The 461,373-nt window shown below is 36.0% G+C and carries 455 protein-coding genes, 17 tRNA genes, 1 other RNA gene, 7 pseudogenes, 2 riboswitches and 4 other annotated features (2 of these 486 running past the window's edge); of the genes and pseudogenes, 108 read left to right on the plus strand and 372 right to left on the minus strand.

The genetic code is table 11. From position 1 onward, the window contains the following. Both F0527_RS08380 and F0527_RS08385 read left to right on the plus strand, forming a co-directional pair. On the plus strand, nt 1–733 hold the end of the coding sequence (locus F0527_RS08380; RefSeq protein WP_147193386.1) for a succinyl-CoA:acetate CoA-transferase ScpC. The gene continues 773 nt to the left of window position 1, outside the view; 733 of the gene's 1,506 nt are visible here — the last part of the coding sequence; the start codon falls outside the window, past its left edge; its stop codon occupies nt 731–733. A gap of 690 nt (nt 734–1,423) precedes the next feature. Then, nucleotides 1,424–3,028 (plus strand): ABC-F family ATP-binding cassette domain-containing protein, encoded by a 1,605-nt coding sequence (locus F0527_RS08385; RefSeq protein WP_066787380.1) that lies wholly within the window; start codon nt 1,424–1,426, stop codon nt 3,026–3,028. A 123-nt stretch (nt 3,029–3,151) separates the two neighbouring features. Here F0527_RS08385 and F0527_RS08390 read toward each other — a convergent pair whose 3' ends face one another. From F0527_RS08390 to F0527_RS08400, 3 genes are all read right to left on the minus strand, one after another. Then, on the minus strand, nt 3,152–3,352 hold the full coding sequence (locus F0527_RS08390) for a cold-shock protein (RefSeq protein WP_066787382.1): 201 nt from the start codon (nt 3,350–3,352) through the stop codon (nt 3,152–3,154). Nucleotides 3,353–3,516: 164 nt separating this feature from the next. Then, entirely contained in the window at nt 3,517–3,717 is a 201-nt protein-coding gene (locus tag F0527_RS08395; RefSeq protein ID WP_066787385.1) for a cold-shock protein, read from the minus strand. Nucleotides 3,718–3,920: 203 nt separating this feature from the next. Then, a complete protein-coding gene (locus F0527_RS08400; RefSeq protein ID WP_150284486.1) occupies nt 3,921–4,217 on the minus strand; it encodes a DUF1033 family protein in 297 nt (98 codons plus the stop codon). Between the two features lie 270 nt (nt 4,218–4,487). On the opposite strand from F0527_RS08400, the gene F0527_RS08405 reads away from it, so the two are divergent. The 3 genes from F0527_RS08405 to F0527_RS08415 all read left to right on the plus strand — a co-directional run bounded on the left by F0527_RS08405 (nt 4,488) and on the right by F0527_RS08415 (nt 8,677). Next, nucleotides 4,488–5,129 carry a 5-bromo-4-chloroindolyl phosphate hydrolysis family protein gene (locus F0527_RS08405; protein WP_190323416.1) on the plus strand — a complete coding sequence of 214 codons (642 nt, stop codon included), beginning with the start codon at nt 4,488–4,490 and terminating at the stop codon, nt 5,127–5,129. A gap of 1 nt (nt 5,130) precedes the next feature. Continuing rightward, nucleotides 5,131–6,312 (plus strand): toxic anion resistance protein, encoded by a 1,182-nt coding sequence (locus F0527_RS08410; RefSeq protein ID WP_150284488.1) that lies wholly within the window; start codon nt 5,131–5,133, stop codon nt 6,310–6,312. 985 nt (nt 6,313–7,297) lie between these two features. Continuing rightward, nucleotides 7,298–8,677: a murein hydrolase activator EnvC family protein gene (locus tag F0527_RS08415; RefSeq protein WP_150284489.1), complete on the plus strand. Its 1,380-nt coding sequence runs from the start codon at nt 7,298–7,300 to the stop codon at nt 8,675–8,677. Between the two features lie 141 nt (nt 8,678–8,818). Here the strand turns inward: F0527_RS08415 and F0527_RS08420 are convergent, their stop codons facing one another. From F0527_RS08420 to F0527_RS08430, 3 genes are all read right to left on the minus strand, one after another. Then, the gene (locus F0527_RS08420; RefSeq protein WP_150284490.1) at nt 8,819–10,720 is read right to left on the minus strand and encodes a vWA domain-containing protein; all 1,902 of its coding nucleotides are present in this window, start codon (nt 10,718–10,720) and stop codon (nt 8,819–8,821) included. Between the two features lie 10 nt (nt 10,721–10,730). Further along, nucleotides 10,731–11,594, minus strand: coding sequence for an AAA family ATPase (locus F0527_RS08425; RefSeq protein ID WP_150284491.1), 864 nt, complete (start codon nt 11,592–11,594; stop codon nt 10,731–10,733). Nucleotides 11,595–11,779: 185 nt separating this feature from the next. Further along, a complete protein-coding gene (locus F0527_RS08430; RefSeq protein WP_066787407.1) occupies nt 11,780–11,977 on the minus strand; it encodes a DUF6501 family protein in 198 nt (65 codons plus the stop codon). 385 nt (nt 11,978–12,362) lie between these two features. Here F0527_RS08430 and F0527_RS08435 point away from each other — a divergent pair, with 385 nt between their 5' ends. After that, a complete protein-coding gene (locus F0527_RS08435; protein WP_066787410.1) occupies nt 12,363–12,653 on the plus strand; it encodes a hypothetical protein in 291 nt (96 codons plus the stop codon). A 120-nt stretch (nt 12,654–12,773) separates the two neighbouring features. On the opposite strand, the gene recQ is transcribed toward F0527_RS08435, so the two are convergent. Next, nucleotides 12,774–14,543 (minus strand): DNA helicase RecQ, encoded by a 1,770-nt coding sequence (gene recQ / locus F0527_RS08440; protein ID WP_150284492.1) that lies wholly within the window; start codon nt 14,541–14,543, stop codon nt 12,774–12,776. 185 nt (nt 14,544–14,728) lie between these two features. On the opposite strand from recQ, the gene F0527_RS08445 reads away from it, so the two are divergent. Continuing rightward, entirely contained in the window at nt 14,729–15,643 is a 915-nt protein-coding gene (locus tag F0527_RS08445) for a DMT family transporter (protein WP_150284493.1), read from the plus strand. Between the two features lie 127 nt (nt 15,644–15,770). Here the strand turns inward: F0527_RS08445 and F0527_RS08450 are convergent, their stop codons facing one another. Continuing rightward, nucleotides 15,771–16,409, minus strand: a complete 639-nt coding sequence (locus F0527_RS08450; protein ID WP_150284494.1) for an NAD(P)-dependent oxidoreductase — start codon at nt 16,407–16,409, stop codon at nt 15,771–15,773. Between the two features lie 183 nt (nt 16,410–16,592). On the opposite strand from F0527_RS08450, the gene F0527_RS08455 reads away from it, so the two are divergent. Further along, nucleotides 16,593–17,027: an Rrf2 family transcriptional regulator gene (locus F0527_RS08455; protein WP_150284495.1), complete on the plus strand. Its 435-nt coding sequence runs from the start codon at nt 16,593–16,595 to the stop codon at nt 17,025–17,027. Nucleotides 17,028–17,136: 109 nt separating this feature from the next. Here F0527_RS08455 and F0527_RS08460 read toward each other — a convergent pair. From F0527_RS08460 to F0527_RS08475, 4 genes and pseudogenes are all read right to left on the minus strand, one after another. After that, nucleotides 17,137–17,657 (minus strand): annotated as a pseudogene (locus F0527_RS08460) (P-loop nucleotide/nucleoside kinase family protein). Between the two features lie 78 nt (nt 17,658–17,735). Continuing rightward, the gene (locus tag F0527_RS08465; protein ID WP_150284496.1) at nt 17,736–18,380 is read right to left on the minus strand and encodes a hypothetical protein; all 645 of its coding nucleotides are present in this window, start codon (nt 18,378–18,380) and stop codon (nt 17,736–17,738) included. A 153-nt stretch (nt 18,381–18,533) separates the two neighbouring features. After that, nucleotides 18,534–18,872 carry a hypothetical protein gene (locus F0527_RS08470; protein ID WP_150284497.1) on the minus strand — a complete coding sequence of 113 codons (339 nt, stop codon included), beginning with the start codon at nt 18,870–18,872 and terminating at the stop codon, nt 18,534–18,536. 356 nt (nt 18,873–19,228) lie between these two features. Beyond that, on the minus strand, nt 19,229–19,639 hold the full coding sequence (locus tag F0527_RS08475; protein ID WP_150284498.1) for a hypothetical protein: 411 nt from the start codon (nt 19,637–19,639) through the stop codon (nt 19,229–19,231). Nucleotides 19,640–19,789: 150 nt separating this feature from the next. On the opposite strand from F0527_RS08475, the gene F0527_RS08480 reads away from it, so the two are divergent. The 5 genes from F0527_RS08480 to F0527_RS08495 all read left to right on the plus strand — a co-directional run bounded on the left by F0527_RS08480 (nt 19,790) and on the right by F0527_RS08495 (nt 21,749). Next, entirely contained in the window at nt 19,790–20,305 is a 516-nt protein-coding gene (locus tag F0527_RS08480; RefSeq protein ID WP_150284499.1) for a hypothetical protein, read from the plus strand. 91 nt (nt 20,306–20,396) lie between these two features. Next, complete coding sequence (tatA, locus tag F0527_RS08485) at nt 20,397–20,594, plus strand: twin-arginine translocase TatA/TatE family subunit (RefSeq protein WP_066787432.1); 198 nt, start codon at nt 20,397–20,399, stop codon at nt 20,592–20,594. A gap of 76 nt (nt 20,595–20,670) precedes the next feature. Beyond that, entirely contained in the window at nt 20,671–21,060 is a 390-nt protein-coding gene (locus tag F0527_RS17220) for an MBL fold metallo-hydrolase (RefSeq protein ID WP_223823544.1), read from the plus strand. A gap of 62 nt (nt 21,061–21,122) precedes the next feature. Continuing rightward, nucleotides 21,123–21,533: a ComEC/Rec2 family competence protein gene (locus F0527_RS17225; RefSeq protein WP_223823545.1), complete on the plus strand. Its 411-nt coding sequence runs from the start codon at nt 21,123–21,125 to the stop codon at nt 21,531–21,533. Then, nucleotides 21,534–21,749 (plus strand): DUF3006 domain-containing protein, encoded by a 216-nt coding sequence (locus F0527_RS08495; protein ID WP_150284500.1) that lies wholly within the window; start codon nt 21,534–21,536, stop codon nt 21,747–21,749. A 284-nt stretch (nt 21,750–22,033) separates the two neighbouring features. Here the strand turns inward: F0527_RS08495 and F0527_RS08500 are convergent, their stop codons facing one another. The 7 genes from F0527_RS08500 to F0527_RS08530 all read right to left on the minus strand — a co-directional run bounded on the left by F0527_RS08500 (nt 22,034) and on the right by F0527_RS08530 (nt 27,378). Next, nucleotides 22,034–22,633: a YdhK family protein gene (locus F0527_RS08500; protein WP_190323417.1), complete on the minus strand. Its 600-nt coding sequence runs from the start codon at nt 22,631–22,633 to the stop codon at nt 22,034–22,036. 178 nt (nt 22,634–22,811) lie between these two features. Further along, nucleotides 22,812–23,132, minus strand: coding sequence for a four-helix bundle copper-binding protein (locus F0527_RS08505; protein WP_150284502.1), 321 nt, complete (start codon nt 23,130–23,132; stop codon nt 22,812–22,814). Between the two features lie 113 nt (nt 23,133–23,245). Further along, the gene (locus F0527_RS08510) at nt 23,246–23,824 is read right to left on the minus strand and encodes a YdhK family protein (RefSeq protein WP_370454652.1); all 579 of its coding nucleotides are present in this window, start codon (nt 23,822–23,824) and stop codon (nt 23,246–23,248) included. Between the two features lie 63 nt (nt 23,825–23,887). Next, the gene (locus F0527_RS08515) at nt 23,888–24,934 is read right to left on the minus strand and encodes a sensor histidine kinase (RefSeq protein WP_190323418.1); all 1,047 of its coding nucleotides are present in this window, start codon (nt 24,932–24,934) and stop codon (nt 23,888–23,890) included. After that, on the minus strand, nt 24,924–25,592 hold the full coding sequence (locus F0527_RS08520; protein ID WP_190323419.1) for a response regulator transcription factor: 669 nt from the start codon (nt 25,590–25,592) through the stop codon (nt 24,924–24,926). The genes F0527_RS08515 and F0527_RS08520 overlap by 11 nt, the downstream gene beginning before the upstream one ends. 36 nt (nt 25,593–25,628) lie before the next feature. Continuing rightward, nucleotides 25,629–26,300, minus strand: coding sequence for a reverse transcriptase-like protein (locus F0527_RS08525; protein WP_150284505.1), 672 nt, complete (start codon nt 26,298–26,300; stop codon nt 25,629–25,631). A gap of 112 nt (nt 26,301–26,412) precedes the next feature. Further along, complete coding sequence (locus F0527_RS08530; RefSeq protein WP_150284506.1) at nt 26,413–27,378, minus strand: NAD(P)H-dependent flavin oxidoreductase; 966 nt, start codon at nt 27,376–27,378, stop codon at nt 26,413–26,415. A 178-nt stretch (nt 27,379–27,556) separates the two neighbouring features. Between F0527_RS08530 and F0527_RS08535 the strand changes: the two genes are divergently transcribed. Continuing rightward, the gene (locus tag F0527_RS08535) at nt 27,557–27,970 is read left to right on the plus strand and encodes a PH domain-containing protein (protein ID WP_066787457.1); all 414 of its coding nucleotides are present in this window, start codon (nt 27,557–27,559) and stop codon (nt 27,968–27,970) included. Nucleotides 27,971–28,022: 52 nt separating this feature from the next. Here the strand turns inward: F0527_RS08535 and F0527_RS08540 are convergent, their stop codons facing one another. Together F0527_RS08540 and F0527_RS08545 are read right to left on the minus strand one after the other, a co-directional pair. Next, a complete protein-coding gene (locus F0527_RS08540; protein ID WP_150284507.1) occupies nt 28,023–29,126 on the minus strand; it encodes a 5-methyltetrahydropteroyltriglutamate--homocysteine S-methyltransferase in 1,104 nt (367 codons plus the stop codon). Between the two features lie 122 nt (nt 29,127–29,248). After that, a riboswitch (SAM riboswitch) is annotated at nt 29,249–29,349 on the minus strand. Nucleotides 29,350–29,452: 103 nt separating this feature from the next. Continuing rightward, complete coding sequence (locus F0527_RS08545) at nt 29,453–29,779, minus strand: nucleoside triphosphate pyrophosphohydrolase (RefSeq protein WP_150284508.1); 327 nt, start codon at nt 29,777–29,779, stop codon at nt 29,453–29,455. Nucleotides 29,780–30,026: 247 nt separating this feature from the next. On the opposite strand from F0527_RS08545, the gene F0527_RS08550 reads away from it, so the two are divergent. Further along, complete coding sequence (locus F0527_RS08550) at nt 30,027–30,242, plus strand: hypothetical protein (protein WP_150284509.1); 216 nt, start codon at nt 30,027–30,029, stop codon at nt 30,240–30,242. Between the two features lie 292 nt (nt 30,243–30,534). Continuing rightward, nucleotides 30,535–31,584, plus strand: coding sequence for a DUF4352 domain-containing protein (locus F0527_RS08555; RefSeq protein ID WP_150284510.1), 1,050 nt, complete (start codon nt 30,535–30,537; stop codon nt 31,582–31,584). 342 nt (nt 31,585–31,926) lie between these two features. On the opposite strand, the gene F0527_RS08560 is transcribed toward F0527_RS08555, so the two are convergent. Beyond that, on the minus strand, nt 31,927–32,502 hold the full coding sequence (locus F0527_RS08560) for a superoxide dismutase family protein (RefSeq protein WP_066787473.1): 576 nt from the start codon (nt 32,500–32,502) through the stop codon (nt 31,927–31,929). Nucleotides 32,503–32,653: 151 nt separating this feature from the next. Here F0527_RS08560 and F0527_RS08565 point away from each other — a divergent pair, with 151 nt between their 5' ends. After that, nucleotides 32,654–33,217 (plus strand): flavodoxin family protein, encoded by a 564-nt coding sequence (locus F0527_RS08565; protein ID WP_150284511.1) that lies wholly within the window; start codon nt 32,654–32,656, stop codon nt 33,215–33,217. 48 nt (nt 33,218–33,265) lie between these two features. Here the strand turns inward: F0527_RS08565 and F0527_RS08570 are convergent, their stop codons facing one another. The 6 genes from F0527_RS08570 to F0527_RS08595 form a co-directional block, all read right to left on the minus strand. Continuing rightward, nucleotides 33,266–33,958 carry an ABC transporter permease gene (locus tag F0527_RS08570; RefSeq protein ID WP_223823581.1) on the minus strand — a complete coding sequence of 231 codons (693 nt, stop codon included), beginning with the start codon at nt 33,956–33,958 and terminating at the stop codon, nt 33,266–33,268. 5 nt (nt 33,959–33,963) lie between these two features. After that, on the minus strand, nt 33,964–34,884 hold the full coding sequence (locus F0527_RS08575; protein WP_150284513.1) for an osmoprotectant ABC transporter substrate-binding protein: 921 nt from the start codon (nt 34,882–34,884) through the stop codon (nt 33,964–33,966). Nucleotides 34,885–34,896: 12 nt separating this feature from the next. After that, a complete protein-coding gene (locus F0527_RS08580) occupies nt 34,897–35,532 on the minus strand; it encodes an ABC transporter permease (RefSeq protein ID WP_066787483.1) in 636 nt (211 codons plus the stop codon). Nucleotides 35,533–35,557: 25 nt separating this feature from the next. Further along, nucleotides 35,558–36,688, minus strand: coding sequence for a betaine/proline/choline family ABC transporter ATP-binding protein (locus F0527_RS08585; RefSeq protein WP_147193356.1), 1,131 nt, complete (start codon nt 36,686–36,688; stop codon nt 35,558–35,560). 356 nt (nt 36,689–37,044) lie between these two features. Next, entirely contained in the window at nt 37,045–37,347 is a 303-nt protein-coding gene (locus F0527_RS08590) for a YunC family protein (protein WP_066787487.1), read from the minus strand. Between the two features lie 103 nt (nt 37,348–37,450). Next, nucleotides 37,451–37,651, minus strand: a complete 201-nt coding sequence (locus tag F0527_RS08595) for a cold-shock protein (protein WP_066787490.1) — start codon at nt 37,649–37,651, stop codon at nt 37,451–37,453. Nucleotides 37,652–37,906: 255 nt separating this feature from the next. On the opposite strand from F0527_RS08595, the gene F0527_RS08600 reads away from it, so the two are divergent. Together F0527_RS08600 and F0527_RS08605 are read left to right on the plus strand one after the other, a co-directional pair. Beyond that, nucleotides 37,907–39,850 (plus strand): catalase, encoded by a 1,944-nt coding sequence (locus F0527_RS08600; RefSeq protein WP_150284514.1) that lies wholly within the window; start codon nt 37,907–37,909, stop codon nt 39,848–39,850. Nucleotides 39,851–40,002: 152 nt separating this feature from the next. Beyond that, nucleotides 40,003–40,533 (plus strand): ribonuclease H-like YkuK family protein, encoded by a 531-nt coding sequence (locus F0527_RS08605; protein WP_066787496.1) that lies wholly within the window; start codon nt 40,003–40,005, stop codon nt 40,531–40,533. 91 nt (nt 40,534–40,624) lie between these two features. On the opposite strand, the gene F0527_RS08610 is transcribed toward F0527_RS08605, so the two are convergent. The 4 genes from F0527_RS08610 to F0527_RS08625 form a co-directional block, all read right to left on the minus strand. After that, nucleotides 40,625–41,515: a 3-hydroxyacyl-CoA dehydrogenase gene (locus F0527_RS08610; protein ID WP_150284515.1), complete on the minus strand. Its 891-nt coding sequence runs from the start codon at nt 41,513–41,515 to the stop codon at nt 40,625–40,627. A gap of 189 nt (nt 41,516–41,704) precedes the next feature. Next, nucleotides 41,705–42,181: a metal-dependent hydrolase gene (locus tag F0527_RS08615; protein WP_066787502.1), complete on the minus strand. Its 477-nt coding sequence runs from the start codon at nt 42,179–42,181 to the stop codon at nt 41,705–41,707. Between the two features lie 23 nt (nt 42,182–42,204). Continuing rightward, on the minus strand, nt 42,205–42,792 hold the full coding sequence (locus tag F0527_RS08620) for a Maf family protein (RefSeq protein WP_150284516.1): 588 nt from the start codon (nt 42,790–42,792) through the stop codon (nt 42,205–42,207). 154 nt (nt 42,793–42,946) lie between these two features. Further along, nucleotides 42,947–43,564: a nitroreductase family protein gene (locus F0527_RS08625; protein WP_150284517.1), complete on the minus strand. Its 618-nt coding sequence runs from the start codon at nt 43,562–43,564 to the stop codon at nt 42,947–42,949. 125 nt (nt 43,565–43,689) lie between these two features. On the opposite strand from F0527_RS08625, the gene F0527_RS08630 reads away from it, so the two are divergent. Then, nucleotides 43,690–43,974: a winged helix-turn-helix transcriptional regulator gene (locus tag F0527_RS08630; protein WP_066787509.1), complete on the plus strand. Its 285-nt coding sequence runs from the start codon at nt 43,690–43,692 to the stop codon at nt 43,972–43,974. A gap of 68 nt (nt 43,975–44,042) precedes the next feature. On the opposite strand, the gene F0527_RS08635 is transcribed toward F0527_RS08630, so the two are convergent. Beyond that, entirely contained in the window at nt 44,043–44,606 is a 564-nt protein-coding gene (locus F0527_RS08635) for an NUDIX hydrolase (protein ID WP_150284518.1), read from the minus strand. A 172-nt stretch (nt 44,607–44,778) separates the two neighbouring features. Here F0527_RS08635 and F0527_RS08640 point away from each other — a divergent pair, with 172 nt between their 5' ends. The 5 genes from F0527_RS08640 to F0527_RS08660 all read left to right on the plus strand — a co-directional run bounded on the left by F0527_RS08640 (nt 44,779) and on the right by F0527_RS08660 (nt 48,230). After that, nucleotides 44,779–45,123 carry a lmo0954 family membrane protein gene (locus F0527_RS08640; RefSeq protein ID WP_147193347.1) on the plus strand — a complete coding sequence of 115 codons (345 nt, stop codon included), beginning with the start codon at nt 44,779–44,781 and terminating at the stop codon, nt 45,121–45,123. A 14-nt stretch (nt 45,124–45,137) separates the two neighbouring features. Then, on the plus strand, nt 45,138–45,791 hold the full coding sequence (locus F0527_RS08645) for a PspA/IM30 family protein (protein ID WP_150284519.1): 654 nt from the start codon (nt 45,138–45,140) through the stop codon (nt 45,789–45,791). 93 nt (nt 45,792–45,884) lie between these two features. After that, nucleotides 45,885–46,577 carry a cell wall-active antibiotics response protein LiaF gene (gene liaF, locus F0527_RS08650; RefSeq protein ID WP_150284520.1) on the plus strand — a complete coding sequence of 231 codons (693 nt, stop codon included), beginning with the start codon at nt 45,885–45,887 and terminating at the stop codon, nt 46,575–46,577. Further along, nucleotides 46,574–47,620 (plus strand): sensor histidine kinase, encoded by a 1,047-nt coding sequence (locus F0527_RS08655; protein WP_150284521.1) that lies wholly within the window; start codon nt 46,574–46,576, stop codon nt 47,618–47,620. Before liaF ends, F0527_RS08655 begins: the two co-directional genes overlap by 4 nt. Further along, the gene (locus F0527_RS08660; protein WP_150284522.1) at nt 47,595–48,230 is read left to right on the plus strand and encodes a response regulator transcription factor; all 636 of its coding nucleotides are present in this window, start codon (nt 47,595–47,597) and stop codon (nt 48,228–48,230) included. Before F0527_RS08655 ends, F0527_RS08660 begins: the two co-directional genes overlap by 26 nt. A 270-nt stretch (nt 48,231–48,500) precedes the next feature. Here F0527_RS08660 and F0527_RS08665 read toward each other — a convergent pair whose 3' ends face one another. The 9 genes from F0527_RS08665 to F0527_RS08705 form a co-directional block, all read right to left on the minus strand. Next, nucleotides 48,501–48,713 carry a lipoprotein gene (locus F0527_RS08665; protein WP_150284523.1) on the minus strand — a complete coding sequence of 71 codons (213 nt, stop codon included), beginning with the start codon at nt 48,711–48,713 and terminating at the stop codon, nt 48,501–48,503. 72 nt (nt 48,714–48,785) lie between these two features. Beyond that, the gene (locus tag F0527_RS08670) at nt 48,786–49,001 is read right to left on the minus strand and encodes a helix-turn-helix domain-containing protein (protein WP_066787531.1); all 216 of its coding nucleotides are present in this window, start codon (nt 48,999–49,001) and stop codon (nt 48,786–48,788) included. Between the two features lie 10 nt (nt 49,002–49,011). After that, nucleotides 49,012–49,488: a DUF2975 domain-containing protein gene (locus F0527_RS08675; RefSeq protein WP_150284524.1), complete on the minus strand. Its 477-nt coding sequence runs from the start codon at nt 49,486–49,488 to the stop codon at nt 49,012–49,014. A 160-nt stretch (nt 49,489–49,648) separates the two neighbouring features. After that, a complete protein-coding gene (locus F0527_RS08680; RefSeq protein ID WP_150284525.1) occupies nt 49,649–49,999 on the minus strand; it encodes a DUF2200 domain-containing protein in 351 nt (116 codons plus the stop codon). Between the two features lie 299 nt (nt 50,000–50,298). Next, complete coding sequence (locus F0527_RS08685; RefSeq protein WP_150284526.1) at nt 50,299–51,069, minus strand: GNAT family N-acetyltransferase; 771 nt, start codon at nt 51,067–51,069, stop codon at nt 50,299–50,301. Nucleotides 51,070–51,501: 432 nt separating this feature from the next. Next, the gene (locus F0527_RS08690; protein WP_150284527.1) at nt 51,502–52,032 is read right to left on the minus strand and encodes a GNAT family N-acetyltransferase; all 531 of its coding nucleotides are present in this window, start codon (nt 52,030–52,032) and stop codon (nt 51,502–51,504) included. Nucleotides 52,033–52,047: 15 nt separating this feature from the next. Continuing rightward, nucleotides 52,048–52,476: a GNAT family N-acetyltransferase gene (locus F0527_RS08695; protein ID WP_150284528.1), complete on the minus strand. Its 429-nt coding sequence runs from the start codon at nt 52,474–52,476 to the stop codon at nt 52,048–52,050. Nucleotides 52,477–52,661: 185 nt separating this feature from the next. Further along, entirely contained in the window at nt 52,662–53,651 is a 990-nt protein-coding gene (locus F0527_RS08700) for a nucleoside-diphosphate kinase (RefSeq protein WP_150284529.1), read from the minus strand. Between the two features lie 27 nt (nt 53,652–53,678). Continuing rightward, on the minus strand, nt 53,679–54,461 hold the full coding sequence (locus tag F0527_RS08705; RefSeq protein ID WP_150284530.1) for an MBL fold metallo-hydrolase: 783 nt from the start codon (nt 54,459–54,461) through the stop codon (nt 53,679–53,681). 200 nt (nt 54,462–54,661) lie between these two features. Here F0527_RS08705 and F0527_RS08710 point away from each other — a divergent pair, with 200 nt between their 5' ends. Together F0527_RS08710 and F0527_RS08715 are read left to right on the plus strand one after the other, a co-directional pair. Next, the gene (locus tag F0527_RS08710) at nt 54,662–56,035 is read left to right on the plus strand and encodes a hypothetical protein (RefSeq protein WP_150284531.1); all 1,374 of its coding nucleotides are present in this window, start codon (nt 54,662–54,664) and stop codon (nt 56,033–56,035) included. A gap of 236 nt (nt 56,036–56,271) precedes the next feature. Further along, on the plus strand, nt 56,272–56,868 hold the full coding sequence (locus F0527_RS08715) for a GNAT family N-acetyltransferase (RefSeq protein ID WP_150284532.1): 597 nt from the start codon (nt 56,272–56,274) through the stop codon (nt 56,866–56,868). Between the two features lie 53 nt (nt 56,869–56,921). Here F0527_RS08715 and F0527_RS08720 read toward each other — a convergent pair whose 3' ends face one another. Then, nucleotides 56,922–58,562: a catalase gene (locus tag F0527_RS08720; protein ID WP_150284533.1), complete on the minus strand. Its 1,641-nt coding sequence runs from the start codon at nt 58,560–58,562 to the stop codon at nt 56,922–56,924. A 375-nt stretch (nt 58,563–58,937) separates the two neighbouring features. Between F0527_RS08720 and F0527_RS08725 the strand changes: the two genes are divergently transcribed. Beyond that, on the plus strand, nt 58,938–59,477 hold the full coding sequence (locus F0527_RS08725) for an ECF transporter S component (protein ID WP_066787556.1): 540 nt from the start codon (nt 58,938–58,940) through the stop codon (nt 59,475–59,477). A gap of 24 nt (nt 59,478–59,501) precedes the next feature. On the opposite strand, the gene F0527_RS08730 is transcribed toward F0527_RS08725, so the two are convergent. From F0527_RS08730 to F0527_RS08740, 4 genes are all read right to left on the minus strand, one after another. Next, on the minus strand, nt 59,502–60,365 hold the full coding sequence (locus tag F0527_RS08730; RefSeq protein WP_066787559.1) for a pyridoxamine kinase: 864 nt from the start codon (nt 60,363–60,365) through the stop codon (nt 59,502–59,504). A 151-nt stretch (nt 60,366–60,516) separates the two neighbouring features. Continuing rightward, the gene (locus F0527_RS08735) at nt 60,517–61,653 is read right to left on the minus strand and encodes a DUF4145 domain-containing protein (RefSeq protein WP_150284944.1); all 1,137 of its coding nucleotides are present in this window, start codon (nt 61,651–61,653) and stop codon (nt 60,517–60,519) included. Between the two features lie 324 nt (nt 61,654–61,977). Next, entirely contained in the window at nt 61,978–62,061 is an 84-nt protein-coding gene (locus F0527_RS17400) for a putative holin-like toxin (RefSeq protein ID WP_223823582.1), read from the minus strand. 823 nt (nt 62,062–62,884) lie between these two features. Continuing rightward, nucleotides 62,885–63,088 (minus strand): DUF3797 domain-containing protein, encoded by a 204-nt coding sequence (locus F0527_RS08740; protein WP_066787564.1) that lies wholly within the window; start codon nt 63,086–63,088, stop codon nt 62,885–62,887. Between the two features lie 134 nt (nt 63,089–63,222). Here F0527_RS08740 and F0527_RS08745 point away from each other — a divergent pair, with 134 nt between their 5' ends. Beyond that, on the plus strand, nt 63,223–63,414 hold the full coding sequence (locus F0527_RS08745; protein WP_066787572.1) for a hypothetical protein: 192 nt from the start codon (nt 63,223–63,225) through the stop codon (nt 63,412–63,414). Between the two features lie 40 nt (nt 63,415–63,454). Here F0527_RS08745 and F0527_RS17040 read toward each other — a convergent pair whose 3' ends face one another. Beyond that, nucleotides 63,455–63,604, minus strand: a complete 150-nt coding sequence (locus tag F0527_RS17040; protein WP_190323421.1) for a hypothetical protein — start codon at nt 63,602–63,604, stop codon at nt 63,455–63,457. 133 nt (nt 63,605–63,737) lie between these two features. After that, nucleotides 63,738–63,838: riboswitch (purine riboswitch) on the plus strand. 86 nt (nt 63,839–63,924) lie between these two features. Between F0527_RS17040 and F0527_RS08750 the strand changes: the two genes are divergently transcribed. Further along, nucleotides 63,925–65,223 (plus strand): NCS2 family permease, encoded by a 1,299-nt coding sequence (locus F0527_RS08750; RefSeq protein WP_150284534.1) that lies wholly within the window; start codon nt 63,925–63,927, stop codon nt 65,221–65,223. Nucleotides 65,224–65,333: 110 nt separating this feature from the next. On the opposite strand, the gene F0527_RS08755 is transcribed toward F0527_RS08750, so the two are convergent. From F0527_RS08755 to F0527_RS08765, 3 genes are all read right to left on the minus strand, one after another. Further along, nucleotides 65,334–66,113: a GNAT family N-acetyltransferase gene (locus tag F0527_RS08755; RefSeq protein WP_150284535.1), complete on the minus strand. Its 780-nt coding sequence runs from the start codon at nt 66,111–66,113 to the stop codon at nt 65,334–65,336. A 606-nt stretch (nt 66,114–66,719) separates the two neighbouring features. Next, entirely contained in the window at nt 66,720–67,103 is a 384-nt protein-coding gene (locus tag F0527_RS08760; protein ID WP_150284536.1) for a RidA family protein, read from the minus strand. 154 nt (nt 67,104–67,257) lie between these two features. After that, on the minus strand, nt 67,258–69,864 hold the full coding sequence (locus tag F0527_RS08765; protein ID WP_150284537.1) for a cation-translocating P-type ATPase: 2,607 nt from the start codon (nt 69,862–69,864) through the stop codon (nt 67,258–67,260). Between the two features lie 382 nt (nt 69,865–70,246). Between F0527_RS08765 and F0527_RS08770 the strand changes: the two genes are divergently transcribed. Both F0527_RS08770 and F0527_RS08775 read left to right on the plus strand, forming a co-directional pair. Then, nucleotides 70,247–70,873 carry a TetR/AcrR family transcriptional regulator gene (locus F0527_RS08770; RefSeq protein WP_150284538.1) on the plus strand — a complete coding sequence of 209 codons (627 nt, stop codon included), beginning with the start codon at nt 70,247–70,249 and terminating at the stop codon, nt 70,871–70,873. 158 nt (nt 70,874–71,031) lie between these two features. After that, nucleotides 71,032–73,248, plus strand: a complete 2,217-nt coding sequence (locus tag F0527_RS08775; RefSeq protein WP_150284539.1) for an MMPL family transporter — start codon at nt 71,032–71,034, stop codon at nt 73,246–73,248. An 86-nt stretch (nt 73,249–73,334) separates the two neighbouring features. On the opposite strand, the gene F0527_RS08780 is transcribed toward F0527_RS08775, so the two are convergent. The 6 genes from F0527_RS08780 to F0527_RS08805 form a co-directional block, all read right to left on the minus strand. Beyond that, nucleotides 73,335–73,844: a QueT transporter family protein gene (locus F0527_RS08780; RefSeq protein WP_150284540.1), complete on the minus strand. Its 510-nt coding sequence runs from the start codon at nt 73,842–73,844 to the stop codon at nt 73,335–73,337. A gap of 147 nt (nt 73,845–73,991) precedes the next feature. Next, on the minus strand, nt 73,992–74,744 hold the full coding sequence (locus F0527_RS08785; RefSeq protein WP_150284541.1) for a 3-oxoacyl-ACP reductase: 753 nt from the start codon (nt 74,742–74,744) through the stop codon (nt 73,992–73,994). 93 nt (nt 74,745–74,837) lie between these two features. Continuing rightward, nucleotides 74,838–75,059, minus strand: coding sequence for a DUF2829 domain-containing protein (locus F0527_RS08790; protein ID WP_150284542.1), 222 nt, complete (start codon nt 75,057–75,059; stop codon nt 74,838–74,840). Nucleotides 75,060–75,207: 148 nt separating this feature from the next. Next, nucleotides 75,208–75,423 (minus strand): DUF1540 domain-containing protein, encoded by a 216-nt coding sequence (locus F0527_RS08795; RefSeq protein WP_150284543.1) that lies wholly within the window; start codon nt 75,421–75,423, stop codon nt 75,208–75,210. Nucleotides 75,424–75,505: 82 nt separating this feature from the next. Further along, nucleotides 75,506–76,108 (minus strand): hypothetical protein, encoded by a 603-nt coding sequence (locus F0527_RS08800; protein WP_150284544.1) that lies wholly within the window; start codon nt 76,106–76,108, stop codon nt 75,506–75,508. Nucleotides 76,109–76,302: 194 nt separating this feature from the next. Continuing rightward, nucleotides 76,303–78,411 carry a bifunctional diguanylate cyclase/phosphodiesterase gene (locus F0527_RS08805; protein WP_190323422.1) on the minus strand — a complete coding sequence of 703 codons (2,109 nt, stop codon included), beginning with the start codon at nt 78,409–78,411 and terminating at the stop codon, nt 76,303–76,305. 492 nt (nt 78,412–78,903) lie between these two features. Between F0527_RS08805 and F0527_RS08810 the strand changes: the two genes are divergently transcribed. The 3 genes from F0527_RS08810 to F0527_RS08815 all read left to right on the plus strand — a co-directional run bounded on the left by F0527_RS08810 (nt 78,904) and on the right by F0527_RS08815 (nt 81,427). After that, the gene (locus F0527_RS08810) at nt 78,904–80,928 is read left to right on the plus strand and encodes a bifunctional 2',3'-cyclic-nucleotide 2'-phosphodiesterase/3'-nucleotidase (protein WP_150284546.1); all 2,025 of its coding nucleotides are present in this window, start codon (nt 78,904–78,906) and stop codon (nt 80,926–80,928) included. A gap of 119 nt (nt 80,929–81,047) precedes the next feature. Further along, nucleotides 81,048–81,221 carry a hypothetical protein gene (locus F0527_RS17045; RefSeq protein WP_190323423.1) on the plus strand — a complete coding sequence of 58 codons (174 nt, stop codon included), beginning with the start codon at nt 81,048–81,050 and terminating at the stop codon, nt 81,219–81,221. A 17-nt stretch (nt 81,222–81,238) separates the two neighbouring features. Continuing rightward, nucleotides 81,239–81,427: an H-type small acid-soluble spore protein gene (locus F0527_RS08815; protein WP_147198120.1), complete on the plus strand. Its 189-nt coding sequence runs from the start codon at nt 81,239–81,241 to the stop codon at nt 81,425–81,427. Between the two features lie 93 nt (nt 81,428–81,520). Here F0527_RS08815 and F0527_RS08820 read toward each other — a convergent pair whose 3' ends face one another. The 4 genes from F0527_RS08820 to F0527_RS08835 form a co-directional block, all read right to left on the minus strand. Further along, a complete protein-coding gene (locus F0527_RS08820) occupies nt 81,521–82,465 on the minus strand; it encodes an aminoimidazole riboside kinase (protein WP_150284547.1) in 945 nt (314 codons plus the stop codon). Beyond that, nucleotides 82,462–83,949: a glycoside hydrolase family 32 protein gene (locus F0527_RS08825; RefSeq protein WP_150284548.1), complete on the minus strand. Its 1,488-nt coding sequence runs from the start codon at nt 83,947–83,949 to the stop codon at nt 82,462–82,464. The genes F0527_RS08820 and F0527_RS08825 overlap by 4 nt, the downstream gene beginning before the upstream one ends. Before the next feature lie 72 nt (nt 83,950–84,021). After that, entirely contained in the window at nt 84,022–85,425 is a 1,404-nt protein-coding gene (locus tag F0527_RS08830) for a sucrose-specific PTS transporter subunit IIBC (RefSeq protein ID WP_150284549.1), read from the minus strand. 174 nt (nt 85,426–85,599) lie between these two features. Next, a complete protein-coding gene (locus F0527_RS08835; protein ID WP_150284550.1) occupies nt 85,600–86,583 on the minus strand; it encodes a LacI family DNA-binding transcriptional regulator in 984 nt (327 codons plus the stop codon). Nucleotides 86,584–86,666: 83 nt separating this feature from the next. On the opposite strand from F0527_RS08835, the gene F0527_RS08840 reads away from it, so the two are divergent. Together F0527_RS08840 and F0527_RS08845 are read left to right on the plus strand one after the other, a co-directional pair. Next, a complete protein-coding gene (locus F0527_RS08840; RefSeq protein WP_150284551.1) occupies nt 86,667–87,134 on the plus strand; it encodes a PTS sugar transporter subunit IIA in 468 nt (155 codons plus the stop codon). A 111-nt stretch (nt 87,135–87,245) separates the two neighbouring features. Beyond that, a tRNA-Arg gene (locus tag F0527_RS08845) sits at nt 87,246–87,319 on the plus strand. A 133-nt stretch (nt 87,320–87,452) separates the two neighbouring features. Here the strand turns inward: F0527_RS08845 and F0527_RS08850 are convergent. Then, entirely contained in the window at nt 87,453–87,881 is a 429-nt protein-coding gene (locus F0527_RS08850; protein WP_150284552.1) for an ester cyclase, read from the minus strand. Nucleotides 87,882–88,574: 693 nt separating this feature from the next. On the opposite strand from F0527_RS08850, the gene F0527_RS08855 reads away from it, so the two are divergent. After that, nucleotides 88,575–89,093: a DinB family protein gene (locus F0527_RS08855; protein WP_150284553.1), complete on the plus strand. Its 519-nt coding sequence runs from the start codon at nt 88,575–88,577 to the stop codon at nt 89,091–89,093. A gap of 78 nt (nt 89,094–89,171) precedes the next feature. Beyond that, nucleotides 89,172–89,663 carry a GNAT family N-acetyltransferase gene (locus tag F0527_RS08860; protein WP_150284554.1) on the plus strand — a complete coding sequence of 164 codons (492 nt, stop codon included), beginning with the start codon at nt 89,172–89,174 and terminating at the stop codon, nt 89,661–89,663. Nucleotides 89,664–90,441: 778 nt separating this feature from the next. Here F0527_RS08860 and F0527_RS08865 read toward each other — a convergent pair. The 4 genes from F0527_RS08865 to F0527_RS17050 all read right to left on the minus strand — a co-directional run bounded on the left by F0527_RS08865 (nt 90,442) and on the right by F0527_RS17050 (nt 95,927). Next, nucleotides 90,442–90,966, minus strand: a complete 525-nt coding sequence (locus tag F0527_RS08865; RefSeq protein WP_150284555.1) for a hypothetical protein — start codon at nt 90,964–90,966, stop codon at nt 90,442–90,444. 111 nt (nt 90,967–91,077) lie between these two features. After that, entirely contained in the window at nt 91,078–91,632 is a 555-nt protein-coding gene (locus F0527_RS08870) for a short-chain dehydrogenase (protein ID WP_150284556.1), read from the minus strand. 293 nt (nt 91,633–91,925) lie between these two features. Beyond that, nucleotides 91,926–95,645 (minus strand): hypothetical protein, encoded by a 3,720-nt coding sequence (locus F0527_RS08875; RefSeq protein ID WP_150284557.1) that lies wholly within the window; start codon nt 95,643–95,645, stop codon nt 91,926–91,928. A gap of 111 nt (nt 95,646–95,756) precedes the next feature. After that, nucleotides 95,757–95,927 (minus strand): hypothetical protein, encoded by a 171-nt coding sequence (locus F0527_RS17050; RefSeq protein WP_190323424.1) that lies wholly within the window; start codon nt 95,925–95,927, stop codon nt 95,757–95,759. Nucleotides 95,928–96,041: 114 nt separating this feature from the next. On the opposite strand from F0527_RS17050, the gene F0527_RS17055 reads away from it, so the two are divergent. Next, entirely contained in the window at nt 96,042–96,206 is a 165-nt protein-coding gene (locus F0527_RS17055; protein WP_158512583.1) for a hypothetical protein, read from the plus strand. Nucleotides 96,207–96,281: 75 nt separating this feature from the next. On the opposite strand, the gene F0527_RS08880 is transcribed toward F0527_RS17055, so the two are convergent. Beyond that, on the minus strand, nt 96,282–97,475 hold the full coding sequence (locus F0527_RS08880; protein WP_066787810.1) for a NupC/NupG family nucleoside CNT transporter: 1,194 nt from the start codon (nt 97,473–97,475) through the stop codon (nt 96,282–96,284). 319 nt (nt 97,476–97,794) lie between these two features. Further along, on the minus strand, nt 97,795–99,033 hold the full coding sequence (locus tag F0527_RS08885) for a D-serine ammonia-lyase (protein ID WP_150284558.1): 1,239 nt from the start codon (nt 99,031–99,033) through the stop codon (nt 97,795–97,797). Between the two features lie 303 nt (nt 99,034–99,336). Between F0527_RS08885 and F0527_RS08890 the strand changes: the two genes are divergently transcribed. Further along, entirely contained in the window at nt 99,337–99,732 is a 396-nt protein-coding gene (locus tag F0527_RS08890; RefSeq protein ID WP_150284559.1) for a hypothetical protein, read from the plus strand. Nucleotides 99,733–99,846: 114 nt separating this feature from the next. Here the strand turns inward: F0527_RS08890 and F0527_RS17060 are convergent, their stop codons facing one another. Beyond that, nucleotides 99,847–100,014: a hypothetical protein gene (locus F0527_RS17060; RefSeq protein WP_190323425.1), complete on the minus strand. Its 168-nt coding sequence runs from the start codon at nt 100,012–100,014 to the stop codon at nt 99,847–99,849. 185 nt (nt 100,015–100,199) lie between these two features. On the opposite strand from F0527_RS17060, the gene F0527_RS08895 reads away from it, so the two are divergent. After that, the gene (locus F0527_RS08895; protein WP_150284945.1) at nt 100,200–101,081 is read left to right on the plus strand and encodes an SDR family oxidoreductase; all 882 of its coding nucleotides are present in this window, start codon (nt 100,200–100,202) and stop codon (nt 101,079–101,081) included. Between the two features lie 125 nt (nt 101,082–101,206). Here the strand turns inward: F0527_RS08895 and F0527_RS08900 are convergent, their stop codons facing one another. From F0527_RS08900 to hutG, 4 genes are all read right to left on the minus strand, one after another. Then, nucleotides 101,207–101,827: an NUDIX hydrolase gene (locus tag F0527_RS08900; protein WP_150284560.1), complete on the minus strand. Its 621-nt coding sequence runs from the start codon at nt 101,825–101,827 to the stop codon at nt 101,207–101,209. Nucleotides 101,828–101,897: 70 nt separating this feature from the next. Further along, entirely contained in the window at nt 101,898–102,323 is a 426-nt protein-coding gene (locus F0527_RS08905) for a DUF4871 domain-containing protein (RefSeq protein ID WP_190323426.1), read from the minus strand. Nucleotides 102,324–102,429: 106 nt separating this feature from the next. Further along, nucleotides 102,430–103,398 (minus strand): SDR family oxidoreductase, encoded by a 969-nt coding sequence (locus tag F0527_RS08910; RefSeq protein WP_150284562.1) that lies wholly within the window; start codon nt 103,396–103,398, stop codon nt 102,430–102,432. 63 nt (nt 103,399–103,461) lie between these two features. Then, nucleotides 103,462–104,409 (minus strand): formimidoylglutamase, encoded by a 948-nt coding sequence (gene hutG / locus F0527_RS08915; protein ID WP_150284563.1) that lies wholly within the window; start codon nt 104,407–104,409, stop codon nt 103,462–103,464. Between the two features lie 181 nt (nt 104,410–104,590). Here hutG and F0527_RS08920 point away from each other — a divergent pair, with 181 nt between their 5' ends. Then, a complete protein-coding gene (locus F0527_RS08920) occupies nt 104,591–105,337 on the plus strand; it encodes a glucosaminidase domain-containing protein (protein ID WP_190323427.1) in 747 nt (248 codons plus the stop codon). A gap of 53 nt (nt 105,338–105,390) precedes the next feature. Here the strand turns inward: F0527_RS08920 and F0527_RS08925 are convergent, their stop codons facing one another. From F0527_RS08925 to F0527_RS08940, 4 genes are all read right to left on the minus strand, one after another. Further along, nucleotides 105,391–106,092 (minus strand): LrgB family protein, encoded by a 702-nt coding sequence (locus tag F0527_RS08925; protein ID WP_150284564.1) that lies wholly within the window; start codon nt 106,090–106,092, stop codon nt 105,391–105,393. Next, on the minus strand, nt 106,092–106,457 hold the full coding sequence (locus F0527_RS08930) for a CidA/LrgA family protein (protein ID WP_223823546.1): 366 nt from the start codon (nt 106,455–106,457) through the stop codon (nt 106,092–106,094). The genes F0527_RS08925 and F0527_RS08930 overlap by 1 nt, the downstream gene beginning before the upstream one ends. A gap of 84 nt (nt 106,458–106,541) precedes the next feature. Then, entirely contained in the window at nt 106,542–107,432 is an 891-nt protein-coding gene (locus F0527_RS08935) for a LysR family transcriptional regulator (protein WP_150284566.1), read from the minus strand. A 153-nt stretch (nt 107,433–107,585) separates the two neighbouring features. Further along, entirely contained in the window at nt 107,586–107,945 is a 360-nt protein-coding gene (locus tag F0527_RS08940; RefSeq protein ID WP_150284567.1) for a YnfA family protein, read from the minus strand. A gap of 173 nt (nt 107,946–108,118) precedes the next feature. Between F0527_RS08940 and F0527_RS08945 the strand changes: the two genes are divergently transcribed. After that, a complete protein-coding gene (locus tag F0527_RS08945) occupies nt 108,119–109,063 on the plus strand; it encodes a bile acid:sodium symporter family protein (RefSeq protein ID WP_150284568.1) in 945 nt (314 codons plus the stop codon). A gap of 382 nt (nt 109,064–109,445) precedes the next feature. Here the strand turns inward: F0527_RS08945 and F0527_RS08955 are convergent, their stop codons facing one another. From F0527_RS08955 to F0527_RS08970, 4 genes are read right to left on the minus strand one after another with little or no spacing between them, the layout of a single operon-like run. Further along, a complete protein-coding gene (locus F0527_RS08955; RefSeq protein ID WP_150284569.1) occupies nt 109,446–110,069 on the minus strand; it encodes a kinase in 624 nt (207 codons plus the stop codon). A gap of 56 nt (nt 110,070–110,125) precedes the next feature. Beyond that, the gene (locus F0527_RS08960) at nt 110,126–110,473 is read right to left on the minus strand and encodes a DUF6176 family protein (RefSeq protein WP_150284570.1); all 348 of its coding nucleotides are present in this window, start codon (nt 110,471–110,473) and stop codon (nt 110,126–110,128) included. 30 nt (nt 110,474–110,503) lie between these two features. Continuing rightward, complete coding sequence (locus F0527_RS08965; protein WP_150284571.1) at nt 110,504–111,121, minus strand: NUDIX hydrolase; 618 nt, start codon at nt 111,119–111,121, stop codon at nt 110,504–110,506. 58 nt (nt 111,122–111,179) lie between these two features. Further along, nucleotides 111,180–111,791, minus strand: a complete 612-nt coding sequence (locus tag F0527_RS08970; RefSeq protein WP_150284572.1) for a histidine phosphatase family protein — start codon at nt 111,789–111,791, stop codon at nt 111,180–111,182. Between the two features lie 171 nt (nt 111,792–111,962). Between F0527_RS08970 and F0527_RS08975 the strand changes: the two genes are divergently transcribed. Together F0527_RS08975 and F0527_RS17405 are read left to right on the plus strand one after the other, a co-directional pair. Continuing rightward, nucleotides 111,963–112,355 carry a DUF1259 domain-containing protein gene (locus F0527_RS08975; protein WP_150284573.1) on the plus strand — a complete coding sequence of 131 codons (393 nt, stop codon included), beginning with the start codon at nt 111,963–111,965 and terminating at the stop codon, nt 112,353–112,355. 475 nt (nt 112,356–112,830) lie between these two features. Beyond that, a pseudogene (locus F0527_RS17405) lies at nt 112,831–113,002 on the plus strand (YkvA family protein); the annotation flags it as partial. 362 nt (nt 113,003–113,364) lie between these two features. Here F0527_RS17405 and F0527_RS08985 read toward each other — a convergent pair. Further along, nucleotides 113,365–113,565: a cold-shock protein gene (locus F0527_RS08985; protein ID WP_147198058.1), complete on the minus strand. Its 201-nt coding sequence runs from the start codon at nt 113,563–113,565 to the stop codon at nt 113,365–113,367. Nucleotides 113,566–113,788: 223 nt separating this feature from the next. Next, on the minus strand, nt 113,789–114,067 hold the full coding sequence (locus tag F0527_RS08990) for a hypothetical protein (RefSeq protein ID WP_066787858.1): 279 nt from the start codon (nt 114,065–114,067) through the stop codon (nt 113,789–113,791). Nucleotides 114,068–114,308: 241 nt separating this feature from the next. Here F0527_RS08990 and F0527_RS08995 point away from each other — a divergent pair, with 241 nt between their 5' ends. From F0527_RS08995 to F0527_RS09010, 4 genes are all read left to right on the plus strand, one after another. Then, nucleotides 114,309–115,004: a VC0807 family protein gene (locus F0527_RS08995; RefSeq protein WP_150284575.1), complete on the plus strand. Its 696-nt coding sequence runs from the start codon at nt 114,309–114,311 to the stop codon at nt 115,002–115,004. A 254-nt stretch (nt 115,005–115,258) separates the two neighbouring features. After that, nucleotides 115,259–116,107 carry an MBL fold metallo-hydrolase gene (locus F0527_RS09000; protein WP_150284576.1) on the plus strand — a complete coding sequence of 283 codons (849 nt, stop codon included), beginning with the start codon at nt 115,259–115,261 and terminating at the stop codon, nt 116,105–116,107. A 313-nt stretch (nt 116,108–116,420) separates the two neighbouring features. Then, entirely contained in the window at nt 116,421–116,891 is a 471-nt protein-coding gene (locus F0527_RS09005; RefSeq protein ID WP_150284577.1) for a DinB family protein, read from the plus strand. 430 nt (nt 116,892–117,321) lie between these two features. Beyond that, entirely contained in the window at nt 117,322–117,828 is a 507-nt protein-coding gene (locus F0527_RS09010) for a P-loop nucleotide/nucleoside kinase family protein (protein ID WP_150284578.1), read from the plus strand. A gap of 265 nt (nt 117,829–118,093) precedes the next feature. On the opposite strand, the gene F0527_RS09015 is transcribed toward F0527_RS09010, so the two are convergent. After that, nucleotides 118,094–118,294 (minus strand): cold-shock protein, encoded by a 201-nt coding sequence (locus tag F0527_RS09015; protein WP_066788929.1) that lies wholly within the window; start codon nt 118,292–118,294, stop codon nt 118,094–118,096. Between the two features lie 464 nt (nt 118,295–118,758). Between F0527_RS09015 and F0527_RS09020 the strand changes: the two genes are divergently transcribed. From F0527_RS09020 to F0527_RS09030, 3 genes are all read left to right on the plus strand, one after another. Then, the gene (locus F0527_RS09020; protein WP_150284579.1) at nt 118,759–119,241 is read left to right on the plus strand and encodes a Ger(x)C family spore germination protein; all 483 of its coding nucleotides are present in this window, start codon (nt 118,759–118,761) and stop codon (nt 119,239–119,241) included. A gap of 31 nt (nt 119,242–119,272) precedes the next feature. Continuing rightward, nucleotides 119,273–119,776, plus strand: coding sequence for a Ger(x)C family spore germination C-terminal domain-containing protein (locus F0527_RS09025; protein ID WP_150284580.1), 504 nt, complete (start codon nt 119,273–119,275; stop codon nt 119,774–119,776). Nucleotides 119,777–120,448: 672 nt separating this feature from the next. Beyond that, complete coding sequence (locus F0527_RS09030) at nt 120,449–120,673, plus strand: hypothetical protein (RefSeq protein ID WP_150284581.1); 225 nt, start codon at nt 120,449–120,451, stop codon at nt 120,671–120,673. On the opposite strand, the gene F0527_RS09035 is transcribed toward F0527_RS09030, so the two are convergent. Then, nucleotides 120,665–121,102, minus strand: a complete 438-nt coding sequence (locus F0527_RS09035) for a hypothetical protein (protein WP_150284582.1) — start codon at nt 121,100–121,102, stop codon at nt 120,665–120,667. The genes F0527_RS09030 and F0527_RS09035 overlap by 9 nt on opposite strands. A gap of 243 nt (nt 121,103–121,345) precedes the next feature. Between F0527_RS09035 and F0527_RS17410 the strand changes: the two are divergent. Then, a pseudogene (locus F0527_RS17410) lies at nt 121,346–121,588 on the plus strand (tyrosine-type recombinase/integrase); the annotation flags it as partial. Nucleotides 121,589–121,929: 341 nt separating this feature from the next. On the opposite strand, the gene F0527_RS09045 reads toward F0527_RS17410, so the two are convergent. The 3 genes from F0527_RS09045 to F0527_RS09055 all read right to left on the minus strand — a co-directional run bounded on the left by F0527_RS09045 (nt 121,930) and on the right by F0527_RS09055 (nt 123,620). After that, the gene (locus F0527_RS09045) at nt 121,930–122,256 is read right to left on the minus strand and encodes a hypothetical protein (protein WP_150284583.1); all 327 of its coding nucleotides are present in this window, start codon (nt 122,254–122,256) and stop codon (nt 121,930–121,932) included. A gap of 253 nt (nt 122,257–122,509) precedes the next feature. After that, nucleotides 122,510–122,704, minus strand: a complete 195-nt coding sequence (locus F0527_RS09050; protein WP_066787887.1) for a hypothetical protein — start codon at nt 122,702–122,704, stop codon at nt 122,510–122,512. A 391-nt stretch (nt 122,705–123,095) separates the two neighbouring features. Continuing rightward, entirely contained in the window at nt 123,096–123,620 is a 525-nt protein-coding gene (locus F0527_RS09055) for a GNAT family N-acetyltransferase (protein WP_150284584.1), read from the minus strand. Nucleotides 123,621–124,065: 445 nt separating this feature from the next. Between F0527_RS09055 and F0527_RS17415 the strand changes: the two genes are divergently transcribed. From F0527_RS17415 to F0527_RS17425, 3 genes and pseudogenes are all read left to right on the plus strand, one after another. Beyond that, nucleotides 124,066–124,212 (plus strand): hypothetical protein, encoded by a 147-nt coding sequence (locus tag F0527_RS17415; RefSeq protein ID WP_223823583.1) that lies wholly within the window; start codon nt 124,066–124,068, stop codon nt 124,210–124,212. A 12-nt stretch (nt 124,213–124,224) separates the two neighbouring features. Beyond that, nucleotides 124,225–124,428, plus strand: a pseudogene (locus F0527_RS17420) (N-terminal phage integrase SAM-like domain-containing protein); the annotation flags it as partial. Nucleotides 124,429–124,872: 444 nt separating this feature from the next. Further along, complete coding sequence (locus F0527_RS17425) at nt 124,873–125,175, plus strand: site-specific integrase (RefSeq protein WP_150284948.1); 303 nt, start codon at nt 124,873–124,875, stop codon at nt 125,173–125,175. 87 nt (nt 125,176–125,262) lie between these two features. Here the strand turns inward: F0527_RS17425 and odhB are convergent, their stop codons facing one another. The 6 genes from odhB to dapF form a co-directional block, all read right to left on the minus strand. Beyond that, nucleotides 125,263–126,513: a 2-oxoglutarate dehydrogenase complex dihydrolipoyllysine-residue succinyltransferase gene (odhB, locus tag F0527_RS09075; RefSeq protein WP_150284585.1), complete on the minus strand. Its 1,251-nt coding sequence runs from the start codon at nt 126,511–126,513 to the stop codon at nt 125,263–125,265. 31 nt (nt 126,514–126,544) lie between these two features. After that, complete coding sequence (locus tag F0527_RS09080; protein ID WP_150284586.1) at nt 126,545–129,355, minus strand: 2-oxoglutarate dehydrogenase E1 component; 2,811 nt, start codon at nt 129,353–129,355, stop codon at nt 126,545–126,547. 231 nt (nt 129,356–129,586) lie between these two features. Further along, complete coding sequence (locus F0527_RS09085) at nt 129,587–131,005, minus strand: HAMP domain-containing sensor histidine kinase (RefSeq protein WP_150284587.1); 1,419 nt, start codon at nt 131,003–131,005, stop codon at nt 129,587–129,589. Further along, a complete protein-coding gene (locus tag F0527_RS09090) occupies nt 131,002–131,682 on the minus strand; it encodes a response regulator transcription factor (RefSeq protein WP_150284588.1) in 681 nt (226 codons plus the stop codon). The genes F0527_RS09085 and F0527_RS09090 overlap by 4 nt, the downstream gene beginning before the upstream one ends. Before the next feature lie 131 nt (nt 131,683–131,813). Further along, nucleotides 131,814–133,547, minus strand: coding sequence for a sensor domain-containing diguanylate cyclase (locus F0527_RS09095; protein ID WP_190323428.1), 1,734 nt, complete (start codon nt 133,545–133,547; stop codon nt 131,814–131,816). 23 nt (nt 133,548–133,570) lie between these two features. Continuing rightward, nucleotides 133,571–134,542, minus strand: coding sequence for a diaminopimelate epimerase (gene dapF / locus F0527_RS09100; protein WP_150284590.1), 972 nt, complete (start codon nt 134,540–134,542; stop codon nt 133,571–133,573). Between the two features lie 606 nt (nt 134,543–135,148). On the opposite strand from dapF, the gene F0527_RS09105 reads away from it, so the two are divergent. Continuing rightward, nucleotides 135,149–135,697, plus strand: a complete 549-nt coding sequence (locus tag F0527_RS09105) for a GNAT family N-acetyltransferase (protein ID WP_066787918.1) — start codon at nt 135,149–135,151, stop codon at nt 135,695–135,697. 102 nt (nt 135,698–135,799) lie between these two features. Here F0527_RS09105 and F0527_RS09110 read toward each other — a convergent pair whose 3' ends face one another. Beyond that, nucleotides 135,800–136,882 (minus strand): undecaprenyldiphospho-muramoylpentapeptide beta-N-acetylglucosaminyltransferase, encoded by a 1,083-nt coding sequence (locus tag F0527_RS09110; protein ID WP_150284591.1) that lies wholly within the window; start codon nt 136,880–136,882, stop codon nt 135,800–135,802. Nucleotides 136,883–136,955: 73 nt separating this feature from the next. On the opposite strand from F0527_RS09110, the gene F0527_RS09115 reads away from it, so the two are divergent. After that, on the plus strand, nt 136,956–138,305 hold the full coding sequence (locus F0527_RS09115; RefSeq protein WP_150284592.1) for an MATE family efflux transporter: 1,350 nt from the start codon (nt 136,956–136,958) through the stop codon (nt 138,303–138,305). Nucleotides 138,306–138,370: 65 nt separating this feature from the next. Here F0527_RS09115 and F0527_RS09120 read toward each other — a convergent pair whose 3' ends face one another. From F0527_RS09120 to F0527_RS09150, 7 genes are all read right to left on the minus strand, one after another. After that, entirely contained in the window at nt 138,371–139,462 is a 1,092-nt protein-coding gene (locus F0527_RS09120) for a Ger(x)C family spore germination protein (protein WP_150284593.1), read from the minus strand. Beyond that, nucleotides 139,450–140,481 carry a GerAB/ArcD/ProY family transporter gene (locus F0527_RS09125; protein ID WP_150284594.1) on the minus strand — a complete coding sequence of 344 codons (1,032 nt, stop codon included), beginning with the start codon at nt 140,479–140,481 and terminating at the stop codon, nt 139,450–139,452. The genes F0527_RS09120 and F0527_RS09125 overlap by 13 nt, the downstream gene beginning before the upstream one ends. Beyond that, on the minus strand, nt 140,478–141,896 hold the full coding sequence (locus tag F0527_RS09130; RefSeq protein WP_150284595.1) for a spore germination protein: 1,419 nt from the start codon (nt 141,894–141,896) through the stop codon (nt 140,478–140,480). The genes F0527_RS09125 and F0527_RS09130 overlap by 4 nt, the downstream gene beginning before the upstream one ends. Before the next feature lie 264 nt (nt 141,897–142,160). Further along, nucleotides 142,161–142,967, minus strand: a complete 807-nt coding sequence (locus F0527_RS09135; protein ID WP_150284596.1) for a CAP domain-containing protein — start codon at nt 142,965–142,967, stop codon at nt 142,161–142,163. 177 nt (nt 142,968–143,144) lie between these two features. Beyond that, nucleotides 143,145–144,044 carry a CobW family GTP-binding protein gene (locus F0527_RS09140; RefSeq protein ID WP_150284597.1) on the minus strand — a complete coding sequence of 300 codons (900 nt, stop codon included), beginning with the start codon at nt 144,042–144,044 and terminating at the stop codon, nt 143,145–143,147. A gap of 152 nt (nt 144,045–144,196) precedes the next feature. After that, on the minus strand, nt 144,197–145,696 hold the full coding sequence (locus F0527_RS09145; protein ID WP_150284598.1) for a lmo1851 family serine protease: 1,500 nt from the start codon (nt 145,694–145,696) through the stop codon (nt 144,197–144,199). A 121-nt stretch (nt 145,697–145,817) separates the two neighbouring features. Next, nucleotides 145,818–146,222 carry a DUF2512 family protein gene (locus tag F0527_RS09150; protein WP_190323429.1) on the minus strand — a complete coding sequence of 135 codons (405 nt, stop codon included), beginning with the start codon at nt 146,220–146,222 and terminating at the stop codon, nt 145,818–145,820. 625 nt (nt 146,223–146,847) lie between these two features. Between F0527_RS09150 and F0527_RS09155 the strand changes: the two genes are divergently transcribed. Beyond that, on the plus strand, nt 146,848–147,693 hold the full coding sequence (locus F0527_RS09155; RefSeq protein WP_150284600.1) for an aldo/keto reductase: 846 nt from the start codon (nt 146,848–146,850) through the stop codon (nt 147,691–147,693). Between the two features lie 156 nt (nt 147,694–147,849). After that, a complete protein-coding gene (locus tag F0527_RS09160) occupies nt 147,850–148,644 on the plus strand; it encodes an SDR family NAD(P)-dependent oxidoreductase (protein ID WP_150284601.1) in 795 nt (264 codons plus the stop codon). 332 nt (nt 148,645–148,976) lie between these two features. On the opposite strand, the pseudogene F0527_RS09165 reads toward F0527_RS09160, so the two are convergent. The 6 genes and pseudogenes from F0527_RS09165 to F0527_RS09185 all read right to left on the minus strand — a co-directional run. Then, nucleotides 148,977–149,351 (minus strand): annotated as a pseudogene (locus F0527_RS09165) (aspartate/glutamate racemase family protein); the annotation flags it as partial. Nucleotides 149,352–149,627: 276 nt separating this feature from the next. Next, nucleotides 149,628–150,065, minus strand: coding sequence for a nucleoside 2-deoxyribosyltransferase (locus tag F0527_RS09170; protein ID WP_147196864.1), 438 nt, complete (start codon nt 150,063–150,065; stop codon nt 149,628–149,630). Between the two features lie 174 nt (nt 150,066–150,239). Further along, on the minus strand, nt 150,240–150,737 hold the full coding sequence (locus tag F0527_RS09175) for a hypothetical protein (protein ID WP_150284603.1): 498 nt from the start codon (nt 150,735–150,737) through the stop codon (nt 150,240–150,242). A gap of 135 nt (nt 150,738–150,872) precedes the next feature. Beyond that, the gene (locus F0527_RS17065; RefSeq protein WP_173668477.1) at nt 150,873–151,022 is read right to left on the minus strand and encodes a hypothetical protein; all 150 of its coding nucleotides are present in this window, start codon (nt 151,020–151,022) and stop codon (nt 150,873–150,875) included. Between the two features lie 186 nt (nt 151,023–151,208). Then, on the minus strand, nt 151,209–151,913 hold the full coding sequence (deoD, locus tag F0527_RS09180; protein WP_150284604.1) for a purine-nucleoside phosphorylase: 705 nt from the start codon (nt 151,911–151,913) through the stop codon (nt 151,209–151,211). Between the two features lie 104 nt (nt 151,914–152,017). Continuing rightward, nucleotides 152,018–152,239: a YozE family protein gene (locus tag F0527_RS09185; protein ID WP_066791881.1), complete on the minus strand. Its 222-nt coding sequence runs from the start codon at nt 152,237–152,239 to the stop codon at nt 152,018–152,020. A 301-nt stretch (nt 152,240–152,540) separates the two neighbouring features. On the opposite strand from F0527_RS09185, the gene F0527_RS09190 reads away from it, so the two are divergent. Next, nucleotides 152,541–155,504, plus strand: coding sequence for an EAL domain-containing protein (locus F0527_RS09190; RefSeq protein ID WP_150284605.1), 2,964 nt, complete (start codon nt 152,541–152,543; stop codon nt 155,502–155,504). Between the two features lie 52 nt (nt 155,505–155,556). Here F0527_RS09190 and msrB read toward each other — a convergent pair whose 3' ends face one another. The 11 genes from msrB to F0527_RS09245 all read right to left on the minus strand — a co-directional run bounded on the left by msrB (nt 155,557) and on the right by F0527_RS09245 (nt 164,026). After that, nucleotides 155,557–155,988 (minus strand): peptide-methionine (R)-S-oxide reductase MsrB, encoded by a 432-nt coding sequence (msrB, locus tag F0527_RS09195; protein WP_150284606.1) that lies wholly within the window; start codon nt 155,986–155,988, stop codon nt 155,557–155,559. Further along, nucleotides 155,981–156,514, minus strand: coding sequence for a peptide-methionine (S)-S-oxide reductase MsrA (gene msrA, locus F0527_RS09200; protein WP_150284607.1), 534 nt, complete (start codon nt 156,512–156,514; stop codon nt 155,981–155,983). The genes msrB and msrA overlap by 8 nt, the downstream gene beginning before the upstream one ends. 14 nt (nt 156,515–156,528) lie before the next feature. Further along, a complete protein-coding gene (locus F0527_RS09205; RefSeq protein WP_150284608.1) occupies nt 156,529–157,110 on the minus strand; it encodes a YpmS family protein in 582 nt (193 codons plus the stop codon). Further along, complete coding sequence (locus F0527_RS09210; RefSeq protein ID WP_150284609.1) at nt 157,103–157,918, minus strand: GDSL-type esterase/lipase family protein; 816 nt, start codon at nt 157,916–157,918, stop codon at nt 157,103–157,105. The genes F0527_RS09205 and F0527_RS09210 overlap by 8 nt, the downstream gene beginning before the upstream one ends. Nucleotides 157,919–157,991: 73 nt before the next feature. Continuing rightward, nucleotides 157,992–158,831: a DegV family protein gene (locus F0527_RS09215; RefSeq protein ID WP_066788113.1), complete on the minus strand. Its 840-nt coding sequence runs from the start codon at nt 158,829–158,831 to the stop codon at nt 157,992–157,994. Between the two features lie 223 nt (nt 158,832–159,054). Further along, nucleotides 159,055–159,534: a dihydrofolate reductase gene (locus F0527_RS09220; protein ID WP_150284610.1), complete on the minus strand. Its 480-nt coding sequence runs from the start codon at nt 159,532–159,534 to the stop codon at nt 159,055–159,057. Nucleotides 159,535–159,546: 12 nt separating this feature from the next. Further along, nucleotides 159,547–160,491 carry a thymidylate synthase gene (locus tag F0527_RS09225; protein ID WP_150284611.1) on the minus strand — a complete coding sequence of 315 codons (945 nt, stop codon included), beginning with the start codon at nt 160,489–160,491 and terminating at the stop codon, nt 159,547–159,549. A 328-nt stretch (nt 160,492–160,819) separates the two neighbouring features. Next, nucleotides 160,820–161,401 carry a YpjP family protein gene (locus F0527_RS09230; RefSeq protein WP_150284612.1) on the minus strand — a complete coding sequence of 194 codons (582 nt, stop codon included), beginning with the start codon at nt 161,399–161,401 and terminating at the stop codon, nt 160,820–160,822. Between the two features lie 497 nt (nt 161,402–161,898). Continuing rightward, nucleotides 161,899–162,687, minus strand: a complete 789-nt coding sequence (locus F0527_RS09235) for a class I SAM-dependent methyltransferase (RefSeq protein WP_150284613.1) — start codon at nt 162,685–162,687, stop codon at nt 161,899–161,901. Then, nucleotides 162,675–163,112, minus strand: coding sequence for a BrxA/BrxB family bacilliredoxin (locus tag F0527_RS09240; RefSeq protein ID WP_147196843.1), 438 nt, complete (start codon nt 163,110–163,112; stop codon nt 162,675–162,677). The genes F0527_RS09235 and F0527_RS09240 overlap by 13 nt, the downstream gene beginning before the upstream one ends. A gap of 371 nt (nt 163,113–163,483) precedes the next feature. Further along, nucleotides 163,484–164,026, minus strand: coding sequence for an SMI1/KNR4 family protein (locus F0527_RS09245; RefSeq protein WP_150284614.1), 543 nt, complete (start codon nt 164,024–164,026; stop codon nt 163,484–163,486). A gap of 557 nt (nt 164,027–164,583) precedes the next feature. On the opposite strand from F0527_RS09245, the pseudogene F0527_RS09250 reads away from it, so the two are divergent. Both F0527_RS09250 and F0527_RS09255 read left to right on the plus strand, forming a co-directional pair. Further along, nucleotides 164,584–165,960 (plus strand): annotated as a pseudogene (locus tag F0527_RS09250) (spore germination protein); the annotation flags it as partial. Further along, nucleotides 165,957–166,985 (plus strand): GerAB/ArcD/ProY family transporter, encoded by a 1,029-nt coding sequence (locus tag F0527_RS09255; RefSeq protein ID WP_150284616.1) that lies wholly within the window; start codon nt 165,957–165,959, stop codon nt 166,983–166,985. The pseudogene F0527_RS09250 and the gene F0527_RS09255, both read left to right, overlap by 4 nt. A 551-nt stretch (nt 166,986–167,536) precedes the next feature. On the opposite strand, the gene F0527_RS09260 is transcribed toward F0527_RS09255, so the two are convergent. Next, on the minus strand, nt 167,537–167,890 hold the full coding sequence (locus tag F0527_RS09260; RefSeq protein ID WP_150284617.1) for a YunG family protein: 354 nt from the start codon (nt 167,888–167,890) through the stop codon (nt 167,537–167,539). Nucleotides 167,891–168,085: 195 nt separating this feature from the next. Between F0527_RS09260 and F0527_RS09265 the strand changes: the two genes are divergently transcribed. Next, complete coding sequence (locus tag F0527_RS09265; protein ID WP_147196828.1) at nt 168,086–168,616, plus strand: GNAT family N-acetyltransferase; 531 nt, start codon at nt 168,086–168,088, stop codon at nt 168,614–168,616. Between the two features lie 286 nt (nt 168,617–168,902). Here F0527_RS09265 and F0527_RS09270 read toward each other — a convergent pair whose 3' ends face one another. Continuing rightward, nucleotides 168,903–169,106, minus strand: coding sequence for an SMI1/KNR4 family protein (locus F0527_RS09270; protein ID WP_150284618.1), 204 nt, complete (start codon nt 169,104–169,106; stop codon nt 168,903–168,905). A gap of 240 nt (nt 169,107–169,346) precedes the next feature. Between F0527_RS09270 and F0527_RS17070 the strand changes: the two genes are divergently transcribed. Both F0527_RS17070 and F0527_RS09275 read left to right on the plus strand, forming a co-directional pair. Next, nucleotides 169,347–169,490 carry a hypothetical protein gene (locus F0527_RS17070; RefSeq protein WP_190323430.1) on the plus strand — a complete coding sequence of 48 codons (144 nt, stop codon included), beginning with the start codon at nt 169,347–169,349 and terminating at the stop codon, nt 169,488–169,490. A 222-nt stretch (nt 169,491–169,712) separates the two neighbouring features. Next, on the plus strand, nt 169,713–170,336 hold the full coding sequence (locus F0527_RS09275; protein ID WP_150284619.1) for a LysE family translocator: 624 nt from the start codon (nt 169,713–169,715) through the stop codon (nt 170,334–170,336). A gap of 139 nt (nt 170,337–170,475) precedes the next feature. On the opposite strand, the gene F0527_RS09280 is transcribed toward F0527_RS09275, so the two are convergent. Both F0527_RS09280 and F0527_RS09285 read right to left on the minus strand, forming a co-directional pair. After that, nucleotides 170,476–170,955 (minus strand): DinB family protein, encoded by a 480-nt coding sequence (locus F0527_RS09280; protein WP_150284620.1) that lies wholly within the window; start codon nt 170,953–170,955, stop codon nt 170,476–170,478. Between the two features lie 82 nt (nt 170,956–171,037). Beyond that, nucleotides 171,038–171,736 carry a CPBP family intramembrane glutamic endopeptidase gene (locus tag F0527_RS09285; RefSeq protein WP_150284621.1) on the minus strand — a complete coding sequence of 233 codons (699 nt, stop codon included), beginning with the start codon at nt 171,734–171,736 and terminating at the stop codon, nt 171,038–171,040. 568 nt (nt 171,737–172,304) lie between these two features. Between F0527_RS09285 and F0527_RS09290 the strand changes: the two genes are divergently transcribed. Continuing rightward, nucleotides 172,305–173,294 carry a zinc-dependent alcohol dehydrogenase family protein gene (locus tag F0527_RS09290; RefSeq protein WP_150284622.1) on the plus strand — a complete coding sequence of 330 codons (990 nt, stop codon included), beginning with the start codon at nt 172,305–172,307 and terminating at the stop codon, nt 173,292–173,294. Between the two features lie 33 nt (nt 173,295–173,327). Continuing rightward, nucleotides 173,328–173,507: a hypothetical protein gene (locus F0527_RS09295; RefSeq protein WP_150284623.1), complete on the plus strand. Its 180-nt coding sequence runs from the start codon at nt 173,328–173,330 to the stop codon at nt 173,505–173,507. A gap of 152 nt (nt 173,508–173,659) precedes the next feature. On the opposite strand, the gene F0527_RS09300 is transcribed toward F0527_RS09295, so the two are convergent. The 3 genes from F0527_RS09300 to F0527_RS09310 form a co-directional block, all read right to left on the minus strand. Further along, entirely contained in the window at nt 173,660–174,220 is a 561-nt protein-coding gene (locus tag F0527_RS09300) for a DinB family protein (protein ID WP_150284624.1), read from the minus strand. Between the two features lie 65 nt (nt 174,221–174,285). Beyond that, nucleotides 174,286–174,870, minus strand: a complete 585-nt coding sequence (locus F0527_RS09305; RefSeq protein WP_150284625.1) for a GNAT family N-acetyltransferase — start codon at nt 174,868–174,870, stop codon at nt 174,286–174,288. 65 nt (nt 174,871–174,935) lie between these two features. Next, nucleotides 174,936–175,325 (minus strand): VOC family protein, encoded by a 390-nt coding sequence (locus tag F0527_RS09310; protein ID WP_223823547.1) that lies wholly within the window; start codon nt 175,323–175,325, stop codon nt 174,936–174,938. A 305-nt stretch (nt 175,326–175,630) separates the two neighbouring features. Here F0527_RS09310 and F0527_RS09315 point away from each other — a divergent pair, with 305 nt between their 5' ends. Next, complete coding sequence (locus F0527_RS09315; RefSeq protein WP_150284626.1) at nt 175,631–175,930, plus strand: hypothetical protein; 300 nt, start codon at nt 175,631–175,633, stop codon at nt 175,928–175,930. A gap of 159 nt (nt 175,931–176,089) precedes the next feature. Beyond that, complete coding sequence (locus tag F0527_RS09320; RefSeq protein ID WP_150284627.1) at nt 176,090–176,584, plus strand: GNAT family N-acetyltransferase; 495 nt, start codon at nt 176,090–176,092, stop codon at nt 176,582–176,584. Between the two features lie 57 nt (nt 176,585–176,641). On the opposite strand, the gene F0527_RS09325 is transcribed toward F0527_RS09320, so the two are convergent. Further along, nucleotides 176,642–177,502, minus strand: coding sequence for a glycoside hydrolase family 25 protein (locus tag F0527_RS09325; RefSeq protein WP_150284628.1), 861 nt, complete (start codon nt 177,500–177,502; stop codon nt 176,642–176,644). Between the two features lie 465 nt (nt 177,503–177,967). Between F0527_RS09325 and F0527_RS17235 the strand changes: the two genes are divergently transcribed. Further along, nucleotides 177,968–178,111: a VOC family protein gene (locus F0527_RS17235; protein WP_223823548.1), complete on the plus strand. Its 144-nt coding sequence runs from the start codon at nt 177,968–177,970 to the stop codon at nt 178,109–178,111. Further along, entirely contained in the window at nt 178,112–178,273 is a 162-nt protein-coding gene (locus F0527_RS17240) for a hypothetical protein (protein ID WP_223823549.1), read from the plus strand. It abuts the gene before it with no gap. 111 nt (nt 178,274–178,384) lie between these two features. Here F0527_RS17240 and F0527_RS09335 read toward each other — a convergent pair whose 3' ends face one another. From F0527_RS09335 to F0527_RS09415, 18 genes are all read right to left on the minus strand, one after another. Next, complete coding sequence (locus tag F0527_RS09335) at nt 178,385–178,894, minus strand: GNAT family N-acetyltransferase (protein ID WP_150284629.1); 510 nt, start codon at nt 178,892–178,894, stop codon at nt 178,385–178,387. 354 nt (nt 178,895–179,248) lie between these two features. Further along, a complete protein-coding gene (locus F0527_RS09340) occupies nt 179,249–179,641 on the minus strand; it encodes a hypothetical protein (protein WP_223823550.1) in 393 nt (130 codons plus the stop codon). Between the two features lie 274 nt (nt 179,642–179,915). Further along, on the minus strand, nt 179,916–180,158 hold the full coding sequence (locus tag F0527_RS17430; RefSeq protein WP_190323431.1) for an Imm59 family immunity protein: 243 nt from the start codon (nt 180,156–180,158) through the stop codon (nt 179,916–179,918). 945 nt (nt 180,159–181,103) lie between these two features. Then, the gene (locus tag F0527_RS09345; protein WP_150284630.1) at nt 181,104–181,484 is read right to left on the minus strand and encodes a hypothetical protein; all 381 of its coding nucleotides are present in this window, start codon (nt 181,482–181,484) and stop codon (nt 181,104–181,106) included. A 100-nt stretch (nt 181,485–181,584) separates the two neighbouring features. Beyond that, nucleotides 181,585–181,821 (minus strand): hypothetical protein, encoded by a 237-nt coding sequence (locus tag F0527_RS09350; RefSeq protein WP_150284631.1) that lies wholly within the window; start codon nt 181,819–181,821, stop codon nt 181,585–181,587. 11 nt (nt 181,822–181,832) lie between these two features. After that, nucleotides 181,833–183,794: a pre-toxin TG domain-containing protein gene (locus tag F0527_RS09355; protein ID WP_150284632.1), complete on the minus strand. Its 1,962-nt coding sequence runs from the start codon at nt 183,792–183,794 to the stop codon at nt 181,833–181,835. Continuing rightward, nucleotides 183,791–184,102, minus strand: coding sequence for a hypothetical protein (locus F0527_RS09360; RefSeq protein ID WP_150284633.1), 312 nt, complete (start codon nt 184,100–184,102; stop codon nt 183,791–183,793). Before F0527_RS09360 ends, F0527_RS09355 begins: the two co-directional genes overlap by 4 nt. Further along, a complete protein-coding gene (locus F0527_RS09365) occupies nt 184,099–184,767 on the minus strand; it encodes a DUF5081 family protein (protein WP_150284634.1) in 669 nt (222 codons plus the stop codon). The genes F0527_RS09360 and F0527_RS09365 overlap by 4 nt, the downstream gene beginning before the upstream one ends. Further along, nucleotides 184,764–185,069: a WXG100 family type VII secretion target gene (locus F0527_RS09370; RefSeq protein WP_150284635.1), complete on the minus strand. Its 306-nt coding sequence runs from the start codon at nt 185,067–185,069 to the stop codon at nt 184,764–184,766. The genes F0527_RS09365 and F0527_RS09370 overlap by 4 nt, the downstream gene beginning before the upstream one ends. Before the next feature lie 13 nt (nt 185,070–185,082). Then, nucleotides 185,083–185,490, minus strand: coding sequence for a hypothetical protein (locus tag F0527_RS09375; protein ID WP_150284636.1), 408 nt, complete (start codon nt 185,488–185,490; stop codon nt 185,083–185,085). A gap of 1 nt (nt 185,491) precedes the next feature. Beyond that, nucleotides 185,492–189,952 carry a type VII secretion protein EssC gene (gene essC, locus F0527_RS09380; protein WP_150284637.1) on the minus strand — a complete coding sequence of 1,487 codons (4,461 nt, stop codon included), beginning with the start codon at nt 189,950–189,952 and terminating at the stop codon, nt 185,492–185,494. A 12-nt stretch (nt 189,953–189,964) separates the two neighbouring features. Further along, nucleotides 189,965–191,254, minus strand: a complete 1,290-nt coding sequence (essB, locus tag F0527_RS09385) for a type VII secretion protein EssB (protein WP_150284638.1) — start codon at nt 191,252–191,254, stop codon at nt 189,965–189,967. Further along, on the minus strand, nt 191,254–191,517 hold the full coding sequence (locus F0527_RS09390; RefSeq protein ID WP_150284639.1) for an EsaB/YukD family protein: 264 nt from the start codon (nt 191,515–191,517) through the stop codon (nt 191,254–191,256). Before F0527_RS09390 ends, essB begins: the two co-directional genes overlap by 1 nt. Continuing rightward, a complete protein-coding gene (gene essA, locus F0527_RS09395) occupies nt 191,507–191,980 on the minus strand; it encodes a type VII secretion protein EssA (protein ID WP_150284640.1) in 474 nt (157 codons plus the stop codon). Before essA ends, F0527_RS09390 begins: the two co-directional genes overlap by 11 nt. Next, a complete protein-coding gene (gene esaA / locus F0527_RS09400) occupies nt 191,970–195,395 on the minus strand; it encodes a type VII secretion protein EsaA (protein ID WP_150284641.1) in 3,426 nt (1,141 codons plus the stop codon). Before esaA ends, essA begins: the two co-directional genes overlap by 11 nt. A gap of 283 nt (nt 195,396–195,678) precedes the next feature. Beyond that, a complete protein-coding gene (locus F0527_RS09405) occupies nt 195,679–195,975 on the minus strand; it encodes a WXG100 family type VII secretion target (RefSeq protein WP_147196775.1) in 297 nt (98 codons plus the stop codon). A 561-nt stretch (nt 195,976–196,536) separates the two neighbouring features. Continuing rightward, nucleotides 196,537–196,758, minus strand: a complete 222-nt coding sequence (locus tag F0527_RS09410) for a WYL domain-containing protein (protein ID WP_150284642.1) — start codon at nt 196,756–196,758, stop codon at nt 196,537–196,539. Between the two features lie 104 nt (nt 196,759–196,862). Further along, nucleotides 196,863–198,674: a DNA ligase D gene (locus F0527_RS09415; RefSeq protein WP_223823585.1), complete on the minus strand. Its 1,812-nt coding sequence runs from the start codon at nt 198,672–198,674 to the stop codon at nt 196,863–196,865. Nucleotides 198,675–198,854: 180 nt separating this feature from the next. On the opposite strand from F0527_RS09415, the gene ku reads away from it, so the two are divergent. After that, nucleotides 198,855–199,679 carry a non-homologous end joining protein Ku gene (ku, locus tag F0527_RS09420; protein WP_150284644.1) on the plus strand — a complete coding sequence of 275 codons (825 nt, stop codon included), beginning with the start codon at nt 198,855–198,857 and terminating at the stop codon, nt 199,677–199,679. A gap of 152 nt (nt 199,680–199,831) precedes the next feature. Continuing rightward, entirely contained in the window at nt 199,832–200,239 is a 408-nt protein-coding gene (locus F0527_RS09425; protein WP_150284645.1) for a hypothetical protein, read from the plus strand. Between the two features lie 422 nt (nt 200,240–200,661). On the opposite strand, the gene F0527_RS09430 is transcribed toward F0527_RS09425, so the two are convergent. The 6 genes and pseudogenes from F0527_RS09430 to F0527_RS09455 form a co-directional block, all read right to left on the minus strand. Beyond that, complete coding sequence (locus F0527_RS09430; RefSeq protein ID WP_150284646.1) at nt 200,662–201,768, minus strand: PRK06851 family protein; 1,107 nt, start codon at nt 201,766–201,768, stop codon at nt 200,662–200,664. A gap of 585 nt (nt 201,769–202,353) precedes the next feature. Then, nucleotides 202,354–202,611 (minus strand): annotated as a pseudogene (locus F0527_RS09435) (branched-chain amino acid transport system II carrier protein); the annotation flags it as partial. 91 nt (nt 202,612–202,702) lie between these two features. Further along, complete coding sequence (locus F0527_RS09440; RefSeq protein ID WP_150284648.1) at nt 202,703–202,978, minus strand: hypothetical protein; 276 nt, start codon at nt 202,976–202,978, stop codon at nt 202,703–202,705. 179 nt (nt 202,979–203,157) lie between these two features. Next, nucleotides 203,158–204,249 carry a transglutaminase domain-containing protein gene (locus F0527_RS09445; RefSeq protein WP_150284649.1) on the minus strand — a complete coding sequence of 364 codons (1,092 nt, stop codon included), beginning with the start codon at nt 204,247–204,249 and terminating at the stop codon, nt 203,158–203,160. Between the two features lie 401 nt (nt 204,250–204,650). Beyond that, complete coding sequence (gene trhA / locus F0527_RS09450; protein WP_150284650.1) at nt 204,651–205,292, minus strand: PAQR family membrane homeostasis protein TrhA; 642 nt, start codon at nt 205,290–205,292, stop codon at nt 204,651–204,653. A gap of 96 nt (nt 205,293–205,388) precedes the next feature. Beyond that, nucleotides 205,389–206,114, minus strand: coding sequence for a ZIP family metal transporter (locus tag F0527_RS09455; protein ID WP_150284651.1), 726 nt, complete (start codon nt 206,112–206,114; stop codon nt 205,389–205,391). A 108-nt stretch (nt 206,115–206,222) separates the two neighbouring features. Here F0527_RS09455 and F0527_RS09460 point away from each other — a divergent pair, with 108 nt between their 5' ends. Further along, the gene (locus F0527_RS09460) at nt 206,223–206,537 is read left to right on the plus strand and encodes a CHY zinc finger protein (RefSeq protein ID WP_150284652.1); all 315 of its coding nucleotides are present in this window, start codon (nt 206,223–206,225) and stop codon (nt 206,535–206,537) included. Nucleotides 206,538–206,782: 245 nt separating this feature from the next. Here the strand turns inward: F0527_RS09460 and F0527_RS09465 are convergent. The 5 genes from F0527_RS09465 to F0527_RS09485 form a co-directional block, all read right to left on the minus strand. Continuing rightward, nucleotides 206,783–206,853, minus strand: a tRNA-Ala gene (locus F0527_RS09465). A 159-nt stretch (nt 206,854–207,012) separates the two neighbouring features. Next, on the minus strand, nt 207,013–208,152 hold the full coding sequence (locus F0527_RS09470) for a cation:proton antiporter (protein ID WP_066788285.1): 1,140 nt from the start codon (nt 208,150–208,152) through the stop codon (nt 207,013–207,015). A 130-nt stretch (nt 208,153–208,282) separates the two neighbouring features. Continuing rightward, nucleotides 208,283–211,480, minus strand: coding sequence for a coiled-coil domain-containing protein (locus F0527_RS09475; RefSeq protein WP_150284653.1), 3,198 nt, complete (start codon nt 211,478–211,480; stop codon nt 208,283–208,285). Beyond that, nucleotides 211,477–212,166 (minus strand): hypothetical protein, encoded by a 690-nt coding sequence (locus F0527_RS09480; protein ID WP_150284951.1) that lies wholly within the window; start codon nt 212,164–212,166, stop codon nt 211,477–211,479. Before F0527_RS09480 ends, F0527_RS09475 begins: the two co-directional genes overlap by 4 nt. Beyond that, nucleotides 212,093–213,517 carry a hypothetical protein gene (locus tag F0527_RS09485; protein ID WP_223823586.1) on the minus strand — a complete coding sequence of 475 codons (1,425 nt, stop codon included), beginning with the start codon at nt 213,515–213,517 and terminating at the stop codon, nt 212,093–212,095. Before F0527_RS09485 ends, F0527_RS09480 begins: the two co-directional genes overlap by 74 nt. Nucleotides 213,518–213,760: 243 nt before the next feature. Here F0527_RS09485 and F0527_RS09490 point away from each other — a divergent pair, with 243 nt between their 5' ends. Then, the gene (locus F0527_RS09490; protein WP_150284654.1) at nt 213,761–214,978 is read left to right on the plus strand and encodes an NAD(P)/FAD-dependent oxidoreductase; all 1,218 of its coding nucleotides are present in this window, start codon (nt 213,761–213,763) and stop codon (nt 214,976–214,978) included. 41 nt (nt 214,979–215,019) lie between these two features. Here the strand turns inward: F0527_RS09490 and F0527_RS09495 are convergent, their stop codons facing one another. The 4 genes from F0527_RS09495 to F0527_RS09510 all read right to left on the minus strand — a co-directional run bounded on the left by F0527_RS09495 (nt 215,020) and on the right by F0527_RS09510 (nt 219,128). Further along, nucleotides 215,020–216,210, minus strand: a complete 1,191-nt coding sequence (locus F0527_RS09495) for a hypothetical protein (RefSeq protein ID WP_150284655.1) — start codon at nt 216,208–216,210, stop codon at nt 215,020–215,022. Between the two features lie 134 nt (nt 216,211–216,344). Further along, nucleotides 216,345–216,908 (minus strand): GNAT family N-acetyltransferase, encoded by a 564-nt coding sequence (locus F0527_RS09500; RefSeq protein WP_147196744.1) that lies wholly within the window; start codon nt 216,906–216,908, stop codon nt 216,345–216,347. A 386-nt stretch (nt 216,909–217,294) separates the two neighbouring features. After that, nucleotides 217,295–218,320 (minus strand): ketopantoate reductase family protein, encoded by a 1,026-nt coding sequence (locus tag F0527_RS09505; RefSeq protein WP_150284656.1) that lies wholly within the window; start codon nt 218,318–218,320, stop codon nt 217,295–217,297. A gap of 67 nt (nt 218,321–218,387) precedes the next feature. Next, a complete protein-coding gene (locus F0527_RS09510; protein WP_066788311.1) occupies nt 218,388–219,128 on the minus strand; it encodes an acetoacetate decarboxylase in 741 nt (246 codons plus the stop codon). A 148-nt stretch (nt 219,129–219,276) separates the two neighbouring features. Here F0527_RS09510 and F0527_RS09515 point away from each other — a divergent pair, with 148 nt between their 5' ends. Beyond that, nucleotides 219,277–220,164 (plus strand): LysR family transcriptional regulator, encoded by an 888-nt coding sequence (locus tag F0527_RS09515; RefSeq protein ID WP_150284657.1) that lies wholly within the window; start codon nt 219,277–219,279, stop codon nt 220,162–220,164. A gap of 410 nt (nt 220,165–220,574) precedes the next feature. Here the strand turns inward: F0527_RS09515 and F0527_RS09520 are convergent, their stop codons facing one another. Further along, nucleotides 220,575–221,699 carry a conserved virulence factor C family protein gene (locus F0527_RS09520; RefSeq protein WP_150284658.1) on the minus strand — a complete coding sequence of 375 codons (1,125 nt, stop codon included), beginning with the start codon at nt 221,697–221,699 and terminating at the stop codon, nt 220,575–220,577. Nucleotides 221,700–221,717: 18 nt separating this feature from the next. Then, nucleotides 221,718–223,598 carry an ABC-F family ATP-binding cassette domain-containing protein gene (locus F0527_RS09525; RefSeq protein ID WP_150284659.1) on the minus strand — a complete coding sequence of 627 codons (1,881 nt, stop codon included), beginning with the start codon at nt 223,596–223,598 and terminating at the stop codon, nt 221,718–221,720. Nucleotides 223,599–223,925: 327 nt separating this feature from the next. Between F0527_RS09525 and F0527_RS09530 the strand changes: the two genes are divergently transcribed. Beyond that, a complete protein-coding gene (locus F0527_RS09530) occupies nt 223,926–224,123 on the plus strand; it encodes a cold shock domain-containing protein (protein WP_066788321.1) in 198 nt (65 codons plus the stop codon). A 311-nt stretch (nt 224,124–224,434) separates the two neighbouring features. Here F0527_RS09530 and F0527_RS09535 read toward each other — a convergent pair whose 3' ends face one another. The 4 genes from F0527_RS09535 to F0527_RS09550 form a co-directional block, all read right to left on the minus strand. After that, nucleotides 224,435–225,646 (minus strand): MFS transporter, encoded by a 1,212-nt coding sequence (locus F0527_RS09535; protein ID WP_150284660.1) that lies wholly within the window; start codon nt 225,644–225,646, stop codon nt 224,435–224,437. Nucleotides 225,647–226,005: 359 nt separating this feature from the next. Beyond that, nucleotides 226,006–227,313, minus strand: a complete 1,308-nt coding sequence (locus tag F0527_RS09540; RefSeq protein ID WP_150284661.1) for a hemolysin family protein — start codon at nt 227,311–227,313, stop codon at nt 226,006–226,008. A 242-nt stretch (nt 227,314–227,555) separates the two neighbouring features. Next, complete coding sequence (locus tag F0527_RS09545; RefSeq protein WP_150284662.1) at nt 227,556–228,926, minus strand: aspartate kinase; 1,371 nt, start codon at nt 228,924–228,926, stop codon at nt 227,556–227,558. Between the two features lie 586 nt (nt 228,927–229,512). Next, entirely contained in the window at nt 229,513–229,704 is a 192-nt protein-coding gene (locus F0527_RS09550) for a zinc-finger domain-containing protein (protein WP_066791885.1), read from the minus strand. A gap of 80 nt (nt 229,705–229,784) precedes the next feature. Between F0527_RS09550 and F0527_RS09555 the strand changes: the two genes are divergently transcribed. Then, nucleotides 229,785–230,177, plus strand: a complete 393-nt coding sequence (locus F0527_RS09555) for a reverse transcriptase-like protein (protein WP_150284663.1) — start codon at nt 229,785–229,787, stop codon at nt 230,175–230,177. A gap of 75 nt (nt 230,178–230,252) precedes the next feature. On the opposite strand, the gene coaW is transcribed toward F0527_RS09555, so the two are convergent. The 3 genes from coaW to F0527_RS09570 all read right to left on the minus strand — a co-directional run bounded on the left by coaW (nt 230,253) and on the right by F0527_RS09570 (nt 232,548). Next, nucleotides 230,253–231,077, minus strand: a complete 825-nt coding sequence (gene coaW / locus F0527_RS09560) for a type II pantothenate kinase (RefSeq protein ID WP_066788333.1) — start codon at nt 231,075–231,077, stop codon at nt 230,253–230,255. 282 nt (nt 231,078–231,359) lie between these two features. Next, nucleotides 231,360–231,779 carry a MarR family winged helix-turn-helix transcriptional regulator gene (locus tag F0527_RS09565; RefSeq protein ID WP_150284664.1) on the minus strand — a complete coding sequence of 140 codons (420 nt, stop codon included), beginning with the start codon at nt 231,777–231,779 and terminating at the stop codon, nt 231,360–231,362. A 34-nt stretch (nt 231,780–231,813) separates the two neighbouring features. Continuing rightward, complete coding sequence (locus tag F0527_RS09570; RefSeq protein WP_150284665.1) at nt 231,814–232,548, minus strand: SDR family NAD(P)-dependent oxidoreductase; 735 nt, start codon at nt 232,546–232,548, stop codon at nt 231,814–231,816. Between the two features lie 188 nt (nt 232,549–232,736). Between F0527_RS09570 and F0527_RS09575 the strand changes: the two genes are divergently transcribed. Next, nucleotides 232,737–233,528 (plus strand): squalene/phytoene synthase family protein, encoded by a 792-nt coding sequence (locus F0527_RS09575; protein ID WP_150284953.1) that lies wholly within the window; start codon nt 232,737–232,739, stop codon nt 233,526–233,528. A gap of 60 nt (nt 233,529–233,588) precedes the next feature. Here the strand turns inward: F0527_RS09575 and F0527_RS09580 are convergent, their stop codons facing one another. Next, entirely contained in the window at nt 233,589–234,053 is a 465-nt protein-coding gene (locus tag F0527_RS09580; protein WP_150284666.1) for a YaiI/YqxD family protein, read from the minus strand. A 159-nt stretch (nt 234,054–234,212) separates the two neighbouring features. On the opposite strand from F0527_RS09580, the gene gdhA reads away from it, so the two are divergent. Together gdhA and pepF are read left to right on the plus strand one after the other, a co-directional pair. Beyond that, complete coding sequence (gene gdhA / locus F0527_RS09585; RefSeq protein ID WP_223823551.1) at nt 234,213–235,586, plus strand: NADP-specific glutamate dehydrogenase; 1,374 nt, start codon at nt 234,213–234,215, stop codon at nt 235,584–235,586. A gap of 164 nt (nt 235,587–235,750) precedes the next feature. Continuing rightward, nucleotides 235,751–237,568: an oligoendopeptidase F gene (gene pepF / locus F0527_RS09590; protein ID WP_150284667.1), complete on the plus strand. Its 1,818-nt coding sequence runs from the start codon at nt 235,751–235,753 to the stop codon at nt 237,566–237,568. Nucleotides 237,569–237,671: 103 nt separating this feature from the next. On the opposite strand, the gene F0527_RS09595 is transcribed toward pepF, so the two are convergent. Beyond that, nucleotides 237,672–238,343, minus strand: coding sequence for a TerC family protein (locus F0527_RS09595; protein ID WP_066788352.1), 672 nt, complete (start codon nt 238,341–238,343; stop codon nt 237,672–237,674). Nucleotides 238,344–238,649: 306 nt separating this feature from the next. Between F0527_RS09595 and hmpA (F0527_RS09600) the strand changes: the two genes are divergently transcribed. Next, complete coding sequence (hmpA, locus tag F0527_RS09600) at nt 238,650–239,837, plus strand: NO-inducible flavohemoprotein (protein WP_150284668.1); 1,188 nt, start codon at nt 238,650–238,652, stop codon at nt 239,835–239,837. Between the two features lie 111 nt (nt 239,838–239,948). Continuing rightward, nucleotides 239,949–240,176, plus strand: a complete 228-nt coding sequence (locus tag F0527_RS09605) for a hypothetical protein (RefSeq protein WP_147196719.1) — start codon at nt 239,949–239,951, stop codon at nt 240,174–240,176. 24 nt (nt 240,177–240,200) lie between these two features. Here F0527_RS09605 and F0527_RS09610 read toward each other — a convergent pair whose 3' ends face one another. The 20 genes from F0527_RS09610 to F0527_RS09705 form a co-directional block, all read right to left on the minus strand. Next, on the minus strand, nt 240,201–241,484 hold the full coding sequence (locus F0527_RS09610) for a Na+/H+ antiporter NhaC family protein (protein WP_150284669.1): 1,284 nt from the start codon (nt 241,482–241,484) through the stop codon (nt 240,201–240,203). A gap of 183 nt (nt 241,485–241,667) precedes the next feature. Beyond that, the gene (locus tag F0527_RS09615) at nt 241,668–242,309 is read right to left on the minus strand and encodes a Yip1 family protein (protein ID WP_190323432.1); all 642 of its coding nucleotides are present in this window, start codon (nt 242,307–242,309) and stop codon (nt 241,668–241,670) included. A 95-nt stretch (nt 242,310–242,404) separates the two neighbouring features. Continuing rightward, a complete protein-coding gene (locus F0527_RS09620) occupies nt 242,405–244,105 on the minus strand; it encodes an ABC transporter ATP-binding protein (protein ID WP_150284671.1) in 1,701 nt (566 codons plus the stop codon). A gap of 253 nt (nt 244,106–244,358) precedes the next feature. After that, nucleotides 244,359–244,430: transfer RNA gene (locus tag F0527_RS09625), tRNA-Glu, on the minus strand. 9 nt (nt 244,431–244,439) lie between these two features. Then, nucleotides 244,440–244,530, minus strand: a tRNA-Ser gene (locus F0527_RS09630). Nucleotides 244,531–244,533: 3 nt separating this feature from the next. Then, a tRNA-Asn gene (locus F0527_RS09635) sits at nt 244,534–244,610 on the minus strand. A 10-nt stretch (nt 244,611–244,620) separates the two neighbouring features. Then, a tRNA-Thr gene (locus F0527_RS09640) sits at nt 244,621–244,696 on the minus strand. A 6-nt stretch (nt 244,697–244,702) separates the two neighbouring features. Continuing rightward, nucleotides 244,703–244,778: transfer RNA gene (locus tag F0527_RS09645), tRNA-Phe, on the minus strand. 30 nt (nt 244,779–244,808) lie between these two features. Beyond that, nucleotides 244,809–244,885: transfer RNA gene (locus tag F0527_RS09650), tRNA-Asp, on the minus strand. A 3-nt stretch (nt 244,886–244,888) separates the two neighbouring features. Further along, a tRNA-Met gene (locus tag F0527_RS09655) sits at nt 244,889–244,965 on the minus strand. A gap of 152 nt (nt 244,966–245,117) precedes the next feature. Next, a tRNA-Met gene (locus F0527_RS09660) sits at nt 245,118–245,194 on the minus strand. 141 nt (nt 245,195–245,335) lie between these two features. Further along, nucleotides 245,336–245,428, minus strand: a tRNA-Ser gene (locus tag F0527_RS09665). 8 nt (nt 245,429–245,436) lie between these two features. Then, nucleotides 245,437–245,510 (minus strand) — tRNA-Met (locus F0527_RS09670). A 20-nt stretch (nt 245,511–245,530) separates the two neighbouring features. After that, nucleotides 245,531–245,606: transfer RNA gene (locus F0527_RS09675), tRNA-Ala, on the minus strand. Between the two features lie 19 nt (nt 245,607–245,625). Further along, nucleotides 245,626–245,702 (minus strand) — tRNA-Pro (locus F0527_RS09680). 4 nt (nt 245,703–245,706) lie between these two features. Beyond that, nucleotides 245,707–245,783, minus strand: a tRNA-Arg gene (locus F0527_RS09685). A 77-nt stretch (nt 245,784–245,860) separates the two neighbouring features. Beyond that, nucleotides 245,861–245,932 (minus strand) — tRNA-Gly (locus tag F0527_RS09690). Between the two features lie 203 nt (nt 245,933–246,135). Beyond that, nucleotides 246,136–247,395, minus strand: coding sequence for a hypothetical protein (locus F0527_RS09695; protein WP_150284672.1), 1,260 nt, complete (start codon nt 247,393–247,395; stop codon nt 246,136–246,138). A 67-nt stretch (nt 247,396–247,462) separates the two neighbouring features. Next, the gene (locus F0527_RS09700) at nt 247,463–248,320 is read right to left on the minus strand and encodes a sulfurtransferase (protein WP_370454660.1); all 858 of its coding nucleotides are present in this window, start codon (nt 248,318–248,320) and stop codon (nt 247,463–247,465) included. Continuing rightward, on the minus strand, nt 248,275–251,892 hold the full coding sequence (locus tag F0527_RS09705) for a dynamin family protein (RefSeq protein ID WP_150284673.1): 3,618 nt from the start codon (nt 251,890–251,892) through the stop codon (nt 248,275–248,277). Before F0527_RS09705 ends, F0527_RS09700 begins: the two co-directional genes overlap by 46 nt. Before the next feature lie 336 nt (nt 251,893–252,228). On the opposite strand from F0527_RS09705, the gene F0527_RS09710 reads away from it, so the two are divergent. The 4 genes from F0527_RS09710 (at nt 252,229) to F0527_RS09725 (ending at nt 255,473) form a co-directional block, all read left to right on the plus strand. Beyond that, nucleotides 252,229–252,684 carry a chemotaxis protein CheX gene (locus F0527_RS09710; protein ID WP_066788386.1) on the plus strand — a complete coding sequence of 152 codons (456 nt, stop codon included), beginning with the start codon at nt 252,229–252,231 and terminating at the stop codon, nt 252,682–252,684. 440 nt (nt 252,685–253,124) lie between these two features. Continuing rightward, nucleotides 253,125–253,250, plus strand: coding sequence for a cytochrome c oxidase subunit 2A (locus F0527_RS09715; protein ID WP_147195739.1), 126 nt, complete (start codon nt 253,125–253,127; stop codon nt 253,248–253,250). 22 nt (nt 253,251–253,272) lie between these two features. Continuing rightward, nucleotides 253,273–253,755, plus strand: a complete 483-nt coding sequence (locus F0527_RS09720; protein ID WP_150284674.1) for a cytochrome c oxidase subunit II — start codon at nt 253,273–253,275, stop codon at nt 253,753–253,755. Nucleotides 253,756–253,871: 116 nt separating this feature from the next. Continuing rightward, nucleotides 253,872–255,473: a b(o/a)3-type cytochrome-c oxidase subunit 1 gene (locus F0527_RS09725; RefSeq protein WP_223823587.1), complete on the plus strand. Its 1,602-nt coding sequence runs from the start codon at nt 253,872–253,874 to the stop codon at nt 255,471–255,473. A gap of 64 nt (nt 255,474–255,537) precedes the next feature. Here F0527_RS09725 and F0527_RS09730 read toward each other — a convergent pair whose 3' ends face one another. The 12 genes from F0527_RS09730 to F0527_RS17080 form a co-directional block, all read right to left on the minus strand. Beyond that, nucleotides 255,538–256,689 carry a fused response regulator/phosphatase gene (locus F0527_RS09730; protein WP_066788391.1) on the minus strand — a complete coding sequence of 384 codons (1,152 nt, stop codon included), beginning with the start codon at nt 256,687–256,689 and terminating at the stop codon, nt 255,538–255,540. 124 nt (nt 256,690–256,813) lie between these two features. Then, nucleotides 256,814–257,647: a CheR family methyltransferase gene (locus F0527_RS09735; RefSeq protein WP_150284676.1), complete on the minus strand. Its 834-nt coding sequence runs from the start codon at nt 257,645–257,647 to the stop codon at nt 256,814–256,816. Nucleotides 257,648–257,658: 11 nt separating this feature from the next. Further along, the gene (locus F0527_RS09740; RefSeq protein WP_150284677.1) at nt 257,659–260,460 is read right to left on the minus strand and encodes a response regulator; all 2,802 of its coding nucleotides are present in this window, start codon (nt 260,458–260,460) and stop codon (nt 257,659–257,661) included. A 184-nt stretch (nt 260,461–260,644) separates the two neighbouring features. Further along, nucleotides 260,645–262,546, minus strand: coding sequence for an ATP-dependent DNA helicase (locus tag F0527_RS09745; RefSeq protein ID WP_150284678.1), 1,902 nt, complete (start codon nt 262,544–262,546; stop codon nt 260,645–260,647). Between the two features lie 142 nt (nt 262,547–262,688). Further along, entirely contained in the window at nt 262,689–263,816 is a 1,128-nt protein-coding gene (locus tag F0527_RS09750) for a THUMP domain-containing class I SAM-dependent RNA methyltransferase (protein WP_150284679.1), read from the minus strand. Between the two features lie 2 nt (nt 263,817–263,818). Further along, nucleotides 263,819–265,555 carry an EAL domain-containing protein gene (locus tag F0527_RS09755; RefSeq protein ID WP_150284680.1) on the minus strand — a complete coding sequence of 579 codons (1,737 nt, stop codon included), beginning with the start codon at nt 265,553–265,555 and terminating at the stop codon, nt 263,819–263,821. 83 nt (nt 265,556–265,638) lie between these two features. Then, nucleotides 265,639–266,022, minus strand: an RNA gene (gene rnpB / locus F0527_RS09760) — RNase P RNA component class B. Nucleotides 266,023–266,089: 67 nt separating this feature from the next. Beyond that, nucleotides 266,090–266,413: a cell division regulator GpsB gene (gpsB, locus tag F0527_RS09765; protein WP_066788409.1), complete on the minus strand. Its 324-nt coding sequence runs from the start codon at nt 266,411–266,413 to the stop codon at nt 266,090–266,092. Nucleotides 266,414–266,471: 58 nt separating this feature from the next. Continuing rightward, the gene (locus tag F0527_RS09770; RefSeq protein WP_150284681.1) at nt 266,472–267,731 is read right to left on the minus strand and encodes a ribonuclease H-like domain-containing protein; all 1,260 of its coding nucleotides are present in this window, start codon (nt 267,729–267,731) and stop codon (nt 266,472–266,474) included. Nucleotides 267,732–267,733: 2 nt separating this feature from the next. Next, complete coding sequence (locus F0527_RS09775) at nt 267,734–270,016, minus strand: DEAD/DEAH box helicase (RefSeq protein WP_150284682.1); 2,283 nt, start codon at nt 270,014–270,016, stop codon at nt 267,734–267,736. Beyond that, a complete protein-coding gene (locus F0527_RS09780; protein ID WP_223823552.1) occupies nt 270,009–270,374 on the minus strand; it encodes a YppE family protein in 366 nt (121 codons plus the stop codon). Before F0527_RS09780 ends, F0527_RS09775 begins: the two co-directional genes overlap by 8 nt. 166 nt (nt 270,375–270,540) lie before the next feature. Then, nucleotides 270,541–270,717, minus strand: a complete 177-nt coding sequence (locus F0527_RS17080; protein WP_184117458.1) for a hypothetical protein — start codon at nt 270,715–270,717, stop codon at nt 270,541–270,543. A 171-nt stretch (nt 270,718–270,888) separates the two neighbouring features. Here F0527_RS17080 and recU point away from each other — a divergent pair, with 171 nt between their 5' ends. Continuing rightward, nucleotides 270,889–271,497, plus strand: a complete 609-nt coding sequence (gene recU, locus F0527_RS09785) for a Holliday junction resolvase RecU (protein WP_150284683.1) — start codon at nt 270,889–270,891, stop codon at nt 271,495–271,497. Between the two features lie 35 nt (nt 271,498–271,532). Next, nucleotides 271,533–274,199: a PBP1A family penicillin-binding protein gene (locus F0527_RS09790; protein WP_150284684.1), complete on the plus strand. Its 2,667-nt coding sequence runs from the start codon at nt 271,533–271,535 to the stop codon at nt 274,197–274,199. Between the two features lie 85 nt (nt 274,200–274,284). Here F0527_RS09790 and F0527_RS09795 read toward each other — a convergent pair whose 3' ends face one another. The 13 genes from F0527_RS09795 to F0527_RS09855 all read right to left on the minus strand — a co-directional run bounded on the left by F0527_RS09795 (nt 274,285) and on the right by F0527_RS09855 (nt 292,034). Next, a complete protein-coding gene (locus F0527_RS09795) occupies nt 274,285–274,635 on the minus strand; it encodes a YpoC family protein (RefSeq protein ID WP_150284685.1) in 351 nt (116 codons plus the stop codon). Continuing rightward, on the minus strand, nt 274,628–275,290 hold the full coding sequence (nth, locus tag F0527_RS09800) for an endonuclease III (RefSeq protein ID WP_147195764.1): 663 nt from the start codon (nt 275,288–275,290) through the stop codon (nt 274,628–274,630). Before nth ends, F0527_RS09795 begins: the two co-directional genes overlap by 8 nt. A 15-nt stretch (nt 275,291–275,305) precedes the next feature. After that, entirely contained in the window at nt 275,306–276,037 is a 732-nt protein-coding gene (locus tag F0527_RS09805) for a DnaD domain-containing protein (RefSeq protein WP_150284686.1), read from the minus strand. An 89-nt stretch (nt 276,038–276,126) separates the two neighbouring features. Further along, nucleotides 276,127–277,422, minus strand: coding sequence for an asparagine--tRNA ligase (gene asnS / locus F0527_RS09810; protein WP_066788436.1), 1,296 nt, complete (start codon nt 277,420–277,422; stop codon nt 276,127–276,129). A gap of 433 nt (nt 277,423–277,855) precedes the next feature. Beyond that, on the minus strand, nt 277,856–278,338 hold the full coding sequence (locus tag F0527_RS09815; protein ID WP_066788439.1) for a cell wall elongation regulator TseB-like domain-containing protein: 483 nt from the start codon (nt 278,336–278,338) through the stop codon (nt 277,856–277,858). A gap of 102 nt (nt 278,339–278,440) precedes the next feature. Further along, nucleotides 278,441–281,224 (minus strand): ATP-dependent DNA helicase DinG, encoded by a 2,784-nt coding sequence (gene dinG / locus F0527_RS09820; RefSeq protein WP_150284687.1) that lies wholly within the window; start codon nt 281,222–281,224, stop codon nt 278,441–278,443. Between the two features lie 347 nt (nt 281,225–281,571). Continuing rightward, entirely contained in the window at nt 281,572–282,018 is a 447-nt protein-coding gene (gene dtd / locus F0527_RS09825) for a D-aminoacyl-tRNA deacylase (protein ID WP_066788445.1), read from the minus strand. Between the two features lie 18 nt (nt 282,019–282,036). After that, on the minus strand, nt 282,037–284,229 hold the full coding sequence (locus F0527_RS09830; RefSeq protein WP_150284688.1) for a RelA/SpoT family protein: 2,193 nt from the start codon (nt 284,227–284,229) through the stop codon (nt 282,037–282,039). Between the two features lie 160 nt (nt 284,230–284,389). Then, a complete protein-coding gene (locus F0527_RS09835) occupies nt 284,390–284,902 on the minus strand; it encodes an adenine phosphoribosyltransferase (protein ID WP_066788449.1) in 513 nt (170 codons plus the stop codon). After that, the gene (gene recJ, locus F0527_RS09840) at nt 284,893–287,250 is read right to left on the minus strand and encodes a single-stranded-DNA-specific exonuclease RecJ (RefSeq protein WP_150284689.1); all 2,358 of its coding nucleotides are present in this window, start codon (nt 287,248–287,250) and stop codon (nt 284,893–284,895) included. The genes F0527_RS09835 and recJ overlap by 10 nt, the downstream gene beginning before the upstream one ends. A 120-nt stretch (nt 287,251–287,370) precedes the next feature. Then, complete coding sequence (locus F0527_RS09845; RefSeq protein ID WP_150284690.1) at nt 287,371–288,786, minus strand: S8 family serine peptidase; 1,416 nt, start codon at nt 288,784–288,786, stop codon at nt 287,371–287,373. 133 nt (nt 288,787–288,919) lie between these two features. Next, nucleotides 288,920–291,187, minus strand: a complete 2,268-nt coding sequence (secDF, locus tag F0527_RS09850; protein WP_150284691.1) for a protein translocase subunit SecDF — start codon at nt 291,185–291,187, stop codon at nt 288,920–288,922. A gap of 547 nt (nt 291,188–291,734) precedes the next feature. After that, nucleotides 291,735–292,034 carry a post-transcriptional regulator gene (locus F0527_RS09855; RefSeq protein ID WP_066788457.1) on the minus strand — a complete coding sequence of 100 codons (300 nt, stop codon included), beginning with the start codon at nt 292,032–292,034 and terminating at the stop codon, nt 291,735–291,737. An 83-nt stretch (nt 292,035–292,117) separates the two neighbouring features. Between F0527_RS09855 and F0527_RS09860 the strand changes: the two genes are divergently transcribed. Then, the gene (locus F0527_RS09860; RefSeq protein WP_150284692.1) at nt 292,118–293,635 is read left to right on the plus strand and encodes a putative polysaccharide biosynthesis protein; all 1,518 of its coding nucleotides are present in this window, start codon (nt 292,118–292,120) and stop codon (nt 293,633–293,635) included. On the opposite strand, the gene F0527_RS09865 is transcribed toward F0527_RS09860, so the two are convergent. The 10 genes from F0527_RS09865 to F0527_RS09910 form a co-directional block, all read right to left on the minus strand. Then, complete coding sequence (locus tag F0527_RS09865) at nt 293,630–294,262, minus strand: DUF421 domain-containing protein (RefSeq protein WP_150284693.1); 633 nt, start codon at nt 294,260–294,262, stop codon at nt 293,630–293,632. The two genes, F0527_RS09860 and F0527_RS09865, sit on opposite strands and share 6 nt — an antisense overlap. A gap of 45 nt (nt 294,263–294,307) precedes the next feature. Beyond that, nucleotides 294,308–294,538 carry a hypothetical protein gene (locus F0527_RS09870; protein WP_150284694.1) on the minus strand — a complete coding sequence of 77 codons (231 nt, stop codon included), beginning with the start codon at nt 294,536–294,538 and terminating at the stop codon, nt 294,308–294,310. A gap of 135 nt (nt 294,539–294,673) precedes the next feature. After that, nucleotides 294,674–294,946 carry a preprotein translocase subunit YajC gene (gene yajC, locus F0527_RS09875; RefSeq protein WP_066788467.1) on the minus strand — a complete coding sequence of 91 codons (273 nt, stop codon included), beginning with the start codon at nt 294,944–294,946 and terminating at the stop codon, nt 294,674–294,676. Nucleotides 294,947–294,990: 44 nt separating this feature from the next. Then, a complete protein-coding gene (gene tgt / locus F0527_RS09880; RefSeq protein WP_147195784.1) occupies nt 294,991–296,133 on the minus strand; it encodes a tRNA guanosine(34) transglycosylase Tgt in 1,143 nt (380 codons plus the stop codon). A 3-nt stretch (nt 296,134–296,136) separates the two neighbouring features. Next, a complete protein-coding gene (gene queA / locus F0527_RS09885) occupies nt 296,137–297,186 on the minus strand; it encodes a tRNA preQ1(34) S-adenosylmethionine ribosyltransferase-isomerase QueA (RefSeq protein WP_150284695.1) in 1,050 nt (349 codons plus the stop codon). A 19-nt stretch (nt 297,187–297,205) separates the two neighbouring features. Beyond that, nucleotides 297,206–298,210, minus strand: coding sequence for a Holliday junction branch migration DNA helicase RuvB (gene ruvB / locus F0527_RS09890; RefSeq protein ID WP_147195788.1), 1,005 nt, complete (start codon nt 298,208–298,210; stop codon nt 297,206–297,208). A gap of 19 nt (nt 298,211–298,229) precedes the next feature. Beyond that, nucleotides 298,230–298,850 (minus strand): Holliday junction branch migration protein RuvA, encoded by a 621-nt coding sequence (ruvA, locus tag F0527_RS09895; protein ID WP_150284696.1) that lies wholly within the window; start codon nt 298,848–298,850, stop codon nt 298,230–298,232. Between the two features lie 125 nt (nt 298,851–298,975). Beyond that, a complete protein-coding gene (locus F0527_RS09900) occupies nt 298,976–299,836 on the minus strand; it encodes a phosphotransferase (RefSeq protein ID WP_150284697.1) in 861 nt (286 codons plus the stop codon). Next, nucleotides 299,837–301,156: a LysM peptidoglycan-binding domain-containing protein gene (locus F0527_RS09905; RefSeq protein WP_150284698.1), complete on the minus strand. Its 1,320-nt coding sequence runs from the start codon at nt 301,154–301,156 to the stop codon at nt 299,837–299,839. A gap of 217 nt (nt 301,157–301,373) precedes the next feature. Then, on the minus strand, nt 301,374–302,528 hold the full coding sequence (locus F0527_RS09910) for a pyridoxal-phosphate-dependent aminotransferase family protein (RefSeq protein WP_150284699.1): 1,155 nt from the start codon (nt 302,526–302,528) through the stop codon (nt 301,374–301,376). A gap of 204 nt (nt 302,529–302,732) precedes the next feature. Between F0527_RS09910 and F0527_RS09915 the strand changes: the two genes are divergently transcribed. Next, a complete protein-coding gene (locus F0527_RS09915) occupies nt 302,733–303,266 on the plus strand; it encodes a transcription repressor NadR (protein WP_190323433.1) in 534 nt (177 codons plus the stop codon). A gap of 41 nt (nt 303,267–303,307) precedes the next feature. Here F0527_RS09915 and pheA read toward each other — a convergent pair whose 3' ends face one another. The 26 genes from pheA to F0527_RS10045 form a co-directional block, all read right to left on the minus strand. Then, entirely contained in the window at nt 303,308–304,165 is an 858-nt protein-coding gene (gene pheA / locus F0527_RS09920) for a prephenate dehydratase (protein ID WP_173668478.1), read from the minus strand. An 11-nt stretch (nt 304,166–304,176) separates the two neighbouring features. After that, nucleotides 304,177–304,632 (minus strand): ACT domain-containing protein, encoded by a 456-nt coding sequence (locus tag F0527_RS09925; protein WP_066788500.1) that lies wholly within the window; start codon nt 304,630–304,632, stop codon nt 304,177–304,179. A gap of 18 nt (nt 304,633–304,650) precedes the next feature. Beyond that, complete coding sequence (gene obgE / locus F0527_RS09930; protein ID WP_150284701.1) at nt 304,651–305,940, minus strand: GTPase ObgE; 1,290 nt, start codon at nt 305,938–305,940, stop codon at nt 304,651–304,653. Next, nucleotides 305,940–306,476: a Spo0B domain-containing protein gene (locus tag F0527_RS09935; RefSeq protein WP_150284702.1), complete on the minus strand. Its 537-nt coding sequence runs from the start codon at nt 306,474–306,476 to the stop codon at nt 305,940–305,942. Before F0527_RS09935 ends, obgE begins: the two co-directional genes overlap by 1 nt. Nucleotides 306,477–306,673: 197 nt before the next feature. Next, nucleotides 306,674–306,970, minus strand: coding sequence for a 50S ribosomal protein L27 (rpmA, locus tag F0527_RS09940; protein ID WP_066788509.1), 297 nt, complete (start codon nt 306,968–306,970; stop codon nt 306,674–306,676). Between the two features lie 12 nt (nt 306,971–306,982). Further along, a complete protein-coding gene (locus tag F0527_RS09945) occupies nt 306,983–307,324 on the minus strand; it encodes a ribosomal-processing cysteine protease Prp (RefSeq protein WP_066788512.1) in 342 nt (113 codons plus the stop codon). Nucleotides 307,325–307,339: 15 nt separating this feature from the next. After that, complete coding sequence (gene rplU, locus F0527_RS09950; protein WP_066788515.1) at nt 307,340–307,648, minus strand: 50S ribosomal protein L21; 309 nt, start codon at nt 307,646–307,648, stop codon at nt 307,340–307,342. A 13-nt stretch (nt 307,649–307,661) separates the two neighbouring features. Beyond that, nucleotides 307,662–307,736, minus strand: a sequence feature (ribosomal protein L21 leader region). A 35-nt stretch (nt 307,737–307,771) separates the two neighbouring features. Continuing rightward, the gene (locus F0527_RS09955) at nt 307,772–308,404 is read right to left on the minus strand and encodes a M50 family metallopeptidase (RefSeq protein ID WP_066788519.1); all 633 of its coding nucleotides are present in this window, start codon (nt 308,402–308,404) and stop codon (nt 307,772–307,774) included. After that, entirely contained in the window at nt 308,392–308,913 is a 522-nt protein-coding gene (locus tag F0527_RS09960) for a peptidoglycan DD-metalloendopeptidase family protein (protein WP_150284703.1), read from the minus strand. The genes F0527_RS09955 and F0527_RS09960 overlap by 13 nt, the downstream gene beginning before the upstream one ends. 186 nt (nt 308,914–309,099) lie before the next feature. Continuing rightward, on the minus strand, nt 309,100–309,897 hold the full coding sequence (gene minD / locus F0527_RS09965) for a septum site-determining protein MinD (RefSeq protein ID WP_066788525.1): 798 nt from the start codon (nt 309,895–309,897) through the stop codon (nt 309,100–309,102). Nucleotide 309,898: 1 nt separating this feature from the next. After that, nucleotides 309,899–310,570 (minus strand): septum site-determining protein MinC, encoded by a 672-nt coding sequence (gene minC, locus F0527_RS09970; protein WP_066788527.1) that lies wholly within the window; start codon nt 310,568–310,570, stop codon nt 309,899–309,901. A 23-nt stretch (nt 310,571–310,593) separates the two neighbouring features. Continuing rightward, nucleotides 310,594–311,121, minus strand: coding sequence for a rod shape-determining protein MreD (mreD, locus tag F0527_RS09975; protein WP_066788529.1), 528 nt, complete (start codon nt 311,119–311,121; stop codon nt 310,594–310,596). Beyond that, complete coding sequence (gene mreC, locus F0527_RS09980) at nt 311,121–312,023, minus strand: rod shape-determining protein MreC (RefSeq protein WP_147195807.1); 903 nt, start codon at nt 312,021–312,023, stop codon at nt 311,121–311,123. Before mreC ends, mreD begins: the two co-directional genes overlap by 1 nt. A 14-nt stretch (nt 312,024–312,037) precedes the next feature. Beyond that, nucleotides 312,038–313,054, minus strand: a complete 1,017-nt coding sequence (locus F0527_RS09985; protein WP_147195809.1) for a rod shape-determining protein — start codon at nt 313,052–313,054, stop codon at nt 312,038–312,040. 95 nt (nt 313,055–313,149) lie between these two features. Further along, nucleotides 313,150–313,848 (minus strand): RadC family protein, encoded by a 699-nt coding sequence (radC, locus tag F0527_RS09990; protein WP_304621415.1) that lies wholly within the window; start codon nt 313,846–313,848, stop codon nt 313,150–313,152. Next, entirely contained in the window at nt 313,838–314,449 is a 612-nt protein-coding gene (locus F0527_RS09995) for a Maf family protein (protein ID WP_150284704.1), read from the minus strand. The genes radC and F0527_RS09995 overlap by 11 nt, the downstream gene beginning before the upstream one ends. Nucleotides 314,450–314,543: 94 nt before the next feature. Further along, nucleotides 314,544–315,173 carry a hypothetical protein gene (locus F0527_RS10000; RefSeq protein ID WP_150284705.1) on the minus strand — a complete coding sequence of 210 codons (630 nt, stop codon included), beginning with the start codon at nt 315,171–315,173 and terminating at the stop codon, nt 314,544–314,546. Between the two features lie 84 nt (nt 315,174–315,257). After that, a complete protein-coding gene (locus F0527_RS10005; protein WP_150284706.1) occupies nt 315,258–316,013 on the minus strand; it encodes a prepilin peptidase in 756 nt (251 codons plus the stop codon). 12 nt (nt 316,014–316,025) lie between these two features. Beyond that, complete coding sequence (locus tag F0527_RS10010) at nt 316,026–316,865, minus strand: hypothetical protein (RefSeq protein WP_150284707.1); 840 nt, start codon at nt 316,863–316,865, stop codon at nt 316,026–316,028. After that, nucleotides 316,862–317,449 carry an LCP family protein gene (locus F0527_RS10015; protein WP_150284708.1) on the minus strand — a complete coding sequence of 196 codons (588 nt, stop codon included), beginning with the start codon at nt 317,447–317,449 and terminating at the stop codon, nt 316,862–316,864. The genes F0527_RS10010 and F0527_RS10015 overlap by 4 nt, the downstream gene beginning before the upstream one ends. Next, the gene (gene pilM / locus F0527_RS10020; protein ID WP_150284709.1) at nt 317,446–318,426 is read right to left on the minus strand and encodes a type IV pilus biogenesis protein PilM; all 981 of its coding nucleotides are present in this window, start codon (nt 318,424–318,426) and stop codon (nt 317,446–317,448) included. Before pilM ends, F0527_RS10015 begins: the two co-directional genes overlap by 4 nt. A 154-nt stretch (nt 318,427–318,580) precedes the next feature. Next, complete coding sequence (locus F0527_RS10025; RefSeq protein WP_150284957.1) at nt 318,581–319,030, minus strand: prepilin-type N-terminal cleavage/methylation domain-containing protein; 450 nt, start codon at nt 319,028–319,030, stop codon at nt 318,581–318,583. Between the two features lie 109 nt (nt 319,031–319,139). After that, nucleotides 319,140–320,348 (minus strand): type II secretion system F family protein, encoded by a 1,209-nt coding sequence (locus tag F0527_RS10030; protein WP_150284710.1) that lies wholly within the window; start codon nt 320,346–320,348, stop codon nt 319,140–319,142. Beyond that, nucleotides 320,345–321,388, minus strand: coding sequence for a type IV pilus twitching motility protein PilT (locus tag F0527_RS10035; protein WP_150284711.1), 1,044 nt, complete (start codon nt 321,386–321,388; stop codon nt 320,345–320,347). The genes F0527_RS10030 and F0527_RS10035 overlap by 4 nt, the downstream gene beginning before the upstream one ends. A gap of 11 nt (nt 321,389–321,399) precedes the next feature. Then, entirely contained in the window at nt 321,400–323,064 is a 1,665-nt protein-coding gene (locus F0527_RS10040; RefSeq protein WP_150284712.1) for a GspE/PulE family protein, read from the minus strand. Between the two features lie 11 nt (nt 323,065–323,075). Then, on the minus strand, nt 323,076–324,476 hold the full coding sequence (locus tag F0527_RS10045; protein ID WP_150284713.1) for a VanW family protein: 1,401 nt from the start codon (nt 324,474–324,476) through the stop codon (nt 323,076–323,078). Between the two features lie 405 nt (nt 324,477–324,881). Here F0527_RS10045 and F0527_RS10050 point away from each other — a divergent pair, with 405 nt between their 5' ends. The 3 genes from F0527_RS10050 to F0527_RS10060 are packed head-to-tail and all read left to right on the plus strand — an operon-like array spanning nt 324,882 to nt 327,719. Next, nucleotides 324,882–325,427 carry a type IV pilus modification PilV family protein gene (locus F0527_RS10050; protein WP_150284714.1) on the plus strand — a complete coding sequence of 182 codons (546 nt, stop codon included), beginning with the start codon at nt 324,882–324,884 and terminating at the stop codon, nt 325,425–325,427. Continuing rightward, nucleotides 325,424–325,861 (plus strand): prepilin-type N-terminal cleavage/methylation domain-containing protein, encoded by a 438-nt coding sequence (locus F0527_RS10055; protein ID WP_190323434.1) that lies wholly within the window; start codon nt 325,424–325,426, stop codon nt 325,859–325,861. Before F0527_RS10050 ends, F0527_RS10055 begins: the two co-directional genes overlap by 4 nt. A 1-nt stretch (nt 325,862) precedes the next feature. After that, nucleotides 325,863–327,719 carry a PilX N-terminal domain-containing pilus assembly protein gene (locus tag F0527_RS10060; protein ID WP_150284716.1) on the plus strand — a complete coding sequence of 619 codons (1,857 nt, stop codon included), beginning with the start codon at nt 325,863–325,865 and terminating at the stop codon, nt 327,717–327,719. Nucleotides 327,720–327,759: 40 nt separating this feature from the next. Here the strand turns inward: F0527_RS10060 and F0527_RS10065 are convergent, their stop codons facing one another. Together F0527_RS10065 and F0527_RS10070 are read right to left on the minus strand one after the other, a co-directional pair. Further along, a complete protein-coding gene (locus tag F0527_RS10065) occupies nt 327,760–329,466 on the minus strand; it encodes a sensor domain-containing diguanylate cyclase (protein WP_150284717.1) in 1,707 nt (568 codons plus the stop codon). Between the two features lie 84 nt (nt 329,467–329,550). Continuing rightward, complete coding sequence (locus F0527_RS10070) at nt 329,551–330,795, minus strand: bifunctional folylpolyglutamate synthase/dihydrofolate synthase (protein ID WP_150284718.1); 1,245 nt, start codon at nt 330,793–330,795, stop codon at nt 329,551–329,553. A gap of 85 nt (nt 330,796–330,880) precedes the next feature. Between F0527_RS10070 and F0527_RS10075 the strand changes: the two genes are divergently transcribed. Together F0527_RS10075 and F0527_RS10080 are read left to right on the plus strand one after the other, a co-directional pair. Beyond that, nucleotides 330,881–331,747: an ATP-grasp domain-containing protein gene (locus tag F0527_RS10075; RefSeq protein ID WP_150284958.1), complete on the plus strand. Its 867-nt coding sequence runs from the start codon at nt 330,881–330,883 to the stop codon at nt 331,745–331,747. Between the two features lie 4 nt (nt 331,748–331,751). After that, on the plus strand, nt 331,752–332,546 hold the full coding sequence (locus F0527_RS10080; protein ID WP_150284719.1) for an ATP-grasp domain-containing protein: 795 nt from the start codon (nt 331,752–331,754) through the stop codon (nt 332,544–332,546). 70 nt (nt 332,547–332,616) lie between these two features. Here F0527_RS10080 and F0527_RS10085 read toward each other — a convergent pair whose 3' ends face one another. The 14 genes from F0527_RS10085 to F0527_RS10155 all read right to left on the minus strand — a co-directional run bounded on the left by F0527_RS10085 (nt 332,617) and on the right by F0527_RS10155 (nt 351,918). Further along, nucleotides 332,617–335,265 carry a valine--tRNA ligase gene (locus tag F0527_RS10085; RefSeq protein ID WP_150284720.1) on the minus strand — a complete coding sequence of 883 codons (2,649 nt, stop codon included), beginning with the start codon at nt 335,263–335,265 and terminating at the stop codon, nt 332,617–332,619. A gap of 48 nt (nt 335,266–335,313) precedes the next feature. Further along, nucleotides 335,314–335,527, minus strand: a binding site (T-box leader). Between the two features lie 320 nt (nt 335,528–335,847). Next, nucleotides 335,848–336,495, minus strand: a complete 648-nt coding sequence (locus F0527_RS10095; protein WP_150284721.1) for a hypothetical protein — start codon at nt 336,493–336,495, stop codon at nt 335,848–335,850. Nucleotides 336,496–336,630: 135 nt separating this feature from the next. Then, nucleotides 336,631–337,923: a glutamate-1-semialdehyde 2,1-aminomutase gene (hemL, locus tag F0527_RS10100; RefSeq protein WP_150284722.1), complete on the minus strand. Its 1,293-nt coding sequence runs from the start codon at nt 337,921–337,923 to the stop codon at nt 336,631–336,633. Further along, the gene (gene hemB, locus F0527_RS10105) at nt 337,923–338,906 is read right to left on the minus strand and encodes a porphobilinogen synthase (RefSeq protein WP_066788596.1); all 984 of its coding nucleotides are present in this window, start codon (nt 338,904–338,906) and stop codon (nt 337,923–337,925) included. Before hemB ends, hemL begins: the two co-directional genes overlap by 1 nt. After that, a complete protein-coding gene (locus F0527_RS10110) occupies nt 338,903–339,667 on the minus strand; it encodes a uroporphyrinogen-III synthase (RefSeq protein ID WP_150284723.1) in 765 nt (254 codons plus the stop codon). Before F0527_RS10110 ends, hemB begins: the two co-directional genes overlap by 4 nt. Further along, complete coding sequence (gene hemC, locus F0527_RS10115; protein WP_147195858.1) at nt 339,657–340,589, minus strand: hydroxymethylbilane synthase; 933 nt, start codon at nt 340,587–340,589, stop codon at nt 339,657–339,659. Before hemC ends, F0527_RS10110 begins: the two co-directional genes overlap by 11 nt. Nucleotides 340,590–340,607: 18 nt before the next feature. Further along, nucleotides 340,608–341,438, minus strand: coding sequence for a cytochrome c biogenesis protein CcsA (gene ccsA / locus F0527_RS10120; RefSeq protein ID WP_066788609.1), 831 nt, complete (start codon nt 341,436–341,438; stop codon nt 340,608–340,610). Between the two features lie 91 nt (nt 341,439–341,529). Further along, a complete protein-coding gene (gene hemA / locus F0527_RS10125) occupies nt 341,530–342,894 on the minus strand; it encodes a glutamyl-tRNA reductase (protein WP_150284724.1) in 1,365 nt (454 codons plus the stop codon). Nucleotides 342,895–343,247: 353 nt separating this feature from the next. Further along, nucleotides 343,248–343,829 carry a ribosome biogenesis GTP-binding protein YihA/YsxC gene (gene yihA / locus F0527_RS10130; protein WP_066788617.1) on the minus strand — a complete coding sequence of 194 codons (582 nt, stop codon included), beginning with the start codon at nt 343,827–343,829 and terminating at the stop codon, nt 343,248–343,250. Then, the gene (gene lon / locus F0527_RS10135; protein WP_066788619.1) at nt 343,826–346,153 is read right to left on the minus strand and encodes an endopeptidase La; all 2,328 of its coding nucleotides are present in this window, start codon (nt 346,151–346,153) and stop codon (nt 343,826–343,828) included. The genes yihA and lon overlap by 4 nt, the downstream gene beginning before the upstream one ends. Nucleotides 346,154–346,325: 172 nt before the next feature. Further along, entirely contained in the window at nt 346,326–347,591 is a 1,266-nt protein-coding gene (gene clpX / locus F0527_RS10140; RefSeq protein ID WP_066788621.1) for an ATP-dependent protease ATP-binding subunit ClpX, read from the minus strand. A 322-nt stretch (nt 347,592–347,913) separates the two neighbouring features. Then, entirely contained in the window at nt 347,914–349,206 is a 1,293-nt protein-coding gene (gene tig, locus F0527_RS10145; protein ID WP_066788625.1) for a trigger factor, read from the minus strand. A 105-nt stretch (nt 349,207–349,311) separates the two neighbouring features. Next, nucleotides 349,312–350,307: a tetratricopeptide repeat protein gene (locus F0527_RS10150; protein WP_150284725.1), complete on the minus strand. Its 996-nt coding sequence runs from the start codon at nt 350,305–350,307 to the stop codon at nt 349,312–349,314. A gap of 249 nt (nt 350,308–350,556) precedes the next feature. Then, on the minus strand, nt 350,557–351,918 hold the full coding sequence (locus F0527_RS10155) for an amino acid permease (protein ID WP_370454662.1): 1,362 nt from the start codon (nt 351,916–351,918) through the stop codon (nt 350,557–350,559). A gap of 346 nt (nt 351,919–352,264) precedes the next feature. Here F0527_RS10155 and F0527_RS10160 point away from each other — a divergent pair, with 346 nt between their 5' ends. Next, a complete protein-coding gene (locus F0527_RS10160) occupies nt 352,265–353,086 on the plus strand; it encodes a purine-nucleoside phosphorylase (protein ID WP_150284726.1) in 822 nt (273 codons plus the stop codon). A gap of 66 nt (nt 353,087–353,152) precedes the next feature. On the opposite strand, the gene F0527_RS10165 is transcribed toward F0527_RS10160, so the two are convergent. Further along, complete coding sequence (locus tag F0527_RS10165; RefSeq protein ID WP_150284727.1) at nt 353,153–353,755, minus strand: nucleotidyltransferase family protein; 603 nt, start codon at nt 353,753–353,755, stop codon at nt 353,153–353,155. Nucleotides 353,756–353,788: 33 nt separating this feature from the next. Beyond that, nucleotides 353,789–354,607 carry an MBL fold metallo-hydrolase gene (locus F0527_RS10170; RefSeq protein WP_150284728.1) on the minus strand — a complete coding sequence of 273 codons (819 nt, stop codon included), beginning with the start codon at nt 354,605–354,607 and terminating at the stop codon, nt 353,789–353,791. A gap of 326 nt (nt 354,608–354,933) precedes the next feature. On the opposite strand from F0527_RS10170, the gene F0527_RS17085 reads away from it, so the two are divergent. Continuing rightward, nucleotides 354,934–355,074 (plus strand): hypothetical protein, encoded by a 141-nt coding sequence (locus F0527_RS17085; RefSeq protein ID WP_190323435.1) that lies wholly within the window; start codon nt 354,934–354,936, stop codon nt 355,072–355,074. 66 nt (nt 355,075–355,140) lie between these two features. On the opposite strand, the gene F0527_RS10175 is transcribed toward F0527_RS17085, so the two are convergent. From F0527_RS10175 to F0527_RS10260, 19 genes are all read right to left on the minus strand, one after another. Continuing rightward, nucleotides 355,141–355,380 carry a hypothetical protein gene (locus F0527_RS10175; RefSeq protein ID WP_150284729.1) on the minus strand — a complete coding sequence of 80 codons (240 nt, stop codon included), beginning with the start codon at nt 355,378–355,380 and terminating at the stop codon, nt 355,141–355,143. Nucleotides 355,381–355,600: 220 nt separating this feature from the next. Beyond that, nucleotides 355,601–356,923: a GntP family permease gene (locus tag F0527_RS10180; RefSeq protein ID WP_150284730.1), complete on the minus strand. Its 1,323-nt coding sequence runs from the start codon at nt 356,921–356,923 to the stop codon at nt 355,601–355,603. 62 nt (nt 356,924–356,985) lie between these two features. Further along, nucleotides 356,986–358,269, minus strand: a complete 1,284-nt coding sequence (gene hisD, locus F0527_RS10185) for a histidinol dehydrogenase (RefSeq protein WP_150284731.1) — start codon at nt 358,267–358,269, stop codon at nt 356,986–356,988. 241 nt (nt 358,270–358,510) lie between these two features. Further along, entirely contained in the window at nt 358,511–359,497 is a 987-nt protein-coding gene (locus F0527_RS10190) for a LacI family DNA-binding transcriptional regulator (protein ID WP_223823553.1), read from the minus strand. A 340-nt stretch (nt 359,498–359,837) separates the two neighbouring features. Further along, nucleotides 359,838–359,996 (minus strand): DUF4279 domain-containing protein, encoded by a 159-nt coding sequence (locus F0527_RS17435; RefSeq protein ID WP_150284960.1) that lies wholly within the window; start codon nt 359,994–359,996, stop codon nt 359,838–359,840. Continuing rightward, complete coding sequence (locus F0527_RS17330; RefSeq protein WP_190323436.1) at nt 359,993–360,238, minus strand: DUF4279 domain-containing protein; 246 nt, start codon at nt 360,236–360,238, stop codon at nt 359,993–359,995. Before F0527_RS17330 ends, F0527_RS17435 begins: the two co-directional genes overlap by 4 nt. Before the next feature lie 384 nt (nt 360,239–360,622). After that, a complete protein-coding gene (locus tag F0527_RS10205; RefSeq protein ID WP_150284961.1) occupies nt 360,623–361,654 on the minus strand; it encodes an alpha/beta hydrolase in 1,032 nt (343 codons plus the stop codon). Nucleotides 361,655–362,126: 472 nt separating this feature from the next. Continuing rightward, nucleotides 362,127–362,801 carry a response regulator transcription factor gene (locus F0527_RS10210; RefSeq protein WP_223823554.1) on the minus strand — a complete coding sequence of 225 codons (675 nt, stop codon included), beginning with the start codon at nt 362,799–362,801 and terminating at the stop codon, nt 362,127–362,129. Then, on the minus strand, nt 362,798–363,982 hold the full coding sequence (locus tag F0527_RS10215) for a sensor histidine kinase (protein WP_190323437.1): 1,185 nt from the start codon (nt 363,980–363,982) through the stop codon (nt 362,798–362,800). The genes F0527_RS10210 and F0527_RS10215 overlap by 4 nt, the downstream gene beginning before the upstream one ends. A gap of 490 nt (nt 363,983–364,472) precedes the next feature. Beyond that, nucleotides 364,473–364,955: a YjdJ family protein gene (locus F0527_RS10220; protein WP_223823555.1), complete on the minus strand. Its 483-nt coding sequence runs from the start codon at nt 364,953–364,955 to the stop codon at nt 364,473–364,475. 136 nt (nt 364,956–365,091) lie between these two features. Continuing rightward, nucleotides 365,092–366,006 carry an anti sigma factor C-terminal domain-containing protein gene (locus F0527_RS10225; RefSeq protein WP_150284734.1) on the minus strand — a complete coding sequence of 305 codons (915 nt, stop codon included), beginning with the start codon at nt 366,004–366,006 and terminating at the stop codon, nt 365,092–365,094. Next, on the minus strand, nt 365,999–366,370 hold the full coding sequence (locus F0527_RS10230; protein WP_255476090.1) for an RNA polymerase sigma factor: 372 nt from the start codon (nt 366,368–366,370) through the stop codon (nt 365,999–366,001). Before F0527_RS10230 ends, F0527_RS10225 begins: the two co-directional genes overlap by 8 nt. Continuing rightward, nucleotides 366,342–366,503 (minus strand): hypothetical protein, encoded by a 162-nt coding sequence (locus F0527_RS17255; protein WP_223823556.1) that lies wholly within the window; start codon nt 366,501–366,503, stop codon nt 366,342–366,344. The genes F0527_RS10230 and F0527_RS17255 overlap by 29 nt, the downstream gene beginning before the upstream one ends. A 295-nt stretch (nt 366,504–366,798) precedes the next feature. After that, entirely contained in the window at nt 366,799–367,230 is a 432-nt protein-coding gene (locus tag F0527_RS10235) for a YhfM domain-containing protein (RefSeq protein ID WP_370454663.1), read from the minus strand. A gap of 262 nt (nt 367,231–367,492) precedes the next feature. Then, nucleotides 367,493–367,687 carry a hypothetical protein gene (locus F0527_RS10240; protein WP_150284737.1) on the minus strand — a complete coding sequence of 65 codons (195 nt, stop codon included), beginning with the start codon at nt 367,685–367,687 and terminating at the stop codon, nt 367,493–367,495. A 667-nt stretch (nt 367,688–368,354) separates the two neighbouring features. After that, nucleotides 368,355–368,933 (minus strand): hypothetical protein, encoded by a 579-nt coding sequence (locus F0527_RS10245; RefSeq protein WP_150284738.1) that lies wholly within the window; start codon nt 368,931–368,933, stop codon nt 368,355–368,357. Nucleotides 368,934–368,944: 11 nt separating this feature from the next. Continuing rightward, nucleotides 368,945–369,292: a hypothetical protein gene (locus F0527_RS10250; protein WP_150284739.1), complete on the minus strand. Its 348-nt coding sequence runs from the start codon at nt 369,290–369,292 to the stop codon at nt 368,945–368,947. 42 nt (nt 369,293–369,334) lie between these two features. Continuing rightward, nucleotides 369,335–369,916, minus strand: a complete 582-nt coding sequence (locus F0527_RS10255) for a hypothetical protein (RefSeq protein WP_150284740.1) — start codon at nt 369,914–369,916, stop codon at nt 369,335–369,337. 148 nt (nt 369,917–370,064) lie between these two features. Then, a complete protein-coding gene (locus F0527_RS10260) occupies nt 370,065–370,697 on the minus strand; it encodes an Ig domain-containing protein (RefSeq protein WP_150284741.1) in 633 nt (210 codons plus the stop codon). A gap of 111 nt (nt 370,698–370,808) precedes the next feature. Between F0527_RS10260 and F0527_RS10265 the strand changes: the two genes are divergently transcribed. Then, nucleotides 370,809–371,234 (plus strand): hypothetical protein, encoded by a 426-nt coding sequence (locus tag F0527_RS10265; protein WP_150284742.1) that lies wholly within the window; start codon nt 370,809–370,811, stop codon nt 371,232–371,234. A 51-nt stretch (nt 371,235–371,285) separates the two neighbouring features. On the opposite strand, the gene F0527_RS10270 is transcribed toward F0527_RS10265, so the two are convergent. The 23 genes from F0527_RS10270 to F0527_RS10380 form a co-directional block, all read right to left on the minus strand. Continuing rightward, nucleotides 371,286–371,624 (minus strand): hypothetical protein, encoded by a 339-nt coding sequence (locus tag F0527_RS10270; protein WP_223823557.1) that lies wholly within the window; start codon nt 371,622–371,624, stop codon nt 371,286–371,288. 129 nt (nt 371,625–371,753) lie between these two features. Beyond that, nucleotides 371,754–372,596, minus strand: coding sequence for an SHOCT domain-containing protein (locus tag F0527_RS10275; RefSeq protein ID WP_150284744.1), 843 nt, complete (start codon nt 372,594–372,596; stop codon nt 371,754–371,756). 680 nt (nt 372,597–373,276) lie between these two features. After that, complete coding sequence (locus tag F0527_RS10280) at nt 373,277–374,629, minus strand: phage portal protein (RefSeq protein WP_150284745.1); 1,353 nt, start codon at nt 374,627–374,629, stop codon at nt 373,277–373,279. Nucleotides 374,630–374,640: 11 nt separating this feature from the next. Further along, nucleotides 374,641–375,030, minus strand: coding sequence for a phage holin family protein (locus tag F0527_RS10285; RefSeq protein WP_150284746.1), 390 nt, complete (start codon nt 375,028–375,030; stop codon nt 374,641–374,643). Between the two features lie 47 nt (nt 375,031–375,077). Then, a complete protein-coding gene (locus F0527_RS10290) occupies nt 375,078–376,673 on the minus strand; it encodes a terminase large subunit (RefSeq protein WP_150284747.1) in 1,596 nt (531 codons plus the stop codon). Nucleotides 376,674–376,676: 3 nt separating this feature from the next. Next, the gene (locus tag F0527_RS10295; protein WP_150284748.1) at nt 376,677–377,075 is read right to left on the minus strand and encodes a hypothetical protein; all 399 of its coding nucleotides are present in this window, start codon (nt 377,073–377,075) and stop codon (nt 376,677–376,679) included. A gap of 280 nt (nt 377,076–377,355) precedes the next feature. After that, the gene (locus tag F0527_RS10300; RefSeq protein ID WP_150284749.1) at nt 377,356–378,297 is read right to left on the minus strand and encodes a hypothetical protein; all 942 of its coding nucleotides are present in this window, start codon (nt 378,295–378,297) and stop codon (nt 377,356–377,358) included. Between the two features lie 53 nt (nt 378,298–378,350). Further along, the gene (locus tag F0527_RS10305) at nt 378,351–378,533 is read right to left on the minus strand and encodes a hypothetical protein (protein WP_150284750.1); all 183 of its coding nucleotides are present in this window, start codon (nt 378,531–378,533) and stop codon (nt 378,351–378,353) included. Next, nucleotides 378,533–379,327 carry a hypothetical protein gene (locus F0527_RS10310; RefSeq protein ID WP_150284751.1) on the minus strand — a complete coding sequence of 265 codons (795 nt, stop codon included), beginning with the start codon at nt 379,325–379,327 and terminating at the stop codon, nt 378,533–378,535. The genes F0527_RS10305 and F0527_RS10310 overlap by 1 nt, the downstream gene beginning before the upstream one ends. Before the next feature lie 252 nt (nt 379,328–379,579). Continuing rightward, nucleotides 379,580–379,768, minus strand: a complete 189-nt coding sequence (locus tag F0527_RS10315; RefSeq protein ID WP_150284752.1) for a helix-turn-helix domain-containing protein — start codon at nt 379,766–379,768, stop codon at nt 379,580–379,582. Nucleotides 379,769–379,841: 73 nt separating this feature from the next. After that, nucleotides 379,842–380,714 carry an SU10 major capsid protein gene (locus F0527_RS10320; protein WP_150284753.1) on the minus strand — a complete coding sequence of 291 codons (873 nt, stop codon included), beginning with the start codon at nt 380,712–380,714 and terminating at the stop codon, nt 379,842–379,844. Nucleotides 380,715–380,785: 71 nt separating this feature from the next. Beyond that, entirely contained in the window at nt 380,786–381,211 is a 426-nt protein-coding gene (locus F0527_RS10325) for a hypothetical protein (RefSeq protein ID WP_150284754.1), read from the minus strand. A 2,759-nt stretch (nt 381,212–383,970) separates the two neighbouring features. After that, nucleotides 383,971–384,954 carry a tyrosine-type recombinase/integrase gene (locus tag F0527_RS10330; protein WP_150284755.1) on the minus strand — a complete coding sequence of 328 codons (984 nt, stop codon included), beginning with the start codon at nt 384,952–384,954 and terminating at the stop codon, nt 383,971–383,973. Between the two features lie 114 nt (nt 384,955–385,068). Beyond that, nucleotides 385,069–385,142, minus strand: a tRNA-Arg gene (locus tag F0527_RS10335). Between the two features lie 77 nt (nt 385,143–385,219). After that, nucleotides 385,220–385,720 (minus strand): metallophosphoesterase, encoded by a 501-nt coding sequence (locus F0527_RS10340; RefSeq protein ID WP_150284756.1) that lies wholly within the window; start codon nt 385,718–385,720, stop codon nt 385,220–385,222. Nucleotides 385,721–385,735: 15 nt separating this feature from the next. After that, nucleotides 385,736–386,329, minus strand: coding sequence for an XTP/dITP diphosphatase (locus tag F0527_RS10345; protein WP_150284757.1), 594 nt, complete (start codon nt 386,327–386,329; stop codon nt 385,736–385,738). Between the two features lie 81 nt (nt 386,330–386,410). After that, complete coding sequence (gene racE, locus F0527_RS10350) at nt 386,411–387,205, minus strand: glutamate racemase (RefSeq protein WP_150284758.1); 795 nt, start codon at nt 387,203–387,205, stop codon at nt 386,411–386,413. A 1-nt stretch (nt 387,206) separates the two neighbouring features. Next, the gene (locus F0527_RS10355; protein ID WP_066788665.1) at nt 387,207–387,674 is read right to left on the minus strand and encodes a MarR family winged helix-turn-helix transcriptional regulator; all 468 of its coding nucleotides are present in this window, start codon (nt 387,672–387,674) and stop codon (nt 387,207–387,209) included. 75 nt (nt 387,675–387,749) lie between these two features. Further along, the gene (locus F0527_RS10360) at nt 387,750–387,968 is read right to left on the minus strand and encodes a helix-turn-helix domain-containing protein (protein WP_066788667.1); all 219 of its coding nucleotides are present in this window, start codon (nt 387,966–387,968) and stop codon (nt 387,750–387,752) included. An 84-nt stretch (nt 387,969–388,052) separates the two neighbouring features. Beyond that, nucleotides 388,053–388,493: an acyl-CoA thioesterase gene (locus tag F0527_RS10365; RefSeq protein ID WP_150284759.1), complete on the minus strand. Its 441-nt coding sequence runs from the start codon at nt 388,491–388,493 to the stop codon at nt 388,053–388,055. Nucleotides 388,494–388,684: 191 nt separating this feature from the next. Then, complete coding sequence (gene sdhB / locus F0527_RS10370; RefSeq protein WP_066788675.1) at nt 388,685–389,458, minus strand: succinate dehydrogenase iron-sulfur subunit; 774 nt, start codon at nt 389,456–389,458, stop codon at nt 388,685–388,687. Nucleotides 389,459–389,460: 2 nt separating this feature from the next. Beyond that, nucleotides 389,461–391,212: a succinate dehydrogenase flavoprotein subunit gene (gene sdhA, locus F0527_RS10375; RefSeq protein WP_066788678.1), complete on the minus strand. Its 1,752-nt coding sequence runs from the start codon at nt 391,210–391,212 to the stop codon at nt 389,461–389,463. Between the two features lie 61 nt (nt 391,213–391,273). Then, a complete protein-coding gene (locus F0527_RS10380) occupies nt 391,274–391,882 on the minus strand; it encodes a succinate dehydrogenase cytochrome b558 subunit (RefSeq protein WP_066788680.1) in 609 nt (202 codons plus the stop codon). A gap of 274 nt (nt 391,883–392,156) precedes the next feature. Here F0527_RS10380 and F0527_RS10385 point away from each other — a divergent pair, with 274 nt between their 5' ends. Beyond that, on the plus strand, nt 392,157–392,579 hold the full coding sequence (locus tag F0527_RS10385) for a DUF2507 domain-containing protein (RefSeq protein ID WP_066788683.1): 423 nt from the start codon (nt 392,157–392,159) through the stop codon (nt 392,577–392,579). Between the two features lie 55 nt (nt 392,580–392,634). Here the strand turns inward: F0527_RS10385 and uvrC are convergent, their stop codons facing one another. From uvrC to zapA, 12 genes are all read right to left on the minus strand, one after another. Beyond that, on the minus strand, nt 392,635–394,434 hold the full coding sequence (gene uvrC, locus F0527_RS10390) for an excinuclease ABC subunit UvrC (RefSeq protein WP_150284760.1): 1,800 nt from the start codon (nt 394,432–394,434) through the stop codon (nt 392,635–392,637). Between the two features lie 69 nt (nt 394,435–394,503). Then, the gene (trxA, locus tag F0527_RS10395) at nt 394,504–394,818 is read right to left on the minus strand and encodes a thioredoxin (protein WP_150284761.1); all 315 of its coding nucleotides are present in this window, start codon (nt 394,816–394,818) and stop codon (nt 394,504–394,506) included. Between the two features lie 160 nt (nt 394,819–394,978). Beyond that, nucleotides 394,979–395,956 carry an electron transfer flavoprotein subunit alpha/FixB family protein gene (locus F0527_RS10400; protein WP_150284762.1) on the minus strand — a complete coding sequence of 326 codons (978 nt, stop codon included), beginning with the start codon at nt 395,954–395,956 and terminating at the stop codon, nt 394,979–394,981. A 30-nt stretch (nt 395,957–395,986) separates the two neighbouring features. Beyond that, complete coding sequence (locus tag F0527_RS10405) at nt 395,987–396,760, minus strand: electron transfer flavoprotein subunit beta/FixA family protein (RefSeq protein ID WP_150284763.1); 774 nt, start codon at nt 396,758–396,760, stop codon at nt 395,987–395,989. Between the two features lie 21 nt (nt 396,761–396,781). After that, nucleotides 396,782–397,555: an enoyl-CoA hydratase gene (locus F0527_RS10410; RefSeq protein ID WP_150284764.1), complete on the minus strand. Its 774-nt coding sequence runs from the start codon at nt 397,553–397,555 to the stop codon at nt 396,782–396,784. 60 nt (nt 397,556–397,615) lie between these two features. Continuing rightward, entirely contained in the window at nt 397,616–398,200 is a 585-nt protein-coding gene (locus tag F0527_RS10415; RefSeq protein ID WP_150284765.1) for a fatty acid metabolism transcriptional regulator FadR, read from the minus strand. A 91-nt stretch (nt 398,201–398,291) separates the two neighbouring features. Next, complete coding sequence (locus tag F0527_RS10420) at nt 398,292–399,974, minus strand: AMP-binding protein (protein ID WP_150284766.1); 1,683 nt, start codon at nt 399,972–399,974, stop codon at nt 398,292–398,294. Between the two features lie 272 nt (nt 399,975–400,246). Beyond that, entirely contained in the window at nt 400,247–400,660 is a 414-nt protein-coding gene (locus F0527_RS10425; RefSeq protein ID WP_066788703.1) for a DUF350 domain-containing protein, read from the minus strand. 16 nt (nt 400,661–400,676) lie between these two features. Continuing rightward, nucleotides 400,677–403,043 (minus strand): endonuclease MutS2, encoded by a 2,367-nt coding sequence (locus F0527_RS10430; RefSeq protein WP_150284767.1) that lies wholly within the window; start codon nt 403,041–403,043, stop codon nt 400,677–400,679. A 14-nt stretch (nt 403,044–403,057) separates the two neighbouring features. Beyond that, nucleotides 403,058–404,761, minus strand: a complete 1,704-nt coding sequence (gene polX, locus F0527_RS10435) for a DNA polymerase/3'-5' exonuclease PolX (RefSeq protein WP_150284768.1) — start codon at nt 404,759–404,761, stop codon at nt 403,058–403,060. Nucleotides 404,762–404,889: 128 nt separating this feature from the next. Continuing rightward, a complete protein-coding gene (locus F0527_RS10440; protein ID WP_066788709.1) occupies nt 404,890–405,429 on the minus strand; it encodes a CvpA family protein in 540 nt (179 codons plus the stop codon). Beyond that, nucleotides 405,422–405,694 (minus strand): cell division protein ZapA, encoded by a 273-nt coding sequence (gene zapA / locus F0527_RS10445; RefSeq protein ID WP_066788715.1) that lies wholly within the window; start codon nt 405,692–405,694, stop codon nt 405,422–405,424. The genes F0527_RS10440 and zapA overlap by 8 nt, the downstream gene beginning before the upstream one ends. An 88-nt stretch (nt 405,695–405,782) precedes the next feature. Here zapA and rnhC point away from each other — a divergent pair, with 88 nt between their 5' ends. Continuing rightward, nucleotides 405,783–406,727: a ribonuclease HIII gene (gene rnhC / locus F0527_RS10450; RefSeq protein WP_150284769.1), complete on the plus strand. Its 945-nt coding sequence runs from the start codon at nt 405,783–405,785 to the stop codon at nt 406,725–406,727. 377 nt (nt 406,728–407,104) lie between these two features. On the opposite strand, the gene F0527_RS10455 is transcribed toward rnhC, so the two are convergent. The 8 genes from F0527_RS10455 to F0527_RS10490 all read right to left on the minus strand — a co-directional run bounded on the left by F0527_RS10455 (nt 407,105) and on the right by F0527_RS10490 (nt 417,914). Then, nucleotides 407,105–408,919, minus strand: coding sequence for an oligopeptide ABC transporter substrate-binding protein (locus F0527_RS10455; RefSeq protein WP_150284770.1), 1,815 nt, complete (start codon nt 408,917–408,919; stop codon nt 407,105–407,107). Between the two features lie 13 nt (nt 408,920–408,932). Next, the gene (locus F0527_RS10460; RefSeq protein ID WP_150284771.1) at nt 408,933–409,841 is read right to left on the minus strand and encodes an ABC transporter permease; all 909 of its coding nucleotides are present in this window, start codon (nt 409,839–409,841) and stop codon (nt 408,933–408,935) included. Nucleotides 409,842–409,869: 28 nt separating this feature from the next. Next, nucleotides 409,870–410,832 carry an oligopeptide ABC transporter permease gene (opp4B, locus tag F0527_RS10465; RefSeq protein WP_066788732.1) on the minus strand — a complete coding sequence of 321 codons (963 nt, stop codon included), beginning with the start codon at nt 410,830–410,832 and terminating at the stop codon, nt 409,870–409,872. Nucleotide 410,833: 1 nt separating this feature from the next. Beyond that, nucleotides 410,834–411,781: an ATP-binding cassette domain-containing protein gene (locus F0527_RS10470; RefSeq protein ID WP_150284772.1), complete on the minus strand. Its 948-nt coding sequence runs from the start codon at nt 411,779–411,781 to the stop codon at nt 410,834–410,836. After that, nucleotides 411,762–412,790 (minus strand): ABC transporter ATP-binding protein, encoded by a 1,029-nt coding sequence (locus tag F0527_RS10475; protein WP_150284773.1) that lies wholly within the window; start codon nt 412,788–412,790, stop codon nt 411,762–411,764. The genes F0527_RS10470 and F0527_RS10475 overlap by 20 nt, the downstream gene beginning before the upstream one ends. Nucleotides 412,791–413,299: 509 nt before the next feature. After that, nucleotides 413,300–415,705, minus strand: coding sequence for a phenylalanine--tRNA ligase subunit beta (gene pheT, locus F0527_RS10480; protein WP_150284774.1), 2,406 nt, complete (start codon nt 415,703–415,705; stop codon nt 413,300–413,302). Between the two features lie 17 nt (nt 415,706–415,722). Continuing rightward, nucleotides 415,723–416,760, minus strand: a complete 1,038-nt coding sequence (pheS, locus tag F0527_RS10485) for a phenylalanine--tRNA ligase subunit alpha (protein ID WP_066791894.1) — start codon at nt 416,758–416,760, stop codon at nt 415,723–415,725. A gap of 46 nt (nt 416,761–416,806) precedes the next feature. Then, nucleotides 416,807–417,050: a binding site (T-box leader), on the minus strand. A gap of 102 nt (nt 417,051–417,152) precedes the next feature. Then, nucleotides 417,153–417,914, minus strand: a complete 762-nt coding sequence (locus tag F0527_RS10490) for a TrmH family RNA methyltransferase (RefSeq protein ID WP_147196129.1) — start codon at nt 417,912–417,914, stop codon at nt 417,153–417,155. A 116-nt stretch (nt 417,915–418,030) separates the two neighbouring features. Here F0527_RS10490 and sspI point away from each other — a divergent pair, with 116 nt between their 5' ends. Further along, nucleotides 418,031–418,237: a small acid-soluble spore protein SspI gene (gene sspI, locus F0527_RS10495; protein ID WP_066788746.1), complete on the plus strand. Its 207-nt coding sequence runs from the start codon at nt 418,031–418,033 to the stop codon at nt 418,235–418,237. Between the two features lie 73 nt (nt 418,238–418,310). Here the strand turns inward: sspI and argF are convergent, their stop codons facing one another. The 7 genes from argF to hmpA (F0527_RS10530) form a co-directional block, all read right to left on the minus strand. Next, complete coding sequence (argF, locus tag F0527_RS10500; protein WP_150284775.1) at nt 418,311–419,279, minus strand: ornithine carbamoyltransferase; 969 nt, start codon at nt 419,277–419,279, stop codon at nt 418,311–418,313. Between the two features lie 135 nt (nt 419,280–419,414). Continuing rightward, nucleotides 419,415–420,503, minus strand: a complete 1,089-nt coding sequence (locus tag F0527_RS10505; RefSeq protein WP_150284776.1) for a M42 family metallopeptidase — start codon at nt 420,501–420,503, stop codon at nt 419,415–419,417. A gap of 68 nt (nt 420,504–420,571) precedes the next feature. Then, nucleotides 420,572–421,015, minus strand: a complete 444-nt coding sequence (dut, locus tag F0527_RS10510) for a dUTP diphosphatase (protein ID WP_066788752.1) — start codon at nt 421,013–421,015, stop codon at nt 420,572–420,574. Nucleotides 421,016–421,069: 54 nt separating this feature from the next. Further along, nucleotides 421,070–421,336, minus strand: coding sequence for a DUF1294 domain-containing protein (locus tag F0527_RS10515; protein WP_223823558.1), 267 nt, complete (start codon nt 421,334–421,336; stop codon nt 421,070–421,072). A gap of 81 nt (nt 421,337–421,417) precedes the next feature. Further along, a complete protein-coding gene (locus F0527_RS10520; RefSeq protein ID WP_150284777.1) occupies nt 421,418–423,058 on the minus strand; it encodes a DUF5776 domain-containing protein in 1,641 nt (546 codons plus the stop codon). 413 nt (nt 423,059–423,471) lie between these two features. Next, nucleotides 423,472–423,711 (minus strand): hypothetical protein, encoded by a 240-nt coding sequence (locus F0527_RS10525; RefSeq protein WP_147195933.1) that lies wholly within the window; start codon nt 423,709–423,711, stop codon nt 423,472–423,474. A gap of 166 nt (nt 423,712–423,877) precedes the next feature. Further along, a complete protein-coding gene (gene hmpA, locus F0527_RS10530) occupies nt 423,878–425,065 on the minus strand; it encodes an NO-inducible flavohemoprotein (protein WP_150284778.1) in 1,188 nt (395 codons plus the stop codon). A gap of 169 nt (nt 425,066–425,234) precedes the next feature. Between hmpA (F0527_RS10530) and F0527_RS10535 the strand changes: the two genes are divergently transcribed. Then, a complete protein-coding gene (locus F0527_RS10535) occupies nt 425,235–425,672 on the plus strand; it encodes an RrF2 family transcriptional regulator (protein ID WP_066788764.1) in 438 nt (145 codons plus the stop codon). Nucleotides 425,673–425,780: 108 nt separating this feature from the next. On the opposite strand, the gene rplT is transcribed toward F0527_RS10535, so the two are convergent. The 3 genes from rplT to infC are packed head-to-tail and all read right to left on the minus strand — an operon-like array spanning nt 425,781 to nt 426,922. Then, nucleotides 425,781–426,140, minus strand: coding sequence for a 50S ribosomal protein L20 (gene rplT, locus F0527_RS10540; RefSeq protein WP_066788767.1), 360 nt, complete (start codon nt 426,138–426,140; stop codon nt 425,781–425,783). 42 nt (nt 426,141–426,182) lie between these two features. Next, nucleotides 426,183–426,383, minus strand: a complete 201-nt coding sequence (rpmI, locus tag F0527_RS10545; RefSeq protein ID WP_066788770.1) for a 50S ribosomal protein L35 — start codon at nt 426,381–426,383, stop codon at nt 426,183–426,185. Between the two features lie 32 nt (nt 426,384–426,415). Then, a complete protein-coding gene (gene infC, locus F0527_RS10550) occupies nt 426,416–426,922 on the minus strand; it encodes a translation initiation factor IF-3 (protein ID WP_066788772.1) in 507 nt (168 codons plus the stop codon). Between the two features lie 428 nt (nt 426,923–427,350). Between infC and F0527_RS10555 the strand changes: the two genes are divergently transcribed. Together F0527_RS10555 and F0527_RS10560 are read left to right on the plus strand one after the other, a co-directional pair. After that, nucleotides 427,351–428,559, plus strand: coding sequence for a glycosyltransferase (locus F0527_RS10555; RefSeq protein WP_223823559.1), 1,209 nt, complete (start codon nt 427,351–427,353; stop codon nt 428,557–428,559). Then, nucleotides 428,540–429,262, plus strand: coding sequence for an HAD-IIB family hydrolase (locus F0527_RS10560; RefSeq protein WP_190323438.1), 723 nt, complete (start codon nt 428,540–428,542; stop codon nt 429,260–429,262). Before F0527_RS10555 ends, F0527_RS10560 begins: the two co-directional genes overlap by 20 nt. Nucleotides 429,263–429,339: 77 nt before the next feature. On the opposite strand, the gene F0527_RS10565 is transcribed toward F0527_RS10560, so the two are convergent. The 23 genes from F0527_RS10565 to citZ all read right to left on the minus strand — a co-directional run bounded on the left by F0527_RS10565 (nt 429,340) and on the right by citZ (nt 453,830). Beyond that, nucleotides 429,340–429,723, minus strand: a complete 384-nt coding sequence (locus F0527_RS10565) for a hypothetical protein (protein WP_150284780.1) — start codon at nt 429,721–429,723, stop codon at nt 429,340–429,342. Between the two features lie 24 nt (nt 429,724–429,747). Then, nucleotides 429,748–430,245, minus strand: coding sequence for a barstar family protein (locus F0527_RS10570; RefSeq protein ID WP_150284781.1), 498 nt, complete (start codon nt 430,243–430,245; stop codon nt 429,748–429,750). Between the two features lie 119 nt (nt 430,246–430,364). Continuing rightward, nucleotides 430,365–430,649, minus strand: a complete 285-nt coding sequence (locus F0527_RS10575; protein ID WP_150284782.1) for a hypothetical protein — start codon at nt 430,647–430,649, stop codon at nt 430,365–430,367. Beyond that, nucleotides 430,649–431,593 (minus strand): anti-sigma factor, encoded by a 945-nt coding sequence (locus F0527_RS10580; protein WP_150284783.1) that lies wholly within the window; start codon nt 431,591–431,593, stop codon nt 430,649–430,651. Before F0527_RS10580 ends, F0527_RS10575 begins: the two co-directional genes overlap by 1 nt. A gap of 74 nt (nt 431,594–431,667) precedes the next feature. Further along, on the minus strand, nt 431,668–432,081 hold the full coding sequence (locus F0527_RS10585) for an RNA polymerase sigma factor (RefSeq protein WP_150284784.1): 414 nt from the start codon (nt 432,079–432,081) through the stop codon (nt 431,668–431,670). Between the two features lie 418 nt (nt 432,082–432,499). Next, nucleotides 432,500–433,483 (minus strand): 3-oxoacyl-[acyl-carrier-protein] synthase III C-terminal domain-containing protein, encoded by a 984-nt coding sequence (locus F0527_RS10590; protein WP_150284785.1) that lies wholly within the window; start codon nt 433,481–433,483, stop codon nt 432,500–432,502. A gap of 67 nt (nt 433,484–433,550) precedes the next feature. Continuing rightward, nucleotides 433,551–433,898 (minus strand): hypothetical protein, encoded by a 348-nt coding sequence (locus F0527_RS10595; protein ID WP_150284786.1) that lies wholly within the window; start codon nt 433,896–433,898, stop codon nt 433,551–433,553. A gap of 395 nt (nt 433,899–434,293) precedes the next feature. Further along, a complete protein-coding gene (locus F0527_RS10600; RefSeq protein ID WP_150284787.1) occupies nt 434,294–434,758 on the minus strand; it encodes a hypothetical protein in 465 nt (154 codons plus the stop codon). Nucleotides 434,759–435,232: 474 nt separating this feature from the next. Beyond that, the gene (locus F0527_RS10605; RefSeq protein ID WP_150284788.1) at nt 435,233–435,484 is read right to left on the minus strand and encodes a hypothetical protein; all 252 of its coding nucleotides are present in this window, start codon (nt 435,482–435,484) and stop codon (nt 435,233–435,235) included. Between the two features lie 560 nt (nt 435,485–436,044). Next, nucleotides 436,045–437,967 carry a threonine--tRNA ligase gene (gene thrS, locus F0527_RS10610; RefSeq protein ID WP_150284789.1) on the minus strand — a complete coding sequence of 641 codons (1,923 nt, stop codon included), beginning with the start codon at nt 437,965–437,967 and terminating at the stop codon, nt 436,045–436,047. Nucleotides 437,968–438,065: 98 nt separating this feature from the next. Then, nucleotides 438,066–438,300 (minus strand) — a binding site (T-box leader). A gap of 58 nt (nt 438,301–438,358) precedes the next feature. After that, a complete protein-coding gene (gene dnaI / locus F0527_RS10615; protein ID WP_150284790.1) occupies nt 438,359–439,303 on the minus strand; it encodes a primosomal protein DnaI in 945 nt (314 codons plus the stop codon). A 1-nt stretch (nt 439,304) separates the two neighbouring features. Next, nucleotides 439,305–441,107, minus strand: coding sequence for a DnaD domain protein (locus F0527_RS10620; protein WP_150284791.1), 1,803 nt, complete (start codon nt 441,105–441,107; stop codon nt 439,305–439,307). Nucleotides 441,108–441,128: 21 nt separating this feature from the next. Next, nucleotides 441,129–441,608: a transcriptional regulator NrdR gene (nrdR, locus tag F0527_RS10625; RefSeq protein WP_066788799.1), complete on the minus strand. Its 480-nt coding sequence runs from the start codon at nt 441,606–441,608 to the stop codon at nt 441,129–441,131. Nucleotides 441,609–441,809: 201 nt separating this feature from the next. Further along, nucleotides 441,810–442,832 (minus strand): glyceraldehyde-3-phosphate dehydrogenase, encoded by a 1,023-nt coding sequence (locus F0527_RS10630; protein WP_066788803.1) that lies wholly within the window; start codon nt 442,830–442,832, stop codon nt 441,810–441,812. Nucleotides 442,833–442,980: 148 nt separating this feature from the next. After that, the gene (gene coaE / locus F0527_RS10635; protein WP_150284965.1) at nt 442,981–443,574 is read right to left on the minus strand and encodes a dephospho-CoA kinase; all 594 of its coding nucleotides are present in this window, start codon (nt 443,572–443,574) and stop codon (nt 442,981–442,983) included. Nucleotides 443,575–443,589: 15 nt separating this feature from the next. After that, nucleotides 443,590–444,462 carry a bifunctional DNA-formamidopyrimidine glycosylase/DNA-(apurinic or apyrimidinic site) lyase gene (gene mutM / locus F0527_RS10640; protein ID WP_150284792.1) on the minus strand — a complete coding sequence of 291 codons (873 nt, stop codon included), beginning with the start codon at nt 444,460–444,462 and terminating at the stop codon, nt 443,590–443,592. A gap of 12 nt (nt 444,463–444,474) precedes the next feature. Further along, nucleotides 444,475–447,099, minus strand: a complete 2,625-nt coding sequence (gene polA, locus F0527_RS10645; RefSeq protein ID WP_150284793.1) for a DNA polymerase I — start codon at nt 447,097–447,099, stop codon at nt 444,475–444,477. Nucleotides 447,100–447,411: 312 nt separating this feature from the next. Then, nucleotides 447,412–448,947, minus strand: coding sequence for a two-component system histidine kinase PnpS (gene pnpS / locus F0527_RS10650; protein ID WP_150284794.1), 1,536 nt, complete (start codon nt 448,945–448,947; stop codon nt 447,412–447,414). After that, a complete protein-coding gene (locus tag F0527_RS10655) occupies nt 448,947–449,657 on the minus strand; it encodes a response regulator transcription factor (protein WP_066788816.1) in 711 nt (236 codons plus the stop codon). The genes pnpS and F0527_RS10655 overlap by 1 nt, the downstream gene beginning before the upstream one ends. A 28-nt stretch (nt 449,658–449,685) precedes the next feature. Then, nucleotides 449,686–450,132 (minus strand): MaoC family dehydratase, encoded by a 447-nt coding sequence (locus F0527_RS10660; protein ID WP_150284795.1) that lies wholly within the window; start codon nt 450,130–450,132, stop codon nt 449,686–449,688. 119 nt (nt 450,133–450,251) lie between these two features. Next, a complete protein-coding gene (gene mdh, locus F0527_RS10665; RefSeq protein WP_150284796.1) occupies nt 450,252–451,190 on the minus strand; it encodes a malate dehydrogenase in 939 nt (312 codons plus the stop codon). A 75-nt stretch (nt 451,191–451,265) separates the two neighbouring features. Next, nucleotides 451,266–452,531 (minus strand): NADP-dependent isocitrate dehydrogenase, encoded by a 1,266-nt coding sequence (icd, locus tag F0527_RS10670; RefSeq protein ID WP_066788824.1) that lies wholly within the window; start codon nt 452,529–452,531, stop codon nt 451,266–451,268. 183 nt (nt 452,532–452,714) lie between these two features. Further along, nucleotides 452,715–453,830 carry a citrate synthase gene (citZ, locus tag F0527_RS10675; protein ID WP_150284797.1) on the minus strand — a complete coding sequence of 372 codons (1,116 nt, stop codon included), beginning with the start codon at nt 453,828–453,830 and terminating at the stop codon, nt 452,715–452,717. A gap of 223 nt (nt 453,831–454,053) precedes the next feature. On the opposite strand from citZ, the gene F0527_RS10680 reads away from it, so the two are divergent. Beyond that, nucleotides 454,054–455,043, plus strand: coding sequence for an AI-2E family transporter (locus tag F0527_RS10680; RefSeq protein ID WP_150284798.1), 990 nt, complete (start codon nt 454,054–454,056; stop codon nt 455,041–455,043). Here F0527_RS10680 and F0527_RS10685 read toward each other — a convergent pair. The 7 genes from F0527_RS10685 to F0527_RS10715 form a co-directional block, all read right to left on the minus strand. Then, on the minus strand, nt 455,024–455,413 hold the full coding sequence (locus F0527_RS10685) for an FxsA family protein (protein ID WP_190323439.1): 390 nt from the start codon (nt 455,411–455,413) through the stop codon (nt 455,024–455,026). The two genes, F0527_RS10680 and F0527_RS10685, sit on opposite strands and share 20 nt — an antisense overlap. A gap of 65 nt (nt 455,414–455,478) precedes the next feature. Next, entirely contained in the window at nt 455,479–457,239 is a 1,761-nt protein-coding gene (gene pyk / locus F0527_RS10690; RefSeq protein ID WP_150284801.1) for a pyruvate kinase, read from the minus strand. 18 nt (nt 457,240–457,257) lie between these two features. Beyond that, nucleotides 457,258–458,217 (minus strand): 6-phosphofructokinase, encoded by a 960-nt coding sequence (gene pfkA / locus F0527_RS10695; protein WP_066788838.1) that lies wholly within the window; start codon nt 458,215–458,217, stop codon nt 457,258–457,260. A 138-nt stretch (nt 458,218–458,355) separates the two neighbouring features. Further along, nucleotides 458,356–459,312, minus strand: a complete 957-nt coding sequence (gene accA / locus F0527_RS10700) for an acetyl-CoA carboxylase carboxyl transferase subunit alpha (protein ID WP_150284802.1) — start codon at nt 459,310–459,312, stop codon at nt 458,356–458,358. Beyond that, nucleotides 459,312–460,169 (minus strand): acetyl-CoA carboxylase, carboxyltransferase subunit beta, encoded by an 858-nt coding sequence (accD, locus tag F0527_RS10705; RefSeq protein ID WP_150284803.1) that lies wholly within the window; start codon nt 460,167–460,169, stop codon nt 459,312–459,314. The genes accA and accD overlap by 1 nt, the downstream gene beginning before the upstream one ends. Before the next feature lies 1 nt (nt 460,170). Beyond that, nucleotides 460,171–460,818 (minus strand): FadR/GntR family transcriptional regulator, encoded by a 648-nt coding sequence (locus F0527_RS10710; RefSeq protein ID WP_150284804.1) that lies wholly within the window; start codon nt 460,816–460,818, stop codon nt 460,171–460,173. A gap of 210 nt (nt 460,819–461,028) precedes the next feature. After that, nucleotides 461,029–461,373: the 3' portion of a VOC family protein gene (locus tag F0527_RS10715; RefSeq protein WP_150284805.1), read on the minus strand. It continues 18 nt past the right edge of the window; the window shows 345 of its 363 coding nt (coding positions 19–363); the start codon falls outside the window, past its right edge; its stop codon occupies nt 461,029–461,031.

A 461,373-nucleotide genomic window follows, 5' to 3' on the forward strand; every position in this document is an offset into this window, starting at 1 on the left:
TACTTTAGCACCAATCCAATCAGGTATAGGATCTGTCGCAAATGCTGTTCTAGATGGCTTCAAAGAATCTGAATTTGAACATTTAGAAGTTTATTCGGAAGTATTGCAAGATGCTGTATTCAACCTGATTGATGCTGGTAAAGTAGATTTTGCTTCAGCAACTTCTATTACTCTTTCCGCTGAAAAAGGAAAAGAAGTATACGGTAACCTTGACAAATATGCAGATAAATTAGTATTACGTCCACAAGAAATTTCAAACCAACCTGAATTAATCCGTCGTTTAGGCCTTATTTCAATCAATACTGCCCTAGAAGCTGATATTTATGGAAACGTTAACTCTACACATGTATCAGGTAGCAAAATGATGAACGGAATTGGCGGTTCAGGCGATTTCGCTCGTAACGCGCGCCTAGGTATCTTTATAACAAAATCTTATGCTAAAGGTGGAAGCATTTCTTCTATCGTGCCAATGGTTACGCATGTAGATCATACAGAACATGATGTTGATGTACTTGTTACAGAACAAGGTGTTGCAGATCTTCGTGGATTAGCACCAAAAGAACGTGTACCGCTAATTATTAATAACTGCGTACATCCTGACTTTAAAGAACAATTATGGGAATATTATAATGCAGCTGTTGAAGCAACTGGCAATGCACAAACACCCCATATTTTAAGTCGGGCATTTGAAATGTATGAACGTCTAGAAAAAACAGGTTCAATGAAAAAATAAGTTTTTCGAAGAGAGTAGACTACTCTCTTCTTTTTTGTATTTTTAAAATGAGTAGTTTTAGAAGCGATTTGTTAAAGAGAAGATTAAAGAGGTAACAATTAGGAATCTTCTACAGCAATGAACTTGTTAAAATTAGTTAGTCTTAGTAATTCTAATACACAAAAAGTGACATCAATATTAAATCGTGATAGCTACCATCAAATTTCTTCATTGCTTTCTTTTTACTACCTTCTTGAATATTGCCAAAATTTTATATAGTACCGAACCTTGATGCTGTTTTGGCATTATGAAAGTCTAAAATCCTATAATTTCATTTTGAAATTCAGCTTATATTTTGTATAGATTATTAATTTCTCCATATCTTCTGGTAAAGCTGTTCTTATTTCAAACTCCCCTACTCCCATCATTTCAAACAACTTTGCTCTTATTTCTCATATATTAATTTCCCCCTACTTATTTAAGTCTATAATTAATATTTATCAACAGAATAAACTAAAATTTACGTTCCTTTCTATTTCCTATGAATTAACTACGAAAGAAATTTAGAAGCTTGTTTTTACTAATTAGCTACTTTTCCCTATCTCGACCGAATGCATTAGATTCTGAATCAGCAGTTTTTACTTGAGGGTTTGGCTTTCTTATTTTCCGTGATATAATAGATACATTGTGAATAAGGAGGTACTTACATACATGATTCAAGTAAGTAACGTAGGACTTCGCTATGGCGACCGTAAATTGTTTGAGGATGTAAATATTAAATTTACACCAGGAAATTGCTACGGTTTAATCGGTGCCAATGGTGCAGGTAAATCAACATTTTTAAAAATATTATCAGGTGATATTGAACCACAAGATGGCCATGTCAGCATGAATCCTGATGAACGTCTTGCTGTTTTAAAACAAAACCACTTTGAATATGAGGACTACCAAGTTTTAGAAACAGTAATGATGGGTCACAAACGATTATATGATGTGATGCAAGAGAAGAATGCCATCTATATGAAAGATCCTTTTACAGATGAAGACGGTATTCGTGCCGCTGAATTAGAAGGTGAATTTGCAGATATGAACGGCTGGGAAGCTGAGTCTGATGCAGCTATTCTTTTACAAGGATTAGGTGTTCCTGAATCGATGCATTATATGACAATGCGTGATTTAACAGGATCCGAAAAAGTAAAAGTTTTGTTAGCGCAAGCCCTATTTGGTAAACCCGATGTTCTTCTATTGGATGAGCCGACAAACCATCTTGATTTAAAAGCTATTCAATGGTTAGAGGAGTTCCTTATCAACTTTGAAAATACAGTAATCGTTGTTTCCCATGACCGTCATTTCTTGAATAAAGTATGTACGCATATTGCTGATTTGGATTATAGCAAAATCCAAATTTATGTTGGGAACTATGATTTCTGGTATGAATCAAGCCAACTTGCTCAAAGAATGCTAAATGATCAAAACAAGAAAAAAGAAGAAAAAATAAAAGAGCTCCAAGAATTCGTTGCACGTTTCTCTGCGAATGCATCCAAATCAAAACAAGCTACTTCCCGTAAGAAAATGCTTGAAAAAATTCAACTGGATGATATCAAACCATCTAGCCGAAAATATCCGTATATCAACTTCCAAGTGGAACGCGAAATTGGAAATGATGTATTAACTGTTGAAGGCCTAGGTAAATCAATTGAGGATGAAGTACAATTTAAAGATGTACGTTTCTCAATGAATAAAGAAGATAAAATTATCTTAATCGGCGATGCTCTTGCAAAAACAGCACTTCTTAAAATTCTTGCTGGAGAAGACGAAAACTACGAAGGATCATTCAAATGGGGTGTAACTACTTCTCAAAGCTACTTCCCGCTTGATAATGAAGATTTCTTCCAAGGTAATGAAAAAACATTGGTTGATTGGTTACGTCAATTTTCACCTGAAGACGAAACAGAAACATTTCTACGTGGCTTCTTAGGACGTATGCTCTTCTCTGGAGAAGAAGTAAAGAAATCCCCTGCTGTTCTTTCAGGTGGCGAGAAAGTTCGTTGTATGCTTTCTAAAATGATGCTTTCTCATTCCAACGTACTTTTATTAGATGAACCAACTAACCATTTGGACCTTGAATCCATTCAAGCGTTAAATGAAGGATTGATCAACTTTAAAGGTGCTATGATTTTCACTTCTCATGACCATCAATTTATCCAAACGATTGCAAATCGTGTTATCGAAATTCGTCAAGATGGCTCTATTTTAGATAAACAACTTTCGTATGATGAATTCCTTGAATGGAAAGAAGCAAATAAATTAGATTAAATAAAAAGTGTGTTCTTAAATGAACACACTTTTTATTGTGGTTTTTGTACTTTACTACTCTCTCTTCTGTTTCTATTAAAAACTACATAAAAAAAGCATCCATAAAGGATGCTTTTGAAAGAATTAAAGTTTTACAACGTTTGCAGCTTGTGGTCCGCGGTTGCCTTCAACAACTTCGAATTCTACTTTTTGGCCTTCTTCAAGAGTTTTGAAGCCTTCGCCTTGAATTGCTGAGAAGTGTACGAATACGTCATCTTCACCTTGAACTTCTAAGAAACCGAAGCCTTTTTCTGAGTTAAACCATTTTACTGTACCTTGTTTCATGTGAGAAAACCTCCAAAAATAAATTTAATACGCAAGTTTCAATCGAAATTAAAATTTTACATATTACAAAAAGCATCTTTTATAAGCTACTCTTTGTAATATATAAATATAAAACTATCTATTTAAAGGAAAGGGGTAAGCAAGTTACCCCTGTTAGTTGTGAATTAAAGTTTTACAACATTTGCAGCTTGTGGTCCGCGGTTGCCTTCAACAACTTCAAATTCTACTTTTTGACCTTCGTCAAGTGTTTTGAAGCCATCACCTTGGATAGCTGAGAAGTGTACGAAAACATCATTTTCGCCATCTACTTCGATAAAACCGAAGCCTTTTTCTGAGTTAAACCATTTTACTGTACCTTGTTTCATGTGAGAAAACCTCCAAAAATAAAGTGAACAAATAAAAATCATTACCTAAAACAAAAATTCACATATTACAGAAAGTACCGAGACAAGCCGATCACTTTTTGTAATATGTGAATGGAAGTTTGCGGTAAATCAATTTCATTTGTTAAATTAAGTATAACACGTTAATTTCCAATGTCAACAATTTTGGTGATTTTTCAAAAAGTTTATAACTTTTTAGTGTGTTGCCCTATTTCTTCCCACACGACCCCGTGGTACGTCTGGATATCTTCATCACAGGCCTCGCAAAATTCAATTTCATCTTCTGACCAAAATGCCCAAAAACGCTCTTTTTTCATCGCTTTAAATGGAAATTTATTCTCAAAATTTGTTAATATTTTTTCCAAATATTTCTTGGCCTCTGCTAAATCATCAAACTCTTTTACTGATTGTATTGTTTGCTCCCAACCATCAAATTGCCACCATGGTTCATAATCTGCTTTCATATAAATAACCTTGTACATGCTTGTCAATCCTTCATTTTTACTTTTTAACAGTTCGTATACATAACAGTAGTCTAAAAAGTTATATTCTCTTCCTTAGGAATATATTTCATTGTATTACGTGAATCGTTGGTTGCCAAAATATTTGCCTAAGCGTTCCCTTTCGCATTTAAGCAACGAATAGATTAAAATAATAGAAACAAATAAATTATAAAACAAATCCTTCGGTGAATAATGAAACTTTCTAATCAATCATTCGTATTTAATATTATGGCAGGAGGAGATAAAATAATGCTTAACTTTAAACAAATAACAATTCGACATATACTTAATATCCTCGTGATGGTTGCAACATGGTCAATTAGCTTATGGTTTGACGTGAATTTTGGAATCAGTACGTTGTTAGGGGTCGTTGGTTATGGGGTATCAAATGTTGTAATAAAATATGTACAGCAGTTTCGATTTCTAAAAAAATGGGGTCTTACCCATTCTGAATATAAACATATCGAAATGCAATTGAGTGAAGCGAACACTGAGCTTCGAAATATTAATCGCTGTTATACAAAGATTCGATCCATTTCTATATTTAAGCAATTGTTAGAAATGAATCGGATGGCAAAAAGAATCATTAATATAGTACGCAAAAACCCAAGGAAGTTTTACCAAGCAGAACAATTTTTCTATGCACATATTCACTCTGCAAGCGAATTAACAGAAAAGTATGCTCTTCTCTCCACACAGCCAATCAAAAGTGCAGATGTACATTTAACATTACAAGAGACACGAGATACATTAGAAAGCTTGAATAACGTGATGCAAGAGGATTTACAGACAGTTCTGGCATCCGATATTGAAGAGCTCAAAATGGAGCTAGATTTTGCAAAACTGAACACAATGCCAAAAGAAAAATTGATGCATCGAGAGGAGAATTAGCATGAAGGATTCACCTTCCAATACTTCACATTCAATAGATGATTTACTTAGCAATCCCTTTGATTTGCAGCCAGAGTCCGCACAAACAAAGGCAATTTCAAATGAAACTAAAAAGACAATGCTCGATACATTGCCAAAAGAAGAGCAAGAAAAAGCAAAGCAACTAGCCGAACAAATTCCAGTTGGAAATTATGAAGCGATTTTAACTTATGGGGCTAACGCACAAACTGAATTGTCGCGTTTCTCTCATCAAATGCTTGATCATGTACAAGGAAAAGATATAGGTCCTGTCGGAGATGTTTTGAAAAGTTTAATGGATAAACTAAATGAATTAGAGCCTGAAGCTTTGCACCAAGAAAAGAAAACAGGCCTCAGAAAATTTTTTAGTCGCGTTTCGCACTCGATTCAAGAACTCATGACAAAATATCAAAAACTGAGCACGCAAATCGATCGCATAGGCATTCAACTCGAACATTCTAAGGCTGGTTTAGTGGAAGATGTTCATATGCTTGACGGATTATATGAGCAAAACAAAACCTATTTTACAGCACTGAATGTTTATATTGCAGCTGCTGAACTTAAAAAAGAAGAAATTATGACTGACCTTCTTCCACAATTAAGACAAAAAGCTGAAAATTCACAAGACCAAATGGATGTACAAGAATACAACGATCTCACTCAATTTGTAGATCGTCTTGAAAAAAGAATTTATGATTTGCAACTGTCACGCCAAATCACTATTCAAACTGCGCCTCAGATCAGAATGATTCAGCAAACAAACCAAACCCTTGCTGAAAAAATACAATCATCCATTATGACGGCAATCCCGTTATGGAAAAATCAAATAGCCATCGCTTTAACGCTTAATAACCAACGCAAAGCTGTGGAAGCACAAAAAGAAGTAACGAAAACAACTAACGATCTGCTACTTAAAAATTCTGAAATGCTAAAAATAAACACTATCGAAACAGCCAAAGAAAACGAACGTGGATTAGTTGAAATCGATACACTCAAGAAAACACAAGAAAATCTTATCTCCACTATAGAAGAAACTCTGCAAATCCAACAGGACGGACGCCAAAAACGGAAAGCAGCCGAAATTGAAATTGCCCGAATGGAAGAAGATTTAAAACAGCGTTTATTAGCAATCCATACAAATCAACAACAAAAAAGAGAAAACTAATTAAGAAAGACCAGATCCAATTAGGGTTTGGTCTTTCTTGCTTTCATTCTACGGTTGTGGGTCTTGCTTCTATATACGGGATAATAAATCATTAAGAATTTTTCTTCAACAAATTTATAATATTCCCTCGGTTCTGCAACAAGCCATACAAAACCCGTTGTCTGACACATAAAACTGGAATTAACTGCCACCCTTTTCGACAAATACCATATAAGTATCGGTTGTTTTAGGATTCTTAAGAACTCTCTTTAGTTCTACTCTTTTTAAAATTTTTATAATAGAGTTCGATTCACTTTCATCAATCTCTATTCTCCTATCTGTTTGCGTATCATATAGTTATTTTGCTTGAACTTTATTAAAATAAACCTCACTTAAAATATCCTTAGGAAAGGATTTTGTTTTACGGAATTCGTGTAATAATCATTGCTAAAACAATAATTAATAAAGCAAATAAACCTAAACTTTCTTCATTTTCCACCTCAGCCCTTAGATTTCTATCCTCTTCTCAAAAAAATTAGGTTCCTTTATTTCTACTTTACCTTCTATCACTTTCTACATAAAAATATAAATTGATGAAGAAAATCTTTAATTCAGCATTCTTATATGACAGATAATACAATTTAAGGGTTGATCTGACCATATATTTAAATAAAACTGTAATGAAAGAAATGGAATATAACAGATATAATTGATTTATTGAAAAAAAAGATCAGAGAAATAGAGGTGAAAATTGGTAGTACTGATTACAAGTTAAGAATAACAGGATGAGATCGTTGTAGATAAAGCATTAAATTTCGAAATGCCCAACGAGAGTAGACTATATTCTTGGTTTTTTGATGTGGGTAAATAGATATTTATTAATAGAGATAAAAAAGCAACATTGTTGCTTTACATCTATGGAACACAATAATTGAATACATCTTGGAATCTTAATGTCGAATAATCAGTTTATTATTTAATTTATTAACTAGAGGTGGGTTACTAATTGAAAGCACAATCACAAAATTTGAACAAAATTATTGCAGCAACATTAGCATTAACTGTAGCAATTCCATCGGTTAGCGCTAGCGCGGAATCGTTCAATGATTTAAAAACACAACAACAAGAATTAAATCAAAAAAAATCAGACTTATCTTCAAATATTAAACGAAAATCTTCAAAAATAAATCAAACTAAATCTAAAATTGCTGTATTCATGAACCAGATTAACAAGCTAAATTCAAAAATAAATAATATGGACCAAAAAATCAATAAAGTCCTCGCAGAAATTGAATCTACAACAAGTTACATAGAAAAACTAAATGCATCAATTACAAAATTAGAAAAAAACATAAAAGAACGTGATGCTTTATTGAAGGATAGAGCTCGCTCTATTCAAGAAAATGGTGGCTCTGTTAGTTACGTAGATGTATTACTAGGTTCTGATAGTTTTGTTGACTTTATAGACAGAATTTCAGCTGTCAATACATTAGTAGCCGCTGATCGTGATATTATAAATGAACAAAAAAATGATAAAAAGAAACTTGAAGAACAAAAAAAAGAACTCAAACAAAAACTTGTTGAACAACAAAATAATCGCGATCAATTAAAAGCATTACGGAATTCATTAGAAAGTCAAAAGAAAAATAAAAATAAAGTGATAGATCGTTTAGAAGCAGAACAAGCTAAATTATTAGCTGGTAAACGGTTAGCTGAAAAGGAATATTCAGAGGCACTAACAATTAGCAAGAAAGTACAAGCAAGTATCGTAAAAGAACAAGCACGTTTAGCAAAAGTAGCTCGTCAGGAAGCTGAAAGAGCTCGTCAAGAAGCTGCAAAAGCCCGTCAAGAGGCTGAAAGAGATCGTCAAGTTAAATCAGCCCGACAAACAAATTCACATGTAAAAAATCCAAGTATTGCAAAAACAGCTTCGGTTTCCAAGCACAGTGAACCAGCAATTTCACCTAATGTATCAAGCGGTACTTGGACTAGACCAACAACTGGCACTATAACTTCTAACTCTGGTGTCCGTGATATTGGTGCAGGTGCTGAAGTCCACTACGGAACAGATATTGCAAATGTACAAGGTACACCAATCGTTGCTGCTGCAGATGGCGTTGTCTTCCGCGCAAGCCCATTATCTACTTATGGGAATGTAATAATGATTACTCACTCAATTGACGGGCACATTTGGACAACCGTATACGGGCATTTAAGCGGTTATAATACAAGTGTTGGACAATCTGTTAAAAAAGGACAAGTAATTGGTTATATGGGTTCTACTGGCCGTTCAACTGGTAGCCACTTACATTTTGAAATGCATAACACATCTTGGCAAGGGCAAAAAGTGGGACTAGTAAATCCTTTACGTTACATTTCATTTTAATGCAGAATTAATGTTGATTTTAACGCCTTAATTCCTAATTCTATGTAATAAAAAAAGGGCTTATTCTAATGAATAGCCCTTTTTTATTTAATTAAAACAATTATATAATCATAGGTGTAAATAAAGATACTTTGCTCTATTTTACTCAGCCGAAATAACAAGCGAAATTAATTTACGAAGTAGCCTGATAGTTATTTCAGTAAACTTTTCTACACTATTAGCTGAAACTGTGTGCGTACCATAAATTGTGTGGAAAAGGTGGAGCTGCTCCTCGCTAGGCATATCTGTGTTTAAAAAGAGATGCAGTACTTGGATACCATGCTTTTCAGCCTCCAGTACGGCCTCTGCCGTATCTTTAATCCCATTTTGTGCATAATCGAATGCAGAAGGCTCACCATCTGAGAAGATCAGCAAGAAGCGGTGCTTTTCATCTCTATTTTTTAACTGCTTCATCATCCAACGGATTGCAAAGCCATCACGGTTGTCTTCATGAGGTTCTAAAGCCATTATAGAAAGACCATTGTCCTTCTGCCCATCCTGTAGCTTATGCAACCATTCAAATGTATTTGGCTGTACCTCCGCTGTTGCTTCATACGCATCTTCATAAAATGAAACGATTTCATGCGTAATTTTCATTTGTCTTAGAACATCATGAAATAACAATACAGCTTTTTTCGTTTCATCCATTTTATCCATCATGGAAGCTGAACCATCAATTAACAATCCGAATACTGCATCGAGCTCTTTTGACTTGGCATTTTTTTGATAGAAGGGCTTTGGATGTTCATCTAATACAAGTGACATTAATTTAGAGGCATTTAGTCTTCCCTTTGTTAAGTGATCTCTCTTTGCGATTTCTTTTTGTGCCATTCTTTTGCGAAATTCCGCAGTCAGTGCTTTTACACTTGGTGATTGTTCCTTTCGCCATACACTTAACATTTCTAAACTTTGAAAGTCTTTAGCAGGCTCTATGCGTTTTTCTTCAAAAATAACATTGGCATTTTGTTCTCCGTACTCTTTCTTTGCTTGCTTTGTTGTTCGCGGAAGTTTTTTTATATCATTAGAATCGTTTTCAAATACCTTGCCCGATGAATCGGACGCACTCCCTACCCCTTCTTCAGAAATCTGATTGCCTTCTTGTCCTTCTTCAGCTTCTATACTCAATGCCTTGCCTGCATTACCGCGCTCTAATTCATATCGTAGATGTACGCCATTCTCTTCCTGTGTTTCTCTGTGCCACGTTCTAAAAAGCTGCTCAATCGTTTCCTTAGCATTGTCTTTATCACCGCATGCTTGTTCTTTCACACCTTTATGTTCATGGAACTTAGCCGCCTCAGGAATGGCATCCATTAATGCATAGTAATCCAGCACAAGGTCTCTTGCCAAATATTCTTCAATAGCAAAAACAGTTCTTACTGCTAATGCTATACTTTGTGTTGTATTTCTGACGTCATAGATTTCTTGGAAGAGAATTAAAACAGGCTGAAATTGATCTGCCACTTCAGATTCAGGCAAACGGATCATACCTTCGTGCGCTGCTAAAAATAAGTAAGAAAGAAAACTATCTGCTATAAAGCCTTTCTGGCTGTTGACTTCAAAACGGTGTTTATGTGATTCAATATAAGCCTTCCGTCGAGTCTCAAAGGCTTGTTTAGTCCCCGGACGCTTCTTTTCAACCACATCCATTAATCGAAATTCTTCAATCATTAAAGCAAGTTGCTTTATTAGCTTTTTATAAGGATGATCCTTGAATTCTTCCTCCATCTCCAACCACACTCGTACATTAAACTCTCTCCAAAAACCAATCGAAAGCAAATAAATATCTGAAAGTCGGCCTAGATGTGTGATTTGCTTGCTACGATGTCGCCAAAAAACACTCATAGCAATTTGTTGCTCCTGCGGCTTTAACTCAATCAATTGACGTTCAGTTAATTGTAATGAGGGTGTATTAGATAAAGCTTTAGAGAGCTGTTCATACTGAAGCATCTGACGGGGATTGATCTGTTCGTTATTAAATTGTATAAACCGACTTAGCTCAGCCACAATTGACCCCTCACTTCATCCATGTTTTCGCTAATTCTAGCACTAATTCTTTCTCGCTTGGATCATCAAGTTTTTCAGCTATTGCGTAGCGAATAGCTCGAAGCGGATCCATATACTGTGCTAGTTCTGTTGCATCGAGCAAGCTTCTTACAGAAGCTGCTTCTTCACTCAACAATCCATTAATGACTTGTTGCTTTAAGTCTTCCGCCAATTGCAACATCAAGATACGTAGATTTTCCGATAAATCAGGAAATCTTTCTTTCCATAATTCCTCAAGCTGTTCTCCGTTTAAATAAGGAATACTAAATGATACAAATCGATTCTTCAGTGCCTCATTCATCGGTGCAGTACCAATATATCCTTCATTGATAGCTGCAATTACACTAAAGTCTGGATGTGCAACAATCACTTCACCGGTAAAAGGATTAGTCAGCATTCTCCGATAATCCAAAACACTATGCAAGATTGGAAGTGTCTCAGCTTTCGCCATATTAATTTCGTCGATATAAAGAAGATGTCCTTCCTTCATCGCTTTAATGACAGGACCTTCTATAAATTCGATAAACGTTTCACCATCTTTTTGTACTATTGTTTTAAAACCAAGCAAGCTTTCAGCATCCAAATCTACAGAACAGTTAATGCTATGCATGGGCTGATGGAAAAAATCTGAAATAGATTCGGCCATTTTAGTTTTTCCAGCACCTGCTGGACCTTTCAGCAAAACTGGCTTTTTTAACGTCACTGTAAATAACACATCAAGCCACAGATGGTCATTAGGGGAAATATATCCTCCCTCGCCAATTAAAAGTAGTTCCTCTTCATTATACTCTCTGTTTTTTCTTTTTTTTCTTTCCTTTTGTATTAATTGCTGCATATCAAAAACCCCTTTCAATATTGTCTTAATGATATAAAAAAACTTTTCGCTTCCTAGAAGGATGCGAAAAGCAGAGTCATGTAGTGATCCGCATATATGTTCTCAAAACCATTTACTCATATCTATGAATTAATGGTTTGAACTGATGCTTCACACCGTTCATTGTAAGAATGTGAAGTGTTTCATTATGCAAAGTAGTCTTTATAGTAACCGCCAACAAGACCTGTATTATCAATAATGAAGTAGAACTCTTCTGTTTCATTTTTCACTTCATACTCTTTACCCACTGTTAAAACATTTGATACTAAGTATTTTTTTGCATCCGTGTTGGTACAACGAATGGTTTTGATAGTTGGTGCATCTTTCCAATTTAAATGAATCATACTATTTATTAGCCCCTTTTAAAAATTTAAAACTTCTATATTTCATAACTGAGATTATCAGCTATACTTCTCCTCCATTTTAAACGATTTTTTACTATTTGTCTTATAAAGCTTATCGTTTATTCTGATTGATGATACAAGCCCTCTCTATATGCTACTATAAGGACAGCATATAATCGGGGGTGTAAGTCATGGTAGCTGGGTTACCTATGTGGTTCTTTGCAGGCGCATTTGCATTTTTTATTATTTTCTTTATCGTCGCCGAATGGATGACTAGAAAATAAATTTCCGTTGTTTAAATTGGATAGTGCCGTGGAATAATGGAGTCATAGAGCTCGGCATGATGCAGGAGGACTTCTGAATTTGCGAAAAGGATGATTTCACGATGAAACTAACCGTTCAAGGAAAAAAGTTCATTACAAACCTAACAAAAGACAACAAATATCATTTGCTACGTTTTTACGCAGTTGCAAACAGGGATGGGCTACAATATGCAGCGGATATTGATACGCCTATTCACACGGATATTATCATGGAGGTAGAAGGCATCCATGTAGCACTTTCCCCCAAGCTACTGCCGATACTGAAAGATAAAATTATTCATTCTGAAACGGTTAATGGTGTGACCGGTATTGTTTTATTAGATGAAGAGCATGCGCATCTGACAACGAATTAAATGTAATTAAAAAAGCCCAAAGCAAATTCTGAAGTCACCAATTTGCTTTGGGCTTTTTGCATGCGTTTTTACTTCTTAAAAAAAATTTGATTCTTCAAAACCCTATATTATTTAAAATCCTCATTGGCTAACCTGGAATGCGGCGATTCTATGCAAGAACAACTCACCGTATTTCTCAAGCTTATTCTCCCCTACACCGGTTACCTCTAAAAATTCTTGCTCATTGCTAGGCATTTTCGCACACATGTCACGCAGTGTTTTATCAGAGAAAATAACAAACGGCGGCACTTGTGCTTCATCAGCCAACTGTTTCCGAAATATCCTTAAATCTTCAAATAAAGGATCATCTACTGAAATGGCCTTGGATACAATAACTGCTTTTCTTGTGACTTTACACTCTCCAAGCAATACATTTTTCCCTTTTTCTGTAACGAAAATGGTTGGCATGCTACCTTGATTTACTGCCAACAGCTCTTCTGCAATCATAAATTCTATAAAATTAGTTGCGTCTTTAATACTCATTTCACTTAACAAACCATATGTCGAGAGTTTGTCAAAGCCAAATTGCCGCATCTTCTGATTCTTCGAGCCGACTAGAACTTGAGCTACCATTGTTTTTCCGAATTTCTGTCCCATTCGGATGACACAAGACAAAATTTTTTGGCAATCCACTGTCACATCTGTTCGTTCCCTTTCGTCTGTACAGTTGCTGCACTTCCCGCAAGCTTCCGCAGAAGAATCACCGAAATAATGGACGATATAATGCTGAAGACAGCTTTCTGTATGACAATAATCTACCATGCTCTGAAGTTTCTGCAATTCACTCGCTATTCGCTCACGATCTTCACTTTGATCAATTAAAAAACGCTGGGTTTGGACATCTTGCGAAGAATATAGCAAAATACATTCACTTGGCAAACCATCCCGTCCTGCTCTTCCTGCCTCTTGGTAATAGCTTTCCATATTTTTCGGCATTTGATAGTGAATAACAAATCGGACATTCGATTTATCGATACCCATTCCGAAAGCATTTGTTGCCACCATAACAGATGCTTCTTCATGCAAGAATCGGTTTTGTTCTGTTTGCCGTAATTGTTCAGATAAACCAGCGTGGTATTTTGCAACAGGAATACCCGCTTTTTTCAGAACCTCATATAAATGATCTACTGTTTTTCGAGTAGCACCATAAATAATGCCATTTTCTGATTGATTCTTTTTCAAAAAGTCTTTAAGATAACGCTCTTTATTCTGTCCGATCATGACTGAAAAACTTAAATTGTCTCGCTCAAATCCTGTCAGTACCGTATTTTCTTTAGGTATGTCCAATTGAGCGCAAATATCTGCTCTTACTGCAGGAGTAGCAGTAGCCGTGAGCGCAGCAAGAGCCGGTTTTTCTTTAAATAAATGTATAAGTCGTCCAATTGCACGGTAGCTTGGCCGAAAATCATGTCCCCATTGTGAAATACAATGTGCTTCATCAATGGCAATAAGTGGCACTGAAAGAGAGGCAAGCAAGTTTCTAAAACTCTCAGACTCTAATCGTTCTGGCGCTATGTATAGAAGCTTATATCGCCCCTCTTTAAGATTCATCATTGTTTCACTGTATTCATAATCATTTAGAGAAGAATTAATATAGGCCGCTTCAATGCCCATTTCTCTCAATGTATCCACTTGATCCTGCATTAATGAGATTAAAGGAGAGATGACAATCGTCGTTCCTTCCATTATCAGCGCTGGTATTTGGTAACAAACCGATTTCCCACCACCTGTTGGCATAACGCATAGGCATGGTTCATTTGATAAAATGGTTTCTATTACTTTTTCCTGCCCTGACCGAAATTGGTTGTAGCCGTAGTAATGTTTTAGATATTCTATTGCCTTTTCTATCATCATGTCGGCTCCTTTTTATACTTAATATTACCCCTATTGTAACATGTCTAGCGTTTAGCTTGGAGGTTTCGTAAAATGAATAATTCCAATCATTTAGCCTTACGAAACAAAAAATTCTTTTCAGATTCTATAATTCCCCGTATAATATTAAAGTTATATATAAAAAAAGAAGGAGCCAATTGTATATGTGGTTTTTATTTTCAATCTTGACTGCTCTAGCATGGGGAGGAGCAGATTTATTTTATAAAAAAGGATCCAATAGCGAAGATCGATTCAGCCATTTGAAAATTGTTGTAATGGTCGGTCTTGTTATGGGTATCCATGCAACCATCTTTTATCTTTATAAAGATATAGACTTCCACCTGTTTGATATGGTTAAATATTTGCCTGTCTCTTTCTTCTATATCGTTTCAATGACTGTTGGCTATGTAGGATTGCGTTATCTTGAACTATCGATTTCATCACCAGTTCAAAACTCCTCTGGTGCCATTACAGCTATTTTACTATTTATATTTTTCCAACAAGACATTGACTGGATTCATATTTTAGGGGTTATTGTTATTACTGTAGGTGTTATTGGAATTGCAGTTGTCGAAAAACATGAGGAAGATAAAATGATGCGCCTAAATCAAGTGAAAGTAGATAAAAAATATCAGCTTGGTTTTATGGCTGTATCATTCCCAATTATTTATGCGCTATTAGATGGGGCCGGCACATTTGCGGATGGTATTTATCTGGATGAATTAAAATTAATGTCTGAGGATACTGCATTGTTAGCATATGAATATACATTCTTTATTTGCGCTGTTTTCGTGTTTATCTATTTAAAATTATTCAAAAAAGTTTCTTTCAATGTATTTAAGGAACGAGATAAAGGATTAGCTGCCATTTTAGAAACAACCGGCCAATTCTTCTATGTCTATGCAATGGGATCATACGCAATCATCGCCGCACCTCTTATTGCTTCTTACAGTATTTTCTCTGTCATTTTGTCTCGTATCTTCTTAAAAGAGAAGTTAACACCAAAGCATTACTTTGTAATTGCTATTGTAATGATTGGTATTATTATTCTTGGCATTGCCGATGCGGATGAGGCTTAGTACAAAGAGATGCTACTGATTTTAATAATAATTTAATAGCTTTATTACATTAAAGAAGAGCATTGAAGTAAATTCAATGCTCTTTTTAATAGAAGCTAGAGGGTATAGATAAATCCATTTGTCGATATTATTCTGCTTCTCCAACAACTGTGAATCGTTCATTTACATGTTGTGGATTTTCAATTTCATCAATTACTGCTATAGCATAGTCTGGATAGCTGATATAACTTTCCCCTTTTGAATTAACTAAGAGATGATCCTTACCTGATTTGTAGGAACCAGTTCTTTTTCCTTCCGCATCAAATACTGCAGAAGGACTAATAAATGTCCATTTAATATTAGAATTTTCCTTTAATTCTTGTAAATTTCGTCCTTGTCCTTTTGCAGTTGGTTTAAATATCTCAGGAAAATCAGGTGTTTCCATTACTGTAACTGTTTTGTTTTCGTCTACATAAAGACTACCAGCTCCACCTACAATTATTGCTCTTGTATTAGTGCCTTTTAGTGCCTCAATTAATGCATGTCCAGCATCCACATGTGCTTGTTCCTCTCCTAAAGCCGCACCAAATGCGTTCACAACTACTTCAAAGTTTTTCAAATCATTAGATGTAAGGTCAAATATAGTTTTCTCAAGAACCTCAATGTTCTTGTCACCAATTTTTGAAGCGTTTCTTATAATAGCAGTCACTTCATGTCCACGACTAATAGCTTCATTTAAAATAAGACTTCCAGCTTTACCATTTGCACCAATAATACCAATTTTCATTTTAAGTACCTCCATAAATAAGTTGTAACCACACCAGTTACTTGTAACCATAATAATTACATTTAAAACATATGTCAACACTTTTATTTTCTTTCTAATCGTTCATTCATTCTTAATATACTTGTAATAAAAAGAATTACAGGTGTATTATTGTGGTACATCTATAAGTAAAGGGTGAAAATATTGTCCATTAGTAGTCGATTTTCAGTAGGCATTCATATATTAGCTCTTATTGCAATCAATAAAAAAGAGAGAAGTACTTCAGAATTCTTAGCAGGTAGTGTAAATACAAATCCAGCTGTCATCAGAAAAATTATGGGCATGCTTAAAACCGCAGGGTTGGTAAATGTCCAACCTGGCATAGCAGGAGCCGAACTCGCAAAGGATCTATCTGCCATTACACTGTTTGATGTTTATAAAGCAGTGAATGTGGTTCAGGAGAAAGAGCTGTTTTCTATACATGACAATCCAAATCCCGAATGTCCAGTAGGAAAGAACATCCAAAGTACAATTGAACCTTTATTTATAACAGCCCAATCAGCAATGGAGAAGGTATTAAATAGTCTTACATTAGAGGATGTAGTGAAGGATATCAATGATAAAGAAAATATCTGTTAAAAAAGCATTCATATGAATGCTTTTCTTTTTTCTATTTCACTTTTGTTATCATTAGATTGACAGCCAAAAAAATATCTATCACTTCTATTATACAAAGAAAGAATTTAATTCATTCGTTAATATAATTAATAACCTTATCCATATAGCTTTCTATAGTTTTGCCAGTATCTACAATCAGGTATTCATAATCAGTTGGCTTTTTGCTACTTTCTAAGGTTTTTTAAAAGCCTCTTCAGAACATATCCCTCTAATTTGACTTGTCATGCTTTCTCGTTTTATTAATCTATAATTAATTTCATTAAAGTTATTAAGGTAGCACTCAATGTATTTATATTTCACGCTATACTTTTTAGACAAACCTATTCCTTTATCAACTATTTCTTTATAAAGGCAGGGGCTATCAAAAATTACATTTTGGCCTTGAGATAAATGAAATTCAATTAAAGACCAATCAATATTGTATGATATCTTACCTGTTTTGACATCAACCGGAATATTCTCTATCGAATTTAATAAAGCAGATTTTACAATGTCATGGTCTATTATGACTGCACCTGTTCTCTTAGCAATTTGTCGAGATAGTGTGGACTTTCCAGAGCCAGGGAAGCCAGACATTTGAATAAAAAACATTATTCAACACCATTTCTTATATTTTTTTATATCAATTACTCATTTGCTTAATACTTCTTAAATCCTCCAAATCTTATCTTAAAAAGCATCTGCAAAAGCACCATAGGGATCTTTCAAAAAGTCTTTTTTATCATTGATTACATTATTAAAATCCATTTCCAAATAGTACATCGCCTTGCTTAGATCATCATAGAAAAATGGGACAAATTCTAAGTCTTTAAAATGGTACACTTCAATTGACTTTTCATTATTTCGATGAGCTTCAAAAATACGATGATTGCCATTGATACAATAAGGCATATTCCCCGTTAAACGCTGACTTTGAAGTATCATGACAGGATTTTTATGATTCGTTTTTATGTTATTCAAATCTTTATTTATATTCCCTTCGTCAACCGAAGCAATAATTTGAGTTGGATTAAAAATTGTTGGGTTGATACCTTCTTTTTTTATAAGCGAAGTAGCACCATCTATATCTAAGGCATATTCAAATATCCCTGTTGGAAACACTGCATACAATGAGAATGTCTCTTGTCCAATTGGATGGACTACCGGGTAAATCTCATCCTTTAGATACTGCCCTACAATTTCATTCCACTTTGAAGCAGTTCTCACTCCATAATTCGATTTATTCTCCATTTCCTGAGTACGCATTTGAAAGTGTTTTAGTGGATTAAAACGCCTTGATGCCTTTTCATAATATTCAATTTGATTTTTAATCAAAGCTCTCTCCCCTACCTCTACAATCTGCTCAATACAATCATTGTTTTCAATACGCTATCAAACGAGCTCCGAATTTATTTTCGTATATTCGTTCTCTTTATTCACTTAAACTCTCCTTAACTATCTTTCTCTCGAAGCTTCTTCCTAGATTATTTAATTACCAGCTGGAGGAATTACACCCGAAATAAGCAAAATAAATAATAGTAACCCGATCAATAAATATAAAATAGAAGCATTAAAAACTGGACCTCTTTTGAACACAAAAGGCTCACTTTTTTGAATATAGCCCGTCTCACCTCGCAATTGAGCCGAACGAATTTCAGAAGCCCTACCTCCACTGCTAGAAAAATAGTAGATGATAATAGTACAAGCCAAACCTATAAAGAACATAACTTCGATGAAACGTACAGAAAATTTATTAGCTGCAAAGAAAGTAATTGCTGCCTCAATGGCGATAGTAACAGTTATAATTAACCAATCCTTTGGTTTCACTCTTTTCCCTCCATATATTTGTAGTTAGTTATAATTTTAACAGATAATTTGATTATTTTTTCACTAATTTAAATATTTTTGATATTAGAGATCATATTGTTTATTTTATCGGTTTCTTTACACAAAAAGAGGCTCAATTTTTTATTTGAGCCTCAATAAAGGGTTTTATCTACTTTCTATTGTTAGGTTTTCTCTTGTAGTATAAGTGAACAAGAATGACAGCCAATGGGGGGAAAACAAACAATACAACATGCGTTATCTTGAAAATAATAAAAGTCACAAATAAACTGATAACTAAACTAACCACATACCAAATCCACATCTTTTTCTACACTCCACTTTTTCTTACTAGTATATCATTCCTTAGCTAGATCAGTTTTTGAGAGTAGCTTTGTAAGAAATTCTTTATCTTCATCTTCTACCTGATAATAAGAATATGGACGCTGATAGTCTGTAAAAAATACGCGGTCTTTTTTTCTATCTATCCATACGGAGTAACTACTCACTACTGAGTTTTGATTATCATCTCTAAATTGAATGTAGTATGGTTTTAAAGTTGCCAATTCCTTTTCTGACATCTTTATACTTCCCCCATTATCAAATAGTTCTTTCCCTTTTTGATATACTTCCTCATCACGTATAGATTTTACTAATTGTAATGTTCCAGTTTTGTCGACTGCGCCTGTTTGGACAGAATGATTGGGTGCCATACAACCAAAAAGCATCAAAATAAAACACATACTGCTCCATTTTAGCCACTTCTCCACATCACCTTCTTCTTAGCTTTTTATCAGCTATTTCCATCTTTCATTATTCTTATGAGTATTTTTCCGATATTCTTTTTTTCAAAACCTTCGGTGCATATGGATATGGCTATATCTGATATGATAGTATTGTTGGAAAAAGGAGGCATATCTATGAAACAAAGTGAACTGCGTAAAAGAATGCTGCGCAATGAAGACAAGTTAAAGTATTTAGATGCAGAATTAAGGGTTATTCAATCTAAGTTTGATATTGAATTCACTCGTTTTCTAAAGAAAATTGGTTTAATTGATTATGATGAGATATTTGAAAACAGGGCAACAATCGGAAAGTTATTTCAGGATTTGCCTGAAAGCAGTCCAATAAAAAAAGCGTATCAAAAACATTTTAAACATCATCTTGCTGAATTATTTTTTAACCTTTCTATTGAAAATGAACGCTTTAAAGTAGAAGTGATGTTAAATAATGACGAATATATTATGCTTGAAGAAGACAAAGAAAAAATAGCTCCATTAATTAATGACATTCATATAGCAATCGAGAAGATACAAACAGAATATATGGCAATCCAGCAAAAGTATGTGGATATGCGTTATGAAGCTATGCTGCCTGCAGACGCATTAATAGAAGAGAAAAAAAGAATTGAACATGAGTTACAACAAATTCAATAAAACTTTTTTCTAGCTGTGTGTTTCATATCTGTCGATTGGGGGTATACTAAAAGCAAGCAATAGCAATTTTATATTAATAGGAGGGTTTCTTATGGGACTAGCTAGTATCGGTGTGCCCGGATTAATCGTTATTCTTATCATTGCATTGATTGTATTCGGACCTTCCAAATTACCTCAAATCGGCAAAGCAGCTGGTGATACTATTCGGGAATTTAAAAACTCAACACAAGATTTACGAGATGAAGTTACTGTCACCAAAAAGACAGACGATGAAAATAAACTAAATTAAGTTATAAAGAGCAAACGTAAGTTTTGCTCTTTTTTAGTTGTGTCATTAAAGTAAAAAGGAAGGAGGAAATGAAAACATGACAAAAAAATATCAACTCTTACTCTACTTTGTACTAGTAGGGTTATTAGTCCTTACCGGGTGCTCGGAATTAACAAAACAGCCAGTAAACGGGAACCCAACTCCCAATCAATTTGATTCTGCTGAACAAGTAAAGGTACATATTTTAGATATTGGCCAAGGAGATGCTATTCTAATTCAATCAACAAAGGAAAACATACTAATTGACGGCGGCAATAAAGGACAAGGTGAAAATGTTATACAATATCTTAAAAAATTTAATGTTAAACAATTGAATGCAGTTATCTCAACTCATCCGGACGCTGACCATATTGGTGGCTTAGCAGATGTTATAGACGCTTTTCCTGTTAAATCCGTCTTTGCTCCTCGTGTAACACATACAACCTAAAAGCAAAACAACTAAAAATACATGTAGCAAAAGAAGGTATATCAATTCCTGTTGAAGAAAATATGCTTAAGCTTCAATTCATTGGTCCTATAAAAGAATATGTACAGAGCGATCTAAACGATTGGAGTGCAGTACTACTCATGCAATACGGCGTAAATAAATTTTTATTTACAGGAGATGCGGAAACAAGAGCCGAAGAAGATATGTTGGCTGCTCATTTGATTCCTAAAGTGGATGTGTTAAAAGTTAGCCATCATGGTGCAAAAGAAGCAACAAATGCTAATTTCTTATCACAAGCAAAGCCAACATATGCTGCCATTAGCATGGGTACAGATAACCGTTATGATCATCCAACATCAGAGGCTCTCAACCGCTTAAAAAAAGCTCATGCTAAAATTTACAGAACAGACGAAGATGGCACAATTACATTTAGCAGTAATGGGAAGAATATAAGTGAAAAGGAGGAAAAATAAGTGCAAAAAGGAATTGTGGATCGATTTGAGGGAGATTTAGCTATCATTGAAATAGATGGAGTAACTGTGGACTACCCTAAAAAAATATTACCAAAGGATGTACAAGTAGGTGATTTATTGATAATCGAGAATGACACTATTTCCATAGATGCCGAAGGAGCTAAACAGTTAAAAACAGAAATTGATAATTTGGCGGACGAATTATTTGAAGAATGATTACTTAGTTGAATGACTTTGGGCGTATATTCAAAAACAAACATGATGGATATTACTTCATTCCATTTTCCCAATACGACTTTTCTTTCAAGAATAACAGAATATAATTGTTTTTTCAGCAAAATATATGATATCATAACATTACATAATGTAAGTAAATATATATCATAAGGAAAAGCGAGGGATGAGCAATCATTTCTCGCTTTTTCATTTGCTCTACTTTTTCATTTACTATTAGTAAACTATAAAATTGTAATTCTATGGTCATTGATTAATAAAAATAGTTATTGTTCTTTCATTAATTCGCTTTCTATTACCCATTTATAGTTTCTTTCTTTCGCTTCTCCTGTAGTCAGTTGATAATTAATCATGTAGACGTTTGTTTTTTTGCCCGAGATAATCCTTGCTCTTGCGCCCCTCATTCCTGGTAAATGATCCGCTTCTAACGTGACATGTTCTCCTGGTTGCAACAGTTTATCGTTCGATTTTTGTATCTCTTCTTGCACAATCCATTTGTAGCCCTTTACTTCTCGAACATCCGATGTTTTTGCATAATCTACCTGGTAAGCTGTTGAATCATAAGCACCCACAACAGTACCTTTTGCTCCTTTCATCCCTTCTTTATGGGTAGCCAATACGGCTACTCGACTACCGACAGGATATGCTGGTGTCGAAGCTTTTTTTATGTTTGGAGGGACAATCCCTGTGTTGTAATCTTCCACATCGGTATTTTCCGTAACGGAATGTTTAGTTTCCATATTTAAATGATCATCAGGAGCTAAATTTATATTTTTGTTTACTTTTTTTGTATCGCTATTGCCACAAGCAGCAAGCACTAAAACTGTCAGTAAAATACACGCTAGTATAAATGGTTTCTTAATCATTTTTTCCTCCCATAATTTTGATATGGGTAGTATGTACATTCATCTATATTTTATTTCTTTCAATAAAAAAACAATGTAAAAAGACGACGAGGATTATTAAACAGAGTTTAATACCTTTGTTTTTATACACAAACAACAAGAAGAGCTAGAGGTACTCTAGCTCTCACTTAAAGGAAAGTTATTTTGCCATACTCCGGCAAGCTTCAGCGCATCGATAGCAAGCCTCTGCACATTCTTGACAGTGTTGATGGTCATGTTTTTTACATTCATTTCCGCATGCTTCACATATTTCCGCACATAGTTTACAGATTTGTGCTACAAATGGACTATTAGATTGCATTGATTTAATTGCAAGGGCACAAATATCAGCACATTCACGGTCCGTTCGAATACACTCCACCATCATTTTTACATTTTCTTCTTTCAAGCACGCATCATAACAACGATTGCATGCTTCCATGCAATCAATACACGCTTGTATACACTCTTCATATGTCATTAAAATTCCTCCTGTAATTAATATAATCTGCACTCATTTTTAGTATTCCCATCTCTTATTATCATAAACACAAAAACCCTCCAACCTTAATTATGATTGGAGAGTTTATCCATCTATTCTTCAGCTAGTTCATCCTCTGTAACCCATTTATGGTTTTTCATTTCTTTGCCTCCAGTTGTCGGCGTATAGTCAACCATATATACAGTTGTATCTTTCGAAGATTCAATAGTTCCTTTTGCACCCTTCATACCTTTCATATGATCTGCTTCTATTGTAACTTCGTCACCCTTTATAAACTTTTTATTGTCCGCATCTTTGATTTCTTGCTGGATGACCCATTTATGATTTTTCACTTCTTTTCCACCATCTGTTGGCTTATAAGAAACAGCATACACTGTTGTATCATATGCTCCAACAATTGTTGCTTTCGCTCCCTCCATTCCAGGCATATGGTTGGTATGCATAATCGCTTTGGAGCCTATTATAAATGTTGGATTTTTAGCTTCTTGCAATCCAGTTGGTACTTCTCCAGAACTAGAGTGATCCATATTCATATGATCGGAATTCGTATTCTGTTGTTCAGTTGTCTTTGCTTGCTCTCCTTTCTTTTGGTCGCCTTGTTGATCATTGCATGCTACTAATGCAAATGCAGTTGTAAGGGATAAGAATCCCATGGTCCATTTTTTATTCAATTTAAATTCCTCCTCTATCTACTTCTATTAACATGTCAAAGATATCGTAAACATATGTAGAAATTATGAAGAAATAGGTAGAGAAATCATAAATGTAGTACCTTTATCTAGTAGACTTTTGACAAAAACTTGTCCACCATGTGCTTCGACTAGCTTTTTCGTGATCGTCATGCCAATTCCAGAACCTTTATAATTATTTTGCCCTCTATAATGTCGTTCAAATAATTTGCTGGATGTTTCTTCGTCCATACCGCTTCCGTTATCTGAGATAATTATTTGAAGTTCATCTTGTGATTTAATCAACAACTGAATAGCAAGAGTCCCTTTTACAGGAAGGTGGAAAAGGGCATTCTTGATGATATTATGCAGGATTTGATTTAAGCGTAATGAATCGACAGAAGCAAAAATACTTTGGTCCAGCGTCAAATTTACTTCTATTTTTTTTTCAAGCAGTTCACTTGCAAGAGATATGACAGCACTCTCTATAATGGGAGCAACCTGATGAAGTTGCTTGTTGATTTTAAAAGTTGGACTATTAATATCATTTAATGTATCCAGCTCACCTACCAGCAGGATAAGGCGATCAATTTCTTCAATACACCCTTCAAGCCTTTTAGGAGTTGCCTTCCATACGCCATCCTCAAAAGCGCTCAAATAACTCTTAACGGATGCTAAAGGATTACGAATTTCGTGGGCTAAATCTTGTGTCATTTCTTTTCGCCGAACCTCATAAACACTCAATGTTTTATCTAATGTTTTCAAGGACTGTCCTAATTGGCCAATCTGATCATCAATAGTATAGGTAATATTCAAATCTCTTTTCCCTTTGACTAACTGTAAAGCAAAATGATTCAGCTCTTGAATTGGCTTAGTCAAAGTCCGAGCTATGAAAAAACTGGATACCAAAATAATGATAAACAACAAACCGATTGACCAGACAGCTGTTTCAGCAAGCGCCATGTCAAAATGATGAATAACTTCTTCTGCATCTTTAAGTTTTAACATCATTAAATGTTCATGGCCTTTATATAACAGGATAGCAGTGATTATAAGAAGCATTGTTAATGAAAATGCAGCAATAATTAAGGCGATTCTTATATTAAATTTCATGCCCATCCGCCATTTCGTTCATCTTGTAACCAATACCAAAAACTGTTTGTATATAGTCATTGTTCAGCTTTTTACGGAGATTTTTTATATGCTGGTCAACAACACGCGGATTATTCTCTTGTACACCACCAACCATTTTGTACAGTAAATCATCCCGGCTATATACCTTTTTAGGATTTTCAGCAAGCAAGCATAAAATCGTTGCTTCATGCTGTGTTAGTTGTATCATTTCCTCCTGTCTCTTAACTGTATTCAATTCTTTAAGAATAGTTAGGTCTCCAAATCTAATCACATCTTGCTGTGTTTTTAAGGGAAGCAGTCTTTCAGCCCTAATCAGTATCTCTTTTGGATGAAATGGTTTTACCACATAGTCATCTGCACCACTGTTAAAGCCGTTCACCTTATCTTCAATTGATATTTTGGCTGTCAGCATGATGACGGGTATTTGATAGTTCAATTTGGCATACCGACAGATTTCTTCCCCATCTATATCCGGTAGCATTAAATCTAAAATAATCATATCAAGCGGTATACTGTCCATAATCTCAATAGCCTGTTCTCCTGTATTCGCTACATAGGTTTGATCTCCGTTCCTTTCAAAATAAGATGTTAAGACATCTGTTATTTTTTCTTCATCATCTATTATTAAAACTTTCAAGCTACTCACTCTTTTTCTTAATGTTTGTTTTTATGATTAATCGCTTTCTAATACATATTCTACTTGTGCGGCAATTTCAATGCCTTGCAATGCTTGTGAAGCAAGTCGATCTGCTTCTCCATTCATTTTGCGTGATATATGTTCATACTCTGCCTCAATGCCTAGTTTTTTTAACGCTGCATCTATACGATCTGTAAAACTTAGTAAATTCGGTTCGAGTACTGCCCATTCACCACTCATTTGATTGATTACGACTTGTGAATCTCCCAAAAAGCGTACATTCATATGATGTACATTTAAAAGTTCCAATTCGATAATGCTCAAATGTAGCGCTGCATACTCTGCCTCATTGTTTGATTTATGACCAACAGCCTGTACGTTTCTTCGCAGTCGTTTTTGTTTGCCATTTTGTTCAAAGTAGATAGCACAACCAAGTCCCGAAACCGCAGTTTTTAAATCATATCCGCCGTCAAAATACACTGTAATATTGTGTGGCTCCTCTTCAATTTCTTTCAAATAGCGTTTTAACTCTTTCATTGTCCATGTACTACCATGTGGGTCTATCAACAGTAAATTTTTAATACGTCCTGTTTTCTCAATATCTTCTGCCATTTTAAGTGCTTTACCAGCTTCCATTTGATCAGAGCGAAAGACTGTCTCCATACCACCACGTGGAATTTTGTAAGTCCATTCGATTGTAATTTTCATTGTAACCTCCATCATTTTATCTTTTTAAGCCTATTGTCACCAATATACAGATTAATTATGATATAGCAGCTCACCTAACACAAAAAGCCTCTAATAAAGAGGCTGCAATAGGCTACTCGCCTAAAATTCGTGCTAATCGTTTTTGCCCGCTCACTGCTGTTTCTATCACCTCGTCAAATAGTTGAGCGACAGACGGCACATGATCAATCAAACCAATTACTTGGCCAGCCCAGCCAAAACCACTTTCTTGCTCGCCATCATAAATATATTTGCAATTCGCTTCACCACTAATCATTTCTTTCAAATCTTCATAAGTTGCTCCGCTTTCTTCTTTTTGAAGTATTTTTTCTGTGAAAGGAGATTTAATGGTGCGAGCAGGAGCACCAAGTGACCGCTTGATTACGACAGTATCTGTTTCTTTTCCGTGAATAATCGCTTGCTTATACACTTCACTTGCATGGACGCATTCTTTAGTGGCGATAAAACGTGTACCCATTTCAATACCTTCAGCACCAAGCGAGAGGCCTGCAAGCAATCCTCTACCATCGCCAATACCGCCACTAGCAAGAACAGGAATAGATACGGATTCAACAACGCGCGGTACAAGAACTATTGTGCCAATATCTTCGCGTCCTAAATGGCCGCCACCTTCTTGACCAACTGCCATCAATATATCTGCTCCTAGTTCTTCCGCTTTCTGAGCTTGCCTTACTCCTGAAACCAAGACTAGAGTGCGAATATCTTCATTTTTAACGCGTTTTAACACTGGTGCTGGATTACCACCTGTAATAGAAATAGCAGGTACTTTCTCTTCAATTGCGGTTTCTAAAAGCTCTTCATATGCATTTTGATGTTTTGAAATAGCGAAGTTGACGCCAAAAGGACGATCTGTTAATGTACGCACTTTTCGGATTTCATCTCGAAGTTTTTCCTTAGATCCCAAAGTAGCGGCTGTAATCTGTCCGAGACCGCCAGCATTTGAAACCGCAGCGCATAAATCGGCGTAAGCCAAATAAGCAAGGCCACCTTGGACAATGGGATACTTAATACCAAGAATCTCGGTTACTCGTGTTTTCAATTTGGACACCCCCATGTATTGTATGTATCTTTCTATTAGTATAAGGGAATGCAAAGAATTTTCATATTATTGGAACTAAAATAGAATGAAATGCGGGTCTACATTTGATAAAGTAATATAAAGAATTAATTTCCATATATGAATGTTTTAAAAATAAATTAGCGAAAGGATTTATCAGATGTATTACCCATCTAAAAAAGATTTATGGCAATACCCTTTATATTGGGGTACAATCATTGCTTGTTTCGCACCTCTTGTTGCAGGAAGGGATTATGTAGTCCTTGTTTTTACTGTACCGTTAGCAATTTTGCTCATATGGGGTTGGTTTTGTACAGGATATAAAGTTAATCAAAGCTACCTGATTATTCGAAATGGCCCCTTCAAAAAGAAAGTTCCTATCAAAGAGATTAAAACAATTTCTAAAACCAAAAATCTGCTTGCTGCCCCTGCCCTTTCAATAGATCGATTGGAGATCATTTATGACGCAGACAATAAAATGGCACTTGCATCTCCAAAGGAGCAGCTGCAATTTTTAGCTACTCTAAAAAGTATTAACCCTAAAATTGAATTAGACTCCAAGCTAAATCAGTAAAGCCATCTATGAATCAAAATAAGGAACAGCTTTACTAGCTGTTCCCAATACCTTAGCCCCAAATCTCTTTTGATATATCAACAATAAACTTTAATTTTGCCCATTGTTCTTCTTCCGTTAGAATATTACCATGATGGGTTGAAGCGAACCCACACTGCGGGCTAATACATAGCTGCTCGAGTGGTACAAATTGTGTTGCCTCTTCTACACGAGCTTTGATGTTTTCCTTGTCTTCCAACTCGCCAAATTTTGAAGTAAATACTCCAAGCACTACTTGCGGCCCTCCCTTTGGAATATAGGTTAGTGGTGTGAAGTCGCCAGAACGATTGTCATCATATTCTAAGAAAAATCCGTCCACTTTTTCATTTGCGAACAAAGTTGGAGCAATTTTAGCATAACTTCCTTCAAATGCCCATTTTGAACGATAATTCCCCCGGCATAAGTGTGTCGTTACTATTAAATCTTCCGGTTTGCCTTCTAACACTCCATTTGCTACCCGAAGCGCAAGGTTAATCAATTCTTCACGTGAATATCCACTGTCGTTAAATGGAATATTCTCAGCATTCAGTCCCGCAATATAGACATCATCCAGTTGCAAATAACGACAACCTGCTTCATAGAAGGCTTGGATTGCATCCCGGTAAGTTTGGATTATATCGCTCGCATATTCCTCGATATCTGGATAAATGTCAAGGTTTCTAATGCCAGCATTGAATAATTGGTTTGGGCTCGGTATCGTTTGTTTTGGAATTGCCCGATCTCCTACAATTTCTTTGAACTCTAGAAAATCTTGAATATGCGGATGATTTGAGTTAAAAGAAATCTTTCCGTTATTACGAACATCATATTTTTCTGTTTCTTCTCCTTTAAATTGGAAGCCGTATTCTGGGACATATCCTTCAACACCATTTAAATGTTCAAGAAAATCTGTATGCCAAAATCTACGTCGAAACTCTCCATCAGTTACTGCTTGTAAACCGACATCAATCTGTTTGTCCACCGCTTTTTTGATCTCTTCCGTCTCAATCTGATGTAATTGTTCTGCGGATATGTTACCTTCTTGATAGTCCTTACGTGCTTGGTGAATGCTTTCTGGTCTTAATAAACTACCTACATGATCAGCTCTAAATGGTGCTTTTACTAACGTCTTTGTCATCAAAATCTCTCCCTTAGTTTCATTTAGTTAATTGACTCCAACTCTTCTATCCTCTAAATAGAAAAAACCCTCTTCTTAATGAATAAGAAGAGGGTTGGAATACCATACGAAAAAAAACGCTCCTCTTATCTGCTAGCTTTACGCTACTGGAATTGGCACAGTACTATAATAGTCCGCTGCCGAGGCTTCAAAGGGCCAGTCCCTCCACCTCTCTGGATAAGAAAATCAACATATTAAGTTTGTATAAGTATATAATAACGCAATAAATAGAATTGTCAATGTTTTTTAAAAATTTTTAATTTAGCATTTTAATCTATCTATATATTCTACTCATCTAGCACCTCAACCAAATAAATACCTTTTGAAAAACGTCCACTTTTTTCAGCTTTAGCTAAACGTGATTCTTCCAATTCTTTCAATGAAATATTATAAACTTCTAATGCTGTATGTATAAGTTCCAAAAGGTCTGCCAATTCTTCCTTCATCTCTTCCCTATTTTTTGCTTCGTTTACTTCATAGGCTTCCTCTATGAATTTTTGCTTCATTTTCTGTAGTAACTCTTGTTCACTTAATTGTTCAACTATACATTTTTCCCCTTTTCCTTCGATGATTTGCGGGATAAAATCTCGGACTAATTTATTGTAAATTGGCAATTTGTACTCACCTACCTCTGAGTATTTTAGTATAAATAGAGTTTTTAGTACTGTTTCTTTTTTCTCTATTTTACACTATTTTATAAGAAAAACTAGAATTTAGAATTAATACATTTTATCCTTTATAGGAAACCATCAGCTGATCACCACTATTACCGATTACACACAAAAATTGCCGAATTCTGTTTAAAAAATGGTTTAACTTTTTGAATTGAGGCTATATGTAAAGTAAGAAAGGATGATGAAAATGAAAAAAAATGACAAAGCCGAAAATTTAAAAGAAGGACCATTGGATACACCAGATGAAGTAAAGTCTGATAAAGAAAGTATCTATGACAAAGACCCTGAAATGCAAACGGTTGATCCCATCCCAATGGAGGAGTTAAATCAACAAGTTGAAGATGAAAAACACAACCATCATACAAAGGATACCTCTTCAAGTGAAGAGCGCTATCCTGGCTAGGCTAGTGCTTCTCTATTACTCACATACATCCGTGCAAGACATGTATAAGAGACTTTCATGAGAGTGAAGGTCTCTTTTCTCAAGGGGCGGAATACGAACAAATACATACGGCAACTAGAAGAATCCATACCCTTTCACTGCTTATTTATAAGCATTTCACAAAAATTTTGCAGTTGAATACCTTAGAATGATGATTCTATTGTGAAAGATTGGTTACCATTTGGTTCAGCAAATTAAAAAGAAAACGGAGGGGTTTCCTATTAACAGAAAGAATTGGTGGCTGCTAAGCCTATTGGCTATTCTTACCCTTGCCTTAGCGGCATGTGGAAGCAGCAAAAAAACAAACAAATCTGGAAGCGAAGCGAGTGATATTGCGTTTAAAGTTAATTCTGGAGAATATGTAACAATTACCAAGTATGATGAAACCGATGAAAAGACATATCTCAAATTAAATGTGACAGTCCAAAATAAATCTAAAAATGAAATCCCAGTAAATTCTTCAAACTTTAGTTTATATGGTAGTAAAGATGATGAAAAAATTGACTCTGTCTATGTAAATCCACCGGATGAAGAATCTTTTAAAGAACTATCAGGAAGTATCTCTCCTGAGAAAAAAGCGAGTGGTGACCTCTTTTACCCTGTCAATAAAGAAGAAAAGTATGAGCTTCATTATCAACCGCGCATTTATGATGACAAAGGTGAGAAACATAAAGAGTTAGTAGTATCAGTGGATCCGTCGAAGTATAAAAATGATTCAGAGAATGCCAAGAAAGCTGTAGCAGCTTATGTTGATCAAGTTTTCTTAAGCAATGACAATCCAGATTTTAAATCCTTACTCACAAATGATGTCTTAGCAGACAGCCAAAAGTTTGATGAAGAACTTGCCAATCAATTGAAGGAAGGCTTTGGTGAGTTTACACCATCCATGCGTTTGGAAAAAATGTTTATTGAAAAATACCGAAACGCTTTAAATAAAAAAATTGAGCCTACTTATAAAATCGCTTATGGTGATTCAAAACAAGCTAAAATAAATGTTAGCTTTAAAAATTTCGACACATCAGATCTTTATAAACAATCTCGAAAAGTAAGCGAACAATTTGCTAAGAAAAACCAAAATAAATATAGCTATAAAGAATATAAAAAAGCTCAAGAAGATGCTTTAAATTACACATTTAGCCGTATTGATCAAATTATGAACAATACGAGTTTGAAAGATGATAGTCGTGAATATGCACTCATTTTAAAAGAAGCAGATGGTAAATGGACAATTCAAAAGACAGACCAAGATATGAATAGCGAATACGATGATTTGCTTAAAGCATTCGTATTACAGACTTATTAAATAAAAAAAACCGCTTGAATGGTAATATTCAAGCGGTTTTTATTTTGGTTAAATAAATATTCTTCTTTACGCAGAAGACTATTACTGATTTTTTTATAATGTTATCACCCATATTTTCTAGAAAAAGTTCTAATCCTTAACGGATAACACTAGATATAAGTAACTACACATTTTCTTCGACATCAAGACGCAACCAACCGACAGCTTATCATGGTCTCCGTTGTTGAAACAACATACTTAATCGTCTTTACTTATTGAGAATAATGAGCGACAGCTTGAAGGTGGCTTTGTCGCTCTCTCGTCTGGTAGTCAAAATGATATGACCTTAGCTTTTTTAAGATGTTAATTATTTTTTTCAATTACTCCGCAAGCAATTCGTGCGCCTGAATTACCGCTCGGATCAGTTTTATAGTCATCTGCTTTTTCGTGAATAACAAACGCACTTCCATCCTTGTCAAACAATGTATTATGCGCTCCCTCTTTTAAGGTGAAGGCCTTGGTCGCAAAACCTACATCTACTGTTCCATCCTCTTCCACTTGTATATTTGGAAGATCGCCTAAATGATAACCTTTTGCGTTGTAGTATCCGTGAACTTTGTGAGTTGGATTAAAATGACTTCCTGCAGATTCGAATGTTGGTTTCTCACATATCCCTTTTTCATGAATATGGATCCCATGGTCTCCTGGTGGTAAACCCTGTAACTTCAAATCGATTTGTACGCCCTTTTCATTTTCTGTCAAATTCGCTTTCCCTAACTCTTTACCTTCTGTATTAATAAACTTAGCCGTTGCGTGAATGGTTGTATTTTTTTCTCCACTTACTGGTTTTAAGTTGTCTACTTTTTGTTTGTTTGTCGAACACCCGGTTAGAATGAGAAGCACGACTAACATAGGCCAAGTATTTTTTAATAATTTCATTTAAAACACTCCTTTCTCTCAGAGTGGCCAGCTAAGCCTTTTTTTATTCGATATGTTTGTGATTCTTTTTGTCCACTTTTTGAAATTTCTAACAATTTAAAACTTTATTAAGTTATAATAGAGAATAAGAACGATAGAAAGGAGAAATTGTATGAAAATCACTACCTTTATAGGAAGTTCTCGCGCTAATGGTAATACAGAAATTCTCACTGATATCGTAACAAAAAATGTAACTCACAGACGCATCTATTTAAAAGATATTATGATTAAACCTATCCATGATTTGAGACATGATATGAAAGGTTTTAGACCAGTTGCTGACGATTATGATCAAATCATTGAAGCCATCCTAGAAAGTGATGTATTGATTTTCTCTACACCTGTTTATTGGTATAGCATGACTGGATTAATGAAAAACATGATTGACCGCCTCAGCCAAGCCATCCGTGACGAGCGTTATCCAGATTTGAAGGAACACTTAAAGACTGTTAACGCAATTGTAGTAACAGTGGGTGGCGACATTCCACGCATTAAAGCATTGCCGCTAATCCAGCAATTTAAATACACATTTGATTTTCTCTCCATTAACTTTTCTACTTACATTATCGGTCAAGGCAGAAGACCAGGTGACGTTGTGAAAGACGAACAAGCAGTTGCAGAAGCTTTGTTGTTAAATGAAAAGCTAAAATTGGAATCAAAATCGAACGCACATTAATAAAGAGGGATTGGCATAAGCCAATCCCTCTTTTAAAAACCGAAGTTTTTATTCTTGTAAAGACTGTACCTTAAGTTGATCTCCCTTACGTCTTCTCATGGGGTCCATTCGCCTTTCCACAACACTTAGCAAAACATCAACTATTATTGCCATAAATGCGGTAGGAATAGCCCCTGCTAAAATGATGGCTGTTCCGTCGGTCGCATTTGTACCGCGAATGATAATATCGCCAAGACCACCTGCTCCAATAAATGCCCCTATAGCTGTAATCCCGATGGCAATTACTAAAGCAATACGAATTCCCGCAATAATTACCTTCAAGGATAGAGGTAATTCAATCATATAAAGCACTTGCAAACGCGTCATACCCATGCCTTTACCGGAATCAATTAAATTATTTTCTATTGTTGTGATGCCAGTATATGTGTTTTTAATAATCGGTAACAAAGAATATAGAAATACGGCAACAATAACCGTTGTTTTCCCCAGCCCCATACCAAGCATAAGAATAGCGAGCAAAGCTAGGGCTGGGATAGTCTGGATTATGTTTGCTAATGTAATCAAAGGACTTGCGAGCTTTTTATATTTTGCTATTAGTATCCCAATCGGAATACCAAACAACGCCGCTAGCAGTACACCGTAAACAGATATTAAAAAGTGGGTCGTAAACTGGGTTAACACATACATACCGTTTTCTTGGAAGTAGTACATAAATTGCTCAAATGTATTCAACTTTGTCATATCCTTCATTGCCCATCTCCCCCTTTCTCATCGAAATAATTATGCTCTTCTAAGAATTTTTCGGCGACAACTGCTGGCTCGATTAAATTATTATCAGCTTCATAATTTAACTTTTGCATTTGTTTAGTCGAAATCTTTCCTATTAATTTTTCAATGGATTTTCTTACTTTTGGTTTTTTTTCTAGTAGCTCATTTGTTGCAAAAGGACTGGCATCATATGGAGGGAAAAAGTGTAAATCGTCCTCCAAAATTACTAAATCATAACTTGCTATACGGCCATCTGTTGTGTAGCCCAGCACAACGTCCATTTTTCCGGCTGAAACGGCATCATAGACAAGGCCGATTTGCATAGGGAAAACATCTTTAAAATCAAAACCGTATTCTTTTACAAAAGCCTTATAACCGTCCCCTGGCCTGTTCATCCAAGAGGTATCAACCCCAGCTTGGAGCTTGCTAGCAACCTTCTTTAAATCGCTTACCTTTTTCAAATGATATTGCTTTGCTGTTTTACGAGTCACCATAAATGCATACGTATTGGCAAATCCATACGAATCAAAGAACGTTTGATTATATTTTTTATCAAACCTATCTTGTACAAACGTTAATGCTTTATGAGGATTCTTAAGCGGTTCTGCTTGAAGTACCCCCGTCAAATCCGTCCCTGTATATCTAACGGCAGAAATGTTGGCATCCCCATTTTGCATGGCTTGATGCGCTACAACACTTGATCCTAAATTATTAATAAGCTCTACTTTTTCATTCGTATCATGCTCGATTAATTGCTTCAACATATTACCCATAATTTGACTTTCGGTTGTTACCATAGAAGCTACTTTGATCTCATCCACATCTTGGTTTGACTTATTACATGCAGTAATTGTGAACACAAGCAAGATAACTACAATTCCTTTTAACCATTGTTTCATATTCATTTCCTCCTATCTTACAATCCTTAATCCCTTAGGCGTAGCCCATTTTTCAACTTTCGATAAAATAAAGTCACTAATGAGCGCAAGCAATGTAACAAGCACTGCACCGCCTATGATGAAATCAGGCTGATAGAGGTTAAGCCCATTGAAGATAAAGTCGCCGAGACCCCCAGCACCAATATAAGAAGCAAGCGTAGCCCATGAAATCACATACACAGCTGATAAACGAATACCTGCCATAATAACAGGGATGGCAATGGGCAATTCTACTAAGCGGATGGTCTGAATTGTAGTCATTCCCATACTAATGCCTGCAGCAACTAAATCTTTATTGACTGAGCGCATACCTATGTATGTGTTATTTAGGATGGGAAGCAGAGTATAAATAAAGAGGGCGATAATTGCGGGTACCTTACCAACGCCAATAAATGGAATCATCATAGCTAAAATAGCTAATGAGGGTAGCGTTTGAAGAATACTAGTAATGCCAAGTACTACTTTGGCCACTTTTTCAGTTTTAGACAGGATTATACCAAGAGGGACCGCCACAATAATGCCCAGCAACAGAGCAATAATTGAAATATAGAAATGCTCAAAAGTCTTTTGAATAATCGCGCCACTATTTTCCGTTAAAAAATCAATCATAATATCCAGTCCTTTCTACTATTAACTATTGTTCTGTGTTCTCTTCTCCCCAAATAGTGTCGTACACCATATCTACTATATTGGCGCGTGTTATCAAACCAATTAATCGTTTCTCTTCATCAATCACTGTAATATTCTTTAAATTTCGGATTAGAATACGACGCACTGAATCTTGCAGCTTTGTTCCTGTTTTTACAAACTCTACTTCCCGGTTCATTGTGTCAGCAATACTTTGGGTCGTATGTCTAGCTGATGTGATCATCTCTACATTCAAATAGCCTAATAAACGTCCATGACCATCTGTTACGAACAGTGTATCAACCCTTTTTGATACCATTAATTTAATGGCTTCATCTAAACTCTTTTCAAGAGTAATAGAGACAGGCTTAATCATCACATCATCTACTATTTTTGCGCTTGGTTTCTCCTGGATAAGCCTGTGCGAACCAATGAACTCTTTAACAAAATCATTTGCTGGGTGTGTAAGAATTTCATCCGGTGTGTCAAATTGAACCATCTCACCATTGTGCATAATGCAAATTCGGTCAGCAAGTTTAATGGCTTCATCCATATCATGCGTGACAAAGATGACAGTCTTACCTAAACGTTGCTGTAAATCTTTCATCAAATCCTGCAGTGTATCCCGTGTTATAGGGTCAAGCGCTCCAAAGGGCTCATCCATTAAGATGATATCTTGATTTGCAGCAAGTGCCCGTAGCACGCCAATACGTTGCTGTTGTCCCCCTGAGAGCTGTACAGGATATAAATCTAAATAATTCTCCGGCAAATTGACAAGGCCGATTAATTTCTCTGCTGTTTCATCTTTTTTATCTTTCGACCACTTTAGTAGTTTTGGAACTAGTGTTATATTCTCGCGAATGGTCATATGTGGCATTAATCCGATTTGCTGTATTACATAGCCAATGCTTCTTCTCAAAGTGACAGGATTCATTTTTGATAAATCTTTTCCGTTTAATGTAATCGTTCCACTAGAAGGTTCGATCATTCGATTAATCATGCGAAGAGCTGTCGTTTTCCCACTGCCGCTTGTGCCAATAAACGCAATAAATTCCCCTTCTTTTATTTCAAGATTTAAATCATTTACTGCTTTTTTTCCTCCCCGATATTTCTTTGTTAAATGCTCAATCTTCAACATCTAAATCCCCTCTGCTTTCTATCTATTTAACTTCTATACCCTATACCCATAAAACTATTCTAACAAAACAAAATATTTTTACAAATTAACGGCATATAAGTAAGCAACCAAGCGATTAATTATTAACTTAAAATTCAATTTTTATCAATGTTGATATTTTCTATAGCTAATTCCTAAGTCTTATACTCAATAGGATTTTTATCTTTTAGAAAGTATTTAAAGATAATAATTAAATGATAATAGAATTTAAAGCGATGCTTGAAAATATTTACACATAATAAAAGCGCACTCCATTTAGGAATACGCTTGTAATAGATGTATTGAAAAGAAAAAGAAGCCTATGTTTATTTCCTTCATTATACCATTTTTAATAATGCATCCTTGCCAATCATCCCTTTTGTAATTCCTAATGCCTCTGCTTCAAAGGTAACTGATTCAAGCGGTGCGTTTAATAGCTGATCAATAGTTTTCACACCTACCGCCCTGCCAGCAACAATTTTCCTGTCCGCCAGCTTTTGATTTAATAAACCTACATCCAATGCTCCGCACATGATATAGCCTTTATCATTTGATACTGTTAGCAAAGTGGTTTTAGGCAAAAAAACAGAAACAGCAATAAAAGAATGGCCCTCAATAATATACGTTTCAGTTGAAACCATCATATTCCCTCCTCATTCTATACATATGGGAATAACCACCAAGGGGTGCGTTCAATTTTTGAAACAAAAAAAAGCACCCTGTAAGAGGATGCTTTTATAAATATTAAAGTTTTACAACGTTAGTTGCTTGTGGTCCGCGGTTGCCTTCTTCTACTTCGAATTCAACTTTTTGGCCTTCGTCAAGAGTTTTGAAGCCTTCGCCTTGGATTGCAGAGAAGTGTACGAATACATCGTTGCCGCCTTCTACTTCGATGAATCCAAAACCTTTTTCAGAGTTAAACCATTTTACTGTACCTTGTGTCATGTGTAATGACCTCCTAAAAAATATTAATAATTAATACATATCCCCTGCAAAAAAATTCACCTAGCAAAGAAGTATCGAGTTAACACGATCACTTTTTTTACTAGGTGAATGTATTGTTTACGATGAGCCGATTTAATTATTGTCTTTATTATACATCATGCTTTACCAGTTGTCCAATAATTCTTTTGTCTAATATGTTTTAGGGATATATGTTTGGGCTATTTACAAAGGTAGATTGACATGGGAGGCATATGTATGCAAAAAAGAGATGATGATTATGAAAGAAGTATTTTAGCAGATAAAAAAATCAATAGTAGCATAAATAAAAAAACTAAGAAGAAACAGGAAAGAAATACAATTAAGCAAGAACTTTATTTGCGTGAAAAAGTAAACTTTAATTCAGAACAAATCCCTGAACGTGTTCTTTATGCCAACGGAATTGGGGCATACGGTCAGTTCGAATTATATGAGTCCCTAGAGGAATATACAAAAGCGAGTTTCCTTACAAATCCATCTAATATAACACCTGTATTCGTTCGTTTTTCTTCCATGCAGAGTTCACGAGGAACTAATGATACTCAAAGAGATGTCAAAGGCTTTGCAACAAAGTTTTATACGGAAGAAGGCAATTTTGATTTAGTCGGAAATAATGTACCTATTTTCTATATACAAAATACAAGGAAATTCCACGAACTGGTACGTGCCGTAAAGCCGGATTTCAATCAAGAATTTGTAAATGGTACAAACGCACATGATCAATTTTGGACCTTCGCCGCTAAAAATCCCGAAACTGCACATATGGTCATGTGGCAGATGAGCGATCGCACAATTCCTCGCTCTTATCGTATGATGGAGGGATTTGGCGTTCATACATTCCGCTTGGTAAATAGGAAAGGAAAGACTCACTTTGTCAAATTTCACTGGAAACCTTCACTTGGCGTCCATTCATTGGTCTGGGATGAAGCACAAAAAATTGGTGGCAAAAATCCCAATTTTCTAAGCCAAGATCTATTGGAAGCAATCAAGAAAGGTGATTATCCAGAATGGGAATTAGGCTTGCAATTGATTTCGGAAGAAGACCAATTTTCTTATGATTTTGATATCCTTGATCCCACTAAAATTTGGCCTGAAGAAGACGTGCCTGTTAAAATTATTGGAAAAATGACGTTAAACCGGAATGTCGACAACGGTTTTCTAGAGACTGAACATGTCGCCTTCCATCCAGGACATCTAGTCCCAGGTATCGAAATTTCTGAAGACCCGCTCTTACAAGGTAGGATACTCTCCTATACAGATGCACAGGTAGAACGGCTAAGGGGCCCTAATTTTCTTCAAATACCCATTAACCAGCCGATATGTCCTTTCCAAAACAACAACAATAATAATAATGGCTTTCTTATCCCAGAGGCTACCAATGAGCAACAGGCTCCCACACCCAAAAATCAAGGCTTTTTTGAAGAAAGTCAAGAAAACATGGGTGGTAACAAGCGTGGAGAGCAAACAGAAAGTTTTCAGGATCACTACTCACAAGCAAAGCAGTTTTTGAATAGCTTAATGCCTTATGAACAACAACACCTATTAGAAGCTTTTACTTATGAAATCGGCAAATGTAAATCTCAGGAAGTCAAAAATAATGCGGTGGATTTTATTAATCATATCGATCATTATTTAGCTAAAAAAGTAGCTGATAATGTAGGGGCTAAGATACCTAACAAGAACCTAGAAGTAAAATCAACCAAGCTGTCCCCTGCCCTAACAATGGCAGATACAGTATGCAAACCTGATACTAGAAGTGTCGCCATTATTTTAAATGGTACTCCTAATACGCAGCAATTAACAGAATGGGTCCAACAACTTGTAGAACATAAAATTAATTACAGTATTATTGATAAAAAAGTACATCGTATAAATGAGATGCTAAAGGCCTCTGAAACTTATAGCACTGTTGATTCAGCACAATATGATTCCGCAATATTAATAAGTCCAAATCCAACTATTCCATCTAAAGTGCTTGAACTTGTCGAAATGACTTATGTACACCACAAGCCGCTTGCATTAGCCGTTTTAAGTCCAGAATCACTATTATATACGCGTATAAAGATGGAAGAACAAGGCGTATATGATTTAACATTCACGGAATTTGAACAGTTTATTGAAGGTATAGCACAAGCCCGATTTTGGGAAAGAATTATTGACTAAACAAAGTAAATATAAAGGCAAAACATGAAGTATGTTTTGCCTTTTCTTTGGGTATTCTTGTAGAAAATTAGCGTATTATGCGAAGCAGATTAATCACAACCTCACTGCTTCTGTATATACTATTATATACCTATTGAAAAGAGCGTGATTAAATGGATCTGTTTCAAGCCGACCCTTTTCAAAATCTTCAAGAAAAGAATATGGATTTTGAAGACGTATTTCGTGAAATTGCATACTTTATGAATCGTAACCCCTTAGGAAACTATAGATTAATTGTCGGGACAGATTCTCAAGTTCATAAAGTAGATACCATTTTCATTACTGGAATCGTGGTGGTGGATGAAGGTAAACGAGTCTGGGCATGCATGAGGCGTGTACTTGTGCCTCGTAAAATGGTACATCTGCATGAACGCATATCTTTAGAACTCTCTTTTACAGAAGAAATCGTGTCCCTTTTTACAGAGGAAAGAAAGAAGCAGCTGATCGAGATTATTTTACCGAATATTTATAATGGTGCTACCTTTACAATGGAGGGCCATATCGATATCGGTTCAGGCCAACGCAACAAAACCCGTGAATTTGTACATGAAATGGTGAATCGAATTGAATCAATTGGAGTAGAACCCAAAATAAAACCAGATGCTTTTGTTGCTTCTTGTTATGCTAATCGCTATACGAAATAAATTATTAGAAAAATGAGAAAAAATTTCCCGAGAAATACTTCTTTAAACAAAATAAGAGAAGCAATCATATCATTGATTGCCTCTCTTATTTTTATGCTTTCAAGAAATTCGGATCTAAATAAGCAGGGTTTGGATATTTATAATACCCCTCGCCGGACCCTTTTCCTAGTTTCCCTTGGTCAATAAATTCTTTCTTCAACCGGTCGGCAATTGGTTGAAGTTCTGGGTGTGCTTTTGCTGATGTGGATACAATATTATAAGCCGTTTCAATACCAACAACATCTAAGATTGCAAACGGTCCCATAGGAGCTCCTGTAGCAAGCATCCATGTTTTATCGATTGTCTCAGGATCCGCTACACCTTTTGCCCATAAGCCTTGGGCTGCATTTAATAATGGAACTAAAAGCGAATTTAAAATATAGCCAGGCTGTTCTTTCAGAATACGAAGTGGCACCATGCCGATTTCTCTGGCAAATTCGACTAGTTGATCTACATACTGTTCGTCTGTTCCACTATGTCCCATAATTTCAGCTGTATTGTTCTTCCACACTTCATTTGCAAAGTGTAGTGCTAGAAACTTCTCCGGTCTTCCAGTATATTCAGCAAATTGACTAGGAAGCAAAGTTGAAGAGTTCGTGGCAAATATTGTTTTTTGCGGAGCTACAGAAGCCAATTCTTGATAGAAGCTGATTTTAATTTCAGTCAACTCAGGAATTGCTTCAATAAGTAAATCAGCATCCTTTACTGCTTCCTGTAGGCTTGTACTATATGTTATACGACTTAATGCAGCCTTTGCATTTTCTTCATCTTTAAAATAATCTGCATACACATCTTGCAATTTTAACAAACGTTCTTTCGCTTTAACAATCGCAGTTTCATTAATATCATAGACACTTACTTGAAAACCATGAAAAGCAGATTGAAAGGCAATCTGGCTACCTAATACACCACTGCCTGCAACTGTAATGTGTTGAAATTCCATTTGTACCACTCCTTCAATTTGTATATAGAACTTTTTGATTATCCGTTCATACATCTTAAATCTACCATACCTCATTAAATTTTGTCGATATTTGCAGATCGGTGCTGCTACTTGTATATAGGAAAAGGCTTGGTTTATTAGAAGAAAAAAAGAACAAACATGCATGGTTTCGCAGGTTTGTTCTATTTATTAGTGCAAATGCATTATTTCAAAGCTGAAATAAAGACATGCAATGAGTAAGCAAAGCGCCACTGCTCCTTCTATTTTGCTCCCTGTTCGTGTTGTTAAAGGAAAACGAACTTTCACTTTTATTGGGAAAAATAGCTGGATCCCCTGCTTTGTACACATATCAAGCACAAAATGGCTCGCCATGCCGATTAGAAGGCCCATTTTAATTGCATCATTGGTTACGTATGTGTGTAATGCCCAAGCAACAATCAATAAAAATAGTAAACTGTGTGTAAATGAACGGTGCCCAAATAATCCATTTATCAATTTGGACAATGCGGGAAATGTACGGCCAATAATACTTCCTCCATGGCAAATATCAGGAATTAATGCGCCGATTGCGCCAGCTGTTCCCAAAAGCAATGGTGAATCAACACTTGTTTGACCAAAAGCAAGACATGCTGCAATACCGCCAATGATGTGTGTCTTTCCTGTCATGCTTCATCCTCTTTCTTATTTTTTTAAATAGAAATCAACTTTGTTTCCACTAGCAATTCTGTAAGCCGAGCTAAGGGCAATCCCACTACATTTAAATAATCTCCTTTTATTCCCTCAACCAAGAACACGCCATCTGTCTGAATACCGTAACCTCCAGCCTTATCATAACAATCTCCTGTTGCTACATAAGCCTCAATAAGGGTATCGGGCACTTGTTTAAAATATACCTCTGTCTTTTCTACAAAGGCTAGTTTATTTCCAACATCGTCTATAATGGCAACCGCTGTCATCACTTCATGCACATTTCCACGGAGCTGTTTGAGATGCTTGATGGCCTCATTTGCATCTTTTGGCTTATGTAGCAATTCTTGTCCTTTTACTACGATAGTATCCGCTCCAATCACTACATGCCCTGGATTGCGCTTCGCTACATCAGTTGCTTTAAGTAGCGCCACTTTCTTCACATATTGAGCTGGGTTATCATCTTTTATACTTGTTTCCTCTACAGTTGCCACTAAAATCTTAAAAGGTACATTCAAACGTTTGAAAAGTTCTTTGCGCCTCGGGGAAGCTGAAGCCAAAATAAATGATTTTTCTGTCGTAAAGTTCATAACATCACTCCTTGTCCTATCATACCTAAAATGAAAGCCAAAAGAAAATTCTTTTTAAAGTAGCTCATACTCCAAATTTCACATGCCTATAGGCATCGCTATAATTGTATAAAAAATGCCCATCCAAACTGGTGGATGAGCATTATCATGTTTATTAAATAAATGTAGTAATATCATCAATGTCTAATCGAGATGATCCGTAAGCAGGTGCTGTGCCTTTCCCAATTGAGATTAATAGCATAGGTTTTACATTCTCTTCAAGATTGAAGTATTCTGCAAACTTCACTTTATCAAAACCGCCCATTGGCACTGTATCATAGCCATGCTCTTTTGCTAATAGCATGATTTGCATAGAAATAAGGCCAGCATCAAATGTAGCAATATTTGTTAAGATTTCTTCTGGCAATTGAGGGTAAAGGTTTTGCGCATTTTGGATTAGTAGTGATGCACGTTCATGCTCCATATGCCCTTCTGCGACGTTTTTCATGTAAATTTCTTCTGTTTTTTCATACATTTTAGTATCGCCTAAAACAGCGATTACCGCAGATGCAGTTTCAATTTGTTCTTGGTTATTAGCAATTTTGCGCAAGTCTTTCTTTTTCGCTTCATCTTGAATGACTAAAAAACGCCATGGTTGAAGATTACTAGAAGAAGGTGCTGAAGTAGCTTCCAATAAAATTGTTCTTAACTCATCTGCTGAAATTTTAAAACCAGGGTCGTACTTACGTACAGATTTACGTTCTTGCATTACTTTATATACTGAATTTGTCATTATAGTATCCTCCAAAACTTACTTTAAGTTAGTTATTGTATTCGAAAATATATTACTTTAAGTAAGTTAATTTGTCAATATTTCGTGCCTGTATGCTACAATTAGTTTATAGGGAGGGATTTGATTTGGACTGTTGCCATGAAACAATTGAATTTTTAGGAAAACGCTGGATGGTGCGGATTATTCACGTTTTATTAGATGGCCCGAAAAGATATCATGAAATCTATTCTGCCATCCCTGGTATATCGGACAAACTATTATCACAGCGCCTCCAAGAATTAATAGATGCCCATTTAGTCGAGAAAGATTATATTGAAGCATCACTAAAAAAGGTTTCGTATTCGCTAACAAACAAAGGATATGCTTTTCAAAAAGTCATTTGTGCCTTCAATGATTGGCAAAAGCTTTAAAAGATAAAGGAAAACTCCACTTAGTGTGGAGTTTTCTTTATTTTCTATAACAAGTCATTTGAATATTATTAATCCTGCACATTTCTAAGTTTTTCATTTAGTTTTGTATAGACTTGTTTCATATATGGTTCAGAGCTTCTTTCAATTGCTTCATCTAAACTCATCCATTCAATCGCACTATTTTCATCAGGCGCTATAGTTGTACCTTCGCCCTCATCTGCTTCTATTAAAAAGGTAACATTCAGATGCACATGTGTACCAACATACTTACCTTTCTTCATATGTCCGTCCACACCTAAAATTTCAATTGAATAATAATCCGACATTAAAGGTTTAATATTTTTTAGCCCTGTTTCTTCCTCTGTTTCTTTTAAGGCAACATGTAAAAGGTCTGCATTTCCATCTGCATGTCCACCCATCCACGCCCACGATTGATATTGATTATGGAAAGCCATTAATACCTTTGTTCGCTCTTTATTCACAATCCAAGCTGATGCAGTAAAATGTGCAAATTCATTATCTCTTGTCAAAACATCTGAAAATTGATCTATATACCGAAGCATAAGTTCTTTATCTTTTTTTTCTTGCTCATTGTATGGGCAATATGCCATCAATTCATTACGAATAGTCATATGTATATCTCCTTTTGTATTTTCTTTTATATTCTATCGAAGTTAGAAGTGGCGGTCAAAATAGTCTTAGAGCATCTCAGCCTCAAGACCTAGAGTAAAATCAATACTCCGGCCGTTTGTACATAATGAAATTCAGCGTAACATAAAGGTACAAACGAAGGAGGAAAAAACAATGAAAAAAATTGGTTTATTCGTCATAGGCAGTATCGCAGCCATTACCATTCTCTGTTCATTAGGTCCACTAACAGGATTGGCTATCTCGGCCGCTATTCTTTTTACGGGGGTGCATTTCTATTTACAAAGCAGCTCCACTTTTTCAAAAATTATTTGGGCACTTGTTGCCATCTCAGGTTTATTAACAGCTGCAGCTAATATTCCTGGGTTCATCGGAATAGCAGCACTAGCTGTTATTTGGGTGGTTTATCGTAAGTGGAAACATTCTGAAAACGAAACTTTCACTGCATCAGATGATCCATTTACAAACTTTGAAAAACAATGGAATGAAATCACAAAATAAGAGGAGGAAAAAATATGGCTAACTTATGGCAACGCCTAAAATATACAGTGGAAGCAGATTTAAATGAAATGTTTGATAAAAAAGAGGATAAAAATCCAATTAAGATGTTAAATCAGTATATCCGTGAAGCAGAAAAGCAAACAGAGGAAACAGGCAAATTATTAGAGCGACAAGGTACATTGCAACATAAACTCGAAAAAGAATTAGCAGATACAAATGAAATGAAAAATAAACGAAGCATGCAACTGGATTTGGCTAATAAAAGCGGTGAACAAGATTTAATCGCATTTGCCCAACAAGAATTTGATGCGTATTCACAACGTAGCATCGTTCTTCAGGACAGTATTGATAAATCTACCGAAGAGCTCATTGGCTTGGAACGTAAGTATGAAGAAATGAAGCATAAAATTAAAGATATGAAAGTGCGTCAATTACAATTGATGGGTAAAGAAAATGTCGTTCGTGCACATAATCAAATGAACCAGTTTCTCCAACCAGAATCTTCAAACAAAATAAATGGTCGACTTGAAACTTTTGAAGCTATGCAGAGTTATATCGATCACCTTGGTCAAAAAATTGACAGTCAACATGAAATCACATCTATGGAAGAACGCTTAGCGCGACTGGAAGCAAATAACTCAAAAAATGAGGAAATCGAATCCATATAATGATTGGACTTCTTCTGGACTATCGTTATACTAAAAAAGAGAAGCTGGTACTTCTCTTTTTTCTTATTTAATTAACTGGAAAGGAGGCAACCAATGACCCACCTTTCAACTAAAACACTTACAATGCTTGGAATTACGGCCTTTTTGCTAATTTTTATTGAAGCTACTTTTTTTGGAAATGGCAGTATAATGTTTGCCATTATAGGTGCTTTTTTTATGTATGTCAGCATACGCAGAAAACGCAAATGGCTGTTTTGGTTAGGTGTCATTTTTTTGGGTATTGCCCTACTCTCAATGTGGAGCTTACGCCTAGTTATCATCGGAGTGTTATTATACCTTCTATGGAAACTTCGAAAAGGTGAAGAATTTCACATATCTGTATCTAAACAACCGGCAGAACAAGCGAACTCATTTATTCAGAATAAATTATTTTCATTTCAAGGTACACCTATTGAGTCATACGAATGGCAAGATGTACATATACAAAGCCTTGCCGGTGATTTGCTGATTGATGTGACTCAGACTGTTTTACCTAAGGGGGCTTCATTGATATCTGTACGGCAAGGCTTTGGAAAAGTGAAAGTACTTGTGCCTTATGAAATACCTGTACGCCTGCATTATTCTACGTTTATCGGCGATGCGCATTGTTTCGGACAGAATTATCCCAGAATTTGGAACGATACGATTGCCGTTCGAAATGGTTATGAGAATGCAGAGGATTCTTCGGCTGAACTCATCATCACGGTTTCCACATTATTTGGGAATGTCGAGGTGATTCGCCAATGACGAAATTTTTGGCCCGAACAATGAGCTTATTTTTCGGAGAAATAATTATTTTCTCGCTTATTTTCTTTATTCTTTTTGATGGCCATTTCAATCAATGGAAAACACTTTGGGAAGAAAAGTATTGGAATTTGCCGGTCGCTATTCTATTCCTTATTCTGCTTTTTGCGATTAGCCTAAGCTTCTCTATAGGAGGTATATTCATCCTTCGCCAGCAGAGTAAAACGTTTGAAAATGCACTTCATAATATTGAAAAAAGTGATCCTATCCCGCCTAATTGGAGTGGCCCCCTTTCAATTCAAAAGTCATTAAATGAGATAAGTGAATTGATAGCTACTCAGCGCAAAAGCTTGAAAAAGCTGACAAATGATAAGGCAGTTAACCAAGATCAGCTCATTCAAGAACGTATTGTACAGGAAAGGCACCGACTTGCCCGGGAACTTCATGACTCTGTTTCTCAACAACTTTTTGCAGCTTCAATGCTACTTTCGACCATTAATGAAACAGCAGGAGATGCAACACCATCGACTAAAAAATTGTTAAAGCAATCGGAAGAAATTGTTCAGCAAGCCCAGCTTGAAATGCGGGCGCTATTACTTCACCTTCGTCCTGTAGCATTAAAAAACAAGTCGTTAAAACAAGGGCTAGAAGAATTGCTAGCCGAGTTACAGCAAAAAGTTACGTTCAAAATGCACAAACGATTAGAGGAAGTTTCCCTCTCTAAAGGTGCAGAAGATCATCTTTTCAGGATTGCTCAGGAGACACTTTCCAATACTTTACGCCATGCAAAAGCAACCGAAATGGAGCTGCTTCTTGTCGAACGAGATCAGCGTGTTATTTTCCGTGTTCAAGACAATGGTATCGGCTTCAAAACAACTGATGAAAAAGCCGGCTCATATGGCCTGCACAATATCGAAGAGCGCGCAGTCGAAATAGGAGGAACATATAAAATTGTCTCAGTACCATCGCAAGGAACGGTGATTGAAATTCAAATTCCAGTGGAAAAGGAGGTAATCTCCAATGATCAAGATACTGCTAGCCGATGACCATGAAATGGTGCGTATCGGCGTATCAGCATACTTGCAAGCACAACCCGATATGGAAGTCATTGCTGAAGCTGCTAATGGAGAAGAAGCAGTTCAATTAGCTTTAAAGCATAGACCAGATATCATTTTGATGGATATGGTGATGCCAATCTTATCAGGGGCTGAGGCCACTAAAGCTATCGTGAATGAATGGCCTGACGCTAAAATTATGATTGTCACCAGTTTCTTGGATGATGACAAGGTTTACCCAGCATTAGAGGCCGGTGCTATTAGCTATTTATTGAAAACAACTAACGCCAAGCAAATCGCCGATGCCATTCGAAGTACTTTCAATGGCACGCCCATCTTAGAACCAGAGGTTACAAGTAAAATGATGGCAAGAATGCGTCAGAAAAATGATCGTCCACTTCATGAAGAATTGACTGAACGTGAACATGAAGTATTATTGTTAATAGCACAGGGTAAAACAAATCAAGATATTGCTGATGAACTTTTTATTGCCTTAAAAACTGTTAAAACACACGTTAGTAATATTCTCTCCAAATTAGAAGTACAAGATCGCACCCAAGCTGTTGTTTATGCATTTAACCATCACCTAGTAGAAGCTTAAAGCTCTTACATATCAAAACCCAAGAATCATTTATTTTCAGATTCTTGGGTTTTGATTTTTTGATCTTTTGGGTGAGTTTTGTCGCTATCGCTGAGAGAATACTGGTTTTTCATCTCAAAGAATCTACATCTTTCATTTTTACGTTTATATTATATTTTTTTAACTTGTTTTTAAACTCATTCTTATTTAGAAATTTTTCTTTATTTCCTGTCTTTGTATCGATTATCCAAAAATATAACTCGTTATCTTCTAAATCTTTTTGTTTAGCTATTACATATTTTTGTTCCAACCCGCTTTAATTATTTCAGTAGGAACTACGGCTGGGCCCCACCCAATATCAGTTTTAGGAGCAATGGTGATTTCATGTCCAGAAGTTCTGATGATTGAGTAATTTCCTGGCAAATCAATATCATAATCAGCTAGGCCTGCACAACCACTAACTAACAACATAGCCCCAAAGAATAGAATAACTTTTTTATTCATTTTGATTAAACCTGCCTCAGATAACTAATATTTATTTATGTTTGAATATTAATTAAATGTAACTTTATCGATTTAAACTTCTTCATCACTTTTATATTCAAGAATATCCCCAGGTTGACATTCCAATGCCTTACAAATTGCGTCTAAGGTTGAAAACCTGATTGCTTTTGCTTTTCCATTTTTCAGTATTGAAAGATTCGCCATCGTAATGCCTACTTTCTCTGAAAGTTCAGTAACACTCATTTTCCTTTTAGCTAACATCACATCAACATTTACTATTATGCCCATTACCTACACCTCAGACTGTTAAATCGTTTTCTGATTTAAAATAAACGGCTTCTTGTAAAAGCTTTTGCAAAACTGCTGCAAAGACTGCAATTACTAAAGAAGCAAAAATTGGTACCATCCCCATGATAATCAAACCTGGAGCGTCATCCTTTTCTGCAATAAGATAAACGAATGGCATGATGACTACATATAGAAAACTGATAGTAACGGCACAATACTTTATACTTTTTAAAGAATTAATAGATATCTGAGAAAAAGATTGATTCTTATCAATATAATTTAACAGACAATATGATTTAAACAGAGCCAAATAAAATGGAATAGCTGATACAAAAATCACTACCAAAACAGGATATAACATACCGCTGTAATCTGGATTCACTGGATTATTTGGTAACCAAGACACTAAATAAATACAGAGAGCAAGAACTGGAATTCCCATCAAAAAAATAGCAATTTTCAAAAATAATGTTGATCCTGTTTTCAAAAAGAGCACCTCACTTTTTTATTCCTCTCTAAAAAACTAACACATTATTTATTGAAAAACAATAAATAAAAATTCTATTACATTAAATAAAAATTGTTACTTTAATATTAAAACAAATAAAAAACCACCAAATTGGCGGTCTTTTCATCCTTATGAGAACTCATCCGCGTAAAATTTTCCCCAACGCTTTCCCTTTAGCTAGCTCATCAATCATCTTATCTAAATAACGGATTTCTTGCATCAATGGTTCTTCAATATCTTCTACTCTGATACCGCAAACTACCCCTTTAATTAATCTTCGTGCTGGATTCAAATGAGGGGCTTTTGCAAAGAATGTCTCAAAATCCGAGCCTTGATCCAATTGTCCTTTTAGCTCTCCTTCGTTATAACCTGTCAACCAGCAAATGATTTTGTCAACTTCTTGCTTTGTTCGACCTTTTTTCTCTGCTTTATTAACATAATGAGGATAAACACTGGCAACGCTCATTGTATATATTTTATGTTTAACCATAATATCTCTGCCCTTCACTTTTATCTAAATATTTTTTCTTGTATGTTAAATACAGCACACTAATTAAATTTCCCGCTAATGCCAAGATACCATAACCTACTAAAGCAATTCCTCCTCTTTCACCTGAATAGCTTAATCGTTACTATTTTTCATTTTTTTCTTTCGGCTAATCCAAAATATTGTTAAAAGAAATGCAAGAATAAAACAACCAGCTAGAATGAGAGTGGAAGTTTCATATAGAAAAAAGTAAGCATTTTTTACTTCATACATGTTAATCGCTCCTTTAAACCTGTTAACTTCTATGTAAAAATTGAATATTTTATAGGATTAGTAAATCCTAACTTCTTTGCTAATTTTATAGATGTTGTATTGGATATATCACAATCCCATCGAGGAATTATATTATTTTTCAAACTATGGTTAATAAATATCTTAGCGATAATTTTCGCTAACCCTTGTCCTCTATAGTCGTTATGAGTAGCAATATCAATTTCCGCAAATTGTTCAGAAGCAAAAATTGACGTGCATTCGCTAATTACTTTTGCATCATGGAGAATAGCAAACCCAAAGCCCTTCTCTTCATAATTGTTGATAGATCCCCAGTATTCCACATAATAATTCTTATCAAATTCCTGGCTATTCTCTATTACTGTTGAGTTTAATTTTTTTAGAGAATAGTTAATAGGTAATTTGATTACATTGGCTACTTCCTTGTTAGCATCATAATTAAATGAAAATCTGACCAAGTGTCTTATTTCTTTTTCAAACTCCCCCAGTATTACTGAATCCCATATTTTCGAAGAAGAAAAGAGGGTGAATCGTAAGCCTTCTTCTTTCCTTTTTCTATAAAGATTAAAAAAAAAATCATTAAATTCTACATTTTCTGTTGCACCTACAATATAATAGATACCTATTGTTGTTTCAAAAAGGACTGTTTGATATAAATGAGAATCTGCATAAACTTTTCCAGGAATGTATCCATCCAATATTGAATAAATGAACGTTGGACATCTAGTGCCATTTAATTTTTTTTTTACATTTTTATATTCATTTATATCTAGTATGATCATTATCAATAAACCCCTTCAAATATTGTTAATAAATCACTTCAATATTCATTCAACATATTTTTTAATATAGCATAATAAAATGGTATACTCCTTAGTTAAGGGATATATTATAAGCTATTTTTTTAAATATTAAAAATCTTCAATTATACATAGCGAAGAAAATACTTATTGAATAGTGAATTAACATGTTCATTAGGAGGTGAATAGTCTTGAAGAACTTTCTATTCTATTGGCGAATATTTTTTCTTGTTACTCTACTGTTGCTTTTCTTAACAAATGTTATTAGCCTACGTACTTTTATAGCAATAATAGGTGGAATAGTTGTATTTGTTATAATTCCAGCGATTATTAAAGCACTGCAGAATAGGGAAAAAAGTCTAAGCAATAATTGATCAAGGCTCGTTATTGTTAAACTATAATTTAGTTAGGAAATCACTCTATGTGAAGATTCATAGTTTTCTTAGATAACTCCCAGAAATATAAGTCCTCAGTTTCTTTATATAATCTCGCTCCATTTTTTTCTAATACTTTGTGTGAAGCTTTATTTTCCTTTTCCGTATCAGCAATTACACGTTTAACATAAGGCTGCCCTAAAATCCAAGAAGCCAATATCTTAATTGCCTCTGTCATATATCCCTTCCTTTGGTAAAAAGGGAAGGTGAAATACCCAATAATAACCTCACCATTTTCATCGGGTAACCCTTTTAACATAATTCCACCTATAATAGAATTTAGCTCCTTGGATATTATGAGCCAATTTGTATGCCAATAATAGTTTGAGGAATCTATCAATACTTTAGATAATCTATATTTCATCGCATCTTTTATTTCTTCATCCAAAAGTAATTCACTTTTTTCCAAATGGAAAACATCCTGTAGCTTACATATATCATCAATAAATAATCTTAAGCTTTCAGCGTCTAATGGAACAATCCTTACTCTTTCTGTGTCTAGCTCCTTCATCTTATACGCTCCCTACTATGTATTTAGAGGTTTTCTAAACGAATAGCAAAATTTATCAAAGTTATTTTTATCTTCATAAAATCTATGTGCGTCTAATCGAGCTAATCCCGATTCTAATGCAATATATACGCATTGATTTTTTAGAGCTATTTCTTCTAGATATGTCATCATTGCATTTCCGTATCCCTTTGATCTATCTGAGGATTCTGTTACTAAATCATATAAAAACAAATGTTTTTTGTTATAAAAATTTGTTTGGATTTTAAAGCCAGCTATAGCTTTAATAACTCCGTGATCAGTAAGAGCTATCATTTGATACCCCTCACTTTGCATTACTTTAAATAGACTTACACAGTCCTTTTCGCTTATATCTGTACGGAGTTGAGTTATTAAAGGGAATGTTTCAAGTAAATTCTCGTTATCAATCTTTTTAAAATTATACATTTTAAAATCTCCTTATTCTGAGAGGGAAATTCTTATCTTGCCTCACATATAATTATTGTAAACACCTTTTCATCTTTAAACGATTAAGCGAATCAAACCGCTTTTGACCCTACCATCTTTTTTATCGTATGTCTTCTTATGCACTGAATAGCGTTCTTCCCTGCTTTAATGCAATTTTTGAGGTTTTACTTTTTCTTCTGGCAATATAAATTGGTTAATTGATTAAATTCGTATTTTCCTATTGAGATTGCACCAGCTACATCAAATCCATTTGTTCCACCACTTACAAAAAGGTCAAAATCATCCTCTACTATATCTTCAAGAATTTCAGCTTCTGTCAAAGTACGCCTAGGATCGTAAACTTGAACTCCATATAAACCTAAAGCCTTCAAATAATTTAACATTTCAGAGCTTATGTTCTTTAAAGGCAGATAATTAAGGATAACTAAACCTTCATTATCTCGTATCCATTCGAAAAATTCAGTTATGGATCCATGCATAGGTGTACCACTAATTGTTGGAGTCTTTTTCAATGGTAAATATCCTAGTAATTCAATATCGATATCTTTAAAATTAGTTTTATAGGTATAAACCGTAATCACTTCTAGTTTTCCGCTGTTTAGTTTATTAAATTCCCTTACTGCTTCAATTATAGAATAATCTTCACATAACAACCCAATATACTTTAAATTAGATTCCTGATCTATTTTTAGTAATTGATTAAGTATTTCATTAGTAGAACCTATTAATTTCACAGTTAAATCTGCATACTGCGAATATACAACAATGTTGCAGGATGGAAATAACAACTTAAACTGCAAATTATATTCGTTACCATGATCAGCAGTATGCAAAAGATTTCTCATATCATTTGATGTAAAACCATATTCTTTACGGAATGCCAACTTAATTTCTCTTAATTTGTGTGATGCTCCATGACCTCTTACCAGAAAGGAAATAATTTCACCACTAGATACATAATCAGCATACTCATCCATATTAAATGGAGAGGAAAAATGAGATAAAATATCTTTTTTTTGTAGTTGAGCCCTTTTTTTAAAAACAATCTCCAGGTTGTTTTTTTCTAATTTTCTTTTAAAACTGTCGTATACCTTTGGCTTAATTACTCCATCCGGTTTTAAAATAGCCAAACCATAATCCATACTATTGTCCATTTAAAACGCCCCTATAAGTTTTTAGAATTAAAAATGAATACTGAACCCGTTAAATTGGTGGATACCTGTACCAAATTTAACAAGCTTATTTGCCCACAAATACTCAACTGCCAATTTTACTTCTTCTAAAATTTTAGGTTTGAGCCCTAATGTGTTATGTGATCCGAAAACGATCGTGACATTTGGAATCTTTGATATTTTATCTAACGAGTTGACTAAATCTACAGGGTTGGTCGATGGATAAAAAGCATATATTGGCGTTTCATCATATAATAAATCTCCTGTAAACAAATAACCATTAGTTTCATCAAAAATCGAAAGGTGACCCGGTGAATGCCCAGGCGTATGGTAGATAACCAGCCTTCTATTCCCTAACTCTATTACATCTCCATGATGTAATAAGCCCGTTGGTTCTCCTTGGTATGGTTTATATGTTTCTGAATCAAATGTTTTAGGGGTAGGTATTGTTATATCTCTGCTTAGATCTTTTCGTATTTGCTCAATAGACAAGCCTTTAATCCCATGCACTAACCAATCTTTATCCCCTTCATGGACAAAAATATGTTCAAACTCTCCATGGCTTCCTATATGGTCAGCATGGACATGCGTTGTAAGAACTTCAATTGGTAAATCAGTTAATTGATTTGTAATTCTTTTTATATTATCAATTCCTAGTCCTGTATCAATAAGTACAGCTTTATCATTACCTAACAATAAAAACGAATGTACTTTTTCCCAGTGTCCATATTCGCTAATTGCATATGTATGTGTATCAATCTGTTGCACAGTAAACCACGTATCATTTAACATAATTTAGCCTCCAGGTAATTTACATTTATACTATATAACATTCGTGCTACTATGCATTAAACCCTTTGATTCTTGGGAAATTTCATAATATTTATAAGTCTAACTTAGTAATAAAATTGTCTTTTTTTATTTTTTAAAACTTAGAAAAGATTTTTCGTTTATAATAGAGTGAAAATATTGATAAAAAGAGGTGTTTAAAAATGAAGTGTATTAAATATTTTATAGGTTCATCTATTCTATTATTCATTCTTGTTATTGGAGCGCGTCTACCAGTTTCAGCAGCAAGCCCTGTCATCAACAATGTAAATACCGAAAAGTTGACTCGGAGTAGCACAGTGAAATTTCCTCCTGGATTTAATGTCAGAATTAATCCTCAAAAAAGTATTTCATTAATTTCAAATAATCGTACCTTTAATGTTTTCTTATCTTATGCCGATAGGTACGGAAAAACTATTAAGAAAATTGGCGTAACGAATGTCACGTTCAAAAATAAAATGATTGAAATGCCCAAAATGCCAGCTGGCGCCAAATCATTAAAAATTTTTGCAATTGTAGGAAATAAAATTTCAAAAGATCCTATCATTGTACCTATTTCAAATACAGCGAATATAATGGTGAATTATCCGAAGAATCGTTCCTTTATAGATATCAATAAAGAGGCAGGTGTATTTGCAGGAACATTAAAATGGGATGGTATGGGGAATGAAAATAAATTTACAAAATACGCCATCTATTCATATGAGCCACCTTTTTTCCCTTTGTCGTCAAAAGTAGCGGACAGAAATAACCTTGTTAAATTGGGAGAAGTCAAGGCAACTGGAAAAAAACGTTATAGCTTTACATTGCCTCCTACTAAAAAACATTATTTGAGGCTTGTTGTTCTGCCTGAAATTAAGGGTCAATATATATCGGCCTTAGACATAGATATTGATGAAACTAATAAACTATATAGTCAAAGAATTCGCCGCTATAAGGTAACAGATGACTATTCTGTATCCAAAGAAAAGCTAACATTAACGAAAGACATGCTATTTTATACAGATAATAATTTCTTTGAATTACTCCTACCAGTAGATACATTTTTCCCTTATACGTTTAAAGTGTATGACTCTAGAAACAGTACTGAATCATTTGATCAGTTTACATTTAATACAAAAGACATTAATTTAGGGACAACCCAATTCCATATAGATAACAAATATAAAGATGTTTATATAGAATTCACTAATAAATTGGGTCACACAAGTAACCGTGTTCACTACAAAGTTGAGCCAAAAGAATATCAAACAACATCTGAACTAACACGTAAAGACGTTGTTTTCCATAATAAAAAGGATACGAAAGATGACTATATTCTTGTAAAAAATGTTTCTAGAGGCGATTTAATTTTTGCTTATTACGCTAGCAAACATCGTAGAGTGGAAGTGAAGAAAGAATATATTCGCAAGGATGGCTCTATTAAAATTTCAACTGACCTAGAAGATGATGGTGGTACTCTCTATATTAAGTATAAAAAAGCTGGTTATTATTTAATATCTGAGAAATCCGCTATCCCTTATACTCAAGCTAAATAATTCATTAGAAAAAAGGATTGTCATATGGCAATCCTTTTAAATGTACATACTCATTGTTTCACAACCTTAATACTCCGCTTTCTCTAGTAACAATATTCTGTTAATATTGAATAACTATAAGTAAAGGGGGCGTTATATAATGACAAACTTAAATACAATATGCGGGGTACATTACTTGTAAGGGTTCACGTATAACTGCCCTATAAACTGCGTGGTCCCTAAAAACGGAGGGAAAATTGATAATTAGAGACTATAACCATCGTGATGAAACTGGTTGGGTAAGATGCCGCGCGCTTGCATTTTTGCAGACGGCTTATTTTGATAATGTTTTAACGAAGAAAGAACACTATCAAAATCCATCTATTGAGCTAGTTGCAGAGCATGATGGGCAAATTGTTGGTTTGATTGATGTTGAATATGCAGAAGAACAAACGGTATGTTCTCGTGGTGAAGGTTTAGGGGGAATGATTTGGCATATCGCAGTCCATCCTGATTTTTACCGACAAGGGATTGGACAACAACTACTCGTTGCAGCTGAAAATAGAGCGAAGAAATTAGGGTTAAATCGTTTGGAGGCATGGACTCGCAATGATCTTTGGGTACAAAAATGGTATAAAAGAATGCAATTTAATATTGTAGATTCCTATTATCACGTTTATTTCGAAGAAGATGAATTGCATCCCAACTATAAAAGCAGCATACCTGATTTATACTTAGTAAATACTTTCGCTCATTATGTTGGGAAAGATATCGAACAATTTAAAGATAGTAAGCGGATTCATGAGTGTGTTTGTTTTGAAAAATTCCTTTTTCTATCCTTAAATAATTCCTAAATAAAGCCTCCCCTACACCATAATTGGTGCAGGGGGAGGCTTTATACTTTTATTTAATATGGATCCGCTTTATGGCTCTTATCTACAGCTTCTTTTGTAGCTTCATTGGCAGCTCTAGTGCCTTCTCCATATTTAGAAATTCCCGCTTCTCGGCCAGGAAGTTTTGTTTCAGTTTGTTTTAACTCTTTCATTTTTTCTTGAATACCTTCTTTAACACGACGACCATAATCTTCATCGGCTTGTGAAAAATGTTCAATCATTGCATCTTGAATTCTTTTGTCACAAATAGCAAGCGCATTAGATAGGTTGTTAATTAGCTCATCGCGTTCCCAATCTTTAAAACTGCGATAAGTTTCGCCTGCTTGTCCGTAGTTATTCGGGCGGTCAATTGGCTCGCTCATAACTTGAGCATTATAAGATGGACGATGTTGTATACGCCCCTCCTTGCTTGCCTCTTTAAAACCACCAAGTACTGAAGGCTCATAATTAATGTGAGGATTTTCACCAGACTCTTGAGGATCTCTAGTATCCATTTGGCCACGTTGCTGGTTTGTATGCACAGGAACTTTTGGTGCATTGACATCTAATTTAAGATAATTTGACCCGATACGGTAACGTTGTGTGTCTGAATAAGAGAATGTTCTGCCTTGGAGCATTTTATCATCAGAGAAATCCATGCCATCTACTAATACACCTGTACCAAATGCAGCTTGTTCAATTTCTTCATGGAAATTAACCGGATTTCGATCTAATACCATACGGCCAACTGGCAACCATGGGAATTTGTCTTCAGGCCAAAGCTTTGTATCATCTAAAGGATCAAAATCTAGTTCTGGATGATAATCATCTTCCATAATTTGAACATATAATTCCCATTCTGGATAATCTCCACGCTCAATTGCCTCATATAAATCCTGTGTTGCATGCCCTACATTTTTACTTTGAATTTGATGTGCTTCTTCTTGTGTTAGATTTCGAATACCTTGCTTCGGTTCCCAATGATATTTTACTAACACTGCTTCGCCTTTTTCATTCACCCATTTATACGTATTAACACCAGAACCTTGCATATGGCGATATGTTGCTGGAATTCCCCATGGAGAGAACAAGAAAGTAATCATATGTGTAGCCTCAGGTGTTCTCGCTACAAAATCAAACATTCTTTGTGGATTTGGCACATTTGAAGCTGGATCTGCCTTAAAAGCGTGAATCATATCAGGAAACTTCATCGCATCACGAATAAAGAAAATCTTTAAATTATTGCCGACTAAATCCCAGTTTCCATCTTCTGTATACATCTTCACTGCAAACCCACGAGGGTCACGGTCAGTTTCAGGTGAATCCTTAGATCCTGCAACTGTCGAAAAGCGGACCATCAATGGTGTTCTTTTTCCTTTACCTGAGAACACTTTTGCTCGTGTATATTTCTCAACTGGTTCATCCCCTACTTTGCCATATGTTTCAAAGTAGCCGAATGCGCCGCTTCCTCTGGCATGTACCACACGTTCTGGTACTTCCTCACGGTCAAAATGAGAAATTTTTTCAATGAAATGATAATTTTCAAGTGTTGCTGGACCTCTGTTACCAACTGTTCGGATATTTTGGTTATCCGTTACAGGATGACCTTGGCGAGTCGTTAATATTTCGCGCTCTACATCTTGTTGTTGTTTGTTTTGTTTTTTATTCTCTGACAAACCTATTACCTCCTTTAACTTCTACTTCTTTTCTACCCCTTCTCCCTAAAATTTATACCAAGTAACTCATTTTTAGTTAATTTAAAAAAGGATTTACAACAATTTAGTAGGATATATAATTTCGTGTTAGTGTCGAACTTTTTATTAGTATAAGTAGACGTTTATAGTATTTATGATTATAAAAAATTATTATATAGCTGTTTATTTTTAGAGGATTTCATATCATGCTGACCCCTTTAAATTTATGAAAATTGATACTTTTAAAAAGATCAACCATTTGATAATCTTATTTACAGTTCAGTTTATTAAATAATTTAAAGAATTCAGCTTTTTTATTTTTAAGTTGATAGCTGAGGATTTATTAGGGGGAAAAGTATGCAAAAAACAATGGGGCATTCCACAAATAGAATTCGAACGTTTGATTTAATTACAAGTGCCATGTCAATAGCTTTAGTTTTCGTGGCCACCATGCTACTAAATATAAAGTTGCCGATTACAGCAAATGGCGGGTTGGTTCATCTCGGTACAGGCATGCTATTTATTATTTCCATTTTATTTGGTCCAAAAAAAGGAGCAATTGCCGGCGCTTTTGGGATGGGGCTATTTGATTTGGTTTCGGGATGGACGCTTTGGGCACCAATTTCCTTTGTTGCACGTGGCTTACAAGGATTTATTGTAGGCAAAATCGCTTGGTCAAGAGGGCGAAGTGGAAACAGCTTAATGCTCAACCTTATTGCAACGATTATTTCCATGCCTCCAATGATTGCTGTTTACTTTATTGGGGAAGGCTTCCTTTATGGAAATTGGATTGCACCAGCTGCATCTATTCCAGGAGACGTTGTTCAAAATGCTATTGGACTACTTGTATCCATTCCGGTCTGTATGTTCTTGAAGAAAATACCAACATTTAAATGAGAACTAAAAAACACACCTCTAGCACTAGAGAGGTGTGTTTTTTTTAAGAAGCATACCTAAAAATTTTTCAAAGTTAACTCCTGCTATTTTGGGGACGTCTTCTCTTGAAGTATCTTGTATGGCAGCAGCTAGAAACGATTCTGCTAGATGTACTGAATCATTAAGATGATCTCCTCGCATTATCCCACCCATAATGACCGAAGCAAACAAATCACCAGTACCCGAATAACTTAATCCATTGTACGGCATAGCCTTGTAGTTTATTTCTTCTCTATCTATGTACATATTCCCAATGAAGCGGCCTGTCCCCTCGCACTTAGGCGGAGTAACTCCAGTAATAATTACTTTAGCTCCGGTTATTAGTTGTAGGTTCTTACCTGCTTCTTCTAACGCTTGTATAAAATCATCATTTTGATAACTATATAATTTTTCATAGGATAAACCTGTTAATAAGCAGCACTCTGTAACATTTGGTGTGATAACATGCGCTAATTTTACGAGCTCTCTCATTCTAGATAGTAGATTATCGGTATAGAGCTTGTAGGCTGTCCCCCCATCTCCCATCACTGGATCTACCAATAGATGTGTATTTTCGGTTTGAAATTTTTCCAAGAATTTAAAAATATGATCTATTTGTTTTCTTCCGGTGACAAATCCTGTATGTATACCATCAAATTTCGCATCCATACTGCTCCACTCTTCAATAAAGTGAGGTATCTTATCTGTAAAATCTTCATAAAAAAAACTAGGATAATCCGTTTGTGCTGACAATATAGCTGTTGGCAAAGGACAAGCCTGCACGCCCATTACAGAAAGTACTGGAATAGCAGCGGTTAGTGAGCATTTGCCGAAAGATGATAGATCTTGTATGATTGCAACCTTCTTCATATTGCCTCCCTACTTAAAACAAAAATTGAAAGTATAAGTAGTATATCATTTTCGTTTCGCATTGGTAATTAAACTAGCATTAAAAAAATAGCCCAATGTTCTTTTTTCAAACAATTAGGCTATCTAACTTATTATATTAATAAAAACTCATTTATTGGACTGCTGCTTCTTGCATGTTTTTTTGCTTTTCAATCAATTGATTAAATAATTTTTCAACCGTCCCCTTACCAACCTTATCATATTTAGTTAAAATCACTAATTCCTTTGGAAGCTGGCCTACTGTACAAATATCATCCTCATTTAACTGCCTGATAAGTTGAGGAATTCCTCGAAATTCATTGTTTGAAAGCTTGATAATAGAAAGTTCGTCAGTTATAACAATGCACTGGTCTTTAAAAAATAAAAATAATTTACCTTCGTTTTCCGTTTGCATTCTTTTGCGCTCTACTTCTTCTTCAACAAATATTTTTAAATCCTTAAAAAGATTTTCTATATTCTGCTCTTGGTTTCTTTTTAAATGCTGCTTTAAATCATTTAAATTACTAGGCAGTTCACTCATCACGCGGACCTGTTGCTCTGCACCTAAGCGTATTAAAAATTTCTCTGCATGAGGAAATCGCTGTGGCAACAAATAAATATCTCTAAGAAAATAAGGTATATCAATTTGCTGACCTTGATAGGATATTGCTCTAATAACTCGATTCTCGTCTCCTTGTACTTCTTCTTCCTCTTCTTCTTTTCCTTCTTCTCTTTCTTTTAGCGACATAAGAAGTTCTTCAAGTGATTGTAATCTATCTTCAATTTCTTCTGTTGCAGATTGGTTTTGATTTGTCGGCAGCGGATCTTGATAAAGGGGGACTTTAAATTTTGCATCTCCATATGTGTCCACATACCATTTGATAATTTTATATAGTGCTTCCCATGATAATAAGGCTTCAGAGAATCGGAATGCTCGGGTTTCATGTGCGGCTTGGTTACCCATTTTCCTCACATGGTGTAAGGCATTGCAAATGTCTTCTGACAAGCATCCTTTATGCTGTAATAAATTAATTCTGTCTAACAGATTATCTGCTGGTTCTTCAAATTTTTTAATTTTAATGACTTGCTTCAAGATGTACTCCGATAACACCCTAGAATGAGTCAACATCATCCGTGGACTATTGAAAATTGTATTTTCTAGTTCTTTGGCCAATTGAGCCATTTTGGGTGAAATCGGTTCTAAAAATGCATAAAAATAAGAATCTGCTTCATTTTCTTTGTCATTGTATTCCTCTATACGATCTAACATCACAAGACATACACATCCTATCTTTTATCTATGGTCGAGTTAAAATCACATTTCAAATTTCATGTCCTTCTCCTTTTCATACCATCTTTAGTTAAAAACGAAACTACCAATCGACCAACAAGACATCTACTAATTGTGAATGTCCGGACACAAAACTTGAAATATAGTCAGTATACTCGTATACTAAAAGTAGAACTGCATATATTAAAAAGACCGCCGATGTTGTAGCATCGGACGGTTAAATAGATGATAGTTGATTCCCGATAGGGGGATTAGCTCATTTAGGATATGACAACCCATCAGAGCCGTTAACTCAAGGATGGGTTATTTTTTATGGTTGAATGACAGAATTGTAATGATTAAGGTAGCGAATGCAATCGCAAACGTTAATGATTCATATACCGTCATGGCATCACCTCCTTGTACAGACGATGCCACACGTTATGGACAAATTAGTCTGATCTATTTAGGAGAAAGCCAACCACCCTTGAGTACCGAACTATCTATCAACATTATACCAAACATACGTTCTTTTTGCTATAAAATCGTATTATTGAAAATAATTTATTTATTTTAATTACTAATTTCCTATTTTACTTATTCATTTTATCGCTTTTAATCATAAAAAAGCCGCTTATATGTTATACATTAAGCGGTTTACTACTAATAGATATGTAATTCAATTCCTAAATTTTGTTTCAATTGTTTCCTTATAATATCATCCTTTATACTATCACCATTTTTCATTTCTCTCGAAAATGCTTTTGGATCAAACAATCTCATTCCTTTTCTTATCCATGCATACCTCCAACATAAATGAGAGTTTTTAACAATTTCCAGATTAGTTAAACCTTCATGTATAAATTCAATACAATCATAATCATCTCCTCCATATTCAAAACCACAACATGGACAGATTTCAAAACTTCCAGCTAAATCTAAAGAATAGGGAGATTCTTCTAAATTATTAAATCCACAGATAAAACAAATAAATCTCTTTCCTGAATGTTAACAATAATATCTACTTCTTTTAGAAAATAATTATTTGCATGATATTTCTTAGAGCTTCTCAAACGAAAATAAATTCCGTTTGAGAAGTAATTTATAATTAAACTTTTGAAAGTTGATTACTGAGTTTTCTGCCATTATTTAATTTAGAAAAAACATTTTATGTATTTTTTAATTATTACTACATTTACCTCATTTACTTTGGCTTGATCGTTTTGACTATTTATAACTTTTCTATCTCAACTTTGGCTTCCCATCCACACTTGCATGTTCTTTCGAATTTACCTTGTTTGTTATTGTATTTCATTGTTCCATCTCTTCCGCTGCTTCCTACACTACCGCACTCTGGGCATATTTCGTAATCGCTTACTAATTTCTTAACCAAATTTAGATTATCATATTCTACCTCTTTGTATTTATAACTCATTTTCTGTCCCCTTCCCTTTTCATATACCATTTAGCATATGCAATACTGGCTAATATGTGAAAAGAGAGCGGCAAAAGGCTTAGCATAAAATGAAGGAAAAAGAGCAACTTATCTTATGTAGGAGGTGATCTAACATGCCAAAAAAGTGTGGTTATAAAGCAAAGAATAAAAACAATAATAGCCAACTGCCTAATGCTAAAGATTACCGAAATACTAATTCTCCGTATAATAGTCCTGACAATTTCCGTGAAGAATTTGCGGCTGAATGGAGAGAAAATGCCATTGCTGAAATCAATAAGCAATCGGATGAGAGAGTAAACAAGTAATACTAGAAGCCTTAATGATTTTCATTAAGGCTTCTAATTATTATTGCAAATTTTGGCTTGCAACTTCAATGGCCTTTTCCTTTTTTTCCTTAAAAGTCATTTTTTTTGGCACTTTTTCTTCCTCTATAAATTCATTACTGTATTTTTCTTTCCTCTTGTTATGTTGCTTGTTGACTTTTTTATTTACCATTAGAAAACCTCCTATCAAAGCTTATCTTGTATTTATTTTCATCATTTATACATTATCCAACTTCGACATTATTCGATAAATTTTGCAGCTTATATTGACGTATACATTAAATCTTGATATTATCTTTCTATTACTTTTAAAACCTAAATATCCTTGTATAAGTTCAAGAATAAGGCTTGATCGTTTCTACCAGCTACCATAAATAGCTTGTCTACAAGGAATATCAAATAAATGAAATAATTATTTTTTATTCCTTTGTAGATGACTTTGGCACTTGGTAGCCAAAGTTTTTTTATATAATAGAATAGGAGATAGTCATCATGAAACACTTTTTTCAATTTACTGAGAGGAATACCAGCTATAAGCAAGAGACATTGGCTGGGGTTACCACATTCCTTTCAATAGCTTATATTTTGGTAGTCAATCCTTTAATCCTTAGCCAAACTGGAATGGACAAGGGGGCTATTTTCACCGCAACTGCGCTAACTGCTATCATAGGATCATTACTTATTGGACTTCTAGCAAACTATCCAATAGCTATTGCACCAAGTATGGGGTTGAATTCGTTTTTTACGTTCTCTGTTTGTATAGGTATGGGAATTAAATGGGAAGTTGCTTTGACTGGGGTTTTTGTAGCAGGCGTCATTTTCATCGTTTTAAGTTTATTAAAAATACGGGAGAAAATAATAAATGCGATACCAGAAGATTTGAAACATGCCATAGCAGCGGGCATTGGGTTTTTCATCGCATTTATCGGTTTTAAAAATGCAAAAATTATTATCCCAAATAAAGATACTTTTGTATCCATAGGTCACTTAACTTCTCCGACAACTGGCCTTGCCGTTTTTGGTTTAGTCATCACCATCCTTATGTTAGTCCGCAATGTAAAAGGTGCTATTTTTTACGGGATGATTATTTCTACTATTATCGGTATGTTGACTGGTTTAGTAAAAATCCCAACGCATATTATGGGGACAATCCCAAGTCTTAAACCAACTTTTGGTGTGGTATTTCCTCACCTGCAGGATATTTTCGCCCCTGAAGTATTAGCCGTGATTTTCACTTTCCTTTTTGTTGCATTTTTCGATACTGCTGGTGCTTTAATTGCTTTAACTAGCCAAGCAGGCATTATGAAAGACAACAAAATTCCGAAAATCGGACGTGCACTGCTGGCCGACTCTTCTGCTGGAGCAATTGGTGCAATACTCGGTACCTCAACACCTGCAACCAGTGTTGAATCCTCTGCTGGTATTGCAGTAGGCGGAAGAACAGGTTTTACTTCGGTCATTACTGCCGTATGCTTTGCAATCGCATTATTCTTCTCACCTATCCTTTCCGTCATCACAAACGAAGTAACTGCACCTGCTTTAATTATTGTGGGCGGATTAATGGCTATGAATCTACAAAACATTAATTGGTCACGGGTAGAAGTAGCGATTCCATCATTTTTAACCATTATTATGATGCCACTCACTTCTAGTGTTGCACTTGGATTAGCGTTCGGCTTTATTCTCTATCCATTAGCTTTGCTTATGCAAAAACGTGGTAAAGAGCTCCATCCGATTATGTATATACTTGCTCTATTGTTCATTTTGTATTTTATTTTTATAGTTAAATAGCAGAAGCGCCAAATGGATATTTCTCATTTGGCGCTTTTTTATTTTAGGACTCTCTGTCTTTAACGGAATAACTCATGAGCTTTTATTATCGAGTTTTTTAATAAGAGGTTCTACTGCTTGGTAGAAGGTGACTGGCAGCCATAAGAAAATGCAAGACATAGAAAACCACATTTTTCTAGGATGGGTCTACTCATTGTACTGGCATCAACAGTAAGGAAAGGATACCCTTTTTCATATGCCTTTTTTGCACGAGTAGCTAAAAGAGCTGTATAATAACCTTTTCCTCGGAACAACGGTAAAGTTGAACCTCCCCATAAGCTGACGAAAGAGGAATTTTCCTCTAAGTACATCCAAGCTGCACTTACAAGCTGACCATCTTCATAAATTCCATACAGGTATAGGGATTCAGGATTATTTTGTTTATCTCTCCAAAGTCTTTCTCCCAACTCAGTATGCGGTACATTCCAGATAACATCTTCTAGAAAAATAATGTCTTGAATGCCTTTATAATCCGTTATTTCCTTTAAGTTGACGTGTCGGTCGTTTTTAAGCAAGGGAAGCTGTTCATCTAACTCCATGACCATTAGTGCTTCAGGATCCTCTATTGTGAATCCTTCTTGTCTAAGAATATCTTTCAAACTATCTGGCTTATCGTAGTTATACACCTTCCACTCAAAATTCTGCTCAAGGTTACTAAAATAGCTTAACTCGTTCTTAATAATTTCTTTTATATTACCTTCGTTTACATTAGATGAGACAATGAACCCTTTTTCGCCAAACTGTGAAATATGACGGACGACATGCTCTGTTTCCTCTCTTATATAACCTTTCACTTGAGCATCTTGTCGAAGTTCTTTGTGGAATAATGAGATTAATTCATTTTTATCCATGGGCACCCTCCTATATTATAAAAATTCTTTTCTTTTGGATCTTATTCCAATAATAGCATGTTGATTAGTACCAATTATTTCAAAAGCAGACGTTCAACTCAATCTACTTTCCTTAAACATTACTATTTGTTTAGTAACTTTATAATTTTCGATCTACCAAGCCTATTTCACTTTCGTATAGCTTCAAAAGTAATTCTTAATAATTCTAAATATAAAAAATCAGGTACACAATAAGGTCACTCTTAATATTATTATTTTTAATTGATCTTTCATTTTTTGATCAAAACAAGTCGCAATGCAACTCATTTTTGGTTTAATAACAAATAGTGTCTATAAGTTTGGCAATATCCTATGCATTTAATGATGGGTGTATGATAATGACCTGTTGATTTCCTAAATGACAACATGCTTACACCCTGTTATCGATCGAATCTTAGAAGGTAACTCATTTTCCAATTAAGGTCACTCATTCTCCATTTCAGTCAGGCACTCACGATCTTTCAGGACACTCGTCCTTTCTATCTAGGCTCACTCAAACTCTAATTAAGACTTATCCCAATTAAAAAGGCCAACAAACAGCTTAAACTGTTTGTCGGCCATTGCTTCTTAATTTGATCTTTTAGCGATCAGTTCAATTTCTACTTCTGCGCCTAGTGGCAATGCAACTACTGCTACACAAGTTCTTGCAGGATATGGTTCGATGAAGTAAGTTTTATACACTTCATTCATTGCATTGAAATTGTTCATGTCTGTTAAATAAACATTTACCTTTACCACATCTTCATGGGAAAGTCCTGCTTCTTCCATGACTTCTACTAAGTTCGCAAAGCATTGTTTTGTTTGAGCAGCAATATCTCCAGTTAGATCTTTAGCAGTTGGTGTATTCTTTGCTGTCTGACCTGAGAAAAATACATAATCTCCCGTGTCTATTGCGTGTGAATATGGACCTGATGAGGTTGCACTTTTTGCTGTATATGCTTTTCTTTGCATTGTTAAATCTCCTTTTTAATTAGATATATAACAATAATATATTAAACTTTCTAAAAGTTCCATCGATGGCTTTTAAAATAAGAATGTGTTACATCTGTCTACTCTTTTATAACTGCAAAAACCGACCCTTTTAACAAAGGATCGGTTAATTTACTTATTTCCTTCTTACAAACAAAACCTTAAACCACTGATTCACTATGAAGGGTAGACTCGATAGTGTATAAATATAGCCCATTTGCAAGCCGCTTAATGGTGCTACTTTAAATACAGTAGTTAGAGATGGTAAGAATAAAACAAGATGTAAGCTGATAACCCCGATTAAGAAGGCCACCCATGTATATTTGTTTGAAAAGATTCCAATGGCAAAGATGGATTCTTTTGAACGAGAGTTAAAGCCGTGAATCAAACGAGATAAACATAGTGTCGCAAATGCCATCGTACTTGCAGTCAATGTACTTCCTGTTGAAAGACCTAGCTTGAATGCGATGATGGTAGATATAGCAATGAGTAAGCCCTCAAGTACTACTTGTGTCGTAAACCGTTTGTTTAACAATGGTTCGTGAATGTTTCGAGGCTTATCCTTCATTAGCTTTTTATTATTTGGTTCGAGTCCGATAGCAATTGCGGGCAAACTATCTGTCAACAAGTTGATAAATAAAAGATGAACTGGTGCAAATGGGACCGATAATCCAAAAACCGTCGCATACAAAACGACGAAGATAGCGCCAGCATTTCCTGAAAGTAAGAAAAGAATGGCATTCTTGATATTGGTGTAAAGGCTCCTCCCATTCGCTACTGCTTTAACAATGGTTGAAAAGTTGTCATCAGTTAAAATCATTGAGGAAGCGTCTTTCGCCACTTCTGTTCCGGTAATACCCATTGCTACTCCTATGTCTGCTTGCTTTAAAGCCGGACCATCATTCACTCCATCCCCGGTCATTGCAACTACTTTGCCTTTTTCCTGCCATGCTCTAACAATTCGAATTTTATGTTCAGGTGTCACACGGGCATAAACAGAATAATCCTCCACATAATCTTGTAGTTCCTTATCTGTTAATTTTTCAATTTCATGCCCTTCAATGGCTTCACTTGGATCTTTTAAAATACCAATTTGAGAAGCAATGGCTGTTGCAGTGATTTTATGATCTCCTGTAATCATTACAGGCTTTATGCCTGCCTGAATACAGCTCTCTACAGCAGCTTTTGATTCATCTCTTGGTGGGTCCATCATTGCTACTAACCCTAGAAAGATTAAATCATGTTCATCTTCGAAATCAATCGTTTGTTTTGGCCTCACGGTTTTATAAGCAATCGCCAAAACGCGCAGCCCTTTAGTTGAAAAGTTGTGATTGGCTTTTTCAATTCTTTGTCTGTCTTCGCTTGTCATTTCAACGATGCCATTTGTTGTCTCTATCTTATTCATTCGTTGTAAAAGAACATCTAATGCGCCCTTTGTCGTAAGCATTCTTTTACCATTTACTTCATTAACAGTTGACATTAATTTTCGGTCAGAATCAAAAGGGATTTCGGCCATTCTTGGGTGTTGTTTACGAAGCATAAGCTCGTCTAATTTATAGTGTTTGCCTAATTTTACAAGTGCAATCTCAGTAGGATCCCCAATCTCCTTCTCTTCCCTTACGAAGGAGTCGTTGCATAGGAGCGATTGAGTAATAAATTGTTTATGCAATTTGTTTTTCATATCCAGTTCATTAAATGCTTGTACTTCTTTATCAATATAAACTTGTTGAACCATCATTTTATTTTTCGTTAAGGTACCGGTCTTGTCCGAACAAATGACAGATACACTACCAAGGCTTTCTACTGCAAAAAGCTTTCGTATAATTGCATTCTCTTTGGCCATTTTTTGAGTACCAAAGGCAAGAACGATCGTCACAATAGAACTTAATGCTTCCGGAATAGCAGCTACTGCAAGCGAAACAGCAAACATAAAAGATTCCACCAAGGCACGTCCGCGTATAAGGTCAATCGTAAAGATAGCTAAACAGATGAGTGTGATGCCTAATGCAAGCTTCTCGCCAAAATGATCAAGACTGATTTGAAGTGGGGTCTTTTTCTCTTTTGCTGTGCCAAGGAGATTAGCAATTTTACCAATCTCTGTATTCATTCCTGTTGAGGTAACTACAACCGTCCCACGACCATTTGTCACAAAGCTGCCGGTGAATACCATATTTCTTTTATCCGCTGTTGTCACACCTTCATCGAATATAGGATCGGTAGTTTTTTCAACAGCCAACGATTCACCAGTGAGAGAACTTTCGTTAATTAAAAGATTAAAGCTTTCTATTAACCTACCGTCTGCACTAATATAATCGCCTGCTTCTAAATATAGCAAATCGCCGACTACTATTTCCTCAGACAATATTTCGATGATTTCATTATTCCTTAACACCTTTGCTACTGGGGAAGTTAAGGCTTTCAGATTGTCGAGAGATTGTTCAGCTTTGACATGCTGTACTGTTCCTAATACAGCATTCAATATAACTACAATCATGATGACAATGGTGCTTTCCACTTCACCTAATAAAAACGAGATTGATGCTGCAACCATTAAAATAATTACAAGCAAATCCTTAAACTGGCCAAAGAAAACAGCTATGGTGCTAATCTTTTGGCTTTCTTCTAATTCATTCGGTCCATATTCTTCTAATCTCTGCTGAACATCTAGTTCATTCAAGCCTTCCTTAGTCACAGAAAGCAAATCCATTACTTGTGCGGATGTTTGTTGGTGGAATTCCTTCATATTTTTCTCCTTTTTTTGTATTGTTTTAGCTTATTCAGCGAATGAATAGAGTTGTAAAAAGTAAGGGTGTGCTTAATAACAAGAATGTGGGTGAATAAAATCTATTAAAAACTTTGTGATCATCTCCACCTCCATCTCCACCTTTAACTTCTACTATCGTATTCCTAGCAATCTTATAGTATGAATAGATTTGAGGTTAGATTTAAAAAAGAATCCTTCTTTTAAACAGTTGCAGCTTAACTTTCGTGCAGAAACTTAATATAAATTACACTTATTCTTTAGAACTCTTGCTTATTCAATGGTAAAATAACAGTGGATATAATTTACGAAAAGCTAAATATGATGGCTATAAATTAAGTAGACATAGATAAGGAGAAGGATTATGGCTTCTAAAAAACGAGGTCGCCCTGTTGGAAGGCCTAAACAAAAAAATAATGATATATCGACAAGGGAAGTAATCCTACAAGTTGCTACACGTTTATTTTTGGAGCATGGCTTCCAAAGAGTATCGATGGATGATATTGCTCGGAATTCTGAAACGACTAAAGCAACCGTATATTACTATTATGAAACCAAAGCTGAATTGTTTAAAGAAACAATGGTTGCACTAATGGAAAGAATTCAGGAACGAATTCTATTTTTGCTCACTTCAGATAAGCCCTTGTATGATCGTTTATTAGATGTGACAACGGCACACTTAAAAGCAACCACAACCCTTGACTTGGATGGGTTTATGAGAGAATCTAAACAATCCTTAACAGAAGAACAAATGGGTGAAATGAAAAAAGCAGAAGAAAAAATGTACGAAGGGATTGAAAATGAATTTAAAAAAGCAATAGACTCTGGAGAAATACCGCATGTGAACACAAAATTTGCAGCGCATGCTTATCTTGCACTTATTCGAGTGGGGAATTATAAGCAAGCAGATGGACTTTCCATATTCGAGTCGGCTGAGACATCTGCTATACAAATATTAGATGTTTTTTGGAATGGCTTCTTTAAAAAATAGGATTATCCCGCTAGTTTTTATAGCGGGAATTTTTTATCTTATCGCATGTTTACATACAAGGATATTAGGTCATCATATATTAATAAGAAAATAGATTTGATAATTAACCTACCAGTATATATAATTAATTTAAATCCTTCCGAAAGGGGCTCTACTTAATGAAAAAGTTTTTTATTGAATTTGTAACAGCTGTCTCAAGTAAAAAAGGCAGATGGATTACTTTGGCAGTTTGGGTTCTTTTAGTAGCCGTACTTACAGCCGTGTTTCCAAGCGTTAACAAAGAAACAGATAATGGTGCCGCTAATTTGCCTGACAATGCTATGTCAGTTAAAGCAGAAAAAATTGCAAAAGAACAATACCCTGATAATACAGGTACACCATTGTTAATTGTATGGCATCGGACAGACGGGTTAACCACCCAAGATTACCAAAAGATTTCATCATTATATCAACATCTAGAAAAACATCCGTTATCAGCCCAAAATTTTCTTCCTCCACTTGGAAAACTTCCGCCTCAAGGTTTACAGGCTTCTGCCTCTGAGGACGGCAAAACAATTGTGACGCCTGTTTTCATGAATAAAAAAGCTTCTACTGAGGAATTGACAAGTGATTTATCTTCATTAAAAAAACATTTATCTAAAGTAGAATCTAAATCTTTATTTGATCGTAAAATTAGTGACTCAGGCTTACATGTTCGTTTTACAGGTCCTGTAGGAATTTCTACAGATGCCACTGCCTTATTCAGTAAAGCAGATGTAACGTTACTGATTGGTACGGTTTTATTAGTATTAATATTGCTTGTGCTGTTATATCGCTCCCCACTCTTAGCGTTAGTGCCATTGATAGGTGTAGGATTTGCTTATGGTGTGACGAATCCTCTTTTAGGATTTCTCGCTAAAGAAGGCTTTATTACAGTTGATTCACAAGCCGTATCCATTATGACCGTATTATTATTCGGCGCAGGAACAGATTATTGTTTATTCTTAGTATCCAAATACAGAGAATGCTTATTAGAGGAAGAGGATAAGTTTACAGCCTTAGAACATGCCATTAAACATTCAGGTGGAGCTATCTTAGTAAGTGCATTAACCGTCGTGCTTAGTCTAAGTACTTTGCTGCTTGCACAATATGGATCCTTCCATCGCTTCGCAGTTCCATTTAGTTTAGTTATACTCATTATGGGTATGGCGGCATTAACACTGTTACCTGCTTTGTTAGGTATTCTTGGGCGTGCAGCATTTTATCCTTTCGTCCCACGAACAGAGGAAATGACGAAGAAACTAGAAGAAAAGAAAGGAAAAAAAGTAAGAAGAATCGCTCCCCACGGAAAGTTCAGCAGAAAAATTGGCCATTGGGTGACAAGAAAACCGTGGACTGTCATCATTTTAAGTGTTGTCCTATTAGGTGCATTAGCATCCTTCGTTCCACGTATTCAATATACACAGGATTTAATAGAATCATTTCCAAAAGATATGCCTTCTAGAGAAGGTTTTGATTTAATGTCCGAACATTTTTCACAAGGAAAACTAGCACCTTTACAATTAATCATCAATACAGAAGGTAAAAAAGTTGAGATTAAAGATCAGCTGAGCAAACTATCGTATATCGAAGAAGTTTCAGAGAAAAAAGAAGGGGTTAAAAACAAAGAATATCATTCTTATGATATTACTTTAAAAGAAGACCCTTACAGTATGGAAGCTGTTGATACTATACCAAAATTAAACAAGAAAGTTTCTACCATACTAAAAGACTCAGGTGTGGAACCACAAGATCATCTCTGGATAGGTGGCGAAACTTCTAAGCAATATGACACAGTGAAGACAACGGAACGAGATATGAAGGTAATTGTACCAACAGTAATCGTTATTATAGCTGCATTGTTGTTAATGTACTTGCGGTCTATTGTTGCGATGGTATACCTGATCCTAACGGTCTTACTTTCTTATTTATCTGCGTTGGGCGCTGGTTGGATTCTGGTACACGATGTATTAGGCATTTCAGCAATTCAGGGCTTAATTCCTTTATACTCTTTCGTTTTCTTAGTTGCATTAGGTGAAGATTATAATATCTTTATGATATCAAGTATTTGGAAAAACAAAAATAAACAAAGTAATCGATTAGCCATCGCAAATGGGGTCAGTGAAACAAGTAGCGTGATTACTTCTGCAGGCTTAATTCTAGCTGGAACTTTTGCAGTCTTGGCTACCTTGCCTATTCAAGTACTCCTGCAATTTGGGATTGTTACAGCGATCGGCGTATTATTAGACACATTTGTTGTTCGTCCACTCCTTGTTCCTGCTATCACTGCTGTACTTGGCCGTTATGCTTACTGGCCAGGGCGAAGATGGAAAATGAAGGAAAGTAAAGAAGAATAACCTTTTGTGACATTAAAAACAGAAAACATTTTACTATAAAAATTGCTCTTCTCATTAATTGAGAAGAGCAATTTTTAATGAAACTTTTATTTTGTAAAATCAATTTTCTTTTTCAATATATTCATAATTACGCCACCTACTGCCATCGAAAGCAGCTCACCAAGCGCAACTGTATACCATGTATAGAAAAAAGGAAGATGATAAAGAATAGATAATTGCCCAGCAACCGTGAACATAGAGAAAGCAAAAATTAAAGCAGTGACTGCCATTTTTGTAATATCATTCTTGATTTTTTTCGTTACCGCTCGGCATAAAAGAATGACTAAAAATGTAGCAAGCCCACCAACTGGCACATCGATTGGCCATGTCGGAGACATAAAATTAGCAATAATAACACCGAGAGTGACGGCTACTATGTAACGTTTATGGTAAAGTGCTAGATAGTTAAACATTTCAGCTAAACGAAATTGGATGGCGCCAAAACTGACGACAGCTAAAACGGTGGTGACCGCTACATAAAGGGCGGCAACGAGGGCTGTTTTGGTGATTTCAGAAACAGAGGTGCGTGTAGATACATTGTAAAACGTTTTATTCATTTTCATTCTCCTTTGTAAAATAGCCAAAAGCTATTTTAGTCATAACTGCGACCAAAGGAGATTAGACTATGCCTAACCAAAAGTGCCGCAATGCAAGCAAATTTGCTTACTTGAAAAGTATATCAAATAGTTGTTAAATAGAAAACATTATTTTGCAATCCAACCTCCATCAATTGGGACGACTGCTGCATGTATATAGTCTGAGACATCATGTGCTAAAAACAGTGTAAGATTTGCTACTTCACTTGGTTGAGCCCATCTACCTGCAGGTGTCTCTCTTGCCACCCATTTTGCCATCTCTCCATTACCTTGGAAATCCGCTTTGTTCATAGGTGTTTGAATAGCACCTGGAGCAATCGCATTAGCACGAATCCCCATTTTACTATAATCTAAATCTAGCTGTTTAGTGTAACCGACAATTGCATGTTTAGAAGCTGTGTATGCTGCTCCGCCTCCCCCTGCTACAAGACCTGCAATGGAAGCCATATTTATAATGACCCCTGATTTTATCTCAATCATTTGTGGAAGAATTGCATTCGTTACTAAATATGTTCCTTTAAGGTTTGTATTTAAAATAGCATCCCACAAAGCCTCGTCTGTATCTAATGTCTTTGCATAGCCATCTAAAATGCCAGCTGTATTTAGCAAGATATCAATTTTAGAAAAAAGCGAAATGGCCTTTTGGACAGCTTTCAATACCTGACTATTATCCGCTACGCTTCCTACTGAATAAGCAAAATTTTGCTTATATTCTTTTGCTATAGAATTCAATCCCTCTTCGTCTAAATCCATCGCAAATACCATCGCTCCACTTTCAAGAAACGCCCTTGCTTGTGCATGCCCAATTCCAGACGCTGCTCCCGTAACAAAAACGGTTTTGCCTTTAAAATCAAATTTCATTTTTGCACCTCATTACAAAAGCCCATGGCAATCCATGGACTCTCAATTATATTCATGTATAATACTTTTTCAATCATATAGTGAGAAGTGTCTTTAATCGACAATTTCCCAGTCTTCAGCTAATAAATCACAAACTGTCGGCGTGAACATAGTGTAGCCTTCACCAGATACATTAATTAAAAAATAAGGATTTAGCTTTTCACCATCATGTGTGCTTTCCCCTACTAATTTTATGTATAATTCAGCTCCATTAAATCCTTTTCTTATTACTTTTTCTCCTGCTTTCATACGCGGTAGTATTTCTTCAAATGTCATGACGCGTCTCCTTTACTCTTTAGTTATACAGAAAAAAGTATACGAGATTATATTATGGAAATCAAATGACTAAAAAAAGGGACCCACGTTATAGTGGAATCCCTAATGCTATGAATCGCATAGCTGCCAATTGTTCATGAGTTTTCTTTTACTTTTCTTTTGGTTTAAAAGTTTTACAGCAAGTATCCTTAGAAGTGTTAGCTTTTTCGGAAATCTTGTCAAAATCAAACTCTGTTGCAAACTCTGTATCCTTATCTCTGGAGTGGTAATCCATATCGACATTAATCGCTGATGCACCACAAACATTACCAACCTTATGGAAAAAACAATCGGAAACAGAACAATTTACTTGTACATTTGGCATGGGCTATCCTCCTCATATTTATGAAGTGAACAATGTTTATTGCTCTGGATTAGCATGCCCAAGCCATAATCATTTATAAGGCTTAATAGAAATGAATGTCTTCAAGTACATATTTACCGCTCTTCACTTTGGTAAACTTAAGAGTTACCGATACGTTACCCATTGCGTTAAAATCTTTAGGTTGGAATTGATATCGAATATTTGCCCAACCTGTTCCTTTTCTGGAGTCATAGTTTTTTACTTTTGAGGTTGTTGCCAGCTTTAAATTTTTGCCGTAAAGATGAATGATTTTTTTGCTATTAGATTTACGATTAAGTTTTATTCTTTCTTTGTATCTATCCGTTGAATATTTATAGCCTAGTAAATAGTTCGTATCTGTTTTAGGTGCTATATGATTCTTTGCATATTTATTAAATGTTGTTGTTTTTCCTGTTCTGTTTGATTCGCCGTAAATACGGATTAGTCTTGCAGCTTCAGGTCTTAATTCATTTTGGGCTTCTTTTAGTGTAAATCCCTTTGAAAGTGTAAAAACCCCTTTTTTCGAAACTTTTTTGCTAGCTGCTTGAACAGTCTGAGTACCTACTAATTCACTCGTTTCAAAAGACGCTGTTCCAATTAATAAACCAGATGCAAGTACACTAGTCGCGATCGTACCTTTTACAAATTTTTTGACTAAATTTTTCATACTATAACCTCCAAGTTGTTTTATTAATCGTAGCATAAATACCCCATTAAAAAAGAATCGTTGCAAAAATTGATATTTTATCTCTAATATGGAATTTACCTGATAGTCGGATGGTTTTACAAACCGAGTTCTCAAATCATATTTTTCCCTCAAACATAATACCTTCTTTTCAAAAAAAAAAAAAAGCTGCTTACTTAAATTTGGGCAGCTTGTTGAAAATGAATTGTTTCTATAATTTGATGGAGCGGCATCGGCCTTCCACATAAGTAACCTTGAATAAGATTGCATCCTTCTCTTGAAAGAAATTCCCACTGGAGCTCTTCTTCCACTCCTTCTGCAATAATTGTTAAATTTAGATGTTTTGCCAGAGAAATAATCATCGAAATAAGAACAGTATCCCCTGTTGGTATTTGCATAACAAATGAACGATCTATTTTCAATGTATCAATTGGCAAATCTTTCAGATAGGCGATAGATGAGTATCCTGTTCCAAAATCATCAATCGCAATTTTAATTCCTAATTCTTTTAACTCGCATAACGTTTCGACTGCATGTTTTCTATCCATCGTCATACTTTCAGTGATTTCAAGTTCTAGACAAGCAGGATGAAGCTGTGTCTCTGCTAGAACCCTTTTAACTGTATGAGCTAAATTATGCTGGAAGAATTGGCGGATCGATAAATTTACCGATACACCAATCGTTAGCTGGCAATCCTCCTGGCATTTTTTCACTTGGCTACATGCTTGTTGAAGCACCCATTCACCTATTGGCACAATTAGCCCTGATTCTTCTGCTATCGGAATAAAATCAGCAGGAGAAATAATCCCCTTTGTTGGATGCTTCCATCTGAGTAATGCCTCAACAGATATTATTTCTCCTGTTCGTACATCAATCTGTGGCTGATATTCAAGGAAGAGTTCTTGATTTTCAAGTGCTTTGTGTAAATCATGCTCTAGCAACATTTTTTGTTCTGAACATTTTTCCATATTTTTTTCGTAAAAAAGTACTCGGTTTATTTGATGTTTTGCTTGATGCATAGCAACTTGAGCATGTCTAAATAAATCGCTTGCATTTCTGCCATGCTCTGGATAAATTGCAATCCCGATATTTAATTCTACTTTCACCTGATGATGCTGCACAGGAAAATGAACTTCCATTAATTGTGTAATTTGTTCACAAATAGCAGTGACTTCTTCTCTATTTGACACAGTTGGAACAATAAGAATAAATTCACCGTTATTTCCTTTGCCAAGTAACCTCTTCTGCGATTCTACATAACTCAATCTTTTAGAAACGCCATGAATAATTTGATCTTCAAACCTACTACCAAACGATTCATTTATAACCTTTAAACGGTCTACTTCCACCATTAAAACAGCAGCTTTTTTGTGGATATTTAACATTTCTGCTAGTTTAGTTTCTATATAGTGCAGTTTAGGCAAGCCCGTGAGCTCATCATGATCAATTGTGTATCTTAAAGAATCCTGAGAACTTTCCAGCTCCTCCTGGGTTTCCATCAATAACTCAAATGGTTCTTCAACTGAAGTATGATGAAGTGCTTTCAAAAAAAAGTAATAGCTTGTTAGTTGAAATAAATGGCCAAGCATAGCTCTGAAATCATAGACATTGATATAGGTGGTGAACACTAGGTCTCCTAATATTAAATAAAAAGAACCAAGTACCAGCATTTCAACTTCTTTTTTCTGAACATTATTTTTGCTTTTAAAAATATAAGCCACAAAGAAAAGTTGTAGAAAAGCAGCAGCATATTGTAGCCCATTTTTTATCTGAGAAGTTCCAACTCCATCAATAAATAGATTTGGCAACAATGCTTTGGGAGAGTATATAATTCCCAACCAGCAAACGGTATAGGCTAATGATAAACCATACACTATATATCGATTCTTGAGTACAGAATTTTTCGGCTTAAACAGGTATATGCTTAACAAACCAACAGCTAATGAAAGGCGTCCAATGATATAAAACCATGTAGCTGAGTAATTAGAGCTTTTTTCTAGAAAAAACGGCATCCCTTGATATGTTAAAGTATGGAACAACTCCGTTAAACCTAAAGATAAAAAAAGAGCTCCAATATATAATCTTTTATTCGATAAAACATATGGTACGATCAGCCATGCTTGAATAGCAATCGAAAAGGAAAAAACAATAATAAATATCTCGACCATTAAATGAATGGATAAATAATTTTCTGCACCAAATACACCGTAGAGTTGCTTATTAAATAAAAACGAGATTACAAGTAAAACAATAGGCAATCCAATCGGCAACCGAAATTTTTTCAAGAAGCCTCCATAATCAAAGTTTGTTATAGAAATCCCTCCTCTTAAAGAAATTTTTATAGGAAAAAAGTTGTCTGTTAGGAAGATCACAAAATATTTTTTTAAAATCAGTTCTTCTTTCAGATACATTATACCTACTAATTATACAAATTTCTAGCAAAGAATAAAAATACCAATAGAATGGTCATACGAGTTTTATTTTTCTTAACACAAGATTAAGAATAAGAAGAAGCTTGTCTAAGAAATAAAATAGTTGAATGGAATTCTTCCTAACTCAAATGAAGATATTCTATTGATTAAACCTTTTTTAACTATTTTTTCTTTAAAACGAACATCCCACTTTAGTCCTCCGATACTATTTACTTGTTTAGTCAGAAACGCTTATTATGTATATTTTACTGTTTTTGTTTTGGAGGAAAAATGCTAATTTATCAGTATATTTTCTATGGTATATTTTGAAGGGGTTTAAAAAATTAAAAGGGATGGGTGAAATGTATGAAATCAACAAAAAAGTTCCAAGGCCTTAAAGTTTTATCAAGCGCACTTGCTCTAAGTCTAATTGCATCTTCATTAACACCGATGTTGGATACAGAAGCGCAAGCTAAAACGGCAAAAACTAAAGTACAATCACAGGTAAAACTTCGGATCATGGAAACAACGGATGTGCATACGAACTTATTAGACTTTGACTATTACAAAAATAGCGTAGCTCCTCAATTAGGATTGGCGAAAACAGCAACGCTTGTCAATAAAGCTCGTAAAGAAGTGAAGAACTCTGTATTAGTAGATAACGGAGATCTTATTCAAGGAACACCGCTTGGAACATACAAAGCAACAATCGATCCATTGAAAAAGAACGAAGTCCATCCAATGATAAAAGCGATGAACATTATGAAATATGACATGGCTTCACTTGGAAATCATGAATTCAACTTCGGTCTAAATTTCCTAAAAGAAGTTTATAATGATGCGACATTTGGTTTTGTAAATGCAAATGTATACAAAGATGATCACGATAATAATCCGAATAATGATAAAAATCAATTTACACCATACAAAATCGTCAACAAAAAAGTAAAAGACGAATCAGGAAAAACACAAACCATCAAAGTTGGTTATATTGGCTTTGTACCGCCTCAAATCAGCGAATGGGATAAAGCTAATCTAAATGACAAAGTAATTGTAAAGGGAATTGTTGAAACTGCAAAGAAATATGTGCCGATTATGAAAAAGAAAGGCGCAGATGTTGTCATCGCAATGCCTCACTCTGGCTTTAACAAAGATGTGACAAATACAGAAGATACAATATATGCATTAAGCAAAGTAAAAGGAATAGATGCTATAACTTTCTCACATACGCATAAAGTCTTCCCAGCAAAGGATATTGCTAGTTTAGACTCTATCTTTAAGGATGAACAAGGCAATGCTGCGAAAGGTGTAGATAACAAAAAAGGAACAATTAACGGTGTACCTGCAGTACAAGCTGGCTTTGGTGGCGGCGCATTAGGAATTATCGACTTAACTTTGAAGAAGATCAAAGGAAAATGGGCGATTACAAAATCTAAAACACAAGCGCAAACACGATCAGTTCTTGAAGAAAAAGCAGATGAAAAGATTAAAAAAGCAATCTTAAAAGACCATGAAGCAACACTTAAATATATCAACACACCAATCGGCAAAACAACTGACGATATCTACAGCTATTTCGCACTAGTCCAAGATGATCCATCTATCCAAGTTGTAACAAGTGCACAAAAATGGTTTGTTGAAAAATATGTTGCTTTAAATAAACCAGAGTTAAAAGATTTGCCAATTTTATCTGTTGGCGCACCATTTAAAGCAGGTCGTAATGGTAAAGACGAATACACAGATATCAAAAAAGGCGACTTAACAATACGTAGTGCCGGCGATTTGTATTTATATGATAATACGCTTAAAGCTTTAAAAGTGAAAGGCTCTAATGTAAAAGAATGGCTAGAAATGGTTGCAGGAGCATTCAATACGATTGATACATCTAAAACAACAGAACAATCATTATTAAATCCAACCTTCCCAGTATATAACTTTGATGTAATCGATGGCGTACAATATCAAATCGATGTTACAAAGCCTGCGAAGTACTCAACTACTGGACAGTTGGAAAATCCTACTTCAAGCCGTATCGTCAACTTAACGTATGATGGAAAACCAATTGATCCAAATCAAGAATTCATTGTGGTAACAAACAACTATCGTGCAAGTGGCGGCGGTCATTTCCCTGGCATTTCAGAGAGTGAATTAGTAGTAGACTCAGCAGATGAAAACCGTCAAATTCTAATGGACTATATTTCTGAAGTTAAAGAAATTACACCTACAGCAGACAATAACTGGTCCATCGCGCCAATTGCTCAAAAAGTAAATGTAACATTCACAACTTCACCGCAAGCTGTGGATTATATTAAAGAAGGAAGCTTATTCACTTATACAGGTAAAACTGATGTAAGAGGATTTGGCATTTTCCAACTCAATTTAAATCGTTAATCTTATCGCCGCAGCATTTATTTGCTGCGGTTTTTCTATTCCCCGTAGCCTTTATGGATAAAAGCAAAAACAACATGCCATATTAAGAATGCTTTTATAAAAGGAAGGAGAATGCCAAAATGGGAAGAGACAATAAGCAAGGTAGAAGCCATAATTCAGGACGTATGGCTCAAACGCCTAAAAATCAACTTATTGCACCAAAACAAGTCAAAGAAGAAACGGCAGAAGAATTATTGGAGCTTGAGAAAGCCTATAAACACAAAACAAAAAATGCATCAAAACCTACATTATAGACTAGGGGGATACTACTTTGGATTATCAACGCGCACAAGAAATAGTCGCCTCTCCGCAGGAATTTGAAGTAACGTATAATGGTGTTTCTGTCTGGATAGACAAATTAGTAAATGAAAAAACAGCAACCGTCCATTTAAGACGTTCATTAGAAGAGCGTTCAGAGGTTGATATCGCTGAGTTAAAAGAAGCCAAAACACTTCAATAAAAAAACTGCCCACTGGTTAGATTGGCCAGTGGGCATTCCTTTCATTCACAATTCACACATATTTGGTTGTTGAATACTCTAATGGAGGTAGTACTAATCAACATCTAATTGATAGGATTGAATTTCTTCTAATGTGGGCAATCCAGACATCGCCCCTTTTTTCATTGTAGCCAAGCCACCAGATATACTTGCAAAACGAATCATTGCTTCCAATTCTTCTACAGCTAATTGCTGTAGCGGCTGTTGTGAGGTATATAAGGAATAGAGTATGCCCGATACAAATGCATCTCCAGCGCCAGTCGTGTCGATCGCCTTCGCTTTTATCGCAGATACATGGCCTAATTGTTCTTTAAAACAATACATACAACCATTGCTCCCCATTGTTATCAAGACCAGTGGGATGTTCGGTAACCGTTTTATCCCTTCTTCAATTGTCTTGCAGCCAGTTAAAAATGTTAGCTCCTCGTCGGATACTTTCAACACATCCACCAATGGGATTGTAGATAAAATTATTTCTCTTGCATCATTTTCATGTAGCCATAGACTTTCACGATAATTAGGATCGTAAGAAATAGTCATATGATTTTCTTTAGCTAACCGTATTGCTTGCATTGTTGCTGATTTGGATGGTTCATTGATTTGAGAAATAGATCCAAAGTGGAAAATATTATGGTTTTCAAAGAGCTCAGCATTAATTTCATCTTTTGTAATCAGCTGATCTGCGCTTGGTTGAATATAAAAACTAAAATGTCGCTCACCGGAAGGGTCTAATGTAACGAAAGTCAATCCTGTCCTAGCTTCTGCTGAAAACATTAAGTGGTTCGTATTCACTTTGTAGTCTGTTAATGTCTCTTGCAAAAATCGACCTAATACATCCTCCCCTACCTTACCTAAGAATGTAGCATGCCCGCCAAGTTTAGCAATACCTACTGAAACATTGGCAGGGGCACCTCCTGGAGCTTTGTGATAGGTTATATTATCTTCATTTAACGGTATAAAATCGATAAGCGCTTCACCGAAACATAGAACACCATTCATGCAAATATCAACTCCTGTTGAGGTGAGGACTCTTCATTCTTATGTTGGAGAAGATCCCATTTAGTAATACTAAACGTAGCATCACCTTCAAAAGTAATAGAGTGATCCTCAGGTTTTGGGAAATAGCGGGCTGTCATCACTTCACCGCCATCGTTAATAAATATTTCTATAGACGACTCATCCATAAAGAAATGAAGATTGGACAGACCTTCAATTTTGCACTTTCTAGATTGCTCTCCACTATTATCAATATTCCTTCTATATAGCGTTACTTCTTTTGTTTGATCATCATAGGTCAACCTTGCTTCATGGCGTAGGTCAATCTGGAAATCGTGACACTCTCTCGGAGAGAACTCTATAAATAGCTCAGCAGAAGTGCCTTGAATACCCTCGAATTGAATAGCTTGCTGTTTCATCTGTATATCCTTATACAACACTTCATTGTTACGCAACAGTTGCAACTCCTCCAGTGGTCTTTGGAATATGCGTCCATTTCTCCACTGAAGCTCCCTTGGCATTGTTAAAGCATGCAGCCACTTATTGGGAATAGTTGGCTGGAGCTGTTCTATCTCATTGGTAATACCCATCCAACCAAAAAGGATTGTTCTTCCGTGTATATCTTTAAAGGTTTGCGGAGCATAAAAATCAAATCCATAATCCAATAACTTAAAAGGACCATGCTTGAATTGATGGGTTTCATACAAAAACTCACCATTAAAATAGCCTGATTGGAACAACTCTTGAGCCATTTCTCCATTTTTTATTAGAGACTGTGGAGAAATCAATAGAATATGCTGGTCATTGAGTGGGAATAAATCCGGACATTCCCACATATAACCCAACTCCTCCAAACCATTTATACCAGCACCTGCTATGCCACCAATCATTTCCCATTGATAAAGATCTGGTGAAGTAAATAATACAGCAGAGCCCTTTTCCTCCAGATTTTGAGCACCTAGTATCATATACCATTGTCCTTCATGTTTCCAAACTTTTGGATCTCTGAAATGTGCTGTATATCCCTCAGGCACTCGAAGAATGGGACCTTTTTTTTCAAAATTTACGCCATCTGTCGAAACTGCTAAGCATTGGTACGTTTCCCTTTCACCATTTTCTCCTTTAACATTACCAGTATAAATGAGGTAAAGATGGCCATCATCACAAACAGCGCTTCCTGAATAGCAGCCGTCTTTGTCATACCATTCTGTAGGCGCAAGAGCTATAGGCTCCTCTTGCCAATGCACTAGGTCTGGTGATGAGAAATGTCCCCAAAACTTTGAACCATGCATAGTACCGAATGGATTCCATTGGTAAAAAACGTGGTAAAAACCTTTGTATTGTATTAACCCATTAGGATCATTTAAAAATCCGACAGATGGCATTAAATGATAGGATAAACGATAAGGATCACTTAGCACTAATTCTTTATATTTTTTTACTTCGTCATAAGCTCGATTAATCAGGTGGCCAAATTGTTCTGACATGGCAAAACGAACCTCCGTACTACGATATATTTTTAAAGTGAGAACAAAAGAAAACCTTGCCTCACTACTAATCTATTCATTACTTTCTTCTTTGGCATCATCGGAATAGCCGAACCACCATGTCAAGATGAAGGCTACCGCAACGGCCAGTAAGTTTACAAAGATATATTGAAATACCTGACCATTTAAATACAGCAGCGTTCCAGGCAATACTGTAATAGCCATCCCTGTTCCCTTTAAGCCGAGTAAGGATGAGAAAAATCCTCCTACCGCTCCGCCAATTAATCCCATAAGGAATGGCTTACCGTAACGCAAGTTGACGCCAAAAATAGCAGGTTCCGTAATCCCTAAAAAAGCAGATAGTGACGAAGGAAAAGCAAGAGCCTTTAATTTAGCCGATTTGGTTTTTAAAGCAACTGCTAATGTTGCGCCAGCTTGAGCAGCAGCGGCGCAGGTCACGATTGCATTGTAGGGATTATCATGATACTTCGATAATAGTTGAATTTCAAGCATATTGAATATATGGTGTACACCAGTAATAACGATTAACTGATTGAGCCCACCAAGCAAAATTCCACTAATTCCATATGGCCAAGATAATATAACAGTCGCTGCTGATAAAATCCATTGCTCAACAGAGTGGAAAATTGGGCCGATAATGAGCAGTGATAAAACACTCATTACAAGCAAAGTTAAGAACGGCGTTAAAATAAGGTCTAGAATCTCGGGTATGCGCTTACGCAAAAACTTTTCAAGCTTTGCACCGATGAGCCCAGCTATAAATGCAGGAATTACAGAAGCTTGGTAGCCAACTACTGGAATAAATCCGAAAAAGTGTATCGGCTTTACATCGCCACCTGCAACATCCCAGGCATTCGGTAATGAAGGGCTGACAAGCATTAACCCTAGCACAAGTCCAATGATCGGTGTACCGCCAAATACTTTGAATGTAGACCATGCAACCAATGCAGGTAAAAATATAAATGCAGTATCCGTTAAAACCTGTGTATATAAAATGAAATTCTCCGAAACATCGTCAGGCTTCATGCCAAAGAGCCCCAATATTTGCTCTTGCATGACAAGTCCACGCACACCCATAAACAATCCTGTAGCTACAAGTACTGGAATAATAGGGACAAAAACATCACCAAATGTTCGAATCATACGCTGTAGTCGAGATCCTTTTTTCCTTGCTTCTTTTTTCTGCTCAGAAGCAGATCGTGTCGTAAAGCCAAACTGAGTCACTTCATCATAGATGCGATTGACTGTACCAGTCCCAAAAATAATTTGATATTGGCCAGAATTAAAAAAGGCACCCTTTACTTTTGCGATTGACTCCACTTTTTTTTGGTCAATTTTACTTTTGTCTGCCACCATTAAGCGCAACCGAGTTGCACAGTGAGCAACAGATTCAATATTATCCTTTCCCCCAACTGCTTCTATTACTTCCTCAGCAATTTGCCGATTTTCAGACATATACCCACCCCTTTTTTCTTATTGAAAACGATTCCACTCTTTTTACAATATTAAACATCTTAAACTGTTATCTCTGTAACAAGTTCAACGCTTTCATTTCCATCTTATGTTGTTAGTTATGGAATCGATTCCTTACAAATGAAAAAAAAGAGGGCTTGTACAATTACCCCCACATTATATACTTTCTCTTACAAGAATTCTATAATTATTTTTGACTGTTACTGTGTCTGTTTTCTGGCCACTAAGTTGCTCCAGTAAAATGCCAGCAGCTTCTACCCCAGCATCAACTTGTGAGAAATCAACTGTTGTTAATTGTGGCTCTATATAAGTTGAGATTTCAGAAGCACCCATACCAGCTATTGCCAATTGGCTTGGGATTGACAGCCCCTGTCCCTTCGCATATTGCATTGCACCAATAGCCAAACGATCCGTTACTGCTATAATAGCCGATGGAAGCTCTCCTTCTTCAGCCATGTTTTCGGTCGCTTGAAAACCAGAAGCAGCATCAAAATTACCTTCTTGTATCCAATGGTGTTTTATTTCTAGACCATTATCTTTCAAAGCTTTCAGGTAGCCCAATTTGCGCAGGTAACCCACTGCTCGATCCTCTTCTGTAACTCCAATAAAACCAATTTCATTATGACCTCTCTCAATGAATAGTTTTACCAAATCGTATGTTGCCTGAAAGTCGTCTAACACAACGCCCGCTGTTCCCTCCATTTCTTGGCCAACCATAACAAAGGGCATTTTTAATTTTTTTATTTCTTCACGCAAAGCTTCATCTATATGAGTTGCAGAAAGAATAATGCCATCAACATTTCTTCCCTTCAACAAATGCAAAAAATCAATTTCTTTTGCAGGTTCTTGATTCGTAATAGTCAATAGTATTTGATAACCCTTTGGTGCCAATACTTGATCGATACCATTCATCAAACGGCTCGATGTTTCTGTACTGATTTTTGGTAGAATCACACCTATAATATTGGTCTTTTTTGTACGTAATGATTTAGCATTTTCACTTGGAATATAGCCTGTTTCTTCTATTACCTGTAACACCCGCTTCTTTAACTCATCCCGAACATAACCAGTCCCATTAATTACACGGGATACGGTTGTCCTCGAAACATTCGCTCGTTTGGCAATTTCATTAATTGTCACGTATTGTTTCCTCCTACAAAACACTTTTACTTTTTAACAGAAATGGGAATATAGACGTTAAAAAGATGAAAGGCGGTTTAAATATGTTTAAAGGCTTTTTTAAAAAGGATACCATTGAAGATTCATCATTGACAATGCCATTGGAAGGAAGAATTATCCCCATAGAAGAAGTGCCAGATCCAGTCTTCTCACAAAAAATGATGGGAGATGGTTTTGCCATTGTTCCTACAAATTCTACAGTAGTATCACCTGTAAATGGGAAGGTCATCAGTGTCTTTCCAACAAAGCACGCTATCAACTTATTAGACGATCAAGGAAGAGAAATCCTGCTCCATATAGGTCTTGAAACTGTCGCTTTAAATGGGCTTGGCTTTACTCCCTTTGTTAAAGACGGACAAAAAGTCAAAAAAGGTGATCGTTTAATGGATGTCGATTTTAATACAATCAAAAAGAAGGTTCCTTCCATTATCTCTTCTGTAGTTTTCACTAATTTAAGTGATGATGAAAAAGTTGCCATCACAAAACACAGAGTCGAAATAAAGAAAAAATAATTAATAAGGCATTGGATTGACAATAATCCAATGCTTTTTTCGATTTTCGAAAAAAATACTTTTTCGTTTGAAGTTTTTATAGTAGAATAGTGATTGTTAACATATTGCTACGCCCTTATAGCTCAGTAGGATAGAGCAAAAGTTTCCTAAACTTTAGGTCGCAGGTTCGAATCCTGTTAAGGGCATTAAGATACTCTTCAAACCCCTTGATATATTAAGGGGTTTGTTTTTTTCTGTCTAACAGGTGAGCAACACAAGAGACTTTTATTATACAAAGAGAAACTTGTCTTTGCTTATAATACTTTAATTATGTACTCCTTAGATGAACGAGAGTTTATTGGATTCTAACTGTTTATGAGTACCTAACCTATCAATCTGAATCCAATACTCTGAAATTTTTTCATTTTCTATTCTATATACCGCACTTGCCATTTGTAATATTGGGAGGCCTGTAGGTTGATATCCATCGATTTCTCCTACGTGCGTACCTTTTTGTTTCCATCGAACATATACCTTATTTCCATCTACTAAAAATTCTTGAATCTCTAATGAAAAATCACCATATACTTCAATCATTTCTCTTACATGTTCAGCATAATCCTTAGGTGTTCTCACCACTGTTTGTTCCTCTTCAGATACAATTTGATGGGCATATACTTGTTCTGCCATAAATTGATCTGAGTAATCAGGATTGTTACCTGATCGTACTTCTTTAAAAAATTCTCTAACAATTTGTTCTGGTGTCATTTAAATACCCCATTTTAATAAATCCAATACTATCATAGTAGAAGTGATTTCATTAAACTTTCTTTAGTTATATATAATTTAAATGAAGAAAAATTATTATAGCTATTCCAAAGAGTATAGCAGCAACTACTATCCACACTACTTCTATCATTAGAAAACAGCTAAGAAAACTATGCTTCTTTGAAATTGCTATATTTCTCGCAACCTTTAAATTTATCGGTAAAAAATATAAAGAAAATAAAAAACCTACTGAAAATAATATACATAAATAATTAATAATAATACTATTAGTTATATTTGAAATTTTAAGACTAACGTAAAAGACTGGAATTACCAACCAATAGCCAAATGTAAAGAATAACAAAACCAAAGCAATTAAAACTAACATAATGTCTTTTTTCAGCACAAGCTTATAGCTCTGGAAATAATATCTCATATTTTCCCACCCGTTCAGTAATACTTAAGTCCACCATAATTTAATACTACAGTTTATTCAATTTGGAGTATATTAAATCTATGGAATTAAATGAAGTTAAGGTTAAATACATATTACTTTCTATACTACTGTTAATTTCTGAACATGAAGGAATTTCAATAAATTAGTAGAATATATAGGATATGCCTATCCATTTACACATCTGATATGAAAAGACGAGATTTTTACCATATTGAAAAATTGTAGGAGGAATATAAATGAAAAAACATCATGCATTACAGTTGTATGATTATCACGTTTGGGCTAATAACAAATTATTCGAAAGGTTAAAGGAATTGCCTGAGGAAATTTTTAATCAGGAAGTTCAAAGTATTTTCCCTTCTCTTGCAGCGACTTTTAATCATATTTATATGGTTGATACCATTTGGCTTGGTGTAATGCGTCAAAAAACTATGGTTGAGATTCAAGCTTCAATCGCTCAAGTACAAGAGCATACAAAGAATAAAGGTCTACAGGAAATGGAAAAGTTGTTTTATCAATTAGCAAAGGAATATCAAGGATTTCTTAATAGTGAAAGTAATTTGGATAAAGAAATTTCCCCTGAACATCCTCAATTCGGACGATTAAATACTCATCTTTCCGAATTGGTTCAACATGTAGTCAACCATGGAACATATCACCGCGGAAATCTTTCTGCTATGATACGCCAACAAGGTTTCTTGGGTGTACCTACTGATTATGTTTTCTATCTATATGAAATAAACTCTACAAAATAGTTTTTGACGAATCTAGGTTTTTAAACAAAGAATTAAAAATATTTAACTTAGTTTTCAGATTTTTAAGGAGTGACTAGCATGAATTATTCAATTAAACCATCTATGGAAAAAGATATTCCATTCTTATGGGAAATGCTGCACCAGTCTATATTTGTTCCTGAAGGTCAACCTGCACCTAGTCTAGATATATTGAAAGAACCCAATATAGAAAAATACTTGATAAATTGGGGCAAGGAAAATGACCATGCACTAGTTGCTATAGATAAAGAAAATAATGCTGTAGGAGCAGTATGGGTAAGGTTATTAGACCAAGATAATGCTGGCTATGGCTTTGTGGATGAGAATACACCTGAGCTTGGAATGGCAATAAAGAATCAATATAGAGGGAAAGGAATCGGCAAAAATTTGTTATTTAATATGATTCAGTTTGCTCATTCTATTGGTTATCCGGCTATTTCGTTAAGCGTCGATCCTCTAAATCAAAATGCTTTAAGACTTTATGAAAAAAGCGGATTTATCAAAGTTTATGAAGATGCCGGGGGATCTTGGATAATGAAAAGAGATTTGTAATTTTGTACAAATCTACTTTCAATAATTGAGGTTACTATCTCTTCCCGCTATCTCCAAACTTTTAGAAGTGTGTGATAAATATCTTTTAAAATTGAGAAAGCCAAACTACTATGGAAGGCTAAATTAGCCTTCCAATAAAAGTCCGGCTTTTTCAAGGAATACTATTATAAAACTTAGATATGTACTATACAACTTACAAAAAGACAAACACCTATTACTATAAATAGACTTTTAACTACATAACAAGGCAATCTACTAATAAACTTCCCCTCACCTACCTTTACCTTTACCTTTATTTAATTTCATTATTTTAGACCAGTATAAATATGTAAGTGTGATATACAATCCTTAAGCAACCAATTGGATACCAGAGTCGTTCAACGTGAAAGATAGGTATAATATAGAAATATTAATAAGATTAATATAAGGACTGATTGAGTAATATAAAAATATTTTCGGTATTTAAAGGGTAATAGCTCAATTATTCCGCAAATAAAGTTAATCCAAAAATCAGCACCGCTTACATAGTTCGAACCCCGTTTGTTTAATTTCCTCTGTGTCAATTTAATACTATAAAAAATATATCCTATACTTATTAAGAATAAAATTAAAAAGAAAAGATTAACTATCACTTTTTATAATTTCCTAGCATGGCATCAGCTAATGCCACGCTATTCCTTTCTTTATCGTTTCTAAATCTAACTACTTTGTTATCTAAATGTTATTACATTGAATTCGTTTTATGTATCAACATTTATAAGCAATATTTGTATTTGTACTAACTCCATATATCTTTAAAATACTGTGAAAACAATCCTGTTCCTTGAAATCTATGATCTAAAACAGCTTGAACGTTTAAACGTTCAACGGTAATCTTATTATAAGTATTAGGAAAAGAGCCTAAATAAGAATATTTAAAAATTGGATCATTAGGGCATAATCTGTAAGCACGCTCCAACATCTTACATCCTTTCTTCTCCCAAGAGAAATAGTCACCAAAATAATAAGGAAACTGAGAAATCATATAACCAAAACTCCACAGAAAATTTTCATTATTCTTAAAATTTTCTAATCCAAAACTAGTAACTTCCTCTAAAGTAATAACCAATTCTTTTGAATTGACTCTTTCTCCATCTAGCGTATGACCTTCAACTAATAGATACCAGCATAAGAAACCTAGTCTAATAAAGTATTTCGGTTCTAAAGGGTTATCTTTACACAATTTTATTAATATTGATTTAGCTTCATTCCATTTCCCTTGATTTTCTAATGTATCTACATCTTTTAACTTCCAGTTAATCACAAATATGCTCCTTTAAATATGAATAACATGATGTTTTGATTCATATTTATCCTTGAACTTATAAGCTCTTTAGATAGTTGTCTTTAAAAACAGAATATCATGTTAAAAATGCTATATAGGGCGTTTCCCCCAAGGTTCAACGGTTCCTATGATATTAATAGATTTACCGCTTTTTATAGAATCTATTACTCCTTGTGAAATCTCATCATTTGTAAGCCATCTCGATTGACCATTTTCAAGGATGAATCCAAGCTGTATCTGGCGATAACGAGTGGGGTGAGGCAAACTAAATTTACCTTTTACTTCATTTGGTTTTTTACTACTCCCTAGTATATGAAATAGCTGCCAGTATTGGTCGCTTTGATTTGAGATTTCTTTTGCAATTACTTCTAATGCACTTTCAGCATACGAATGTATCCAGGCTATGACTAAATCAATTGGCCCATTACATTCTATTGTTTCTCTTAGTTTTGCTGTTAAAAAAGTTTCGTCATTATAGTCCACTAATACAGGTGTCATGAGTGATGAATCGATTGATTTGCTAATTAAGCTTTCCATTCGTTTAGCATCCCGTCCAATTACAGATACATGATAGCCTTTACTCACTAACCAAAGAGATGTGTTTGATAACATCCCTGTTCCTCCAACAATCAACGCATGCTTCATTCATTTACACCTCTCTTATATAAACATAATCCAAACAGAACAGCTACACAATGTTGTTTGACTTTAACCTGTTCAACCTTCTCTCACATTCTTATAATGCCCTAAATAAATATATATGTAAACAGCACCCCTTTTACAAGACTGATAAGACTACCATTTAGCTGTAAAATTCATTATTATGCAATATCTAATTAAAGCATACACGTTAAGTCGTCAAAAAAAGCATTTTGACTAAGAGAACCCCCTAGTCAAAATGCTATATTCCTTTAAAGCTATTATCATCAGTTCACCATTTAATTTTGGTCCACTGAAGTAGGCTTTTGATTAATTTGAAAGTGGAGACTGGGAGTTGGTTGATTTTGAACCAGATTCTGCGGTTTGATTTTCATGAAGTTTATAAGACTAAGCAATTTCTCCATTGTTTTTGAATGATCTAAGTAGTATTCTCTACCGCTTATATGCCAGAATGTCCAACCAGCCTGCTCCATCTGATGTTGGCAACATTCTAACTCATCAATTTCTGAATGATTAGTCCACTTTCTTCCTCCACATATGATCGCTAAGCGCCCATGAGAACTCTCTAATGCCAAGTCAATTGTCAATGGTCCTGTTTTAATAGTAGGCATGAAACGATACCCTCTCGTCATCAGTTCATTCTGCAAGTCTGCTACAAAGGTAGATGATGTCGCATGGTCCTCGGTCGTTAGAATGAAGGATGTAGTATTCGGTAATTCTATTTTTGCTTTGTCTGGTAATTGATGTTGAGCAATTTCAAACATAGACATTGTTCCATCATACAACGAGTAATTCGGGAAATCTGTAATGTAATTGTTCATTAGTACCGCAATTTCCTCTTGGCTTAATTTGGATGACAATTTATTAGTAGTAGCCTCATCTCCAAAGATAATTGCTTTTTCTCCTCGCAATAATACTTGGAGATCTGAAAGGCTTCCCATTCCGTCGACAATCACAACATCAAAATAATTCCCTGGAACAGACCAATATTTAGTTACCTCTGATAGTGGCATTAACCATACTGGAATAGCTGACTGCGCTTGTTTAAGAATATTGTCCGCTTCCTGTTTAAAATGTGGTGCAAATTTGGCTCTGTCTTTTTTCATTTTTTTATTGTAAAAACGCCAATTTGTGATTGCTGTTTTTTCTGCTGGAGTAATTTGTTTCAGCGTCGATAGCCAAGAGACTGGCTGAATTAATTCTTCCGTTAATTTCTTTTGAAGTACTCTTTCCTGTTTCAACTTTGCATGTAATATATTCGGCTGCAAGTGTCTGCTACCTGATAGCCATGTCGCCATCTTTTTCAGCACAAATGATTCAATAGCATCGTCTTCTGGCACCTTCGCTTCACCTAGGAGATCAATTAAATCACCTGCGGTTAGTGGCAGACTGTGAGATAATAAATCTATATAGTGCTTCCATTTATGAATATCTTGCTGCAATTTTCGTTGTATTTTCAACTCTGTTAAAAGTTCTTTCCATTTCGAAGGATCCTTTTTTACCATTGCATTAAGAAAAGCATTATAAATTGGATGCATATGTTTAAGTTGAGCTATTGCACGAAGCTGTTGGGTTCTATCAAAGAAATTTTCTTGCCATTTTTCATATTTTAAATACGCTAGTGTATGTGAGATTTCTATTTTTAATTTTTCATAACACAGTTGATTAAATAGATTAGTTTTCTCCAACTTTTCTGACACCAATTTTTGTGATAAGGCCATATCTGTATCAGCAATATTTATAAGATGTTCCAACAATTCTATTTTTTCATGCAAAATTAGAGGGAATTGAGGGTGCCTTATATCAATTTGCGGGAATCTAACTTCACTGATTTTGCCATTATACATTCTAGATAGCTGTGTAATTAACGTGCGGTATTCAATATACCGTAGCATAATTGCTACATCCTCAAAATTGCGAAGTGGTTTTCCATTCAATACAGGCGTTTCAAATAAGTATCGCGTAGCTTTGCCTTTACCCAACATAAAAAGTGCATTTGGCTTCTTTCCGGCAAGCATACGGTCTCTAACCATTCTTAAATCTTTTTTAATATCAACCGTCAATTTCTTCGGTAGTCGTATTTGATGATGACTTATTTCATGATACATCTCTAACGCCTTATTATTTAATGCTTTAATTTGATCAATTACATTCTTCCAATCCTCTTTCTTTTTTTCGTCTCCTAACACATCCTCCAAGAAACCATGAACACTTTCATCCTCCACTATTTCATAATTTGTTAGAATATCATCCACATAAGCTTGCATAATAAGCAATGCTGATTTTTTTGAGGATTCTAACTCAATCGGCAGGATATGGCGTACGTCAATTGATTCTTCTAGTTTTTGTTCTTCTTCTAACAATATTTTAAAGGTCGCTTCATTCATCATTTCACCAGGGGATGGAACAGTCGTATGGAGCAAAATGGTATCCTCTTTTGTAAGAGAATTATGAATGCGACCGAATTCTTTCCATTCTTCATGAGAAAGCGGGAATTTCATAACAAGCGGCAAATCATCTCGAATCCAATCAAATGGTTTTGAGTCAGTTGATAAATATTTGGCTACGTCATGTTTATACCACTCTTTATTCTCGAATAGGAAAGGCTTTCCTTCAGACAAATGATATTGCCGTAGCTCATTTAAGCTTGCTTGCTCTTGCTCGACACTCATTTGAAGTCTTAGTTGCTTTTGTTTTACCTTTTCAAGCCCTTTTCGCATATTGGTATTATCAAGCCGTTCTCCTACTACTTGAATGGATTGCTCAATTTGTTCTTTTGAGTTTTTTACGTCGCTTGTTATGTGAACGCATAACGGATGAAGATGCTTGGGCAAATCATTCTTAATTGCAGCTAGCTCTTCTCGATTTGTAGCTACCAACACTTTTTTTCCGTTAGCTAAGTAATGGGCGACTATGTTCTTAATAGCTTCTGACTTAGCAGAATTATTGCTCGTTCGGACACTGATAGCACTCATGTGTTCTAACTTTTTTACTACTTGCTTTTGTTCCTCTGGTACATCTAGCGGCAAAAATAGTTGTCCTTTGGCTACGCTGCTACTTTCTCTTTTTTTCTGTGGTAAGCCTAATACTGAATAAAGTGCTTCAGTGGGTGCACTATTTTCATGTTCAAGGTCTTGTACTAAGTTTTGTAAGTCCTTTTTTAAACGAATCTGATTTTTGTGGCGGATAATAATGAAAGATTCATCGATTAATATTGGTTTCTTCTCATGTGCTTGATCCCCTACCTCTGCTTCAGGATGACAATAGGGGGCAATTTTATTTAGAATTTCAGACTCATCATTAAAGAATTTGTCAGGTACTATATTATCTAACAAAGCTGCAACCTGTGTTTGTTGCTCTTCTGAAAAATTCTCCAATAAATGCTGATCAAAGGAATAAGTGTCGTCTTTCGTATTAATTGTAATGGTATCTTTATTCTTATTTAAAGCAAGTGATTGTGTGAATACAGGCAACTCGATCACATGCTCTCCATTCCGCCAATTAAATAAGCCTTTTGCCAATACAACCTCTAAATCGCTATCTCCGTTGAGTTTTTCAACCCATTCACAAAGCTCATTATAAAGGCTGCAGGCTTTATCGTAATTCTTCTTTCTAACAACCCACTTTGTCCATTCTATAGTTTTAGAATGCCGATTCCAGTTAGCTCCTTCTTTTTGTAATAAATTCTCTTCTAGTTGGAAAGCGTGCTTATACACAGGTGCGGTATGTTCCTTTTTATAAATAAGGGCAATTTTTGGGGATATTTCGGGATATGGCTTGGGTGCGACCAGAAATGTTTGCTCTAGAATAGGTTTATGTATCTCTGCTCGCTGCTTTAGCTGCACTTTAGAATCTAGCAATTCGTACAAGTATAAATCATTGATATTCCAAATCTGTTTGTAATCTTTTATCGAACGGACAGCAGGATTTTCCAAAGCCGTAAATTCTTCAACATATTTAAAAAAGCGCTTTGCACGTTTTGTTAATTGTTCATTCAAGAATATTCCTCCTCCAGCAAGACCTATTTATAATATATATGTAGGAGGAGGTAGACTATTCCTAATAAAAAGATTGTATTCATTTATTCTGAGTTTTAAAAGTATGCTACCTTATTCTGAAGCTTCTTTTTTCATTTCTTCTAAGTCTTCAATTTGTTCCTTTGTAAGCAATATTAATTCTTTTGTTTGTTCATCAATCAAATCAACTTCTTGTAATTCTTTTAAGCTTCCCTTCGCTTCTTGTAGCATAAATTCTATATCTTCTAGTTTTAGTTTTTGCATCATTCATTCCTCCTATTATTTTTCATTATAGTGTCTCTCTTTTATATTTGCATGTTTAACTTTCTATCGAACGGGTATTCTTAATTAACAAAACATTTAAGGAGTTGGATTAATATGACGAAAGTAGTTCTGGTAAATGGTGAATACTTAGCAATTATTAACGAAAGACAAATGGTAGAAACTAGAGAGTTGCCAAAGGGCATTAATCTTGGTGCTATGGGCGAAGTGGAATATGACCAAAAAACAGGTCAAATCATTGTAGATGGACAGATTATTTAATCTGAATCCATCTTTTTTTATCCATCATTGATCTATCAAAAAAGTCCCTACCCCAAAGGAATAGGAACTCATCTATTACCAAACAAATAAACCTACAAGCATAGCGCTCAAAAGTGAGACAGCAATACCACTTATTAATAATTTCCAAACATTTTTACCGATAATCGCTGATTTTTCTTCAGATAAAAGAGAGCTGAAGGCACCATAAATCATTCCGATTGTACTAAAGTTTGCAAATGATGTTAAGAAGGTAGCGGCTACTGCAACTGTATGAGGAGCTAATGAACTTAAATGTTTCTTAAGATCCATCATAGCCACAAATTCATTCGTAGCTAGCTTCGTACCCATCAACTGAGCAACATAAAGCGCATCTTTAGTCGGTAAACCAAGTAAATAAGCAAAAGGACTGAAAATATAAGAGAAAATCTTCTGAATGGTCAGCCCGTGAACGAAAATTCCTAATAAACCATTCACTGCAGCTGTTAAAGCTACATAACCAACGAGCATAGCAGCAATAACAATGACCATATTCATGCCGATTAGCATACTATTCGAAATAGTTGAAAAGAAATCCTTTTTCTCCTCTTTTGCTGGTTGATAAATAATGTCTTCTTCTTTAGAAATCTTCACAGGATTCAACATATTCACAACAAGCAAAGCGTTCAGGCAGTTTAGCGGTATAGCACAAAATACATATTCAGCAGGCACGAGAGACAGATATGCCCCTACAATCGATCCGCTAATACAACTCATACTCATAATTCCAAAAGTTAATAAACGGTTCTCTTTTAAATTCGCCAATTGGCCTCGAATTACTGCAAGCGCCTCCGTATTACCTAAAAACATCATTTGAATAGAGTAGAAACTTTCCAACTTTGGCAATCCTGATGCTTTCGATATTAGCCAGCCGACTTTATCAATGATCCAAGGCAGAATTCCAAAGTAAGATAAAATATCAAAGAAGGTAACTATAAAGATGATCGGCAATAACGCGCTGAAGAAAAAGTCGACTGTATCATTTGCCAAGGCACTCGGGAAGACAAATGCAATCCCCTCATTTGCACAATCAATCAGCCATGTAAAGAATGAGGCAATTTTATTAATAATCCAGCCGCCGATAGTGGTTTTTAACATAAACCACGTAATTAGTATTTCAAGCACTAACAAGGTAGCGATCGCTCTCCATGCTACTTCTTTTTTGCGGGGCGAACATAAATAAACAATGCCCATTACAATAATGACTCCTAAAATATTTAACATGAAAAACATATAGGCAACTCCTAGCATAAAGATCAGCAATCAAACCATCACAAATATATTAAATAGTCATGCCCAAACTACTATCCATCTAATCAAAACGTTTTCATAAATTTCTACAGGCAATATTCTTAAACATTTCTGATAATTTATTTACTGGTTAATCATAAAAATGATATTACTATTCGCGATATCATAAATCAATATCTATGAATACATTCAAAATACTAAAATTATCATAAACATTTTAAATTTTTATTCAAAAACATGCCTCTTGTCCATTTTACAGAAAAATAAAAAACCTAGCTGCTTTGACTAGGTTTATTTTTTGTTACTCAATATAGCTTTTCTGTTCCTCTTTAGGCACCATACTTCCACCTGTTGACCATATAATATGTGTTGCTTCTTTATTAGCAGAGGTTGGCAATGAAACAAATAGGCCCTTTATACTCGCTGCTGCCGAAGGTTCAATTATAATACCTTCTTTTTGATAAAGTTTTTTTAAATAGGTAATTAACTCTTCATCACTTACAGTGAGTATCCCATCCAATAAGGGCTCTAATAATTTCCCTGCAAAAGAAGAAGGCCGCCCAACCGCAAGACCATCGGCAATAGTTTTATTGGTCAAGCCTAGATCATATACAGATATCTGATCATGCTGGCCTGTAGCCATGCCTAGCAGCATGCAAGGTGATTGAGTTGGCTCTACGAAATAACAATATACATGTTCTCCAAAGTTCTCTTTTAAGCCGTAGCATACGCCTCCTGGTCCCCCACCTACTCCACAAGGGATGTAAACACATAACGGATGGTTGGCGTCCACTTTAATGCCTTGCTCGTCTAGCTGTTTTTTTAGTCGGCGTCCTGCTACAGCATAGCCTGCAAATAGGTGTTTTGAGTTTTCATCATCAATAAAATAACTGTTCGCTTCTCGCTCTGCTTCTTCTCTGCCCCTAGCAACAGCTAAACTATAATCCCCAGCATGTTCTATAACTTGCGCTCCAACCGCTCTTAACATGCTTTTTTTCCATTCTTTTGCATCATGCGACATATGTACAATCACATTAAAGCCAAGTTTCCGGCTCATAATGCCAATGCTCAAACCTAGATTTCCTGTTGATGCCACGACGATCTTGTATTTGCTCAGTATGTTTTTCATTCTTTGCTTAGCAAAGATAGAGTAGTCATCCTCCATACTTATTAAATGATGTTCTAAAGCGACTTTTTCAGCTAAATATAACACTTCATATATACCACCTCTGGCTTTAATTGAGCCGCTGATTGGCAATCCATCATCTCTTTTAATAAAGATATTACCTTTTATAAGCGTTTCTTCTTTTAGTTGTAGCATTGGCTGCAATGGTGATTCAATGAACCCGTTTAGAGATAATGTTTCTGGAAATTCTCTTTGAATGTACGGAGCAAAACGAATCAATCTCTTTTCGGCTTCTTCGATCATAGCGTGATCAATTGAATAGGATTCACTTTTTTGGGGATTAAGCCATACAACAGGACTTGCCGCTATTAACGAATCCTTTAATTCTGGTGGTAAAGAAAAATTTTTAACCATCTTGTAATCTCCTTTTATCTTTTACGTAAAGAAAAAAATAATCATTTATGAGTAAAAAGACTTAATTAATTTAACATTTATTTAATATATATCTTTTTGTAATCCATCAAATATTCTGTCTTGATATAAATACCTTGAAAGCCTATAAAATAAAGGTTTTTTAATTATTTTTAGATGTTTATTTTATTGAAACGCTTACATACAAATTCTCATTATTACAATTGTGTTACATTTGTGTATTCTTTTGCAGAATGGGTATACAATATTATATAGTAAATTTAGACCACGAAAGGAAACGATAAAATGACTCAAAAAGTAACAAATAATTATACTAACCAATTAAATGAAATGAAACAAATTATATATAAGTTCCAAAACACATCAGAAATGATCTCGTCCATCCGTAAAAACTTAGTTGATTTTATTTCTGTCGAACAAAAGCAAACAAGAGAGATTTATCAACAGCTTATTGAAAATGCAGGTTTTGTAGATGATCAGGAAGCAATTTTTGATTTAGATGCAATCACATCCTACTTTGATGATACTGAATCTAATCTGTATGCATCTACTGAAAAGATTTTACAATTAAATCAAAAGCTTCACCGCTATCAGCTTAAAACAGAGCATTTCACTGACAAACTAATCAAAGCAATTGATTCAATGGAATATGGAAAAAACACTCTCCCTCAAGCAGAGTAATAGCTCGTATGCTTTTGCTCTTCTCTTTCCTCCCCCTTGTAGAGACTCCATCCACTCGTTCCACAGTTACGTATGAAAGAGCTGCACAAATTTGTACAGCTCTTATTAATTCCTTTAAAGCAACGGATATTCTTCGGTATAGCGTGGATGAGCATAAAATGGAGGGCTTGGACCAATTAAAGGTAATTCAAAAACGGACTCTTCATATGCTACTTCTACCTTTTCATCCGATTCATTAATTAATAAGAATTTAACATGCTCGTTAAAATAATAATTCTCCAATCCATCATCTCCCTATTTCTCCCTATTGTTTTCATTCTATCTTATTCAAAGTCACTGTATATTGGTGCCTCACAGTAAGCACATTTTGAATAATTCTCTCATACTGTACTTTGAATAGTTAGTTTGTGAATTAGAGGAGGAAATGTTAATTGGACCACCGTGAAACAAATGAGTCAACATATCCAATGAATCCAAACTTCGGTAAGATCACGCAGTATCAAGATGTTGCCATTACGGTACCAGAACAACGGCAATTTCGGCAGCCAGGCGTCGAAAAGCTAATGGTACCACAACCCATCATTGAAAATCCTAATGATAAAGGGAGCGGAAAATTAGAAGGAAAAGTAGCATTAATCACTGGCGGCGACAGTGGTATGGGTGCAGCAGCGGCTATAGCTTTTGCAAAAGAAGGAGCAAATGTTGCTATTTCCTATTTAAATGAACATGAGGATGCTGAACGCACGAAAAAAAGAATAGAAGAATTAGGCCGTCAAGTGCTGTTATTGCCGGGTGATCTCCGTCAAAAAGAACAATGCCGTCTTATTGTCGAAAAAACAGTAAGCACATTTGGAAAACTAGATATTCTTTGTAATCATGTTGGTATTCAATTTCAACAAAACCATCTAGAGGATATATCAGACGAACAGTTCGAAGATACATTTAAAGTAAATATATATTCCTTTTTTTACACAACCCGTGCAGCGCTTGCTTATTTACAACCTGGCGCATCCATTATTAATACATCTTCAGTCGTAGCATTCGATGGGCATGAACAATTAATTGATTATAGTGCGACAAAAGGAGCTATCATTGGCTTTACTCGCTCATTAGCCAAAAACTTAGTTACAAAAGGCATTCGTGTAAATGCTATTGCTCCAGGACGAATTTGGACGCCACTTATTCCATCAAGCTTCTCCCCAGATCAGGTGGTGCTTGCAGGAAATCCAATGGATCGTCAAGGGCAGCCGTTTGAAGTGGCACCAACGTTTGTTTACCTGGCTTCGAATGATTCTCGATTTGTCACAGGCCAAACATTGCATGTCAACGGCGGCCAGATTTTTGGATAAAGGAAAGGGAATATCCCATTCCCTTTATCCTTATTTTTCTAAGGACTATCACGGGCTTAATTAATAGACTTCATTTGCTCAGAAATTAGAACTATGTTGCCTGTAGATATATTCTCTTGCGACCATCAAATTTGGTCTTTTATTTTATTTATAACTTCTATATAGTACGAAATTTGGTGAGGGACAAATTGATTCTTACCGATATACTCAACGAAATCAGCTCTATTATTTTCTTTATCAATTTTAAAACCGCTAGCTTTAATTTCCTGTTTTTCGTCTAACCAAAGCTTACTAAAATCATTAAATTCCACTAAGACCATACCTGAAACTTCCTCCGGTTGAATAGTAAAGTCATTAAGATTATGCGCACTTTTATACAAAAAGAGGTGTGCTAATTCTTTATCAATGAGATTTTCATTTATAACACAATATTTAATGAGTCCTAATGGCACTAAATCATGAAAGGGTATATCAATACCTACTTCCTCTTTTATCTCTCTAACACCTTCACGGGCAGTTTCATCAGCCATTAAATGCCCGGCTACAGTAATGTCCAATAGGTTCGGATAGTCTTGTTTAGTATCACTGCGTAACTGCAGATAGATATAATCCTTTCCCTCAATATTTGTGACAAACCAACAATGAAAGGTCTCGTGCCAATACCCAAGCTCATGGACATCCTTACGCGAAGCAACCCCTATTATATTTCTTTCTTCATCAAATATTTTAAAAAATTCATTTTCCATCTATTTTCCTCATTATAAATTATTCTAATATTATTTTCACTTAAGGTGAATAGCTTCTAAGTTTGATGGTTTATTTATTATTCACCTTTACAAAAAAAGTATCGAAGAGTTTACCGTCCAAGAGAACATCAAGTTTCCACATTCCACTTTTCTTGAATTCCATGCTGGTTGGAATACTAACGTCAGCACTATTATTAGGACTTATTTGTAAGTTATTTATTGTCTCAGGAACAATGATTACGTCTTTTTTACTTCCTTCATGCGTACCTAGCACTTTAAACTTCTTTTCTAGTTGATTTTTTTCTCCCCATAAATGCCACATATATTTGTTTTGCTGCCCTTCCACGATAGGCATGTTCTTTTTATCATATATAAAACCTACTTGACCCTTTATACCAACCATTTTATAATTGCCTGACTCGAAAATATTACTCTCTTTCCATTGTTGACTAGTTTCATTCTTGTTACTGCAGCCAAATAAAGCGATTATCAGCAAAAATAAAGCAACGAAAGTACTTACTTTTTTATGGTAAAAATCCTCCTCACTTTTATAAGTACATTATTATACTGATATCAATATTTCATTATTTATGCGATTCCTCTTATCTAACATTAATACTGTATCCTCTTCTTTCAAGGATATCTTTTTCAACATTTGACATAGTGTAAGAATCTATTAATTCCTCTTTTAATAAGTGAGCGAATGTTTGTTTTAATCCTTCAAACAATGAATATTTTTGGTTTGCACTGAAATCATTCAACAGCTTCTCAGTAGATCCGTAAAGAGAGACATCTCTGAATGGAAACCATTCCCTTGACAAGTAACCCGTTTCATTTGCATCCACTAAAACAATGGTAGGCTCCACTCCAATGATTTGGGCACACATTTTTACCCAACCCTCTAGCGAAATAGAGCTTCCATCTCCAACATTGTATATTTGCCCTAAACTTTTACTGTTTCCAGATATTCGAATTAAAGTCTCCACCAAGTCGTCTATATGCCCAAACTGTATTACGTTTTCACCTTTACCCGGAATGATAATAGGAGAATTATTTAACAGACGTTTAAAGATATATGTTTCACGATCCAGGTTATTTCCAGGTCCATAGATATAAAAAGGCCGTACGATTGTGTAAGGAAATTTACTTTGGTTGTATTCTTTCATTAACTCTTGCTCACAAAGATATTTATTTGCCCCGTAATCACCCCAAATTGGGTTAATACCTGTCTTACTCGTTTCATCAAGTGGATAATCATCTGTAGCTAAATAAACCGATGCACTACTTATATGAATAAAGTGTTTTGTTTTTCCCTTTAGGAGTTGGATGGCGTTCCTTGTTTGCTCAGGTGTATAAGCAGAGATATCATATACGTAATCAAACGTTTTATTATATAGAACTGCTGATAATTTGTTTATATTATTACGGTCTGCTATTAAAGCTTTACTACCCTGAGGAGCTTCTCTCGTTCCGCGATTTAAGACATAGACTTCATGTCCCTCACGAATCAAACGTTTTGTTATAGCTTTGCCTACAAATTGTGTACCACCAAATACAAGACATGTTGCCATAGTATTACCTCCTAACAAAGTAAAAACCCCAAATTAACGAACCTTTCACACGTCTAAGAAGCCCTATCTCCCCAAAAAAGACATCGTTGCTTCATTTATAATATGAGCAGCCAATTTTGACGTACGATTATTTTCATCAACTACCGGATTTACTTCACATAAGCTAAAACTAGTCACTTTCTTTTCTTTGCATATCTCACGGATCAGTGTGCGTACGGTTAGAGGCTCCAACCCAAAAGGAGCAGGCGCGCTCACACCTGGTGCATGTGCAGCACTGATAGCGTCCATACATAAGGTTAGCAAGACTACATCACAGTCATTGACGAAAGCTTTGATTGAAGCTTTCGTCGCTTCGTCTGTCATCTCATCTTCAAACAAATAAGTAACACCTAGCTCATCGGCACGTCGGAAAAGCTCTGTCGTATTACCATAACGTTGAATACCACAGACAAAATATTTCGCATGTGGATCTTGATCCAATATCTGTTTAAACATTGTGCCAGAGGATGGTTGTTCGTCATAAGGCCTCATATCAAAATGAGCATCGATGTTAAGTAATCCAATTTTGGCTTCCCTACCTACGTGTTCTCTTACCCCAAGATATTGACCGTAAAGGGTTTCATGGCCACCTCCTAGTACAATACAAGGCACATCCCTATTTAATGCTTTGGCAACTGTTTTCCCAAGGTCTTCTTGCGCTGCTTCCAATTCATTTTCTTCACAAACAATCGTGCCAGCATCTATTACAGTTGCATTAAAAGGACCTCTGAACGGCATGCTGGCTAATTGTCCACGAATTGTATCTGGCGCTTTCTTCGCCCCTACTCTTCCCTGATTCCTTCTTACCCCTTCATCACACGCAAATCCAATAAGCGTTACCATATCCTCTACATTTTCTTCAGTTCCATCTAAAACCTGGCACTTCACCACTTGATGATAACGGAAGCTTTCTCTGTTTTCCGAATCATCCAGACGTCCATCCCAAATTGCATCATCTGTTTTTTTAAACATTCATACACCCTCTTTTCTTTCTTAGTTACCATTAATCTACCGTATACAAAAGATTATGACAATATAATTCAATCAGAAACTATCTCGATAAACAATCTAATAGAAAACTTTCTATACTTTTGTTAAACTAATAGATAGCATCCTATAAAAAGGAGGAAGGTTGTTAGAGAACCGTTAAATAATGAAAAAAACTTTCTTATTCACTTTATTTGCGACCATTCTATTTGCGACTTCAATCTTCATTATCATTTCTCAGTACAATAATTCAATTGAAGAGATGCCAAAGCCTACTCCAAAAGAACAAAGTATTGAAAGTTTTATCGGATTAATCTCTGATGATGCTCGTGATATTGCAAAAGAACATGATTTATATGCGTCTGTTATGATTGCCCAAGCGGTACTCGAAAGCAACGGTGGTAAAAGTGGTTTAAGCTCTCCACCAAATCATAATCTCTTTGGCATAAAAGGAACATATCAAAGACAAGCAGTAAAGATGACAACATCAGAAGATAATGGCAAAGGCGAAATGCATCAGATTAAAGCAAAATTCCGAAAATACCCAAGCTATAAAGCGTCTTTAGAAGACTACGCTGAGCTACTGCACAACGGGACTTCTTGGAACACTAAATACTATCAAAAAACATTTAAAAGTAAAACGAAATCCTATAAAGATGCAACAAAGTATCTAACTGGTACCTATGCAACAGATACACGCTATCACCAAAAATTAAATGCATTGATTAAGGAATTCCATCTTACGCAGTATGATCATTCACCAAAAAACAAAACACAGGTTATCGTTAAAAATGGAGAAACATTACGTTCTCTTTCCAATAAATATGGTGTTGCAGTTACCTCTATTAAACAATGGAATCAATTGGACACCAATGATTTGGACAATGGTCAAAAGTTAAAGATTTACCAATAAAATTAGATATTACAAAAAAACTCACTTTTCACAGAAGTAAAAAGTGAGTTTTTTTACATAGCAAAACACAAGCGGAGTAGTGGAAAAAAGGTTTCAGACAAAAGGATACTTATCAATGCAGCTATTACCATTGCTACACTTGAAAAAGTCCCTTCTAATTCCCCCATTTCGAAGGCTTTTGAAGTTCCTAAACCATGCGCTCCCATTCCGAGCATCAACCCTTTTGCAGCAGTTGTTTTGATACGGAATAATCGAATGATGATCGCACCTGTAATGCTGCCTGTCAAACCTGTGACAATAACAAATACGGCCGTCATAGATGGTTCGCCACCGATCATTTTAGAAATATCCATGGCAATCGGTGTTGTAATGGAACGAGGAACTAAGCTAGTTATCATATCTGCTGACAATCCAATCCATACTGCAAAAAAGAAGGATGAAAGAATAGCAACCAATGAACCTGTAAATAGACTTGCTACGATAATCTTCGCATGTTTCTTTATCAATTCTAGATTTTTATATATTGGCACAGCAAATGCAACTGTTGCAGGACCTAATAATTTTGTTAGCACTGAACCCCCTAGATTATATTGTTCATATGAAGTTCTTGTTAAAAGTAATAGAATAACAAGGAACAAGGGGCTGACAATTAATGGAGACAGCAAAAGCCGATGCGTTTTCTGATATGCTTTCTTACTTACTAGAAAGATAGCAATCGTGGCAATGAGGCTGATGAACGCAATAAAAATATTCATTATTCTTTCACATCCTTTTTATGTAAATAATCTGCCACTGCTCCCGTACAGATCATAACAAGAATGGTGCTTAAAATAATTACAGTCACCAATTTAATGCCGACAACCCCAAAAATTTGATCATATTGGATGACACCTACGGCAGAAGGAATAAAGAATAGAGCAAGTTCCCCAGTCAATAATCCAGCTCCAAGGTCAACCCACTCTAATTTAATAATATTAAATTTAAGTGCTAAAAATAATAGTACGAGGCCTATGATGCTTCCCGGGATTGGCAAATGTAGTACAGCTGAAATGCCCTCTCCTATCAAAAGAATCCCATAAAGGAACACTATTTGAATAATTATTTTACTTATTTTTTTCACTTTGCTCACCTTTTCTAAGCTCAACTTATAAGAACACTTTACCTCACAAATGGCCATTCGTAAAATATCGTTTTTTTATGTTTGCTATTCCAAATTGGAATGACTGGATGTAATAAAGCCTATTAATCCTCTTGTTGCATGCGAGATATAACGATCTTTCTTTGCAATCAATACAAGATCCCAAGGTATTTGAGGCTTAACAATTGGGATGGCTTTCACTTTTTCTTGATTAATTTTCTCAGCAAATGATTTTGGGAACATTGCAACGCCTAAATTGTATTCTACCATCTGGCTTATGATATCCCACTGTGAACTTTCATAAGCAATTTGAGGAGCAAAACCCGCCTGCTCACATTCTTGCTTTATACGATCGTGGAGCGTGAAATCTTGGCTAAATAAAAGCATTCTTTCATTAGCCAATTCCCTAAGGCTAATCTCCTTACTTCCTGCCAAATGATGCGACTTATTGATAATTAGCATAAGATCCTGTGATGCAAAGGGAATCACCTGAAAGTCATTTTCATCCGCCGGTAGCATTACAAAGCCAATATCTAAAACACCATCTGCTACCAATTCTTTAATAATATTTGCCCCACGTTCCACAAGTTCAATGCTAATATGAGGATATCGTTCCTGAAATCCTTTTAAAAGCTTCGGCAAATAAAGAATGCCAATTAGCGGCGGCATACCAATTTTAATCGTACCTTTCTTCATTTGTAATACATCTTCCAATGCAGTATCCAATTCCTCAACTATGCTTAGCATTTTTAATGCTTGAGCATAGACAATTTCACCAACATCCGTCAATTCGATATGCCTTGGATAGCGATAAAATAAAGCCGCATCAAATTCACTTTCGAGCGACTTCACTACTTTGCTAAGTGTCGGTTGTGTCACATGCAAATCTTCAGCCGCTTTAGTAAAACTTTTATTTTTCACAACCGCAATAAAATACTTTAACTCTCTAAGCTCCATAAATTCACTCCTCAAACTCCAGTTATGGCTATAAACTCACTACTTATAGTATATGCTAAAATCGGTGCAATGGCCCATTCCAGTCAATCTAAGATGCTCACTCACTCTAGGTAGGTTAAACGTATTTTAGAGGCAAAATTTAATATCTGCTTTTTAATGTCTCGGTGCAAAGAGCATCACTGCTACTCCAACTAAACAAATCCCCGCACCTATCCAGTCATACAAGTCTGGTGTCTTATGATCAACTCCCCATCCCCATAAAACGGAAAGAAAAATAAAAATTCCACCATAAGCAGCGTATACTCTTCCAAAGCTTGAAAAGGATTGGAAAGTAGCAAGAACTCCATATAAGAATAAAATAACTCCACCGATTATGCCAAACGACAAAGGCCTACCCTCTCTTAACCATTGCCATATTAAATATCCTCCTCCAATTTCAGCAAGCCCCGCTAAAATAAATAGTAAAATTGAAATGGTACTCACATCCTCTTCTTCAATTGTCCCAGAGTTCATCATACCATACTGTAAATCTACTAATTGATAATAGTAAAGCTTATCTTACTGTTCTGCATCTGCTAATCAAAAAAGAGAAACTTGAATAGTCTGTCCCCCTTTCTACAGATTTTTCCCTTGGTGAGTTAATTAAGTTAAAATAATAATATATTATAAAAAAAGAAGGTCTTTGCATGTTAGAAAAACTAAATGTATTTCTTCAAAAATACATAGCTATTTTGACACCATTAAGTTTAGTCCTAGGTGTTCTGCTAGAGCATATTGGACATCATCTATTATTCCTTGTCTCATGGCTGTTTGCTTTTATGACATTCACAGGAAGCTTAAATATGAAATTTAAGGATGTAAAAATTTTTGTTAAGCATCCCGTCATTATCTTATTCTCTATTGTATTTCTACACATTTTGATGCCTTTATGGGCTTATCTATTATCAACTGTCATATTCGATGATCATTTATTGACTGTCGGCTTTGTACTCTCTGTTGCAGTTCCAACTGGTGTAACAAGCGTTATTTGGATCAATATATGTAGGGGTAATTTACCTTTAGGGTTATCCATCATATTAATTGATACGTTACTTTCTCCCTTTATCATTCCATCTATTCTTCACATTGTTTCAGGTGAAAAGATTCAATTAGATGTTGTATCACTGATCATTAATTTACTTTTAATGATTGTATTGCCTACAATCTTGGGAATCTTAGCGAATGAACTTTCTAAGGGGGAAATACCTAAGAAATTTGGCCAGAAACTTGCTCCTTTATCTAAGCTGTGTTTATTTTCTGTTGTCATGATTAATAGTGGTGCAATCGCTCCTTACCTGAAAAACTTTGATTCTCATCTCGTTTCTGTCCTGCTTCTAGTCCTATTTATTGCTGTTTCTGGATATATGTTTGCTTTACTGATCGGACGTTATATTTTAAAAAATCATCCTCAAATGACTACTTTAGTATTTACGGGGGGGATGAGAAACATTGCAGTTGGCGTTATTGTTGCCACCACATACTTTCCAAGCAAGGTAGCCATGCCCGTTGTATTTGGTATGTTATTTCAACAAGTCTTAGCATCCGTTTTTAGTAAATTGATTATGAACAGTGCTATATCACAAGAAACTTAGGAAAATAGTTAATTTAGAAAAGGGGAAGGAAAATGGATTTGAAATCATGGGAAGAAGTTAGAAAAGCGATTGAAGACGAACATCAGGAGATTTTATTATATTATAAAGATGATAGGAGTGGTGGGTAAGTAGATTATACGGAGAAGAAAAAAGCTTCCTACTTACACGTTCTAAAGACTCTTACACACAAATGTTTGCAACAGCACAAGAACTATTTAACAATGGGATTGTTGATGGTAAGCCTTTTATTGAAAGAATTAATGATTTTTATTAAGAACATAGTTAGACGACGATTAAATTATCATAGAATTAGATAACTTAAAAGAGGGTGGCATACTGCCACCCTCTTTTAACCTTTAATGAATCGTACTACCATTTTTATTTACCCCTTTATAACTATATCTGCTTTTATAATGGGATCTATTTTATCGAGATAATGGTTTTCACCTAACCAATATCTTTTTTTATATTTATTGAGTCGTGCCTGGTAATCTCCAATATATGAATCACGATTTAATACTCTTTTGTATCTTAATTCACGAGGGCAGTCCAAGTATAAAATAAAGTCAAAGTAGCTTCTCCACTCTGCTCTTTGCAAAAATATCCCTTCAATTAAGACAATACTGTTGGTTAATAATCTAATCTGTTTAATTGAAGAATGATCAGTATATTTGTCATAGAACGATAGAGATAATATTTCACTATCCTCATGTAGTTGTTCAAATAAATTGATTCTTAAATATTCTATATCCCATTGTAAATAATAATATTCATACCATTCTTCTTGCCCTGTTAGGTAACGCTTATTTTTTTCAACAATATGGTCATCTAGATGAAAAGTAGTATGGTTATACTTTTGATTATCCAATTCTCGTGCAAGTTCTTTCACTAATGTAGTTTTCCCTGCCCCACTCAGTCCGTCTATCCCAATTATGAAAGGACGATCTTTATTTAAACGTGTTAGAAATTGAGATGATACCTTTTCTGCCAGTTCTTTAATAGACATGGATGCATCCCTCCATGTTAATTATCTATTTTCATATGAAAGTTCACATCAACATTTCAAACGGTCATAACACTTCTAATTTTCTCAGGTATCATAACAACCTCTGTAGTAAGGTCAACAGGTTTGAAATTTGTATCTATACATTCATCCCAGTACTGTAAATGCTTTTTGTCAATCCAATGCTCTGACTCATCAACATCTTGGCCACCCTCACCTTGAACGGAATACCAATACAAGTATTCATCTCCATGAAGTGTTTCTCTGAAAATCGTTTCAACATACATTCTTTCGCCTTCTAGTGTAACTAGTACATCTTTCATATTTTCATTCAAAAATTTTAACCATTCATCTACTACTTCTGTTTTTCCTTCCTTTACCTTAAATCTAGTCAGCTCAATATTCATATTCTCTCACCTCAATATTCTAAATAATTTTTAATCAAAAGAAACAGGTTCTAGAGGATTGTGCAAATGCTTGAATGCTAATTGAATCTGTGTTTCTGTATTCCTTGCTGTTGATAAAGATGGCAATTCATCTTCTTCAAAAAACTCAACTGCACTTGTTTCCATACCATCTTGGGGCTCTCCTCCAATAATTTCGCATTGAATAAACATTTTGTAAACATGATATAGCGAAGGAGGATGTGGATGACACTTCTTGTCTAGTACAGCTATTAATTTTGTTGCTTTAACATCGAACCCCGATTCTTCTTTTACTTCTTTTATCGCAACTTCACTTGGCGTTAACCCGATATCACCCCAGCCGCCAGGTAATGCCCAATGTCCATCGGTGTTTTCTCTCACCATTAATATTTTGTTTTCCCTAAACACTACTGCCCTTATATCAACTTTGGGCGTTTGATAACCCGTTTCATTGGCAAAAAGCTCTCTTATCAATTCGTTTTCAAGATTTGTATGCTTTGCTAAAATTTCAACGCTAATATTTCTGATCAATTCAAATCTTTCCATGTCATAAGCATCTTTAGAATAGGTTAGCCCTGCCTGTGCAATGGATTGAAGCTGCTTCGCCCAATCTAGCCATTTAAGTTCCAAATATTATGCCACCACCAATTAGATTGTTTATAGAATATATTAAAATGAGCTTAGAAATCTAATAAAAGTCATCGAATTCTAGACTTATTTTATGTATCTCTTTATTCGATAATTTGAAGAATACTGAATGAGATACTTCTAGTTTTAAAGCATCCTCTTTTAACATCCCCGCATATATTCCACGCAATATTCTCCCGGTTAATCCGTGTGACACCGCAATTACTTTAGGTTCGTTTTTGATAGATTCAAGCCAATCCGTTAAACGATTTACAACTGAATCATAACTCTCTCCATCTGGTGAATTAAAATACCAACTATATAAATCGTTATTATCAATAAGATGTGGCCAAGTCTTTTCAATTTCCTTTGTTGTTAAACCAGCCCATGACCCTACAGCAACTTCGCTTAAGCGATGATCATTCTCTACTTTACTAACATCAAAACCGATTGTTTCACAGATAATTTCTGTACTTTGAATTGCCCTCCCGAGTGGACTAGAAATAATCCTCCACTCGTTTGGATCTCCCATAATACTTTTTAGCATTTTTGCATTTTGCTTTACTTGAAATTTACCATCGTCGGTTAACGGAGAATCCAATTCTCCTTGATAACGACCTTGTGTGTTATATTCTGTTTCTCCATGTCGAAGTAGGTATAGTGTTTGACTCAATATAATCTCCCCCTTCTCTCATGATAAAGTAAAAACAGTAAAATCGGAATTGCTTTTACTTTGAAAACTTTTAAAATAATAGATATTTCAATTCGTCAGATTAATCGTTGGCCTAGGTGTTCTAGCCTTTAATGATGCTTCATAATATTTAGGAGAAATGAGGTGTTTAGTATGGCGAACTTTCAATATTTATGCCAACAATATGCTCAAATTGTTGATGGGCAAGCAAACATGAAACATGGAGTTTGTTCAGTAGAAATTGCCCGAAATCTTCTAGTGACGATTCAAGGCCGTCCCAGTAAGAGTGTACTCCACGCAGGGATAACGTTTGAGTCATTAGACCAAAATGGCAATGCACTGAACCTTGGAGAAGTTGTTGTTTTAGAGGAAGAACTCCCTGCCTTTGTTAATTTATTGGTTCGAAACAATTTAACCATAAGCGCTATTCATAATCATTGGATTTATACGAATCCGACTATTTTATATGTTCATTTCCAATCTGTAGAAAATCCCTTATCGTTTGCTAATAAAGTGGCAGAAGCATTTCGCGTTTTAAAACATTAATCTACCTTCGCTTTTTATGAAACAAGGCAGCTTGTGAGCACAAGAGCACACTGGTAATGTTTAATTTATATGTTTTCTCCCTCAACTCTTCACTTACCTAACTTTGTAAGTCTTGAAACTATTTATTAAGTTCTTTAGAAGTTTTACGATATATTTAGCTTCTAATAACTCATTATTATTTCATGTCAAAGGTTCTAATTCTCCAAGGGTCTATCCATTCTAATTGTGTGCGGTTATAATTAAACTCAAAATCGCTCTTTTTATTTAAAATATTACTCTACTTTAGATAATTATAAATGAGATATTAAAATTGAACTAGGAAATTAGTAAAATATTATGTACTCACTTCAATCAAAGTCAATCCATAATAGGCAATAAATTAAGGAGCACTCATTTGAATAATAAAAAGGTAATATCACATTTAAAGAGTTATGCTAAAAAGTTAAAGCAGAATTTATTTGTACTTTATTTATCTTATAAAGACCCTAGAACCCCATGGTACGCTAAAGCTGTAGCAATCTGTGTAGTGGCTTATGCCTTCAGCCCCATTGACTTAATCCCTGATTTTATTCCGATTTTAGGTTATCTTGATGACCTAGTTATTGTTCCTCTTGGAATTTTATTAGCTTTAAAATTAATACCTTCTATAATTATACAGGAGAATTTAAAAGCTGCCGATGAATTAAAAAGGTACGGAAAACAAAAAAACTGGCTAGTTGGTATTCTTTTCATTCTAATTTGGTTTTTATTTGCCCTTTGGATTTGTAAAATTGGTTTTAATATTTATAAGAAATTTCTATAACTCATGAATTGTCGACTAAGATGATATATTATGCAGAATAATTAATTCCGTAGTAGAGGAAAAGTGAATGATTGACACTAGCACCCTATTGTTAGATCAACTTCTAGCTAATAGCAATGACAGCAGTAGTTATAAGGGAAGAAAACAAAAAAAGAGAAATCCTCGAAAGGATTTCTCTAATTTTTGTAATTTAATCTAAATTAAAGATTAAAGTTTTACAATGTTTGCTGCTTGTGGTCCGCGTTGGCCTTCTTCAACTTCAAATTCAACTTTTTGGCCTTCTTCTAAAGATTTGAATCCTTCACCTTGGATTGCTGAGAAGTGAGCGAATACGTCTGCTCCGCCTTCAACTTCGATGAAACCGAAACCTTTTTCTGAGTTAAACCATTTTACTGTACCTTGTGTCATTTAAATGACCTCCATTATAAATTATTAATATATAAGCTTTTAAAAGAAAAAATTCACATATTACAAAAAGTACCGAACAGACACGATTACTTTTTGTAATATGCGAATTCAACTTTTTTCCTATTAACTTAATTATATACTTTAAATCTTCATTTGTCTAACATTATTTTTATCAAAATAAATTTAAGCATTTTTTCAGTAGTGATAGTAACACTTTATTGTTTTATTTAAATTGGAAATTGTACTTTTTATTTACCTTTCGAGCAATTTGACCTAAAAACTCTTGTACAGTCATTTTCTCAACTTTTTGAGTATACCAAGCAAGCTTTACACCCTTATCTTCTTTATTATAATTTACACGAGAAGGCATAAAAGTCTTATTTTTATATTTATAGTCAAATTTAATGTATAGTTTATTTTCTTCTGGGCAATCAAGAATTACCTCATAAACTGGATTTTTAAATTCGGGTTGAAACTTAACTTTTTTAATTTTAGTTAGCATGTTTATCTCCCCTAAATAGTAGTAATTACAATTTATATTATAACATACTTTGTTTGTTAATGCCGATAATGCCCTTCTTTATCCTGTAATACTTTCGTTCCGGTACATTAAATGATCTAAACTAAAAATTTGTTTAACAAAAAACTGAAAATTTTTTATTATGTGATAAACAATTTTGGATATTTATGTTAATATGTTTTTAATGTGTATTAGGAAATTAATTTGAAGATTTGGAGGGAATATGGTTAAAAAACAGCAGTCAAACAAAAAGTCTATTTTAATGGACCTTATTTTTTATGCAGCTTTACCATATTTTATTTGGAAATTCGGCAGGGAACCTTTTGGTGACTACATAGCGATGCTAATTACAACTATTCCGGGATTTGTATATACCATTTATAGTTTTATTATTGATAAACAGTTTAACTTTACAGGTATATTTATTTTAGGGACACTAGCAATTGGTACGACAGTCGATCTTCTATCTGGTTCAGCAGAGCAAATGATTTGGAATGGTGTTTACCTAAGTCTTTTTTATTCCTCTTTTTATTTTGTTTTACTAGTAATGAAACGCCCTGTCTCATTATACTTCGCAATTGATTTTGTATATTTACAAGGGCATGAACGAAAGGCAAGTAAAACATTGTTTTTTCAAAAAGGAATTTTTAAATGGTTTCAATACATTCAAGTAATTTATATTATCAGAGGTCTGTTTATGTCAGGTTTAACTGTATTTCTACTTAAAAATTATGGGCTTGATGGATATGGAGAAATGTTGGTATTTAAACAGATTGCAAATTGGATTTTTTCAGGATTAATTATCGGGCTGTTCTTTTATATAAACATCCCAGTTCAAAATTATATTGTTAAGCAAGAAAATCAGTTACAAAAGAATAATAATATAACTAGAGAAGAATCAAAAGTGGTTGCTGAGTAATCTTAGTGAGATAAATCTCATCTCAACTTTAATGTTAGCCTGTTATCTTTGCATTCTCGGTACTCTCACTACCAAGCAACAAATACCATTCGTCCATTTAATACTCAGTCAACGATTATTTTTCTTAAGTGAAAAAGGAGGTACAAGTCCAATGGTAAAAATATAACTGAGAGAATCTTACCTTATTCATTTTAGAATTCACACGAAGATTTTCTCTTTCATATAATTAATATCTTATGTAGAGGAGAAATATCATGCTAAATAAATTAACTGATGGAATATATTATTTACCTAATGAAGATAATCGAGATCGACCAACTTTAGGATTGATATATGGTGATCAATGGAGTCTAATAATAGATTCTGGAAACGCTACTCAGCACGCAAAAGAATTTTTACAAGAAATAGAGAAACTAAATGCACCTCCCATTAAATATTTGGTTATTACTCATGCACATTGGGACCATATTTTGGGAATGAATGAATTCGATGCAACTATTATAGTAAATAACCAGACAAACGAATTAATAAAAGAATGGCAAAGTTATTCTTATGATGATAATTCACTCCAAAAGTATGTGAATAATAATCAAATGAGTACGCAATGTATGAAGATTATACAAACCGATATTCCAAGCAGAAATACTTTTAAATTGAATTCTCCAGATGTAATCTTTGAAAATACATTAACTATTGATTTAGGAAATAAAGTTTGCATACTTGAAAGAATCCAAAGTACCCATACAGACGACTCAACAATTATTTACATTCCCGATGAAAAAGTCATTTTTTTAGGAGACTGCGCCTATGGTACAACCACAAATTCTCTATTTCATTTTAAGCAATCATTGTTAACACCAATGATTCAAGACATTCAAAAATACGATGCTGACTGGTTCCTACTTGGACATGAATCCATCTGTGATGCCGAAGAAATGAATATATATTGGGAAGAGTTAACAACAGCAAGCCGAGTTGTAAAGTCTTCCTCATTAGAAAATTCTTTAGAATGCTTTAAGGCAGAATATAAAAGAGATCCTAATGACAATGAATTCTTTTTCATAAAAGCATTTGTTAATGATCATATTATTAAATCTAAATAACTATATTAAAAACATTAAACAACCAATAGTCATCTCATTGATATTAAAATGAGATGGCTTTTATTTCATTAAAAAATATACTTGATTTTCTTTCATAATATTTCGCTTGTTTAATTTTTTAATATTTTCTGTGCTTTTAAAATCTCCTAAATTGTTACAAATTCATATCCTTTACTTTGAAGCTTTGGTAAGATTATCTTTAAGACTTGGAGTTATTTATGATAGTGTTGCATTACTTTTTAAAAAATTCACTCTTTTGTTCGAACGTTCATTTGTGTATATTATAGATACACCAATAAATGGAGGATAATTTATGAATTCAATCGATTTAATTCTTTTAAATTTCAAGGAAATACGAAGAAGAAGTATTAAGATTTGGACATCTATTCCCCAAAATTTTTTACATTGGAAACCTGATAATGAGGCTATGACCATTATCGAAATGATAAGGCATGTTTTAGAGAGTGAACATTATTACCATTTGGCTATCAAAAATCAAGGAAGTCTTGCAGCATTTGATTCCCCTTTCGAGAAACAACCTTTTTCCACTGTAAAAATGGTGATAAACTTTGCAGAACCTTTTAGAAATGAATTCTTAGAGACTATTAAATCATTTTCGGAAGAAGATTTAACAAATATCAAAATTGATCGTTCTGATGCAGGTTACATAAGAAGTCTTGGCGATATGTTACTAAGAGTTGCATATCATGAGTCAGTCCATACTGGGCAATTGCTAGATTATTTAAGAACTGCAAATATTCCACGAGCAAATATTTGGGATTAATTTTTCTAACAGGTGTTTTCACTCTTATATAATATGCTTTTACCAAAAGTTCATTGTTCCAGTAGGTTTCATTCTATTAGTAATGATATATAGAATCATACCGAACCAGTAGTTTTCTGTAGAAGCATTTTAAGCACTAAAAGCTCCTGATTTCTCAGGAGTTTTCTTTATACATTCAATCCTTAAAACCTCCCGACCCCACTGTTTTTTAGGTTTTAATTAACATAGGGAAATATTAGCAAATTCTCATTAAATCAGTAATCGAATATTTTATTATTTGCTCTAAAAGAAGTCTTTACCAACTAAATGTAAATATTGAATATTTGAAAAGGATTAATCATACTTAAAGAAGAAAAAGTAATTACTAATAACTTAGTTTGTAAATAATGTAGAACAACTAACATTAAAATTAGCTTGGAGGATAAACATAATGGAAAAATTGGGTACTTTATATTTTTTCACTGGAAAAATGGGAGCAGGAAAATCCACTAAATCAAAACAAATAGCTAGTGAAAAACATGCAGTACTGTTATCTGAGGATGAATGGCTTGCTTCTCTTTATCCCAATCAAATCACATCATTTGATGACTATCTAAAATTCTCAGCGCAAATGAAGACGTTGGTGAAAAAGCATGTCCAAAACATATTAAGTGTTGGGACAAATGTAGTAATGGATTTTCCAGGTAACACTCAAAAACAGCGAAAATGGTTTTTAGATATAGCGTCAGAAGTCAATGCAAACCATCAATTAATCTTTTTGAATTTAAATAATGAGCAATGCTTACGTCAAATTGCTCAAAGACGTCTCGAACAACCTGAAAGAGCAACTTTTGACACAGAAGAGACATTTATTCATGTTTCTAAATATTTTGAAGCACCAGAAGCATCCGAGGGTCTTAATATATTAGAATTTAGCGGAAAAGAATCACAAGAGTAATGTAAACAGTTGTATTAAACCGCCGTTAAAACCCTTTTGAGGGCTTCATTGTTATATTTTTAACCCCGTTCTAAATTCGTACGGGGCATTTTTGTTCGTCCATATTATGCTAAATAACTTTATTTTCATTTCATCTATTACTCGGATTCCCCCTTCTCCTTTCACAGCTTGAGAGACCTCGCTTTTAATATAACTGAGCCAAGTCAAATAAAAAAGAGGAACCTTATTGAAAAGGTCCCTCTAGTTTATAACACGCTAATTAAAATTAAAGTTTAACAATATTTGTAGCTTGTGGTCCGCGTTGTCCTTCTTCAACTTCAAATTCAACTTTTTGACCTTCGTCTAAAGATTTGAATCCGTCGCCTTGGATTGCTGAGAAGTGAGCGAATACGTCTGCTCCGCCTTCAACTTCGATGAATCCGAAACCTTTTTCTGCGTTAAACCATTTTACTGTACCTTGTGTCATTTAAATGACCTCCATTAAAAAATTATTAATATATAAGCTTTTTAAAGAAAAAATTCACATATTACAAAAAGTACCGCACATACACGATTACTCTTTGTAATATGCAAATTCAACTTATTTCTATAAAGTACTTTTATTACCTTAACAATATACCATAAATACACATTTGTCTAATATTTAGCTCTTAAACAACACCCCTTACTCGCATCCAGTAGCATTTCATCATCAAGTTAAAAAGGAGTGAACATAAATGTCAAAAGGAATGGGAGGATGTTAGAACATCTATTCAAGATGAGAATCTAAAAGTAGCTTAGTTTACCATGATGAATAATGCTGGATTAGTTTCAAATATTGAGTGTATAAAAATTTCATTATGACTATTCTTTGATTGAAATTTTGTAATTTGTTACATACTGAAAAATAAGAGTTATTTATAATGAAGTTTTTAAAAGGAGAGAAACTATATGCGCAAAGTGACTGTTTTTCTTCTTATAAGCACTTTTTTACTTAGTGGATGTTGGGATCAACGTTTGTATAAAGAACTTTCAGTGATATCCGTGATAGGAATAGAAGGACATATTGGAGATATAAAAAGCTACTTTGCATACCCTAGTTCAAATAGTGACCCTACTAAATATATAGTACTTGAAGGAACTGGTAAAACATTGAGAGAAACAAGAATAGATGCTAATAAAAAAACTGAGCAAACGATGGATAATGCTGAATTGACTACTTTATTAGTTAATGAAGAAAGCGCTCAGAAGGATTTATATGCTCTATTAGATGTTTATTACCGCTCAGCTCAGAGTCCGATGAATGCTAAAGTGGTCATTACTAAGGGTTCACCAAAAAAATTCTTGGAAATAAAAGAAACTTCGTCTAAAGAAATCGGTGAATACTATTATGATTTGATTACGGCTTTTGAGGACACAACCATATATCATTAGTGGTGACCATGGCCTGCCTGAAGGTGAAGGGATGGCTTTATTTGATGGAAAAAAATTTACGGGCGAGCATCTAAACCTAAGAGAATCTATTTTTGCGACATTGTTAGGAGATAGGAAAGCGCATTTTGTTGAGTTAGCGTATTTTTGGAACAAAAACGATAAGAAGGTGCAGGTTGCATTTAATATCGTTAACTTCAAGAAAAAAAAGAAAGTAATGCAGGATGGGGAAAATATCAACGTCCAATATAATATCGACATGCCAATACTTATAACAGAATATCCACCAAACCAATTAGACCGAAAAAATGAAAGAAAACATTTAGAAAATTTTATTAAAGAAAGAGTAGAAAAGGACATAACTAGTATGTTTATAAAATGTCAAGAAGCATCTTCTGATGTATTAGGAATTGGAGAAGATATCAGGGCCTATCATCCACAGTTATGGAAAGAAGGAAAATGGAAGGAAATATATAAAAACATCAAAATTGAAGCAAAATTAAACGTGAAAATCATCCGTAGTGGAAGTATAAGATAATTTAAAGAAGGAGTTACCATCAATTTTGATGGAACTCCCTTTTATTTTCTTTTTATTTTACAAACATTCTATTGGATATTTTTAAAACTTCTGTGTGTACTAATTTCTGAATGTGTCAGTTCACCTTTATACTGACTTCTCCTGCTTGTCATAACCACTTGGTGGTTGATCTACTTGGATTATTTGGCCTCCAGCTTGTTTAGAAAAGTCGCATTTGCTCCCATTCATTTTTCGTCAGGATGGAAACAACTACCTGGCTTTTTCATTTGAATCCATGTAAAACCAGCAATGTGGTTTCAACACCAGATGTAATAGATGCCTATAGGCTTGTCACTGTATGCTTCTACGCGCCATATATAATATAAACATTGTCTAATGAAACTTTGATACAAAGTGGTTCCAGCGGCCATTTACTTGGAGCACATTCTATAAAGACATCAAATAGTTTCTTTCAAACACTCCAAAATAAGCGCCCTTGTGCTCGAATCTACTGATATAGTAATCAGATTTGTTGATGCTCCACTTTCACAATGTATTTGCTCCTCCTTCCTGATATGTCGCTCTTTATTCGAACTAAGCAGCAACTTCCTATCATTTCTCCCACATCATTTATAACAATACCGGCACCTATTTTTTAAATTTTAATATGATGTATTTAAAGGAGTGAAGAATATGCCATGGCAACAAAAAATTCGTTTTTTGATTGGTCAGCCTGTTGGCATTTCATTAGCCAACGGCCAAGGGACTTCAGGTGTTTTATGTGGTACATCTGGCGGAAAGTTACTTATAATTGAATATTTGTATCAATCACAATTTGCATTAAAGCAGTATGATATTCATATGATTCAGGATATAAATGGATTTCCGCCTTGTCATAACCAGCAGCCGTTATATTAGTGAAACATCCCTCTTATAGGGGGATGTTTGATAATCTCTTACCTGAGATGTTTGTAGTGACAATGGTAGTTTTATATTCTTTTGCATTGAAAATGCTTCTATGCACTTACTGATGTATTCAGATATATGATTAGTTGAGTAAATATCTCCTTTTTCAGCGCCTAAATTATCTAGGAAAGCAAATCCACTTCTCCACAAAGAGTTATGAAATATTCTCTTGTAGATGCTTTCGTTATTGTTGAATGAACCTTTTATAAGTTCCATCATTCGAACTACATCAATAGATAGGCTTGATATTTCTTGATTGCCAAACTGATTGACTGACTTTAAGATGCTCATAGCTAAATGTGATTTTCCTACTTCCGTTTCTGTAGACTGGATAGAAGTATTAAATACAACACCTTCGCTATAACTTATGGCCACTTTCATCGCATGTTCTTTATTTCTTTTTCTTCTGTATTCGTAGAATGGAATTTATCAAACGTCACTAATTTTATTGCGTTATCTTGAATAATCGATTCTTTAACAAGCTTGTTATGCTTCTTCACACAATTCGCATTTAAGAATTGGATAGAAAATGATTAGTCTCCGCCACTCTCCAACAAATTGGGCAATAGCTTTTACGAAAGAAACCTCTTTTGAGCCTTATTGAAATTCTAAGTAAATGAAGTATTAAATAAACTATGTAAGCGATATAAACTCCCTCGCATCATTGTACATGGAATAAGACATTCATGTGCTTCACTTTTATTCGCTGCAGGATTTATGAAAGTATTTCAAATATCACTAGGCCATGCTCATTTTGAAACTACAATGAATATCTATACTCACGTGACTGCCAAAAAAATCAAAAAATACAACCGATTTACCCATAAATTATTTGAGCAATCAAACAAAAGTTCATGTGCCCAATAGGTGCTCTCACTAAAAAAGTTAACAAAAAAAGCTCCTGATCTCTCAGGAGCTTTCTTTATCCATTCAATTCTTAAAACCTTTCAAACCCTAGATACTAAAGGTTTTATTAAGATTCTAACAATAAATCTTCTGGGTTTTCGATCAAGTCTTTTACTATTTTCAAGAAGCCAACTGATTCTTGACCGTTGATTAAACTGCATTTATATTGTTTATTTTCTTCTTATATAAAGTAGGGAAAGCTTCAGAAAACTCTCGTTTTTGAAGAGCGCAAACTATATGTTTTTATACTGTTTTATACCCTATGGTAGTCAAGTCATTTCAGGCGGTTGATTCAATGAAGTCTACTCTGACAAGAGATTCCTCTCTTCTTTTGAGACGACACACCAACCGTTTTCTTTAAGTCTCTCTATATAGTTCTCTATCTCGATTTCTTCCCTTTCTAACTCAAGAGGGCATAGTGAAACCCAGCATTCATTTAAAGCATAATTCATTGTAACCTTAACAACTTCATATCCATTATGAAATCCTGGATGGAATCCTGGATCTTCTAAAATGTCCCCTTTTACAGGTCGAATGTTAGATTCAAATGTTTTCATAACTATTTCTCCGATATTGTTTTCTTTTTGCTTTTTTATGGATGATATAAAAATCATTAAATTTATTTTCATTATAATCTCCTTCTTTACCTTATATTTTATTAGTTAAGTTATCTTTCTTCACAATACTACAAAATGGATATATTATCCATAACATACTTCATTAGTTCAATAAGAATTACCCATCTTTATTAAATGACCACAAACAGGACTTCAGTTATGTATGAAGTTTGGAACAGCAATATAAAAACAAAAAAACACGGCTAGTCTCATGTTTTTTAGTAACATGGGAGGCCGCATTTAATAAAAATATTTAAAAAAATAATTATACATTATGTTCAGGTTTCCCCTCTCCTATTAATATATAATAAGCATTAGTTAAATCAATCATACCTTTATCCTTTGAAATCAAAAATTTCTTTCCTCCATCTTCAATTCTCTCACAGCGTCTAAAATCATACTCAGAATAATACATATCAGTTTTGTTTTGTTCTAAATAAACGGCAATGAGATAATACAAAATTAACCCTTCCTTTCTGAACTTATATCACATTAAAGATATACTAATAATACATCTTTGTCTATTATTTAAATTAATAAATATAAACATCATCCCTAATCCAATGGTTCTTTCTTATTCAAGTAAATAAAAAAGCCCTGTCCTTCACAAGAAGACAAGGCTTTGAGCTTTCTCAAGTTGTTTACCATATTATTTATCTACAGAATAAGCTTTTACATACTCACGATTAGCTGTGATAAAGGCACACTTATCTTCCGGCTGGGACACAAAAAAGCCAGATTTACTGTCGACTTATTATTTTACTAATTAAACTAAAACTACCCATTAGTATAAGTGCACTACCTTTATATAGCAGCACTCCGTTTGAAAAAGAGGTTGGACGATAACAGGATTAAACCTGTTTATACATAAGTATATCATCTACATATAAGTCATCACTAAATTTAACTTCTTTAATTTTACGTCCTTCTTCAACAAATCCCATACTTTTGTACAATTCGATAGCTCGTTGATTTGTTGATAAAACCCCTAAACTAACTTTCTCTATTAAAGGGTTATGTTCCGCCCATTTTAAAAGTTCTTTAATCAACAGTTTACCAATGCCTTGATTACGGTACTCTTTTTTCACCATTGCCGTAAAAGAACCAGTGTGAGAAAGTCTTTTATTACTTTTTGAGCGAAAAACAATCAAACCAACAATCTGCCCTTTGCTTTCCGCCACGATTAGCTTTTCTCTTTCATTCTCTAAGATTTTTTCAATCCAGTTTCTTATTTGCTCCGATGTTTCTTCATACTCTTCTATTACCGAAATCATAAATTCACTTTCTAAAAGAACTTCTTTTTGAAGCTCTAACACTTTTTCCGCATCATTTATGTTCTCTTTTCTAAGGGATACTTGGATATTCCTCTTCGTCATCTTTATTCCCCCTTACTTTTGCATACCTTGATAATAATTCTACAAATTGAAGTAAATTCCTTCTCAGACTAAACTGCCCCTACCCCCTCTTTTATCCAGTATCAAGAATTCAAAGCTAACAACTTCTCTTTACATGTAGCAGTGCCTACTTTTATGCTTCAGGAACTGAATTTACCAGAGGTCTTTGATGAAGCCGTAAGATTAATTTAAAAGAAGTTTCGAGTTAGCGCCTCATTCGCAGCTCGTAGGCTAAATCATTATGTTTATAATCATATTCATACTTCACAATATTGATAGCTCATGTGGCAAAATAGCACAACGTAAACTGATTCTTGATGCAATGATTTATGTAATAAGTTAAGGAGGAATTAATAATGGCATCATATCAAAATATAGCACCGCTAAGGGTGACCGATGGTTAATTAAACTTTCTTTAACTGACCCTATAACTAAGAAAAAGGTAAGAACCACTAGAAGAGGATTTAAAAAGCTAAGTGAAGCAAAATTAGCTGCCCAAAAACTAGAGGTCGAAGAGAAAAAACAATCAAGAAATCTAAAGTCACATTATTTCTTCAAAGAGATATTTTTATAGTACGAGGAAGAGTACTCCAAACATCTAAAACCCTCAACTGTCTATCGCAAGTCAATAGATTTTAATAAATGGATCCTCCCCCATATTGGTGATAAACGTTTAAAAGATATTACCAAGAAAGAGTGTCAGAAATTCATTGACTTTATGTCGACTCAGTTAAAATCTTATAAGCCTATTATTATTCAGGCGCGAAATGTATTTGATTTTGCTTCCTGAATGGAATATATCGAAAGATGTCGCCTTTTAATAATACTGTATATCCAAGAGTCACTTTATTCGAGGAAAAAGAAAAGTTAGAGAACTTTTGGAACAAAGATCAATCTATCTATTTTTTAGAGCAAGTAAAGAAAAATGAGTCATTAAAAAAGTACGCCCTCTTTCGCACATTGCTGCTTACGAATGCGTAAAGGAGAACTTTTAGCTCTACAGGAGAAGGACTTGAAAGATGATACACAAACAACAGCATTACTAAAACACTATTCTATGACTCTGACGGCATTTATCAGATACTAAAACCTAAAACCCATCATCCCTGAGAGATATCCATCTAGATGCAGAAACATATAATATTTTGAAAGACCTAATTAGACAAAATAAAAAGCTAAGGTTAATAACAGGCGAAAAAGTTAGCACCCGATTTATTTTCACTAAAGAAAATTCATTCGAACCCTACGCAATTCTTATGTTAATGAGGTTTTAAACAAACTGTGTAAACGATATGATTTACCGCGTATAACCGTTCATGGTCTAAGACATTCATATGCTTCTTTGTTGTTTGCTGCCGGGGTGGATATTAAAGTAGTCCAAAAATTATTAGGTCACGCACATATCGAAACTACGATGAATATTTATACGCATGTGACCACTGAAACTATCGAAAAAACAACAGACTTACTCATAATTACTTACAAGAACCTACTCAAAAAAATCTGTTGGTCAAAATGTGGTCAAAAAGAATTTTAAGCATTAAAAAAGCCCCTGATTTCTCAGGAGCTTTCTTTATTCGTTCAATTCTTAAAACCTTTCAAACCCTCGATATTACAGGTTTTATTAAGATTCTAACAATAAATCTTCTGGGTTTTCGATTAAGTCTTTTACTGTTTTCAAGAAGCCAACTGATTCTTGACCGTTGATAATGCGGTGATCGTAAGAAAGTGCCACATACATCATTGGACGGATTTGTACTTCATTGCCAACAGCAATTGGGCGGCTGACAATGTTGTGCATACCAAGGATTGCAGCTTGGTCGCCGTTGATGATTGGTGTAGACATTAATGAACCGAATACACCACCGTTTGTGATAGTAAATGAGCCACCTTCTAGGTCAGAAAGAGCTAACTTTTTGTTACGCGCTTTTGTTGCTAGTTCAGCGATTGTTGCTTCAATTTCTGCAAAGTTTTTGCGGTCTGTATCACGAACGTTTGGAACAACTAATCCATCTGGAGTCGCTACAGCTACGCCGATATCATAGAATTTATTGTAGTGCAATTCGTCGCCGACGATTTTAGCATTAACAGCTGGATATTTTTTAAGAGCAGCTGTTACAGCTTTTGTGAAGAATGACATGAAGCCTAGGCGTGTGCCGTCGTGTGCTTCTTGGAAGGCATCTTTTTTACGTTTGCGAAGCGCCATAACATTTGTCATATCAATTTCGTTGAATGTTGTTAGCATTGCAGTGCTTTGAGAAACTTCTAGTAAACGTTTTGCAGCAGTTTGTTGGCGACGAGTCATTTTCACAACTTCTACCCGAGAATCGTCAACATTTTTAGCTGGTGCTGCTTTTGATGCTTCCGCTTCTTTAGGAGCAGCAGCTGGTGCAGTTCCATGAGCTGCTACGTCTTGAACACGTACACGGCCTTGCGGATCTACTGGTGAAATTTCGCTAAGATTAATACCTTTTTCACGTGCTAATTTGCGAGCGGCTGGGCTAGCGATTACACGGTCATTTGAAGTTGTTTCTTCCACTACAGGTGCTGCGGCTTGTGGAGCTTCTTGTTTTGGCTCTTCCGCTTTTGGAGCTTCTTCTTGTTTTGGTTCTTCTTTTGGTGTAGGTGCTGCAGCTGCTCCGCCTGCTTCTACTTTAGCAATAACAGCTCCTACTTCTACTACATCGCCTTCTTGAGCTAGGATTTCAGTTAAAACGCCTGCTTCTTCAGAGATGATTTCTGCATTGACTTTATCTGTTTCTAACTCAACGATGAATTCACCTTTATCTACGTGGTCCCCTACTTGCTTAACCCAACGTACGATTTCACCCTCTGTAATTGATTCTGCTAATTCTGGAACAATAATGTCTGCCACTTTCATTTCCTCCTTTGTCTTTTAACGTTGCTTACTTACTTGATAATGCTTCATCAATAACTTTTGCTTGCGCTTCTTTATAAGAATCCGCATCGCCTTCTGCAGGACTTGAATGCGCGTCACGACCAACATACACCACTTTTTGGCCTTTACCAGCTAATTCGCGCATGTATGGATCTGCAAATGACCAAGAACCCATATTTTTTGGTTCTTCTTGCGTCCAAGCAAGCGTTTTGACTTTCGGGAATTTCGCTAGAATTTCTGCGATTTCTTCTTCTGGGAATGGATATAATTGTTCTACACGTACTAAGTGCAAGTGCTCATAACCTTCTCCACTACCAATTTTTTCAGCAAGATCAATTGCCATTTTACCAGATGCAAATACGATTTTTTTCACTTTCTCTGCATCTTGGCCTGTTGTATTGTGTTCAATTACTGGGCGGTATTCGCCGTTTGTTAATTCTTCTACATCTGCTCCAACAAGCTGATTGCGCAGAAGTGACTTCGGACTCATCATGATGAGTGGACGAACAGCATCTGTGCCTAATGTTTTAGCTTGGCGTCGCAATAAGTGGAAGTAGTTTGCTGCACTTGAAAGCATTACTACAGTCCAGTTATTTTCAGCTGATGATTGCAAGAAACGTTCTAGACGAGCACTTGTATGCTCTGCCCCTTGGCCTTCAGCTGAATGTGGTAGTGAAATAACAACGCCTGATTTAACACCCCATTTTGAGCGAGTACTTGAAATAAAGTTATCAAACATGACTTGTGCCATATTCGCAAAGTCACCATATTGTGCTTCCCAAATAGCAAGCGCTTTTTCATTTTCTAAATTGTAGCCATATTCATAAGCAACCATTGCTGCTTCAGATAATGGACTATTGATTGGTGCAAATGATGCTTGTGAACCTGAAATATGGTGCAATGGCACATATTCATTGCCGTTTTGCTCGTCATGTAACACAAGATGACGTTGAGAGAACGTACCGCGTTGTACATCTTGACCAGAAATGCGTACTGGTGTGCCTTCTTGCAGAATTGTACCGAAAGCAAGTGTTTCAGCATGACCCCAGTCAATTTTACCTTTTCCTTGGAATGGATCACGGCGACGGTTTAAGATTTTCCCTAGTTTTTTAAACACATGGAAGTCTTCTGGGAATGTCAGAAGTTCTTCGTTCATTTTTTCAAGACGTTCTTTTTCAACAGCAGTTGCAATGTCTTTTGGTGCGCCATTTTTCACAGCTTCTGGCATTTCAAGGCTTGTTTCATGGCCTTTGCCCACTTCTTTGACATAATCTAGCGCTGTTTGTAGCTCATCTTTAATATCTTTTTGAAGTTTTGTAACATCTTCTTCTGTCACAATATTTTCAGAGACAAGTTGTTTGCCGTATAAAGCACGAACAGTCTCATGATTATGAACAATATTGTACATTGTTGGATTGGTGATCATTGGTTCATCCATTTCGTTATGGCCATAACGGCGATAACCAATCAAATCAATGACAATATCCTTGCCGAACATTGCACGGTACTCAACTGCAAAACGAGCCACTTGCACGACTGCTTCTGGCGCATCAGCATTGACATGAATAACTGGTACTTCATAACCTTTTGCAGGATCTGATGCATAAACAGTAGAACGTGAATCTTGACGTTCAGTTGTAAAACCGATCATATTATTTGCAATAATATGCACAGAACCGCCAGTATTAAATTCTAATGTACGAGAGTAGTTTAACGTTTCTGTCACAATGCCTTGCCCCGCAAATGCTGCATCACCGTGCACTAAGATAGCAAGCGATTTAGATTTATCTTGTTCAGGAAGGCCTGGTTTTTCTGTAGCATCTTGTGCTGCACGTGCTTGACCAGTAACCACAGGACTCACTACTTCTAAGTGAGAAGGATTGTAAGCCATTTTAATAGTAGATCCGTTTGGTGCTTTATATGTTGCACCAAGATGATACTTCACGTCGTTAGACCAGCCTCTTGTGGCTTCTAATGAGCCGTCTTTTGGCAAGAATAACTCGCTTGGTACATGTGCAAAGTCTGCAAGCATCATTTGATAAGGTTTATGCACATTATGTGTTAACACATTTAAGCGACCACGGTGTGCCATACCGATTACTACATCTTTCGTACCGCGATTTTCAGAGCGACGGATGAGTTCATCTATTAGTACAACTAATGAGTCTACTCCTTCAATAGAAAAACGTTTAACGCCGACAAAAGTTTTATGAAGGAATTGTTCGAATCCTTCTACTTTATTTAACATATTTAGAATTTCTTTTTTCTCATCAGCTGAAAGATTGTTTTTTAAAGCGCCATTTTCAACTTTTGATTGAATCCAATTCTTTTCTTCTTTATTTACTACTTGGCTAAATTCATAGGCAATCTTTTCTGTATAGATTGATTTCAAATAATTTATTGCATCTAGCGCATTGTGAACGCTTGCAGGAACGTCTTTTAATAAGATAGAAGCAGGCATATTAATTAGGTCTGCATCTGTCAATCCATATGCATTTGCTTCAATGCGAGAAAAATCTTTTGGTTGGTTGTTTAATGGGTAAAGATCAGCTGCTAAGTGACCGATTTCACGGATGGCTTCTGCATACTGTACGGCAGCCAATACTTTTTCAATATTGCCTGCATCAACAGTTGAAGTAGCAGTTGAATTTGAAGTATTTACAGAAGGTGCACCATATTGTTTGAAAAGTGCTACAAGGTCTTGGTCTACTTCTTCAGGATTTGTCAGATAAAGATCATACATATCCATTACATAGCCAAGGTTAGGACCAGAAAACGCAGCCCACGGCGAACTTGCAAGTGAATCGTTGTTTGACATGAGAATTACCTCCAACTTTTTGCCAAGTGGCAGTTCCATTAATTAAAGTTTTAATTTCAGAAAATCCACTGTATATTTTATCATTCTTCCAGCCAATTCGGTACAGCAAGTTAGATTGGTTTAAAAGAACAATTTTCCTTTCAATCTTACTACTCTTCACAAAAAATTCAATGTTTTTGAGAGAATTGAGCATTTTTTTTCTTGAATGATGTAATAATTACATAAAAGACATCAAATTTGGTTGTTTTCTAACGGGAATGTTATCTGAAATTTAGTTCCCTCCCCTAATTTACTGGAAACAAAAATTTTGCCGCCATATTTATTGACGAGCATATGAACGATACTCAATCCTAAACCTGTGCCACCCTCTTCTCGAGATCTTGCTTGATCTACACGATAAAATCGCTCAAAGATATAAGGTAAATCAGACTCAGCTATACCAATACCATGGTCTTCGACTTCGATTTTGCAATTTTTCCCTTCGATTGTCAAGCACACAAAAATTTTGGCATCATGGTTGCTATAACGAATGGCATTTTGGAGCAGATTTCGGACGATTTGGCCCAATGCACGTTGGGAAATCGCTGCATAAACATTTGTAAAGTGATTCTTCACTATTTCAATCTTCACTGAAGGATATAAATGTAGCTGTTCTTCAACTATCTCTCTTATCGTCTCTTCCACATTGCAATGAGAATCTTGGGCAACACCCTCACCTCTAGCTAGTTCTAACATTTCTTCTACTAAATCTTTCATTCGCTTAATTTCTGTTAAAGAGGTTTCTAAAGATTCCTGTAAAACTGCTGGATCATCTTTCCCCCATCTTTTGATTAACGAAAGATGCCCTTCTACCACTTGAATAGGTGTTCTAAGTTCATGGGAAGCGTCTTGGACAAATTGCTGTTGTAATAGAAATGTTTGCTCTAATTCTGCCATCATCTTGCGATAGACTTGAAGCAAATCACCAATCTCATCTTCATAGCTATATTCCATTAGTATAGGCGTACCAAACCCTTCCTCCGCGACATTCAGCATTTCTAACCTTAGCTCATGAAGCGGTCTTAAAAGAAAGTTCGCAAGGAAATGACCAATGTAAAAGGAAATAATCAATGCCCCTAAACCGAGTATGCACATCGCCATTAAAAGATAATTCATCAACGAATGAAAAGAGTCTAAAGGGTGTGTCAATTGTATATACCCCAAAAAAGGCGACATTTGCAATTTACTTGTAGCTACAAAACAATCTATTCCTTCTAATTTTTCCTTTTCTACAATATAGCCTTGTGAGGGTACTTGTTTCTTGATTTCCGGTATCTGATTGATGGTATCGTTAATCCGCAAAATTTCAATGCCATCTTTATTTAAAATACGTACTGTTTGATTTTTATCGATAATTGAATTCATTAAACCACGATTCGAGCGAATTTCATCAATTGTCATACCGCTTCCTTGAGATTCAAAGAAGACCTGTAAATCATCCATTGTCCGATTGACTGATTGATGTTCTTGCGATAAAAGCCATGTGTGCATGGACCAGTACAACACGGAACAAATGATGGCAAAGCTAATGAAAATCACAACCGCCGAGGTAAGTGCCCACTTAGTTTTCAACGATGATCTACGGAAAGAGAATAAAATTTTTCTGTTCATTCACGCATCACATAACCTACGCCCCGCACTGTTTCAATATAAGTGCTGGCACTGTCAGGAAGTTTCGCTCTTAAATGTCGTATGTAAACATCTACAACATTTGTCTCCACATCACTTTGATAACCCCAAACGCGCTCCAGGATATGGTCTCTTGTACAAACTCGATTTTTGTTTTCAATAAGGAGGCGTAATAAATCGAACTCTGTTTTGGTAAGCTCAATCATTTTTTCATCTACATATGCTGTATAGGCAGCTTGGTCTATTGTGATATTTTTATATTTTAGCAAGTCTCTACTTTCTGGGGCGGCTGCTGTTCTCCTTAAAATAGAACGTATACGAGCAAGCAACTCTTCGATGGCAAATGGTTTTACGATATAGTCATCTGCTCCTGCATCGAGACCAGCCACCCGGTCCATTACTGCGTCTCTCGCAGTAATAAGTATTATAGGCACCTGGGAATGGCTTCGAATTCTTCTACATACTTCAATGCCATTTAAACCAGGGAGCATGACATCAAGGAGAATCACATCGATTTTCATATTTTCTTCTAGTGCCTTTTGTAAACCTTCTCGACCATCAAAGCATATTGATACGCTAAAACCTTCATGAGAAAGCTCCAGCTCTATAAATCTTGCAATATTCTTTTCATCTTCAATTAATAAAATTCGTTTATTCATACACACTGCCACCATTCTTACTAGTTTGAGGTGTCACATAAATTATGACACGAATTGTACGTTTAAACGCTGTTTCAATTGGTACGTTCTATAATCAACAACAAAAGTGCTTATTATAGATGGTGGGCAAGCTACCGTACTAAGGTTGAATCTCTTGTTTCTTGTATACTCTCCATATAATGATAAGAGTCTTTTCCTGCTACTCTTTTAGCATAGTATAATGCCTGATCTGCCTGGTCTAGCAACATAGCTACTGTAGAACCATGCTCTGGATAGCAGGCAACTCCAATTGATGATGTAGGGGAAAAGGTATGTGGTCCTATCATCCAACCAGTATGCAAAATGTCTTGTATACGACTGATTGTTTGCCCAATTTGCTCTTTCCTTTTCATCTCATCTATCGATAAATCTGTTAAGACGATAATAAACTCATCTCCACCTATCCTTGCCACAAGGTCACTGTTTCTTACGCTTGAAGAAAGTGCTTCTCCAAAGCTTTTTATAAATTCATCACCTATTTCATGCCCATACGTATCATTAATTTCTTTAAAATTGTCGCCATCAATAAATAATAGCGCTAAAGAGCTTCCTGAGCTGTCTGCAATCCGGATGTATTCGGTAACTTTCTCGATTAAAAATCTTCTATTAGGAAGCTTCGTCAGGGCATCATGATAAGCTAAATATCGCAGTTGTTCTTCCATTTCTTTTCGTTCTGTTACTTCACGAGCTACTAGAACAGTTTGATATATACCCTTACGTTTTGAATCTCTTACTTTTGTCAATTGTGCTTCAGTCCAAAAGGTACGGCGATCCTTTGAACAAATTTCTAATTCTAATTTTATACTGTCGAATTCCCCATGTTGCTTTAGCTCTTTTTGCATTTTTTCAGCACTATCTTTTGACAGTAGATCCATATAAAACTTTCCTATTAACTCATCTTTCCCATAGCCTAGTTTTGCCTCATGATTAGGTGAAACATACTGAATAATGCCCTCATCGCTTGTTATGACGATAAAGTCTTTGGTATGTTCTGTAATAAGCTGAAAAAGCTTTTCAGTATTTTTTAATTTCGTCAGTTGCATTTTTTTATTAGATACATCAAAACTTATACCTAAATAATGCTTAATTTCCCCTTGATCATCTGTGATAGGTACAATCGTTGTATCTAGCCAATAGTTTCTGCCGTACTTGGTTCGATTACACATTTCTCCACGCCATATAAAACCGCTCGATATTTGGGACCATAATTCTTTATAAAATGCGCGAGATTGTTTTCTCGAATTCAACATGGCATTGGTATTGCCAATCAACTCCGAAGCAGAATACTCCGTTGTTTGTTCGAAACTAGCATTGACATATTCAATGACCCCCTGCGTGTCAGTAATACATATATTTACTGCAACGTTGAACGTATCAAAGAGGTGCTTCATCATTGATGGGCTTATTTTCAAGCTATTAAAGGCTGCAGAATTACTGGCAGTTCCTTCTGAAGTTCCTATTTTTAGTTCTTCAATTTTTGAAGTAGAAGCTAATAGATATGTATCTTTATCGTATTGTATAGGTATACAAACTGTTTTATTTGTTTGAATTCTTTCATTTTCCAAATAGAAATCATGATAAGTCACTTGTTGATTATTAGCGATGGCCTCCTCATATTTTTTCTCTATTAATGGGACAGATACTCGATTAACTATTTCTGTTAAATATTTACCTTCCAGCTTATCTGAAAAAAAATCCTTTGCTGCTTGGTTTGTATAAACGTATCGATAACCGTTAATATCCTTTTTCATGAGAAAAACAAGAGATTGGTCTAACTGATATATTGCATGAAATTGTTCTCTTGTAATAAATGCTTCTTGCATCATGCATTTTCCCTCCTCATCAAACATCAAACGCCAAATAATGTCTTGTGTTTTTCCTTCGCTTCATGGCTAAGTTTTAGATAGGCGAGCTGTTCAGCTGACTCTTCTTTGCTTTCAAATGAATAATGAGCGCCTTCAGACTTTAACGTATATAATGCAGTAATCGTTGCGTTACCTATTAACCTTAAATTATATTGATCATCTTGTTTTATGCCGACCATACATTGGACGAACCCACCTGGATTCATGACAGTAATTTTTTCTTTGGATGTGTAATTCAGTAGGCGAGATACTAAAGCTGAAGCAGTCATCGCCGTGCCACAAGCATTTGTAAAGCCTACTCCCCTTTCAAAAGTGCGTACATATATCTCGTCAGGTCCCATTGTATATACATAACTCACATTTACGCCATCTGGACAAATACGATTTGGACCATTTAAAAAGGATGCCACTTTCTCTTGATGTGATGAAGTGGCTATTAAATCTTTTGGAACAAAGGAAATTAAATGTGGATTTGGCACTGAAATGGCTGTAAATTGTAGCTGCTCGTCAAGAGCAACATTGACCTCATTAATAAGAGTTGTTTTGTTATCATAATTCATTGGAAGTGAAGTGAGTTCGAAGGAAACAGGTGAAATTTCTACACTGTACGTAGGAATTCCTTCCGCTAAAGGCTGTTCTTTTGCAACATGTAAAATAGCTTTCATCGTTTCAATTTGTCCTTCAGGGAGATTGTGTTTTTCTAATACATAGCGTGCAACACATCGAAGTCCATTGCCGCACATTGATGCTTCTGTGCCATCTGCGTTAAATACTCTCATTTTGGCTAATGCGTTAGAAGATGGCGACACTAAGAGCAGTCCATCTGCGCCATCTTCTATATCTTTGTCGCAAAGCCAGATAGCTAAATTTGCCCAATCTAGTTCTTTATCATTTTTAGTTTCATATAAATAAAAAGTATTTCCTGAACCGTGGACTTTTTGAATGTCTAAAATCATATTTGGTCCCCTCTTTTCATGTAAGTCTAATATTTAATTGTACAAGCAGCCATAGGACACTAGTACAACATTATTTGCTTTTTTATAAACATAATTGAATGCTCATATTTTATTGAATAATTCTTGCAAAACTCCTTAAGCATGAGCTACATTATACAAATAATCAGTAAAAACATAGGTCATTATAGTAAAAACTATCTATTCTTAACTCTATATTATACGCAATTCATATTAATTTTCCATAATTAAGTGAATATTAAAGAAAATAAGGGAATACTACTATACTTTTCATCCAAAATTATGTTTCCCTCCAGCAAAAAAACGCTGTTCACAATTATCATTTTTTGTTCAAATTTTTTATTAAAAACTGTATTTTTTTCTTTGCAATTTGCGCAAATCTTAGTATAGTTAAAGAGCAAAATAATTTCATAAATGAGTCTATAATATATAGAATCAATAGGGAAGGCAAATGGTGCGCCACCAGTGATCGCTGGTTCTAGTGGGTTCGATTCCCACCCCGAAATTTTTTATGCAACATTAAATGAAAAATTTCGTTGGGGCTAGAACTGGGTTTTCGATGTTCACCCCCAAAAGGAGGCGTTCAATATGATTAAGCGACGTGAATTACAAGAATGTAATGAGCTTTTTGAGTTGTTAAGTCACCCATCTGTCTTCCCTTTTGTTCGTCAAAAGGCTAAGACAGCCGATGAATTCTGGTTTATGACAAACCAGCTTATGGAAGATGAAGAAAACGGTAAAGTAGTTTCTCGCACGATTTTAGACGATTGGGGCCAACCGATTGGCAGCATTACCTTGTATGATGTGCAAGATGGCGCAGGCTTCTTAGGAACATGGATAGGCGTACCTTATCAGGGTAAAGGCTATAATCAAAAGGCGAAAGAATTGTTTTTAGAAGAGTTATTTTTTGAACTCGATTTTCAATGTGTGTTCTTAAAAATCCGCAAAGAAAATACTAAATCAATTCGTGCTGCATTAAAGCTAGGTTATGCTGTAGATGCTAAAGAAAGCCACCCATCTCTATATAAGGAAATTAATCAAGGTGAGAAACAATTTGAGTTATTCAAAATCCAAAAAGATACCTTTTATTTATATATGGCTACCCGAAATGGCGAGTCTACAGAACAAGCCATGTAAATTACCGGTATTGCCAACAAAAGCCCCTCTATTCTATATAGAATGAGGGGCTTTTAATATTACTACAGAAATTATTCCTTTGAATTTCCTTGCCTGAGTATCTTATTTCGTTTTTGCATATTGAAGTATCAGATCCACCATTTCATCTGGTGTTTTTGGAGATTCTGCTTCCTGCATATTTTTGATTAGCGAATCACTATGTTTTTCTAACAATTGAAGCGCTTTTAAGAAGCTTTGTTGATTGACCTCTTCTTCTTGCAGTACTTCGGCTAATCCTTGTTCAAAGAACAGTTTGGCATTTAAAATCTGATCACCGCGAGATTTTTCTAAAGAAAGAGGGATTAATAGCATCGGTTTTTGAAGTGCCAAAAATTCAAAGATAGAGTTAGACCCTGCTCTAGATACTACATAATCAGTTGCATGTAGTAAATCTGGCAATTCAGTTGTTACATATTCAAACTGTTTATAAGATGGCAAGTCAACTAGTGCTGTATCGATATGCCCCTTACCACATAGATGGATGATATTGTACTTCTTTAGAAGTTCCACTAAATTGGCACGAACCGCATCATTAATGAACTTAGAGCCTTGGCTCCCCCCCATAATCATAATGGTCTCTTTATCTGCCACAAACCCACATAATTGTAGGCCCCTCTCCTTGCTTCCTTCAAATAAAGCAGGACGTATGATAGAACCTGTACATGCCGATTTCTCTGCAGGTAAATGTTTTAATGTTTGTTTGAAAACAGTGAAGATATGTGAAGCGAATGGCAAAGCCAATTTATTGGCAAGGCCTGGTGTTACGTCAGATTCATGTGCGATAACTGGAATGCCTGACATTTTAGCCGCCATCACAACCGGCACCGACACGAAGCCGCCTTTTGAAAATACTACTACTGGCTTTACGCGCCTCATAATAGACAAGGCCTGCGAAATTCCTGCTAATACACGGAAGGGATCCGTAAAGTTTTTCATTGAGAAATAGCGTCTTAATTTACCGCTAGATATCGGATGATAAGGCAAGTTGGGAAATGCCTGATCAATAATCTCTTTTTCTATCCCTTCTTTTGAACCTATATAGTGAACCTCATAGCCTTTTTCTAGAAAAGATGGTATGATTGCTTGATTGAGCGAGACGTGGCCTGCGGTGCCCCCGCCCGTTAAAATTACTGTCTGATTTGTCATATTAAATCTCCTTAAAGTAAATCAACGTCTTTTTCCCTTTTAGAAACATTCATATTCAATGGAGTTGAACAAAATGCATGAAACAACAAAAGTAGGCACGAAATGGAAGAAAATGTCGACCATCGTGCTGCCAATTTTAATTACCCAAGTGGCATTATACCTCATGTCATTTTTCGATGTATTGATGTCTGGTAAATACAGTACACAAGATTTAGCTGGCGTATCAATTGGTTCTTCTATTTGGCTTCCTGTTTATACTGGTTTATCAGGCATCTTAACATCAATCACACCTATTGTAGCACAATTTGTAGGTGCAAAAAGAGAGAAAGAAGCATCTGCTACTGTTAAACAAGGTTTTTATGTAGCGATTCTGTTAGCCATTATTATCTTTACTGGACTAACGCTTAGCTTAAAACCATTATTGAAAGGCATGTCACTTGAGCCAGATGTTTACCGCGTGGCCTACCATTATTTAATCGCCATGTGCTTTGGTTTATTACCTTTATTCATATACAGTGTATTGCGATGCTTCATTGATGCACTCGGTCAAACGAGAGTCAGCATGTTAATTACATTGATGGCAGCACCCATTAATATTGTTTTTAACTATTTATTCATATTCGGACATTTAGGATTCCCCGAATTGGGTGGCGTTGGCTCGGGTGTAGCATCTGCGATTACCTATTGGCTAATCTGTGGTGCTGCCATCATTATTACAATGAAAAAGACACCGTTTGTAGGTTTTTCACTTTTTTCAAAATTACCTAGGCCAAACCCAACCAAAGCATTTGAAATTGTTAAGCTTGGCTTGCCGATAGGTTTAGCTATATTTGCAGAAAGCAGTATTTTTTCTGTCGTCACAATGATGATGAGCAAATATAGTACAGAAGTAATCGGCGCACACCAGATCGCTATGAACTTCGCCAGTCTTCTTTATATGATTCCGCTTAGTATCTCGATGGGTGCGACAATCTTGGTTGGATTTGAAGCAGGCGCCAAGAGATTTCAAGATGCCAAAACATATAGTCGTTTATGTACAATTACTGCGGTTACTTTTTGTATGATTTCTCTTACTGTTTTACTTATATTCAAAGGTCATATAGCTAGCGTGTACAGCAATGATGATCAAGTAATAAGACTCGCTGGCCATTTCTTAACATATGCTGCTTTCTTCCAGCTTTCAGACGCCATCCAAGCACCTATCCAAGGAGCACTGCGAGGATATAAAGATGTCACCATTACATTCATTATGGCACTCGTCTCTTATTGGATCATCGGCTTGCCTGTCGGTATATTACTAGCAAATATGACGAACCTTGGCCCTTATGGTTACTGGATTGGTTTAATTGCAGGGCTGGCTATGGGTGCTGTCACATTAAGTATTCGACTTCGGTTTGTACAGCGCAAGATGGAGAATGCATAAAGTTTATAACAATTACACATTTAAAAAGGGAGTTCCATCCACCATGACGGTAACTCCCACTACAATTATCTAATACTTCCACTACGCACGATTTTAACCTTTACTTTTGCTTCTATCTTAATGTCTTTATATATTTCCTTCCATTTGCCTTCTCTCCATAAGTTCGGATGATATGCTCTGATATCTTCACCTATTCCTACTACATCTGAAGACGCTTCCTGGCTTCTTTTAAACATCCTAGCTATATCTTTCTCAACTCTGCCTTCTATATACTTCTCTAACTCTTTTCTTTTTTGCTTACGATCTAAATGGTCCGGCGGATATTCAGTCATAACAATCGGCATATAAATATTATAATTCACTTTAATGTTATTACCAACCTGTGTTACTTTCATATTCTTCTTAAATCTAATGGCATTAAACCCTACTGATATATCTTTTCCATCTTTCTTCATTAGATATGCCAACTCAATAATATCTGATTTCCCATATCCCATTAATGTTGCAAAAGTGGATTCTCTCATTGTAAGGTGCTCACCTGTATAATTTTTACCATTAAATAATGCAATACCTTCTCCTTCGGGAAGCCCTTTATCACCACTCGCTTTTAGGTATGGTAATGCAAGATCTCTACCCTCACCAAACATCTGATTTGCCGCGATTTCTAAATTAGTTACAGGATATATTGAGGATTTTTCAAATGATTGAATAAAATCTAAATAGTACTCCCCAATCTCTTTTGGTAAGTTTTCTTTAAGTTCTAAGAACTTTTTTGTCGAGCCATCGGTAATTACTACTTTTGCTGTCATTGGACTCTCAGCAGATCGATAATATACGTCCAATAAAGAATATAAATCCTTCTTAGCCGTATCTTCACTAACTAATATAGTAGTCAATTCAGCTATATCCATTGTTTGCTCAGTTTTTTTATTTGCATTCATCCTTACTTCTCTAGCTGTTTTCCCTACTCCTTCAAGCACTATATATTTTGTTGGGTCACTACTTGAACTAGGGTATGCATAGTAGGCTTTTATATCTCCAATGCTGCCATCTACCCCTACTACAGAAATAACAGAGAGCTCTTTATACAAACGTTGGTCCCAGCATCCACTAAGTAAAACAGAAGCTAAAAGAAGAAAGATAATCATTTTGCGCATTTTGCTTCCCTCCTTTTATTTTTCCAAATAATCAAGATCGGTAAAATAACAGTAAAAGGAATATAAATATATTGGAAATGAGCTCTAATAAATTCTACAGACCTTATATTCAAAAAAGCTAAGCTTCCGAAAAAAATCAAAATATGCAATACTGCCATAGGAAATTTCTGATTCTTCCTTTGCACTTGGAAATAAGCAACTCGAATGTTAAATACAATCAAGCTAAACGAAATGAGACTCCAACCTAGCCATATATACAAAAAGAAAATATCGAGTCTTTTAACAAACGTAACTTCAATGGATTTCAAAATATATAAGGTAGGTTCAGTTATATAAGGTAATGAAGCCGGTGCAAAATACATTTTTACTACTAATAATAAGAAGCCAGAAAATAAAGTTATGACAGTTTGATAAATTAGAATATCTTTAAAACGCATTTTGTCTTCTGTCAGTACATGTTTCCTTAATACTAAATAACCTTCTAAACCAGTAAAGGAAGCTAAACCATATAGCGTACCCATAATCCATTGGTGCCCAGTACTTGTGCCAATCGGAAAGAGTTGACTTACCTTTAATTCAGGTGATGCAAATAACAGGAAAAATATAAATACAAAGACAAAAGGAATGATGAAAACTGGCATATTTACTGCGGTTGACGGCCTGCTGACACTGATATAATAAGAAACTAAAAGCATTAGAAGCAATGTTACAGAATTAGGAGTGTTTCCAAGCACCCAAATATTTAAAGTATATTGAATATACACTAAAGATAATATTAGTAAAGCAAGCCAGCTAAGAATATAAATCCAACGTGTTATCTTCCCTAATTCGAAGTATTTATGATATTTTTCGTATAAACATAATTGAAGAAAAACAAAAGCGGCTGCAATAAAGAACATAATCCATGCATCTCGTCCGCCAGCATTCAGAAGAGCCTCTGAATAAGCAATAAAAATAATTCCCGTTGTTCTAAAAAAAAGCATAATAAATAATTGGACTTTAGTTATGGTAAAATTCATGGTTTCTTCCCTTTCGGATCAAAACTGGTAGGTTGAGTACCTGAAGTTGTATGTTTTCCACGAAATAGTATTTGTTTCGTTTTCTTTGGATCAAATGGAACAATCGGATAAATATATGGTGATTTCAGAGATTTTAAGTTGCATAAATGTACACCTAAAATAAGTGCGCCGATTAAAATTCCAAAGAATCCTAGTAATGCAGCCGCAAACATAAACGGAAAACGCAATACACGGACCGACGTATTAAGCTCTACTGATGGTGCAACATAGCTAGAAATTGCAGTTAATGCAACTACTATTACAACCATATTGGAGACTAAACCAGCACTTATAATGACATCTCCTACAACCAAACCACCAACAATACCAATTGTTTGAACCAAAGCCTGTGGCAAGCGAATACTAGCCTCTCGAATTAACTCAATAATTATTTCGACAATTAAAGCTTCAAAAATTGGCCGATAAGGTATTTCACTAATGTCTAACTTTAATTTTTTACTTAATTCAATTGGAAGAACCTCATAATGAAAGCTGACAATGGCTATATAAAAAGCAGGTAAAAAAATAGCAGTAATAAAACTAAATACCCTAACCATTCTATAAAATGAACCGACGATTACACGACTATTAAAGTCATCTGGCGATTGATAAAATGAAAATAATGTTACAGGTGCTATATAAGCAGTTGGCGAAAAGTCAGACATCATAACAATTTTCCCCTCAGAAAGATTAGCAAATACCCTGTCTGGCCTTTCAGTATTCATAATTTGAGGGAAAGGCGATAGAGGATTATCTTCAACAAAATCATTCAATTGTCCTGAAGCATATAATCCATCGGCTTTTTCTTTCATATTATTGAGTTTCTGCTCTAAATCATTAAGGTTTTCTTGATTAGCAAAACGGGCTAAATACATATAATAAATATCTGCTTTGTTGTCTTTTCCAATAGTTACTTTTTTTACAATTAAATCGGGTACTCGCATTCTTTTTCGAATTAGCCCTAAGTTTACGTCTGTATCTTCCACAAATCCTTCATGGGCACCCCGTAAAATAGCTTCATTTGTGGGCTCATCTGGAGAACGATGGGGCAAGTTAGGCATAGAGAAACGAACCATTTGCTGAGTATTCAATAAAAGAAGTACTGTATAACCCTGACATACATAATCCACCAATGTTTCTAGATTGTAGGCTTCTTTTCGTGAAGAGGTGGTTGCATCCCAGTCTTTTTCATTAAACGTTGTTTGCACTTTTAACACATTCAATATATCTTGTACATCTTTTTTATTAGCCATCGAGCTATAGTAGCAGAGAATAGCATATTGATCTTTTGGAAATGAGATTTCCCTTGCTATAAAATCAACTGAATTATAAAAAGTGGCTTTTAATTTTTCAACCATCGATTCTAGCTGGAGCATTTAATACCTCCTCTTTTATTCTTGATGAATATGGTTGGTACCTTCTAGTTACCTTTACATTCTTTCTTTTTTCAGTATGGAACATAAAATTACATTTCAAACAAAAATCCAACCATTAAATGACTGATCCTTTATTTATATAGGTTGCATATTATGCTGGTTTTTGATTTATGAAGACATAAAAAAGCTCTCAGAATGATAAATATTCCGAGAGCCTCTTAACTTGAAATCAGGATGCCCTGATCTCAATTCAAATACTTTATTCTATTTTTGAATAAATTGTTGTGTCCAGACGTTTCCTTTTGCATCATAACCTACACCAATATGTGTATAGTTTTTGTTCATAATGTTAGCGCGGTGACCTTCTGAATTCATCCAAGCTTTTACTACTTCTTCTGGTGTTTTTTGACCTTTGGCAATATTTTCGCCTGCTGATTTATACGTAATACCAAGAGATTTCATTTGGTCAAATGGTGAACCGTAAGTTGGGCTTGTATGATCGAAATAATTTTTGTCTGCCATATCCTTAGATTTAGCTTTCGCAGAGCCCATCAATTTTGTATCTGCTTGTAAAGCAGGCAGACCTTCTTTTGCACGTTCTGCATTAGTCAATGTGATGACTTGTTTTTCAAATTGAGAAGCAGATGTTGCATTTGAGTCTGTAGATGGTTTGCTTGGTGCATCAGTATTTGGTTTTGACGGTGTTGTAGTATCTGTATCTGGCTTAGCTGTTGTATCTGTATTTGGTTTTGTTGTATCTGTATTTGGTTTTGTTGTATCTGTATTTGGTTTTGTTGTATCTGTATTTGGTTTTGTTGTATCTACGTTCGGCTTAGTTGTAGGTTTTACCGAATTCGTATTTGAAGTACCATTTGTAAAGCAGTTATTCAACATAATATTACGATGTGTATTATATTTAGTTGATTGGTAATGCCATGTATGATTTGACATCGAAGTTTGCTTCGTATGTTCTTTCGTAACAGTTTTCGCTGAAGCATCTATTGCTCCGCTGTGCACTCCTGCTGTTAAAAGTAAGCTGAATGGGATTGCCCATTTTGTTAGTTTGTTCATCTTGCATTCCTCCTTGTCGTGTTCCAAGCTTAAACGAAGAATCAAGCAAAAAAATCGCCAAGGATTGCCACTTTCTCCAGCAAGGAGCTGAACCCTCAGTAATATAGGGTTTTATTTGGAAGATAGTTGAAGTCTATCACCTTATTGCTATTCTAAGAGGGTTGACATCTCAATATTTTAGGCTTTAGGCAGTTCTAATTCATTCACATTTTCTCCGATAATCACTAGATTTGGTTCCATTTTTACATACTCAGGAAGCCATTGTGTTAATCCATATGCATACTGAAACAGCATAGGATTTCTAATTCCTTCGATTGGTACAAAGCCCTTCATTCGATAAACAGAATTAGGAAGCGTTTTAATCCATTCTTCAAATTTTTCTTGTGTAAAACTTTCCCCAGACTTGAAAGTAACAAGACGAGAACCTAAATGCAGATGCTCCCCTATGTTTGCTTGTTGAATAGAAGTCGGCCTAGCTGTAGCTTGTAATCTTTGAAGATATTTAATCGGTAGAGAGGCATTCGTTGTTTGAATGATCAGTGCATGTGAATTAATGCTCTGCATCTCAAAAGTAACTTTCGCTCTTTCTGATTCTGTCAGTAAATCCATCTTATTTGCCAAAATCAAATGTGCATGGCGAATCTGTTCTAAAAATAAGGAACGTGTTTGAATTGACATACCTTCTCTTTCTAACCAACGTTTACTATCAGCGACAGTGACAATACCTTTAATGTTTAACTCATTTGCAAATAGCGGTGAATAGACTGCATCTAATGCTTCGACTGGATGAGCTGCTCCAGTGGTTTCTATAATAAGCACATCAAACTCAGAATCCGCTAACAGTGATTGAATTTGTGCCTCCGTTTTTTCGGCACCTGTACAACAAATGCATCCATTTAACATTTCTTTTAAAGGTATATTTTCCTCGATTGCTTGTGAATCAAAATTTAAAGCCCCTAGCTCATTCATGATAATAGCTGGTTTTAAATTCTGTTCTTTCAATTGGCGAATGGTATTCATTAATAAGGTTGTTTTGCCGCTTCCTAAGAAACCGCTGAATAAATATACATCTTTCATTTTAAATCTCCTTCTATTTAACTGCTCTTTCAGCAGAGATTGTATTTCCCTCCAAAAAGGGGCAAACAGTTCGTAAATGTATCTTTACTAAATATAGTGATAGAGTCTTTTCAAAAAAGAGCTGACAAATGAATGCCAGCTCCTTAACTAATCTATTTCATTTCAGCTTTTACAATGCTTGCTGCTTTTTTCAGCTGTGGATCTTCTTTTTTGATTTTCAAGCGAATTTTATTCATTAATGCGTACGTTGTATCGCCTTTCAGAATACCTGTTTCCTTCAACTTGTTGTCTTTCTGGAATTGTTCCACCGCTAACTTCGTTGAGGCATCGTATAAGCCATCAATTTTACCAGGGTTATAACCTGCAGCTTGAAGTAATTTTTCAGCAACTTTAACGCTATCAGATAATGCACCTTCCTTGAAGGTTTTATCAGGGTCCAAATAAGGAAGAGATGCATAGCTTGGATAGTTCACTTTTACATTAGGCTTTATGCCCTTTTCATGAATCCAGTTACCTTTTGGTGTTAACCATTTCGCCATTGTGAATTTAAGATTAGATCCGTCCGGTAGATTCTCAGCGGTTTGCATCGTCCCTTTACCAAATGAAGTTTCACCTACTAATTTGATATGGGAGGACTCATTTAATGCTCCTGCTAAGATTTCAGAAGCTGATGCACTTCCTCCATCGATAAGAACAGTTGTTGGCACTTTTACCTTACGGCCATCTTCTGCTTTATAGACTTGTTTATTGCCTGAACGGTCTTCGAATTGTACGATTGGTTGTCCTTTTGGAACAAATAGATTTGCAATATTCTCTACTGATTCAACCAAGCCACCTGGATTTTGACGAACATCCAGAACCAACCCTTTCATACCTTTTGCTTCCATATCATCTAATGCACTAAGCAACTCTTTATAAGTACCATCTGAGAAGCTTGTGATTTGAATATGAGCAATTTTATTTTTCATCATTTCGGCATATACAGTTTCCACAGGAATGTCTGCACGAGTGATTTTAAAAGTGGTTAGCTTACTAGAACTTCCACGCTGGATTTCAAGTGTAACCTCTGTCCCCTTCTTACCGCGAATTAATAATACGGCTTGTGATGCTGTCATTCCATCAATAGATTTGCCATCTACTTTTTTAATAATATCGTTCGTTTTGATGCCTGATTTCTCTGCAGGCGAGTTTTTAATCGGTGATACGACCACAATATGGCCATCCTTCTCTTGCACCTCAGCACCTATGCCTTGGAAACTAGAAGAAATGCTTTCATTAAACGCTGAAGCTTCCTTTTTATTCATATAGTCAGAATATGGATCTCCTAATGCGCTGATCATTCCGTCTACTGCACCGTTTACTAGCTTGTCTGTATCAATTTTCTTGTAATAACCTTTTGATAGCTCATCGTATGCATTAAACAACTTTTGGAATTCGCCATGTGCTGGTGTGCGAACTTCCACTACTTTATCTTCGCCAACTGTTAACGCAAAAATCGTTATACCTGATGTACCAAGAACCAAAACCATGATCATCATGATGAAAGCAAATGGCTTCATACGTATGTATTTTCCTGTGACTTTCCCATGATTAGCATCTTGTTCTGATTGTGGTTCATTTTGTTCTTGTTCTTGCTTCGTTTTATCATCCATATTCGTTCACCACTTTCAATCTAAGAGTGTATAAAACACACCTTCTATCATAATAGCAGGAATTAAAGCGAACGAAAAGAAAAAGACTGCCAAAAATTCCTTGGCAGTCTTTTCACATCACTTAATCAAAAGATACATTGCAACTCACTGGTTTTGGTTCAAGCACCTTTGTTTCCATATACTTGTGGAATAACCATTCTCCTACCCCAAGTACAATAGAGGATAACAATGATGCGGCAAGAATATCCACAGTCTCTACATATAAAGCTGAACCCATGAAATAAATAATGACGAATGCTAAAACAGCATCCGAAAAGGTGGCAATAGTATTGCCCATTACATAGGCATAGCGCTTACTAAAGACGGTGAAGATAAGAATGTCTCCCAAAACAAAAGCAAAAATGGCAAGGACAAGGCTAATCCAGAGAGTCGTTGAAACATCTCCTCCATAAATGCCTGTATTAATGATTAATAGTATTGCTGCAGTCATAATTAGCTTTAGTATGAATGCACTCACATATTTCATCATTCTATCCCCTTTCGCATGACACAACATATAAATGACTAAATGAGTTGATTGATCAGATCAATCATGGGTTAGTATGAATTTTTTGGGTAATGATATACGTATTAATCCATTTATCCATTTGATTTACTCGTATAGCCTAAAAAATTTCTATCCTCAAACTAAAACGTCACTTCTTATATCTTGATCCAATCTATAGGCACTAAAATGTACCTTTGGAACTTGTAAGTATCTATAGCACTTATAAGTACGTACTTTTCTTTATGGTGAATATATTTCATAATAGCTTTTGTACAGCAAGCTTTAACCATTATCAATTCGTTATTGATTATTTTACGTTCAAATCATGTGGGACAATCGAACATTATGAGTAATGGTTAACTTTATTGTTGGTAATACTATTAGTTCGTACAGGTGCTATAAATGCTCCTTTGAAAACATATTTGAAACATGCAATATGTGGAACAATAAGGTGTTTTTTCTAATTTAAAGGGAAGAGATGTAATCCGCACGTTTCTCCTCTTTAACAGGATAAATAAACGTTATTTGACAAGACAGAGTTGGTTCCTGTATGACGAAATATAATTAAGTCCATTTCAGTTTATAACAATCAGGAGGTTTATTTATGGTAGCGAAAAACTTACAAGATACAACAACTTTGTATAACGGCGTAAAAATGCCATGGTTTGGTCTAGGCGTGTTTAAAGTAGAGGAAGGCCCAGATTTGGTTAATGCTGTTAAAACAGCCATTAAACATGGTTACCGGAGCATTGATACTGCAGCTATTTATGGTAATGAAGAAGGAGTCGGCCAAGGAATCCGTGAAGGACTTAAAGAAGCCGGCATATCTAGAGATGAATTATTTGTAACATCGAAAGTTTGGAACGACGACTTAGGGTATGAATCTACTTTAGCAGCCTACGAAACAAGCCTTAAGAAACTCGGATTGGATTATCTAGATCTATATTTGATTCATTGGCCTGTAGAAGGTAAATATAAAGATGCATGGAGAGCTTTAGAAACTCTTTACAAAGATGGACGAGTTAAAGCAATTGGGATGAGTAATTTCCAAATTCATCACCTTGAAGATTTAATGAAGGATGCAGAGGTTAAACCGATGATCAACCAAGTGGAATGCCACCCACGATTGACTCAAAAAGATCTTAAGTCATTCTGTCAAGAACATGGTATTCAGTTGGAAGCCTGGTCTCCATTGATGCAAGGTCAATTATTGGATAACCCAGAGCTTAAGGAAATTGCCAATAAATATGATAAGTCTATTGCTCAAATTATCCTACGTTGGGACTTACAAAACGGTATTGTGACAATTCCAAAATCAACAAAAGAACACCGTATTGTAGAAAATGCATCAATATTTGATTTTGAGTTAACATCTGAAGATATGGAACAAATTGATAGCTTGAATCAAGATCATCGCGTTGGTCCAGATCCGGACAACTTTGACTTTTAATAAGAAATAAGGAGATATAGACGTTACTATTCGTCTATATCTTTTTTCTAAGGTATTTAAAGTATGTGGAGTGTTCCATACGAAGAAAAATTTAAACAAAATTTATTCTATAAAAAATAAGTTAATGTCTAAGAAAATAATCTAGGAGGGAACTACATGCAACTAAATTTAAAAGGAAAAACAGCGCTAGTTACTGGATCTACATCAGGCATTGGGAAAGCGATCGCTATGTCGCTAGTAGAAGAAGGTGCTACTGTACTGATTAATGGACGTCGGGAAGAAAAAGTGTATGAAACTATTGAAGAAATTAAATCAAAATATCCAAATGCAATTCTTCATTCAGCAGTAGCTGATCTAGGAACAGAACAAGGCTGCCAAAAAATTATCGAGAACTATGCTGGGATAGACATCCTTATTAATAACCTAGGAATTTTTAAACCTGCCGAATACTTTGATATCTCTGATGAAGAATGGTTTAAATTCTTCGAAACGAATATCATGAGTGGAGTTCGACTTACGCGCTGGTACTTAAATCAAATGATTCAGAAGAAAGAAGGAAGAGTCATCTTTATTGCCAGTGAAGCAGCGATCATGCCATCTCTTGAAATGGCTCATTATAGTGCAACGAAAACAATGCAGCTCTCACTCTCTCGTAGTTTAGCTGAGCTAACGAAAGGAACGAGCGTGACAGTTAATACGGTTATGCCGGGCTCCACTCTAACTGAAGGAGTAGAAACAATGTTAAACACGCTTTATCCTAACGAAAATTTGACAATGGAAGAAGCGGAAACTCGATTCATGAAAGAAAATCGTCCAACCTCTATCATTCAAAGATTAATCCGACCAGAAGAAATTGCCCATTTTGTTACTTTCTTAAGCAGTCCCCTTGCCTCGGCCATTAATGGCTCTGCCTTACGAATAGACGGTGGGTTAGTTCGTAGTGTATTTTAAAAATATGTATCAATAAACCGATTATAGTTTTAAAAAATATACCCTATAGGAGCAATCCTATGGGGTATATAAGTTTCTTGATTTTGTATTGAAAAATAATAATATTAGAGTTATACAAAATAAAATGTACATTAAGAAAATATATATGAAGATTAAGAATACTAGCAATTAGTTCATATTTGTTTGGAGAGGCTCTACACTATTGATAAGCAACTGAAAATAACCAATTTATGTTTTATTCTATTGGTTCATCTGATTTTTCTAATGGCTATATTTTTTTTCACCTTTTCCATCCTACTTTCAAGATATTCGATGAGATAAAGAAGAAATTTTTACTTTCCAATTGCCTTATTAACTGATTCAAAAGCATGAATTACTGTTGTATCAAATATTGGAACTTCGGAATCCTCTTCTTTTATTAATAATCCAATCTCTGTACATCCTAATATAATTCCTTCGGCTCCTCTATCAATTAAATTCTTGATGACTTTTTTAAAATATTCTTTTGACGCATGATTGATTTTCCCTAAACATAATTCTTCATAAATCACTTTATTTATAAGTTCTATATCCTCATGAACTGGAATTAATACCTTTATATCATTGTCTTCAATTCTTGATTTGTAAAAGTCTTGGATCATTGTATATTTGGTTCCAAGTAATCCTACTGAATTCAATTTAATTTTCTTTATTTCATTTGCTATTGCATATTCTTTAAATTCTATATTTTAAGAACCATTTCCTTCTTGTAGTAAAGCACTGTTAGAAATGTCTGTGATAATCTTACTCATAGATCCTTTTTTCATATACGATAGGCATTTAGAAATCATTAAAGTTTTCTTGTATTTCCCGGTCCTAGATCTCTTCCTTAAATTAGAAACTATTTTTATTATAGAAAAATAATTCTTATACATTGTATTGAAATATTTAACGGCAAGTTCATTCACAATAAAAAAAGGTAAGGGCATTAGCCCTCACCTTTTTTATTTCACTTCTTTTAAATAAGGTTTACTTGGAAGAGTGTCAAAATCATAACTTTCAACTTCATTCCAATCTTCAAAATAAGCATGTAAACTATCAGTAATCATCAAATTAATGATTTCTCCTTTTGGATTAAACAGTAAAACAGGTTTACCCATAGCATAAGCATAGCCTAATTCCCAGGCTGTACCGGTATCATCATAGTTTTCTCCAATAATCCCAAATATCATATCTGCCCATTTAATGTGTTCCATATCGTTTTTAAATACGAACGTTCTCCATTCAAAAGAACCAAATTCGAATTCAGGTAATTGACTTTCTCTTGGTGAGAAGACCGTGTGCCCTAATGCTCTTAATACCTGTTCTGCTTTTTCTACATGTACAATTTCCTCTCTACCATCTACATCAAAGAATGGACTTGCAAGATAAATTTTAGCCATTTTGTTCCTCCTATTTCAAACAACGATTAACTTTTTAATAAAGTTTATTCCTAAACATATTATCATTAAATATCAAATAAAATCATTAAATTAAGATTTGGGCCGTATTGAAAACACTCGCCCTTTGCCTTATCTGCATTAATTTATTATCTATATGTATAATATATAAAATCCTTACTCACCTAAGCGAGATTCCAATAATTTTCTCGTTTTTAAATCAAAAATTTTATATTTCATTCCCCACATGTGGTCTTTGGTCACTGTAACCTTACAATAACAAGGTATGGATGTACCATAAGCATCAAGATCAGGAATCCCTTGAAACTCAAATTGTTCATCTGTATCAAGCACATTGATGGTTGTATCATTAGTGTGTCTTCCAAATGTTGATGATGTGATTTCTACAGTACATTTTCCTTTAAGAACTTCAAAATCCCTCGTTAATACAGATTTTAAACTTGGAATAGTAATCCATAAGAGAAAAATACCAATTAGAAAGAGTCCAAAAAATTTTAAAATTGTCCATTCAAATTCTCTAAGGCTATACATAAGGACAAAATAATACAATGAAGCTATTACTAAAAATGCACCTAAACCACATAAAAAATAATAAGATAAAATAATAAGCGCTCCTATCAACAAATAATTACTATATCTACGTAATTTAGACACAATAGTTTCAGAAGTATGTAAAAATCCTTGCCAAAAATATTATCTTTATTCTAAAGCTGAAATTTATGGGGATTTTTTGCGTTATCCAAAAACAAAAACATAGGAAGATTGTAGACTCCTATGTTTTCATTCGCATTATTTTTCAGTTTGTTGTTGCTTCTTTTTCAAATACTCCGCACGTATTTTTTCAAGTTGCTGTTTTTTATCAAATTTGGCGGGCTTATTTTTTTCGTGATACTTTGTCACAGCTGCCTGACCTTTGGTATCCAATTGATATTTCCCCATTATATTCACCTACTTTTCATGTCATTATTGATAATCTATTCAACAAATATAATATGCCTTATTTTGCTGAAGTAAACCTTGATACTTTATTAGCAGTAAAAAAGCGACCAATGTTAACCACTTTTTTAAAATGGTCACTTTTGGTCACTTATTAAAAATGTATGGTTTATAAAACGGTTGCTACAACTAGTCTTGAATAGCTGCTTCAAGAGCAACTACCATCATGTCATTGAAAGTAGTTTGACGTTCCTCAGATGAAGTAGCTTCACCTGTTAGAAGGTGGTCAGATACTGTTAGAACAGATAATGCTTGACGGTTGAATTTAGCTGCTAGTGTGTAAAGTGCAGCTGTTTCCATTTCGACTGCCAATACGCCATAATCTGCTAATTTTTCGTTTTGATTGTCTTCTCCGTAGAAAAGGTCAGCAGTATAAACGTTACCGACACGCAAGTGTAAACCTGCTTCTTCTCCTGCTTTGTAAGCTTTTTTCAATAAATCGAAATCAGCTGTTGGCGCATAATCAATGCCTTTAAAGATAATTTCATTCATTTTAGAGTCTGTAGTAGCAGATTGAGCAAGAATCACATCACGAACCTTTACATCGCGTTTTAGAGCGCCGCAAGTACCAACACGGATCAGTTTTTGGCATCCGTACTCTTGCATTAACTCTGTTGTGTAAATTGCAATGGAAGGTACGCCCATGCCTGTACCTTGTACAGAAACACGTTTGCCTTTATATGTACCTGTATAGCCGAACATATTACGAACTTCGTTGTATTGAGTAACATCTTCTAAGAAAGTTTCTGCAATATATTTTGCACGAAGTGGATCTCCTGGAAGTAATACGATCTCTGCAATATCGCCTTGTTTGGCATTAATATGAATACTCATTTTGTATCCCCTTTTCTTTTGACTATAACACATTTATTATTATAATCAATATTTATAATACATACACCCTTATTGTAGCAAGAACGTCTGACATCTGACAAATATTATTCTGAAAATTTTTCTTCATATAATTGCCATAACTCATCAAAAACTGTGGCTTTTAATTGGTCATTATCGTTTTCCTCTATATATTTCGACAGAGCGGAGAAATCCTCCTCTGCTTTAGGAAAACTATGATCATCAAATGCTGCTTCCGCAAAGTCTGCCTTTGGATCATTTTTTCCGCCTCTAAATGTTAATACATATTGGTAAAATGAAGGTTTCACTTGATTCCCCTCCGTTTCAGTAAGAATATTTAACATAATTGTACCCGTTCGACTCTAATTTACACAGAAAGTTGAATTTTCAAGTGCAAAGTAATACACTTTGCGTTTCTAATTAAGGAAATAAGGGAATCTACTTTCACTAGTCTATCATATCATGCTAGCAATGCCATTTTTACTAATATAGCATGTAAAATATCTTTTTTAGCCTTTAAACCTATTCACTTTCTAGTTCTTTGCACTTATAATTCATAATTATCAACTATTTTATATATTTAATAAAAAATAGAAGGAAGTGATTGAATTGGCAGATAAAAATTTCGAAAATTTAATTCATTTTAATTCACCTTTAATACCTAATAGTAACCCTTTTTCTCAAGAAGAAAGTCCAATCACTTTTGCTCTATTAAATATGCTTTCATCACTAGCAGAAAACCATCCAGATACTTTTCTAATCCTTTCTTCCAGTGGGAAGGTAATTATACAGAATAAAGAAACTTTCCCTATCTTGGGTGAGGAAATAAATGAAATACAAGATTTTGAATCTATTGCAAAGAAATCATACAGAACTATACATACAGCATTTTTACATGCTGTCTCAGGCCATACCCAACGATATGAGATCGAAGTTACTAATGATAACTATGGTACGCTTCATGTCTTATTTACATTTATCCCATTAATTTACGAAGATAAGGTAGAGGCTGTCTATTTAGTGATGAGTGATATGACTGAACAAGTGAAATTAAAAGACACCTTACTTTCCAGCCAAAAGCATTTAAACAACGCTCAGCAAATAGCCGAAATTGGAAGTTTTGAATATTGGATAGCTGAAGACCGTCTTAAATGCTCAAAGCACTTTTTTAAACTCTTTGGATTGCCACAAACACCCAGCATGAAAATGGAAGAACCCTTTAAATTAGTTCATCCAGATGATTATAGATTAATTTATGATCAAGTGCAAAAGGCTATTAGAGGGAAAGATTACACAGCTGAATTTCGTATTTATCATGGCTTAACGGGCAATCTCCGCTACATAAAAGTGAAAGCAGTCGTCCTATGGAAGAATGGAAAGCCTTATAAACTAAATGGGGTCATTAAAGATGAGACAGCAGAGAAACTGCTAGAATCGGAACTGAAGGATACTATAGCACGTTATGCCTTTATTTTTGACAATCTAACAGCTGGCATTTGGATGAGGGATGCAGAAACGGGAAAAATGATTTTTGCCTCCAAAGGAATGGAAGATATCCTAAAAATTCCATTAGAAACTTTATATACAGATAAAGATATCTGGAGAAATATGGTCCACCCTTGTCATCACCATGAAATCGGTCCTTACTTAGAGAAAAGCGCGAAAGGAGAAAGTGCAAAGTTTACCTATCGATTAATTGATGGTGCAGGTGATGTTAAATGGCTGTTCGAGCAAACAATCCCCACCACGAATGAAAAGGAAGATGCAACAATTTTTTTTGGATTTGTAACTGATATCACCCATGAAAAGTTTCTAGAAGAGAAAATCAACCATTTGGCACGTTATGATGCTCTTACAAATTTACCAAATCAGCACAGTATCTACGAAGTGATGGAAAGCTTATGTAACAGAAAACACCCATTTGCTTTGCTTTATTTGGATATTGACCGGTTAAATATAATAAATGATTCTTTAGGCTATCATATCGGTGATGAAGCGTTGAAAACTCTTGCAAATCGTTTTAGTAAACTAATGCCTCCAAACAGTTATTTCGGAAGGCTCAATAGCAATGATTTTATCGTATTACTTTGGAAAATCCAAGATAAGGAAGAGGTATACTCATTAGCTGAAATGCTTATTACTGTAAGTAGAAAACCATTAACCATACAGGAATTTGAAATGCATCTATCAACAAGTATTGGCATTAGCTTTTATGGTATAGATGGTACAGATAAGCAAACATTACTGGAAAATGCGCACTCAGCATTGTATCATGCAAAACGGCAAGGTAAAGCAAACTATCAAGTATATTCATATACAGACAGTATCCATTCTTATAAAAAATATAATTTAGATCAAGATATGCGGAAAGCGATTAACAATGAGGAATTTGAAATTTTTTATCAGCCTCAAGTTGAACCGATCAGTGGTGCTATATACGGAGCGGAGGCACTATTACGTTGGAATCATCCTGAATGGGGATATGTTTCGCCCGGTGAGTTTATACCTTTAGCGGAAGAAAACCACCTCATAAATGCTATTACAGATTGGGTGATTGAAAAAGTATGCGCCCAGCTTAAAAACTGGAAAGACGAGGGAATTGATTTAAAACCAATTGCTATTAATATCTCACCAACACGCTTTATGAAAAAAGGGTTAGCCGAATATGTAAAAACTCTACTTTCTCAATATGATATTTCAGCAACATTTATCGAATTAGAAATCACTGAAAGTACTCTTCTCCAGAATGAAAAAAATGTGTTGTCTTCACTTCAACAATTAAGAGATTTAGGGATTAAAATAGCAATAGATGACTTTGGGACAGGTTATTCTTCCCTTATGTCAATCCGGACTTTCAAACCAGATATTATCAAGATTGACCAAATTTTCACACGGCATATAACCAGTGAGGGTAGTGTGGATAAAGGCATCATACTTTCGATTATCCATTTAGCGAAAGAGCTGGGAATGACTGTTGTGGCTGAAGGTGTAGAAGAATATGAACAGTTACAATTCTTACTCCATAATGGCTGCCATTATATACAGGGTTATCTTTTTTCAAAGCCTCTACAAAAAAAAGATTTCTATCAAATTCTAAAAACTGGCTCTCTTTCTCCTAGTAGTGCCTGTAAACTCACTATAATTGACCAGGAACGGCGTGCATTTATACGTTTTCAATTACCTACTTACGTTCAAGCAGATATGACCTTAATAGAAATGCAAAACGAAAAAGTCGAAGTAGGTTCAAACAAGATTCTCATCGAAAATATCAGCTTTGGCGGTATGAAAATTATCTCATCGATGAATTTGGCCATACAACCTCAGATGAAATATCAATTTTGTTTTATCCTTTTAAACAAAAAGTTCATTTTAAATGGAGTACTCAAATGGCAAAATGAAGTGAAGGGCTCTCTTTTTGCATACGGTGTTGCATTTCTACTAGAGGAAGAGGATGAAACATCTCTTGCTTCTACGATACATCTATTAAACAAATTAAATGAATCCAGTAAACAGATCCCAGACACAGATTTTATCTGCACAAACCCGGTAGAGTACTTTTCTATTTATAAGTAACACCCAAGAAGGCAACAACGCTGTATTACGCTGTTGCCTTCTTTTATCGTTTTTATAAATCAAACAGTTTTTCATATTCGCTATAGCCTTCAGAAGCTAAATCTTCTTTAGGGATGAAACGAAGTGCTGCTGAGTTAATGCAATAACGAAGTCCACCTGTTTCCTGCGGCCCATCTGGGAATACGTGACCAAGATGAGAATCCCCCTCTTTACTACGTACTTCTATACGCTGCATACCAAAGCTTGTATCTTTATGTTCGGAAACTTGTTCCTCTTTGATAGGTTTAGTAAAGGCAGGCCAACCACACCCAGAGTTATATTTGTCTTTCGACGTAAAGAGCGGTTCTCCAGAAACAATGTCTACATAAATCCCTTCTTCAAAATGCTCATCATATTCATTTGTGAAAGGAGCTTCTGTCCCTCTTTCTTGAGTAACATGGTATTGCAGCGGCGTTAATTCTTTCAATTTGTCCTCTTTATTCATTATGAGACCCCCAATTTTGCTGTTGAAATGCTGTTCTTCCTGACCCAATGGAATAAAGCTCGTAATGAGTCGGGTTTTTTTTATAATAATGTTGATGATACTCCTCGGCTGGATAGAACTTTTTAGCTTCTAATATTTTCGTCGCAATGGGTTTATTAAATTTCCCTGATTCCTCTAGTCTCTTTCTAGACTCTTCTGCAATTCTCTTTTGATCTTCATCATGATAAAATATCGCTGTCATATAGGATTTGCCTCGATCATGAAACTGGCCGCCTGCATCGGTTGGATCGATAAGCGTCCAGAATGTTTCAACTAACTTTTCATATGGATAAACTTCTGGATCAAATGTAATTTGTACTGCTTCATAGTGACCAGTTAAATCTGTGCATACCTGCTCATAGCTTGGGTTTTCAACATAACCTCCTGTATAGCCTGATATGACGGATTCAATACCTGACTGTTCATCAAATGGTTTTACCATACACCAGAAACAGCCTCCTGCAAATGTTGCAATAGATGTTGACATATATTACGCCCTCCCTATTTAGTAGGAATGATTACATCAAGTATAATGCGATTCTTATCTAAATTGAATTCTTTTGCTTGTACATGCCCTATTAAGTTTTCACCAAGAGGGATATCAATATCCGTAAGATTAAAATAAATTTGTTCTTCTTTCGGCTGAATCACCATCCAGCTAGGCAAATCAACGGAGTCCTTCAATAGTTTGAGAGCTGTATTTGGCGGTATATCAAGCATGCCAACTTCAACAGTTTTTTGTTTCAAGAGTAAATTACCCTCTTCTAATGAGGGTTCAAACGTCATGGTAATCGGCAATTCCATTTCAAATACGGTCAATGTACTGTTTAATGTGACGTCTTGATCAACTTCCATTGTGACTGGAATTTTAGACGTTTTCATCGAACTTTCAATCAATCGATTTGCCATATTTTCAAAATCTTTTTTGGTCGTTTGTACTTCTAAATGACTGCCATTAGGTAATTGCTTAACAGTTGGATTAGGCGTTGTATCAATCGGTCTTGTAATTAAATAGAAGAATGATACAATAGCTACAATCACAAGTGTTAAGAGCAATAGAAAGGCTATTTTCCATTTATTCATCTATACTATCCTCCTGAAAATCAAATTGTCCTTGTGATAGTTTTTTTAGATTTTCTTCTTCAAGTGTTTCAATAATGCGAGCAGTCATTTGATCATACCCTCTAGCATTGGGATGAAAGAAATCAGTATGATAAACCAAATTCGCGTTTGTATCAAATAAATCCTCTACATTTACAAAAACAGCATATGGATCATCATCCGCAAAGCCTCTAATATCAGAATTCCATTCATCCATGATTGTGTTCATTTCCGACTCTTCTTTGGTAAAGATCGTCAACGGATTATATACACCGATCAAGATGATAGGGGCTATTGGATTACGTTCCCTAATCATTTGCATTATGGTCTCATAACGCTGCTGAAATTTGGGTCTTCCTTTATCAAAGTCTTTCTTTTTTAATTCTGTGATATGTTCACGTACAATCTTCATTAAATCATTACCGCCAATAGTCAACGTGATTATATTAGCCTTCCTCAGTGTATCGTCAAGCTTCCCAGATTGTAATTGGTCAATGAGTTGATCGCTTCTTCTACCTTTTTTAGCTTCATTATGGATTGTCACAGATCTTACACCTTGCCATGTTTCCATATCGGTTTTTAAACGACCGACATATCCTTCATTTTCCGCTTCATCGCCTACTCCCTCGGTTAGCGAATCCCCGAGTGCTACGTACTGGACATCCTTGGGTTTAAACATTTGTGTCACCAATATTTTTTTGGTTTCTTCTTTTATATTATGCACGGCGTCCTGTGTTTCACAGCCAGCGAGCATTACAACAGACAGCAAATAAACTATCCACTTCTTCATTATTTTGCCCTCCTTTCACATCGGCTCTGTCGCTCAAAATGAAAGAAGGCAGGGAACTTCCCTGCCGCCTAAATTAATCAGTATAGTAAGAAAAGCCAATTGCACCTGGCCCTGTATGTGTACTAATAATTGGCGACGTATAGCCAAATTTTACATCATGATAGCCTGTCTCTTCAATCCTAGTTTTTAGAGGGTTTGCCATCTCTAAACCATTCGCATGTGCAATGCCAACACCTCGAACAACACGTCCCTCTGTGTCTTGGATATATTGATTGGTTAGATATTTGACTACTTGTTTATGACTTCGCACTTTCGCAACAGGATTATAGTCGCCTGTCTCTAAGTTGGCAATCGGTTTAATGTTTAATAAAGAACCGATCATGCCCATCCCTTTTCCGATACGTCCGCCTTTAACCAGGTTTTCGAGTGTATCTACTACAACAAAAAGGTGGGTATGCTCTCGCACATAGTCGATTCTTTGTAGAATCTCATCCATGCTTTTGCCTTCTTTAGCCATCTGTGCTGCTTCTAACACCTGAAAGCCAAGCCCAAATGAAGTAAATCGAGAATCAACAACGACTACATTTGTATCAGTCATGGTAGCTGCAGCTTCCGCAGACTTCACGGTGCCGCTCATACTTCCTGTCATAGTAATAACTAATACTTCATCGCCATTCTTTCCAATCTCATCAAATAACTCTTTAAACACCCCTACTGCTGGCTGAGAGCTTTTAGGCAATTCAGTAGACTCTGCCATTTTCTCTAAAAATTCAATCGGATTTAAATTAACACCATCTATATATGTTTCATTATTTATTTGAATTGATAGCGGTACAACATGAATGTTGTATAGTTCAATTTCACTTTTAGTTAATTCTCCAGTCGAATCTGTTACAATTTGAATTCGTCCCATAATGACACTTCCTTTTATTCCATCCACTGTTTTAAGTATTTATACTTTATTTTACCCGTCTACAGCTGTTCAAACATGTGACATTTGTCAATTGTTTGGGGGAGAATAAGAACTTTTTGTGAAGTATTTATCTATACAATATGCAGAGATACCTTGAAAGTTTAATAACACCATAATTAAATAATTACCCATATCCACTATAGATATTCTACGTTATTTTAAGTTATGATTTTTTATAGACAATATAAGAATATTTGATATGGTCTTCTGTTTCATGTATCTCTGACTCAGAAGCTTTCTTCCATTCATCACCATAGACCGGGAAGTATGTATCCCCTTTAAAGGCATGTTGTATTTTCGTTATATACAAGATATCTGCAACTGGAAGCGCCATTTTAAATAATTGCTCTCCACCGATTACCATAATTTCTTTGTTTTCTTTTTCTGCTTCTTTCAAAGCTTCTTCAAAAGAATGTACCACCGTTGCACCTTCTACTTGATATAATGGATCTCTTGTCACAACAATGCTTGTTCTTCCAGGCAATGGCTTGCCGATAGATTCGAATGTTTTACGCCCCATAATCATTGGTTTACCCATTGTTGTTTTTTTGAAAAATGCAAGATCCTCTGGCAAATACCAAGGAATTTTATTTTGATAACCAATCACTCGATTTTCATCATGCGCTACAATTAATGAAATCATAAACTCATCTCCTTAGACAGAAATAGGCGCTGCTATGCGCGGGTAAGGGTCATATCCTTCTATAGCCAAATCTTTGGTTTCATAATCAAAAATTGAATTCTTGTCCGTTTTAATAACAAGCTTTGGCAATGTCTTGGGCTTGCGTGAAAGTTGTTCCTTCACTTGATCCAAGTGGTTTTTATATAAATGAGCATCACCCAGCGTATGAACAAAATCCCCAGCTTCTAGACCACATTCTTTAGCGATTAAATGGGTAAGAAGTGCATACGAAGCAATGTTGAAAGGAACACCTAGAAAAACATCTGCACTTCGTTGATATAGCTGGCAAGAGAGTTTACCTTCCGCTACGTAAAATTGAAAGAATGAATGGCATGGAGGCAGCGCCATGTCCTCTACTTCTGCAGGATTCCAAGCTGTTACAATATGCCGTCTGGAATCAGGATTCTTCTTAATAGATTCAATAACATTTTGTATTTGGTCTATCGTACCACCCATACCGTCAGGCCACGAGCGCCACTGTTTGCCATAAACGGGACCAAGATCGCCGAATTCCTTTGCAAATGCTTCATCTTCTAATATTCTCTGTTGAAAAATGGCCATCTGTTCTTCATATTGTTTTTTAAATGTCTCATCTGTTAATACACGATGCCCAAAGTCTGTCATATCAGGCCCCTCATATGCATCACTTTTAATCCATTTTTCAAAAGCCCATTCATCCCAAATATGATTGTTTTCTTCGATTAGTGTACGTACATTCGTATCACCTTTTAAAAACCATAACAACTCGGTTGCAATTAATCGGAAAGAGGTTTTCTTAGTTGTCATTAAGGGGAAACCCTCTTGCAAATCGTATCTCATTTGATAGCCAAACACGCTAATTGTGCCAGTCCCTGTACGGTCACCCTTTTCGATTCCGTTTTCTAGAATATGGCGGCAAAGGTCTTGGTATTGTTTCATTAAGTATAGCCTCCAATTTATTTATCTATTTCATGATAACATTGACGAGAAATAACGTAAAATAAAACAAAAAGCCAGATGCATTTTTACTTTGCATCTGGCTTTTATTTAACAATTTAGCTTTTTGTTATTTCTATTGACGCCAAATCTTTATAAGCATATCTGTGTTAAAGTACTTGTTTCCTTTTAAAAAAGAAGCCATTCACGAACTTATCTTTACTGACAAACTGTTATTGCAAAAGATAAGATGTTTTAAAGTAATTGGTAGAAATATAGATAACGTATACTTCTATTGAGTACACAAAATTTTTTCTTTAATATTCAGAATTTAGCTTAACCATTTTGGTGGTGTATCTTTAGACCAATAAATCTCACCTAGATTGTTATGAGAAGCAAATTTGTCTTTATAAGTGTGATAATGAAAATTGTAGTAATAGCCATCTACTGGTCTGCGTTCCGTTCGTACATGGAAACGAATCATATCTTGTCCTGATGATGCTTGATAAATATGAAAAATCTTTTCAGAATAGTCACCACTTGGTTTTTCAGTCATCGCCAAGTCACGCATCTCGTTGACATTCAGATGATCCACTGTCATATGAATAGCTTCTTCAATCTTGGGAAATATAATATGATCAAATTCATTGCTTATCTTAGGACCAATACGATTCCCAAATTTTAAATATGATTGTTCTTTTGCTTGATCTATTAGCTGACCAGACATTGTGAATTGGTCTACTTCTGGCTGAGCATGTTGTATGTATTCTTTTGAAACATCTTTTGTATAAGGCGTTTTATGACTTTCGCCGTGTTCTAATAAGTTTTCCCAAATGGAGTGATTAGATGTGATAACACCTAAAGTCAGAACGGCGACTGTTGATACAAGGAATTTTTGAAGTTTATTTCTCATACTTTTCACCTGCCGTTGAACAAATATTGTCTTTTCACTTATTAGTATATACGAAAATCAGAAGTAAAGGTTTCATCTTTTTCTAAATCATTGTACAATATAGTAGAAATAAAGTGACACTGCAATCTGGGACAATCAGATTGGTAGTAGAACCATTCGGGCATTTACGGGCTTCATTTTTAATTATTCACTGCCCTTAATGCAAAATAAAGCGTTCGTTTTTGTACAAAAGGAGGGCAAATTTTATGTCAATCGCAATGGGTATCGGATTTTTATTGCTATTATTCTATTTAATGTCTCTTTGTATTACAGACTAATGCGATTATAAAACAAACGCACTCAGCAAGGGATGTAAACCCTTACTGAGTGCTAGTTTTGGTCATTAGTTTAGAGTACCCTAATTTTTAAAACAAACTACAAACCTGAAATTCAGGAGAAAACAGTGGATAGTATCCACTGTTTTTTTGTATAACAAAAGCCTGCTAATAATCGCAGGCCTATAGTTCAATCACACCATAATGAAATTTTGCATTATAGCGAATGTCTCGTGTGAAACGATATTGATCAAACAACGGAGAACGGAAATGAGCTTTTAACACAACTCGCTTTTTTGCTACCCTTTTTGCCTCATCCACCCATTCATCTGTTAATGAATTTTGCAGTCCTGCAACACGCAACGGTGAAAAGTTTTTTGACTCCTCTATTGTCTCTTCAAACATAGGGTCCATATAAACGACATCGAATGCATTATCCTGTTGCTGTTTAAGATAGTCAATCGCTAAACTACTAACAACTTGTATGTGATCCATACAAGAAAGTAGCGGCAATTGCGCTCTGTCATACGACCGCAGGCCTTCACGTACAATAAACGCTACATTCGGGTTGCCTTCACAGCCAATGACTAATCCTATATCACCTACTGCATAAGCGGCCACAATACTATCCGAGCCAAGCCCTAACGTACAATCTAAAAAGGTATCTCCTTTTTGCAGTTTGGCTACATCCAAGAAAGGCTCATGCTCACCCCTCGCTATCCGTTTCAAGCGAAAGGCAGCTGAGCTAGGATGAAAGAAAAAAGGTTCCTCAGATTCAAATGGTAGGTACTCATATGAGAGTTTACCCGCAACAATTAAATTTGCATGATGTTCTTCCGCTATTTTTTGAAGAGACTTCTTCTTTCTTTCGATGAATGGTAGTTCAAGTGCTTTACAGGCTTTTTCCGCTAATTCAAATGAATGCTGGTTGGGCCTTCCCACTGTTGTTACTATAGTTTTTATTCCGCACATATTTGATCAAGCACGCCTACTAAATGATCGCGCACTTGTTCCATTGCATGATCTTCAATTTGTTCACGGGGAATAAAGTAAGCCAACTGTCCATCTTTCCAAATAGCAATAGAAGGAGAGCTTGGTGGCACTTCCTCAAAGAAGCCCCTCATTTGCATTGTCGCTTCAGCATCTTGACCAGCAAACACTGTCGTTAAGTGATCCGGTTTATACTCAGCTTGCTGTATAGCTTCAATAACTGCTGGACGTGCAAGACCGGCCGCACAGCCGCATACAGAGTTAATAACAATCAATGAGGTACCTTTCGATTCTTGCATATGTTCAGCCACTTCATCCGGCGTTCTTAATTCCGTAAAACCGGCGTTCACTAATTCATCTCGCATTGGTTGTACAATGCCTTGCATATATTCTTCGTATGGGTTCATAATTTCGTCCCCTTTCATATTCCTTCATAATCCCTTGAATTATAAGGTTTGTGCTCTTCTATTTTATCTCGAATTACATATTTTTTCACGGATTTTCATTTTTTACGTGATTTTTTGGTTTAAAACAAACTTTCTCTTATTATAAAACGCGGCTATTCACATGTTTTAGTTACATGGAAAGCCGCGTTGTTTTATATAGCTCATTAATTTCCTATTGTATAGGAAACATCGGTAATTCTTTTACTATGATTTTTTCGATTTGCTGCACAACAAGCATTAATTCTTCATCAATAATTAGCATTTCACTAAATGTATAAAATATCTTGATATGCAACAAGAGCAAAACCAGGTTTATTGCTTAAATAGAAAGATTAATATTCTGGAAGGTTTGCATCTTCCCAGAAGAATTCACCTGTTTTATCTATAATGTTTTCCACAAAAGATACAAGTGACTCGTTTGTTTCTTCTGGGGATATATGATTCACGTATATAGCACCCTTTGATGATTCTTTTGTAACCTTGTCATTATCAATCATGATATATCCAATGTCTGAAAATTCACCTATTGGGTAATTTTTTGTTAATTCAAGAACAAATTCTTTGCAATCTTCTTGAACAATCAAAAAATTTTCTCGCATCTCATTTAAGCTAAAGAATTTAAATTCAGCAAGATAGCTTTTAAAAAGTGTCATTCCATCATGATATAAAAGGAAATCTTTGTAATCCTGTGGAATAGTTATCCCCAACTCTTTTTCAAGTGAAGAAATTTCTTCTATATTTGAAGGTGGGTTAAAAATGCATTTTTCACGTATTATAGTACCATCACGTCCAACTAAACCTTCTGGGTCTAATCGAGTAAGATTTTCATCTAATTGATTTTTAAGATTCTCTAATACCTTTTTTACTTCTGACATATTTACCTCCACAATTCGTTTTTAATAATCATTAAACCATGAGGTGATTTTTTTATGTTTTTCTCGAGGAACTGCCATATAATTTGCTAGTTTCGAGCTACCTCCATATGCTACAGGTTTTATTTGATGTAAGTCAATTTTATCTCCTGACCAATCAGGACCTAATTGATACATTATATCTGATGTAACACTGCGCGGTTCTTTTTATATTCTTGCAAGCAAGTTAACTGCCCATTCTTCCATTGCTAGTCCCCCCTTACTAAAGCAATAAAAAAGGAACACCAAATAAACGCAGTAAGTGCGTAAATTCGATGCTCTGGGTTGTTCGATAAGCCATTTATTAAACTAAGTATATTTAGCATGTTTGTGTTTTTTTGTATATAAAAACCCAATACTTTTTCTATAGCTTTTATTTGTTTGAAACAGTATAAGTTATCACATAATGAAAAATAAGATTTGTAATAGAAAGTAATGGTCTTTTTGTATTCAAAAGCAAAAGACTAAGAGGAGGAAGTTATGCTCCAACTAGAATCGATGATTAAAAATTAAAAGCCACTTTTTATAATTCAGTTGATTTTGTAGCAAGAGAAATCTCGTTCCCAAAAGATCAATATGCCATTCTTTGCTACTATAGTTCAATGGTCAATGTAAAAGATGTACAAGATATAGTGAATACGTTGAAAGTGCAAACAACATTTAATGAAAAAGACTGGGATGCGACAACAGTCACTCATCAAGAAAGTTATAACCTCGAAAAGTTAGTAGAATATGTTTGTCAAGGATACGCGGTGCTACTTTTATTGAGATCTCAAGAAATGGTATGTTTCACAATGCCAAATCTACCTCATAGATCTCCAGATGAGCCGATAAACGAAGCTATCCTACGAGGTGCTCATGAAGGTTTTGTTGAAGATCAGGACACAAATTTGGCGCTAATTAGAAAAAGAATGCGTGTGCCTGATTTAATCGTAAAAAAAGTGACTGTTGGAATAGATAACAAAGCAGATATTTATTATATGTATTTAGCCCGTTTTGCTAACCAAGACAATCTCTCTGCTTTAGAACGAAAGTTAGAAGGAATAAAAGAACAAGCGGATGGTTTATATACATCTGGCCAGTTGAATGATTTCATTGAGGATTCTCCCTATTCACCTTTCCCTCAAATTATGAATACAGAAAGACCAGACCGAGTATTTGCTAATCTCTCTGAAGGAAAAATTGTTATAATGACCGATTATTCGCCTACTGCATATATTGCACCTGTCACATTATTTTCATTTTACCAATCGCCTGATGATTTTAATAGCCGTGTTATTGTAGGGTCCTTTTATCGAATGGTTCGAATCGCTAGTTTCCTTACAGCTGTTTATCTACCTGCCTTGTATATTGCTATAGTCAGTTATCATTATGAAATTCTCCCTATCGAATTAAGCAAGAAACTCAAAATAAATATAAGTGAAATTCCTTTTAAGCCAATAGTTGAAGCATTAATTGTTGAAATGATCATTGAGTTAATTCGAGAGGCTAGTATACGGTTACCAAAATCTTTGGTTCAAACCATAGGTATTGTCGGTGGATTAGTGGTTGGAGATGTCATAATCAACGCTGGATTAGTTTCCAACATGGTAGTAATAGTTGTAGCATTGACTGCGATATCTAGCTATGTCGTACCATCGGTAGAGTTAAATACCTCTGTGCGAGTGTTGCGTTTCCCATTTATGTTCGCAGCTGCGCTCTTTGGTTTCTTCGGCATAATGGCTGGCTTCCTAATTCTTACGATACATTTATGTAATTTAAGCTCTTTAAAATCACCATATTTTTCGCCAATTGTGCCTTTTGAGCCTAAGAAAATTCCACAAATTATATACCGCAAAAAGCATTCAAGATCAACTTCACAACCAAGCAGTTTTGATCCGAAAGGAAAGAAAACATGAATTTTACTATTACAAAAGTTCAGCTGTTTCTCATGCTCTTTTTTAGAACAACAGGTATTATATTTATTGCATATCCAGAAATACTTATTAATGCTAGCGGTCGTGATAGTTGGATAATGTTCTTAATCACTGCAGTAATAATTTTTTTTCAGTTATGCCTATATGAAAAATTCTACAAATACTTTGAACCTGGGAAACTAACACGGTGGATTTTTATTTTATTTTGGATATTTTTACTGATCTTCTCTTTCATTTATATGCAATATACCTTGAATATATGGGTAGAACAGAAAACACCTAATTCGATTACATTAGTAATAATGTTGTTTATTTCTTATTACATCAGCGTCAGTAGACCCTCAACTGTTGTAAACATGCCCGTTTTTTTAATACCTTTTGTCTTTATATTTGTATTTTTTTTATCTTATACTTTACCACAATTATCTTTTTCTCAAATATTCCCTATTGGAACAAGTACTGGTCACCAATGGATAAAGGGGACCCTTTTTGGCTTATCTTCATTTACAGGTTTAGAGAGTTATTTAATATTACGAAAATTTGTATTGACCGAAGATAAGGTGCGTTTTAAAGATATCTTAATTTACCAACTTATTATTACACTATTTGTTACTTTTATAATTCTTATTGTAGAAATGTACTTCGCCAAAGCATCCTTGCCATATATTACTGAGCCAGTATTATACATTTTAAAATCAACTGAAGTTACTTTTGTCAAAAGACTAGATGTTTTCTTTCTATATATGTGGCTCGCCTGGAGCATTATTTCATGCAGCCTAATTATTTTAAGTATTCGAATAACATATTTTCGAAAAGAGCGGAAGCACCCAAAATTGGCGATGGCTTTATTGCATATTATTCTTTTTTTCGGAAGCATAGGCTTTATAAATATCCGTGTTGTAGAATTTCTTAGAGATCATTTCCAGTATTTATATATTCCGGTCACTGTATTATTACCATTATTTATTATCTGGAACAATAAAAGAAGAGATAAATATGTAAAATAATTCTTTTTCCTTGTTAGTTTCTTATTGTTTAGCAGTTGTTGGCTACTTTAAATGTGATAATCGTACGTCGTATAAGTATTAAATAAATATAAAAAGGGAGTTACTGAATATCTGCACATACTTAATTTCCGAATGCCTCGGCTCACCATTATCCAAAACTAAATGCAGATAATCATTAATTTATTATTGAATACCACAGGCTATAATTGAGTAACGATCTTCGAATGTATAATACTTAACTATACAAAAAACGCGCGATTCCAATGTCTTTGATATAGAGTAAGGCGTACTTTTATTCATGGTATACCTTTTATTAACATTTGCTGTTGTCGTTTTATATTCCATATTTAGTAGGCGTTTTATAAGTGCGATATTAGAATTATGAAGAAGCTTCATTGCAGGAAAAAGTACAACTTGGATAACCTCGATCTAAGCTATGGAAAAATGGTATGGACCAGAACCAAAATAAAATAAAAAAAAGCGGCTATTCTCCTTTTTTTAGTAACATGAGAGGCCGTCTATTTATTTATGATAATATCTTGATATTTATTTTATTTACTTAAATTAAGGAAAACCTGATGTTTTAAATACTTATACTGTTTTTCATTGGTATCATTATAGGCTTCTTCTCTATTTGAAGGAGTATCCATATACAGGATATCTTCTTTAAATTGAGTATCAGTAAAATCATATCGCTTTCTATTAATAATGTTATAAAAATGCCATCCACCAGGCAATTTAGTTTTATTTATTTCTCCGCCTAATATGTCATTTACTACTAATGCCGTTACGCCGCATTGTCCCATTGCGGCATTTTCTTTACTCCATTTTGAACTGGATTCTAAAGACCAGGATTTAAACAAAACCTCCAATATTTCTTTAGTATTATATGTTTTATTCTTCATATAGAATTCCCACCCTTTTATTCTTTTACTAATTATAATTGCTAGAACTCTAAATTTCTTGGTGATTTTATCAACATACTTGTGTCAATATATGTGAACTATTACAATAAAATTGATATTACAAAGAAGGGACTGAACTATGCGCAGATATCAATATCTTTTCCCCATAATAAAATAAAATCGGAGGTAAAAATATTGATTAAAGAACTATACACAGAAAGATTATTTTTAAGGAAAATGACAACTTCAGATTCAGAAAGCTTATTTAAAATTTGGTCAGATCCAGAAGTGACGAAGTTTATGAATATCAATAGTTTCAATAATATAAGCCAAGCGAAAGAAATGATTAATTTACTTGATAAGCTATCTCAAGAAAAGAGAGCTATTCGTTATTCAATAATTGAATTGGAATCAAATCAAATTATCGGTTCATGTGGTTATAATTCTATTGATTTTGAAAACGCAAAAGTAGAAATCGGTTACGATATTAGTAAAGCATATTGGGGCAAAGGGTACGCACCTGAAGCCATTTCTTCTTTAATAGAGTACGCATTTAATTCATTAAATATAAACAGGATAGAAGCAAAGGTAGAACCAGAAAATATTAACTCTATAAAAGTCTTACGAAAATTGAACTTTACATTTGAAGGAACAATGAGAAAGTGTGAAAAATCAAATGGGAAATTTATTGATTTAAGCCTATATTCAAAATTAGTTACAGATTAACTTTTTCAAGCCTACATAGATTGAACTGTAGGCTTTTAACATGCACTCATAAGGCTTTTCGGAATACAAAGAGCCAGAACCTTTTGAAGACGATAATGAATATGAGGATGTCGATGAAGACTTCAACCGGGCGGGTTATCACCATCATAATTACGATAATCTAAAGCTACCCAAGAGTGACCATCAGCGCCTAATAGGATTAGTCCTTTCGGTAGTTCCCATTCTTCAAGTAAATACTTATTTTCACCAATTCCATCATCTATAGCAATTCCATTTAAAGTCTGTATTAAAGCTCACCTTCAGGTACTTTTCTGGAATGAAGTTCATTAAAAGCTAAAGTTCCACTGTTTTTATTTCTTATTAATTCTACATATGTAGATGGCAGCTTTACACCTAATGTTGATTCTATTTCCTTCAAAATAGCATCATTAAATGGTTCTAATTCTTCAATATCGATTTCCTCATCTTTTTCCCATATATAATTAAACATACTAGCCCACCACTTATTATAAAATAATACTCTTCATAAAAATATTACCATAGTATTCCACAAAATTTACATATAATGTTTATACAACATCTATTCGAACTAACCTATGCGCATGACTTTTCTTTAATCGAGTCAGCTCGCCCAAAAAACATCCGCTTGCTAAAGGGGAATCTTGCCATTAATGAACAGTAATAATGATGAGATACAAAACTAATACTACCTATAAAAAGGAGACTTAAAATGAATTTTGGGGATATTGGATTTATTTTAGCAATGGCGATGCTTGTTGGGCTTGCCTTGGCACTAATCGGTATAGTTGCTATTATTTATTGGTTATTTGCAAGGCCTGAGAAGAAAAAAAAGCATAGTGAAACATCGAAATAATTTCAACCAAAAAGTCCAGTTAACATATACTGTTCTCTGGTCTTTTTAATCCATTTTTATTTACTTTTTCCATTTAAAATCTTCCTACTAGTTTTTCATACTAAAATTACACCATTCTTAAAATAACATGTCATTAATCTTGTCTTATTTTTCCCTAGACTGGTTGAAATAAGAATATAAATACGTTAGTATAAACTATTACTTTTCAAGGGGAGATCAAGTATGAACGACTTTCTCGGATATTTACTACTAACGATCTTTATTGTTATGTCTCCAGGTGTAGACTTTGCATTAATCACAAAAAGAACAATTAGTACCGGAAAGAATGATGGACTAAAGATGGCTCTTGGTTTAACGAGTGGTTCAATAATCCATACCTTGGCTGCGGCTTTTGGACTTTCTGTTATTTTAATGAAATCAGCAATTACATTCGAGATTATTAAATTTCTAGGGGCTTTTTATTTGATTTACCTAGGTGCTTCATCATTTATTAAAAAGAAAAAAGGAAAAGGTTCCGAAAGTGTAACGAATGTGATTCCTCAAAAAAAATCTGCTTTTAAACAAGGTTTAATCTCTAATACATTAAACCCTAAGGTTGCTATTTTCTTTTTAACATTCTTACCTCAATTTGTAACACCAGGTCTCAATACAAGCCTCCAATTTATAATTATGGGCTGTGGTTATGCACTTTTATCAATCCTATGGTTTACTGCAATAGTTTTCTTATTAGGTTATATAAGGCAATGGCTCATGTCTACTAAAGTTCAAAGTACGATTGATAAAATAACAGGTATCGTTTTAATCGGATTCGGTGCAAAGTTGCTATTTACTCGTCCAAATCATTAGAAGCACTTCAAGTTTAATAATTGTTGATTAAGGACAATGATATTTAACGGATGCTACTAAAAATAATAAGCGAAAGAAAAACTTCGCTCCTCCCCAAATATGGGAAGGAGCTTTAATTATGAAATAATACCTTTAAAGGTTATAAACCTATCCTGCTTTTCTTTCCTATCTCAGCTATTTGCTTCATATGATGTTGATCGTGCCAAATAAAATCTTTTAAGTAGTTTTCGATAACGAAATTATTTCCTTGAGCATCTTTATACTGCCTTGTAAACTTTTCTGCTGGTTGCTCCTGAATAGAGTTTATAATACATTTACGATATTCTTTTGCTAGCTTGGCCAACTCATGATTGGTTTTTGTTTTAGCAAACTCACGTGCCTCTTGATTAAAGAGATCGAAATCTAGGTGTTCAACCGTTACTGGCTTTTCTTCAGCAATTGGTTTAATAGCTTCTTCATAAAAGTATCTATCCCAAAGTAAGATATGGCTAACTACATCACAGACTGCCCATTTACCTTCACCCAGGGGTTTATCCCAGATAGATTCATCAATTTGTTCCACAAAATCAAGCCAGCTACCAAACTCTTTCAATAGTATTTCTATTTCACATTTGCTCATAATTTGCCCCTTTTAAAAGTATTTAAAAATCTTAACAATAATGCTTTTGTTTTTTATCCTTTCAAAAAGCAATAAAAAAGTATTATTCCGATATCGTTAATAAAATGGCTGTTGTATTCATTAGCCCATGAATTATCATTCCTGGAATGACAGAACCTGTTTTTTCATACACCCAAGCGAATACAATACCGTTGATAAAGTTGACAGGCATTGCATTTACAGTTGGAAAATGAGCTACTGTAAATATTAGCGAACTGATCAGGATACCCCAATTCCTTCCTAGTCTTACTCTTAACCATCTGTAAATAAATCCTCGATAAAATATTTCCTCGTATATTGGAGATATCACGCCAGCAGAAATAATACCAATCAGAACAGTGAGCAAATTAATATTTTGCTGCAAGCTCTCTGTCTTACTATTTTCTACACTATTACCTAGAAAACTCGTCAATATCACTACGATTACGCTTGATACAATTGTAATCAGCAACCATATCAGTATCCTCCACCAATATTTGGCCGAGAATTTGCATATCCCTTCCTCTTTCCATGAAAGTCGTTGTGGGCGTAGAGCAATAACATATAATCCAGTTAAAAGTACAATGGCAATCGTCAAACCTGTCAATGTTCCTGAGTATAATGTATTGCTAAACCAAAATTGATAAAGTGATTGAATTCCATATTTATCAACTACTATTACAAATAAAAATTCGAGCAAAAGCAGTAATGTAAATTCCCTCCATGACCAAGTGTCATACTGTTTCCATGGTGAAAGTTTCAAAGTGTAAATTTCTCTCGATAATTATTTAGTCCATCTACTCTTCAGTTTCATTTATAAAGCTTTGTTATAGATTCGACAGAAAGAAATAATTACCTTTATCATTGTATTTATTTTTTTAAACAGAGAGCTTTTATATAGCAATGGGGTGAATCCTACACTATACATAAATACAAAAAATAAAGAAAAAAGCAAAAAGAAAAAGAGCTAAATTAGCTCCTTTAAAAGATAATATTTTCTACTGAATATACTAAGTATAAAAATAGGTAGAAAACATGGACTGTTATGTATTAAAACTTTCAAGTACCTCATAGATTTCTCGTTTTAAATTATTCAAATCTACACTTAGTGCCTGAAATTCCACTTTTAGTTGTTCAATATGATTTTCCATTCGCCCCTCCTGCATCTATAAAAATTATGATTTAAAAAGTACCTAATGGGTATTTACCCAATCCACCAAAAAATAAACGCCACAATCATCATTTTGGAGAATAATTTTTTTATGACAATAGACTATTTTTACAATGATATAATTAAACAAAACTAATTTATCTCAAGGAGACTTATAGTATTGGAAGGTAAATGTATTAAATTCTATAATTTCGGTAGTCCTAAAAATGTATTAAAAGTTGAATCTAAAAATATCGAACCACCAAAAGATCATGAAGTCCTTGTTCGAATGTTAGCCCGGCCTATCAATCCTTCTGATTTAATACCAATTAAAGGGTCATATTCTCACCGTATATCTTTACCTAATATTCCAGGGTATGAAGGAGTTGGCATCGTAGAAGAGGTAGGCTCTTTAGTTTCTACCAATCTTATTGGTAAACGTGTGCTACCTTTACGCGGCGAAGGTACATGGCAAGAATTTGTAAAAACGTCATCGGAATTTGCCGTCCCTATACCTCATTTCATAGATGATTTTACTGCCTCACAAATGTACATTAATCCCATTACTGCATGGTTGGTTTGTACAGAGGCTTTAAAATTAAAACCACATGATGTTTTATTGGTTAATGCTTGTGGTTCAGCAATTGGCCATATTTTTGCTCAATTATCAAAGATATTAGGTTTTCGGTTGATTGCAGTAACTCGAAACAACAAATATACAGATGAGTTACTTCGTCTCGGTGCCTATTATGTAATAGATACTTCTAAGGTTCCCCTATATGGAACAGTTATGGAATTAACAAACGGACTGGGGGCTGACGCTGCTATAGATTCTATAGGAGGTTCATCGGGAAACGACCTAGCATTTAGTGTACGTCCTAATGGAGATTTCATTACCATTGGTCTTTTATCAGGTGAACAGGTAAACTGGGCAGATATTGTGAAAAAAGCAAAAGTGAATGCAAATTTATTTCATTTGAGAAATTGGAATAAAGATGTATCAGTAGATAAGTGGAAAGATACTTTTAAACTTTTAATATCATTAATAGCTGAAAATAAATTGCGTTTGATGGAGGTCGATTCTACATTTGACTTATTAGATGTACAAAAGGCTATTGATATTATTGAGACTACTAAAATATCTAGAGGAAAAGTATTCTTAATAAGCTAAGGATATAGTCCATGAAAAAAGGAGGGGCTTTTAATGGGAATGGGAACAGGTGTGGCAGTGTTCAACTTATTTATTTTTATCCTACCAATCATTTTTTACTTAATACCAGTTGCATTTATTATTTGGTTTTTAGTTAAATTACTTAAAGTTCAACAAGAAAAGAATGAATTATTGCGAGTTATTATTAACAAGATTGATAAGAAAAATGATTAGACAGGTAATCCTGTCTTTTTTATTTTGCTCTCAACTTTCTCCCCTGTAGTGACAACTCTCTTAATATCGTGACTTACTATAGTGAAGGTGGAAATATGTCGTAAACTAGGAACAAAGAGAGCAACTTTAGGCTACTCTCTTTTAATAATAATTCACTGTCTATGCTCTTCTGTTTTTATAGACTGATGTTTAATTAGCATCTGTTGAAGATAATCTTCTGATTTACCTACCGGGATGCTTAGAGTTTTCCAATTTTCACTTTTTATTTGTTTACCAATATAAACAATCTGTCCCACATGATAAGAATAATGAGCCATTTGTCTCTCAATTGCTTCTAACACAGTGTGTTTTTCTCCGCGAATGGTTATATTTTTTAATAAATCTGGGCTCTCTAATTCTTTTAATGTATTTAGTAGGGTATCCCATCCTTTTTCCCAAATTAAGATCATTTCTTGTTTAGATGGCATATCTTCTTTAAATTCTTGATCACGATTTCTGTTAGGTTTTTCACCATCTGACGTTAAAAAATCGGACCATCTAGATATCATATTTCCACTCACATGTTTAACTATTATGGCAATACTATTGGAAGCTTCGTTTACTTTCCAATGAAGGTCTTCTTCTGATAATTGACTTATCGTTTTATCTGCTAAATCTTTTACTCTTTTAAATCTCTCTTTTATAACTTTCAGATATTCATTTCCAATATCCATTCAATCCCTCCTAGCTTTGTATCGCTAAAAATGAGCCAATCAAACTTTCCCCTTAAAAATAAGACTTAAACAGAAGTAGAGTGATTACCTTTTTCCTCTTTTCTTTTAAAATCCTGGTTCAGCAACGAATACATATAAACATCATCGAATTTCCCGCAAGTAAACTCGTAGCCCCTCAGAAGTCCTTCTCTTATAAACCCCTTTCTTTCCAATACTTTTTGAGAAGGTAAATTAAGTGGTTCAATTAATGCTTCTATTCTATGTAAATTTAACTCTTTAAATCCATAACTAATAACTGCCTCTATGGCCTCACTGGCTATTCCTTTTCCCCAGTGTTCTTTACTTAATTCATATCCGATTTCAGCACGGTAATGCTGTGTAGCCCTATTTAGAAAACCGCAACTACCGATTACCTTATCCTGCCCTTTTAACGAAATTCCCCATCTCATTCCTGTTCCCTTTTCAAATATTGACTTATACCACGCAATTTCATCTAATGCATCCTCAACAGAATTAAATGGCTCTAGCCCCATATACTTCATTACTTCCTTATCAGATAAATATATTAGCAGATCATCCGCATCATCCTTGCTAACCTCTCTTAAGATCAATCTATCCGTTTCTATTAATGGAAAATTATTTGTTCTCATCAAATTTGGTCTCCTTTATTATTTTAGTTAAAGAGCCATGTGCAAAAACCATGACTCTTTGATATTTAGTTATTACAAATCATTAATATATTGCCATCTAAATCGCTAAAGTTAAAATAAGCGAAATCACCAATACGCTCAATTTCTTTTGTAATGGTAATCTGTTTGCCCACAATAAAATCGTACGCTTCATTAATATCCGCTACGAAAAAATTAAATAATACATGATCTGAGGGATTTAATTTAAATCCAGGGTCAAAACTATGATCATCCAGTGTAAGTCCAGTCTCTGAAGGAAGAGGAATATTGAATACAGGTGATTCAATACGATCTTCAATAAATGGAATACCAAGTAAGTTACAGTACCATTCTGAAGATTTTTTCAGGTCACTAACATGAATGAAAACATTGTTTATTTTACAGGCAATTGGAGATGCATTTGTATTTATATTCATAACAAAGACCACCTTTTTTAAAATTACTAATAACTTCTATAGAAAACGTTTAAATCCCTTTTTATTTGGTGTTCCTTTAAATAGTGGATAATAAAGGCTTTTATACAAGTTATCTGTATCAATCATATTATCTCTCTTCTAGTATAGGCTTTGAATTTGGACAAATATTTAATTCAAGTGTGTAAGTAGACTCCGAAAAGCTCCCTTTTAGCTCGCCTAAGTTCGAGGCAGATTAATTCTCTAGTATAATCCCCTGCCTAGATGGAAATATTGTAAACAAATATATTTATACAGTGAGGTGCACAATGGAACATTTTCCAACGATACATACAAACTTTTGGGATGCAGTGATTGCAGTCCCTGTTGTTATGATTATTACACAATTTTTAAAAAGATTTTTTCATATAAAGCCTTTCTGGGTTCCAACAGTTGCTCTCGTGCTAGGATTATTTATTTCAGTATTTATTAGTCATAGAGGCGATTTACTTGCTGGCCTATTTATGGGATGGTTTTATGGTTATTCTGCCATCGGAAGTTACGCATCATTAAGAACTTCTTATATAACTTACAAACAGAAAAAAGCAAAGAAAAAAAAGAAGACGTAAACTCGTCTCAAAAAGCTAACTATGCTTTCGCCTAATTAAGTTTCGTCTCATTACTTTAGAGAGATTTGGTTCTTAGAGTTTTATCCATCCTCTATATTTATTGTATATAACCTATTATTAGATTATACTGAAATAACTAAATATTAGGAGGTCGACTGGATGCAAACAGAAACCTTAAAAAATTCAATTGAATTGGTTGAATACAAAAATACATATGAGAAGCAGTTATCAGCTTACCATTTATCAACAGAACAATTGGAATTCACAAGTATGCCATTAGATAAGATTCAAAACCCCCAAGTTTCTAATAGTACTAAACATATATTAATTATGGAGAACCATTTACCTGTTGGTTATTTTGCTTTAGAAGATGGGGCTAAGCTTTTGAAGTACAGCAACAATTCTAATGCCCGTTTACTCACTGCTTTTTCAATTGATTCGAGAAATCAAGGAAAGGGTTTAGCAAAAATGGGGCTCAAGCTATTGCCTGAATTTGTGAAAGAAAATTTACCAGAAATTAATGAAATAGTGCTTGGTGTTAATAAGAAAAACATTCCTGCTTACAACCTTTACTTGAAGACAGGGTTTGAAGATAAGAATGAATTTTATGAAGGCCCTAAAGGTCCGCAGCATATTTTACATTTAAAAGTTTAGTAGCATCTCTAAGAAAGCCCCTAAGAGATTTTGGATCTCAGTCATAGGGGCTAGTAATTATTTCTTTTTATTAAATTTCTTGAATAATACACTGGACAGCATTTCGCGTGTAACGAACTTTTTAGGGTTTTGCCCATCCATAATGCCTTCTTTTTTTGCCCAAGCCCAACCCTCTTTATGAACCTCGCTCACTTTGCTATCTTTTTTCCCTAAAGCCTTTTCTAGTTCTTCAATTCTCTTTTTTAATTCCTCATACTGTGTGATAGTCAACTCTCCTTTCTTAATGTTTTCTGTACCTTCTTCTTTCTTAGGATCATCTCCTATATACCAAGCTAACGTTTTTTTGCCAGCTAATCGATTTAAATCTACTTTTCCACTAACACCTTCTACAGTACCAGTCTCTGTATATTGCCACATATCAAATGGATGACTAGGGGGTGTTACTCCATATCTAGGTATCCAGACAAAATCAAATTTAGTCACATCTAAATGTAGGTCGTCGTATAAATGATTTGCGATATATAAGCCAATCTTTTTCTTGGTCAGAGCACGTAATTGTGCAACGTATGCATTAATAACAGAACGCATACTCTCCCCGCTACCACCAATTGATCCTGAACTTGAAAATGTTTCAACATCTATTACATAAAACTTTGTATTTTTATTAGCACGTTGATAGAAATTCTTAGCTTCTATCCTAGCAGCAGCGGCAGATGAAGCACGATTAAATGCATAAACGCCAAATGGCACCTTATACTTTATAGCTTGTTGTTCATTATAAGTGTGCATTGTATCTTCAACGCTAGATCCATCCTGTGTTCGTATAATTACCATATCGACCGCTTTTGAAAATTTCGACCAATTTATAGTACCTTGATGATGAGAAATATCTACGATTGCACCTGCGATTATAACCACCTCCTCTCATTAAGCTTGTGCATGCAATCTCTTACTTTTATTAACAATATATGTTTTTACTTAAACACCATACAGGACAACTGCAATGTATCATGTATATACAATCATTATCTGCCTTGCTCAATTCAAAATAAAAAGGAGTGCTCCATGCAATCCTTTGAAAATATTTTTACAATTTTGCGGCTTGTAGAATAAGAAATCTGGCTATAGTATAAGTTCAATCTAAAGTTGTATGTCGCATAACTCGATTTTTCTTTATATTAAAAATAAAATTATATAAATGAAGGCGGGGGAATTTAATGATTAAAGGACTGTATGAAGCACATTTACCAGTAAGTAATCTCAAAAAGATCAGTTGAATTTTATCTAAAATTAGATCTAGAGATTGCCTATCAATCAGAAAAAGTCGTATTTTTTTGGATTGATAAAGGAAAAAGCTGGTTAGGTTTATGGGAAACAGAAAAAGTGAGAACTCCTTATCATCCATCGCTAAGACATGTTGCATTTCGAATTGACAGACCAAATATGAATGATATTAAAAATTGGTTAGAAGAAAGAGGCATAGCTATAAAATCAGCTTTTGGTTTTTCTGATGAGGAGCAACCATAAGTGTTAAATAATAATCCACAAGCTCATGCAGCTATATATTTTGAAGACCCAGATGGAAATAGCCTGGAATGTATATCACCTCTTAGATTAAACTTCGAGGAGGCATTTGAACAAATGTCATTAAAAACATGGGAACAAATTAAAGAAAAAGGTTTAAATTAATTTGTGAATAATTAAGTGAAAAACGGATTATAATTGGACTAGACGGTCTGCCAACTGCCTAATTACCTCCATTTACTTACACGTTTGAATTCTTTCAAGCGTGTTTTTTTCTTATTTTTCAAACGAGATTTTATATAAATTAGCAATTTTCCCATTCAATATTATCTCTTTTTCTTTTTTCATGCCATTTTTTAGGGCTACCTTCTCAGAAGCAGCATTCCCTTTCTGAATGAGAGCAATTAATTCGGGGAGTTTCAAGTTTTGTAAACCATAAGTTATCAAAGTTTGAGCAATTTCCGATGCATATCCCTTTCCCCAATAATTTTCTTCAATCCAATAACCCACCTCTACAAATTCCTTTCCTTCAACGATTTGTGGAACGAGTCCTGCGTGACCTATATTTTTATTAGAAGTTTTATCTTTTATGATTTTAAGGCCGTAATTCTCATTCTCCTTATACTGCTCAACAATCCAATTATAAAAATTTATTGTTTGTTCCCTACTACGTACTTTTCCATTTCCAATATATCTGACCATTTTGGGATTACTAAGTAATTTCTCTAAATATCCTATCTCATCTTCTGTATATTTAACTAGAATTGTCCTTTTGCTTTCTAACATGTAACTAATTCTCCTATCTGTTTATTAATAATTTTTAATAATAAAACTTACCTACCTGATATGTATTTTCTTGTTCTTGAAGAATTTGAACTTTTTTCACCATTTTTTAAGCCAAAAGAAGTAATACTAACACAGTTTGACAGTGCATCAGGATCGCAATTTTTTCAAAGTAGTTACCGCTTTCATTAACTTCAAAAGAATTATCAATTTTACTTATGTCCATAGGTATAATATAAATATTTTCTACCATATCAACATCTAACTCATATTCAAATCCATTATAAACTCCATATAATCCAAATCATTTTAACCACTACTCACTTAATTATTAACTTAAACAAAATTAGATACTCATCACATTAAATCAAGAGGATTAAACGGTTTCCTTTCTTCAATCAATGTTACATTACTTTTAGGAATCCACCCTAGCCATGTATCTCTATCTATTCTAGGCAAATTCAGCTTTATACCGATTAATAAATCACTAGTTTCAATTTGATATTGATATTCTCGTTCTTGGATCAGATTTACTTTCACATCATCAATTAAGCAATAAGAGAATATAGATTCACATTCTGATAGTTCCTGTGGTTCAACAATTTTCTTAAAAATTCCTCCTCGGTTAGTTTCCTTAAATGTTTGGTCAATTTTAGCTTTATCTTCAGTCATTATTAGAATGTTGTCATTCATATCAGCTATTATTTTATATTCCTTATTATTGTATTTTCCATATATGCCTCTTTTCAATATTCCTTCCCCCAAATCAAATACTTTACTAAATGATACTTACTGCAAATGTTAGCTTGTTTTTTGGATAATTTTAGAAATTAAGTATTTTTCTTTCCTCTTGTATTGTAATATTACTTGTTATCTACATCACATGGTAAGAGCCATCTTTGTTGGCAAATAGTTTATATTCTTTAACTAAGTTTTTGCAGTACCAACCAAACTTCAAATCTTTAATCATAAATCTATTTACCCCTTATATTTAAAGTTTCCCTAATATCCATTAACTTCTCCTTTATGGACTAAAGCTCAGATAATACGAAAAATTAACTTTAATAACCTTTGAATGATTTTTTTGGAGTAACCGGTTTAAAGATTCAAGTCTTGAAATAAAATTTTCAAGCGCCTCTTCTTCCAAATTAAAGGATTTAATCCCTGATATAGCACCTCTCTTAGAGGTAGCCAATACTTCATAGATATTATCTTTTTTTAATATTCCTACATGATTTGGTTCATAGTTAGGCTCTTCAAAAAACAAGTAATTTTATAATTTTTGGTCTTTTATTATATGTGCTACTTCTTCATATATCAAAATAACTCTCCCTACATTTATTATTGGTTTAAATTTCACTCTTATAAACAGATCTCTTGAAAATAAAAATATTAAGGATTACAAGTGAATTTAGTTATGAGTTTTTAAAACGATTTAATATAAATTCATAAAAATAATCAAATGCTTCATTTTCATCATTAAATTCCTTAATTATATAGTGACCTCCACGTTCAAAGTTTCGAAAATGTTCCATTTGCCATTATCATGTACACATCCTAACACTAAAGGCACATCCGTTATTTTAGTTAACATCATTAGATAATCCCCGGGTCTAATATTTTCCTTATGGATTCGCTCAATAAATTCTTCCTTAGTCAACTTATTCACCTCCCATTCCCTTATCGTCAATTCAATTAGAGGAGTTACAATATGGTCAATAGCATTCGTTTCACTATTACTATCATATTTAATTATTTCTTTTACCTTATGATTTACACACCTTAGGGGGTACTGCGGTATTGCTTTAACATTAATACTAGATTATAGATGAGATAATTACGCTAAATCAAAAGGATTAAACGGTCTCTTTTTTTCAACAAAGGTTACATCAAGCTTTGAAACCCAACCTTTCCATTCTTCTCTATCTACTCTCTGTAAATTCAATTGTGTACCAATTAGTAAATCGCTTGTCACGATTTGAAATTCATTTTCTCTCTCATTTGACTGTTATAAGTGTCTTTAAACGTACCATCTATTTTAGCTTTATTTTCGATATGATAATTATATCTTTTGTTACATGTCTTCAAAAATCATACTTAGAATATATTCTTCTATCAAAGTAACTTCACACTTTTTGATTACTAAGAAGCGCCAAAGAGCAATGAAGTGCTTTTGGCGCAAGATAGATTATTTACTATTCATTAATCAGTTTTAATTAGCAATGCTTTCAATTTCAAGTTTAAACCAGCGTTTTGTAGAATAAATAACTGTAATTACAATTCCAATCAATCCTATAAAACTTAAAGCAATTAAACTCGTAAAGCCACCTGCAAATACAATAATTAGTGAGATAACATATAGTAATAAAGCTGTATTATTTATTTTAATGTTTACTCTGCTGCCACTCTCTATTTGTTTTTCTTCACTCCCGAAAAACCATTGATTTGCTTTAACCTTTACTTTTCCTGCATCTGAAGATATTGAATACTCTTCATTGTTTTTTAACTTTTTAACCACTTGACTGTTTACTTTTAAAGATACAGGTGTTGCTCCACCCATAATGCCAGTGTTCCTTTTAACTTTAATATTCATTGTTCTCTCCCTCTACTTTACTTTGATTTATTTGTAAAAAATTATTATCTTCTTCGGATTTTTAATCATCTCAAAACGGAAGATGAAAAAAATATCTCTCTTAGCTATAGAATAAAATTGTCTCATAAAAAAAATCAAACGCATCATTTTCACTATTAAATTCTTCAATAATAAAATGCCCGGTACGTTCTTTCGTTTGATAAACTTTCCATTTATTATCCTCTAATACACACCCTAATACTAAAGGAGCGTCTGTTATTTTATCTAACACGATGAGGTATTCACCTGGTCTAATGTTTTCTTTTTTTATGCGTTCAATAAACTCGGCTTTTGTCACTTTTTCTCCTCCTAATATGCAGGTATGATTCCTATTTTCTCTAATATAGTGCCACTTAATGGTGTTACAATTTGGTCAGCACCTCCTTCCATTAATTTCTTACCAGTATTACTATTAATCCATGGTGCTGCGTTACCTTTTAATCCATATGTTACATCTAAATCTCCGAAAGAGTTTTTTAAATTTTCTATAGAATCTTTATAATAACTACTAATTATTTTAAAATCAGTAATAGTAAGTGGTAGTTTATCATTCATTTTCAAAATTTGATTTAAATCTTCTAAATTCCCATCTTTAATTGCATCTATTGCCTTAAAATATAAATCATTTTTAAATTGTCCTGTATGTCGAGCAGTAGGGTTATCCAAATAAGGTATAGCACGCTGGTCGTATGAATAAGGCACTCCATTTTTTGGTACTATAGTGAAATTTTCACCCCCTTTTCCGCCAATCCTATCCCATTGCTCTGGAAGTGGGTTACTTCTATTTATAGGTTGCATTGAGTCTTCGATAAAGCCCATTTTAGGCGGCCAATCAATAAGCATTCTACCTGTATCACTATCAAATGCTTCGTTCATTAAATATTTTGTGTTTGATACTACAGTAATATCACCTTTTGTATCTCCTAAAGCATCATAAGCCTTATGAATTCTCTGAAGCTTTTCCTCTTTAGTTAGATCATTTCTTTTTCCAATTTCATTTATATGATCAAAATATTCTCCAACATGTTCAAATTTAAGATTTTCATTTTTAACTGAGGTTATTTCTTTATCTGCTTTCATCCTAGCAACATAATCATCTGCCTTCTTCGAAACTTCACCTGTATTCTCACCCCGCTGAAGTCCTGCGACTACTTTCTCACCTGTTGTTGTCTGTACTGTCTTGATATGTACTGGCCGCAATGCTTCGTCGATGAATTTAGCTGATTTCTTGATGGTTGTTTCTCCTGCTTTGGATGTTACTGCTGCGTTCACTGGATGCTTCAGCATATATTTTAGCTGGTTGGCATGTTGTCTTCCCAGATGATTTGCATTTCGAATGGCGTTTGCTGCAGTTTGTTTTGTTTTTAATGCAAGATTGTCTACAGAATTTTTGATAGGCTTGGCAGCTTTATCCAGAGCTTTCGATGTTTTAACCACCACATTAGCAAGAGCGGGAACATTTTTGAGAGTCGTACGTATAGCCAGTCCGCCTGCTGCGGGAGCAATGGCAAAAACGCCTCGCATGATTCGTTCATCGTCCGAGAGCTTTCTTCCCGAAATCAGATCTTCCCCTATTATGGCTCCTCCCACATCAACAGCAGTGTAAATACCACCGGCTACTAGTCCTGCTGGGGGACAGACAATCGTCAAACCTATAACAAGTCCCGCAGCAATAAGGTTAAACCAAAATTCCTTCTTCTCTTGGCCTGCTCGTAAGCCTTCGTATTCGAAGGCTCCTGTATTAAGCGCCGCAGTACGATAATCTTCTTCTGAAACATCTTCTTGATCTTTATTTTGCAGTTTCCATTGATTGTATTCTTCTTTAAGATTTTCTGAATAAGTGGTGTCTGCTTCATATAAATCATCTATTGTAATGCTTGTTTTATCGGTTTTGAACAACCAGCCTTCTTCAACATGTATGGTGTTGGTTGTATTATAAGAAGAAATATTTAGATCAGCCATTGATTGAATATACCTGTCTATCGATCTATAGAAGGGATCATCTACCTTTTCATCAATTACTTTGCCAATTCCCTTAGCATAATCATATAACTTTTTATAATCTTGGCGAATGGGTTTCGCCTCTGGTTCATAGGTTTTGGGTTTAAAAGATATGGCATGATCTATATCCTTTTCTGATATTTCAGCTTTGGAGTCTTTGAATAGATCATCTGACTTTTCATATTTATTATCGTATTTGTGGGCTTCATTAACCTTTTCTAAAGCACTAGCAACTTTTGACCACTTGTCCGCTTCGTATAATAGCTTCACTCTTCGATCAGCCCCAGTCCTTTCGCTATTTCTGTGGCAAGGGCTTCATCTTCTTCTATCATGCTATTCATAATGCCGTTGACTACAGAGAAAGCACGGCTGTATAAATTGTTTAACTCCAGCATCCGATTATTCGCATCCGTATAGGAACCCATATTCTTTTTTGCCTTGCCATCTAGGTAGAATTGAATATTGTTCAAATTTTCGATAGCAGGTTTCATGTTGACCTCTAATTCTGTAATAATTTTTTCAATATATTTCAGAAAAGACACCATTTCGTCTACACTCATCTTTATTTCTTGACTCATTGGATGTGGGCCTCCTTATAAGGAAAACGATAAAAATCGTAAATTTTCTTCACAAGAAAATATTGGCTCAGCTGATAGACTATATTATTTTCGATATCAATACCTTGCAGCTGCCCATTATTTTCAAAAAACATCCATTGCTCAGCAGTTGAGGATTGTTCTTCATAATTAATAGTAAAGCATTCCAATTGAACAGTCGGGTTCCCTGATTCAAAGTATTCTTCAGTCTCTTCCATTTGAATTTGCCTCTTTAAATAGCTCGTATCCTCCTGTAAGGGTTCGCGATTAAAGAGTGGGTAGCCTTCCATAATTCTCTTTAGAAAAGCAATATCCTGGTGAACAAACAACTGGAGTTTCCCCTCTTCGAGCCATTTGATAGTAATGAGGTGCTCATCCTTGCCAAAGCCTGTCATCAGGTTATCAAGCCTTATATAACGGTCACTTGAAGCATATTGCTCTAACACCTTTACAAGAGTGAAGCCATCCTTCGTTAACTTACCTTCAACATCCATAATATTTTTATCAACAAGACCTTGTTTTGCCTCCTCAAAGCCTTGTTGATTTTTCATTACTAGCAATTGCCTATCCGGCAAGCCAAAAAGCATGCGGCAATCAAATGCAGAGGCAAGGAGTAATAATTCCTCTGCAGTAAATTTTGCTGTCATCCAATCCCCTCCACTTCAACAACAATGTCTTCTTGCATCAACTCATCCATATGTTTTTTTAATTTCTCTAGGGATTCCAGATTTTTTTGAGCTGCCCCACAAATGTCATCGTGATATTGGATGATGATATCCAAAAAAGCTGAGAATTCATCTTTGGCACGACCCGACCATTCTGAACCGCTTATTGTACTGGAAAAACCTTCAGCGCTTGCTTTTGCATCATAAAGTGCTCTTTTGATTACTTTTGCTTGAGCAATAGCTTCGTTTAATTGGCTGCCATTAATTTCAACATCTTGAGACATATTGACCCTCCTATTACTTTTTTTGTTTTTCTAGTTCTCTTTCTTTTTCTCTTCTCTCTCGTTCTCTTTCTCTTTCTCTCTCTTCATCTCCCAGCCTTTGATAATGTCCAGCTCGTTCATTGGCAATATTAATCGCTGAGGTATAGGATTTTTTTTCACCTTTTAACTCTTCCATTAGCTTTAGCATCTTTTGATCAACGAGTGATTGTTTTGTCTTATATAAACTTGCAGGAAATCCTTCGCTCTTTAAAGATGGATGTTCTTGCTGATAGGCATCTGTAGAACCCTCAATATCATCTATGCGGCTTTCCAACCTTTCCTTATCATTTGTTAGAGCCCGCGATAATTGACGATATTGTTTAGCTTTGATTTCATTTCCATTTAAGAACCAATTAAAGAAATTTAAATCTTCCCACGCCATATTACACCCCTACTTTCATTGTGGATAATAGTTTCACTTTCTCAACATGATTACCTTTTATCATATAGCCTTCTGAAGCATTCAACTCTTTTTCACGATATGGTCTTTGTACTTCTAAAACGGATTGATCATTTAATCGGACCATTGATAATGCTGTACTTAATTTCTTCAAAGCCGTTGAGGCTTCATCATAGCTTCTTGTCATTTGGCTATTCATACCGAAAATTAGATGCAGGCCGTAAGTAGCCCCTTCTGAGATAACCTTCGCTAATTGAGACTGCGATGTGGATGACAGTTGATTAATAATTGCCTCCATATCAGTAAACAACACAACAATAGGGCTTAGTTGTTGTACAAACGCTCTTAAAGAAGTAATGCCATTTTCTCTTTGTTCGATATAAGATTGTTGTCTCGCCTGCTGTGCTTCAAGTAATTGTTCAATTAATGCAACTACATCATCATTGTTTTGGACATATTGCGATTGGCCACTATGCAAGGAACTATAAGCGGCTGTTACTTGGTCGACTATTAATAGCTGAGGAACAATATTCGATTGATCCATTGCATATAAAATGGTTTCAAATGCTTGCATAAATCTTCTTTCAGTATCCGCAATAACGAGTAAATGCTGATGTGAGTTAAAGTCTATTGACACCGCTTCTACCTTTTCCATATCCACAGCAATTGGCCATTTATTATTTGCTAAAGCATCCTTAACAGACGGCAATGCACAGAAGAAATCTTCTGTTACGATTTCTGGTACCATTGGAATTGGTGCAGGCTTTTTACCATGCCACTGATTTTGAATCTCATCAATTGCCTTACGAAGGTTTTCAGCAATTTGTACATCATCCAAACCTTCTGCAGGTAGTGCTACTTGCATGAGTGTGACCTCATCTAATTTAATCAACGCACGGCCTGGCATCTCTTCAATGGATACATCTGCTTTCCCCATAATTCCTCTGCTTTCAGACTGATCAATCATATACAGTACGATTTGAGTTTTGATATTAATCAAGATTGGAGTACGAATAGCTAGTTGCCTACTTGCAGTTAGAATAAGGAAGATGCCTAGGCCTGCCCCATCTCGTGCAATGATAGTCATCAAACTATCAAAATCATCTTTTAATGGCGATTCATTTGCAGCATCCATTACATCTACGAAAATCAGAATATCAGGTAATTCTTCATGCGTTAATTCCTTATACATCGCAGCGTTTGAGACACCGATTTGATTTAAAAGCTTTTTACGTGCCTTGATAAGCTCTGACATGCGTTTCATCCATTTTTGCAGCTTCAATTCTTCATCTAAACGAATCATATCTGCTGTATGCGGTAGTTTACGAAGTGGCAGTAAACCATTTGTTCCAAAATCGAGTAAATAAAAATGGGCTTCTTCTGGTGTATAATTCTCCGCTATTTGCATGGCTATTGTTTGTAGCATAGTGCTCTTCCCATAGCCTGGGCTTGCAAAAATAGCGACATGACCATCTCGTGCAAAGTCCAGTGCAAATGGTATTTGCGATTGTTCATGAGGCAAGTCAATCATGCCAATTTTTGCTGTTAAACGTTGCTTTTCTTTCACTACATCGCCTAATTCATGTCGGCTAATTCTACCTTCTAGCGGTGGCAGCCAAGGTCTAGGCAGTGCTTGAATGCTCTGTACTATTGCAGCTTGATGAATTTCTTCAACTACTGCCTCTAATTCTGTGGATTGCCGTTTTGGTACGTCCTGTTGTGATAAGCCACTTAAATCCTCTGTTAACACCTCATACTGACCTAGCTCGTTAATTGTATAGATAGTAAAATCTTCTACATCCTCTGCTGTCTGGTTGCCTTTGTAGGTAGCTCCACTCCATGCACTTTGGAAAAGCTCGTAGATTTCATTGTTCCCTACCTGCAAGTAAGCTCGCCCTGGCTGTGTAATCTCAGCTGCATCTTTCGTTTTGAGGACTTCGTTTGAGTCGCTTTCATTTTGTACTTTAAGAGCGAGTTTAAATTTCGAGTTTGACCAAATTTGATCATCTACAACGCCGCTTGGCTTTTGAGTTGCTAAGATTAAATGAATACCAAGAGACCGTCCAATCCTCGCTGTTGATACTAGTTCTTTCATAAAATCAGGCTGTTCGGCTTTTAATTCTGCAAATTCGTCCGAAATAATGAAGAGTTCAGGCATTGGTTCCTGTACCTTATTTTCTTCATACAATTTTTGATACTGATGAATATGGTTAATCTCATGTTGACCAAAAATATGCTGGCGTTTTCGAAGCTCGGCTTTAATAGATGCTAACGCTCGCATAGATTGAGCACCATCTAGGTTAGTAATCACGCCAAGTAAATGCGGCAAATCTTTGAATAAATTTGCCATCCCCCCTCCTTTATAGTCGATTAATAAGAAACCGATATCATAAGGATGAAAGTTAGTTGCTAAAGATAAAATATATGACTGGATGATTTCCGATTTACCAGAACCTGTAGTACCTGCTACTAAACCATGCGGTCCATGTGCTTTTTCATGAAGGTTAAGATAAACCAAATCATCCTTTCCTCTAAGTCCAAGCGGTACAGCTAGACTTTTATATGGTTTATGTTTTTGCCAGCGTTCTAATACTTGCAAATCTTGAACTGTTTGCACACCGTACATTTCCATGTACGTTATACTCTCAGGAATACGATTTTCTAGACTTTGCAGATGTTCATAGCCTGCTAACCTTCTCGTCAACTCTTCAAGCAGACTATCTGAAACAACAGAATCCAATTCAAAGGACTGCTTTTTCAATTCATTATTTTGAATAAATAATTCCCCTGTCGTTGAATCTTTAACTCGTACAATTGTTGATACATACTCAGGTAGCGATTCTACAACATCTTGCACGTATACAACAGAAACACCCAGCTGACTGCAATCATCTTGAAGAATTTCCATTATGGTATGATCCATAATAATGGTTTCATCTGTAATCACTAAAACGATTTGTGGGATGAAAACTTTTGCTTCTCGGGTATTCTTCTTTTCTGTTTCCAATTTGCGTTCTTTTAACATTTGATAAAGTGAGTTCATTACTTGCTCTCTAGAACGTTCGTGATAAACAAATGTACGGACGTTTATATTTTGTAAGCTCGCATGTGGCAGCCAACGCATCCAATCCCATTCTTTCCTCTCTTGCTCTTTGAAGACCATCACAAACTGCAATTCATGATAGCTATGAAAGAATGCTAGTTGTGCTATCATTTGTTTCAGTTGCTGCAAGACAAGTGGACGTTTTCCGATATAACCTACTGCACCGCTTCTTAAATCAGCTATAACCGGTGCATCGTCAACATGATTATACTGACGTTCTAATTCAATGGCTTTTTCCATCAGCGGATCTTCTTCTAAAGTGAATTCTTCTACATTAATTTTGATGGGAAAGCTACCATCCACTGGTGCCTTACCTAAGCGATAGGATAAGAAATCATTATGAAATGGCGTTTTTTCATACATTCTTGCAGATTGCTCCTGCAACAGCTGTAATAGCTCAGGTATCTGTGGAAAATGATAGGTTAATGCATCCGCCTGCTCTTTTTGTGCAAGATATAATTCCTTCGATTTCTCTCGAAGATATGCATTGAATTTTTCATCTCGTTCTTTCATATCTTTTTTGTATTTTTTCACATTTCGTACATAAGAGGTAACCGAGAAAATGACAGTCACAATGGTCGCTGAAAGCATAACAACAATATAAATACCATAAGGCCTAAAGATGGATACCAAAATCATGGCAGCCAACATCACTAATGGCGGCACAATCAATCTTCCCAGCTGTTCGCTTGGTTTAGATGGCCTTGTTGGCGGATTGGCAATAATTTTTTCCTCATCAGGTTGGTGGTATCGGACACGCGGTGAACGATGATACGTATGTTTTACTACTGGATGTTTAATGGCCAGGCTTGGCAAATGAATCTTACAGCTGTTTTTCGGACTATACACGAATAACTGTGCATCCTGAATAGTGAATAAAATATCGGCAATTACTAACAGATCACCATCAAAAAATTGTCCTTCTTCTTTAGCATACATATTGACAATAAGCTTGCTATTAACAGCAAAGAAGGCATATTCCTGCTGCCCTGTTTTTTGGATAAATATTCTTCCTGGATTCTCCTTATGTAAATAAATTGAATCATCTTCCTCATTTCCGATTGTCCACTGTGTTATATCTAGTAAATCAAAACACATTTCTTCCATTTCATAGACAATAAGTGAGAGGGATCCAATCGTTTCGACTTGGTTAAAGTTTAGTAATCTATCATCTGCAGTTAACTCTCGGCCATCCCACTTGCAAATAATCTCGCTCTTTGCAGATGACATCGTAATAGTTGCTTTTGTATTTCCACCAATCGTGATTTCCTCTGGTTGAGATGCGAGGAATTCATATCGATGGAAGGAGTCTCCTTTAGATACCGTCAATATATATTTCATTTCCTTCACCTCCTATTCTTTGTCTGTTTTTTTATCTTGTTTTTCCTTGTTTTGCTTCTTTTGTTTTTCTACTTTCTGTTTTTCTTGTGCCTCTATTTGTTTTTGTTTTTCTTCAGCTGCTTTTTGCGTTTCAGATTCTTGAGCTTCTTGTGCAGCTGCTTCTTCTTCAGTTATTTCATTTAATAGAACTTCAAGATCTTTTAATTTATCCTCTTTTTCTGTTTGATTCATCTTTGTATTTTTTTTCAACTGATTTTCATACAAGATGATGCTGAACTTTTTCAAATCGTTTACATCTAAGCTTTTTGCAATCTTTAAGCTTCCATTAAAATCGTTTCTTGCTATATCAATCCAATAATTTAAAAGACGCTCATCTGAAATAGACGATATAGAATTTATTGCGTTTGTTTGTTTTTCTTCCTCTTGCAAACTAGTTTTAATACTAGAAATCGCATAAATCTTTTTTATACTTTTGGGTATATCCTCTATTTTTTGGTCTTTTAAAGATTCTTTTACATCTATATAATTTTCATTGATAAAGGATGCATTTGCTTGGTTGTACAGCTCTTCTGTTGGGATTTTAGAGCTAAAAGCATATAAAACAAGAGAAATTAACACAATACTAACAACACCTAAAGCAATCGTTGCAATTTTAAAACCTTTAAATTGAGCTTTTGATACTTTTTCAAACTTTAGAGCTGCTTTCTTATGTTCTTCCTCATAATATTTTTTTAATAATGCTTGCAGCTCTTCTACGTTCTGTGACTGATGGACAGCTTTTTCGAAGGATGTCTGCTTTGCTCGTTCATAAGCACCGTTCATAAGATCATCAAATTTAAATTCCTTAGAAAACGTAGCAATCGCTAGACATTTATAAGTCTTTAAAAACACTCCTTCTTCATGCTGGAATGGCGGAAGAATATTTTTTATGCCCCGATAGAGCATATAAGGCATTAAGTTGATATCAAAGACTAGATTATCCGGATGTAAAACGAGAGTTGTACGCCCGTTTAACATAGAGCTGAAACGCCCTATATTAAATAGCATGCGTAATTTGTGCTCTCGGTCTAATTGTTTTATCTGTTCAAAAAAACGCATATCTGTTAATAAGTAATGAAACTCTAAGTTCTCGTCTTGCACCTGAACATCAGCTTGTATAAAGTAATTTTTGTCTTGATTTAAAAGCTGTAATTCCTGTGTATTGCGAAGAGAGGTATCAGCTTGTGGCAAAGATAGAATTAGTCGGTCATCTTTCTTTTTTGCAGATAATTCGACCGCTCCTAAAATTAATTTGTCTTCCATTATGACTCCCCTTTTTTGTCTTGTTCGCTGTAGACGACCAGTAGTTCTCCATTGGATATTGAATAATCCATGAATCTGTCTTCAGGCATCATTGTTTTTTGTTTTAAAGGTAATTTAATAACGCTATTCAAATCAATTGAAGTATGCAAACTTGCGGCAAGAGCCTGCAATAATTGTTTGACAGTCATTTTTTGAGAAATGGCAATATCGTAGCTGCCGCCACCGCTCTGCATAAAGTCAATTGTGACGCGTTTATGATTCATCATGTGTTTCACCTACACTTAGCTTTTTAAGTAAAAGGAACAGTCCTGTACAAAAAAGACTGATAACCAGAGCAATAATAGTGACAAAGAGCCAGCTAATCGCTGGACTCTCTGCAGTTTCTTCTCGTTGTATATTACTCAGACTAATCGGCTGCTTGAATAATTGATCTGTTGAAGGTGTTTGTTGTTCCATAAAGTCATTTCGAAAAAGGGAATGTAACGTCTCTGATTTCTTATCTGTCTCTTTTTGTCTGATCTCTTTATCCAGTTGCAGACTTTCATCAGTAAATAAATCTTCCGTTCCTTCAACAGAATGATCGGTTGTGTCGACTTTTGTTTTGTTTTGATTGATGCGATGGATATCAATGTCTAACTGTCCATTCTTTTCATCAGCTTGGACAGATACTGCTTGCATGACCCAAGCGATCACAATTAACAGTAATATAATCCCCTTACGCTTCATACATCACTTCTTCTTTCGGAAGTCTAAATTTAAAAACAAATAGGTTTAATACAAAGAAAATCAAACCTAAAATAGCGATTATAGATATGGTTAAAAGACTGCTACTATTTGTATTTAAAATAGTTGAAATTGCTTTTTCTAAATAATGCAATGGTGATAGACGAGAAAATTGTTGAATAATATGGGATCTTTCAAAGTCAAAACCAAGCGCTTCAGTAAAGAATAGGTACATACTAATCACCAATAAGATAATAAACATACCAACCATTTTCCATTGGCGAAGTAAGTATGTTGCTGCAAGTACGAATAAAACCATACATAATGCTGTAAGCGCCATCCATATCGACGGTGAAACAATGGCTGACTTATTAATGCTTAGGGAAATCGCACCAACAACTAACCCTTCAATAGCAGCAATGACTGTTGTAAATAATGTGATTGGCAAATTGGTTGCAAATATACTTTGTTGTGCAGCGTCTTCAAAATCTGATTTCTTAAAGCTGAATCGTTTAAATCCAGCAATTACATATGCTGTAAACAAAGCTAAGAATGAAGAAATTATAAGTAAATAGAATGTAGAACGAGTATCTCGTGCATTTTTTATCGATGATTTTGACATATCAATAGGGCTTGATAAGAATGCATAGAGTGCTTCATTTGATTTATTACCAATTTTGCTATTCGCAAGGACATTGCTAAAGTTTGATGCATAATCATTATCATTTGATACCTTTTGAATAAGATTATTAGCTAACTGATCAGCTTTGTGAGCAATGTTTGTTCCACCTATTTTAATTTGCTCTGCTTTTTGATTTATGCCATCAAATGTATCATAAACAGTGCCAGCTTGAAGAGATGCTGCCTCTGCTCGACTAGCTACCGTGTCGCTTGCGGTTAATAAATCACTAAGACCCTCCTCCAATTCTATGCTTATTTTTCCTCCTTTTTCATTTTGCTCAGTTAACTTCGAGCCAGTATCAGCTAGATGACCACTTGCTTCTTTCCATTCTGCAGCAGTTGGTATTAGTGTATCAATATCAGCTACTTGTTGTTCTGCGACTTCTTTCGAATCATTTAGTTGTTGCGATAGGTTAGGTATCTTCTCTGCAATACCATTCAGTGCATCATTATAAGAAATGACTTGTTTATTAAGAGATTCCATATCATTCGTTAGTTTTGCAGTAGTACGGTCTATTAATGTTTGTTTAAGAGTAGAAATGATGAATTCCTTCATCCCTTTATTCGAAAGAGCATAATAAAGGGAATCAGCATTCGCACTACCTACTTGCTCAAATGAGGAGTGGCTTAATTGTGCAAATTGCTCTGGATTCGTTACATCGATACTATAATAAAGGTTCAATAATGCTTGTAAGCGCTGGTAATTCCAAATGGACATGACTAGTTGAGTCGGAATATCCTCCTGCGATGCAAGTATTGTTGTAACCTCATGGTGTATCGCATTATCGGTAATAGTTTTTGTTTCGGTACTCTTTGGTTTTTCAGGTGACTCTTTTTCGTCTGTATCGCCTGGTTTTGTGGATTGTTTCTCCTTAATCGTTGTATTTTCCGAAGAGTTTGATTGTACATTTGGATTCTTTTCCTCTGATTCCTTTGGTACGTTCGTTGACTCTTCATTTTTATCAGTTGTTTGATTAGATTCATTTGTCTTGCCAGTATCTTTATTATCTTCTGGTTTTTCGATAGTTGTCTCTTGGGCATCCTCTTCAATAATTGGTGCATCTTGCGAGGGAACAGGTGCCTCGTTTGTATTTAGTGAATTAGCTGGCAGTGACACACGTGTCACCATATTCTTCATCAATGCTGTATTTGTCTCTTCGCTATGGCTATTAATTGACCAAGACCAATGAACTGGAGCCAGAATATCTGTAGCGTAATCAGCTAAGACAAACGTTGCATATACTTTCATTTTTCCTTGCGGTACGGTGGGCAAATCAATTTTACCTGGTTGAATATTATTTAAAACGACGCCATTTGGCAGCATTAATACAATATTCTTTGTCACAAATCCGTTTGGAGCACTAATAGCGAATGTTCGGCTGCCAGCTTCTTGAGCAGGAATTTTTACTTCGTCAGCGATTACTGCCCCTTCGGTCGCAAGCTTTTGTTTCATTTGTTGCATATAATCATTAATAGATAACTGGCCATTTGAAATAATTGGATGCTTGTTTTCAACAGCATATTGTTTAGCTGCAGCCATGATCTTACGTAATTGATCTTTCGTTGTATCTGATACATCTAAATCTTTTAATTGCTCTTCGTCTAGGGAAGGTAGTTGATCAATGCTGTTTAAAATATTTTTTTCAATCGTGCCCTTGGGAACAGAGAAAAGAGCATTCAATTTTGCTTCATTTTTTGGATCTGATAAAGAATCGTTTAATGATTCATTAATTAAATCTGAAGCTTCTTTCGATAAATCATTATAAATTCGTTCCTTTAAAGTTACAGTTGAGCGAGATATTTCATCTCTTGTAGAATTTAAAGATGTTTGAATCTCTGTTAGTAAACCTGTATCCGCTGCAAATGATTCGTTTAATTGTTTTTGTTGGTCTTTGATATATTCTAATGTTTCCTCAGTATTGCCGGCCATTAAAGAATCATTGTTTTCGGTAATTTTGCTTATAAGCGAATTAAGTCCATCATTTCCATCCGTTATATACTGTTGCATCGTTGTCATCGTATTCGTTAATCCTGAAGTACCATTGACACTTTTTTGAGCTTCTTGTGCAAAGTTGTTTAACCCTTTGTTCAGTTTTACAAATGAGTTTCTTGTTCCATTCGTGCTGTCTTCAATTTGCGTTAAGGTAGAAGAATATTCTCTTAATGGATCATGGATATCTGAGGTGTAAGTTGCTGCTAGTTGGTCTTGCTTTTTCACAATGCCTTTTACATTATTTTGAGCAGATTGCAGGTTCCCTATCACGCTTGCAAAAAAGACATCAATTACTTTTTGATTAAATGAGTTTAATAAGTCACCTGATATTTTTTGAGCCTGTGCTTTTGTAATTTCATTATCAGATTCGTTTAGTTTGTAGGAAAGCTCTATTGGCTCAGGGCTTACCTTGTCGATTGAAAGTGCTCTTTTTGTAAAATCATTTGGAATGGTAATTGCCATATTATAACGCTTATCTGCAATGCCATCCTCTGCTTCTGCTGTATCTACTAAATGGAAACGATGTGAATCGTCATTTTCCAAACTCTTTTTAAATTCTTCTCCAAAGTTATATTTCTTCCCATTATAGTCTACAGGTTCATCCAGATTAACAATTGCGACATCCATTTTAAAATCTGCTTTTTCAGTTCTTTCTTTTGTTGCCGATTGAAATGGTATGTATGCAATGATTGCCGCTAAAAGGAGAGCTAAAACAATAAAAAATGGCAACCGATATTTCTTCATTTCTACACCTCATTATTTTTCATCTAAAGAGCAATAGGACCGTCGAAAGTTTTCAACGGCCCTCAAGCTAGTAGGTTTGCTACTAATTTATTTCGTTTATACCAGTGAACCATCGTTGAATAAAATGACACCTCACTCAGCAGTCGTTTCTACGCAGCTGAGCATTATTCCGTTCGCAAACATTCCGATCTTGCTAAATATTTGTTCTCCGGGCAGTTAACCCTCACTTTTGTTGTTTCGTTAGAGTTGAAGGTAAGACTGCAAAATGCTGGATAACGAATTTTTATTGTAATCCGAAGTTTTTAGAAAGTTGTACATCATGTTGTTCTACAGCATCTGCTGTTTGGTCAAGTTGATCTTTGATTTGATTAAGTAGTTGTGCAAAGTTCTTAACCTTTGGTTTCAGTTGTTCGAATTGGTCGTCAAATCGTTCGAATGCTTTACCTTCCCATTCAGAACGTAATTGTTCTTGAAGGTTTGATAACTCATCTAATATTGTTCTAATTTGATCACTGCTTGACCCATATTTTGTAGCTTTACTTTTTAGTTCTTGGGGGGTCATACGAATTTGTCCTGACATTCTCAACAGCTCCTTATTTCTTAAAATTTCCTCCATACTTAGCAAATGGAAAATTGATTACTATAAAAATTTTATTTGACAAGGTCACTATGGTCAACATAAATTATATCAATATACTTATTATCTTGAATGTGAGATAACATATTCCTTATGTATGAAACCAGGTATATCAAGAGATTTTTTCCAAAATGGTAAATAATACTCACATTAATCCAAAAGTACCTTTTTTTCTCGCCACCCTCTTTAAAGGGCTAACTATCGGACATTTTCTTTAAATTAAATAGGCAAAAATACTTAAATTTATCTTACATATTAGAAAATATCTTCTCAATCTATATAATAATCCAAGTACATTTGCTCCATAAATCATCTTAGCTTCTCTTTCTTTTCTCTTATTTATCCAATTACATATAAATACAGCATAATAATGGATATAAAAATATATTAAAATAATTAAATGGGAGTGATTTATTTTACAAAAAAACCTCCAAGCAAGTATACTGACGTTTTTGCTTTGAAGGTTATAATCTATATTAGAAATCCTTGAGGAGTTTTCTTTTTTTAAATCACTTTTTTCTCTTGACGGACTACTGGAAACATAGAGAGAACATTCTCAATGATAAACGTGCGTATACTACCCTTACTGAAACAATACGCTTGAAACTTGTTGCCTACAATCTTAATTACTCGAACTCGCCTCTTAGTCATTTTACCACCCTTAGCCATATATACCACCTCGATCAATTGGTTATACTGCATGGCTTTTATCAGCTGCTCTTTCATTTCACGCCTCCAAAATAAGAATATACGTTCTTATTAATTATACTGAACAAACGTACTCACTTCAATTAGTAATGTTTGGTATGGCTTTATAATAGTCGTTCTCTTTACTCACCTTTTAATCCGCTCAAAAATCGCGTTAGCGCTTCCTCGTTGTTGTTCACATTCTTCCGAAAATGACGGAATAGATCACCCTTAGCGCGTACCCTTTCGATCATTTCTGGTATTGTAAATTGGTCCGGTGTTAAGCCTGGTTTCACTTCTTCCCACTCAAGAGGAGTTGCAATAAACCCGCTTTCGTTCCCCCTCGGTGAATAAGGAGCGATAATGGTTTTTCCTTCACGGTGTTGTACATAATCCAAGTAGAGTTTTTTCCTCCTATTTTTCTTGAGCCGCTCAATTGTATAAAGTGATGGAGTTTGTTCGATTAAAAAGTCACAGATAAACTTTGTAAACAATCCTGTGTCTTCATAGGTAAAAGAATTTGCAGGTAATGGAATATAGATCTGCATTCCTTTACCTCCTGATGTTTTTATAAAAGATAAGAAACCTAGCCCATCAAAAATTACTTTCATTTGATTTGCAGCCTCAAGGGTTAAATGAAATGCTTCAACAGAGGGAGGGTCAAGATCAAAGACAATTTCCGTAGGACCATTTGAATTCACTGGCTGAAAAGGAATATGATATTCAATTGCTAGTTGATTTCCAAGCCAAAGAAGTGTTTCAACATTATTGCAATATAGCTGATTATCTTTTACTGTCACAAATGAAGGTACATGGGCTGGGGCACTTTTTTGGTAAAAGCTTTCCCCCGGCACACCATGTGGGTAACGAATTAGTGTGAGTGGACGATTGAATAAAAATGGCAATAGATAGGGGGAAATAACTTGCAAATAGTACAAATAATCATCCTTTTCAATCCTTACCAATGGGAAAATTGGTTTGTCAGGATGAGTTATTTCAACAGAGGAAGGTAAGGGGTATAGATCTTTTTCTAGTTTATGCCATGTACAATCTTCTGGCTCTATATTGAACTGAAATGCTTCAAATCTAGGCTCTCTCAATTTCCCTCCAACAAAATCGATGCAGGCAATTTTAACACCAATCGATGGAGATAGCTCCCACCGGTTTTGGTTTATTTGGACTCCATTTTGTTTGAATAACTGGGAAAGAGTTTTTATCTCCTCTTCTTTCATGCCATGTTTAAATGTTACAACTTCCACAAATTCTTTTTCACTAAGAACACTTCCTATAAAAAAGTTATTTTCCTGTTCATATGCGGTAACCATAACATTTACATATCGCCAGTTTTTTATTTTTAGCCAGCTATTGGTACGAGTATTTTCTATCCACTGGCTTGATATTTCTTTCGCAACCAATCCTTCCCCATTATATATAACTAGTTGTTTCCACAATTGATCGGGATCCTCAAAAGGTTCTACCATTTGCACTGATGCTAAATTATTCTGCATCACAGTAACCGGTAATGATACTTTTTCAAATAGTTCCTTTAGCTTTTCTTTTCGCTTTAAGAAAGAAAGATTCGTGATATCTTTTCCCTTTATTTGTAATATATCGAAAACAACAAATTGACATGGAAAATGATTGCGTTGATCATTAATTTTTTCCTTGCTACGAAGACGCGCTCTGCTTTGTACGATGGAAAATTCACTTTTGTAATCATTGGCTAAATAAACTAGCTCGCCATCCAGAGCTAATGGTAAATAACTTTTCATTTTTTCTTTAATAGATGCTAAAAAATCTAAAATCTCAGGAAATTGCTTACTTAGATTCCCTTCATTCCTGCTATATAGCTCTATATCCTTATTCCATTCAAGAATGCAGCGAAACCCATCATATTTTGTTTCAAATAGCCAGTCAGCACCAGAAGGAATAGTCTCTGTAGCAGTTAAAAGCATTGGTTTCAAAAGAGTGCACCTTCTTTCTTTTTCCATTTAACCTGAATCAACTAGCATTAATTACGTCCCCATTTTGTTAGATATGAAAAGCTTATACGCTCAGTAGTTTTCACTTAATTTAATTTGACATACATAAAACCTAACATCCATTCAATACTAAAGGAAAAGAGGGTGATGATTATGCATACCGTTTGGAAAGGAAGTATCAGCTTTGGATTGGTAAATATTCCAATCAAATTGCATGCTGCAACAGAAAACAAAGATGTGAAGCTACGCCAGCTTCATAAAAAATGCAATACTCCAATCAGCTATAAAAAGGTGTGTGAGGGCTGTGATCAAGAAGTCACAGAGGATGAAATTGTTAAAGCATATGAGTATGCAAAAAACAAGTTTGTGGTATTAGATCAAGAAGAACTTGAGAATTTACGAAAAGAAAATGAAGACAAGGCAGTAGAAATAATTGATTTTGTAAAACTTCAAGAAATTGATCCAATCTATTTTGAAAGAAGTTACTATATGTCACCAGATGCGAATGGCAGTAAAGCATACACTTTATTAAGAAAAACGCTAGAAGAATCAGGTAAAATCGGAGTGGCCAAGATAATTATTCGTTCAAAAGAACAATTAGCCATCGTAAGAGTGTTTAAAGATGCACTTGTAATGGAAACAATTCACTTTCCAGACGAAGTAAGAAGCATCGGTGAAGTACCAAACATTCCAAGTGAACAAACTGTTGTTCAAAAAGAATTGGACACTGCTTTACTATTAGTGGATCAACTCACAACAGCATTTGACCCTAATAAATATCAGGATGAATATCGTCTGCGTTTGATGGATTTAATTGAAGAGAAAAAAGCAGACAGTACGGTTACTGCATCTGAAGCTAAGCGGCCTTTGCCTGATAATGTCACGGATTTGATGTCAGCATTACAAGCATCCCTTGATAAAACAAAGCCGAAGAAAACAACACGTAAACGCAAAACTTTGAAAGAAAAAACTTCTTAAGTTAAAGGCCTTCAGAGATAATTCTGAAGGTCTTTTAGTATTTCCTTATTAAGTCGATTTCAAGATGCCTTAAAATGTTTAATTCTAAAGACATACTTAGAGCACTTTCATTATATATTAAAGAAATCTGTTCTAAGAAAGTGAGGATTAAAATGGAAAGGCCAGCGGGAGTTACTTATATTAGCTTTTTATTCATCTTAGGAAGCACTTTCTTAATATTCATTACTTTTTTTACCCAGCAGTTGCCTCTTTCAATTGAACACGCACCTATCCTCGGCATTTCTGACTTTCCAGAGGATTTGCTTTGTATATTGCTAGCCAGCATTGTATCGGGCATAGCATACGGCTATATGCAATTAAAGAAGTGGGCATATATTGGAATGATTATTTTTTGTCTATTGAGTTGGTATACATTTTTTCTCGGTTCTCATTCCTTCTTTAATCTTTTCGGCACTCTTTTTGTTGCTTGGACTGTAATAGTGATGGTGTATACATTGCTTCAGTATAAATCTTTCTTTAAGCCTGATAGAAAAGTCGCTCAACAAAAGAAATTTTTATAGTTCGACAGAAATCCTTTTTACTTGCCCTTTTATCTCATTCTGGTGAATCATGTCGAATGAAGTACAGGGATTGTTTACTTTTTAATTAAGTAGCACTTTAACTACCAGCCAAATTTCGACAACGGTTATTCGACATTGAGTTTCATTCATAATAATTATGTAAACTATTAAATTTATTTCAGCTTGTGAACCACAATTTATTATTAAAGATAAAAGCTCCAACTTAATGCAAAAAGCATCAAATTGGAGCTTAATAAAGATAACCCAACTAATCGTTATTTAAGCTTCTCAATAATAAGTTGAATAACCTTTTCCTGTGTTTCTTTAATAGTTAGCATTTCGTTCCCCAATTTTTCTAACTCTAATATCAGTTGTTTTAATGTCTCATCAAGTTGGTGTTGTTATTAGGGGCTGAGGGTTTATTACAATCTATTGAACACTTCAGCTTTATTTTGAATAGCTTCCTCTAATTGAGTTGTAATTTGGTCGACAATCTTAAAATCAGTAGCATTTACATAAATGTTTTCTAGTTTTTCATGTGCATTTTTTGCTTTTGCCAAGTAGACTGTCGCTTCATCCATTGAACTTTTATAGGCTTCTTGAATCTCTTGAAGTTCGCTTTCATATTTTTCGTCTGTACCCGAAGTGATGGCTAGGTTATATAAATCAATGATTTCATCACCTTCCCGGGTAGGAAAATATTCATGAGGCGCTGTGCTATCAAAGATTGCTATACCCAATTCTCTAAAAATCAACATATCTAGACTGTTTGGATCAAAACCACAATGGTATATTTCTACGTCAAAGCCCTTAGCTTTCGCCGTTTTAGCTAATCTTTTGAGTAGTGTAGATTTACCAGTACCTGGTCTTCCTTTTAAGAAATAGCGCTTGCGCAGACCTTCTGTAAGGTTTGGTACAAAATCCACTGCTCCGATAGGTGTTGCAGCACCTAAGAATCTATGAAAGATTGCAGAATCTTTATTTAAAGTTAGATCGCCAAAAAATTGTTTTTGAAGATCTTCTGCTAATTCATCTAACTGATCGTAGTCTGTATTGCTGATAAATATAGCTTCCCATTCATCATGGATTGCAAGCGCCTTGTTATAGTTTTCATACGCAGTAGTATAAGCTTGTTGTTTTTCAGCAGATAATTGTTGAATGACATCCTTATTTTCTGCAAGCTGTTTGGTATCCCATGCTGCACTTAGATTAACGTATTCCTCAACAGCACCCGGAATCTTTGGCTCAATTACATGGGGTGCTGTTCCATCAACTATTCCAATCTTTAAAGAAGGGATGACTATACCATCCAATGAATCAGCATCTGATGAACAGTGAAGATATTCTGTATCAAAGCCTGCTGCCACCATTGACCCAGCAATCTTCTTCATTAAAGTCGACTTGCCGTTTCCTGGTCCTCCCTTTAAGATGTATAACTTTTCTAACTTGTTAAGTGCAGATTCAAATAAACTATAAAAACCCTTTGAGGTATTGCCTCCTGCAAAATAATGAAATTCATTTCCTTTCAATGATGTATTGCCCCTCTCATAGTAGATGTATTACTTAATTAGCATATGCTAAGGGGTGCCTATAGGTGACTGCCTAGCAAATTTAAAAGCGGGGAAACATTACTTCATCTAAAAATTGCTGATTTCTTGTCCTCAAAAGAAATAAATCATACTCAACTCTAATTTTATTCTACCTATTGTATCTTCTCTAATTTTATTCTACCTAATGTATCTTCTCTAATTTTAATTCTTCCTTTTCCCGATCTTCAAAAGCATCATTTAATTCATGATCAGATGATTTCTTTCTATATAATAGACCGCCTGCTACAAATCCTAAAATGGCGTGAACCAACCAAGCAAATCTATTCTAACTGAGTGGCAAATACTCTAAGCCATTAAATAGCAATGGCACGTTAATGCCTATCCCTCCAAATGTCTCAACAAGACTAACAATAAACGTCAAAAGTATCGCTCCTCTTAGGAACCTGAATTAGGTATGAACCGATTGAATGTACCAAGCAAGATTAATACAATGCGACGTCAGACATGCCAAAGCAATGGCGATCGCTAAGAGTACACCTCCAAAGTCCCCCAAGATTGTGTGGACTAGCTCCGAAACAAGCGCTGTATCAGCCAATCTTTTGGAAATACACTGCTCCCTGTAGCCCCAAGGTATAACAAACCTCCATAGACAATGAATAAGCCTGCCCCAGCAATTGCTACTCCTCGCCATGCTATCTTTTTCATAGAAGCACCTTTATAACCATATCCAACTATGGCAGCGATAAAGATGGGTGCACAGAAAATGCCTGTTACGACATCTCCAGTTTGGTATGCATGAATAAAGGCATTCAAAAAGCATCTTTCACTGAAGGAGGAGCCGGCATACCAATTGGACTAAACATACCTTTAAAAACGATGATGACTAAAACAATAAGAATAGGTGTTAGCCATTTCAGGAAGAATATGAAAAACCACTCTGAGCGGTTAATCGCTGGGTTACACCACACAGCGGCTCCCCTGATTGAAGCACGCTTAATATGGTACTTTCTTCGTTAGGTAAATCTTTATATAGATGGGTCACTTTTTCCCCAATGAAGTTCTCAGTTTTAAATCCTAAATGTTGAAGTATAGATAGATCAGCCATATCATAAAAGATTGTTCTTCCTTCTTCATTAACGATCAAAATATTCTCATAATCATGTAGAGGCGTAATTCCTTGTAAGTGCATCCCTCGCACTCCTTTTGGATATTTTTCTATTATAATATAACAATTTTCAAAACTCTGGACGTAACCAAACTTTATAGAACTAGTAAAAAACCTTTCAAACTATAAGCAGTTCGAAAGGTTTGATAAAAGTTAATCTAAATATATACTAGACTTTTTAATACATTTAACCATTTTGCAATTCATTTGCTGGCTGACTCTGTATATTGGTTAATGCTTGCGAAAATCGTTCCGCTATATTGTGTTCCATCTTCTTTCACTTTGGACATATTGCCTGTGTAGTCTTTTAATAGTAACCAGTTGTCCTTTGCCTCTATATTTTGTAGAGGCATCACGTGCTGAAGAAGAACTGATTTTTGACTTGTTGTTGTATTCCACTTATATAGGTTTGATTCATTTGGTAATGTATAAAAAACATTATTGTTGTCTACTGCAAATGCTTGAGCATTCATCAAACCTTCGTATTTTTTGCTTTTCGCTTGAAAAAGCGAGTCATAATTCCACATATGATCTTTTGCAAGTTGATTATCACTAATCAAAAAGTAGTTAAGTCTGTAACGTTCACCTCGGTCAGGCATAGGGTCATTCCAAGTGATATCAAGGTTGTACCATTTACCATCCAGCTTTACTTTATTCCAGGCATGGTTTTCACCTTTAACTTTACCTGTAATGTATTTGGTTTGCAGTCCTGATTCTCTTAAAAGCAAATCTGCAGCTAATGCGTACCCTTGGCATACTGCTTTATGGTCAAATAATGCAGCATATGCAGAATGACCACCATGAGTTGCATTTTCGCTATACTCAATATGGGAGGCCAAATAGCCATTGATGAAAAATACCTTTTCAAAATCCGTCATCTTCTGAATATGATTATTTTGAATTATTTTTTTTACTTTGTGGTGTATCTTTTTCTCTTGATCTGCAGTAGTTAAATAGAATGTTTTTATTTCGATTTTAGTAAAGCCCATATTGGAAGATATATAGTAAGAGTAACCATCTAAATTGCCAAAACCATAATTGCCGACAGAACTTATTTCTTTGAAGACGCTTTTCAGCTGTTGTTCTGCTTCTTTAGCCTTATAGATGGGGTATTTTGTTTGAATGGTGAACTCTGGTTTTACTTCATTCAAGTTTTTTAAGATTTCGTGCTTTAATTGCTGCTGTGACTCAACTTTCGGCGTACCACCTGATGCATATACATTTAAATGGATATAATAAATGGCAGCACCTAAAAAAATGAAGATTCCAAGCAATACGGCAAGAAATTTCTTCATATGCTTTCCTTCTTTCAATATTATAATCTATCAAAAACATATCATTTTAAGTGAATCTATATATTAACTATAATACAAAATCACTAAATTGAAAGAAGCATATTTTGCCACTCTATCCAACGTATTGTTTATGTTATGCAGTATCTTGATATTTGCCACAAGAAAAGATACTGAGACAAGAGTATTTTAGGTATTAAAAAAACCGAACTCTATGTGAAATCAATTTCACATTTGCCGGTTTTCTTTTAATAATTTTTCTCTTGAATGTAGTCATAATGAAAAACTTACATAAAATTACGATCATCCGTGTTCCGTTCCATTTATAATGATTATATAAAGTTCAATTATTCAACATTGGAAGGAGCTATTTTTTATGTTCCAGCCTTTTGCGCTTTTGAAATTTATAAATAATCAATAATACACCAATACATCGATGCACTACCTGCTAAGACAAACAAATGCCAAATTGCATGGTTGTAGGGAATTTTATTGTTTTGGTAAAAATAAGCACCGACTGTATAAAAAATGCCACCTGTTAGCAAAATCAAAAATCCCATCCATGTAATATGAGCAACTAATGGGTTAATAGCAATAACTACAAGCCATCCCATACTTATATAGAATAATAAGGATAGCTTTTTGTAGCGATAGATGAAGAAACATTTACAGACAATTCCAATACATGTGAGAATCCATTCAATCAAGCAAATGGTTATGCCTAGCTTGCCCCCAACCCCAATTAGTGCGATTGGCGTATATGTACCTGCTATGAAAAGATAAATAGAAAAGTGATCTAATTTTGAAAAAACATGCTTATATTTCTTGAATCCGTGAAATAAAGTGGAAGACAGATAAAGAATCATCATTGTTAATCCAAATACTATAAAGCTTGCCATATATATTGATGATGAAACAAGATTCGCTTTGTGCATTAACAAAAATAAAGCGGGAATGGAAAGCAAAAATCCTACACCATGTGTGATGACATTCCAAAACTCCTCGTTATGATTATCGTGTTCTGTCATATTTATTGATTCGCTCATAACTTTTCCCCCTTTTGTTATTGCTTGTATAATTATTATGAGAGTAATTAGGTATTTTTCCAACTGCCCAATGTCATTCATCGACTATTACAATTATCATATTGGTGGAAAAAAGAAAAGAAAACTTGCCATGACGAACATACCCAAAATAAGATATTTCAAAACATATAAAAATGAAGTGCGTCCTGCTGCTTCCATTATAATTTCCTTCCAAACTACGCTTATAATCATTCCTATAGAGAAACTTAGAAGAATAGCCCAAAAAATTGGATAGGACGCTCCAATGATACTCCCAAGAATTGCTCCAAGTCCTACTGGAAATGACACTGCTAGCAGAATGAATATGTGTCTTTTAAATGATATCTTTGCAAGCGATAAAGGAATAAATATTGCCAGCCCTTCAGGAATATTATGTAAAATAATAGGAAACAGTAATGAACTACTCATTCCAGTTGTTTCGCCGAATCCTAATGACAAACCTAGAGGTAGATTGTGAATTGCTATACTTAAGGCTAAAATAGCTCCTGCCCTACCATGTTGCTCCCTTTGAAAATTCATTGATTCCATCTCACCATGCATGAATCCATGCAATACGCTAAACGCAATAATTCCCCAAAATACACCTATGCCAAATATCAACACACCACTTAACTGTAAGCTTTCTGGAATGATTTCGATAAAAAGCAGCCCCAGTAGAATACCTGCGCAAATGCCATTAATAGCAGCCGCTTTTCGTATTGTTCCTTTAAAAAGAGTTGCAAGTATACCTCCAACACCAAGGCCGCTGGCAGTTGCCAAAAAACCAATAATTCCTATCCCCATCTATCCACCTCCACATTCTGTTAAATATATGGATGTAAACTTCATTTTATTCAAGTTGTTGGAAAGGGATATGTTACAATTGTAGAAAAACTTAAAGGAGATTGTAAATTGCGAGTCTTAGGAAATGTTATTGATCAAGAAACACGATGTACTCACTATCATACAGTTCTCGATGTCATTGCTATCAAATTTGCTTGCTGCGGCGAATATTATCCTTGTTATAAATGCCATGATGCAAACGCCAATCATCCAATTCAAAAATGGACTAAAGAAATGTTTGATGTACAAGCCATATTATGTGGGGTTTGTAAAACTGAGCTCACTATTCATCAGTATATGCATTCAAATCACTGCCCCTCTTGCAATGCAAAGTTTAATGACGGCTGTGTAAATCATTACCCGATTTATTTTGATATGGATTGATAATTTTTAAAATTTAATTGACCCGTTTCTACTATAAAAACCGACGTATATGTGACATTAAATATATTTTGGTTTAATTTTTTATTATCATCTTTTCTCCTTTGCATTTGTGTACTTAACGCTGTTTGAACATTGGCTTTTAAATGATTTATCCAAAAAACCTAAAAAAACACCCCACAATTCAAATTACTGAATTGATGGAGTGTGTTGGTTAAAAAATCGACCTAAAAACAACGTAATTTTAATGGAGATAAGGGGAATCGAACCCCTGATTCCACAATGCCATTGTGGCGTATTCCCGCTATACTATATCCCCGAGAAAATATTTGGAGTTTGCTAATGCCCCGTTTTTATAGATTTATTATATATTATTCTCTGTGTTTCAAACAAGAGAATATTATCTTGTTATTAGTTAGAAATAATCTTAAGTCTATAGACAAAACGCCCAATCATATGATTGAGCGTTTTTTGTATTCTAATTTTCTTGTCTCTTCCCAAATATTCCTTTAAGGAGTGGTGGTGTAGCTAATGTTGTAATAACGACAACAATAATCATTGGCGTATAATACTCTGTTGGCAATAGTTTTGAATCTAGTCCCATTGCTGCAATAATTAATGCTACCTCCCCACGAGATATCATACCTGCTCCGATACCCATTGATGATCGCATAGAAAAGCCTGACATTTTTGCGCCAAGACCCGACCCGATGAATTTCGAAAGAAGCGCAATCAATGAAAATACAACGATAAGCCATATTTGATTTCCGATACCTGCAAAACTAACGGATAAGCCAATGCTTACGAAGAAAAATGGTACAAATAAGCCATTTGCAATCGGCTCAACCTTTTCCTCAATTTCCTCTTTAAATTTGGTCTGAGATATGGCAATCCCCGCGAAAAACGATCCAATAATCGCTGCAATGCCTAGAGAATCTGCGAAATAGGCAAAGCCAAAGCAAATAATTAACGCACCACTAAGCAATGGCACTGTTACTTTTAATTTTGAAAACAGTCTCAAAAACGCAGGTACAACCCAGATTGATACTAAAATAATGATAGCAAAGAAGATGACTTTTTTACCTATCAACCAAGTAATGCTAACATCAGAGTCCCCAAAGAAACTCATTGCTACTGCCAGCATGACGACGACAATAATATCATCTAAAACTGCCGCACCTAGCAAAGTAGAACCTTCTTTACTATTTAACCAACCAAGTTCTTTTAATGTTTGGACCGAAATGCTGACAGAAGTAGCGGATAAAAGCAATCCTATAAATATAGCTTGCGCTGTTGATAAACCATAATAAATGGATCCTGCATATCCCAATAAAATAGGAACAATGATACCACCTACTGCAACTAGTAAAGCAGCCTTTTTGTTTCGATTTAAATCCGATAAATTTGTTTCAAGTCCCGCCAAAAACATAAGGAGGATAACACCGATTTCACTGAATTGTTTCACAATATCCGTATCGTCAATCCATCCTAATAAAGCAGGTCCAATAACAATACCAATAATAATCTTCCCTAATACAGATGGCTGCCCTAGCCTAACACTCAAATGGCCGGCCAATTTAGTCGCTAGTAATACAAGCACAATTTGTAAAATAAACATATTTTCCCTCCTTGAAAATAAAAAAACACATGGCGGTGCCAGATTGACTGACTCCACCATGTGTTACATTTAAATATTAATTTATATACCTAGTATACTATACTCCATGCCAACTGTAAAAGAATAAGTCTTATTTTACAAGCTGAATACCTTTGATTGCACTTTCCACTTTTACTGCGTCATGCTGGACGATGAAAACCTTGCTATACTTTTCATAGTACCTGTCATCATGTGCTTTAGGTGACAGGATAATAAGCTTGCGCTCTAGTTCTCTAGCATACAATTCAAAAACTTTTTCTTTTCGGTTTTCATCTAATGCACTATCAAATTCATCTAGTATTATATAACCTGGTGTTGTATCTAAATGTTGCAATAAGGTGAGTGCAAATAGGAGTGAGCTTAATGATTCTTCCCCGCCCGATACACCCTTTCCATATTTTCCATTTCTCGCTTTTACACTCACATCTTCTAGCCTTCTGCCATGACCCGCTTTATGCGCCTTTACATATAATTTAAAAATAGCTCGTCCCCGTTTGTCTTCATATCGTTCCCACATGATTTCGCTTTCGAAGTTAAATAGGCTCATATAGGCTTGGAATTTTATGTTCAAAGCTTCAACAAGTACATGGACCGTTGTATCCAACTTATCTTCTTTATCTACTAACAAAAGCCTTTTTTCTTCTACTAATTCTTCCATCAAAGCGGCATTATATTGTTTTTTCTCGTACTCTTCTTTCCGTTTTTTATAGTTTTCTTCGGCTTGTGGATCAACTTCTCCCTTACGTGCATTTTCAAAGGCAACTCGCGCTTTTTCATTTTCCGAGAGCAGTATTGGCATCGACTGGCTAGTATCAATTTGCTTCTGCATTGCTACTTTGTATAAATCAGGAATTAGGTGTTTTAGCTCCTGCAGAAGAATTTCGTAGCGGGTAATTTCCGCTTGATTAGCTTCTATTTTTTCTTCTAAATGTGTTCTATCCTTCTCCACATTAGTCATTTCCCGTTTATTGTCATCTATATCAAACCCTAAATCTCTTATATTGCGGTTAAAATCTCTTGTAAAGTCATGCAATGATTGCACTTTAACATAATACTCTTCTTTACTTGCTCTAATAAGATGTAATTTGTCTAGTATGTCTCTTTCTTCTTGTTCTAGGTTGGTTAATTGTTGCTGTTCTTCTTTTAATTCACCAATCCGCGAATAAATATCAAGTTGTTGCTCTAGAAATTGCATACGGTGCACTACAAATGCGAACTCTTGCTGTAGCTGTATTATTTTCTCTTGTACATCCTCTGATTGATTTTGCTGTTCTTCCAGCTGCTTGTTTATTTCTGCAATAAGCTTTATCTTATCGTTTCGTTGGTCTAGCTCTAAATTGAATGCTTCTGCTTTTTTTACATCTTTTAATACACTTTGCAAGTCACCAATTTCTTTTTCATATTTGGCTAAATTGACATTGATGTCCAATTTTTTTTGTTGATTTTGTTCGAATTTTTTTTGTAGTAAAATCAATCTTTCTTCTGAGGATCTCGGACTAAGAATGAATGTATCCTTTTCCTGTCTCCCTCTGACGCCTCGTACATCTTCAATGCCATTTATCTTCAAGAGAGGGGTGGTTTGTAAAAATTGATCCACCCAAAAAAGTACTTTTGATGCTAAAATCACTTCTTGCTCTTTGAGTCCCTTTTTTATTTTTAATTTTATTGTCGGCAAACTGTCTATAAACTTAGTTGGTATAATGGATGGCAAAGGCACATGGTATAAATCATTCGCGGGCTCACATGTCCTTGCCATGTAAAATATAGTGTATTTAATAGGGTCAAGCACTATTTCATCTTTCAAAGTTGCACGTTCATCTAACTCTACTAAATCTCTCAATGTATAGGTAGTGATTCCTTGTTTCCTAAGGATCGATATTGCATCTAATTGGCGACGGGATAGCATTTTATCTTGTTTTAGCAACTTAATTTCTTCAGTCAAAATTGTTTCTGCTTCTTCAATCCTTGGCAATTCTTTTGCTAAATCATTATATTCTTTTTTATTCTCCAATAGCTTTACTTCTACTTGATGGCTGCTTATGTAAAGAGATAATATATTTTGATAGTCGTCTTCTCGCTCATCAAGAGACTGTATCGATAATTCTTCTTGTACTTTTCTATACTGTAAGTCATTGATTGTCCTGGAATGAAGCTTTTTTGAATGTAAGAATGAATCGATATCTTTAGCCAGCTGTTTCTCTCGTATTTTACACTTGTCCATTTCTACGACTATTTCTTCTTCGGTATACATCATTTTTTTTCGGAGTTGTTCTGTGTCTTTCAATTTTTCTTGTAATCGTTGAATTTGTTTTTTTATAACTTCATTTTTTTGATTTAGCTTTTTTTCACTGTTCTTTAATTGTTGAATGTATTGCTCTGCTTCGTTCAGTTGCTGTTGTTTCATTGTCTTTCTATCCTTTAATTCTGCCAACTGCTGTTGCATGATGTCTCGTTTTTCTACTAGTCCATTTATATATTTTTCCTTTATGGCTATATCTTCTTCATGTTTATTTTTTTCGAATCGTAATTTTTCTCGAATACAGTGCATTAACCATATATGTTTCTCTCCATTTTTTTTCAGCGTTTTTTTATTATTACTAAAGTGTTTATAGGCATCCTCTGCCATTTTTAATTGGCTTTCGATTAACTTCAGATTGCCAATTGTTAACTTAAAATCTGCTTCCATCTGTTTATAGGTTTCAACGGTCGCTTCCCATTCCCTTTGCAAGTCTACTATATGGTACATTTCACTCAACCGCCGAAATCGCTCTTCAGGCGACATAGCCGCAAATTGATTGACTTCGTTTTGATACCAAATAAGGTAATAAACATCTGGATGAATTTTATATTTAAATTGCAAATCTTCTCGATACATGGATAGATTTCTACCTTCGTTATCGCCTGATCGATATGTCGCTATCAACTTCATTTCATCCGGATATTCCCCTGTATACACAGCGTATTGCCGTTGGATCATATTTCCTGGCTTTTGTTGAATCAAAAGCTGAAAACCTACATACGGCGCAGCGTCAATCAGTGAAAGACCAGTATTATGGAATGTTAGAAACACCTCTGCATTCCATGTTTGGTTAGGAGCCAAGTTGGCCGATCGGAGCCCTTCAATTTCAACTTGAGAAGAGTACAATACAGCCCCAATCGCGAATGTAATAGTGGATTTACCTGCACCATTTGGACCAGCAATCAATACATGTTCACTATCTCTACCAAAAGAGATTTTCGTTGGTCTATAATCTCGTATGCCACTAAATTGCAAACTGTATGGGATCATTGGTTCTCCTCCTGCTCATATAAATTATAGCGTCTAAAGAATTTAACCACTTCTTCCTTGCTTAACTGGGAAGATTGAGCAAACTCTGTAGCTCTTCTTAAGAAAGAATTAGAAAACATATGCACCCCGATCGCCGTTACCTTGTATGCCTGTTCCTGTTGTGTTCGCTGTACTTCTTCTACAGCACCAATCTTTTTTAAAATATCTATATTATTTTGCAGTTTACGACTTGCATGCTGCATTTCGTGCCCAAAGTCAGTCAGTAATTGCTGGAGTAGCGTAAATTCATGACTTAAGACCTCTTGTTGATAAAACATATAGAGTAATATGGCAAGCGCCTCTTTATTTAAAGTAGTTTTTGCTTGTTTAGCTGGTATACGCATCATGATAATCAACTGGTCTCTTTTTTCATCATAAATCACTTTAAAATATCTAGAGATTGCTTGATTTAAGCGATTGATAAATGAGTAAAATGCTTGATCATCATTTTTAATACCTAGCATTTTTTCAGCTTCTTTTCTCTTCAATCCGTAATTTTGACCTCGAATGGCAGAGGAAGAAGAGAACAATAGCTGCATAAATACAAGCTCCTCTTCTGTTGTTAGAAATGCTCTAAGATTTTGCAACATCGTTAACGGATTTAGATTCTGGGTTGTATTGCTTAATTGTAAATTTTCTATCGTCATCATTAATCCACTCCCATTCCTTGTCGTATGTTTGCACTGCTTTTTTTGATTCCTCTGTTATTTTGTGATTGCCTACTAATGCAGACAGCGCGAGCATTGTCCGAATGCTGTCTCCCCAGCCCGGAGATGCTGATTCTATAATCAGCTGTTCTACTTCAGCTTCTTCATTATTTTCTAAGTACTGTTCTACATTATCTGTTGAAATCATGGCTTTGGTCATTTGCCATGATGCTTCTTGAAAAGCTTCATCTATTTCATCTTGATTGATTAATAACTCCTCAAATAATATTTCACTTTGCTTTATATCTTCATCTAAGATTTGAGGTTCATAGTTCTCCAAATAGTCGATACTGTCCTCAATATCTAAATGACTGATGGGTGCTGTAAATTTTATGGGCAACCATATACCATCAATTACTTCATCTTCATAAAGCCCCTGCTCCATAAAGCTCAGAATTTCGTGAGCATTCGGAATATTAGAGTCGTTAGGAGGCTCGTACATCGCAATGATAAATTGACGTACTTTCTCAAGTGAAATGTTTCCTGTCAAAGGGGTATCTTTCATCAAAGTAAAACGATTATATTTATTTAACAGACTACTACTTAAGGCTGTCCCCTTTTTGATGGAAGATTTCCCTCTGCTAATAAGTGGGCTTTGATTTAATACCTCTTCTTCTAATAAGCGTTCGGATAACTTTTTATCAAGTTCCATCATGAGAAAATGAATTTTTTCTAACTGAGGCAATGCGTTTTTATCTGCCAAGAACTCTAATTGCCTTGATTCGATTTGGTCTGTTGCATCTTCTAAATTTTGAATCATTGAAGCTAACGTATGATCACCAGATACTCCCTGAGAATCGTATGCTTCACTAATCTCTGTGTCTCGCTTAGCTTGATATAGCAAACGTGAGATATCATCTTGCATATGGTAAGCAAGTGAATCATTAGCTAGCCTGATTAATGAGTCGATCATCCTTTTGCCTCGGTCAAGTAATTTTAGCTGCGTTGACTCCTTAGAAATCCAGCTGTGCTTTGAAAGCGTATTGATAATCTGTTTAACTCGCTCATTAGATGGCGCTACACCCTCCTGATAATACTCGCAGTAGCGAGAGAGTAACATCTCTTCACCATCAATAGCTTCCGCTAAGCCAACTGCTTGTAGTTTTAGCAATTCGAGCACACGCAAAAACTGAATAATTTCCAATGGTGATTGATACATTTGTTTGGCAGATAGTTCATTTAATACACCGGAAAGTGAAGCAATATCCCGCATAGTTTTATGAAATTCCCCACGTTCAATGTTCTCGTTAAAAATTGAAATAGACTTCATATTTTTTAAAGATTCCAACATTTCCACACATTACACCCCCAGTTATTTTTTATTTTATGAAAATGTCATTAATTAGAGCATACTTCAATCACTGTAGGTGAAAAGTAGCTATATAAATGCGCCTATGTTGTTCAACTCTATACATGCACTTTTTAACAACCTGTTAGCTGTATCTTATTCTATATATAACTATATCATAGCACGTTACACGTTACACTTTAAGAGAAAGAGGGTAAAAACTCCTATAGAAAGCGAGTGAATAAAATGGAAATACATGACGGAAAACTTTATTGGCCAAATACAGTGCCTTCTTTTGAACCGAAAGAAGTAACACCATCTAAAAGTTATGATGCTATTATAGTAGGCGGGGGCATGTCTGGCTGCTTAACTGCTTATGCGCTTGCAAAAGAAGGTTTACAGGTTGCTATATTAGAGAAAAGAGCATTTGGAGAAGGTAGTTCGAGCGCCAACACAGGATTGCTTCAATATGAGAATGACATTATGCTCTGTGAGTTAATTGATAAAATTGGTGAGAAAGCAGCTATATCTTTTTACAAGTCGTGTGATACAGCCATGAACGATTTAGAGGCTTTGGCTGTCCAATTGCCTGATGAAGCAGATTTTATACGAAGACCTAGCATCTGCTATGCAAGTGCAAGTACGGAAGAGGATATTTCTAAAATACAGCGCGAATATAAAACTTTACAAAAGAATGGATTTGATTGTAGCTATTGGAATGAGGATGAAATAGGCAGTAAGATGCCATTTACAAAACCTGCCGCCCTTTTAACATACCATGATGCAGAAGTGAATCCATTAAAACTAGTATTTGGTGTATTACGAAAAATTGAAGATCTCGGTGGTCACCTATTATCGTTTACTTCTGTATTAGATGTTGAAGAAAACGGCGAACTTCTATCCGTTAAAACATCAGATGGTGTTTTCAGTACAAAGCATATTGTCTATACAACCGGCTATGAGCCAACACCAGTAGGTAAGAGAAAAGGCGCCATCCTCAACCGTTCATATGTCATTGTAACAAAACCAATCAAGGACTTAACAAGTTGGTATCAAAGAGCACTCATATGGGAAACAAAACGTCCTTATCTCTATTTGAGAACTACGATAGATGGTTCAATTATTGTCGGCGGTTTAGATGAAGAGAATCCCAATAGTGATATAAGCGATGAACTGCTAAAAAAACAATCTCAAAAGCTGCTTGAGGAAGCACAGAATTTATTTCCAACGTTGCCTCTAGAGATTGCATATTCCTATGTTGCGACATTTGGAGAATCGAAAGATGATTTACCATTTGTTGGAGAACACCCTACGAATAAGCATCAATATTACCTATTAGGATATGGAGGCAATGGAACAGTGTATAGCATGATGGGCTCTAAAATCATTCGTGATTTGATCCTTCATAAGTCCTCTTGGAAAACGAAGACAATCCAAGTGAACCGCAAATACGGCATATCCTAAGATCTTCATAAAAAAAACGATTCTCCTTAGAGAATCGTTTTCTAGTTTAATATTTCAATGCTAGTTAAAAAGTAATCTTTATCATTTTGAGGGATTAAACCATTCATTTTGATTTTTTGAAGTTTTTCTCTTTTTGTCGAAGACAAGTTATATGTTTCTATAAAAAAGTTCCCTTCCTCATCTGAATAAAGATGGTGGATTCGGCCATTTTGGAATCTAACTTGCTCAAGCCTGTGATTCGCTATTGACTCAAATTCTAAGTTCAAATATTTCTGTATTTTTCCATCCCTACAATTATACCGATACACTTCTCCTAAACCATTTACATAATAAAAATGATTTTTGTATAGATAAGAAGAATGGTTAAAGTTATTAGGCAATCCATTATCTACTTGTTCTTCTGAACGATAGCTGATAAATGGCTTAATTTCCGTTTCTTTTGTTTGCCTATTATAAATAATCAACGAAAGGTCTTCTCGTTTTTCTGATTGATAATCCGTCATCACAAAATAGTAGCTGTTTTTATCGGCCATAATCGGACTTATTATATCTAGATTAGATGGATGTTTTAATGGAAGTTCTGTTAGTTTTATAACTTTGGCCTCTTTTTCTCGAAGAAATACCTCTTGCAATGAAAAATGATCATTAATTAAATTTTGGGTGAGTACAACTAAACGATCTGATAATTCCCCTACACCAGAGATAAAGCTAGGGACTTGTGATACGTGGAATCGTTTCTCTTTACTATTGCCAAAACGAATAGATGTTTTGTAATCATATTTCGTGCTGAAACCTGTATTATACAAGCTATAAAACTGATCCGTTGCTGGCAGATAACCCGATTTTATACCTCTCAATTCGCTAGGCATCTTTTGTTTTTTTGTATTCTTTCCGATTAAAAAAATTTGATTAGCGTCTTCTATATAAAGCTTCTTTTTATGATAGTATGTACTTCCGCTTTCCACTCCGTCTAATCGCAAACGTTGTGCATTGCCATCCTCATCTATAAAAATAGCTTGCCCGCTCCCTTTTCCCTCTTGGAGTAGTTCTGTTGTGTGAGAAGCATATAAAACAGCCTGCTGTTTATGTAAAAAATCTTTCTTCCTTATATCCTGAAATGTGAGGTTCGTTTTAGCACTTGTTTTTGTTGTTTTGAAATGACGAAAACCAAATATTCCTCCTAAAAGGACTAACACTATGCCGATAAACACGGTGATTTTCTTGAAGCTCATATATGCCTCCTGATTCATTTTCATTCTCTCTATTAATTTACCATAGATAGTAGAAGAAAAAAGCAAACAATGGAAAAAAGTTATCTAATACCAAAAAAGGTGAATTAGATAACTTTTATATTCTCAGCAAGATTTTAGCTGACAGCCTTATATTGCTCATACCAGTTTAAGAAATCCTCTCTTCGAATCATATTTAAGATACATGGGGTTCGTTCCTGCTGTTCAAGTTTTTTCCATTCATGTTCAAATTGCCGTTCAACATGCAATGTTATATAAGGTAGTTTGGCTTGTGCTTTTTGAGAACGAATATTTCCTAAACGTGCTCCCGCAAATACATATTCCAAATCTAATTGTAAAAAGGCAATTTTTAATATCTCTGCCTTAGCCAATTCATTATATCCTTTACCCCAGTGAGCTTTGCCTATCCACGTACCAATATGGCAGGTTTTTTGTAATTCATCAATCAACTTTAATGAAATAACACCAATTAATTGATTTCTTTCATTAAAAATCATACGTGAAACCTGTTGGCCCATTCTTTCTTCTAGCTGAACAAGGCGTATAAAATCACGTGTCCCTTCCAATGAGCATTGGGCATCTGTCATACCAAGAGCTTGCCGAATTGCTGGATCGCTTGTCATATTAGACATCTCTTCAGCAAAGCTTATATCATGCGGAACTAATGTAATAGATACCACTTGAATAACCTCCCTGAATTTATTTTACAATAGAATATATACATTATAGACACAAGTTAGACACAATTCAAATAATAATATTCTCCTCTCTTCTATTGCCTAATTTGCTAAATGTAAACGACACCTCTTCTTTTTGATGATAATATTAATTTTCACCTTTATTAATTACTTAAATATCTGTAATTTTGAAAAAATAATTAATATTAAAAACAATAAATTTGGTTTTAGAATTTTTTACATTTACGCCTATTACTTTTTTAGAATAATATTATTAAGTACTTGCAATTTTATTATAACCCCAAATTTCTATCTATATGAGTGATTTCCAGTATTATAAGAAAAAGAGTGTAAACCGGATTGGTTTACACCCTTTTTTAAATCATTTATTAGTTATTTAATTCCTCAAAAAATTTAATATTAGAATCGAATACCGGCAATTCTTTGGTTTCTTCAGCGTGTTTCACCAAACTAACAACCATATCATTATATGGAGTCGGTATTCCTTTTTCTAGTGCTAAACGAGGAATAACCCCATTTATATAGTCAATTTCAGTTTTTCTTTTCTTTTCCAAATCTTGCAGCATACTTGCCTTTAACAGTCGTGACGATCTCATAATATCACGAAGTGTTTGAATACGTTCAGGAATATCTTTTTCACTTTTCACTTCTAATGAAGCTATATCAAAACCACCCATATCAGCAAATTCCACACCATTAGCATGTGCCACTTTAATTGTTTCATCTGCAATATGCACTGCACTTTCTACACTAATCTCATGATCAAGTACCCCACCAAACTCTGTATTAAGAGCCGCAGATAATCCGCTAAAAGCATTGTTAATTAACAATTTGGACCATTTTGTTCCAACTAGGTTAGTAGATATGTGAGTTCCACCTACAAGATCTAAGATTTTTTTGATTTGCTCTATTCTTTCTGTTACTTCGCCAGTTAATTCACCAATCTGAAAGGCATATTCTTTAAAGCGGTTAAACTCCGTTGTTAGCTCTGATACACCTGGTTTAATAAAAGTCGCACCAAATTCTACAGAACCTGCTACTACTCGTTCTCTCCCAACAATAGATGCTACCTGTTCTTCAGGTATACCATTTTGCAATGAAAGTACTGTGCTTTGGTCATTCAAAAATGGCAATAAGTCTTGTAAGATTGAATGGTTATAAAGCTGCTTTGTTAAAAGTAGCACTAAATCATATACCCCTGACATATTCTCTGGTGTAATCGCTTTTACCTCTGCATGAAAATCTATAGTACCTGTTATTTTTGCTCCAGTCTCGTTTAAGGCGTCCACATGTGCTTGATAAACATCAATCAATTCTACATCTTGTCCGCCAGCAGCAATATATGCACCGGCAATAGTTCCTAAAGAACCTGCTCCTAACACTGCAATTCGCATTTTAAATTCCCCTTATCTTTTTCATTTTAGTACATCTATTTTTTTCTGACCAATTATTAATGCCTGCCTATTTATCCGCTAGATAATCGAAAATAACAGTTGGCGACGCTAATGAAAGCTCGGTCAGGATGTGTGAAGCTGACACTACCTCAAGTACAGGCAAATCCGCCATTGGAGCCAATGCATGGGCGAACAGTTCCAACCTCGCAGGTCCTGACCAAGCTCCGAGAATCTTAACATCTGTAATTTGGCTTCGGACCAATTCACAAATTCTTGGATACCCATCATATCCAGGCATCTTTTTAAGCATATAGTTTGGTTTAACAATTTCTTTTAGTGCCTCTGAATGGTCGAGAGGATAATGTTTGTAACCCATAGTAGCTGTTGCTACTCTCAAAGAACCATAATCTAATGTTCCAACCAAGGCGTCTGAATCTATATATAAATTAGGCTTGCCTAGTTTTTTCGGGTATGCCGCTATCTCCCTACCGGATGCAATTGCCGGAAAGCTGTCTACATACATGGCATGTAGATAATCACCCTCTTCTCCTTCAAAGCTTACAGGTATGACCTGCCCGCATTCCGTGTAGGATCCAAGACCAGTTACATCTGGCATTTTCATTATTTCAAATCTCACGAGTGGGTCTTTAATCTCTAAAGGTTCGGGTACGATTTTCTTTAAACTTTCAAGGTCAGTTCTATATAAAATATTTAAATATTCTCGGTTATAAAAATGATATGGTCCAACCGGGAACGCCCCTGCATCTAACGGAGTAGTAAACTGTCTAACTACTTCTTCCTTCCTCATCTAATAAACACTCCCTTTGAAATTAGATATGTTATATTTTCTTCTTTTTGTTCCTTACACATATTATTTTAAATCGCATTTTACATTTAATCTAATACATAATAATATATAAATGTATTTATTATAATAAATAGGTGGTATTTAAAACATGGAGTTACTTCAGTTACACTACTTTCAGACAGTTGCCTACACTGAGCATATTTCTAAGGCTGCCAAACAGCTAAATATTGCTCAGCCTTCGTTAAGCCTTACTATTAAGAGACTCGAGGATGAATTAGGGACGAAGTTATTTGACCGGAAAGGAAGAAATATTCAATTAAGTTCGTCCGGAAAAATTCTTTTGAGACATGTGAATAAAATTTTTACAGAAATTGAAAATGCAAAAATGGAGATTCAGTCAAAGGATCAAGAAAATGCAAGCACAATTAAAATATCTATTTCCAATCCTCGTTTTCTCACAGGTCTAATTAGTGAATATATCACCCTTAATCCTGAAACAAAAATTCAACAGGGTATTGGAGTTAAACGTGGCATAATAACAAGCTTGAAAAAGGGAGACATAGATTTAGGTATTGCAGGCCCGCCTATAGTGGATGAAGAAATAACAAGTTGCGTTTTGGTAGATGAGGATATTGTCCTTGTATTGCCTATTAGTCACAAGCTGGCAGATCATTCGGAGATTTCCTTAAGAGATATTGCAAATGAACCTTTTATATCTCTAGCCGGTAATGAGGAATACAGTAGATTTACAAACGAGCTATGTGAAAAAGAAGGTTTTACACCAATAAATAATTTTGAAGTAGATTCTAGCCTATTGGCAGAAATCATCAAACTTGGACAAGGTGTAGCATTACTTCCCATTTCGGTATGCAGAAAATACCATTTACATTACGTCAAGATAGCTGATATCCGTCCTACCTACACTGTCGGCTTGTCATGGATAAAAGATGGTCTATTACCTCCATCTGCAAAAGAATTTAGAGACTTTATTATTACTTATTTTAAAGAGAACTCTAAAATGTTCAAAATTACTTAAAAATAGATTAAAAGTGTTAACGATGGATATTATAAGGATTTTTTTAAACAAATAATTAATGTGAAAATTTTCAAAAAAAGAGGTTAATCCATCCTTCATAGCGAATTTATAAGCATACAAAAGTAAGGAGTTGTTGTTTACATGAAGGATTTGAATACAGCCATTTTCCTCTGCGTATTAGGACTTTTATTACTAACTGCAAGCATTTTTGCACCCATTTATAGTATAGTCATCCGACTTCTGCTAGCTATGTTTAGTGTTGTATCATTTTATAACAGTTATTCCATGTACTTTTCAAAAGGACGAAGGAGAGAAGATATAATCAGCTCTTAATATAATATAGAAATGCCAGCATATCGAAGTTGATTATGCTGGCATTTTTCTTTTAAAATAGGTTCGATTCAATCCACTTATTTTACATCATTATTTGCTCGAGCTTCAGTCATCTGTTTCCAGACAGATCCCATGGCCTCTTCCCCTTTAGAAATACGGGCAATGGCCATTTCCACTTGCAGTTTCACTTCGAATTCAGGATCGTTGTTCGCTTTTTCTAATGCTTCAAGGCTTGCTGGGGTACCTGTTTCATATAAGAACATGGCAGCCCTCCAGCGAACAAGCTTATTTTTGTCTTGCAGAGCTTCTATTATTGCTGGTTCAAATTCAACAAATCCTAGATCGCTCATGCAATCTCCAGCTGTGCGACGAACAGAAGCACTTTTATCTTTTAATGCTTTACTTAAAAATGGTACGACTGCTTTGTCCTCAATCATTCCTAAATATACCGTTGCCAAGCGGCGTATTGACATTTTTTCGTCATTTAACGCAAGGTCCAATAATGGAAGGTCACTTGTATCTGGGTCAGCCATTTGATCAAGCAATTGGAAACGTGTCTCCCAATCATCTGCTTCAAACTCCTGGATAGTAATTTTTCGTTTTTCTCTTGTTACTATGTTCTTTTCTTCTTTACTTGCTTCGATTATTTCTTGGATACGTTTTTCAGGATATGCGGCCTCCAGTTCATCCACCAAGCTCTGCCCAATTTGATTCTTATCACCGTAACGGACACCATAATCCACCCATTTACGCTCCATAATATAGTTTTCATCTTTTTTCAGCATATCGTTAAATGCATCAACAAATCTTTTTGAAAGACCAAAACGTTGTTCAGATAGACTATCGAACACTTTTACTTGTAATGGCATACCTTTAAACATTTGGACATGTACATATACTTCGCCATAATGTTCGTCCACTTTTTGAGCCTCTGAAAGTTCGTTATTTTCTCCAAAAGCATTGCGCACGGCGGCCAATAGCTGAGCCCAATCATACTTAGCATTTCGTTCGACTGCCAAAAAGTCAGCAACATGATAAACGCCTTTCACACCCTCGATTTTCAATATTTCTTGGATTACTTGTGGTGCGTCTTCTTTATTGTTCTCAGAATAATTATGGGCTGTCCCAAAAGGAAGCTCTTGGTCTAATATGACTTTCATTGTATTTGGGCTTGGTGTAGGTTCTATACTTTTAATATTCATATTTTCTTTCATTCCTTCCTATTCGTTCATAATCCCTTGTAAATACTCCCATCTTTCTATGAGCTCTTCATATTTTGCATTTTGCTGTTCTAAGTCAGAAGTTAAATTTTGAAGCAAAGTAAAATCTGAGCCGGCTTTAGCAATTTCCTCTTCTAATGCCATAATGGCTTCTTCCACTTTTGCAATTTCCCCTTCAATCGATTCCCACTCTAATCTTTCTTTATAAGTTACCTTTTTCTTTTGTGTTTTATCTTTTGGTTTAGCCTTTGGAGTTTGAGCAATTTTTTCTGATTGCTGTTCTTGTATTTGCTCAATTGCTAAGTAATCGCTATATACCTCCAGGCTTTGTTCTACTGTTCCATCTTTTAGAATCCATAACTTCTTCGCAATTCGGTCAAGGAAGAAGCGATCATGTGATATTGTTACAACCACACCTGGAAATTGTTCAATGAAGTCTTCTAATATTGATAGAGTTTCAATATCCAAATCATTTGTCGGTTCATCAAGCAATAAAACGTTCGGTTGTTCCATTAGTAATTTTAACAGGTGCAACCTTTTTCTTTCGCCACCAGATAACTTTTGGATGATCGTACCGTGAGAGTTCATTGGAAATAAAAAGCGCTCTAGCATTGCAGCTGCAGAATGGTGTTCACCTGAAGCATCTTCAATATCATTTGCTGTTTCTCTAATGTATTCAATCATACGCATATTGCCGTCCATTTTAGGAAGCTGCTGTGTAAAATGTGCAATTCGAACAGTCGAGCCAAATTCAATAGTTCCTTCATCCGGCTGAATATTGCCTGCCAGGATATTCAATAATGTACTTTTCCCAGCACCATTTGGCCCTATAATACCAATACGATCACCTTGTTGTAAAAGGAAGGAGAAGCAGCTTATTAATTGTTTTTCGTTATAAGCTTTTGAAACTTCCTTACCTTCGATCACTTTTTTTCCTAATCTTGCTGTTGCAAGACCAATCTCTAATGAGTCATCCTCTTCTACTTTGTCCAGGTTCTTGGATAATTCATCAAAGCGTTGAATGCGAGCCTTCTGTTTTGTAGATCGGGCCTTTGCTCCTCTACGAATCCATTTAAGCTCGGAACGGTAACGATTATGCATCTTCGCATTTGTTGCTTTCTCTATCTCTTCCCGTAGTGCCTTCGCTTCTAAAAAGGCTGCATAATTCCCTGTATGTTTATATAGTGTTTGGTTTGCCAACTCATAAATATGGGTTGACACAGCGTCAAGGAAGTAGCGATCATGTGTAATAAAAATGACTGCCCCCTTTAAACGAGAAACCATATCCTGAAGCCACTCCGTTGACTGTACATCTAAATGGTTCGTTGGTTCATCTAATAAATAGAGATCTGCCGGCTCTATAAGAGTTTTGGCTAATGCTACACGTTTTTGCTGGCCACCAGATAAGTGACTCACTTGTTCTTCAAATTGATCGATGCCCAACCTTGTCAATGATGATTTAGCTAATGCATTAATATCCCAAGCCTGTTGTTGTTCCATTTGCTGTTGAAGCCGAAATAGCTTTTCTTGCAGCGATGTGGAATCGGGCTGGCTGCTTAAAGCAAAAACAATTTCCTCATATTCTCTATTAAGAGCAAGTATTGGGGAATCACCAGAAAAGACCGCCTGTAAAACGGTTTCTCCTTCTTTAAAAGTTGGATTTTGTGGCAAGTATGCAATCCTATATTTATTTGGATGGTCAAGTTCTATCGTATCAGCTTCCAAATCACCTGCTAAAATAGACAGCAATGTTGATTTCCCCGTACCATTAATCCCGATAAGCCCTGCTCTTTCACCTTCTGTTATAGTAAAATCAATATTTCTAAACAGTGTTTTATCTCCTACTGTTTTAGTAAAATTAGATACAATTAAGTGACTCATAATTTTCCTTCTCTTTCTAATGGAGTTGATATATAAAGTCTACCATATTTTAAAGCCTTTCTTCAGCCATTTGAAAGCTTTGATTCCGCTTAATAGACATGATCTATTTAGTATACTTCTCTTAGGCTCAAATCTCGCCTAAAAAGCTCTTAGCTCAACTATTGTGAGAGTTATTTGACAATTTTTATATAATCATGTATAGTTTACCCAACACTGATGAATACTAGAATGAGCCTTAACTTGCTCGTTTGAAGATTTTATTCAGATTTTAATCAGTGTTCAGAAATTCATTTAATTAAATATGGACTGTTGTGAGGAGGATCATGGATGCATCAAGGAAAGGTAAAATGGTTCGATAACGATAAAGGCTATGGTTTTATAGAATATGACGGCGATGACGTTTTTGTCCATTTCACCGGCATTCAACAAGAAGGCTTTCGTACTTTAGATGACGGACAAGAAGTAATGTTTGATATCATTGAAGGAAATCGCGGTCCCCAAGCAGCAAATGTGGTGAAATTATAAATCAACAATGCTATTTGCGAAATTTTTGTAAGTTAAGATAAAGTTTCTATCAGTTTTATAGTTAGCGTTTAATGCCGCTGTATATAAAAATGGAGCTATTAACTATTTACTTATCAAGACTTAATAAATAAGATAAAAAATTAAAGGGTTCTACATATCTGATATGTAGAACCCTTTCTTCTTTTACTAAAGCCTCGTACAATAAGTTCAACAGAAAAGACCATCAAAAGTGATGGTCTTAATTCATAAATTTTCATACATTCGTTAAAAACAAAGGAAGTTTTAGTTAATTTAAAACTTCATCTTTAACTTTATCGTTCCATAACATTTCTAACAAACAATTGCTTATTTTTATGAGCAATTATACTTACAATTGCAAGTAATAGCCCCGATATGACGAATACTATTCTAATTCCTAAAAAATCTGCTAATACTCCCATAACAAGAGAGCCAACACCAAAAATCCCAGTTCCGATAGCCCCTAAGGAGGTATAAACAGTGGACAACTGTTCTTTTGATACACTAGTTTGTATAACCGTTTGTTGAGGAATTTTCTTAATTTGCCCAAAGAGTCCCACACAGAGTGATAAAAGTAAGGAAATTAGAGGAATGCTGTTTAGGCTAAATAATATTGTGAATAAGAAACTTGAGAATGAACCAACAAAAATAAAGGTTCCAATTTTCTTTTCTACAAAAGAAGAAAATTTAATACAATAAGCACTTCCTAAAATCAAACCTATAAAATTAGCTCCATTGATAAATCCCCACCATTTTTCATCAACGTTCAATGCATCGCTGACAAACACATATAAAATAGCAGCTATCCAAACTGTGGCTGCAATTGTTTCCAAAAATTCTATCCAAGCAATCCTTCTTAACACTGGAGTGTTAGATAAAGTTTTCCACCCCTCTTTAATCTTTTCTAATTTACCTTTTATCTCGGTTGTTTCATGATTGCTAACACTTTCTAAAAGGCAAAGTAATATGCTTGCAATTATAAATAAACAACCAACTAACCAAATAAGTTGTTGAGAGCTAACAATAATCAACAATGAACTTCCTACGAACCACATTCCTGCTTGTATTACTTGCGTAATAGTTTCAGAAATTCCATTAGCTTGAATTAGATGCTCAGGTTTAACATAGTAAGGAGTCAATGTCTGTCTTATTGGATTTGCACAACCGTCAAAAAAAGCAATCCATCCTATTATTAAAAAGATAAAATAATAATTAGCTGCTGTTAGACCTATTAACATTAACCCAAGAATAAAGAGTAAAATAGTTTTTGCAATTTGTGACCCAGCAAGTAACCATTTAAGATTTAATTTCTCAACCAAGAGAGGTGTCAACAGACTGGATATAAACATAGAAGAAGCAATTGTAAAAGGCACGAACGATGCTGCAATTGCAGAACCTGTTAATACAAAAATTGTACTTATTACACTGACTATATATAAAACATCGCCTATGTTTGCGAGTGATTGACCCAATAGTAATAAAGAAAAATTTCTATTCATTTTCATTATATATCCCCCGATATTTCATTTTGATTTTGGCTTAATAGGGGAATATTATATTGGACTATTCATTAAAATTTGACTCCTTTCATATATGAGATAAATCTGGGGGATTTAGATTCATCAAAAGTTTTTTATTATCAAAAAATATTTCTTAGAATTATAGCATTGCTTTTCAGTATGTTACACCCTACAGTAATAAGTAATTAACAGCCATATATTTAGGGCTTTTTCCTATCCATCTAAATACTTTATATACTTCACCTTAACTAATCTATTATATAAAAGAATAGAGGATATATGCTCATATATTGAACATAATATCCTCTCTTGGATTAGTCTAAATTAATGGCTAATAACCCTTTTTAAACACTTACTTTTTTTGCTTCGACACGAATGATTTGATGTTTATTCACTTCTTTTACAATAAATTGGAAGCCATTTTTCTCAAAAAATACGCCTTCCTTGATATTATCATGTTGTGACATAAACCATCCGCCAATTGTATCTATATCTTCTTCATCTATTTGAACACCTAACATAGTATTGACTTGTTCTAATAGCACTTTGCCATTAAATTTAAAATGGCCATCAGCTACCTTTTGAATTTCAGGCTCTTCATCCTCATCAAATTCATCTCGAATATCTCCGACAATTTCTTCTATAACATCCTCTATAGTTACGAGGCCTGACGTACCTCCGTATTCATCTAACAAAATGGCCATATGAATGCTTTCCCTTTGAAATTTTAGTAAAAGACTATTGATTGGCACCGTATCAATAATACGGATGACAGGCTGCATATACTCTTCAACTGTTTTTTGACCATTTTTGGCATCCATCACAATAGCTGATAAGAGATGCTTCATATTAACAATGCCGATGACATGGTCTTTATCACCATCCATAACTGGATAACGAGTATATTGTTCTTCATTCATTAATTCAAATACATTATTTAATGTGGTTTCTTTATTAAAGCCAATCATTTCAGTACGAGGAACCATGATTTCTTTCGCAATTCGTTCATCAAATTCAAAAATGCGATTAACCAATTTATATTCAGATGGATTTATTTCTCCACTTTTATAGCTGTCTGATAAAATCATGCGCAATTCTTCCTCGCTATGTGCCTCTTCATGCTCTGTTGACAACTTCAAGCCAAAGAGACTTGTTAGCACCCTTGCTGAACCATTTAATATTTTGATGAGTGGATAAGTTACAATGTGAAAAATAATTAAAGGACCTGCAAACCTTAATGTAATCTTTTCTGCCTGCTCGATTGCAAAAGTTTTTGGCGCCAATTCCCCAATAACTACATGTGCAAACGTGACAACCGCAAAGGCAAAGGCGAAAGAAAGCCATTTAGCTAAGCTTCCATCAATACCAGCCATCTCCATTAGGGGTGTAAAGACTTTATGGGCTGTTGGTTCTCCAATCCAGCCTAAGCCGAGGGCTGTAATCGTAATACCTAATTGACAAGCTGATAAGTATTCGTCCAAATGACTTAATACTTTCTTGGCTTTTATAGCTTTTCTATTACCTTCCGTAATAAGTTGATCGATTCGCGTTTGCCTTACTTTTACAATCGCAAATTCTGTGGCGACAAAAAACCCTGTCATTGCAATTAAAAGCACAAACAGAACTAAATTACTGGCTATCTCACTGTCCAAATATGATTTCTCTGCGTTATTTGTTTTAACGCAGAGAGTTCACCTCCTGTTTTTTCAACTACTTCTTATTAAAAGGTTTAATATTCAAAAATGCAAATGCAAACCATTGTTTAACGAAAAATTTTAATATTTTGTCATTCAATGCTGTTTGTCTATGTTGTGCATCTGAATGTATGTTATTAATAGAAATGATGTATTTTGATTTATCTTTAGGCAACTGCCTTTTAATATAAGTTTATTTTTTAATTGGCATACGCTGCCATAGCGAAAAATTCTTCATATAGTGATCTAAGAATCGTATCTTCGTATTTTTCAAGTATACCAAATGCTAAACTAACCTCAGATGATCCTTGATTGATCATTTCTATATTAGCCCCTGTTCTCGAAATGGCAGTCGCTGCTCTTGCGGCTAGCCCCGTACTGTTATTCATACCTTCTCCTACAAGAACGACCATTGAAAATCCATGTCGGAAATAAACATCATCTGCATGCAATTCATTGTATGCCCTCTTAATAATCCTTTCTTCCTTTTCAGGTGTTAATTGATGGCTCCTTATAATAACAGAAATATCATCAAGACCAGAAGGTGTATGTTCATAAGAGATATATTCCTCTTCAAGAATTTGGAGTAGTTTACGGCCAAAACCAATCTCTCTGTTCATTAAATATTTACTAATATATAAGATTGAAAATCCAGCATCAGCTGAAATGCCTGTAATAGCATGTGGGTTTACGTGCCTTTTTTCAACTATTTTTGTTCCCTTTGCTTCTGGATTATTTGTATTCTTTATATGAACCGGTATACCCAATTTCACAACTGGCATCAGTGCTTCATCATGAAACACCGAGAAGCCTGCGTAAGACAATTCTCGCATTTCTCTATATGTAATCTCCTGAATCTCTGAAGGGTGATTAACAACTTTAGGATTGGCAGTAAATACACAATCTACATCAGTAAAGTTTTCATATACATCTGCCTGAACAGCCGCTGCTAAAATAGAGCCTGTAATATCTGAACCCCCTCGGTCAAATGTCCGCAGCCGACCCGCTTTTGTGAATCCAAAAAAACCCGGAAAAATAACAATATCTTCTGAATCTTTTAAAGCTGCTAAATTCTTATACGCTTCATCTATTGCCATTGTTCTAGAAGGGGCTTCGTTCACAATAAGCCCTGCTTCCTTTGGGCCAATATATCTTGCTTTTACACCTATTTTATTCAAATATGCTGCGATCATTCTGGCGCTATAATCCTCACCGCAAGCTTTTATTGTATCAAACAAATATTGCTCGCTGATCTGTAAATTATGATGAATGCGATTATTCAAATCTCTTCTTAAATCTTCAATAATCGTATCATCTAACCCTAGGTCTACTGCATTCACATGAAAACGAGATACAACTTTTTCAAGTCTCTCTTGATAATCAACACCGGCAATAACGCCATTAACTAAGTCGATAAGCAAGTCTGTTACTTTAATATCTTCCGGAAATCTTTTTCCTGGAGCGGATACAACGACTAAGCGTCTTGATTTGTCCGATTTAACGATTGATGCAACTTTTTTTATTTGTTCCGCATTCGCTACTGAAGTACCACCAAATTTACATACTTTCATCAAATCATCTCCCAATTATGTACAACATTTTGAATAATGTTTTAAAACAGTGTATAAATAATACAATATTTAGTCAATAAATATAAAAATATTTATCTAATTTTTCTTAACATTAACTTAAATTTTATATGTAAGGTGGCCTTTTATACTTATAGATAGGAAGAGTTCAACAATGAAGAAATTTTAAAATTAATTTTGATTATTTACCAACTCTCTTGAGAATTTGATATATATTAGTATTCAGAATCCCTGCTTCTATATAACTTCTTATTAATTTACAATGACTGTAATTATTCATCTAAGCGGCTGGAAAAATAAATTTGCTGTTTCTAATGCTTTACCATTTACAGCCATAGTAGCTGTTACATTGACCATGGTTTCATTATCCTTTAAATTACTTAACTAAAAATGGCCGACAAGTATTTTCTATACATAATCCTCTAAAATAACATCTATCTTTTCATTTTAACCTTTTGTAGGCTTCACCTTTGTTAAAATTAACTATATTCCTTCATTCCATTAAGAATTCCTAGTACAAAAAAAGTATTGAGAAAAATACTCTCAATACTCTAATTTATAGTACAATCTATTTACTGTAGACTTTTAATAATTCTTGTCCTAAGAAGTGCAATTGTTCGCCAACCGTGCAGGATTCAATACAAAATTTATGAGCACCGGCTTTGCCGCGTTCTGTACGCAGTTGTTGTTTGGCGAGGCAGCCATCACAATAATCTTCTAATAATTCATCGATTTCTTTAACGACGGTGACCTGGTTGATCAAAATATATCACCTCTTTTTCGTATACGTTTCATTTTACTAAAAATAAGCGATAATATGCAAGTGAAGGGAGTTTAGACATGCTAGAAGTTTACATTGATGGAGCAAGTGCTGGAAACCCAGGCCCTAGTGCCATAGGGATCTTTATTAAAGGGGAAGACCATTTCATAAAATTGAGCGAACCTATAGGTATGGCCAATAACCATGTAGCTGAATTTATAGCACTTGTACGTGGCTTAGAAGAAGCAAAAAAGTTAACGAATGGGATGGTATCATTTCGATCCGATTCCAAAATTGTCGTGGCTTCTGTAGAAAAAGAATTTGTGAAAAATGCGGAATATCAGCCATACTTGGAAAAAGCACTTGTTTTAATAAAAGAGTTCGACTTTTTCTTTATCAAGTGGGTTCCTGATACGCAAAATAAAGCGGCTGATGCCCTGGCAAGAGAAGGTATACAAAAAAATAATGCATAAGGAATATGCCAGCAGCAACCGCTGTATTGAGCTTGCTACTGGCATTATTTGCATATTCAAAAGTAACTAGTAAAACTATTGTGTAACATTCATTAACGCGCCAATTGCTCCGCTAAAACCATGGTCATCTAAAAATACAGGCGTTTTCTTTTTTAATATCGTATAGTCGGCGATAATATCTCGCAGTTTTTCATTATTATCTAATGTTGTGCCGATATATACAATTTGCTCTACTTCATTTTGCTCTGCAAGTTGAATACTAAGCGTAGTAATTACTTCACCAACCAACCCTTGAATTGTCGCTAAAATATCCTCTGTCCTATATTCTAAAACATCATTAATTCCAACCTTGCCAAAATTGCTGGCCGTCAAGGTAGGAGAGATCGGTGTTTCCATCCCCTGATAAATATCTTGGACTAAAAGATCAATACCCATTCTACTTCCTTTTTTAGCAAGTTGAAGTATCTCTTGGTAATTAATGATACCTGTAGTAAGAGCTGACAAGCCAATTAAGGTGCCTCCTCCAACCCCTGTTCCTCCAACTCTCATATGCTCTATTTGATTCATGTAATGGATAGATGTTCCTGTACCAATATTTGTAATGATACATTTGTCGAAATTGTGGTTTTCTTTTTCCAGCTGATACCGAACTCCTTTTAGAGTAGCTTCAAATTCCACTATATAATGTAAGTTTGTATCTTGGTCAAGCATTGTCTTTACTTGTTCGGCACGGCCTCCAGTAATTCCAATTTCCTTTATATTATGCTTCGAATTAATCCAGTTTATAATAGCTGGCATGTTATTAGAAGGAAAGTGCTTTAATTTTAATTGGTTGTTTTCATCTAAATATGCAAGTTTTGTAAGAGTTCCTCCTGCATCTAAACCGATTGCTTGTGACATATATTAATCTCCTTTTTCCGCCCACTCCTACTTTACTCTGTATGAAGAAATTGTGCAAATAGCTTTTTAGCTTCTCCAAAAAGTTCCATTTCAAGTTCATTATTATAAAGAAGCAAAAAAGTAAAGTACCCATAAGAAAGAGTTAAACCTTTCTTACGGGTACTTATGTTAATCCAATTGAATGGATCTTTTTTAGTATTTAGAAGCAAGATAATGGCTGCTCTCAACGATTGCCAATAATCTTAAACCTAATTTTTGTAGGCGAAAAATGGGGGATTTTAGTTATTGATTATTTAATTTTGTATAAATAGCTAATAGATGATTAATGTCTTCATCAGATAAAACTTTAAAATATTCTCGTTTCATATCTTGACCTAGGATTGTTGCCTCTTTGAGTACATTTAATCCCTCATCAGTGATTTCTAAAAATGTAATACGGCGATCCTTAGAACTTGCGTTTCGGACACAGTAGTGATTGGCAATTAACTTGTCCGATAAATGCGTCAAAGATGCAGGAGCAAATTCTAGATATTTTGCAATATCAGAAGGTCTGCTTGGGCCGTGTTCTTTTAGATAACTCAGAACCAAAATATGAGAAATACCGATATTTACTTTAAATAATTTCTTCCAACGGATAATCATTTTCCCATTTACTTTATCCATTTCATGAAGCAATTCAAATAAGGAAGGATTTTCGGTCATATGCATCCCCTTCTTTTCTAAATTTACGAATTTATTATTGTGCTGAATATCCACCGTCAATAACTAATTCTGCACCTGTAATATAAGAAGCTTCATCAGATGCTAAGAATAAAGAAGCATTCGCTACTTCTTCTGGTTTACCTAGACGGCCCATTGGAGTAGCACGGATTAAAGCATCCATTGCCTCTTTAAATTGGCCAATATTTGCAGTCATTGGTGTTTCAATTACACCAGGGAAAACAGTGTTAACACGGATGTTGTGTTTTCCAAGTTCAGCAGCAGCTGCACGTGCAATCGCACGAAGTGAACCTTTAGATGCTGTATATGGGTTCGTACCTGAACCGATTAATGCAGTATATGAGCAAGTATTTACAATTGCACCTTTGCCAGCTTCAATCATATACGGTTTTACATGTTTGATTCCAAGGAATGGTCCAAAAGAGTTGATTTTATGCAATAAAGCCCAGTCATCTGCCGTAACATCATCAGGTGATTTTTGAGATGAAATACCAGCATTATTGATTAGAATATCAATGCGACCATATTTATCTACGATGTTTTTAGTCAATTCAGCCCAATTTTCATCTGAAGTCACATCTAGTTTCATACCTTCAACGCCGTCAATTTCTGAAACATTAGCTAAATTTTTTTCGCTGATATCTGCCGCAATAACAGTTGCGCCTTCTGATGCGAATAATTTTGCCATTTGCGCACCCATACCAGAAGCTCCACCTGTAATGATTGCAATTTTATTCTCTAAACGTCCCATGTAAAAAATCTCCTTTTATTCTCAAGTATTTAAGCATCTAAATAATATCATATTAATTTTGTTTTAGCAAAACTATAGATTATATTTTTCATTTTTCATTAATTGATATAGGATAGTTATAGAACATGTTTGAAAGTGAACGGAGGAAGTTTTAATTGGAAGCACACAAAGATATATATAAAGAAGCAATGACTGTTTTAAAGGAGACAAGCCGTACGTTTTTTATTCCTATTACATTTTTGAAAAAGGACTTAAAAACAACAGTGGCTGCTGCCTATTTGTGCATGCGGGCAATCGATGAAATCGAAGATCATGAAGAATTGCCGACTACTGTAAAAACAGACTTGTTAAATGAAATTAGCCAACTATTAAAATCTTCTGCTAACGAGGACGCCTATCAATCACTGATCGCTCCTTATAAAGACAAATTACCAGAAGTTTCTCTTCGCCTTTTTGATTGGCTATCACTCTGTCCAGAGGGTATCCGCAAGACAGTTGCAGATTCTACTAGTGAAATGGCAGAAGGTATGGCCAAATGGGCTGCAAAAGGATGGATTGTTAAAACGAAAGAAGACCTCGATGAATATACTTATTATGTAGCTGGCTTGGTAGGCACCATGTTATCAGATATATGGCTATGGGGAGCTGGAGTTGAGACTGATCGTGATCTCGCTATTGGTTATGGGCGAGGACTACAAGCTGTTAATATTTTGCGGAACCAGGATGAAGACAGTGAACGTGGCGTAAGCTTCATGCCTGAAGGCTGGACACGCGATGATTTATTTAAATATGCAGAGGAAAACCTGGCAAAAGCTGATGAATATAATAAAAGCATTAAAAAACGCAGTATCTTGATGTTTTGTAAAATTCCTTTAGCATTAGCTCACAAAACACTCGATGCAATGAGAAAAGGCCATGTTAAAATGACGCGGAGCGAAGTAGAACAAACTGTAGAAGAAGTAACTTCAGATATAAATTAAAGTTCTCCGCACCATTTAAATCTCAAGCAAAATTTGTCTAGAAAAAAATAAAGCTGGCGGTTAATAAATGCCGCCAGCTTTATTTTCAAGAATAGATAGACAAAGGCTTCTAAATTTCTCGATAAAGCGCCCATTCATTTCTTTAGTTCTTTTCTTTGGTCCTTTCGTTCTTCCACCTGCTTGACGCACCTTTTGATTAAAATGCCTTGCATAAAGAAGCTGGTCAATATTCTCTGATGTATACTGTAAGCCATTTTGGTTTATAGCATAACCTCCTTTAGCTAACACCATTGCTGCTAGACCATAATCCTGGGTAATGGTTATATCCCCTTTTTGGATTTGATTTACTAAAGCAAAGTCAACCGCATCGGCTCCTTTTGAAACAATAACGGTCTGCACTCCGTCTATCTGTATCAAGTGCGCTGTATCACAGAAAACAATTACTTCAAGTTCAAGCTCTTTTGCAACCTGAATACTTTCAGGTACGACAGGACAGCCATCTGCATCAATACAAATTTTAGGCATTCCATTCACTCCTCAACACTTTCACTTTTCATGCTAACAGTAAAGTACTGATCTGTCACATATGTTAACGCTTTCGTATTTTTATAATAATAATTGATTGAAAATTCACATCATTTTGTATAATATAGAGAGATAAGTCTAATTATATGGGGGTATTAAATGGTTACCAATATGAGAGATTCAAAGCAAATCGCAACTTCCTATATTGATAAAGTATTCAATAACCTGAAAGAACATCACGGTCATGAACCCGAATTTCTTCAAGCAGCGAAAGAAATCCTCTTCTCATTAACACCCGTATTTGAAAAGAAGCCAGAATATATGAAAGCAAGCCTCTTAGAACGGATTGTAGAACCAGAGCGTGTAGTGAAATTCCGTGTTTCGTGGGAAGATGACAGTGGAAAAATCCAAGTAAACCGTGGCTACCGCGTTCAATTCAGCTCCGCAATCGGCCCTTATAAAGGAGGCCTTCGTTTTCATCCTTCTGTCAATGAAAGTATCGTAAAATTTTTAGGCTTTGAGCAAATATTTAAAAACTCTTTGACCGGCCAGCCAATCGGCGGCGCAAAAGGCGGTGCCGATTTTGATCCTAAAGGAAAATCTGATGCAGAAATCATGCGATTTTGCCAAGCATTTATGACGGAATTACATAAATATATTGGACCCGATGTCGATGTGCCTGCTGGCGATATTGGAGTTGGCTCACGTGAGATTGGATTTTTATTTGGCCAATATAATCGAATACGAGGTGCATACGAACCTGGTGTCATTACAGGAAAACTCCCTAGATTTGGTGGATCTTTAGCAAGAAAAGAAGCTACTGGATATGGTACTGTTTACTTTGTGCAAGAAATGCTGAAAGAAAAGGGTCTAACATTCGAAGATGCTACGGTTGTCGTATCCGGAACAGGTAATGTTTCCACGTATGCTATAGAAAAAGCGCAGCAGCTAGGCGCCAAGGTAATTGCATGCTCGGATTCAGATGGATATATCTTTGATCCTGATGGCATAGACTTATCAGTTGTCAAAGACATCAAAGAGATGAGAAGCGGCCGTATTAAAGAATATGTAGACTCCCGTCCGAATGCAACCTATAAAGAAAGCTGCAAAGGCATCTGGAGTATTCCATGTGACATTGCCCTCCCCTGCGCTACTCAAAATGAAATCGACGAAGAATCAGCTAAATTGCTAATTGAAAATGGTCTCAAAGCTGTTGGTGAAGGAGCTAACATGCCCTCAACCTTACAAGCCATTCAAGCATTTTTGGCTAATGATATATTATTTGCTCCAGCTAAAGCCGCTAATGCTGGCGGAGTAGCTGTATCTGCGCTAGAAATGGCTCAAAATAGCATGCGAATTTTTTGGACTTTTGAAGAAGTAGATGAAAAGCTGCATGATATTATGAAATCAATCTACGAAAACAGTAAAAACGCAGCAAAAGAATTCGGACATGACGGAAACCTTTTGATTGGCGCCAATATTGCTGGTTTTCTAAAAGTAGCAGATGCAATGATTGCTCAAGGGATTATATAGTAAGTGATAAATTGAAGTTTTATATTCATAGAGTTTTAATTGTTTTGTTATTATCAAAAGCAATAACTTGACTTCCAATCCAATTTGTCAGAAATGTTTTACTTTATAGAATATAAGATTTATAATAGAGATGATTCGTGTTACGAAATAAAGGAGTGGTAAAGATGGTCGAAAATATACTAAAGCGTAATGAAGTACCTGTAGAAGAAACATGGGATTTGACTCATCTGGTTTCTAATGAGGAAGCTTATGAGGAAGGCGTAAAAAAGCTTATAAAAGACACAAATGAATTTAATGCTAAACATAAGGGAAATATTAACAACGCCCAACAAGTAATAGAAGTCATACGTGACTGCGAGGCACTTGTCACATCACTAATCCCCTATGCAACATATGTCTCTCTCCAGCTTGAAGAAGATCAAACAAATAATGAAGCGCAAATTCGAGCAAGTAAATTTAGCACAGTTTCTTCTCAGTTTGCTAGTCTAGTATCATTTATAGATGGCGAAATATTGGAACTTTCATCAGAAGAATTAGAAAAAGCGATAGAAATAGAGCCGACATATGCACACTATCTTAATCGATTAATTGCCAAAAAAGCTCATCAGCTACACCCAGAAGTAGAAAAAACGCTGGCAGCACTTAGCTCAACATTAGATGCGCCGTACGGATTATACAATACAACCAAACTAGTAGATATGAAGTTTGATCACTTTACAGTCGGCGGTAAAAGCTACCCACTAAGCTATAACCTTTTCGAAGGAGATTGGGAATTGGAATCAGATACAGAAGTTCGTCGCGAAGCATTCAAAGCTTTCTCAACAAAGCTGGCAGATTATCAACATACTACTGCTAAAACATATAATACCCATGTTCAAACAGAAAAAACTCTATCTGATTTGCGTGGATATGATTCAGTAACGGACTATTTATTATTTGACCAAGAAGTTGAGCAAGATTTATATCACCGCCAAATCGATTTGATTATGAAAGAATTGGCGCCTCATATGAGAAGATATGCTAAGCTTCTCCAAAAAGAGCATGGTATCGGCAAGATGACATTTGCCGATTTAAAAATTCCAATGGATCCAAGTTATGAACCTTCAGTGACTATCGAAGAATCTCGTGATTATATGAAGAAAGCGCTGGGCGTCATGGGTGAGGATTATCTTGCGATGATTGATGCTGCTTTTGATGAGCGCTGGATCGATTTCGCCAATAATGAAGGAAAATCAACTGGTGCCTTTTGTTCAAGTCCATATGGATTCCATTCCTATATCTTGATTTCTTGGACTGAACGCATGAATGAAGTATTTGTTTTAGCACACGAACTTGGCCATGCAGGGCATTTTAGAAATGCTCAAAAGCATCAAACTCTATTCAATAGTGATTCTTCTAAATACTTTGTTGAAGCACCGTCTACATTGAATGAAATGCTTATGGCGAATTATCTGTTAAAGAATTCAGAGGACCCCCGCTTTAAACGATGGGTTATCTCAAGCATTATTGCACGCACATACTATCATAATTTTGTGACACACTTATTGGAAGCTGCTTACCAGCGTAAAGTGTATGAATTAATCGATGCAGGAGAAAGTGTAAATGCAGCTATCTTAAGCAACATAACGCGCTCGGTTTTAGAAGAATTCTGGGGTAAGGATGTTGAAATTAACGATGGAGCAGAGTTGACATGGATGCGCCAGCCACATTACTATATGGGTCTTTATCCATACACATACAGTGCAGGGCTTACTATTTCTACACAGGTATCAAAACGTATCCTAGAAGAAGGCCAGCCCGCTGTGGAAGATTGGCTAAAAGTATTGCAAGCAGGTGGAACAAAATCGCCTGTTGAACTTGCAAAAATGGCCAATGTAGATATCACTACAGACAAACCATTACAAGAAACCATCGCATTCATTGGTTCTTTAATTGATCAACTAGAAGAATTAACTGCAGAAATTCATCAAACAACAAACTAATATAGAAAAAAACGTAACAATGCTGTTTTTGGCATTGTTACGTTTTTTAGTTCTTCTCATTTATAGTGTAATTAACGAATGAATCATAGCCGATGCATACACTTTATTTTATATTCCTAACTTGTCTTTTTTTTGTCCATAGTCCTACGAGTATAAGTAAGACCATACTTATGATTGGGATAATTATATTCATAAGTGGTGTTGTAGCTTCAACTAGTCGATGTCCATATTTGTCATTGACAATCATGTGCCCTGCCGTATAAGCAATGAGCAAACCGCCAATCCATATTAAAATAGGGAATTTCTCCATTAATTTAATAATGATTTGGCTACCAAAAATAATTAAAGGTATACTAACAAGCAGGCCTAATGCAACAAGGCCATTATGTCCATTGGCAACACCTGCAATAGCCAAAACATTATCAAGGCTCATAACGAAATCCGCAACTATGATGGTACGTACAGCAGCGAATAAGTTATTGCCGCTTTTTATATCCGGATCTTCTTCTTTTGAACGAATTAAATCATACGCGATATAAAATAAGAGCAAGCCGCCTACCACTTTTACGAATGGAATTTGTAGTAGCCAAACAGCAATAAATGTCAAGACGATCCGTAAACCGATTGCACCGCCTGTTCCAATCAATATGGCTTTTTTTCGTTGGTTTTTTGCTAGGTTGCGGCAAGCGAGTGCTATGACTACTGCATTGTCTCCACTTAATACAATATCTAGCAAAATAATTGATACAATCTTTGCAATAAATTCTGCTTCCATTTATTCTCCTACTTTCTAAAAGCTCTCTAGTTTATTGTACATTACTCCCTCAAAATAAAAAGCAAAAAACTTCGATAATTATATTTTTATGTACGAGGTATTCTTTCTATGCATCGTCATCTAGAACCCTCAATAACTCTTAACAAGAAAATTCGGTATAAAGTAATTCCCCATTTCAACCTCTATTACTCATCTAATGAGAGAGTATAATCATACTTCTAACCAAGTTTAAGGAACATTAAAAAGGTATATTTTTAAGTATTAAGGAAAATATAACCTATATGTATAATGGAAGGAATGGTGGCATTGCTTAGTAAAGAAAAAATGGAAATTATTAAATCTACTGCCCCCGCCTTAGAGGCACACGGTAAAGAGATTACAACGGTCTTTTACAAACGGCTTTTCGAAACACACCCAGAACTATTAAATATTTTTAACCAAACAAACCAAAAACAAGGACGTCAGCAATTAGCGTTAGCTAATGCCGTCTATGCTGCAGCTGTTCATATTGAAAACCTTTCGGAAATTATGCCTGTCGTTAGACAAATTTCTGAGAAACATCGAAGTCTTGGCATTAAACCTGAGCAGTATCCAATCGTGGGTGAAAATTTATTAATCGCCATTAAAGAAGTACTTGGCGATGCAGCAACACCAGAAATTATGGATGCGTGGACTGAGGCATACGGGGTGTTAGCGGATGTCTTCATCAATACTGAAGAAGAGATGTACAAGGAAACAGAAAATAAGCCTGGCGGATGGAGATTCTTTAAAGACTTTACCCTAGTTGATAAAATTCCAGAAAATAGATTAGTGACTTCATTCTACTTAAAACCCGCTGATGATGCACCACTGCCTGACTATAAGCCAGGTCAATATATTACAGTACATGTGCCGATATCTGGGCAAAAGTATGCACATAAGAGGCAATATAGTTTGTCTAAAACCTATGATGGAGAATCATATCGAATTTCTGTTAAACGCGAAATCATAACTGACCCAGCAGGCATTGTTTCCAACTATTTGCATGATTCATTAAATGTAGGAGACAAAATACAAATCAGCGCACCAGCAGGCGAATTTTTCTACCACACAAAAGCTGGTACTTCTGTCGCCTTTTTAGCTGGCGGCATTGGAATTACTCCACTTTTTAGTATGGTTCAATCAGCTGTTAAAGAAAATAAGGAAAAAATCCATTTTATCCAAAGTGTTAGCACCCAAGATTTATTAACATTTAGTGATGCCTTGAAGGAATTAGCGAATGATCATTCACAGCTATACTACCATGAGTTAATTACTCAAACTGATGGCTTTGTATCAAAAGAGTTTTTGGAAAAGCATATTGACACTTCTACAGATGTCTATATATGCGGACCCATTCCTTTTATGGTGGCCATGGTTAAGCATTTGCTAGCTATGGGATTGCAGGAAGACCATATCTTCTACGAATTCTTTGGTCCATCCATGACAATTGATACGGAGACACCTGAAATATAAAAAGATTAAGCGATTAAGCTTAATCTTTTTTTATAATGTTTCAGTTGCTATTTAACTTGTTCATTGGTGTATAATTAAATTACAAATTCTATTTTGAAGGTGTTATAACATATGGATTCTAAAGCAAACACGTTTCTTTCTAACGAAGAAATGGAAATTTATGAATATGCTCTAAGAGATGAGTTTAAAGGTATGCATATACCAAGCGAAAAGCAAGATGAATATATTGAAAAAATACTAACAGCTGATGAAGAAGCGATCATGCACTTAAGAAAAAAAGGTGCGATTGCAATTTCACGTGAAATTTTACAAGAAGACAATATTTTCAATAAAAAATAAGGATGTGCTCATAATTGCACATCCTTATTTTTTCTTTAAACGCGGATAACCGATTAAAATAGCCCCTACCGCACAAATAGCCATTAAAATAGGATAAAACGAATAAAACATTATGCTTACCGTTGAGATACCTGCGACACTCGCTGCAGCTAATAACTGCGGTGAATAGGGAACAAATCCTTGCCATACACTAGCAAATATATCTAATAAACTTGCAGATTTTCTTGGATCGACTTCATATTGATCCGCTATTTTTTTTGCTAGAGGTCCTGTCATTAAAATCGCAATTGTATTATTAGCAGTCGAGATATCAGTCACACTCACTAAACTTGCAATGCCGAATTCTGCCCCTTTTTTCGAACGAATTTTTTTGGATATAAACGTTAGAAGGAAGTCAATACCTCCAGCATGCTGTATTAATGCTACAAGTCCGCTGATTAATACTGCAATAATAGCAATATCCTCCATACCAACTATTCCTTTACTCGCCGCTTCTACAAACGAGAGAACACTTAATGAGCCATTTATCAAACCAATTGCAAAAGAAACAATAATGCCTCCTAGCAACACTTTTATTACATCCACCCCAATTATGGCTGCAACCAGCACATAAATGTAAGGAACTATAGAAAGGATTGAATAATCATAGGAGTTTTTGAGTGCATGACTGTTTCCTGCTGTCAAAATCCCTATAATAATAGCTGTTACCACAGCTGCAGGTAACACAATCCAAAAGTTCACCTTGAATTTATCACGCATATCTGTACCTTGTGTTCGAACAGCTGCAATAGTGGTATCTGATATAACTGATAGATTATCGCCGAACATGGCTCCTCCTACCACTGTTGCCATGGTTAAGGCTACTGAGATTTCAGTAGCATCTGCTATCCCAACGCCAATAGGAGATAATGCCACCACAGTCCCCATCGATGTGCCCATCGACAATGAAATTAAACAGCCAATAATAAATAACCCTACTAATAAAAAATTCTGTGGCAGGTATGTTAACCAAAGATTTACGGTTGATTCCACAGCGCCCATCTCTTTAGCCACATTTGAAAATGCACCTGCTAAAAGAAAAATTAAAACCATTAGCATGACATCTTTGTTTCCCGCACCTTTTAAAAATACTTCTAGCTTTTTCTCTGTTCCATCTCGGCGATTCATTACAAAAGCAGCTATACAGGCAATTCCAACAGCCATATTAAGTGGCATAGCTGTAAAGTCTTTTGTCAAAAGGCCAGAACCAATGAATAAGAGTATAAAAATAAGAAAAGGCAATAATGCCCATTTGTTGCCATGATTCATTCAAAAAATCCTCCACTTTTTAAATACACAAAGTTAATCATACCGAAATGGTTTTACAATGTAAATTTTTATTGTTTTCAGTTTTCCCTTCGCGCTTTTTCCAACAAATATTTACTTCCCTAATAATGAGAAAAGCATGCAAAAAAGCCGAAATTTCCTTACTTGAGGAAATCCGGCTTAAGATTAGTACACAATAAAACCAAATGTAATGACAAGCAGTAAAACAATTCCTATAAGGATTAATCCAATTACGATACCTGGCAATACGAGCGTAAAAAATGATCGCCAGTTCGAAAAGCGATGTGCAGTTGCGACACTTCCCACTTGGATGACAAACGTCCAAATAGTAACTATAAAGACCGCTAATGTCAGCACAATACTAATAATCGCAGCACCATTCGTTAATGCTTCATCGTTCATATTAAAAAAACTTTGAGGGGCATTGGCCATCCATACTAGCATAAATGGAGCAAGAGTAATATTAGGAATCGATGATAAACTAATTACTTTAAATATATCTTCAAAGCTTCCTTTTCCTTTAAATAATTTCCCTACAAGCCAAATGACACCTGAAGAAATAATGACGCTGACTGCCCCTATGAATGGTCCCGCTAAAATACAGCCAAGCAACAGTAGCCAAATGGAAAAAGAAGGATATAACTCTTGTCCAGACAAGCCTATCATTGTGCTTGCCATTCCGCCAAGTATGACGTAGAGAATAACATATGTCCAATTCTTATGTTCGATCACATAGCTGGCAGTTTTCTTTGGGTGGAGCCATATTGAAAAGAATGGCTGAATTTTATAGTCGTCAGGTTGATTCATAGAAAATAATACTCTCCTTTTTCTTTTTAGAAAGTCTTTATAGTACATATACTCTTTTATATTAGGCTAAACTATCGCCCATAACTTTCACATATCTAAGCGTTTAATCTCGTAAAAATGCCGCCTTTTTCCATCAATTCAGTGAACGTTCCATCTTCTGCTATACCATCTTTTGTTACTACCATTATACGATTAGCATTCCGAATTGTTGCAAGTCTGTGAGCAATAACGATAGTAGTACGGTTTTTCGCCAATTCCATTAGTGAATCTTGAATAATTTTTTCGGTCTGTGTGTCAAGTGCAGAAGTCGCTTCGTCTAGAATTAATATAGGAGGATTTTTAAGGAACATTCTAGCGATCGCTAAACGTTGCTTTTGCCCACCTGATAATTTTAATCCCCTCTCACCAATTTCTGTTTGATAGCCATCTGGCAAACTTTCTATTAGTTCGGAAAGATTTGCTTTTTCTGCAGCATATTGAATTTCCTCAAATGAGGCTCCTAGTTTGCCATATTCAATATTCTCCTGAATGGTACCAGTAAACAAAAATACATCCTGCTGAACTATACCAATTTGTTTGCGCAATGAATGCTTCGTCATATCACGAATATCTATTCCATCAATGGTAATTGAACCACTATTAACATCATAAAAACGTGGAATAAGCGAGCTAATTGTTGTCTTCCCCGCTCCTGAAGGTCCTACAAAAGCCGTCATTTCGCCTGCTTTTAAATCGAAAGATAAATTCTGCAGAATTTCATTTGAATGATCATAACTAAAATCTACATTATTGAAGGAAATAGCACCCTTTAAATGTGGAGCAATTATAGCATTCGGCTTATCTTGAACTTCGGGATCACGAGCGAGTAAATCTTGAAAGCGTTTAAAGCCCGCCATGCCTTTCGGATACAACTCCAGTAATGCTGTAATTTTATCAATCGGCTTAATTAACACATTTGTATACAAGATAAAGCTAACCAGCTCACCATATGACAATTTGTCATGAAAACTTAGCCATGCTCCCACTACAAGGACTAGTAAAGTCAAGAGCCTCGTCATAAAATAGATACTAGCGTTTGTCGCTCCCATGACTTTATAAGCACTTAATTTAACGAGTCGAAATAAACCATTCTGCTTTTTAAAACGATTTTTTTCATAGGTTTCATTAGTAAACGATTGTACTACTCGAACACCTGAAACGCTATCCTCTACTCGTCCGTTGATTTCAGCTATTTCTCCGTACATACCCGTCCATGCCTTATTCATTTTTACATTAGATACATAAACAAGAACCATTAAAATTGGAACCATTACAAGCACAATCCAGGAAAGCGTTGGATTCACAGTAAACATGATCCAAAAAGCGCCAATAAAAGTCATGATAGCGATAAAGAAATCCTCTGGCCCATGATGGGCAAATTCACCAATATCAAATAAATCATTCGTTATTCGGCTCATGATATGGCCGGTTTTAGTATTATCAAAAAACCGGAAAGACTGCTTTTGAACATGTGTAAACAATTCTTCTCTCATATCAGTTTCAATATTTATACCAAGTTTATGACCAAGATAATTAACAATAAAGTTTAAGATGGTACTCAATAGATACACCAGGAGCAAAAGGCCGCCTACTTTCGTAATCATTCCCCAGTTGTTTGTAGGAAGCAGCGTATCAATAAACTTTTGAACAGCTACAGGAAAGGCTAGCTCTAAAATAGCCACTATAATGGCTGAACAAAAATCAATTATAAACAATTTCCTATGTGGTTTGTAGTAACTAAAAAACTGTTTTAACATATGTATGAAGTCCCTTCTGAAAATTTCGTTATCCTAAATATCATACAGAACTTTTAAATAGAAAGCGACCCATTTTGCCTATTTTAACTATCAAGATAAGTTTAAACCAAATATTGGAAAAAAGTCTATGGAAAGCTATAATATTTTTTAATGAATAAAGGCTGGCACACTTCAAAATTTATGGTAAACATCTTTTTTGCATACAAAAAACCTTCAGAACTATACAAAATGCTCTGAAGGTTAGCTTATGTAATGACCCCTACGGGATTCGAACCCGTGTTACCGCCGTGAAAGGGCGGTGTCTTAACCGCTTGACCAAGGGGCCATTATTGTATGGCGGAGAAGGAGGGATTTGAACCCTCGCGCCGGTTGCCCGACCTACACCCTTAGCAGGGGCGCCTCTTCAGCCACTTGAGTACTTCCCCATATGGCTCCGAAGGCAGGACTCGAACCTGCGACCCTCTGATTAACAGTCAGATGCTACTACCAACTGAGCTACTTCGGAATAGTAAATATGGTGCCGGCGAAAGGAGTCGAACCCTCGACCTACTGATTACAAGTCAGTTGCTCTACCAACTGAGCTACACCGGCATTTGATGGTGGGTCGGGACAGAATCGAACTGCCGACACTTAGAGCTTCAATCTAATGCTCTACCAACTGAGCTACCGACCCATCAAAATAAGAATATATTAAACTAAAAAATGGCGGTCCGGACGGGACTCGAACCCGCGACCTCCTGCGTGACAGGCAGGCATTCTAACCAGCTGAACTACCGGACCATTTGGTTGCGGGGGCAGGATTTGAACCTGCGACCTTCGGGTTATGAGCCCGACGAGCTACCGAACTGCTCCACCCCGCGATAATAATATAGAATATAATTTTTTCAATCAACAAAGCACAATGACATCTTTCAAGGTTCGCTTGCGTCGATGTTACTCGCAATCATCATATTGCGATTTGCACACTCCTGGATAATAATACGAATATGCTTTCGTAGACTACCGGATCATTTGGTTGCGGGGGCAGGATTTGAACCTGCGACCTTCGGGTTATGAGCCCGACGAGCTACCGAACTGCTCCACCCCGCGATAATAGTATAGGATATAATTTTTCCAATCAACAAAGCATAATGACATCTTCCACGCTTCGCTTGCGTCGATGTTAATCGCAAACTTCGTTTTGCGATTTGCTCCACCCCGCGATAATTATATATAATTTTTTTATGATAATGGAGGAGGAAGAGGGATTCGAACCCCCGCGCGGTTTGACCCGCCTGTCGGTTTTCAAGACCGATCCCTTCAGCCAGACTTGGGTATTCCTCCAGGAAATATGGCGGCCGAGGGGATCGAACCCCCGACCTTACGGGTATGAACCGTACGCTCTAGCCAGCTGAGCTAGGCCGCCATAGTATTAAATATTAAAATTGGTGGAGCCTAGCGGGATCGAACCGCTGACCTCCTGCGTGCAAGGCAGGCGCTCTCCCAGCTGAGCTAAGGCCCCAATGTATATATAGTATAAATGGTCGGGAAGACAGGATTCGAACCTGCGACCCCTTGGTCCCAAACCAAGTGCTCTACCAAGCTGAGCTACTTCCCGGAAATGGTGCGCCCAGCAGAAGTCGAATCCACAACCTTCTGATCCGTAGTCAGACGCTCTATCCAATTGAGCTATGGGCGCATGTTAGAAATAGAATTTCGAGCTAAAAGCCAAAAATTATGTATGTCCTACTAGTAATCCAGACCATTCTATTATTAAGCGGAAGACGGGGTTCGAACCCGCGACCCCCACCTTGGCAAGGTGATGTTCTACCACTGAACTACTTCCGCGTTAAAGACAAGATTAATTATATACCGACATTTTTATAAATGCAATACTTTTCTTGAAAAAATTATAAACAATGTTGTTTATACTATTTCTTTCAGAAGCACTACCTTAATAAGTCTACAAGCTAAGCTTCAAAAAATCAATATAAATATAATTGTGTTGAATAGCGTAAGACAGTCTATTTTCACATCCATAACATTAATTTTTATTCAAAATTCGGCCAAGGAAAATCTCCACGATAATATTGTATTTTTAACTTTTCCAAATCGCTGTTCCATTTACAAAGTGCATTGGAATACTTTTTTTGGTCTTCTTCTCTGGATTTGAGTTTTATTCTCTTTGATAACTCTGCTACAGTCACCTCTAAACCATATTCTTCTACAAAATCATTTAAAGCTTGCCAACGTTGTTCATCTGTCCGACCAGATATTTGATAACCAAATTTTCTTAATTCACTAAAGTTTAATCCGAATTGTTTAGTTTTCTTCTCCGCAGTTTGAATATTGTACTTTTTAAACATTCTATAATTTTCTACTTCCTTTGCAGTAAAAACTTTCTCAAGGAAATATTGCATAATCTCTCCTTTCAACAAGTCTATATTTTTTTGTTCTTCATTGATGATAGAAATAAATTTGTTTAGCTCTCTTAAAGTTTTGCTTAACGAATAGTCATTATAACTTTTATATAGCTTCGCAGAAAGTGGTTTATTCTGATCATGATAAAAAAGTTTAAACATTTTATTTTGTTCAAGTTGGCTTAATTTCTTATAATAAATTATGTATAAAAGTAGATTTAGACCTTCTATATCAGAAAAGCGCTTTAAGCTATTAGATTGCACAGTTCTTTCTAAGAAATGTTCTAGAAGCACACTCCAATTTTTCACTTTGTACATGTGTAAGATTTTTAATTGAGTTTGAGGAGTTGTATTTGAAAAAAGCTCATGGTAAAAATCTATATTTTTCTTTAATAGACTTTTAATTCTTTTGCTTTGATTCACATCTAATAAACTTAAACAATTGGAAAGAACGTAAATAAATTCTTCTATATATATCTTTGAATTTTCATCGTCAATGCCTATTCTAAATAGATGTTCAATTACTCTTTGCTTTTCCTCTAGGATACATTCTTTATTAAGTAGAACGGTCATGCCATCCGTGAAGTCCATGATTTTATTTTTGGCATCTATTTCCTTTCGTAATTTCTTTCTTTCTTCTAAAAGATTGTTATTTACCTTCTTGATGATGCCTATTTCTTTTAACAACAGTTCTTTTTCAATTTTCAGCTGCTGAATATACATATTTCGTCCCTGAATTTCATTTTTTAAGGCTTCTGTTTCTAAATGGGTGATATTTTCTAACTCATCAAAGAACTCATTAAAATTTTCAGTAATCATCTCTAATACATGATCTCTAGTAATTATACTAATCCCCCGCTTCCAACACTCATTAACGAGAACATTCGACATAAAAAAAGAAATTCCTTGTAATTTAAAATAAAAAAACATCCGCATTCCTAAAATGCGGATGTTTATATTAAGCTTTTTCTATCTCAAAGTGTTGAATCCAGTCGCTGTAGCTTCCAGTATATAATTGTATATCTTCATATGCCATTTCCTTTAGCATAGCGAACAACGGGGCAGCAGTGACGCCACTTCCACAATAAACCGTAATTGGTTCTTTCTTAGATACTAGTTCCAACAATGATTCATTAGGACAAAGTTTACCATCTTGTAATAATTGCTCCCAATCATAATTTATTGCTCCTGGGATGTGGCCGGCAATTTGATCTATCGGCTCTATCTCTCCTTTATAGCGAGCGTTCGATCGGGCATCAAGCAATGTTCTATCCACATGACCATCTACGATTTCCTTTACTGCTATGCGGTCTGCATATAGGTGTTCCTGCCATTTTAAGTTTAAGCTTGTCTGTTGGACAACAGGCAATTCGGTCGACGTTTTAAAGCCTTCATTAACTAAAGCATTATAACCTTCTTGGACAATCTGTACTTTCTGAAATCCGCCATACTTTAGTAACCACCACGCTCTTGCTGCAAATGGTGTTCCGCCTTGATCATAGACTAATATAGAATCGTCCATTTGCAATCCACTTCTTTCAAATAAAGCCTGTAGTTTATCTTTCGTTGGCATTGGGTGGCGTCCCGCATGCTGCTCCATGTCTGATAAGTCCTTCTCCAAATCCCAGTAAACAGCTTCTGCAATGTGCTGTTTTTGATAAGCAGTCGAACCTTCGGCAGAATTCTGCAGATTAAAACGAGCATCAATCCATTTATAATTTTCTTGAGAGTCAAGAGAGATATCCTTTACTGAAAGAAAAACTTCACCCATCACTTCTCCACCCCATTCATTAGTGTGTTGTAAATGTGTTTCCATTCTTCAAGCTTCGTACCTTCATGAAGCAACGTTTTTTCGATATCAATTTGGTTAATAGCTTGTCTTGAGATGTGTAGACGCAATTCTTCAGCAAGTTTTCCAATAATGTCTTCAAGCCATTTTTTCATGCGTGCTGATTGTTCATCTAGATACTTTTTGGCATCTGGCTTAGTTAGCTCTTCAAGTGCTTCACGCAACTTCAGATTATCGCCTTTTTCAAAAAAGGACTTATTATTTTTAAAATATTTATTAACGGATTCATATGGTTTGCTATCAGAAAAAGGACCCACGAATTCTAAAATATTAGGTTCTTCAGCCTCAAATGGCATAAATGAAAAACTAGCATTGATGTCTTTGAGCTGTTTCATATCATCTTGGTCTCGTTCGTGAATTTTTTTCATAATAAATTTCGCAATTCTAAAGTTAGTAACACGCATTTCTTGCTCAAAATCAAACCCTAAACTTGCTAGGACTTCTTTCAAAGCAATGGCTAATGCAACTGAAGAAGATTTTGATGCGAAGGTTGTAGGGTTATAGCCTTCTTTAAAGAAATCCGGGTATCGATAATAAACTCGCTGTAATACAAAGTAGAGCAGTTCATCCAGTTCCTGTTTTGTATCTTTTGTAATCGTTTGAGCTGCAGAATGCATATATCTTGTGTGGATATACTGTTCTAACTTAGCTAGCTCAGCAAGACGTTCATCTTTTCGCTTCATATTGTCTTCGGTTTGCTGGATCAGTATGCGAAGTCTTTCTTGGGCTTTTTCCGTTTCTTCAGCTAATGCTTGAACTGCTAGTGCTGTTAATTCTTCTGATAAGAAGTGATGGAAATTCTCTTCAAACAATGGCAAACCAGAATGTAAATTTTGACTTTCTAATTTCTCTTGCAATGCTAATAAACTCGAAACACCAAATAGTCTTGGATGGCGGATGCCGAAACGTTGGAGTTCTTGTTTCACATAATCTTTTACGTCTTCTGCTTCCTCTGCATCCTTTGCAAGATCAATTGCATTAACGATAAAGAACATCTTATCTAGTTCAAATGCATCCTTCACGCGCCCAAGTTGAATTAAAAATTCTCGATCGGCTTTTGCAAATGCGTGATTGTAATACGTGATAAATAATATGGCATCTGCATTACGAATATACTCAAACGCCACCCCCGTATGCCGTGCATTTATAGAGTCTGCTCCCGGTGTATCTACTAATGTCACACCTAAACGGGTTAATTCACAATCGTAATAAAAATCAATACTATCGACAAAGCAGCTTCTGCTTTCTTGAGCTACGAATTTTTCAAATTCTTCGCGATTTGTCCTGATAGTCTCGCCCAATTTTTCTTTAAAAGTAGGGTAGCCTTCTTTGAAGGCACGCACAAAGGATTTATGAACATGCAGTCTTTCATCGTCGAGTGGTTTAGCTAAAGCCTCTTCTGCCCGATCAAATGCTTCATTTAGTGAATGAATTGTAATACCAATTGCTTCATAACTAGCAATAATGTCATTTTCTAATTGTCCAATAGTTTTTAAGTGGACATCTGCCGTTTCATGCGGATGGCCTTCTGAAATAGGACGAATTTTATTGATAGCAGCTGTTGTAGGATTTGGAGACACTGGCAGTACTTTTTGCCCCATCAATGCGTTTGAAAAAGAAGATTTCCCTGCACTAAATGCTCCAAAAAGTGCAATTGTAAAATCTTTTTGCTTTAAGCGGTTCACTTTATTTTTTAAATAATTTGCAACCTCTGAAAATCCTTGAATTGGTTCAATAGCGCTTGCTGTTCTTACAGCGTTTTGAAGAGCAGTTGTCGAGTGTATAGATGGAGATGAGATTTTATCCTCCAATTCTTCTTCCTGATTCTGCTCCTCTTTTTTTACGAGCATAGATGGATCAAACGGCCGGATATTGCCCATTGCCTTTTCATGTTCTTGCTCCCACTCAGATACACATTGATCTGCTTCAGGATTCATTGTTTGAATCGAGACCGTTTTTTGGATAGCAAAATATTTTTCCTGTTCTTCAATTGCTTTGGCGCCATCAATTACTTCTACTTTGTTTTTCAAAACTGCACATTTTTTCTTTAAGGGCTCAACTGTCGTAAAGGACAACTCTTCTATATAAGCGCTTTTTTCAAACTTCCATTGATCCGTGTCTTGCTTATACCACCTCTTTGTGGCACTTGCTACACGATTGGCGAAGTTTAAAAGCGCATCCCCAGTAATACCAGAATCAAGTTTTACTTGTTCTTCAATTACTGAAAATGGTGGCTGCATATCAAAATCGTCGATTTCATGAGAAAAATCATCGGTTAAAGCATTAACTAATTTCAATGAACTCTTCATTAAAGATCGCATATGACCAGAAATTTGAGAGAACGCTATTTCTTTATAAAGTGAATACAGAGATTCCTTACGCAGATCCTTTTCTGCTTGTGTTTTTTTACCAGAAAAAAGCATTCCAACTTTGAAATCTGGCTGTACACTTTCCAAATAATATTTCAGTTTTTCTCGTAATTCGAAAGGCATTATAGCAGCATTTTCTAATAATTCATCACGGCTGTGATCAAAATTCTTTTGCCAATTTGATGCTGAATACAACTTTAACTGTTGAAGTACTACTTCAAAGTCTGCTGTAATCTCTTCGTTATTTTCCCACTCTTCTTGCGATAAAATGGTCTCATTATTTTCTAATAGCTGTTTTTTATTAGTTTCTAAATATTGTGCATGTTCGATTTGAAGCTGCTCAAGAGCTGCTTTACCTCCAGCAATTAAATGATCTTGCCAGCCTTCCATACTATTCATGACTATTTCTTTTACTTTATTATAATCATTGTAAGGAAGATTAAAGTCTCTTAATGAGGTAAAGTAAATCCCTTTTGGTTCTACGCCCCAATTTGAGAATGATTGATACACCGAATTGGAAAATTCCTGAAAGGTGAGTTCACTCTCTTTATGTTTATCAATTTGGTTCACAATTAGATAAACATTAGGATTATGCTTCATTAAATTCTTTGTAAATTGGAAGTTTAATTCTGATTGGACATGGTTATAGTCCATTACATAAAAAACAATATCAGCCAAATGCAGTGTTGTTTCCGTAGATAAACGATGCGCATCATCAGTCGAATCCACACCTGGTGTATCCATTACTGTTATGCCTTTTGGCAAAACAGAATCTTTATGGCCAATTTCAATTTGAGAAACCAAGGCACCGTTCTTAGCGAATTCTTTTACTGTTTTAATATCATATCCGTCATCAAATTTGATAGGATTTTGATCTACTAGGTATGCAATGGCATAGTTCTCATCCGATTTATGTACTTTTACAACGTTTGCGCTTGTTGGTATAGGAGAAGAAGGAAGGAGATCATCCCCTGTCAGCGCATTAATCATAGTAGATTTACCTGCAGAGAAATGACCTGCAAAGGCAATCATATATTCTTTATTAATAAGCTTTTCAGCAAATAATTTCGTTTTTTGAAGCCTTTCCTGGTCTTCGTTATGTTGATAGATTAAATATTGCATTGCAGTCTGTTTTAGCAGCAGATGTAGTTGTTCTTCAAAATGACTCATGAAAATCATTTCCTCCTTTTTTGCCTTAACGCTATTTTACCATGCCTATATTAAAAAAATCCTTCTATTATTAGAAGGATTAAAAAAATTATTTTAAATGGGTGGAGGTTTGATTAAAAATGTATTTGCCTATTGCCCCATAAATAATAAGTGTCGCACCAATGAATGCATAAACCATCTGAAACGCTCCTTTTTAAAGAAATTAATCAGTGAATATGAAAATCATTCTCATTTGTTAATTTCATCATAATAAAAAAACTATGTGACGTCAACAACTATTCAATTCTTTTGCTGCGTGATACTATATTAAAAAGGTCATAACATAAGGAGTTCTCAATGAGCACATCGATACAAGTACAAACTATACTCAATAGCATGATTCAATCACTCAAAACTGTATTACCGAACGACGTCCATGTCTCAGCTCCATCCATTTCTAAAGAACCTTACGAACAATCCGAAATCGGAGTTTTAATCGGCATGGTGGGAGATTTAAAGGGAAGAATTATTATAGATTCCTCTCCCGAAACTTTCAGTACTATTAGTGAGGCCATGTTCGGAATGAAGCTTGAAGGTGAAATGCTGGAATCTTTTACAGGAGAGTTTGGCAATATGATTGCTGGCAATCTTTGTACATATGTTGCTGCACAACAATTAGTATTAGATATTACACCACCAACTGTTATGGTGGGCCATACAAAACTGCTTGGCTATAATCAAGCAATCATACTTCCTGTTGATATAGATGCCATCGGAAAGTTAACCATATTGCTAGCGATGGATCCGAGTTAGAAAAAAGAAGCTTTTTTAAAGCTTCTTTTTTTATATCCAGATTACTCATAGCTTATTAAAGACATACCTAGGATTTTTTAATCACCCTCTAAAGGTACCCTCACTTAAAACCCTCTTTATATCATTATTTTTCATAGATTTTTATCATCTCAACTCGTTAACCTTCTTAAACATACATTCCTTTTCACACTTCTTTCACACTTTTTGTCAAAAGGTGTGATTTTTATCACATCTAAACCTATATTTTTTTTATATCATTTACTCAAACAATAAAACAAAACTTCATTCAGAGAAGTCTTCTTTCTTCGGTTAGTTACAGCCCAATAATCGGACGAAGTAAAACTTAATTCATCTTGTTCTAGATTATTTATTGAAGAAGCTTCCCTCTTGCAAACTATTGCAGAATAAATGTTTTGATTTAATTGAAAGGAGCGATTTCGATGGCACCCAAGAAACATGAAGAAGAAGAAAACCTAAAAGGAACACTCTATTTAGTATTTGCGTTAGGCGCTTTTATAGTAATTACGTGGGCTGCATGCTTTGGCCTATTTTTAGAACGTTTTTAAATAAAGGAAAGAAGGGAAAAAAATGCATCTGCATAAATATGAAAAGTATTGGCTTTTATTTGGTGGCGGATCTTTAATCGTATTTTTATTAATTACAGGAATCATGGCATTTCATAACGGCAGTCATCCACCAAGTGCCAAAAACACAATAAATCATGAAAAGGTAGACCAAATTGCACCATTTAACAAACCTGGTGTTCACAAAGTTACAGGTAAAGATTGGGATTATGAAATAGTAGTACTCGCTTCTGCCTTTTACTATAACCCACCAGAACTAGAAGTACCTGTAGGTTCTAAGGTTAAGTTTATAGCTACTTCTAAAGATGTTGTACATGGCTTTGAAATATCAGGTACGAATGTCAACATGATGCTAGAACCAGGCTATGTTTCTGAATATGTGACAACAGTTGATAAAGCTGGCGAGTATTTAATTGTATGTAACGAATATTGCGGAGTTGGCCATGCGCAAATGCATTCTATGCTTAAGGTGGTGGATAAAAAATGAGTCAAACAGTCATCGATCAATCAAAAGTCAAAAATGATAGTCTACCCGTTGCAAGTAAGGTTAATAGAAAAACAGCTGAGCTTCTTAAAGTAAATCCTAAAGATGCTAAACTTTCTATGGCTCATATTTATGTTGCATTCATAGCTCTATTCTTGGGTGGAACTGCAGGTCTATTGCAAGTTTTAGTTCGTTCGGGGCATTTTGAATTACCTTTTGGCATTGGGTATTATCAAGTTTTAACTGTACATGGTGTTTTGCTAGGTTTAATACTTACTACATTCTTTATCTATGGTTTTCAAATTGCAGCGGTTAGCCGTACATCTGGTACCCTATCAAATAAACAAAGATTACTAGGCTGGATCGGATTTTGGATCATGACAGCTGGTACTGCAATGGCAGCTGCGATGGTTCTTTTAAATGAAGCGTCTGTTCTCTATACTTTCTATGCCCCATTACAAGCACACTGGATTTACTATTTAGGCCTAACACTTGTTATTGTTGGTTCTTGGATCGGAGGACTTGCACAAGCAATGCGTTGGATACAATGGCGCAAAGAAAATCCAAAACAAACTTCACCTTTACTTTCATTCATGGTCGTTTGCAATAACTTAATGTGGTTTGTTGCAACTCTCGGCGTAGCTGCTGAAGTATTATTCCAATTGTTACCTTGGTCACTTGGCCTAGTAGAACGAGTTGATATTCTTTTATCACGTACTTTATTCTGGTATTTCGGGCATGCACTTGTGTATTTCTGGTTATTACCAGCTTACATGGTATGGTATACCATCATTCCAAAAATTATTGGCGGGAAAATTTTCTCAGATTCCCTTGCTCGCCTTGCATTTATCTTATTCGTATTATTCTCAATCCCAGTCGGAGTTCATCACCAATTGACTGAACCTGGTATTGACCCATCATGGAAATATGTTCAAGTAGTTCTAACTATGATGGTATCTATTCCTTCTTTATTGACAGCATTTTCAATATTTGCAACGTTTGAATTAGCCGGACGTTCAAAAGGTGCTAAAGGACTGTTTGGTTGGCTAAAAAAATTACCTTGGGGAGATGCAAGATTCTTCGCTCCGTTCATGGGTATGTTAATCTTTATCCCAGCAGGCGCTGGTGGTATTGTCAATGCATCTAACCAAATGAACCAACTTATCCATAATACCATTTGGGTAACAGGACATTTCCACTTAACAGTGGCAACTACCGTTATTCTAACATTTTTCGGTGCTGCTTATTGGTTAGTTCCTCACTTAAGAGGCAGAGTGTTTACAAAAGAGTTAAATCGCCTTGGTATTATCCAAACAATCGTTTGGGTTGTTGGTATGGCTATTATGTCTAGCTCCATGCATATTGAAGGTTTACTGGGTGCACCTCGCCGTTCCTCTTTCTCTGATTATGGCGGTGCTGAAATTGCTAAGACATGGGCATCTTACCAAGTTGCACAAGCTGTTGGTGGCACATTATTGTTCATCGGCATTATCATCTTCTTGTATATCTTTGTAAGACTTTGCTGGTTTGCACCTAAAGGTGAAGAAGAATTCCCAATCGCTGAAATTTCTCCACAAGCGGAGAAAACACCTGCTATTTTGGAAAATTTCAAAGTATGGCTTGTAATTCTAGCAGCATTAATATTGATTGCTTATACATTCCCTATCTATGATATTATACAAAATGCTCCACTAGGTTCTAAAGGCTATAAGCTTTGGTAATCTAGCAAATAAAAAACGTTCTATTTCATAATTGAAATAGAACGTTTTTTTCCTGTATATGTATCTACGATATATTTCCCGCTTGAATCATAATTACACACATATCATCAGGTTGATCAATTTGCAGTTCTTTAGGTAATACATACTCAATAGGTTCCTGCATTTGAATATCAAACTTCTGGTTAATCACTAATTTCTTCAGTTCTTCTAATCCATCATGATTGATATCATCTAATGCCTCCATAACCCCATCCGTATAAATAAGAACTTGAATTTTTTCTTTAAATTCAATTGTTGTTTTTTTCACTTTCATTTCTCTAAACAATCCTACAGGGCAGCAATTGGTCGATAAGGTAATAATTCTTTGATCTTCGACTAATAAAAACCCTGGTGGATGGCCAGCATTCACATATTCAATAGTATTATTCTTCGTATCAATAACTAAATATATGGCAGTAAAATAATAGTGAAATGTATTTTTTTCTTGATTGAGTATATTCATCCATCTATTTAGTTCTTCAATTAGTGCCACAGGGTCTGGATTTTTGCGAATAGCATCGCGTAATGCAGAAGATATATACATACATACTAAAGATGATGTAATGCCGTGGCCCATTACATCCAGTAAGATTACACCATATCGATCTTCATCAATCTTTTGCCAATAGTACATATCTCCGGCTAATTGATTTGCAGGCAAATAGGAAGCATTGACATTAAATCTTTCTTCTAATAAAGGTTTACTAAGAAGCCCTCTTTGAACTTGCATAGATAATTCTAGTTCATCTTGTATTTTCTTTTCATGTTTTTTATGCCAATCTTTTTCGTATTTTAATCGAAGGCCTACACGAATTCTGGCTAGCAAATCTGTTTTGTTAATTGGTTTTGTAATATAGTCAATGCCGCCGACATCTAACGCTTCAGCAACTTTTTTTGAATCTTCAATAGCTGTTACAAAAATAATTGGTATATCTTTAAACTTAGGGTTATCTTGTAGTATCTTACATGCTTCAATTCCGTCCATTTCAGGCATCATAATATCCAGAAGAATCAAATCAACAGATGTGTTTGTTGATTCTTTTACTTCTGTTTCTAAATAATCGAACATGGCTTTGGCAGATGTAAGAGAAGAATAGTCTGTATAACCTGCACGTTTAAGTATATTCTCTATTAAAAAGAGATTGATTTGATTATCATCTACTATTAATATTGTCATTCTTCTCCCCCTTACTGGTAATGTAATTCCCTAATAGTAAAAAATTAAACATTATTAAATAAAAAAGTGTAAAGCATCACTCTAAATAAAACAAGGAAAGGAAATGCATAAGCATCTCCTTCTGTTAGATCTTTCTGTATATATTCTCTTTGGCTGAAATAACAGCATATTTATCTGAAAACTGAGTTGACCGCAGAGACTCCTTACTGCCAATTCCCATAAAGCCCCTTTTACAGAGGCTTTCATAGAATAATTGGTTCACGTTTAGTTGAAGATCACTTGTAAAATAAATCATTACATTTCTGCAAATTATGATATGAAATTCGTTAAATGACCCATCTGTTACTAAATTATGTTGAAAGAAAACAATGTTTTTTCTTATGCTTTCGTCTAAATAAGCATAATCATAATCTGTAGTATAGTATTTAGAAAACTCATGTTTACCACCAGCATTTAAATAATTCCGAGTATAGGTTTGCATGCGATTCAACGGAAGAATGCCTTTTTTTGCAGTAGATAAGACTTTCTCACTTATATCCGTTGCATAGATCTTTGCTCGATCGTATAGGCCTTCTTCTTCTAATAAGATAGCCATGGAAAAGGCTTCTTCGCCTGTTGAACAACCTGCATGCCAAATCCTAATTTCAGGAAGATTTCTCAAATGCGGAACTACCTGTAAACGAAACGCTTCAAAAAACTCAGGATCTCGAAACATCTCTGTTACATTGATGGAGAAATCATCAATTAATTTTTCAACAAATCCTTTTTCATATAAAACCTTTTCAATTAAATAGCTAATTGTCCTAACATTTTCTATGCGAGCTCGATTCTCTATTCTTCGCTTAATAGATGAGCGCATATAATCACGGTAATCAAAACCCGAAACATCAAAAATCGCCTGCAACAATAACTTTATTTCAATTTCTTCTCTTTCTTCTTGTGTAATAGAATCTTTCATAGTTTTCACCGCTATCTGGTTACCACCGTTGATGTGAGCCATACACGAAGCACAGACAATAATTGATCTACTTTTAATGGTTTGCTTACATAGTCAGATGCACCGGCTTTTAGACATTTAGCTCGGTCACCCTTCATTGCTTTTGCTGTCAGGGCAATGATTGGCAATTCTTGATACTGTTCTTGCTGGCGAATCAGCTGCATTGTTTCATAACCATCCATGCCTGGCATCATGATATCCATTAGGACGGCATCTATTGTATTTTCTTCATGAAGGATGTCTAAGCATTCATAGCCATTTTGCGCAGTGATTATATTCATTCCTTCTGCTTCTAATACTTTACGTAAAGCAAAGATATTTCGGTTATCATCATCAACGATTAGTATCTTTTTACCTGTTAATTTATTTGAGTTTGCTTGTTCTTTCTGCTGTTCTTCGCTAAAGCTTACTAAAGTGTCAAATGTTATGTCTTGTTCTTGGCATCGTTCTGCTTCTACTGAAGCTGCAATAAGATCCTTAACATCGCTTTCTTCCATTACATTTACGCCTTCTGGCAAGTTTGGAAGGAATAATGTAAAGGTACTTCCTTGCCCTTCAACACTTTCACAAATTATATTCCCGCCAAGCAATTTTGCAAACTCTCTACTGATAGATAAACCTAATCCAGTACCCCCATACCTGCGAATAGTTGCGCCATCCGCTTGTTGAAATGCCTCAAAAATTAATTCTTGTTTATCTTTCGGAATACCAATACCTGTATCTGATATATTGATTTCAATCCAATCAATAGTTGGATTTGCACCTTGAACATGTTTGTAAACTCGTTCCATATCTGCTTTTTTGAAATGAACATCTACAGAACCATCACCCGTAAATTTAAAGGCATTTGAAAGTAAATTCTTCATAATTTGTTGGAATCGTTGATGGTCAGTATAGAATAACGCTGGAATATTGTCCTCCATTTTCACTTCAAAGGATAAGCCTTTATTTTTCGCAATATGCTTAAAGTTTTGGTAAAGAAGGTCAGGAATCTCGCTAACATTCATTTCTTCAAATTCAACCACTAATTTTCCGACTTCAACTTTTGACAAGTCTAATATATCGTTGATCAAGGTTAATAAATCTTGACCGGATGAGCCAATTATTTGAGCGAATTCACGTTTCTCTTCGGCTGTACTACTATCTTTAGGATCTTGAAGCATCTCTGACAAAATAATAATGCTGTTAAGAGGCGTTCTAAGCTCATGAGACATATTCGCCATAAATTCAGATTTATATTGCGAACTGCGCTGTAACTCTAAAGCTTGCTCTTCTAACTCTTTCTTCGTCTCTTCTAGCTGATGCGATTTTTCTTCAGCTTCATATGTTCTTTCTGATAGCTGTTCATTAATCATTCGCAATTCTTCAGCTTGAGTTTGTAATTCTTCTGATTGAGCTTGCAACTCTTCTGATTGGGCTTGAAGCTCTTCCGTTTGTGCTTGTGACTCTTTCAAAAGACGTTCAATTTCCATACGTCCTTCAACGCTATTTATCGTAATGCCTAATGTTTCAAGCACTTTTTGGATGAATTTTTCTTGAACCGGTGTAAATGTTTCTAAGCTTGCCATTTCAATGACTGCTACTACTTGTTCTTCAAAGATAACTGGTGCAATTAAAATACTTTTCGGGCTAACTTGTCCAAGCCCTGTGGTTACCAATTGATAGTTATCGGGTATATGTGTAATAACTTGTGATTTTTGTTCAGACACACATTGGCCAATAATACCTTCCCCGACCCGGAAAGCTTCCCGGCCAATATTTTCTCCATCGCCCGCAATATCAGCAAGCTTGATAAAGCGAGTATCTTTCCCATCACCTTTTCGAAGGTAAAAGACACCAAATGAAGCATTAATCATTGGTGCTAATTTTGTTAAAAGACGATTTGCTAAAACTTGAATATCTTCAATGCGTTGATACATTGTACCGATTTCTGCTAAACCGGTTTGTATCCAGTTTTGGTCATTCATTTCTTGTGTATATTTTTTCTCATTCAAATTATATTGCTCTAATGATTCTGCCATTGCATTGAATGAATGAGCAATATCCCCGATCTCATCTTTGGTGTTGATATTGATCCGTGGGATACTAGATAAATTATGGTAATCAATATCTTTAATGACACCTGCAATAGATGACAAATCTTGCGAAAGTTTGCGAAGCATCCACAAAAGGATTGCTGAAACGAATATTATTCCAATCACTGATCCTATAATGCTTAAGAATAAAGTACTCTCATAATTTTTTTGAGATTCATCTACTTTTGTATCCATTAACTTTTCTTGATATGTTTTAAAATCATTGAGCGTCTTCGTTACTTCACTACGTTTAGCCATTTGGTCATTCATCAAAGACTCGAGATTTGCATTGTTGTCTTTATTAGTCACCGCTTGAATAATCTTAGTTTCAGTTGCGGTATAAGATTGATACTGATCATTTAGTTGCTGTGACAATCTTTTTCCATCTGCAGTATTAACTACCGAGCTTAACTGAGATATATCCTTCATAATAGCTGATTGGTTTTTCTCTAATATTTCAACGCTTTTTTCAGCTTTATTCTTACCTTCATTTAGGGCAGCATACAAGATTTCTCGGTCCGATTGGGAAAAGAGCTGTCTCATGTCTAAGACGATTTTCACCTTTTCATAGCGATCGTCGACAATCTCGGTCATATTTTTTCTTAATGAATTTAAGTTGGAAATCATCGTTGATAACAGAATCAATAGGAAAACGATAATTAATCCAAAGCCAATCCATTGCCTTTTCTTATAATCCATATAATCTCCCGCCTTTCTTAATAATGTTTTATATAAAAATTTGTAAATAATCCTAGTAGTAAAGAATAGTATACTTAATTTATTCTATCACTATTCGATAGTTTATGCTAAAAAATGTTCCGGATTACGAAAAAAACGAAAAAAGCCCCAAAAGTATGCTAAGCGCATACTTTAAGGGTCATGGTTATTTGTATTCTACTGGTTTAGTCGGCAAGATTGGAATCAATTCATCTTGATATTTTACTTCTTCTTCATTAAATAACAGATGGATTTCACCGTAATCTTCTGATGTTCTAATCAAGCGTCCCATCCCCTGCTGTAAACGAAGTAGCATAAAAGGTAAATCTACTTCTTGGAAAGGATCTTTTGCAAAAGCCCGTTTAGCGTCAAATAATGGATCGTGTGGCGGGAATGGCAAATCAAAAATAATTACTCGCGTTAATGCTTGTTTCGGCAAGTCTAACCCTTCCCAAAGATGATAAGAACATAAAACATTGAGCTTGCCTTCTTGGAATTCTCGAACAATGGAGGACAATTCACGATCTCCTTCAAAGCCAATTGTTGATTTGAACTCATCCGGCAGTTTTTCTTTGAATTCGAGCATAGCTTTTTGAGATTTAAATAGTATAAGCGTTTGCTGTTTGTCCTTTAATAGTTCTTCTACTTTTTGAGCTTTTTCCTGCTGTGAGCTCTGGTGCAAGAAAATTTTCATCACTTCTTCATAATCAAATGGAGAAGGTACAGAGAAAGAGTGATAATTCTTAATTCCTAAGCTTCCTGCTATATAACTAAAATCCTTGTTAACTGACAGAGTGGCAGAAGAGAAGACGTAAGGAATTTTTTTGGTGAATAATTTCTCTTCTAATACTTCAGTAATCAATCTCGGCATAATGACTAGTGTTTCTTTGCCATCCGTTTCTTCTAGCCAATTGACCGCATCATTGCTAGTTGCAAAAATCTTCATTGCTGATTGGTATTGTTCTAAAAATTCTTCAGCCATTCTCAACTCATATTCCGGAATAACATATAGTTCTGATTCAAACACAAATTCCTCTAAAAGCACCTCAATAATATTGATTACTTTTTTTCCTAACGCTAATAATTGAGGAGATTTATTAATTCTTTTACGGTCATCGGCTGATTCAATAACATCATCTCGCAATTGGTCAAAAAACAATTCATGCCCCTCTTGCAATTGTTCCATTGTGTATAACGTTTTTTCGCGTAGACCGTCAACCATTAAACGGTCGATTAATTGAACAATGGTATAATCTTGCACTTTATATGTCAGTGCTTTTTGTGCAGCATACTCAAGCAAATGCCCTTCATCAAGCACAATCATCGATACTTCAGGTAACAGCGACAATTGCCCTTCTCGTTCACGGGATTCTTTTGTGGCGATATGCTCCATTAAAAAGTCTTGCGAACAAATGATTAGATCTGTAGATTCTCGGTAATGTGCCCGATGCAGTGTCTGACCACATCTATTGCGCAATTCGCAAACAGAACATTGTTGAATAGAATTGTAATTCACAAGATTCCATTCTTCATCACTTATATTTGGATAATCACTGTGTTGGCCATAGAGATTTAATGTTCCTTGGCCGAAAACGCCTTCAGGCATTGTTTCTGCAATGTCGTCCAGATAAGGGCCATCAGCATACTTTTCAGCCTCTTCAAAGCGTTTGATGCATAGATATTGATCTCTTGACTTTGCCAGGCGAACATCTATCTTCATATCTAGCGTATCCTGTAATTTATATAAATCGCCACCAGCTTTAACCAGTTGATCGATTAACGTTTCATCTGCACATGCAATTAAAGCAGGCTTTCCCGTATAGCGTGCATAGGCAATCGCAGGCAATAAATAAGCGATTGTTTTACCGGTACCCACTCCTGCTTCCGCAAAGAGTACCGCTTTCTCACGAAGCACTTTTTCAATTTGGTAAGCCATAAAAATTTGTTCATCACGACATTCGAATCCTTTTTCAGGAAGCTCGTCATACAAAATATCGCCTATCCAGTCTCCTAATGAATCAAAGAAAGACTTATCTTTGGATAAGGCAAATGGTATTGACTGTCTCATGCTTATTCCCCTCTCGACTAGACAACGAAACGGATAGGTTTCCCCATCCGCTACATACGCACTTAAATCTTTAATAATCCTATTATAGACAACTTTATCTAAATTTAAAATATGTTATAGCTCTACTATTTAGTCACTGTTTTCAAGATTTTTTACCCCAAAACTGGTAGTAATCCGTCTTAATGAAACCATTGAAGAGCTTACGTTTCTTTGTAGCTCTCTTACCGTATAATTCTTCAAAATTCTCCATGGAAGAGAGCATATAAACAGACCAAGTTGGATATTTAGTCATCATCTTACCCATATCCTGAACCATTTTTTCAATAGTCTCTTTTTCACCGATACGTTCACCATATGGCGGGTTACCAATCATTACACCATCCGATAAGGTTGTAGTAAAATCCGTTACTTGCATTTGCTTAAATGATACCAAGTCAGCAAACCCAGCTTCTCGTGCATTTGATTGTGCAATCTCAACCATTCTATGATCAATATCAGAACCAAAGATTTGAAGTGGTTGATCGTAGTTAGCTACATCCTCAACTTCCATACGCACATCGTTCCATATACTAGATTTTATCCACGGCCATTCTTCACTAATAAAGTCCCGGTTGTAACCAGGAGCCATGTTTTGTCCAATCATAGCAGCTTCAAGAGCAATCGTTCCTGAACCGCAAAACGGGTCTGCAAATGGTCGATTCGGATTCCATTTTGATATATATACTAAGGCAGCAGCAAGCGTTTCTTTTAAAGGAGCTTCACCTTGATCAAGACGATAACCTCTTTTATGTAACCCTGCTCCGCTAGTATCTATTGTCAATGTTGCAATGTCTTTTAGTATAGAAATCTCAATTTTAAACTTAGCGCCGGTTTCTTCCAAAAAGCCTAAACGCATGTAGTGGCCCTTCAACCGCTCCACAATGGCTTTTTTTGTAATCGCTTGGCAGTCAGGAACGCTGAATAATTTAGACTTTACAGATTTCCCTGTAACCGGAAATTCGGCATCGACAGGCAAATACTTTTCCCATTCAATCGCTTTTACTCCCTCAAACAATTGCTCAAAAGTCTTAGCTGGGAAGCTTCCAGCTACAATTTTTACGCGGTCCGCTACGCGCAACCATAAATTGGTTTTAGCGATATCTCTCTCATCGCCTTCGAAATAAACTTTCCCGTTATCTGTTCTTGTATGATAGCCCAAGGCTTTTAGTTCATCGGCCACAATCGACTCAAGCCCCATGGCTGCTGTCGCTACTAGTTGATATTTAGTCATACTTACTTCCCTTCTATTTCTAGTTCCCAAAATTCAAGGAACTCCATTATCTCATCTAATGGAACCGGTTTTGAATAATAATATCCTTGAATCATATCACAATCCATTTCACCGAGCAATTTAACTTGATCACGCTGCTCAACACCTTCTGCAATGACGCTCATTTGTAATCTGTGCGCCATCTGGATTATCGCATGCACAATCGCTTGCTTATCACTGACACTGCAAATTTGTTTGATAAAGCTTTGGTCAATCTTTAAGCAATCAAGCGGAAATTCGACTAGATAGCTTAGAGAAGAATAACCTGTACCAAAATCATCAAGAGATAATTTAAAACCCATATGTTTTAGCAGAATTAATTTACGCGTTGTTTCTTTTTCATTATTCATGATTGTTCTTTCAGTCAATTCTAATTCAAAATGGTTTGCTGGCAAATTATTTCTTTCTAATATTTGCTGTATCGAAGTAATAAAATTCGGTTGATGAAAATGGATACTCGATATATTAATGGCAATTGGCATTTTGTAGCCATACCCTATTAGCTCATGAGCATCCAGGCATACTTTTTCTAAAATAATTTCGCTAAGAGGAATAATCAGCCCTGTCTCCTCTGCGTAAGGGATAAATTCACCTGGAGACACATTTCCTAATATCTCATTATGCCAACGGACCAATGCTTCCATTCCAATAATCTGCTGTTTTTGATAATTGACTTTAGGCTGGTAATATATCTCAAACTCATTTTTATTGCTAATCGCTTTTCTCAGTTCACTATCCAGGGTAAACGTTCTCTTTGCGTCTGTTTTCAAATCATCAAAGTAAAAAGAAAATTGATTTTTCCCATGATCTTTTGCATAGTACATGGCAATGTCTGCTTTGTTGAGCAATGTTTCTGTATCATCTCCATCATGCGGATAAACACTTATACCGATGCTAGCTGTGATAAATAATTCGTGGGTATGAATATAAAATGGACTTTCGAGCAATTGAATGATCTTCTCGCCCAAATGTAACGCTTCTCTTGGATGGTGAATGTCTGTAAATGTTAGAACAAACTCATCACCGCCATATCGCGCAAAAATATCTTTGTTTTTAAGTAATGTCTTTATACGTCTTGTAACCTCAACCAGTAATTGGTCTCCAATTGCATGGCCTAGTGTATCATTAACTTGTTTAAAACGGTCTAAATCTAAAAATAATACAGCGTGCTGATAATTATGCGTTTTAGATGTACTTAGCAATACATTCATACGTTCAGTATAAGCGAAGCGGTTTGAGACGCCTGTCAGCATATCAGTTGTTGCACGTTTTTTTAGCTCGCTCTCCACATTTTTCTCATCTGATAAATCTGAGAAAATGCCGCAATAACCAATGATAGTATCTTCATCATTGGTTATTTTAGTAATTTTCAACCATTCTGGATATACGTCGCCTGTTTTGCGACGATTCCATATTTCCCCCTGCCATTCGCCTTCACTGGCGATACTAGCCCACATCTTTTGATAGAAGTCTTTTTTATGGTTTCCTGATTGAAGTACATCAGGTTTTTTACCGATAACTTCTTCTTTTTTATAACCCGTTACAAACTCAAAAGCAGGGTTTACATCAATTATTTGAGATTTTAAATTTGTAATCATTATTCCTTCTGATATAGAATCCAGAATTTTAGGTGTTATGTATTGACAAAGTTTGGCGAGATGTTCTGTATGAATAGTATTTCTTGCAATATGCTGATCCATTTTATACACCATCTCCTAAAAGAAAGGCTCTCCAATAACTGGAGAGCCAAATATTCATATAAAATATAAAGCATCATTAAAAGAACGTAAGCCATGTTTTGTGCCCGAGTACTATAACGGCGCTATGCCTCGTACTAATGGGTAGTAATCATCTATCTACGGAAATAAATTTCCGTCTCTCCATCCATTCATTTCTTTTTGGAGAATGCCCCTACCATAATTTGGGTTGCTCGCTCGCGGGGTTTACCTCGTTCCACCTGCAACGTTTCCGATGCAGCTTCGTCACTGTGGCACTTTCAAGGAGTTTCAACCATATCCATAAAGGACTTAGGTTTTCCTCCTGCCGTCAGCCTATAGACTGCCTTAGCTTATTGATTCGCTAAGCGCGAACACTACGTTCATCTCAGAGCCGTGCGAGCATGGACTTTCCTCAACAATGTTTAACATTGCAGCGATTACTTGTTCTTTTATGATGACGTCAACTATTATACAGGTATTATTATAATTTTTCAAGACCTATTTAATTGAATAAGATTAATCGTATAATTTATCGCCAAAGACGTGTTTTTCTAAATTGGCAATTCTTTTTAAAATATCAAAATTAGTGTTTGTTGCATACGAAGATGAAGAAGTTTGTCTTCTTCCATCAGTAGAAGCTTGTGACTGCGCGTTTTTCAACTCATCCTTTAACGCATCCACCTCTTCTTGTTTTTTTGCCAAAGCTTTTTCAAATTTTTCATAATCTTGAATGATAATATCTAAGAATTGATCTACTTCGTCTTGGCTATATCCTCTGATTCCCGTTTTAAAGTCTTTATCTAAAATAGCTTTCGCAGATAGTTTCATATCCATATTCATCTTCCTTCCATATAAACGTCTGTCTCAACATTATAGCATAATTCATTCGTCGTTCCTTTTATTTCCCGTGCAATGATTGCTTCTTTTTTAACCGCAGTTGCCTATGGCTAATTTCATTAAACTTTTTCAGTTTTTTCTCTCTATCCAGACTTTGCATATTATTTAGGGACTGCTCTGCTTTATACGCATAATAGAGAGCTGATTGGTAATTTTTATGCCTATGCTCATCTATTTTTGCGAGCTCTATATATGCAATAAGCTGTTCATGTTCTTTAAGAAAAGGAACTGCATTCATAAAAGATTGGTATGCCTCTTCATAGAGATGTTGTTTTTTTCTCTGAAACGCCAAATGATAATGAGCATAGCCTGCTTCATTACTATTAAATTGGTTTGTTACCTTTTCTAATACTCTGCTACCTTTTTCATAGTCAGAAAGATCACCATACCACTTTCCGATATTTGTAATAGTAGTAGATGATTCATTCTCTTCACTTTCACACAATAAATTTGTAGCATGGATGTATAGGGTAACCAATGATAATAAATCATATTTATTATGATCTAACACCTTCAGCAAGGCATCAGGATTACCGCTTTTAATTGCATCTAAATAAATGATTGGTGCCAGATACCCAGGAATATCCCCAACCCGTTTGAAGCCTAATTTTTCCTCTTCTATTTGCGTTAATTTCATACGTGAAAGATCATTTTTCCAAATTCTTTTGGAACCATGTAAAAGATCAATATGCCTTTGTTCAGGCAAGCTCGGCAAATCTTTTTTATGCAACGTAAAACGCGTTTGGAGTTGAGGCCAATCAAAGCTCTTTCCATTGTATGTGACAAGCGTTTTATTGGGTTCCCAAAGCTTAGATTCATATAAAAATGCTGTTTCATGGCTTGGTTCAGCTAAAACATATTGCTTTAGTATAAATCCAGCTTGTGATACTTCTAATATTCCATTGAGGAAGATCTGTGTTCCAACGCCACGCAATCCTGTTGTTTCAGTATCATAAAAAATAAGTTGATCGTCTTTTGTAAGTTCTATTGGATGTGAATTATCAGGCATGCTCCATAATCGGAATGCATTATATAGATCTCCTAGGAGGAAATCTCCATGTTTCGTCTCAAGTGGATAATGGGTTTCAAGTAAGAAAACCATTCCAAATTGATTCTCTATTCTTTTCAGTCCTGCCATTTCCCAGTCTTTTGTATAGGCAGGGTCACTTGGTTTTGCAAATGGCGTTTTTTTCTCTTCCGCTTTTGAAGAGGATTTTTTAATCATTTTTTTCATCTGGAGTATTTTATTTTCGTATGACAAGATTAATCATCCATTTCTGCATGTGAGATCATTTGTAAAAATGAGAGTACTTGTTTCTTGCCTTCGCCTTCTAAGTCTTGGGCTCCGATACACGAAGGACAACCATTTGTGCAAGGACAGCTTGCGACATGACTGTAAACATGTTCAATCAACTCTTCCCATAAATCAAAAACCCGTTCACTAAGACCTATTCCGCCTGGATATTTATCATAGACGAAGAATGCTGGTTTGCCTATATGAGTCGCTTTTACTTGCGGAACAACATGTACATCGCTAATATCGCTTTGCAAAAATAAAGGAATAAAACTATTCATTGCGTAGGCAACACCCGTCATAGCATTTGTTAAGTCATCTTCCTTCCAGCTTTCTGGTTGGTCAAACGACAGCCATGTACTGCTTGTATGCAATTCTTCAGGCGGCAAATGAATGGGACCGCTACCGATATTATCATGTGTACCAAAACGAATTTTTTTAAAGATGGTTGCAGTGGCAAGTGTCATTATATCACCGAAACCGACTTGAAGATGACCTATTGTTCGTTCTTTATCTTCACTTATTACCTTTAATTCTACCGCTAAATTTGCATCTGTAAAATAATCTACATCCACTTCTGTAACATAAGCCTTCTTTTCTTCCCAATCCAATTTTTCAACTTGATATTGGGTGCCTTGGTGTAGGTATATTGCCTCTTCATGCAGTAATGTCATTGCACTGTATCTATCCATCTCCCCAATCACTTTTGTATGGGCAGGAATAGTTTGGTCAATAATGACTACATTTTCCTGAGAGGCAGAGCGCAAACTAATATCATGTGCGGGAAAACTGTCGCTCATCCAATGCCATTTATCCGAAGATTTCACTAGAATGCCTTCTTCGCAAAGGTAGTCTAGAAAATCATCTATTTCGAACTCAGCATATTTTTCACCTTCTTGAAAAGGTAACTCGAATGCTGCACATTTTAGATGGTCCATTAATATAAGTATATTCTCTGGATAGATGCGCGCTTCCTCCGGCGAGCTTTCAAATAAATATGATGGATTTTTGATAATGTATTGGTCTAAGGCAGTTGATTGCGCTACATAAATGATTAACGCATCATCCTGTCGTCTGCCAGCACGGCCTGCTTGTTGCCAAGCACTGGCGATGTTGCCTGGATACCCAGTCATGATACATGCCTGCAACTGACCAATATCTACACCAAGCTCTAAAGCATTCGTCGATACAACACATTGGATGGTACCATCTCTAAGCCCTTTCTCTATCGCCCTACGTTCTGATGGCAAATAGCCTCCTCTATATCCCCTAATACTTTCATCGTGAATTTTTTTTACGGTTAAGGATTTCATATAGGTGACTAGCATCTCAACACGCACTCTGCTCTTAGCAAAGATGATTGTTTGTATTCTTGCATTATATAATTCCCTTGCCAAGTCTCGCACTTCAAGTATTGCGCTTCTTCTCACACCAAATGTCGGATGGATAATGGGCGGGTTATAAAACAAAAATGTTTTTTTACCTGCAGGCGCACCATTTTTTGCAATCAGTTTATGGACTGTATTGGTTAGGTTTTCAGCAAGTTCTCGCGGATTTTTGATAGTAGCCGAAGTGCAAATAAAAGTCGGATGGCTACCATAGAAATGGCAAATACGTAAAAGGCGCCTTAGCACATGAGCGACATGTGAACCAAAGACCCCTTTATACGTATGCAATTCGTCTACAACGATATACTGCAAATTCTCAAATAATGAAACCCATTTTGTATGATGCGGCAGTATCCCTGAATGCAGCATATCCGGATTCGTCATCACAATATGGCCTGCTTTTCGGACTTTTTGCCGGATACCAGGCGCTGTATCTCCATCGTATGTATAACTTAATATTTCTTCTTCACTGTCTTCTATTAACTTGTTTAAATCGCTTTTTTGGTCTTGTGCCAAAGCTTTGGTAGGGAATAAATAGAGGGCTCTTGCTGTTCGATCTTCCATGATTGATTGCAGCACGGGTAAATGGTAGCATAAAGATTTTCCAGAAGCTGTAGGCGTTACGGCAGTAAAGGATTCGTTCTTCATTGCATAGTCAAATGCTTGCCGTTGATGAGCATACAGTTGGTCTATTCCTCTTTTTTCTAACGCTTTTTTCAATGATGGATGCAAATTGCTTGGCAGTTTGACTAAATCTGCTTGTTTTGCTGGAATTGTGTGTACATATTCAACTCGGTCTTGCATTTCTTTACTTCGTTGCCATTCTTCAAGCAATTCCTGAATGTTTTTTTTCTTATTAAGCATCTGTATCATCCTTTTTTAACGTTCGCTGCAATGTTTCCAATGTATAGGTAACAGATTGAATAGATTGATAGAGCCTTTTCCTGCTGGTTTGCTGAAAAAAAGATTGGACAATAAATTGATCCATCGCATCGACTGCATTTTTTATTTGAATTTTATGGACATGTTTTGGTTTATGGAGATCAATCCATTTCTCTACTTCCGCTTGCCAAATGGCTAATTTTGCATGGTATGCGTCAGCATATGGCTTAACTTCCTTAAAAAAGTCCGGAGATGTGTTTGTTTCTCGCATATTTAAAAACCGTTGCCAGCTTTCTTTACATTCATTTAGTAATTCTTCTGTCATCTTTTCAATCATCATTCACATCTCCGTTTAATTTATATGAACTAATTAATTTATTACATTTCATCAACCTGTTTAACAAGGTTTTCATTTCATTTAGAGTTTAATTTCTTTATTACGCGCAGTGTTTATTGAACTGCATGTTTCTAGCTGTTTTTATTTTAACAAATATATTTGTCTTTTACTACTTAACAGCGAACAAATATTCTTTCTGTTCTTCTATCATATCAAGGCGGTTTGCTACAAGTGCTATATTTTTTTCATGCGTTTTGGTATACATCTCTTCTTCGTGGTTCACCCTATTCCGTAAAAGTTCATCTACCATTTCAATTAGATTCAATAAGTGATCAATTTTCCGCATATTATCGCCCCCTTGCTATTACATTACCATGTTGATTACTAAATTCGGGGAAGTGGACAAAACAAGTGTTCATTCGACGATTAAAGTTTAATTTTTTAAATTCCGACAATGTATTTGTCAAATGTTTATCTTCGTGTTTGTGGTATGATAGATGGCAGACGAGGTGGTATTATGGCAATTCGATATCCGAATGGAAAAAAATACACGGCTCCTACGCCAGACGAAAGTAAAAAAACGATGAAAGAGAAAAACATCTCTTATAGTAATCGGGGTAAGTCATTGGAAGATTATATTGATGAAACCAACGTTTATTATCTGCACAGAAACATTGCGGTAATTCATAAGAAACCTGTTCCTGTTCAAATCGTCAAAGTAGAGTATCCATCCAGAAGCGCTGCTGTTATACGCGAAGCCTATTTTCGCACACCATCTACAACGGATTACAACGGTGTTTTTAATGGGGCCTATATTGACTTTGATGCAAAAGAGACAGAAAATAAGACTTCTTTCCCTTTAAAAAACGTCCATGCTCATCAGGTCAAACATATGGAGGGCATAGCGAATCAACAAGGAATCAGTTTCTTAATTGTACGCTTTACTTCCTTAGATCGTTATTTTATAGTACCATGTGACATGCTGTTAGCAGCATGGAAACGCATGTTGGATGGCGGAAGAAAATCTATTCCGTTATCTGATTTTGAGGAGCAAGCTATCGAAATACACCTTGGGCTTACCCCTCGATTAGATTATTTAAAGGCAATCACAACATTGCTACCATAGCTTGAATTTAAGTTATGAGAAAGTGAGGAAATACTGTGGATCAACAAGTTAATTCACGGAAACAGCGAAAGCAACTAGAAGAACAAAAAAGAAGGGGCAACAAACAAAAAAGCAATGGTAAAAAACCAAATCGTTCTTTGTTCAAAAAGATTATAATCGCTGTTTTAGCGTTAGGTATAGCATTATTTGTAATTGGCGCATCTATTTTTGCCATTTATGCGGCGCAAGCGCCTAAATTAGATGAAGAGTTGCTAAAAGACCCTGTTTCAACTAAATTCTTTGATTCAAATGGTAAGGTCTTCTATACAATGGGGAATCAAGAACGCGAACATGTCGATTATGACAATATTCCAAAAGATATGCGTGATGCCATTTTAGCAACAGAGGATTCTCGATTCTTCAAGCACCACGGAATCGACTTTGTTCGTCTTGGAGGGGCCGTGCTTGCCAACTTTAGGTTTGGTTTTGGCGCACAAGGCGGCAGTACTTTAACTCAGCAAGTGATCAAAAACTCTTTCTTAAATAACGGTAAAACACTTAAACGTAAAGCCCAAGAAGCTTACCTTGCAATCCAATTGGAACGCGAGTATTCAAAAGAAGAGATTTTTGAAATGTACTTCAATAAGGTGTTGATGTCCGGGCAAACATTTGGCTTTGGGACAGCAGCCAAGAAATTTTATGGGAAAAATTTAAAAGATCTAACATTAGACGAGAAGGCCTTGCTTGCCGGCATGCCACAAGCGCCAAACGCCTACAATCCGTTTAAAAATCCGGATCGAGCAGAAAAACGTCGTAATATTGTTTTAGGCTTAATGTATCAGCATAAAGTCATTACTAAAGAACAGATGGAAAAAGCACGAAAAGTAGACATCAAAAAAGGTCTTCTCCCTGAAAGCAAGAGACAGACTACTGCGTCTAAATACGATGCCTTCATTGATGTTGTATTAAAAGAACTAAGTGAAAATAAAGATGAAAAAGCGTTAGAGGAAGGCGTAAGCGTCTATACGACACTTGATACAAACGCACAAAAAGTAGTTGAAAGCACAATGAATAATAGCACTAACTTCCCTACTAAAGATATTCAAGCTGGCCTATCTGTTATTGATACTAAAACAGGTGCAATTGTCGCTGTTGGTGGCGGTCGCAACTACGGTCCTGAACGTGGCTTCAACTATGCAGAGGCATTGAACAAACGTCAACCAGGTTCTACGATGAAACCGTTAGTAGATTATGGTCCTGCTATTGAGAATTTAAAATGGTCAACTGGCAAAACAATTGTGGATGAACCAATGAATTATACGGGCTCAAGCCAACCAATTAACAACTTTGACCATCAATATAAAGGTTCTGTTACGATTCGCCAAGCATTATATAACTCTCGAAATATACCAGCTGTCAAAACATTTAAAGAAGTTGGTGCAGACAAAGCTAAAGCTTTTGTTAAAAATCTTGGCATTAACACAAATGAATTATATGAAGCCGATGCAATTGGTGGCGGGAACATTAGCTTGACTCCTATCGAAATGGCTAGCGCCTACGCTGCATTTGGTAATAATGGTATTTACACAGCACCGCATGCAATTAAGAAAATTGTATACAGAGACGGCAAAACATCCAAGTCGTATACGCCTGATCCTGTACCTGCCATGAGCGACTATACAGCATTCATGGTAACTGACATGCTCCGTGATGTGGTAAGTTCTAAATACGGTGCGAGTGGTTCAGCAGCTGGAATTCCAGGCCTTGATGTAGCAGGGAAAACGGGTACAACCAACTATAGTACTGCTCAATTCAGTGAATATGGACTTCCTGCTTCTGCCGTGCCAGATTCATGGTTTGCAGGTTATACAACCAATTATTCAATCGCTGTTTGGGGCGGTTATACTGACTATAAATCACCAATTACGACAAACGAGGAGAAATTGCTTCCTCAAAAACTATTTAAAACGATTATGTCTCAGATATCAGCCAATAAAGAAACTCCTAATTTCAAGCAGCCTAATTCTGTCGTAAGAGTAGGCAATGAGCTTTATGTAAAAGGTCAACAACCAGTTGCTGAGAATAAAGACACAGAAGAAGAGAAAAAAGAAGACCAAGAGCTTCATGCACCTTCTGGTTTAAAAGCAACTTATGATGAAAATGCAAAGGCAGTTAATTTATCTTGGTCACATGATCATCCAGAAGATCAATCAGTAAGGTATAAGGTATCTGTTTCGGTAGATGGCGGAGGTAGCCAGTCCTTAACAGAAACATCGAATACATCTTACACATATGGTGGTCCAGAAGATGGCAAAACTTATGTATTTTCTGTAGTCGCAGTAATGGATGGCAAAACAAGTGAGGCTGCTACAACATCGATTCAAATAAAAGCACCTGAAAAAGAACCGGAAGAACCTAAGACTGATGAAAATGAGTCACCAGAGCAACCAGGTGAGGTTGAACAGCCTACTCCACCAACTGAAGAAGAACAGCCAGGAGATGAGAATGAAAACGAGCCTCCAGCTCAGGAACAGGAACCCGGTGACAACAATGGTCAAGATGATGGTAACGCAAATGACGAACAGGTAAATGCTCATACAAATAGTGTGGGAAATGGTCAGGGTAACGGTAATAGGAATGAAAATAGCAACAATGGTCAGGAGAATAATTCAAACAATAACAGAGGGAACAGAGGGAACTCTCAAAATGATCAAGATCATTAAATGAATAAAAAAAGCGTGAGAGATCAAATCTCTCACGCTTTTTTAGTTGTTCATAAATACAAAATAGTGGATTATAATACAATTTTCACTTAGCATATTTAAGCCTTAACCTAGCACACCTTTTCTTCGTTTCACCAAACAATTCAGCCAGTTGGCGATAGCAAGCATATTGACCTGGCCTATTTTTAATAAAGGCCAATCTTTCTAACCCATTAATCGGCAATACTTCATATGTTTCATTGATCAGTTGTTGCTCTGATGTTTTAGAAGCTTGAATGATGAATCCTTCATATAAAAGAATTGCTTCTAACATATAAGCTTTTGCGTTTTCACGTTTTGAATGCGTTGCATGGATTTTTTTTTCTAATGTCAGCCATTGCTGAAACCATTCGTCTACACGATCTTTCTCTATTGCTTCTTTCTTACATTCAATCATTCTTGACAAGACCTTTCTTTAATCGCTTTTGTCCTTCGCGGCAAAGCTCAAGTAATGGGCAAATGTGGCATTGTGGTCTTTGCGCTTTACAATGATAACGACCAAAGAATATAAGTTGATGATGTGCTTTAGACCACCTTTCCGGTGGGGTCTTCTTCATGACCGTCTCTTCCACTTGTAGCACACTATCTTTCCATTTGCACAATCCTAGACGTTTCGTCACTCTTTCTACATGTGTATCAACTGCAAATGCCGGTTGCATAAAAGCAACTGACAATACAACATTTGCTGTCTTTCTCCCTACCCCAGGCAACGTCACTAATTCCTCGCGTGTATCTGGAATCTCTCCCTGATAGACCTCTAAAAGTCTTTGACATAGCTTTTGGATATTTTTAGCTTTACTGCGAAATAAACCTATAGAACGGATATCCTGTTCAAGCTCTTCTACTGGGACCGCTAAATAATCCTCTGGTCTTTTATACTTTTGAAATAGAGATGGTGTGACTTTATTGACAAGAGCATCTGTACATTGAGCAGAAAGCAACGTAGCGATAGTAAGCTCGAAAGGATTACTATGAATTAGTTCGCAATGTGCTTCTGGGAACATCTTATCCATTTCTTCTAAACAGTATGTCCATTGTTTTTTTGATAACATTCTAACCCTCCCCTTTTACTTTTGTTGATCAAGCCAATTGTAAAAAGGTATATTATTATTTGGTTTCTTTATGTCTGATTCTTTAGGGGCTTGATAATCCTTGGTTGTTTTTACAGTATTTTTACGAAAGTTCTTCGAATGTTTCTCTGCATCTTCAATCGTTTTAACATGATTTTTCTTCCATTCAAATAAAATGCGATCGATATAGCGCAGACTTAACTTTTGAGAAAGTACTGCTTCCATTAAAGCTTTTCGGATAACCTCTGGTGTATGACGATCTTGATCTAGCCACATAGAAATCATTTCTGTTTCCATTGGCGATAAAAAACGTCCAAACTCCTGCTCAAAAAGTTGAAATAATTGTCCCTCTTTTAACTTTTCATTAGTAGTTTCATCTTTTTGATTTTGAGTGGTCATATAATCAAGTATTCTCTTCCAAAGTGGCATCAGACTTATTACTTCATATAAAACACCTTGCTCGTCCAACTTTTGATGTATTTCCATATACCCTTTTTGCATAAGCCGTTGCATATTTGTAGCGATCATATCTTCACTCATCGTCATACGTTCCGCAATATTAGCTGGTGTCGGAAATGAATTGCCGCTTTCTTGAAATGCATTTAAATGCATGATCAGCATGGCTTCTTCATCCGAAATCTGAAGCAATTTGTAGAATTGAAAAAAAAGCTGAGAAATGGTTACATTTCCCTGCTCAATCCATACTTGGAGCCGTTCCGTTTCTTTCATTTCAAGAACTCCTCCCTTTTAGTCACTAAATAGAACAAGAAGAAGCGCAAATGCGATTCTTCTTGCCATGCCTTGAAAATTAAAATTTATTAAGGATAAATACGGTTAAGTAGACGTGGGAACGGAATTGTCTCACGAACATGCTCAACGCCAGTAATCCAGGCAACTGTACGCTCTAAGCCTAATCCAAAGCCCGAGTGAGGAACAGCACCGTACTTACTTAAATCTAAATACCATGCATAAGCTTCTTCATCCAAACCATGTTCCGCTATACGTTGTTTCATTAGTTCATAATCATAGATACGTTCTGAACCGCCAATGATCTCTCCATAACCCTCTGGGGCAATTAAGTCAGCACATAATACAACATCATTGCGTTCTGGGTGAGGTTGCATATAGAACGGCTTAATGCCTACTGGGTAACATGTGATAAATACAGGTTTATCATAGTGTTCAGCAATTGCTGTTTCATGCGGAGCACCAAAATCTTCACCCCATTGAATATCGTCAAATCCTTTTTCATGCAATAATTCAATTGCTTCATCGTATGAGATACGTGGGAATGGAGCTTGTATATTCTCTAACTTGGTAGTATCGCGTCCAAGTAATTCTAATTCTAGTTTGCAATTTTTAAGAACAGATTGCACGATATATGCAACATATTGTTCCTGTACTTCTAGCGATTCATCATGCTCATAGAATGCCATTTCGCCTTCAATCATCCAGAACTCAATTAAATGGCGACGTGTTTTTGATTTTTCAGCTCGGAAAGTTGGGCCGAATGAGAATACTTTTCCTAACGCCATAGCTGCAGCTTCTAAGTATAGTTGCCCAGATTGTGAAAGGAATGCATCTTGATCAAAATATTTTGTATGGAATAATTCTGAAGTTCCTTCAGGAGCAGAACCTGTTAGGATAGGCGGATCCACTTTTTTAAATCCTTCTCCATTAAAGAACTCGTACGTTGCACGAATGATTTCATTTCGTACTACCATAATGGCATGTTGTTTTTTTGAACGCAACCAAATATGACGGTGGTCCATTAAAAATTCAACACCATGTTCTTTAGGTGTAATAGGATAATCATGAGCTTCTGAAACTACTTGAATTTCTTGTATTTGTAGCTCATAACCGAAAGAAGAACGAGTATCTTCAGTTACTTCACCAATCACATATAAAGAGCTTTCTTGTGAAATAGATTTTGCCGCAGCAAAAGTTTCTTCACTCACATTCGCTTTTACAACAACTCCTTGAACAAAGCCAGAGCCATCACGTAATTGCAAGAAAGCGATTTTTCCGCTTGATCTTTTATTTGCTAGCCAAGCGCCGATTTTTACTGTTTCGCCGACATGTTTTGGCATGTCTTGAATAGAAATTTTTTTCATATTGTCCTCCAGCATGCTAAATATCTATTATGATAATTTTAAAAATCATAATAAGCAACTTCATTGAACTTCTCATCACATAAGCGACGAAATTCTTACACTCACAATTCTAATTGAAGTAAAGGCTAAGCCGCAATTCATTAAGCCGAAACAATTTATAAGAAAAACTTTTTTAATCGTTTCTACGCACATCAAAACTATGAATATTAGTGAAAAGAATCAGCCGTTACCTAAGTTAGTAATCACAATGGACTAATTCAATACCTACGGTTTCTGTCGCCTTGAATCCTCAAAGGAAACGTGAAGTGTCGAATACTATAACACCATTATATACAAATTCTCAGCAAATTTCGTGTAAAAAGGATAAATTCTTTAAGAACTCCTGTTTTTTACCCAATCAAAGTTCCAATCATATTAATCATCTACATTTTTTCTATAGATTCGTTAAACGTTTCCACCAACGACCATCTTCAAAGAGGATATATACATAATTCAATTGACCCTTTTTATTTTTGTAGGTGATTTCCCAAACAACTCCAGGCTTTTCGATACCTAGTTTGGCGTGAAGAATTTCTTTCACATCCCCTTTTTTAGATGCTTCAGCTATTGCGTCTTTTTTAGAAATCCCATCTTTCAAATAAATTCCTGTTGGTTTTTCCTTCTTATTCTCTTGTGACACAATCAGTGCTTTTCTTTTACCTGAGCTATCTTTACCAATCACCGTCACATAAGATTCTTTTCCATGGTATACATACGACTCCGTGACGGATGACAGTTCTTGCTTATGCAAAACTGCCGCTTTCGCAGTTTTCTCTGTTTGATAGAAAGGCGAAAATGCTTTCCATCCAACAATCACAAGAATTGTGAGAGCTAACAGCGGGAAAAATATAGCGAAGAATTTTATCCAATTTTTCATACAATCACCTTATATTTCTTTGTTTATTTTACTTTGGATATGGAGCTTGCTTCTTGGAGTTGAATCATAGTCTTCAGCTCCAAGAAACCTACTTCATTTAGACTAGCTATTATACCAATTTTCCAATTCTAAAACCATAGCATCGAGCGTTACCTTTTTCACAGGCACATTTGGCAATGCATTTGTAAATTCTTTACCGTAGGATTTGGTTTCTATACGCCTGTCGAGCACTATTAAAACACCCTTATCCTCAGATGATCGGATTAATCTTCCAAAGCCCTGTTTGAAGCGTAAAATTGCTTCTGGGAGTGATAGTTTATAGAACGAATTATCCCCTTTTTGGGTAATTCTTGCGGCACGTGCTTTAAAGTATGGATCTTCAGGTGAAGAAAAAGGTAACCGTACAACGATGACAGCAGATAGTGCGTCACCAGGAACATCTACACCTTCCCAGAAGCTATTAGTTCCAAACAGCACTGAACGCTCGAAACGCTGGAACATCTTTAGAAGTCGCATCCTGCTCCCCGAAGACATACCTTGTGCAAACAACATATAATCATCCAGAGTACCAGTTTCTTGTATAAGATCAACTGTTTTTCGAAGCATGTCTTGTGATGTAAATAATACAAAACATCTGCCATTTGTTGCTAGCACCGTCTGGACTATCGCTTCTGCAACAGATTCAATATAAACAGTTTGAGATACATTCTGTATGTCCGGCATATCCTCTACAACATAGACGCTTGCACCGCTATAATAAGACGATGGAGCTTGGAATTGGTGTAGCGGAACTGTCTTTTCTAGACCCAATTGATCTGCAATAAATCGTGGATTTTTAGGTACCGTTAACGTCCCTGATGCCCAAATGATACCAGCAGTCTGACGGAAGGATTGGAAAATTCCAGCTACTGAATCTTCCACTTCTGCTGGTCTTTTATAGACATGTACACTGCCTGGAAGGTTTCTTAGGTCTAGCTCCATCCAAGCAGCATCATTTTCAATCTGTTGCAAAAAAATTGAGTCCCATTCAGCTAGATAGACCTGCAGCTCATTCATTTGGTATTGCCAATCAGCAAGATGTACCTTTTGCTTTGTCGATAATTCATCAGGATAACGCAAATAAGCATTGGTCATATAGTTGGCAAGTGAAAGCCATTGATTCAACCGATAGCTATACTCTTTAAATATAGTCGCCTGTAAATTAAGCTTTGATAGTAAGTAGCTTTGTTTATGATGGCTTTTTTTTGTTTTTTCAGAAGGCAGTCCTCTTAACAAGGCCAAAATCGACTTATCAAACAACGAAGTTAAGTCTTTAAATTGCTCATCCAATGCTGTTAGCTGTCTTGTTGACATTGTATGGCTGCTCACTAAATTAAGATAGAATGGATGTTCAATTCCGCTTGATTCGGATGAACCTAACTGGCCAAACAAATGCTTCCATTTAGAGTATGAAAAGACTTTTTCCGCTCGATTTGTCGCCGCTTGGATAAATTGATGGCCTTCATCCAAAATCCATCCATTCACATTTTTAAAAACTGGGTCAGGCCGATTTAAATCAGCAAGCACCATAGCATGATTTGTAATGATTAAATCTGCTTTTTTGCACGCATGGAGTGTTTGCAAATAAAAATCAAAAGTCGGTTTTCTTCTCCTGTTTTCCGCAGTTGTTTCCATCCGCCTTATTTTATCGACGAAATACTTTCCGCCACCTGTTAGTGTTACTTCACTTAAATCTCCTGTTTCTGTGTCTTGGAGCCAGACAATCAATTGTAATTTGGTGAAATTCTCATCGTAAGAAACATCCTTTACCTCAAGCAAATCGCAAAAACGATCTAAATCAATATAATTATCCATCCCTTTTACGATAACAGCTGACACCTTATTCTGTAATATTGACTCGGCCTTCGGCAATTCTTCTTGCAATAATTGATCAAGTAAATGAGATGTGTATGTACTAATTGCCATCGTACAATGATATTTTTTTGCATAAATAATGGAAGGGATTAAATATGCGAGTGTTTTGCCAATTCCTGTAGAGGCCTCTGTCATAATTTCCTCTTTATTAAGGAGGGCTTCCCACACCTTATCCATCATTTTGAATTGATCTTCTCTCACTTCAAAGTGTTGAAAAGCTTTTTCAAAAAGTTGCTTCTTTTCTTGAAAGGTTACGGGATAATCAATGACTTCCTGTATATCTTCTCCATCATTAGGCGGCTGCTTCAACGCTAAACGTCGATAATAAAAATGATGATCCGTAGTGGTACTCTGTTGAGTTCTTTTTATATGAATAGCATCTAACAACAATCTTGAAATATTAGATTTAAGTTGAAAAGAACGCTCATGAAGCTGTTCAAGAGTCAATAAAGGCAGTGCTAAAAGCCTTTGCCAACATGCCTTTAATAAATATGCTGTCGCGGTTGCATCATCATCTGCTCTATGTGCATTAGCTAATCTTATCCCAAGCTCTAGTGCTAAATCTTGAAGTTTAAAGCTATAGGCTGTTGGGAATAAAATTTTAGCCAGCTCTACTGTATCTAAATGCTTTCCAACCCAATTAGGCAATCCTGCTCTTTTAAACTCAGCTTGTAAAAATGGCAAATCAAAGTCGGTGTTATGAGCCACAAATACTGTATCCTGTAGTATTTCATATATTTCTTCTGCTTTTTCTTCGAAGGTAGGGGCATTTTTTACTTCTTTTTCAGAAATATGTGTCAAATCCTGAATAAAATAAGGAATTCTTTGCTCAGGATTAATGAAGGTCGTATAGGTTGATAGTATTTCCCAGTCTTTCATCAAGACTATGGCAATTTGAATGATCCGGTCCCCTTGTTGTGAGGAATGACCTGTTGTTTCTAAATCTACAATTGCATACGTTTGGCTTTCCAATCTTCTTCACAACTTTCCGTAATGGTATATACAAGATTTTATCATATTTAAGCCAGTTTAGCTGACTCTGGTGTTAGGTTTTATTCGTTGATTTTTAGCAAAAAAATAGTTGCTAGGATTGTAGAATTTTAGTAAATGAAAAAGATCGAAGAATTTGCTTACAACATTTAGTTTTTTATGTTTCAGACGATGTTTTTCTGGGAATCGTTGTCCAGGAAGAAACACCATCTTATGTAACAATTAGGGGCTAATATTGTTCTATAACTTCATTTCACTTTAAATAAGTTATTTTACACTTCCTCTACCTACCATTATCCGAAGAGAGAAAAAAACCCGAGGATTTTAAATCATCGGGTTTTTGAATCAATAATTATAGTTGTTGGTCCACTGTTGGTCAGCTTCACATCCATCATAGCACCGAAGATGCCAGTTTCGACATGTAAGCCGAGCGCAAATAGAGTGCTGTTGAAATACTCCCATAAAAGATGAGCTTCTTCAGGCCGGGCAGCGTCTGTAAAGCTTGGACGATTTCCTTTCTTGGTATCCGCATATAAAGTAAATTGCGAAATGGAAAGAATTGCTCCACCATACTCTTTTATCGAAAGATTCATTTTGCCGTTTTCATCTTCAAAAATGCGCATTTTAGCGATTTTTTTAGCAATAAAGTCTGCATCCTCTTTCGTATCTCCATGTGTAATGCCGACTAACAAAACAAAGCCCTGTTCAATGCTTCCTGTTACTTTTCCGTCCACTGTAACGGAGGCTTCTTTGCTTCGTTGTACTACTACTCTCATGTAATCGTCACTCCAATTTTAATGTATGACACGTTGCACTAGATAAATATCTGGAATTTGTTTAATGCGTTCTACCACTTTATACAGGTTATGGATATGGCGAATTTTCAACGTCATATTGATTGTTGCAATCTTATTCCGATCAGTACGTGCGCTAATTGCAATAATTGGCGTTTTGGTTTCAGTGACTACTTGAATCACTGTGTTCAGCAAACCTTCACGATCAAAACCTGATATTTCAATATCTACATCAAATAGTTTTTGTTCTGATTCTAGGTTTTTGCTCCATTCAACATCAATCAACCGTTCTTGATCCTCAGCTTTAATATTAGGACAATCTGCACGATGCACAGAAACTCCTCGCCCTTTAGTAATAAAACCGACAATATCATCACCCGGCACCGGATTGCAGCATCGAGACAAACGAATCAATAAATTTTCCAAACCTTTTACTACAACGCCTGTTTCGGTTACTTTTTCTTTTTGAGGCACTTTCATTTCTTTTGTGATTTTTTCCAGCGTTTCTTCTTGACTACGTTGCTTTCTCAAAGGTTCAGATAAGCGGTTGACTACTTGTACAGCCGTCATTCCATTGAATCCAACTGCCGCAAATATCTCTTCTGCACTGGCATAATTTAATCTTTCACATACGCGTTTAAAGTTTTCAGGTGTTAATATTTCTTTTGGATCATAGTCTTGCTCAGCAATCTCTTTTTCAATCATTTCGCGCCCTTTAGTCACATTGTCTTCGCGTAATTGCTTTTTGAAGAACTGCTTAATTTTATGTTTCGCTTGAGATGATTGGGCTATGTTCAACCAGTCACGGCTTGGACCAAACGATTGTTTTGAAGTCATAATCTCAACAATATCGCCTGTATTCAACTTCGTATCTAGGGGCACCATCTTACCATTCACTTTTGAACCAATGGTTTTATTACCGATCTCTGAATGGACACGGTAAGCAAAGTCGATAGGAACAGAACCTGCAGGCAATTCGATTACATCACCCTTAGGCGAGAATACATAAACCATGTCAGAAAACAAATCAAATTTTAGCGATTCCATAAATTCTTCAGCGTTCGATGATTCATTTTGGAATTCAAGAATTTCTCTGAACCATGTTAATTTATTGTCAATATTCGATTTGCTTTGATCAACATTTTTACCTTCTTTGTAAGCCCAGTGTGCAGCGACCCCAAATTCCGCTATCTTATGCATTTCTTTCGTGCGAATTTGGACTTCAAGCGGATCGCCATATGGACCAATCACAGTTGTATGCAACGACTGATAAAGATTTTGTTTTGGCATAGCGATATAATCTTTAAATCGTCCTGGCATAGGTTTCCAAAGAGTATGGACTGTACCTAGAACTGCGTAACAATCTTTAATACTATCTACAATTACCCTCACGGCTAAAAGATCGTATATTTCATTGAATTGTTTATTTTGCATAGACATTTTCCGGTAAATACTGTAAATATGCTTTGGTCTGCCTGAAAGTTCTGCATGGATATGGATTTCACCTAACTGATCGTTGATTTCATCCATGACTGATTGTAAATAATTCTCACGTTCTACGCGTTTTCTTTTCATCAAGTTGACAATTCGATAATATTGCTGAGGATTCAAGTAGCGTAAAGCTGTATCCTCTAACTCCCATTTAATCGCACTAATTCCTAAGCGATGTGCTAGTGGAGCGAATATTTCGAGTGTTTCTTTTGAAATACGGCGCTGTTTCTCTACAGGTAAGTGTTTTAACGTTCTCATATTATGTAGTCTGTCCGCTAATTTAATCAAAATTACTCGGATATCTTGGGCCATAGCGACAAACATTTTGCGATGGTTTTCAGCTTGCTGTTCTGCTTTAGATTTATATTTGATTTTCCCTAATTTCGTCACGCCATCTACAAGCATGGCGACTTCTTCATTGAATTCTTCCACAAGGTTTTCGCGCGTAACAGATGTATCTTCTACGACATCGTGTAAAAAGCCCGCTGCTACTGTCTCTGGATCCATTTGGAGATCAGCTAAAATGCCCGCAACTTGCACAGGGTGCAGGATATATGGCTCACCAGAGCTTCTAAATTGCTCTTTATGCGCTTCTTTTGCCACTTCGTATGCTTTTTTTACAAATGCTACATGTTCATCATTCATATATGATGAGAGTATTGCGAAAACTTCTTCGACTGTCATCACTTGATCTTTCGCCATGATTGCCCACCTTATTTCATAAATTTGCCGATTGAGTATAAAGTTAATTGTATAAAAAAAATAGCCTGTTTGTAAAGGCTATTACTCCCGAAATATTGATATTTCGACAAATTTCGCGAGTCTATAATCTACTTGACCACAGACTCGCTATTATAAAAGATTAATATTGCATTAAAGTGAAGACGTCATACCCTTCAATTTTATCGCGACCATGAAGTTCTTCTAGTTCAATAAGGAACGCGCAGCCTACCACAACGCCGCCTAATTCTTCTACTAAGCGAATTGCAGCTTCCACTGTTCCGCCAGTCGCTAATAAATCATCGACAATCAGCACTTTTTGGCCTGGTTTTACAGCATCGCTATGCATAGTTAAAGTATCCTTGCCATACTCTAAGCCATAATCAGCTGAAATGACTTCACGTGGCAATTTGCCGGGTTTACGAACTGGAGCAAAACCAATCTCAAGTGCATAAGCAACAGGGCATCCTGTAATAAAGCCACGAGCTTCTGGACCTACGATTAATTCAGCGCCCACTTTTTTAGCATAGTCGACAATTTGGTCAGTTGCATATTTATATGCTTTACCATTATCCATAATTGTAGTGATATCTTTAAAAGAGATGCCTTCTTTTGGCCAGTTCTCTACGATTGTCACATATTGTTTTAAATCCATTTGCTATGTTCCTCCTCAGAAACTGTTTGACTCTTCATCCGCAAGTCAAACCACTCTCTTAAATCCTTATAAGGCGCATACAATAAAGTTTGTTCCAATTCCATTTGCTGCTGCCGTTCTTGATAAATGTTCGCGCTTGTTAAATCCTTTTTCGGTGGATTGTCCACAATTTGAGCGAGACCATTTTCTATTGTAACAAATCCTAGTTCAAAAAACACCTGTGTCATAAAAATTAACGAATCACGGCTCCAGCCTTTATGTTTTGCCAATTCCATTAAATGTTCTCTCAGATGGAATGTACGCCTTTTCTTTAGGAAGGAATAGTACCAAACAAATTGCTCTCTTGTCGGCATAGCATCAAAATAATGTGACTCTGGAATATAAAAATGGGCATATACACGTCTTGGATTTGCTTCTTCTAATAATTTTTCGAGCAGTGAAGCGTTTGTTGGTAAATCGAGCAGCACAACATAATTTTCTATATGCTGCGGAGTCATTTTATCTTCATAAATCATTATTTCAGCAGGTATGAGGGAATCAAAATACTGCTGGGTTCTGTTTTGAAAAGCGATAAATGTTACTTTTTCTAAAGGAATACTCTGAAGCCATCTCGAAACTTGGCGGATGCCCCGTAAATCAAATAATTGCCATTCATCTGTTTGGACATCAGCAAGCATAAGCTGGGGTTTTTTCCGGCCATTCCATTCGTTGATCTGCAAATCGCCTGCAAAATTTATTTTAATGCCATACGTCAATTCATCGGCCAAATACCCTTTATGAAAACCAACTGCATCTAAATCGCCACTCCTGGATGCGATTTGGAGTTTGATATGATTCTCGTCTGCTCCAATTTTGCGCATTGACTGGATTGTCGCATTTTCAATCGCATAGACTGGCTTTGCAAAACTAGTACCAAATGGAGACAAACGACGTACATCTTCAATAGAAGTAACGTCAATTTCCTCTACAGCAAGTGGAATGTCAATATTTAGGACTGGAGTAAAGTCTTCATCTGTTAAACCTGCCCTCGCTTGTTCATCAAGGCGGATGCGGAGCTCATCAATTTCTTCTACAGCAAGCGTCATTCCTGCTGCCATGGGATGACCGCCAAATGCTAGCAATATTTCGCTATTTTTCGCAAGCTCCTTATACATATGGAAGCCTTCAATACTGCGGGCAGAACCTTTAGCAGTCCCTTTTTCGAGATCTATTGAAAGTATAATTGCCGGTTTATAGTATTTTTCTACAAGCCTTGATGCGACTATACCAACAACACCTGGGTTCCAACCTTCATCAGCTATGACCAGTACTTTTGCATTGCCTATCTCAGAATCATTCTCCACCATTTCAATTGCCTGCTCGGTAATATTTGCCACGATTGCTTGGCGTTCTTTATTTTGTTCATTTAAATAGTTCGCCATAGACTGTGCTTCTTCTTTATCCTGCGTCATTAAGAAGTCGACCCCCGGTGCAGCATCTCCGAGTCTTCCTAATGCATTTAGCCGTGGAGCAAAACCAAAACCTATTGTCTCTTCATCAATATCTTGTGCTTTAACACCAGCAATTTGGCAAAGTGCTTGAATAGCAGGGTGTTTAGATTGTTGAAGCCCTTCTATCCCCGATTTCACTAAATAACGATTTTCATCCAATAAGGGCACCAAATCGGCAACTGTACCAATCGCGACAAAGGGAAGGAGATGGTGCGGCAACTTACCGTAGAGCGCATGTGCTACTTTAAATGCTACCCCTACACCAGCAAGCTCTCCAAAAGGATAATGGCCATTCGGATGTCTCGGGTGGATAATCACATCTGCATTAGGCAACTCCTCACCAGGCTCATGGTGATCTGTCACTATGATATCCATCCCCAACTCTTTAGCAACTTGCACTTCATGGTTGCCGGCGATTCCATTATCGACAGTAATAATCAGTTGAAACCCATCTTCATATGCTTGTCGAAACAATCGCTCACTTGGTCCATATCCATCAATAAAACGATTAGGAATAATGTGATGGACATCAGCTCCCAAATCTACTAATGCTGTTTTTAGAACAGTAGTGCTTGTAATGCCATCGGCGTCATAGTCCCCATATATTAAAACTTTTTCTTTATTTTGTAACGCTTGTTTTATACGATCTACTGCATCGTGCATACCAAACATATCGTAAGGATCGTGGACTGAATGTTCATCGACCATTAAAAAAGCACGCGCAGATTCAACAGTGTCAAAACCGCGTGCGACTAATATTTTAGCTGAGATAGGTGATAAGCGAAGCTCTTTTTCTAGCATTTCCACAAGTCGTTCATCAGGGCGATTGATACGCCATCTCTTCTCTGTTGCTGTCATTTCGTCACTCCCTATCATTCTATTATACAGAAGAAAGCTTATAGATTGAAAGCAGAATGGCCAAAATAAGACCTCTATATGCTAGAGTTATCACTCTTGTACCAATACTAAAATTACCTGTTAGGATTGCGTATGGAATGTCTTTTCAACTCCAGGCGATAGCCTTCCATCATTCCCTCTTGTCTTGATTTGCACTTTATAAGTCGTTTTTTTCTTCAAATTAGTGATTTTATAGCGATCTGCATTGATAGTTTTCACATAGCTTCCGTTTAAGTAAATACGGTAGTTTCCACTTTCGCTATTCAGACTTTTAGGTGCTTTGATTACAGCTACTGCAGAAGAGCTGGTAATATTGCTTATCTGTATATCCTGTACGTCATTCGGCAGAGGATGACTGAAATCAATCAATCCAAAGCCATAGAAAGGATCCTTCCCCTTTACACCCAAATCAATTGTATAGTCCCGTAGAGCTTTCCTTAATTGACTACTGGTCGCGCGGGGATATTGTTGCTTTAGTAATGCGAGAAAACCAGTCACATGTGGCGTGGCAAATGATGTGCCTGAACCTAATCTTCTATTTCCTTGCAGATCAGTAGAATAAACACTGTTACCAGGTGCTGCAAACTCTATCTGTGTACCCGTATTCGAAAAAGGTGAAATAAGGCTTTGCTTGTCTATGGATGAGACGGCAATGACTTGGCTATAACGTGCAGGATATTCAACATTTTTTCCATTTCCATCATTCCCCGTTGCTGCCACTAAGATGATACCTGCTTTTGATGTTTTTGCAATAGCATTCCGTAAAATAGCATCATCCATTTTCATACCAAGTGATAGATTTACAATATCTATTTTATGTGCAATTGACCAATCAAGCGCTTTTAATATTGCCTGAATGGGGGCTCCATCAGGTTTAAAAACTTTTAAACTGTATAGTGACATATCCGGCGCAACACCTAATAAGCTATTTCTTACATTACCTAATAGAATGCCTGCGATGAAGGTACCATGGCCATCGTTATCATAAGGAGAACTTTCGTCTATTAAAGTTGAACGTACATCCTGAACGAATGAATAGCGATATACATTTGGCCAATTGACTTTGGAGGTCACCCCTGTATCTATGAGTGCAACTTTTACACTTTTACCACTAAGTCCATTCGTCCATGCATTGCTTGCATGGATTAAAGACATATTCCAATTAAGTGCTGATGGTACCTCACTGCCTTGTTTTTTCTCCGGCATTGAAAAGAGATGTGTATCCTTTTTCAATGTTTCCACTTTTACGATTGAGGAGCTCTTTTTGAGTTTTCTTATATCTGCTTTATTAAAAGTGCCAGCAATTGTCTGTAAGTGATGATAATTTTGGTCTACATGCTTTGCTGCAGTTAAAACCTGTTTTTCTCCAACTGAGTTGCGATAAATAATCATAGCTTGTTGAGTTGTAGGATTGCTTGCCTTTGCCAAATAAGGAAAGCCTAGAATTAAAAGCGCGATTGTATTCAATAAACTGATGAGCAATCTATTATTCTTCATAGTGTAGTCTCCTATTTTTGGGTATAGCGTCAAGCTCGATTATAAAACAACTCCAGTAAAAACGTTATAAAAATTTATAGAAATATAAAAAAATCCATCCACCTGATCATCATCAAGTGGAAGGATTAAAATTTTACACAACAGGCTCGTCTGTGCCCCATTGTTTTTTCTTTTTGCCTACATCTACATTACCTTTTTTCTTCATCTCACGCACCTTCAATACATACCAAACTTGTGCAGCGATATAGATGGAAGAGTAGATACCTGTAATTAAACCGATCAATAAAGCGATCGAGAACGTAGTGATAGAGCTTGCGCCGAAAATCATTAACGCAACTACAACGATAATTACGGTTAATACTGTATTTACAGAACGTCCTAATGTTTGACGAAGTGATTTGTTTACAATATGCGCCAACTCATCTGGACTCTTAATTTTATTCACACGGTGCAAGTTTTCACGAATCCGGTCAAATGTAACGATGGTGTCATTAATCGAATAACCGACAATAGTCAGTACTGCTGCGATAAATGTAATATCTACTTCTATACGGAATAAACTAAAGATCGCCACCATAAAGAATACATCATGCAATAGCGAGACAATCGCACCAACACCCATTCGCCATTCAAATCGGAATGCAACGTAGATTATTATGCCGATCGCTGCATAGATTAATGCTTTGATCGCATTTTTCATCAGTTCTTGTCCGATTGTAGGGGACACGGTACTGATTGCTGGCTCATGGCCAAATTCTTTCTTGAAGTCCGCTTTCATCTGTTTCACTTCATCTTTTGTGAAGTCATCTTTATAACGGATAACAGCTCGGTCATTCTTACCAGAAATTACGATATCATCCGACTTGAAACCTTCCTTATCAAGATACGACTTCACACCATCTTTTGTGAGAGAATGCTCTGATTGGACCTCTACACGAGAACCGTGAGAGAAGTCAATACCTAGATTCAAACGGAAAATGCCTAACACAATCATCCCTGCAATGATTAAAACTGCTGACAAAGCAAAGAATTTATTGCGGTTGTGCACAAAATCGAAACGGTCAAAACGTGTTGTTAAATCAAGTGTATCCACGCCTTCTTCAATTTTATGAACGCGTTTTGGATTAACGCCGAACCATCGAACTTTTCCATCTAAGTAGCCGCTGTTCACCAGTAATCCTAATAAGATACGTGTACCCCATACTGCAGTCAAGAAGCTGACTAGAATAGAAATGATTAATGTTGTCGCAAAGCCTTTTACAGAGCTTACACCTAAGGCAAATAACACGCCAGCTGCAAGCAATGTCGTAATATTGGCATCAAAAATAGCTGTAAACGAAGATTTAGAACCTGATTTAAATGCGGCTTTGACTGTTTTGCCGACACGAAGTTCTTCTTTAATCCGCTCATACATAAGGATATTAGCATCGACAGCCATACCTATCCCAAGCACTAACGCTGCGATGCCCGGCAATGTCAATACAGCATTGATCCAATCAAAAATAACTAATGTGATAAATGTAAAGATCAGTAGCGTAATGTCTGCTACTAAACCTGGTAAACGGTAGACTAATAGCATAAAGATAAAGATAACTGCTACACCAATGACACTAGCCAATACCGTGCTTTTTAGCGCTTCATCACCGAACTGTGCTCCCACTGAAGTGGAGTACATTTCTTTCAGCTTCGCTGGTAGAGCACCGGCATTCAAAATACCTGCTAAGTCTTTCGTTTCTTGTACAGTAAAGCTCCCAGTAATTTGGACATCTTTAGAGTTGATTTCCTTTGTTACTTGTGGAGCAGAAACGAATTGCGGATCTGCTTTAACAGCTTCTTTCTTATAAGAAGACTTGCCTTCTTCAAAGTCTAGCCAAATGACTAATAAGTTATTTGGTGTACCCATTGCTGCAATTTTGCTCGTAACTTGTCCGAATTTATCCGGATCTTTCAGTTTCAGGGTAACCATTGGACGGCCCTGTTCATCAAAAGATGGCTTAGCACCGCCTTGTTGAAGGTCATTCCCGTCAAGCAATACTTTGTCATTCACATCGCGGAAAGTAAGATTTGCCTGATTAGATAATACATCACGCGCTGACTCTTGGTCCTTGACGCCCGCTAATTGAACGCGGATTCGGTCGCCGCTTTCTATTTGGATGCTCGGTTCACTTACGCCGAGAACATTGACACGCCTGCTGATCGCATCAGCAGTAGCTTTGACATCACTTTCAGTGATTTTTTGTCCCTTTTTCAGCGGCTCAACTTGATAAAGCACCTCGAATCCACCTTGCAAGTCTAGGCCTAAGTTAATGTTACTTAGTACGCCTTTTACGGTCGTTCCCATAAGAGAGCCGATTACAACGACAATCAGTAGAAACGCGACGATTCGGCTTTTCAATTTCATTAAAACTTCCTCCTAATAAAGTGAAACTTTAATCAGCAAAGGTTTAATCTCTACTGATTGATTAGTTGAACCAATCGGGCATGAGTGGGCCACTTTCTTTGACAAAACTCTTATATTTACTGTTTTGAGAAAGCACAAAGTACCCAGTCATGCGGAAACACTTGCAGTAAAATTACTGACCGAAGCAAACGAATCATAAGTTATGTATGGTTGTGCATATGTCCATTACTACTTTGTATAAAAGTTTGTCCTAGTTCAAAACAAATGCACAATTACGCGATTGATCCACCACTTAAGCAGCATTCTCTGTAATTTTCCTTCTATTGTTTCGTTTTCTCAATTTGAATGTATAACACGTTTATTATGAAACACGATTGCCTACCTGTCAAATCAATCTTCGATACTTTCTGTCATTTTAGAAGGAGTTTTAGCAATATCCATGTTATTTTGACATACAGATAAAGGAAAAATATCGTCAATGAAATTTTTCATTTCAACACTATAAATGGAGCATAAAACCTCATTCAAAGGTATAAACCCCATTTATCTATCTTCCAATTAATAGTTTTAATTCATCCTCATTAATTGGGGCAAACCAATTTGAGGTTTTTAGTTCTTCCACTTGGCTAAAGGTCATATACTGAGCAGCAGTTAAAGAAAAAATATCTGCAATTACCTTATGCAAAGCTAAATCTGCTTCGCTATATTTTTTCCACTTTTTCAATACTAAATAACGCCAAATATCTTGCTCTGTAATACTTTTTAAACCTTCCATACGAAAATCAGCTTTCCTCATAGCTAACACAGGCATTACTTTATTAAATAGTTTTTCATATTGAACTACCAAACTACTCACGCCCTTTCAAGTTTTGAACGTACAAGTTTAAATTTACTATTTTGCAGAATGTATTGATAGAAAGAAGGGAACTTATGACATCATTTTTTCATGGCACCTTTTTATTGATGGGCGCCGTACTACTATCTAAACTATTAGGTTTTTTGTATCGTATGCAATTTATGCGCGTTGCAGGCGAAGAAGCTGTCGGCGTTTATATGACCGCCTATCCCGCATTTATCTTTTTCTTATCCCTAGTACAGCTCGGCATCCCGATTGCCATCGCTAAAATTGTCGCTGAATTAGAAGCAAAGGGAAAGCGTTTGGAAATCAGCAAGTTGATGCGTACTTCTAGGCTGTTAAGTTATTTATCTATTTTGCTTTTCTTCCCCATCATCATGTTTGCAGTACCTTATATCGCAAAAGATTTATTGCATGATCCAAAAGTGGCCATGCTATTATATGTCTCTTTATTTACCGTGCCGCTCTCTATGGCGTCTGCACTTTTAAAAGGTTTATTCCAAGGACTTGCTCGCATAGGTGAAACTGCATGGAGCCAAACACTTGAGCAAATTATCCGCATCGCCATGATCACATGGCTTTTGCCTTACGGGGTAAACCAAGAATCTCCTGCGCTCACAGCTACTTACGCAATGGTCATTACTGGACTTGCTGAGGCGGTAGCATTACTTTACTTATACTGGAAATACCTCCATGCGAAGAGAAAAGGAATTATTGTTGGATCGAAAGGCTACTCTTCTCCAAAACCAATACTTGGCATTGCATTGCCTTCTACAGGCAGTCGCCTTTTTGGTTCATTTACTTGGTTTTTAGAACCAATTGTCTTTTTAAAGGCCCTTACAATAGCTGGTTTAACAGCTGCTGCTGCCACGAAGCAATATGGCATTATTTCAGGTGTTCATATACCATTACTATTATTCCCTGCCTTTATTCCTGCAGCCTTAGCTGTTGTGCTGATTCCAGCTGTCAGCGATGCTGTAGCCAGAGGAATGAATTCTCTATTAAGAGAACGAGTCCATATCGCGCTTAGGTTGTCGACTATCGTCGGTTGTTTTAGCGCTGTTTTCTTTTATCTTTATGGGGATGCTTTAGCCGTGAAACTTTTTAATTTATCTGAAGACAGAGGCTATATGAAAATTTTAGCACCTATTTTTTTCTTTTACTATATACAAAGCCCACTGAATTCTATCTTGCAGGCTTTAGATGAAGCTAAAGCAGCGATGATGAACTCTGTGTATGGCGGCATCGGAAAGCTGGTTGTCATGCTCGCGCTTGCTTCCCAGCCGCAAATAGCTGAAACCGGCGCCATTATTGCCATTGGATTTGGTGTACTCATTACTTCATTTTTGCATATTGCAACAATTCGAAAAAAGAAATTTGTGGATACAGGTTTTAAGCTAGTCATTATCCCTTATTGGGCATCTGTGTTGATAGTTATTTTCCGAGAATACATCCTGCCGACAGACCAATTGAATCTTTGGATGAATTGTTCTATTACACTTGGCTTAGTTTTTGTTGTCTTAATGCTCGCTGACCAAATCCGCGTCAACGATTTCCGCTACTTAACAAAAACAATACGCAGAAGACTATGATTTTAATTGAACATGAAGGGAATCATCTTCAAAACAGCAGTAGAATATATCCTTTGGATTTTTGTATCCAGCTTCCTCTAATTTTTTTATAAGCCAAGATTTATCTTTCTGTATAAGGATGAGATGCTTTGTCTGTATTTCGCCATCAACGATGAGCGGCAATATAGGATGCATCTCACCTTTTTTAAATACAGCTAAATTTCCCGATGATTCTAAAAAGGCATAGGCCACACTCTGGATCGATCCTATTTGCTGTTCTCGCAATTGCTGAAATAAATCATCTAAATTATACCGCTGCTTTTTCATTTCCTTTTCCTGAAGCACCCCATCTCGAATAATGAGAGTGGGATCTCCATCAATGATATCTCGAACATTTTTAAACTTCAGAGAGATAAAGGAAATGACCACCTGCAGCACAAGCAAAACGATCATAGGCAGCAACGACTCGAAAAAGTTTCTCTTCTTATCCTCCACTGCAAATGCAGCTACTTCTGTTAATAATATAAATACGACTAAATCAATCATACTTAATTCGCCAACTTCACGTTTTCCCATTAGCTTAATTATAATGATAAGAATAAAGTAAAGAAGGAACATACGAAAAGAAACAACCATTAAATCGTTCAATCTTATGACCCCTTTTATTCTTTATACTTTGCATTTCCCGTAAAATTATTCATTCAAAAATATATAGAAGGCTGTCACTACGAGAGCGGCAATCAAGATAATAAAAATAATATATCCTAAAGAGCGAACCCACTTTGGCTTAGTTGGCATTTTCGGCTTTCTATTGCCAAATCTATTTTGGGCCATCCGTTGCTTAGCTGCTAATCTTTCGTGAATTGTATCATCATAGCCCATTTGCTGTGCTTTCTTTTTAGTATTCCATTGTTTTTTAGGCAAATAATCGCTTCCTTTAAAAAAGATGAATATGTTTATTATTCGACGTATAAAATAAAAAAGCCTTTATTTCTAAAGAAATAAAGGCTTTTTTTTTCATTATAAGCATTCCAAAAGCTACGCGTTTTATACACGAGACTACTTTACAGCAGCTGCATCATCTAAAACTTTGCCGATGGCTGCACGTTCAAAACGCATTTTTGTGCCATCTTCTACTTTTAGAACGACTGAAGCATCATCGATGGCTTCAACGATACCATGAAGCCCACCAATTGTTACAACTTTGTTTCCTTTTGCCAAGTTGCTTTGCATGTTTTGAGTGTTTTTACGCTGCTTTTGAGCAGGACGAATCAACATTAAATACATAAGCACGAAGATAATAATCATTGGTAGAAAAGCTTGTAATTGCATGTCCAAAAATCCCCCTTCTGTCTCTCTGTTTCATTATACTAGGTTTAGAAGTTTTTCGCATTTGGTTTATTAAAACCATATTGTTCGAAGAATTCTTCACGGAAATCGCCTAAGCGATCTTCGCGGATTGCTTGGCGCACTTGGCGCATTAAATCTTGCAAGAAATACAGATTGTGGTAACTTGTCAAACGAATGCCGAATGTCTCATCCGCTTTGATTAGATGCCGTATATATGCACGTGAGTAGTTTTTGCAAGTATAGCAATCACAGTTAGGATCAAGCGGTCCAAAATCGCGAGCAAATTTAGCATTTTTTATGACCAGTCTTCCTTGGCTTGTCATGCATGTACCATTACGGGCAATACGTGTTGGCAGTACACAGTCAAACATATCAATCCCACGAATAGCTCCATCTATCAATGAGTCAGGAGAACCCACGCCCATTAGGTAACGCGGCTTGTTTGTTGGTAAGAGCGGAGTTGTATATTCCAACATGCGATTCATAATATCCTTTGGCTCCCCAACGGATAATCCACCAATTGCATAGCCTGGGAAATCAAGCGAAACAAGATCCTTTGCAGACTGCTTACGAAGTTCTTCAAATTCCCCACCTTGAACAATACCGAATAAACCTTGATCCTGTGGTCTTGCATGCGCTTCTAAACATCTTTCAGCCCAACGTGATGTACGCTCAACAGATTTCTTCATATACTCAAAAGTTGCAGGATACGGAGGACATTCATCAAATGCCATCATAATATCAGAACCTAGAGCATTTTGGATTTCCATTGCTTTTTCTGGACTTAGGAATAGCTTATCACCATTTAAGTGATTACGGAAATGAACGCCTTCTTCTTCAATGCGGCGGATATCGCTTAAGCTAAATACTTGGAAGCCGCCAGAATCTGTTAATATAGCGCGATCCCAATTCATAAATTTGTGCAAGCCACCAGCCTCACGAATGATTTCATGGCCAGGACGCAGCCATAAATGATACGTGTTGCTCAAAATAATACCTGCACCCATTTCTTTTACTTCTTCTGGCGCCATCGTTTTGACAGACGCTTGTGTACCTACTGGCATAAATGCTGGTGTTTCAAAAGAACCATGCGGTGTATGCACGATGCCAAGACGTGCACCTGTTTGCTTATCTGTTTTAATAAGCTCATATCGAATTGCTTGAGACATAATTTAATTTCCTTTCTTTCTTTTAGGTCGGATGAACATGGCATCGCCAAAGCTGAAGAAACGATATTTGTTTTCTACAGCAATTTTATAAGCGTTCAGAACATTTTCTCTCCCTGCAAGGGCACTAATCATCATAACCAATGTAGACTTTGGCAAATGAAAATTCGTCACCATTCCGTCGACAGCAAGATATTCAAACCCTGGGTAAATGAATATGGTAGTCCAGCCAGACTCAGCGACTATATTTCCATTATTGCGATGTGCGATTGTTTCAAGTGTTCTAGTAGAAGTAGTACCTACAGCGATTACACGTCCGCCATTAGCCTGTGTTTCCTTAATAATGCTGGCTGTTTCTTCAGTTAAGTGATAGAATTCGGCGTGCATATCGTGTTCCTCAATATTCTCGACGCTTACTGGACGGAATGTTCCTATGCCAACGTGCAATGTCAAAAATGCAACTTTCACGCCTTTTTGTCGGATTTCCTCCAATAGTTCCTCTGTAAAGTGAAGTCCTGCTGTTGGTGCTGCTGCTGATCCAAGCTCTTTTGAATAAACCGTTTGGTAGCGCTCTTGGTCTTCTAATTTTTCATGTATATACGGCGGCAGTGGCATTGTTCCTAGTTTTTCTAAGATTTCAATAAAAATGCCTTCATATTCAAATTTAAACATTCGACCACCATGCGCCAACTCACCAGTACAAGTAGCTTTTAACAGACCCTCGCCAAAAGTAAGAACAGTTCCTACTTTTACGCGTTTTGCAGGTTTGACTAATGTTTCCCACTCATCATCGCTCGTTTGTTTTAACAATAATACCTCAATGTGGGCACCTGTTTCTTCTTTCACACCAATCAAACGGGCAGGAAGAACGCGTGTATCATTTAAGATTAAACAGTCTCCTTCTTGAAGTTCATTGACAATATCTCTGAAATGATGATGTGATACCTCGCCTGTTTCACGATCTAATACCATCAACCGGCTAGAAGTACGGTCTTCAAGTGGTACTTGGGCAATTAATTCTTCTGGTAATTCATAATCAAAGTCTTCTAATTTCATTTGTCTTTCCTTCTTTATATTAAGATTCTTGTGTTTTTTCGTAACCGAAATGACTATAGGCTAGAGCTGTAACGATTCGTCCTCTTGGTGTACGCTGAATAAAACCAATCTGCATTAAATAAGGTTCATAAACGTCTTCAATGGTCGTTGATTCCTCACCTATGCTTGCCGCAATCGTATCTAATCCGACCGGCCCGCCACGGAATCGTTCGATCATAGTTACTATCAATTTATGGTCTATATGGTCTAGTCCCAGTGGATCAACTTGCAGACGTTCTAATGCATCTTGTGATAGGAAGTGAGAGATTACCCCGTCTCCGATCACTTGGGCATAATCGCGTACCCTTTTTAACAAGCGATTGGCAATTCTCGGGGTCCCCCTTGATCGCCTTGCTAATTCGCCTGCAGCATTTTGGTCAATCACAACATCGAAGAGCTCTGCACTTCTGCACACTATTTCAGCTAAAGAATACTCATCATAGTAGTCTAATCGTAATAATACACCAAAACGGTCTCTAAGTGGAGCAGATAGCGCTCCTGCCCTAGTGGTAGCGCCAACTAATGTAAAAGGAGGCAAATCCAACCTAATAGATCTTGCTTCTGGCCCTTTACCGACCACAATATCCAAACAAAAGTCTTCCATTGCTGGATATAGGACCTCTTCTATTGCTCGAGGCAAACGATGAATCTCATCAATAAATAGCACATCGCCAGGCTCTAAGGAGCTCAAAATCGCCGCTAAGTCGCCAGGACGTTCAATAGCTGGACCGCTCGTCATTTTGATATTTGTACCCATTTCATTCGCAATGACAGCGGCTAAGGTTGTTTTCCCAAGCCCCGGAGGTCCATAAAGCAAGACATGGTCTAAGCTTTCTTCTCGCATTTTTGCCGCTTCGATAAAGATTTTTAGGTTGTCTTTGACCTTTTGCTGCCCAATATATTGTGCAAGATTTTGTGGGCGCAATGACAACTCCAAACCTTCATCAAACGCAGTAGCTTCGCTTGATACGACTCGTTCTTCCATTTTATTTACCTCCTATCCGTTATTGTTGTTTTAACAGTAACTTCAAAGCTTGTTTCATATAATCTTCTGTTGTATTTAAGCCATCATTATTTTCAAGCGGTATGCGAATTTTGGCTAATTCTTTTTCAGAATAACCTAATGCTGTAAGTGCTAGCAAAGCATCCTCTAACTCATCTTTATTATGGTGAACACCAAATAGCGGCAGTTCATCTTGAGCACTTGCTAATTCTATATTATCAAGCAGACTGCCAAGCTTTCCTTTTAGATCAAGTATCATCTGGCGAGCAGTTTTCTTCCCAACGCCAGGGAATTTAACAAGGAACTTCTCATCCTCTTGTTCTATCGCCTGGATAACTTGTTGTGGATTGCCACTAGCTAATATGGCAAGCGCTCCTTTTGGTCCAATACCGGACACTTGGATCAGCTTTCGAAATAACTCTCGCTCTTCTAATGATTGAAAGGCAAATAATAGCTGTGCATCTTCCCGTACATGCATATGTGTATAGAACTTCACATTAGCTTTGTCCATTTGAAAAGCAAACGGATTTGGCGTGAATAACTGCCAGCCAATCCCTTGCTGTTCAACGACAATATATTCGGGGGTAATGCGTGTAGCCGTGCCAATTATGTAGTCGTACATAACATTCTCCTTTTTGCGTAACGATATTCATTATAGCACTTTTAAACGGCGGATGCATGTTCGCCTTCGCCTTAAAAAAGATAGGCCATGAAAGACCTATCTTAAAATATAATAATATCATTATTTTACCTACCACAATCATACCATAATTTTGGCCAAGAAGAGAGCGCCACTTCCGTAAAGCGTAATAAATCCTCCACAAACGTTTGTTGCTTTTCATTTTCGACTGTTTTTACATACAACCATTCACGCAACAACTCATTCGGATAACGCAATGCTTGCAAATAGCTGTTAGGAAAGTCTGATAATAACGGCTGCTCTTTTAGGAGCAATTTTAAATTGTATTGGACATGCGGCAAAACGCGATGCATCCACATGATGAGCTCTTCTTCTGGGTGGCCGTACGCACAAAGGTCAAAATCGATCATGTAGTCTTTCCCTTTGGCATCTTTTAAAAAGTTATGGTGAACGACGTCCCCATGCAAAATTGTTTTTTTGCTTGTCAAAGGCTCTACATTTTGCAGTTCTTTGAGCGCTTTTCTTGCATAAAGAACAAGCTGGTCACATTTTTCGTTGCCTAAGTATATTGAGATTTTTGGAATATGCATAATGAATTTCTGAAGGCGTTCTTGCCACTTCAATTGCAAATCATAAGCAGGCAAATAATAATCAGCCTTAGACCAATTAATATTCTTCCCCGTTTTGTGCAATTGTTGAATGAGCTCAAGAGATTTTTTGCGATCTATTTTTGATTTATAGTTAAATCGCCGTGCGTTTTTCACCCATGGTTGGGTTAGAATATTATTTTCTAACTTTGTATTAGGTAACGTATGTGGAAATTCCATGTCAGCAAGCGTATCATGAACCGCTTTCACTTTTTTCGCAACCAGTATATGCTCATATTTTTTGACCATTACTTCTTTATTGCCCGCTTGACATTGCCAAACATTTTTTTTGATTCTTTTTTTTATTTGAAAATTGTTCAACTAATAGGTCTCATAACCCGCTTGCGGGAATTGTGGCGCATAGTATGGATGGTAGGAGTATCCTTGAGCCGATAAGCAAGCTGGACAGTTGCAAGCTCCATGCCATTGGTGAGGTGGCATTGGATAATACGGCATGGCTTGAGGCATAGCATAAGGATCGAACTGCCACTGCTGGTCATATTGAGGAGCCATATTTGGCGGCATGCCATTTTGCTCCATTTGCTGCGGGAATTGACCATAATGATCATGCCCATGGAAGTCATGGTGTTTTGGTGTATCTAGTGAAGATGATTCACATTCTTGAGTTTTTTCAGGCATTTGCCACTGTGGCATTGGTTGTGCCATTGGTTGTGCCATTGGCGGTCCCCACTGCGGTGCAGGCATTGGCCACGGCATCACTTGTTGTCCTCCGCCACAGCTTCTACAGCCACTTATGTTCTGTGGTGGCATTGGCACTGCATGCTGATCAAACGTTGTTGATTCACACTCCCTTGTAGATTCCGGCATTTGCCACTGTGGCTGCATTGGTCCCATCCAATGGGGTGCAGGTGCATGCCAAATCGGCTGTATCGGCATTGGCATCATTGGATGGCTACCTCCGCAACCACAACTGCTGCAGAAATGTGGGAACGGTTTTGGCATTGGCATTATAGGGTGGCAAGGTTGATATACCTCTTCCTTACATCCTTCATATTTTGGAGGCAGTGGGGGTTGAGGTAAGTATGGCATTACAGGCGGTACTGGAGGTAAGCTTGGTTTGTACTCCACTACCTCTCTTTTCGGTTGAATGATGAATTGTTCTTCATGTTGCTCAATGATCTCCACTCTAGCTCTTACAGGTCGACTTTCTTCAAACGGGTGTGGATGAGGCATTGGCACTGGCTCCGGTGGAGGTACTGGTACCGGAACTGGAATAGGAACCGGAACTTCTTTTTCTTTAACAGGCATCGGCGGCTTTGGCGGCATTACTTTCGGTTGTTCTTTTGGCTTTGGAACATGATGCTCTTTTGGTTGTTCCTTTGGTCTTGGTACATGGTGCTCTTTTGGCGGCAACACCGTTTGTTCCTTCGGGGGGACAACCGGCAGCTCTTTTGGCTGGTGTGGCACCTCTTTTACTCTCGGCATTTCTTTCACCGGCGGTGTGTGGTGCTCTTTTGGCACCTCTTTTTTTGGTTCAGGCAGGAATAGCTCCATACCAGGAACAATATAGTCAGGATTCGCTAGATGGGCGTTTAATCGTTTTAATTCTTCAAAGGAAATGCCGTATTGCCTCGCAATTTTCCACAATGTATCGCCCTTTTTGACAGTATGAACGCGCACGTTTTTCCTCCTTCCGTCTCCTTACCATATGAAAAGCATCGGGAATTGGACACTTAATTCGTCATTTGAATGGCCTTTCATGTTACACTATGCAACAAATCGACAAACTAGAAGAAATTTCTTAAAAAAGGGAGTTTAGTTATTTAGCTGAACAACAAAAAAACCTGTTCCCACATTCAAGAACAGGTTTATAATCTTTTCATAGCTGAAGATTATTTTATTTTTTTTGTGCTTCCAGAAAAACCTTTTGTGCTGCAGATATACCTGCAGCCGGTTCGAAAGAATAATTAAAATCTTGCAAACCTGCTTCTATTAAAGAAATAGCTTGCAAAATATCACTTGGGAAGCAGTATCCCATATGACCAAAACGGAAGATTTTCCCTTGTAGTTCGCCTAGTCCCCCAGCAAAATCAAGATGATATTGTTTCTTTAAATGCCCAAGGAATTGAGAAAGATTTATTCCTTCAGGTGCCATAATAGCTGTGATTGTAGGTGAAGCATATTCATCAGAAGTTAACACCCCAATAGATAGTGCTTTCATTGCTGCACGTACCATATCCTTCATAAGTTCGTGGCGAGCAACTGTTTGATCAAAGCTTTCTGCTTCAATCAAATCGCATGCTGCAGAAAGACCATAAATCAATGTAATTGCTGGTGTATTCGGCGTCATACCTTTTTGTGCCCATTCCCGGTAGCTTAATAAATTCAAATAATAAGCAGAGGTTTTATTCTCTTCAATTACTTTCCATGCTCTGTCGCTGACACTAACAAAGGCAAGACCTGGCGGCAGCATCATTGCTTTTTGTGATCCTGTTACTAAAATATCAATGCCCCATTGATCCATTTTCACAGGAACCCCGCCAATACAGCTTACTCCGTCTACGATAAACAATGCATCTGATTTCTCACGTACAACTTTCGCCAGTTCTTTAACCGGATTTAAGATACCTGTCGAAGTTTCATTATAAGTGACAAATACAGCTTTAATATTTGATAAAGGTTCTAAAAATGTAGCAAGATCTTCAGCGGTACATGCTTCGCCCCAAGGTTTTCTTAATACATGCGCATGGAACCCATGTTTTTCGCAAATAGAAACGAAATAATCACCAAAGGCACCGATACTAACTACGACAACTTCCTCACCAGGGGAAACAGTGTTAACAACAGCTGCTTCTAATGCGGCAGTACCACCAGATGGGAGCAGTAAGATTTCTTGTTTTGTTCCAAAGATAGGTTTTACGCGATTAGTAGTCTCACGAAATAGCTTAACGAATTCTTCGCTTCGATGGCTAATAATATCTTGGCTCATTGCAAGCTGCACTTTCTTCGGTATAGGTGTTGGACCTGGATGTCTTAGAATATTTGAATACATACATTTTTCTCCTTTAACAGTTTAATAAAGGTATTTTATCTTTTCCTAAATTTATTATACCAAAGATTATGATAGTAGGTGTCTAGGAGGGCTTAGCACAGCAAGACGACATAAGTTTTGCTACAAACAAGTGCCAATTAAACAGATACGACAATTAATTTCATGGTACACTAAAGACACTTAAGCTATTTTGAGGTGTTATGTATGAAAAAATTATTAGGAGAAGAACGCAGGGCTTATTTATTAGATTTACTGAAAACAACCGGACAAGCCATTACTGGAACAGAATTTGCCAAGAAAACAAATGTATCTCGGCAAGTAATAGTAAATGACATTGCTTTATTAAAAGCCCGCAATGAGCCTATTATCGCTACGAGCCAAGGCTATCTTTATATGAGCATAGAGTCTAAGCAGCAAGTATTTGAACGCCAAATCGCAGTTCACCATACAGCTGACCAAACAGAAGATGAGTTGAACATGCTAGTGGATGCAGGCATTACTGTGAAAGATGTGACAGTAGAACATCCATTATATGGTGAAATCACCGCGGCTATAATGGTTAAAAATCGTTTTGAGGTGCAACAATTCCTTCAAAAATCACGTGAGACCAATGCTACACCATTATCAGCATTAACAGGCGGTTCACATCTGCATACAATATCTGCTCCTACAGAAGAGCAATTAGACCTGGCCGAAAGCCTTTTACAACAAAAAAATTATCTTCTAAGTAATAATTAGAGATACAAAAAAGTGTCCATCATGTCTGGACACTTTTTTTGTTACTTTTTATATGTAAAGTAGCTGCCTAAAGTTTTCACAGTGCAATCTAGCGCAGCCAGTTCCTCCATTGCACCTCTCATCATTGGCGCATTTTCGTCTTCCAATACATCTAAAGTAAAGAAGTAATCACCTAAGCCTGTTTTTAATGGACGTGATTCGATTTTGCTCAAATTAATTTGGCGCCACGCGAAGACAGATAATATTTGATGTAAAGCTCCTGAACGGTCGCTAGGCAGTTCAATCATTAACGTGGTCTTTATCTGTTCCTCATGGCCCTGTTGCAACAAGCGTTGATTTTCATTCGCTAATATGAAAAATCGTGTATGATTAAAGTGAAAATCATGAATATAACGTTCTACAATTTTCAACTTATACGTTTCAGCAGCCGCTTTGTTGCCAATCGCTCCGATGCACTCATTCGGATGCTCAGCAATATACTTGGCTGCAGCAGCAGTAGAAGCAGTCTCATGCAAAGGAACTCCATGAAAATGGTTGTACAAATATTTATGGCACTGAGCTAGTGCATGCGGGTGCGAATAAATATCCGTTAATGTTTCCCAATTCTTAGCTTGCTGCGGATGCACTAAAAGATGCTGTTCGATCGGCGTCAAGACTTCCCCTACGACATATAATTCTGCTTCATGAAACAAGTAATCTATTGTTAGAGGTACAGTACCCTCTAGCGCATTTTCAAGCGGCACGATTGCATAACTCACGCGCTTACTCGCAACTGCTTCAATACAAGCAGGAATACTTTGATATGAAGAAAGCTGATCATCTAAAAAGAGTTGCTGTGCTGCTAAATGTGTAAAAGTTCCTTTTGGCCCTAAATAAGCTACACGTTGATCCTGTGACAATAAACTCCCTCCTATAAAGCACCTGAGCTAATTACCTCCGCCGATTCGACAAAGTCTAATTTTTTGAGACGTTGGATTAATTCATCTAATTCCCCTTCCATCACCGTTACATCAAGTGAAAGAGTCACATTTGCACGGCCTTGGATAGGGATTGTTTGATGGATTGTTAAAATATTACAATGTGCGTCAGTTACAGTGTTTAAAAGCCTTGCTAACGTTCCTTTACGGTCTTCAAGCTGCAAAAAAACAGTTAAAATGCGTTCTTGTACAATGGAGTGAAAAGGGAAAACAGCATCTCGATACTTATAAAACGCACTTCTTGATAAATCGACTTGTTTCACAGCATCCCATATGGAAGAAACAGCACCTGTTTGCAATAAATGCTTGGCTTCCAATGTTTTTTGCATGGCATCTGTTAACACATCTTCGCGTACTAAATAATAGCGTTGATCTGCTATATTTTTCATCCTTTTCCCCCCTGAATCCTACTCAACAAAATCAAATTCAAATTTCAACAAACGAACCGTATCACCATTTTGCGCGCCACGTTCACGTAGAGCATCATCCACACCCATACCTCGCATTTGGCGTGAGAAGCGGCGAACAGATTCTTCGCGGCTAAAGTCTGTCATCTTGAATAGGCGTTCAATTGAATCCCCAGATAACACAAATGCTCCGTCATCATCACGCGTAATAACAAAGTCCTTGCCTTTTGCCTCATGTTTGTAAAGAACCGTTGCTTCTGTTTCTTCCTCTTCGATTTCATTCAATGAGAATTCCGGCGTTTCATCCAATAGATCTGCTACAGCAAATAGCATTTCTTTCAAACCTTGGCGTGAAACAGCAGAAATCGGGAATATTCTAGCATCGCTTCCTACTTTAGTACGGAATTCTTCTAGGTTTTCTTCCGCTTCCGGCATGTCCATTTTATTGGCAACAATAATTTGCGGTCGTTCAGTCAATCGCATATTGTATTGTTCTAACTCTTTGTTGATTGTCAAATAATCTTCATATGGATCGCGACCTTCCATACCAGACATATCAATTACATGGACGATTACACGAGTACGCTCAATATGACGTAAAAATTGGTGTCCAAGCCCAACTCCTTCTGATGCGCCTTCGATTAAACCTGGCAAATCTGCCATAGCGAAGCTTCGTCCATCCTCTACACGTACCATTCCTAAGTTAGGCACTATTGTAGTAAAATGATAAGCGCCGATTTTAGGCTTAGCAGAGGTCACGACAGATAATAAGGTTGACTTGCCCACACTTGGGAATCCAACTAATCCAACATCAGCTAATACTTTTAGTTCTAGAACTACATTTAGCTCTTGTCCAGGCTCACCTTTTTCTGAAAGTTCCGGAGCCGGGTTTGCAGGTGTGGCAAAACGAGAGTTTCCGCGACCACCGCGGCCACCTTTAGCAATGACTGCTTTTTGTCCATGTTCTACTAAATCTGCAATAACGCGACCTGTCTCTTCTTCCGTCACAACAGTACCTGGAGGAACAGATACATACATAGCTCCAGCCCTTTTGCCATGCATATTTTTGCTCATACCATGTTCGCCGCGGTCTGCTTTAAAATGACGTTTAAAACGGAAATCCATCAATGTACGTAGACCTTCATCTACGATAAATATAACATCTCCGCCATTCCCTCCGTCACCGCCTGCCGGGCCACCGTTTGGAATAAATTTTTCACGGCGGAAGGCTACCATTCCATCGCCGCCATCTCCACCTTTAACATAAACTTTTACGTGATCGACAAACATTAAATTCCCTCCCTTTTCGTAATAATCATATGCCATTCATTTTGTGTAAAAGAAATTTCTTCATTCATTATGAATGGGTGTTTTAGAATATGATAATGCTCTTTTTGGCTCCAATGGCCAATTAAATGAAATTCTATTTCAAATTGTTGGTTACTAGCATATATTTGCAACGATAGCTGTTGGTCTACGAATGGATCAAGCGCTTCATAGATATGTAAAATAGCGCCTTCTAAATAATCGCATACCACAATGTCTGCTTCTTGGTTAATCTTTTCATCAATGTTAGTTTCTACTTTCACATGAATACTTGGATAGCGCCATTCTAGTGTATGAATCCAGTCGATTGTCTTTGGCAAACCCATTTTGTTGATTGAAAAGAAGGTTTTGCATTGCTCTGCTGTTTGTTCAACAGCATTTTTCGCTTCTTCTAGGCGACCCAAATCAAGGTTCATTTTGATTAATTGAAGTTGATTCATAAAATCATGGTTCGCAAAGCGCAGCACTTCATTTACGTTGAGTGATTGATGCTTCGACAAGACTACACGCTCCTTTGCTTGAACAATTGCAATATTAGTATACCAATTTCAGAAATATTTTTCTTCTATTTGAAAAAACGACTTTCGCAAAAAGAGCGAAAGCCGATTTTGATAAGGTATGATTATTATAAAGAAAGAGGCTGTCTCAAGGTGCAGATACACTCTTGAGACAGCCGTCTAGTCTTCATACCCTGCTATTAAGCTTCTTGAGCAACTGGGTATACGCTGACTTTACGTTTATCGCGACCTAGGCGTTCGAATTTAACAACACCATCGATTTTAGCGAATAAAGTATCGTCACCACCGCGACCTACGTTTTCACCTGGGTAAATTTTAGTACCGCGTTGACGGTATAAAATAGAACCAGCAGTAGCAAATTGACCATCAGCACGTTTAGCGCCTAAACGTTTAGACTCAGAGTCACGACCGTTCTTAGTAGAACCTACACCTTTTTTAGAAGCGAAGAATTGCAAATCTAAAGATACTAGTAACATATGTTCCACCTCCTAGATCATCTTATATTTTAATTCGATAAAATCTCCGTAACTGGCAACCATCGTATAGAATTGCGTTACCATTGTTTGGAGAATAATTTGCAGTTTTGCATCAAGCTCAGCATCAAGAGTCGTTTGGTCGATAACACAGGATAAATATCCCCCGTTTTCGCCTTGCTCAATCCCCGGTTGTAATTGAAGTATTTGTCCAATCGCATTGACACTGCCAAAAGCAATGGCAGATACGCCGGCGCATACTAAATCATGACCAGGATCGCCTGAATAGGCATGACCTGAGACTTCAAAGCCATATGACTTTCGATTTTCATCGCTATGAACTGTAATAGTGATCACAATATCACCTCATCATTAAGCGTTGATTGTTTCAACAACTAATTTTGTGTATGGTTGACGGTGACCTTGTTTACGACGGTAGTTCTTTTTAGCTTTCAATTTGAAAACAACGATTTTTTTCGCACGGCCTTGTTTTTCAACTTTAGCTGTAACTGTTGCTCCTTCAACGAATGGAGCACCAACTTTAACGTCATCGCCACCAACAAAAAGAACTTTGTCAAAAGTAACTGTTTCACCAGCTTGTGCGTTGATTTTTTCAACGTAGATTGCTTGGCCAGCTTCTACTTTAACTTGTTTACCACCAGTTTCAATAATTGCGTACATAACTGCACCTCCTTAGATAACTCAGACTCGCCTTCAATAGGTGATCATAATCGATGCTTAAACCTTTTCAGCGCGGTTGTAGCACGGGTGCTACATAACATTAGAAATTTTATCATACCAAAACTATGGCGTCAACCTATTTAATACGATGTTTTCGAAAGCTTGTTCATATCGACGGTATCGAAATGCTTGTATATTCTGAATGAATAAAAGAATAAGTATCAAAATAAAAAAGAAAGATTCCGGTATATATAATAACGCCATTAGCAGGCACAGGAAACAACAGGACATAGAAAATGCTAAAAAAGACGTTTTTGTTTGGATAATTGATTTTTTTTCACTCCACAGGATTTCAACGATCCGTCCACCATCTAGCGGCCAAATCGGCAATAAATTCAATAAGAGTAATAAAAGCTGAATTGTTTGCAAGGGCACGCTCAAATTTTGTGGCAAAAAAAAGAGTGCTAGGAGGAATAAGAGAAGAGTGGCAAACGGACCTGCTATGGTAATGAGCAACTGTTGCTGTTTGGTCATTTGCCAGCTCTTGCTGAATTGTATTTCGCCTCCATAAGGCATGATCACACAGGATTTTATATTGGCTCCCACAAGATATGCAACTATCAGGTGCCCTAACTCATGAATGCACAATGACAAAAATAACAGTGCATAGTTTGCAAACTGTCCTGTCAGAACTAGCCAAACGATGATAGGCAAAAGTGTTGGATGAAGCTTCACTTTCAGCATTATTGTAGCCATTCTTTTAATGAACCAGGATCTAAAACGGCACCCTTGCGTTCCACCTGCAAGTAAAACGTGCCTGGCTCCATTGATGATAGGGCTTCGCCTTCTCTTAGCGAGGTATACGGCAAATAATCTAATGTCTTCAATAAGCCATACGTGACCCTCTCTCCCGTATCATATGTAACAGTCATCGTTTTGCCTAGAGACTTTGTGTTGCCTGTAAATGTGACAAAGCCGTCATGCTTCGCGTAAATAGTCATTGGTTTATCATAAGAGAGCAAAACGCCCTTTGAAAAAGTTTGCATTGTATCATAGTTACTGATATACGCATCTGTCACCGGAGCCATAACAGGCACCTTTTCCTCCTCATGGAATACGCTCTTTGTCCACTTTGTTAATATAAATAGGTCATCATTTGAAAGAACGTAATCTGTTACATCACTCTTTATTATTTGCTTTTTCTCTAAAAAAAGAACGGTAAATAAAATAATCGCAATCCATACAGCAATCTTCCATTTCTTCAAAACTCCACACCCCCAAAAGACTTTTTCTATTAGTTTATGAGGGAGTATGGATAAACAGTACAGAATTATAATCAATCAAACCTATTACTAATTTTTTTGTACTAGGCTAGGACATACGACTATAAAATAAAAAGCCTTTCGGAAATTCTTTTCCAAAAGACTTTTACATTATGTAGCTATAGACAATTATCTTGAGAACAAGGCTTTGATTTTGGCAAAGACACCTTTATGTTCATTTTCTAATGTCATAAGCGGCACAGATTCACCTAAAATACGGCGAACAATATTTCGGTAAGCAATAGCTGCTTGTGTAGATGGTTCCATAACGATTGGTTCACCTTTGTTAGAAGAACGAATAACATGTTCATCATCTGGGATGATACCGAGTAAATCAATGGAAAGATGTGTAGTGATTTCATTTACATCTAGCGCATCACCACTTTTCATCAGTTGCGGCCGAATTCGGTTGATAATCAATTTCGGCGGTTCAATCTCTTCTTTTTCAAGCAATCCAATAATGCGGTCAGCATCACGAACAGCAGAAATTTCAGGAGTTGTCACAACAATTGCACGATCAGCTCCTGCTATTGCGTTTTTATAGCCTTGCTCAATCCCTGCTGGACAGTCTATTAAAACATAGTCGAACTCAAGCTTTAATTCGTCTATCAGCGTTTTCATCTGTTGTGGCGTCACAGCGTTTTTATCTGACGTTTGAGCAGCAGGCAAAAGATAAAGCAATTCATCAAAGCGCTTATCTTTCACTAATGCTTGATGGACCTTACAACGTCCTTCAATCGTATCTACTAAGTCGTAAATAATCCGATTTTCTAACCCTAGAATAACATCTAGATTTCGTAAACCGATGTCCGTATCGACCAAGCAAACTTTTTTATTTTGAAGTGCCAATGCAGTACCTAAATTAGCTGTAGTAGTTGTTTTACCTACTCCACCTTTACCCGAAGTAATTACAATAGCTTCACCCACATTAGCTTCCTCCCTTAAATGTCGATAAATTTGGTCTCAGATTTCGTAAATCCTGCAACCGATCAATCGCAATGCGGCCGTTTGTATGAATATACGCACATTCCATTTCAGGTTTGTTTGCGAGAATGGTAATTTCATTGGTCATTAATTCCATTAAATCGGCAATCATTAGGTGTGTCGCTTCAAGCCATGAGGCTGCGATTACACTATCGCGATTGCCGTTAAACCCCGCATGCGCCATTCCCTTCAATCGACCCATTACATAAATACTGCCGCCAGCAACCACTTTGCCATTCGGGTTTACATCCCCAATGACAACAAGGTCACCGTCAGCCTTTATTTCTTGTCCAGAACGTACAATACCTATGTAAGTAGATGATTGGTTTCTCAAAAGCTTTTCATTGCATTCTTCCATCGTAATTACGTCGCTCTTAATCTTTGTCACTTTTAATGACTTTGATTCTTGAACAATATGGAGAATTTCTTTCAGCTGCTCTTGGTTGCAATATCGATTTCCTACATGGATAGTAACTTCGGCTTGTCCTTCGAGCCCTTCTTCTGTGACTTTGCGCTTTAATTCATCTAATAAATCAGAGTAAGCGCACTGATCATCTAGCTGAAGCACGAGCCCTTCTTTCGTTCCTTTAATTAAGACTAGCTGCTTAGTTGTCAAATGCTTCACCTCACGCTTCTCTGCTATAACGTTGATTGATTTGCCTTTAATAACACACGAGCTTCGATTAAATACTTAAACGTCCATCCGAGCATGATGAGATAAATAGAATTGGCAATCATGGTTGGAATCAACCGTTGATTTAAAAATTCTGTAAAGGGTACAGACGTAAAAGAAATGAGTAAGAAAAATTGGTTCAAGACAATTTCCAAAAGCGCTACAAGCACTAATGAAAGGATGGTAGTAATAGCAAGATGTTGATGTATATATTTCACTGTAGAACCCGCCACAAAACAAATGAACGGATACAGGAATGTATATAATCCAATAATATCAATATAGAAAATATCATACAATACCCCAAATATTAATCCATACATCATTGCCCGCTTACGATCATAATAAATTGACAAAAAGATTAAATACAGAATTAAAAACCGCGGCACTAAATAATAGAGATGGCCATGCCATTCGATGGGTGAATACAATGAAAAACCAGGTTCCAAAAAGAAGAGCACAACAGCAACAAACGGAATTAGAAATCGCGCCATTACTTTTGATCTCCTCCGTCTGTTTTAGTTGATTTGTCTGTATTAGCCCCATCTGAACCGTCAATAGCAATTGACTGGCGTTTGGCAATTACCACATGATCGAGCATAGAAAAATCAGCTGCCGGTTTAACATAAGCAAGTTTTGTCAACCCATAGTCATCTGTAGAAACCTTTGTAACCTCTCCAATTAAGATACCTTTAGGGAATATACCACCAAGGCCGGATGTCGTTACTTTATCACCTTTTTTAACAGCAAGGCTTGAATCAATCCGTTTTAAGACTAATTCGCTGCGCTTTGGATCAAACCCTTCTATTAAACCAAATGCCTCTGTTTTTTTATTCGCTATCACAGCAGATACACGATAATTTGTATTATTTGTCGATAGAAGTTCTACTTGGGATGTATAAGGTGTAGTTTGTACTATCTTACCAATCAATCCCTTAGATGTAAGCACTGCCATATTTACTTTTACGCCATTCATTGAACCTTCATTTAAAATCAGCTTTTCTTCCCATTGGTCAGGGTTTCGCGCAATTACATTAGCCTGAATCGGATTGAAGTTGCGCAAATCATCTTTTTTATCAACTAAATCTTTTAACTTGTCATTTTCTACTTTTAATTCATTGACTTTAGCTTGTAATGTGCCGAATTCCTCCAAGCGCGATTTTAAACGTTTATTCTCTTCATACGTATTCATTAAATCGTCTACATTATTGACTAATCCTGTAATATAGCTTGCAGGCTTAGCAACAATCGATTGTCCAAAACCAACCGTATCTTTAATAATCTGCTCGGGAAGCGAGGCTTGTCGATCACGTAAGGTAAAGCTAATCAATGCCACTAAGAGGATTACGCCGACAAGCAGCAATATTAATCGCTTATTCGAAAAAAACTGTGGCATTGCCTATTTCCCCCTTATTTTGATTGGTGGCGACGCATTAAATCGATATTGTCAAGTGCCATACCAGTTCCGATCGCTACACAGTCTAATGGGTTTTCTGCAATAAATACAGGCATATTTGTTTCGTCGCTGATCACTTTGTCCAAGTTTTTAAGCAGCGCGCCACCGCCAGTAAGTACAATTCCTCGTTCCATTACATCAGCAGATAATTCTGGTGGCGTTTGTTCTAGTGTTTTCTTTACGCCGTCAATAATAGCCGCAATCGACTCTTTTAAAGCATCTACAATTTCAATAGATGTGATTTCAATAGTTTTAGGAAGTCCTGTCACAAGATCGCGACCGCGAATTTCCATTGTCTCTACTTCACCTTCTGGGCTAGCAGAACCGATTTCCATCTTGATAGTTTCAGCTGTACGTTCACCGATTGTCAGGTTGTATGTTTTACGGATATAAGCTGTTATAGCAGCATCCATCGCATCCCCGCCAACACGGACAGATTCACTTGTTACAATACCACCTAATGAAATTACCGCTACTTCAGATGTACCGCCACCGATATCAACTACCATACTACCTGTAGGTTCCCAGACTGGTAGATTTGCGCCAATTGCAGCTGCAAATGGTTCTTCAATTGTGTATGCTTCTTTTGCGCCAGCTTGGCGAGAGGCATCAATAACAGCACGCTGTTCTACTGAAGTAATACCATATGGTACACAAATCATCACATTTGGTTTTTTCCAGTTGCCGCCTGAAGCTTTCATTGCTTCTTTCATATAATACTCAATCATTGTTGTAGTAATGTCGAAATCTGCAATAACTCCGTCTTTCATCGGACGAATAGCTACAATAGATCCTGGTGTACGACCGATCATATTTTTCGCATCATTACCAACTGCTACAATTTCACCTGTTTTTGTATTCTTCGCTACTACTGATGGTTCACGAAGCACAATGCCTTTTCCTTTTAAAAATACCAATGTATTTGCTGTGCCGAGGTCAATCCCGACATCTTTTCCACCTAATCCAAACACGTTTTGTTCTTCCTTTCTATTTTTAGCCATAAACTTTAAGAAGTCTTGAAAATCATACGTTTCATTATAACGGATAAGTAGGAAAAATTACAGTACTACATATAACCTTTCTCTTTTAAACTTATAAATTGATGATCTCCTATAATTACGTGGTCAAGAAGCTCAATCCCCATAATTAAACCAGCTTCTTGCAAACGCTTCGTCACGTCTATATCTTCCGGACTTGGAGCAGGGTTACCACTTGGGTGGTTGTGTGCGCAAATGATAGAAGCAGCCGAACGTTTTACCGCTTCACGAAATACTTCCCGTGGGTGCACAATACTTGCATTTAAACTACCGATAAAAATCGTTTGCTGATGAATAATTTGATTTTTGACATTTAAAAAGAGCGTCACAAAGTTTTCTTGCAAAAGCGATGTCATATCCGGCATTAAATAATTCGCTGCGTCCTTTGGAGAACGAATCGTATAGCGTTCGTCTGTCCTCTGCTTATGTAGTCTTTTGCCAAGTTCTATGGAAGCTAAAAGTTGAATCGCCTTTGCCTCACCAATCCCCTTAATTGCGGTGATTTCTTCAATTGTTGCATTTTTCAGCTCATGCAGCTGTTCAAAGTGCGTCAATATACGATTAGAAAGATGAAGCACCGATTCTTTTTTTGTGCCTGTCCGAAGCAATATAGCGATGAGTTCTTGATTCGATAAACTTTCGGCTCCTTGCCTTTTAAGACGCTCTCTTGGTCTATCATCAACATGCACATCGCGGATCATCAGGGGAAGGTCCATATTAGTGGCCATGCACTTCCGCCTCCTCTGATGCCGACATAATCCCTTTTTCGCTCAAAAAGTCTTTTAATATTTTGGTAGGAAGGCCTGCAACATTATATTTGCAGCCATCTATCCTACTGACTAAGTTCTGTCCGACTCCCATAATATTATAACCAATATCTTGTTCGAAAGGTTCCCCTGTTTCAATGTATTGTTGGATTATTTTCTCTGACAAGCATTTCATCGTCACATCTGATGCAACAACAAAAGACGAGAGCTGTTGATCATATCGGATCCCTACAGCTGTCGTCACGCGGTGTTGCCTATTAGATAAACGTTTTAGAAAGTTTCTTGCTTCATTTTTGGATTGGGGCAATGGCAAAAGAGTGCCCTCTATGCTAATAACGCGCTTCACATGCAAATAACAAAGCGACTCATGAGGTGCTTTCATACGAAGCAATTTGATGACAACGGTTGTATTAGCATATTCGAAAGGATTTTCCGGCAAATGATCACCCACCAGGATGTGTTGATGTGTGGTTGAAAAAGGCAGTTGAAGCTCTTCAAAAAGTTCTTCACAATTTCCCTCAGGATTCAATAGAATGATATTTTTCTTTAAAACGATAGACATGCGCTCTCCCCCTTTTTACTATCATAATCGACCAGTACAAATAAGGGAAATTACGGAAAATAGGTGAAATTTATTTTTTGTATGCTTTAACAGTTTAAAATTTAATATTAAGGCAGTCGTTTTGGGCTGCATAATGAGCCAATAACTGCAATTTTACACTTTCTAATTCTTTGGAGCCTTTAGTAACGGCCTTCACATTCGTATTCCAATTCATTGGCAATACTGTTGCTTTTTTAGAATTATTAAAATTTAATTTCGACAAGTTGTCGGCTCTAAGCATCTGTGGTAACATTTTTAATCCTTGTTCATCACAACTAGCTCCTGACAATGCGAAAGGTTTGATGAAGGAATCTTTATTGACAATTTTTTTGATATTCTTTTCTCTATGGTCAATCCCGCCCCATAAGTAATATTGTTTTCCTGCCGGCACAATTGCGACGTTCACTAATTCAGGATGACCTGCTAGAAAATCATTTGCAGCTTGTTCAGATGAATACACGCCGTATTGCATGGCATAGAACTTTGATTCGCTACTCGTATTTTTTACTTTTTGTAATGCGCTGCTTTTCGATAATTCCTTTTCCTCAGCGATTGTCCGTTTTTCAGCAGCATTTAGGATGAAAAAGAAGAGCAATACCCCTGCTACTCCAATCAAAATACCATGTACTACTGCAGCCATCATAAAATGTGTCTTTTCTCGTTTCTTGCCACGATTAAATTTCATGTCATCACTCCTCCCTATTACCCTATCAGAAATGGCATAAAAAAAGACAAGACTGCTGTCGCCTTGTCCTAAAAACTTTTCTCTTTAAAAAAACAAATTACTGTACCATTCGAGCAAGTTCTCACCGTAAAAAAAGACGATTAAACTTGCTAACGCAATCCAAGGACCAAAAGGGATTGGCTGTTTGCGTCCTTTTTTCTGCCATAGTATACCGATAAGGCCTGCTACAAGCCCAATGAGTGCTGATAGAAAGAGTGCTAGCATTGTGTGCTGAATACCCAGTACAAGGCCAATGACAAAGAATAACTTAATATCTCCGCCACCCATTCCTCCTTTTGAAACAAGTGCAATCAAAAATAAAATACTAAAGCCGATCACCGCTCCAGCAAATGCGTCCCACCAGGGTTCAAGCGGCGATACCACTCGTAAAATGATCAATATAAGCGCAAAAGGCAATAAAACTTTATCAGGAATTAACATATAGACGATATCAGAAACGGTGATAATCACCAATAATGATATAAAGAGAAGAGCGACAATTAGCTCTCGAGAAGGCCCGAAATGCAAATAAGCAAGCCCGAAAAAAAGGCCTGTCAACAATTCCATAAAAGGATGGAAAAAACCAATTTTCGCATCACAAGTTCGGCATTTCCCTCTTAGGAATAGATAGGACAAGACAGGCACTAAATCCAACGCTGACAAACGCCGCCCGCATCCTTCACAATGAGAAGGTGGTGACACGATAGACTCATGCCGTGGCACCCTTAATCCCACAACATTATAAAAAGAACCAAAAACAAAGCCAAAAATCATACATACCATCGCATACACAATATCCAAATTAGTCACTTCCTATTTCACGTTTTGATCATCCACTTGACCGACATAATAGAAAGTTGTAAGTTGAATGGTCGCTTGTAATAACTCGTCCTTTGTATTTTCTTCTGAATCTGTTGATGCTTCAACGTCTTTATTCGGGGATTCATACGTCACTGCATCTATACGCATAATTCGCGGCAATATCTCAATTTCCTTTAAAAACTCTTTAATTTCTTTTTCACCTTTCGCTGCGACCGTCACATTCATCGTAACCAACTTTAATGAATCTGGTAGACTATCAAGCGAAATCGGAGAAACAGGCAATGTCTCATCATTATTTTGTTCGTTTGTTACCACTTCGTTTGCATTTTCAGTATTTGTATTATTACTCGTTTTAGCATCAGTTGTCGTCTGAGCATTTGTATTTTCATCTTTATTTATATCGCCTGTTGCTTGGGCTTGGCCATTAGTTGATTGGCCGTTATCCAAACTATTATCTTCAATTGTAGTTTGTAGAGTTTCCTTTACTGACGCATCATAGTTGTTAAACGCCATATCCACTATCTGCGTATCACTGCCCAATTCGACTTGTTCTATCGATTTAATTAAATCACTCAATTCAATTGATGTCGGTACCTTAGCCATCAACTCTGTCGGGCTTTTTTTCGTCGCTTGTTGATTGTCTTTCATTGTTTTAATTTGATTATTTAGCGTAGCAGATTCTGCTCGTGCATCGTTTATCTGTGCGGTCAATGAATCTCTCTCTTCCATTTTCGGCAAAAGAAGATAGTAGTATACCGCAAATCCGATTAAGAAGACGAGCACGATAACTAGAATAACTGTCACTTTTTTGTTTTGTCCGAGTGAGTTCATTGCGTATCACCTTCTGCCAGTAATTTTGCTCGATTAATGGAAAGCACCATCGTCGCCTTGTATCGCGGAATCAAATGGTCGCTTTCAACAGCTTCTTCATACTCTTTTTTCGCTGGGTCGAAGGACTCGACACTTGTTACTTGTACATCGCTAAACAAAGGGTCTGTCAATACATTTTGGACATATGTAGAGATGCCATGAAGCGTTTCAAAATCAATAATGACCGTAACACCAGTTTCACCATATGTAAGAGAAGTCAGCTTCTCGTAAGAGGCCAAATAGCCTTTCACACTGTCAACAATAGGTGTTACCGGATAGGATACCGATTCGACATACTGGACAGATTGGTCAAATGAGCCTTGCCCTGCTGATTGCAGACTGGCCATTTCCTTTGCCGATGCTTCATTCTGGATTACTAGGTTTTGGTGCTGTTGAGTGAGTGATTTAACTTCATTTTGCAATGAATAGTAATAAGACCCTACGCCAATGAAAATTAAAAGCAAAATCGTGCCAGAGAGCCATAACAACGATTTATTGGACGTCCTACGCTCAACTTTTGGAAGGAGGTTAATATTTGGAATCATGCTGTGGGAGCCTCCTTCAATGCAAGGCTAACCAAACCTGCTTGCTGTACATAGAAGTCAGGCGTGACCTTTGCCATTAACTCATCATCAAACACATCAACAGGTAAATTCAATTGGCTTTCAAGCATGTCCGCTATATATGCTATTTCTGGGTTATCCCCTGTCAATAACAGGCGATCCACACCCTTTTCCCCTTTATTTAATGAGTATCGATAAAAATTAATAATCCGCTCGATTTCAGCTAAAGGCTCCATAAGCGCAGCATGGTAGTTCATGACATCATCTTCATAGATATAATCAAAGCCTTCTTCTGTCATGCGGGTTCTCCATTTCGCACGCTCTGTCTCGACTGTTTGGAAACGCAGGAACTCTACTTCACCTGCTGAATAAATAGCAAGTGAAAGCTCATTGATACTCCAATCAATAAGAAGTGTCGTCGTTTCACTCAAACCATCAATCGCTTCGTTTACCAGGCGAAGCAGTGAGATTACCTTAATATCAGCAACTGACGGATGAAGGCCGGCATCATCCAAGAGTCCTGTAATTTTTCTTACTTCATCCGCATTCGTGGCGAAAATAGTCGCCTTACCATCATTTTCATCTGCATCATATATATCAATCAATGGGTTTTCAAAGGGTAAATGAATGGAACGCCCTATTTCCATTTCAACAAATGCTCTAATTTCGCTTTTGCCTTTCAGGTCAGAAGGATGGTCAATACTCTTCATCATGACCGTACTCTCAGGTACATAAAAACGGGCATCATACCCCTTAATACCCCAACTCTTCACCTGAACTTTTAACAACTCAAAAAAGGCAAATTCATCCTCAATGATGCCTTCTACGACTATTCCTTCATCAAGCGCCACGGAAAAGTATCTAGCTTGAGACAAATCATCACTGTTTGATGCCAGTGCCTTTAACATAAAATCATTATAAACGAGCGCCACATGGCGTCTTTTCTTTTTAAACAACATGTCAGTACCCCCTAGGAGAAAAGAAAAAGCTTTATAGCTTTAATGCTTCGATGGAGAAAGCAACTGTTGGCGTGTAGTCTTGGTTGCTTTCTTCAGCGAAAGATTAAAGAGATGGAGAACAGCAGCCTACGCTGCTGCTAAAATGTATCTCAAGTTATTTATTTCCCATATTTTGAGCTAGTACTGTATCAGTAATAATGTTTTTAGGAGTACCTGTAATTCCATTGCTAAATTTTGAACTTTTTATATTTTTTAATGCATCATATTGTATAGAGTAAGACGAACTACTAACTGTTTTTACGACTTTATCATCTGTTGCCAATGTTACACCTTCCACATAAGGTTGTAAGGTTGCTTTATCGCAAGTAATACTTGCTTTATCCTCAGAAGTTGTACAAACTCCTTCAGCTATGGCGATCTTTGCACCAGCCAAGACAGTTTGTGTATCAGCTAAAATAGATTTATCTTTAGAATTTTGGATAATATTACCTATAGCAGGAACTGCAATCAAAGCAATAATTGCTATAATAACAATAACTGCTAATAATTCAATTAATGTTACACCCTTTTCATTCTTTATCGCTTTTTTCATTTTCAATTTCATTTTATCAAACATAATAATTCCTCCTTTTTTGTATGTAGGTTCTTCACCTAGGAAATCTACTTTCTTTTCGTTCATCAATTTCCTTTCACCTCCTCTCAATATAGAATATTTAACCGACTTGTTCGTACAAGCTATACATCGGCAACAGTACGGCTGCCATGATAAAACCAACGATACCTGCTAAGAGGATAATCATAATTGGTTCGATTAACGCTTTTAATGAATCTACAGTACGATCCACATCGTCTTCATAAAACTCAGCTATTTTCTCAAGCATGTAGTCGAGGGAGCCAGTCTGTTCACCGATAGAGACCATCTGCGTAACGAGGGGTGGGAAGACCCAGCTTTCCTTTAATGGTTCTGCTAACGAGCTTCCTTTTTCAAGTGAGGTACGTGATTTATGAACAACCTCTTCAATCACTGGATCGCCGATAATTTTCTCGACAATACTTAATGCATTTAGAATTGGCACTGAGCTGCTAAAAAGTGAAGCGAGCGTCCGCGTCATCCGAGCTATGGCTGACTTTTGCAGCACTTTCCCGAAAATCGGCATTTTCAACAAAATATAATGAACATAAAAGTTAAACTTTGGATTCTTTTGAAAGAGGTATAGAAAGGCTCCAATAATAGCGCTCCCTACGAGAAAGAAAATCCACCAATAGGCCTTTAACGCATTACTAAACCCTAGAACCATTAATGTAATAGCGGGTAATTCTGCTCCAAAGCTCGCGAAATTTGCTGTAAATTGTGGCACAAGCCACAAAAGCATAAACGCAGATACCAGAATAATCAAAATAACAAGTACAATCGGATAACTCATTGCTGATTGGATTTTCTTCTTCAATTTAAATGACTTCTCATAACTAAACGCCATACGGTCCAGCGTATCATCAAGATTACCCGTTGCTTCCCCTGCTTTCATCATATTTACGAAAAGAACCGGGAAGATTTTTGGATACTTGGCAGCAGCGGCTGAGAAGGCAATCCCTGAACGTATGTCTTCTTCAACACCCTTCAACGCTTTCTTCAAGCCCTTACTTGACGTTTGGTCCGCTAGTATATGGGTTGCCTCTACAATGGAAATTCCGGCACGAATTAATGTTGCGAATTGGCGGCAATAAATTACGAAATCTTCATTTTTCATCGCTTTACCAAGTGATAAATCCCTATGCAGAATACTTTTCGATTCATCTATTTGCCGAGGGTTAACGCCACGGTCACGTAATTTTTTTATCGCTATCTGCTTTGAATCAGCTTCTATAGTGCCTTTTTCCATGACACCTTGTATATTCCGTCCTGTAAAGCGGTAGACCGTCATGCAAAATCACCCGCATTCATGTAAACCTTAGCTGTTTCAAAGTCAATAATTTTTCTTGACAGCAATTGTTGGATCGAACTATCAATTGTATGCATACCTAGCGCTCGGTTTGTCTGCATAATGTTAGTCAGCTGATGAACTTTGTCATTACGAATTAAATTTGCGACAGAAGGTGTTTGAATTAATATCTCAGTCGCAGCTACACGCCCTGGTTTATCGATTCTTTTAAATAGGCGTTGAGAAATAATTCCTTGCAAAACGTTGGCAAGTTGTATACGGATTTGTCCTTGCTGATGAGGTGGAAACACATCAATAATACGATCAATCGTCGTTGGCGCACTGCTTGTATGCAATGTCGCCATGACTAGATGCCCTGTCTCAGCAGCCGTGATGGCTGTTGAAATCGTCTCCAAGTCTCGCATTTCCCCTACTAGAATAATATCGGGATCTTGACGGAGAGCGGCTCGCAATCCATTGGCGAAGCTCTTAGTGTCAGACCCTACTTCTCGCTGATTAACAATCGATTGACCATGCTTATGCAAATACTCAATGGGGTCCTCTAATGTAATGATGTGTTTCGCTTGATACTTGTTAATATAATCAATCATTGCTGCTAGTGTCGTTGATTTACCTGATCCTGTTGGGCCTGTCACAAGAATGAGCCCTTGGGGTTTTTGACACAATTCTTTTAGTACAGCAGGCATGCCCAAATCATCAATTGTAGGAATTTCCGCTGTGATTTTCCTTGCTGCCAATGTGGAGCTATTTCGCTGATGATAGGCATTCATTCGAAAACGGCATCGCCCTGGAAGTGAATAGTTAAAGTCTACTTCACCTTTTGTCTCGAATTCTTCCATTCGGTGAGGTGGCAAAACTTCTAAAATCATCTTATTTAAATCATCCGGCGTTAGTATTTCTTCGCCATATGGCTGTAATGCTCCATCAATTCTGTAATATGGTGGCACACCGACCGTAGCATGCAGGTCGGATGCATTGGCTTCATCTGCATATGTTAGTAATTCAACGATTGATTTTGTCATTTCATCACACCTTATTCATCAGTTGCTACTCGAAGAATCTCTTCGGTTGTTGTTAGGCCATCCGCCACTTTTAAAAGCCCGTCTTCAAGCAATGTACGATAACCATGTGTTGCCATATGTTTTTTGATTTCCGTAAGACTGGCTCTGTTCAAAATTAATTCTTTCACTTTTTCGTCTACGATTAATAATTCATGGATTGCAAAACGCCCTCTATATCCTGTGTTATTGCAAGATGGACAGCCACTTCCACGCTTAACATGTGAAATAGTTATGTCATGATTTAAAAAAATATCTTTTTCTTCAGGTGAAACATTTTCGTACTTTCCGCAATCTCTGCATACTCGGCGTACGAGGCGCTGCGCCACGACGCCAACTACTGAAGATGATAGCAAGAATGGTTCAATACCCATGTCGAATAGGCGTGAAATAGATTCTGCTGCGCTATTTGTATGTAATGTGCTCAGTACTAGATGACCTGTCAAAGACGCACGTGTAGCAATTTGGGCCGTTTCAGTATCTCGAATTTCACCTATCATGATGATGTCAGGGTCTTGTCTCAGAATGGAACGTAAACCAGTAGCAAAGGTCAAGCCGATTTCTTCGCGTACTTGTATTTGATTCACACCTTCAATCTGATATTCCACTGGGTCTTCAACGGTAATAATGTTCACTTCTTCACTATTTAAATAGTTAAGTGTAGTAGATAGTGTAGAAGACTTCCCTGATCCAGTCGGACCTGTGATTAAGACAATACCATTTGGCTTGCTAATTACTTCTTTAAAATGCATCAAGTTCATTGATGAAAAACCAAGCTTTTGCAAATCTCCATGCGAGTTGGTCAAGTCTAACACCCGCATAACTACTTTTTCGCCATATACTGTTGGCAAAGTAGAAAGCCGAATATCAACAGGATGAAGATTAATATTCGCTTTAATCCGTCCATCTTGGGGCAATCGGTTTTCTGTTATATTCAAATTACCCATAATCTTAATTCGCGCAATGATCATATTTTGCATATTGCGTGGCAATGAACGCTCTGTTCTTAAAACTCCATCAATTCGGTACCTGATACGTAACTCAGTTTCCTGCGGATCAAAATGAATATCACTTGCTCTTTGTACTACTGCATTAGAGATGATTTGATTGACTAATTTGACTATCGGTGAATCATCGTCGAACATTTCTGGCTCTTCAAATGTTTCAGATGGAACTAAGTTATTAAGAGCTGCATCCATAGTTTCCTGCAAATCATAGTACTTGCTAATAGCTTTATTTAACTCATCTTTTGATGCGATTGCTGTCTCAATTTGGCAGCCAGTTGCCATGCGAACTTCTTCAATCGAGAAATAATCCATTGGATCAGCCATTGCAATTAACAACTTATTTTTTTCCCGAGTTAAAGGCATAATGAGCGAACGTTTTGCGATTTCTTTAGGCAATAGGTGCACAAGCTCTGGATCAATTACAAATTGGCTAATACTAATCTGAGGTATTCCTAACTGGATTTCCAAAACTTCAATCAATTGCTGCTCGGTAAGTAAATTTTCCCTAATTAAATAGTCGCCGAGTTTCTCATCTTTTGATTTATTTTGAAGTGCATAGTCAAGCTGCTGCGACGTAATGGCACCTGCTTCAACTAATAAATCACCAAGCCTTTTTCTTTTTGAAAGTACCATGAGAATCCCCCTTATTTCGAATCATTCGGAGTAACAATATCACCTGTTTTATTGTAATGGCTTCCTTTTGGAACACTGCCTCCATTTTTACTTGTGGTTGCTTGAGGCTCTTTTGAAGAATTCAACTCTGAATCATCTTTTGAATTCTTGTCCTTACTAGGCATAGGTTGTTGGCTTGTTGACTCCTCTTGCTGTGGTTCACCTAATCCCTGATCCGTCCCCTGCTGATTCTCCACATATTCATCTGTAGTAGGCTCAGAACTATTATCTATTGGTGCTGTTTGTTTTGCCGATGTTTCAATGACTTGATTTATTGGATGATAATAATTTTGACTCATTAATTGATTTTCTGTTTTACCATTCTCGTCTGTTATCGTTCGATAAATGTAAACTTGTAAACCTGGTTTCGCTTTCTCTACAGTCTTACTATCCCCTTCCGCTAAATTGGACATATAGCGGTATATGGTACGTGGTTCAATGGCTCTTCTATCTTTCTCGTAAACTAAGACTTCAGGGCTTCCAGACAGTGAATAAAGCGATACCTTTAATTCATTGCCACTGACCGTTGCAACTATCTTGGCAGGAACTGTTCCTTTAGAAATAAATTTCAAATCCTTATCTAAAAATGGGCTAACTATCGCTTCATAACCTGGCTTGACGTATGTCGGTATTTCTTCAGCTTGATGGCGCTCTGTAATTTCGAATGAACTTTGTAAAACATTACTATATAAAGCAGATGCCATGAGGCTTAATGAGCGATCATTGTTAATTTCTTCTTGCTCTATGAATGAATTGAAAGAGAAAGGTTTGTTAGGTTCAAAAATATAACCATCTAATTGCTTCGCTAATGCAACGATGTTACTTAAATCAGCATCCTTGACTGAAACAGCTTGGAAAGAAATCCGTTCACCATCTTCGATTGAAAAATCAGCATCCTTTATCTTAAGTGGGAATTTCCTTAAATAAGAAGCTGCTTTGAGTACTTGTGATGCAATCTCATCGCTATTTTGTTTTGTATGTTCACTTATTTTTTCCACTAAGGAATCAGTAGCACTAACCTGTAATGGTTCATGTACAATTGGGGTCTTTCTCCAAAACGCATACCAAGGTTTTGCAGTGCGATTTTTATATGTACTGATGGATTCATCACTATTAAATTGGAAATCCTCTGCTTCCAAAAGGACTTTTTTCCCACCCACTAGGACTGAAAGTTCTGAATTCTTCCATTTATTTATCGCACGGTTTAATTGCTTTTTAACTTCGCCATCTGATAAGTCCTCTACAGCGACAGATCCGATTGTCGAACCACTATAAGCAGCAAAAACATGCAAATTCACATAACTCGCGGATGCTAGTATTATAAAAAGTAAGAATAAACCTGTAATAATTTTATATATTGGAGTGACTTTCATCTCATCACCTATCTCGTTGCTTAATTTATATTTCTAGGATATTGTTAGGATACTGTTATTATAAATGGTAATCCGAATAAAAGATATGACTTTTTTCACTCAATTATTATTTTTAAATGAAATTTAAACTATATAATGTGATAAAACTCATAGCAACCCTATAATATTAAATGTAATATATATTAAAAGGTTAGAATTTATTATAATATTATGTAAAATATTTAAAAATTAAAGAAAATAAGTTAAAATATCCTCCATCCAAAATTTATAAAATATAAAATAAATAATTTTACATCCATACCTTAAAATTAGCAAAAATAAACAATTTGGTTATGCCCTTAAGCTGAAGTAATATGAGATTTCCACTCCAGTATAGTTCAGTGGATAGCAGAAAGGACGTCATACATGGTAAGTCAACTTAAAAAAATTATTCAAAATGAGAAAGGACTCACCCTTGTCGAAGTTATCGCTTCCTTTGTGCTTTTGATTATTATCCTCTTTTCATTCTTTACACTGTTTGTACAAGGTTCAAAGACGACCAAAAGTTCAAAGAGTATTGTAGATGCGACTTATATTGCGCAGACGGAGATGGAGAATGCGTACGAAACAATAACTAATAGTGATTCTCTTGCTACTGCCGAAAAAACGTGGATAACTAATAACTCAGAGATGGGGTATTCTAAAGAATGTTCAGGGATTGTTCCTTCTACAAGTTTAAAATATTCAATATATAAAAAAGAAAAAAAGCCTAACCCCAATACCACTATTACTACCGTGATGAGGATCACACAAAATCAGGACTTTCCCACAAATCTTTCTAATGTAATTATTAATGTCTATGAGACAGAAGGAAATCACAAAATCCTTAACGTTTGTATTAATGAAGATTTGATTAAAAAAGCAAAAAAAGCTCAGATGGAAAATGTAGTTGAATGGGGCGTTTCAAAGTGAGAAATATTATTAGAAAACAAAATGGAATAACATTAATAGAAGTTTTGGCAGCCTTTGTCCTAATATCCATTTTGACTATCATACTTATTAATGTACAAATAGGAAGCCAAAAACAATATAATCAGCAATTCGAGACTAATAGTGAAATTAACGAAGTTTCTTATGCACTAAAAGTAATTACAAAAGAAATAAGAATGACATCAAACCCTTCCTATATAATTGAAAAAGCAAATGGAGTACAAATCAATTCGAATTTATATGAAATTGACAAACAAAAGAATCAAATTAATAAAAATCGCGAACCTTTTATAGAGAATATTAAAAACTTTAAGGTTACGAAGTCAGGGAATAATTGCAGCATTATTATTGAGGGCACGAATGGATATAAACAGCAAACAGTTATTAATTTGCGAGGTGATAACAATGAGGGGTAAAATGATAAAAATCTTTAAAAACGAACAAGGTTACACTCTTATAATTGCGGTTTCTATTATATTAATAATTTCAATTCTTGGTGTCTCATTAATGAAGGTAACTTCCACAACTTTAAAACAATCGGATAACGAAAGAAATTATCAATCCGTATACTATATTGCTGAGTCAGGCGTATCTCAAGTAAGAGCGAAAATTAATGAAATCGCAAATAATGCATTTAATAAGACTAAAATAGATTACGATAGTTTGAAAGTTGAAGAAAAAGCTACATACCCCTTTGAAGAAAAATTTTTACAAAGTACAATGAAAGCAGTAAATAGTTACATTGAAGCAAATAAAAATACTAATAACTATCCTATCAAAAAAATATATTCAACCCAAATACAAAATAATTTAACACCATTTTCTCTTACAGAAATTGAACCTCTTAATAATGTCGTAACAAGCAATAGTAAGTTGAACTCTTTACAGTACTCTATTAATTCAACAGGTAAGATTGGTGATAAAACAACACGCAAAGTTTCCCAAACAATTAAGATAACATTAAATGCTAATACAGAGGGTAAAGAAGAAACTTCAAATGACGAACAGCCAAGCACGTTTAAGGCATGTTCAAATGGAGATTTCAACTCCATAAACTCTACTGGATCCTTAGATATAGAAGGTGATGTGATATTAAAAGAAGGAGGGAAACTCTCCGCCAACGGTAATATCAAAGGGAATTTCTACTCATTTGGAAGTTTAGAAATCAATAATTCGATAAATTTCGGAGGAAATATTTACGCTAGCCAAAGTATAAAAATCCCTAATAGACCAACTATCTCAGGACAACTATATAGTAAAGGTGATATAACTATTAATAACAACCCTCCTATTAATGGAGATATTGTATCTGAAAATAATGTTTACATTACTAATGGCGGAATGAGTGGAACAGTTTATGCGGCCCAAAAAATCGTTTCATCTAGCACTTCAATTAAAAAGTTTGAAAATGTAACAATAAACAATTTACCTAAACCTAAAAATCTTTTGAGTTTAATGAATGACCCTACAAAAATATACGAAGGCCAAACTTGCACAAATATGGATAGTGATCAGTTTAAACCTAAAATCCCGTCTGTGGATTTCCAAATAACTACAAGTGATTTCCCTTCATCTAACGGAGGAAGTACTCTTACCTTTTCAGATTCTCAAAAAAATTTATATTTCAACAAATTTGGAGTTCAAAAACCCATTGAAATAAAACTCCCAAACCGGAGCAAAAATGAAGTCTATTCAATTTATGTTGACACTTTAAATATGGATAACCAAGACATCAGCATTTCTGGAAATGGCATTCTAAAAATCTATGTTAAGAGCTCACTAGGATTAGGAAGTATAAATCAATTAAATTCGTCAGATGGAAAGCCAAGAAGTAATTTTGATACTACAATCTATTATTTAAGCGATAAACCAGAAACTCCTTACTTTTCAAATTGGGGTGGAAAAAAAATAAACGCTAACATTTTTATTAAGAATTCAGATCTAAACACTAACCAATGCAAAATAAACGGAAACATTATTGTCTTAGGTAAACATTCAGTTACTATTTCAGGAGATAACGAAACAAATGGACAAATTTTTTATCTACCTGAAAGTAATCTTTCAGCTTCTGGTTCAGCAACAATAACTGGATATGTTAAGGCAAAAAATGTAACCGGTTCAGGGAATATAAAGATATTTAATCCAACGAGTGATATAAATACTGATATTTTTGATACCCCCAACTCATCTAAAAATTATACTTACATTGATTATAAAAGTGCCAATAATCTAGTCACCGAGGTTGACCAGAAAGAAGTTGAATTAAAGAAATAAAAAAAGCTGCCAAACAGGCAGCTTTTTTTATGCAAATCCACTAAAACCCCGCCACCTTATTCCTCCCCTGCTCCTTCGCTCCCTTATACATCGCATGATCAGCGTTGCGGAGAAGGTTTGTAGCATTGTCGGTATCTTCATAAGCTGAAGATACTCCGATGCTTGCGGTGATGTGGACAATAAGGTGCTTGACGTTTTCAAGTAGATCCGGCACAATTTCAAACGGTTGCATTTCAATTCGCTCGCGTAGCTTTTCAGCTAGTAGCAATGCTTGTTGTTTTGTATAGTTTGGTAAGAGGATGACGAATTCCTCGCCGCCATAGCGTGCAAGTGTACCCTTTTCCCCGACTTCTCGTTTCAAGACTGCGGCTAAACCACGAAGTATTTCGTTACCGCTCTCATGACCATATCGATCGTTTATACCTTTGAAATAGTCGATATCGAGCATAATAAGAGACAGGTTTGAAATGGTGTGTTCCTTTAATTCATTCATCTTGGAATTTAGATAATCTTCAAAATAACGATAATTATATAACCCTGTCAAACCACATCGTTCACTACTATGTTTTGCTTTTTCTACATACCGAGCCTTTTCTAATGAAACAATAAAGTAGGAGCTAATTAATTCAAGCATTTTCACCTGATAGTCTTGGAAATTATTCTTCTTACGTGATGTTAGCAGTAGTACACCTTCCAATTGATGATTTCGACAAAACGGCAAAACAAGAGCACTTTGCGTATTCGGAAGTAAAAAGGAACCACTATATGGCAACCATTCTTCACGTTTACAAAATACAGTTTTATCTGCACTTTCTATCGTTTCAGATAACAAACTATGGCTTAATTCTTTATGCGTTGCATTCTTTAAGATTTGTTTTCCATTTTCATAAGCTCGTAGTACAGATAATGTACCCGTCTGCTGTCGGCGATCAATCAAATAAAGTCCATCTATAGAAACCATTTTCGGTACGCGTTCAATAAATAAGTCTAACGTTTCCTCCGAATCCAGTTGATCTGCTAATTGGTGACCAAAATGGGCTGCTTCTGAAAGTTCTTTATTAACTTTACTCGTTGTGGTATAAAGCTGCAATAGTCGCGTAGCCATATAAAATGGAATACCAAGAAGAATTATTGAAAGTACACCTACATACTGACCAAGCAGATAAAGACTAAGACCCATTGGAAGTGCAAACGCACAAATAAGATAATCCCAAGTATCATCAATCGTAAAGAATCTTATCCGTTGTCCTAATAGTATCCCACTGATTTTGATAAGAGCATGATTTGCTGTAATGTTTACAATAATATAAAGCAAACCATATCCTACAATGTCCACTGTGTTCATGGAATGTATATCTCCACCAAGCCATAAAAAAGCTAATCCGCTGAGAAGTGATACAAGGAAAAACATAATAGAATTCCATGGAATCCGATATAACATATTGCGATTTAATTTCAAATTATATAGTAAAGGAACTAATGAAATCTGAAAAACTACTATTTCAATAAATAATCCAAAACGCAAAAACAAAGCGAGACTTACCCATTGTGTTAAGAAAAAGGGAGTTCCATTAATGAATGCTGGAAACGCCGAGGTTAAAAGGCTTAATGCCGTAAAACCTGCTAACAATGGCCAATTAGTAGCTTCATTCGGCGGATAATATTGATATACCGTATAGATGCTGAGAGGTATGCAAACGATCCATATCATGAAGACCACAAGTTGAAATGCAAACGACTTTTTCACTCCTGCTTTCCTCCCATTCAGCAAATAGATAATGTAAATTATACCACAAGTTAAAATAGTTTCAATTATCAAAAATAGACATTTTTACCCATTTAATAACTCATCCCGCCAACTTGCAAGCAAATATAAAGAGCCGGTTATAATGACTATTTCATCATTTTTTTCCTCTATTATATGACGAATATTTTTCTTTGAGACCTCTTTAACATGACTGTTAGATAAGTTATATAAGTTTTCAGCAGGCATCGCACGCTCATTATCTACATCAACAAATGTAAAACCAGTCCCTACTTCTTCTAATATACGCAAAACACCTTTTACATCCTTGTCTCTCAACATACCTACAATAAAGTGTATCTTTTGACCTCTGAACTGTTCTTTAACGGTATCTACTAGTGTTCTTGCACTTGCGGGATTATGAGCTCCATCAATGTATAATTTGCTGGAAATTTTCTCAAAGCGGCCTGCAAGTTCCGCATGGCTAATCCCATTTTGAATAGCCTCTGGGTGAACTTGTATATGTAGATGCTGTGCAAATTGGAGGAATGCTGTGATTGCTAGCGCCATATTGCTACGCTGGTGCATTCCCGGCATGCTACGGTCTAGATTATTAATTCGAAAATTTGGTGCGATATAGGTTTCTGATTTCTCTTCTCCCTCAACAGAGAAATCTTTTCCATATACAAAAAGCGGAGCTTCACAATGCTTGGCTTCTTCTATAAAAACTGCCATTGCATCTTCTGGCAGATCACCTGTAATTATTGGTCTACCTTGTTTTATAATGCCTGCCTTATGGCCCGCGATACTAGCTAATGTATCACCTAAAAAATTTGTATGCTCTAACGCAATGCTAGGTACAACTGAAACGGTGGGTATCACAACATTTGTGCTGTCATAACGTCCACCCATTCCGCATTCAATTAACACAATATCAGCTTGAAAACGCTGGAATGCTAGAAAGGCTGCTACTGTTAGTAATTCAAAATCAGTACATTTTCCGTCTAAATCTGAATCTCTCATAATACTAAAGATGGCAGCTAATTCATCAGGCGTAATTGGCTCCCCGTTTAATTTGATTTGGTCATGTACGTCCTTCATGCATGGTGACATGAAAGAGGCTGTTTTTAAGTCATGGCATTGAGCTATTCGCTCAATCATTGTAAGCGTAGACCCCTTACCGTTAGTGCCTGCTAAATGAATAACCGGCAAGTTTTTTTCCGGGTGCCCTACTAACTCTAGCGCTTCTTGAATTGCAGTTAATCCCGGTTTAATTGCTGAATCGCTCGATATATGGAAACGTTCCTTATAATAGTCTAATTTAGGTATCAAGGTAAAAACTCCATTCTATGTATTCTACATTTTTCATGCTACACTTTAAAATATATTATAGCACTTGTGTGAGAGGGTTTTGATGATGAAAACATGTTGGATTATATATAATGGTAGCTTAATAAATGATAAGTTTTTAGATCAAGCAAGGTTGATGGCGGAAGCGGCGGAAGCTCTTGATGTGAGACCAGTGATATATAAAAACTATGAGATTATGATGAAGCTTGACGAGGAACTAGAGAAAAAGCCTGACTTTGTGATTTTCTTAGATAAAGATATTTTATTAGCCACTTACCTAAAAAATAAAGGAATCCCTATATTCAATGACCCAGAAGTAATTGAAACATGCGATAACAAAGCAAAACAATACATACAGCTTGCTAGTAAAGGAATACCAATGCCAACAACTATCATTGCACCAAAGGTATATCCTAAATTCACCATAAGAGATAGCGGTTATTTTGAAAATGTACTTAAAACGTTGGGCTTACCTATGATTATAAAAGAAGGCCACGGCTCATTCGGCATGAAAGTTTATCTTATTTCAACCGAAAAGGACTTCTATGAAAAAGTAGATGAATTGAGAGGCGTTGATTTTGTCTTTCAAGAGTTTATTTCCTCTAGCCGTGGCAGAGATATTCGCGTCAATATAATCGGCGATGAGGTAGCAGCTGCTATGTATCGCCATTCGGAAACAGATTTCAGGGCGAATATCACAAACGGTGGCGTTGCAGAAAAAATTGCATTAACAAAGGAGCAAAAAGATATTGCGCTCCGTGCGGCAAAAGCAGTTGGCGCCGAATTTGCAGGTGTTGACCTTCTATTTGGACCTAACGAAGTGCCACTCGTATGTGAAGTGAACGCAGCAGCGCATATTCGCAACTTATATGAAGTGACTGGCATCAATGTCGGTGTGCCATTTATTCAATATATTTTGAAGAAAATTGGGTGATCATATGAAAGCATATATCTTATATGAGGAGCAGGATGCCTTCAATAATAGATTTTTTATTAAAGATATAGTTGAAGCTGCTAAGAGAAAAGATGTGGATTTGAAGTTAGTCTTTGTGGATGATTTAGATATCGACAGTTTTCTAGCTCGCTTGGATAATCCTCTATTTGTATGGAACCGCACACGCTCAGCCTCTATTGCATCAAAAATACAATCAACAGGAATTAGAATAGTAAATAAACCATTTGTGAATGACCTGGCAAATAATAAAAGAAAAACAATAGAGTTTGCTAATTCCCTCGGTATTCCGGCTGTTCCAATATTAGACGAAGCGCGTGACTTCCCTGTTATCATCAAAACAGTAGATGGGCATGGCGGCGATGAAGTTGCACTATGCCAGAACGCTGAACAACTTTCGCATTATGAAAAGAAATGGCATGATAGAGCAACACTATTACAACCCTATATCGAAACATATTCCACAGACCTTCGAGCATGGGTTGTTGGTGATCAAATCATTGGCTGCGTCAAACGCGTGGGCAATGATGATTTCCGTTCGAATTACACACGTGGCGGATCAATTGAAAAATATTCTTTATCAGAGACTCAAACGCAACAAATTTTGCTTCTGCAAAAAGCTCTGCTAAGTGACTATATCGGCATCGATTTCTTACTTCTTCCGAACGGTGATTGGATGTTAAATGAAATCGAGGATCCTGTCGGCGCAAGATCTTTTTATGAATTGTTTAACGATGATTTGGCAGAAATTTTGGTGAATTATTTGGTTGACAGTATATAAAATCTTTGCGGCTGCAATACTTTCTATTCACACTAAAAAGCCGCCCCTATCCAAAAGGGCGGCTTTTTCTTTACATATTCTTTAATTCAGCAATACGTTTTTCTACTGTATTAAATTTCTCTAGGTAGTCTGCTTCTTTTTCACGCTCTGCAGCAACTACATCTTCGGGGGCTTTGGATACAAAGCGTTCATTGTTTAGTTTACCTTGAACACGTTTGACTTCTTGTTCCCATTTTTTCAATTCGTTTGTAAGTCGTTCGATTTCTGCTTTCACATCGATTAGACCTTCAAGCGGTAAGAAAATTTCAGCGCCTGACACGACAGCTGACATGGTTTTCATTTCGACTTGTAGATTTTCACCTAGTGAAAGTGTTTCTGGATTACAGAACTTTTCAATATATGCTTTGTTTTCTTCTAGGACAGCCAGTGTTTGGGCATCTTTTGCAGAAATATACATCGGTACTTTTTTGCTCATTGGTGTATTAACTTCTGCTCTGATGTTACGAACAGCACGAATAATGTCCATCAACAATTTCATATCCTGAGATTGTTTAGCAAAGTGAAGATCATCCTTTACTGCAGGCCAAGAAGCAACAGTAATAGACTCGCCTTCATGCGGTAGATTTTGCCAAATTTCTTCAGTGATGAAAGGCATGAAAGGATGAAGCAAACGCATTGTATTGTCGAGAACATAAGCTAGAACTGAACGTGTCATTTTCTTCGCGGCTTCATCTTCACCATAAAGCGGTAATTTAGCCATTTCAATATACCAGTCACAGAAATCATCCCAGATAAAGCTGTGTAAATGGCGGCCAACTTCACCGAATTCGTATTTATCAGCAAGTCTTGTTACTTCTTCGATGGTTTCATTTAATCGTGTCAAAATCCATTTATCCGCAACTGATTTTTCACCAGTTAGGTCGATCTCTTCATATGTCATGCCATCCATGTTCATCAAAGCAAAACGTGAGGCATTCCAAATTTTATTGGAGAAGTTCCAAACAGCTTCAACTTTTTCAGTTGTATAACGAAGATCTTGGCCAGGTGATGATCCTGTTGCTAGGAAATAACGAAGTGAGTCAGCACCATATTGACTGATTACATCCATTGGATCAACCCCGTTACCTAGTGATTTGGACATTTTACGTCCTTCCCCATCGCGTACTAAACCATGGATTAAAACGTCTTTGAATGGACGCTCACCAGTAAACTCAAGCCCTTGGAAGATCATGCGTGATACCCAGAAGAAGATGATGTCATAGCCTGTAACTAATGCGCTTGTTGGATAATAGCGTTTAAAATCTTCACTATTTACATCTGGCCAGCCCATTGTGGAGAAAGGCCATAAAGCAGATGAGAACCATGTATCAAGGACATCCTCATCACGCGTCCAATTTTCTTCATCTGCAGGAGCAGTTTTACCTACGTACACTTCGCCTGTTGCTTTGTGGTACCAAGCCGGAATTTGATGGCCCCACCATAGTTGGCGTGAAATACACCAATCGTGGACATTTTCCATCCAGCGTGTGTAGGTGTTTTCAAAACGATTTGGTACAAAGTTTACTTTTTCGTTTTCTTTTTCTTGTAATTCTAGCGCTTCTTTTGCAAGTGGTGCCATTTTTACAAACCATTGTTTTGAAAGATAAGGCTCTACTACTACTCCTGTACGTTCAGAATGGCCAACAGAATGCATATGGTCAACAATCTTGATAAGGACGCCTTGCTCTTGTAAGTCTTTCACGAGCTGCTTGCGGCATTGGAAGCGGTCCATACCTTGGTATTTGCCAGCCAATTCATTCATCGTACCATCTTCATTCATTACTTTAATGCGTTCTAAATTGTGACGGTTGCCGACTTCGAAATCATTCGGATCATGTGCTGGCGTCATTTTAACAACGCCTGTACCGAATTCCATATCAACATAATCATCTGCTACAATCGGAAGTTCACGGCCGACAATCGGAAGAATAGCTGTTTTGCCAACTAAGTGTGCATAACGTTCATCGTTCGGGTTAACAGCAATACCAGAGTCACCTAGCATAGTTTCAGGACGTGTTGTCGCAATCTCAAGTTTACCTGAGCCATCTGCTAGTGGGTATTCCATATGATAGAAAGCACCTTGAACATCCTTGTAAATTACTTCGATATCTGACAATGCTGTTTTTGCTTGTGGATCCCAGTTTATGATTCGTTCACCACGGTAGATTAAATCTTTTTCATATAATTTAACGAATACTTCTTTTACTGCTTCTGAAAGACCTTCATCCAATGTAAAACGTTCGCGTGAATAGTCTAGTGATAAACCTAGTTTTGACCATTGTTCACGAATGGTGCCAGCATATTCTTCTTTCCATTCCCATGTTTTTTCAAGGAATTTTTCACGTCCTAAATCATAGCGAGAGATATTTTGTTCTCTTAGCTTCGCTTCCACCTTTGCTTGTGTAGCGATACCTGCATGGTCCATTCCAGGTAGCCAAAGCGCATCATACCCTTGCATACGTTTCATACGAATTAAAATATCTTGCAATGTTGTATCCCATGCATGGCCTAGATGCAATTTCCCTGTTACGTTTGGGGGCGGAATAACAATTGAGTAAGGTTTTTTCTCGCTGTCAGGCTGCGCTTTAAAATAATCGCCCTTCAACCACCATTCATAGCGGCCTTTTTCAATCGTCTGTGGTTCATATTTAGTCGACATGGATGTGTTTTGTTCTTCCATTAGATCTCCTCCTTAAATGCTCGTTATACAAAAAAATCCTTCACCCTATAAAAGGGCGAAGGAATATTCGCGGTACCACCTTAATTTCAGCATAAAAAAACTGACTCTTCATTGTATAACGGCTCTTCACCGGTTTTTGCTACTTCAATGTTCACAAAAACTGCTCCAGGGCTACATTCAAACGTCTACTTGAGGAACTTTCACCAACCGTTCCCTCTCTAACAAGTAGGAGCGTTCTACTCCTCCCCTTCAAAGCATATATATATAGCTGTATACATTGTAGCGAATAGTCCCTAATTTTTCAAGTTTTTTCGCAAAGCTACTTTTCTCTAAATGACCTACAAAAACCCATCCCTAGCTACATAAAATACTAGGAATGGGTTTTTCATTAAAATAGAAAGGAGCTTCTACATGAGAAGACGATATAATCCATACTTGCTGCCGCCTTGGTTGCGGAAAACACGTTTCTATTGTAAAGGGATTATTATCCCATTCACATGCTTTCAATTCGTACGAATCATTATTTTTCCGACAACCTGGGATATTATCATCCTACTGCTCTTTATAGGTCTTTGGTACTTACTACATTCTGACATTATTTAATGGTATTTCCTCAACCGAATAATGTTCCTCTAAATCCCACAGTATTTGACTTAAGATAGATTCATCTTGATCAACTACGATTGGCTTTTCTAGAAGGTCCATTGGCGATTCATTCGTTGTAAGTTGTACAACTTTTTCCGTCTCCGCCACTTGGACCTCTTCATTTTGAACTAATTCTGACTGGGCTTCCACTCTTGGCGCTTCAACCACTTCTTTTTCTTCAACATTACTATATTCGCAATCTACCTGGCAACTAATCACGCAAATTCCATTATCGGACACTTTTGTTTGAAGATTTTTTGCGTTTAGGACAACGGTTGATTGGTCAATCTTATCATTTGGCAAGCTTACATTTAGAGGAATAGCATACTCAAAATAGCCTTCATTACCTTCAACATCCACTTCATCTACAAGCGTACTCTCGTTTTCTAATTGCTGCAATACCTCTTGAGTGTCATCGAATTCCACATTAGCGGCAATGTGATAAATACCAGTAAGTGATACTGATAATTCATCCTCTTGCTGTTCCCATCGAGGTGTAATTTTCACTTTGTTTAAGCTTGTTGGTTTACCATATATTTCAGGAAAAACGAATGATTCATTTATTTCCCAGGTAATCTTTTTCATATTTACATTCCCTCCTCTATCTTTATCTATATGTACACTTTGAAGTTTATAGAACCAGCTAGTTATCTAATTAATATATTAAAATAGAATTAAGAAATAAAAAAACAGCAGAGCATATGCGCTCTGCTGAATGTCTTAACGTGCTAATTGTTTAAATACTTTTTGGAAGGCTTTCACTGTTTGTGCAATATGTTCTTCCGTATGCGCCGTTGAAAGGAAAACACCCTCAAATTGGGATGGCGGTAAGAAAATTCCTTCTTCTGTCATTAGCATATAGTACTCTGCAAATAATTGCAGATCAGATGTTTTAGCAGTTTCAAAATCAATAACATTTTCATTTGTTAGGAAGTAACCAATCATAGACCCTGCACGATTTACTGTGTGCGGGATATTGTATGTTTCAGCTGCCTCACGGAAGCCTGCTTCTAATTGGTCACCTAACTTTTTGAAGTAATCATACGACTCTGGCGTTAAATGATTCAACGTTTCAAGGCCAGCTGTCATAGCAAGCGGATTGCCTGATAATGTTCCTGCTTGATAAATTGGTCCTGCTGGTGCAATGTGTTCCATTATTTCACGAGAACCACCGAAAGCTCCAACCGGCAGACCACCACCAATTACTTTCCCAAGACAAGTCAAATCTGGTGTAACCCCAAGATATCCTTGAGCACTGTTGAATCCAACACGGAAACCTGTCATAACTTCATCAAAAATTAATAGTGAACCTGCTTTTGTAGAGATATCTCGCAATCCTTCTAAAAAGCCTGGAAGCGGTGGCACACAGCCCATATTTCCCGCTACAGGTTCAACAATAATCGCTGCGATATCTTCTCCATACATCTCAAAGACCTGTTTTACAGATTCTAAATCATTGTAAGGAACTGTTATCGTATTTTGAGCAATACTTAACGGCACCCCAGGGCTATCCGGCAAACCAAGTGTTGCCACACCTGAGCCTGCTTTAATAAGTAATGAGTCGCCATGGCCATGATAAGAGCCTTCAAATTTCAAGATCTTGTCGCGACCTGTATAACCACGTGCTACACGTATAGCACTCATTGTTGCCTCTGTACCAGAAGAAACCATACGAATCATTTCAATAGATGGTACACGTTTGATTACTTCTTTAGCCAATTCATTTTCAATAACAGTAGAAGCGCCAAAGCTTGTACCTGATTCAGCCACACGTTGAATCGCAGCTACCACATCAGGATGTGTATGACCTAAGATAAGAGGACCCCATGACAATACGTAGTCGATATAATCATTGCCATCTACGTCAGTAATGATTGCGCCTTTCCCTTTTTCCATTACAATCGGATCCATATTTACCGCATTAAATGCACGAACAGGGCTATTGACCCCACCCGGCATTAAGTGAATTGCTTCCTGAAAAGCTGCTTTTGATTTTTCATGTGAACGTGTCATTATTTCTCCTCCATCCAACGAACTGCATCTTTTGCATGATAAGTAATGATTAAATCAGCGCCTGCACGTTTCATGCCAAGCAATGTTTCTAACACGACTTGTTTTTCATCGATCCAGCCATTAATTGCAGCTGCTTTGACCATCGCATATTCACCACTTACATTGTAGGCAACAACAGGTAAATCAAAGTTATTGCGAACATCTCGCATAATATCCAAATAAGACAACGCTGGTTTTACAATTAAGAAGTCCGCTCCCTCTTCTACATCAGATTCAGCTTCACGCATTGCTTCCATACGGTTTGATGGATCCATTTGATACGTTTTGCGGTCGCCGAATTGTGGTGCACCATCTGCTGCGTCACGGAATGGACCGTAATAAGCAGATGCATATTTTACTGCGTAAGACATAATCGGAACATCTTCATAACCCGCTTCATCTAATCCTTTACGAATAGCAGCTACAAACCCGTCCATCATATTAGAAGGTGCGATAATATCTGCTCCTGCTTCTGCTTGTGAAACCGCTGTTTTAGCCAATAAATCTAATGATGGATCATTTAAGATTTTTTCATCTTCTGATACAACGCCACAATGGCCGTGAGAAGTAAATTCACATAGACAAGTATCAGCAACTACCACGATTTCAGGGTAATTTTTCTTAATAAAACGAGTAGCTTCTTGGACGATGCCATGATCATGATAAGCTTGTGACCCTACTTCATCTTTTTCTGCTGGAAGTCCAAAAAGAATAACAGATGGAATACCAAGAGAAACAACTTCATCCATTTCTTCTCCTAAACGATCAAGTGAGAATTGAAATACACCTGGCATTGATGACACTTCATTTTTAATATTTTCGCCATCGATAACAAAGATTGGATAAATAAAGTCTTCTTTGTGTAAGTAAGTTTCTTTTACCATCGCACGCATCGCACTAGATTGGCGTAAACGTCTATGTCTTTTGAAATGTAAATCTGTCATGATGATCGTCCTTTCTTTTTAGCCAATTCTTCTATAATGGCCAACATCGTATATTTTTCTGGTTTAACATCTACCATTGCTCCGGCATTTATGAGAGCTTGCTCAGTAACATGTCCAATAGCTGCGATTTGATAACCTCTCCAGCCTGTTTGCGGTACGACATATTTATTAAATACATCCACAGCAGAAGGACTCGCAAATATAATTGTTGCGTCCTTTGATTTTTGGATTAATGTCGTTAATTCACTGATATGCTCTGTACTTTGAATGGTTTCATAGACCGTCCATTCATCGACTGGAAACGGCAGCCCTTCCTTTATAGTAGCCTTTGCTAAACTACCTTTCAAGAATAGACAACTTTCAACCTTCCCAGCAACTTTAGGAAATTCGACAACAAATTTATCCGCACTGTATGTAGACGGCATAAAATCAATCTGACAACCTATTTTTTCTAATGCACTTGCAGTTTTCTCACCCACTGCAGCAATCTTGGCTCTGCTTTTTTCTATGCTTAATGAAGCGCGGGCAAGCTTTTGTGAAAATGCTTCTACAGCATTTTGACTAGTAAAGATTAGCCATTCGCTGTTTAAGGCTTTCGCTAGCTTTTCACCATCATTCGAAGAAGTGGCTTCTTGTACAGCAATGAGCGGCAAATGATATACATTGCCGCCCCTTTCTAAAATATGTGAAGATACTGAATGCGTCATCTTCGTGCCAGTCAGGACAATATTTTGTCCACTCAATGGCAGATTAGTTGGCATTTTGCTCAGCCTTTACTTTTTGAATTAACTCATATGCACCTTGGCTTGTTAGTTTTTCTGCCACTTCTTCTCCTGCAGCTTTTGCATCTTTTGAAGCAACTGATTCTTTATAAAAAACAGAGGCATCAGGAGCAGCTACTAGGCCTTTGAAATTCACGCCATCATTTTCAAAACGTGCAAAGCCAGCAATTGGCACTTGGCAGCCGCCATCCATTGCAGCAAGGAACGCGCGCTCTGCATGAGCTTCTTCCCACGTTGCTTTGTCTGTTAATTTCGCCAGCTCAGATAGTAGCTCTTCGTCATCAGCACGACACTCAATTCCAAGCGAACCTTGCCCTACTGCTGGCAGACATACTTCAGTTGATAGGTATTCTGTAACAACCTCATCACTCCAGCCTAAACGCTTCAACCCTGCAGCTGCTAGGATAATCGCATCGTACTCATCATTTTCTAGTTTTGCTAAACGGGTATCAACATTACCGCGAATCCATTTGATCTCCAAGTCTGGACGAGCAAGCAACAATTGTGCGCTTCTGCGCAAACTACTCGTACCTACAACTGCTCCTTTTGGTAAATCTGCAAATTTCACGTGATTTTTGCTAATAAAGGCATCGCGTGGATCTTCACGCTTCGGAATGCAGCCAATAACTAGCCCTTCTGGAAGTACTGCAGGCATATCTTTCATGCTGTGTACAGCAAAGTCGATTTCTTTGTCAAATAAAGCTTGCTCAATTTCTTTTACAAATAAGCCTTTGCCGCCTACTTTAGACAATTGAACATCAACAATTTTATCGCCTTTTGTCACAATTTCTTTCACTTCAAATTCAAACGGCGCCCCAGCTTTCTTCAATTGGTCAATAAACCAATTTGTTTGAGTTAATGCTAGTTTGCTTCGTCTTGATCCAACAGTAATTTTACGCACGTACATCCAACCTTTCTATTAATACCAAAAATGAAAACTTGACAAACGGCTTCCTAAAAAGAAATTTACAATGATAACAAGGAAGGCATACACATTTGTCCAAGCATACATCGTTGTATGAAGCTTTCCTTTTCGATAGCCATATAATATAAAACAATAGATTAATAGAGAGAGAAAAGACCCTATAATCTTTGTATCTAAAACAGTGAAATGCTCTAACGATGAATAACCCCATTGAAGTCCAAGTATTAAACTAATCAGCAAAATAGGAATACCCACCAATATAGCCCACGTCATGCCTTTTTGTGCTTGATCTAATGATGGTAAACGCGTCCATTGCTTTGTCCACTTTTTCTTCTTCAATACATTGTAAAGAATGAGATACAATGTTGAAAAAACAAAGGACAGCGAAAAGGCTACATAGGACAAGATGGCAAATGTGACATGGAAAAAGAGCAATTCAGAAATAAGTGACTTGCCGACTGGCGAAAGTGCCAACTGATTTGGTGCAAATGTGTGGATAGTCATAAATATAAAACCAATCACATTTAAAAAGAAGACAGGCAAATCTACTCGGTATAAACAATGTAAAAAAATCGAAATAGTAATTAAAAGCCACGCGTAAAAGTAAATTCCTTCAAATAGCGAAAGTATTGGGAATCTATGTGTCTGTATAATATAAAGTCCTAAAAATGCTGATTGAAGTACCCATACTACAGAAATTAACCAAAACGCAATGCGATGGGCTTTCGGGTCTTTATTTAAATAATCGATAAAATAAAAGACAAGACTGATCGCATATAAGACGACCATTGCTTCATGCAGCCTTGTCATCGTCAAATCAGCCATAATATGCTCCTTTGCGACATAAATCTTAAAAAAAGCGTTTCCGCACCTATAGTTTACCACATAGACACGAAAACGCTCTTCTTAAAGTTTCTTAATATGACCATTTTGCATCAGATGCTTGTGCTTCTAATACTGTTTTATCCATTCGCTCTTTTTGTTGAAGCTGTTGTTTTTTCACTTCATCTTGTACATCCTCTTCAATACCAAAAATACGTTGGAACAGCGCTAACTGTTCTTTTGATTTTTGTGAACCCGCCATTTCTTTCGCTTGTAGAATCGGATCCTTGAGCAATTGATTAATAATAGATTTTGTATGTTTATTTAATACTTTTTTCTCACGGTCTGTTAAATCTGGCATTTTATTTTCGATGCTTTGCATTGTTTCAGATTGAATGCGAGCAGCTTTTTGACGAAGGGCTGCAATAACAGGCACAACGCCTAGAGTTGTCATCCAATCTTTAAAATCATTCACTTCTGTATCAATCATGGAAACAATTTGGCTTGCTGCGCGTTCTCTTTCTGCGAGGTTTGCCTCAACAATGCCATGCAAATCATCAATATCATACAAGAATACATTTGGAATATCACCAATGCGCGGATCTAAATCACGAGGCACAGCAATATCTACCATGAATAAAGGTTTTCCTTTGCGAAGTTTCTCAACAAATTGCATTAATTCATGGTCAATAACATATTCTGTTGCACCTGTCGAGCTAATTAGAATATCTGCCTCTAGCAATACACATTGTAGTTCTTGCATGGATTTAGCTGTACCATGGAATTTTTCTGCAAGGGTTTCTGCTTTAGAGAACGTACGATTTATAACAGTTACTTTCCCTACGCCGCTACCATAAAGGTTTTCGACTGCAAGCTCACCCATTTTGCCGGCACCAAGTATAGCTACATGTTTATTTTCAAGAGAACCAAATATTTTTTTCGCCAGTTCTACTGCAGCATACGATACAGACACAGCATTTTCACCGATGGCTGTTTCGCCATGCGCACGTTTCGCAAATGTAACCGCTTGTTTAAATAATTTATTATAAACAGTGCCTGTTACACCAAGTTCTTGCGCTTGTAAAAAGCTTGTCTTTACCTGTCCAAGTATTTGTGTCTCACCTAAAACCATTGAGTCTATACCTGAAGTAACTTTGAATAAGTGCATCATTGCTTCATCTTCTTCACGTATATATAAATGACTTTCGAACGACTCAACAGGAACTTTAAACCATGTTGAAAGAAATTGTTTGACGTAATAACGGCCAGTATGCAGCTGGTCTACTACTGCATAAATCTCTGTACGGTTACATGTAGAAACAATCACGTTTTCTAATATGCTTTTTTGGCTTTGTAATGCTCTCATCGCTTCTGGTATTTCATTTTCAGTAAAAGAAAATTTTTCCCGAATTTCGACGGGCGCTGTTTTATAATTCAAGCCTACTACGATGGTATGCATGAATCTCTACACCTCACACGTTCATTTTCACGATGTCTATTATATCATAAATCGTCATCATTCTTGTTTATAAATTGTGAACACCCTATGACGTATTGACATCTTGTTGTTTAGAATTATTATAATTTATATTTTAGCAAATTATACTTCGAAGTACAATTAACCTGTTTTATAACGTAATTTTCAGTTTTTTAATACCTTTGCACTGTGTAAAACCTGCTATTACTTATAATCCCCAAAATTCATTAATTCAAACAAACAGAACTAAACAAAAAATTTGCTCCTGCAGATCCTACAAGAGCAAATTTCGATTACATAGACAACACTGTCATATTGCAGCGCATTATGTATCATTACATTCTTTTTTCAATTTCAGCCCAGGCTTGTTCCATACCCATTCCTTTTTCTGATGAGAATAAAATAAGCGGGTCGTTTGGATCCATGTCTAGGACTTCTTTTATAATTTTTTTATGTTTCTCATAGTTTCCCTTTTTAATCTTATCTGCTTTCGTAGCAATAACAATGGTTGGAATGTTGTAGTGTTTTAAAAAGTCGTACATCATACAATCATCATCAGTTGGTTCATGGCGGATATCGATAATTTGGACAACTGCTTTCAGAATGCTTCGTCCAGTTAAATATTGCTCGATCATTTTGCCCCATGCTTCGCGTTCTGTTTTAGAAACTTTGGCATAGCCATAGCCAGGAACATCGACAAAGAATAATTGTTCTTCAATTTTATAAAAGTTGAGTGTTTGTGTTTTACCTGGTTTAGATGATATGCGCGCCATACTTTTGCGCCCAATCATTCTGTTGATAAATGAAGATTTACCAACATTTGAACGACCTGCCAGAGCAAACTCTGGCAGACCATCCTCTGGATATTGTTTTGGTCCTACAGCACTAATGACCATTTCTACATTATTGACTTTCATGAAATCCCTCCGTCGAGCGCGATGTTTAATACTTCATCCGCGTTTGACACGAGCTTAAACGTAAGCCCTTTTCGCACACTTTCTGGTATATCATCTATATCACGTTCATTATCTTTCGGTAAAATGATGGTTGTTAAACCTGCTCTGTGGGCGCCAAGAGATTTTTCTTTTAAGCCCCCAATTGGCAATACTCTTCCTCGTAGAGTGACTTCCCCAGTCATTCCTACTTCTTTTCGAATCGGCTTTTTGGTGATAGCAGATGTAATTGCAGTCACCATTGTTACTCCAGCTGAAGGACCATCCTTAGGAACAGCTCCTTCTGGCACATGAATATGAAGGTCATGCGTATCGAAGAAATCTTGGTCTATGCCGAGTTGATCAGCTTTTGATCGCACGTAAGACAATGCAGTCTGTGCTGATTCCTTCATTACATCACCAAGTTTACCAGTAAGCTGAATTTTGCCTTTACCTGGAGTAAGCGAAACCTCAATTTGAAGCGTATCGCCGCCTACTACTGTATATGCTAACCCAGTTGCAACGCCGACTTGGTTCTCTTGTTCCGCTTGACCATGATGGAAGCGGTGTTTGCCAAGCATATCCTCTAAATTTTTTGCCGTAATCACAACTCGTTTCTTTTCCGTTGAAACGATTTGTTTCGCAGCTTTCCTACATAAAGAAGCAATTTCACGTTCAAGACTTCGAACACCTGCTTCTCGAGTATAATACCGTATCAGGTCAAGAATGGCATCATCACGGATTTGTAGCTGTGATTTAGATAGGCCATTTTCTTTCATTTGCTTTGGTATTAAGTGGTTAATAGCAATTTGCTCTTTCTCAAACTCTGTATACCCTGCAATTGAGATTATTTCCATACGATCCCGAAGCGGGCCAGGAATTGTACTTAAGTCATTAGCTGTTGCAATGAACATGACATTCGATAAATCGTACGGTTCTTCTAAATAGTGGTCGCTAAATGTGTTGTTTTGATTTGGGTCAAGTACTTCTAACAATGCAGCTGATGGATCCCCACGGAAATCATTGGACATTTTATCGATCTCATCTAATAAAAATACGGGATTGATTGTTTCTGCTTTTTTCATACCTTGAATTATACGTCCAGGCATAGCACCGACATAGGTTCTTCTATGACCGCGGATTTCTGATTCATCCCTTACTCCACCAAGCGATATTCGCACAAATTTTCGATTTAACGACTCTGCAATTGATTTTGCCAAGGACGTTTTACCGACTCCCGGAGGACCTGCTAAACATAAGATCGGTCCGCGCAATGAATTTGTAAGCTGTTGAACTGAAAGATACTCAAGTATTCTTTCCTTAACATCTTCTAGACCTTCATGGTCACGATTAAGGATTTTTTCAGCGACATGAATATCCCTTCTATCTTTTGTAGCCTTACTCCAAGGAAGGGCCACAAGCCAATCTAAATAGTTGCGAATTACACCACTCTCAGCAGATGCTACAGGGATCTTATCGTAACGGCTTAATTCTTTAAGAGCTACCAATTTTATTTCTTCAGGCATTTTCGCTGCATCAATTTTTGTACGCAACTCCGCTACCTCTGCTTGTTTCCCTTCACGGTCGCCAAGTTCCTCTTGAATTGCTTTCATTTGCTCACGCAAGTAGAATTCTTTTTGAGTTTTTTCCATGGCACGCTTAACTTTTGAGTTAATCTTATGCTCTAAATTTAATACTTCTTGTTCATCATGCAAACGATTAATCAAAATACTTAAACGTTCCTTGACATCAATTGTATCGAGGATTTCTTGTTTGCCGTGCATTTTGAGCGGCAAATAAGATGCCACAGTATCAGCAAATCGACCTGGTTCTTCAATATCTGCAACTGTCGCAAACGATTCATGGGAAATCTTGCTTGATGCTTTCGTATACTTTTCAAAATAAGAAAGCAGCGTACGCATTAGTGCTTGAGTTTCCAAATCTGCTTCCTTAGAATCAAGAAAGTTTTCAATATTCGCTGTCATAAATTTTTTATGGTCAGTTATTGTTTCTATCTTTGCTCGATGAAGACCTTCAACCAACACACGTAAAGTTCCATTCGGAAGTTTAAGCATTTGCTTTACATATGCTACAGTACCTGTTTTATATAAATCTTCTTCTTCTGGTGTTTCGATATCCATTGCTTTTTGGGTAGCAAGGAAGATTAAATGATCATCCGCCATTGCTTTTTCCAATGCTTCAATTGAGCGTACGCGACCTACGTCAATATGTAACAATATTGTTGGATACACGAGCAACCCTCTAAGCGGTAAAAGTGGTAAGTCTTTTGTTCTAGTTACTTCTGCCATACGAGCGATCACCTCCGACTTTAAGTTCTAACTATAAAAGCACGTTATAAGTATGGTTCATTCAAAGTATTTCATTCATATCGTTACAAGTTAGTCAATTCGCCTAAAACTCAAAAAACTGGCCGGTCAAGTGCTGATTGGCACTTGATCGAACCAGCTATTGGATCAGTTCTTACGCAGACGTTTTTTTGTTATTTGGGTCTAACTCTGTACCGTCTTTTAATACAAGTCTCGGTCTTGCTTTTTCTGTAATTGTTTCTTTCGTTACAATACATTTCGCTATATCATCACGTGATGGCAGTTCAAACATAACATCTAGCATGATGTTTTCAATAATGGAACGCAAACCACGTGCACCTGTTTTACGTTCGATTGCTTCTTTAGCGATTTCGTACAATGCATCTTTTTCAAACTCAAGTTCTACGTCATCTAACTCCATCATTTTTTGATATTGTTTTGTTAACGCGTTCTTTGGCTCAGTTAAAATTTGAACAAGTGCATCTTCATCTAAAAGTTCTAGGCTCGCAAGTACAGGCAAACGGCCAATAAATTCTGGGATCAAGCCAAATTTTAATAAATCCTCTGGAATTAAATGTTTCATTAGATTTTTGTCGTCTGCATCTTTTTTAAGGTTAGAGCCAAAACCGATTACCTTTTCACCCATACGGCGTTTAATAATGGATTCAATTCCATCAAATGCTCCGCCTACGATGAATAAGATATTAGTTGTATCGATTTGGATAAACTCTTGGTGCGGATGTTTACGGCCGCCTTGTGGTGGTACGCTAGCTGTAGTTCCTTCTAAGATTTTCAACAATGCTTGTTGAACACCTTCACCAGATACGTCTCGAGTGATTGATGGGTTTTCCGACTTGCGGGCTACCTTATCAATCTCATCTATATAAATTATTCCTTTTTCAGCGCGTTCTACATCATAGTCTGCAGCTTGGATTAATTTAAGAAGAATATTCTCTACATCTTCCCCAACATATCCTGCTTCAGTTAATGAAGTCGCATCAGCAATAGCGAAAGGTACATTAATAATACGTGCTAACGTTTGAGCAAGCAATGTTTTACCGCTACCAGTTGGTCCGATTAAAACGATATTTGATTTAGATAATTCAACATCGTCTACTTTGCTTTGAGTATTTATACGTTTGTAATGATTATATACAGCTACGGATAATGCTTTTTTCGCACGTTCTTGTCCGATGACATAATCATCCAATGTTTCAAGAATTTCTTTTGGTTTTGGTATATCTTTAAGCTCTACTTCTTCTTCAGTGCCTAGTTCCTCTACAACGATTTCAGAACATAAGTCAATACATTCATCACAAATATAGACACCTGGCCCTGCCACAAGTTTACGAACTTGTTCTTGCGGTTTACCACAGAATGAGCATTTTAAATTGCCTTTTTCATCATTAAATTTGAACAATTATTTCACCCCTATTCAAGCAACAATGTTACAAGATTCCATTTATATTATCAAATATAATGAATTCTTGCTACAAAAATTACTTATAGTATGTATCGTTATGATTTATAAAATTTATTCCGCTTTGATGGGTTGTAAAAACCCTACTTTTGAAATGAAAAAGCGAGAAGTTTATGTGGGGGTATTTACCCCTAAAAGCCCAGTTGGAACATGACCAATCAGTGTGGGGTACCGTTCTGGTTGAAGTTACATTTCATATATGTGAAGAAACAAGGTACGGATACAGAACCCGTACCTTGTTCAAGTTTACTTAGAAACTGTATTATTCAGTTACTTTTGCATTATCAACTAAGAATTCTACAGTTTTGCGGATTTTCACATCATGTTCTAGTACGGAAGTGCCGCCTAGGATTGATTTGATTTGATCTGCATCCATTTTGAATTGCTCAGTCATTTTTTCTAATTCTGCATTGATGTCTTCTTCTGTTGCTTCGATTTTTTCTGCTTCGCCAATCGCTTCAAGAACTAATGCTACGCGTACGCGAGATTCTGCATCTTCTTTCATTTGAGCGCGCAATGCAGCTTCATCTTGACCAGAGAATTGGTAGAATAGATCAAGGTTTAAACCTTGCATTTGCAAGTTTTGATCATATTCTTGCATCATACGATCGATTTCAGTTTCGATCATTGCATTTGGAATATCGATTTTTGCGTTATTAGCAGCTTTTTCTACTAGTTCATCACGTAGTGCTGTATCAGCTGCTGCAGCTTTTTCAGTAGCTGTTTTTTCTTTTAATTTTGTGCGTAGTTCATCTAGTGTTTTCACTTCTGAATCTACTTCTTGTGCAAAGTCATCATCCAATTCAGGAAGTTCTTTACCTTTTACTTCTTTAACATTTACTTTGAAAGTAGCTTCTTTACCAGCTAATTCTGCTGCGTGGTACTCTTCTGGGAAAGTTACAACTACTTCTTTTTCTTCGCCAGCTTTTGCGCCAATTAATTGTTCTTCGAATCCTGGAATGAATGATCCTGAACCGATTTCAAGTGAGTAGTTGTCGCCTTTGCCGCCTTCGAAAGCTTCGCCATCTTGGAAACCTTCAAAGTCGATTACAGCTGTATCGCCATTTTCGATTGCGCTATCTTCTTTAACAACAAGTTCTGCAAGACGAGTTTGTTGATCTTTCAATTGTTGTTCAATTTCTTCGTCTGTAACAGTTGTTTCTTGTTTTTTCACTTCTAAACCTTTGTAATCACCTAGTTCAACTTCAGGTTTTACAATAACTGTTGCAGTAAATTTGAAGTCTTTGTTTTTGCCTAGGTCTTCCATTTCAAAATCGATTTCTGGTTGATCCACTGGAGAAATACCAGTTTCATCGATTGCTAATGGATAGTTTTCGTTCACTAAAAGTTCTAGTGCGTCTTGGTATAATGATTCTACACCGAATCTTTTTTCGAACATTTGACGAGGCATTTTACCTTTACGGAAGCCTGGTACGTTAATTTGTTTCACAACTTTTTTGAATGCTTTATCTAAAGCTGCGTTTACTTTTTCAGCAGGCAATTCTACTGTTAATACTCCAGTGTTGCCTTCTTGTTTTTCCCATTTTGCTGACATGTATAATACCTCCAAAATTAAATTCACATGTTGGACAATTTATTCGTTAATACGACTTTCTCAACTTTTTTAGTATATCATAGATAGCTATACTTTCAACTGATTTCATGTATCGAACAATTCGGATTGCTCTTCAAGGGTATTTAATAACTCCATCAAGTCATAATCTGTCTCTTTGACAACGCCGAACATTCCATGTACGAAGTCAATATAGCCTTCTGCAACCTCTTCTGCTCCATAATTAAACCATTCATAAGGATAGGCTGCAAAGATATGCCTGGCCAATAGATATTGGACCATCTGTAAAGTAGAAGGTTCTTGGTCGAGCGCATCGCTTACCAATTCAAACACTTTCTTTGCTACTGGTAATTCATCCGGTAACAGCAATTCCTCTGTGTTCACTACTTTTGAATGCCCCAATTTTTTCACCTCTACTATCGCAGGGATTTCTTGTGCGACAAGAAGGTAGAGAATAAAGCTTTGGATCAAAGGATGAGATCTTTCATCCTCAATAATCGCCACCAATAAATCTTTAATTGGGCGTATATTCATCTCTTTAGCTGCTTGCAGCTTTTGCATCTGCTCAATTGTTGTTTTAGAAAAGAATGTATCTACTTCAAATTCATCACTGGCGTGCTCTATCTCTACATCATCTAGACTGTCTTCTATTTTTGCTTTTGCAATAGCAGCATTGAGGTTTTTAATACGGATAAATTGGTCTTGCGATTCGGGCGGAATGACATCTTCTTCAAGTAAAGACTCAATAAGGGTTTCTACTTGTTTATATTCTTTCAACTCCATTAGCACAGTTAAATAAAGTTCCATCGTTTCTATGTATAATTGCGGCCCAATCGCGAGGAGTTTTTCACAAACGGCTTTCGCTTCTTTAAAGTTCCTTATTTCATACAAAGAGAATGCATAAACACTAAGCAATGCCTCGTCTCCCTCGGTGTATTGCAAAGCTTCTCTTAAGCATTCAACAGCCTGGTCATATTGGTACTTTTCAGCGAACTGCTGGCCCTCGGCTACGAGTCTCTCCACCGTTCCTGGGAACACAATAACATTTTCATGCTTCTGAAGTTTTCCTTTTTTTCTGCGCAATTGTGTTCACTCCCCTTAAAATTCATCATAGCATAAAAACATTTTGACCCAAAATAATTTCCTTCGACAATTTGGTCTATATTTCGCTCATGTAGGTTTCTATAGCTATATGTTATTTTGATATAAAATAAACAAATTTGATTATAAAAGATAAATCCCTCTCTAATAGTAGAGAGGAAGATTTAAAAATAAAAAAACTGTAGACACCCAATCATATGAGTTAGTCTACAGTCTAATTTTCCCAGAAAATTATTCTTTAACACGCTTTTTATTCATTCCTAATAAGAAGAATAATGCTGTCATTATACATAAGAAGATAATGCCGACAATGAGGGAGATTTGTGTATCCTTATTGAACCACATACCTACCAATACAGTAAGTAAGAATAAAATCGTTACGTAGTTAGAAACTGGCGCAAATGGCATTTTGAATGGGTGCGATGGCATTTGATCGCTATGCACTTTTCTAAATCTAATTTGAGCAATCAATAAGGCAAACCACGGCATCATCCCAGGTAGAACACTAGCACTGTATACATAAACGAATATTTTTGATTGTGATACAAAGTTGAGCACAACCCCTACTGTTAAGCCGATTAATACTGCGATTGTACTCCAGTATGGCACACCATTTTTAGAAACCTTCGCAAATATTTTTGGTGCTTGACCATTTTCTGCAAGTGTATAGATCATTCGGCCAGAACTGAAAATCCCGCTATTACAGCCTGACATAGCTGCTGTAATCACCACAAAGTTAATGAAACCAGCCGCCATTGTAATACCAACTTTTGCAAAGGTAACAACAAATGGGCTACCCACTTCTTTTAATTGATCCCATGGATAAACCGTTACAATCACAAAGATAGCACCAATATAGAAAATTAGAATTCGCCATATAATAGAGTTGATCGCTTTAGTCAGGGATTTCTTAGGATTTTCTGCTTCCCCAGCAGTAATTCCGATTAATTCCACACCTTGGTATGAACCAACCACAAGTGATAAGGCAAAGAAGAAACCTTTCCATCCACCTGTAAAGAACCCGCCATTTGACCATAGATTTGAGAACCCAACTGCATGTCCACCATTGCCAAGACCGAAGAAGATTAATCCAAATCCAGCTATTATCATTAATATGATCGTTACTATTTTAATTAGAGCAAACCAAAATTCAAATTCGCCAAATGACTTTACTGAAACTAAATTTGCCAAACCTAAAATAACAATGACAATTAAGCCAGGAATCCACGGCGGCAAGTTAGGAAACCAATACTGCATATATGAGCCGACCGCAATTACTTCTGACATCCCTACAATCACCCATTGAAACCAGTTGCTCCATGCAGTCAGATAGCCTGCAAGCGGATGTATGTATTGATGAGCGAAAGTCGCAAAGGAACCTGTAATTGGCTCTAGATATAGCATCTCACCCATAGCTCTCATAATAAAAAATACGAATATACCAGCAATCGCATAGGCAAGCATAACAGAAGGACCTGTCCAACCAATGGTGCTTGATGAACCCATAAACAGCCCCACACCAATAGTTCCACCAAGTGCAATCATTTGTATGTGCCGAGATTTAAGTCCCCTTTTCAATTCTTCATTCGCCATAATTTTACCCCCTCTGTTCATCTAGATGTCTAGTTATCTCTGCATTTCAGCATAGAAAACAAACTTTCTTAAAATAATTTTCACCCTCTAAGTGTACTCAATTTCACTTATAAATACAATTGTATTTCCCAAAAAAACAAGGACGGTCATCAAGTAACTTTGCGGAAAAGAGAATTTTTCCGTAAAACTCTTTTGTTTTTTATCTTTTCCGTTATGATCTCTTTTAAGTTTAAATTTCAAGAGATAATTTGCGAAATGATTCAGTGTACATTGAGCCTTTATTGCTTTAAGCTAAAAGTATAACGTGCAAATGAGCCCTGTTGCTCATTTGAAGGAGGACTATATAATGCATCAATTAGACGCAATTAATGAAGCTAGAGACTATATTTTAAATAAAATTAACAGCACACCAACAATCGGCTTGATTCTAGGCTCAGGCTTAGGAAATCTTGCTGATGAAATAGAAAATCCAGTTCATATCCCATACAGTGAAATTCCACATTTTGCGAAGTCAGAAGCCATTGGCCATGCTAATGAGCTAGTTGTCGGAGAGCTAAGCGGCAAAATAGTAGCAGCAATGAAAGGACGATTCCATTATTATGAGGGATTTACATTAGACGAAGTCACTTTCCCTGTACGCGTAATGAAGTCGCTTAGAATTGAAAGCATCATTGTGACAAATGCTTGTGGAGCTGTTAATACGGGCTTCACACCTGGTGATTTGATGCTAATAACAGATCATATTAATTTGACAGGTACTAACCCGTTAATCGGCCCAAACAATGATACGCTAGGCACGCGTTTCCCCGATCTATCCGAGGCGTATGATAAAGATTTACGTAAACTTGCAATCATCGTGTCTAAGAAACAAGATGTTAAAATTAAACAAGGTGTCTATGCTTGGTGGAGCGGTCCAACTTATGAAACACCTGCTGAAATCCGCATGATTCGAACTCTTGGCGCTGATGCAGTCGGCATGTCTACTGTTCCAGAAGCGATTGTTGCAAAACACGCTGGTATGAAAGTACTTGGGATCTCTTGTCTAACAAACATGGCATGTGGCATTCTTGACCAACCATTAAACCATGAGGAAGTAATTGAAGTAGCTAGCCAAGTTAACACAAAATTCGTTGGGTTGATTAAAGGTTTACTTGAAGAAATTAAATAATCACTCGCGTTAACGCGGGAATAAAAAACACACGCCAACTTCTCTAAAGAAGGCGTGTGTTTTGTGTTAATGAGAATTCTCTTTATTTTGGAGTATCTTACCAATTTCAAAAACCTCTATTTTTCTCGAGATGGAGTTCCAGCCTTTCTTGATAACCCTGTTTTCATAAATGCTAATTCTCGTATCTGTCTCTAAATAATAAGGAGTAGGTTTTACCTTCAAATTGATTACATCCTTAACTCCCCATGGAGCCGCTAAAAGTAAATTATCTTTTTCATCTAATTTAACCCCTAATGCCGTTGCAGTTTCAGGGAATTTGGAAATACCATCAATAGATGATGTATAAGGGCTCATATTATTTAAAACATGCATTCTTGCCTGATTTTTTACAGACCAAGGGATATTCGGCATGAGCGATCTAAGCTTTCTTTCCAAATTCTTCTCCTCTAATTCATTTATATTAGACGAATCAAAGTAAATAACATCTATATCAGGTAAAGGGGTTCTTGCATTAAAATTATGTAAGACATCCCATACTTTTGATCTCACAAAACCTGCACATATCCACCAATCAGGCAAATCTAAAATTTTTGCAGTCTTTAATACATCCATCATCCAGCTATCCTTTTTAATAGCTTCAACGATATCTTTTTCGTCTTCTAATATCATTACTTATCACCTGACTGTAAAATTTTTTAATTATTAAGTGGTAAATAGAGTTCCTTCCAGTGCTGCAATATATCTATTTGCTGATAGTTGAACGCGATTTTGTGCATCATCCGAAATAACACGATGGAATGCATCATACAACTTATTAAATTGAATAGAATTCAAACGGTTTGCCATACGGGCTACAGTGTTTGCTGGTAACGGAATAAAATTTGGATAGCTATACATGAAAGTAACCCATTGACGATCTGCCACTACACGGACAATATCTCCAACAAATAAAACGCCTTCTTTTTTATTTTGCCATTCAAGAATGGTAGCTCCTTTAAAATGTCCACCTAAACGATGTAACACAACGCCTTCATGCAGTTTTAATTGATCACCTGTCCAATAGACTATTTGTTTACTTGGTCTCGTTACCCATTCTTTATCATCTTCATGAATATAAATGGGCGCATTAAAAGCTTCTGCCCATTCTGCTTGACTAGAATAATAATGGGGATGTGATAAGGCTATTGCTTGGATTCCACCTAGTTCATTAATTTTCGTAATTGTTTCCTTATCAATATAAGTAATGCAATCCCAAAGTACATTAAATTTCCCATGTTGAATCAGGTATGTATTTTGGCCAATTCCAAAAGAAGGTGTTGTCTTAATGCTATGTAATCTTTCTTCTTCAGGAGTAAATTCATTTATATATCGCTTAGATTGGACAAGTTGTTCTAAAGTAGTCCAAGATTGTCCATTCACACTTACATATTGTCTAGCTTCAGTACAAATCTTGCATTCGTTCGGTTCCTGTGTTGATTGATCATACTGAACGCCACATGTATTACAAATATAATAACTCATAATTCACCTTCCACTTTCATTTTTTTAGATAAAAATGGTAATTATTAATTTTATTGTATGATTCAGTACTTCTACTGACTATCATTCTTTTGACTGAATGATGATTGTCGTTTATACCTATTTCTTTCGTTTACCCCTTAACCAAAATCTAAAATAATTAGTACATTTGACCAAGCACAATTTTTCTTCTTGTATATATTGAAATGAACAAAAAATTCTATGCCTAGTTTTGCTACGGTACCGACTTTTGCTTTCACTGTAGCGTTTTCAAGTGTTTTATGTCACTAAAGTCATTTGAGAAATTCTAAACAAGGAGGTAAATGACTATGGGATGCGGCTGTGGCGGCGGAAAACGAAATATTACTCCAATAAACAAATCACAGGTAACTAAAAAACATCAACTAAAGGTTCAACAGCATGATAATCAGGTGAAAATCAAGGCTGGCAATAGACAGAATAATAATTAGATATTATTAAAGAAACGTATTATTTAAAAAGTAATACGTTTCTTTGTTTACTAGCTTCTCATTAAGTTATAGATATTTAAAAACGTTTATATCTACTAAGTCTATAAAATCTATTTCTTCTTTTAAGTCCCACAGCTTTATTTTGGTAGTCTCATTATTTTCGATAAAGGGTTGTAACTCCTTCACCTCTGTATAAAATATTGGATTAAATTTTATGTTTCCTGTATTTATATCTTTCACTTTTAATAATTTTTCAGTATAGGGTCTAATAAGTTCTTGGTGAAATCTGTTGCTTTCATTTCCCATGTACTCATCCCAGTTTTTTGCGTTCTGTTCCCATATGGTCTTTGAGTCCTCATTAAGCTCTCTCCATTCTCACAATATGCATTCTCCTCTCAAAACAATAGTTCCCTATATTACATAAATTCTCGTTTTATATAAAGTAGTCCTCTATTTGGGGCAAGAAAAAAAGATACCCAACAAACAATTTTCCAATCATTTGTTGGGTATCTATTCTAATATATTTCTAAATGCCAATACCGAAAGAGAATAAGATTACGGCTAATATAACCCCTAATATTGGTAATATAACAGTTAATGCTCCAAATGCCGGATAAGCATCTTTATGAGTTTCTCCACAGATTGAACGAATGGTTGTTACAACATAACCACCTTGTGGAAGCGAATCAAGTGAACCTGAAGAAATAGCTACTGTTCGATGTAACGCCTCTGGATTGACTCCTAAATCTAAATAATGTGGTGCTAATAACGGTAGTGCAATAGCTTGTCCACCCGATGAAGAACCCGTTAAACCTGCAATAACAGCTACTGCTAGAGCACCACCTACTAGTGGGCTTCCAGGTATATCTGTCATAATCTTCACGGCTGATTCAAAAGCAGGTGTTGCTTTGACGACACCACCAAAACCGACAACTGCAGCTGTATTTGCAATAGCAATAATAGCTCCCATTGCCCCTTCTCCTACTGCCCCACCAAAATTCCGAAAAAACTTTCTATTGATAAGATAACTTGCTAATATACCGCCAGTTAATGCGATAATCAAAGCTGACGTTCCTAATGATTTATGGAAAGCAAAAGAAATAATCAATACAACAAGTAGTGGAACAATACTTAAAATAGGATTTGGTAAATCTGTCCGGGTTTCTGTAAGTATATCTGTCTCTCTACTAACGAACCGTTCTCCATTCGCCAAAGCCTTGTTGATCATCTTTTTAAGCCACCAATAACCGAATACCATCATAAACACAGCCACGATAAAACTGACTTCCCACCCTGCGTATGGGGTCGTCCCTAAAAATTGAATTGGAATCCAGTTTTGAATTTCAGGTGAACCTGCAGATGTCATAGTAAATGTTGTTGAACCAAAACCAAGAGCCGCTGGAATAAAACGCCTTGGCAAATCTGCCTGTTTAAATAGGCTAAGTGCCATAGGGTAAACGGAAAAGGCTACAACAAACAAGCTCACGCCACCGTAGGTTAAAACCGCACAGGCAACGACAATGGCCAATGCTGCTTGTTTCATACCTATTTTATTGACAATCCACTGCGAAACACTATCCGCTGCTCCACTATCTTCCATGACTTTACCAAATATAGCACCGGTTAAGAACATTAAATACCATGATGCAATAAAGCCTGTGAAACCTGACATATAATTTGTTAAAAAGTTTGCCCCCTCATTCTCTGTAAGCTGTGGGAATAGCGGAAGCCCATTTAATAGTCCTACAATCAATGCAGTTATAGGTGCAACAATGAGTAAATTCATACCCTTCATTGTTAAAAATATTAAAAGTGCCAATCCGCCAAATAATCCAATCATCCCTAACATATTTTCCCCTCAATTCCCCTTTGTGCTTTTTTGTTTTCACTCACTTTCCGTCAGGCTTAGTGTTAATCATTCTTATTTCCATATCTTCTCACACGTAGAAGGGCTTGCTCTGCATGTCCTGCAAAGTTCTCTAACTGACAAAGACGCGCTGCATATTCTCCAATATAAGCACTTGCCTCTTGTGTTACTTTTTGATAGGTAACAGTCTTAATGAATTTTCCTACCCATAAGCCACCTGTATAACGAGCAGCACCTTTAGTCGGTAATGTATGATTAGTACCAATTACTTTGTCGCCATAAGCAACGTTTGTCTCTGGTCCTAAGAACAAGCAACCATAGTTCGTCATATTTTCAAGGAAGTAATTTGGATCTTCAGTTAATATCTCTACATGCTCAAAAGCAAGACGATCTGCTTCAATTCTAGCTTCCTCAATAGAATCTACTAGAAGAATTTGACCGTAATCTTCCCAAGATACACGCGCAACATCAGCAGTAGGCAATGTTTTCAATTGACGTTCAATTTCTTTAACAGTTTCTTCAGCTAATACTTCAGAAGTTGTAATAAGCGCTCCAGGAGAAGTAGGCCCATGCTCACCTTGTCCTAAAAGGTCCGTTGCTATCATCTCCGCATCAGCAGTATGGTCAGCAACCACTAATGTTTCTGTTGGACCCGCAAATAAGTCAATCCCTACACGACCATACAACTGTCTTTTTGCTTCAGCAACGAAAGCATTCCCCGGTCCAACAATCATGTCTACCGATTGGATCGTTTCTGTACCAATTGCCATTGCTGCCATTGCTTGAATACCTCCTAGAAGGTAGATCTCATCAGCACCTGCTAAAGACATCGCTGCAATGGTAGCATGCGGGATTTCCCCGTTAATAGGTGGCGTACATGCAATTACACGTTTTACACCTGCTACTTTAGCTGTTAAAACACTCATATGTGCTGATGCAACCATTGGGTAGCGACCACCAGGTATGTAACATCCAACGCTGTTAACTGGAATATTTTTGTGACCCAAAATTACACCCGGGATATTTTCTACTTCCACATCATGTAAAGAAGCTAATTGTGCTTCTGCAAATTCACGGATATTTTTTTGAGCAAATTTAATATCCTCAATTACATCACTAGGAACTTTGGAAACGATTTCATTTATTTGTTCATCAGTTAAACGAAACGATTCAGGAGTCCACTTATCGAATTTTTCCGATAGTTCAAAAACTGCTTGATCTCCTCGATTTTCTATATCTTGAATGGCTTCCGATACAATTTGAGATACCTTTGAGTCATTTATGATTACTTCTTCTTTTGATTTTCCTTCTTTCAGTACTTTAACCATTTTTATATCCCCTTTTGTTTAAAATTCATTTCTGCATACGTATGCAGAAAATATATAAGTAAGATTATTCTAAAAACAAATGGTTGTCAACAAGTATTTATTTTTACTAGTTTACCTTCACGCTTTAAGCCATAATAAAAGCATCCTTCTATTCTCATAAGACCCTCACACAAAACGTTGTATGAAGCCTTTCAAATAGCAAGATGCTTAAGTAAAAAATACTTTTTACAATCTTCTAGTATTAAGTTGTTTTTCGTAAAATAAGAGATCCATCAATTTCGAGATTTTTAGCTTCACCTGAATATTCTTCTAGTTCATTAAGCAAGTATTTTACAGTCTCTTCTACCATTTCTGTAATTGGTTGCTCCCATGTCGTTAGATTGTATGTAGGCCAAGCTGCCATCTCAATATTATCAAAACCGATCACTTTCGTTTCATTTGGAATAGCAATTTGATGATCCTTTAATGCATCTACTACCCCTAATGCCATAATGTCATTGGCTACAAAAAACGCATCTGGCAATTGCTTTTCTTCAATAATTTCACAGGCTATGTTATACCCGCCTTCATACGTATAATCAGAACTGTACTTCTGATAGTGTACTTTACTTCCCTGTAACATAGCACTAAATCCTTTTTCACGTTCTCTACTTGTAGATGTATTTTCATTCCCTGAAATATAAATCATTTTTGTACAACCTATACTTAAAAGATATTCAGCAATCCTTTTACTTGCCTCATAGTTGTTGCAGCATACTGAATAAAATTTATTATTATCTATTTTTCGATTAAATAGTACTAAAGGTATTTGATACTTGATGAAATCTTCTGTAACCGACAAAGAAAGAGAGGCATCGGTAATAACTACACCCGCCACGTTATAATTAAATAATATTTCAATATCTTCTTTTTGAATTTCATCATTATTGGTATAAACAAATAGTACACTGTAGCCATGTTTTTTTAGGGAAGTTGTAAATAATTTCAACACTTGCGGGTAGAAAGGATTTTGAACGCCTTTCATCACTAATCCAATTATTTTGGATTGGTTTGTAATCAAACTTCGTGCAAATTCATTTGGTCTATAGCCAAGCTCTTCTGCTGCTGCTAAAACCTTTTCTTTAGTTTTTGCAGATACTGACGCACCTTCAAAATAAACTCTTGATACTGAAGATTGTGAAACACCAGCCAATTTTGCTACATCCTTGGCAGTAACTCCTTGTTTCATGATGAACATAACCTCTTTCAATCCAAATTTCATCTCACCAAATTAGCGTAAGCTGAATATCTCTCTTGCACTGACCCATCGAAAAACTATTCTCATAAACAAACTACCTTAGAAGTTGGGTGGAAAGCAAGACCTAAATAATCTATTTACATACAGTTTTTAGGGAAGTGGTAATTTCCCTCATATGCTGAAGATATTTAATCAGTGTTGGGTGGCTCGCACTATCATACCTTACTAGCTATCCATGAAAAAATATGTACTTTCAGAAGCAGGATGATTCTATTTTATTAAATAAGTAATATTCCTCCCTCTTATCTCCTTTTAACTTAACAATATACTTCTAAAAAACGTACATATCAAATTCAATTTCACAGTCAACATCGGATAAAAATTTTAGAATCTTTTTATTTAAACAAATTCCTGGTGCTTCTTCATTTGTAATATTGATAACTACTGAAATTTTAATATCCGCATTATTTTCTTCTTTAATTTTAATTATTCATTTTCTTTCCCTCTAAAAATAGCCATGACTTTCTCTATTTCTTCCACAACATAAAAAGTTTCCTTGTATCCAGTATCTATTTCCCAACAATCCTCTTTGTAAAATACTTTTGGATTACTTGTAGGCTCTCCTTTATGATAACTAAGTGTTGGAGTTATATTTAAATCCTTTGAGATTTTTTCTATATTAATTGATTCTCCAAATATAGCAAACTCTACCGAAACATGTGTCTTTTCCAATCTAATTTCCCCCTTGAGTTTTCTAATTTAATTTTCATAAGTATCTATAGGCGTACATTTCCATTCCTCTGCTTGGGGTTCAATTCAATATCACCACTTCGACTTGAAAGAACTTCATAAGCGTGATTCTTCAAAATTTATCTCAATCTTTGAGGAACTTCTCGATGAATGAATCAGTGTAAAAGTATTTATAAAAGCTCCTTTCCCTTTCGAATTCTGTCTTATTTTTTAAAAACAAAAATACTTCAAACCGATTTATATCAAGGTTTGAAGCATCTTCTTATTGGTTCAAAATTTTGCTATCTAACCCTTCGACGTCCCTCTATATTACATTAAAGCTGCAGTTCTTCAAACTTTCTTTCAAGGTAATAAAAACTACCCTAATTATTTTAAAAATGTATCACACATCCATTTATAAAATTTTTCCTTCTCTTCATACTGTGGATAATGCGCTGATTGCTCAAAAGTAATAAATTCTTTCTTGTTGGCTTCAATCATATTAAAATATTTTTTCGCCTCATTTGTTGTAGTCATATAATCATATTTGCCCATAATAAAATAAACCGGTAATTCAAGTTTCGTTACGTTAGTAGGTAATGATTTTTTTAATATGTCCTCTAACAAAGACTTCTGAGAATAGGCCAACCCCCGATTATAACGGATTAGGTCTAATAAGTTATACTCACTACTGAGTAATATACCCAAGTTATCTCCATCGGGGTTATCAATGACTCTTACACTCCCGCCATATTTAATAACATAATTCCGTGGGGTAAACATCTCGCCATTTTTAATTTTTTCAGTTAACCCTTGTAAATATAAAACATCATCCTTATTACCAGCTTTTTGAGCCTGCTTAATAATGTAGTTTAAACTTTCAATCTCGCTTTCTACTTGATTACTCATTTGTCCAACTCCAATATATGCTTCATACTTCTCAGGAGACTTATGAGCAGCCTGCATGCCAATATATGTACCATAAGAATGACCAATTAGTATTACTTTTTCTTTGCCTAACCGTTCTGATATATAATCCGTCAAAGCCATTAAGTCCTTCACCAGTATGTCTGACGAAAGATTAGAATAGTCCTCAAAAAAATGATAAGATTTTCCACTTGCTCGCTGATCGTAATTAACTACCGTAAATTTAGTTTCCAGTAAGTCTTGGTATTTTTCTGCATATGGTATTTCCGAGCATCCAGGTCCTCCATGTACAAAAATAATAACAGGATTATCCTTATCAGTACCACGTATCATTATTTCATGATTACTTCCATTTATCCCTACTTGTTCTAATGCACTAATACTGTTATCACCTTTTATATGCGAAGTCCAAGTAGGGCAAAAAAGTGCTATGATTAACCCTATTAAAATAATGGCTCCAGTATATTTTATTAGCTTCTTTCCGATTTTCATCTGTTCTTCCCTTTCTTCACATTTTTTTGTAAGTTGAATTGTCGAATCTTTATTTTCTTTTTTTACGTCTTCTCTAACTTCATCCAGAATGCATACCGTATTGATATGAGCATGCTTTTGACCTCTATTATTAATTTCATTTCCAGACGTGTTGATTAACTTATTTTTATCATTAATATAAAAATAGGAAGATGATTTTCCTAATAAACATGCTTGTTTCATTTCATATTTCTACTCTACAGATAAAAGGTCATATACTGTAGTGTCAATAAGTCATTAATAAGTCATTAATAAGTCATAACTATTTTGAGGGAATGACTAATTATGACGATTGGCTATAATCTATTAGGGATTCACGTAAGATTTTTTGAATGATGGACTTCCTTATGAATTGCCTTTGAAGTTTACAGTTAATTGCAATAAAAAAAGAGTGAAGACAAAGTTAATTTCACTTTGTCCACACTCTCTTACTTCAATGTTTATAATCTTCTATAAGACTCTCTTCCATTGCTTTCATAATAGCCGAAGATCTGTTTTTAACATTTAATTTCGAATAAATGTTAGAGACATAATTTTTCACAGTTCCTACTGAAAGAAACATCTTTTCTGAAATGTCTTTATTGGATAATCTCTGAGTTAAACATTTTAATACTTTTAATTCCTGATTATTTAATTCATATGGGTTTTTCATAGAATTATGGTCAAGTTGTTTCGATTGTTCGTTTTTAGTTAATTGGATCTGACTAAACACTTCTTTTGCTAATTGTTGAGGAATGAGAGAACCTCCGTGATACACCATCTTAATTCCCTGAACCAAAAATTCAGGATCAACAGCCTTTAATATGTAACCCTCTGCACCAGCATTTAAGGCATTTAAAACGTGTGTAACATCTTGAAAAGTAGTAAGTATAATAATTTTTATATTGGGCCATCGTTTTTTAATTTCTTCTGTCGCTTTTCCACCATCCATCACCGGCATTTGTATATCCATTAGAAGAATATCAATATTCTCCATTTCACATAAAGCAATGGCCTTCTCTCCATTTTCCGCAGTTCCAATAATCTTAATGTCAGAAATGCTTTCTATCACAATTTTTAAGCTCTTTCTTAAAATCTCTTGATCTTCGACGATTGCCGCTTTTATCATGATAATGCCACTTCCTTTGCCGTAGGTATATGACACGTTATCCTCATACCAGCATTCAATTTCGAATAAAATTCCACTGTACCTGCCAATGCCGATATTCGATCTTTCATTGAACGTAAGCCAAACCCTAAATGTAATTCACTAAAACCTATTCCATTATCTTCAATGAGAACAATCAATTCATCTTGATTAAAAGAAATAGTTACATTAATAATGGTAGCCTGCCCATGTTTTTTTGCATTTGTAAGACCTTCTTGTATACAACGAATAATGGCAAACTTTACCCTTTCGCCGACTTTGGTCGCTTCTCCTTCTACTATCAGTTTTATATCCGTTGATGTATGTTTCATAAAATCAACAATCAATTCTTGCACAGATTCAATAAGTGTTTGATGAGACACGGGGGACATCTGGTGAATTGTCTTTCTCACATCTTGCAATCCTTCTCGTGCTAAATCCGAAATCTCTTTTATACTTTTTTCTGCTTCTAATTTATCTGCCCGATATAGAAAAGGAAGAGCATCTAAACTCGTTATGACTGAGGTGAAAATATGGCCTACTGTATCATGCAAATCTTGTGAAACTCGATTTCGTTCTTCCTTAATCGTCAGTTCCTCAATCTTTTTTGAGTAATATTCCAACTCCTCGTTTTTTTCCTCAATGGAAGCAATTAACGTTTTATTTGCGTTATTGACAAGTGTCATCCTTCCTAAACATAACCCGATACCATAAAAAATAGTTGTATCAATGACGCGAGCAAAGAAACCCTCATCAGCGAAGAGATCACCAGCCAATGTACCAGCAAAAAAAATAGAAGTATATAAGAAAGGTCCTAACCAAATTAACGGCTTCACTTGACAAGCATAAGCTACAGTAAGCATAGGCCAGAATAGAAAACTGTAAGTCTCTGATATTTCATATTGGATCGATAGGTAAATAAAAGCTGAACCTGTTAGCAATACCTCAGCAAATACATACTTAGGAAATTTTATAAACCCAGGCCTATAAAAGAGGTGGGGTATTATGTATAAACTAATAGCCCAAAAAAGTAAAATCCACTTGTTCAAGCCTGTCGTACCTATGACTATCAAGTAGCCAATATTCGTTATCCATATGGTACGAATAAGAAATAGAACATAGTCCAACCAACACCATTTTCTCTGCTCCTTAATTGCATTCATACTTTTATATCCCCCAACCTCTGCGTCTATACCATTATTCCTAAAATCCCTTGCCATTCTCATTCATATATTTGTATGTTATGTTACCTCCAAGAGAGAAGCCTGTATAGCTTTTCTTTAAAATCCCAGACATGATTGCATCTTTTAGTATGTACTTCAATTTAAAATTTTACCTAAATTTTAACACAAATTCATTAATTTATTCTAAGGCGTTATTCAATTAAATGGCCCGATTGTTAAACAAAAGTTAAACCAGCAATAAAAATATTAAAGCAGCAAATTCTGAAAGTGAAAAAACATCCAAAACGTAAATCAGTTAGTTTTCCATTCAGAAAACTCTCTACCGTACTTAAAAGTTGGGAAATCTTTTTCATTTTATTGCTATTCTTCCTTAGCATTCTACTTACTTCTTCACAATTTCTTAGTATTCTTTTTATTATTTCGGTCTTTTCTCTGACATTTGTAAATTTCATATTGGTTACCTTACTATCTAATCGTGTTTAGTTTGTAATATCTTTCGAATTAGGAGGAAGTAAATTATTGCTGCACATCCTATACACAAAAAACCACTCACTAATAAAACAAACAAATGAATTTTTCCACCTATGGTTGGAGAATTATAAATTAAATAACTAAGGAAAAATAATCCTCCACTTAAAATGAATAAATAAGATGAAAACCATTTATGCCTTTCTCTTAAGAAATAATATCCAATTAGAATAAGCAAATATAAACTGCTTATTGTCATAATAACTGGATAAGTGGGTTGGTATTTTATAGCATAAATAAAATAGTCTAATTGTGATATATCGCTACCTCTATGTACTTCTCCATGTAATAATTGAGAGAATGGGGTTGAATACTTCCATTCCCAGGGATTTTCAATAATTGCGCTACCCTCATACCATGCAACAATAGTAGACAAAAATAATAAGATAATGGTCATACCAAACTGAATGAAAAATCTTAGCAAATAAAATCACCCTTCAATATCCTTTTTATATAGTTTTCGTCACATTTGATTTTCTTTACTTCTTCCTCTAACTATTTCGTTAGAGAAAAAAAGAATTGAACTTAAGTTATATTGACTTTTAATCTAGCACTTACTATTAATAAGGTATGATGACACCTACACTCACATGATTTACCGAATCTTTTTTAATTAACGGCAACAAATCTTGGACCTTTCCTGTTACAATGACACCACTAACCAAAACAGCGCCTTTTTGTCGGATTGATTTTAAAACTGGTTTTACATGAGTATCTTTTTCATCTTCTTTAGACAAATTTGATAATCTCACCCTGAAGTTTTCTACGTCTTTTTCTAACCCTTCGATCCCTTTTTTAGGAGCTGTAATTGTAAAACCATATGCGTAGTCACCTATTACATACCTAGGCATTATTGATATATCTGCATCCGGGTTTTGAACCCACGCCCATTGTGCAGTTGGAAATTGATTTATCATTTGATGGGTACTCATTTCTTCCTTAAATGAAATAGCTAATTCCACAATGTTTGATAATGGTAAAGACTTTAGAAATCCCCTGTCATCCTCTGTCTTTTTCCCGCCGGGTAGATAAAAATTAACCACTCTTTGTCCATTTCGATAATATTGTTGCTCATTATTTGAAGATGCTGTTATTTCATTATTATAAATAGTTGTTGGAGAATCGTAGATTTTAAACCAAGTTTGTTCGTTATACCATGTGTACGAAATTCCAGCAACATCTTTTACATATTGGTCTTGATTAATAGAAGAATCTAAATTATAACTAGTTGTAGATTTATCATAACCTATATTCGCACCATAAACTTCGCTTTGGTCCCTTTTCACTGAAAGATATTCCGACATTGAACGCTGCATTTGATAATGCGCAATAATAAAAATAAACCCTATAACTAATAAGACACCTATCGTAACTATTGTGGATATAATAATTGTCTTCTTTAATGATTTCCTTTTAGCTTTTTTTATAAGTGGTTGGAACCCATCATTCTTATTAAAAATAGAATCTTTATCCAAAACGTTGAACCTCCTCCATCACTTTTCTAACTTTCTTTTTTGCTCTGACTAACATTGTTTTAATTGATTTATCTGTAGTACCATAAATAATAGCTATATCCTTTAAGGTCAATTCTCCACAATATTTGAGGAGCAAAAGTTCCGCATCTTTTTGTGGTATTTTACCTAGACACTCTGACAGCATTGTATGTAATTCATTTTTTATCATTATATCCTCTGGTGTTGTCCAATCTAATAAATCTTCTATCTTAACGGAATTCACATATTTATCTTTATACTTACGCTTCCTTAAGCTATCGTAATATTTATTGATTGCAACTCTGAAAAGCCACGCATCAATATAATCTCCCTGGATTGTATCCAAATATTGGACAAACTGAATAGCAGTTTCCTGAATAATATCTTCCGCATCCTCTTTGATAGCCCCCCATTTTAATTAAAAGAAAATATACAGCTTTCAATTTTTTATTTATGTACATTCCTAATTGTTCATCCATAACCACCCTCCTAAATAATTAACGAATGAGTTTCTAAAAAGTAAACAATAAATAAAACAGATTCACAAAAAAGATAGCCTTCTTTTAAGACTATCCTATAACCTGCCATATTAAAAACTCTATATCATTCATCTAATAACCCCTAGTCAGCAAATAGCATAAAGAAAGATGAATCTGATTCAATACTTAAGTAGAAAGTATATATGACCGCATTATCTGTATTGGAGGGTGTAGTCAATAATCCAAGTAGGAAAACTAAACGGTTAATAAAAGACCTCAAGCTGGGGTCAAATAATTATTTTAGTTCAGATGTTTTTTCACCAGAGAGAATTTCGAAGAGTTCTGCTGACTCATTCTTGTCTAAGTGAGCGTATTTACTTTCAGCGTCAATTACAAGTTCTACCTTATCTTTATTTGGCCTTATCCAAAGTTCATACAATACAGCTTTTGCTTCTATTTTAGGATTTTTATATTGAAAGGCAAATTTGTAATCAGCAGGTTGCATATCTACTTTTACATTTTCCCCATCAATGTTATTTAATATCTCTCTCACTTTTTGTACTTGCTCACTATTGTTGATTTTTTTAAATTCTTCATAATTATTTTCATCACCAATACGCTTTTGAACCACGAGATTTTGTTCTTCGTTTTTTATTAGATTTGTACAACCCGATATGAAAATTAAAAGGATTCCTATAAAAACAATTAAAAACTTAAAATTTTTCAAGGCAATATCCCCTTTTATATAATTAAAAGTTATTTTTTTGTAAAAGACCCAATTTTACCCTTCTAATTATATCATATCTATCGAAAGCAACAATCTTTTAAAATACAGCCTAAATTAAAAAGCCCCGAATTATTAGGACTCCTCTTCAATATTCGCTTCTTGTATTGCTTCTAGCTCACGTTTAGCGCGACTGTACGGTACTCTATCCTCTAGCGCACCCGATATTCGAGACTTATTGGCAAGCTGGTCGAGTTTATTTGCGTCATGGTTTCCTTAATCGGATTTTGCGTGTAATGTTGCTTGCTTGAGTTTTGGGAAGAAGTACGCGCATATCATGAGAACCTAACCCCTTTGTTAATTCACGTGCCAATTCCATATCTTCTGCTGTAGTTTCTCGGGCAAGGTCTAACTTTTGATGTAGTTGCTGCTGTTGATAACGTGCGTTAGTTATTGTCAAAGTGTTATTTGTCTCCGTTAATGTCTTTTACGGATTTTAAGTCTAAGATCCGTAACAAACCATTATCAAAACAACGCTCTAGGAACGCTCTAAGCACTTTAAGCGTATTAATTTTATCTGTGGTTTTACAATCATCGACGCAAGCCAATCGTATATACCGTCAGCATTTATATCCTTCATGTACACTATGTCGGTCTTTTTTTAAAGTTATTCACATACATTTCATAATCGCTAATAGTGCGTGGTCTTAATCCGGCGACTTGCATTTGGTTGGCGACTATATTAAGCGCTTTTCAATCGTAAAATCTTTGCGATGATTTGGCTGTTTTTGTTCATCTTTGAAAATACCGTTTAAATCGGTAGCTACTCGTAAGCCAGTCCGCTTTTTAGACAGCAAAAAAACCTCCTGTCGATTAAGACCGGAAGTCGAGTGTTTACGGTTATTTGACCGTCACTTTGACCGATTGCTTAATCGCCAAGAGGCGTTGATATAACACGGTTTATCACCGTATTTAATTACGTCCCAGGAGAGATTCGAACTCCCGACCTAGAAAGTCTTAAAGATTTTTAACTGTATTGTTAATGTAATTCAATGACTACATGTATCGACTATTGACCGTACTAATTATTTCCTATTATAAGTGGTGATTTACAAATGTGCAACCATTTATACAGTTTTCTCACAAGTAATAATCAGTAACCCTTTTTGCGATTTATCTACGTTTAATACTTTCCATTTGTTGTCCATCACATTGAAGGTTGAATTAACTTTTAACTTGGCGCTATTATCCTTGTTATTCTGCACAGTTACGATAATTTGATTAATCCCTACCATTAACTGAACTCCATTAATAGCAAATGAACTATTCTCAATAATTGTATGGACTGTTATAGGCTTACCCTCTACTGTGACATAAATTTCATCACCATAACGGTCATACATAGGTTTTCCATTTTTGTCGAGCAACAATTCTTGTCTGGATTCCCCCGGATATTCAAGGGAATAATTACAATGACGTATTAATGCCTTATACTTATTTGTACGTTTAGTTACAGTTTCAGTTATAACAAGATACTTTTCATTTTCATATGTAATTAAATCACCTTGTTTCACCGCTGCTATTGTATGTATATATCTTTCCTCTTGCCTAGTCACGTTGGAATGAGTAATTAATACTTTACTTTCAACATCATTAACCTTTACTGTATCTCCAATTGAATCAATAAGAAACTCTATATCATTCATCAAATAACCCCCTAGTCAGCAAATAACATAAAGAACGAAGAATCAGGTTCAATGTTTTTAACATCATCTTTCAAATTATCAATTTTATTTTGTAATTGATCAATGCGAGCCATTAAGTTTTCATGGAACTGTGAAACCGTCATATCATCTATTACATAGTCTTTCATCATACTAGGGTTGTTTGCTACTGATTCCAATATAGATAATGCAGTCATATATACTTTTTTCTTATTTAAAAGTCCATTTGGTTGGTACATCTCTTTCGGAATCAAACCATTTTCAAATAAGTACACTTCCCATTCATAATCCTCAAGTGTGATTCCCTTAACTTCCATCTTGACACGTTCAATATTTAACATGTTATCATTCCTCTCCTATTTATTAACTAAACAAAAAAGCACCTAGTGGGTGCTTTCAGTTATATATTCAATCATCTTATCTATTTCTTTTTCAATCTGAGATATACATTTAAGAATTTGTGCATCTATCATTCCATATGTCTTTTCGTCAGAAACATTATCTTGAGATGGCAACCTACTAAACATTAAAATTTCCCTTAGATGCCTAATATCAAGATATGTTTCATAGTTAACGTTAATTGATTTTACTATTAAATTTTTAGAATCCAATATATTTTGTAATTCTCTCGCAGTTTTGTTGGATTTTATTTGGTCATCCTGATTACCTAAACTTTGTACAAGAAGGGACTTTAAACATTTCACTAAGTAATCGGCATCTTCAAACCTATTAGGAATCTTTTTAATTTCATCATACTTATTATTCTCAGAAATGGTCATTTTTACTCCAATTAAGGTTAACCCCCCTGAAATTACACCTCCGAGTATCGCTCCCACTAAACTGATACCTGCAATAAATGTATCGTTTTCTTTAATGAAATGCTGTGATATAAGTATCCATGTTAGAAGTAAGGTTAGTATTCCAACTATAACTATTAAACCCGCTATAACATCATCTTTTTTCATTCCAATTACTCCATGTTATAAGTATATTTATAGATAAACAAGCCCTAGAACTGAAATTTCATATCCATAATACTGAGATTATTCGACATGAAGTGAGGAATTTCCTTCTATTAATATAAAAACACCCTCAAATGAGGATGTTAATGTGTTAAAACTTATATTTACTTAATATTTCATTAAAAAGATTTCTAACGGTAAAAAATTCTTTGCCTAAATAACTATATTTATCATCACCAAGTTTATAAACAAAATTAGGTGTAGGATCTGCACTAGTTATCTTCTTAATATCTGATTCTAACTTTTGAATTTGTTTTCTGACATGCTCTATATCATCACTTGGATATGTTCCTATATATTCAAATTCATCATTATCATTTAAATTCCCCATAAATTCGCAAATAACACGAGTTTCATCCGTCTCTTCTATTTGGATAGTATAATAAAGATTATTTGAATAATCATTTGTATCTTTTTCTGTTAGTCTAAATGAAAATGAACCATCATTGGTATTTTCTAATGTCACAGAAATAGTTTTAGAATTTAAAGTAATAATTTTATTATTAATAGGATTGCTATCTAATATAAAATTATTTTCACTAAATATTTCTTTAAATTCCGTTTCTAATCTAAGTACAAGTTCTCCAATGGGTTCTTGGCTTGTTTCTCTATAAGTTTCAAAAAGTTTCTCACGTTCATAATAAAGTTCTTTTTCTTTTTCCTTTAATTGTTCTAACAACTCTATTCTATCTTCTTTTTCTTTTAGGTTACTGAAAAAATCCATAAAAACAACCTCCCCTTCTATCTACTATATTCGACACTAGGTCGAAATTTCCTTCTATTTGTTTTAGTAGCACAAAATTATTTAGTATAATAGAAACAAGGAGGGATTAGTATGCTTAGTAAAATAGGTGTGGAGACTTTAAAAATCTTAAAAGAAAAAGAAAAACACTATATGGAAAAAGATTTCTCGGATTCAAATACAGAAACTAATATAGAAATTACTTTAGGAAGCCAATGTACTTATAAAGAGATTAAAAACAACTTTGATAAATATCCTTATAGTTCAATTTCAGCAACTATAATGTACTTACTTGATGAAAAATATATCATGACAAATATATCAGGCAAAGAAAAAATTTTAGAAATAAAATCCACAGATAATGATACCTATAGATTTATAATTACAGATAAGGGAAGATCATATTTAGAGAATTTAACATATATGAAAATGTCCAAATATTTACCCTTATCAATTTCTGTACTATCATTTTTAATATCCTTAACTGGCCTTATAATGCAATTAATTAAATGGAAATAAATCTCTTAATACAATAAGAGTAGCCAATCGACTACTCTTTAATATACTTTCCTATAATCTATCTTTACCTTCTTCAATAAGTTCCTGCAACATATAAATAATATCCCATAGTTTATCATCAATAAATTTAGTGTCAGTGGTTAACGTTAGTACATCTCTTCTTAAAATAGTTTCAGTGCCATGTTCTCTAGTGTTAATTTCAAAAGCCTCTCCCCGTTCTTCTGAAGAGTTAATTATATTCATTTCGACATGTTTGTGACTATCTAACAAGTCAACATTCCACCTGTAGAGAAATGTAATTTCATCTGCACTAAAATCTCTTAGTTCGTTAATCGTTGATAACCATTCCCCATATACATTGTTTTCTAGCATAATATCTTCTCCAATCATGATGTAATTTCTTGTTGCACCATTTATTATAGTTAACAAAACGGATATTATTATGTGTAATTTATGGAAGATTTCAACATTAATTATAGAATTGCATTTCCTGAATTTTTTCGTGAGTATGTTAACTTTTTAGTTAGATAACAATCTTTGTTTTTCTTGATTAAATTCAGCATCAGTTAGAATACCTTGATGTTTTAATTCAGCAAGTTTTTTCAACTCATCACTTATACTCAATTGATTATTACTATATGAGACGACTTTATCACTTGATTTATTAATTATATGAGATAATAGGTTATGCCAATGATACAACTTTTCTTCTTCATCACCTTTTAGTGTAAGCCCTGTATCATGAGGTGCTAAAAAATAAACTTTATATGAAGATTTTTCAGTATTATTGACGGCAATTTGTAATTCTAATTTATTTGTAATTGATTTAGATTCAGTAGGACTACCTAATCCACCAATAACCGCACCTACTCCCCCTGCTATAGCACCACCAATGATTGCACCTCCAATCTGACTACCTCTATCTGTTTTATTTATAATAATTCCATCTCTTAATATTTCAGATTGAATTATTTCATCAAACGAGTAAACATAAGATTCGTAATCAAACTTACTTATACTTTTAGACAATTCCCATGAATTTTTGTGTTTATTTTCAATAATACAAACTTTATTATTACTTTCATCTAATCCTATGTAAGATTCTAAGTTAGGTGAATAAAATTCTTGTGTGGCGTTAAAGCCTTTAACTGATTTTACAGTATTAATTAACTTTTTCATTATTTCTTCCGCAAAATTGAATTTCCTTTTTTGATCTAGGTATAACCCTACAAATCCACTTACACCAATTCCTATTATGCAGAACCAAACGAACCCTGTACTTAATTCTTCACTGTTACCTGCTACAGCAAATAATAAAAGTGCAAACATTATCATTCCTAAACAACCAATTCCTCCACCCATTTGCGAACCTCCATATTTACATTTTAATTAAATTATATGGAAACTAAGAAAATAAGTATACTAACCTTTTGATAATAAATAATTTTTTAGTCTTAAAAACAATTTTTTGTGAGTGTGTAAGAGGACTTGCTAGCAGGGTAAATCCCAATTTGAGTGATAGACCATGAAGAAATAGTCTATATTCACTACAATACACCTGTCCTAAATCTTAATAAATACACAATAAAAGCGAATCTTCATCACCTTTTATACATAAAATATACTGCATAAACTTTTCATATTCAGGTTTCTATACAATAATCCTCTCAAGCCTTGATAAATCTACTTCTTCCTAAAAGATACATTATGTAAACTAAACTATAAATAAACCTCTTAAAACATTGATATCATTAGGTTTACGCTACTTCCGCACATAATTAGTACACTCAATTTATGATCATTATCTATTGTATATAGATGAATATTTATAAATATATGTATAAATAATAAATATAAGGACTATATACCTGGTGTAAATTACATGGCAATAAATGTATATAATTTTGAACAAAAATTGATTAAAAATCACTCAAGATTTACACATGCGTTATTATGCTCGATTTTATGACTATAACAGGAAACGTGTAGGATAGCATAACACTAATCTTCTCGAATCCCATCACATCAACATTCTTACTTAATTATCCCTCATTCATACCTTCACTAATTTCCACTGTTTCAATATCATCATTATGTATGTTACTGTTATTTCCTACTGTACCTTTATGTATTCTTTCCATTTCCTGTTGCGTATCATTTACATATGGATTTTTGTCCAGTAAGGTTTCAATACTAATGCTTTGCATATCATATAGCGTTTTAAGATTATTAATAACCTCTGTATCGTTACTAGGCACATCATAAGCAAATTGTATATCAAGGGTTTCAAACTCGTTATTTGTGAAGTTCTTCCCTAGATATCCTAATAATACACGATACTTGTTTAATCTCTCCTCTAATCCATCACGCATATAATTTTCATTTATCTTTGCTTTCACGTTTGCTAACGAGTACAAAATTCTAATACTTGTTTCTGATACGTTCGCTATTTCTGCTTTATTCATGGCTACATTTGGGGTTGAACTTATATCAAATAAACTTTGTATTAGTCGATCATACAGGCTATTAAATGCTTCTACATCTAATTGAATACTTGCAAACTTGAAGTCGCTGCCGTCATCTAATTGAATACCCATTCCAACAATGTTACTTGCTATACCATTGCCTTTTAACTCTTGACCAACTGCAATAGGTATGGGATTCATGTTCTTATATACTGTATCAGTAAACTTAGACAATAGATTCTCTATCTCATCAAGAATAAATATCCAGTCATCTAACTCACTCTTACCTTTAGTATGTGATAGTTCATTATCTGTCTTATAAATAACAGGTAATCCACTTAGATTAGTGTACTCACCAATTAGATGTACTTCCCCACCCTCATTGTTATACTCTCGTACAGTATCCTTTTCATATACTACATAATAGGATATTCCGTCATTCACATACGATTGGACAAATGCCATTAACTCTTCATTATGACTGTACAGTGGATAACCTTCCTCTGAATCAATTACTCGGCTCTTAATTTTGCCATCTTGAATATATAGGTACTCATATGCTTCTCCATATGCTAATAAGTTGTGAAGGATTTTTGTATTGATTCTGTCCATCTTACCTTTGCGATTAATCTCATTGATTGCTTTTACTACACGTTCCTTCCCAGTGAAAACAACTGGCTTACTTAATAAGAATGACTTCTGAAAGTTTAGTAACGTTTTTGCGTAACTTACAACTAACTTCCTCGGATTATATTGCTTACCATTATAATTGTAACTAGGTCTATTTAAGATAGCATGTGAACCATTTAAGTATTCTTTTTTACTATGTATATCTTGTACTCTCATTTGCTGGCTTGGCTCTGATACATGTTCTACAAACCATTGTGAACTCCCAACATACTTGGCTTTTATGTATTCGTTCAATTCCATTCAAATCACCTCTACTTATTATTGTTTTCTCTAATACCTGCAAACTTTTCTTTCAACTGTTGAGGTAACGGTACATTCATTGCTTCTAAGTTTTCAATTAAACTAATCGCTTCTACTGCTATCAAATAATAGGCTACCATTGTACGGAATACAGGTACTCCGCCAATTAGTAAATCAAGCATATTTGCTACAATTAGAGCAACGAAATACATACACTTTTTCAAGATACCTTTAAAACCTTTTTTACTTGAAACTTCACCTGTTATCCAACTTTTTATAATTCCAGTAATGAAGTCAAATGTCATGAATACTACTAAAATTGACAAACTTACATGCCAATCTCCTATAAGCCATGTTAAACCTGTAAGTGTTAATGTTAATGTCCATATTAATTTTTCCAAAAATTATCTCTCACCTTTCTGTTTACAATGATTCAATTTCATAAATGTTAAATCGCTACATAATACTTGTTTAATTTCATAGCCTGTATAGCCATTGAAACTGCTATTACTAAGTCATCATGATTTCCTTTTCCTTTTTTGTTACCTGTTTTTCCGTTATTCTCTTGGAATATCTTCATTTCATCTAGTGTTTCCAGTGAATGAATAAGAATCATATTGCACTCAAAATGTTCCTTCATATCATTTACAATGATTGGCTTTGTTACGTTAGTTGTCATGAAACCTAGTTGCCTAATCTTCTTACCTCTTTCATTAAATACTTTCTGTTTCAATAAGTTTTCATAGCCATACTCTTTTCTCAATCTCTCCAATAATGGCAAGCCATAACTGTTACGCTCTACACATAAAAAGGCATAATTAAAGTACCTCCCTAGATCATTCACCACTTGAGCAAATTCATAGACAGGTACTTTATTTGAGTAGAAGCAAGCACACTGCTCACCCTCTGCATTAAATATGGAAATTGTGCTATTATCTTGACCTACACCACTTGCAACGTCTACCCCTCCAAAATGTCGCATTTTCGACTTAGGGAAGTTGTAAATAAATAATGACTTATTCAAATACTTATGTAATGATTCAGGTAGTTTCTCTCTTGCTTCTTTAATATGTATAGGTTTCTTAGCATTATTGAAGCGTGTAAGTATCTTATCAGTATCAAATACACTCTTATTAGATGTGCTAAATGCTACTTCTGGTGTTATAGGAAACTCTCGATTCCATTTTTCAAGACTATTTAATGTTATGTAATATCTTCTGTACATTAATTGACGAAACGAACAGTTATATTTCTCTTTCAATTCAATTTCATCTTGTTCTAAGTCGTCATAACTCATTCTTTTTCCCTTGTTATTAACCTTCCACCATTCCTCGGCTTCATCAAATGAATGTTTAAATTGCTTTGTATATGCTTCTGCTAACCACGAATAGAAGAAAGGTTTCCATACACTATCATTCGTTCTGTACGCTTCCATAAACAATTCCTGATAATAATTAAATCCCATTGCAGTGCTTTCAATAATAATGGCACTATCAGGGTTCTTTGCTAATGCTGGAATGGCAGTTGCTATAATTTCTTCTTGCACATTTACGGGATACTTAGCCATCTCTGATAGATGGATTAATTGAAACGTATTACCTGAAATACTATCTGTACCTTCTGCTGTTGCAACTACAATCCTACTACCATTTACAAATGACATTTCATCTCGGTTATCAATAGTAGTTTTAGGGAACAGTTCGGGGTACTTATCATGCGGTAACGAGTTGTACATCTTTTTCAGTTTGCGTAGCAATGACTGTGTAACCTTACCGTTATGGGTCATCATCAAATAAGAAGTATCAGGTTTAGTTAAAGCACTGAATATCATGTAACCTAAACTTAGTGTAGTAAATCCAATTTGACGACCCTTTGCAATAATATTATATTTCCCCATATCATCAATGAATTGTGACTGCTCAGGGTTCAAAACAAACGGTACACTCTCATTATCATTATTAATAATCTTAATAAAATTCTTGCTAAACAATTTGAAATCCTTTGTAATCTTTTCTAGTTTCTGTTTCTTGGTAAGTGTAGGCATATACTACACCTCCAGTTCCAAATCATCTTCTTCAATCTCATCATCTGATTGAGTAAAATAACTCGCTGCTAATTTGGATTGTTGATTCAGTTCCTTTTGTAATGCGATAAATAGTTTAATACTTTTCTCGTCACCCTTCTTGGCTTGCTCAGATACAATTGAATAAATCTCCTCATAGTCTTGTATTACCTTAGTATTAAGGTACAATGTGACCAACATTTTATATTGATCAGTCTTTTCCCATCTGTAAAAAGCGTTCATTGATTTTCGATTAACATTTTTCAATAGTTCATCTTCTGTTTTTAATGGCTCTGATTGGTCAAAACGCAAATCAGGAAACTTATACTTAAAGTACATAGCGTATTCCCATTTAATAGTTTTCAACGCATCATGTATGTTCATCTTGAATACATCTCCTTATGATTAAATAAAAAAGAACTACCTCTCAGCAGAAAACTCAAGAATGAGATTAGTTCATAATGAATAAGCAAAATCGAATAAGTTATATTTTGACGACATATTTAATATAGTTTAAAAATTAATTAACTAACCTTCTAATTATCAAATTAAAATTAAACTAATAATAATCTTGCATATATATACTCACTATTAGCCCTATATTATATGTATCGTCAATTTATAACTTATTCGATTTTACATAGTATTTATGGAAGAATTACCCTTAATAAGGTAACTCCTCCAGTGGAATTTCAACTACAATACCAAATATATTTTCTATATCATTTCTTTGTTTGTAGTATTCATTCGTTGTTATTACTTTCAACTTTTCATATGGTACAGGTGCAGATGTAAATTGATCAAACTCATTAATTATGTATGTATTGGCTTTTCTTTGTGAAGCGTCTAATGCTAGGCAGAAATATTCTTGATTATATATTACTTCAATCATCTTATATTGTTTCATTTGGTCAAGATAACGCTCAAGAGTTTTCTTAGGGATATTAGTTTCTTCAATCAACTTTTTAATTGGTATATCCCAGCCTTCATCAAACTTATCATTCATTCTACTTATGTATGAATAGAGATAAAATGCAGTGCAACCTAACTTCTCATTACTCATGCAATAGATAAACACTTCAAATGGAATACAGTGAGTGTCTGAAACGTCATAGAACGTTCCCTCTTGGTCAATGTTACCTTCATCATCATAAGCCCTCTCAAATGCTTTAACAGGATATTTAATACTGTATTTTCTACTTAAGTGTTCTTTAATATATTTTTGGTTAAACTCGTCCATCTCACTAAGCATAGAAAACTTTAATCCTTCAAATTCATCAAATTCCCAAAGTAACGGCAAGTCCTTTACAGTTTGAGTATATCCAATTTGATCAAGTAACCCATCTTTTTTGATAATGTAATCAATAGTCTTTTGGTCTTTGTGATAACCTAAAATTTCTTTCATCTGTTTATTATCAATAAAAGGAACATCATATTTTGTATATCTGTAGAGCCAATTTGTTAAATAGTAATAACAATACGCCACTGGTACATGTAAACTTTTAATTTCACTTTTTTGTAAATCTTTAAATATTTCATTTGGTATAAACACTTTCGATTCTAATTCATTAAACTTTAATAATTGTTCGATTTCATCATATTTCATTATGGATTTCCTCCGATTTAAGTTGTTAGTTTTAAGTTATATTATTTGGAAAGTTATAAAGATTTGTTTTCATTCTTTTTATTTAGATACGTTTGCAATTTTTCATCTAAATAAAACATAGTGAATGGCATATTATTATTAAGGTTTCTTGCTCTTGTTATGTATGTAAATCCATGTTCAATTAGTTCATCTACTGTTTTGCGATTATAGCAAAAGAAAAACTTTGTTCTATCCACTAATGATTACCTACTTTCTTTGTCGTATATTTAACTTCATTTTTTCTAGTTAATGCTAATGAGAAAATTTGTTCATCTGTCAGTTTCTCTCTTGTCATACCATAAATTGGATATGCAAACTTCTTAACGTTATACTGCAATTCATAACTGTGGGGAAATTCCTTTTCAAATACTGAATAGAAGTCAAGCATAGGAAATAGATTGCTTATGTACTTTAAATCGAGATCAGTTTGCAATTTACCTTTATCATCAATTCTTAATTTCCTTTTTAGTTTATGTTCTTCTATATAATCCTTGAAGTCAGATTCCGGATGAGCATTGAATAACGGTTCGTAATACTTCCTAATCTCCATCACATCTAAATAATGTTGAAATGCCTTTTGTGATACTCCTCCATAGTTGTTATATGCACCTAAATAATAAGAATCAATGCATGCAATAAACGCTAATTGTTCCTCATTTAAAGTAGAGAAATCCAAAATATCGTACATAGTTAGTATTAGTAATGAAGAAGAACCATTATATTTCATGCAATAGTTGTCCTTACTTACATCATCAATAAGATTTAAGTTTGCCGATTGAATGTTATATGTATCGTTTTTACTCAATTTAGTAGTATGATTATCAAATGTTTTCATTCCAGCAGTTGCACAGTCAATTGCAAATGTATTTTTAAATACAGAATTATCATTGTAATGCAATCCTAAAAATGAATAATAGGAACTCACCTGTGTACCAAATTTCTTATTCATTACTGCTTGTCCAAATAGTGAATCTAAGTCATCAGTAATCATTGAATCTAACTTTCTAAGTTTTTCTTCTTTTGTCCATTCTGGCATTAAATCCATATATTCTTTTTTCATAATTATTAGCGAAAAATTTATTCACTAATATCTTGTTGAACGTTATATATCCTTATGTTTATCCTTTAATAACAAATCTTCACTTATTAAATATCCTTGTAAAATCTCCTGTTCAGATTTACAAGGATACTAGGTAATAAAACTTCTCACTATTGCACCTACCTTTTCGTTTTAATATTTTGATTAATAATTTTCTATGTAGTTTTTGTAACGTGAATACATACTTTCTTTGAACTCGTATTTTCCATTTTCAAATATGCTTATAAATGCTTGAGTTACACCTAATTGACTTGCCACCTTCCCCTGCGAAATCCGTTTGCGTTTTCTCAACATAATTAACTTTTCTTTTTCCGTAAATTCAATTTCATTCATTGTTATCTCCTTATAAATATCCGTATAAAATTAAAGGAGGGCTAAATATGCCCCCCCTTCAATTAGATATGTATTATTTTGTTGTTAAAGTTACAACTGAAATTCCTTTTGGAGAACCTACTTTTAGAGAATACTCTGAAACAACTTGACCACGTTCTGAATCCCCGATTTTGGCTAATGGTTCAAAACTTGCTTCACGTAGAGTTACAAGATCAACATAGACGTCATTAAATACCACAACTTTATCTGCTGGGATATGCTTAGAAAGTACAAAGTTCAAAGTACCATAGTTAGTATTAACACTGTCTGCAACTAAGCCAAAGTTTGTTGTTACATGTTGGTAAGAATAAGAACCGTTATAGTAGTTGTCTACTTGTTCTTTTGCGTCTGCACCTAGCAACACATATAGAGTACCTTCTGCAAGGTCTTTATCCCATAAGTTACGTGCTGATTGTTTAACTAATTCAACAGTTTTAGCAATTGCACCTTCAACTGCATTTGTAGCGTCTGCAAATTCAATAAGACCAGACATTTTACGAATACCCGATACAGAACCATCATCTTTAGTTCCATTGATTAAAGTTTTCTCAATTTGAATCTTCATTTCCAAAAGCCTATCAGAAATTTCAGCACTCAATTGACCGTTTGCCATACGTTCAGCAGTGCCTGAAATTTCAACTGCCTTTTTAAAAATTTGTAATACGTTGTTATACTCTTTGCGAACTGATTGTTGGAAAGCGTCAGTTACAGAACCTTCAGCAAATGTAATATCTTCTGTGTTATCAAGAGTTTTCTCTCTCCAGTTGAAAATAGTAGACAGTGATTGTTCTACATTACCTTTAGCCATTAATAGTGAAGTGAAAGGTGTTGCTTGTTTTCCAATTTCAGCAATCTCTTGTGATAAAGCAATTTTCTCATTTTGTGTAAAGTTTTTTGATGTAAACATAATATCAATCTCCATTTCTAATTTTTAATTTTTTATATATTGAATGACAATTTCTTGCCGAACAACCAATTTTACTTACCAAATAAACCATTTAACTTAGCAGCGATCATGCCACCTACATCTTTTTTAGCGTGTGCTTGTTCATATTCGGTTGTTGAAGTTGCTCCACTAGGCACATAAGAATTAGTAATCTTATCTTGCTTATAGATTTCTTGAAGCAACTTGATACTCATATCTAACTCGTCATTATTTTGCACTTTAATCAGCGGTGCAAATTGTCCGAATCCATTATCCTTAAGAGTTAATTCAACCTCTTTAGCAAACAATTCCTCTTCACGCTTTTTAAGATTAATTTCAGCGTCTGTGAGTGGTTGGGATAACTTCCCTTGCAATTCCTCTAATTTCACCTTTAATGCATCATAATCGGCTTTGAGGACTGTTTCAGGGGCTTCTTGTTCAAGTTGTTCAGTTGTTTCTATTTGTGTGTTTTCTTCCATTCTGATACCTCCAATTAACATAGCGTTATTAATTAAAATTTGTGTACTTTAAGCGTACTTAGCATAAAGGTGAACGAATACACTACTCACCTTCTAAAAGGTCTGTACGATTAAAATACAATATAAAAAAGCCACTCAATTTGAATGACTTGGGGAAACCTTAGACTATTTAAAAATATAAATAAAAAGAAAAGAGGAGGAGTATCAGTATGGCGACTAACACTCCAACATAAATGAATAAAAAAGTATTGTGGGGTGATTTGCCCCAGTACATTATTAAAATTTATTAATAACATAATGCGATATATCACCTGTTATATGTGAATCCATTCTGATAAATACGACATTTAGTGTCCACCATTTCTACCCTTTCCTATTATAGATAACAGGAATGTTGTTATATCAACGCTCATGGGCTACTTTGCGGAAGTTTTCATGCAATAATCGTTAAATTATGCGTTTTTTTAACTAATAATCATTCTGATAAATAGCATTAACTGTTTACATTTTTTCTACCCCTCCTATAGGGAACTCCTTACTTGTTGTCGTATCAAGGGTTGAAGGGTACATTTGCGAAGGTTTTCATGCAAAATGGCAATTTATATTACCCTTCCTATAGAAAACCATAGGAATGTTGTTATATCAACGTTCATGAGGTGTTTTTATGACGTTTTCGTGCAAAAATGCCCATTTTGACGATTTTACTCTTACCTTCCTATAGGGGGAATTGGGGTTTCAGTTTTATCAACGGTTCATAGCCACTTTTACTGCAACTTTTTTGCAATAATGACCAAAAACGCATCTTTTTACCCTTACCTTCCTTTAGAGACTATTATAAAATCAGTTAAATTATATAGCAAAATCAAGGAAAACGGCACTTTAGTGTACTAAAATATTTTTGCAAACCCTTATGTATCAAGGGGTATATCGTTTTGTAAATCAAATATATTTACTTTTTCTACCTTCCTTTAAAGGGATATTGTAAAATTCCATTAAAAACATAGTAAATGTAACGATATTAACACTTTAACTAAATGAATTATTTTTAGAAATCTAAGTATATCAACGGTTATATCGTTTTAACTTTTCTTACCTTCCCTTAGAGACTATTATCCAAATATTAACAATACCTTATGTTTATTGACTTTCTTAAGATATGAAACTTTAATCAAACTGAATAACTCACATTAACTCTTTTTGAAACCCTTATGTTTATTGAGTTTTGAATCGTTTTAACAGGTTGGACATCGTTTTCAGACGTTCTAGTGATTACCCTTCCTTTATACACCACTAACTAATACCTTGAAAACACTTTTAAATGCTAAGATATACGTTACTTATAGATAAAGTAAGTAAAATCAAAGTTGATATAATAAGGTTATATCGTTTTAACTTTTCTCGCTTTACCTTCCTTTAGAGACTATTATAAAAATAACTGAGAAACCCTGTAAATTTAATTAAAGTGGAAGTTTAGTTCGTTAAATTATTTTAGAAATCCTTATACAGCAAGGGATATATCGTTTTAACTTTTTCTACCTTCCTTAAGAGGGTTATTGTAAAAATCCTATTAAAAGATAATAAATTCAACAATACTAACAATTTAACTTAATAAAGTATTTTCAGAAATACAGTCGTCTCAACGGTTATATCGTTTTCAACTACTTCACATCTCTTATTTTCTTCTATCTCCCTTAGAGACTATTAAGGAATTCTTAATTATACCCTTAGAAACGTTGATTTTACTGAATTTTCGTCACTTTAATTAAGTGAAGTGTATATTTTGGAATTGATCAATCCCTTGTGCCAGTAAGGCTCATCAACGTTTTTAATTTGATAACATCGTTTTAATAAGCGTCTTAATTTCACCTTCCTTTAACGTGTATTAACTCATACTCACTAAACACCAGTAAATCCGTACATATAAGTACTTTAGTAAGTTAAAGTGTTTTAATGGGGATTGATTTAATCAACTATTATCGTTTTAACAGTTTTATTCTCTATCCATATATATGATTTGTAATCAAGTCCTTGATATGACTAGGTTGTGAAGGTTTCCTATTTTCCTAAATTATAGTATCCCTTATTATTTACTTGACTTTTCTTTACTCACTATGGCATAAAGCAGAATAGGAATTGCTAGGCTTGGTGCAAAGTTTGTCTGCCTAGTTCTCTATAAAACAATAAAATAGAATTATAGGAACAAAGACAGACAACTATTACATAAAGCGTCACAGTGTATTGTAAGTATTGTATGCTCTCATTCTGTTGCGTGTATTTCTACACAACAAGCCTACTTTCTACTTCTGCCCCCGAAAGTTCAAATATGTCTTATATAAGCGATCATGCTTGTACAAGTGAATAGTTATCTTACTTTGAAGAACTCACTAAACATACTATCTATGGCTTGTCCTACAATGACCGCAGTCATTCAGACCTTCCACTCCTAACCCTTCAAATTGGTGGTTAGCACCATTCACGTACTAAGCATGAATGAGAAATTGCTTGTATTGTACGCTAGACACTTTTTGCGATAGGGTGTCATAACTTGTCAAGGTTATTTTTGTTGAGGGAATTACTAGGCATATTCCTCCCTCATGAACACTTAAAAAAGGGTATACTTAATAAACCTTGCAAAATCGAATTTTTTTCGATAAAATAAGGATAACTTAAATGTTCAATTTAGTTGTATTGGTGTATGGCTATTTGAACCTTTCTTACAAAGGACTTGAGGTGTGAACTCAATGTCCTTTTCTTTTTTGTCATAAATAATCACGTAATTCTATTGCAGTTTCTTCCATATCAATAGATAAATACTTAGAGGTTACACCTAAATCTGAATGACCTAAAGCACGAGAAATAAGATTAATATTTGCGTTCTTTCTTAATAAGTTAGTTGCAAATCCTCTCCTCAACGCATGAGGTGATATATTCTTAATCCCATACCGCCTTGTATATTTATTTAATTGCTTCTGAATGGCATTAGATGTGATTCCTTGCCCTATATACTCACCTTTATTTGTTATGAATACATAATCATTAAACTGGCGATATTCCCTCCTAATTGGCTCATTTTGTTGTAAAAGAATATTGAGCAAGTAAGCCAACTGATCATCAAAAGGAAGTTTCAAGCCTTTATGATTTTTCATGAGTTTACCGTCAAGATTTAAAGTTTTATTTTCTAAGTCTATATGATGTGATTCTAACTTTGACAATGTGGCAATTCTAATCCCTGTTTTATACATCAATAGAACCGCAGTTCCATTCCTTAAATCTAAGAAGGTGTTAAAATCAAGAATGGACATTAACATCTCTATATCTTTATCTGTTGCACCCTCTTTGATTTGTTGGTCAACCTTCACATTGATATTTCTCCAAAATTTATTTTGAACCCATCCGTTATCAAAACAACGCCCTAAATATGCTTTTAAACATTTTAATCTTGTTAATTTCGTTTGGTTTTTAACGTTCATAGACTCTAACCATTGATAAATTAATTCATTCGTTATATCTAATACATACTCTGCCTTAGTCACTGATTGAAACTTACCTACAATTAATTCATAGTCGTAAATAGTGCGAGGTCTAGCACCACTCACTTCCATTTGTCGTATGATAATGCGTAAGGCTTGTTCAATCGTAATCCCATTATCTTTTTTGGAATTTCTCTCCCTATTTAATGGAACTGAAAAGGCATTAACATTTAAATCAACATTAACGTCAAATATACCTTTCCTTTTAGTCACGAAAAAAAGCACCTCCACTTACAAATGAATTTCAGACAGTCAAATGACCGATACTTGAAATTACACTCATAAGCGAAAGTGCTTATTTATCAACCTTATACAGTTAAAATATTACGTCCCAGGAGAGATTCGAACTCCCGACCGTACGCTTAGAAGGCGTATGCTCTATCCGGCTGAGCTACTGGGACAAGTTGTCTTCATGAAGTATTATCATGAGGACAATATTTATTATAGCAGGTTTAGAGAATAAGTCAACGCTAATTTGCTAAATTACTAAATTTTTTTCCGCAATAATTTGTTTCTCTTCTGTATAAAAGGAAACAGACCAACTATTGCCAGTCTTTTCGATTATCGCATAGCTTTTTTCTTTACGGCCTCTTGGCAGTAAAAGGCTTCCTGGATTGACATAAAGGATCTCATCAACCAGTTCTACACCTAGGATATGGGAATGACCGAACAGCACTACATCTGCTCCAACTTCTCTCGCTCGGAATGATAAGGCGTTTAAATTCGATTTGACGCCAAACAAATGGCCATGTGTTATAAAAATGGTCTCACCGTTTATTTCCTTGATGACTTCAGTAGGAAAGTTCATATCATAATCACAGTTGCCTCTGACTTTATACACATCTTTCAGTTCTGACGCATCAAACGGAAGCTCACTGTCGCCGCAATGAAAGATGGCATCAACATCTAAGTTTTGTTTCTTTACTTCTTGTATTATAGTTGCATCGCCATGTGTATCGCTCATAACCAATATTTTCATAGGTGTTTCCCTCCCCTATTGGAGCCAAGTAGGCAAATCACTTGCAAGCTTGCGGATTGCATTGCCGCGATGTGATAAACTACCTTTTTCTGCTGGCGTCATTTCTGCCATTGTCTTTTCTTTTTCTGGCACATAAAAAATAGGGTCATATCCAAAGCCTTGGTCGCCTCGTCTTTCAGTCAAAATCACGCCTTCACACGTACCTTTCACTGTTTCTGTCGGCACATCTGGACCTGCGATAGCTAAGCAGCATGTAAAACGGGCTGTGCGATCTTCTGTAGGAACGCCTTCTAAATTCCGAAGGGCCTTATCCATATTTGCTTCGTCATCATGGTCTCCTGCATAACGCGCTGAATATACGCCTGGTTCGCCGTGTAGAGCGTCTATTTCAAGGCCGCTATCATCTGCTATAACATAGGTATGTAATCGATTAGCGACTGTCTCAGCTTTTAATACGGCGTTTTCTTCGAATGTACTTCCTGTTTCTTCGATTTCCATGTCAGGTGCCACATCGAATAATGTTAGTACTTCAAATCCTAATGGCTCAAAAATAGCTTCAAAGTCTTTTGCTTTTCCTTTGTTTTTCGTTGCTATAATAATTTGTTTCATTATGTACGCCCCTTTCTTCTCTAGGTTATTTTAGCATGTTTCCAATTGAAAAGCCCGAAACATGATGTCTCGGGCTTCGCACTATAGTTGTATTCGTTTGACTTGCAAATCTTTTAAGGGTAACCAACTGCTTGCGATGGACTGAAAAATAGGTACCGAACCTGTTGTATAGAAAAGATGCTTAGGTGGGTGTTCATCCATTCTTTCAATATGCAGAAACTCAAGTGTTTCTTTCACATGCTTTGCAGTTTCTTCTGCAGAAGATACCACATGCACTTCTTCTCCAACTACTTCTTCAATCAATTCTTGAATAATTGGATAATGTGTACAACCTAAAATCATTGTATCAAACCTACTATTTTTCAATGGAGCTAGTGTTTCTTCTACTAGATTAAGTGCAAACTCGCCCTGGTATTGGCCGCTTTCCACAAGCGGCACAAGCCTTGGACAAGCGAGCGCTGTGATAGAGCTAGAAGAATTCAACGAATATATTGCATTTTCGTATGCTCCACTTTTTACTGTGCCAGGTGTAGCAATAACCGCGATACTGCGTGTCTTTGTCGCTTTAATCGCCGCCTTAGCTCCTGCATTAATCACGCCAATGACAGGGAAGGGACAACGCTTTTGTAAGCCTTCTAAAGCAACAGCTGTAATCGTATTACAAGCAATGACAAGCATTTTAATATCCATTTTCGAAAGCTTCTCGACAATTTGGTTTGTAAATTCGATAACTTGCTCTTTAGATCTTGTTCCATAAGGACAGCGCGCAGTGTCGCCTAAATAAATAATCGACTCATTTGGCAAATAGCGCAGCATTTCTTTGACAACGGTTAGCCCACCTACTCCTGAATCAATAACTCCGATGGGAGCATTCACTTTAACCGCCTCTATCCTGGTTCATTTCTTCGTATAATTTACTTAACAATATTGATAGAGATTGAACCTGGTCACTAGAAAAGTCTTTTACTAGGTCTGCCAAATAATTTTGGCGTTGTTCAATTACTTCTTCAATAATGCGCTCTCCTTCTTCAAGCAAATGGATACAAACGACACGACGATCTTGAGTATCTCGAATACGCTGCACAAGCGCATTTTTTTCCATACGATCTACTAAATCGGTCGTTGTACTGAACGCTAAATACATTTTATTCGAAAGATCTCCGATTGTCATGTCACCTAACTCATGAAGCCATTGTAGAGCGATAAACTGTGGTGGGGTAATTGTATAATTACTTAATATTTCTCTGCCTCTTTGCTTAATTAGAGCAGCAATGTGGCGCAGATTCTTTTCTAATAATGCAATCTGTTCGTTTGTTTGAAATTGTTGTGGCTCTTGGTTCGACATGTAGTTTATCCACTCCTCAAAAGGATTACTTATTCCTATTGTGAAGTTTTTTTAGGAAAATGGCAAGTATCCTTTTTAGTCTAGCGAAAACTCTCCTAATCTTATGAGTTCAAGCATTGCTTGAGCACGACTAGATACACCCAATTTTTGGATGGTGTTGGAAATATGGTTTCGTACTGTTTTCTCGCTGATGCCCAGCTCTTTGGCAATTTCCTTTGTAGCATAGTCCTTCATTAATAGAAGAAAAATTTCGTGTTCTCTTTTCGTTAATATTGAATGATGAAAACGACTCATTCCGGGCGCCCCTCCAATCCCCTCACATTGTAACTTATGTAGGGACATGGTTAGCTGTGACGGCATTTCAAGGGCTATTTGACTTTATCGTGTTAGCTTTGTCAATTGTTCTTCCTGCCAACGGACAGATTTACCTGTTTTAGCACTTATTTGTACCATTGCGCCGCGGCCGCCAAAGCAAATCTCGTCTTTTTCATTTACCGCTAAATAGTGTATATCCATGGAAGACGCGCCCATGTCTGCAATCTTGGCATAGACTTTCAACTGTTCTCCGAAATAAACTTGCTTTACAAAATCGCATTGCAAATCTGCTACTACAGGTATCGTTTCACCATTATTTAACCATTCTTGCATTAATCCTAACGATTTTAGGTAATCAATCCTCGCTTGCTCAAAATAAACGAACGGGACAGTGTTATTCATATGACCATATAAATCTGTCTCTGAAAAGCGTACCTCAATCGGTACATAAAAAGTAAAATCTTCTTTCCAATTTTCGATATTGTTTATGTAGCTTTTTAACATTGGCAATTCCCCCTCTGTAAAGAAAAAAATGAATAGCTATTCATTAATTATACAGAACATGTAACTCAAAATCTATTACTACCCATAGTTGTAAAATTTTCAGTAAATATCGTAGCATTATGAATCTCAAAATAAAGATAAAAAAACTCCGCACAATGAATATTGTACGGAGCTTCTATCATTCTTAAAAACTAGTCCACCATGTGGTCAGAACCAAAGAAGTTTCTGAACATTTGAACTGTAGTGTCACGGTTAAGTGCTGCAATTGATGTAGTCAAAGGAATACCTTTTGGACATGCAACTACACAGTTTTGAGCATTACCACAGCTAGCAAGTCCACCATCGCCCATGATTGCGTTTAGGCGTTCGTCTTTGTTCATCGCACCAGTTGGGTGTGAGTTGAATAAACGAACTTGAGATAGTGGTGCAGGACCGATAAAGTCTGAATGGCTGTTTACATTCGGACAAGACTCTAAGCAGACTCCACAAGTCATACATTTAGACAATTCATATGCCCATTCACGTTTACGTTCTGGCATACGAGGACCTTCACCTAAATCATAAGAACCATCAATTGGAACCCATGCTTTTACTTTTTTCAATGAATCAAACATGCGGCTACGGTCAATTTGCAAGTCGCGGATAATAGGGAAAGTACTCATTGGTTGTAATTTAATTGGTTGTGTCAATTGATCAACCAATGATGAACATGATTGGCGTGGACGTCCATTAATTACCATTGAACAAGCGCCACATACTTCTTCAAGACAGTTCATGTCCCAAGAAACAGGTGTTGTTTGTTTGCCGTCAGTCGTTACAGGATTTTCCCGAATTGCCATCAATACAGAGATTACATTCATGTTTGGACGATAAGGAACACGGAATTTTTCCCAGTAAGGGTTAGAGTCCGCATTGTCTTGTCGTTGAACTTCAACTTCAACAAATTTTTGCGCTTCGTTACCCATTATTAGTGACTTCCTTTCGCATAGTTACGTTCGCGAGGTTTGATTAGTGAAACATCAACTTCTTCGTAGCTAATTTTTGGATCAAATGAAGGCGTGAATTCAGCAATTGTTGTTTTAAGGAAGTTTGCATCATCACGAGTAGGGAAATCAGGTTTATAGTGAGCCCCACGTGATTCGTCACGAAGCAAAGCACCTTTTGTAATAACATTTGCAAGTGCAAGCATGTTTTTCAATTGGCGAGTGAATTGAACACCTTGGTTTGACCATTTAGATGTATCGTTAATATTAATGTTGTTATAACGTTCTTTTAGTTCTTGCAATTTCACAAGAGTTTTTTCAAGCTTGTCGTTGTAACGAACTACTGTTACGTTTTCTGTCATTACTTCTCCAAGTTCTTTGTGAAGTAAGTAAGCATTTTCAGTACCATCTAGACGAAGTACTTCATCCCATTTCTCTTGTTCTTCTTTTACTGCGCTATCAAATAGAGAAGATGGTAGGTCTTCAACATGTTTGTCAAGTCCACGGATGTACTCAACTGCATTTGGACCAGCTACGCTACCGCCATAAATAGCAGACAATAGTGAGTTTGCGCCAAGACGGTTTGCACCGTGTTGAGAGTAATCACATTCTCCAGCTGCAAATACGCCAGGAATAGTTGTATGTTGATCGTAATCTACCCATAATCCGCCCATTGAATAGTGAACAGCAGGGAAAATTTTCATCGGTACTTTATGTGGGTCATCACCAACGAATTTTTGATAAATTTCGATGATGCCGCCAAGTTTAACATCTAATTCATGGGGGTCTTTGTGAGAAAGGTCAAGGTATACAACATTTTCTCCGTTAACACCTAATTTTTGATTAATACATACGTCAAAGATTTCACGTGTTGCAATATCACGTGGTACTAAGTTTCCGTATGCAGGATATTTTTCTTCTAAGAAGTACCAAGGTTTACCGTCTTTATAAGTCCAGATACGACCGCCTTCACCACGAGCAGATTCAGACATTAGACGTAATTTGTCATCGCCTGGGATTGCTGTTGGGTGAATTTGAATCATTTCACCGTTAGCGTATTTTGCGCCTTGTTGGTAAACGATAGATGCAGCGGAACCTGTGTTGATCATTGAGTTTGTTGATTTACCGAAGATGATACCAGGACCACCACTAGCCATGATTACAGCGTCAGAACGGAATGCTCTGATTTCGTGTGTAGTAAGGTCTTGTGCTTTAATACCTTTACAAACGCCTTCATCATCAAGAACTAAGCCAAGGAATTCCCAGCCTTCATACTTAGTCACTAGTCCTTCTACTTCCCAACGACGAACTTGTTCATCAAGTGCGTAAAGAAGTTGTTGACCAGTAGTCGCACCAGCAAATGCTGTACGGTGATGTTGTGTACCGCCGAAACGTCGGAAATCTAGTAAACCTTCTGGGGTACGGTTAAACATAACGCCCATACGGTCAAATAAGTGGATAATGCCAGGTGCAGCGTCACACATTGCTTTTACAGGTGGTTGGTTTGCTAAGAAGTCCCCACCATACACTGTATCATCAAAGTGAATCCAAGGTGAGTCACCTTCACCTTTTGTATTAACGGCACCATTAATTCCGCCTTGCGCACAAACAGAGTGTGAGCGTTTTACCGGAACTAACGAGAATAATTCAACTTCAGTGCCCATTTCGGCAGCTTTCATAGTAGCCATTAAGCCGGCCAAACCGCCACCAACGACGATCAATTTGCTTTTAGCCATGTTTTTCTCACTCCTCGTTCAAATAGTAATCAAGCGCTTTCACGTCTATCAGTCTATCACCTTATGCAAATGCAAATAGAGCTGAAATGCCGATTACAGATAACACTACAAAGAAAATCATTGTGATATAAGTTGCAATTCGTTGAGATCTTGGAGATTGTGTAATTCCCCAGCTTACTAAGAATGACCAAATACCATTCGCTAAGTGGAATGTAGCTGAAATAATACCTAATGCATAGAATGCTACCATGAATGGGTTAGATAGTACTTTAACCATCATATCATAGTCTACTTCAGTGCCAAGCGCCTTTTGAATACGTGTTTGGAAGATATGCCATGCAATAAAGATTACTAGGATAACCCCTGTAATACGTTGTAACATGAACATCCAGTTACGGAATGTGCCAAAACGTTGGTTATTTGGTTTAGCAGTGAACGCAATGTACACACCATAGAATGCATGGAACATTAATGGAATGTAAATTATGAACCACTCTAGGAACCATAAGAATGGAAGATTCCCCATGAAATCACTAGCTTTGTTGAATGATTCTTCACCGTTTGTAGCTTGGAAGTTTACTAACAAGTGTTGCGTCACAAAAATCCCTACTGGAATGATTCCAAGAAGAGAATGCAGACGACGCCAATAAAACTCTCGATCTTTCGACAAGACTGTTACCCCCCTCAGTACTGGAAACGAAGACTGTCAATTTTTCGCCACTAGATTGTAACGGACATTCTATTGACTGCTTGTTTCATAATGGTACAATATTATGACAAGTTTATTGTACTCTCATCCCTCATAAGCGTCAAGGTAACAAAGCTATTTTCAAATGTTGCGATAAGACATATTATTCTAGAAAAGATACATAATTTCTCTTCTATAACCAAGGCTTCTTTTTAATCAAAAAACCGTTAAAAAATATAAGAAAGAAGGAATTGCTATGCCTACCGAAACAAATAAAGAAGAAGTCACTCAGTTTGGCTATGAACTCATCCGTGACCATGTACTTTCCTCTATTTTAGGAAAGAATGAAGAAGATATCCTCTACTGGTGCGGAAAAGAGTTGGCCCGTAAGTTCCCAGCGACAGATTTAGACCAAGTTCCGGTCTTTTTTAAAGAAGCAGGCTGGGGTGACTTGACAATCGACAAGCTGTCAAAAGATGAAGCATTTTGTACATTGGCAGGCACAGATGAACACTTAAAGTTCAACCAACGTTGTTTCCGTCTTGAAGCAGGATTCTTAGCCCAAAGCCAACAACAAGCATGTGGCTTCCTTACAGAGTGTGCGGAAGAAATCAAACCCAAACAAAGCCATGTTAAATTTCACATTAAATGGGATTTGAAAGATCCTATTGAGGGATGATTACAGATCTCTAACATTTATAAGTACTATTAAAAAAGTAGATAAGCTCGCTTATCTACTTTTTGTTATTTAAGGATTTCTCTTTCTCAGCAAAAAAGTCTACGATTACCTGTGCTAGTTTCTCAGGTACCTTCGCTTCTCGCAAAGCTTCAATATCTGCTTCTTTAATCTTTTTAATCGACCCAAAGTGTTTCAATAATTGTTGTTTCCTTTTGGGCCCGACACCTGGAATTTCATCTAAGATAGAAGTAATGGCATTTTTCTCATGCAATGACCGATGGAAGGTAATAGCGAATCGGTGTACTTCATCTTGGATACGCTGCAATAGATAGAAAGCCTCGCTTGTACGCTTTAGCGGAATGATTTCCGGTGGATTGCCGTAAAGCAATTGGGAAGTTTGGTGTTTATCATCCTTTGCAAGCCCTGCAATTGGAATGTCTAAACCTAGCTCATCCTCTAATATGCTTCTGGCTATCTCCATTTGCCCTTTGCCTCCGTCTGTAACAAGCAAATCCGGCAGTGGCAATCCCTCTTTCAAAACACGTGAGTATCGTCTACGGATTACTTCTTTCATTGCACCATAATCATCATGGGCGTTTGCACTTTGAATCTTGAATTTGCGGTATTCTTTTTTATTCGGCTTACCATCAATAAACACAACCATGGCGGATACTGTATCGGCTCCAAAAATATGAGAATTATCAAATGCTTCAATACGTAATGGGGTTGTGATATTCATTGCATTGCCAAGTTCCTCACATGCACCAATTGTTCGTTGTTCTTGCCTTTCAATCAGCTGGAATTTTTCACTGATAGCAATTTGCGCATTCTTAGACGCCAAATCAACCAACTCTTTTTTCTTTCCTTTTTGAGGAATCAGTACTTTTGCCTCTAGCACTTCTTGAAGTATATCTCCATCCACACCCTTTGGCAGTAATACTTCTTTCGGTTGAATATGATCATTCTTTTCATAGAATTGACCTACAAATGTTAAGAATTCTTCCTCCGGCTCCCCATATGTCGGAAAAAGAGAAACATCTCTTTCTATCAGCTTGCCCTGTCTTACAAAGAAGACTTGAACACAGATCCAGCCTTTATCAACAGCAAAGCCAAAAACATCCCGATTTGTAAAATCGTTAGTTGTGATTTTTTGTTTTTCCATTACTGCTTCAATATGGGCAATTTGATCTCGATATTCTTTCGCACGCTCAAAATCCAATTTCTCAGAAGCAGCAATCATTTTTTGCTCTAGGTCTTTTTTTACTGCATTATGCCCACCGTTCAAAAAATTAGTGATTTCAGCAGTCATCTGCCGATATGTCTCTTTTTCGATATCCTTTACACAAGGTGCTAGGCATTGTCCTAAGTGATAGTACAGACATACACGGTTAGGCATATTTTGGCATTTTCGATAGGGATAAAGACGATCCAGCAGCTTCTTTGTCTCAGTAGCTGCATAAGCATTAGGATAGGGGCCAAAATACTTACCCTTATCCTTTTTGACCTTTCTTACGATTAGCAAGCGCGGATTTTTTTCATTGGTTATTTTAATATATGGATAGGTTTTATCGTCCTTTAACATAATGTTATATTTAGGATCGTGCAATTTAATTAGATTTAACTCTAAAATAAAAGCTTCTTTATTGGAGGAAGTAACAATATACTCAAAGTCTTCAATCTCACTTACAAGTCGTTGCGTTTTACCATTATGAGAACCTGTAAAGTACGAACGAACTCGATTTTTCAATACTTTCGCCTTACCTACATAAATTATGGTCCCTTGCCTGTCCTTCATTAAATAACAGCCTGGCTGGTCAGGTAAAATAGCTAATTTTTGTTTAATTAAATCATTCATTTGTATCACCTCTAAAAAAAACCGGGTGCCTAAGAGTAGGACCCGGGTTTGTTTATAGAACAGAAAGAATTAAGCGTGTTTGTTGATTAATTCCGCTAATGCTTCTTTTGGTTGGAACCCAACAGTTTTATCAACCGGTTGACCGTCTTTAAATAAAACAAGTGTTGGGATTGACATAATACCAAATTGGCTAGCAGTTTCTTGGTTTTGGTCAACATCCACTTTTACAATTGTTGCTTTGTCATCTAATTCTTGGTCCAATTCTTCTAAAACAGGAGCGATCATTTTACAAGGTCCGCACCATGTTGCCCAGAAGTCTACTAAAACTAAACCTTTTGAAATATCATTTGAGAATGTTGCGTCTGTTGAATGTACAATTGCCATGTTACATTTCCTCCTTAAATGGTATGTATCGGTAGTGTAGCATAAAGAAACTAGACAAAGCGAAAATTCTGCTCATTTATTTCACTTGGTCTTTATTTAATTTGTGTTACACTTCCATTTTAAAAGAAAAGCTCTGCTTCGTGGCAGAGCTTTCAACTTATTATGCATTCACTAAAATGGTTTTAAATTCTTCAATTAGCATTGGCACCACTTCGAACAAGTCGCCTACAATACCGTAATCTGCTACTTTGAAGATATTTGCTTCTGGATCTTTATTGATTGCTACGATAATTTTAGAGTTTGACATTCCTGCAAGATGTTGAATTGCTCCTGAGATACCGCATGCAATATATAAATCCGGTGTTACAACCTTACCTGTTTGGCCGATTTGCAATGAATAATCACAGTAATCAGCATCACAAGCCCCACGTGAAGCACCAACTGCGCCGCCTAATAGTGTAGCAAGCTCCTGCAATGGCTTAAAGCCTTCTTCACTCTTTACACCGCGTCCGCCTGCAATAATGACTTTCGCTTCCGATAAGTCTACGCCCTCAGATGCTTTGCGTACCACTTCTTTGATTACTGTACGCAAATTTGTGATATCTACTGCTTGGCTTGAAACTTCCCCAGTGCGAGATTCATCTTTTTCTAATGGAGCAATATTGTTTGGACGAATTGTTATAAATAGGACGCCTTCTTTAACTTTTACTTTCTCAAATGCTTTACCAGAGTAGATCGGGCGGATAAATACAGCGTCTTCGCCTTCTCCTTCGATTTTAGTTACATCAGAGATTAAGCCGCTTTGTAATTTACTTGCAATTTTTGGCGATAAATCCTTACCTAGTGCCGTATGGCCAAAAACAATCGCTTCCGGTTGTTCAGCATCTACACAAGCCATAAATGCTTGGCTGAAACCATCTGAAGTATATTGTTTTAGATGAGGGTGTTCCACAGTAATAACACGATCAGCGCCATACTGAATCATTTCAGAACTCACGCTTTCTACTGAGTCGCCGATTAAAACGCCTACAACTTCTCCACCATCCGCAATTGTTTTCCCTGCTGCAATCGCTTCAAATGAAACATTCCTTAAAGATCCTTCACGTACTTCGCCTAATACTAATACTTTTTTTGACATATGTTTTCCTCCTCCGCAATAAATCGTAGCTTAGATTACTTTTGCTTCTGTATGAAGTAGTTGAACTAGTTCTTTTACTTGGTCTTTTAATTCACCTTGCAAAACACGACCCGCTTCTTTTTCGGCAGGTAAGAAGATTTCGACTGTTTCTGTTTTTGCTTCTACATCATCTTCATCAATATCTAAATCATCTAATTCTAATTCTTCTAGAGGTTTTTTCTTTGCCTTCATAATTCCTGGCAAAGAAGGATAGCGTGGTTCGTTCAAACCTTGTTGTGCTGTAACTAATAATGGCAATGTTGTTTCGATGACTTCTGAATCTCCTTCAACATCACGTACAATTTTGACTGTGTCGCTATCAATCTCAAGATTAGTAATAGTAGTTACATAGTTAATGCCAAGAAGTTCTGCTAAACGTGGCCCCACTTGTCCTGATCCACCATCGATTGCTACATTACCACCTAAAATAAGGTCAGCGTCTTTGTCTTTTAAGTATTCAGCTAAAATATGTGCGACAGAATATTGATCTAAATCTTCTACGTCATCCTCTGTATTAATTAACACAGCTTTATCTGCACCCATTGCAAGAGCTGTACGAAGTTGTTTTTCAGCATCTTCTCCACCAATTGTTACGACTGTAACTTCTCCGCCTTGTGCATCGCGTACTTGGATTGCTTCTTCAATTGCATATTCATCATACGGATTGATGATGAATTCTGCCCCATCTTCTTGAATTGCTCCGCCATTTAAAACAATCTTTTCCTCTGTGTCAAAAGTTCTTTTTACTAATACATAAATATTCATAGTACTTACCCCCTAATACTTTTATTGTCCCTTAAAAACAGGTTCCCTTTTTTCGATGAATGCAGCGATTCCCTCTTTAGCATCTTGTGTGGTGAAGATATGCGCAAACCCTTCCGCCTCTTTTTGGACGCCTTCATAAAATTGAGCAGTTTTAGAAAATTGCAACATTTCAATGGCCACTTTTAAAGCAATTGGGCTCTTCTTCGCTATTTTCTTTGCAGTTTTAAGCGACTCTTCTAGTAATTGCTCTTCTGGAAATGCCAGATTCGCTAAGCCCCATTTCACTGCTTCTTCTCCAGTAATTGGATTGCTAGTGAACATCATTTCAGCTGCTTTTGCTGCACCTACATATCTAGGCAAGCGTTGCGTACCACCAAAACCAGGAATTAACCCAAGCTGTAGCTCTGGTAATCCTAGCTTAGCCGTATCGCTCACATAGCGGAAATGACAGCTCATCGCAAGCTCTAAACCACCGCCTAGTGCTGCACCATGTATTGCTGCAATAACAGGCTTCGAGAAATTTTCAAGTCTTTCAAAGACTTCTTGCCCTCTCGCCGACATCGTTTGAAATTCTTCGCCGGAAGATACTTCTGTAAATTCCTTAATATCAGCTCCAGCCGAAAAGAATCTACCTTCTCCATGCAGCAAGATGACACGTACACTCGCATCATTTTCAACTGCATTGAGAAGCTCGTCTACCTCTTCAATTAACCCCCGGGAGAGCGCGTTTGCTGGCGGTCGATTAATTGCGGTAACCGCAACGCCTTCTTCCACCTTATAACTTAGATATTGCATTCTCCAAATCCTCCTTTGTTTTCCCTATGTATGTGGCAAAATAGTGTATTTTGCCTCTGTTTATTGCGTCTGAATGCCCTTTAACAGTATTTCATGCACCCGGGGCGCCATTTCAACAAGGTCATATTTTTGATCTTTCATAACCCATGTTGTGGACACCTCATCAACTGTACCGAAAATTACTTGTCTAACTAACCGCAAATCCATATCTTCTATAAATTCACCTGCTTGGATACCCCTTTGCAATATATCATCCAGCAAGTCTAGATACTCTTTTAATATGTGGTTAATTTTGAGGCGTAAGTCTTTGTTCGATTGGCGTAGCTCTAATTGCGTAACTACTGCTAAATGATGATCTTCCGATAAAACCTTAAAATGCCCTTCTATCATCCTTGCCAACATTTCCTGGGCTGTTATGCTTTCTTTAATAATTACTTTTAAATTTTCCACAAAGACAGACATCTTTTCACTGAAAACAGAAATGAGGATATCTTCTTTGTTCTTAAAGTATAAATAAATTGTTCCATCTGCAACGCCTGCCTGCTTAGCAATCTTGGAAACTTGCGCTTGGTGATAACCGTTTTCCGCAATCACTATGACAGCAGCATCAATAATTTGTCTGTATTTTGGTTTGTCTTTCTTCAAATCAATCACCACCGCGTAATTATGAAAATATGAATGACTATTCATTCATATTTTCATATTATATTCAATCGCGCGGATTGTCAAGAAAGAGTCATTGCGTAACTTGTGTTTTTTCTTCATCCAAAAGTGATCTTCTTAAAATTTTCCCTATAGCTGTTTTAGGTAATTCTGAACGAAATTCATATATTCTTGGAACCTTAAATGAAGCTAACTTCGCTCGACAATATTTATTAAGCTCTTCTTCTGTTGCTTTATAGCCATCCTTTAATACAATAAAAGCCTTTACCGTCTCTCCACGATAAGGATCCGGTACTCCAAGAACCACACATTCTTGCACAGCTTCATGCTCATATAGTACTTCCTCTACTTCCCGAGGATAGATATTAAAGCCGCCAGCAATAATGATGTCTTTCTTGCGGTCTACTACATAGAAATAGCCTTCTTCATCCATATAGCCTATATCTCCCGTAAGAAGCCATCCATCAATGAGTGTCATTTCAGTATCTTCCGGCCGATTCCAATAGCCCTTCATTACTTGAGGACCTTTAACTGCAATTTCACCCACTTCTCTTATTTCTGCAGCTTCTGTCGTTCCCATTTTAAAAATCATGGCATCTGTATCTGGCCAAGGTACACCGATCGATCCTTTTACACGTTTGCCACCCCAAATAAAATTAGCATGAGTAACCGGCGAAGATTCGGTTAAACCATAGCCTTCCACTAATTTGCCGCCCGTTATATGTTCAAACTTTTCTTGAACTTCTACAGGCAGCGGTGCAGAGCCGCTAATACAAGCTTTAATGGATGATAAATCAAATTTGGTTAGCTCAGGATGATTGAGCAAACCAATATAGAGAGTAGGCGCACCTGGGAAGAGCGTTGGTTTTTGTTTTTGTATTGTTTTCAATGTATCTTTCGCATTAAACTTTGGCATTAAGACCATTCGATCGCCATTCATGACTGTTAAAAGCAAGACAGTTGTCATACCGTAAACATGGAAGAATGGCAAAACACCCATTATGATTTCTTCTCCCGGAACAGTTTCCGTCATCCATGCCCTACACATTTGGACATTTGATGCAAGATTCTGATGCGTTAACATCACGCCTTTCGGAAATCCTGTAGTCCCCCCAGTGTATTGCAATAATGCTACATCTTCTGTAAAGTCAAAATCCAACTTAACGGGATTCAGTTCACCGATTTTTATGATTTCAACAAAAAGATGGTTGGAGCCGCTATGCTGTATTGACACGGTAAAGCCAGTATCCCTTTTTTGAATAAATGGATAGAGCATGTTTTTAGGAAACGGCAAATAGTCTTTTACAGCGGTAATAATAATATTTTCTAAATCCGTTTCTTTCCACACTTTCATAATGCGTGGATAAAGGATATCCAATGAAACAATAGCTTTGGCACCTGAATCTTTTAATTGATATTCTATTTCTCTTTCTGTATAGAGCGGATTCGTCTGTACCACAATCCCCCCTGCATACAAAATACCAAAATAAGAAATGACGTTTTGCGGGCAGTTTGGAAGCATTACTGCTACCCTATCCCCTTTTTCAATACCAATCTTTCGTAAATAATTTGCAAATTTTAAGGATGATTCGTACAGTTCTTGATACGTTAATTCTTTTCCTAAGAAATGTATGGCAATCTTCGTTGGCGATTTCTCAGCTGCTCTTGTTAAATATTCTTGTAAAGGAATTTCTTCATACGCTAATCTTGCAGGTATGTCAGGAGGATAATTCTTTAGCCAAATCTTTTCCGTCACACGAAATGCCCCCTATTCTTATTAATTAGAATATTTCTAACTTTAATTATAATTTAATGCGAGAGCGCTTTCAATTATTATTCATTTTTTCTTTAGAGAATAGAAGATTATTATATAAATCGAACATAGTTTATAAAAAAAGAACCAAGCTCTGTATGCTTGGTTCTACTTCGTTTAATGCAAGAAAAGATAAATAATCCCTGTAAGAATAAATAATAGGCAGACTACCATTAAGACTTTTGCTAATTTTTCCATTCCAGACTCCTAAACTACTATGAAATGCTTGCGCCTATAACGAATGATAAACCTACTGAGATGGTAAAGGATATAAAGCCAACTGAGCGATTGTCCTGTTCGATCTCATGGTCGATTTTAAACGTAGGCGTAAGAAATTCATAAAGAATATATGCGAAAATCAATAATACAAAACCAAACATTCCCCAGCCAATCATGGCAAGGAGAGATGTGTGCCGCTCGATGGAATAGCGGAAAATATTGCAAACCCCCAATATTTTCCCTCCTGTAGCTAATGCCACCGCCATATTTCCGTTTTTGATTTCTTGCCAATTTTTATATTTTGTCACAAGTTCAAAAATGGCCATTGCGATGACAAGGCACAGTACAACAAGACTAAAGTAACCCGCAGTTTGGACCATTGGGTGGTGCCAAAAACTATTCAGTAGCATGAATTCCCCTCATTTGCTATTTTAATTCGACAACCGTGACGCCATAACCACCCTCGCCAGCTTCACCAAAACGGTAGCTTTTGACGCCTCTATGACGTTTTAAAAGAGCTTGGATTCCTTGACGTAAAGCCCCTGTTCCTTTGCCATGAATGATAGATACCCTAGGATAGTTTGACAACATGGCATCATCTAAATATTTCTCAGTGCGCACCATTGCGTCTTCATATCGCTCGCCACGCAAGTCAAGTTCTAATTTGACATTGGAATCTCGATTGCGGACTGCAGATACGTTTACGGTTTCCTTCGTTTTTTCAGGTTTTACATATTCTAAATCGGATGTGTCGATCTTCATCTTCAGAATACCCAATTGGACAATCCATTGATGGTCTGACACCTGTTCAATTAATGTCCCTTTTTGGCCATAGCTAATTACTTTTACTTCATCGCCTTTTTGCAAATTAACTGCGCGCGCATTTACTTGACGCTGTTTCTTTAAGACACGGTTTTCCTTAGGAGCTGCTTCTTCAAGGCGTTTTCTGGCATCAATGATTTCATGCTCTTTAATCGCTTTATTCGCGTTAATTTGCATTTTGTGAAGCTCACCGATGACTTCTTCTGCTTCCCTTTTAGCCTCTTCTACTAATTTGCGTGCTTTTTCTTTCGCCTTTTTAACTAGCTCTTCTTTTGTTTCTTCATACTCTCTTAGCTTTTCATCGAGATCTTTTTGTAAAGCCTCTGCTTCTACCATCAAGTGGTGAGAGCGTTCAGCGTCAGCCTCTGCTTTCCGACGGCTTTCTTCCAACGAGGCAATCATGGCATCCACTTCATGGCGGTCTGTGCCTGTATATGCTTTTGCGTTCTCTATAATGTTTTCAGGCAAACCAAGCCTTGTAGAGATTTCGAAGGCATTACTACGACCAGGCACACCAATCAACAATTTATATGTTGGGCTAAGCGTTTCTACATTAAATTCGACGCTAGCATTCACAACCCCAGGACGATTGTAACCATACGCCTTTAATTCTGGGTAGTGAGTGGTGGCCATAACGCGAGCACCTCTTCCATGAACTTCATCTAAAATGGAAATAGCCAGGGCAGCTCCTTCTTGAGGATCTGTTCCTGCTCCTAATTCATCAAATAGTACAAGCGATTGATCGTCAAACTCTTTTAAGATTTCAACTATATTGACCATATGACTCGAAAAAGTAGATAAACTTTGTTCAATTGATTGCTCATCGCCAATGTCTGCAAATAATTGTGTAAACACAGCGAGCTCTGAACCATCAAGAGCAGGGACCGGGATACCCGCTTGAGCCATTAATGTGCATAAGCCCACAGTTTTTAATGTAACCGTTTTACCACCTGTATTTGGACCTGTTATAACAATAGCTGTTATATCACTGCCAAATTCGATATCATTGGCAACAGCACTTTCGATTGGCAATAGAGGATGCCGAGCTTTTGTTAATTTGATATAACCATCATTATTCATCACTGGCATTGTACATTTGTTCGCTTGTCCATACTTTGCCTTAGCTAAGATAGCATCAATCTCGCCGAGAAGGCGAACCAATCCGAAAAGTTCATGTGCTACCTCTTGTACAAGAGCAGAAAGATGGATTAAGATTTTTTGAATTTCCACTTTTTCTTTTGCTTTTAAGCGATGGATCTCATTATTGGCTTGAACAACTGCTTCTGGCTCGATATATAATGTTTGCCCTGAAGCAGATTGGTCATGGACAATGCCGCCATAATGTGAGCGATATTCTTGCTTAACAGGAAGAACGAATCTATCGTTTCGAATTGTCACAATCGAGTCAGACAGCATTTTTGATGCATTGCTCCCCCGCGTTAAGCTTGCCAATTTTTCTCTAACTCTGCCTTCTTGGGCACGAAGTTGTTGACGGATGCTGCGAAGCTCAGAACTTGCGGAATCCATGACTGCCGCATTGTCATCAATACATGAATTGATTTCATGTTGAAGTCCTGTCAAAATTGGAATTTCACTTTTCTTTTGGCTAAAATGGGGGATTTGAATATCCCCTTCTTCCTCTATATCTTCAATAAATTCTCGGAAAATGCGGCTCGCACGAATAGTACTTGAGATTTCCATTAATTCTTGAGGGCTCAACATGCCGCCTATTTGAGCGCGTTTAGCATGAGGTCGGATATCAAAAATGCCGCCAAGCGGTACATTAGCTTTGATACGCAAAATGGAAAGTCCCTCATCCATTTCATCTAAAAGAGCTTTGACTTGATCAAACTCTGTTTTTGGAACCAGCTCGCTAATAGCATGATTTCCAAGAGATGACGTGCAGTAAGTCGCAACTTGAGCCCGCACTTTATCAAACTCTAGTGTTTTTAGTGCTCGTGTTCCTATCACTAAAAGTACACCTCCTATTTTTTCTGTAAATAAGTCATAAAGTCTTTCAGTGACCATGTATTAACAATGTTTTCTTTTTTCAGCCAAGCTTTTTGGGCGTATTTTGTGCCAACTTCCATAAAGCGTAATTGGTCAATTGCATGAGCATCTGTATTAATGGCAATCGGTACACCAGCACGAGCTGCCATTTCTAAATGCTCCATGCATAAATCCAAGCGATACGGATTAGCATTTAACTCTAAAATTTTACCATATTCTTTCGCCCACGCAATCAATTGGGGCACATCTGGGTTATAACCGTCTCTTTTGCCGATGATTCGCCCTGTAGGATGAGCAATCATATCGACGTGCGGATTTTTTAACGCTTCATGAAGACGCTCCATAATTTTTTCCTGTGGTTGGCTGAAGCTTGAGTGGATGGAAGCTATCACAAAATCAAGATCTGCCATTACTTCGTCATCAAAATCAAGTGACCCGTCAGGCAAAATGTCCATCTCCGTCCCAGCTAATAGGGTAAATTCAGGGTGTTCTCTATTGAATTGTTGAATTTCTTTACGTTGCAATTTTAGTCGTTCTGGCGTCAGACCATTCGCCACTTTTAAATATTGAGAATGGTCTGTTATCACACCATATTGGTAGCCTTTATCAATCAACGCTTGTCCCATTTCATGAACTGCATAAGCGCCGTCTGACCAAGTTGTATGCATATGCAAATCTGCTTGTATATCACTAAGCTTTATTAAATCAGGTATTTGATCTAATCGGTCAAATTCCTTGCCGCCCATACGCACTGTTGGCGGAATAAAAGGAAGATTATAATGAGCGAAAAACGCCGTTTCGGAATCAAATGTCAAGACTCTCCCGTCTTGCTGTTCAATTCCGTATTCACTGATTTTCTCCCCATGCTCTTTGGCGATTTGGCGCATGCGAACATTATGGTCTTTGGATCCTGTAAAATGATGAAGAGCTGTTGCATATTCTTCATTGGAAACAAGGCGGAAATCCACTTGTATTCCTTCAGTTTGTAGCTCTACCGAGATTTTTGTGTCTCCAGAAGCTATGATTTCTTGATAGCTTAACTTTGAAAGCAACGCTTCTTTCACAGCGGCCGGATTCTCAGTAGCGATAATGAAATCAATATCTTTACTTTGTTCCTTCACACGACGAAAACTGCCTGCAACAGAAAATTCATCAATTTCTTGTATTTCCTCCAGCAATACATTGAGTTGTGTAACTAGCTCATCCAAAAGCCAAATAGGATGCGTTTCTGCTTTTTCGCCAAAACTTTCTAGTTCTTTCATTATTTTATCTTGCGTTTTTTTACCAAAGCCAGAAAGAGCAGCTACTTTTCCTTCTTCACATGCTACCCGCAAACTTTCCGCAGAATCAACACCAAGCTCTTTGTATAACTTCGCTATCTTTTTCCCACCAAGCCCAGGTAGCTTTAATAATGGTGGCAACCCTTTAGGAATTTCATTTTGCAATTCTAGCAGTACTTCGGAACGTCCATTTTCAAGCAAATCTGTAATGACAGCCGCAGTTCCTTTGCCGATTCCCTTGATAGCAGTTATGTCATCGATCTCACTCATACTTCTTGTATCGGTCTCTAATGCTTGTGCAGCTTTACGAAATGCTGCAATTTTAAATGGATTTTCACCTTTTAATTCAAGATAAAGCGCAATTTGTTCTAATGTATGGATAATATTTTTTTTATTCATATAATCCCTCCTGATATATACAAAAGACCTCTCCCTTGCTGCAGAGAGAAGCCTTATTTGATTTATCCCGATGGATACACTCACATTCAGTTGGATAAAGAGCGCTCCTCATGGAAAGTTCCTACCCTTTATTTCATATAAACGAACCACATATGCTGAAATGCCTTCGATATGATCGGTGTGTACTCAAGGATTAACTTTGTTAAGATAGATTTTTCGATGTAGTTCTGTATACGGTCGAGTGGCAGCAATGCAAATACATATAGCACGATAAAGATTAGCAAATATGCTTCTATAAAGCCTAATACACCACCTAATAACCGATTCAATCCGCCAAGTACTGGTATGTATCGCAAGAAATCAAACAGTGATGCAATGATTTGTATAGCAAATTTCACCACGAAGAAAATCAAGGCGAATGCTAACAACTGATAGAAAGTTTGGCTTATGTTTAATTGCTCTACCGCAAACTTTAATGTACTATTTTCACTAACGGAAGGATATGGAATCCATAGCACCAATTTCTCCGCAAGCGGTTTATAATAAAAGTATGCAACGAGTACAGCAACCAAAAAACCGGCCATTTGGATTAGCTGAAGCACAAAGCCTTTTCTAGCTCCATTTATTAATCCAGCAAGCAATAATATAATTATGATTAAATCAACCATTCACGTCATCCTTTAATTTTTTCAATTCTGTTTCAAGCAATTCCACTTGATTTTTTAATTTTAAATAATCATTGACTGCATTGCAAGCAGTGAGGACGGCTAATTTGGCACTGTCGAGGCTGATGTTTGCCTGCTTTATTTCGCGCATTTTTTGGTCAACAGTATCCGCTACAGAGCGCATATGTTCTTTTGTTTCTGTTCCAGCCATGTGATAGATATGGCCATATATTTCAACTGAAACTCGATTTTTACTTTGCTCTGACAAAGCCGAAACCTCCTTTTTAGTCCTATTTCTTATAATACCATGAAGTGTCTATGTTGTGAATTCATAGAGAAGAAGGGAATTTGATAAAATGTCTACTATTGTATTAAACCTCAACGCTACAGTACAGAAAGAAGTCATGAGTACTTACTCCCGCCATATGGTCGACCGAAAGGCCCCTGGCGTGATTTTCGCAGCCAAGCTGCCAGATTGCGCGATTACCGTCTATCGTTCAGGTAAGGTGATGTTTCAGGGCAACGGCGGAGATCGTGAAGCAGAAAAATGGAGCCAGGGTGGCATAGAACCAGCCTCATCTGTAAAGAAGACGTCATCAAAAGGTGATTTGTTGCCTCCAAATTTTGCCGATTTATCGGTAGTAGGATCAGATGAAACAGGTACAGGGGACTACTTTGGACCAATAACTGTAGCTGCTGTGTATGTACCAAAAGAACGCATCCAACTTGTCAAAGAACTTGGTGTAAAAGATTCCAAAATGCTGACGGATGACTACATGCGAAAAATCGCGCCGGATTTAAAAGCAAGCCTGCACCATCATGTCCTAATTCTTCGAAATCCAAAATACAATGCCATGCAAGCATCAGGCATGTCTCAAGGAAAGATGAAGGCAAAACTTCATAATCAAGCATTATTGAAGCTACTTCAAAAAATAGCACCAGACAAACCAGATCATATATTAATAGACCAATTCGCAGAGAGAAATACCTACTATAATTACTTAAAGGGCGATAAAGAAGTCGTTAGAGATCAAGTTTTGTTTGCCACTAAAGCGGAACAGCTTCACGTAGCAGTAGCAGCCGCCTCTATTCTAGCTAGATGTGCATTTTTAAATGAAATGGACAAATTGAGCAAACTTGTAGGCACCACTTTACCAAAAGGTGCTGGACCTAAGGTTGATGAAGTAGCCGCACAAATTTTGCTCGCGCAAGGTGAGGAAGCACTGAATAATATTACAAAATGGCATTTTGCTAATACTGGGAAGGCTTCTCGAATTGCATCGAAATCGCGTCCTCTTTAAATTAAGGTCAAAAGTCAAATAAAAACCATACATAAATCTCCGCGAATGATTAAGTCGACCAAGCATAATCATTCGTTGGGTTTATCTATGGTCCACATTCTTTTCTTACCTTTCTTCATCTCATTCTTCTTAAACACCTTTCGCATAGATATGGAACGTTTTACCAACAAATAGAACAATATTGAATTCAATATTTTGAAGTGATATCTGAATAACCATTTATAAAAAGCTATAGTAAGGAAATGCTCTCAAAACAGGTGTTACAACCTACTTTGCGAGTATTGAAAATTTAAAGGATGAAACATATAAAATGTAAATATATCTTCGTCTTAAACAAAGAAATGACCAGCCATTAAATGACTGGTCTTTCTTTTGTATTATTGATTTTTAATTGGTTCGTCAGCAGTTAACTCAATTTCTGCTAAACGATCAGTATAGTCATCCAAGTAATCAATTGACCAGTTTTTCACACGTTTATTTACTGGAATTAGTTCAGTTCTGAAGTATGTTGGTACTGTTACAGCGTCTTCATACATTGTTTCTTGCCATTTACGGAATGCTTTTGCACGATAATCATTATCCAATGCTTCTTTTGAATCGATTGCTTCTAATTGTTTTTCTAGCTCAGGTGTAGTCCAGCGAGCATAGTTAAATGAAGCTTTTTTAGAGTAAAGACCGATTGGAGATGGATCTGTACCTGTACCCCATGCAGCCATATACATATCGATATCTTTATCATCTGCTTTTACTTTATCGTAGAATGCGTTGAATTCGATTAGACGACCAGTTGTTAATTCTACTTTCAGGCCGACTTCTTTCCAGTTTTGAATATAATACTGAACGATTTTGTTATCTTTATCAGAACCAGCCATCCCTGCTAAGTTGATTGTTAATGGTTTACCGTCTTTATCTTCGCGGTAACCGTCATTATCCTTATCTTTGTATCCTGCATCATCTAAGATTTTTTTCGCTTTTTCTGGATCATATTTATACCCTTCTAAAGTATCATCATAGTATGCTGAGAATACTGGCGGAATTAGAGAGTTTCCGCGTGAACGTAAGCCTTCATAGTATTGTTCTGATACTGTTTCAACGTCCATGCCGTAAGCGATTGCTTTACGCAAGTTAGGATCTGAAAGTTTCGCGTTTTCATCTACTACAACTTCGCCTTTTTTAGAATCCCATTTACCTTGTTTAAAACCAATGTAAGAGTATGCTAGCTCTGGACGTCCTAATACTGTGATGTTTTTTAAATCCTTAATTGCACTGTAGTCATTTGCAGGGTAGTTTGGCGCTAACACGTCGAATTTACCTGTTTTAAGTGCTTCAGCAGCAGTCGCTGAAGAAACAGTAGAAATAACTACTTTGTCAATCTTCGGTTGACCTTTCCAGTAGTTCTTATTCGCAACCATTTCAACAGATTCGCCTTTAACGATTTTGTTGATAACAAATGCACCTAGTGTAACTGGGTTTTTACGTACAGCATCAGATTTTTGCAAATCTTTAATAGCTATATCTTTTAATTGGTGCTTAGGTGCTGCATAGCCCCAAAGGCCGTCTCCACCAGAGTAGATTGCCGGAGAAATTTTGTTAAATGAAATCTCAACAGTGTGATCATCAACTTTTTTGATACCAGAGATATCTTTTGCTTTGCCAGCATGGTATTCTTTTGCACCTACAATATTTTGGAAGTTAGCATCATAACGTACACCTGTATAATCTTTATTTCCGATAATTAAATACGGATAAATGACATCATCTGCAGTGAATGGCTCACCATCAGACCATTTTACATCCTTCTTGATTGTAATCGTTGCTTTTTTTGCTTTTTCATCAACGGATAATTTTCCAAGGCCACGGTCATCAAGTAAAAAATCTTCTTTTGTTGGGAACAATGTATTGGAAGTATATCTTAGGATTTCTTCGTCATATGCATCTTCATATAATTCATAAAGGAACATACCTTTAAACGGTCCATCAGATTGTAAACCAACCTTTAATGTACCACCTTTGATTGCTTCATCGTTGTTTTCAGGAGCAAGCGGGAACTTGCTTGTATCTACTTTTTCAGGTGTTTTGCCCCCTGAATCCTTGCCATTATCTTTGCTCGTGTCACCGTTGCCGCTACATGCTGCTAAAACAAGCATTAATGCTGCAAGAACAGTGAGTAATAATCTACTTCTCTTCTTCATCTAATTTCCTCCCTTAACCTAATCTTTGTTTTGAATCTGCTGCACGGCGTAATGCCTGTCCAACATAATTTATTGCCAGCATCAGTATTAAAATTAATAATGATGCGGGTAACCATACCCACCATCTATTGGAAATGACATCGGGATTGCTTGCATACCCTACAAGCGTACCTAAACTCGGCACATTTGGAGGCAAACCAAAGCCTAAATAAGATAGACCTGTTTCAATCCCTACATTTCCAGCTAAGTTTAAGACTAGTTCAACGATTAAAAGGGAGCTTATATTAGGTAGTATCCCTTTGAGCATGATTGAAAAATCTCTCGTACCCATTGTTTTTGATGCGTTGACATAGTCTCTTCGTGCTTCAGAAAGCACCTTACTCCGAATCAACCTCGCAGTACCTACCCAATAGAAGGCACTCAGTATAAGTACAAATGTAAATTGATTGTATTTTGGCACAATTGTAACGAAAACAATAATCAACATTAGCATTGGCAACGTGATAACGAAGTCTGTAACACGCATGATAATATTATCGATTAAGCCACCATAATATCCTGCTATCAGTCCAAGTAATACACCGATTACCATTGTAATAGCTGTAATGGAAAACGCGATAAATAAGGAGTTTCGAGTCCCAATTACCAATTGTCCCAGAACATCACTTCCGCCTTGGTCGGTACCAAGAAAGAAGCCTCCCTCGCCCGGTTCCATAAAGATCGTTCTTAAATTAATTTGCATTAATGCTTCTTTATCAACAAATGGTGCCCAAATAAATGCACCGAAAATAATAATAAGTAAAAATACTAAAGAAATCGTAGCTAGTTTATCTTTTAAAAACTCACGAAATACGACTTGAAAACCTGTTGCAGGCATACTTTCTTTAGCCTCAGTTATTGTGTGGTCTTGTACATTTACCATATCTTTTCACCTATCTTCCAACAATTTTTTACTCAATACGAATTCGAGGATCAACAATACTCATAATAATGTCCGATAAAAGACTCCCTAACAATGACAGGAAACCAAATAACATAACCAATGCTGTAATTACAGAGTAATCACGTTGTCCCAACGATTCTATAAAGAGCTGTCCCATACCTGGATAACCAAAAATTGTTTCAATAAAGATAGAGCCACCCAATAAACCAGTTATTGTAAAACCAAGAAATGCTGCAATCGGTAAAAGTGAGTTTCGGAAAATATGTTTTGAATAAATTTTCTTCATTGGCACACCTTTACTACGGGCTGTTTTTACATAATCTTGTGTTTTCGCATCAATGACCTCTGAACGGAGATATTGAATAACACTTGTCGTACCTAAAATAGCTCCGGTAAAGCCCGGTAAGATGAGATGATACAGCTTGCTCATGAAATAACCCCATGTGCCAGCGTCATATTTCACATCAACTGATCCACTTGTTGGGAACCAATCCAGTTTGTACCCGAAGAAGAAAAGAATGAGCAATCCAAGCACAAATGTTGGAATCGCATAAGTTACAAAGCTGTATAAGACTGTTCCTTTATCAAAAAGCGAATTTTGAAAGCGACCTGCATAAATACCAAGTGGAATTGCAATCAAATACACCAAGAGAACAGTAAATAATGAAAGCCAAAATGTATTTAGTGCACGTTCGCCAATTAAGCTTGATACACTATCTTTGAATGCGTAACTATCACCAAAATCACCATGGAAAGCATTGACAATCCAATGATAATATTGAACATACCAGGGATCGTTCAACCCCGCCTTTTCTCTCAATTCTTCGATAACATTAGGGTCGGTTTGCGGAGTAATCATACCAGTGAACGGATCACCTGGCATTAATTTTGCTAAACCAAAAATAAGTAGACTTAATACAAATAGTTGAGGAATCATGACAAGTACGCGACGTACAATTGTTTTCCACATACTACATTCCTCCTCTCTCTGCACCCATCATGGCAACCTTATGCGTTTGTGAGAGGTCCTTTAATGGGTACACTTTACCGTTTTCATCAAAATATTTATGTGAATCTGCTTTATAAGCTGCTTCGACTGCTCGGCGTTTTACTTTACGTTCGTCTCTTGTTTCTGGTTCTATGTTCGGAATAGCAGAAAGAAGACGATTTGTATAGACGTGTTGCGGGTTAGAGTAAATCTCTTTTCTCGTGCCGCTTTCTACGAATCTACCTTTATACATAATTGAGATATGGTCGCACATATGGCGGACAACCCCTAAATCATGAGAGATAAATAAGTAGCTAAGCCCGAATTCATTTTGAATATCTTTCATAAAGTTGAGTACTTGGGCTTGTACAGATAAGTCCAGTGCTGATACCGGTTCATCGGCAATTATCATTTTGGGATTGCAAGCGACAGCTCGTGCAATGCCTAGACGTTGTTTTTGACCACCTGAGAACTCATGTGGGTATTTAAGCAAGGCCTCTTCAGACATGCCGACAATTTCAAGCAATTCAATAATCCGGCGTTTTTCTTCTTGCGGGGATACCTTCATAAAATTCCTAATAGGCTCTGCTATAATTTCTTGAATTCTTTTTCTAGGGTTCATAGCAGAAGTAGAATCTTGGAAAATCATTTGGATATCGCGATTGTATGCGCTATTCCTTTTACGACGTTGATTGGTCACATTTTGACCCTCGTAAATAATTTGACCAGAAGTGATTTTTTCAAGACCAATGATAGCCTTTCCTGTTGTCGATTTCCCAGAACCAGATTCGCCAACAAGGCCGTATGTTTTACCCTTTTCAAATTCCATTGATACGCCATCGACCGCGTAAACATGGTCAACCACTGTATTGAAAAAACCTCCGCGAATTGGGTAATGTACATTTAAGTCTTTAATTTGCATGAAGCTCATGTTGCAGTCCTCCTTCTTGATGTTCAAAATGGAAGTCCTTCCAGCAAGTGCACCTTACAAAGTGATTCTTAGAAATTTCGTGCAGTGCTGGGTTCTCTTCATGCTTTGTTTCATCTATCCATGGCACACGGGGTGCAAATCGGCAACCCTTACGCGGCATTTTCGTCAATGTTGGCACCATACCTTGGATTACTTCTAATCGATCGTTGTCGCTGTCCGCTTGCGGTATCGAGTTTAATAATGACCTTGTATAAGGATGCAGTGGATTTCTAAATAACTCGGTTACTGTTGCTAATTCAACAATCTGACCAGCATACATAACAGCTACTCGATCTGCCACCTCTGCAACTACCCCTAAATCATGGGTGATGAGAACAATACCAGCATCTGTCTCTTCCTGCAAATCATTCAGCAAATCGAGAATCTGAGCCTGAATCGTTACATCTAATGCAGTAGTTGGTTCATCTGCAACCATAATTTTCGGTTTACATGCGATTGCAATTGCAATTACCACACGCTGTCTCATTCCTCCCGAAAGCTGGTGAGGGAATTGATTCGCTACGCGCGCTGGATTGGCAATGCCAACCTGATCCAACAGTTCTAATACACGTTCTTTCCGTTTATTATCATCAAGCTTCGTATGATATTTTAATGTTTCAGCAATCTGTTCACCGATTTTCATTAAAGGATTTAATGCTGCCAAAGGATCTTGGAAGATAAACCCAATATCGTTCCCTCGAATTTTATTAAGTTCATCTTCCTTAAACTCCACTAAGTTTTTTCCTTTATAGAGAATCTCACCAGTCACTTTTGTATTTCCTGGTGGATGAAGGCCGACGATTGAAGTAGCAAGTGTACTTTTCCCACAACCTGATTCTCCTACAATGGCTAACACTTCATTCTCCTTTAGTGTAAGCGATATATCTTCTACTGCATGATAATAATGATCTTTGATTCTAAAACTAGTATGTAAATTTTTTATATTTAAAATATCATTCTTCGATTTCATAATATATACTCCTTTCTAAATAGTAAGTAAGGAATGAAAATTCTAATAATTTATTTTAAAAAATGATGGGTTTCTACCCAGATATTTCGACAGTCTAAATTTCTTATTTTTACTAATATATCATATATTTCTAATTTGTCTATATATTTTTACAATTCGTTTACACTTTTTAAATTTAAGTTAAATTTATACCACATTACATTCATATGCTAACAACTTCTTTTCAATTCAGTTCTTCCAAACATCACTCCGATTTATATAACTATATTATTTAATACAACTAACTAAAATCAGAAATTCAATATGTATTCAAGAATCATATATTCTTTATAATTGAATAGTCCAAAATTTTTATTTAGTCAGATAACTTTTTTAATATTATAGCATAGGGATTTTATTTTAAAAACTACTTTTTAAAAATTCTTCCATATTCTCTTCTACTTTAAAGTGATAAATTTTCTTTTTTAAAAAAACACAAGCAAAGAAATACTTTGCTTGTGTTTAGATAATTATCGGATTTCTGCACCCGCTTCAGTTAGCTCTTTCAATACTTGGTCATGTGCGCCTACCACTTCTTCGTCTGTTAATGTACGCTCAGGCGTTTGGTACGTCAATGTAAAGGCAAGTGATTTTTTACCCGCCTCCATTTTATCTCCTTCGTACAAGTCAAACACATGGATATCTTTTAACAGATCTCCTCCTGCGCGTCGAATAATCTCTTCCAAATCTCCCGCTTTTGCCGCTGAATTAACAACTAATGCAATGTCGCGTGAAACGGATGGGAAACGTGGAACTGGTACATATTTTAACGGCTCAATGATTGTATAGAGAAGAGCCTCTATATTCAATTCGGCTACATAAGTTTCTTTAATGCCTTGTGCTTTTTGCTCAGATGGATGCATTTGTCCAAGGAAACCGATAGACTTGTTATCTAAAAGCACTTTTGCTGTACGTCCAGGATGCATTCCATCGATAACAGCAGTTTCTAAAGAAATTCTTCCTTCAATATCCAATTTTGCAAACATCGCTTCTAAAATTCCTTTTAGTACAAAGAAATCCACTTTTTTGTTTTCGCCTTGCCATTTATGGTTAATCCAATCGCCTGTTAAAGCAATGGCGATATGTTCCTCTTCATGTGGCAGGCCCTCTTCCGTTTGCCCTAAAAAGACTGAACCAATTTCATACAATGCCACGGTATCTTGTTGACGCGACACATTATACGTCACAGCCTCAATAAGATGTGGTAAGATGCTTTGCCGCAGAGTGCTTCTTTCCTCACTCATTGGCATTAATAAACGTGTTGTTTGCGCCGTTTCTATTGCATATTTTTGAGAAAGCTCATCAGATGTTAACGAATAAGTTAATGCTTGCTCAAGGCCAATACCTTGCATTAGATGGTGGACAATTCGTCTTTTCGCTTGGTAATGCGTTAATCCGCCCGATTTTCCTTCATCAACTGGAAGAGTAGCTGGAATTTCATCGTACCCATATAACCGAGCGATTTCTTCCACAACATCTTCTTCAATTTTAACGTCTTGACGTCGTGTTGGCACATCAATAAATAGAAGTCCATTTGCTGTTTCAACAGTGAATTTTAAACGTTTTAAAATAGAAACCATTTCATTTAGTGAAATTTTCATCCCTAAGCGTGCATTCACAAAGTCAGGAGACACCACGACACGTGTTGGTTCTTTTTCTAATTCATCAACCATTACAGTGCCTTCCAACACCTCGCCACCTGCTAGTTCTGCTAACAATTGTGCTGCACGTTCAGCTGCTGGGATGACACGATTTGGATCAATACCTTTTTCATATCGAGCACTTGCTTCACTTCTTAACCCAAGTGATTTTGCTGTTTGACGGATTGATTGACCTTCAAAATATGCAGATTCAATAACAACGGTTGTTGTAGTATCAGTTACTTCAGAATCTAAACCGCCCATAACACCTGCGACTGCTACAGCTTCTTTACCATTGGTAATGACTAAGTTCTCGTTTGTTAATTCGCGTTCTTGGCCATCAAGTGTTGTAATTTTTTCACCATCGTTTGCTAAGCGAACAAGAATTTCACCTGTGCCAAGTGCATCATAGTCAAATGCGTGAAGTGGTTGGCCATATTCCATTAACACATAGTTTGTAATATCTACTACATTATTTAATGGACGTACGCCTGCTGCCATTAAACGTTCTTGAAGCCATAATGGTGATTCGCCAACTTTGACGTTCTTCACTACTTTTGCAGTATACATAGGATTTTGCTCTTTCGCTTCAACGCTTACCTTTAAAACATCGGAAGCTTTTTCATTAGAAGCTGTGTATGTCGGCTCCGGCAGATTGATTTCTTCTGATAGGATAGCAGCCACTTCATAAGCAACCCCAAGCATGCTCATGGCGTCAGAACGGTTTGGTGTAAGACCTAATTCTAGTACGACATCATCCAGGCTTAACGCTTCGATTGCATCCATGCCAACTGGCGTGTCTTCAGGCAATACAAATATCCCATCTGCGTATTTTTTCGGTACTACTTTGCTGTCCATTCCTAACTCTTGCAATGAGCAAATCATACCGTTGGACACTTCGCCGCGAAGCTTACCTTTTTTGATTTTCTTGCCGCCGACATAGCCATTTGGACGAACTGCTACAATTTTTTGACCTTCTTCTACATTAGGTGCCCCGCAGACAATCTGTGATAATTCAATCTCACCGAAGTCTACTTGGCAAATATTTAAATGGTCAGAATCTGGGTGTTTTACTTTCTCTTTAATTTCTCCCACCATCAGTTTTTTTAAGCCCTCTGATAAATGGTGGACACCTTCTACTTCAATCCCTGAACGGGTAATTTTCTCTGCTATTTCTTCTGGACTTAACTCCTGAAGGTTCACATATTGTGATAGCCATTTTAGTGATACATACATCTCTCTCGTCTTCCTCCTTACTCTTCCACGCGATGGAATTGTGATAAAAAGCGTACATCATTTGTATAGAAATGGCGTATATCATCTACACCGTATTTCAGCATGGCAATACGCTCTGGTCCCATACCAAAAGCAAATCCTGATACTTTTTTCGGATCATAACCTGCCATAGTTAATACATTAGGATGGACCATACCTGCTCCAAGGATTTCAATCCAGCCCGTATGTTTGCAGACATTACAACCCTCTCCTCCACATTTAAAACAAGAGATATCCATCTCAACTGATGGCTCTGTGAAAGGGAAGAAGCTTGGACGCAAACGAATCTCACGGTCGTCGCCAAACATTTTCTTTGCAAAAAGATCTAATGTACCTTTTAAATCGCTCATCCGGATATTTTCGCCAACCACTAGGCCTTCGATCTGAGTAAACTGGTGTGAATGTGTTGCATCATCATTATCGCGTCGGAAAACCTTCCCTGGACAAATGATTTTAATTGATTCACCTTTTTTCGCTTCCATTGTACGAGCTTGCACAGGTGATGTATGTGTACGAAGAAGGATTTCTTCAGATATATAGAAAGTATCTTGCATATCTCTTGCAGGATGACCTTTTGGCAAGTTGAGCGCCTCAAAGTTGTAGTAATCTTTCTCCACTTCTGGCCCTTCTGCCACTTCATATCCCATAGAGATAAATAGATCTTCAATTTCTTCAATCACACGTGTTAAAGGATGAGCTCCACCAACTTTAACTGGGCGTCCTGGCAATGTAATATCAATTGCTTCCTTCGCTAACTGCTCATTGATCGCCACTTCTTCTAGTTCCACTTTACGAGCATCTAGCGCTTGCTGTACTTCTGCACGCACCTCATTGACTAAAGCGCCCATTTTTGGACGTTCATCTGCAGGTAGTTTTCCCATCCCTTTTGATAACTCTGTGATGGGACCTTTTTTCCCTAGAAATGCTACACGCACTTCATTTAATTGTTTCATGTCCTCAGCAGCCGAAACCTTGCTTAATGCTTCTTCTTTTAGCTGAGTTAATTGTTCTAGCATTGCCAAATTAATTCCTCCTTCCAAAAATAAAAAAACCCCGCCCCTAAAAAGGGACGAGGAATACTTCGCGATACCACCCTAGTTATTGCAGATGTGCCAGTTGGGACACCATGCAACCACTTCATTGATTTAACGGTTATTCACCGGCTCACCTTTACAGCATATTGCTGGTCCTGGCGGCTGCTAACGGGGTGAACTTCCATTTAACTTGCATTGCACATGCTTCCAGTCACAGGCATGCACTCCCTAAAATGCTTGTAAAATGTACTCTTCCCGATCTTTGCATTTTTTATTATCCTTATACAGATTCATTATAATCAATCCACTACATGACATCAAGAAATTCTTTTTATGCGAACAATCACACACATATTTATGGATTTTCCATTCGTTTAGGTAGCGAAATAATACAGTACGATACCCGTCGCAACAGCTACATTTAAAGATTCAGCTTGACCCAGTATAGGGATTATGACATTTTTATCCGTTTTAGCCAACAAATCTTCATGTATGCCTGCACCTTCATTGCCCATAATTAAAGCAAATTTGCCTTCTTTTTTTACCTCATGATATAAAACAGCATTTTGTAATGCAGTTCCATAAACCGGAATTCCTTTCTCCTTCGAGGTATCAATCCATTCTGTTAAATCACCAGTGATAACAGGGATATGAAAAATGGAGCCTTGTGTAGAGCGGACAGTCTTTGGATTATAAGGATCTGCTGTACCCTTGCCTAAAATTACAGCATCAATGCCAGCAGCGTCCGCAGTACGGATCATAGTGCCCACATTGCCTGGATCTTGCACGGCATCAATTAGCAACAATTTGGTCCAGCTAGCTTTTTCTGAATCTTGTGTACTCGGTTTTTTCACATGAGCGAAGATACCTTGGGAATGTTCAGTTTCCGAAAATTCTGCTGCTACCTGCGGAGTTACTTCCACAATAAAAAGCTGATCCAGATTCCAATGGGAAGGAATTTCAACATCTTCTCGGATGATTAGGTTTAATATATCTACATTACTTTTCAAAGCTTCTTCAATCAAATGGAAACCTTCTATTATAAATTCACCTGAACGATCACGCTCTTTACGTGTTGTCGTTAGCTTCTTCCAATACTTCACAAGTGAATTTTGGGGAGATTCTATTCTTTTCATCATTCTTTCCGCCTTTACCTCTGTTAATACTTCGTAATCATTACTCTCTTTCAGTTTAACAAAAGTATGTATAACAATCGAGTAAATGGCAAAAATATTGTCAGGAGGGATGCCGAATGAATTTCCAAATACGCGATGCCATTAAGCATAATGTGACAGGAAACAGCCCAGACGAATTAAAAAATATTGTGGAAGATGCGATTAAACGCGGTGAAGAACATTTACTTCCAGGTCTTGGCGTATTCTTTGAAACATGGTGGCAGCAAGCTGATAAAAAAGAACAAGATTCTTTCATGAACGAACTTTCAAGAGCTTTCGCTTAAACCAAAAAGTAGCACTTCTTCCATAAGAAGCTGCTACTTTTTCTATCGTACGAGAAAGATTTTCTATTATTGCTTAATCGGCTAATATAGAGACAAGCAGTGCTTTTTGAGCATGAAGACGATTTTCTGCTTGCTGGTAGATAACAGAATGGCTGCTATCAATAATAGACGAAGTCACTTCTTCTTCGCGATGTGCAGGCAAACAATGCATAAATATATAATCGGATTTAGCATGTGCAACAAGTGCATCATTTATTTGGAATTCCTTAAAATCTTGCAGGCGTTTCTCGCATTCATCTTCTTGCCCCATTGAAGTCCAAACATCGGTATAGATGATATCAGCATTTGATGCCGCTTCAATCGGATCAAACGTATGCAGAATGGTACAATCATTTGCTGATGCAATGTTTTTGGCCTCGTTCATGATATCTTGGTTAGGTTCATACCCTTTTGGTGTAGCAATAGCTAAATCCATCCCAACATGTGCGCAGGCATTCATTAATGAGTGGACAACATTATTACCATCGCCTATGTAGGCAAGTTTAAGTCCTTTGAATGTCCCTTTCACTTCATAAATTGTCTCCAAATCAGCTAATGCTTGGCAAGGATGAGCAAGGTCTGTAAGTCCATTAATAACAGGAATGGATGCATGTTTTGCAAGCTCAACTACTTTCTCATGAGAATTTGCCCGAATCATGATGCCTTCTAAATAGCCTGAGAGAACAAGACCTGTATCTGAAATCGACTCACCACGACCAAGTTGAAGATCGTTTGCATTCATATACATACTTTTTCCGCCAAGCTGATTCATCGCTACCTCAAAGGAAACACGGGTACGCGTCGAGCTTTTTTCGAAAATCATCCCTAGCGTTTTGCCTTCTAATAACGGAGGACAAGCGCCTTCTTTTGTTGCTTTTTTCAGCTTAACGGCCAGCTCTATAAGCTGGCTTACTTCTAAACTTGTGCAATCCCCTAAATCCAACAAATCTTTACCTTTCAACGACGTGACTGTTCTCAATTGACTCTTATCCAGCAATTTCATCTGTACATCCCCTTCCAACTATTTGGTTATTGTCTATTGTATATATGTATAATTATAAATTCAAGTGTATTTTTATGATATTTTAAACATACAAAAAAGGAAGCCAATAAGTTTTGACTTCCCTTTTCAGAATGACTAATCAAAAATAATGTTATTCACAGTCTCGCGATCTAGTTTTTTGATGACTTCTATGATTAATTTTACTGTGTTGTCAAAATCATCACGGTGTAAGATTCCTGCATGCGAGTGAATATATCGTGTAGCAATTCCAATAGATAAAGCTGGCACACCATTTGCTGTTAAATGTATAGAACCTGCATCTGTACCTCCACCAGGAATTGCTTCATATTGATAAGGAATATTATTTTCTTTAGCTGTATCGACAACCAAGTCTCTTAAACCTCTATGAGCAACCATAGACGCATCATAAATAATGATTTGTGGTCCGTCACCCATTTTGCTGTTTGATTCTTTTGGCGTTACTCCTGGTGTATCTCCTGCAATGCCGACATCGACTGCAAAACCGATATCCGGGTTAATTTTATGTGTAGCTGTTTTTGCACCACGTAGTCCTACTTCTTCTTGCACTACGCCGCAGCTGTAGACGATGTTTGGATGTTGTTCATCTTTTAATCCTTTTAATACCTCAATAGCAATCGCACAACCAATGCGATTATCCCACGCTTTTGCAAGTAAGTGTTTTTCATTTTTCATGACAGTAAATTCAAAGTATGGCGTTACCATATCGCCTGGACGTACTCCCCATGATTCCGCTTCTTCCTTAGAAGATGCACCGATATCAATAAACATATCTTTAATTTCATAAGGTTGCTTACGTGCTGATGCCGGCAAGATATGCGGAGGTTTTGAACCGATAACACCCACAATTGTTTCACCTTTACGTGTTACGATTTGGACACGCTGAGCAAGCATTACTTGCGACCACCAGCCGCCAACCGTTTGGAATTTCAAAAATCCCTTGTCATCAATTTGCGTGATCATAAAGCCGATTTCATCTAAATGCCCTGCAAGCATAATTTTCGGTCCATCTGGATTTCCGACTTTTTCTGCAATCACGCTGCCAAGATTGTCATTCTCCACTTTATCTGCATATGGCTTCAAGTACTTTGTCATAACATCGCGTGCTTCTTTTTCGTTACCCGCAATACCGCGTGCATCTGTTAATTCTTTAAACATCGTTAAAGTTTCATCTAATACAACCACTATTTCGCCCCCCTAAGTATCAATACTTATTCATTATAATGCTAACAGTGGTAATTTTCAAAATAAAATTAAAACTTGCCTGAAGAACCAAATCCTTTTTGGGAACGGTCTGACTGAGAAACTTCTTTTACTTCTTCAAGATTCACAGCTAATACTGGTGCAATTACCATTTGAGCGATTCGCATATGCTTTTCTACTAAGAAATCCTCTTGTCCATGATTAATTAATATAATTTTGATTTCGCCTCTATATCCTTCATCGATTGTACCAGGGCTATTTAGCACCGTTACGGAATGCTTTAATGCTAAGCCGCTTCTAGGTCGTATTTGTGCTTCTGTCCCCATAGGCAATTCAATGATAATACCAGTTGGTATTAACGCAGATTCACCCGCTTTGATCACGGTATCTTCCACAGCAAATAAATCTAAACCTGCGTCCCCAGGATTGGCGCGATATGGTATTTTGGCATCTTTATGTATGCGTTGTATTTTTAATGTTAATGAATAATCCATCTTTTTTAACCTGCCTTTTATAAATATTTCTTCTCCATCGTATCGAAAAAGAAATCAATTGAAAAGAAATAACATTATACTAATATCGATAATTGCTAAAACTGTAAAACCGATAACAAAATGAATTCTTCGCGATTTATGATGAAATACCATCATGCCTAGCCATGTTCCAACAGCACCACCTATCAAGGCAATAAACCATAACCTTTTTTCAGGGATACGCCATCGCTTATAAATTGCCTTTCTTTTATCCACCCCCATTGTGACAAAACCAATGAATGAGATAACAATAAAATAGATTATATAATAGGTAGATTTCAAAATAGAGTTCTCCCTTATGTGATATTTATAAAAATAAAAACGCCATTCAATCTATTGCTGAATGGCGTGTTTTGGAATCAATTATTTTGTTTCCTGTACATACGATTTGTTGGCTGTTAAGTATTGGCCTGAAGTAGTTTTCAATCGTGGTGTACCATTTTTATCAAATGCGATTCCGGCAATATCAAGGACCGTGCCTTTTTTGATAGTTTTAACAGTTGTAGCTGATGAGAATACTGTACTGTTGTATAAAGTTGCAGAGGCTTTTGTTACAATCACTTTCTCAGGTGTTTTAGTGAAGTAATTGTCAACTGTTGAGATTGTTTTTATCACATATGCTTTATTTGCAGTGATATATGTGCCTTTGCTAGTTTTTAATCTAGGTGTGCCGCCTGCTGTATATTCAACATCTGTAATGTTTACAACATCACCTTTATCATAGCTACCTGTTTTTGTATCACTGTTAAATGTCGTGCTATTATAGTGTGTTACATTATCTTTTTGGATAACTACTTTTTCTGGTGCTTCTGTATAGTAATTGTCAATTGAAGATATAACCTTTTTAACATACTGTTTGTTAGCTGTAATATACGTGTCATTAGCTGTTCTTAATCTTGGTGTGCCGCCTGCTGTATATTCAACACCTGTAATATCAATCAATGTATTTTTAGGTAATGTTCTCAACTTGTTTAAAGAAGTAAAGTTTGTGGTACTATAAGTACTAGCGCCACTAGCTTTAGAAACAACAATTTTTGCAGGTGGTGTTGTATAAAAATCACTAATATTTGAAACTACTTTTGTTACATATTTTCGATTTGCAGTAATGTACTTGCCATCTGTTGTTTGAAGGCGTGGCGTTCCACTCTTCGTATATTTTACAGCTTTAGTAGATAGAATTGTGTTTGCTTTTACTGTTTTAACTTTTGTAGATGAAGAAAAGTTCACACTGTTATAAAGGGTTGCAGAGCTCTTTTTCACTACAATTTTTTTAGGGTTTGTACGATAATAGCTTGAAGTTCCTGCTAAAGTGATATCAGGTTTGAAGAAAGTTTCTAGCGTCTTGCCATCTTTCAGCTTATTCAAATCCACATTTCCAGCAATACCCAAAACATTCCCTTGGCTAGTATACTGCCAAAGATCATAATCTTCCACTGTTGGCTTTTCCCAATTCTCAGCTACATCATCATTGTTACCGTAGCGTGCAATCCATAGGAAATCTCTGTTTTTTACGTTTTGCAAACCATATTGTTTATAGTAAGCGTCACCTGTATAAAGACCTACAGGTTTATTGCTAATGGCTTTTAGTTTGTTTATGAAAGCTGTTGTATTTGCGACAATATCGCTTCTTGTGAAACCACTATCAGTAGCTTCTACATCAACTACATAGAATTTTGTTTGCTTGCTAGCTCTTGTATAAAAATTAACGGCTTCTTCTTCAGCTTGCGCTTTATTTGTGTAACGCGCATAACCATATACGCCGAATGGAATTCCGTGTTCTTGTGCTGATTTTTCATAGCTCTTATGATATGAATCTTCTAAACTACCGTCTTGAGTACGGATAATGACAAAATCCAAATCCTTACTTGCTTGACTCCAATTAATATTTCCTTGCCATTTCGATATATCTGCGATGACAGGTTCTTTAGCTAATGCGACATTTGTACCTACTAAACAAAATATAGCTACTGCCATTAGCATAACTATATTTTTAAGAATCCTCATTCCTATTCCTCCTAGTATTAGTAATATTACTAAATATTGACCTTACTAAGGATAGCAAAATTTTAGTAGAATTAACAGGTAATATTTTTATCAATATTGTTACAAAACTTACAATTACGTCTCATTTAAATATAAAAATTATGCTTATCTTGTAAAATAAGAATACAATTTGAACTAGTTATAGTATTTTTTTTAGATAAATTTAACCTGGATGTTTGTTTACAATATTTTTTTACAATAGTACTTTACAATTATAGGCCATCTCATCTAGTAGTTGATGCGTTACATATGTATAATGCTATCGTTCGACATTTCGTTCATTTTAAATTAGGAATGATTTCTTAATATAAAAAAGCGAGATATCGTAGAAACGAAATCTTGCCTTTTAAATGTCCTTATAAGATAGCTATATTTTATTTTTCGCCAAAGCTCCCTGAAAATTGTTTTACCGCTGCTTTAACTTCTTCTAGTTTTTCAGGTTTTAATAGAGCAATCATTTTCGGAATGAATTCTTGAATATCTTCTTGTGAAAATGTTCCCTCATCTTGTTTTTTGAAATTTTCTAAAAGAATTTCTCTTGCTTCCTCTTCTTTTCCCTCTTGAACTCGTTGTAAAATAAAGCGCAAAAACATTTCTTGACCTTGTTTATCCATCTTAACTCTCCTTAATAAAGTTAATTTTCAGACCTTTAATGATCTTCTTCCATTATATCATCAAACCAAACAGGGGAATACTTGTTTGTTTAACAGTTAGTAGCTTTACTATTCAATCTAAAAAATCAAGGGCCGAAGCATCAGCCCTTAATTGAGTAGCATTTAATTATGCCTTAACAGTAACGTTCAATTGTTGTGCAGGTCCGAAGAATTCAAAGTGAATTTGTGATTCCTTGAAGCCTAATGCATACAACTGGTTGATAATAGCTTCCATAAATACAGCTGGACCACACACATATACATCATTTTCAAGACTCACATTTTCTTGTAAGAATTCTTTTGTGATATAGCCTACTTCATCTGTATTTAATGCGATATAACTTGCATTTGACATTTTCGCAATATTTTCTTGGATCTCGTTATCAAATACATGCAAGTTAGAAGTACGAGCGCTATGAATCAATGTTGTTGTTCTGTTTGCATCAAGTGCTGCTAATGTGTCGAACATTGCCATTAGAGGTGTAATGCCCACGCCGCCTGCGATAAATGTTACTGGCGCTTTAGAAGCTAAATCTAATTGGAAGTCGCCAGCTGGTGCGCTTACTTGGATGCGGTCTCCTACTTTAGCTTGGTTGTGCAAGTATAGAGACACTTTACCTTCTGGGTCATTAATGTCTTCCCGTTTTACTGAGATACGGAATGCTTCGTTATTTGAAGCTCTAGATAAGCTATATTGACGATTGTGAGTAAATTCATCACCAGGGATTGTTACTTGGACTGTGATATATTGACCTGGTTGATATTCTGGCAATACTTTACCATCTACTGGTTTTAGGTAGAATGATGTAATTTCTTCATTCTCTACTACTTTATTAGCGATTTCGAATTCTTTAAAGAATCTCCAACCACCTTGTTGTTTTTCAGCTTCTTGGTACATTTCTTCTTCTACAGAGATGAATGCATCTGCGATGACGCCGTATGCTTCTGCCCATGCATTAATGATATCATCTGTTGCTGCATCACCTAACACTTCTTTAATTGCACCTAGTAAATGTTCGCCAACAATTGGATAATGTTCTGGTTTAATACCTAAACTTCTGTGTTTATGTGCAATTTGTTTAACAACCGGCATAATAGCACCAAGATTTTCAATGTGTACAGCAGCTGCATACACTGTGTTTGCTAGTGCTGCTTGTTGACGTCCTTTTGCTTGGTTTGCATGGTTGAAAATATTTAATAATTCAGGATGTGCTGCGAACATATTTTTATAGAAGGTTTTTGTAATATTATTTCCGTGTACTTCTAATACTGGTGCAGTTGATTTTACAATATCCATAGTTTGTTGTGATAACATATCAAACACTCCTTTTCTTTTAACAACTCAAAGATACACCTATCTAATTCTTAAAGCAATATTATAAATACATCTTTAACAAAAAAGACATATTTCAAATATATCTTTTAAAAAAGATGAATTCAGTCTAACATGGTATAATGGATATATAGAAATGGTGGTGATCCTCATGCGATTAACTTTGTATACTGATTACTCTTTACGTGTCCTCCTCTACCTCGGTGCGATGGATGCAGAAAAATTAGCCACAATCAAAGAAATATCAGAAGCCTATGGCATATCAAAAAATCACTTAATGAAAGTGACACATGAGCTGGGCAAACTTGGATATATAGAAACAATAAGAGGCCGCGGCGGCGGTATTCGTCTTGCATTAAAACCAGAAGAAATTGTACTAGGCAAAGTGATTCGGGAAACAGAAGAAGATCTCTATTTAGTCGATTGCTTCAACCCGGAATCCGTTGGGTGTATCATTTCACCTGTATGCAGCTTAAAGGGCGCACTAAATAAAGCCCTCCATGCATATATGTCGGTCTTGGATGAATATACATTAGCCGATTTTCTTCATTCAAAAGAGGAAATCGCTGCTATATTGTTTAATGATTAGCTCAATATATAATAAAAAAACCTTTCGTTTGGACAAGAACGAAGGTTTTTTATTATCAAAAAAAGGCACAAAAAAACCTATGAAGTTAATCATAGGCTTTTTTTATAATTATTTCGCAACAGCTTTTTTAGCAGCGTCTGCTAATTGAGCGAATGCAGCTGCATCGTTTACAGCAAGATCAGCTAACATTTTACGGTTAACTTCGATTTCAGCTACTTTTAAACCGTGCATTAAACGGCTGTAAGAAAGACCGTTGATGCGAGCAGCAGCATTGATACGTGTGATCCATAGTTTACGGAAATCACGTTTCTTTTGACGACGGTCACGATAAGCATATTGACCAGATTTCATTACTGCTTGGTTAGCAACTTTATATAATGTATGTTTAGAGCCAAAGTAACCTTTAGCTAATTTTAAAACTTTTTTACGACGAGCGCGTGTTACAGTACCGCCTTTTACGCGTGGCATACAAATTACCTCCTGCTATTCATTACTGAATATATTATATTATTATTTAATGTTTGTAAGTAAAGATTTAATGCGTTTGTAGTCACCAGGTGAAACGATGTTAGCTTTACGTAGGTGACGTTTAGCTTTTGTAGATTTGTTTGCGAATAAGTGGCTGCCGTAAGCACGGTCATATTTTAATTTACCAGTACCCGTTTTTTTGAAACGTTTAGCTGCGCCACGGTGAGTTTTCATTTTTGGCATTTCGAATTCCTCCTAAACTGTTCGACTAAAACTTATTTTTTCTCGTTCTTAGGTTGAAGCACTAAGAACATACTTCTGCCTTCCATTTTCGGTTTTTGTTCAACCGTTGCAACGTCGGCACAAGCTTCTGCAAAGCGATCTAATACTTTTTGGCCAATTTCTTTGTGCGTAATCGCACGGCCTTTAAAGCGGATAGAAGCTTTTACTTTGTCCCCTTTTTCAAGGAACTTAATTCCGTTACGCAATTTTGTTTGGAAATCGTGTTCATCGATTGTAGGACTTAATCTTACTTCTTTCATCACGATGACTTTTTGGTTTTTGCGTACTTCGCGATCTTTCTTTTGTTGCTCGAATTTGAATTTACCATAATCCATGATACGAGCTACTGGTGGCTTGGCTTGAGGAGCCACAAGGACAAGATCCAAATTTGCACGTTCTGCAATTGTCAAGGCTTCATTGCGTGTTTTTACTCCAAGCTGATCACCATTATGGTCGATTACACGAAGTTCACGTGCGCGAATGCCTTCGTTTACATACATGTCTTTGCTAATAACAATCCACCTCCAAGTAGTGTCGCGAATACATGGTTTGGGCTAGTTGCCCGATGATCGGTACGGTACTTTCGATGTCCACAAAAAAAGGCGGACATTAGTCGAAATGTCCGCCCGCGAGATATATGTACACGCGAAAATGCGTGATCCGTTCTATCATAGTACCTGTCAACATCAAAAATCGAACAGGTGAGAAGCGGGCAGCCTCTACTTCAACCACAAACTTGTATTCATAACCTTAACTATAATAACATGCTCGCAAAACACTGTCAATTAATAATACAAATCTTCTTTTTCTCGACACAAACTCTTGCTTTCTTTCTCCGCAATGTTTCAATTTCAGTCTAAAAGGCTATAGAACAACATATGCTAGGTTTTCAGAAATTTTATTAATTACTTTAGTGGGGGAGAGAAAAATGTTGAAACAAAAAATATTATTTATTTCAGAACATGGTGATCCGCTTGTTCCACTTGGTAGTAAACAAGCAGGCGGGCAAAACAACTATGTTAAACAACTGGCGCTGGCTTTAGAAGAAAAAGATTATGAAGTAGATGTGATTACACATTGGTCAAATGCACAGTCGCCTCAAATAGAACATTTCGGAAAGAATAATCGCGTTATTCGCATTGCTGCAGGTCATATAGGAGCCATTGAAAAAGAAAAAATCTTTGACTTACTGCCTGCTTTTTATAAAGAGATGCTACAGCTGATTCATATAGAGGAATACTCACTCGTACACACGCATTACTGGATGTCAGGTATTTTAGGCAGCATGCTCAAGAATGAATTTAGCATTCCATGGGTGCACACTAATCATTCACTCGGCATAGCTAAGAAAAATGGTATTGGCGAAGCAAGTCAAATTCGTCTTCAAATGGAGAACAAGGTGCTTACAGAAGCTGATGAAATTATTGCTACCACTCAAAATGAAAAAGAGTTGATTGAGAGCACAGTTCCATCCCCTGCTCCTATCAAAGTGGTTTCCATTGGCGTATCTGCAAGGTATATTGAGACCCCGCTTAATCTACATCAGGATCCATACTACTTATATGTCGGCCGTTTGGAAAAACCAAAGGGCATTTATGTCTTACTTGAAGCCTTCAAATTATTATTACAGAACCATCAAGTGCCTGATGACATTAAATTATTTGTTATAGGTGGCAGTAAAAATGCCATCGATCACATGACAAACGATCCTAAAAACAAAGATTTACGCGAGGCAATTAAAGGATTTGAAGATCGTATCCTATTCTTAGGGCCAAAAACAGAAAAAGAACTTGCCGATTATTATCGCAATGCCATTGCAACTATTGTTCCATCATTCTACGAATCATTCGGCATGGTGGCAGCTGAAGCACAAGCATGCGGTTGCCCAGTTATTGCTTCTAAAGTTGGCGGATTGCAAGATGTCGTTCTCCCTAGACGGACTGGTCTTCATGTAGCGAGAGGCGATGCTGAAAAATTCGCTGAGGCAATGAATATCCTCTTAAACAATGAAGCATTAAATAAAGTGCTTGGGTATAATGCTAAAACAAATGCTGAAAAGCAATTTGACTGGTGCGAAATTGCTGGCCAAATCAGCACTATCTATAAGGAGTTACAACATGAATGCATTCAAAAATAACATTATTGCAACTGATTTAGATAATACATTAGTTGGTGACGAAGAAGCTCTTCGTACACTGCTTCATACAATAGAAGGATCATTCTCTACTATTTTTATTACAGGTAGGCACAAACAATCTACACTACAATTGTTAGAAGCACATGAGATTCCCCTGCCGGATATTTTGGTTTGCGATGCCGGGGCTACCATCTACACAGGGCCTGATTTCCAACAAGATATTGGCTGGAAACAGAAAACACAGGCACACTGGGAACCGGAACATATCAAATTCATCATGACCTTCCTTCCTTCAATTGCAAAACATCCTGTACCTAATGAAAATCGCCTATCCTACACCATTCAAGATGAAAATATAGTAGAAGCAGCTAAACTTCAACTAAAAAATGCAGAGATCCCTTGCCATTGCATATATAGTTCAGGGAAAGACTTTGATATATTGCCAGAAGGGGCTAATAAAGGCTCTGCTCTGCAATATGTAATAGAACAATATGCATCCGAAACAGCAAGAGTACTTGCAGCAGGTGATTCAGGAAATGACGAAGATATGCTAACTCAAGGATTTCCAGCTGTCGTCGTTGCTAACCATCAGCCTGAACTCGAAAAACTACGCGGTTATCCAAACATTCACTTTGCAGAACATGAATTTGCTGCAGGTATATTAGAAGGTTGGGAACATTTCTATTCACTTGTGAAGAAATAAGAAAGCGGCTTTCGTTCGAATACACGAAAGCCGTTTTATATTGTCTTCAAATGATACAGAGTTAATTTAGAATTAGTTTATCTAGGTACTGGTTCATCACATTTTTTTATAATTCGTTTAAATTTCTTATCATAGGATACACGATTAATAAAATTATAGTACCATTTTTGATAAACTCCATTTTCTCCATAATCATGGATAATTTTAAGGAAATATATAAAGGTTGGATGGTATTCTAAAACTTCATTTTCTACCATTGATAATCCTTTATGAAAGTATTTAACTGCCTCTTTATACTTCTTAATTTTTGTTAACTCCATTCCTATATTAATCATAACGCTTGATCTCTCTCTTTTATCAGTCAATGTATCCAAACCGTTTTTCAGAGTTAAAATGGCTTTACTATGACATTTTATTTCTGAAAAGAAAGTTGCAAGATAAACAGTTTTTTTATACCCCATACTTACCCTCTTTTATATTTGTAACTAGAATAAATGAATTTCATTTATTTCCTTATTGGATTTTAGTTCATTCAATACAGCATCATCCCCATGAATAACAATATGGAAAGGGCTAGGTAAAGTAGGAAACGAATCATAATTCCTTCCTTCTCTCCATTCTTTAACCGATGAACCTAATAAATTCATAAAAATTCTTTTTTGTATTTTATCATTTTCACTTAATAATAAGTGGAAATCTTGGAAAAACAACACGTATTGTTTGCTATTTAGCCATTCTAAATCATTAAGACATTCATCAAGAGAATCCCAATAATTGTTGAAGTAAGAGGGGAATTCAAGTTTTTTCGCAAATTCTTTATAAAAGCGCCTCAAACTTTTACATTTCTCTCCCTCTACTAAAGCAGTAAAATTCCCACTGTTTTTGTAAGATTCTATTGTATGTTCATATAAATTTTTAAATAATTTCTTTTCATATGTCATATGAAAAAGTACTTCCATATTTTCAAAATCAATTGTATTCATGTTTTTCTCCTAACAAGTTGTATCGGCTCTGATATTATTTGTTTACAATAATACGTGCATTTTTTAAATCGATTTAAAAATACCTATATTATAATATAGGTGCATTAAATAATAATATTTTATGGATGATAATTAATTGTTAAACTTAAAACCGAGAGGATAACGACAAAGAGAAATAAAAAGATGCTGATACTAATACCATAAATACCATACACTCTACTTTGCTTTTTAAAAATTGCCATTATACCTAAACAAATTGCTATTAACGGTAGAGGGAACGCAATATTTAACATACTACTCGTCAACAAACTGGCATTAAGAAATACTAATCCTATAAAACCAAGAATGATTGAAGCTATGCCGGATAGATAAAAATAATCTCTTCTCTTAATAATTTCTATCATTAATTCTCACTCCATTCCCATGTTCCAACATCTTCAATTTTAATTCCTTTAATCTTATTATTACTCTTATTTTTTAAGATTTCCTCCACAGGTCCAACTACATTAAGTCCAAATACTTTCACTCCGTTTTTTTTAATATATGAAAGTCTTTCTCCTGCTGCTATAGATTGTTGCCCTGTAATGTTATCTACCATTTCCTGATGGTTTTTCAAGAAAGTCAACTGTTCTTTAAATAACTCTTCAGCTGAATTTGTCTCTCTAAATGTTGAATTTTCAGGAGCCCTATTTTCCGTGGGAAAACCAATTAATGTTGCCTGTGCCCCCTCTGAATCTAACATTTTAGACTCTATACCCGTATCAACCGCATTCCATAAGACATTTATTGTTTTGTTAGCGAATAAACGGTGAATTCTTTTAGGGCTATATGATTGATCTAATAAGAAAAACGCTTCAACAATTGTGCCCTTAGGTAATCGTTCCAAGGAATCCCATTGCTTATCAGAGTCTTTTTCTACCTCGTTTAATACTAATTCATATGGAAAGCTAATTCCTTTTGATCGCGGTATATTCATTCTATTATATTGTATGAAGGCTTTACCAAACCCCATACTTGAGGAATATTCTCCTACCTCATATATTTTAGAACCATAACGCTTTAATAAAGGGGCTTTAATATTCAATCCTAATAAAGGGGTAAAAGCATTTTTCACTTTATTATCATCTATTCTTAATGACGGATCGGTTAGAGTATATACAGTTTCAATAGCTAAGATATGGTCATTTGCCTTATTGTTAACACTATAAAATATTACCGTAGATAAATAACTGATAGGCAAAAATAATAAGAGAATAGAAAAAATAACTATTATTGTATTCCACCTTGCTTTACTTTTAGCTTTTAATAAAATTTGCTTTTCAAATTCTTCATTATAATTGGGTTCCATACTCCTTCACCTCTTCAACTGATTTTTAATACTGGTTCTAGCTCGAAAAACTAAAGTTTTAAATTTCGACATCTTCATGCCCAAATATTTGCACCTTCTTCATAAGTAAAATTTTTAAAAACTTTCAAGGTTAAGGCTTTCTTTTGGTCTTTAGGTAACTTTTCAATAATTGCAATAATTTCACTGAATGTTTCTTTAAAAAGATAATCATTTTCGATGTCTATATTATCTTTAAGATTTAAAAAGAAATTATCCTCTGAAATTACAATTCGCTTTTGCTTTCTAAAATAATCCATACATGTATTCTTTACGATAGTAAAAAGCCATGGTTTGATTGACTCTCCAGTATAAGAATCAATCGCAATATATGCCTTATAGAAAGTTTCTTGAAGTATGTCTTCCGATTGGTGAACATCAAGTGTAAAGCTATATATAAATCTAAATAAATCGTTAGTGTACTTACTAAATAATTCATCAATTATCTCCATTTCTCCCTCCCCTTCACTTAAACAACGCACAAATACTGATATCGTTTCACTTTTCTGTAATTTAACCCCGAAAATATATTGGCTATTATATAATCCAATGAAAGTATGTTCTTCTATAAGCCTGACAAACGTTTAGCAGGTAGATAGTTATTGTGATAAATGCTCACTAAAAAAGACCTTATTTCCTCATAAAGCAGAAAGAATAAGGTCGACATTTTTTACTGTCCTAACAATGAATAAGAAGTATAATTTGTTAAAAATTAAATATGTGCCCCAGTGTGCGTTTCTTTAATATAAACATTATTTTGCTTGCGATAATCTTTATTATATAGTAAAAAGACCTTATCCCCCTATGAGTTTAAGGTCTCCAGTATTAATTACTTCCTAACATGAGTGTGAATTATTTAATACAACATGATTAGTATTTTATAAGTGTTGCCACGAGTTCAAACCCTGCACCAATTGTCCAGAAAATCACATAATCATTTCGCTTTATTTGGCCAGACTTTACTCCTTCGTGTAAAGCTATAAAGGGACTGCTTGTACCTGTATAGCCAAACTCATCCCCTACGTATACCACTTGTTCATCAGTTAAGCTAAAATGCTCTTTAATTTTCTTAATGTTACTTAATGCAAATTGTGAAAAACAGTATTTTACTTCACTAGGATTTACATTGTTTCTTTTAAATAGAGTCTCGAGCATGCCATAGGTTGCATCCAGAACTATGCCACCATCAAATGGAATGGTTCTAGCATACTTTAAGTCACCTGTTTCTCGGATCCCCTTTGTTAATCCTTCTGCTGGATACATCATTTTCTCAGCAAAAACTGTATTTACATGATATGTAGAATCAATAAAACCAACATCTTCTGTTGTTCTTTCTATAATCATAGCCGCAGCACCATCGGCGAAGCATGTATAACATAGTGGATCTTCAGGGTCACTAATTAAGGACCAATAATCCGCTCCGACAATTAATGCATACTGTAACGAAGTATTAGACTTCATATAATGACTGACTTGTTCTAGTGCTACCGTCATACCTGCACAATTCGCATTCAAATCGTATACAATTGTTTCTGCTTTCGGTTTAATAGCATCAAATAATCGAATAGCATTTGAAGGTAAAGTAGTTTCTGGCGTTTGTGAGGTAAAAATAATCATATCCAAATCTTTTGCAGTAAGTTTTGATTTTTCTAAAACAGCATTCACCGCTTTAATTCCCATTGTTAAGGGCGTTTCATTTGGATCATCGTTTATATATCGACGTTCTCTCCCCATTGCTTTTAAAAGACCCCGAACATCTTTTCCTTGTTTATCAAAATGCTCAGTATAATAATCATTACCTACACTGTTTTGAGGATGAAAAATAGCCACATCTTTAATTTTAATATTATTCATGCTGCAAAATTCTCCTTTGATGTTCAAAAAGGCTATAGTAAATTACTATAACCTTTTCGGTTTTTATTTATTTGTTGATAACATCAGCATTTGTTAATCCAGCTTTTCGGGCAATACGTGATAATTGCATTTTTAATATTGTGTTATTTTGCACTACAAAGATAACTTTTTTGAATCCTGCTTGAAGATATAGGCCCATAGCAGCTTCTAATGCTTCAGCCATTTCTTGATTCAACACTTTCATACCTGTGCAATCTACATCCAACTCAAAATTACTTGCATCAACTGAAGCTGCTGTTTGTTGAAATTCCGTAGCAAAACGTTGTGCTTCTGGGATTGACATTTGTTCTCCCACAGTTACTTCTACCTTTTTAGCTGAAATATTTTTTGTGATTTTATAAGTGGATACTGACATAGTCTTACTTTTCCCCTTTTAATATAAATATTTAAGAAAATATGGTGTTTTTACCTTTTCCCTAGAACATTTTAACAAACTAATAATAAAGTTGCAAAATCATTTTTGATAAAAGAGGATACAAAGGCACATTATTCACATATTTTTCACATAAAATTGTCTCTGTATTTTTTAAAATTAAGTATACTTTATACCTACAAAGACATCTAACATAATAATTTTCTACTACCATTTAACCGGAGCGTTGACTTAGATGTAGGTGAATTAAGAGCTTTAGCTCACTTTTGCATACTATATATCTTACTTAGACTCTTTTCTTTTGTTTATTATTATAGCTCTCAATAGTTATGTTGCTCCTAAATAAGTAATTCTTTAACTTTAGGACTTCAAAGAATTTAATACTTAATTAAAATTACTTCTTCTACATCAAACTGAAAAATAACAATTTCATTATTTGATAACTGAGTTACTTTTACTCTCTCCTGACTATCTATTGGTAACTCAAAATTTAAACCGTCTAATGATTTAATTATGAAAAAACAAAATCCATTCACATATTCATATTCTCTAAGAATGCTTAGGATTTTATTAACGTTATTTTTTCTTGTAATACTTATCAAAGAAAATGAGTTGTTCTTTTTAAAAATGAGATAATCTAGGTCTAATTTTGCTAACATGAAATTAGAAACTAAAATTACAAAACTATATTGTTTCTCCCAATAATTTTTAAAAACACTTTTTGGATTTGCTTCTAACATATGATTTAGTTCTCTTGGTTCTTCATTTGTTAGGAGAGAAAGTACAAATTCATTTTCATATCGGTCCTCTAACAATTCAAAATCTCTTCTCTGATAGATCATTCCTTATTTCTCCTTTTTTCTACAAGTTTAATAACCTCTATAGATATTTGTGAATTCAATCAGCATTATACTTAATATTAAAAGTCAAATTATTAATAAACAATGGAGTGTCCTATATTGATTATGGAATTTCTGCATTTGAAGTTGTTGAAAAAACTAGGAAAACAAATAGATTATATGATATATGTTTCAAAATCTTTAAAGAACTAAGAAGAATAGACTTAATGAATTAGAGAAGTTACTTGATCATCCAAATGATTATGTAAAGTTCAAGCCAGCTACCCATTTTCTATCAGTAAATAAAGAAAAAGCAAAAGAGATATTAAAACCTTTAGCGAGGAAACCTGAGCTATGTGGTCTTAGTACGGAAATGTTACTTAACGAATGGGATAAAGGAAATTTTAAAAAATTATCTTAAATAAAAAATTCAAAGGATTTTGTTAGTAGTCCTTTGAATTTTACATTTTTTATATATTATTTAATAAGATGATCAATTTTTAAAATCTCATTTGTAATAAAGTTACTAATAATTACAAAGATAGGTAATACGAAAATTTTTGTTGTTTTCATTAATCTATATGCCATTTCCATCGAGTAAAAAATACATACAATCGATAAGATCATCGTGCTAATACTGATACCCTTTTGCAAATCCCAAATAGCTTGCAAGTAAAAAGCAGAAAAAATAAAGATAAAAATAAAGATAAAAAGTTTAAAGTAATTCAATATATTAGTCCCCTTTTAACCATTGTTGTCCCCTAAACTCCTAAATCTATTTGTCTCATAATGAATAATTTAAAATTTATAAATAAATCTTAGAGTTTAATAATAAAACAAAAGAATAATTCCAAATAGAAAACAAGCGATCACAAATGTAACATAAAAACCAGGCATCCCTAAAGTAACCTCAAGTATTATCGAAAGAATGGTTTTAGGTAAACTCGATTTACTCTCTTTATAATCTTTTATTAACAAATTGATTAGCCAAATTAAACTTACTACTACTATTAATTCTAATAAAATACCAATTAATATGTGCACTTTAATATTTCTCCTTTTGCTATCAACTATAAATATTCTTCCCCATACTTTATAGATGACATAAGAAGAGTAGCAAGATACCTTCTTGAGATTGAATTCTAAAAGTAAAATTTTAATAAAATAGCATAAAAAAATAGTAACTTACTTTTCGACAAAAATAAACTACTTAAGAACAATTATCTAAATTTATTTAAAATCAAAAAGCGGCTTTTCGTCTAATAAACGAAAAGCCGCTTTTGATACATCTAGCCTAAATGTTGTACGTCTTCTAAAATTTTATTTAGGAATTCATCAAATGGAACAGTTTCAGAATCCTTAGAGCCATACTTGCGGACATTGACGCTGCCATCAGCCATTTCTTTGTCTCCTAGTACAAGCATGTACGGAATCTTTTTCATTTGTGATTCACGGATTTTGTAGCCCAGTTTTTCGTCTCGGTAATCCATTTCTACACGTAAGCCTTTTGCTTGAAGTTTTTCTTGTACGCTCTTCGCATAATCGAAGTGCACATCGTTGGAAACAGGTATTACTTGAACTTGCACTGGTGCTAACCATGTTGGGAATGCACCTTTATATTCTTCGATCAAGAATGCAACAAAGCGTTCCATTGTTGATACGACACCGCGGTGAATAACAACAGGACGATGTTGTTTGCCGTCTTCTCCTACATAGTTCAGGTCAAAGCGTTCTGGCAATAAGAAGTCAAGCTGTACAGTGGACAATGTTTCTTGTTTGCCGATAGCAGTTTTTACTTGAACATCTAGTTTAGGGCCATAGAATGCCGCTTCCCCTTCAGCTTCATAGTAATCTAATCCTAATTCATCCATTGCTTCTTTCAACATGCTTTGCGCTTTATTCCACATTTCATCATCATCAAAGTACTTTTCAGTATCTTGTGGGTCTCTATAAGACAGACGGAATTCGTAGTCATCCAAGTTGAAATCTTTATATACAGCTAAGATAAGTTCCACTACTTTTTTGAATTCTTCTTTGATTTGATCTGGACGAACGAATAAGTGTGCATCGTTTAGAGTCATGCCGCGGACACGTTGAAGGCCAGATACAGCGCCACTCATTTCGTAACGATGCATAGTGCCAAGCTCTGCAATACGTAGCGGAAGGTCTCGGTATGAATGCATAGATGATTTGTACACCATCATATGGTGCGGACAGTTCATTGGACGCAGCACTAGTGTTTCGTTATCCATCTCCATTGGCGGGAACATATCTTCTTGGTAATGATCCCAGTGGCCTGAAGTTACATACAAGTCTTTTGAGCCAAGAACTGGTGTGTAAACATGTTTGTAGTCAAGAGAGACTTCTTTATCAACGATATAGCGTTCGATTGTACGACGGATTGTCGCACCATTTGGCAGCCATAATGGAAGGCCCATGCCGACTAATTTGTTATTAGTGAATAATTCAAGTTCTTTCCCAATTCTACGGTGGTCACGTTCCTTTGCTTCTTCTAGCATTTGTAGGTGTGCTTTTAAATCTTCCTTATTAAAGAAAGCAGTACCGTAAATACGTTGAAGCATTTTGTTGTCGGAGTTTCCTCTCCAATAAGCACCAGCGATAGAAAGCAGCTTGAATTCTTTAATTTTTCCTGTTGAAGGTACATGGACACCACGGCAAAGGTCGAAGAATTCGCCTTGTTCGTAGATTGATACTTGTTCATCTTCAGGAATAGCTTCAAGAAGTTCCACTTTGTATTCATCATCTGCAAAGCGTTTTTGCGCTTCTGCACGTGATACATCGTGACGAACGATTTCAAGGTTTTCAGCGATGATTTTTTTCATTTCTTTTTCAATGCGCGGGAAATCCTCTGAAGTGATTGGTTCAGGTGAATCGATATCATAGTAGAAGCCACCTTCAATGACTGGTCCTACGCCAAGTTTCACGCCATCGAATAAACGTTTTACAGCTTGTGCAAGTAAATGTGCAGTTGAATGACGCATAACTTCTAATGATTCTTCATCATTCGGTGTTAAGATAGCAATAGTACCATCACTTTCAAGAGGTGTTTTTGTGTCTACTAAAGCACCATTGAATTTGCCGGCGATTGCTTTTTTGCGTAGTCCTGGACTGATAGATAAAGCGACTTCATCTGTAGTAATGCCTTTTTCAAACTCTTTTACTGAGCCATCTGGGAATGTTAATTTAATCATTTTTCATCTCTCCTTTTTATTTTTTCAAGAGCTCTAGGCCACAAGCTTAGGAGATTTTTTGTCCATTTGTTTTTAAATACACAAAAAAACCTCATCCGCAAAGGGACGAGGTTTGTGCTCGTGGTTCCACCCTTCTTCCTTCTAAACAAGAAAATCCTTGTATAGACGAAGCTCAAGATCGGTTAACGGACCGCTTCCGGCGACAATTACTGTTCTCTTTCACTGACGCTGCTCCAAGGGGGTAAATTGAATGCCGTTACTAAGAAGCTCTCACCAGTTGCTTCTCTCTCTTTAAGCCGTACAGACAATTGTTGTCCTTTTCTAAGCATTTAATATTTAGATTATGTTTGAAATTATAAACTGAATCTTTTTGAAAATCAAGTAAAATCATTTAATCTTGATAAAGCCTTCTGTTTTCACCAATCATCTCGAAGTCTGTAGTAAGTGCCTTGACGCGTTCCATGATACGAGCTGCTTTCATGACATCTACTTCCCCTTTTTGTGTTGTCGCGAAATGTTTCTCCAATTGATCATAGTCATAATTGGAGGTAATGAATACTGGCAAACCTTCATTCATCCGATATTGAAGAATAGTACCAATAATTTCATCTCTCGTCCAAGCAGACAAGTTCTCTGCCCCTATATCATCCAGCATTAAGACGGGTGCTTTTTTGACGAAATCCACTTTTTCTGACAGCGTTTGATCGCCAATAGCACTCTTTAATTCACTTAGAAAATCTGGGACATATACCATAACTGTTTTAATTTCCATGGTTGCCAATTCATTGGCAATGGCGCCAAGTACATATGATTTACCGACACCAAAGTTGCCATAAATATAATAGCCAGTCTTCGGTAATTCACCTGTTTTGCGTACTTTTTGAATAAACAGTTCTGCTACATCACTGATTGTTGCCTTAGAAGGATTACTTTTATCCAAGTCATCAATACGAGCTTTCAATACATCCTTAGGCATATGCATACTAGAAATCATCGAAGCTGCCCTGCGACGGTTATCTTCCATCCTCTTAGTTTGGCACGGAATGTATTCAAGATCGATTTGACCTCTGATTACAGTGAGTTTCGGAATAAAGCCATTAATAGCATTTTTACAGAGAGCGACAGATTCGCAAGCACTGCAGTCATGATGCTGGTTGACATATTCATATAGCTTGCCTAAACCTCTTTCCACCATTTCCCTATTGGCAACTTGATCGTTTTCAGCGAGAAACTTTTGGACATTTTGATTCTCTAAGATCTCTTTTTGCATTTCGTTATAGCGTGATTGAAATTGTGAATCCATGATTTTTTTCAGTTCTCTGTTAATCGGCTGCATGTTATGAATCCACCTCTCCTTCTTTCAATCCTAATTTTTTCATTACTTCTTGCCGTTTCTTATCATAATCGGTATGAGTCGTTTCTTTGTTTTCCTCTTTTTTCTGCTGTTGCTTCATTTTATTTTCATAGTACCAATCAGGTACATTTTGCTTTTGGTTGTATGGTTGATTTTTCGGGGTATATTGCTTTCGATTCTTTTGGAGCTGATAATCCTCCGCAAATTTGAACGCCCCTTCAGCACTTTGAACATTATTCTTTCGCCAATTTGTTGCGATAGACTGAAGAAAAGAACTGTTTAGATTAGCGTTGCTTACATAGTAAGCATAATGAATTAATGTATTCATAACTGATTTATTAATGTCGTCATATTTCGCTGTAAAATCTTCAACCACCTTAACATCTTTCTCAAAAGGCGTTTTCCCTTTTACAAGCATGCTTAGCAATTCCTTCGGTGAGGCTTGCTCCAGTATTGTAATAGCCTCTTTTTTTAAAGCAGCAGGATTTTGAAAATCCTTGTCTACAAAATGAGCTAAATGATAGAATGCACCTGCGCTTGCTTTGAGAACTTTATATTCTTTTGTATAATCTTTCTTTTCGCTAGGAAGCTGTTGTTTTGGGTCATTGCTTTTTTGTTCTTCAAATTCCCTCGCTAACTTCATTGCTTCCCGCGCCGTTTTTACACCTGTATGTCGCCAATGAGAGGCAATAGTCTCAATGTATTTGCGGTTAAGCTTTCCATGGTTACGCAGAAAAACATAGTGAATGAGAACATTGACAACAGGTGTTGACATCTCATATTGCATTACCAAGTCTTCCACTAATTGAATATCATTTGGGAACGGTTCTCTACCGCCCGCTACATCTTTTAGGACATCGATGGGTGAAGAAGATTCAAACCATCGGATTAATTCCATTTCCATCGGATTTAAGTCTTCTTCTATAATTGGCGTATGCTCAAATACTTCTTGTTTTTTTGCAATCGGCTGCATGGACGGTGGCTCTTTTGAAACGGTGAGTTTATAGTAATCTGCTGCTTCTTTCTTCAATCGTAGATCACTTAAATTCATCCCGTCATCTAATGCTAGAAGAATCACTTTTTGCATATCAAATGGAGTCAAATGATATAAAAAGGCCAACTTTGCAATCGTAGCTTTAATTTCTGCTGTCAGAATGGAAGAAGGGACAAGCTGTTCAGACAGACTCGTCCGAAGCAATTGAAAATCGAATTCTTCATAGTGGAACGGTAGCTCTTTCGGCTTTTCCTGTAATCCCGTCAATTGGATACCATCTGATGGGATATTATGCGAAACGGGACGATACACATCCGTGAATGAACGTGACACCTCTTGATACCCAAAGTTCGATAACCCTTTTGTCACAAAACGCTGGCGCAAATTACGGTAAGCCGTTTCGCCAATCTTGCTGAACAAAAACATAGAAAGAAGCGGATCATCAAAGAAAGCAGCGGCATCAAGCGGCGGCATGACATCATATATAAAAGAACGTGTTTCTTGTTCGTCTTTACGCCATGTGCGTAAAAGACCAATTGCTTCTAGTGCAATCCTCGATTCAAAGATACGCGCAATAGGCAAATCTAATGAATTCATTAAATGATAATGGGACATGGAGTAATCATCTATATTTTCTCCTTCTGCCCATAATAAAAAATAAAGGCTGATCGGCTCTGCACCGATCAACGGTTGATATAGTAATGTTATTAATTTTCGATCATAGCTGGACAAGGGAAAAGGCACACGAATAGTTAAGCGATCAACTGGTTGCAGTTCTTTAAATAAGTTCATTAGCCCACATCTCCACCTTGTTTAGTGTCCACTTTCGGTTTCCTTTGACTGTCTTTCAATTAGCTCTCTTAATTCATCAATAAATACATTAATATCTTTAAATTGGCGGTAAACGGATGCAAAGCGGACATACGAAACTTCATCTATTTTAGAGAGACGCTCCATGACCATCTCGCCAATATCCTCAGAACGAACTTCTGCATTGCCGATCCTACGGAGACATTGTTCAATATTAAAAACCAGTTCCTCCAACACATTTAAAGCGACTGGTCGTTTTTCACATGCACGGATGAGCCCCCGCAATACTTTCTCACGGCTAAATTCTTCGCGTGAGCCGTCTTTTTTGATGACAATCAGCGGCATTTCTTCTACTTTTTCAAATGTAGTAAAGCGATAACTGCAAGATTCACATTCTCTTCGTCGGCGTATCGCTTTATTATCATCAACAGGCCGGCTATCGATCACTTTTGTTCCATTATATTGACAAGCTGGACATTTCATAATTTTTCTCTCCTGATTACGCAACATATTAGTTTATCTATTATATCAAAAAATGTGCGAAATAGCCGAAAAAAGTGTACCAAAAACGGAACAAGCGTATAAATAGAATGCATGTGCCTCTTTTTGAGTACTTATAGGTCATAATTAAATAAAAAACCTTCTAACCTAGTAGGAGGTTAGAAGGCTATCTGATATTAAATTCTATACATTTACAGTTTCTTTTAAACCTGCGACTACTTTTTTCGTTAAGTCTACTACTCTCGCAGAATAACCCCATTCATTATCATACCAAGCAAGCACCTTAACTTTATTGTCACCAATTGTCATCGTAGACAGACCGTCAATAATTGCAGAGGATGGATTGCTATTGAAGTCGCTTGATACAAGAGGCTCCATTGTAAATTCAAGGATTCCTTTTAGCGAACCTTCAGTTGCTTGTTGGAATGCTTCATTCACTTCTTCAGCTGTAACATCACGTTTCAAATCTACAACAAGGTCAACAAGTGATACATTTGGTGTTGGAACACGTAATGCCATACCGTGCAATTTCCCTTGTAATTCGGGCAATACAAGTGTTAGCGCTTTCGCGGCACCTGTAGATGTAGGAATAATAGATTCAGCACATGCTCTTGCACGACGCAAATCTTTATGTGGATTGTCTATATTTTTTTGGTCATTCGTATAAGAATGGACAGTCGTCATTAATCCGTTCTCTATTCCGAATGTGTCGTTTAGTACTTTCGCGACAGGCGCTAGACAGTTTGTTGTACAGCTAGCATTAGAAATGACATCATGTTTTGCAAGATCAAGTTTATCATCGTTTACACCCATTACTACTGTAATGTCTTCATTTTTACCCGGCGCTGTTAAAATAACTTTTTTTGCGCCTGCTTCAAGGTGCAAAGCTGCTTTGCTACGCTCATTGAATTTACCTGTTGCTTCAATGACAAGATCAACACCCAACTCTTTCCAAGGTAAATTTGCTGGATTGCGGTCACTTACAAGTTGTACGTGTTTGCCGTTAACAATCAAAGCATTCTCAGTGGCTTCGATTTCACCTTCAAATTTACCGTGTGTTGTATCATATTTCACCAAATGAGCCAATGTCTCAGCAGGATAGCTAGCATTTATTGCCACAATATTAAGATCATCTTGCAAAATCGCTTGGCGGAAAACCATACGGCCGATACGACCAAAACCATTAATAGCGATAGAAACTGTCATGAAAAAAATCCTCCCTGTTTAGCGCGTTATACTTAATTACTTATCTCACAAATAGTATAACACATTAAACAGAAAGGAAAACCTATTATAGTGCTTATAGCTTAAAGTTTATATTTTCAGTATATTTTCAGACAATTGTATACTTTAATTAAATAATGTCCCACTCTTTTAGAATAGCTAACAATTGTGTACGTGTATTCTCTAAGTCACGATTGTTATAAATGACTGCATCCGCACCTTTTTCTTTTTCAGAGAGAGGCAGCTGCGTAGCAATTCGTGCTAACGCTTCTTCCTTGGATAAATGATTTCTCTCCATCAGACGATTTAATTGGTTCTCTTCTGTCACAGAGACAACAAGGATTTTTTCAACAAAATGCTGCAGATGGCTTTCAAACAATAAAGGAATATCCATTACGATATGTGGCTCCCCTGCTTCAGTTAGTTCATCGCGTTGTCTCAGCATTTCTTGCCGTATAGCTGGATGCATAATCGAATTTAACTCTACCCGTTTAGCGGGATTATGGAAGATGATTTCTCCCAATTTTTCACGGTTTAACTCACAGTTTTCTAGTAATACTTCTTTGCCAAATACTTCGCTTATTTTCTCCAATGTGGGGGTTCCTGGTTCTACAACGATGCGTGCTACAAGATCTGCATCTACAATCGGCAGTCCTACTTCCTCCAGCATTTTCGCTACTGTACTTTTTCCGCTGGCAATGCTCCCAGTCAAGCCGATAATCAAATTACTCACTCACCTTTAATGTTGGCAATGCGGACAATAAACCGAATTCCTGCCCGCGATTACCATTTGTTTTGTATTAGTATGACATATTGGACACGCTTTCCTACCGTACATTTGAAGACGATTTTGCATGCTCCCTGCTTCTCCATTTATATTCCGATAGTCTGATATACTAGAACCGCCTGCTTCTATACTTTCTTGTAAGATAGCGACAATGTGTGCGAATAAGTCTTTTTTCCGCTTTTCACTAATGCGGGCCATTTTCCTGTTCGGATGGATTTTCATTCGGAAAAGCGCTTCTGTTGCATAAATATTGCCACATCCAGCAACGACATGACTGTCCATGATTACTTCTTTCACAGGTTTATTCGCATATTTAGGCAAGGCAGATTTCATTAGGAAATATTCAAGTGCGCCCGGTGAAAAGGGTTCAGGAGCAATCTCAAGCAAAGGCGGATGATCCGCAATCGAATCAAGGAGCCTTAACTCCCCAAATCGCCTAATATCCGCATAAACAAGAAATTCATCCTCTTCAAATGCCAATATGACATGGATATGCTTGCGAAACTTTTCTTCTTTGATTTCATTGAGCGAATGGACATGAAACCAAGCGCCTGTCATGCCCAAATGGTTGACGAGAATCGCTTCATCTGCCCCATCCTCCAAATAGAAATATATATATTTGGATCGTCGTTCAACATCCAATATCTTCGTCCCTTTCAACCTATTAGAAAAGGTCTCAGGGTCCATTCCTTTTATAATACACGCCTTCCCTTTGTTGATCGATGTACAGATCGTATTTGAAACCTCGACGTGGCGGATAGTTTTTCCCGCCACGACAGGTTGAAGCGAACGTACAACGCCTTCTACTTCTGGTAATTCAGGCATGTTATCACTTCCTTACTTTGTTTCATACCACGTATCGCCTGAAGCGAATTCTGCTTTTAGAGGCACTTGGAGCTTAATGGCATTCGCCATCACTTCAGGTACTAATTTTTCGAGTATGGCGATTTCTTCATTCGGTGCTTCAAAAATCAATTCATCGTGCACCTGCAATAACATTTTTGCTTTTAGGTTATGCTCTTTTAAAGCTTTTGCCATATCTATCATCGCTTTTTTGATAATATCTGCCGCACTGCCTTGAATTGGTGTATTCATTGCTGTCCGTTCTGCAAAGCTTCGCAGATTAAAATTAGAACTATGCAGATCAGGTAGATAGCGGCGACGATTTAAGATGGTTGCTGCAAATCCTTTTTCTTTGGCTTCTTTAATACTTTCTACCATATATTTTTTAACGCCTGGGAAACTGGATAGATAGCGTTCGATAAAGTCTGCAGCTTCTTTTCGCGTAATATTTAAGTTTTGAGATAACCCATAATCACTAATACCATAAACAATCCCAAAGTTTACTGCTTTTGCGGCACGTCTCATATCGGAAGTCACTTCATCTGCTTCTACATGGAATACCGTCATAGCCGTTTTTGTATGAATGTCTTGATCATGCACAAAAGCGCTTTTCAGATTTTCATCATTCGCCATATGTGCGAGAACTCTCAATTCAATTTGCGAATAATCGGCAGCAAATAGTTTCCATTCGGTATGAGAAGGCACAAATGCTTGTCGGATTTTTCGTCCCTCTTCCAAACGCACTGGGATATTTTGCAGATTAGGATCAATAGAGCTTAATCGTCCAGTAGAGGTTAATGCTTGCTGATAGCGTGTATGGATTTTCCCATCTTCTAAAATCACTTTTAACAAGCCTTCAATATAAGTGGATTGCAGCTTCCCTAGTTGACGGTATTCTAAAATATGCTGGATAATCTCATGCTCCGGTGCCAATTTTTCGAGCACATCAGCAGCTGTAGAATAGCCGGTTTTGGTCTTTTTAATTATTGGCAGGCCTAATTTTTCAAATAGAATAACACCTAGCTGTTTCGGTGAATTCATATTGAATTTTTCGCCAGCTGCTTGGTATATTTCTTCTTCAATACTCTTTAATTTTTCAGCAAGCTCTCGGCCCATCTCAACAAGGCGTTCCCGATCTACTGTAATTCCTTCACTTTCCATTTCACTAAGGATCGAAGCGAGCGGCAATTCTAAGTTTCGGTATAAATCAAATTGTTCATTCTCTTTTAATTGTTCTTCAAGCTTTGTCTGCAAGTGGAAAACAGCGTTCGCTTTTCTGCTCGCATGTTCTGCAATGACTTCTTGGCTCGGGATCGCTTTCTTCGCACCTTTGCCATAAATAATGTCATTGGTTTGGACATCGCGATAACCAAATTCTTTTGCTACAGCTGCCAAATCATCTGTAGACATTGCCGGATTCACGATATAAGCCGCCAGTATTAAATCGAATTCTACTCCTTTTAAATGAATATCGCTTCGATAAAGAGCTGATTGTATCGCTTTGGAATCAAAAACATATTTTTTCTGATTTTCGTCCTGAAGCCAATCAATTAACTCGGGTGAATTTTGCAATTGTTCAAATGGGATATAATACGTCTTGTTTCCGTTTGATAAGGCCAGCCCAAAACGTTTGCATGTATGATAGCTCTCATTTTCAAGTTCCAAATGGATCGCCATTGGACTTGCTAATTGATCTTTTGTTATTGTTTCGACGATATCCAGTTCGATGGCTTCAATTTCCTTTTCCTCGGTTTCAAATTCGCTCTTTTGAATCAGAGACTTAAAGGAGAGATCTTGCCATAAAGAGAACAGCGTATCGACATCAGGTCCTTCATAATTTAACTCTTCAATCTTAATATCTATCGGTGCTTGGCGATTGATGGTTGCAAGCTCCTTACTCATTTTTGCTTGTTCTTCATTTGCTGCTAGTTTTTCCTTCAGCTTGGCACCACTAACTTCATCGATATGCTGATAGAGTTCTTCAATGGTCGGGTATTGTTTAAGCAATTTGATTGCTGTTTTTTCCCCGACACCTGGCACTCCTGGAATATTATCGGATGAATCGCCCATTAAGCCTTTCATATCAATAATTTGATGAGGTGTTAGCCCATACTTTTCTTCAATATGGCTTGGTGTGTAATGTTCGATATCTGTAATTCCTTTGCGTGTAATATACACGGTTGTGTTATCAGATGCGAGCTGCGTTAAATCCTTGTCGCCTGATACAATAATCACTTCGAGTTTTTGCTCATCTGCTTCTTTACTTAGTGTCCCAATGATATCATCTGCTTCATAGAGATCTAATTCATATTGTTTAATACGATACGCGTCTAGTAATTTCCTTAAATAAGGGAATTGCTCCGATAGTTCTGGCGGCGTTTTTTGTCTCCCGCCTTTATACTCTGAATAGGTGCTGTGGCGGAATGTGGTTTTCCCTGCATCAAATGCTACTAGCATCTTTGTTGGCTTTTCTTCTTCTAAAATCTTTTGTAGCATGGTGGTAAAGCCATACACCGCATTGGTATGAATACCTTGGTCGTTCGTTAACAACGGCAGCGCAAAAAATGCTCGGTATGCCAAACTATTTCCATCCAATAACAGCAATTTTTCCTTTGTCATTTTGGCACTCTCCTAGATATGTTTTTCTTCATATAGTTATCATTCAACAAATTATATACTGAGGCTTCTTCGCTGTGTCGATAGCCCACTTTGATAGATACACTTTGCTCTTCTTCATATTTTACCATGCATGCTTCTGGAAAGAAAAAAAGACGCAGACCCTATTTATAACTCAGTTGAATTAACTTAATCTAATCTAGAGTAAGCGGCATGCATGCATTTATAGGTAGTTATCTTTACCCTTATAATTCATTTAAAAAGAGCAAAATGCTTTTTAACTAAATAAAAAAACGAGGAAACTAATCCCTCGTTTTACGCTAGATTGAAAAACAGTCGCATGGTTGTTCCTTTTCCCTCAACACTGTCAACTTGTATTTTGCCATGGTGTGCTTCTACTAAATGCTTCACTATGGCTAGGCCTAAACCAGTGCCACCCGATTTACGGCTACGGTCACGGTCCACCCGATAAAAGCGTTCGAATACCCGAGGAATCTCCTCTTCTTGGATACCTACCCCTTCATCTTCTATTTCAATGATGCCCTCATGGCCTTTTTTATAAAGCCTTAATGTAATTTTTGAATTTTCTTCCGAATAATTGATGGCATTGTCCATAAGGTTCAAGAGTATTTGGACCAACCGATGGGGGTCTCCATTAATGATAACATCTTGATCTATTTCTGCTTCAAACTCCATCTCTTTCGCTTCTAACTTTGAATGAATCATATCAACTGTTTGAACAATAATATCACGCAAGCTTGTTTTTTCCATATTGACTGTAAACCCTAGTCGCTCAATCTTCGATAAGTCTAGAAGATCGTTGACAAGGATTTGTAGCCGATTGCTCTCCTTGTTGATAATATCTAAGAAATACAGTAAAGTGCCTTGATCATTGTAAGCACCATCCAAGAGTGTTTCTGAAAAACCTTTAATCGACGTAACAGGGGTCCTTAGTTCATGCGAAACATTCACTACAAAATCTTTCCGTATCTGTTCAAGCATGACCACTTCCGTAATATCGTGAATTACGATTACAACGCCAAGCCAAAGGCCATGTTCACCAACTACCGGCGCTCCATATACTTCTATATCGCGGAATTCTTGCTGTATTTTCAAATGCAGCTGTTTTCTATACGGTACTTCTGTCATAAATACATGGTCTACAAAATCTACCAACTCTTCCGGCAATCCCAAATGGCGGAATTGCTTTTGCTGTATCTCTGCGTACTCCTGATGAAACAATTCCGTAAAAATACGGTTGGTAATGGTAATTTCACCTTTCCTACCAATCATCACTAGGGCGCTTCCCATATTTTCAATTAAGGTTTTTAAACGTTCTTGTTCAATCTCTCTTGTCGTCATGATTTCCTGCAAACTTCTTGCTAGGACATTCATCGCCTTGCTTAATCGGAGCGTAGGTGATCCTGTTATTTCGTATGTTCTTGCACGGTAATTACCTTCAGCTAATTGAAGGGCTGTCTTTCTTGCATGATCAATAGGCCTTGCTAGATTTTTAATTAAACGGTCGGTTACAAATAACAACAAAATAAATGCCACTACAAAAATAATTCCGATTAACAACCAAAGCTGTAAGCGGATATCTGTTAAGTCTTGCGCTTTTGTATTATGGGCAATTGAATCTATAACCTGATTTTTTTCTGTTTGAGTAATAGGATAAGGCAGCTTTTCAATGGCTTGTGAAACATTTTCTTTAGACTCCAATGTATTGGTCGCCATCGAATCTTTTACTAAAAGCGGAAAAAGCTGCCCTAGTGTAAAGCCCAGACCAGCCAATGTAACAAGAAATAATGTACCAAATATAGACAGTAAACGGAATCGCAATGAGTGCATTAAACTTTAGGCTCCTCAAATTTATAGCCTAAACCACGAATTGTTTTTATGTACTTAGGTTTTCGGCTATTTTCTTCAATCTGTTCACGCAAATGGCTAATATGGACATCTACAATCCTCGTATCGCCAGCAAAATCATAGTGCCAAACAGAGCTTAATAATTGATCGCGGGTAAGCACTCTATTTTTATTTTGCAATAGATAGATTAATAGTTCGAATTCCTTTGGTGTAAATTCAAGCGGTTTTCCGTCTAAATAGGCTTCAAAGCGTGTTGGAAGCACCTTAAGATGTCCCATATGATAAACTAGCTCACTTGTCTCTTCTTTCGCTTGCCGTTCGCCTACTTTTGAACGTCTTAAAACTGCCTTAACGCGGGCAATGACCTCACGGGGACTAAAAGGTTTTGTCATATAATCGTCTGCGCCTAATTCGAGCCCTAGCACTTTGTCAAATTCATCGTCTTTTGCTGTCAGCATAATAATGGGTGTGTTGATCTTCTGTACACGAAGTTCTTTGCAAACTTCCATACCGTCTAATTTTGGTAACATCAGATCTAGCAAAATCAAATCTGGTTGTTCTTCTATAGCACGCTTTAAACCTTCTTGGCCATCTAAAGCTGTGATTACGTCATATTCTGCTTGTTTTAAATTGTATTCTAATAATGTTGATATCGAAATTTCATCTTCAATAATTAAAACCTTTGGGTTCATGTTTTTGCCTCCGAAGTAGTAGAAAACTTTATAATGGATGTGTAGGCGGAACTGCGACAATAGTTCCTTTTAATACAATCTCTTCTTTACTGTCTTTTCCTTCGACTGAAATAGTAACTTCAGATTGCTCACGTTTGATTTCTTTCAATATTAACTCAATACTTATCGTATCGTAATGATACAAGGGTTTTGGGTATTGGAAGTGTTGCTCTCTTATATAGGCGCCTGGTCCTGGTAGATGCTTAGAAACGGCAGAACTAACAATACCTGCAAGCATGATCGCCGGCACTACGGGTTTTTCAAAAGCTGTTTCCGCTGCATAATCATGTTGAATGTATAATGGGTTATTGTCATTGGTAAGACCTAAATACAACAGGAGATCTTTATCTTCAATTTTCTCTGTCAGCAAGATTGAATCGCCTACGGCTAGTTCTTCTAAACTTTTTCCGAGTTTTCTTTTTTTATCGAGTAACACAAAAACCCCCCTTTAGAGCTTTCTATATTTCCATAGTATCAGCAATTGACTGAAAAATCGAGTTATTATCCAAAATTAAAAGGGATAGGCAACTATCACCTATCCCCCTACTTCAGATGCTAGGAAAGTACATTCATCACATTTTTTACGGCTTCAGCCGAGTTGTCCAAAGAGGCTTTTTCATCTGTGGTTAAGTCCAACTCAATAATCTTCTCGATGCCGTTGCCTCCGAGAATTGTTGGTACTCCAAGATATATCCCATTGTAGCCGTATTCACCTTCCAAGTAGGCAATGGAAGGTAAAATCCGACGTTGGTCACGTAAGATGGCCTCAGCCATTTCTACAAGAGCAGCAGCCGGTGCGTAGTACGCAGAGCCATTACCAAGCAAGTTGACGATTTCTCCTCCGCCTGTCCGTGTGCGAGCCACAATTTCATCTAGGCGTTCCTTTGGAATTAATGTTTCAAGCGGTATTCCCCCAGCATACGAATAGCGGGTAAGTGGCACCATTGAATCGCCATGACCACCAAGCACGAAGCCAGTAATATCTTTAACAGAAAGATTTAATTCCTCAGCGACAAACGTGCGGAAGCGTGCAGTGTCTAGAACTCCTGATTGGCCAATAACACGATTTTTCGGGAAGCCTGACTCTTTATATACGGTGTATGTCATCGCATCGACCGGATTGGTCAACACGATAATAGTAGAACCAGGCGAATGCTTTACAATCTCTACAGTTACAGATTTCATAACAGATTGATTGATTTGCACCAAATCATCTCGGCTCATACCGGGCTTTCTAGCAACACCTGCGGTAATAATGACGATATCCGAATCTTTGGTATCTTCGTAGTTTGCTGTGCCGATGACTTTCGCGTCAAATCCTAGTACAGGTGCAGCTTCTGCCATATCTAAAGCCTTACCCTTCGTAGAATTCTCTGCTTGAGGAATATCAACTAAAACAACATCACCCAATTCTTTTTGCGCTAATAAAAATGCCGCTGTTGCACCAGTAAAACCTGCTCCGATAACGGAAATTTTTTTTCGATTAGTTGCCATTCTTACCCGCTCCTTTTCGTATAGTGTAAAAAAAGGAAAAGGGAGCAAAACTGTTCCCTTTTCCTTTTTGTTAAATTACATATTTTTGATTAGTTCATCTGCGAATTCAGATGTTTTTACTTCTTTCGCACCGTCCATTAGACGTGCAAAGTCATAAGTTACAACTTTAGAAGCAATTGTATTTTCCACAGAAGCAGTAATTAAATCAGCAGCTTCTTTCCAGCCCAAGTGTTCAAGCATTAATACGCCTGAAAGTAGTACTGATGATGGGTTTACTTTATCTAAACCAGCATATTTAGGAGCTGTACCATGTGTAGCTTCGAAAATAGCGTGTCCAGATACATAGTTGATATTCGCTCCTGGAGCAATACCGATACCACCAACTTGTGCAGCCAATGCATCAGAAATATAGTCGCCGTTTAAGTTCATTGTTGCAACAACATCAAATTCTTTTGGACGAGTCAAGATTTGTTGTAAGAAGATATCAGCGATAGAATCTTTAATTAGGATTTTACCAGCAGATAATGCTTCTTCTTGAGCTTTATCAGCAGCTTCTTGGCCTTTTTCTTCTTTAATAGCATCATATTGGTTCCAAGTGAAAGTCTTGTCTGCAAATTCATTTTCAGCTACTGCATAGCCCCATGATTTGAAAGCACCTTCAGTGAATTTCATAATGTTACCTTTATGCACTAAAGTAACCGATTTGCGGCCTTCTTTGATTGCATAGTTGATTGCAGCGCGTACTAAGCGTTCTGTACCTTCTTTGGAAACAGGTTTAATACCGATACCAGAAGTTTCTGGGAAGCGGATTTTGTTTACGCCCATTTCAGTTTTAAGGAAGTTGATGACTTTTTTCACTTCATCTGAACCTTCTTTGTATTCAATACCAGCATAGATATCTTCAGTGTTTTCACGGAAGATTACCATGTCAACATCTTCTGGACGTTTAACTGGAGAAGGAACACCTTCAAAATGACGTACAGGACGCAAGCAAACATAAAGGTCAAGTTGTTGGCGAAGCGCCACGTTTAGAGAGCGGATACCTCCACCGATTGGTGTTGTAAGAGGACCTTTAATAGCGATTAAATATTCATTGATTTTGTCTAAAGTTTCTTGTGGCAACCATTCACCTGTTTTGTCGAATGCTTTTTGGCCAGCTAAAACTTCAAGCCATTCAATTTTCTTTTCACCATTGTACGCTTTTTCTACTGCAGCATCGATAACGCGTGAAGCAGCTGCCCAGATATCAGGACCGATACCGTCACCTTCGATAAATGGAATTACAGGATTGTTTGGTACGTTTAGTACACCGTTTTCTACTACGATTTTGTCATTAGCCATTTGTTCCTTGCCTCCTATATTCATACACATAGGGCAAGCGCTATAGAAGCGTCGCCCTATTTATTTTACCCTACATTTACGTGCACGACACCTTCTTGGCAGCCGCTGCCTGTAATGTTGGGTTCAACGCTCAAACATTAGGAATATTCCAATGTTTGCCGTTTACTTACCAAATCTTGCAAACTATCTTTCTTCTACTGGCACATAAGTTTGCATGCCTGGTCCAACGTATTCTGCACGTGGACGGATTAGACGGTTGTTCGCATATTGTTCAAGAATATGAGCTACCCAACCAGATACGCGTGAAACCGCAAATACTGGTGTAAATAGATCGTGTTCAATACCTAACGCGTCATAAACAGATGCAGAGAAGAAATCAACATTTGCTGGAAGGTGTTTTTGCTCTACGATCATATCGTGAATTTTCACTGACATTTCGTAAAGTTCAGGATTGCCCTTAAGTTTTGTTAATTTTTCAGACATATCACGTAAGTGCTTCGCACGAGGATCGCCTTGGCGGTATACGCGGTGTCCGAAGCCCATGATTTTTTCTTTGTTGTCTAATTTATTTTGGATATAAGATTCAACATTATCAATAGAACCAATTTCTGATAACATTTTCATCACTTGTTCATTGGCACCACCATGAAGAGGGCCCTTAAGAGCGCCAATCGCTGCAGTAACACCTGAATACATATCAGATAATGTAGCTACACATACACGAGCAGTGAATGTAGAAGCATTTAGTTCATGGTCTGCATGAAGCACTAAAGCTTTATTGAATGCTTCTTCTTCGATTGGTTCTGGAATATTACCAGAAAGCATGTACAAGAAGTTCGCCGCATAAGATAAATCTTTTTTCGGTGCAATCGGTTCTTTGCCTGCACGAATACGAGCAAATGCTGTTACAACTGTTGCCATGCGAGCTTGCAATTTGATTGCTTTGCGATAGTTCGCTTCGTCTGACATAACTTCAGCATCTTCATCATATAAAGCTAGTAAAGAAACTACTGTACGCAAGGCAGCCATAGGATGTACTGCTTTGATGTCGTAAGTTTTGAAGTGGTCTAGCACTGCTTGTGGCACTTCCATTTGATCAGCTAGCTGTTGTTTCATTTCTGCTAGTTCGTCCGCTTTAGGCAAGCGTGTGTGCCATAGTAAGTACACTACCTCTTCAAAAGATGCGTTTTCAGCTAAATCATCAATGTTATAGCCTACATATGTAAGAGTATCATCAATGATTGAGCTAATTTTTGTTTCAGCTGCTACAACGCCTTCTAAACCTTTAGTTGTTGCCATTTTATCTCGCTCCTTTTTGTACCAAATTATGTTGATAATATCAACATTGAACGTGATCCATATGAACCTATAAGTAAATCGCTTACAATGATATTATAATAAACTTTGTCGTATTTGTGAATGAAAAACACTCATTCATTAAAAAATTGGGTTTTTGGAGATTATCTATGCATTTATTAAGCAATTAATAGAATTTTCGATTTAATGTAACTAAAAGGAATTAGTGGAAGTTGGAGGAATAATTATAAAAATTTCTGATAAAAAATTGCAATCAAAGCTCAAATTTTGGGGCTTTGTACTGCTTTTAGCTCTATTTTCTTGGACCATATTGCCAATTACGCTCGCCATTGTGTTCGCATACTTTCTATCGCCTATTCTTCATTTTTTACATAAACGTTTGAAAGTCCCCTCTTTTTTAGCAGCATTACTGGCTGAAATTTTCATTATTGCGAGCATTGCTGCTGTCTTTTTATTTATAGCAACCGTTCTAATCGATACGTTGCCTGTGCTTAAAAGCCGCTTATCCGAAATGTCTGCATTGATTCATATTCCATCAGGGATTATCGCTCAAATTCAAGATCAATTACTATCTCTTATCGATGTTATGTTATCGAAGATTTTTCAATCCATCCAAGATATTATGCAAAATCTAGTGGAAGTAACGATATTTATCATTGCTTTCTACTTTGCCCTATATGAAACAAGCAGGAATAGACAATGGTTTTTTGTCTATATTCCTGCTCGTTTTAGAGAATCTATTCAAAGGATTTTTGAAGAAGCTGCTTTGTTATTCAGCTATTTCATTGGTGTTGAAATTCGGCTTGCTATATTAACATTTGCGTTACTGTCGATATCCTTTTATGCACTGGGTTTCGAACAACCTGTTGGTAAAGCTTTCTTAGTTTCCGTTTGTGACTTTCTGCCTTTTTTAGGAATAGGTTTATTTCTAATTCCTTTAGGCGCCGTATTCATCATTATAGGAAAAGTTGCTCTAGGCATCCAACTTCTCGTGATTTATGTGGCTATTCAACTAATCAGGCAATTTGCAGAATCCATGATGTGGGCTTCTACAATGCAAATCCGTTCAGTCCATGCATTTATCATCAGTGCCATTTGCTTACTACTTTTTGGAGTAGCAGGCATTATCATCAGTCCATTTGTTCTTTTAATAGCCGTTAAATTCAAGCAACATCCTATCTTTGCATCAAGATAGTTTGCTTACTCTTCATTTTTTTACGTAGCCAAAAATAAATTCCGGGTTTTGCCATTTTTCTTACGAATGGAAGCATAAGCAATAAACCTAAAATATCTGAAACAAAGCCAGGCAATACTAATAAAATAGCACCTATCAACGTTAATACTCCATCAATAATAGCATCACCAGGAGCTTGTCCATTTTTGATCGACTTCTGCAGCTGTTCAAAGGCTTTTAATCCTCTTGTTTTCGCCATATATACACCTAATATCCCTGTGAAAAGGATCAATAATAGTGTGGGTAAAAGCCCAATCATCTTTCCACAAAGCATCACAAAAATCAGTTCAATGAACGGGATTGCGATTAATAGTAGGAGAAACTTTTTCATGTCCTTCACCTCTTTTTGTTGGAGAAGCAAGAATATAGTCATGGCTATTTAGCAACTGTTAAAAACTACAGTATACGCGAAGAACCGTAATAGATTACCCCAGAAACGGCATCCATTGATACTTCTTGCCCTTCTGAAATAATTTTTGTAGCATCTTTAACACCTACGATAACTGGTATGCCTAAGTTCAGGCCAACTACTGCGGCATGGCTTGTTAAGCCGCCTTCTTCTGTAATCAAACCAGCACATTTACTTAAGGCAGGCATCATATCCCGATCAGAACCTATTGTTACTATAATGCGATCTGTCGAATCTTGTGCTAATGCTTCCTCAGCATTGCGTGCTACTAGTGCTTTACCGATTGCTGTAGTCTTGCCGATGCCCTGCCCTTTTGTAATCATATCTCCAATTACATGCAGTTTCATTAAGTTGGTTGTACCAGCTTCACCTACTGGTACACCCGCTGTAATGACAACTAGGTCCCCATGTTTTACGTAACCTTTTTCTAGACTAGAATGGACTGCTTGTTCCAATACTTCATCTGTTGATGTAACTTTTGGTCCTACTACTGGTACGACGCCCCATACTAAAGCCAGGTTGCGGCAAACTTCTTGTGAAGACGTCATAGCGATAATTGGAACACCTGGACGGTATTTCGCAATCATTTTAGCTGTGTTTCCACTTACAGTCGGTGCTAAGATGGCCGCAACTTGCAAGTTCAATGAAGTATCTGCTACTGCTTGGCTAATCGACTCTGTCAGATTTGTTCCTTTTTCTTTGCTGCGCTCATTAACGAAACGTTGGTGGTCTAATGTTTCCTCAATTCGGTGGGCAATTTTGTCCATCGTTTTAACAGCTTCTACAGGATATAGGCCTGCTGCTGTTTCTCCTGAAAGCATGATAGCATCTGTACCATCAAGTATAGCGTTGGCTACATCACTTGCTTCTGCACGTGTTGGACGTGGATTGCGTTGCATAGAATCCAACATTTGAGTAGCTGTGATAACCGGTTTGCCAGCACAATTACATTTAGAAATCAAACTTTTTTGGACAACAGGTACTTCTTCTGCTGGTATTTCTACACCTAAGTCACCGCGAGCCACCATTAAGCCGTCAGAGACTTGGATAATCTCATCAATGTTATCAACGCCTTCTTGGTTTTCGATTTTAGGGATGATATGGATATGGCTGCCTTCGTTTTCCTCTAGCAAATGGCGAATTTCCATTACATCTGATGGTCGACGTACAAAAGAAGCTGCGATAAAGTCTACATTTTGCTGAATACCAAATAAGATATCTTCGGCATCTTTTTCTGTAATTCCTGGCAATTGAACAGAAACGCCTGGAACATTCACGCCTTTTTTATTTTTAAGTACACCTGCGTTCACGACAAGCGTATGGATAATCCCTGCCTCATTATCTATGCCTGTCACTTGAAGTTCAATTAATCCATCATCAAGTAGAATGACAGAACCTTCTTTCACATCTTCAATTAATTTTTCGTACGTAATTGAGAACATTTTTTCAGTGCCAAGCACTTCAGACATAGAGATATCAATCGTTTGGCCTGCAGTAAGCTCAATAGCACCATTCTCCATATTATGTGTACGTATTTCAGGTCCTTTAGTATCAAGCAAGATTGCTACTACTTTGCCCGTTGCTTGAGCTGCTTCACGGATCGTTTTAATTCGCGCTCCATGTTCTTCATGACTTCCGTGTGAAAAGTTTAATCGAGCCACATTCATTCCAGCCTCTATTAAGGCAATCAGTGTTTCTTTTGATTCACTAGCTGGTCCAATCGTACAAACAATTTTAGTTTTTCTCATTATAGTACCACTCCAATTTTAGATCGATAGTTCTTGCGAAAGGGTATACATAGATAATTCTGCTTTATGTGCTTTATTAAACGCTTCACTCAATTCATAGTCTACCACCTGATGGTTACGAATGCCAATTGCCACTCCGCCTCGGTCTTCCATTAAAACTTCCACTGCCTTTGCACCGAGTTGGCTAGCTAATACACGATCGCGACCCGTCGGCGAACCACCGCGTTGAATATGCCCCAATACTGATACTCTTGTTTCTATATCCGCTTTTTCTTTTAATAGTGTAGCTAACTCGCCTGCAGACATAACACCTTCTGCGACGATAATAATACTATGTTTTTTGCCACGTTCATATCCTTGCTCTAAGCGTCTGACAAGTCCATCAATATCTGATGGAACTTCTGGAATAAGGATAGTTTCAGCACCGCCAGCAAGGCCAGCCCATAATGCTAAGTCACCTGCATCGCGTCCCATTACTTCAATAATGAACGAGCGCTCATGGGAAGTTGCAGTATCCCTGATTTTGTCTATGCTTTCAATAATGGTATTTAAAGCTGTATCAAAACCGATGGTGTAATCAGTGCCAGGAATATCATTATCAATCGTTCCTGGTACACCTACGCTAGGGAAACCTAATTTGCTCAAAGCCAAGGCTCCTCGATAAGAACCATCTCCGCCGATAACGACTAAGCCCTCGATGCCATGCTCTTTAAGCTGGCTGATTGCTTTTCTTTGCCCTTCTTCTGTTTTAAATTCTAGACATCTGGCAGAATGTAGCATCGTGCCACCCCGCTGGATGATATCACCTACATCACCTACGTCTAGATTTTCAATATTACCATTGATTAATCCTTGATAGCCGTGATAAATGCCCGCGACTTCCATGCCGTGAAAAATTGCTTTTCTGACAACTGCCCGAACAGCTGCATTCATACCAGGCGCATCTCCACCGCTTGTTAACACACCAATTTTTTTCATTTGTATAAATCCTCCTGCTGATAGGATTGATCCTATAGAATGAAAGAAATAGGCTGATTCAAACGACTTTTCTTCGTTTAAAACAGCCTTTTACTTTATAATATACCATTAATTGCACTTGTCAGACGTCTTTTTGTACTATTCTTCGGAAAAAACACCAATTGTCCTAAATTTGTTGTAGCGTTGGTCGATTAATTGTTCTTCATCTAGTGTTTTCAACTCACTCAATGATTTAGAAAGAACTTCTTTCAAATAAGATGCTTGTGTATCTATATCCTTATGTGCTCCTCCTAAAACTTCTGGAACAATTTCTTCAATTATTTCTTCTTCTTTTAAATTTGGAGCCGTAATACGCATCGCTTCTGCCGCTTTTTGAGCTAACGTTGCATCTTTCCACAGTATAGAAGCGGCACCTTCAGGCGAAATAACAGAGTAAGTGGAGTTTTCCAGCATATGCACATGGTTTGCAACACCTAAAGCAAGTGCACCGCCGCTTCCTCCTTCACCGATAACAACACTAATAATCGGCACCTTCAATCCTGCCATTTCTAATAAATTCCGAGCAATCGCTTCACTTTGTCCGCGTTCTTCTGCTGCTTTTCCGGGATAAGCTCCTTTTGTATCAATGAAGCAAATGATAGGTCGTTTAAATTTCTCAGCTTGCTTCATTAAGCGTAACGCTTTTCGGTAACCTTCGGGATGAGGCATACCAAAATTGCGACGAATGTTTTCTTTTGTATCTTTCCCGCGTTGATGGCCAATAATCGTGATTGGTGTTCCTTCAAATGAAGCGACTCCCCCTACGATTGCTTCGTCATCACCAAAATTACGGTCACCGTGAAGTTCGATAAAATCGTCAAATAAAACCTTCACATAATCAAGTGTTGTCGGACGTTCAGGATGGCGCGCTATTTGCACACGATCCCACGGTTTTAAATTATGATATATATCTTTTTCAAGATTAGTGAATCGTTCTTCTAATTGTGTAATTTCTTTTGTTAAATCTACTTCTGCGTCAGAAGTATATTCCTTCAACTCAGTAATTTTTGTTTTCAATTGAACAAGTGGTTCTTCAAAAGGTAATGTTTTTACCATTATACTGCCTCCTTCACGTGCAATTTCACTAAAGTGCCGACCGTTTTACGCATATCAGAGCGAGGGACAACAGCATCTAATTGGCCATGTGCCAATAAGAATTCCGCTGTTTGGAAATCATTCGGCAATTTTTCCCTTACAGTTTGTTCGATTACTCGGCGCCCTGCAAAACCAATCAGCGCTTGTGGTTCCGCCAAGTTAATATCGCCAAGGGATGCAAAGCTGGCAGATACTCCCCCTGTTGTAGGGTGAGTCATGATGGAAATAAACAAATTACCCTTTGCTCCGTGACGTTCTAATGCAACGCTAGTTTTAGCCATTTGCATGAGCGATATTACACCTTCTTGCATTCTCGCACCGCCGCTAGCTGTGAAGATAATAAATGGTACACCAAGCTCTGTCGCCTTTTCAATCGCTCTTGTGATTTTTTCACCGACTACAGATCCCATAGACCCCATGCGGAAGAAAGAGTCCATCACAGCGACAACCACTTTATTTCCTTCTAACATGCCTGTGCCCGTTAAAACAGCTTCATTTAAGCCTGTCTTTTTCATATCAGATTTCACTTTTTCAACATACCCGGGGAAGTTTAACGGATTGACTGTTTGCAAATGATCATCAAATGATTCGAAAGTGCATTCGTCCAAGAAATCCTCTATACGTTCTTGGGAAGTTAATTTGTGATGATATTGGCAATTCGGACATACTTTTTGATTTTTTTGCAAATCTTTTGTCAGCATAACATGATTGCATTCAGGACATTTTGTCACAATTCCTTCAGGTACATCATGCTGTCCCTTGCTTGTCATCGTTTTTCGATTAGGTTTATTTTTCTTAAATATATCGCGAATACTCATATCATTCTCTCCCTTTATGTAGTAGCGCTGCCCATTCTTCAAAAGCCACAATCGCTTTTTGTGTATGGCCTAGCATCAGTTCACTCAAAAACATTTTAATTATCGGCTGTTCTTCGGCCGTTGATTGATTTTTATAGGGTTCATTACTGTATTGTTTTAAGAGAATCCAAATTTTTAAGACAAGCCTATTTTGTGATGCAATCATAATTTCTCTCATGACGTCTTCACGCTCAATCTTTCCATTTATAATCACATTTGTTAATAGACTTTCCCAAACCGGCAGATTTCTGAGCACCTCATCCTCAGCCACTATTCGAATGGCATCACGCTCAATAATCATCCTTGCCGCTTGTACGTTTCTAATATCTTTTTCTTCTTGCAGTATAAACATAGCTAATACTTCGACTAATTGATGATTATTAAAATCAGCTACAAAGGTCCCTCCACCTCTGCGCGTCTCAATTAAACCCAGCAATTCTAGGCTACGGAGCGCTTCTCTTATGGATGAACGCCCAACATTTAAACGTTCAGCCAGCACTCGTTCTGATGGAATTTTGCCCCCGGGTGGAATTTCTTCATCTTGAATAATCCCTCGTAATTCCCGCACAATTTGGATAAACATTTTTGTAGCAGGCTTTTCAGCGCTCATGCTATATCTCCCTACTATAAATAAATTGTCGAAAAATGTGGTCAGACCACTTTTGTTTATAATGATAGCAAAAAATATATATTTTAGTAAAGTGCTATAGAAAAAAACTGTGCGATAGTCACACAGTTTAGACAAATTCTCTATGATTTCATAGTGATTTTTGGTTTTACAGCAAAGTTTGTAAAAGAGTTAAAAAGATAGGCTGACAAACTAAAGCACCTCAATCATTTCAACTCTATTTCCGAATGGATCTCTGAACTCAAAACGGTTGAAACCAGGAATTGGAACGCCCTCAATAATCTGAATTCCGTTCTGCTCTAATTTTTCTTTCCAGCTTGATAGATTCTTCACTTGATAGGCCAGATGGGCTTTTGTTGTTAATCGGTCAAAGCCTTCTTCTATTCCAACATGGACTTCTCGATCTCCGACTTCCAACCAAAAACCACCTCTACCCTTCAGTGATTCAGGCTTTTCCCTTTCTGACAATCCGAGAATGCCACAATAAAATTCTCTCCCTTGATCTTCAGTTCCTTTAGGTATCGTAATTTGAGCGTG

Origin of the sequence: Rummeliibacillus sp. TYF-LIM-RU47 (genome assembly GCF_008638315.1) — a bacterium.
In the GTDB taxonomy this organism is placed as follows: domain Bacteria; phylum Bacillota; class Bacilli; order Bacillales_A; family Planococcaceae; genus Rummeliibacillus; species Rummeliibacillus stabekisii.

Excerpts from the sequence above, each read along its gene's own strand:
- F0527_RS08385 (WP_066787380.1), top strand. The coding sequence starts at position 1,424 with ATGATTCAAGTAAGTAACGTAGGACTTCGCTATGGCGACCGTAAATTG.
- F0527_RS08390 (WP_066787382.1), bottom strand. The coding sequence starts at position 3,352 with ATGAAACAAGGTACAGTAAAATGGTTTAACTCAGAAAAAGGCTTCGGT.
- F0527_RS08395 (WP_066787385.1), bottom strand. The coding sequence starts at position 3,717 with ATGAAACAAGGTACAGTAAAATGGTTTAACTCAGAAAAAGGCTTCGGT.
- F0527_RS08400 (WP_150284486.1), bottom strand. The coding sequence starts at position 4,217 with ATGTACAAGGTTATTTATATGAAAGCAGATTATGAACCATGGTGGCAA.
- F0527_RS08405 (WP_190323416.1), top strand. The coding sequence starts at position 4,488 with ATGCTTAACTTTAAACAAATAACAATTCGACATATACTTAATATCCTC.
- F0527_RS08410 (WP_150284488.1), top strand. The coding sequence starts at position 5,131 with ATGAAGGATTCACCTTCCAATACTTCACATTCAATAGATGATTTACTT.
- F0527_RS08425 (WP_150284491.1), bottom strand. The coding sequence starts at position 11,594 with ATGCAGCAATTAATACAAAAGGAAAGAAAAAAAAGAAAAAACAGAGAG.
- F0527_RS08430 (WP_066787407.1), bottom strand. The coding sequence starts at position 11,977 with ATGATTCATTTAAATTGGAAAGATGCACCAACTATCAAAACCATTCGT.
- F0527_RS08435 (WP_066787410.1), top strand. The coding sequence starts at position 12,363 with ATGAAACTAACCGTTCAAGGAAAAAAGTTCATTACAAACCTAACAAAA.
- recQ (WP_150284492.1), bottom strand. The coding sequence starts at position 14,543 with ATGATAGAAAAGGCAATAGAATATCTAAAACATTACTACGGCTACAAC.
- F0527_RS08445 (WP_150284493.1), top strand. The coding sequence starts at position 14,729 with ATGTGGTTTTTATTTTCAATCTTGACTGCTCTAGCATGGGGAGGAGCA.
- F0527_RS08450 (WP_150284494.1), bottom strand. The coding sequence starts at position 16,409 with ATGAAAATTGGTATTATTGGTGCAAATGGTAAAGCTGGAAGTCTTATT.
- F0527_RS08480 (WP_150284499.1), top strand. The coding sequence starts at position 19,790 with ATGAAACAAAGTGAACTGCGTAAAAGAATGCTGCGCAATGAAGACAAG.
- tatA (WP_066787432.1), top strand. The coding sequence starts at position 20,397 with ATGGGACTAGCTAGTATCGGTGTGCCCGGATTAATCGTTATTCTTATC.
- F0527_RS17220 (WP_223823544.1), top strand. The coding sequence starts at position 20,671 with ATGACAAAAAAATATCAACTCTTACTCTACTTTGTACTAGTAGGGTTA.
- F0527_RS17225 (WP_223823545.1), top strand. The coding sequence starts at position 21,123 with ATGCTTAAGCTTCAATTCATTGGTCCTATAAAAGAATATGTACAGAGC.
- F0527_RS08500 (WP_190323417.1), bottom strand. The coding sequence starts at position 22,633 with ATGATTAAGAAACCATTTATACTAGCGTGTATTTTACTGACAGTTTTA.
- F0527_RS08505 (WP_150284502.1), bottom strand. The coding sequence starts at position 23,132 with ATGACATATGAAGAGTGTATACAAGCGTGTATTGATTGCATGGAAGCA.
- F0527_RS08515 (WP_190323418.1), bottom strand. The coding sequence starts at position 24,934 with ATGAAATTTAATATAAGAATCGCCTTAATTATTGCTGCATTTTCATTA.
- F0527_RS08525 (WP_150284505.1), bottom strand. The coding sequence starts at position 26,300 with ATGAAAATTACAATCGAATGGACTTACAAAATTCCACGTGGTGGTATG.
- F0527_RS08535 (WP_066787457.1), top strand. The coding sequence starts at position 27,557 with ATGTATTACCCATCTAAAAAAGATTTATGGCAATACCCTTTATATTGG.
- F0527_RS08540 (WP_150284507.1), bottom strand. The coding sequence starts at position 29,126 with ATGACAAAGACGTTAGTAAAAGCACCATTTAGAGCTGATCATGTAGGT.
- F0527_RS08550 (WP_150284509.1), top strand. The coding sequence starts at position 30,027 with ATGAAAAAAAATGACAAAGCCGAAAATTTAAAAGAAGGACCATTGGAT.
- F0527_RS08560 (WP_066787473.1), bottom strand. The coding sequence starts at position 32,502 with ATGAAATTATTAAAAAATACTTGGCCTATGTTAGTCGTGCTTCTCATT.
- F0527_RS08565 (WP_150284511.1), top strand. The coding sequence starts at position 32,654 with ATGAAAATCACTACCTTTATAGGAAGTTCTCGCGCTAATGGTAATACA.
- F0527_RS08570 (WP_223823581.1), bottom strand. The coding sequence starts at position 33,958 with ATGACAAAGTTGAATACATTTGAGCAATTTATGTACTACTTCCAAGAA.
- F0527_RS08575 (WP_150284513.1), bottom strand. The coding sequence starts at position 34,884 with ATGAAACAATGGTTAAAAGGAATTGTAGTTATCTTGCTTGTGTTCACA.
- F0527_RS08580 (WP_066787483.1), bottom strand. The coding sequence starts at position 35,532 with ATGATTGATTTTTTAACGGAAAATAGTGGCGCGATTATTCAAAAGACT.
- F0527_RS08585 (WP_147193356.1), bottom strand. The coding sequence starts at position 36,688 with ATGTTGAAGATTGAGCATTTAACAAAGAAATATCGGGGAGGAAAAAAA.
- F0527_RS08590 (WP_066787487.1), bottom strand. The coding sequence starts at position 37,347 with ATGGTTTCAACTGAAACGTATATTATTGAGGGCCATTCTTTTATTGCT.
- F0527_RS08595 (WP_066787490.1), bottom strand. The coding sequence starts at position 37,651 with ATGACACAAGGTACAGTAAAATGGTTTAACTCTGAAAAAGGTTTTGGA.
- F0527_RS08600 (WP_150284514.1), top strand. The coding sequence starts at position 37,907 with ATGCAAAAAAGAGATGATGATTATGAAAGAAGTATTTTAGCAGATAAA.
- F0527_RS08605 (WP_066787496.1), top strand. The coding sequence starts at position 40,003 with ATGGATCTGTTTCAAGCCGACCCTTTTCAAAATCTTCAAGAAAAGAAT.
- F0527_RS08610 (WP_150284515.1), bottom strand. The coding sequence starts at position 41,515 with ATGGAATTTCAACACATTACAGTTGCAGGCAGTGGTGTATTAGGTAGC.
- F0527_RS08615 (WP_066787502.1), bottom strand. The coding sequence starts at position 42,181 with ATGACAGGAAAGACACACATCATTGGCGGTATTGCAGCATGTCTTGCT.
- F0527_RS08620 (WP_150284516.1), bottom strand. The coding sequence starts at position 42,792 with ATGAACTTTACGACAGAAAAATCATTTATTTTGGCTTCAGCTTCCCCG.
- F0527_RS08625 (WP_150284517.1), bottom strand. The coding sequence starts at position 43,564 with ATGACAAATTCAGTATATAAAGTAATGCAAGAACGTAAATCTGTACGT.
- F0527_RS08635 (WP_150284518.1), bottom strand. The coding sequence starts at position 44,606 with ATGACTATTCGTAATGAATTGATGGCATATTGCCCATACAATGAGCAA.
- F0527_RS08640 (WP_147193347.1), top strand. The coding sequence starts at position 44,779 with ATGAAAAAAATTGGTTTATTCGTCATAGGCAGTATCGCAGCCATTACC.
- F0527_RS08645 (WP_150284519.1), top strand. The coding sequence starts at position 45,138 with ATGGCTAACTTATGGCAACGCCTAAAATATACAGTGGAAGCAGATTTA.
- liaF (WP_150284520.1), top strand. The coding sequence starts at position 45,885 with ATGACCCACCTTTCAACTAAAACACTTACAATGCTTGGAATTACGGCC.
- F0527_RS08655 (WP_150284521.1), top strand. The coding sequence starts at position 46,574 with ATGACGAAATTTTTGGCCCGAACAATGAGCTTATTTTTCGGAGAAATA.
- F0527_RS08660 (WP_150284522.1), top strand. The coding sequence starts at position 47,595 with ATGATCAAGATACTGCTAGCCGATGACCATGAAATGGTGCGTATCGGC.
- F0527_RS08665 (WP_150284523.1), bottom strand. The coding sequence starts at position 48,713 with ATGAATAAAAAAGTTATTCTATTCTTTGGGGCTATGTTGTTAGTTAGT.
- F0527_RS08670 (WP_066787531.1), bottom strand. The coding sequence starts at position 49,001 with ATGGGCATAATAGTAAATGTTGATGTGATGTTAGCTAAAAGGAAAATG.
- F0527_RS08680 (WP_150284525.1), bottom strand. The coding sequence starts at position 49,999 with ATGGTTAAACATAAAATATATACAATGAGCGTTGCCAGTGTTTATCCT.
- F0527_RS08685 (WP_150284526.1), bottom strand. The coding sequence starts at position 51,069 with ATGATCATACTAGATATAAATGAATATAAAAATGTAAAAAAAAAATTA.
- F0527_RS08690 (WP_150284527.1), bottom strand. The coding sequence starts at position 52,032 with ATGAAGGAGCTAGACACAGAAAGAGTAAGGATTGTTCCATTAGACGCT.
- F0527_RS08695 (WP_150284528.1), bottom strand. The coding sequence starts at position 52,476 with ATGTATAATTTTAAAAAGATTGATAACGAGAATTTACTTGAAACATTC.
- F0527_RS08700 (WP_150284529.1), bottom strand. The coding sequence starts at position 53,651 with ATGGACAATAGTATGGATTATGGTTTGGCTATTTTAAAACCGGATGGA.
- F0527_RS08705 (WP_150284530.1), bottom strand. The coding sequence starts at position 54,461 with ATGTTAAATGATACGTGGTTTACTGTGCAACAGATTGATACACATACA.
- F0527_RS08710 (WP_150284531.1), top strand. The coding sequence starts at position 54,662 with ATGAAGTGTATTAAATATTTTATAGGTTCATCTATTCTATTATTCATT.
- F0527_RS08725 (WP_066787556.1), top strand. The coding sequence starts at position 58,938 with ATGCAAAAAACAATGGGGCATTCCACAAATAGAATTCGAACGTTTGAT.
- F0527_RS08730 (WP_066787559.1), bottom strand. The coding sequence starts at position 60,365 with ATGAAGAAGGTTGCAATCATACAAGATCTATCATCTTTCGGCAAATGC.
- F0527_RS08735 (WP_150284944.1), bottom strand. The coding sequence starts at position 61,653 with ATGTTAGATCGTATAGAGGAATACAATGACAAAGAAAATGAAGCAGAT.
- F0527_RS17400 (WP_223823582.1), bottom strand. The coding sequence starts at position 62,061 with ATGACGGTATATGAATCATTAACGTTTGCGATTGCATTCGCTACCTTA.
- F0527_RS08740 (WP_066787564.1), bottom strand. The coding sequence starts at position 63,088 with ATGAGTTATAAATACAAAGAGGTAGAATATGATAATCTAAATTTGGTT.
- F0527_RS08745 (WP_066787572.1), top strand. The coding sequence starts at position 63,223 with ATGCCAAAAAAGTGTGGTTATAAAGCAAAGAATAAAAACAATAATAGC.
- F0527_RS17040 (WP_190323421.1), bottom strand. The coding sequence starts at position 63,604 with ATGGTAAATAAAAAAGTCAACAAGCAACATAACAAGAGGAAAGAAAAA.
- F0527_RS08750 (WP_150284534.1), top strand. The coding sequence starts at position 63,925 with ATGAAACACTTTTTTCAATTTACTGAGAGGAATACCAGCTATAAGCAA.
- F0527_RS08755 (WP_150284535.1), bottom strand. The coding sequence starts at position 66,113 with ATGGATAAAAATGAATTAATCTCATTATTCCACAAAGAACTTCGACAA.
- F0527_RS08760 (WP_150284536.1), bottom strand. The coding sequence starts at position 67,103 with ATGCAAAGAAAAGCATATACAGCAAAAAGTGCAACCTCATCAGGTCCA.
- F0527_RS08765 (WP_150284537.1), bottom strand. The coding sequence starts at position 69,864 with ATGAAGGAATTCCACCAACAAACATCCGCACAAGTAATGGATTTGCTT.
- F0527_RS08770 (WP_150284538.1), top strand. The coding sequence starts at position 70,247 with ATGGCTTCTAAAAAACGAGGTCGCCCTGTTGGAAGGCCTAAACAAAAA.
- F0527_RS08775 (WP_150284539.1), top strand. The coding sequence starts at position 71,032 with ATGAAAAAGTTTTTTATTGAATTTGTAACAGCTGTCTCAAGTAAAAAA.
- F0527_RS08780 (WP_150284540.1), bottom strand. The coding sequence starts at position 73,844 with ATGAATAAAACGTTTTACAATGTATCTACACGCACCTCTGTTTCTGAA.
- F0527_RS08785 (WP_150284541.1), bottom strand. The coding sequence starts at position 74,744 with ATGAAATTTGATTTTAAAGGCAAAACCGTTTTTGTTACGGGAGCAGCG.
- F0527_RS08790 (WP_150284542.1), bottom strand. The coding sequence starts at position 75,059 with ATGACATTTGAAGAAATACTACCGCGTATGAAAGCAGGAGAAAAAGTA.
- F0527_RS08795 (WP_150284543.1), bottom strand. The coding sequence starts at position 75,423 with ATGCCAAATGTACAAGTAAATTGTTCTGTTTCCGATTGTTTTTTCCAT.
- F0527_RS08800 (WP_150284544.1), bottom strand. The coding sequence starts at position 76,108 with ATGAAAAATTTAGTCAAAAAATTTGTAAAAGGTACGATCGCGACTAGT.
- F0527_RS08810 (WP_150284546.1), top strand. The coding sequence starts at position 78,904 with ATGAAATCAACAAAAAAGTTCCAAGGCCTTAAAGTTTTATCAAGCGCA.
- F0527_RS17045 (WP_190323423.1), top strand. The coding sequence starts at position 81,048 with ATGGGAAGAGACAATAAGCAAGGTAGAAGCCATAATTCAGGACGTATG.
- F0527_RS08820 (WP_150284547.1), bottom strand. The coding sequence starts at position 82,465 with ATGAATGGTGTTCTATGTTTCGGTGAAGCGCTTATCGATTTTATACCG.
- F0527_RS08825 (WP_150284548.1), bottom strand. The coding sequence starts at position 83,949 with ATGTCAGAACAATTTGGCCACCTGATTAATCGAGCTTATGACGAAGTA.
- F0527_RS08830 (WP_150284549.1), bottom strand. The coding sequence starts at position 85,425 with ATGTCTGAAAATCGGCAAATTGCTGAGGAAGTAATAGAAGCAGTTGGG.
- F0527_RS08840 (WP_150284551.1), top strand. The coding sequence starts at position 86,667 with ATGTTTAAAGGCTTTTTTAAAAAGGATACCATTGAAGATTCATCATTG.
- F0527_RS08850 (WP_150284552.1), bottom strand. The coding sequence starts at position 87,881 with ATGACACCAGAACAAATTGTTAGAGAATTTTTTAAAGAAGTACGATCA.
- F0527_RS08855 (WP_150284553.1), top strand. The coding sequence starts at position 88,575 with ATGAAAAAACATCATGCATTACAGTTGTATGATTATCACGTTTGGGCT.
- F0527_RS08860 (WP_150284554.1), top strand. The coding sequence starts at position 89,172 with ATGAATTATTCAATTAAACCATCTATGGAAAAAGATATTCCATTCTTA.
- F0527_RS08870 (WP_150284556.1), bottom strand. The coding sequence starts at position 91,632 with ATGAAGCATGCGTTGATTGTTGGAGGAACAGGGATGTTATCAAACACA.
- F0527_RS17050 (WP_190323424.1), bottom strand. The coding sequence starts at position 95,927 with ATGCAAAAACTAAAACTAGAAGATATAGAATTTATGCTACAAGAAGCG.
- F0527_RS17055 (WP_158512583.1), top strand. The coding sequence starts at position 96,042 with ATGACGAAAGTAGTTCTGGTAAATGGTGAATACTTAGCAATTATTAAC.
- F0527_RS08880 (WP_066787810.1), bottom strand. The coding sequence starts at position 97,475 with ATGTTTTTCATGTTAAATATTTTAGGAGTCATTATTGTAATGGGCATT.
- F0527_RS08885 (WP_150284558.1), bottom strand. The coding sequence starts at position 99,033 with ATGGTTAAAAATTTTTCTTTACCACCAGAATTAAAGGATTCGTTAATA.
- F0527_RS08890 (WP_150284559.1), top strand. The coding sequence starts at position 99,337 with ATGACTCAAAAAGTAACAAATAATTATACTAACCAATTAAATGAAATG.
- F0527_RS08895 (WP_150284945.1), top strand. The coding sequence starts at position 100,200 with ATGAATCCAAACTTCGGTAAGATCACGCAGTATCAAGATGTTGCCATT.
- F0527_RS08900 (WP_150284560.1), bottom strand. The coding sequence starts at position 101,827 with ATGGAAAATGAATTTTTTAAAATATTTGATGAAGAAAGAAATATAATA.
- F0527_RS08910 (WP_150284562.1), bottom strand. The coding sequence starts at position 103,398 with ATGGCAACATGTCTTGTATTTGGTGGTACACAATTTGTAGGCAAAGCT.
- hutG (WP_150284563.1), bottom strand. The coding sequence starts at position 104,409 with ATGTTTAAAAAAACAGATGATGCAATTTGGGATGGACGTCTGGATGAT.
- F0527_RS08920 (WP_190323427.1), top strand. The coding sequence starts at position 104,591 with ATGAAAAAAACTTTCTTATTCACTTTATTTGCGACCATTCTATTTGCG.
- F0527_RS08925 (WP_150284564.1), bottom strand. The coding sequence starts at position 106,092 with ATGAATATTTTTATTGCGTTCATCAGCCTCATTGCCACGATTGCTATC.
- F0527_RS08935 (WP_150284566.1), bottom strand. The coding sequence starts at position 107,432 with ATGGAGCTTAGAGAGTTAAAGTATTTTATTGCGGTTGTGAAAAATAAA.
- F0527_RS08940 (WP_150284567.1), bottom strand. The coding sequence starts at position 107,945 with ATGAACTCTGGGACAATTGAAGAAGAGGATGTGAGTACCATTTCAATT.
- F0527_RS08945 (WP_150284568.1), top strand. The coding sequence starts at position 108,119 with ATGTTAGAAAAACTAAATGTATTTCTTCAAAAATACATAGCTATTTTG.
- F0527_RS08955 (WP_150284569.1), bottom strand. The coding sequence starts at position 110,069 with ATGTCTATTAAAGAACTGGCAGAAAAGGTATCATCTCAATTTCTAACA.
- F0527_RS08960 (WP_150284570.1), bottom strand. The coding sequence starts at position 110,473 with ATGAATATTGAGCTGACTAGATTTAAGGTAAAGGAAGGAAAAACAGAA.
- F0527_RS08975 (WP_150284573.1), top strand. The coding sequence starts at position 111,963 with ATGGCGAACTTTCAATATTTATGCCAACAATATGCTCAAATTGTTGAT.
- F0527_RS08985 (WP_147198058.1), bottom strand. The coding sequence starts at position 113,565 with ATGACACAAGGTACAGTAAAATGGTTTAACTCAGAAAAAGGTTTCGGT.
- F0527_RS08990 (WP_066787858.1), bottom strand. The coding sequence starts at position 114,067 with ATGCTAACTAAAATTAAAAAAGTTAAGTTTCAACCCGAATTTAAAAAT.
- F0527_RS08995 (WP_150284575.1), top strand. The coding sequence starts at position 114,309 with ATGGTTAAAAAACAGCAGTCAAACAAAAAGTCTATTTTAATGGACCTT.
- F0527_RS09000 (WP_150284576.1), top strand. The coding sequence starts at position 115,259 with ATGCTAAATAAATTAACTGATGGAATATATTATTTACCTAATGAAGAT.
- F0527_RS09005 (WP_150284577.1), top strand. The coding sequence starts at position 116,421 with ATGAATTCAATCGATTTAATTCTTTTAAATTTCAAGGAAATACGAAGA.
- F0527_RS09010 (WP_150284578.1), top strand. The coding sequence starts at position 117,322 with ATGGAAAAATTGGGTACTTTATATTTTTTCACTGGAAAAATGGGAGCA.
- F0527_RS09015 (WP_066788929.1), bottom strand. The coding sequence starts at position 118,294 with ATGACACAAGGTACAGTAAAATGGTTTAACGCAGAAAAAGGTTTCGGA.
- F0527_RS09020 (WP_150284579.1), top strand. The coding sequence starts at position 118,759 with ATGCGCAAAGTGACTGTTTTTCTTCTTATAAGCACTTTTTTACTTAGT.
- F0527_RS09025 (WP_150284580.1), top strand. The coding sequence starts at position 119,273 with ATGGCTTTATTTGATGGAAAAAAATTTACGGGCGAGCATCTAAACCTA.
- F0527_RS09030 (WP_150284581.1), top strand. The coding sequence starts at position 120,449 with ATGCCATGGCAACAAAAAATTCGTTTTTTGATTGGTCAGCCTGTTGGC.
- F0527_RS09035 (WP_150284582.1), bottom strand. The coding sequence starts at position 121,102 with ATGAAAGTGGCCATAAGTTATAGCGAAGGTGTTGTATTTAATACTTCT.
- F0527_RS09045 (WP_150284583.1), bottom strand. The coding sequence starts at position 122,256 with ATGAAAATAAATTTAATGATTTTTATATCATCCATAAAAAAGCAAAAA.
- F0527_RS09055 (WP_150284584.1), bottom strand. The coding sequence starts at position 123,620 with ATGACGAAGAGGAATATCCAAGTATCCCTTAGAAAAGAGAACATAAAT.
- F0527_RS09080 (WP_150284586.1), bottom strand. The coding sequence starts at position 129,355 with ATGTCAAACAACGATTCACTTGCAAGTTCGCCGTGGGCTGCGTTTTCT.
- F0527_RS09085 (WP_150284587.1), bottom strand. The coding sequence starts at position 131,005 with ATGAACAGAAAAATTTTATTCTCTTTCCGTAGATCATCGTTGAAAACT.
- F0527_RS09090 (WP_150284588.1), bottom strand. The coding sequence starts at position 131,682 with ATGAATAAACGAATTTTATTAATTGAAGATGAAAAGAATATTGCAAGA.
- F0527_RS09095 (WP_190323428.1), bottom strand. The coding sequence starts at position 133,547 with ATGATGCAAGAAGCATTTATTACAAGAGAACAATTTCATGCAATATAT.
- dapF (WP_150284590.1), bottom strand. The coding sequence starts at position 134,542 with ATGATTTTAGACATTCAAAAAGTCCACGGTTCAGGAAATACTTTTTAT.
- F0527_RS09105 (WP_066787918.1), top strand. The coding sequence starts at position 135,149 with ATGATTAAGCGACGTGAATTACAAGAATGTAATGAGCTTTTTGAGTTG.
- F0527_RS09110 (WP_150284591.1), bottom strand. The coding sequence starts at position 136,882 with ATGACAAATCAGACAGTAATTTTAACGGGCGGGGGCACCGCAGGCCAC.
- F0527_RS09115 (WP_150284592.1), top strand. The coding sequence starts at position 136,956 with ATGCATGAAACAACAAAAGTAGGCACGAAATGGAAGAAAATGTCGACC.
- F0527_RS09120 (WP_150284593.1), bottom strand. The coding sequence starts at position 139,462 with ATGCGCAAAATGATTATCTTTCTTCTTTTAGCTTCTGTTTTACTTAGT.
- F0527_RS09125 (WP_150284594.1), bottom strand. The coding sequence starts at position 140,481 with ATGAATTTTACCATAACTAAAGTCCAATTATTTATTATGCTTTTTTTT.
- F0527_RS09130 (WP_150284595.1), bottom strand. The coding sequence starts at position 141,896 with ATGCTCCAGCTAGAATCGATGGTTGAAAAATTAAAAGCCACTTTTTAT.
- F0527_RS09135 (WP_150284596.1), bottom strand. The coding sequence starts at position 142,967 with ATGAACAAACTAACAAAATGGGCAATCCCATTCAGCTTACTTTTAACA.
- F0527_RS09140 (WP_150284597.1), bottom strand. The coding sequence starts at position 144,044 with ATGAAAGATGTATATTTATTCAGCGGTTTCTTAGGAAGCGGCAAAACA.
- F0527_RS09145 (WP_150284598.1), bottom strand. The coding sequence starts at position 145,696 with ATGGATGATAAAACGAAGCAAGAACAAGAACAAAATGAACCACAATCA.
- F0527_RS09150 (WP_190323429.1), bottom strand. The coding sequence starts at position 146,222 with ATGAAATATGTGAGTGCATTCATACTAAAGCTAATTATGACTGCAGCA.
- F0527_RS09155 (WP_150284600.1), top strand. The coding sequence starts at position 146,848 with ATGGTAGCGAAAAACTTACAAGATACAACAACTTTGTATAACGGCGTA.
- F0527_RS09160 (WP_150284601.1), top strand. The coding sequence starts at position 147,850 with ATGCAACTAAATTTAAAAGGAAAAACAGCGCTAGTTACTGGATCTACA.
- F0527_RS09170 (WP_147196864.1), bottom strand. The coding sequence starts at position 150,065 with ATGGCTAAAATTTATCTTGCAAGTCCATTCTTTGATGTAGATGGTAGA.
- F0527_RS17065 (WP_173668477.1), bottom strand. The coding sequence starts at position 151,022 with ATGGGGAAATATCAATTGGATACCAAAGGTCAGGCAGCTGTGACAAAG.
- deoD (WP_150284604.1), bottom strand. The coding sequence starts at position 151,913 with ATGAGTATTCATATTAATGCCAAACAAGGCGATATTGCAGAGATCGTA.
- msrB (WP_150284606.1), bottom strand. The coding sequence starts at position 155,988 with ATGAATAAAGAGGACAAATTGAAAGAATTAACGCCGCTGCAATACCAT.
- msrA (WP_150284607.1), bottom strand. The coding sequence starts at position 156,514 with ATGTCAACATCTATTGCAACATTTGCAGGAGGCTGTTTCTGGTGTATG.
- F0527_RS09205 (WP_150284608.1), bottom strand. The coding sequence starts at position 157,110 with ATGAATAAATGGAAAATAGCCTTTCTATTGCTCTTAACACTTGTGATT.
- F0527_RS09210 (WP_150284609.1), bottom strand. The coding sequence starts at position 157,918 with ATGAAGAAGTGGATAGTTTATTTGCTGTCTGTTGTAATGCTCGCTGGC.
- F0527_RS09215 (WP_066788113.1), bottom strand. The coding sequence starts at position 158,831 with ATGGGACGAATTCAAATTGTAACAGATTCGACTGGAGAATTAACTAAA.
- F0527_RS09220 (WP_150284610.1), bottom strand. The coding sequence starts at position 159,534 with ATGATTTCATTAATTGTAGCGCATGATGAAAATCGAGTGATTGGTTAT.
- F0527_RS09225 (WP_150284611.1), bottom strand. The coding sequence starts at position 160,491 with ATGAAACAATACCAAGACCTTTGCCGCCATATTCTAGAAAACGGAATC.
- F0527_RS09230 (WP_150284612.1), bottom strand. The coding sequence starts at position 161,401 with ATGAGAAATAAACTTCAAAAATTCCTTGTATCAACAGTCGCCGTTCTG.
- F0527_RS09235 (WP_150284613.1), bottom strand. The coding sequence starts at position 162,687 with ATGTGCGGAATAAAAACTATAGTAACAACAGTGGGAAGGCCCAACCAG.
- F0527_RS09240 (WP_147196843.1), bottom strand. The coding sequence starts at position 163,112 with ATGAACCCATACGAAGAATATATGCAAGGCATTGTACAACCAATGCGA.
- F0527_RS09245 (WP_150284614.1), bottom strand. The coding sequence starts at position 164,026 with ATGTCAGAAGTAAAAAAGGTATTAGAGAATCTTAAAAATCAATTAGAT.
- F0527_RS09255 (WP_150284616.1), top strand. The coding sequence starts at position 165,957 with ATGAATTTTACTATTACAAAAGTTCAGCTGTTTCTCATGCTCTTTTTT.
- F0527_RS09260 (WP_150284617.1), bottom strand. The coding sequence starts at position 167,890 with ATGAAGAATAAAACATATAATACTAAAGAAATATTGGAGGTTTTGTTT.
- F0527_RS09270 (WP_150284618.1), bottom strand. The coding sequence starts at position 169,106 with ATGTTTAATTATATATGGGAAAAAGATGAGGAAATCGATATTGAAGAA.
- F0527_RS17070 (WP_190323430.1), top strand. The coding sequence starts at position 169,347 with ATGAATTTTGGGGATATTGGATTTATTTTAGCAATGGCGATGCTTGTT.
- F0527_RS09275 (WP_150284619.1), top strand. The coding sequence starts at position 169,713 with ATGAACGACTTTCTCGGATATTTACTACTAACGATCTTTATTGTTATG.
- F0527_RS09280 (WP_150284620.1), bottom strand. The coding sequence starts at position 170,955 with ATGAGCAAATGTGAAATAGAAATACTATTGAAAGAGTTTGGTAGCTGG.
- F0527_RS09295 (WP_150284623.1), top strand. The coding sequence starts at position 173,328 with ATGGGAATGGGAACAGGTGTGGCAGTGTTCAACTTATTTATTTTTATC.
- F0527_RS09300 (WP_150284624.1), bottom strand. The coding sequence starts at position 174,220 with ATGGATATTGGAAATGAATATCTGAAAGTTATAAAAGAGAGATTTAAA.
- F0527_RS09305 (WP_150284625.1), bottom strand. The coding sequence starts at position 174,870 with ATGAGAACAAATAATTTTCCATTAATAGAAACGGATAGATTGATCTTA.
- F0527_RS09310 (WP_223823547.1), bottom strand. The coding sequence starts at position 175,325 with ATGAATATAAATACAAATGCATCTCCAATTGCCTGTAAAATAAACAAT.
- F0527_RS09315 (WP_150284626.1), top strand. The coding sequence starts at position 175,631 with ATGGAACATTTTCCAACGATACATACAAACTTTTGGGATGCAGTGATT.
- F0527_RS09320 (WP_150284627.1), top strand. The coding sequence starts at position 176,090 with ATGCAAACAGAAACCTTAAAAAATTCAATTGAATTGGTTGAATACAAA.
- F0527_RS09335 (WP_150284629.1), bottom strand. The coding sequence starts at position 178,894 with ATGTTAGAAAGCAAAAGGACAATTCTAGTTAAATATACAGAAGATGAG.
- F0527_RS09345 (WP_150284630.1), bottom strand. The coding sequence starts at position 181,484 with ATGAATATTAAAGTTAAAAGGAACACTGGCATTATGGGTGGAGCAACA.
- F0527_RS09360 (WP_150284633.1), bottom strand. The coding sequence starts at position 184,102 with ATGAGTCAAGAAATAAAGATGAGTGTAGACGAAATGGTGTCTTTTCTG.
- F0527_RS09365 (WP_150284634.1), bottom strand. The coding sequence starts at position 184,767 with ATGACAGCAAAATTTACTGCAGAGGAATTATTACTCCTTGCCTCTGCA.
- F0527_RS09370 (WP_150284635.1), bottom strand. The coding sequence starts at position 185,069 with ATGTCTCAAGATGTTGAAATTAATGGCAGCCAATTAAACGAAGCTATT.
- F0527_RS09375 (WP_150284636.1), bottom strand. The coding sequence starts at position 185,490 with ATGGCGTGGGAAGATTTAAATTTCTTTAATTGGTTCTTAAATGGAAAT.
- essC (WP_150284637.1), bottom strand. The coding sequence starts at position 189,952 with ATGAAATATATATTGACGGTATCTAAAGGAGACTCCTTCCATCGATAT.
- essB (WP_150284638.1), bottom strand. The coding sequence starts at position 191,254 with ATGGAAGACAAATTAATTTTAGGAGCGGTCGAATTATCTGCAAAAAAG.
- F0527_RS09390 (WP_150284639.1), bottom strand. The coding sequence starts at position 191,517 with ATGAATCATAAACGCGTCACAATTGACTTTATGCAGAGCGGTGGCGGC.
- essA (WP_150284640.1), bottom strand. The coding sequence starts at position 191,980 with ATGAAGCGTAAGGGGATTATATTACTGTTAATTGTGATCGCTTGGGTC.
- esaA (WP_150284641.1), bottom strand. The coding sequence starts at position 195,395 with ATGAAGAAATATCGGTTGCCATTTTTTATTGTTTTAGCTCTCCTTTTA.
- F0527_RS09405 (WP_147196775.1), bottom strand. The coding sequence starts at position 195,975 with ATGTCAGGACAAATTCGTATGACCCCCCAAGAACTAAAAAGTAAAGCT.
- F0527_RS09410 (WP_150284642.1), bottom strand. The coding sequence starts at position 196,758 with ATGAAAGAGCAGCTGATAAAAGCCATGCAGTATAACCAATTGATCGAG.
- F0527_RS09415 (WP_223823585.1), bottom strand. The coding sequence starts at position 198,674 with ATGCTTTTAACTGCTACAGAGACTATTCCTTCTGGTGCTGACTGGCTA.
- ku (WP_150284644.1), top strand. The coding sequence starts at position 198,855 with ATGCATACCGTTTGGAAAGGAAGTATCAGCTTTGGATTGGTAAATATT.
- F0527_RS09425 (WP_150284645.1), top strand. The coding sequence starts at position 199,832 with ATGGAAAGGCCAGCGGGAGTTACTTATATTAGCTTTTTATTCATCTTA.
- F0527_RS09440 (WP_150284648.1), bottom strand. The coding sequence starts at position 202,978 with ATGCACTTACAAGGAATTACGCCTCTACATGATTATGAGAATATTTTG.
- F0527_RS09445 (WP_150284649.1), bottom strand. The coding sequence starts at position 204,249 with ATGAAGAAATTTCTTGCCGTATTGCTTGGAATCTTCATTTTTTTAGGT.
- trhA (WP_150284650.1), bottom strand. The coding sequence starts at position 205,292 with ATGAGCGAATCAATAAATATGACAGAACACGATAATCATAACGAGGAG.
- F0527_RS09455 (WP_150284651.1), bottom strand. The coding sequence starts at position 206,114 with ATGGGGATAGGAATTATTGGTTTTTTGGCAACTGCCAGCGGCCTTGGT.
- F0527_RS09470 (WP_066788285.1), bottom strand. The coding sequence starts at position 208,152 with ATGTTTATTTTACAAATTGTGCTTGTATTACTAGCGACTAAATTGGCC.
- F0527_RS09475 (WP_150284653.1), bottom strand. The coding sequence starts at position 211,480 with ATGATCCCATACAGTTTGCAATTTAGTGGCATACGAGATTATAGACCA.
- F0527_RS09480 (WP_150284951.1), bottom strand. The coding sequence starts at position 212,166 with ATGACGATAGAAAATTTACAATTAAGCAATACAACCCAGAATCTAAAT.
- F0527_RS09485 (WP_223823586.1), bottom strand. The coding sequence starts at position 213,517 with ATGTTGGAATCTTTAAAAAATATGAAGTCTATTTCAATTTTTAACGAG.
- F0527_RS09490 (WP_150284654.1), top strand. The coding sequence starts at position 213,761 with ATGGAAATACATGACGGAAAACTTTATTGGCCAAATACAGTGCCTTCT.
- F0527_RS09495 (WP_150284655.1), bottom strand. The coding sequence starts at position 216,210 with ATGAGCTTCAAGAAAATCACCGTGTTTATCGGCATAGTGTTAGTCCTT.
- F0527_RS09505 (WP_150284656.1), bottom strand. The coding sequence starts at position 218,320 with ATGCGAATTGCAGTGTTAGGAGCAGGTTCTTTAGGAACTATTGCCGGT.
- F0527_RS09510 (WP_066788311.1), bottom strand. The coding sequence starts at position 219,128 with ATGAGGAAGGAAGAAGTAGTTAGACAGTTTACTACTCCGTTAGATGCA.
- F0527_RS09515 (WP_150284657.1), top strand. The coding sequence starts at position 219,277 with ATGGAGTTACTTCAGTTACACTACTTTCAGACAGTTGCCTACACTGAG.
- F0527_RS09520 (WP_150284658.1), bottom strand. The coding sequence starts at position 221,699 with ATGAATATTAAAAGTATAGAACCTACACCAAGCCCAAATACAATGAAA.
- F0527_RS09525 (WP_150284659.1), bottom strand. The coding sequence starts at position 223,598 with ATGAGTCACTTAATTGTATCTAATTTTACTAAAACAGTAGGAGATAAA.
- F0527_RS09530 (WP_066788321.1), top strand. The coding sequence starts at position 223,926 with ATGCATCAAGGAAAGGTAAAATGGTTCGATAACGATAAAGGCTATGGT.
- F0527_RS09535 (WP_150284660.1), bottom strand. The coding sequence starts at position 225,646 with ATGAAAATGAATAGAAATTTTTCTTTATTACTATTGGGTCAATCACTC.
- F0527_RS09545 (WP_150284662.1), bottom strand. The coding sequence starts at position 228,926 with ATGAAAGTATGTAAATTTGGTGGTACTTCAGTAGCGAATGCGGAACAA.
- F0527_RS09555 (WP_150284663.1), top strand. The coding sequence starts at position 229,785 with ATGCTAGAAGTTTACATTGATGGAGCAAGTGCTGGAAACCCAGGCCCT.
- coaW (WP_066788333.1), bottom strand. The coding sequence starts at position 231,077 with ATGTCACAAGCAATCGGTTTAGATGCAGGAGGAACTCTTACAAAACTT.
- F0527_RS09565 (WP_150284664.1), bottom strand. The coding sequence starts at position 231,779 with ATGACCGAAAATCCTTCCTTATTTGAATTGCTTCATGAAATGGATAAA.
- F0527_RS09570 (WP_150284665.1), bottom strand. The coding sequence starts at position 232,548 with ATGGGACGTTTAGAGAATAAAATTGCAATCATTACAGGTGGAGCTTCT.
- F0527_RS09575 (WP_150284953.1), top strand. The coding sequence starts at position 232,737 with ATGACTGTTTTAAAGGAGACAAGCCGTACGTTTTTTATTCCTATTACA.
- F0527_RS09580 (WP_150284666.1), bottom strand. The coding sequence starts at position 234,053 with ATGCCTAAAATTTGTATTGATGCAGATGGCTGTCCTGTCGTACCTGAA.
- gdhA (WP_223823551.1), top strand. The coding sequence starts at position 234,213 with ATGGTTACCAATATGAGAGATTCAAAGCAAATCGCAACTTCCTATATT.
- pepF (WP_150284667.1), top strand. The coding sequence starts at position 235,751 with ATGGTCGAAAATATACTAAAGCGTAATGAAGTACCTGTAGAAGAAACA.
- F0527_RS09595 (WP_066788352.1), bottom strand. The coding sequence starts at position 238,343 with ATGGAAGCAGAATTTATTGCAAAGATTGTATCAATTATTTTGCTAGAT.
- F0527_RS09605 (WP_147196719.1), top strand. The coding sequence starts at position 239,949 with ATGGATTCTAAAGCAAACACGTTTCTTTCTAACGAAGAAATGGAAATT.
- F0527_RS09610 (WP_150284669.1), bottom strand. The coding sequence starts at position 241,484 with ATGAATCATGGCAACAAATGGGCATTATTGCCTTTTCTTATTTTTATA.
- F0527_RS09615 (WP_190323432.1), bottom strand. The coding sequence starts at position 242,309 with ATGAATCAACCTGACGACTATAAAATTCAGCCATTCTTTTCAATATGG.
- F0527_RS09620 (WP_150284671.1), bottom strand. The coding sequence starts at position 244,105 with ATGTTAAAACAGTTTTTTAGTTACTACAAACCACATAGGAAATTGTTT.
- F0527_RS09695 (WP_150284672.1), bottom strand. The coding sequence starts at position 247,395 with ATGTCGAATGTTCTCGTTAATGAGTGTTGGAAGCGGGGGATTAGTATA.
- F0527_RS09700 (WP_370454660.1), bottom strand. The coding sequence starts at position 248,320 with ATGGAAACACATTTACAACACACTAATGAATGGGGTGGAGAAGTGATG.
- F0527_RS09705 (WP_150284673.1), bottom strand. The coding sequence starts at position 251,892 with ATGAGTCATTTTGAAGAACAACTACATCTGCTGCTAAAACAGACTGCA.
- F0527_RS09710 (WP_066788386.1), top strand. The coding sequence starts at position 252,229 with ATGAGCACATCGATACAAGTACAAACTATACTCAATAGCATGATTCAA.
- F0527_RS09715 (WP_147195739.1), top strand. The coding sequence starts at position 253,125 with ATGGCACCCAAGAAACATGAAGAAGAAGAAAACCTAAAAGGAACACTC.
- F0527_RS09720 (WP_150284674.1), top strand. The coding sequence starts at position 253,273 with ATGCATCTGCATAAATATGAAAAGTATTGGCTTTTATTTGGTGGCGGA.
- F0527_RS09725 (WP_223823587.1), top strand. The coding sequence starts at position 253,872 with ATGGCTCATATTTATGTTGCATTCATAGCTCTATTCTTGGGTGGAACT.
- F0527_RS09730 (WP_066788391.1), bottom strand. The coding sequence starts at position 256,689 with ATGACAATATTAATAGTAGATGATAATCAAATCAATCTCTTTTTAATA.
- F0527_RS09735 (WP_150284676.1), bottom strand. The coding sequence starts at position 257,647 with ATGAAAGATTCTATTACACAAGAAGAAAGAGAAGAAATTGAAATAAAG.
- F0527_RS09740 (WP_150284677.1), bottom strand. The coding sequence starts at position 260,460 with ATGGATTATAAGAAAAGGCAATGGATTGGCTTTGGATTAATTATCGTT.
- F0527_RS09745 (WP_150284678.1), bottom strand. The coding sequence starts at position 262,546 with ATGAGACAGTCAATACCATTTGCCTTATCCAAAGATAAGTCTTTCTTT.
- F0527_RS09750 (WP_150284679.1), bottom strand. The coding sequence starts at position 263,816 with ATGACTAAATATCAACTAGTAGCGACAGCAGCCATGGGGCTTGAGTCG.
- F0527_RS09755 (WP_150284680.1), bottom strand. The coding sequence starts at position 265,555 with ATGGATCAGCATATTGCAAGAAATACTATTCATACAGAACATCTCGCC.
- gpsB (WP_066788409.1), bottom strand. The coding sequence starts at position 266,413 with ATGAATATGGATATGAAACTATCTGCGAAAGCTATTTTAGATAAAGAC.
- F0527_RS09775 (WP_150284682.1), bottom strand. The coding sequence starts at position 270,016 with ATGCTTAATAAGAAAAAAAACATTCAGGAATTGCTTGAAGAATGGCAA.
- F0527_RS09780 (WP_223823552.1), bottom strand. The coding sequence starts at position 270,374 with ATGATGATTGAAAAGATGACAGAAGAATTACTAAATGAATGTAAAGAA.
- F0527_RS17080 (WP_184117458.1), bottom strand. The coding sequence starts at position 270,717 with ATGCGGAAAATTGATCACTTATTGAATCTAATTGAAATGGTAGATGAA.
- recU (WP_150284683.1), top strand. The coding sequence starts at position 270,889 with ATGGCAATTCGATATCCGAATGGAAAAAAATACACGGCTCCTACGCCA.
- F0527_RS09795 (WP_150284685.1), bottom strand. The coding sequence starts at position 274,635 with ATGATTGAATGTAAGAAAGAAGCAATAGAGAAAGATCGTGTAGACGAA.
- nth (WP_147195764.1), bottom strand. The coding sequence starts at position 275,290 with ATGTTATCAAAAAAACAATGGACATACTGTTTAGAAGAAATGGATAAG.
- F0527_RS09805 (WP_150284686.1), bottom strand. The coding sequence starts at position 276,037 with ATGAAAGAAACGGAACGGCTCCAAGTATGGATTGAGCAGGGAAATGTA.
- asnS (WP_066788436.1), bottom strand. The coding sequence starts at position 277,422 with ATGAAAAAAATTTCTATTCAAGACATGCCAAAACATGTCGGCGAAACA.
- F0527_RS09815 (WP_066788439.1), bottom strand. The coding sequence starts at position 278,338 with ATGAAAAATTGGATAAAATTCTTCGCTATATTTTTCCCGCTGTTAGCT.
- dtd (WP_066788445.1), bottom strand. The coding sequence starts at position 282,018 with ATGAGAGTAGTAGTACAACGAAGCAAAGAAGCCTCCGTTACAGTGGAC.
- F0527_RS09830 (WP_150284688.1), bottom strand. The coding sequence starts at position 284,229 with ATGGCGAAAGATCAAGTGATGACAGTCGAAGAAGTTTTCGCAATACTC.
- F0527_RS09835 (WP_066788449.1), bottom strand. The coding sequence starts at position 284,902 with ATGGATTTAAAACAATATGTGACAATCGTAGAGAACTGGCCAAAAGAA.
- recJ (WP_150284689.1), bottom strand. The coding sequence starts at position 287,250 with ATGACAGCAACAGAGAAGAGATGGCGTATCAATCGCCCTGATGAACGA.
- F0527_RS09845 (WP_150284690.1), bottom strand. The coding sequence starts at position 288,786 with ATGAAGAATAATAGATTGCTCATCAGTTTATTGAATACAATCGCGCTT.
- secDF (WP_150284691.1), bottom strand. The coding sequence starts at position 291,187 with ATGAAATTGAAAAGCCGAATCGTCGCGTTTCTACTGATTGTCGTTGTA.
- F0527_RS09860 (WP_150284692.1), top strand. The coding sequence starts at position 292,118 with ATGACATCATTTTTTCATGGCACCTTTTTATTGATGGGCGCCGTACTA.
- yajC (WP_066788467.1), bottom strand. The coding sequence starts at position 294,946 with ATGCAATTACAAGCTTTTCTACCAATGATTATTATCTTCGTGCTTATG.
- tgt (WP_147195784.1), bottom strand. The coding sequence starts at position 296,133 with ATGTCTCAAGCAATTCGATATGAGCTTATTAAAACAGATAAGCAAACA.
- queA (WP_150284695.1), bottom strand. The coding sequence starts at position 297,186 with ATGAAATTAGAAGACTTTGATTATGAATTACCAGAAGAATTAATTGCC.
- ruvB (WP_147195788.1), bottom strand. The coding sequence starts at position 298,210 with ATGGAAGAACGAGTCGTATCAAGCGAAGCTACTGCGTTTGATGAAGGT.
- ruvA (WP_150284696.1), bottom strand. The coding sequence starts at position 298,850 with ATGTACGACTACATAATTGGCACGGCTACACGCATTACCCCCGAATAT.
- F0527_RS09910 (WP_150284699.1), bottom strand. The coding sequence starts at position 302,528 with ATGTATTCAAATATTCTAAGACATCCAGGTCCAACACCTATACCGAAG.
- F0527_RS09915 (WP_190323433.1), top strand. The coding sequence starts at position 302,733 with ATGAAAAAATTATTAGGAGAAGAACGCAGGGCTTATTTATTAGATTTA.
- F0527_RS09925 (WP_066788500.1), bottom strand. The coding sequence starts at position 304,632 with ATGAAAAATATAGCAGATCAACGCTATTATTTAGTACGCGAAGATGTG.
- obgE (WP_150284701.1), bottom strand. The coding sequence starts at position 305,940 with ATGTTTGTCGATCACGTAAAAGTTTATGTTAAAGGTGGAGATGGCGGC.
- rpmA (WP_066788509.1), bottom strand. The coding sequence starts at position 306,970 with ATGTTACTAGTATCTTTAGATTTGCAATTCTTCGCTTCTAAAAAAGGT.
- rplU (WP_066788515.1), bottom strand. The coding sequence starts at position 307,648 with ATGTACGCAATTATTGAAACTGGTGGTAAACAAGTTAAAGTAGAAGCT.
- F0527_RS09955 (WP_066788519.1), bottom strand. The coding sequence starts at position 308,404 with ATGGCTACAATAATGCTGAAAGTGAAGCTTCATCCAACACTTTTGCCT.
- mreD (WP_066788529.1), bottom strand. The coding sequence starts at position 311,121 with ATGGCGCGATTTCTAATTCCGTTTGTTGCTGTTGTGCTCTTCTTTTTG.
- mreC (WP_147195807.1), bottom strand. The coding sequence starts at position 312,023 with ATGCCACAGTTTTTTTCGAATAAGCGATTAATATTGCTGCTTGTCGGC.
- radC (WP_304621415.1), bottom strand. The coding sequence starts at position 313,848 with ATGGCCACTAATATGGACCTTCCCCTGATGATCCGCGATGTGCATGTT.
- F0527_RS09995 (WP_150284704.1), bottom strand. The coding sequence starts at position 314,449 with ATGTCTATCGTTTTAAAGAAAAATATCATTCTATTGAATCCTGAGGGA.
- F0527_RS10000 (WP_150284705.1), bottom strand. The coding sequence starts at position 315,173 with ATGAAATTTAATCGTGGCAAGAAACGAGAAAAGACACATTTTATGATG.
- F0527_RS10010 (WP_150284707.1), bottom strand. The coding sequence starts at position 316,865 with ATGAACTCACTCGGACAAAACAAAAAAGTGACAGTTATTCTAGTTATC.
- F0527_RS10015 (WP_150284708.1), bottom strand. The coding sequence starts at position 317,449 with ATGATTCCAAATATTAACCTCCTTCCAAAAGTTGAGCGTAGGACGTCC.
- pilM (WP_150284709.1), bottom strand. The coding sequence starts at position 318,426 with ATGTTGTTTAAAAAGAAAAGACGCCATGTGGCGCTCGTTTATAATGAT.
- F0527_RS10025 (WP_150284957.1), bottom strand. The coding sequence starts at position 319,030 with ATGAAATTGAAAATGAAAAAAGCGATAAAGAATGAAAAGGGTGTAACA.
- F0527_RS10030 (WP_150284710.1), bottom strand. The coding sequence starts at position 320,348 with ATGACGGTCTACCGCTTTACAGGACGGAATATACAAGGTGTCATGGAA.
- F0527_RS10035 (WP_150284711.1), bottom strand. The coding sequence starts at position 321,388 with ATGACAAAATCAATCGTTGAATTACTAACATATGCAGATGAAGCCAAT.
- F0527_RS10040 (WP_150284712.1), bottom strand. The coding sequence starts at position 323,064 with ATGGTACTTTCAAAAAGAAAAAGGCTTGGTGATTTATTAGTTGAAGCA.
- F0527_RS10045 (WP_150284713.1), bottom strand. The coding sequence starts at position 324,476 with ATGAAAGTCACTCCAATATATAAAATTATTACAGGTTTATTCTTACTT.
- F0527_RS10050 (WP_150284714.1), top strand. The coding sequence starts at position 324,882 with ATGGTAAGTCAACTTAAAAAAATTATTCAAAATGAGAAAGGACTCACC.
- F0527_RS10060 (WP_150284716.1), top strand. The coding sequence starts at position 325,863 with ATGATAAAAATCTTTAAAAACGAACAAGGTTACACTCTTATAATTGCG.
- F0527_RS10075 (WP_150284958.1), top strand. The coding sequence starts at position 330,881 with ATGAAAACATGTTGGATTATATATAATGGTAGCTTAATAAATGATAAG.
- F0527_RS10080 (WP_150284719.1), top strand. The coding sequence starts at position 331,752 with ATGAAAGCATATATCTTATATGAGGAGCAGGATGCCTTCAATAATAGA.
- F0527_RS10085 (WP_150284720.1), bottom strand. The coding sequence starts at position 335,265 with ATGGAAGAACAAAACACATCCATGTCGACTAAATATGAACCACAGACG.
- F0527_RS10095 (WP_150284721.1), bottom strand. The coding sequence starts at position 336,495 with ATGAAAAAGATTACCTGGGAAATAAATGAATCATTCGTTTTTCCTGAA.
- hemL (WP_150284722.1), bottom strand. The coding sequence starts at position 337,923 with ATGACACGTTCACATGAAAAATCAAAAGCAGCTTTTCAGGAAGCAATT.
- hemB (WP_066788596.1), bottom strand. The coding sequence starts at position 338,906 with ATGACAGATTTACATTTCAAAAGACATAGACGTTTACGCCAATCTAGT.
- F0527_RS10110 (WP_150284723.1), bottom strand. The coding sequence starts at position 339,667 with ATGCCAACTAATCTGCCATTGAGTGGACAAAATATTGTCCTGACTGGC.
- ccsA (WP_066788609.1), bottom strand. The coding sequence starts at position 341,438 with ATGGCTGATTTGACGATGACAAGGCTGCATGAAGCAATGGTCGTCTTA.
- hemA (WP_150284724.1), bottom strand. The coding sequence starts at position 342,894 with ATGCATACCATCGTAGTAGGCTTGAATTATAAAACAGCGCCCGTCGAA.
- yihA (WP_066788617.1), bottom strand. The coding sequence starts at position 343,829 with ATGAAAGTCAATAATGTAGAAATGGTCATTAGTGCTGTAGGACCAAAA.
- lon (WP_066788619.1), bottom strand. The coding sequence starts at position 346,153 with ATGGCAGAAGTAACTAGAACAAAAGACTTACCACTTTTACCGCTTAGA.
- tig (WP_066788625.1), bottom strand. The coding sequence starts at position 349,206 with ATGTCAGCAAAATGGGAAAAACAAGAAGGCAACACTGGAGTATTAACA.
- F0527_RS10155 (WP_370454662.1), bottom strand. The coding sequence starts at position 351,918 with ATGGCGAATGAAGAATTGAAAAGGGGACTTAAATCTCGGCACATACAA.
- F0527_RS10160 (WP_150284726.1), top strand. The coding sequence starts at position 352,265 with ATGCATCAATTAGACGCAATTAATGAAGCTAGAGACTATATTTTAAAT.
- F0527_RS10165 (WP_150284727.1), bottom strand. The coding sequence starts at position 353,755 with ATGATATTAGAAGACGAAAAAGATATCGTTGAAGCTATTAAAAAGGAT.
- F0527_RS10170 (WP_150284728.1), bottom strand. The coding sequence starts at position 354,607 with ATGAGTTATTATATTTGTAATACATGTGGCGTTCAGTATGATCAATCA.
- F0527_RS17085 (WP_190323435.1), top strand. The coding sequence starts at position 354,934 with ATGGGATGCGGCTGTGGCGGCGGAAAACGAAATATTACTCCAATAAAC.
- F0527_RS10175 (WP_150284729.1), bottom strand. The coding sequence starts at position 355,380 with ATGGGAAATGAAAGCAACAGATTTCACCAAGAACTTATTAGACCCTAT.
- F0527_RS10180 (WP_150284730.1), bottom strand. The coding sequence starts at position 356,923 with ATGTTAGGGATGATTGGATTATTTGGCGGATTGGCACTTTTAATATTT.
- hisD (WP_150284731.1), bottom strand. The coding sequence starts at position 358,269 with ATGGTTAAAGTACTGAAAGAAGGAAAATCAAAAGAAGAAGTAATCATA.
- F0527_RS10190 (WP_223823553.1), bottom strand. The coding sequence starts at position 359,497 with ATGAAACAAGGAGTTACTGCCAAGGATGTAGCAAAATTGGCTGGTGTT.
- F0527_RS10205 (WP_150284961.1), bottom strand. The coding sequence starts at position 361,654 with ATGAAAATCGGAAAGAAGCTAATAAAATATACTGGAGCCATTATTTTA.
- F0527_RS10210 (WP_223823554.1), bottom strand. The coding sequence starts at position 362,801 with ATGATAAAAGCGGCAATCGTCGAAGATCAAGAGATTTTAAGAAAGAGC.
- F0527_RS10215 (WP_190323437.1), bottom strand. The coding sequence starts at position 363,982 with ATGAATGCAATTAAGGAGCAGAGAAAATGGTGTTGGTTGGACTATGTT.
- F0527_RS17255 (WP_223823556.1), bottom strand. The coding sequence starts at position 366,503 with ATGGATGAACAATTAGGAATGTACATAAATAAAAAATTGAAAGCTGTA.
- F0527_RS10245 (WP_150284738.1), bottom strand. The coding sequence starts at position 368,933 with ATGAATGATATAGAGTTTCTTATTGATTCAATTGGAGATACAGTAAAG.
- F0527_RS10250 (WP_150284739.1), bottom strand. The coding sequence starts at position 369,292 with ATGTTAAATATTGAACGTGTCAAGATGGAAGTTAAGGGAATCACACTT.
- F0527_RS10255 (WP_150284740.1), bottom strand. The coding sequence starts at position 369,916 with ATGAAAAAAGATGATGTTATAGCGGGTTTAATAGTTATAGTTGGAATA.
- F0527_RS10260 (WP_150284741.1), bottom strand. The coding sequence starts at position 370,697 with ATGGATTTTTTCAGTAACCTAAAAGAAAAAGAAGATAGAATAGAGTTG.
- F0527_RS10265 (WP_150284742.1), top strand. The coding sequence starts at position 370,809 with ATGCTTAGTAAAATAGGTGTGGAGACTTTAAAAATCTTAAAAGAAAAA.
- F0527_RS10270 (WP_223823557.1), bottom strand. The coding sequence starts at position 371,624 with ATGATTGGAGAAGATATTATGCTAGAAAACAATGTATATGGGGAATGG.
- F0527_RS10275 (WP_150284744.1), bottom strand. The coding sequence starts at position 372,596 with ATGGGTGGAGGAATTGGTTGTTTAGGAATGATAATGTTTGCACTTTTA.
- F0527_RS10280 (WP_150284745.1), bottom strand. The coding sequence starts at position 374,629 with ATGGAATTGAACGAATACATAAAAGCCAAGTATGTTGGGAGTTCACAA.
- F0527_RS10290 (WP_150284747.1), bottom strand. The coding sequence starts at position 376,673 with ATGCCTACACTTACCAAGAAACAGAAACTAGAAAAGATTACAAAGGAT.
- F0527_RS10295 (WP_150284748.1), bottom strand. The coding sequence starts at position 377,075 with ATGAACATACATGATGCGTTGAAAACTATTAAATGGGAATACGCTATG.
- F0527_RS10300 (WP_150284749.1), bottom strand. The coding sequence starts at position 378,297 with ATGAAATATGATGAAATCGAACAATTATTAAAGTTTAATGAATTAGAA.
- F0527_RS10310 (WP_150284751.1), bottom strand. The coding sequence starts at position 379,327 with ATGATTACTGATGACTTAGATTCACTATTTGGACAAGCAGTAATGAAT.
- F0527_RS10315 (WP_150284752.1), bottom strand. The coding sequence starts at position 379,768 with ATGAATGAAATTGAATTTACGGAAAAAGAAAAGTTAATTATGTTGAGA.
- F0527_RS10320 (WP_150284753.1), bottom strand. The coding sequence starts at position 380,714 with ATGTTTACATCAAAAAACTTTACACAAAATGAGAAAATTGCTTTATCA.
- F0527_RS10325 (WP_150284754.1), bottom strand. The coding sequence starts at position 381,211 with ATGGAAGAAAACACACAAATAGAAACAACTGAACAACTTGAACAAGAA.
- F0527_RS10340 (WP_150284756.1), bottom strand. The coding sequence starts at position 385,720 with ATGAAAATATTGGTTATGAGCGATACACATGGCGATGCAACTATAATA.
- F0527_RS10345 (WP_150284757.1), bottom strand. The coding sequence starts at position 386,329 with ATGAAACAAATTATTATAGCAACGAAAAACAAAGGAAAAGCAAAAGAC.
- F0527_RS10355 (WP_066788665.1), bottom strand. The coding sequence starts at position 387,674 with ATGTCGAACCAAGAGCCACAACAATTTCAAACAAACGAACAGATTGCA.
- F0527_RS10360 (WP_066788667.1), bottom strand. The coding sequence starts at position 387,968 with ATGAGTCGTTTTCATCATTCAATATTAACGAAAAGAGAACACGAAATT.
- F0527_RS10365 (WP_150284759.1), bottom strand. The coding sequence starts at position 388,493 with ATGTTAAAAAGCTACATAAACAATATCGAAAATTGGAAAGAAGATTTT.
- sdhB (WP_066788675.1), bottom strand. The coding sequence starts at position 389,458 with ATGGGTAACGAAGCGCAAAAATTTGTTGAAGTTGAAGTTCAACGACAA.
- sdhA (WP_066788678.1), bottom strand. The coding sequence starts at position 391,212 with ATGGCTAAAAGCAAATTGATCGTCGTTGGTGGCGGTTTGGCCGGCTTA.
- F0527_RS10385 (WP_066788683.1), top strand. The coding sequence starts at position 392,157 with ATGCCTACCGAAACAAATAAAGAAGAAGTCACTCAGTTTGGCTATGAA.
- uvrC (WP_150284760.1), bottom strand. The coding sequence starts at position 394,434 with ATGAATGATTTAATTAAACAAAAATTAGCTATTTTACCTGACCAGCCA.
- trxA (WP_150284761.1), bottom strand. The coding sequence starts at position 394,818 with ATGGCAATTGTACATTCAACAGACGCAACATTCTCAAATGATATTTCA.
- F0527_RS10400 (WP_150284762.1), bottom strand. The coding sequence starts at position 395,956 with ATGTCAAAAAAAGTATTAGTATTAGGCGAAGTACGTGAAGGATCTTTA.
- F0527_RS10405 (WP_150284763.1), bottom strand. The coding sequence starts at position 396,760 with ATGAATATTTATGTATTAGTAAAAAGAACTTTTGACACAGAGGAAAAG.
- F0527_RS10410 (WP_150284764.1), bottom strand. The coding sequence starts at position 397,555 with ATGCAATATCTAAGTTATAAGGTGGAAGAAGGCGTTGCGGTTACCGCA.
- F0527_RS10425 (WP_066788703.1), bottom strand. The coding sequence starts at position 400,660 with ATGCTACTGAATAGTTTTTGGCACCACCCAATGGTCCAAACTGCGGGT.
- polX (WP_150284768.1), bottom strand. The coding sequence starts at position 404,761 with ATGAATAAAAAAAATATTATCCATACATTAGAACAAATTGCGCTTTAT.
- F0527_RS10440 (WP_066788709.1), bottom strand. The coding sequence starts at position 405,429 with ATGGTTGATTTAATCATAATTATATTATTGCTTGCTGGATTAATAAAT.
- rnhC (WP_150284769.1), top strand. The coding sequence starts at position 405,783 with ATGTCTACTATTGTATTAAACCTCAACGCTACAGTACAGAAAGAAGTC.
- F0527_RS10455 (WP_150284770.1), bottom strand. The coding sequence starts at position 408,919 with ATGAAGAAGAGAAGTAGATTATTACTCACTGTTCTTGCAGCATTAATG.
- F0527_RS10460 (WP_150284771.1), bottom strand. The coding sequence starts at position 409,841 with ATGGTAAATGTACAAGACCACACAATAACTGAGGCTAAAGAAAGTATG.
- opp4B (WP_066788732.1), bottom strand. The coding sequence starts at position 410,832 with ATGTGGAAAACAATTGTACGTCGCGTACTTGTCATGATTCCTCAACTA.
- F0527_RS10470 (WP_150284772.1), bottom strand. The coding sequence starts at position 411,781 with ATGAGCTTCATGCAAATTAAAGACTTAAATGTACATTACCCAATTCGC.
- F0527_RS10475 (WP_150284773.1), bottom strand. The coding sequence starts at position 412,790 with ATGAAATCGAAGAATGATATTTTAAATATAAAAAATTTACATACTAGT.
- pheT (WP_150284774.1), bottom strand. The coding sequence starts at position 415,705 with ATGTATGTATCACTAAAATGGCTATCACAATATGTGAACCTTCAGGAG.
- pheS (WP_066791894.1), bottom strand. The coding sequence starts at position 416,760 with ATGCTAGAACAATTAACTCAGCTAAAAGAAGAAGCATTAAGCAAGGTT.
- F0527_RS10490 (WP_147196129.1), bottom strand. The coding sequence starts at position 417,914 with ATGAAAAGAATAGAATCTCCCCAAAATTCACTTGTGAAGTATTGGAAG.
- sspI (WP_066788746.1), top strand. The coding sequence starts at position 418,031 with ATGAATTTCCAAATACGCGATGCCATTAAGCATAATGTGACAGGAAAC.
- argF (WP_150284775.1), bottom strand. The coding sequence starts at position 419,279 with ATGAAATTGCTGGATAAGAGTCAATTGAGAACAGTCACGTCGTTGAAA.
- dut (WP_066788752.1), bottom strand. The coding sequence starts at position 421,015 with ATGGATTATTCATTAACATTAAAAATACAACGCATACATAAAGATGCC.
- F0527_RS10520 (WP_150284777.1), bottom strand. The coding sequence starts at position 423,058 with ATGAGGATTCTTAAAAATATAGTTATGCTAATGGCAGTAGCTATATTT.
- F0527_RS10525 (WP_147195933.1), bottom strand. The coding sequence starts at position 423,711 with ATGGATAAACAAGGTCAAGAAATGTTTTTGCGCTTTATTTTACAACGA.
- hmpA (WP_150284778.1), bottom strand. The coding sequence starts at position 425,065 with ATGTTATCACAACAAACTATGGATATTGTAAAATCAACTGCACCAGTA.
- F0527_RS10535 (WP_066788764.1), top strand. The coding sequence starts at position 425,235 with ATGCGATTAACTTTGTATACTGATTACTCTTTACGTGTCCTCCTCTAC.
- rplT (WP_066788767.1), bottom strand. The coding sequence starts at position 426,140 with ATGCCACGCGTAAAAGGCGGTACTGTAACACGCGCTCGTCGTAAAAAA.
- rpmI (WP_066788770.1), bottom strand. The coding sequence starts at position 426,383 with ATGCCAAAAATGAAAACTCACCGTGGCGCAGCTAAACGTTTCAAAAAA.
- infC (WP_066788772.1), bottom strand. The coding sequence starts at position 426,922 with ATGTATGTAAACGAAGGCATTCGCGCACGTGAACTTCGTGTAATCGAC.
- F0527_RS10555 (WP_223823559.1), top strand. The coding sequence starts at position 427,351 with ATGTTGAAACAAAAAATATTATTTATTTCAGAACATGGTGATCCGCTT.
- F0527_RS10560 (WP_190323438.1), top strand. The coding sequence starts at position 428,540 with ATGAATGCATTCAAAAATAACATTATTGCAACTGATTTAGATAATACA.
- F0527_RS10565 (WP_150284780.1), bottom strand. The coding sequence starts at position 429,723 with ATGGGGTATAAAAAAACTGTTTATCTTGCAACTTTCTTTTCAGAAATA.
- F0527_RS10570 (WP_150284781.1), bottom strand. The coding sequence starts at position 430,245 with ATGAATACAATTGATTTTGAAAATATGGAAGTACTTTTTCATATGACA.
- F0527_RS10575 (WP_150284782.1), bottom strand. The coding sequence starts at position 430,649 with ATGATAGAAATTATTAAGAGAAGAGATTATTTTTATCTATCCGGCATA.
- F0527_RS10580 (WP_150284783.1), bottom strand. The coding sequence starts at position 431,593 with ATGGAACCCAATTATAATGAAGAATTTGAAAAGCAAATTTTATTAAAA.
- F0527_RS10585 (WP_150284784.1), bottom strand. The coding sequence starts at position 432,081 with ATGGAGATAATTGATGAATTATTTAGTAAGTACACTAACGATTTATTT.
- F0527_RS10590 (WP_150284785.1), bottom strand. The coding sequence starts at position 433,483 with ATGAATAATATTAAAATTAAAGATGTGGCTATTTTTCATCCTCAAAAC.
- F0527_RS10595 (WP_150284786.1), bottom strand. The coding sequence starts at position 433,898 with ATGTCAGTATCCACTTATAAAATCACAAAAAATATTTCAGCTAAAAAG.
- F0527_RS10600 (WP_150284787.1), bottom strand. The coding sequence starts at position 434,758 with ATGATCTATCAGAGAAGAGATTTTGAATTGTTAGAGGACCGATATGAA.
- thrS (WP_150284789.1), bottom strand. The coding sequence starts at position 437,967 with ATGATTAAATTAACATTCCCAGATGGCTCAGTAAAAGAGTTTGAAAAA.
- dnaI (WP_150284790.1), bottom strand. The coding sequence starts at position 439,303 with ATGCAGCCGATTAACAGAGAACTGAAAAAAATCATGGATTCACAATTT.
- F0527_RS10620 (WP_150284791.1), bottom strand. The coding sequence starts at position 441,107 with ATGAACTTATTTAAAGAACTGCAACCAGTTGATCGCTTAACTATTCGT.
- nrdR (WP_066788799.1), bottom strand. The coding sequence starts at position 441,608 with ATGAAATGTCCAGCTTGTCAATATAATGGAACAAAAGTGATCGATAGC.
- F0527_RS10630 (WP_066788803.1), bottom strand. The coding sequence starts at position 442,832 with ATGACAGTTTCTATCGCTATTAATGGTTTTGGTCGTATCGGCCGTATG.
- mutM (WP_150284792.1), bottom strand. The coding sequence starts at position 444,462 with ATGCCTGAATTACCAGAAGTAGAAGGCGTTGTACGTTCGCTTCAACCT.
- polA (WP_150284793.1), bottom strand. The coding sequence starts at position 447,099 with ATGACAAAGGAAAAATTGCTGTTATTGGATGGAAATAGTTTGGCATAC.
- pnpS (WP_150284794.1), bottom strand. The coding sequence starts at position 448,947 with ATGCACTCATTGCGATTCCGTTTACTGTCTATATTTGGTACATTATTT.
- F0527_RS10655 (WP_066788816.1), bottom strand. The coding sequence starts at position 449,657 with ATGAACCCAAAGGTTTTAATTATTGAAGATGAAATTTCGATATCAACA.
- mdh (WP_150284796.1), bottom strand. The coding sequence starts at position 451,190 with ATGGCAACTAATCGAAAAAAAATTTCCGTTATCGGAGCAGGTTTTACT.
- icd (WP_066788824.1), bottom strand. The coding sequence starts at position 452,531 with ATGGCTAATGACAAAATCGTAGTAGAAAACGGTGTACTAAACGTACCA.
- citZ (WP_150284797.1), bottom strand. The coding sequence starts at position 453,830 with ATGGCAACAACTAAAGGTTTAGAAGGCGTTGTAGCAGCTGAAACAAAA.
- F0527_RS10685 (WP_190323439.1), bottom strand. The coding sequence starts at position 455,413 with ATGAAAAAGTTTCTCCTACTATTAATCGCAATCCCGTTCATTGAACTG.
- pyk (WP_150284801.1), bottom strand. The coding sequence starts at position 457,239 with ATGAGAAAAACTAAAATTGTTTGTACGATTGGACCAGCTAGTGAATCA.
- pfkA (WP_066788838.1), bottom strand. The coding sequence starts at position 458,217 with ATGAAAAAAATTGGTGTGTTAACAAGCGGTGGAGATGCGCCTGGTATG.
- accA (WP_150284802.1), bottom strand. The coding sequence starts at position 459,312 with ATGGTAAAAACATTACCTTTTGAAGAACCACTTGTTCAATTGAAAACA.
- accD (WP_150284803.1), bottom strand. The coding sequence starts at position 460,169 with ATGAGTATTCGCGATATATTTAAGAAAAATAAACCTAATCGAAAAACG.
- F0527_RS10710 (WP_150284804.1), bottom strand. The coding sequence starts at position 460,818 with ATGAGCGCTGAAAAGCCTGCTACAAAAATGTTTATCCAAATTGTGCGG.